Origin of the sequence: Nesterenkonia halobia (assembly GCF_039536005.1) — a bacterium.
Classification (GTDB): Bacteria; Actinomycetota; Actinomycetes; order Actinomycetales; family Micrococcaceae; genus Nesterenkonia; species Nesterenkonia halobia.
Map to the genome: position 1 here is coordinate 113,452 of NZ_BAAAYG010000002.1, position 340,499 is coordinate 453,950.

A 340,499-nucleotide genomic window follows, 5' to 3' on the forward strand; every position below is an offset into this window, starting at 1 on the left:
GCAGCGCGAGATCGACGAGGAACGGCGGCTGCTCTACGTGGGCATCACCCGTGCGCGGAAGTACCTGAGCCTCTCCTCGGCCCGGTCGCGGCACAGCGGCGGCCGCGGGCGGCGCAGCCCCTCGCGGTTCCTGCGCCCGCTGCGCCGCGAGCTCGGGCTGGAGGAGCCGACGCGGAAGATCGCGCCGTCGTCGGGACGGACGAATCCGAATTCGCGGGTGCGGAAGTCGACGGCGACCTGCTCGAGCTGCGGGGAAGTGCTGACCACAGGCACCGAGGTGAAACGACGGCGCTGTGCGGACTGCCCGGCCCGCTACGACGAGGAGCTCTTCGAACGGCTGCGCCAGTGGCGGGCCGAGCAGGCCCAGAGCCTCGAGGTGCCGGCCTTCGTGGTCTTCACCGACGCCACTCTGGAGGTCATCGCCGAGCGGCGCCCGACCACCCGCGCCGAGCTCCTCGAAGTCCCCGGAGTGGGGGAGCGGAAGCTGGAGAAGCACGGCGAGGCGCTGCGTGCGGTGCTCGAGGGCCGCGGCTGAGCTGGTCGCGCGGGCCGCTCAGCCCTGCGGGTTCCGCCAACCGTAGCTGACGCCCTCGAGGTAGGCGTCGGCGGCTACGGTGTGCGGATAGGCCGCCACCAGCCGCTGGAACTCCGCGCCGTGATCCGGTGCGATCAGGTGCGCCAGCTCGTGGACCAGCACCGAGTCCTGGACCCAGACCGGCATGCCGCTCAGCCGCGAGGACAGCCGGATGGTGCCCTCCAGCGCCGTCGTCGACCCCCAGAGCGTGTTCTGCCGGTCCGACCAGGTCACCGACCGGACCTCGGCGGGATCCAGCAGCCCGCCGAAGTACTCGGCGACGAGCTGGCGCGCCCGCCGCATCAACTCGTCCTCGGAGCGCTCGCCGCGGGCGGCGCGCCGCTCCAGCTTCTGGCGGAAGGCCCGGGCATGGCCGTCGACCTGCCGGCGGGTCAGCCGCATCGGCACCTGCAGTCGGAGCACGCCGTCGACCTGGTCGGCCGAGACGGTGCGGGTCCGCCGGGAGGAGCGCACCACGATCACCGGATGGCCGTCGACCTCGACCTGCTCGGTCTCGCGGCGAGTCTGCGCCGGCTTCCGCCCGGACCCGCTCCCGGAGCGCGGGCGCCCGCGGGAGGATGACGAGGAGGCCATCGACGCGGCGCTCAGGAGGTCGGAGAGCCGCCGGAGCCGCCCGGGCGGTCGAAGTCGTCGCCGGACTCGCCGGACTCGCCCGACCCGTCGGCGTCGCCGGCGTCCTCGTCCTCGGCGGAGGCGCCGGACTCGGACGGGCCGTCGTAGCCGCCGGCGAGCAGCTTCTCCAGCGCCTCGTCGAGCTCGGCCGACTCCGCCTGCCGCTCGGCGCGGCGACGGTGGAAGCCCTCGGGGTCGTCCAGGTCCTGCTCATCGGGCTGCACGTCCGGGTGCGACCAGACCTCGTCGCGGCCGGACAGGCCGTCGGCGGTGCGCAGGTGGGCCCACAGGGCGGCGGCGTCGCGCAGCCGGCGGGGGCGCAGCTCCAGGCCGACCAGCGAGGCGAAGGTCTCCTCGGCCGGTCCGCCGGCGGCCCGGCGGCGGTTCATCGTCTCGCGCAGCGCGCCGAGCGACTCGAGGTGCTCGGCGGCCTGGCTGACGACGTCGTCGACCCAGCCCTCGACCAGTGCCAGCGTGGTCTCGATGCGGCGCAGCGCGGCATCCTGCATCGGGGTGCGCTCGGAGGAGAACAGCCCTTCGCCCATGATCTGCTGCATCGCCTCGGGGTTGGTCGGATCCACCTGCGAGGCGGCCTCCTCGATCCGGCCCATGTCGATGCTGATGCCCGCGGCATACTGCGCGACGGCGTTGAACAGGTCCTGCTCCAGCCAGGGCGCGTGGGTGAACAGCCGCATCCGGGCGGCCTCGCGCAGCGCCAGGTAGAGCACGATCTCCTGGCGGTCGACCTGCAGGCCCTCTCCGAACTCGGCGATGTTCTTCGGCAGCAGCGCCAGCGTCCGGCCGGCCAGCGGCAGGCCGATGTCCGAGGCGGAGTGGACCTCCTTGGCGAGCTCGCCGACCGCCTGGCCGAGCTGCATGCCGAAGGCCATGCCGCCCATCTGCTCGAGCATGCCGGTGATCTGCTCGGAGCCGGCGCCGCCGAGCATGCCCTGCATCTCCGGCGGCAGCCCGGCGGTGAGGTCGCCCTGCTCGCCGAGCTGATCCTTCATCGTCTGCGACAGCGCGGAGGAGACCGACTCGGCCACCGGCTCGGTCAGCCGCTGCCAGGAGTCGAAGGTCTCCTCGATCCACTGCGCCCGCGACCAGGCCTTGCCGAGCTGGCCGGTGGAGGCGAAGGTCGTCGCCGCGTCGAGCCACATGTCGGCCAGCCGCAGCGCCTCGTCGATCTCCCGGGACTCGCTCGGGGAGACGCTGGGGTCGTCGCCGGAGGCGGCCTGGCGGGCGGCGTTCTTGGCCATCGACCAGTTCACCGGACCCTGCCGGTCCTCCTCGGAGGAGTTCTGCATGGCGCTGAACATCGCCTGCACCTGACCCATGATCTGCTGCATCATCTGCGGGTCCATGCCCGACATGCCCATCTGCGAGGGGTCGAAGCCCTGCGCGCCGGACTGGCCGGACTGCCCGGAGCCGGGCGTGCCGGTGAAGCCGATCGACGGGCCCTGCGACGAGTCGCCCGTCCCGCTCTGATTCCCGGAGGGGTCGGAGCCGAAGAGCTGCTTGAACAGCTCCTCCATGGGGTTCTGCGGGTCCTCGCCGTCGCCGTCGCGGCGCTCGGAGTTGTCGCCATTCATCGGGTGCTCCCTGACTCGTCGCTGACCATGGGTCTGTGGAGTCTCCAGGGTATCGAGCCGTCGAGCACGGTGTCCGCTCCACGGGCCCGAGTTCGCGCTCGGTGGACGGGAGGCGGCACGGCGCCCGCAGCCTGCCCGAGCCGGACGCCGCGGCATGGCCGACGGCGCGTTCGTCCCGTCATGGCCAGGATGAGACAATATCCTTCGATCACCATGACAGACCAGCATCAGTCGCCGCGTGCGGCGCAGCCTGCGCCGCCGGCCCAGGATCCCGGCCTCGCGCCGGCCTCCGCCGCGCCCGGGTCCGAGGCCTCCGAGGACCGCCCCGCCGACGGCGTCCCCGGCCCGCCGCGCCGTCGTCGCGTGCGCCGCGGCGTCCAGCTGGGCGCCGGCGCCTCGGCGCTGCTGCTGGGCGCGGCGTCGCTCTCGGTGCCCAGCGCCTTCCTCATCGAATCGCCGGGGCCGACCTTCAACACCATCGGCGAGACCGACGGCGACCCGATCATCACCGTCGACGGCGCCCAGACCTACGAGACCGACGGCAACCTGGATCTGACCACGGTCTACGTCAACGGCCAGCCCACCTCGACGGTCCGCGTGCCGGACATGATCCGCGGCTGGTTCGACCCGTCGGTCGACGTCGAGCCGCATGAGCTGGTCTACCCGTCGGGCACCTCCGCCGAGGAGGTCGAGCAGCAGAACGCGCAGGCGATGACCAGCTCCCAGGACCAGGCGGTGGCCGCCGCCCTGGACGAGCTCGGCATCGAGTACTCGCAGCGCCTGGAGGTCGTGGAGTTCACCGACGGCGCGGCCGAGTCCGGCGCCGACGACGTGCTGCAGATCGGCGATGAAGTCGTCGCGGCCGCCGGCGAGCCGGTGGCCGGCGTGCCGGGACTGCGCGATGCGGTCACCGACGCCGCAGGTCAGCCGGTAGGATTGGACGTGATCCGGGACGGCGAGCGGCAGGAGGTCGACGTCCCCACCTACGAAGAGTCGGACGGCCAGCACTACATGGGCGTTCTTCTGCAGGGGCGTTTCGATTTCCCGGTCGAGGTCGACATCCGGCTCGACGACGTCGGCGGGCCCAGTGCGGGGATGATGTTCTCGCTGGGCGTGATCGACACGCTCACCGACGGATCGATGACGGCGGGGGAGCACTGGGCCGGAACCGGCACAGTGGAAGCTGACGGCACGGTCGGCCCCATCGGGGGCATCGCGCAGAAGGTCCGCGGGGCCGCGGCCGAGGGCGCGGACCATTTCCTGGCCCCGGCCGGGAACTGCGCCGGGCTCGACGGACGAGTCCCCGCCGGCATCGACGTCTACAGCATCGAGGGCGTCGGCCAGGCACGGTCGATCGTCCAGGCGGTCGGCGACGGCGACGAAGCCGCGCTGGACGCCGCGGAGACCTGCGGATGAGCGGTCCGCCGGCCTCGAGCACCACGCAGCATCACTTGAAGCACTGAAGCACCGACGAGCACACCCACGACGCTGTGGGCCCCTCGGGGCCGCGGCAGAGGCGAGGAGAGGGTAGACGTGAGTTTCTCCCAGGGATTCGGTTCCGCGAACCCCTTCAGCGGCGGAGGCCTGTTCGGCTCCGGGAACGACGACGACAGCTCCGGAGGCTCCGGCGGCGGGCGAGGAGGCGACGGCGGCGGCTCGAACAGCGCGCGCAGCGGCTCGCGCCGGCCGTCGGCGCTGACCCTGACGATCATCATCATCGCCCTGCTCATCGGGGCGTTCATGATCTTCTCGGGGTTCTACGCCGAGATCCTCTGGTACAACCAGGTCGGATACTCCGACGTCTTCTGGACCGAGCGGCTGGCCCGGATCAGCGTCTTCGCCGCCGGATTCGTGGTGATGGGCGCCTTCGTCTGGCTGAGCCTCTTCCTCGCCTTCCGCCATCGCCCGCAGACCCTGGGCCGGCAGGTCAACGAGTCGGTGCAGCGCTATCAGCGCACGCTGGACTCGATGCGCCGGCTGTTCATGATCGGCCTGCCGGTGCTGATGGGCTTCTTCGCCGGCACGGCGGCGTCGGGCGCCTGGGACACGGTGCTGCTGTTCTTCAACCGTGAGCCCTTCGGCGACAGCGACCCCGAGTTCGGCCTCGACTACGCCTTCTACGTCTTCAACCTGCCGTTCATCGGCTTCCTGACCGGCTTCCTGGTCTCCGTGGTGCTGGTGGCCGGCATCGCCGGCATCATCTGCCACTACCTCTACGGCGGCATCCGGATCGAGCCCAACGGACGCTTCATCATCGAGAAGGCCGCCCGCTGGCACATCGCGGTCACCGCCGCGCTGTTCGTGCTGCTGCAGGGGGCGAACTGGTGGCTGGACCGCTACTCCACGCTGCAGTCGCAGGACGGCGACTGGGCCGGTGCGATGTACACCGACGTCCACGCCGTCATCCCCGCCCAGGCCATCCTCGCCGTCGCCGCCGTGCTGGTGGCCGCGATCTTCATCGTCACCGCGGTGACCGGCCGCTGGCGGTTCTCCATCATCGGCGTCGCGATGCTGCTGGTCACCGCGATCGTCGGCGGGGCGATCTACCCGTTCCTGGTGCAGGAGTACCAGGTGCAGCCGTCGGAGCGGACGCTGGAGGAGGAATACATCCAGCGCAACATCGACACCACCCGCTACGCCTACGGACTGCAGGACATCAGCCAGGACAGCTACGACGCCGACGTCACCGCCGAGGAGGGCGGGCTGAGCGAAGACTCGGCCAACACGCAGAACGTGCGTCTGCTGGACCCGAACCTGGTCAGCGCCTCCTTCGGGCAGCTGCAGCAGTTCCGCCAGTACTACCAGTTCCCGGACACGCTCAGCGTCGACCGCTACTCGGTCGACGGCCAGATGGAGGACACCGTCATCGCCGCGCGTGAGGTGAACGTCGCCGACGACGCCTCCTGGGTCAACGAGCACCTGATCTACACCCACGGCTACGGACTCGTCGCGGCCAACGCCTCCTCGGTGACCCCCGAGGGCCGGCCGGACTTCACGCTGCAGGGCATCCCGACCCGCGGCGAGCTGGCCTCGGACGAGGACTACGAGCCGCGCATCTACTTCGGGGAGAACGCTCCGGACTTCTCCATCGTCGGCGCTCCCGAGGGTGCGGACCCGATGGAGCTGGACCGTCCGGCGTCGGGCCAGAACGAGGAGGACGCGACCTACACCTTCGACGGCGACGGCGGCCCGTCGGTGGGCGGCCTGTTCAACCGGCTGGTCTATGCCATCCAGTTCCAGTCCCCGGAGATCCTGCTCTCCGGCGACATGAACTCCGAGTCGCAGATCCTCTACGATCGCGATCCCCGGCAGCGTGTGGAGAAGGTCGCGCCGTTCCTGACCGTCGACCAGAACGCCTACCCGGCGATCGTCGACGGCCGGGTGAAGTGGATCGTGGAGGGCTACACGACCTCCGACGACTTCCCCTACTCCGCGCAGCAGCAGCTCGAGTCGGCCACCACCGACTCGCTGACGCAGGGCCAGTCGGTGCTCTCCGGCCAGGTCAACTACATGCGCAACTCGGTGAAGGCCACCGTCGACGCCTACAACGGCTCGGTGGACCTCTACGCCTGGGACGAGGAGGACCCCATCCTCCAGGCCTGGCAGAAGGTCTTCCCGGACGCGCTGCAGTCCTATGAGGACATGAGTGCGGAGCTGATGGACCACGTCCGCTATCCGGACGACATGTTCCGTGTCCAGCGCGAGCTGCTGGGCCGGTACCACGTCACCGACGCCGGGGCGTTCTACGAGGACAACGACGCCTGGTCGGTGCCGGACGACCCGACGGAGGACGACGACTCGGTGAAGCAGCCGCCGTACTACATGACGCTGCGGATGCCGGGGCAGGACGAGCCGAAGTTCTCGCTGACCTCGACGTTCATCCCGCAGGTGACCGAGGGCGCCCAGCAGCGCAACGTGCTCTACGGCTACCTCTCGGCCACCGGCGACGCCGGCACCGGTGAGGACGGAGTGAAGAGCGAGGACTACGGACAGCTGCGGCTGCTGGAGCTGCCGCGCGACACCGCGGTCCCCGGACCGGGCCAGACGCAGGCGAACTTCGACTCCAACTCGGTCATCTCCCAGGAGCTGAACCTGCTGCGCCAGGGCGCCTCCGAGGTGATCAGCGGCAACATGATCACCCTGCCCGCCGGCGGCGGCATCCTCTACGTCCAGCCGGTCTACGTGCAGTCCACCGGCACCACCTCCTACCCGCTGCTGCGGAAGGTCGTGGTCTCCTACGGCGAGGAGGTCGGCTTCGCCGACAGCCTCGACGGCGCGCTGGACCAGATCTTCGGCGGCGACTCCGGCGCCGAGGTCGCCGACGGCGCCGGCGTGCAGGGCGAAGAGGTCGAGGAGGAGGCCGGCGTCGACGGCGAGGGCGAGGGCGACTCGTCCGACTCCGGAGACTCCGGCGAGACCTCGGGCTCCGAGGAGTCGCCGTCGCCGTCTCCGGACGACTCGACCCCCGCGCCGACCGGCCCGGCGGGCGAGCAGCTGCAGGACGCCCTGGATCGGGCGAACCAGGCCATGCAGGACTCCCAGCAGGCGCTGCAGGACAACGACTTCGCCGCCTACGGGGAGGCGCAGGACGAGCTGCAGCAGGCTGTCGAGGACGCCATGGCCGCCCAGGAGGAGATCGACGGCGGGTCCGGCGACTCGGGAGGCTCCGGTGACTCTGGAGGCTCCGAGGACTCCGGCGGCGAGTGATCTTCCGCCGCTGAGTACGGCCGGTCGACCGGCATGAGAAGGGCCCGGGAGCTGACTGCTCCCGGGCCCTTGCTCGTCCCATGGCCCGGAGCTGGGTCCCTCTGCCCGGGGCCGGGCCCGGGGGCCTCAGCCCGGTGTCCGGTCCCTCAGTCCCGTGCCGGGCCGCTCCGCACGTTGAGTGGTCGATTCTGACGGCTCCGGGGCGGCGACACGCCGTCGGAGGCCGCAGAGTGTCGTCAGAAGTGACCACTCAGCGCGGGGCAGGGCCGGGAGGCTCCGCTCAGAGCATGTTGCGGATGCTTCCCCAGACGGCCTCGGCGCCGGTGTGGCCGGAGATGAGCGTCAGGCCGACGGCGGCCAGCGCGGCCAGCACGGTCAGCGCGCCGAGGACTCGGACCGCGGGGGATCCGCGTCGCCGGCGGCCGGCGCGGCGCTGGACCAGGTGCCAGACGACGGCCAGCACCGCGAAGACTGCGCTGGCGATCAGCGTCGGGGTCCCCCAGGGCTCATGGTCGGCGGGCACGCCGACCGTCTCGGCCAGGGCGCGCCCGCTGCGCTCGGCGACCAGCGCGGAGATCGCGCCGACGACGGCGAGGACGGCGCCCACCGGCGCGCAGCTCCGACGCAGCGGCGGCACGAGCACGGCGAGGAGCACCAGCACGGCGGACAGCGGCACCAGGATGACCACGGCGTGGACGATCAGCGGGTGGAGGGGCAGATCCAGGATCATGGGGCTCTCCCTGCGGTGGTGGTCGGAGGGGACGTCGGCCGGGGACGTGCCGACCCTGCGGAGGGCCGTGCCCGGGCGTCTGCGGGTGCTCGCAGACTACCCGGCGGCGAGATGAGGTGTCAGGTGGACGGGGCCGATCTGACGTGGTGCGAAGGACGTCGTCGAGGCGTGCTGCAGATCACGCTCGGAATCGTTCATCTCGATTTTGCGCCGCGCTCATCCATGGGTAGAGTGGAGCATGTCGCCGCGGGGTGGAGCAGTTCGGTAGCTCGCCGGGCTCATAACCCGGAGGTCGCAAGTTCAAATCTTGCCCCCGCAACGAAGAAGGAGGCCCCCGGCCTGGGAGAGATCCCGGGCCGGGGGCCTTCTGCATGTCCGGGGGCGGGGCCAGCCCGCCGACCCGGCCCCAGCAGGTGCCGGGGCGTGGCAGTGCCCTCGCATAGACTCCGGGGACATTCGCACCGAGCAGGCTGGACGAGAACGCAGCCCAGGTTCTCGTCGTGTCCCGCGCCGGCGCCATGAATCCGAGAAGCCATCAGATGAGGGGACCACTATGTCGATCATCCGGCCGCAGCCTGTCCAGGAGGCGCCTGTGCTGTCCTGGCTGCGCGACCATCCGCAGAACCTCGCCGAGGCCCACCGGCAGGCGTCCCAGGGCGCGCAGGGTCCCGTCCAGCGTCTCGCCGCACTGGTCCAGGAGTCCGGCAACCCCGACGACGCCGACGCCGTGCTGATCGTTGTCGACGGCCGGCCCGTGGGCTGCATCGACCGTGAACTGGCCACGACGTGCGCCCCGGCGCTGCGGTCGCTGCGGGCGCAGGGGGTCGACGTCGAAGTTCCCGTGATGCTCCACGGTCCCGGTCAGGCCAGCGTCGGGATCCCGCACCCCGCCTCGCTCGCCGCTCCTCAGCAGGCTCCCTCGGCATCGGTCGCTGGCGCCCCGGCCCCGGTCAACCAGGGCGGGGTCACCGTGGTGAACACCGTGTCCGGCCCGGCGGTCGCCGGCTACGCACCCGGGCCGCCCAAGAGCTTCGCCGCGGCCGTCCTGCTGTCGCTCTTCCTGGGGACCCTCGGCGTGGATCGCTTCTACCTCGGCCATGTGGGACTGGGCGTGGCGAAGCTGCTGCTGAGCTGGATGACGTTCGGCATCTGGCAGCTGATCGACCTCATCGTCATCATCTGCAAGGGCACGCCGGCGCTGCGGGCGATCCGCTGGGAGTAGCGGACCACGAGGTCCGCCGCGGGACGGCTGCCGGCGCCGGAGCTCAGTACGTGCTGTGCGAACTGCGCGAGAGGTTGAATCCCTCGCCGGTGATCTTGTTCCAGCAGGAGAGCTTCGACCGCATCGACTGGCAGGCGAAGTACTCGTTCGCCGTCGTCTGCCCGTAGGCGAGGATCTCCCGGTCGGCCTCCTCCACGGGATCCTCGCAGTCGGGCGCGGCCGTGGTGCGCAGCGTGCTCTGGTAGGTGATCGGGTTCGCCTCGTCGCAGCCCTCCGGCGCGGAGAAGTCGCGCTCGACGATGCTGCAGTGCAGCCGATCGCCCATCTCGCAGCGGACGTTGCCGCTGGGCATCCTGAACGAGGTCAGCTCCGTCGCACCGTCGGCGGGGGCGCCGATCTCGATCCACCCGGTGCCCATGTCCTCGGCCGCTGCGGCGATCCCCGCGGAGGACTGGCCGGTCAGCTGCTGATGCACCTGGGCGCTCTGCAGCGCGCCGCATTCAGCCTGCAGGTCCTCCACGGTGCGCTGCACCAGCTCATCGTCCTCCGTGCTCCAGGAGTCCTCGTCGGCGGCGCGCTCGGCGTAGGCGGTGAACACGTCGACGTCGTCGGTGACGTCCTCGCAGGAGGAGGTCTGCGGCAGCTCGGACACCGCGCTGCGCAGCTCGTCGAGCGTCGGGCCGGTGGGCGAGGGGCTCGGCTCCGGCGAGGTCTCCGACGGCGAGGAGCTCGTCTCGCTCGCGGCGTCCCCGCCCGGCTCGGCCTGCGGGTCGCCGCGGTCGTCGAGCAGCATGATCACCAGCGCGGCGATCGCCACGACGGCGATGATCGGCAGGACGACGGCGAGCAGCACCAGTCCGGCTCGTGAGCGACGACGGCGGGCGCGCTCCTGCAGCGCCGCCGCGCTGATGCCGGTGCCGGCTCCGGCGGTGAGCGTCGAGGCCGGCAGCGCCGGAGCAGGTTCCTCGGCTCCGTCCCCGCCGCCGTCGGCTTCCGGCCCCGGAGATGCCGCGCCCGCGGCCGCTCCGGCCACCCCGGCTGTTCCGGTCGCTCCGGCCGTCTCAGCCGGTTCGGTCGCTCCGGCCGTCTCAGCCGGTTCGGTCGGCTCGGGCGGCGTGGACGGCTCGTCCGTCGCCTGAGTCGGAGCCGATGCCTCGGCAGGGCCCGTCGCCGCCGCGGTGTGCGCCGCCGTCGCCGCTCCGGCCGCCTCCGGCGCGCTGTCGCCGGCGTCGCTGCTCTCAGCGCTCCCCGCGCCCGCGTGCTCGTCGGGGTGCTCATCGGGGTGCTCGTCGTCCCCGGGCTCAGCGCCCGCGTGCTCGTCCGCGTGCTCGTCCGCGTGCTCGCCGTCGGCCTCGGCGTCCCCATGCTCGGCGTCCCCATGCTCGGCGCCCCCGTGCTCGCCGCCCTCGTGCTCGGCGCCCTCCGCGGGCGCGGCCTCGGGGTTGAAACGACGCATCAGCGCCGCGGTGATCGCGGGGTCGTCGAGATCGGCCAGCGCTTCCAGCAGCTCGGGATACGTCGCGGGATTCGCCGCCACGGCGGGGCGCAGCTCAGGGTACTCCTCTGCGATCCAGTGCAGAGTGCCCCACTCGGACTCCGGGTCGGAGGCCAGGCGGCGGACATCGTCGTAGCTGAAGGTCATGGTTCCTCGGAGCCGGGAGGCAGTCGGGGCTCGGGTCGTCGTGGGAGAGCTTACAGCGCCGAACGGCGGCGCGGCACTCCGACCCCGGCCGACGCGCGGGAGGCCGGCGGAACCCGCCCGCGGGACGCCTCGGGTCGGCCCGAGGCGTCCCGCGGCGGATTCAGGCTCCGGCGAGCTGCACGAACAGCGCGTGCAGGCGGTGGTCCTCGGTCAGCTCCGGGTGGAAGCTGGAGGCCATCATCCGCCCCTGGCGCACCGCCACCGGTCGCTCGGCCGCGGAGGCGAGCACCTCGACCTCGGCGCCGGTCGACTCGACGACCGGCGCGCGGATGAACACCGCCGGCAGCGGAGAGTCCAGTCCGACGACGTCGAGGTCGGCGGTGAACGAGTCCAGCTGGCTGCCGTAGCCGTTGCGCCGGGCGACGATGTCCAGGCCGCCGATCCGCTCGAAGCCCTCCAGCGCCGCGGCGTCGGAGACGTCGTCGGCCATCAGGATCATCCCCGCGCAGGTGCCGAAGAGCGCCATGCCGTCGTCGTGGGCGGCGCGGATCTGCGGCAGCAGCCCCGCCGGGGCGGCCAGCCGGGCCATCGTGGTCGACTCCCCGCCGGGGACGACCAGTCCGTCCAGGCCGGCCAGCTCGGCGGGGCGCCGCACGGTGCTCACCTCGGCGCCGACGGCCTGCAGAGCACGGACATGCTCGGCGATGGCCCCCTGCAGCGCCAGGACGCCGATCCGCGGGCTCACCAGCCGCGCTCGGCCAGCCGGTGCGGCTCCGGCAGGTCGGCGACGTTCAGCCCGACCATCGCCTCGCCGAGGCCGCGGGAGACCTCCGTGACCACCGACGGGTCGTCGTAGTGGGTGGTGGCCTGCACGATGGCCTTCGCCCGGCCCGCCGGGTCGCCGGACTTGAAGATGCCCGAGCCGACGAAGACGCCGTCGGCGCCCATCTGCATCATCATCGCCGCGTCGGCGGGCGTGGCCACGCCGCCGGCGACGAAGGTCACCACCGGCAGGCGGCCGTCGGCGGCGACCTGCTTGACCAGGGCGTGGGGAGCCTGCAGCTCCTTGGCCGCGACGTAGAGCTCGTCCTCGGCCATCGAGGTCAGCCGCGCGATCTCGGCGTTGATCGTGCGCAGGTGCTTGACCGCCTCGGAGACGTCGCCGGTGCCGGCCTCGCCCTTCGAACGGATCATCGAGGCGCCCTCGGTGATCCGGCGCAGCGCCTCGCCGAGGTTGCTGGCGCCGCAGACGAAGGGCACCGAGAACTTCGACTTGTCGACGTGGTTGACGTAGTCGGCGGGGGAGAGGACCTCGGACTCGTCGATGTAGTCGACCTTGAGGTGCTCCAGCACCTGGGCCTCGACGAAGTGGCCGATGCGCGCCTTCGCCATCACCGGGATGGAGACGGTGTCGATGATGCCCTGGATCAGGTCCGGATCCGACATCCGTGCCAGTCCTCCGGTGGCGCGGATGTCGGCGGGGACGCGCTCCAGGGCCATGACGGCGACGGCGCCGGCCTCCTCGGCGATCTTCGCCTGATCGGGGGTCACCACGTCCATGATGACGCCGCCCTTGAGCATGTGGGCCAGGCCGGTGTTGACCGTCGTCGCGCCCTGTCCGGGCGACTGGGTGTTCTCAGGGGTCACTGATGGGCTCCTCGATGATGGATGCGGATCACGGATGCGCAGGCATCCATTGAAGCAGAGATCCGCGCGGTTTCGGCGGGATGGGGCCGCAGAACGTCATCCGCCGTCGGGCCGGGAGCGGGGCACGCTCGGGGCACGCTCGGGCAACGCCCGTCGCCCGGCGAGGGTGCGCCGGGTCGAGGGGCGACGGCGGCAGTCGACGCGGCGTCAGCGCCGCTGCTCGGCCTCCAGGGCCGCCAGATCGTCGGCGAGGTCGAGGTCTCCGGAGGTGGTGTCGGCGGCGTCGTCCTGACCGGTGCCCAGCGACTTGGTGTCGCCGCCGCCCTTCAGCGACGCGAGCCGGGCGTCGACCTCCGCCTGCTCGCCGAGGTCCTCGAGGTCCTCGAACTGCGCGTCCAGGCTGGAGGCGGCCAGCTCGGACTGTCCGCGGACCTTGGCCTCCTCCCGGCGGATCTTGTCCTCGAAGCGGCCCACCTCGGAGGTCGAGTCCATGATGTCGATCGACTTCACGGCGTCGTGGACCTGGGACTGCGCCTCGGCGGCGCGGGACCGGGCGACGAGCTCGTCGCGCTTGGAGACCAGCTGCTGGCGCTTGGTCTTCATCTGCTCCAGGCCGTTCTTGAGCTTCTCGACGATCTCCCGCTGCGACTGGATGGTCGGCTCGGCGGTCTTGGCCGAGTTCTCCGCGTCCATCTGCCGCTGGATGGCGACCTTGGCGAGGTTGTCGAACTTCGCGGCGTCCTCGGTGTCGCCCTCCGTGCGGAGGTCGTCGGCCTTGCGCGAGGCGGCGAGCGCCTTCTGGCCCCAGGAGCGCGCGGTCTCCAGGTCCTCCTTGTGGTCGTCCTCCATCATCCGCAGATTGCCGATGGTCTGGGAGATGGCCTCCTCGGCCTCGGCGATGTTGTTGGTGAAGTCCCGGACCATCTGGTCCAGCATCTTCTCGGGGTCTTCGGCGTTGTCGAGCATCGAGTTGATGTTCGCGCGGACGAGCTGGGACATCCGGCCGAAGATGGACTGCTTGGACACGATGATCACCTTTCATGGAGGGGGCGGGACCAGTCTAGTGAGTCCGTGGCCCGCGGCACAGGGGTGTGGACGGGCGGACGGCGGGCGGGACGGGTGCAGGACGGGCAGGGACGTGGCCAGGCCGGGGCCCGGACGGCGTCGGGGTCAGAATCGGCGTCGCCGGCGGCCATGACCGGGAGAGCCGAGGACGCCGCCGAAGCCGCCCGGGGCTCCGTAGTCGCGTCCGCCGCCCATGCCGCCGCCCATGCCGCCGCCCATCCCCATGCCGCCGAAGCCGCCGCCGCCGGTGAGGTTGCCCTCGGCACGCTCCCGTTCGGCGATCTGCGCGGCCTGCACGGCGAGCTGCTTGGCCTGGGTCGCCGACTGCAGGGCCTTGGCCGGCTCGGTGTTCTCCTGCGCCTGAGCCTCGGCGAGGCACCGTTCGGCCTCGGCCATGCGCGTGCGCGCGGTGCTGCCGACCTGTCGGCGGCGCGAGCGCAGGAAGTCCACCGAGGACTGGACCTGGTTGCGGGCGGAGAGCAGCTCGGTCTGCAGCGAGGCGCGCGCCCGGCGGTCCTGCGCCTGACGGTCGCGGACCTCCTCGAGCGGGGCGTCGAGCTCGCGGTGGGCCGTCTCGAGCTGGTCGCGCAGCTCCAGCGGGTCGATCGGGGCCTCGCCGTCGAGCGCGGCGCGCACGCGGCGCACGGCCTGCTCGGTCGCGGCGATCGGACCGGCCAGCTCCGGGGCCTGCCCGGCGTCGAGGATCGCTCGTGCCTGGGCGACGTCCTGCTCGGCGTCGGCGACTTCGCCGTCCAGCCCGCGCCGCGCCTCGGCGAGCCGTCCCGAGGTCGTCTCCATCGAGTCCAGCAGGTCCGCGGCGTCCGAGGCCTCCTCCTCGCCCTCGTGCAGGGCCACCACGGCGTCGGACGCCCGCGAGGCCTCCACCGCTTCGCGGGCGCGCGCCAGCGCCGCCTCGGCCTCGTCGAGCTCCTCTCCGGTGCGTCGCAGATTCGCCACGTACTGCGGGAAGGCCGACGGGTCGTAGTTCTCCCGCAGCTCGGCCAGCTGCTCCTCGGCCGCGGCCCGACGGTCCCGCAGCCGCCCCAGCTGGTCGGCCAGCTGGTCGGCGGCCGGGCCCGGGTCGCGCTCCAGGCTGCGCAGGTCCTCGAATTCGCGGCGATGCTGCTCGAGGGTCTCGTCGATGCGCCGGCAGTTCTCCACGATCTCCTTCAGCGGGCCGCGCAGGGCCGCCTCCCGCGCCTGGTCGAGATCCTCCTGGGAGGGGTCCAGATCGCGCTCGGCATGGTCGGCCTGCTGCTGCAGGCGGAAGGACTCGGTGAGCAGCCGCCGGGCCTCGTCGATGTCCTCGCGGAAGACGGCCACCTGCTCGTCGCCGTAGGAGGCCTGGGCGAAGAGCACCTCCTGCTCCGAGGAGCGGACCGCCTCGTCCGCGCCGACCAGCAGCGACCCGGCCCGGCGGCGCAGCGCATCCAGGTCTTCGGCGTCGAGCGGATCAGTCTGCTGCTGCTCGACCTCGCCGCCGTTCCGCGACCGGTTCGCCGCGGCGATGCGGCGCGACTGCGCCCCGCCGCGCGTCAGGTAGAGGGCGCCGACGCCGATGAGCGCCAGCACTGCGGCGCCGATGATCAGCGGACCGACGATCACGGCACCGACGGGCGGCATCAGGGACATCGCGGCGGCTGGAACCATGTGGTCAGTCTATGGTCCGCCCCCGAGACCGTCCACGGAGATCAGCGCCTGGGCAGGATGCCCGCCGAGACGGGCGGACGGGCCGGCGGCGGGGGCGCTCGCCGGACTGCTGACCGGTCGGCTGGACGGGGGCCTCGCCGAGGTGTTCGCAGGGGGTGAACGCTCGTCGGGGAATCGTTCAGCACATATTCAGCGGGTTATCGTCGTCATCACAGGGTGCCGACGCACAATGCTGGAGGTGCACCCGGGCAGGGCCGTCCGTCGCGACGACCCCGCCCGCTCCGCGGAGGAGGTGCACCGCCCCTCGAGCAGGGTCGTGGCCGATGCGCCCACGACCGCACCAGACTGAAGGCAGGTACACCATGACGTCCGGTCCGTACGATCCGCATTCCGACGACGACCGCACCGGCCCGTCCGGGGCGCAGGGCGAGCAGTCGCCGCAGCCCCGCGAGGAGACGGACGGCCCGGAGCAGGCGCCGTCGACGCCGTCGTCGGGGCCCTCCGGCGACGCTCCCGGCGCCGGGCATGGAGCACCGGATGCAGCTCAGCACGGCGCCCAGTACGGCGCCCAGTACGGCGCCCAGTACGGCGCCCAGCGTGGGGCCGAGTACGGCGCCCAGCACGGGGCCGGGTACGGCGCTGAGCACGGAGCTCAGCACGGCTCTCCCTACGACGCTCCGTACGACGCTCCGTACGACTCTCCGTACGGCTCCTCGTACGGTTCCCCCTACGACTCCTCGTACGGGTCTGCCTACGGCTCCGACCATGGGGGCTCGTCCCCGGACCCGCACGGCTACGGGCAGCGGCCGACGGAGCCGGCGTTCGCCGCTCCGCAGGCCGCCGGCCCGCCGTCGGGCGGTCATGACGACCGCGGGTCCCGCCGTCCGGCGACGGTCGGGCTCGGCGCGCTGGCCGCCGGCGTCGTGGTGGCCAGCCTGCTCGGCGGCGGCGTCGGCGCCGGCACCGTCGCCCTGCTCAGCGATCAGCCCACAGTGCAGACCAGCGGCAGCACCGGAGAGGGCGTGACGATCAACGACCCGGAGAGCGCCACCGCAGTCACCGCCGCGGCGGCGAAGGCCTCGCCGTCGGTGACCACGCTGCAGGTCAGCGCCGGCGGGCAGGGCGGCTCCGGCTCGGGGATCATCCTCGACGACGAAGGCCACATCCTGACCAACACGCACGTGGTCACCCTCGGCGGCGCCGCCTCGGACCCGCAGATCAGCGTGCGGCTGAACGACGGCAGCACCCGCTCGGCGCAGGTCGTCGGCACCGATCCGGCCTCGGACCTGGCCGTCATCAAGGTCGACGACCCCTCGGGGCTGCAGCCCGCCGAGCTGGGCTCCTCGGGCGATCTGAACGTCGGCGACCAGTCGGTGGCCATCGGCGCCCCGCTGGGCCTCTCCGGCACGGTCACCGACGGCATCATCTCGGCCAAGGAGCGGACGATCTCAGTGGCCTCCTCGGCGACCCCGGAGGAGTCGGAGTCTGATGCGCCCCAGCAGCAGGAGCAGGAGCAGCAGGAGGGCGAGGGCTTCGAGTTCTACTTCCCGGACATGGAGGATCGGTCGGCCCAGAGCCAGATCCACCTGAACGTGCTGCAGACCGACGCCGCCATCAACCACGGCAACTCCGGCGGCGCGCTGGTCGACGGCGAGGGCCGGATCATCGGCGTCAACGTCGCCATCGCCTCCGGCGGCGGGGGGAGCACCACCGGCCAGAGCTCCGGCAACATCGGCGTCGGCTTCGCCATCCCGATCGACTACGCCCAGCGCGTGGCCGAGGAGCTCATCGCCGACGGCGAGGTCTCCCACGGGCTGCTCGGCGTGACGGTCGGCCCCTCGCAGGACCAGACCCAGCAGCAGGCCGCGACCGCCGGCGCCACAGTCCAGGAGGTCGCCTCCGAATCGCCGGCCGCGGAGGCCGAGCTGCAGTCCGGCGACGTGATCACCGGCGTCGACGACCGCTCCATCCAGGACAGCACCGACCTGACCGCCACCATCCGGGAGTACCCCGCCGACAGCGACGTGACCATCACCTACCGGCGCGGCGGCGAGGAGCAGCAGGCCGACGTGACCCTGGGAGCGATGTGATCGCCGCATGACGCCGCTGTCCCGCTCCGCCGCCCCCGCCCCGTCGGCCGATGAGCTGGTCGACCCCGACCAGCTCGTCGAGCGTCTCGGCATCTCCCGCGTGCTGGCCGTGGGCGCCCACCCCGACGACGTCGACTTCGGCGCCGCCGCGACCGTCGCCGCCCTGGCCGAGCGCGGCGTCGAGGTCACCCTGTGCCTGCTCACCGCCGGCGACGCCGGCGGCTTCGAGGGCGGGCACGACCCCTCGGAGATGGCCCGGCGCCGGGAGGCCGAGCAGCGCGAGGCCGCCGAGGTGCTGGGGATCTCCGACGTCGTGCTGCTGGACGAGCGCGACGGCTGGGTCGAACCCACGGCCGACCTGGTGGAGAAGCTGGTGCGCGTGATGCGGCAGGTGCGCCCGGACGTGGTCATCTCTCCGCATCCGGAGCGGGCCTGGGACCGGCTGCAGAAGTCGCATCCGGACCACCTGGCCTGCGGCGAGGCGGTGGTCCGCGCCAGCTACCCGGCGGTGGAGAACCCCTTCGCCTTCCCGCATCTGCGCGAGGACGAGGGACTGGAGGCCTTCCGGATCGCCCATCTGCTGCTGATGGCCGCTCCGCAGGAGCGCATCGATGCGCGGGTGGAGGTCACCGCGCAGCTGCCGACGAAGCTCGCCGCGCTGCGCAAGCACTTCAGCCAGCACCCCGACCCGGGGCAGATGGAGGAGCGGGTGGCCGACCAGATGCGCGCCGCCCATCCGGCGGGGCCCTCCGGCGCGCTCGCCGAGGGCTTCCACCACGTGGTGATCAACGGCCCGGACACCTTCGCCGGGTTCTGAGTTCGTCGAGTTCTGAGTTCGCCGGATGCTGAGCTCGCCGGCTCTCGAGCCGCCGTCCGGCCGGCGGGCGCGTCGTGCCCGCCGGATCACTCCTCGCCGGATCACTCCCCGTCGGCGGAGTCGCCCGGCGAGTCGTCGCCGGAGCTGTCCTCGCCGGGCGACTGAGCCGTGTCCGGTCCGCCGTAGCTCGGCCCCGAGGCCCCGTCCTGCAGCGGGATCTCGACGACGACGTCGCCGGCCGGACGCTCGCGGCCGGTGACCTCCTCCGCCGTGACCACCAGGGAACGGTGCTCGGCGAGGTCGCTGATCTCGATGATCTCCTCGTCGAGCTCCTCGGCGGTGTAGCTGCCCAGCGAGGACGGCTGCCCCTGGGCGTCGGCGGGCATCAGCCACACCATGTAGGCCGCGCCGTCGGGCGTGCCGACCTCGGAGAAGTCCGCGTAGCCGAGGTCCTCGGACTCGGCCAGCACCGCCGTCGCGGTCCCGCCCTGCGCCAGCTCCAGGTCCTCGAGCCGCTCGGCGTCGGGGGCCTCGTCGGCGATCTGCCGGACGTCTCCGCCGGCGACGACGCGCCAGATGAGCACGCCGGCGACGATCACGACCAGCGCGAGGGCGGCGAGGACCATCCACCGCTTCATCAGCGGCTCGCGGCGACCCTCCTCCTCGGTCCCCTCGGAGAACTCCTCGACCATGCCCATGCCGACCTCCTGATCGCCCAGGTCCAGCAGCACCTCCTCGATGAGGTGCGACGGCGGACGCACCGGGTGGACGGTGAAGACCTCCGCCAGCGAGCGGCGGGCGGCGAGCACGCGCGTGTCCCATTCCTGGGCGACGTCGGACGCGGCGGTCAGCGCCGACTCGTCGAGCAGGGCGCGCTGGCGCTCGTCGATGGCGTCCAGCGCGTAGACCTCGGCGAGCTCGACCAGCAGGCCCTTCTCGAGATCGGCGGAGATCTCCCGGGTGAAGTTCCGGTTGATCCCGGAGGACCGGAGCACGTCCCGACGGGTCACCGCCGCCCGCAGGACCGGGTCGACCTGCTCCTCGCGGGCGGTGCGCCGGCTGTGCACCCGGGTCATGCCGTCGCGCAGCCGCGACTTCACCGCCGGGACCGCCGCGCCGACGGCCTCGGCGATCTCCAGATGCGTGGCCCCGACCAGGTAGCTCAGCGCGATGGCCTGGATCTGTGAGTCGGAGAGCGCCGAGAGGTCGTCGACGACCTCCTCGGGCAGGCCGCTGATGCCGCCCTCCTCGGCGACGACCTGCAGCCGGATCGGCGTCGCCTGCCCCTCGCGGAACCGCTCGACCATGATGCGGTGCGCCAGCGGCACCAGCCACTCCAGCACCTGCTCGTACTCGTCGGGCCGGTAGCTGGCCTCGGCGTCGGCGTGCTCGTCGGTCAGCGACTGCGAGGCCGCCGTCTGCAGCCGCAGGTCGCGGGCGCGTTCGCCGGCCTGGTCCCAGAGGTGGCGGTAGACCGCCACCGTCGCGGTGTCCGCGCCGTCGGAGTCCTCGTGCATCAGCATCGCCAGTCCGTGCACGACGTCGGCGGTGGCGTCGTAGAAGGCCGCGAAGGAGGCCTGGTCGCCGGCCGCGGTGGCGCCGAGCATGTCGGCCAGCGACGGCTCCCCGTCGGTCGCGGACTCCGCCGCCGGGGAGCCGGGGGAGCTCGCGGGGTCGTGGACCGAGCGGTCGTCGGCGTCGTCCCGGCCGCGGTCGTCAGGACGTGAGGAAGGGGTCTCCATGATTCGCGAGTCTAGCGACCCGCGCCGGCGCCTGCGGGGACCGACGCGGACCGCGGCGGACCTCAGGAGGCGCCGTCGAAGCCCTGCTGCCGCCAGGCCTCGTAGACGGCGACGGAGACCGAGTTCGCCAGGTTCAGCGAGCGGCGGGAGGGCAGCATCGGGATGCGCACCAGGTCGGTGACGCGGGGATCGGCTTTGACCTCGTCGTCCAGTCCCGTGGACTCGCGGCCGAAGAGCAGCACGTCGCCGTCGCGGTAGTCGATCGCGGTGTGACTCGTGGAGCCCTCTCCGGTGAAGGCGAAGAGCCGCTCGGGGCGCAGCCGCTGCAGGGCGGTCTCCAGGTCCGGGTGCACGGTCAGCACCGCCAGATCGTGGTAGTCGAGCCCGGCGCGCTTGAGCTTGGCATCGGCGAAGTCGAAGCCCAGCGGCTCGGCCAGATGCAGCTCGGCGCCGGTGACCGCCGCCAGGCGGATCATGTTGCCGGTGTTGCCGGGGATCTCGGGCTGGTCGACCAGCACCCGCAGGCGGGGGCGGCCCATCGGGGAGTCGGCGGAGGCGGCGACGACGGAGGCGGCGTCAGGGGCATCGGAGGTCTCAGGCACGCCCACGATCCTAGCGACTCGGAGCGGGCGGACGCGCCTCAGCCGGTCACCGGCGACGCCAGCTGGCCGCGCAGCACGGACAGCAGAGCACGGTCGACGACGTTCGCCCGGGAGGAGATCGCCAGCTGGCCGGTGATCGCCCGCACCGCCCGGCCGGCGGCCAGCGGGGCGCGACCGCCGGGCCGCAGGGTCTCCACGACCGGGGAGAGCAGTCCGCCGTCGGGCGAGTGCAGGATCACCTGGTGGCCGACGGTCAGCTCCGCACGCCGACCATGCTCGTCGGCGAGTCGGCGGAAGAGCGTCTCCTGCAGCTGGGCGGCCTGGCCGGCGAGGTCCGGCAGCGTGATGGCCCGCCCGGCCGCGCGCAGCGTGGCCCCGTCCCAGGAGGCGACCGACGCCGGCACCTCCAGGGAGAAGACCACCACCATCGCGTCGCCGCAGACCAGCACGTGCTCGGCGCGCTCGCCCTGTTTCGGCGGCCGGGCGCGGCCTCTGCGGTCCGGCCGGGGCGGCAGCAGATGGACGTCGTTGAACAGCCGCGCCGCCGGCAGCTCGGCCAGCACCTGGCGTTCCAGCAGCTCGACGGTGCGGCGACGACGGCGCAGCGCCCGGCCGCCGCCGAAGAGCCCGCGGGAGGCGAACTCGCCGTGGACCTTCTGGCTGGTCAGCGGCAGCGAGAGCGGCTGCGGAGAGGACAGCTCCGGCTCGTAGACCACCGCCCGGTGCGCCGCGCCCGAGGGGGCCGTCCGCTCGGCTCCGCGGGCGGCGCCGGCGGCCGTCGGCGCCGTCCAGGACGGGGTCTCGTCGGCCGGTTCGGCGCCGCCGGCCCGGCCGCGGCGCCGGTCATAGTCCGCCCGGGCCTCGGCCGTGCCGAGGATCTCCCAGGCGTGCTGGACGCGCTGGAACTGCTCGTCGGTGCCGCCGCGGTCCGGATGGGCCTCCCGGGCGCGCCGCCGGTAGGCGGTGCGGATGGCCGCGGGGTCGGCGTCGGGCGCGACGCCGAGCACCGCGTAGAGGTCGGAATCGGGGGAGGGGGAGCTCATCTCCCGTTCACGATAGCGTCTCCGCCCGTAGAATCGGTGGCACGATGACGACGACCTCCCGGTACTTCGACCATGCCGCGACCACGCCGATGAAGCCGGCGGCGCTGGAGGCGCTCACCGCGGCGCTGACCGAGGCGGCGCCGCGGCTGGCCAACCCCTCCTCGCTGCACGGCTCGGGGCGTCGCGCCCGGCTGGCGGTGGACTCCGCCCGGGCGCGGCTGGCCGCCGCACTGGGCGCCGACGCCTCCGAGGTCATCCTCACCTCAGGAGGGACGGAGGCCGACAACCTGGCGCTGAAGGGGCTGTACTGGCATCGCCGGGACCAGGACCCCCGGCGGAGGCGCATCCTGCTCACCGGCATCGAGCACCATGCCGTGCTGGACACCGCCGAGTGGCTGGAGGCCCATGAGGGCGCCCAGCTGGTGTTCGCCCCCGTCGACGCCGCGGGGATCGTCGACGTCGGGGCCTTCGCCGCGCAGCTGGCCGAGGCGCCGGAGTCGATCGCGCTGGCCACGCTGATGTGGGCGAACAACGAGATCGGCGCGATCCAGCCGGTGGCCGAGATCGCCGCGCGCTGCGCCGAGCACGGCGTGCCGCTGCACACCGACGCCGTCCAGGCCTTCGGCTCCGAGCCCGTCGGCGCCGCGCCGGTGGACTTCGCCGCCAGCGGGGCGGCGACGCTGGCGGTCAGCGCGCACAAGATCGGCGGGCCGGTCGGCGTCGGCGCGCTGCTGGTCCGCCGCGACGTCGCGCTGACCCCGGTGCTGCACGGCGGCGGACAGGAGCGCGACATCCGCTCCGGGACCCTCGACGTCGCCGGACTGAGCGCCTTCGCCGCCGTCGCCGAGGAGACGGTGGGCACCCGTGCGGAGGAGACCCGACGGGTCGCCGGGCTGCGCGACCGGCTGCTGGAGGCCGTCGAGGGCCTCGACGGAGTGCAGCTGCGCGGGCCGGACCCGCGATCCCGCCCGGAGCGGCGGCTGGCGAACAACCTGCACCTCACCGTCGACGGCGCCGAAGGGGACTCGCTGCTGTTCATGCTGGACATGGCCGGCTTCGACACCGCCACCGGCTCGGCCTGCACCGCGGGAGTGCCGCGCCCCTCGCACGTGCTGCTGGCGATGGGGCTGGGCGAGGACGTCGCCCGCGGCGCCCAGCGCTTCACCCTGGGGCACACCACCACGGAGGACGACGTCGAGGCGCTGATCGCCGCGCTGCCGGAGATCGTCTCCCGCGCCCGGGCGGCGGGGATGGCCGGCGACCGGCGCTGAGCGGGGCCGGCGGGCGCCCCTGCCCGCCTCCGCCAGCCCCGCCAGGCGTCACGCCCTCGACCTGTTGTCACGTCCGGACAGGGGCGTGACAACTCGGTCAGGACGTGACACCTGGGTCAGGGCCCCGGGCCGAGCCGCGCAGCTCCGAGCGGAGCGGGTCAGCACGGGCCACCACGGGCCAGTGTGGGGAAGTGCGGGTCAGAGCGGGTCGAGCCGCGCCTTCAGCAGGCAGAACTCGTTGCCCTCCGGGTCGGACAGCACATGCCACGGCTCGGCTCCGGTCTGGCCGACGTCGGCCCGCCGCGCGCCGAGGGCCAGCAGGCGGTCGAGCTCGGCGTCATAGTCCCGATCGGTGGCGTTGACGTCGATATGCAGCCGCGGCTTGCCCGGCTGCGGAGCGGCGTGGCGACTGAGGATGATCGTCGGCTGCGGCCCGCCGAAACCGTCCCGCGGGCCGATCTCCAGGCTGCCGTCCCCCTCGTCACCTAGCACGACGAAGTCCAGCGCCTCGCACCAGAACTCCGCGAGCCGCGCAGGGTCGGCGCATTCGAGCACGAGTTCGCTGATCCGGCATGCCATGGTCCATCACCTGCTCACGGAGTCGGGGTCCGGGCACGCCGCGGCGCATCCGGAGGCGAAGTCGTCATCTCGACGCTACTCGGAGCCCCGTCCGGTGCCAAGACGACGCGTCCGCGCCCCAGCTGCGGGGTCAGCGGCCGGGGCGATCCAGCATGTCGCGGGTGATCTCCGCATGCCCCAGGTGCTGGCAGATCTCCTCGAAGACATGCAGCAGCACCCCGCGGCAGCTGCCCGTCCAGAGGTGCTCCCGGCCGGCGGGCACCGCCGCCGGCGCGGCGTCCGGATCCGTGGAGGCGACGTCGTCGCGGAAGTCCGCGCGGGTGCGTGAGGCGAGGGCCAGAGCCTCGGCCGCCGGCATCCGCGCGGTGAACTCGGCGTCCCGATCGCGGGGGACGGGGAGGCCGCGGTTCACTGAGCACGACCAGCGGCGCATCATGCCGCAGGTGTGCACCAGCAGCTGGATCGGGGAGTTCATCGCCTCCGGCCGGCCGGCGGCGGGTACGGCGTTCGCCGTCGCGTCGTCGCAGGAGGCGACCAGCGCGACCAGCTCGTCGAACTTCTCCAGGATGACGGAGACCAGCACATCGTCGTCGGGCGTGCCTCCACCAGTCGTCACCATGCCGCCGCCGTCAGCGTCCCATCCGGTCGGTCAGCGCCTCGGCGGCGTCGCGGGTGCGGGTCGCCGCGCGCAGCGCCTCGACCTCGCCGGCCTCGGCCAGCCGGTGGTGGTGGGCGGCGTCGAAGGGGGCGAGCAGCATCGCCGCCAGCGACGACGGCGCCATGCCCAGCCGGCGCCACGGCTCGGCGAGCCGGTCGGCCAGGGTGCTGACCTCCGGCGCCGCCGCCGGAGCCGCGCCGTCGACGCCGACGATCTCGCCGGGATGCAGCAGTCCGGCGAGGAACTCCACCCCCTGCTCGGCCAGCGTCGCCGTGCGCTCCCAGTCGCCGGTGTCCAGCCGGGTCACCGGCAGGCCGAAGCCGTCGACGCGCTCCTCGCCGCGGGTCGGATGATCCTCGAGATGCTCGGCGGCGACCGGGGCGCCGAGATCCAGCAGCACGCGGTCGGCGCCGGCGGCGCGCACTGCGGCGGCGACCTCGCCGATCATCCGGCGGGTCTCGTCGCGCGGCAGCGAGCGGATCGTGCGATACCCGCTGACAGTGGGCACGGCGCCGGCACGGACCCGGGAGTGGTCCGGCTCGTCGAGCACCACGGTCAGCGAGGAGGGCTGACAGGCGCGCCGCACGTGGGCCAGATGCTCGCCGAGGCCGGCGGCCAGCGAGGCGGCGACGTCGCGGCGGGCGCCGTGATCGACCAGCACTTTCTCTCCGGAGGGCACGGCCAGCTGGGCGGCCAGGCTGACCGGCCCCAGCAGATGCAGCACCAGGCCGGGTGCGCCGTCGGCGTGCGCGCCGGATTCGGCGGCGGCACCGCGCACATCGGCGACGGCGTCGACGTCGGCGCTCAGCTGCCGCTCGGCCCGCTGCCGGTCGGCGCCGGGGCGCTGGGTGAGCCGCCAGCCGTAGGAGGTCAGCTCGGCGGGCAGCTCGCTGAGCAGCGCCGTCGCCCGGCCCAGCTGCGTGCCGTGATGGCCGCGGCTGGACAGCGCCGGCACCGAGGGCAGATGCGGGGCGGCCAGCTCGGTCTCCAGGCGCTCGGCGACCTCGGGCATGGCGAGTCCGGGCATGGTCGCCGGCGCGGACGCGGTCACCCGCGTCGCGGGGGAGGGGCGCGGGCTCATCGGGCGTCGTCGGCGGCCGGCTCGGCGGAGGAGGCCGAGAGCGCCTGGTGGTGGCGGATGACCTCGTCGATGATGAAGTTCAGGAACTTCTCGGCGAAGTCCGGATCCAGCTGCGCGTCCTCGGCCAGGCGCTTCAGCCGCTCGATCTGCCGGCGCTCGCGGGCCGGGTCCGCCGGCGGCAGGTCATGGGTCGCCTTGAGCACGCCGACCCGCTGGGTGGCCTTGAACCGCTCGGCGAGCAGATACACCAGGGTGGCGTCGATGTTGTCGATGCTGGCGCGCATGGCCACCAGCTCGTCGAGGACCTCGGGGTCGACGCGACCGGCGACGTCGCCGCCGCGCGCATCCGGCGTATCAGGCGTGGAGCTCATGGCCCCAGCCTAATCGGCGCCGACCGGTTCGTAATGCCGCGACCGGGCGGTGTCGATGGTCGACTGCCCCAGCACGCGCGTGTCCTGGTACATGACCGCCGTCTGTCCCGGCGCGACGCCCGTCAGCGGCTCGACGAGCTCGACGACCAGCCGCGGCGCGCCGTCCTCGGTCTCCGGCTCCTCGGCCTCCACGCGGGCGCGGGCCGGGACGGGGTCGGCGTGGGCGCGGATCTGCAGGTCGACGTCGAACCAGGCGCCCGCGACCGCCTCGGCCACCGGCTCGCCGGCCCAGGAGAGCCGGATGCCGGTGAGCCGGTCGATCTCCAGCATCTCCTTCGGCCCGGCGACGACGGTGTTCTCCTTCGGCCGGACCTCGAGGACATAGCGCGGCTTGCCGTCCGGGGCGGGACGGCCGAGCTGCAGGCCGCGGCGCTGGCCGACGGTGTAGGCCTGCGAGCCGCCGTGCTCGCCGATCGTCTCGCCCTCGGGATCGACGATGGGCCCGTCGTGCAGGTCGATCTGCTCGGCGAGCCAGCCGCGGGTGTCGCCGTCGGGGATGAAGCAGATGTCGTGGGAGTCGGGCTTCTTCGCCACCGTGAGTCCGCGCTCGGCGGCCTCGGCGCGGACCAGCTCCTTCGACGGCGTCTCGCCCAGCGGGAACCAGCAGTGGCGCAGCTGCTCGTGGGTGAGCACGCCGAGCACATAGGACTGGTCCTTCGTCCAGGTCGCCGCGCGGTGCAGCTGCCGGTCGCCGTGCTCGTCGGTGAGCACCGTGGCGTAGTGGCCGGTGGCGACGGCGTCGAAGCCCAGCGCGATGGCCTTGTCCAGCAGCGCTTCGAACTTGATCTTCTCATTGCACCGCATGCATGGGTTCGGCGTGCGCCCGGCGGCGTACTCGGCGATGAAGTCGTCGACGACGTCGGCCTTGAACCGCTCGGAGAAGTCCCAGACGTAGAAGGGGATTCCCAGCGTCTCGCAGGCCCGCCAGGCGTCGGAGGAGTCCTCGATGGTGCAGCAGCCGCGCGAGCCGGTGCGCAGTGTGCCGGGCATGCGGCTCAGCGCCAGATGCACCCCGACCACCTCGTGGCCGGCGTCGACGGCGCGGGCGGCGGCGACGGCGGAGTCGACGCCTCCGGACATGGCAGCGAGAATCTTCACCCTTCAACGCTACGCGGGCGGCACCGCGGGCGGCAAAGTCCCGTCGCCGGGGTGGGAGCCGGACGACGTCGCGTCTCCGACCGGCCCCGGGAGATCCGGCTCGGCGTCGACGTCAGAGCCGCCCGGCGGCCTTCAGCCGGATGTAGGCGTCGGCCAGCTGCGGCGGCAGCTCGTGCGGGGAGGCGTCGACGACTTCGGCTCCGAGCGCGCCCAGCTGGCTGATCAGCGCCTCCCGCTCGATCATCGCCCGTTCGGCGGCCGCGGCGCGGTAGACCTCGCCGAGGTCGTCGCGGGCCAGCGAGCGGCGGTCCAGCTCCGGGTCCCGGACGGCGGCGACGAGCACCAGGTGCTTCTGCGTCAGCTGGGGCAGGACCGGCAGCAGGCCCTCCTCCAGCGAGGCCGAGTCCAGCGAGGTCAGCACCACCACCAGCGAGCGCTGCGAGGTCAGCTTCTGCACGTGGGCCGGCAGCTGGGAGAAGTCGGCCTCCACCAGCTGCGGCTCGAGCTCGGCCATGGCGTGGACGAGCTGGTGGAGGAAGTCGCCGGAGGCCGCCGAGCGCGCCCGGGCGGAGACCTCGCGGTCGAAGCCCAGGAAGTCGACCCGGTCCCCGGCGCCGGCGGCCAGCACGCCGAGCAGCAGCGAGGCCTCCATGCCGGTGTCCAGCACCGGCTCGTCCACGACCTGGCCCGCCCTGTCGCCGGACCCGTCGCCGTCGCGCCGGCTCGGGTCCCCGACGTCGCGGATCCCCACCCGCGCCGCCGAGGTGCGCGAGGTGTCCAGACAGAGCACCACCCGCCGGTCGCGCTCGGGCCGCCAGGTGCGGACCACCAGCTGCTGGCCGGCCGCACCCTGCCGCCGGGCGGTGGCGCGCCAGTCGATCGAGCGCACGTCGTCGCCGCGGACATACTCGCGCAGCGAGTCGAACTCGGTGCCCGCCCCGCGCAGCTGCACGGCGGTCTGGCCGTCCAGCTCGCGCAGCCGCTGCATCTTCGACGGCAGGTGCCGGCGCGAGCCGAAGGCCGGCAGCACGCGCAGCTCGTGCGGGACGCGGTGGGTGACCTGCCGGCCGGCCAGTCCCAGCGGACCCAGCGAACGGATCGTCGCCGAAGGGCTGATCAGCCGGCCGCGGCGCGTCGGGCGCAGCGCCGTGGCCACGCGGCGGCGCTCGCCGGGCGACAGCGCGATCCGGTGCTCGGGAGCCTCGGCGCCGGCGCTGGGCTGCCACCCGTCGCGCAGCCGGCCGCGCAGCCTGCGGCGACCCTGGTGATGCACCACTGTCGTCGCCGTCGTCGTCCGTCCCAGCCGGACCGCCTCGGCCGCGATCCGCTCGACGCGGACCCGCCGCGGCGAGCCGGCCAGCAGCAGGTCCACGACGACGAGCACCACCAGCAGCACCAGGCAGACCCCGATCGTCGCGGACACCGGCACGGCCACCACGACGATGCTCAGCGCCAGGGCGAGGCCCAGCAGGCGGCGGGTGAGCACCATCAGCGCGGCACCGCGACAGTGGCCAGGATGCCCTGCAGCACGTCGTCGGCGCTGACCCCGTCCATCGAGGCCTCCGGACGCAGCGAGACGCGGTGGCGCAGGCAGGGCAGGGCCAGCGCCTTGACGTCGTCGGGGGTGACGAAGTCCCGGCCGGAGAGCCAGGCCCAGGCCTTGGAGGCGTTGAGCAGGGCGGTCGCACCGCGCGGCGAGACGCCGAGCTGGAAGCTGGGCGCCTGGCGGGTGGCCCGGGCGATGTCGACGATGTAGGCGACCACCTCCGGCGCGATGGAGACCCGCCAGACCGCCCGGCGGGCGGCGAGGACGTCGTCGGCGCCGGCGAGGGGCCGCACTCCGGCGTCGGCGAGGTCGGAGGGGTTGAATCCGGCGGCGTGGCGTCGGACGACCTCGATCTCCTCGCCGCGCTGGGGGAGATCCAGCGTGACCTTCAGCAGGAAGCGGTCGAGCTGGGCCTCCGGCAGCGGATAGGTGCCCTCGTACTCCACGGGGTTCTGCGTGGCGGCGACCAGGAAGGGATCCGGCAGGCCGCGGCCCAGCCCGTCGACCGAGACCTGGCGCTCCTCCATGGCCTCGAGCAGCGAGGCCTGGGTCTTCGGCGGAGTGCGGTTGATCTCGTCGGCGAGCAGCAGATTGGTGAAGATCGGCCCCTCGCGGAAGCTGAAGTCGCCGGTGGTCGAGTCGTAGACCAGCGAGCCGGTGACGTCGCCGGGCATCAGGTCCGGGGTGAACTGCACCCGGGCGGTGTCCAGCGAGAGCGACGCCGAGAGCGAGCGCACCAGCAGCGTCTTGGCCACGCCGGGCACGCCCTCGAGGAGCACATGGCCGCGCACCAGCAGGCCGATGAGCACGGCGGTGACCGCCCCGTCCTGGCCGACGACGGCCTTGGCGACCTCCTGGCGGACCCGGTGGAAGCGGTCGCGCAGCACGTCGTCGCCGGGCTCGGCGCCGGCTGCGGCGCCGGATCCGGCGTCCGACTCGGCCGGGGCGGAGGCGGCGGGCGCCGGGTCGCTCAGCTGCTGGGGGAAGGGGGTCTGGTCGTCAGTCACGGGAGAGTCCATCGCTTCCGTCGCGTCGATCGGCAGGGTCGGCAGGGTCGGCAGGGTCGGCAGATTCGGCAGGGTCGGTGGGGTCGGCGGAGTCCGGTCGGCGGGGCCCCAGGCCGCTGCGGATGCGCACCTCGTCCTCCAGGACGGCGAGCTCCTGGGCGAAGCGCAGCAGGTCGGAGCTGGAGGTCACGGCGGCGGCGTCCAGCATGCGGGCGACGGCGCGGGGCTCCCGGCCGGTGGTGGTCGCCGTCGCGTGCACGACGGCGGCCTCCTCGGCGGCCGGGCCGAGGCGCAGGAGCCGGGCGAGCCGCAGCATGTGCGCCGAGCGCAGCGTGCGCGCGGCGGCGTCGACGGCGTCGGCCTGCTGGTAGAGGCGGGCCCGGCCCTCGGCGGTCTCCGCGGCCGGGACCTGCACCGGCAGCGGTTCGGAGACGATCGGACCGCGGCGCCGTCCGGCCACGAGGATCAGCAGTCCGGCGACGATCACCAGCCACCAGCTCAGCGTGGTCACCCAGTCCGGCAGGTGGTCCCAGGCGGAGCCGGGGGCGGCGTCGGAGACGTCGGCGGCGGTGCTGCGGTACCAGATCAGCTCCTCGTCCCGGCCGAAGAGCCAGAGGCCCAGCGCCGCGTGGCCCTCGTCGGTGATGGTGCTGTTGGTGAAGGCGTCGGGGGACCCGAAGACCACCCCGTCGTCGGTGAGCACCATCGTCGCCGCCGGTGCCGTCTCCGGCGTCTCCGGGGCCGTCTCGTCCGCGGAGGAGGCCGCGGCGGCGTCCTCCCCGGTCTCGGCCGGTCCGCCGTCGTCGCCCGGTGCGGGCCGGGCGAAGCAGGAGGGCAGGTCGGTGCGATAGAGGTCGCCGGAGGCGGCGATGCTGCCGGCGCTGCGCGCGGCGGGCGAGGGGCATGCGGGACCGGCGGGCAGCACCGGCGGCTGCGCGCCGAGGCCGGCGCCCGGCCCGCGGACCAGGTCGTCGCCGTCGAGCTGCGCGGAGCCGACGGCGTCGAGCGTCTCGCCGGAGGGGGAGAGGAAGACGGTCTCGCCCTGCCAGTCGGTCTCCTCGGCGAGTGTGCCGTCGACGAGCTCGGAGCGGATGCGGCGGTCCATCGGCCAGTCGGCCTCGAATCCGACCAGCGTGGCCTCGGGATGCTCGGAGAGGCTGCTCCGCAGCTGCTCGGCGCCGCTGACCTCGTGGATGGTGACGCCCTGATCCTCCAGGACCTCGGCGACGGCCCGGTAGCCGTCCTGCTCCGTGCTGCCCAGGCTGTACGGGGCGACGTCGGGGGTGGTCAGCAGCTGCTGGGCGAGGGCGAGCGTCGTGCCGAGCACGACCAGCAGCACCCAGAACTGCCAGCGGCGCCAGGTGCTGCGCAGGGCGGCGCGACCGCTCTCGACGGTGGCGCCGGAGCGGTCGGCGCTCGCGGCCGGCGCGGCGGATCCGGCGGTCTGGGCGGACTGGGCGGTCTGGGCAGTCTGGGCGGAGGCGGCGGTCTCGTCGGTCATCGCGGCGCCACCACCTGTGCCGCCGGTGACGACTCGGCGCCGTCGTCGGGTCGGCTGGTCTGCAGCGCGGCGTCGAGGGCGGCCAGCTCCTCGCAGTCCTGGGCGGAGAGCGGGCGCCCGCCGTAGCGCGAGAGGTTGAACAGATCGGCGGCGACGCGCAGCCGGCCGCGCTGGGCGGCGAAGACCGTCCCCAGCCCGACGGCGGCCTCGGTGGCGGTGCGCCCGGCGCCGGCGGGCATCAGATCACGTTCCTCGGCGGCGCGGACGATCGCTCGGAAGCGGTCGCGGAAGGCCGCGTCCGGCTCGCCGGCGGCCAGCCGGCGGGCGGACCGGTCGCGCAGCTCGTCGGCGGTGATCCCGTGCTCCTCCTCCAGGACCCGGTCCTCGACGGAGGCATGCTGCAGCCGGGGACGGACCAGCAGCACGACCAGCACCACGACGACGGCGAGCAGCACCAGCAGCAGCACCGGGCCGTAGGGGATGTCCACGCCGGTGAGGGTGACCAGGCGGTCGTCCAGCCAGGCCAGCACATCGCCGATCAGCCGGCGGATCGGGCCGGCGTCGGCGGTGTCGTAGCGACTGTCGCGGAGCTCCTCCTCGAGCAGCTCGCGGGCGCCGTCGCGGGCCGGCCGCAGCGGCGGCGAGTCCGCGGCCGCGGCCGGCGTCGCGTCTCCGCCGACGGACCCGTCGACGGAGACGGCCGGCGGCGCGGGGACGGATGCGGCCCAGGGCGCGGCCCACGGAGGAAGCGCGGTCATCAGCACCAGCGTCCTACTGCGGCCTCGCCGGGCCGCCGTCGGCCGGGTCGTCGGGGTGACCGTACGGACCGGGCTGACCGTACGGACCGGGCTGACCGTATGGACCGGGCTGGCCCGGCTGTCCATACGGACCGGGCTGTCCATACGGACCGGGCTGTCCGTACGGGCCGGGCTGGCCCGGCTGTCCGTATGGACCCGGCTGGCCGGGCTGGTCGTATGGGCCGGGCTGGCCGTACGGGCCGGGCAGCTGCGTCGGCGGGGCGGCCTCCCGGGGCCGGCCCAGATGCTCCACGGAACCGGGCACGGTGACGCCGTCGTCGTGAGCGCCTTCGGCGGCGGCCATCAGCGCGACGTCGAGCCCCTCCCGGCGATGGCGGGCGTCGAGGTACATGACCGCCACGACGGCGCCGACCAGGGCGACCACCAGCGAGCTGGCCATCGTGGCGATCAGCGTGCTGACCGCCTGGAGGATCGTCGCCCCCATCCCCGGCTCGGTCACGCCGCCGGGGGAGACCGAGCTGCCGGTGCCGGCGGCGCCGATCAGTCCGGCGACGATCCCCAGGATGGTGCTGGCGACGAAGGCGATGAGCAGCACCAGCGCCAGCGTGCCGATGGTGGCCCACCGTCGGCCGGTGCCGAGCGCCCAGGAGCGGCCGAGGGACTCCATCGGGCCACGACGCTCGACGAGCACGGCCATCGGCGCGTACATCAGCCCGGCGGTCATCCAGAGGCCCAGCAGCAGGAAGCCCGGCAGGGCGAGCAGCAGGCCGATGCCGAAGGTCATGACGGTGACCAGCACGGCCACCGTGCCCGCGACGAGGGTCACCAGCACGCCGATCACGGCGAGCAGCAGCACAGTGCCGATCAGCGCCCCGATCCGGTCGCGGCACAGCGTCAGCATCTGGAGGAACTCGGTGCGCCAGCCCCAGGCGGCGCGCATCGTGGGCAGCACGATCAGCGCGAAGCCCACGGTCAGCAGCAGGTTCTGCAGGATGGTGATCCCCACAGTCGCCGTGTAGTACGGCACCGACTCCGCCAGGGCGGAGAACACCTGGTCGTCCGACCAGGTGGACATCATCATCTGGTTCTCGAGAGTCGCCAGCGGCGCGGGGAAGAGCACCTGGGCGAGCATCAGCAGCAGGAAGGTGATCAGGCCGGCCAGCAGGGGCAGCCCCAGCACCGCCTTCGGCGCATGGCGCAGCATCGCGGTCCCTCCGCCGAGGACCTCGCCGAGACTCATCCGGCGCAGCGGGAAGACGGCGCCGGGGCAGGCCGGCTCGCCCGGGGCGGAGCCCGGTCCGGCGTGGGGGCCCTGCGGGCCCCAGGACGAAGGGGGCTGGGTCACGTCATCCTCCTGAGCGGACTCCGGCGCCGTGGGTCGCACAGCGTCCAGGTCATCCGTATCTTCCATGTCATCCGTGTCCTCGGCCCCGTCAGAGTCCTCTGCGGCGGGTCCCGGAGCGACGTCGGCCGAGGCGGGCGGAGCCGGTCGCGCGGCGGCGCGGCGTCGCCGTCGTCCCGGGCCTGCGGCCGTCTCCGTCCCGCTCCTCACTCTATAGCCCGCCGGGTGCAGTTCGCAGGCGACGCGTCAGGGTTGTGGAGGAATCGACTCCACACACGCCCCCGTCGCCGGTTCCGCGGGGGCGCGGAGTCCGCGCCGGAGTCGCCGATGACGCGGGGTCGTCATATATCCTGACCGCACACGTCAGCTGAGCCAGGGGACTGAGGAACAGGAGTGCGGATGAAAGCCAGGATTCTGGTCGTCGACGATGACGAGGCGCTCGCCGAGATGATCGGCATCGTGCTGCGCAACGACGGCTTCGAACCCACCTTCTGCGTCACCGGGGACGAGGCCCTCGAGGCCTTCCGGACGACCAGGCCCGACCTCGTCCTGCTGGACCTGATGCTGCCGGGCAAGGACGGCATCGAGGTCTGCCGGGAGATGCGCGAGGAGGCCGACACTCCCATCGTCATGCTCACCGCGAAGTCCGACACCGCCGACGTCGTCCGCGGTCTGGAGGCCGGCGCCGACGACTACGTGCCCAAGCCGTTCAAGCCCGCCGAGCTCGTCGCCCGGGTGCGGGCCCGGCTGCGGCCGACCGAGCATGTCGAGCGCCACGGCGACGAGCCGCTGACCATCGGCGACCTGAGCATCGACGTCGCCGGCCACGAGGTCCGGCGCGGCAGCACCAGCATCTCGCTGACTCCGCTGGAGTTCGACCTGCTGACGGCGCTGGCGCGCAAGCCCTGGCAGGTGTGGAACCGCGAGATGCTGCTCGAGGAGGTCTGGGGCTATCAGCACCAGGCCGACACGCGGCTGGTCAACGTCCACGTCCAGCGGCTGCGCTCGAAGATCGAGAAGGATCCGGAGAATCCCGAGATCGTCCAGACCGTGCGCGGAGTGGGCTACAAGGCCGGAGGGCAGGGATAGGCCATCGCTGAGGAGGAGTCCAGGGCCTCCGCCTCCCGCGCCGTCGCGATCACCACGGGCTCCATCCCGGTGGTCCCGCCGGCCGAGGCGGAGGAGTCCGCCCGCGCGCCGGAGGGGACCGAGGACGAGCCCCGCCCCGGCGCCGGGAGGCGCCTGTGGCGCACCGTGGCGCGGCTGCCGCGGCTGTGGGGGCGCTCGCTGCTGTTCCGCGCCGTCGCGTTCACCGGCGTGCTCACCCTGGTCAGCACGCTGCTGGTCGCGGCCTTCCTGACCCAGCAGGTGACCACCGGACTCTTCCAGGAGCGCTTCGACCAGGTCGAGCGGCAGGCGGTGGGCGGCCTGGAGCAGGGCCAGCAGCTGTTTGGCGAGCTGTCCGCCTCCAACCCCACCGAGGCCGAGCGCAGCGTCGACGAGACCATCGGGGTGCTGGGCGACGAGGGGTCCGAGCTGCGCCGCGGGATCCTGCTGGAGCCGCTGAACCCCGAGCAGCGATCCTGGGTGCAGGCGACGGCGACCGACGACGCCATCAGCGACGTCGTCTCCGACGAGCTGGCCGCCGCACTGGCCGACGGCGACTCGCAGTACTGGCAGTCGGTGTCCATCCGCGACGACGGCGAGGAGGTGCCCGGCGTCGTCTTCGGGACCCGGGTCAACCTGCCGCCCGGCGAGGCCTGGGGGCTGTACTTCGTCTACGACTTCTCCACGGTGCAGGAGACGCTGGCCTTCTTCCTGCGGATCCTGCTGCTGGCCGGCCTGAGCGTCCTGGTGCTCAACATGGCCATCGTCGCCTGGGTGACGCGTTCGGTGGTCAAACCGATCTCGCACGCCGCCGAGGTCTCCGAGCGGATCGCCGCCGGCCAGCTCGACCAGCGCCTGGCGGTGCGCGGAGAGGACGAGATCGCCCGGCTGGGCATCTCCTTCAACCGGATGGCCTCCAATCTGCAGGAGCAGATCACCCGCCTGGCGAACCTGTCGAAGATGCAGCAGCGCTTCGTCTCCGACGTCTCCCACGAGCTCCGCACCCCGTTGACGACTGTGCGGATGGCCTCGGAGGTGCTGCACCAGTCCAAGGACGACTTCGACATCGTCAATCAGCGCTCCGCCGAGCTGCTCCACCCCCAGGTCGAGCGCTTCGAGGCGCTGCTGGGCGATCTGCTGGAGATGTCGCGCTTCGACGCCGGCGCCGCGGAGCTGGCGCTGACCGACGTCGACCTGCGCAGTCTGGCCGGCGAGGTGCTGACCTCGGCGCTGCCGCTGGCCGACCAGCAGGACGTGCAGCTGTCGATCGTCGTCCAGGGCGAGGACTTCGTCGCCCGGGTGGACCCGCGGCGCATCGATCGGATCCTGCGCAACCTGGTCAACAACGCCGTCGAGCATTCCGAGGGACGTCCGGTGGACGTGGTCATCGCCTCCTCGCCGACGGCGGTGGGTCTGGCGGTCCGCGACCACGGCATCGGGATGAGCCCCTCGGAGGTCGGCCACGTCTTCGACCGCTTCTGGCGCGCCGACCCGGCGCGGGCCCGCACGACCGGCGGATCCGGGCTGGGGCTGTCCATCGCCACGGAGGACACCCGGCTGCACCAGGGCGCGCTGGACGCCTGGGGGCAGAAGGGGCAGGGCGCCTGCTTCCGCCTGGTGCTGCCGCGGCGCCAGGACGTGCCCTACCGCGCCTCGCCGCTGGCGCTGCCGCCGGTCTACCGCGCCTCGGACCGCCGATCGGTCAGCGGGTCGGTGATCGGCGGGCCCTCCGCCGGGGCGGCGGCGTACGATCGGCTGACCGAGCAGTCGCTGGGCGAGCAGTCGTCGCATGTCGAAGCCGGCGGCGCGGATGACACGACGGCCGTCGCCGCGGACCATGGGGAGGGCGACGAGCGCGCGGAGCGCGACCGCCGGCGCGCGCCGACGACGACCCGCAGGACCCGACGGCCGAGGAGGCGGAGGCATGAACGAGCGACGCCGTGTCCGTGCGACCACGCTGCTGGCCGTCGTCCTCGCGGCGGCGATGCTGCTCGTCTCCGCCTGCGCGCCGATGATCCCGACCAGCGGGCCGGTGGGCACCTCGCAGCCGGAGTCGGAGGACGACACCCAGTACCTCAGCCAGCCCGCCTCCCCGCAGCCCGGCGCCTCGCCGGAGGACATCATCCGTGACTTCATCAAGGCCGGCGTCGGCGCCGAGGACGACTTCGCCGTCGCCCGCGAGTTCCTCACCGACGAGGCCTCGCAGCAGTGGCGCCCCACCGAGCGCACGCTGGTCTACACCTCGGATCCGGCGATCTTCTCCGAGGGGGACGACACCTACTCGGTGCAGGTCGGCGTGGACTCCTCCGTGGACTCGAACGGCATCATGACTCCGCGGACCTCCTCTCCGGACTCGGTGGAGTTCACCCTGACCCGCGAGGGCGGCGGGGACGGAGAGGACGGCTCGGACGGAGAGGACGGCGAGGAGGGCGAATGGCGGATCGCCGAGGCGCCGCAGGGGATCATGCTCAGCAGCACGGCGTTCTCGCAGACGTTCCGCGCCCACACGCTCTACTTCTATGACCGGCAGCACGACTACGCCGTGCCCGATCGCCGATGGTTCATGGAGCGCGGCCGCGACGTCGCGGCCGAGACGATGCGCGCGCTGCTCGAGGGGCCCGCCCCCTATCTGCAGTCCGCCGTGGATTCGGCCTTCCCGGACGGCGCGGTGATGACCAGCGGGCCCGTCGAGGGCGAGGACGGCGCGACCACGATCGAGCTGGACTCCGAGCGCATCGCCGGCACCACCGCCGAGGAGCGGAGCCTGATGCGTCACCAGGCCAGGCTGTCGCTCGAAGGGCTGCCGGAGGTCGGCGACGTCGACCTTCGCGCCGGAGAGTGGACCTTCGACGGCTCGAGCAGCCTCGAGGCGCTCGGCATCACCCACCGTCCGGAGGTCCAGTCGCTGCAGGTCGGCGTGCATGACGGGCGACTGAAGCTGCTGGAGGGGCTGCAGACGCTGTCGATCGCCGGGCTGCCGGACATCTCCGATCTGGAGCCGCAGGCTCCGGCGATGCCCGAGGCCGCCGACGACGTCTACGCCTTCCTCGACGGAGACCGCGAGACGCTCTATCACGTGCGCCCGGACCGGTCCGCCGTCTCGGTGGCCGAGGGGGAGTCGCTCACCCGGCCCTCGATGGACAACGACGGCTGGACCTGGACGGTCAGCAACTCCGACTCCGGCGCCACGATCCATGCGGTGCCCTATGACGAGTCGCTGGAGGCTTCGCCGGTGAAGGTCAGCGCCGACTGGCTCGACGGCCGGGAGATCACCTCGCTGCGCATCGCCCAGGACGGGGCCCGCGCGGCGATGGTCGTCGACGACGGCGGCGAGCGGACGCTCTACGTCGCCGGCGTCGTCCGCGACTCCGAGGGGATCCCGCGAGGGGTGGCCACTCCGATGGCGCTGCCGACCACCGTCGACGTCGAGCAGGTGCGCTGGGACGCCAACGATGCCCTGGTGGTCTGGGAGCCCGGCGGCGTCGAGGATGAGGCGGTGCAGATCCAGCGGGTCACGCTGGACATGACCACCGAGGACGTGGGCGACGTCCTGCTGGCGGTGCGCAACGTCTCCACCGGCGAGGGCCCCGATCTGGAGCTGATGGCCGAGGCGGCGGAATCCTCCGTGGTGACCCTGCCGGGAGACGCCTGGAATCTGGACAATCAGGACGTCGCCCTGCACGACTACGCCTACGCGGGCTGAGCGCGCCGACTGAGCGCGCCGCCGGCGGCGACACGCCGGGCTCTCCACAGCGGCCGCGTCCGGGCTGGCCTCCGGTTCCGCCGCGGGGCAGGCTGGCCGTCATGGTGCCCCGTCCGTCCGAGCCTCAGGACGCCGGGCGCGGTCCGCGCGAGGGGCCGCGCCCGGCCGTGCTGCTCGACCGGCTCTGGTTCTCCCGCCCCGGCCACGGACTGCGGCGCGCCGTCGACGACGCCGCGGGTCTGCTGGTGCCGGTGTGGTGCCTGGGGTGCGGAGCCGAGGGGCGGCAGCTGTGCCCGCCGTGCGCCGAGGACCTCCGCGGCGCGCTGCGCCGGCCGCGCCCCGCCGAGCGTCAGGCCATGGCTCTGCCGATCGTCCACCGTCACGACCCGGCGGGAGGCACGCATTCCGAGGTGCTGCCGGTCACCGCCGCCGGGCGCTACGACGGCGTCGTCGCCCGCGCCGTGCTGGGCTTCAAGGATCACGAGCACATCGGTCTCGCCCGCGTGCTGGCCCCGGCGCTGGCCCGCGCCGTCGAGGCGGCGCTGGCCCGTGCCGACGCGGCCGAACGGGGTCCTGCCGAGGCGGCTGAGCGCGGCCCTGTCAGCGTGGGCGCGGACGGGGCCCGGCCGCCGGAGCGGTCGGTGAGGCCGGTGCGGCCGGTGAGGCCGGTGACGCCGCCGCCGTCGGCGACCTCGCGGCTGCGTCGCAGCGTCGACCCCGTCGAGCATCTGCTCGCCCATGCCGGGGTGCCGGCCGCCCGCGGTCTGCTGCGCCGTCGCGCGGCTCTCGCCGGCCTGCTGCCCGGGGGATCGCAGAAGGCGCGCGGCGCGCGCGAGCGCCGCCGGCGGCTGGCCGGCAGCCTGCGGGTCGCCCGGCACGGGGCCGAGGCGCTCGCCGGGCAGGAGGTGCTGCTGGTCGACGATGTGCTGACCACCGGGGCGACGCTGGCCGAGATGCATCGGGCGCTCGACGCCGCCGGAGCGCGGGTGCTGGGGGCGGCGGTGCTCGCGGCCGCGCCGCGGCCGGTCGCGCCGTCGGCGACGCGGTTCTGAGCCCGCCGCCCCGGATTCCGCCGGCCCGGCGGCGGCTGAGCAGGTCGGGGGAGATTCGGGCGGAGCGACGCGGATATTCGTCGCGCGGATCGGGTGACGTGCGCGACGAATCGTCCTAGTGTGGAGTATGGGAATCTTCACGATGGGTCCCATCGCAGCGGCGACGGGACGAGTGGCCCGATCGACCGTTGTGCTGTCATCGGACACGAGGAGGTCACCATGACCCTGCAGGTCAGCTACATCGGACGCAACATCCAGATCCCCGACGCCTTCAAGGAGCACGTCGAGGACAAAGTCGGCAAGATCGACCAGCTCGCCGACAAGGGCCACGAACTCGAGACCAAGGTCGTCGCGGAGAACTCCCATCGGCGCAGCGAGACGACGATGACTGTGGAGCTCACCGTGTTCGGCCGCGGCAAGGTGGTGCGCTCCGAGGCACAGGCCGGCGACAAGTTCGCCGCCTTCGAGATCGCGTTCAACAAGCTGACTGAGCGGCTGCGCCGGCAGCGCGACAAGAAGAAGTCGCGGGCCCACGCGCCGCGGCACAACGGCGCTCCGGACGTCGCCACCGCGATGGCCGGGCTGGAGCCGGTGTCGACTGACCGTCCGCTGTACGAGCAGGTGCTCGAGGCCGAGCAGGCCGACGACGCCCCGCCCGCCGAGGAGGACTGGGACGCCCCGATCAAGATCCGCCGGAAGGTGTTCCCCGCCGAGCGGATGAGCGTCGACGCCGCCGTCGACGCCATGGAGCTGGTCGGTCATGACTTCTACCTCTACGTCGACGCCGAGACGGGACAGCCCTCGGCGGTCTATCGCCGGCGCGGCTGGACCTACGGCGTCATCTCGCTGGACAGCGAGCATGGGGTCGAGGCGCAGGTGACGGAGGAGCGCTCCTACCGTCCGGAGAACGGCGCGACCCACGCCGCGGTCGGTGCCGCCTGACCTGACGACGGACGCCGGAGAAGCGGCCCGCCGGGGCCCGGATCGTCGCGGTCCGGGCCCCGGCGGCCGTCCGGGGACTGATCCCGGCGACCCGTCGGATCCGAGGTGTCAGCCGGGGTCGTCGTGGGCCGGGATCCCGGCGGTGCGCCGGGGCGAGGCCCCCGGCTGACGTCGAGACGGGACTCGGGGAACCTTTAGGCACAGTTGAGACGGACGGCGTAGACTGACCGAGGCTCCCGCGTGGCCCTCAGCACACGGCACTCGTGCGCGACCGCGTCCGGACCGGGCGCCGAGGGCGACGTCGACGGTGCGCCGGCCGGTGCCGGCGGCGTCGACGTCGGGGCCGTGCCCCAGTACGAACCTGATGGAGAACCGGCTGTGCCTACTCTGCTCGAACGAATCCTCAAGACCGGGGACAAGAAGATCCTCAAGACGCTGCGGTCGCAGACCGACGCCGTCAACCTTCTCGAGGACGAGTTCAAGGAGCTGTCCGACGCCGAGCTGCGTGCCGAGACCGAGCGCTTCAAGGAGCGGCATCGCGACGGCGAATCGCTGGACTCCCTGCTGCCCGAGGCCTTCGCGACGGTCCGCGAGGCCGCCGACCGCACGCTGGGCCAGCGGCACTTCGACGTCCAGGTCATGGGCGGGGCCGCGCTGCACCACGGCAACATCGCCGAGATGGGCACCGGCGAGGGCAAGACGCTGGTCGCCACGCTGCCGTCGTACCTGAACGCGCTCACCGGCAAGGGCGTGCACATCATCACCGTCAACGACTACCTGGCCAAGTACCAGTCGGAGCTGATGGGGCGTGTGCACCGCTTCCTGGGGCTGAACGTCGGCACCATCACCAACGACATGCAGCCGGCCCAGCGGCGCGAGGCCTACGCCGCCGACATCACCTACGGGACGAACAACGAGTTCGGCTTCGACTTCCTGCGCGACAACATGGCCCAGTCGCTGGACGACCTGGTCCAGCGCGAGCATCATTTCGCCATCATCGACGAGATCGACTCCATCCTCATCGACGAGGCGCGCACCCCGCTGATCATCTCCGGCGCGGCCACCGGCGGCATCTCCCGCTGGTACTCCGACTTCGCGACGCTGGTGACGAAGCTGGAGAAGGACACCGACTACGAGGTCGACGAGAAGAAGCGCACCGTCGGCGTGCTCGAGTCCGGGATCGACAAGGTCGAGGACTACCTGGGCATCGAGAACCTCTACGAGTCGCGCAACACGACCCTGATCCAGTACCTGAACAACGCCATCCGGGCCAAGGAGCTCTACAAGCGGGACACCGACTACGTCGTCGTCCGCGGCGAGGTCCACATCGTCGACGAGCACACCGGGCGCATGCTCAAGGGCCGCCGCTACAACGAGGGTCTGCACCAGGCCATCGAGGCCAAGGAGAGCGTGCAGATCAAGCCCGAGAACCAGACGCGGGCGACGGTCACGTTGCAGAACTACTTCCGCAGCTACGAGAAGCTCTCCGGCATGACCGGCACCGCCGAGACCGAGGCCGCCGAGTTCATGTCCACCTATCAGCTCGGCGTGGTCCCGATCCCGCCGAACAAGCCGCGCCAGCGGGAGGACCACAATGACCTCGTCTACAAGAACGAGGTCGTGAAGTTCGACGCCGTGCTCGAGGACCTCGTCGAGCGGAACAAGAAGGGCCAGCCGGTCCTCGTCGGCACCGAGTCGGTGGAGAAGTCCGAGTACCTGTCGAAGCTGCTGGCGAAGGCCGGCATCCGCCACGAGGTCCTCAACGCGAAGAACCACGAGCGCGAGGCCGCGATCGTCGCGCAGGCCGGCCGCCGCGGAGCGGTCACCGTCGCGACCAACATGGCCGGCCGCGGCACCGACATCATGCTCGGCGGCAACGCCGAGTTCAAGGCCGTCCATGAGATGGAGAAGCTGGGCCTGGACCCGGTGGAGAACTCCGAGGAGTACGAGGCGAAGTGGCGCGAGGTCTTCGATCAGGCCAAGGAGGAGGCCGAGGCCGAGGGCGACGAGGTCCGCGAGCGCGGCGGCCTCTACGTGCTGGGCACTGAGCGTCACCAGTCGCGCCGCATCGACAACCAGCTGCGCGGCCGCTCCGGACGACAGGGCGACCCCGGCGAGTCCCGCTTCTACATCTCGCTGACCGACGATCTGATGCGTCTGTTCAACCAGGCCGCCGCCCAGCGGATCATGAACTCCAAGGCCATGGACGATCAGATCCCGGTCGAGCACAAGTTCGTCTCCAGCGCCATCGCCAACGCCCAGCAGCAGCGCGAGGGTCAGAACACCGAGATGCGCAAGAACGTGCTGAAGTACGACGACGTGCTCAACCGTCAGCGCCAGGCGATCTACTCCGACCGCCGACGGATCCTCGAGGGCGACGACGTCCATGAGAAGGTCCAGCACTTCATCGAGGACGCCGTCGGACTCATGATCGACGAGCACACCACCGCGAGCTCCTCCGAGGACTGGGATCTGGAGGCCCTCTGGGAGGAGCTCTCCGGGCTCTACCCGATCGCGCTGACGATCGAGGACGTCGTCGAGGAGGCCGGCGGCGTCGACCAGCTGACGGTGAAGATGCTCAAGCGCGAGATCATCTCCGATGCGAAGGTCGCCTACGAGAACAAGGAGAACGAGCTCGGCGAGGACGCCATCCGCCAGCTCGAGCGTCGCGTGCTGCTCTCCGTCATCGACGAGAAGTGGCAGGAGCACCTCTACGAGATGGACTACCTGAAGTCTGGGATCGGCCTGCGGTCGATGGCTCAGCGCGACCCGCTGGTCGAGTATCAGCGGGAGGGCTACCAGCTCTTCCAGACGATGGCCGACACGATCCGCGAGGACTCGGTGCGCTACCTCTTCAACGCCGAGGTGCGCACGGCCTCGCCGCAGGTGCAGGCGGCTGCGCGGTCCGGCAGGACGGAGAACGCGGCCGACTCCGCCGACCAGCAGGTCTCCGTGCCCGGCATGGAGGATGCGCAGAGCGGCGAGGACGACGCCGAGCTGGAGTACACCGCGCCCAGCGAGACCGGCGACTCGACCACGGAGACCCGCCCGACCCGCTGAGCGAACCGGGACGCCGCCCCGGGCGCCGTCCTGACGCACCGAGGAGACCCGCGATGTCCCGAACCCCGGCCCGTCCCGACCCGCTCGACGTCGCACCGGTCATCCCGGTGGTCGAGATCCGCGAGCGGGCGCATGCCGTGCCCCTGGCGCGCGCCCTCGCCTCCGGCGGCGTGCCCATCGTGGAGATCACGCTGCGCACTCCGGACGCCCTGGAGGCCGTCGCCGCCGTGGCCGAGGAGGTGCCCGAGATCCTCGTCGGCGCCGGCACGGTGACCGCCCCCGATCAGGTCCGTCGAGCCTGCGACGCCGGAGCGCAGTTCCTGGTCTCGCCGGGCACGACGCCGGCGCTGCTGGCCGCGATGGTCGACTCCGGGCTGCCCGTCCTGCCGGGGACCGCGAGCGTCTCGGAGGTGCTGACCGTGCTCGAGGCCGGCGTGACGTCGGTGAAGTTCTTCCCGGCGGAGGCCGCGGGCGGGGCGGAGCATCTGCGCGCGCTCGCCGGGCCGGTGCCGGAGGCGCGATTCTGCCCGACCGGAGGCATCACCGCGGCCTCCGCGCCGCAGTACCTGGCGCTGCCGAACGTCGCCTGCGTCGGCGGCACCTGGCTGACGCCGCGGCAGGTGGTCGAGGCCGAGGACTGGGACCGCATCGAGTCGCTGGCCCGCGAGGCGGCCGCGCTGGCTCCGCCGCAGGACGGCTGACCCCCGGCAGGGTCCAGATCCGGCGCGGGGCGTTCAGCCCATCTCGAGGGCGACGACGCGCCAGCGCCCGCGGTGGGCCTCCATGCGCATCGCACAGGCGCGAGTGCGGGCGTCCTCGGTGAAGATCACCGAGGCCTCCCAGATCCCGCCTTCGACATGGTCGGCGCGGACCTGCCGGATCTCCAGCGGACGCGGGGTCGGAGCCGGCGCCTGCTCGTCCGGACCGTCGGTGCGGCGCCGGGCCATCAGCTCGGCCCGCTCGCAGACCTTCTGGTAGACGCAGGCCTCCAGCCAGTGCTGCATCTGCTTCACCGGCCGGGCGCCGCTCAGCGACTCCATCGTCGCCTGGCAGACGATGCGCGAGATCGCCACGATCTGCCGCCGTTCCTCACGCAGCCCGGCCAGCTGGGTCGGACGGCGCCGGTCCCCGTCGGTCTCCGCCGTCGCGGCGAGCTCCGCCGATCCCTCCAGCTGACGCAGCAGCGTCGGCGTGGTCGTGCCGCGCCGGGCGGCCAGCGGGTCGACCGGGGCCGGCCCGGGACGCTCGGCGGCGGGCTCGCCGGCGAGGTGGGCATCGTGCCGGATCAGCGGGTCGCCGTGGGGCGTCCGCACGTGGCGCCGCATGCGGCGACGTCCCGGCTCGTCGGCTCCGCTCCGGTTCTCGAGGGCGGTCGCAGTCATCGGCTCGTCCTTTCGCTCGGCCGTCGCGGGCTCTCCGTCGGCGGCGATCGATCGTGCTCAGTCGGTTCTCGGTCGGTGCGCAGTCGGTGTCGGTCGTGGGGCGCGGTCGGCGCCCCGGTGCTCAGCCGCGGGAACGCTCGTCGGGCAGCTCGAGCACCATGCCGGGCCGCAGCTCGGAGGGATCGTCGCCGATCGTCGCTCGATTGGCGGCGTACCAGCGCGGCCATTCGGCCGCGATCTGTGCGTCGGCGGCTTCCTGGCCCAGATGCTCGGCGGCGATACTCCAGAGCGTGTCGCCGGACTGGACGACCACGTGGTCGGCCTCGTCGGCGGCAGAGCGGGTCTGGCCGCCGGTGAGCCGGTCCCCGGGCTCGGGGGAGGTCGTCCGCTGGGGCCCCGCGGGCCGCGACGTCGTCGACCCGTCGGACCCGTCGGACTCCTCGGATCCCTCGGAGGAGCTGTCGGAGGAGCTGTCCGGGGAGTCCTCCGACGGGGCCTCGGAATCGGCGCTCGACGCGTCGCCGGCCCCGTCGCCGGCGTCCTCGTCGTCGGCGGCCGGCGCCGGAGCGAACAGCGGGTCCGGGAACTGGTCCCCACGGTCGGCCACCAGGTCGGAGTCCGCGCCCGCCGTCGAACCGGCCTCGGCATCCTCGGCGTCCTCGTCGTCCTGGTCGTCCTGCTCGTCCTGGGCGGCGGCGGTGGGCGTCGGCACCGTCGTCTGCGACGCCACGGAGCTCGAGACTCCGGCGGCGGTGCCCATGACAGCCATCTGGGCGCCCAGGGCGATCACCAGCGCGCGCCGCATGAAGCCGGGGGAGAGGAGCTCCAGCAGCGCGGTGCCGCGCCGGACGCCGATGCGTCGGCTCAGCTGCAGCAGGGCGGTGGCGACCACCGAGAGCGCGGCGAGCAGGCTCAGCAGCACGCCGAATGCGACGCACAGCAGGCCGATGAGCTCCTCGACGGCCTGCAGGTCTCCGACGGCCAGGGCCTGCCGCTGCTCCTCGAGAGTCGCACCCCAGACCTGCAGCGTGGACGCCTCCGGCCGCAGCAGGCGGGCCGCGGAGGTCTCGGCCCCGGACATCAGCACAGCGCCGAGCACCAGCAGCAGCGGACCGCTGACGACGACCAGCAGCGTCAGGACCACGTCGGCGGCGGAAGCCCGCGAGGGGGCGGGGCGGCCGGCGACCGGCGACGGGGCCGGTGCATGGATCGCGGACATCGGCGAGCTCCTTCTCCTCATCGGACGGCGCCGGTGCGTTCTTCGGCGAGCGGCCGTCGTGAGAGAGACTGTACACCGATCATGCGGTTTGATGCGATTTGGTCGAGATGAGACTGGATGCGGCGATCTGGGTGTCTCTTGATCTCCGTTCTCAGTCGAGAGGTGTCGTCCCTGGTCAGCGTCGTCGGACGGAGGGAGGAGAGTGCGCGGCTCGGCGGGGAGCGGATCGCGGGGCGGATGCGTCATGATGTCCACTGCACGCGATCATGCGTGCCGCGCCGCGTCCGGCCGGACGGCGGGCGAGCACCGTCGAGCGCGTCGCCCGGGCCGGGGCGAGGCGGGAGGGGAGGCCGAGAAGATGCGTTGGGATGCGCTGTTCGCCGATCTGGAGGCTCAGTGGGAGGCCGGTGCCGCCGAGGAGCGTGATCGGGAGATCGCCGAGGCGGTGCGCGCCGAGCGCGCGACGGTGCCCTTCGCCGACCGGCTGCGTGCTCAGCGGGGCGCGCGGGTGAGCATGATCGTCGCCGGGGCCGGCTCGATGGTCGTGGACGTGGACACCGTCGGCGAGGACTGGCTGGCCGGCGCGGAGGGGCACGTCGGCGTGCTGGTGCCGCTGGAGGCGGTGCTCGCCGTCGACGGTCTGCCGCGGCGGGCGCAGGAGGAGACCTCGCCGACGCGACGGCGGCTGCGCATGACCAGCGCGCTGCGGGCGCTGGGGCGGGATCGTGCCGTGGTCTCGCTGCTCTCGGCGCAGGCCGACGTGCTGGCCACCGGACTGCTGGCCGCCGTCGGGCGTGATCACGTCGACGTGGCGCGCACGCGTCCGGGCGAGACGCCGCGGGCGCGTGAGGGCCACGGGCTGCGCACTGTGCCGCTGTCGGCGATCACGCTGGTCCGCAGCGAGGACGGCCCGGTGATGTGAGCCGGGAGGCGGGCCGGCGCCTCAGGCGGTGGATTCGTGGCGGCGCTGCTCGCGCGCCTCGCGCTGCAGGGCGTACTGGTGCTCGATGTACTCGTCGAGCTTGGCCTCCTCCACGCGCCACTGGCCGCGGCCCCCGACCTGGATGCCCTCGAGCTCCCCGCTGCGCACCAGGCTCCGGGTCTGATCCATCGAGATGTTGAGCACCTCGGCCACATCAGGAAGGGTCAGGAAGCGGCGCATCGGATACCTCCGTCAGGTCGCCGCCGATCGGCGGGGATCGGCGCATTTCATGGGTTTCGCGGTCGGACGATGCGGATCGTTCCGCGTTCGTCCGTTGTGATCGATTGTGGCACAACGGCCGGGACGACGGGATGTTTCATCCACAAGCTCGGCGCCGACCTGGGTTTTCCACAGCCGGAGCTCGACGATGGGTCAGCCCCGCCTCCAGTCGTCTACCCTGTCCGGGTGCACAGACGGGACGGGCAGTCCCGGCCCGGAGAGCGACGCGAGGAAACGCATGACGTCTGAGATGAAGGGGACGGCCGAGTCGGCCGCGGACCGGCTGAAGCGCCCCAGCTGGAAGGACCCGCGCCTGCTCGTGGGGATCGTGATCGTGCTGGCCTCGGTGGCCGGCGTGGTCGCGCTGGTCTCGGCCCAGGACCGCACGACGCCCGTCTACGCGGCCGCGCACACGCTGAGCGTGGGCGAGTCGGTGGACGAGGAGGACCTGCGCGTGGTCAACGTGCAGATCGACGAGGTCCGCGACGACTACCTGCTCGCCGACGAGGAGCTGCCCGCCGAGCAGCAGTTCGTCTCCGTCGTCGAGGAGGGTGAGCTGGTCCCGCGGCGGTCGGTCGACGACGCCGACCCGCAGGGGCGGCAGGCCCTGACGCTGATGGTGGAGCACCCGCTGGCCCAGGCGGTGGAGACCGGCCGGCAGGTCGACGTCTGGGCGGCCACGCCCGGGCGGATGGCCGGCGACGAGGCCACCGTCGAACAGCTGACCGCCGGCGCCGAGGTCTCCGAGATCTCCGAGTCCAGCTCCACCTTCGGCGCGCAGTCGGCGCTGGAGGTCGAAGTCCTGGTGGATCCGGAGCAGGTGCCCGCGATCCTCGCCGCCGGCAGCTCCCAGGCCGTCGTCTCGGTGCTCCCGGCGGGCTCTCCGGAGCCCGAGGCCGAGGCGATGGTCGAGGGCGGCTCCGAGGGCGATTCCGAGGAGAGCTCCGGCGGCTCCGGCGAGTCCGGCGGCGGCTCCGGCGGGGAGGGATCCGAGTGAGACGCTGCTCGGTCGTCACCACCGGACATCTCCACCGGGACCACATCGCCGCGATCGAGGGACTCCACAGTGATGTCACCGTCGACCGCCGCTGCTCCGACCTGGTCGAGCTGATCGCCGCCGCCCGAGCCGGGCGCGCCGACGCGGCGCTGATCGTCGGCGGCACCGAGGAACTGACGGGCAGCCGTCTGGCCGAGCTGCGCGAGGACGACGTCGTCGTGGTGGCGATCTCCGATCTCGCCGACGAGCGCCGGCGGCTGGCGGCGCTGGGCATCGCGGCCCTGCCCGACGACGTCGGCGTCCATCTGCTGGCCCCGGCGCTCCGCGGCGAGGAGATCGAGCCGCCGGAGGAGCTCGACGCCGAGCTCGAGGCGCTGGTCGCCGCCGAAGGTCCGCCGGATCCGGAGGGCGACGCCCTCGAGGCGGGGGTCGGCGATTCCTCCTCCGGTGCTGGGCGCAAGGACGGCAACGACGGCACCGATGGCCCGGATGGCCCGGATGGCACGGACGGCACGGACGCCCGCGAGCCGGGGGCCTCCACCGCGGAGCGTCCGGAGGATCCGGCCGCCGACGCCGCCGGGAGCGACGCCGACGGGGCCGGCGACCGCGGCGAGGCGGAGGACGTCGACGACGCGGCGTCCGCCGGAGCGCACGGTCCGCGACTCGCGGCGAGCGGCGAGGCTCCCGCCGACGGCGACATCGGTGCGGACGGTGCGGAGAGGGCGGCGACCGCGGAGACTGCGGACCGCGCGGCGGCGGACTCCGAGGATCCCGCATCCGAGCAGTCCGACTCCCCGGTGCAGGGCATCACAGTGGTCTGGGGCGCGCCGGGAAGTCCGGGGCGGACGACCACCGCGGTGAACATGGCCGCCGAGCTCGCCGGCACCGGGCGCAGCGTGCTGCTGATCGACGCGGACACGGTGGCCGCCTCGGCGGCGGTGCAGCTCGGCCTCATCGAGGAGTCGGCGGGGCTCGCCCAGGCCTGCCGCCAGGCCGATCTCGGACGGCTGGACGCCTCCCGGCTGCGGCGGATCGTCACGCTGGTCGACGTCGCCGGCTGGCGGCTGCACCTGCTGACCGGTCTGCCGCGCGCCGATCGCTGGCGCGAGCTGCGCGAGCGCGGCCTGCGCCAGGTGCTGCAGATGGCGCGGGACGAATACGACCATGTCGTCGTCGACGTCTCCGCCTCCATCGAACAGGACGAGGACCTCACCTATGACACCTTCGCCCCGCAGCGGCATGCCGCGGCGGTGGCGGCGCTGGAGGAGGCCGACAGCGTGCTGGCCGTCGGCGCCGCCGACCCCGTCAGCTTCCCGCGGCTGGTCAAGGCCCTGGAGGAGCGGCGGCTGCTGGTGCCGGAGACGCCGGAGCCGCAGGTGGTGATCAACCAGCTGCGCGCGCAGGCGGTCGGGCGGTCGCCCGCGGAGCAGGTCGCCGAAGCCTGGGCCCACTGGGGCGCGGCGGCGACGATCGTCCGGCATCTGCCGTGGGATCGCGAGGCCTGCGACGTCGCGCTGCTGCGCGGGCAGGTCCTGGCGGAGGCGGCCCCGGGATCGGAGCTGCGTCGCGGCATCGCCGCGCTGGCCGGTGTGGAGCTGGCCGAACGGCGGCGCGGGCTCTTCGGCCGGCGCCGGGGCGGAGAGCGGCGCTCCCGTCGCCGCGCGGACCGTCGCGGCCGCGGCGGCCGAGGTGGGACGGAGGCCCCGGAGGCCGAGGCGGCCGTCTCCGCCGATGCGGCGACCCGGAGTGCGGAGGCCGATGACGGCGTCGCCGGCGGCGACGGCACCACGTCCTCGGGGTCGACTGAGCAGGAGAGCACGCCGGCGCGTGCCGACGCGGGCACGGATGCGGGCACGGACACGGACGCCGACACGGGGGCCGGCGCCGAGTCGCGGTGACGCACCGGCTCACGCGGCGGACGCGATAGGGTGAGGTTCGGAACCTGGACGACGTGGTCCGGCTCCGCACTGCTGAGCCGCGGCACATCCGAGTGAGCGAGGGGCACATGGCCGAGACAGTTCTCTGGACGCGCGACGACTCTGAGGTGGAGACGCTGCGGGGCGCATACTTCGCGCACGTCGCCTCCGACGATCTGCGGACGGTCAGCCGGGCCGACCAGCGGGCCCGCGTCGAGGAGCATCTCCAGCTGGCGGGGCGGCGCACCGACGCCGCTCCCGAGGCCGCAGTCGTCGTCGGCGAGCGGCGCAGCATCGCCATGGTCGTCACCGACGACATGCCCCACCTGGTCGACTCGGTCACCGCCGAGGTCTCCCGACACGGGCTGGCGATGTCCCTGGTCGTGCACCCGATCGTGCTGACCACCCGGGAGACGACGAGCGGCGAGCTGCTCGCCGTCCGCGAGGTACCCACCGCCCAGCCCGGGATGTCCTCCGGCGACACGCAGACGCTGCCCGACCTCGCCGCGCTCGTCGACGACGAGTCCCGGCGCACCGCCGTGGAGTCCTGGATCGCCGTCGACATCGATCATCCGATCGACGAGGAGCAGGCCGGCGAGCTCACCGAGGGGCTTCGGCGGGTGATCGGCGACGTCGCCGCCAGCCACCGCGATCAGGACCGGATGGGCGGGCGGGCCCGCGGAGCGGCGGGACTGCTGCGCGAGAACGACAGCATCGAGGAGGCCGCCGAATCGGCGGACCTGCTCGACTGGATGGCCGACGGCAACTTCCTCTTCCTCGGCTACTGCGAGTACGTGCTGGACCGCGACTCCGCCGACGGCGCCCAGCTCGTCCCGCAGCCCGACAGCGCGCTGGGGATCCTCGCCGAGCGCCACGGGCTGGAGGCGCTGCACCGGGAGCCGGCACGCGAGCGGAGCCCCGAGGCCTCCGCCGAGGGGTCTGCCGAGGAGTCGGCGCGGGAGCGGGCGCTGGTGATCACCAAGGCCAACACCCGCTCCAGCGTCCGGCGTCGGACCTACATGGACTACGTCGCGGTGAAGACCTTCGGCTCCGACGGCTCCGTCGCCGGCGAGCGGCGCTTCGTCGGACTGTTCAGCCAGAGCGCCTACACCCAGTCCATCGTGAACATCCCGCTGCTGCGCTCGCGGGCCGACCAGCTGCTGCGCCGCTCGGGCTTCAGCCCCGACTCGCACTCCGGCGCCGACCTGCTGCAGATCCTGGAGGTCTACCCGCGCAACGAGCTGCTCCAGATGGACATCACGGAGGTCGAGGACACCGCCTGGCAGATCCTGCAGCTGCAGGAGCGGCGGCGGATCAAGCTGTTCCTCCGCAAGGACCTCCACGGGCGGTTCATGACCGCGCTGCTCTACATGCCCCGCGACCGGTTCAACACGGCAGTGCGGCGGCGCGTGCAGGACGAGCTGATGCGGCACGTCGACGCAGAGTCGATCGACTTCAACGTCCGGCTGACCGAGTCGGTGCTCGCGCGGCTGTTCTTCCGCATGCGGCTGTCCGACGACGCCGCGGAGATGGCGCTGAGCATCGAGGAGCTCCAGGCCAAGCTCGCCCGGACCATCCGCTCCTGGGGCGAGGGCATCGCGCAGGAGGCGGCGGCGAGCCGCCCCGAAGGAGAGGCCGAGCGCATCGCCGGGCGCTGGGGCGAGGCCTTCCCCGACGACTACCGCGTGGTCTACGAGGTGCCCGAGGCTCTGGCCGACATTGCCGAGCTCGAGCAGCTCGAGGCGCATCCGGAGGCCGGCCCGCGGATGCAGTTCTACGCCCCGGGCGGCGAGGACCCCGCCGACATGCGCCTGAAGCTCTACCTGACCGAGCCGAAGACGCTGACCGAGACGCTGCCGGTGCTCGACGATTTCGGGCTGTCCATCCTCGATGAGCGCTCCTACACGCTGACCTGCGGCGACGGATCGATCTTCCACCTCTACGATCTGGGGATCGGATACCCGGAGGGGATCGAGGCCGGCTCGGTGGACATCGGTCAGCTGGAGGAGGCCTACTCGCAGGTGCTGCTCGGCACCGCCGAGTCCGACGTCTTCTCCCGACTGGTGCTGCGCCTGGGCCTCGACATCCGCACCGTCATCGTGCTGCGGGCCTACGCGAAGTACATGCGCCAGCTCGGCAGCTCGCACTCCTACGACTTCCTCGCCGAGACGCTGCGGCAGAATCCGGAGGTCGCCCTCGCCCTGGTGCGGCACTTCGAGGCCCGCTTCGACCCGGCGGTCGGGACCGGAGGCGAGGACGGCGGCGCGGAGGACCGCGAGCAGCTCATGGACCGCCGTCGTCAGGAGGTCCTGGACGCCCTCGAGCAGGTCCGCACCCTCGATGCCGACCGGGTGCTGAGCGCCTTCCTGAACCTCATCGACGCCACGGAGCGGACCAACGTCCACCAGGGTCATGTCCGGGTGGCGCTGAAGATCGCCCCGGACCGCGTCGACTCGGCGCCCGAGCCGCGGCCGGCGCACGAGGTCTTCGTCTACGCCCCCGACGTCGAGGGCGTGCATCTGCGCTTCGCCAAGGTCGCCCGCGGCGGGCTGCGCTGGTCGGACCGGCAGGAGGACTTCCGCACCGAGGTCCTGGGGCTGGTCAAGGCCCAGATGGTCAAGAACGCGGTCATCGTGCCCTCCGGGGCCAAGGGCGGCTTCTATCCCAAGCAGCTGCCCGACCAGTCCGTCGGCCGGGCCGAGTGGATGGAGGCCGGCAAGGCGGCCTACCGGACCTTCATCCGCGGACTGCTCGACGTCACCGACAACCAGGTCGAGCGCGACGGCGTCATGGAGATCGTCCCGCCGCGCGCCGTCGTCCGCCACGACGGCGACGACCCGTACCTGGTCGTGGCCGCCGACAAGGGCACGGCGACCTTCTCCGACACCGCCAACGCGATCTCCCAGGAGTACGGCCACTGGCTCGGCGACGCCTTCGCCTCCGGCGGCTCGGTCGGCTATGACCACAAGGAGATGGGCATCACCGCCCGCGGCGCCTGGGAGTCGGTGAAGGCGCACTTCTCCGAGATGGGTCACGATACCCAGTCCGAGGACTTCACCGTCGTCGGCATCGGGGACATGGCCGGCGACGTCTTCGGCAACGGGATGCTGCTCTCCGAGCACATCCGCCTGGTCGCCGCCTTCAACCACCTGCACATCTTCATCGACCCGAACCCCGACGCCGCGGCGAGCTTCGCCGAGCGGAGCCGCCTGTTCGCCGAGCGGCCGTCCGGCTGGGACGCCTATGACGAGGGCCTGATCTCGGCCGGCGGCGGCGTCTTCTCCCGCACGGCGAAGACCATCCCGATCAGCGAGCCGATGCGGCGGCGCTTCGACCTGCCCGCCGACGTCGAGCAGATGACCCCGCCGGAGCTGATCGGCGCGCTGCTGAAGGCCCCGGTCGACCTGCTCTACAACGGCGGCATCGGCACCTATGTGAAGGCGGCCGAGGAGAGCCACGACGACGTCGGCGACCGCGCGAACAACGCGGTGCGCGTCGACGGCCGCGAGCTGCGCGCGCGGGTCGTCGGCGAGGGCGGCAATCTGGGCCTGACCCAGGCCGGCCGCATCGAGGCCGCCCAGCAGGGCGTGCGGCTGAACACCGACGCGATCGACAACTCCGCCGGCGTCGACTGCTCCGACCACGAGGTCAACATCAAGATCCTGGTCGACCAGCTGGTCGCTTCCGGCCACCTCGACGCCGACGAGCGGCCCGAGCTGCTCCACAGCATGACCGAGGAGGTCGCCGAGCTGGTGCTGGAGACCAACCGGGACCAGAACGTGGTGCTGCTGACCGACCGGCACCGGCTGGGGGACTGGTCGCCGAGCTTCCACCGGCTGATGGGCTGGCTCGAGGAGACCGTCGGGCTCGACCGCGAGCTCGAGGGGCTGCCCACCGACGAGCAGCTCGCCGCCCGGCGCGACGCCGAGGAGCCGCTGACCTCCCCGGAGCTCGCCGTGCTGGTGGCCTGGTCGAAGATCCAGCTCAAGGGCGCCCTGGTGGAGTCCTCGCTGCCCGACGACGAGTGGTTCACCGCCACGCTGGAGGAGTACTTCCCGTCGGCGCTCACCGACCGCTTCGCCTCGCAGCTGCCGCGGCACCCGCTGCAGCGCGAGATCATCGCCAACGAAGTCGCCAACGACGTGGTCGACATGGGCGGGGCGACGTTCGTCTTCCGCGCGATGGAGGAGACGTTCGCGACCGAGGAGCAGGTCGTGCGGGCCTTCGTCGCCGTCCGCGAGCTGTTCCGGCTGGGGGAGTTCGACGCGGCGATGCGCGAGCTGCCGGTGAGCTTCCCGCGCGACGAGTGGGCCCACACGTACCTGGACATGCGCCGGCTGCTGGATCGGGCGGTGCGCTGGTTCGTCAACCATGCCGCCCGCGGCACCTCGGTCCAGGAGGACGTCGAGGCCTTCGCCGAGCACATCCGGCCGCTCTACGGCCGGCTGGAGGAGCACCTGCGCGAGGAGGATCGCCGGCGGGTGGCGGCCAAGCGCGAGGCCGCCCGCTCCGCCGGGATGCCCGAGCAGCTGGCCGACTGGGTCGGCGAGGTCTTCGAGAGCTTCTCGCTGCTGGACATCGCCGCGCTGGCCGCCGAGCTCGACGTCGACTCGGCCGACGTCGCCGACGTCTACTTCGCCGTCTACGCCGAGTTCGACATCGACGCGCTGCTGGTGCGCATCACCGACCAGCCGCGCCGGGACAAGTGGCAGGCGCTGGCCCGCGGCGCCCAGCGCGACGAGCTCTACCGCGCGGTGCGCGAGGTGACCGAGTCGGTGCTGACCACCACGGAGCCCGGCGACGCCGAGACGCGGCTGCTCAGCTGGCGCGAGGCGCATGAGGCGAAGATCAGCCGGGTGGAGAAGCTCGTCGACGAGGTCAATCAGGTCAGCCGCGACAACGTCGCCTCGCTGACGGTGCTGCTGCGTCACCTGCGCGGCATGATCGGGGCCTGATCCGTGGCCGTCTTCGACGACCCGTTGCGGGATCATCAGCACCTGGACGCCGCCGACGTCGACCATCTGCACCATCTGGTGGGCGACTGGCAGATGCTGGCCGACCTGGCGTTCTCGGATCTGGTCCTCTGGTTCCCTCCCACGGAGGAGGGCTTCGTCGACGAGGAGCAGCGCTCCTTCATCGCCCTGGCCCAGGCGCGGCCGTCGACCACCCAGACTGTGGTCCATCGCGACGTCGTCGGCGACCGGATCCGGGCGGACCTGAAGCCGATGGTCGCCCGCGCCTGGAAGCACCAGGTGGAGACCAACTCCTCCGACCAGGGGATGCCCGCGCCGGCACGGATGCGTGTGCAGGCGGTGCCGGTGCTGCGCGGCGGGCGCACCCTGGCGGTGGTCACGCTGCACTACTCGGTGGCCGCGCTGCGCACCCCCTCGCGGCTGGAGCTGACCTATCGGCGCTGCGCGGCGGACCTGCTGACGATGATCGTGCAGGGGCGCTGGCCGCAGGGCCCCTACGAGTTCAACAGCTTCGGCGGCGCGCCCCGAGTCGGTGACGGGCTGCTGCGCCTCGACGCCGAGGGACGGATCTCCTTCGCCAGCCCGAACGCGATCTCCGCGCTCTCCCGGCTCGGAGTCGCGGACTCGCTGGAGGGACGCTCGCTGGCCGGCATCGGCGCCGAGCTGCAGCGGGCCACCGGAGTGGCCGTCGACGAGACCCAGCCGATCCTGCTCACCGGGAAGAAGGCCAGCCGCACCGAGCTGGAGGCCCACGGCGCCGTGGTCACGGTGCGGTCGGTGCCCCTATACCGCGACGACGAGCGCTTCGGCGCCCTGGTGCTCTGCCGCGACGTCACCGAGCTGCGTCGCCGCGACCGGCAGCTGATGAGCAAGGACGCCACGATCAAGGAGATCCACCACCGGGTGAAGAACAATCTCCAGACGGTCTCGGCGCTGCTGCGCATGCAGTCCCGGCGGATGGACGGAGAGGAGGGCCGCGGGGGCCTGCAACGGGCGATGCGCCGGGTGGAGACCATCGCGATGGTCCACGACTCGCTGTCCAAGGGACTGGAGGAGAGCGTCGACGTCGACGAGCTGATGCGCCGCCAGCTGCATCTGGCCGCGGAGATGGCCCAGTCGGAGCGCTCGGTGGCCACGCGTCTGACGGGCAGCTTCGGGCAGCTGCCTCCGGACATGGTCACGCCGCTGGCGCTGGTGGTCACCGAAGTGGTGGCCAACGCCGTCGAGCACGGGCTGGGGGCGCTCGACGACGACGCACCGCTGACGGTGGAGCTGCGCGCCGCGCGCTACGCCGACGCCGCGGGGCGGCGCCGGCTGGATCTGGAGATCGTCGACGACGGCGTCGGCGTCCCGGATCAGGACTGGACGCCCGGTCTGGGGCTGCAGATCGTCGAGACCCTGGTCCGCGGCGAGCTCTCCGGCGGCATCGAGTGGACTCGCGGCGAGGGGCAGGACCCCCGGCCGGGCACGAAAGTGGTGCTCCACGCGCCGCTGGTCTCAGGCTGAGCGGCCCGTCGTCGCGGCATGAGCAGACCCCCGTCGCACGCGGCGACGGGGGTCTCTCGTCCGGTCCTCGCTGATCAGGAGGCGCTGATCAGGAGGCGCGGCGGGCGCGCGCGGCACGCCGCTTGAGGGCTCGGCGCTCATCTTCGCTCATGCCGCCCCAGACGCCGGCATCCTGGCCGGTCTCGAGGGCCCACTGCAGACAGGTGTCCAGCACCGGGCAGCGGCGGCAGACGCTCTTGGCCTCCTCGATCTGCAGGAGAGCCGGTCCGGTGTTGCCCACCGGGAAGAAGAGCTCGGGGTCCTTGTCCAGGCAGGCGGCTCGACTGCGCCAATCCATGCGAATCACTGCTCCTAGGCGCCCCACTCGGGGCGAGATCACTCGGGTATCGGGCTGCGGCGGGACCTCGACCCGAGACTGTGGAGTCGCCAGGGAGGCGGTGCCGCCGACCGGGGCGCAGAGAAGCTCGGATGCGGACGCGGGCACGACCGCAAAGGTGCAACGAGACGATGCGGGGCCTGCGCTCCCGGATCAGTACGTGTTCAAGGCTGACACGTTAACAAGGCGCAAACAAGATCTCCGATCCTGGAAATCAGCCCGGGGCCATGTGGAATTGCTCACAGCGCAGACGCGGTTTCATGCGGATCCGGGGCCTCGTGCGCCGCTCGCCGCCCGGCCGTCCATGCCGGGGATCGGCCGACGGCGGTCAGGCCTCGGCCGGACGGCGGGGAGCACTCGCTCCGTCGCGTGGTGCAATGGTCCCATGGCCTCAGAGGACTCCATCCAGCCCGACGTCCACGCCGCCGGCCGGCCCCGACCCTTCACCCGGGCGCGGGCGCGTCCGGTCACGGTGTGGCTGCTCTTCCTCATCCTCTTCGTCCAGGGTGTGGCCACGGCCTTCACCGCGCTGGGCTCGTTCTTCGGCTCCGAGAGCGCGGTGCTCGACGCGGTCGGCGCGGCGGTGATGCTGGTGGTCTACCTGCTCGCCGCCGTCGCGCTGGTGCTGCTGGGCTTCGGCCTCTTCCAGGGAGCGCCGGCGGCGCGCACGCCGGCGATGGTGATCGAGCTGCTGCTGGTGATCGTCGCGGTGAGCTACCTCGTCCAGGGCGTGCTCGTCGTCGGGCTGCTGCTGATGCTCCCGGCCGCCGCGGCGCTGGTGCTGGGCTACGTCGGACCCACCCAGGGCTGGCTGGAGGCCGGCCGGCGGTCCCATCGCGGATGAACGAATTCTCATGCGCTGACGGGCCGTTCGGCGCGCCGACGATGACAGACTGGTGGACATGGAACGTCCCCCTGCGCAGCCTGACGCCGCGACGCTGCGGCGCTTCCCGCGGCCGGCTGCCCGGGGCCTCAGCGTGCGCTCACGGATCCTGGTCGCCGTCGTCGGGCTGGCCGCGCTGGCGCTGCTGGCGGCTGGCGCCACCGCCTTCGTGATCCAGCAGGTCCAGGTCGAACAGCGCATGGACGCCGAGCTGCGGGCCGACGCCGAGCAGTTCCGGGTCCTCCACGACGTGGGGATCGACCCCACCACCGGCGAGGACTTCTCCTCGCCGACGGATCTGGTCCGCACCGCGCTGCAGCGCATCATGCCGACGCGGAACGAGGACGTCGTCGGGATGGTGGACGGCGAAGTCGCCTACACCTCCTCGGTGACGCGGATGACGATGGAGGACGACGATCAGCTGATCGAGGCGCTCGCTCCTTTGGCGACGGCGGAGCGTTCGAGCATGACGACGATCACCACCGACGTGACCACATATCGCGTCGCTGTCGTCCCTGTCCAGCCGGAGGGGCCCGAGGACGGGAGCGTGGCCGCGTTCGCGATGGCCTACGATGCCTCGGCGGAGAAGGACATCTTCGCCGAGGGCTTCATGATCTATGCGATCGTCGCCACCCTGTCTCTGGTGGTGGTGGCCGTCGTCGGCTCGGTCATCGCCGGCCGCCTGCTCCGCCCGGTCGGGGTGCTGGCGCATTCGGCCCGGCGGATCGGGCGCGAGGACCTCACCGAGCGGATCCCGGTGACCGGTCGCGACGATCTCGCCGAGATGACCCGCTCGGTCAACGAGATGCTCGATCGGCTCGAGACCTCGATGCGGGCCCAGGATCAGCTCGTCCAGGACGTCTCCCACGAGCTGCGCACGCCGTTGACCATCCTGCGCGGACATCTGGAGGTGCTCGACGTCGGCGACCCCGAGGACGTCATCGCCACGCGCCGGCTGACCCTCGACGAGATGCAGCGGATGAACCGCGTCATCGACGACATGACCACGCTGGCGCAGGCCGGTCAGCCGGGATTCGTACATCCGGCGCCCGTCGAGGTCGGCCGGCTGACCGACGAGGTGTACGACAAGGCCGTGGCCCTCGGCGAGCAGCGATGGGTCGTCGCCGCCCGGGCGGAGGGGGAAGCGATGCTGGACCGCGAGCGGATTACGCAGGCCTGGCTGCAGCTGGCGGCCAACGCCGCGAAGTTCTCCCCGCCCGGCGCCGAAGTGCGGATGGGCTCGGAGCTCGTCGGCTCGGAGCTGCGGCTGACTATGCGCGACCAGGGTTCCGGCATCGCCGAGGAGGACCAGGAGCGCATCTTCACGCGCTTCGGACGTACCGACGCGTCTAAGCCGGGGTCGGGCCTGGGCCTGCCCATCGTCCGCGAGATTGTCCGTGCCCACGGCGGCCGGGTCGAGGTCGACTCGGAGCTGGCCGTCGGCACGGTCTTCACCATCGTGGTGCCGACGGACGGGCCGGGCGAGGCGCCGGTCGTCGAGGACGAGCCGATTCTGGAGCCTGACGACACCAACCCCGATGCGCCCGACGCCGACGAGCGCACCGACAGCGAGAGAAGCGAGAGAGAGGCGGCTCGATGACCCGGATCCTGATCGTCGAGGACGAGGACATGATCGCGTCATTCGTGGAGAAGGGGCTGCGCGCGGCCGGCTACACGGTCGTGCGCGGCGCGACCGGGCGCGAGGGCTACGAGCTGGCGAAGAACAACGCGGTGGACCTGGCGGTGCTGGACCTGCGGCTGCCCGACGCCGACGGGCTGGACCTGCTCTCCCGGTTGCGCGGCGAGGGCTTCCGGGCTCCGGTGGTCATCCTGACCGCCCGGAACACCTCGGCCGACACGGTGGCAGGCCTGGAGTCGGGCGCCGACGACTACATGGCCAAGCCGTTCAGCATCGACGAGCTGCTGGCCCGGATCCGGCTGCGCCTGCGCGGGACCGCCGGCGAGGAGCCGGCCACGCTCGCCGCCGGGAACCTGACGCTGGACCTGCACGCCAGGCGCATCGCCGTCGGCGACGCCGAGCATGAGCTCTCCTCGCGGGAGTTCGCCCTGGCCGAGACCTTCCTGCGCCATCCCGGCCAGGTGCTCTCGCGCCAGCAGCTCCTCGAGCTCGTCTGGGGCTACACCTTCGACCCGGGGTCCAATCTGGTGGACGTCTACGTGCGCTACCTGCGCGCCAAGATCGGCGCACAGGCGATCAGCACCGTGCGCGGCGTGGGCTACCGGCTGGAGGTCTGAGGGGCGACGCGACCCGGGCCGCGCGGCGGTCCGGATCACTAGTCGTCATCGTCCGCGTCGTCATCATCGTCGTCGTCATCGTCGTCATCGTCGTCATCGTCGTCGTCCCAGTCGTCGTTCCAGTCCTCGTAGGTGGTCGCCGGCGCCGGGTTCACGGTGCTCGGGGTGCCGCCGGGGGCCCCGCCACCGGTGCCGCCACCGCCCGTGCCACCGTCGTCGGAGGACGGTGTGGCCGATCCGCTCGGCGTCGCCGACGGCGACGCCGTCTCCGAGGGGGACTCGGAGGGGGACTCGGAGGGGGAGCCGGCGGCGGACTCGGAGGGCGACGCCGACTCCGAAGGCGTCTCGCTCGGCGAGGACTCGGTGGTCACCTCCACGGCCGGGCCCAGGTCACGCTCGGGATCGTCCCCGGCGAGCGTGGCGAACGCCGCCGCACCGCCGAAGACGACGATGCTCAGCGCTCCGGCGATGGCCCAGGTGCTCTGTCGACCCATGGTTTCGGTCCCTCCTCTCCGTCGGCGACGGGTTGCTGCCCGTCCGCCTCGACGGCTCCGTGACGATGTGCGCTGTGTGGTCTCGTGATGACTGGTCTCGTGCTGACCGTTCCGTCTCCATCATGGTGCCGGACCATGAACTCCGGATGAGGAGGCGATGAGAACGCTCTCACCCAGCGCGGTCGGCCGCCGAGGGGGCGGGCGTCTCTCCGCCGAGGATCGCGGCGACTTCGGCGCGCAGCGCGGCGGCGACTGCGGTGTGCCGGGGACGCACTGCGTAGACGCAGCCCAGCCGGAGCAGCGCGGCCAGCTCGTAGGTCCGCAGCACCTCGGTCGGCACGTCGCGTCGTGCGGCGGCGTCGGTCACCGCCGCGGCGACGGCGCGGCTCTGTGCGGCGTCCCAGATCCCCTGGCGCCGACGCAGCGTCGCATGGGCGCGCAGGTTCCCCAGGTCCAGCGCCGGGTCGGCGCGGCAGGCGGTGTCGACGTCCAGCAGCCCGGGCGCGGAGGGGTCGCCGTCGTCGGCGGGAACCAGCAGCTGCTTATCGTGCAGGTCCCGGTGGGCCGGGACGAGCGGACGTCCCGGCAGTCGTCGCAGCCGCCGGGCCAGCTGCTCGGCGACTGTGCGCGTGCGCTCGACGTCGTCGATCCAGGCGGCGACGCGGTCGACCCAGCCGGCCAGCACCGCGCCCTCGGCGGCGGCGTCGTGGACCGGCGCTCCCGGATCGGCGGGGGCCGAGGAAGCCGTCACCCAGGCCGAGCAGACCGCCTCCCAGGCTCGCCGCCAGCGCTCCGGCGAGAACGGCGCCGGGTCGTGCAATCCGATGCCCGGCAGCGCGGCGAAGGTCACCGTCGACTCGTCGTGGTCCAGCACCGCAGGCGTGCGGAACGGTTCGTCGAAGGCGGCGGCCCGCTCGATCCCGTGGAGGACGTCCTCGGCGCGGCCCCGGCGGACGACTTTGACGAAGCGGTCCCCGAGGCGGACCACGGCCCGGCGCCCCGGGCGGTGGGAGACGACCTCGCCGACGTCGGCCAGCCGGGCCAGGGCGCCGAGCCTGGGGTCGCGACCGGCGGGCAGCAGCTCGGGGCCGTCGACGCGGAGGAAGCCGGCCCGCCGGGCGCCGCCGTCGTCGAGCTCGACGGCCAGCCGGGCGCGGTCGGGGTCGGGCCAGGCGCGCGTCACGACCAGGCGTCGGCCGTCGACGACGAGCGTGGCCGGCGGTAGGTCCGGACGCGGCTCCAGAGGCTCCCGGCGCGGGGGCTCTGCCTGCGTCGGGGTCTGCGTCGGGGCCTGCGTCGCGGTCTGTCGGGGGGCGTTCTCCGGCATCGGGGTCCTCTCCGGGGTCGGGTCGGTCGGCAGGGTCGCTGCGGCGTCCGGGTCGACGGGGCCGCGGCGTCTCATGCGCCTGCACCGTCGGTCGCGCCGTCCAGAGCGCGGCGGGCATGGTCCAGCGTCCGCCGCATCGCCTGCGGCCAGTCGTGCTCCCGGCGCCGGAACGGGTCCACGGCGGCCTCCAGGTGAGCATGGGCCTCCCAAGCGGCCAGCCGCGTCGGGTCGAGGGGCGCCTCGGCGGCATAGCCGTCGAGGAACGCTTCCTGCAGGCGGGGGAGCGCCAGGCGGTGGCAGGAGGCGAGCCAGGAGCCGACGTCGCGCATCGGATCCCCGGTTCCGCAGCGGTCCAGATCGATCAGCCGGATGTCCGGCGTCGAGGTCCCGGCGTCGTCGATCAGCACCTGGTCCGGGGAGAGGTCGCCGTGCAGCTGCGCCGTCTCGGCGGCGTCCGCACCGCCGTCGGGGAGCATCTGCGTCAGCCGCCGGGCGAGGTCCGTCGCCTCCGCGGCCAGCCAGGGGGCCGGCAGGGCGAGCGCTTCGGCGGCGGCTCCGGCGGCGGGGTCCAGGCGGCGCACCGTCGAGGCGCAGTCGGGCGACGGCCGGCGGAGGGTGCGTCGATGCAGCCGCCCGATCGCCTCCCCGGCGGAGGCGGCCGCCGCGACGAGCGCCTCTGCGGTGACCGTCGTCGACGGAGCCAGCAGGTCGCCCGCTCCCCAGAGCGGCGAGGCCACCGCAGTGCCGCGCCGTCCGACGACTTGGTGGTCGAGCACGGGGACGCCCACCGCCCGCCAGCGGACCGCGGCGGCGACCAGATGGTCCTGACGCTCGGCGGCGACGCGGACCACCATCGACTGTTCGGCGTCCAGGCCGACGACGCGGCGGCGCGGGTTGTAGCGGAGGATGTGCGCGGTCAGCCCGGGCATCCCGTCGCGCGCGACGCCGAGCTCCTTGGCGAGCTCCGGGTCGTTGATCAGGTCGCCGCTGAGCAGCCGGCTCCCGTGCAGCCCCCGGTGGGCGAAGCCGCCGCCGTGGCGGGCCGCGCGGCGGCGTGCGGCGGCGATCTTGTCGTCGTCGCCGGTCAGCAGCGCCCATCCGTGTCGTCCCCGGTCGTCGACGAGGCCGGCCGCCAGTGAGCTGCCTGGCTTCAGCCGCAGTCGACGGATCTCCACCGAGCGGCCCAACAGCTCCGAGAGCGTGCTCGCGTCCAGCAGCTCGGCGGCGCCGGGCAGCGCGGCGGCCTCGGCGAGGCGGGCGTCAGCCTCGGCGGGCGTGGGCACGGCGACGTCGACAGCGTGGTCTGCTGTGTGCGCGGCGGATTGCTCCGCGGCGAGCCGGCTCATCCGCGGGCTCCCGTCTCGGACCCGGCGACGGCGTCCGCGGCGTCCGCCGCCGACTCGGTCTGCGGGGCGGCCGGGGAGAACGCCGACTTCGTCGAGGCGACGGGCGGCGCCGTGGGCGCGGCGGACTCGGCGGCGTGCTGCTGGGAGACGGCCCAGCGGGTGAGCCGCGAGGTCGGGTCGGCCAGCAGGTCCTCGGGGGAACCGTCCTCCAGGATCCGGCCGCCCTCCAGCCAGACCACCCGATCGAGTCCGGCGATCATGCTCAGGTCGTGGGTGATCGCGATCGTGGTGCGCCCGGACGTCAGCTCCCGCAGCGAGGACTCGACGACTTCGCGGGAGGCGGGATCGAGGCCGGTGGTCGGCTCGTCGAGCAGCACGATCGGCGCCTCCCGGATCAGAGCCCGGGCCAGCGCGATCCGCTGGCGCTGCCCGCCGGAGAGCGTGTCGCCGCGGGCGCCCAGCTCGGTGTCGTAGCCGTCGGGCAGCCGGGTGATGAACTCGTGGGCGCCGGCCCGGTGCGCGGCGTCGACGATCTCCTCGTCGGCGGCGTCGCGGCGACCGTGTCGGATGTTCTCCCGCACGCTGCCGGTGAACAGCACCGACTCCTGCAGCAGCACCGCGATGTTCGAACGCAGGTCGGACCGCGTCACGTTGCGCGTGGAGATCCCGTCGATCATCACCGAGCCGGCGTCGGGGTCGGCCAGGCGCAGCAGGTAGCCCGCCAGCGTGGACTTGCCCGCGCCGGAGGGGCCGAGCAGCCCGACGCGCTGGCCGGCCGGGACCTGCAGGGAGAGGTCCTCGAAGAGCCGGGCGCCGCGGTGGTCGTCCGCGGTGATCCGCCAGAAGTTCACCTCGCCGGACGGCCGGCCCAGCGACAGCGGACGGCGCGGGTCGCGGATCTCGATCTCCTCGTCCATCAGGTCGGCGATGCGCTCGCCGGAGGCCGCGGCGCGGGCGATGCGGCCGGTGTACTTGGCCATGTCGCGCAGCGGCTTCATCGCGATCTTCAGGTACATCAGGAACAGCACCATGTCCCCGGGCGTCATCGTGCCCACCAGCACCTGCCAGCCGCCGACGCCGAGCACCACCGCGGTGGCCAGACCCACCAGCAGGTCGGTGGAGCGCTCCAGCCGTGCGGCCAGCCGCCGCGCGCGGATTCCGGCCTTCAGGGCCTTGGCGTTGCCGGCGGCGAAGCCCGAGGCCACGGCGTCCTCGAGGCCGTAGGACTGCACGACGCGGATGGCGCCGAGCGCCTCGGCGGCGTCGCCGACCAGGCGTCCCTCGCCCTTGCGGGTCGAGCGTGAGGCCGAGGAGATCTTCGGGCTGAGCAGTCGGCTGGCCAGCAGATAGCCGCCGCCGGTGGCGATCAGGATCACCGCCAGCAGCGGATTGAGCACGATGACCACGATGAACAGCGCCACCAGGGTCAGCAGGTTGCCGATCATCGGCAGCCCGGCGGTGACCGCGACTTCCTGGAGGCGGCCCATGTCCCCGACGAGCCGCTGCGAGGTGTCGCCGACCGAGGCGCGCGAGTGGTACCGCAGGGACAGTGCCTGGATGTGTTCGAACACGCGGGTGCGCAACCGGGTGGTGACCTTCACGCCGGTCTTGGCGAAGAGGATCGTGGAGGCGTAGTTGCACAGCGCCCGGCCGCCGACGATCAGTGCCAGGGCGCAGGACCAGAAGATGATCACGCCGACGACGCCGCCGTCGGAGCCCTGGGCGCCCTCCACCTCGGCGCCGAGCGCGCTGGAGACCGCGTCGACGGCGATCTTCACCGGCCACGGCTCGAGGATGCGGAAGGCGACGTCGCCCAGCAGGGCGAGCACGCCCAGCGAGGCGGCGAGCTTGTGCTCCTTCAGATGGGGCAGGATCAGGCCCAGCGTCCGGCGCAGGGCGCGGCGGTGCTGCTCGCGGCTGCGGCGGGAGTCGCTGCGGGAGCTCATCGGGCGGACACCTCCTTCTCTCGTCGAATCTCGCCGATGCCGACGGCGGAGAGCACGTCGTCGGCCCGGCGCAGCCAGCTGTGCTCGGCGACGACGGCGCGGCGGCCGACGGCGGCGAGCTCGCGCCGCAGTCCGGCGTCGGCGACGAGCCGGTCCAGGGCCGCGGCCAGCGCGTCGACGTCGCCGGCGGGCACCAGCAGTCCGCGGGGCTGCTCGCCGGCGGGGGCCAGCAGCCCGGGCAGCTCTCCGACGTCGGAGGCGACCACTGCGGTGCCGGCGGCCAGGTACTCGTAGACCTTCAGCGGGGAGAAATAGTGATCCTCCGGAGCGGCCGGCGCCGGGTAGGGGGCGACGGCGACGTCCAGCGCGCCGACGGCCTGCGGCATCCGCGCCGGGGCGACTGCGCCGATGAACTCCACCAGCTTGGCGATCCCCAGATCGGATGCGAGCTCGCCCAGCGCCTCGCGCCGGGGGCCGTCGCCGATGATCCGCAGCCGCGGCCGGCTCCGCTCCGCGGCGGCGGCCACCGCCTGCGTGCGGGCGAAGGCCTCGAGCAGCAGCTCGGTGCCGTGCCAGGCTTTCAGCGTGCCGACGAATCCGATCGCCGGCGCCCCGGGGTTCGCCGGGCGTCGCGCGGGACGGAAACGGTCGACGTCGACTCCGTTGGGGACGATGCGGATCGGGGCCGCGGCCGCCGCGTCGCTGCGGGCGTCGGCGCCTGCGACGTCGCGCATCTCGCCGACCCACCGGGCCACCGGCGCCGAGACGCAGGAGAGCAGGTCGGCCGTGGCCATCGTCTCGGCGGCCGCCCGCTCGGCGGTCTCGACGTCGTGCAGCCTCCGGTGGGTGCTCTGCTCGGCGAGCAGCGGGGCGTTGACCTCGACGATCAGCCGACTCTGCGGCGCGAGGCGGCGCGCGCGGGCGCCGGCGGTGGAGAACAGCGAGAAGCGCTCGTAGACCAGATCGGGGCCGTCCGAGCCAAGCGCGGCGGCCTGATCGGCCATCCGCTCCGCGGCGCCGACCACGGCCTGCTCGCGGGCGGCCGCGCCCTTGACGCCCTCGACCGGGACCACGACGGTCTCCAGGTCCTCCAGGTCGGCGGGGACGTCGGCCGAGGCGTCGTCGTCTTTGTCGTCGCCGAGCTTGGTGCAGTAGATCGTGACCTCGTGCCCGAGGGCGCGGAATGACCGGATCATCTCTTGGGCGTGGACGGCCGCGCCCTTGGTGCCGAAGATCCCGATGCCGGGGTCGGCCAGCAGGTAGGCGATCCTCATGCCGGCACCTCCGCTCCGCGCCGCGAGGTCTCGAGGAGCCCGCCCACGGCCGGGGAGGTCGCAGGCGACGCGGCGCTCGCCGCCCCCGACGCCTCCAGATCCGCGGCCGGGGCCTCGGCGAGGGTGCGCAGCCGCCGCGCCTGGCCTGCCGAGTCGAAGCGCTCCTCGACGAGCCGCCGGGCGGACTCGAGCAGCGTGCGGTGCTCGGCGGCCGGGTGCGCAGTCGCCGCCGCGATCGCCTCGACCAGGGCGTCGACGTCGCCGGTGGGCACCAGCCAGCCGGTCCGGCCGGGACGGACCACCTCGGAGACGGCGGCGACGTCGGCGGCCACGCAGCGGATGCCGCGGGCCATGGCCTCCAGCAGCACTGTGGGCAGCCCGTCGACGTTGCCGTCATGGCCGACGACGAAGGGTGCGACGAGGGCGTCGTGGTCCTCGAAGAGCATGCTGATCTCCTGCTGGATCCGCGGACCCAGCAGCCGGACGTGCTCGCTCAGCTCGGCCGCGGCGATCTGCGCGCGCAGGTCCTCGGCCAGCGGTCCGTCGCCGGCGATGTCGGCCTCGACGTCGAGGCCGCGGGCGCGCAGCCGGGCCACCGCCTCGATGAGCAGCCCGAATCCCTTCTTCTCCACGAGGCGTCCGACGCCGAGCAGCCGGACCGGCCGGCCGTCGGAGCTCCCGGCGTCCCCGCCCCGGTCGCGCTGCGGCGGCCGGAACGGGAAGCGCTCGAGCTCCAGCCCGTTGTGCACCAGGTGCAGCCGACGGGTCGCGGCGGGGAAGCGGCGTCGCAGATCGTCCAGGTTGTGCGCCGAGATGGTCACCGCGTGGTGGGCCTCGGCGAACTTGGTCTCCAGGGCTCGCTGGTCGACGTCGTCGTGGTGGATGTCCTTCGCGTGGGCGGTGAAGGAGTAGGGGATGCCAGAGATGCGGCTCGCCATCCGGGCGACTGTGGTCGAGACCGAGGCGAAGTGCGCGTGGAGGTGGTCGACGCCGTGGGCGCGGGCCGCGACGGCCAGATCGAGCGCCTGCTGGGCGTCGTCGTGGCCGTGGGCGAGCAGCTCGGACAGCTCGGCGGAGACGCCGGCGGCGATCGCCGGGTCCTCGGCCGCCGCGCCCAGGTGCTCCCACAGGCGTCCGGCCGACGTCGCCCGCGGCAGCTGGATCACCGGAGCCTCGACGCGGGCCAGCTCCGGGTGGAAGCGGGCGTCGGTGGACGGGCGCAGCGAGAAGATCACCACGCGCTCGCCGGCGGCCTCGCGGGCGAGGATCTCCGAGACGACGAAAGTCTCGGAGAAGCGCGGATACATCTTCACCACGTAGCCGACGGTCCGGGACCGCTCGGTCCGGGGCTCCTCGGCGACGGCCTCGGTCGGCAGGGTCTCGGGGGAGCGGGGAGTCTCAGCGGACATGGTGGAGGATCCTCTCGATGGTGGGGTGATCGTGCTCGGTCGTGTGCTCCGCCGCGTGGTCCGAGGAGCGCCCTGCGGCGCGGTCGACGCCGTGGCCGAGGCCTGTCGCGCTCGGGGCGCCCGGGTCGTGCGGGTCCGGGAAGGAGGAAGTCGGCGGCACCAGCCTCAGCTGGGCGGCGGCGATTTCGGGGAGCCGGGAGAGACCGTCGCGGTCGATGCGCTCGCGGGAGACGCGGCGGGAGACGGACCCGGCGAACCAGTCGCCGATCGCCTCGCCGTCGGCCTCGGCGGCGTCGAGCATCTCTGCCGCGCCGGCGGCGGCCAGCGATGCGGCGCGGCGGGGCTGCTCGGCGCGGCGCGCGCTGCGCGGGACGAACAGCGCCGGGGTGGTGGTGTCCAGGATCTCGGCGGCGGAGTTGTACCCGCACATCGAGACGACGGCCTTCGCCTCGCGGATCAGCTGCAGCATGTGCGCGCTGCGACGCTCGACGCGGATGCGGTCCGTCGGGCCTGGGATCTGCTGCCGGTTCGCCGCGGCGGCGCGGACCACGGCGTCGTGGTCCTGGTCGGGCATCTGGGGGCCGGTGATGATCACGTGCCGGTGGCCGGCCGGCACGTCGGCCGCGGCGGCGGCCGCGGCGAGGCGCCCGCCGTCGGAGCCGCCGCCGACGGTGGTCAGCACGTACGGGACGGGGGAGCCGACGATGACGTCGGCGGGATCGACGGCGCCGTCGACGGCGCCGACGGAGGAGCCGTCGGCGCGGACGGGGCCGGCGGACTGCTCGGCCGACCGCGACGGCACCGGCGCGGGGGCGTCGTCGGACGGACGGTCGCGGGAGAGGTACCCGGTGAACTCCGCACGGTCGGCAAGCGCCGGCGGGACCTCGCCGGCGGCGATCGGGTCGTGGACGCTCGGGTCGCCGTAGACCCAGACGGCGTCGTAGGAGTCGGCGACGGCCCCGGCGCCGACGGCGGCCCATTCGCGGGACGCCGCCTCAGGCGAGTCGAGGACTTCGCGCAGGCCGAGCACGCAGCGGGTTCCGCGCCGCCTGAGCTGGTCGAGGGCGGGGGTGAGCTCGCCGTCGATGCCGAAGGGGTGCCGGTCCACGATGAAGAGATCCGGCTCCAGCGACTCCACTGCGGCGGCGACGGCGCTGCGGCGCAGGCGGGAGAGCTGGGCGGAGCTCATCTCGAGGTGCCGGGCCGTGTAGCCCTCCGCCGCGGGGGAGAACCCGGGCAGCACCATCCAGTCCCAGCCCGGCGGCAGGGAATCGGCCGCGGCGCCCGGGTGCCCGGCGATGAGCAGCCCGCGGACGCGGTGTCCGGTGATCCTCGGCAGGCCGGCGGCCAGCGTATGGGCCACTGCTCGATTCCTGCGGGCATGCCCCAGGCCGACGGAGTCGTGGGAGTAGAGCGCAACGGTGATCGTCATGCATCCCACCGTCGTGCGCCGTCATGAAACGACGGTGAGGTGCGGATGAGAATCTGCGGGGCGGGTTCTCATCCGCGTCTCATGGACCTCTCATCCGAGAGATCCTCGGGGCGATCAGTTGACCGGGCCGGTCCACTTCTCGCCCGGGCCCTGGCCCGGGGCGTCGGCGACGGAGGACTCCTCGCGGAAGGCGAGCTGCAGCGACCGGAGCCCGTCGCGCAGGGGCATCGCGTGCTGCGAGCCGACCTCCGGGGCGGCGGCGGTGACCAGGCCGGCCAGCGCGGTGATCAGCTTGCGCGCCTCGTCCAGGTCCTTCATGGCCGCCGCCTCGTCGTCCTCGGCCAGGCCGGTCTTCACGGCCGCGGCGCTCATCAGGTGCACCGACACGGTGTTGATCAGCTCGACGGCCGGCACCTCGGAGATGTCGCGGGCCTGCTGGTCGACGGCCTGCTGCAGGCCGTCGGCGGAGGAGGCCTCGGGCGCCGTCTCGGCGGCCGACTCGACGGCCGCGTCGGGGGCGCCCTCCCGGTTGTTCTGCTCACTCTGCATGCTGGTAAGCTTGTCATAGTCTGGATGTGCGCGCGACCGCGGTCGCGGCACCCCATCGACACCACGGCCATCGCCTCACACAGGAGCTAGACAGATCAGCGAACCACGCATCAACGAACGGATCCGCGTCCCGGAAGTCCGCCTGGTAGGACCTCAGGGTGAGCAGGTGGGCATCGTCAGGATCGAGGATGCCCAGAGACTCGCCTCGGAGGCGGATCTGGACCTCGTCGAGGTGGCGCCTCGCTCCAAGCCCCCGGTCTGCAAGCTGATGGACTTCGGCAAGTGGAAGTACGAGGCCGCCGTCAAGGCGCGCGAGTCTCGGAAGAACCAGACGACCACGGTCCTCAAGGAGGTCCGTTTCCGGCTGAAGATCGACGAGCACGACTACGAGACCAAGGTCGGCAACGCGCGTCGCTTCCTCACCGCCGGCGACAAGGTCAAGGCGATCATCCAGTTCCGCGGACGCGAGCAGCAGCGCCCCGAGATGGGCGTGCGTCTGCTGCGGCGCTTCGCTTCGGACGTCGAGGACCTGGGCTCCGTCGAGTCGACGCCGCGCCAGGACGGCCGCCACATGGTCATGGTCGTCGGCCCGCTGAAGACCAAGGCCGAGAACAAGAAGCAGCAGGCGGCCGAGGCCTCCGACAAGGACGACGCGGAGAAGGGCAAGGGCGAGTCCCGCCGGACGCGCAAGAACAAGGAGCGCGTCTCCACGGAGCCGAAGGACGCCAAGCCGCTGTCCAACTCCATGGCCGACTACCTGCCGGACGAGCTGAAGGACCTCTGAGTTCGGCCCTCCGGGGCGGGCGCGGAGCATCGACGGGTCGGGATCCGGGGCACCCGGGTCCGGGCCCGTCCGCGTCCCGGGGAGGATATCGCGCCGATGATGGCGTAGAATGTCTCCTCGGGTTCTCGGCAGAGACCTGCGTCCTCGTGCGTCCGCCTCGGCGGGCGGGACGGGGTGCGAGCCTGCCGATCCTCTGACAAGGGGGCCGTGGGAACGCCGCAGGGTCGACGACGTCGGCCCGGCGATCCCGGGCGGCCCCACCTCTGTGCCGCCGCCGGGCATCGCCCGGCACAGGCGCAGCAGGTCCGGACGATGTAAGGAGAACGGCACTATGCCGAAGATGAAGACCCACAGCGGGGCCAAGAAGCGCTTCAAGCTCACCGGCTCCGGCAAGATCAAGCGCCAGCAGGCCAACCGTCGCCACTACCTGGAGCACAAGTCTTCGCGCCTGACGCGCCGCCTGGCCGGTGACCGGATCGTCACCAAGGCCGACGAGAAGCGCATCAAGCGCATGCTGGGCATCTGAGCGTCCGTTCCCCGGACGGCGGATCCCGCCGCGCCGGCGCCGTCGCTCTGCGGACTCGCCGCGGAGCCTGACGCCCGGCCGCATCCTGACAGCGAACGAAGACTGACAGCCCTCGCCGCACCGACGCGGTCGCGCGGCCCGGATCATCCGGGCCGGAGCCGGCGCCGGACGGGCGGGGGAGCACGGGGCTCGGCCCCGACGACTTCAAGGAGAATCACGTGGCACGTGTGAAGCGGGCGGTCCACGCCCAGAAGAAGCGCCGCAAGGTCCTCGACCGGGCCTCCGGCTACCGCGGTCAGCGGTCCCGTCTGTACCGCAAGGCGAACGAGCAGCTGCTGCACTCGTTCACCTACAACTACCAGCACCGCAAGAAGCGCAAGGGCGACTTCCGCCGTCTGTGGATCCAGCGCATCAACGCTGCCGCCCGTGCGCACGGCATGACGTACAACCGCTTCGTCCAGGGCCTGAAGGCCGCCGGCGTCGAGGTGGACCGTCGCATGCTCGCCGAGATGGCCGTCTCCGACGCCCAGTCCTTCGGCGCACTGGTGGAGACCGCGCGCCAGGCCCTGCCGCAGGACGTCAACGCGGCCCGCGCCTGAGTCGCCCGACTCTCGCAGCATCTGCGACCGGCTCCGCTCGACGCGGCCGGTCGGACCACGGCGCCCGTCCCCTGCTTCGGCAGGGGGCGGGCGCCGTCGTCGTGCGGGGCGCCCGCCCCGCCGCACCCCGCGCCAGTGAGGAAGAATGGACGCCATGACGGACACCGATGTGCTGACCAACCCCGGCGCCGACCGGGTGAAGAAGATCGCCGCGCTGGCCACCCGCGCCGGCCGACGGAAGCAGGGCCGCTTCCTGGCGGAGGGCCCGCAGCCGGTGCGCGAGGCGCTGGCGCTGTGGCTGCGGCGCTGGGAGGACGGCTCCGCCGTCGGCCCGCTGCCGCAGCTGGACGCGCTCTACTTCACCGCCGAGGCGCTCGAGGCCCACCCCGACGTCCAGGCGCTGCTCGACCGCGCCCGCGGACTGCTCTTCGACCCGCAGGACCCGGTGCCGCGCGCCTCGAAGTTCTTCCTGCGCGAGGCCACTGCGGAGGTCGTCGCGGCGATGGGCGACGCCGAGACCTCCCAGGGGCTGGTCGCCGTCGGGAGGATCCCGCGCGGCGAGGCCGATCTGTCCCCGCTGGAGTCTGCCCAGCTGGCCGCCGGCCTGCTCGGGCTGAAGGACCCGGGCAATGTCGGCACGATCATCCGCACCGCCGACGCCGCCGGAGCCGGCGCCGTCGTGCTCGCCCCCGGCACCACCGACCCCTGGGCGCCGAAGGTGGTCCGCGCCGCGGCCGGCTCGCACTTCCATCTGCCGCTGTTCGCCGGCGTCGACGCGGAGGAGCTCGTGACCTCGGTCCGCGCGCAGGGCACCCGGGTGCTCGCCGCCGACGGCGCCGGGGAGGTCGCCCTGACCGACGTCGAGCGTCCCGGCGAGCCGGCGCTGTGGCTCTTCGGCCATGAGGCCCACGGGCTCAGCGCGGAGCAGCAGGCGCTGGCCGACGCCCGGGTCTCCATCCCGCTCTACGGGCGGGCGGAGTCGCTGAACGTCGCCACCGCGGCCACGGTCTGCCTGTACTCCACGGCCATGGCCCAGCACGCCGGAGCGCCGCACGCCGGCGGGAGCAGCGGGGGAGCGGACCGGTGAGCCGCGAGGCCGAGAACACCGGCTTCGAGTGCGGCCGCTGTCGACGGCGCGTCTCCCGGCAGTCCGGCGGCAGCTATCGCAACCACTGTCCGCACTGCCTGTGGTCCCGCCACGTCGACGTCGCCCCCGGCGACCGCGCCGCCGACTGCGGAGCGGTGATGGAGCCGGTCGGCGTCGACCACTCGGGCAAGAAGGGCTTCGTGCTGATCCACCGCTGCACCGCCTGCGGCGCCGAGGACCGCAACCGGCTGGCCCCCGACGACGACATGGACGTGGTCATCGAGCTGCAGCGCCCGCGCTGAGACGGCGCACGCACCAGTGATGGCCCCACCTGCGCACGAGGTGGGGCCATCGCCCTGCTCATCTCACTGAGCCCAGTTGCCGTACCTCCCAGCTCAGCTCCTTGAGCCGTGTATGCAGTTGTCAGCTCCGGCCGCGCCGCATCCGCGGACGCCGGCGGAGGATGCCCGGTGAGGCAGGGTGGCGACGGTCTCGCCGTCGTCGATCAGCCGCAGTCGGTCGGCGCTCAGCGGCCGGCCGGGGTGAAGTCCGTGCTCGCGATGTGCTCCGGACGCGGCTTCGGCGCGGCGTAGGGCTCGCCGCAGGTGTTCTCCACCGAGTTGTAGACGATGAAGACGTTCGACCGCGGGTACGGGGTGACGTTGCCGTTCGAGGCGTGCATGCAGTTGCTGTCGAACATCACCGCGCCGCCGGCGGGGCCCTCGAGCACGTCGATGCCGAAGCGGTCGGCGAACTCGGTCAGCGTCTCCGGGTCGGGGACGCCGGCGCCCTGCATGACCAGCGACTGCTTGTGGTTGTCCTCGGGTGTCTTCTCCTGGGCACTGATGTAGTGCTTGTGCGAGCCCGGCATGATCATCAGCGGACCGTTGTAGGAGTAGTTGTCGGTCAGCGAGATGGAGATGGACACCGCCCGCGGCGCGGGCATGCCGTCCTCGGCGTGCCAGGTCTCGAAGTCCGAGTGCCAGGTGAAGTCCTTGCCCACGAACTCGGGCTTGTAGTTGATGCGGCTCTGGTGGATGTAGACGTCCGAGCCGAGGATCTGCCGCGCCCGGTCCACCACGCGCGGGTCGTTGGCGATCTTCGAGAAGATCTCGTTGCTGCGGTGGATGTCGAAGATGGAGCGGACCTCGTCGGACTTGGCCTCGACGACGGTGCGCCCGTCGGCCTTGACCTCGGGGTCCTCGGAGAGCCGCTTCAGCTCGGCGCGGAAGAGCTCCAGCTCCTCGCCGGTGATCAGCTCGTCGACGGTCAGATAGCCCTTCGTGTCGAAGCCGCGCAGCGTCTCGGCGTCCATCGGGCCCTGCTCGGCGGTGCCCTGCACCACCGGATCCCGGCGCTCGATGACGCGGGTGCGCTCGCCGTCGCGGGTTGGGTAGAGGTCCGTCACGTCCTGGACGGTCGTCGTCATGGGGTCGACCTCCTGTCTCGTCGCAGACGTTCCATTCGTGTCGAGTCGACGGCGGCCGGGTTCCCGCTGCGGGGTCGATTCGGTGGCCGCCGCCACTTCCGGACCGTACCCAGGAGCGTGCCGGACTGCAACTGCTGTCGTGCCGGAAGCTGAGCCGCTTCCACTCAGGATCAGGTAGGCTCTGAATATGGTTGCTCCGCGGAACTGTGCCATCACCGAGGCCCATATCGTCCCCGTCACCGCCGAGCCGTTCCGCGGCACTGTGGTGGTCACCGACGGACGGATCGCCGCGCTGGGCCCCGACGTCGAGGTCCCGGCCGGCCACGAGGTCGTCGACGCCGCCGGCGGCTGGGTGCTTCCCGGCCTGGTCGACGCGCATGTCCACCTCGGCGTCCACGAGGAGGGCGAGGGCTGGGCCGGCGACGACACCAACGAGACCACCGACCCGGTCACCGCCGCCGCCCGGGCGATCGACGCGGTCAACCCCGACGACGTCGGCTTCGACGACGCGCTGGCCGGCGGCGTCACCAGCGTCAACGTCAACCCCGGCTCGGCGAATCCGATCGGCGGGCTGAGCGTGGCGCTGAAGACCCACGGGCGCCTCGTCGACGAGATGGTGCTGCGCTCGCCGGCGGGGCTGAAGGCCGCGCTCGGCGAGAACCCCAAACGGGTCCACGGCGAGCAGAAGCGGACGCCGAACACCCGTCTCGGAGTCGCGCTGACCCAGCGGCAGGCCTTCTCCGCGGCCCGGGCCTGGATGGACAAGCCGGAGGCGGAGCGCGAGACCGACCTGGTCTCGGAGGCGCTGGCCCGGGTGCTGCGCGGCGAGATCCCGTGGCGGCAGCACTGCCACCGCGCCGACGACATCGCCACGGCGCTGCGCGTGGCCGACGAGTTCGGCCACCGGCTGGTGCTCGACCACGGCACTGAGGCGCATCTGATCGCCGACGTCGTCGCCGCCCGGGACGTGCCGGTGCTCTACGGGCCGATGATCGTCTCGCGCAGCAAGGTCGAGGTCCGCCGGCGCAGTCCGGCGGCGCCCGGCATCCTCGCCGCGGCCGGGGTGAAGGTCTCGCTGATCACCGACCACCCGGTGGTGCCGATCGACTTCCTCGTCCACCAGGCCGCGCTGGCGGTGCGCGAGGGGATGGAGCCCGCCGAGGCGCTGAAGGCGGTGACCATCCACCCCGCCGAGGTGCTCGGCGTCGCCGATCGGGTCGGGTCGCTGGAGGTCGGCAAGGACGCCGACGTCGTGCTCTGGTCCGGCGACCCGCTGGACACCCGCCATCGCGCGCTGCGCACCTGGATCGAGGGAGCCGAGGTCTACTCCTACGACGAGGACGCCCGGGAGGGGACGGTGGCCGCCCGCGGTTGAGCCCGCCGGGTCAGGGACGCGGCGGCGGCGTCGGGGCGCCGCGCGGCGGGGCGAGCTTGCGCGCCCGCGGGATCGTCGACGGCGTCGTCTGCTCGCTCTCTCCCTGCTCGCCGGTGCTCTGCTCCGCGTCCGCGCCGGCCGGGCGGGCCCGATGCGGCGAGGGATCCCAGCCGCGGTCGACCACGCGGCGCTGCATCAGGATCGCCGCGGCCAGGATGAGCAGCCCGATCAGGGCGATGACCACCAGCCCGGCGACGGTGCCCAGCTGGGCGCCGTAGCCGATGAGCAGGCCGAACCAGCCGAAGTCGGTGTCGCCGAAGGTGGTGTTCCGATCGCCCATGTCGCCGAGGACGCCGAGCAGCAGCGCCGGCAGGAAGGTGATCATCAGCCCGTTGACGAACCCGCCGGCGACGGCGCCGCGCCGCCCGCCGGTGGCGTTGCCGTAGACCCCGGCCGCACCGCCGGTGAAGAAGTGCGGCACCAGCCCGGGCAGGATCAGCGCCAGCCCGAGGACCGGGTTGAGCCACAGCGAGAGCGCGGCCAGGCCGAGCAGGCCGCCGACGAAGCTGGAGAGGAAGCCGACCAGCACGGCGTTCTGCGCGTACGGGAAGACGATCGGCGCGTCCAGCGCCGGGATCGCGCCGGGGACCAGCTTCGCGGCGATGCCCTGGAACGCCGGCACGATCTCGCCGAGGATGGTGCGCACCCCGAAGAGGATCACCGCCACCGCGATGCCGAACTGCAGTCCCTGGGTGACCGACTGCATCAGGAAGTTCCCCGGTCCGGAGGCCCCGCCGTCGAAGGCCGTGTAGGCGGCCTCGCCCTCGCGGATCAGCGAGATCAGCGCGACGACGACGTACATCAGCACCATCGACAGCGCGGTGGCGACCATCGAGTCGCGCAGGAAGCGCAGCGACTCCGGCAGCCGCAGCTCCTCGGTGGAGCGGCTGGAGCGGCCTCCGACGGCGCGGCCGACGGCGCCGGCGGCCACATAGCCGGCCGTGCCGAAGTGCCCGATGGCCACGCTGTCGTCGCCGGTGATGCGCCGGGTCCACGGATGCGCCAGCGCCGGCAGCGAGACCATCAGGATGCCCAGCAGGGCGCCGCCGAGGAGCACGGTCACCGTGCCGGAGAAGCCGGCCGTCGCCAGCACGATGGTCAGCAGCGTGGCCATGAAGAGGATGTGGTGGCCGGTGAGGAAGACATAGCGCAGCGGGGTGAAGCGTGCCAGCACCAGCGAGATCGCGAAGCCCAGGATCATCAGCCAGGCCACCTGCGCGCCGTGCTCCTGCTGGGCGATGCCGACGATCGCCTCGTTGGTGGGGATCACTCCCTGGGCTCCGGTGGCGCCGCGGATCATCGACCCCAGCGGATCCAGCGAGGCGGTGACCAGCGTGGCCCCGGCGCCGATGAGCAGGAAGCCCAGTGTGGCCTTCAGCCCGCCGCCGATCACCTGGCCGACGGATCGGCGCAGGGCGATGAGCCCGACGGCGGTGATCAGGCCGATGAGGAAGGCGGGGACGCTGAGGATCTCGTTGACGAGGAACTCGGCGAGGGCGACGAGCCAGTCCATGGTGTGCGACTCCTGGGGCGTGAGCTGGCGGGCGTGCGGGGTGCGGGGCGCGTCGGTCAGACGTCGTAGAGGTCGCGCAGCGCGGCGTCGAGCTCGGCGGTGCTGGTGAAGTTCTCCACCACGCGGACCGGCACGTCGACGGCGCCGAGCGTCTTGGCGATCTCTCCGGAGGTCAGGATGGCCGCCGCCTCGGAGGTGCGGCCGCGCGCAGAGATGGTGTCGGTCGCCTCGACGGTGACGAACGGGGCCCAGCGCCAGGTCTCGAGCACCTGCTCGAGCGTGTTCTTCAGGAACAGCGAGGTGCCCAGCCCGTTGCCGCAGACGGTCAGGATCAGGTGCTGATCAGTCGCCCGCGCGGCGGCGTCGGCGGCGTCGGATCCCTGAGCAGACTCCGCGGCGGGCTCCTCCGCGGCGGCCGGCTGCTCGGGCCGGCTCTCCGGCCGTTCGGCGGCGAGCAGCAGCTCGCGCAGCCGCTGCGGGGAGTCGGCGGCCTCCAGCTCCGCGCGCCGTCGCGGGTCGGCGAGCAGCCGGGCCAGCCGCGCCATCGCGCGGGTGTGGGCGACGTCGTCGTCGGCGGCCAGGCCGACCACCAGGCCGACCGGATCATGGCTGCTGTGGCCGAAGGGGACCGGCTCGGCCAGCCGCACCCAGGACAGCCCGGTGCGGGCCACGCCGGCGGTGGGGCGGGCGTGGGCCAGGGCGAAGCCCGGGGCGACCACGATATAGGGGCCGTGCTCCTCGACCAGCCGCCGCATCGCCGCGGTGTAGTCGTCGTCGGCGACGCCGGCGGCGACCAGCAGCCGGCCCGCCTCGTCGACGGCCTCGCGCCAGTCGGCGGCGGCGACGTCGAGTGCGATCGACTCCTCGGCCAGCAGGGCGGCCGGCGAGTCGGCCTGCTGGTCGGCGTGCTGGTCGGCGTGCTGGTCGTCGGGCGAATGTGAGGTGGGTGACGCCATGGAGGGAACGGTAGCACCGGCTGACAGGTCATCGGCACCGTGGTTCACTGGGTGACATGGAGATTCGGCACATCCGCGTGACCGGCACGGTCCAGGGGGTCTTCTACCGGGCCTCGGCCCAGTCGCGGGCGGTCCAGCTGGGACTGGCCGGCTGGGTCCGCAACGCCGCCGACGGCGCCGTCGAGCTCCTCGCCGCCGGCGAGCCGGAGGCGGTCGAGGAGTTCGTCGCCTGGTGCCGCCGCGGCCCCCAGCACGCGGTCGTCGACGAGCTCGCCGTCCGCCCGGCCACCGAGGAGGAGCGCTCCGCGCTGCCGGAGGCGGACTTCGAGATCCGGCGCTGAGCCGCCAGCCGGCGGGCCAGTTCGCCGCCGGCGGCCACGAGGGCGGCCAGCCCGAGGCCGCAGAGCACGCCGAGCCAGGGCGAGTCGGCGAAGACGATGCCGCCCAGCGAGCCGAGCGCGATCATGTACCCGGCCCACAACACGGCGCCGACTGCGGCGAAGACGTGGAAGCGGCCGCAGGGATAGCCCACCAGCCCGGTCGCCGTCGAGACGGCGGTGCGGCCGCCGGGGAGGAAGCGTCCCGCGAGGACGGCGACTCCGCCGCGGCGCCGCAGCAGATCCGCCGTCGCCGAGCGCACCTCCACGGCCCCGCTGCGGCCGGTCATCCGCCGGGCCAGCCGGCGCAGCGGACCGCCGTGGGAGGGGCCGCCGCGTCCCCAGCGGCGCAGCGCACGCCCCGCACAGTGCATCAGACTGTCGCCGAGGAAGGCGCCGAGCGCGGCGGCCAGGCCGAGCAGCAGCAGGTTCGGCGGCCCGGCGGCGCCGAAGGCCGCCGCGGAGATGAGCAGCGTCTCCGCCGGGACGAGCGGCGCGACGGCGTCGGCCATGACCCCGATCAGGATCAGCGGATGGAGCCAGAGCGAGGTGAGCAGCTCCTCGGCGAGGGTCAGGAATGCATCGATGGTTCGGCCCTCCAGAGGTCGGGCGGGCGGATGGACGAGACGGAGCAGGGACGGAGACGCTCGGCGTCGCGGCCCAGGCGGGGAAGGATCAGTCCGACGACGAGCAGCGTCAGCACGGCGACTGTGCCGAGCAGTGCGCCGTCTCCGACGAGGTCCCCTGGTGCGACGCCCGCGGCGTCGAGGGTGGAGGCGCCGAGGCGGCCTGCGGAGACCCAGACGGCGGCCCAGGCCAGCGACCCGACGGAGACGGCGAGGACGCACCGGCGGATCGGCAGGCCCGCCAGCCCGGCGGCCGCCGCCGTCGGAGTGCGCAGTCCGGGGAGGAAGCGGCCGCCGGCGAGGACCAGCATGGCGAGCGCCGGACGGTCCGCCTGGCGGGCGAGCAGGTGCCTCGCCCGGTCAGCGCGGGGGCGTCGTGCGTGCCGGGCGCCGTGGTCGTCGACCGGGCGGCGACGGGACAGCCGGTGGGCGAGGCCGATGGACAGCAGATCGCCGCCGGCCATCCCCGCCGCCGCGGCGACGACCCCGGCCTCCAGCGGGAGCTCGGGCCTGATGGCGAGCAGCCCTGCGGCCAGCGCGGTCGGCTCGGCCGGCCCGGCGGGCAGGCCGATCAGCGCGACGACGACCAGCAGCAGCGCGACCGGCGACTCCGCCGAGCCCGCCGTCGGCAGGGCGAGAGCGAGGTCAGCCGGCCAGGGCATGCGACTCGCTCCGAGGTGTCTGCGCCGTCCGGCGCGTCGACTCCGGCCGTGCTCGCACGGAGGCGTCCGTCGCGGCGATCGCCGCGCGATAGTGGTCGACCAGCCCGGCGACGACCGCCCGCCAGGAGGACGCGGCCACGCGGCGCCGGGCGGCCGCCCCGAGCCTCTCGCGCAGCCCGGCGTCGGCGACCAGCCGGCCCACGGCGGCATGCAGCTCCGCAGGGTGGTCCGGGGCGACGTGCAGCCCGTCGACCCCGTGGGAGATCCGGTCGAGCAGCCCGCCGGCGGCGACGCCGACGGTCGGCACGCCGGAGGCCGCGGCCTCCTGCACCGACTGGCAGAAGGTCTCCTCGGCGCCCGGATGGACGAAGACGTCCAGGGCGGCGACCAGGTCGGCCAGCTCGTCGCCGTCGCGCTGTCCGAGGAACTCCGCCTGCGGCAGCAGCTGCTCCAGTCGGCGGCGCATCGGCCCGTCGCCGACGAGGACCAGCCGCGTCCCCGGCCGCCGGTCCAGTCCGCGCAGCTGTTCCAGACCCTTCTCGCGGGCCAGCCGTCCGACATAGCCGACGACGACCTCGCCGTGCGGAGCCAGCCGGCGCCGGACCTCCTGCCGCCGACGGCGCGGGGTGAAGCGTTCGCCGTCGATCCCGCGCGGCCAGTGCCTCACCCGGGGGACGTCCAGGGCGGCCAGCTGCGCCACGCTGGCCGCCGACGGTGCCAGGGTGAGGTCGCAGAGCGCGTGGATCCGGCGCACGCGACGGGCGGCGACGGGGGAGAGGGCGGTCAGCCGATACCGGCGGGCGAAGCCCGGCAGATCGGTCTGGTAGACGCCCACTGTGGGCACGCCGAGGTCCGCCGCGGCCTCGACGGCGACGCCGCCCAGCGCGAAGGGAGAGGCCAGATGCACCACATCCGGGCGGACGGCGGCGATGAGCCGGCGCAGCCGTCGGCGGGTGGCGGCCCCGAGGCGAAAGTCGGCGTAGCCGGGCACCGCCAGTGATCGGACCCGATGGACCGGGGCCTCGGCGTATCGCGCCGGCCCGGTGGGCGCGACCACGGCGACCTGATGGCCGGCGGCGTGCAGCTGCTCGACGACGCGGCATACGGAGGCGGTGACGCCGTTGACCTGCGGAAGGAAGGACTCTGTCACCACCAGCACGCGCAGCGGTGCTGATTCGTCGTCGGGGAGCGGGATCGGCGTCGTGGTCATGGGAAGCTCCTCATCAGGGGTGCGTGTCATCTCGGGATCCACGCTATGGAACAGTCCTTGACCGCAGACACGGTGCTGACCACAGAGTCGACGGCGGCCGGCCGCAGACTCCGGTGCGGATAACCGGAAGCCAGGAGTGGGGCCCGCCGCATTGTGGGCCGGCGTCGCGGCTCTCTAGCATGAGGTCACTGTGACCACTGATGATGCCGATGACGCTGGCCGCGACCGTCCCGACCCCGCCGTCGCCGCCGCGGCGGGAGACTTCCGACGTGACCTGACGTCGGGGCGCGCCCGGCGCCTGGCGCGCCGATGGGTGCGGCAGAGCGTCGGCACGCTGCTCGGCCTGCTGACCGGACCTCTGCTGGCGCTCGGCTGGCTGCTGGGCCCGCGTCTCGGCCTGCGCCGCACGGCCCGCTGGGACTTCGCGCGGCTGCGACGGTTCCACCGGCTGGACTGCGAGCCGCCGGAGCTGCGCGGCCGACGGAGGCCCGCGGTGCTGCTGCTCGAGGCGCTGCTCGCGACCGCCGTCGGAGTCCTGATGTTCCAGCTGGTCGGACTCTGGCTGCTCTTCACCCTCGCCTCAGTGGTGCAGCTGCTGGTCGCCGGCCCGGGATCCTCGGTGACGGTCACGTTCGTGACGTCGTGGCAGCAGAGCACGCCGGCGCTGCTCTTCGCCGCCTTCTACGTGGTCTCCTCGGCGGTGGCGGTGTGCCTGGGCGCCGAGCTCGCCGGACGGGTCACCGCCGCGCTGCTCGGCCGTCGGCTGACGGTGCGCCGGCGGGACGGGGACGAGGACCGGATCGGGCAGCTGATCACCACGCGCCGGGGCGTCGTCGCCGCCGTCGACGAGGAGCGCCGGCGGATCGAGCGGGATCTCCACGACGGGGTCCAGCAGCGGGCGGTCTCGCTGTCGATGCTCGTCGCCCGCGCCGAGCGCAGCGCCGAGCCGGGGCGCTCGCGCGAGCTGCTCGGCGCGACGCTGGAGGAGTCGCAGGAGCTCATCGGCGAGATGCGTGAGGTGGCCTGGCGGGTCTACCCCGTCGAGCTCGACGAGCTGGGCCTGGACCAGGCCCTGGTGAGCCTCGCCCAGCGGAGTCCGCTGGACGTCCGCGTCGACGACCGGCTCACGACGCGCCCGTCGCGCCCGGTGGAGGTCGTCGTCTACTTCATCGTGCGCGAGGCGGTCACCAATGCGGTCAAGCATGCCGGAGCCTCCGGCGTCGACATCCTGCTCGAGCGGCGCGGGGACCGCGGGGAGGAGCGGGTGGTCGTCTCGATCGCCGACGACGGTCGCGGCGGCGCCGATCCGCAGGGTGCCGGACTGCGCGGCCTCGCCCGGCGGGTCGAGGCGCTGGACGGGGCCTTCCGGGTGGAGAGCCGGACGGACGGCTCGACGGAAGATCCCCGGGGCGGTGCGACCGCACGGCCGCCGGCGAGTACGGGGACCGGCACCCGGGTCACCGCCGAGCTGCCGGACGGCGGCGCGGGGGCCCCGCCGGGAGCAGGGGAGAGGAGGCAATCATGAGTCCGCTGTCCGTCGTCGTCGCCGACGACTCCGTCCTGATGCGTGAAGGCGTGCGTCGCCTGCTCGAGGACGAGGGCCACCTGGTCCTCGCCGCGGTCGGCGACGCCGACCAGCTGCGCGCGGCGGTGCGCGCCCATCGCCCGCAGCTGGCCGTCGTCGACGTCCGGATGCCGCCGAGCCACACCGACGAAGGGCTGCGGGCGGCGCTGGACCTCAAGGCCGAGCTGCCCGACACCGGCGTGCTGGTGCTCTCGCAGTACGTGGTCCGGGACTACGCCACCGAGCTGCTCAGCGCCCACACCGGCGGGATCGGCTATCTGCTGAAGGATCGGGTGACCGACATCGACGCCTTCCTGGAGGCGATCTCCCGGGTGGCCGCCGGCGGGGCGGCGATCGACCCGCACGTCGTCCAGCAGCTGCTGGTCGGGCCCCGCACCTCGGGCACGCTCGAGGGCCTGACCCCGCGCGAGCTCGAGGTGCTGGGGGAGATGGCCCAGGGGCAGTCGAACGTCACCATCGCCGAACGGCTGCACCTCTCGGTCAGCTCGGTGGAGAAGGCCGTCGGGTCGATCTTCGACAAGCTCGACCTCGCCCGCGGCGACGGCAGCAGCCGGCGCGTGCGGGCGGTGCTGCTCTACCTCGAGGGTCGCGGCGCGCCCTGACCGCCCCGCCCACCCCGGCGATGACTCGGCGGAAGGTGTGGGAATGGCGACGTATTCCCACACCTTCCGCCGAGTCATCCGCCGGGTGGGGCGTCCCGGGCAGAGTCACTCCGACGCCGGCGGGGTGAGCCCCAGCGTCGTCGGCAGCTCCGGCGCCTCGCCGCGGACGTGCTCGGCCAGGAACGCGATGACCACCTGATACCAGAGCTTCGCGTGGTGCGGGGTGAGCACCCAGTGGTTCTCCTGCGGGAAGTACAGGAACCGGTGGACGGTGTTCCCGTCGGCGTCGGCGGGCAGGCCCGACTGCTCCAGCAGCTCGTACCAGAGCCGCAGCCCCTCGCCGATCGGCACCCGGTAGTCCTTGTCCCCGTGGATGACCAGCATCGGCGTGCGGATCTCGGACACGAAGCGGTGCGGAGAGTGCTCGGCCTCCATGGTCGGATCGATCTGCCGGCGCCAGAACGGCGACATGTCGGTGGTCGGGCCGAACTGGTCCAGCGCCCACAGCGAGGCGTGGGTGACGATCGCGTCGAAGCGGTCGGTGTGGCCGGCGACCCAGTTGGCCATGTAGCCGCCGAAGGAGCCGCCCATCGCCGCGGTCCGGGTCGCGTCGACGTCGTCGCGGGTCTCGGCGGCGTCGGTGATGGCCAGCAGGTCGGTGTAGGGCTTCTCGCCCCAGGCGTTCCAGCCGCGCTGGATGAACTCCTGGCCGTAGCCGGTGGACAGTGCCGGATCCGGCAGCAGCACCGCGTAGCCCCGGGCGACCAGCAGCCACGGATTCCACCGCCAGGACCAGGCGTTCCAGGAGTTCAGCGGGCCGCCGTGGATCCAGAGCAGCAGCGGCGCCGGCGACGACGACGGCGCGTCCGGCGCGTCCGGCGCGCCCTCTCCCTCCGTCCCGGGCAGCGCCAGCCAGGCGCGCACGCGGGCGCCGTCCTCGGCGACGGTCTCGATCTCGGTCAGCCGGCCGGGCAGCTCGGGACGGCGCACCGGGTTCTCCAGCCGGGTGACCGTCCCGTCGGCCAGGTCCAGGCGGGCGATCTCGTTCGGGAAGGCGTAGCTGGCCCGCACGCCGTAGACGTGGGCGCCGTCGGGGGAGACGATCGCCTCCGACCAGGTGGCCTCGTCGTCGGTGAGCACCGTGACCGTCCCGTCGGCGACGTCGAGCCGGAACACCGGGCCGCGACCGTCGCGGTCGGCCAGGGCGATCACCGCCGAGCCGTCGGGCAGCCAGTCGGCCGGGGTGAACCACAGCTCGGCCTCGGCCGAGGACTCGTCGATCAGCGGCGTCAGCGCGCCGGTCTCGAGGTCCAGGATGTGCAGCATCGGCCGCAGCGCCCGCTCGGGCACCGGTCGGCGGGTCACGGTGACCACGGCGGTGCGTCCGTCCGGGCTGATCGGCCCGGGAGAGTACGTCGAGGCCGGGTCGTCGGCGAGCATCCGGCGCTCGCCGGCGGCGACGTCGACGACGGCCAGCCCGGTGCGCTGGTCGGCGGCCGGCTCGGGCAGGGTCACCGCGATCAGTGCGCGGGTGCCGTCCGGACTGAGGAACGCCTCGTCGCCGTAGTGCGTCCCGAGGTCGGCGGTCAGCGCGCGCAGCCGCCGCCGGGGCGGCTCGACTGTGGCCGGGACGGCGGCGTCGTCGGGGGCCTCCTCGCCGTCGACGGCGAAGAGGTGCGGCCGCGCCGGGCCCAGATCGTGGTCCCAGTGCCGCACGGGGTAGCCGGTGTGCAGGATCGCCTGGACCTCGCCCTCGGTGCGGGCGGTCTGCAGCGCGGCGTGCTGGTCCTCGTCGGCGGCGCCGGGCAGCAGCGGGGCGGCGGCGAGCACGACGTCGGCGTCGGCGGCGCAGAGCACCGAGCTCACCCCGCCGGGGCGCCGGGTGACCACCTCGGCCTCGCCGCCGTCGGCGGGCAGTCGCCAGAGCGCGGCGGTCTTCGCGTCCTCGGCGGAGCCGGACTCGTCGGGACGGGCGGAGGTGAACCAGAGGTCGCCGGCGGCGGAGAAGGTCGGTCCGGACTCGGCGGCCGAGCCGCGGGTGAGTCGGCGGGCCGTGTGCCCGCCGCGCGGATCGACCTCCCAGAGAGCGGTGGTGTAGCCGGTGCCCTGCGCGTCGAGCGTGGAGACCGTGGTGACCAGGCGCTCGCCGTCGGGGCTCATGGCCAGTCCGGCCAGCCGCGGGAAGGCGACGAAGTGGTCCAGATCGTGGAACTTGCGGGCGCCGGACGGGCTGGCCGCCGCAGGCGACGTCGATGTGGTGTCAGTCATAGTCCGGTTCTATCATCGCGGCGGGACGAACAGGTTGCATCGAGCAACTGATGGCGCGCCGTGTCGTCGTCGCGCGCCGTCCAGCGTCGCCGCCGGGGCGATACGCTGGCCGGATGAGCCAGCCGCACCGCACTCCCGACGGCCTCGACTCCGCCGGCACCGGCGTCGCCGTCGGCGAGGACGGGCTGGCCCGCACCCCCTGGGCACTGGGCAGCGCGATGTTGCGCGAGTACTACGACCACGAATGGGGGATGCCCGTCCGCGACGAGCGCGGGCTCTTCGAACGGCTGAGCCTGGAGGGTTTCCAGTCCGGGCTGTCCTGGGCGACGATCCTGGCCAAGCGGGAGAACTTCCGCCTCGCCTTCGCCGGCTTCGATCCGGACACGGTGGCGGCCTTCGACGAGGCCGACGTCGAGCGGCTGCTGGCCGACGCCGGCATCATCCGCCACCGCGGCAAGATCACCGCGACGATCGGCAACGCCCGGGCGACGGCGGCGCTGCGCGACCACGGCGGCCTCGCCGAGCTCATCTGGTCGCATCAGCCGGCGACGACGCCGCGACCGCGGGTGGTCGAGGAGATCCCCACGCGCTCGCCGGAGTCCGAGGCGCTGGCGAAGCGGCTGCGGGCGGCCGGGTTCCGCTTCGTCGGGCCGACGACGATGTTCGCGCTGATGGAGGCGGTCGGGATCGTCGACACCCACCTGATGGGCTCGCACCGCCGCGGCGCCTCCGGGGTCTGGCCGGGGTGAGCGCCGGGCCGGTCGGCTCAGTGGGCGTGGGCCTCGCCGGCGGCGACGTCGGCGGTCTCCAGCTGGAAGGTCGCGTGCTCCAGCGTCACGTCGAAATGCTCGGCGACGCAGGTGCGCAGGTCCTGCAGCACCTGCGGGGCGTGGCCGTCGTGGAAGCAGTCGTCGTCGAGGACCACGTGCCCGCTGATCACCGGCAGGCCGGTGGCCACTGTGGAGGCGTGCAGATCGTGGACCTCGCGGACGTGGGGCATCGCGAGCATATGCTCGCGGACCTCCTCCAGATCGATGCCGCGCGGGGCGAACTCCAGCAGGATGCGTCCGGTCTCGCGCAGCAGCAGCGCCGCGCGCGGGACGATCAGCGCGGCGATGGCCAGCGCGGCCACGGCGTCGGCCTGCTGCCAGCCGGTCAGCGCCATCACCGCCGCGGCGATGATGACCCCCAGCGAGCCGAGCGCATCGGCGGCGACCTCCAGGAAGGCCGCGCGCAGATTGAGGTTCTCCCGCCGTCCGGCGGCGAGCACGCCCAGCGAGACGGTGTTGCCGCCCAGCCCGACGACGCCGAAGATCAGCAGCTCCATCGGCGGCACATGCGGGGGAGCGGCGAGCCGGCCGACGCCGTCGACGGCGGCGTAGATGCCGATGCCCAGCAGCATCAGCGCCTGCACCGCCGCGGCGACGACCTCCAGCCGGCGGAAGCCCCAGGTGCGCGTCGACGTCGCCGCCGCGCCGACGAGCATCGCCGCGGCCAGCGCGACGACCAGCCCGACGGAGTCGGTCAGCGAGTGGACCGCGTCGGTGAGCAGCGCCAGCGAGCCGGTCAGCCAGGCGCCGACGAACTGGGCGGCGACGACGCCGAGCGTCACCAGCAGCACCAGCTGCAGGCGACGGCGGTGGGACCGGCCGCCGCCGGCGACGTCGTCGACGCCGCCGGCGTGGGAATGTCCTGCGCCCATCGGTGCACCTCCTCGGCCGGCCCGTCGTCCGCGCTGTCGTCCTCGTCGTCGCGCCGGGGCGCGGGCGAGAGGGAAGAAGATCATGCCTGCGTGATCATTTTACGGCCGGGAGGGTGCGCGAGCATAAGGTGCGACTGCTGTCCAGAAGCATTCTCAGCACCGGCGGGCCCGCTGCGCGGGCCGGGTCTCCTGTGCGGGACGCCGGCGGCTCAGGCCGGGTCGGCGGTGAACCAGCGGTTGGCCGAGGGCAGCCAGAGCAGGGCCACCATGGCGGCCATGAGGAGCAGGTCCCAGCGGAAGCCCATCTCCAGCACGCTGGGGTAGGCCCAGTCGCGCAGCACCGCCTCGAGTCCGGCGACCAGCACGGTGACGGTCAGCGCGGCGCGGACCCACTCGAGGCGCTCGGGCACTTTGAGCGCGAGCACGATCTGCAGCCCGGCCAGCACGATGTTGACTCCCAGGGCCAGCAGGCCCGCGAGGCCGGCCAGCACCCCGTCCAGCCGCATCAGCGACTGCAGCCCGGCGAGGTGGATCAGGAAGCTGGGCAGCAGGAACAGCGCCGTGATGCCCACGACGCCGAGCAGGCCGAAGCAGGCGATCCGCACCGTCAGCGGCAGTCGCCCCGCGTGCAGCAGCACGCTCGGGCCGATGGTCGGCACGACGTCGGAGACGCGGCGCGGCCAGCGCGACGGCAGCCGGTAGGCGGAGCCGGCGCCGGAGGTGTCCTGAGAGGTGTCCATGATGCTCCACATCATAGTCGCGCGACCGCGTCCTCGCGGGGATCCGCCGGGCGCGCCGCCTCCGTGGCCGGTGCGGCGAATTGCCGCGGCTGTGCGCGGATCGGTAGAGTCGTCGTCGGTGTGCCGGGAAGACTGGTCGGCGAATCTGAGCGCGTCCGCGGAGCCGTGATCCGCAGTCCCCGGAGCCCGGGAGGCCGCCCTGCGGCGCCCGCTCCGCGTTCCACCGCACCGACAGGAGGCACGATGCATCCGCCCGCCCGATCGACGTCCCGCCGCCAGGCCGGGCGCCGCGCCGCGCCCCTGACGCCGGAGGTCCCGGTGCTCGGGGTCCCGGTGGCCCGCGGCCTCCTCGAGCCCCGGCGGACGAGCGCCGCGACGCGGGCGGGGGCGATCCGATGACGCTGGTCCTGCTGCTGCTGATCGTGCTGGTGCTGGTGCCCGCCGCGGCCTCGATGCACCGGCTGCTGGGCCGGGACACCGGCTGGGCCGCCGCGGCCGTGCTGCTGGTGGTGGGGCTGCTCACGCTGCCCTGGCTGCAGTCGGTCCACCACGGCGGCGCCGTCGTCGAGACCATCCCCTGGATCCCGACGCTGAACGTCTCGCTGGCGCTGCGCCTCGACGGGCTCGGCCTGGTCTTCCTCTTCCTGGTGCTCTTCATCGGAGCCCTGGTGATGGCCTATTCGGCCCGCTACTTCTCGACGGCGGCGAAGACCGGCGACTACTACGTCTGGATGCTGCTGTTCGTCTTCTCGATGACCGGCATGGTCGTCGCCGACGACCTCATCGTGCTCTTCCTCTTCTGGGAGTTCACCACGCTGTGCTCCTTCTTCCTGATCAACCGGTCCGGGGAGAAGGCCCCCGGTCCGGCGCGGCGCTCGCTGCTGCTGACCATGGGCGGCGGGCTCGGCCTGCTGGCCGCGGCCCTGCTGATCATCACCCGCACCGGCACCACGCGGATCTCCGAGGCGCTGTCCTCCGAGGTGTGGAGCACCGACCCGGGCTTCACCGCCGTGATCGCGGTGCTCGTCGCCGCGGCGGCGCTGTCGAAGTCCGCGCAGTTCCCGTTCCACATCTGGCTGCCCGACGCGATGGTCGCCCCCGCGCCGGTCAGCGCCTACCTGCACGCCGCCGCCATGGTGAAGGCCGGCATCTACCTGATGCTGCGCTTCTCGCCGGCGCTGGCGGACTCGACGACCTGGCAGGTGCTGCTGATCAGCTCCGGGCTGATCACGGCGGTCATCGGCGCGCTCTTCGCCCTGCAGCGCCATGACATCAAGGAGATGATGGCCTTCTCCACGATCAGCCAGCTGGGCTTCCTCACCGCGGTGATCGGCGTGGGGACCGAGAAGGCGCTGGCCGCGGCGGTCGTGCACGTCATCGCCCACGCGCTGTTCAAGGCCTCGCTGTTCATGATGGTCGGCATCGTCGAGCACGAGTCCGGCAGTCGCGACATCCGCGTGCTGAACGGTCTGCACCGCACGATGCGGGTCTCGCTGGTGATCACCACGCTGTCCTCGCTGTCGATGGCCGGAGTGCCGCCGATGCTCGGCTTCGTCTCCAAGGAGGGGCTGCTCGGCGGCTTCCTCTCGGCCGAGTTCTCCTCGGTGATGACCTGGGGGATCACGCTGATCGCCGTCGTCGCGGCGATCGGCACCTTCGCCTACTGCGGCCGCATCGTGCTGGGCAGCTTCAGCTCCTTCACCGGGGCGGGCCCGCGCGACGAGGACCGCGAGCCGATGGCGCCCGAGGCTTCCCACGAGGCCACCTGGACGTTCTGGCTGCCGGCGATGCTGCCGGCCGCCGCCGGTCTGCTGCTGGGCTTCGTCCCCGGGATCTTCGACGGACTGGTCTCCGACGCCGCGACGGCGTCCTCCGGCGCCGAGCACCATGCGCATCTGGCGCTCTGGCACGGCTTCTCGGTCGAGCTGCTGCTCTCGGCGGCGGTCATCGGCGGCGGGCTGCTGATGGTCCTCGGCCGCGCCCGGGTCGACGCGGCGGTCCCGCGCCGGATCCTGCCGTTCACCGGTGTCGACGCCGTCGAGTCGCTGCGCCTGGCGCTGATCCGCGGCGGCCGTCGCATCGGCGACCTCACGCGCACCGATGTCCACGGCCTGCACCTGACGCTGCCGGGCATCCTGCTGCTCGGCGTGCTGATCGCCGGACTGGTCGCCTCGCCGACCGTCGGCTCGCTCACCGCGGGGAACACGCGGCCGGCCGACTGGATCCTGCTGACCCTGCTGGCGGCGTTCCTGCTCGGCACGGTGCTCTCGACCGACCGGGCCGGCGCCGTCGTGCTGGCCGGCGGCGCCGGCTTCGTCGTCGCCTCCTTCTACTTCATGCTCGGCGCGATCGACGTCGGCATCACCCAGCTGCTGGTGGAGATCCTCACCGTCGTGGTGCTGGTGCTGGTGCTGCGCAAGCTGCCGAAGCGCTTCCACCGGGTGCCGCGCTCGCGCACGGTCGTCTCGGCGGTCGTCGCGATCGGCTTCGGCGCCGCCGCCTTCCTGGCCACCTACGCGCTGACCGGCCGCCGCGGGCAGTCGGACATCGCGCAGTACTACCAGGAGAACACCTACGAGCAGACCGGCGCGGACAACATCGTCAACTCGATCCTCGTCGACTTCCGCGCGCTGGACACCTTCGGCGAGCTGACCGTGCTGGGCATCGCCGGCTTCGCGATCCTCGCGGTGCTGAACTCGACGTTCTCCACCTCGGACAACGAGCCGGAGACCTCCCGGGCCTGGGTGGGCACTCCGCTGGACGACGCCGTGGACAACACCACCTCCATGCGCACCCTCTTCAACTGGGTCGCGCCGCTGATCGTGCTCTTCTCGCTGATCCTGCTGGTGCGCGGCCACTATGAGCCCGGCGGCGGCTTCATCGCCGCGCTGGTCGCCGGCGGGTTCTTCGCCCTGCGCTACCTGGTCGCCCCGTCCGACTCCGCGGTGAAGCTGCGCTGGGACTACGCGCTGGTGATCGTCGGCGGCATCCTCGTCGGCGCGGGCACCGGCCTCGCCGGCCTGGTCGAGGGCTCCTTCCTGAAGCCGCTGACCACCGACATCCCGCTGCCCGGCGGCGGCTCTTACCACTTCACCACCGCGATCATCTTCGACGTCGGCATCTACCTGGCCGTCATCGGCGCGGTGCTGGTGGCCCTGGACCGCCTCGGCCAGGTCCAGCGCTACCCCGCGGAGCTGCTCCAGAAGTACCTGAGCACCCACCCGGAGGCCGCCGCCCGCCGGCGGAGCGGCACGCCGCTGGATCCCGGCGACGTCCCGCCGGAGGTCGCCGAGGAGTCGACACCGCTGCACACCACGTCGAGCGGCCGCAGCGACGGCCAGGAGGAGGCCCGATGAGCATCGCCCTGATGGTCGGCATCCTCACCGCCGCCTCCGTCTACCTGTTCATGCAGCGCGGCATGGTCCGCATCGTGCTGGGCTTCGTGCTGATCTCGCACGCGGCGAACCTGCTGCTCTTCTCCGCCGGCGACGTCGCCTTCCGCGGGGCGCCGTTCTCGCACGTCGACGATCCGGCCCAGCGGGCCGACCCGCTGCCGCAGGCCTTCGTGCTGACCGCCATCGTCATCGCCTTCGCGATCTCGATGTTCATGGTCACCCTGGCGATCACCACGACCACCGACGACGACACCGAGGCCGCGCCGACCGCCCCGGCGAAGCTCGCCGCCGCGGCGCATCTGAAGCGCACCGGCCACCACCCGACAGTCGCCACCGCCGCCGTCGGCCCCGGCGACGAGCCCGACGGCCCGCCCTCGGACGCCGAGCTGCTGGGCACCCAGGCCGGCACGGAGGAGGACGTCGACGCCGACGTGGCGACGACCGCCGAAGAGGGCCGCCGGCCCGAGGAGACTCCGCAGGAGGACGTCCAGGACGAGGACGTCCGCGCAGAGGACGCGGCGAAGGACGCGGACGGCACCTGGGCTGACCGGGGCCGCGCCGCCGACGAGGGGGAGGACCGATGAACGAGATGCTGTCCACCCTGCTGCCGGTGCTGGTCGTCGGCCCGCTGTTCCTCGGGGCGTTCTCCGCCGCGCTGCGCCGCAGCCAGAAGATCCGCCATGCGATCAGCCTGATCACGCTGCTGGCGATGCTCGCCGCCGCGATCCTGCTGGTGGTGACCACCGCCGACGGTACAGTGCTGGCCCACCAGGTCGGCCTCTGGGAGGCGGGGGTGGCGATCCCCCTCGTCGTCGACACGCTCTCGGCGCTGATGCTGGCCTTCGTCGCCGTGCTGGCGCTGGCCAGCGTGCTCTTCGCGATGGCCACCCATGAGGCCCGGGCGCGCTTCTACCATCCGTTCGTGCTGATCCTCATGGCCGGTGTGGCCGGTGCGGCGATGACCGGCGACATCTTCAACCTCTTCGTGTTCATCGAGGTCATGCTGCTGCCCTCCTACGGGCTGATGGCGATGATGGGTGCGAAGCTCGGCGCCGACAGCGCGCGGATCTTCGTCACGGTGAACCTGATGGCCTCCACGCTGCTGCTGGCGGGAGTCGGGCTGGTCTACGCCACTGCCGGCACGGTCAACCTGGCCGAGCTGCAGGGCGCGGCCGCCGAGGACCCGGCGATCGCGATCGCCGGGGCGGTGGTGCTCACCGCGATCTCCATCAAGGCCGCCGTCGTGCCGGTCCACGGCTGGCTGACGCGCACCTATTCGATGACCTCGCCGGCGGTGACCGCGCTGTTCTCCGGCATCCACACCAAGATCGCGGTCTACGCGATCTACCGGATCTACGCGATGCTCTTCGACGGCGACCAGCGCTTCCTCTGGGTCGGGCTGACGATCGCGGCGGTGACCATGGTCGTCGGCGCCCTGGGCGCAGTCGGGGAGAACTCGACGCGCTCGATCCTGGTCTTCCACATGATCAGCCACATCGGCTACATCATGATCGGCGTCGGGCTGTTCACCACGCTCGGACTGACCGCCGCGATCTTCTACCTGCTGCACGGCATGATCGTGAAGGCCTCGCTCTTCCTCTCCACCGGCGCGCTGGAGGAGACCTACGGCACGGCCCGGCTGGACCGGCTGGGCGGGATGCTCAAGCGTGAGCCGCTGGTGGCGGTGATCTTCATGGTCGCCGCGCTCTCGCTGGTGGGCATGCCGCCGTTCTCCGGCTTCGTCGCGAAGTTCTCCCTCATCGGGGCGACCTTCGAGGCCGAGCAGTGGATCATCGGCGGCGTCGCCGTGATCGTCAGCCTGATCTCCATGGTCGCGATGCTCAAGATCTGGACCTCGGTGTTCATGGGGCCGGAGCCCGAAGGACTGGAACGTCGGGCGCTGACCTACCAGCAGGCCATCCACGGCAAGCGGTACCTGCGGGTGGAGGCCCAGGCCGAGCAGCCCACGCTGCAGGTCGGGCCGCCGACGACCGGCACGGCGGCGGTGATCAGCGGCGAGCGGCATGCCCGCGTGACGCCGAAGCTCATCGTGCCGGCCGCGCTGCTCGCGGTGGTGACCCTCGGCCTCGGCCTCGGCGCCGAGGTGCTGATGCAGCTCGCCGAGCAGGCCGCGCAGGGCCTGATGGACCCCAGCGACTACGTGAAGGCGGTGATCGGCTGATGAACAGCTGGCTGACCTGGCCGGTGCGGATGATCGGCTTCCTGCTCTGGTACGCCAAGGAGTTCCTCCTGGCCAACCTGCAGGTCACCGCCGACATCCTGCGACCGAGCGCGCGCATGCGCACCGACCCCGCGATCGTCGCGGTGCCGGCGGCCTCGCGGACGGCGAGCGAGTACACGCTCATCTCCTCGCTGATCACGCTGACGCCGGGCACGCTGACGATCACCTACTCCCGCGACCACGCGGTGCTCTACGTCCACGGGATGTTCGCCGCCTCCCGGGACGGGCTGGCCGAGGAGATCCAGGAGATGGAGGACCGGCTGCTGCGGGCGATGCGCCGCGAGCCCGGCGACCTCTCCCGCCCGCTGGCCCGACCGACGGTGCGTCCGGCCGAGGACGCGGCGGCCGGGGTCGGCGACGGGGCCGACGACCGGGCCGACGACCGGGCCGACGTGCGGGCCGGCGGCGCGTCCGCGGGGACCGCCGAGTCCGAGAGCACGGAGAACGACGCCGGACGTCCGGCAGGAGGTGACGCATGATCGCCGAGCACCTGCTGGAGGTCGCGCTGGTGATCCTGGCGCTGAGCATGCTGCTGGCCGCCGTCCGCGGCTTCCGCGGCCCGCGCACGGCCGACCGCGCCGTCGCCGCTGATCTCATCTTCTTCGCGATCATCGGCTTCATCACGCTGATCTCGCTGCATCAACAGATCGAGGCGCTCTTCGACATCATCCTCATCGCGACGCTGCTGGGCTTCATGTCGGCGATCTCGATGGCTCGCCTGGGATCGGGAGGACGACGCTGATGCTGGACCTGACCAACCCCGCCCACATCGTCGGCGCGGTGCTGATCTTCCTCGGCCTCGCCGTGCTGCTGATCTCCGCCATCGGGCTCTATCGCCTGCCGGACCTGTACCTGCGCGCCTCGGCGGTGGGCACCTCGGCCGGCCTGGGCGTCGCGCTGATCGTGATCGGCGCCCTGCTGATCGACTTCAGCGGGCCGAATCTGGTCAAGGCGATCATCGCGGTGCTCGCCCAGCTGCTGACCTCGGCGGTCGGCTCGATGGCGATCGCCCGCTCCGGGTATCTGCACGATTCGCCGCCGGCGGCGATCACCAGCCCGGACGAGCTGCGCGAGACCCGCCGCGACGACGTCGAGGTCTGATCCCGGCGCCGGTCGCCCGCCGATGTGACCTGCGGCGCGCGGATCGTCGCTGATCACCGGCGGTGCTGGGCTACTCTGGGCGCATGAGCGCAGAGGAGACCCAGGATCGCCGCCCCGGAGCCGACGACGCCCGCGACTCGCGTGATGCCGCACTCGCCGAGGAGGCCGCCGCCGACGGCGCGTGGTCGACGTCGGCGGAATCCGCCGAACCGGCGGCCGGCGGGCTCGCCGCGCATCGGGCGAGCCGGCGCGAGGCGACCGGCCCCGACGTCCTCGGCGAGAGCCTCGTCTCCGCCGACGCCGACCGTCCCGGGACCGTCGCCGCAGCGGCCGACCAGCCGGATCGGCTGAAGACCCGTCAGCGCGAGGAGCACGCCGCCTCCGGGCGCGACGCGGCCAAGCCGCGCACCCCGTTCAGCCTGCGGCCGGCGACCTGGTGGTACTCCTTCCGCCGGGCTGTCGCCGAGTTCGGCCGCGACCAGTGTCCGGACTCGGCGGCGGCGCTGACCTACTACGCGGTGCTCTCGGTCTTCCCCGCGCTCATCGCGTTCGTCTCGCTGCTCTCCGTGGTCGGTGAAGCACGACGCACCCAGGAGTTCCTGCTCAACACGCTGGACGAGCTGCTGGAGTCCGACGTCCGCGACATGAGCGTGGTGCAGACGATCCTGCAGGTGCTCACCGAGGCGCCCGGCGCCGGCATCGGGCTGGCCGTCGGCATCCTCACCGCGCTGTGGACGGCGTCGAACTACGTCAACGCCTTCTCCCGGGCGATGAACCGCATCTTCGAAGTGCCGGAGGGTCGCTCGCCGCTCGTGCTGCGCCCGGTGCTCTACGGCGTCACCGCCGCACTGATCGTGCTGGTGGCCCTCTCGGCGATGATGCTGGTGGTCTCCGGTCCGCTGGTCACCGCGCTCGGCGAGGCGGCCGGACTCAGCCAGACGGCCGAGCAGGTCTGGAACTATGCGCGGTACCCCGCGCTGCTGGTGATCGCCGCGGCCTGCATCGCCCTGCTCTACTACACCACGCCGAACATCCGGCAGCCCGGGGTCCTGTGGATCACCGGGGGAGCGCTGCTGGCCATCGGCGTGCTGATCCTCGCGACGATCGGCGTCGCCGTCTACATCAGCGGCTTCGGCAACTACCAGGCGACCTACGGCGCCCTGGCCGGTGTGATCATCTTCCTGCTCTGGATCTTCATCGCCAACGCCGTGCTGCTCTTCGGCGCCGAAGTCGATGCGGAGCTGGAACGGGGTCGCCAGCTGCAGGCCGGCATCGAGGCCGAGCGGACCATCATGCTGCCGCTGCGCGCCACGGCCGCCGCGGACAAGGCGGCGATGAAGTACGAGAAGCTCGTCGCCCAGGGGCAGGCGCTGCGGCTGACCGCGGGGCGTACGGCGAAGCCCGACGACGTCTGGCGCGAGTGATCCGTCGGCCGAGCACCTCCTCGCCGCGGTGGAACGTGTGGCTTGCGACACGGAGTGTCGCCGAGATCTGAAACACTCGTGCAACGAATCGTTGCTAGACTCTCCATCATCCGGTGACGTGGGCAACACTCCCGGGCGACTGCGAGCGTCGCTCACGTCATCCCCGTCATGGGCCCTTCTGCGAGGGCGCTGACCACGAGGATCCCGGGGCGTCGCCGGAGTGGCGCCGTCCCGCGCACCCCTGATGAGGAGACGACCGACAATGCGACACAAAGCGACCATGCGCCGCGCGGCCGTGGCCACCACAGCCGCCGCCGCGCTGACGCTGACCGCCTGCGGAGGCGGCGACGGCGGCGGCGGCGAGGCCTCCGCCGACGGCGGCACGGTGAGCATCTACAACTGCGAACCGCAGAATCTGATGCCCGGCAACTCCACCGAGGTCTGCGGCTCGAAGGTGCTCGAGCAGCTCTACACCGGTCTGACCGGGGTGGACTTCGAGACCTACGAGGCCGTCCCCGGCGTGGCCGAGGAGTGGGAGACCGAGGACAACGAGACCTGGACCTTCCATCTGGGCGAGGACTGGACCTTCCACAACGGCGACGAGATCACCGCTCAGACCTTCGTCGACACCTTCAACTGGACCGTCGACCCGGAGAACGCCCAGCAGAATGCCAGCTTCTACGACAAGATCGCCGGCTACCAGGCCCTCGTCGACGGCGAGGCCGAGGAGCTCGAGGGCGTGCGCGCCGTCGACGACTACACCCTGGAGATCGAGCTGACCGAGCCCTTCTCCCCGCTGCCGCTGATGCTCTCCTACACCGGCTTCTACCCGCTGCCGCAGGAGGCGTTCGAGGACCCGGACTCCTACGAGCAGGCGCCGGTCGGCAACGGCCAGTACCAGATGGACGGGGAGTGGGTGCACGACCAACACATCAATCTCACCCGCTATGAGGACTATGCCGGCGAGGAGGCCGGCAAGCCGGCGAACATCGAGTGGCGGATCTACGCCGACGCCGAGGCGGCCTACCTGGATGCACAGTCCGGCGAGCTGGACGTCATGGACGAGGTCACCCCGAATCACTGGGGTCAGCTGGAGGCCGACTTCGGCGACAACCAGCAGTCCTTCGAGACCTCCTCCTTCGAGTACCTCGGCTTCCCGCTGTACCAGGAGGAGTACCAGGACGTCGACGTGCGGCGGGCGCTGTCCATGGCGATCGACCGCGAGGAGATCATCGAGCAGATCTTCGACGGACAGAACGTCCCGGCCTCCGGCGTGATCCCGCCGATGATGCCCGAGTACCGGGACGACGCCTGCGACACCTGCAGCTTCGAGCCGGACCGGGCGGCCGAGCTCTACGAGGAGGCCGGCGGCCCCTCCGAGCTGACGCTGTACTTCAACTCCGGCGCCGGCCATGAGGCCTGGACCGAGGCGGTGGCCAACCAGTGGCAGGAGAACCTCGGGGTCGAGTCCGTCGAATTCGAGTCCATGGAGTTCGCTCAGTACCTGGACCTGCACGACAGTGACGAGATCACCGGCCCGTTCCGCCTGGGCTGGGTGCTGAGCTACCCCGCGACGCAGTACGCGATGGAGCCCATCTACACCACCGACCAGTCGTCGAACTACACCGGATTCTCCAACGAGGAGTTCGACCGGCTGATCGACGAGGGGAACTCCGCGACCGACCAGGACGCCGCGTCCACCGCGTATCAGGAGGCCGAGGACATCCTCATGGAGGAGATGCCGCTCATCCCGCTGTGGTTCAAGTCCTACCCGGTGGTCACCAGCGAGCGGGTCGACGACTCCTCGGTGGTCATGGACTACCGGACGTTCGTCCGCGTGGAGGACCTCGAAGTCACCGAGTGACCCTCCGTCCCTCCGTCAGGGCGCGGTCCGCGGCGCTCTTCCCGGCCTGAGTGCCGGGAGCGCGGGCCGCGCCCTGCGGCGTGCGGATCACCCGCCGCCCCTCGATCCCGTTCCTCGCCGACGGTTCCTCCCGTCGGCGGTCGCACTCCAAGGACACCTATGACCCGTTACATCATTCGGCGTCTGCTCCAGTTCATCCCCGTGGTGCTCGTCTCCACGCTGATCGTCTATGCGCTGAATTTCCTCATGCCGGGCGATCCGATCCGCGCCCTCGCCGGCGAACGGCCGATGAGCGAGGCCGCCATCGCGACGATGCGCGAGCAGTACAACCTCAACGACCCCTTCCTGGTCCAGTACGGCAAATACATCTGGGGCATCATCACCGCCGGCGACTTCGGCAGCACCTTCTCCGGCCGGCCGCTCTCCGACATCATCGCCCAGCGGCTTCCCACCACGCTGATGCTCGCGGCGGTGACCTTCGCCATCCAGGCGGTCATCGGCATCATCGCCGGCATCCTGGCCGGGCTCTACAAGGACCGCTTCATCGACCGCCTGGTGCAGGTCACCACAGTGGTCATGGTGGCGCTGCCGACGCTGGTCATCGGCTTCCTGCTGCAGCTGATCTTCGGACTGAACCTCGACTGGTTCCCGATCGCCGGCACACGAGACGGCCTGGTCAGCTACATCCTGCCCGGGATCGCCCTCGCCGCGGTGTCCACCGGCATGGCCGCCCGCATGGTGCGCGGCGAGCTCGTCGACGCGCTGCAGTCGGACTATGTGCGCACCGCCACCGCCAAAGGGCTCTCCCGGCAGCGCGTGGTGCTGAGACACGGGCTGCGCAACTCGCTGATCCCGGTGGTGACCTTCCTCGGTGCGGATCTGGCGACGCTGCTCGGCGGCACCATGGTCATCGAGACGGTGTTCAACATCCCCGGCCTCGGCGCGATGATCGTCGACTCCATCAAGGGACAGGAAGGCACCGTCGTCGTCGGCATCGTGACGCTGTTCCTGCTGTTCTTCGTGACGGTCAACCTGATCGTCGACCTGCTGTACGCCCTGCTCGACCCGAGGATCCGCTATGAGTGAGAAGACCGAACTCGACGACGCCGCGGCCCGCTCCGGAGCCACCGCCGCGGACCCGACGGCGCGGACCGCCTCGGCCCCGCCCACGGCGCGGGAGTCCACTGCGGCGGCCACTCCGGACGCTCCCGACGCCGCCGGGGGACCGGACAAGGAGGCCGAGGCCAGCCTCTGGGCCGATGCCTGGCGCTCGCTGCGACGGAATCCCTGGTTCCTCGTCTCCGGCGCGCTGCTGGTGGTTATCGTCGCCATGGCGATCGTGCCCCAGGTCTTCACCTCGGTGGACCCCGGTTCCTGCGACCTGTCGAAGAGCCGACAGGCGCCGTCGGCCCAGCATTGGTTCGGCACCGACATCCAGGGATGCGACTACTACACCCGCGTCATCCACGGAGCGCGGAACTCGATGATCGTCGGCGTCGTGGTCTCGATCGGCGTCTTCGCCGTCGCCGTCGTCGTCGGCCTGCTGGCCGGGTACTTCGGCGGGTGGATCGACGGGCTGCTCTCGCGGATCACCGACATGATCTTCGCCATCCCGTACATGCTCGGCGCTCTGGTCTTCCTGAACATCATCGACACCCGCGGACCGATCCAGGTGGCCCTGGTGCTGATGCTCTTCACCTGGCCGACGTCGGCCCGTCTGATGCGCGGCTCGGTGATGTCCGTGGTCAACTCCGAGTACGTGATGGCCGCCAAGGCGCTGGGCGCCGGACACCTGACGATCATGCGCCGGCACATCCTGCCGAACTCGCTGGGCCCGCTGATCGGCTACTCGACGGTGTTCATCGGCATCATCATCGGCGCCGAGGCCACGCTGACGTTCCTCGGCGTCGGCCTGCAGCTGCCGGCGATCTCCTGGGGTCTGCAGCTCACGGATGCGCAGAGCTACGTGACCTCCTCGCCGCATCTGCTGCTCTTCCCGGTGATCTTCGTCGGCGTGACGGTCTTCGCGTTCATGACCCTCGGTGACGCCGTCCGCGACGCCCTCGACCCGAAGTCGAAGCGTTGAGGGGAGCATCGATGGACGCCGTACAGCCCACATCCCAGAAGTCCCCTGCGAAGGACGAGACGATGACCAGCTCCTCCACCGCCGAGCCGCTGCTCGAGGTGCGCGATCTCCAGGTGGAGTTCCGCACCAAGGCCGGCACTGCCCAGGCCGTCAACGGCCTGAACGTCACGCTGCACGCCGGCGAGACGCTCGCCATCCTCGGCGAGTCCGGCTCCGGCAAATCGGTGACCGCCCAGGCGATCATGGGCATCCTGGACATGCCGCCCGGGCACATCGCCGGCGGCGAGATCCGCTACCGCGGCGAGGACCTGCTGCAGATGCCCGCCGAGCGGCGTCGCAGGCTGCGCGGGATGAGCATCTCGATGATCTTCCAGGACGCGCTGTCCTCGCTGAACCCGGTGCTGCCGGTCGGCTGGCAGATCGGCGAGATGTTCCGCGTCCATCGCGGGATGAAGCGTCGCGAGGCGCGGCAGAAGGCCGTGGAGATGATGGAGCGGGTCGGCATCCCGGCGGCGGAGAAGCGCGCCGGGGATTTCCCGCACCAGTTCTCCGGCGGCATGCGCCAGCGCATCATGATCGCGATGGCGATCGCCCTGGACCCCGATGTGCTCATCGCCGACGAGCCGACCACGGCACTGGACGTCACCGTCCAGGCCCAGGTGATGCGGCTGCTGAAACAGCTGCAGGAGGAGTTCAACATGGGACTCATCCTCATCACCCATGATCTGGGCGTGGTGGCCGACGTCGCCGACAAGATCGCGGTGATGTACGCCGGTCGGGTCATGGAGGCCTCCGACGTGTACTCGATCTACAGCAGCGCCGCGCATCCCTACACGCGCGGGCTGCTCGCCTCGATCCCGCGGGTCGACGGCGCCGACGAGCGTCTCGAGGCCATCCCAGGGCTGCCTCCGGCGCTGACCGACATGCCGCCGGGCTGCCCGTTCAGTCCGCGCTGCGCCTTCGCCACCGACCGGTGTCGCACCGAGCGGCCCGAGCTCCGCGAGATCGCCGAAGGGCACACCGCCGCGTGCCACTACGCGGAGGACTTCATCACCGCCGAGGAGGACCAGCATGAGCCTGCCTGAGACGACGTCCGCGGCCGCGGGCCGCGGAGAGGATCCGTTCGCCGACGCTGAGGTCGTCCTCGACGTGCAGAACCTGGTCAAGCACTTCCCGCTGACCCAGGGCATCGTCTTCCAGCGCAAGGTCGGGGCGGTGCAGGCCGTCGACGACGTCAGCTTCCAGCTGCGCCGGGGCGAGACGCTGGGCATCGTCGGCGAGTCCGGCTGCGGCAAGTCCACGCTGGCCAAGCTGCTGATGCGGCTGGAGGAGCCCGACGCCGGCGGGGTGTCCTTCCGCGGCGAGGACTTCCTGGCCGCGAAGGGCGAGCACCTGCGTCGGCTGCGGCGGAAGATCCAGATCATCTTCCAGGACCCGTACACCTCGCTGAATCCGCGGATGTCGGTCGGCGACATCATCGCCGAGCCGTTCTCCCTCCACCCGGAGGAGAAGCCGGCCCAGGGCGTGCGGAATCGGGTGAAGGAGCTGCTGGCCCTGGTCGGGCTGAATCCCGACCACATCAACCGCTACCCGCATCAGTTCTCCGGCGGACAGCGGCAGCGCATCGGCATCGCCCGCGGGCTGGCGCTGAACCCGGACGTCATCATCTGCGACGAGCCGGTCTCGGCGCTGGACGTCTCCGTGCAGGCTCAGGTGATGAACCTGCTCGACGACCTGCAGCAGCAGCTGGGGCTGTCCTACATCTTCATCGCCCACGACCTCTCCGTGGTGCGGCACATCGCCGACCGGGTCGGGGTGATGTACCTGGGGCGGATCGCGGAGCTGGGCACTGAGGAGGAGATCTACCGCGAGCCGTCGCATCCCTACACTCAGGCGCTGCTCTCGGCGGTGCCGGTGCCGGATCCGACGCTGCGCGGCCAGCAGGAGCAGATCGTGCTGGCCGGCGATCCGCCGAATCCGGCGGACCCGCCGTCGGGATGCCGCTTCCGCACGCGCTGCTGGAAGGCCACCGAGATCTGCATGACCCAGGAGCCGCAGCTGGTCTCCCGGCCCGGCGTCTCGCAGCTGTCGGCCTGTCACCATGCCGAACCCGACTGGGAGGTCGGGGGAGCGCCGGACGACGCGCGGTCGAACGGCGGATCGGCGTAACATCCTGTCATGAAAGACGACGCCGAGAGGGTCCCGGAGGTGACTCCGGGGCCCTCTCGGCGTATCACGGGCGTTTCGTCGCGCGGAGCAGTAGGTCGTGACGCTGATCACGGACTGTACATCGGCCGGGCGCAGGCTGGGTGGTTCGATCGGCGTGATGACGGGGAACTCTGAAAGGGATCTTGCAGAACGCGCGGCGACGGCGCTGCTGCCAGCAGGTTTCGTTGCTCGGTGTGACCTGGGTCATTGCGATCTTCGGGGTGCTGTCGGGCGGAGTGACTGGTCAGTAACGATCGGATCACGGGGTGCCGCGGCATCTTGGCGTCGCGCGGGGCGGCCGTATTCTGGTGGTTGTCCAGCCGTGGTGTTAGGTGCATCACGTCATGCAGAGCATGCGCGACGTTCCTGATCCTGCGGTCAGCAGAGGCAGTGAGGAGACCTCCATGAACAGTGCTCGGATTCCGGCGACCGTCGAAGGCATCGCGGGGCGGGCACGGCGCTGACGCCGTGATCCAGCCACGCAGCCACAGCACGACCGAGCCGAAAGACCTGGACTCCGTTGATCCGTTACCTGACACGACGCATCCTGACATGGGTCGGGATGATCTTCGTGGCGACCAACGCCACGTACTTCCTGGCCTGGGCGTATCTCGACCCGCACAGCAATTTCATGGGACATCGACCTCCGTTGACGTCGGGTGAGATCGACAACATCCTGGAGCCGCGCAATCTCGCGAGTTCTGTCCCGCTCCTCGAGCGGTGGTGGACCTGGCTCACGGACATCCTCGTGCACTGGGACTGGGGACTCAGTCCGGCCGGAGGGTCCGTCAACGAGGAGATCGCCTACCGCATCTGGGTCAGCGCCATGCTTGTCCTGGGAGCGACCGTCTTCCAGGTGCTCATCGGCGTCGCCCTGGGCGTGTTCACCGCCTCCCGCCAGTACTCGCTCCTGGACCGGCTGGGCATCGGCTCCTCGACGGTGACGATGAACATCCCGCTGCCGGTCATCGCCCTGGCTCTCGTGCTGGGCGCCATCGCGCTGAACGATGTGGTCGGCGGACATGTGCTCTACGTGACCGGCTCCGAATCACTGGGCGTCGAGGGCTTCTTCCCTGTTCTGATCGACCGGCTCCAGCATGTGCTGCTCCCGACGATCGCGATCATCTTCATCGGTTACTCGGGATACCACCTGCTTCAGCGGACGCTGCTGCTGGACAACATCAAGGCCGACTATGTGCGCACTGCCAGGGCCAAAGGGCTGACGAAGCAGCAGGCGATCCGTCGGCACGCGCTGCGGACTTCGCTGATCCCGGTCACCACCCAGGTCGCATTCCAGATCCCGGCGATCTTCACCGGAGCGGTGCTGACGGAGCAGATCTTCGCTTGGAACGGGATGGGGGAGTACTTCATCACCACTCTGGGCGACAACGACATCCACGGCGTCGTCGCCGTCGCCGCCTTCGCGGCGCTGATGACGGCGATCGGGGCCTTGATCGCTGATGTGGCCGTGGTCGCACTCGACCCGCGAGTGAGAGTGAGCTGAGATGAGCAACGTGACGACCGTCCAGGTGAGCGACCGGGTCGCCGGCGATGGGACGCGGCCACGACGGGCGCGCCGGCCGATGAGCAAGACCAAACTGTATGCACGACGGTTCATGCGGAACAAGTCGGCTGTCGCCGGTCTGACGGTGTTCGGACTCATCGTGGCCTTCGCGCTGATCGGACCGTTCTTCCAGAAGTACGACCACATCGAACTGGACTTTCTGGCGCTGAGCGAGGGCCCCAGCTCCGACCACTGGTTCGGCACGAACTCGGGCGGCAACGACCTGTTCGCCCAGGTGGTCTTCGGTCTGCAGCGGTCGTTGATGATCGCGTTGGCCGTCTCGACCGGAGCGACGGTGCTGGCAGCTCTCGTCGGGGCCTCGGCAGCCTACTTCGGCGGCAATGTGGAGAAGGTGCTCGTCGGGTTCATCCACTTCCTCATGGCCACGCCGACGTTCCTCATCGTGGCGATGATGTCCGAGGACTCCGGCGGCGATTGGCGGGTCATCTCGCTGGTGCTGATCTTCATGACCTGGTTCTTCCTGGCGCGTACCATCTGGACGCTGTCACTGTCGCTCCGCGAGCGCGAGTTCATCACAGCGTCGCGCTACATGGGCGTGCCGGGAGGGCTGATCGTGCTGCGTCACATGGTGCCGAACATCGCCTCGCTGTTGATCGTCAACTGGACGCTCGGGGTCATCCAGGCCGTCCAGATGGAGACCGCCCTGTCCTTCCTCGGCTTCGGCGTCAAGCTCCCGGACGTGTCGCTGGGCTCGCTGATCCGCGTCGGGGCCGACACGATCACCAGTTCTCCGTGGCTGTTCTATTTCCCCGCAGCCGTCCTCACACTCTTGACGGTGTCCTTGGCGCTCATCTCCGACGGGCTCCGTGACGCCTTCGACCCGACGTCCGGCGCAGGAGGCCGTGCATGACTTCCTCTCTCCTCTCAGTCCAGGACCTGACGGTGAGCTTCCCGTCCGAGGCCGGGCGCGTCGATGCCGTGCGCGGCATCTCCTTCGAGCTGAAGCCGGGCCAGACCCTCGGGATCGTCGGCGAGTCGGGCTCTGGAAAGTCCGTCACCTCGATGGCTGTCATGGGCCTGCTGGACGACAACGCGACCGTCGGCGGATCCATCACCTTCGATGGTCAGGAGCTCGTCGGGAGATCGGACAAGGAGCTCTCGCAGCTGCGCGGATCCGGGATCTCGATGATCTTCCAGGATCCGCTGACCGCACTCACGCCGGTCTACACCGTCGGCGACCAGATCATCGAGGCCCTGAAGAGTCATCAGAAGATCTCCACGCAGGCCGCCTGGGACCGTGCCGTCGAGCTGCTGCAGCTCGTGGGCATCCCGAATGCGACCGCGAGGCTGAAGTCGTTCCCGCACGAGTTCTCCGGAGGTATGCGACAGCGCGTGGTGATCGCCATCGCGATGGCCAACGACCCGCAGGTCATCATCGCCGATGAGCCGACCACCGCCCTCGACGTGACCATCCAGGCACAGATACTGGACCTGCTGAAGACCGCTCAGCGGGAGACCGGTGCGGCGGTCATCATGATCACCCACGACCTCGGCGTCGTGGCCGACGTCGCTGATGACGTGATGGTCATGTACGCCGGCCGGGCGATCGAGAAGGCCCCGGCCGATGTGCTCTTCGGAGATCCGCGCATGCCCTATACCCTCGGGCTGCTCGGTGCCGTGCCGCGGGTGGACAAGCAGGAGAAGCAGCCGCTGGTGCCGGTGACAGGCAATCCGCCGATGCTCATCGACCTTCCTGACGCCTGTCCTTTCGCGGACCGGTGCCCCATCGTCCAGGAGGCCTGCCGGCAGGGCGAGCCGGTGCTGACCGACGTCGAAGGTCGGCCCGGCCATCAGGCCGCCTGTCGCCGCGCTGAGGAGATCGCGGCCGGAGCGGTCGACGGCGCCCCCGTCTTCCCGGTGCCTGAAGCCGTCGAAGGGCAGCTCGAGAGCGTCCCCCGCGACCGGCGACAGGTGACGCTCGATGTCGAGAACCTGGCGAAGACGTTCCCGCTGATGAAGGGCTCGCTGCTGAAACGCAAGGTCGGCGAGGTGAAAGCGGTCAAAGGGCTGACCTTCGACATCCGCGAGGGCGAGACGCTGGCGATCGTCGGAGAGTCCGGATGTGGGAAATCGACCACGTTGCTGCAGATCATGGATATGGTCACGCTCGACCACGGCCGGATGGAGATCGCTGGGACGAATGTCGCGACGGTGACGAACCGGCGTCAAGAGCGCGAGCTGCGGCGGGACATCCAGATCGTCTTCCAGGACCCGATGGGGTCCCTGGACCCGCGCATGACCGTCTACGAACTCATCTCCGAGCCACTGCGCAGCTTCGGTGTGAAGGGCCAGGAGGCGGCGGAGCGAGTCGAGGAGCTCATGGAGCTGGTCGGGCTCGACCCGGCGCACAGCGATCGATTCCCGACCGCCTTCTCCGGCGGTCAGCGCCAGCGCATCGCCATCGCCCGCGCACTGTCCACCGAGCCGAAGGTGCTGGTGCTCGATGAGCCGGTCTCGGCGCTGGACGTGTCGATCCAGGCGGACGTGATCAACCTGCTGCAGGAGCTGCAGGCCAGGCTGGGGCTGTCTTACCTCTTCGTCGCCCATGACCTCTCCGTGGTCCGGCACCTCGCGCACCGCGTGGCAGTCATGTACCTGGGGAGCTTCGTCGAGGAGGGCGACGTCGACCCCGTCTTCGATGATCCCCAGCACCCCTACACGCGGGCGCTGCTCTCTGCGGTGCCCGTGCCCGACCCCGCTGTCGAGAGGGCCCGCGAACGCGTGGTGCTCGCCGGCGATCTGCCGAGTCCCACGGAGGACATCTCGGGTTGCGCCTTCGCGAGTCGTTGTCCGCTGTATCAGACGCTCAACGCTGCGGATCAGGTGCGATGCACGAGCGAAGTCCCGCGTCTGACGGGAGAGACAGGTATGCACACGAATGCCTGCCACTACCGGTGACGCGTCTACGAAGATCACTCATCCCCATGCCGACAGGCACGAAAGGAGAAACACCATGATGAGGAAGACGAAAGGCACGATCGCCATCACCGGCGTCCTCGCGCTGACTCTGGCTGGCTGCGGCGGAGGCGACGGCGGCTCCGACTCCGATGGCGGCACCTCGGGCAGTTCAGAGGTCGAGCAGGCGGACTACAACCCGCAGCCGCGCGAGAATCTCCAGCAGGGAGGTTCTGCGACCTTCCCGATCAGCGAGATCCCAGAGCAGATGAACCCGAACCACGCTCAGGGGTCCGCCAACACGTCCCGGATCTGGACTTGGTACAACCCGCAGATGGTCCTGATGTCGCCGGAGGGAGAGGCGAAGCCGAACCCTGCTTATCTCGAGGACATCACCACAGAGGTCGTGGACGGGAAGACTGTGGTCACCTATACGATCAACCCGGACGCTCAGTGGAATGACGGCACGCCGATGACTTGGGTCTCGTATGAGAATGCCTGGAAGGCACAGAGCGGGGAGAACGAGGAGTATCAGCCCAGCTCGACCGACGGCTACAGCAAGATCGAATCCGTCGAACAGGGCGAGGACGAGCGTCAGGCCGTGGTGACGTTCGAGACCGAGTATCCCTGGACCGAGGGACTCTTCTGGAATCTCATGCATCCGGAGATCGACACGCCGGAAAAGTTCAACAACGCCTATATCGAGGAGCCGAACCCCGAGTATGGGGCCGGGCCGTACAAAGTCGACTCATTCGACGCGAACGGCGGCACGCTGACCTTCGTGCCGAACGACGGCTGGTGGGGCGATGCACCGATGCTGGATCAGGTCGTCTTCCGCCAGCTCGAGCCGACTGCGTCGATCAACGCCTTCAAGTCCGGGGAAGTCGACATGACGGGTACAGGGACCAAGGATCGGCTGGCCCAGGTCGAGGACATGGAGGGCGTGACCACCTACCGCTCCGTGGCTCCGCAGAACAACCTGTTCACCATCAACGCGACGCGCGACAAGTTCTCAGACTTGGAGGTCCGCAAGGCGATGATGATGGGCATCGATCGTGAGCAGCTGAAGCAGGTTGCCTTCGACGGGCTCGACTACGAGGAGGAACCGGCCGGTTCCTTCAACCTCTACACCTTCCAGGAGGGGTACGTGAACGCCTTCGAGGATGCCGGACTGGAACACAACCCAGAGGAAGCCAACTCATTGCTTGAAGAGGCTGGCTGGACCGAGGGCGAGGACGGCATCCGTTCCAAGGACGGCACGCGTCTGACGGCCACGCTGCCACTCTTCGGCGATGACCCCGTCGCCAAGACTCGGGCGCGCGCCATGCAGCAGCAGATGAAGGAGATCGGCGTCGAGGTGGAGATCGACCCGCGTGCCGCCGCCGACTTCTCCGAGGATTACACAGGCCAGAACTGGGACATCTTCACACTGCGATTCACCAGCTCCGATCCCTACGGCGTGGCCTACATGTGCCAGGTGTACTGCACGGGCTCCGGCCTGAACCTCTCCGGCACCGGCTCGGAGGAGCTGGACGAGCAGATCGAGGAGGTCCAGACACTGCCGACGGCGGAGGAACAGATCTCCGAAGGCATGGATCTGGAATCCGAGGTGGTGGAGAAGACCTGGGGCATCATGCCGCTGTACAACGGCCCGTCCATCATGACGGCGAAGGATGGACTGGCAAATCTGACGCCTGAGCCCTATACCGGTCTCGACCTCTTCGGCGTCACGCCGGTCGAGGACGTCGGATGGGAGAAGGACAGCGCCGGTGCCTCGGAGACCGGCTCTGAGGAGAGCTGACCAGACCGGAGCGGCCTGACTCGGTCTGAACTGAGGCAGCGCGACGGCGACGCGCGGCGGGAGGATCTCGATCCTCCCGCCGCTTCGCTGTGCCGCGGCACCAGTTCCGGCCGCGCGTCCTCACGCCCCGTCGCCGTGCCGGCCCTCGGCCTCGGCGCCGGCGTCGTGCAGCGCCTCGATCACCCGGCGCACGGCGAGGCGTTCGGCCCGGTCGGGGCGCATGATCGCGCTGATGTGCCGCCGGGCGTCGACGTCGGCCAGCGGTCGCAGCGTCGTCGTCGCAGTCATCGGCGAGGTGAATCGGGGCAGCAGCGCCAGTCCCGAGCCGTCGGCGACCAGCGCCTCCATCAGGCGGTTGTCCCGCAGCCGCTGCAGGATCTGCAGTTCGGCACCTGCGGCGCGGGCGATCTCCTGCAGGACGGTGTCGAAGGGGTAGTCGCGCGGCACCCCGTACCAGGGATATGCCGCGGCCTGCGCGGCGGTGACCGTCTCGGCGGCGGCCAGCGGATGATCGGCGGCGACGGCGACGTCGATCGGTTCGCGCGCCAGCGGCACCACGGTCAGCCCCTCGGTGCCCGCCGGGCGCGGGCCGCTGAGGCTGTGGGCGACGACGACGTCGTGGTCGAGGGTCAGCTCGGCGAACTGGGCCTCGGCGATGTCGGCGTCGTGGCAGACCACCTCGATGCCCTCGGCGTGCGCGGCGCGCAGCGTCCGGGGCAGCAGCACTGCCGCCGCGCTGGGCAGCATCGCCAGTCCCACCGTCCCGGTCGGATGCGCGCGGAAGGCATCCCAGCGCGCCTGGGCGGCGGCGATCGCCGTGCCGACCTCCGCGCCCGCCTCGGCCAGCACCCGGCCGGCGTCAGTCAGTCGGAGTCCGCGACCCTGGTGCTCGACCAGCGCCATCCCGGCCTGCCGCTGGGCGGCCTTGAGCTGCTGGGAGACCGCCGAGACGGTGCGATGCGTGGCCTCGGCGACGGCGGTGATGCTGCCGCGGTCGGCCAGCTCGCGGAGCAGGTCCAGATGGCGCACGTCCATGAAGTCAGGCTACAGCGATGATGCAGGAGAATTCGATAGTGCTTCATCGCCCGGGGTGAGCAGACTGGAGTCATGCCGCTCCGCCACCGCCTCCTCGCTCTGCTGGTCGCCGTCCTCTGGGGCCTGAACTTCCTGGCCATCGACGCCTCGCTGGGTCATTTCCCGCCGTTCTTCCTCGTCGCGCTGCGCTTCACCCTGCTGGCGATCCCGACGCTGCTGCTCGTCCCGCGCCCGGACGTGCCCTGGCGCTGGCTCATCGGCTACGGACTCGGCTTCGGCACCTTCCAGTTCCTCTTCCTCTACGCCGGCATGGCCGCCGGGCTGCCGGCCGGCATCGCCTCGCTGGTGCTGCAGGCCTCGGCCCCGGCGACGCTGGTCCTCGGGGCGGTGCTGCTGCGCGAGCGCGTCCGCGGGGTGCAGATCGCCGGCATCGTCGTCGCCGTCGTCGGGCTGATCGTCGTCGGGATCCAGCGCGCCGAGCTCAGCGGGGCGCTGCCCTTCCTGCTCGTCGTCGCCGGTGCGCTGAGCTGGTCGGTGGGCAACCTCTGCAACCGGAAGGCGGCCGCCGCGGAACCGATGCGTTTCGCGATGTGGATGTCGATCGTGCCGCCGCTGCCGATGCTGCTGCTCTCGCTGGTCGTCGAAGGACCGGAGACGATCCTCGACTCGCTGGCCGCGGCGGCGACGCCCGAGGCCGTTCCGGCGCTGCTCGGGCTGCTCTACACCGTGGTGCTGGGCACAGTCGTCGCCTCCGGGATCTGGAACAGGCTGATGGCCCGACACCCGGCCGGAGTGGTCTCGCCGTTCTCGATGCTGGTCCCGGTCGTCGGGATGAGTGCGGCCTGGATCGTGCTGGGGGAGCGGGTCACCGCGCCGGAGCTGCTGGGCGGGGCGCTGGTGGTCGGCGGCGTGCTGCTGGGCAGCCGCCGGAGTCTGCCGATGCCGGGCCGACGGCGGCCGGCCGGCGCGCATCCGACCGCCGTGAGTCCGGCCGATGCGGCGACGACGGGAGGCGCGGTCAGTCCGCAGACGGTGCCTGGCCCCACGGCAGCAGCCGGGTCGACGGAGCCGGATCGTCCCGCAGCCGCCCGTAGGTGACGACGTCGACGCGCTCGCCGTCGACCAGGAACTTGCCGCGCTCCAGCCCTTCCCGGACGAATCCGGCCGCGCGGGCGACGATGCCGGAGATCGGGTTGTCCGCCCGATGGCCCAGCTCCAGCCGCTCCAGGCCGGTCACCGGCCGGTCACCGTCGAGCGCCGGCGTCGTCGTCGGCGGGAGCGCCTCGTCGACGGGAGCCGAGAGCGCGTGGTGCGCCGTCGTCGCCGCGGCGGCGGAGGCCAGCCCGCGGCCGCGGTGCTCCGGGCGGACCCAGTAGAACAGCCAGCCGCGCCGGTCCTCGGCGGTGATGCGCAGTCCGACGACGCCGACTGCGACGCCGTCGACGTCGATCGCCGCGGCATGCCGGCCGCGGGAGGCGTCGGTCACGTGCAGCACGTACGCCCGCGCGGACTCGAGGCCGTCGACGTCGCCCTGCCGGGCCATCTGCGGATCGGCGGCGAAGGCCTGCCGGACCGCTTCGGCGTCGGGGAGGCGCAGCGGCCGCAGACCGGCTCCGTCGAACGGGTCGGGCGTCCTGGGGCGGGACATGGGGCCGGAGGTGGGAGCCGCGGGCATGGGGCCACTGTATCCGGCGGGGCGCCGGGCCCTCCGACGCTGGGCCTACTGATGCCGGTCCTTCCGACGCCGGGGCCCGGTCGACGTCCCGCTGCTGACCGACGAGACCGTCGTCGACGCGTTCACCACCGGTCCGCCCGGGCCGAGACCTCGTGCACCGCTCCGCCTCGTCGAGTTCTCCGGACCTCCTCCAACTGGACGGGGCCTATGAAACAGGACGGGGCGGATCGGCGACCCCGCCCAGTTCGACGGGGAGAACTGGTCGATCGGGCGGACAGCGCTCCGCCCTGGCCCCGAGACCTCGTGCACCGCTCCGCCTCGTCGAGTTTTCCGGACCTCCTCCAACTGGACGGGGCCGATGAAAATGGACGGGGTGGATCGGCGACCCCGCCCAGTTGGACGGGGAGAACTGGGCGGCCGGGCTGACGGAGCACGACCCCGCCCAGTTGGACGGGGAGAACTGGGCGATCGGGCGGACAGCGCTCCGCCCCGCCCAACTGGACGGGGAGAACTGGCCCGCCGGCCGGCGCCCCGAACACCCGCCCGCAGCCTCTGCACGCCGCCCGGTACGGCGCTGGCCCGGCGGACCAGTAGACTGGGACATGCTGATGCCCGCACCGCTGCGGGGCGACGTCGTCGTCCCGGTCCGTCGTGCTGGCCGAACACCCCTTTCTGGAAGGTACGCACTCCACCATGACCATCACCGCCGCCCGCGCCCACCTCGGCTCTGACGAGCGCCGGGATCTGCGCAACGTCGCGATCGTCGCCCACGTCGACCACGGCAAGACCACCCTCGTCGACGCCATGCTGTCCCAGACGAAGGCGGTCGGAGGCCACGGCGACGTCGAGGACCGCGTCATGGACTCCGGCGAGCTGGAGAAGGAGCGCGGCATCACGATTCTGGCCAAGAACACCACCGTGTTCTACTCCGGGCCGCATGCCCAGGAGGACGCCGGGGTCGACAAGGTCACCATCAACGTCATCGACACCCCCGGCCACGCCGACTTCGGCGGCGAGGTCGAGCGCGGCCTGTCCATGGTCGACGGCGTGGTCCTCCTCGTCGACGCCTCGGAGGGCCCGCTGCCGCAGACCCGCTTCGTGCTGCGCAAGGCGCTCGCCGCCCAGCTGCCGGTGCTGCTGGTGGTGAACAAGACCGACCGGCCCGACGCGCGCATCTCCGGCGTCGTCTCCGACTCGCAGGACCTGCTGCTGGGCCTGGCCTCGGACATCGCCGAGGAGGACTCGAGCATCGACCTGGACACGGTGCTGGACGTGCCGGTCGTCTACGCCTCCGGCAAGGCCGGCCGCGCCTCGCTCGAGCAGCCCGAGGACGGCGGCCTGCCGCAGAACGAGGACCTCGAGCCGCTGTTCTCGGCGATCCTGCGCCACGTCCCGGCCCCGCGCTACGACGCCGAGCAGATCCTGCAGGCCCACGTCACCAACCTCGACGCCTCGCCCTTCCTGGGGCGGCTGGCGCTGCTGCGCGTCTTCAACGGCACGCTGCGCAAGAACCAGCTGGTCTCCTGGGTCCGCAAGGACGGCTCCCACAAGACCGTCAAGATCACCGAGCTGCTCATCACCGAGGGGCTCGAGCGCGTCCCCGCCGAGGAGGCCGGACCGGGCGACATCGTCGCCGTCGCCGGCATCCCGGACATCATGATCGGCGAGACGCTCACCGACCCGGAGAACCCGCAGGCGCTGCCGGACATCGTCGTCGACGACCCGGCGATCTCGATGACCGTCGGCATCAACACCTCGCCGATGGCCGGCCGCGTCAAGGGCGCGAAGGTCACCGCCCGGCAGGTCAAGGACCGCCTGGAGAAGGAGCTCATCGGCAACGTCTCGCTGAAGGTCCTGGACACCGACCGTCCCGACACCTGGGAGGTCCAGGGACGCGGCGAGCTCGCGCTGGCGGTGCTCATCGAGCAGATGCGCCGCGAGGGCTTCGAGCTGACCATCGGCAAGCCCAAGGTCCTCACCCGGGAGATCGACGGGGTGATGCAGGAGCCGATGGAGCACATGATCATCGACGCCCCCGAGGAGTACATGGGTGCGATCACCCAGCTGCTGGCCGGGCGCAAGGGCATCATGGAGACGATGAGCAACACCGGCACCGGCTGGATCCGCATGGAGTTCCGCGTGCCCGCCCGCGGCCTGATCGCCTTCCGCACCAAGTTCCTCACCGAGACCCGCGGCGCGGGCATCGCCTCCTCCTACGCCGACGGCTTCGAGCCGTGGAAGGGCGACATCGAGTACCGCATCTCCGGCTCGCTGGTGTCCGACCGCGCCGGCACGGCCACTCCGTTCGCGATGATCAACATCCAGGAGCGCGGCACCTTCTTCATCGACCCGACGGACGAGGTCTACGAGGGCATGGTCGTCGGCGAGAACTCGCGCAACGAGGACATGGAGATCAACGTCACCAAGGAGAAGAAGCTCACCAACATGCGCTCCGCGGGCTCGGACAGCTTCGAGGGGCTGACTCCGCCGGCGAAGCTCACGCTGGAGGAGTCGCTGGAGTTCGCCAACGAGGACGAGTGCGTGGAGGTCACTCCCGAGGCGGTGCGCATCCGCAAGGTGGTGCTGGACTCCTCCGAGCGCAGCAAGCAGTCCCGGAAGAAGAAGAGCGCGTCCCAGTGACGACGACGGCGCGTCCGCGCCGCGGCTTCCGCCCGGTGCTGATGGGTCTGGCCGTCGGCATCGGCGCGGTGCTCGGCGTGCTGGGCACTGCCCTGCACGCCGGGATCTGGGTCGTCGGCGAGACGCAGGGCGGCCTGGTGATCCCCTGGGGCGCGGCCCTGGCCCTGCTGATCTGCCTGCTGGCCCAGCTGTGGATCGGCCTGCGGGCGGACTCCGTCGTGGAGTCGACGACGATGGGGGCGGTGACCTTCTCGCTGGTCACAGTCACCATGGTCTGGCCCGGGGCCGATCAGCTGGCCGTGCCCTACAGCGCCGAGGCGATGGAGGCCCTGCCGGGCCCGACGATCGCCTCGCTGGTCTGGTGGTTCGGCTCGGCGGGGATCACCTTCGTCAGCATGCTGGCGGTGCGCTGGCTGATCGCCCGCGAGCCGCTGCCCGCCGAGGGGCCGGAGACCGGCTCCGATGCCGGCTCCGACGCCCGCGCCGGCGTCGGCGCCGGGTCCGGCGAGTCTGTGACGCGACCATGACCCCCGGTCAGGACATCGGGGCCGGTGCTCGGTAGACTGGGGGCACCGGCCGTCCGAGGACGTCGCCCCCGTCGCGCTCGACGCCGGGCCGGTCGGAGAGCACCCCGAGAAGCACAGCTGGTCGCCTCGCCCACGACCGGCCGATCCCGTGTCGCCGTCGGCGGCTGAGGAGAGACAGAGGAGTCCATGACTTACATCATCGCCCTTCCCTGTGTGGACCTGAAGGACAAGGCCTGCATCGAGGAATGCCCGGTGGACTGCATCTATGAGGGCGAGCGCTCGCTCTACATCCATCCCGACGAGTGCGTCGACTGCGGCGCCTGCGAGCCGGTGTGCCCGGTGGAGGCCATCTACTACGAGGACGACGTCCCGGACGAGTGGCAGGAGTACTACCGCGCCAACGTCGAGTTCTTCGACGACGTCGGCTCGCCGGGCGGCGCCGCGAAGGTCGGGATGATCGAGAAGGACCACGAGGTCATCACCGCGCTGCCGCCGCAGGAACACTGAGGACGGCCGGCGCGCGCATGCTGACCCTCCCCGAATACCCGTGGGACGCCATGGTCCCGTATCGCGAGCGGGCCCGACGGCATCCCGACGGCGTCGTGGACCTGTCCATCGGCACGCCGGTGGACCCCACGCCGCCGGTGGTCCGCGAGGCGCTGGCGGCCGCCGCCGACGCTCCCGGCTATCCGACCACGCACGGCCGCCGCGAGCTCCGCGAGGCGGTCGCCGGCTGGTTCGCCCGACGGCGCGGCGTCGCCGACCTCGACCCGGAGGCGGTGATGCCGACGATCGGCTCCAAGGAGCTGGTCGCCTGGCTGCCGACGCTGCTGGGCCTCGGCGCCGGCGACGTCGTGCTGCGTCCGCAGGTGGCGTATCCGACCTATGACATCGGCGCGCAGATCGCCGGGGCCGAGGCGGTCGCCGCCGAGGATCCGACGACGCTGGACGAGGAGACGCTGGCCCGGGTGAAGCTGATCTGGGTCAACTCGCCGTCGAACCCCACCGGGGAGGTGAAGACCGCCGAGCAGCTGCGCGCGATCGTCGAGCTGGCCCGGCGCCTCGGCGCCGTCGTCGCCTCCGACGAGTGCTACGCGGAGCTGCCCTGGACCGTCGACGAGGTCCCCTCGATCCTGGACCCGCGGGTCTGCGGGGGAGACCGTCGCGGACTGCTGGCGGTCTACTCGGCGTCGAAGCAGTCGAACCTCGCCGGCTACCGGGCGGCGTTCGTCGCCGGCTGCGGGGAGCTGATCGCCGGACTGATCAACACCCGCAAGCATGCCGGGATGATCATGCCGGCCCCGGTGCAGGAAGCGCTGCGCGTCGCGCTGACCGACGACGACCACGTCGCCGCCCAGCGGGAGATCTATCGTCGACGTCGGGAGAAGCTGCTCGGTGCGGTGGAGTCGCGGGGGCTGCAGGTGACCGGCTCGCAGGCCGGGCTCTACCTGTGGTGCGCCGACGGCTCCTCGGACACCTGGGAGATCGTCTCCTCGCTGGCCGACGAGGGGATCGTCGTCGGCCCCGGAGTCTTCTACGGCGATCACGGAGCCGGGCACGTCCGGGTGGCGCTCACCGCCGCCGACGAGCGCGTCGACGCCGCCGTCGACCGCTTGGGCTGACCGGCCCGCGGCAGCCCCGCGGGGTGGGCGTGCGGCGCCTCGATCCCCGCTGTGCCGGGCCGGACCAGAGCGTCCGGTGCGGCAGACCATCACCGACCATCGATGCTGTGCACGAACTGGCCCACGAGGTGACGACCAGGTAGGTTAGCTGTGTCGCCAGATGAGTGTGCCCGACAAGGAGACCGCATGACAGAGCAGTCACCAGCTCGTCTGATCCACGACGATCAGAACCTCGAGCTTCCGGTGAAGGCCGCCGTGGAGGGGAACGACGGCTACGAGATCGCCCCGCTGCGCGGCACGACCGGCAACGTCACCTATGACCCCGGTTTCATGAACACCGCGAACACCACCTCCGCGATCACCTATATCGACGGGGACGCGGGGATCCTGCGGTACCGCGGCTATCCGATCGAGCAGCTGGCCGAGCACTCGAACTTCCTCGAGGTCTCCTACCTGCTCATCCACGGCGAGCTCCCCACCGCCGACCAGCTGAGCGCCTTCGACAACGTCACCCGTCGGCACACGCTGCTGCACGAGGAGCTGAAGGACTTCTTCGGCGGCTTCCCGCGGGACGCCCACCCGATGCCGGTGCTCTCCTCCGCGGTCTCGGCGCTGTCGACCTATTACCCGGACTCGCTCGACCCCTACGACGCCGAGCACGTCGAGCGCTCGACCTACCGGCTGCTGGCGAAGGTCCCGACCATCGCCTCCTACGCCTACAAGAAGTCCATCGGCCAGCCGATGCTCTACCCGGACAACAACCTCACGCTGGTGGAGAACTTCCTCCGCGGCTGCTTCGGCGTGCCGGCCGAGCCCTACGAGCTGGACCCGGACCTGGTGAAGGCCCTGGACACGCTGCTGATCCTGCACGCCGACCACGAGCAGAACTGCTCGACGTCGACGGTGCGGCTGGTCGGCTCGGCCCAGGCGAACATGTTCGCCTCCATCTCCGCCGGCGTCAACGCGCTCTACGGTCCCGCGCACGGCGGCGCCAACGAGGCGGTGCTGAAGATGCTGCGGCAGATCCAGGGCGGAGACATCACCCCGGAGACCTTCATGGAGAAGGTCAAGAACAAGGAGGACGGCGTCCGCCTGATGGGCTTCGGCCACCGGGTCTACAAGAACTACGACCCGCGCGCCCGCGTGGTGAAGGGCATCGCCGACGACGTGCTGGCCAAGCTCGGCGGCGACGACGAGCTCTTCGAGATCGCCCAGCGGCTGGAGCAGAAGGCGCTGGAGGACGACTACTTCATCGAGCGGAAGCTCTACCCGAACGTGGACTTCTACACCGGGCTGATCTACAAGGCCATGGGCTTCCCGGAGAAGATGTTCACCGTGCTCTTCGCCCTGGGCCGGCTGCCCGGCTGGATCGCCCAGTGGCGGGAGATGATCCAGGACCCGTCGACGAAGATCGGGCGTCCGCGCCAGATCTACACCGGCGCGACCGAGCGGCACTACCCGGGGGTCTGAGGGCCGCTGAGCTCGATCCCCGCGACGCCCCTGTCGGATCCGTCCGGCAGGGGCGTCGTCGTGCCGGCCGGAGGCACGGCGGCGAGCAGCGGGGGAGAGCCGGGGACCAGCGGGGCCGGTGGGCTCAGTCCGGCGGAGCGAACCCGATCCGCACTGTGCGCGGCGCGGCGTCCCCGTCGGCGTCGTCCTCGGTGTCCTGCCCGGTGTCCTGTTCGGCGTCGTCGCCGGAGGCGTCGTCCTCGAGACGCTCCCACCGGCCGGTCTCGCGCCGCCACTCGTAGTCGGCGGCCTGCACCGACCACACGCCGTGGACGTCGGCGGTGGCCACCGCCCACTGGCCGACGAGCCAGGCGGGGTCGATCGCCGGCCGCTCCTCGGCCGCGGGGATCTCCACGACCAGCCGCGTCGCGCCGTCGGCGCCCTCCGCATGGCGGATGACCTGCTCCTCCGAGTCGTCACGGTCGTCGCCGCGCGGGAGGTCGAGGACGCTGCCGAGCACTGCGGACATCTGCGCGTCCATGCCCTCCGGATCGGCGGCCGGGACGTCCTGCTGGCTGAACTCGCAGGTGACGCCCAGCGGCTGGCGGCCGGCCAGCGGCGGAGCGAAGGCGCGGGCGGGATCGACCTGCTCGTCGTAGACGCTGGGGTCCAGCGGGCGGTCCAGGACTCCGGCGGCCTCCTGGACGTCCAGCTGCGGCGTCCAGGAGCGCTTCTCGCGATCACGGGCCTCGACGAGGGAGTCGTAGAACCCGGACACCGGGGCGAGGACCTGCACCTCCTGCTCCCGATCGGTCCAGTCCGGGCCCTCGTCGCGGAAGAGGGCCCGCGCCGGACGGTCCTCGCCGCCCGGCGAGACGCGCAGCTCGGACTCCTTCAGCGAGATCGCCAGCGCGTCGACGGCGGCCTGGACGGGCAGGCCGCGGTCGGCGGACATCGCCGCGATGAGTGCGGCGTGCGCCGACTGCTCGGGGTCCAGATGGTGCTCCTGGTCGCCGAGCGGCACAGTGCAGCCGGGGTCGAGCAGGTACTCCTGCTCGTCGATGTAGTGCCAGGCGCCGTATCCGGTGCCGCCGACGAGCACGACCATCACCGCCAGCACCGCGATGGTCCGCCGGCGGCGTCGCCGGCGGACCATGTCGCGGGTGGCGACGATGGGACGCGAGGAGCGGCTCATGCGGCGGCGGCCCGGCTCAGTTCTTGTGCAGCGCGGTGTTGAGCTCGACCTTCTCGCCCATGCGCGGCACCGCCTGCACCTGACCGGTCGTGGAGTCCCGGCGGAAGAGCAGGTTGGAGACGCCGGAGAGCGCGGAGGCCTTGACCGTCTCGCGCACCGTACGGTCGTCGGCGAGGACGGCGACCTTGGTGCCGGCGGTGATGTACAGCCCCGCCTCGACGACCGAGTCGTCGCCGATGGAGATCCCCACGCCGGCGTTGGCGCCGAGCAGCACCCGCTCGCCGAGGGTGATCTTCTCCTTGCCGCCGCCGGAGAGGGTGCCCATGATCGAGGCGCCGCCGCCGACGTCGGTGCCGTCGCCGACGACGACCCCGGCCGAGATCCGGCCCTCGACCATCGAGGTGCCCAGCGTGCCGGCGTTGAAGTTCACGAAGCCCTCGTGCATCACGGTGGTGCCCTCGGCGAGGTGGGCGCCGAGCCGCACCCGGTCGGCGTCGCCGATGCGCACGCCCGTCGGGGTGACGTAGTCGACCAGCCGGGGGAACTTGTCGATGCTGTGGACGGTGACGTGCCCGCGGCGACGCAGCTTCAGCCGCGTGGTCTCGAAGCCCTCGACCGCGCAGGGGCCGAAGTTCGTCCAGACCACGTTGGTCAGGTGGGCGAAGATGCCCTCCAGGTTGATGGTGCGCGGCTGCACCAGCCGGTGGGAGAGCAGGTGCAGGCGCAGCCAGACGTCGGAGGTCGAGCCCGCCTCGGCGCCGAGGTCGGCCTCGACCGAGACGACCTGGGTGGACACCCCGCGGTCGGGGTCCTCGGACTCGGCCTCGCGCAGCGAGGCGAGCAGCTCGGCGTCGTCGTTCTCGACCAGCGGCGCCAGCACCGGGGCCGGGAACCAGGTGTCGAGCACGGTGCCGTCGGCGGTGACGGTGGCCAGGCCGTGGCCGGAGGCGAGGCGGGCGGAGGCGTCTGCGGAGGTGTCCAGCGAAGTCATGGTCACCATCCTACGGATTAGAGTGGGCGCATGTCCGAGCGCCATGACTCCAGTCCGTCCGTGTCCGCAGAATCCCCCGGAACCGCCGATGCCGCCGCTGTCGCGGATCGCGGAATCGCGTCCGGCGGCTCGCCGACGGTGCTCGACCCGGAGGCCGCCGACGTCGTCGAGCTCACCGAGCGGATCATCGCCTGCGCCTCGGTCTCCGGCGAGGAGGCCGCGCTGGCCGACGCCGTCGAGGCCGCGCTGGCCGGCCTGGAGGTGCTCGACCTCCATCGCGACGGCGACACGCTCATCGCCCGCACCGACACCGGCGCGGCCGAGCGCGTGGTGCTGGCCGGGCATCTGGACACCGTCCCGCTGCCGAGCGGCGCCGGCTCCCGCGGCACGGTGCCGCCGCAGTGGGAGGGCGAGACGCTCTACGGCCGCGGCGCCGTCGACATGAAGGGCGGGGTCGCGGTGCAGCTGAAGCTCGCCGCCGAGATCGCCGCGCAGGTGCGCGGACTGGCCGCGGGAGCCTCGCTGGACCGGGAGGTGACCTGGGTCTTCTACGACCATGAGGAGGTCGCCTCGCACCTGTCCGGGCTGGGACGGGTGATGCGTCGGGTCCCGGAGCTGCTCACCGGCGACTTCGCCGTGCTGCTGGAGCCGACCGACGGCGTCGTCGAGGGCGGCTGCAACGGCACCTGCCGGATCCGGGCGACGATCCGCGGCACCGCCGCCCATTCGGGCCGCTCCTGGATGGGGCGCAACGCCATCCATCGCGCCGCCGGGGTGCTGGCCGCGCTGGAGGCGTACCAGTCGCGCACTGTCGAGGTCGACGGGCTGGCCTATCGCGAGGGGATGAACGCCGTGGACATCGCCGGCGGGGTCGCCGGCAACGTGATCCCCGACGTCTGCACCCTCGAGATCAACCATCGCTTCGCGCCGGACACCACGGAGGAGCAGGCGCATGAGCGGATCCGCGCGCTGCTGCGCGACGCCGGGGTGGACGACGAGCAGACCGAGGTCACCGACACCTCGGCGGCCGCCCGCCCCGGGCTGGACCACCCGGTCGCCCGCGCGTTCGTCGAGGCCGTCGGCGGCGAGCCGAAGCCGAAGTACGGCTGGACCGACGTCGCGCGCTTCTCCGCGCTGGGGGTGCCGGCGGTGAACTTCGGCCCCGGCGACCCGCTGCTGTGCCACACCGACGACGAGCACGTCTCGGCGACGGCGCTGCGCGCCTGCCACGCGGCGCTGAGCCGCTGGCTGGGCTGATCCGGCCGGCCGGGATATCCTCCTGGTGTGAGACGGATTACGGTTCGGTCACCAGGTCATCGCCGCTCTTCTGCCGACGAGCCTGCGGCCCTAGTCTGGCCGGACCGGACCGGCGGCGACCCCGCCGCGATCCGTGACGACGCGTCACATCGCACCATCAGGAGGAGACCATGAGGATCCGAAGCACTGCGGCCGCGGCGACGGCGACGGCGGCCATGCTGGCCCTGTCGGCCTGCGGCGGCGACGACGGCGACTCCGGAGGCGACGGCGGCTCCGGCGACGGCGACTACGTCACCGATCTGACCTTCGGCACCGGCGGCACGTCGGGCACCTACTATCCGCTCGGCGGCGAGCTGACCGACATCTTCTCGTCGAGCATCGACGACATCTCGGTCAACTACGTCGAGTCGGGCGCCTCCGCCGAGAACCTGGGACAGATCTTCCAGGAGGAGTGGCAGCTGGGCATGACCCAGAACGACACGGCCAACCTGGCCGTCAACGGCGAGCTCGAGGGGCTGGAGGGCGAGCAGATCGACAACGTCGGCTGGATCGCCAATCTGTACCCGGAGGCCGCGCACCTCATCGTCCGCGAGGATGCGGGCATCGAGTCGGTCGAGGACCTCGAGGGCGCCACCGTCGCCGTCGGCGACGCCGGCTCGGGCACCCGCGCCATCTCGGATGCGATCCTCTCGGCCTACGGGCTGGAGGAGGGTGACTACACCCCCGAGGTCACCGACTTCGGCACCTCCACCGAGATGCTCGCCGACGGGCAGATCGACGCGACGATCTTCGTCGTCGGCACGCCGGTGGCCGGGCTGACCCAGCTGGCCGCCTCCACCGACGTCGAGCTGCTGCCGGTCGAGGACGAGCAGGCGGAGACCATCTCGGAGAACTCCGGCGCGGAGGCCTACGACATCAGCGCCGACTCCTACGACTTCCTCGACGAGGACGTCCAGACCGTCTCGGTCTTCGCCTCGCTGGTGGCCTCGACCTCGCAGGTCAGCGAGGACGTCGCCTATGAGATGACCCAGGCGATCTTCGAGAACTCCGATGACATCACCCTCGAGGTCGGCGACTCGATCAACCAGGACGAGGCCCTGGTCGGCGTCGGCGACGTGCCGCTGCATCCGGGCGCCGAGCGGTACTACGACGAGCAGGGCGTCGAGCTGCCGTGAGCGACGTCCCCTCCGCCGACCGGCCCTCGGCTGCTCCGCAGTCGGGGGCCGGCCCTCGGGACGAGGCCGCCGCCGTCCTCCGCGAGAAGGACACCTCCAGCCGCTACCGCACCGACATCGGCTGGTGGGGCTGGATCGTGGGGGCGATCTCGGTCGTCTTCACGCTGTACCACCTCTACGCGGCGCTGGAGCGGCCGTTCAACAACTGGATGCACGGCTCGCTGCACCTGGCCGGGGCGACCTCGCTGATCTTCCTGCTGTATCCGGCCTCGCGCCGGCTGCTGCGCGCCTCCGGTCCGGTGCCGGGGTGGCGCCGCGCGCTGACCGGCGCCGGCGGCTCGGTGCCGGTCTACGACGCGGTGCTCGCCGCGGCGGGGCTGTTCTGCAACATCTACATCTTCGTCGAGTACACCCGGCTGACCGGCAATTCGGTGCAGGTGCTGGGCTACAGCGACACTGATCACCTCGTCGCGATCCTCGGGATCGTGCTGGTGCTGGAGGCGACCCGCCGCTGTGTGGGCGTGCCGATCGTGATCATCGCGCTGCTGGCGATGACCTACGCGCTCTTCGGCGACCGCAGTCCGCTGTTCTCGCACTCCGGGATGTCGCTGGAGGGCTTCGCCGCCGACACCTTCCTCTCCATCGGCTCGGGCATCTTCGGCACGCCGCTGCAGGTCTCGTCGAACTTCATCTTCCTCTTCCTGTTCTTCGCCGTGGTGCTGCTGCGCACCAACATCGGCCAGTTCTTCAACGACCTGGCCTTCCGCGCGGCCGGCAAGTACACCGGCGGACCCGCCAAGGCCGCCATCGGCGCCTCGGGCCTGCAGGGCATGGTCTCGGGATCCTCGGTGGCCAACACTGTGGCATCGGGTTCGTTCACCATCCCGATCATGAAGAAGGCCGGATTCAAGCCGCACGTCGCCGCCGCCACCGAGGCCACCGCCTCGACCGGCGGGCAGCTGATGCCGCCGATCATGGGCGCGGCGGCGTTCATCATGGCGCAGAATGTGCCGGACCTGGAGTACAACGAACTGATCGTCATCGCCGTCATCCCGGCGCTGCTGTACTTCCTCGGGGCCTTCCTCTCCATCCACTTCGAGGCCAAGCGTCACCGCATCAAGGGCCTGCCGGTCGACGAGCTGCCCAGCTGGCGCTCGCTGCTGGTGCGCGTGGACCTGCTGCTGCCGCTGGTGGTGATCATCTCCACGCTGCTCTCCGGGCTGTCGCCGATGCGCGCGGCGCTGCTGGGCATCGGCACCGCCTTCCTGCTGAGCTTCCTGCGGACCTCGACCCGGCTGGGCCTGCGCGGGCTGGTCGAGCTGCTCTCCGCCGGCGCGCGCACTGCGCTGCCGGTCATCGCCGCCTGCGCGACCGCCGGCATCGTCGCCGGCACGGTGACCTCCACCGGACTGGGCGGACAGCTGGGCGGCGGGCTGGTCGACCTCGCCGGGGGCAGCTTCCTGCTGGTGCTGGTGATGGTGATGATCGCCTGCATCGTGCTCGGCATGGGGCTGCCGACGACGGCGAACTACGTGGTCACCGCGACGGTCGCCGCGCCGATCCTGTACAACAACTTCGACGTGCCGCTGATCGCCGCGCACCTGTTCGTCTTCTTCTTCGGCATCCTCGCCGACATCACCCCGCCGGTCTGCCTGGCCGCCTACGCCGGCGCGGGCATCGCGCATGCGAACCCGATGGCCGCCGGCGTCTCGGCGCTGCGCATCGCAGTGGCCGGATTCCTCATCCCGTACGTGTTCATCCTCCAGCCGGCGCTGCTGCTGCAGGGCTCCTGGCAGGAGCTGCTCATCGCGCTGGCGACGGTGATCGTCGGGATGGTCGGCATCGCCTCCGGGCTCGCCGGGCATCTGGCGGTGCGGGCCAGCTGGCTGGAGCGCGTGCTGCTCGTCGCCGGCGGCCTGGCGCTGATCTCCCCGCAGCTGGGCGTCTCACTGGGCGGTCTGGCGGCGATGGGGCTGGGCCTGCTGCTGCAGCTCGGCCGGCGTCGGCGCGGCGGGGGAGACGCCGACGCCGGGGCCTCGTCCGGAGAGGCCGGGGCGGCCGCGGTCGCGCGCACCGAGCCCGACGCCGCATCCTCACCGGGCTGAGGCGGGCCCGGCGCGCCGGCGCTAGGCTGGGGCCATGACACAGAACAGCGCTGACGAGCACAGCACCGCGTCCGGCACCGCCTCCGGGACCGAGGCCGGCACCCGTCCGATCGCCCTGGTCACCGGCGCGACGCGGGGGATCGGCCGCGCCGTCGCCGAGGACCTGTCCCGCACCCACCGGGTGCTGGTCGGCGGCACCTCCGCCGAGCGGGTCCAGGAGGTCGTCGACTCCCTGGGCGACGCCGCCGGCTTCGTGGCCGATCTCTCCGACGTCGACCAGCTCGACGCCGCCGTCCAGGCGCTGGGCCTGGAGAAGCTGGACCTGCTGGTCCACTCCGCGGGTCTGGCCTGGGGCGGGGAGGTCGGCTCCACTCCGGCCGAGGACTGGCGGCGGCTGTTCGAGGTCAACGTCTTCGCCGTCGCCGAGCTGACCCGGCGGCTGCTGCCGGCCCTGCGCCAGGCTCGGGGACAGGTCGTCGCGATCAACTCCGGGGCCGGACACCGGTCGTCGGCGGGCAACGGTCCGTACGCCGGCAGCAAGTTCGCCCTGCGTGCGCTCACCGACGCGCTGCGGGCCGAGGAGCGCGGCGTCGTGCGCGTGACCTCGATCCACCCGGGCCGGGTGGACACCGACATGCAGCGTGACCTGCAGTCCCAGCTGGGCAATCCGCGCTACGACGGCAGCGTCTACATCGCCCCGGAGTCCGTGGCCGAGACTGTGCGGCTCGCCGTGGACACGCCGGCGGCGTCGATGGTGGAGGAGCTGTCGATCCGGCCGGTCCAGTCCTGAGGTCGTCCGCCCTCGAGGCGGGACCCGACCGGGCCGGCCCCTGACTCGGCACCGGGCCGACATGCGACAGGGCCCCGTTCCGATCGGAACGGGGCCCTGCGAGAAGCTCCCCCAGCTGGATTCGAACCAGCAACCCCTCGATTAACAGTCGAGTGCTCTGCCGTTGAGCTATGGAGGATTGCGACTGAAAAAGTGTAGCAGGATCGCGACAGCGAGGCGAAACCGACCCGGAGGCTGCGACGGACATCACACGCCCGGGGTGTTCCGAGCCTCGGGAAGGGGCGCTCGGCGGGACGATGAACGGGCGCCGAGGCGAAGGGCGTGGCAGACCTGCCGCGGAGCAGTACCATGGAGCGCGTGCTGACCCCCGATGAGGACACCCAGACCGCTCCCGCGGCCGGCGACGCCGCGCCGATCCGTGTGAGCGCCGTGGTCATCCGCAACTCCGACGGCGAGGTGCTGACGGTGCGCAAGGCCGGCACCGACCGCTTCATGCTGCCCGGCGGCAAGCCCGAGCCGGGGGAGACGCCGGTGCAGACCGCCGCCCGCGAATGCTGCGAGGAGCTCGACGTCCAGCTGTGGCAGGAGGACCTGCGGCGGCTGGGCACCTTCCGCGCCCCGGCGGCGAACGAGCCCGATCGCGACGTCGAGGGCGTGGTCTTCGTCCACGACGCCGTGCCCGCCGGCGCCGACCACACGCCCTCGGCCGAGATCGAGGAGTTGCGCTGGGTCGACATGACCGCTGAGGAGCCGTCGACGGACCTGGCCCCGCTGCTCCGCGATCAGATCGCCCCGGCGCTGCAGGCCGAGGCCGCCGTCGCCTGACGACGGCTCGCCCGCCCCGCCGACCGTTCGGAGGAAGTGTCCATGCCGCGTCTCACCGTGTTCACCGGATCCAGCACCGGCCATGATCCGGTCCATCGGCGCGCCGCCGATCAGCTGGGCGCCGCGCTGGCCCGGCGCGGCGTCGCGCTCGTCTACGGCGGCGGGCATGTGGGTCTGATGGGCGTGCTCGCAGACGCCGTGCTCCGCGCCGGGGGAGTCGTGCACGGCGTGATGCCCCAGCACCTGGTCGACCGCGAGGATGCGCATCCGCGGCTGACCACGCTGGAGGTCGTCGAGGACATGCACGCTCGCAAGCGCCGCATGGCCGAGCTCGGCGACGGCTTCCTCGCGCTGCCCGGCGGCGTCGGCACGCTGGAGGAGCTCGTCGAGATCTGGACCTGGCAGCACCTCGGGCTGCATGCCAAGCCGGTGGGTCTGCTCGACGTCGCCGGGTTCTGGCGGCCGCTGCTGGCGCTGGCCGACCATATGGTCGAGGCCGGCTTCCTCACCCGCGATCGCCGCGAGGGCCTCTGGACCGGCGAGGACGTCGAGCCGCTGCTGGACCTGCTGGAGGAAGCCGACCGCGGCTGACGACCGGCGTCGCCGGCGTCGTGCGGCTCGATCCGGGGTCGTCGCGCCCGCCCTACTGCTATCCTCTCCACGACCCCGGTGGTCGCCCGGAGCACCTGGAATCTGCCGATCAGGAGTGAGCATGCCCGCTGCAGACACGACCCCGGCCGACGTCGCCCGGCTCATCATCAGCTGCCCCGACCAGCCGGGGATCGTCGCCGCCGTCTCGGAGGTCATCACCGATCTGGGCGGCAACATCACCACGCTGGACCAGTACAGCACCGGCGTCGCCGGCGGACGCTTCTTCCAGCGCACCGTCTTCCACCTGCCGGGGCTGGCCGCCGAGCGCCCGCGCGTCGAGGAGGCGATCCGCACCCGGCTGGCCGACCGCTTCGACATGGAGTGGAGCCTGACCGACGCCGCGACCTCCAAGCGGGTGGCGATCTTCGCCTCGAAGACCGACCACTGCCTGCTGGACCTGCTCTGGCGGCACCGCCGCGGCGAGATCCCGATGGACATCGCCATGGTGATCTCCAACCACCCGGACCTCGCCGACGACGTGCGGCCCTTCGGCATCCCGTACTTCCACGTGCCGGTGGAGAAGGGGGACAAGGCCGCCGCCGAGGCGAAGCACCTGGAGCTGCTGCAGGGCAACGTCGACGTCATCGTGCTGGCCCGCTACATGCAGATCATCTCCGAGACCTTCCTCGAGCAGGTCGGCGCTCCGGTGATCAACATCCACCACAGCTTCCTGCCGGCCTTCATCGGCGCCGGGCCGTACCAGAAGGCGCGGGACCGCGGCGTGAAGCTGATCGGGGCCACGGCGCACTATGTGACCAAGGACCTCGACGAGGGGCCGATCATCGAGCAGGACGTCATCCGCGTCTCGCACGAGGACGACGTCGCCCAGCTCACCCGCTACGGCGCCGACGTCGAGCGGGCGGTGCTCTCCCGCGCGGTGCAGTGGCACTGCGAGGACCGGGTCATCCGCAACGGACAGACCACGATCGTCTTCTGACTCCTGGCCCAGGGCGGGGCGTCGGTCGGGGCATTACGTCATAGAAGAGTTATGCAATTCGCCTGACGAAGGTGAGGCGATCCTCTTCTGTAGACTGCAGGCGCCGTCTTCCCGGAAGGAACCGCCGATGTCGTCCACCTCCCCGTCCTCCACACCCGCCGCCTCCTCTGCGGCGCCCGCTGCGCGGAAGCCGCGAGTGCAGCACCTGATGCGGGTCGAATCGGTCCGCCGGCTGAGCCCGCATCTGCTGCGCGTCACGCTCGGCGGCGACGGCTTCTCCGGCATCGAGTTCAAGGAGGCGACGGACCAGTACATCAAGCTGCTCTTCGCCGACCCGGCCCTGGGGCTGGAGCGCCCCTATGACATGGAGGCGCTGCGCGAGCGGCTGCCGATGGAGCAGATGCCGGTCACCCGGACCTACACCATCCGAGAGATCGACCGCGCCGCCGGCACTCTGGCGCTCGACATGGTCACCCACGGCGACGAGGGGCTGGCCGGGCCCTGGGCCGAGCAGGCCCGCCCGGGAGACCTGATCAGCTTCTTCGGCCCCGGCGGAGGCTACGCTCCGCGGCAGGAGGCGGACTGGCATCTGCTGGCCGGCGACGAGTCGGCGCTGCCGGCCATCGCGACGGCGCTGGAGGCGATGGACCCCGAGGCCCGCGGGGTCGCGGTCGTGGAGGTCCCCGCCGCCGCCGACGAGGTCCCGCTCGCCGCGCCGGAGGGCGTGGAGGTGCGCTGGCTGCACCGCGGGGCGGCGTTCACCCCGGAGACCACGCGGCTGACCGAGCACGTCGAACAGCTCGAGATCCCCGACGGCGACGTCCAGGTCTTCGTCCACGGCGAGCGCGAGGAGATGAAGCGGCTGCGTCGGCGTCTGGTCGAGGAATGCGGTCTGCCGCGGAAGGGGATGTCGCTCTCGGCCTACTGGGCCCACGGCCGCGTCGAGGACCAGTTCCAGGCGGAGAAGCGTCAGCCGATCGGGGCGATCGACCCGGACTGAACGCCCGGTCCGCTCAGCTGGCGTGCCCCAGGTCGGCGTGCTCAGCCGGAGACGGCGTCCATGCCGCCGGTGATCATCGAGATCACCAGGGCGCCGACGGCGATCAGAATGGTCAGCGCCGCGCAGGGGCCCGTCCAGCGCGCGCGACCGGCGAGGGCGAGCCCGCGGCGGTCGCGCAGCGTGCTCGTCAGCAGCAGGATCATATCCATGATGATCCAGATCTCTGTGAACGCCAGGGCGACGTTGCCGAAGGTGGTCGCACCGCCGAGGAAGAGTCCGATGCCCGCGGCGGTGAGCAGGATCTTCAGCACGCCCACCGCCGGACGGCCGAGATAGAACCAGAGGCCGCCCACCGGGCCCAGCACGAGTCCGAGGAGCCAGGCGGTCGGCAGTCGCTTCTCCGAGACCGGCCGGTCGGCATGGACGCGCCGGTCCTCCTCGGTCCAGGTGTTGGCGTAGAGCTCGTCGAAGTCCCAGTCGTCGGCCATGGATCCATCTTAGAGGGGAGAGGCGGGGACGCTCTCCGCCGGTCACGTGCTGGGCGTCAGCCGCCGAGCCGGGGTGATGGTAGTTTTGATCCGGGAGTCTGCCCGTCAGGCTCGCAGGTCCGACCACACTTTCCAGGACGGAGGAGCTGCCTTGTCACAGCACGGCGCAGGGCACACGCGCACCGCCCCTCGGCCGACGCTTCTCGACCTCATCAAGGTCGTGCTGCGTCTGGGGCCGAAGCAGATCAACGACGAGATCCAGCTGGCCATCGGCCAGCTGAAGACCAAGGGCGTCACCGCCGGAATCGCCGTCGGGCTGATGGTCGCCGGGCTGGTCTTCGTGACCTTCCTGGTCGTGGCCCTGATCGTCGCCGCCGTCGGCGCCTTCGCCCTGATCTTCGACGTCTGGGCCGCCGCGCTGATCGTGGCCGGCATCTTCCTGCTGATCGCGCTGCTCTTCGCGCTCGTCGGCTATCTGCGGCTGAAGAAGGCGCTGCCGCTGCTGCCCGAGGACGCCATCCGCGGGATGCGCCTGGACCTGGGCGTGGCGCGCGAGGGCAGCGAGTTCGATCCGAAGACGCTCGACCGCGAGGACGCCGAGCGTCGCCGCCGCAAGGAGCAGGCCAAGAAGGAGGCCGCCGAGCGGAAGAAGCGCGAGGCCGAGCAGACCGGCGAGGGTGCCCCGCAGAAGCCGCCGTATCGCGAGCTGCTGCGCCGGACGTCGCTGCGCCGCGACCACCTCGGCTCGCTGCAGGACCAGGTCCGGGCACGCCTGGACAAGGAGTCGCTCAAGGCCGAGCTGCGCGGCGCCGCCGGTTCGGCTCGTCGTCGGTCCTCCGGCGGTGACGGCTCCGGCGGCGGCACCGACTCGCCGGGCTCCGCCGAGTCCGGAGAGCGCGGCGGCGCGGCCGACTACGTGCAGGCCCGCTGGAAGCCGCTGGCGGTGCTGGGCGCCTCGACGGCCGCCGGGGCGGTCTTCCTGCGCGAGCTGACCAAGAAGTAGATCGCCGTGCGGCACTCGGCGCGCCGCGATCTCCGCCGGCGAGCCGGAGCCTCGTCGGCCCGACCGACGAGGAGACCGTGCGACTGATCGGCGCCGGAACCCGGGAGGGTTTCGACTATACCGTGCGCAGGACGTTCTGGACGGTGCCGAACGTCGTCACCGTCCTGCGCCTGACGCTCGTGCCGGCCTTCATCCACCTGATCCTGGCCGAGGAGCTGGTCGCCGCCGTCGTGGTGCTGGTCGTCCTCGGCGGCACCGATTGGGTCGACGGCTGGATCGCCCGGCGCTTCGACCAGCACTCCACCGTCGGCCGCTGGCTGGACCCGCTGGCCGATCGGCTCTCCGTGGCGATCGTGGCGGCGACCCTGGTCGCCGTCGGCATCGCCCCGCTGTGGTTCGTGCTCAGCATCCTCGTCCCCGATGCGATGCTGGCGATCAACGCGGCGGTGCTCTTCGCCGGCTCCCCGGAGCTGGCGGTCACCGTACTGGGCAAGGTGCGGACTGCGGCGCTGATGCTCGGCGCTCCGCTGGTGCTGCTGGCCCGCGCCGAGGTGCTGCCCGGCGCGGGGTGGACGCCGATCGCGGAGAGCGTGCTGGCCGCGGGGTGTCTGATGCACATCCTGGCCGCAGTCGACTATCTTCGACGTGCGCACCGTCAGGCGAGGCGGCTGCGCGCACAGGGGATCGACCCCCGGGACCGCTCCCGGTGGGTCGCGGGGGAGCAGACATGACCACCCCGCGGCATGCCCGCCCGCCGTCGCCCGCCGTCCGTCGCCCAGGAGGACAGGACCCGCTGATGCTCAGCACCGAGCCGAGCTCCGAGACCCCCGCCGACCACTCTGCGGCCGACGATGCCGCCGCGCGTCCGCTGCGCATCCTCATCGCCGCCGACACCTACCCGCCCGACGTCAACGGTGCGGCGGTGTTCTGCCAGCGGCTGGCCCGGCACATGGCCGCCGCCGGCCATGAGGTCCACGTCGCGGCCGCCCGCAACACCGCCGGGCCGGGCGTCGTGGAGGAGACTCCGGAGGCGACCGTCCACCGGTTCCGCTCGCACAAGGCTCCGACCCACGAGTACTACCGGCTGTGCCTGCCCTGGCAGGTGGAGCCGGCCATGGACCGGCTCCTCGCCGAGATCCGGCCCGACGTGGTGCATGTGCAGTGCCACTACATGATCGGCAAGGCCGCCGTCGAGGCGGCCGAGCGGCGGCGGATCCGCACCATCGCCACCAACCATTTCATGCCGGAGAACCTGGATCCGTTCCTGCCGTTCCCGGGCTGGTTCCGGCGGATCGTCGCGGAGAACTCCTGGCGGGACATGTCGCGGCTGATGGGCAAGGCCGCAGTGGTGACCACGCCGACGCCGCTGGCTGCCGAGACCATGAAGCGCCGGGCCGGGTTCCAGCGGGTGCTTCCGCTGTCCAACGGGATCGACGTCGACCACTACAGCCTGCGCGAGGGCGAGATGGTCGAGCCGCATCCGCGGCCGACGGTGCTTTTCGTCGGCCGGCTGGCGGTGGAGAAGCACGTCGACGTGCTGATCGATGCCGTCGCGCAGACTGACCCGGCGCTGGACATCGGTCTGGAGATCGTCGGCGACGGCGAGCAGCGCGACCGCCTGGCCGGGCAGATCGAGCACCTGGGCCTCGGCGACCGGGTGCACCTGCGCGGCCATGTCGACGACGACGAGCTGCGGCGCGCCTATATCCGGGCCGACGCGTTCTGCCAGCCGGGCACCGCCGAGCTGCAGTCGCTGGTCTCGCTGGAGGCGATGTCGGCGGCCCGGCCGGTGATCCTCGCCGATGCGCTCGCGCTGCCGCATCTGATCGAAGAGGGCCGCAACGGCCACCTGTTCACCCCGGGAGACGTCGCCGACCTGACAGCCAAGCTCGAGGACCTCTTCCGCCGCAGCCCCGAGGAGCGGGCGGAGATGGGGCGGCACAGCCGCACCATGGCCCAGCGACACTCCCAGGCGAAGACTATGGCGGCCTTCGAGCAGCTCTACCGCGGCGCAGACTGGGCCGAGCCCAACCGCCTCGGCAGCTGAGGCGCCGTCGCCGGCTCCGGGCGCCCGGGCATCGGCGATAGGATGGTCCTCGGCCGTCCTGCCTGTGCGTCCCCGGCGCACGATGCGGCCGCGGGGCGTTAGCTCAGCAGGTCAGAGCAGAGGACTCATAATCCTTTGGTCGCGGGTTCAAGTCCCGCACGCCCCACCATTGAACGTCCTGGTCAGAGCGCTAAGAACGGCAGTTGATCACGAGCAGGGCCGAAGCCCAGTACGCAGTCAGTACGCAGCAGAATCGATCGCGCCGCCGAGGCCGGTCAGATCGTCCTCATACAGCCACGCATAGGCGTCCAGTGTCTCCCTCGCCGACTCATGGCCGAGAGCGCGCTGCAGCGCCTTGATGTTCGCGCCGGCCTGGACCGCAATCGAAGCGTAGGTTCCGCGCAGGTCGTGGACGCGCATCGAGTCGTCCAGATTCGCCCGACGCAGGGCCGGCCGGAACGTCCGGTTCAGCCAGTTCCCCGACCGGAGGAGACCGCCGCCGGCATCGGCACCCATCGCGTCGCGTGAGACTTCGGAGTGCTCTCGTGCAGCGTCCCGCCGATGTCGATGTATGTCCGCCGGACAGTGATCCTCAGCCGCTCGAAGTCCAGGGCACCGACCTGCAGCGCCGTCGCTTCACCCCATCGCAGCCCCGTCGTCGCCATGGTCAGCAGCAGGGCACGATCCACAGCAGTCGGCATCGCGTCGGCGGCCCTGTGCAGCTCTGCGATGCTCAGCCGCGTGTGCTCACGCCTGCCGCCTGCTCGAGGGAGCTTGATCGTCGCGGCAGGATTCACCGCGAGGAGGCGGTCCTCTACGGCCTGCTGGAGTGTCTTGCAGAGGATGAGGCCCGCGTGACGGGCGCGGGCGCCGGCGCGGTCGTGCTGTGGTGAGTATAGGTGGCTTCGACCTCGGCCGGGGTGCGGTAGCCGAGGGCTTCATGGAGCCGCTTCGTGTTCCACCAGGCCACCCAGTCCAAGGCCGCGATCTCGACCGCGGTCACCGAGGGCCAGTTGCGCTGACGGTGGATGAGCTCGGCCTTGTAGAGACCGTTGACCGTCTCGGCCAGAGCATTGACGCTCCTATAGCTGTTCCCGACGGTGCCGACGGATGCTGCGGACTCCGGCGGTGATCAGCGCGTCGGAGTAGGCCAGCGAAACGCATTTGACTGCCGCGGTCGCTGTGATGGACCAGCCCGCTGTTCGACGCGTCAGCCCGGGTGCTCAGCAGAGCGTGCTCGAGTGCCTGCATCGGCAGCGCCTCGGTGTGAAGGCTGGCAGCGACGGCCCAGCCGACGATTCGCCGGGTGCAGACGTCGGTGATGAACGCGGTGCAGCAGAACCCGGGCGGGATGCGAACGTAGGTGGGGCACCTCCCGCTTGCGGGGGAATGTCCGCGACCCATAGCTGGTTCGGACACCGCGCGGTGAAGTCCCGTTCGACGAGGTCAGCACGATCATCAGGCGCTGACCCAGGGGTTGTCGTGAGCGCCTTGCGGCCACGACGAATCCCCCCTCCAGGCCAGCTGCCTTCATCAGTCGAGCGGTCTGGTCCCGGCCGATGTGCCAGCCTGATTGGCGCATCGCCTGGTGCATCTTGCGATACCCATAGACGCCGTAGTTGTCGGCATGGATCTTCCGGATCTCGCTGATCAGCAACTTGTCGCGGACCTTCCTGGCAGAAGTCGGGCGCAGTGTCGCCGCCCGGTAGCCGCGGGAGGAGAGGAGCCCACAGTCTGTCGCGCCGAGCACGCGGCAGATGGCCTCGACCCCGAAGTGATCACGATGTGCGTCGATGAAGGCGATCATTTCGTCGTGGGGCGGTCGAGCTCCGCTTACGGATTAACTCGAGGCGGCCTTCAGAATCTCGTTGGTCCGGCGGGACTCGGCGAGTTCCCGTCGTAGCCGGCGGTTCTCCTGCTCGAGCGGCTCCTGGGCGGGAGGCATCCTCGGGCGGTGCCATAGCGGTTGCACCAGATCCGCAGAGTCTCGGTGCCGACACTGAGCTGGGGAGCGACAGCGCGGATCGACTCTGACCGAGGACCGCCTACGAGGGCTTGCCGGTCATAGACCATGCGGACTGCTCGGTCACGCACCTCTGGACTGAACTTCTTGGGCATACTCCGATTCTCCTTCGTGAGACTCGGAACGAAACCCAGGGCGCTTCAGTGTCTGAGTGGGTTGGTGGTCGTGCTCGGTTGGTGGCTCTGCATCCGGATGATGGGGATGTGCCACCGGTGAGGTTGGTGGCCGGTCGGGATGGGAAGCAGTACCGATTCCCGGGTACATGATCGTCAGGAGATTCACGGTGCTGTGTGAGGCGGCGTCGAGGGTGCGTGTGTAGCGTCGGAGACGCCTCATCTGGTGCGGTGAGGTTCCTCATTATGGTGCGAGTGATCGGCCCCCGGGCTGACCGGCTTCCTCAGTCCCCTTGGATGCCGGTTGGTCCGGGGGCTTCTCTATGCCGCGAGGTCGTCGTGGTGTCACAGCTCCCAGCGGACCTCATGCACACCGCCGCTATACACGAGCGTGCCGGACAGGCCCTCCGGGAAGTCGAGCATCACCAGGCCACTCGTGTTCGTGCCCGGCTGGGCAGCCTGGAGAGCGCCGACATCGTCGGCGCAGGCCCACGCCTCGTAGCTGTGAAGCTCGTCCCGGAGCATGGTGTCCTTCTCATCGACGACGTAGAAGTCGGACTCCGTCACGCTGAACTCTTCGCCGGCTTCCTCGTCGGCGTTGATGGTGATGTCCAGCGCGACGAACTCGCCATTCTGCGTCGTGTAGTCCCACTCGGCGCACTCGGCGTCAGTAAAGCCGCGCTCCACCCCGTTGAGAGTCAGCGTCCCCATGTAGTCACCCTCGTTCGTGAACGGCCCCTGGTCGACATCCACCGCCTCGCCGAACTCTGCATCCACGTCCTCCTCGGTCCGACCTGTGAATTCGCGGTCACCAGTGATCGGGTCTTCGGCGGCCGCCTCCTGGGCGCGGAGCTCCTGGACGGCCCAGAGGCCTTCCAGCTCCTCCGGCAGGTCGTCGGGCACCACGCCGTCTTCCTCTAGGCCACTGACGTCCGGGTAGCGCGTCTCCAGTTCGTCGTAGACTTCTTGCATCTTCGCCTCGGCGTCGACCTCGTCCTCCGAGTCGACGGGCGAGGTCATCCACTTCTCGGCGGCTTCGTTCTCACGCTTGATCAGCTCTTCGACCGACTCGTCACTGAGGCCGCTCTCCTCTATCTCTTTAGCCTCGACGGCCTCCGCGTCCTGCTCGGCTTCCTCCGGTGCGGCATCTGTGCTGCTACACCCTGCTAGTGCCAGCAGCGCCACCATTCCGGCGCTGGCTAGAGTTCCCTTGCCCATGATCCGCCCCCTCCGATGCGATTGTGTTCGAAGCATAGGCCAGGGCTATGACATGAACGTGAGGGGTCGCGGCCGCGCACACAAGTAACCCCCACTCCCCGCATGGTTGGGACCACGGGATGTGGGGGTTACTCGCCGGCGAGACGACGAGCAGCATCTGGAGCGGGCCGCGTGGACCTTGTCGATGAGGCCGGACAAGATCTCGGTGCGCATCGTCCACCTTATGCGCATGCCCGAGAAGCTGTAGGATCCGAGCGTGAACGAGCCCCACTACGTGACCATCGGGTACCACGAGACGTATCGCTCCCTCGACAAGAGAGACGATCCAGAGAAGAAAATTAAGAGCGCTTCTGGTCCGATCAATCGGCCTCCAAAAATGGGGTACACGTTGATTGGTGTTTTCGATATCGACGGTCAGCCTCAACCCAAGCCTTATGGCAGCATCCCCCTCAGGGCAGAACAAGTGAAGAGGGCTCCTCGGTGGATTGACCCTGCGCGAGACAGTGCCTGACTCAGGACGCAGTCAGTACGCAGCAATTTGACCTCAAGTACTCTCGAACCTATCGACGTCAACCCATTAAACCGTCCTGACCTGGACGTTCGAGGTTGGCACCTCGTCAGACGTACCTCCGAATCGGACTCATAATCCTTTGGTCGCGGGTTAAAGTCCCGCACGCCCCACCGTCTTCAGCCGCGTCGCGGGCTCGCCGTCAGCGGGCGTCGTCCGCCGGCTCCCGCACCAGCAAATCGACATGGTCGATCTGCAGCCGCAGATCGCCGGCGCGGATCTGCGCCAGACGATCCTCGCCCCAGCGGCGTGCCCGCTCGGGGCCTCCTGCAGTCTCGTCCGCCGCGCCGGCGGATTCCCCGGCCAGCTGTTCGGCGGCGGCCCGCGCGCGGTCGGGGACGAGCTGCTGCAGCAGCGCGGCATCGGCTCCGCCGGCGGCGTCGAGGACCCAGGGGGTCTGAAGGCGATCGACGTGGAGCCCCCGGGAGTCTGCGGTCTGCTCCAGCATCGCCGGCGCCTGCGGTCCGCAGCGTCCGCCCCGGCGCTGGTGTCGGTCGAAGGCTCCGGAGACCAGATGATCGTCGGGATGCCGCGGATCGGCGGACATCCCTCCGGTGACCGTCAGCGCGAGCAGCATCGGTGTCCGGTGCCGTGCGGCCGCAGCGATCAGGCTGTCGATCTGCTCGGCGGTGAGCAGATCCAGCAGCGCCGAGGCGATGACCAGCGTCGGGGTCTGCGCGGTCGCGAGGATCGCGTCGAGCCCGGCGACGTCGTCGCAGCGGGTGCTGATCGGGCCTCTCGCGCTCCGGGTCCGCAGCCGGCGCGCCGTGGCGGCGAGCAGCTCCGGGTCGTGGTCCAGCAGCACCCACTCCTCGTCGCCGGCCAGCTGATCCTGCAGCCAGCGTCCACCGGATCCGGTGCCGCAGCCGACGTCGACGATGCGGCCGGGAGGCCGAGCGGACAGCAGGTCGGCGACGGGGCCGCGCGTGGACTCGCGGGCCGCGGCGTCGGCCGCCTCGCGCAGCGTCAGCCAGTCGGCGCTGATGCGCTCGGCCGGCGAGCCGGCATCGGACCCGGCATCGGGACTGGTGCCGGGACCGGCGTCGGGACCCGTCACGGGCCCGGGCTGCGAGCCGGTCATCGGTCCACGCTCCGGATCAGGGTCTGCCAGGCTGCTGCGGTCCGTGTCCATGGCGGAAGCCTATCCGCTCGTGTCCGGGCGGTCTCGGCCCACCGGCGGCGCAGCGTCGGACCGTCGAGCCAGGCGCGCAGCTGCGCGGTCCACGCCTCAGGGCTGCCGGGATCGCAGGCGGCTCCGGCCTCGCCCAGCGCCTCCTCCGCGCCGGTCCCGGCGGAGACGATGCCGGGGACGCCGTGGACGCACGCTTCTGTGACCACCATCCCGAAGGTTTCGGCCCAGGAGGGGAGCAGCACCAGGTCCGCGTGCTCCCAGAACCCGGGCATCGCCTCCGGAGTCAGCGCCCCGCGGTGGTCGACGCGACCGGGCAGGCGTCGACGCAGCTCCGACAGCACGGAGGCACCCTCCGGAGTCTCGGCTCCCGGCCCGGCGAGCTGGAGGGTCCACCCGCGGTCGAGCAGGGGTTCGAGGGCATCGCCGAGGAGACGATGGTTCTTCCGCGGAGTGAAGGACGCGGCCATCGCCAATCGCGGCGGCCGGAGCGCGGGGGCGGCGCCGGCATCGGCAGCGGCATCGGCACCGATACCGGCACCGGCCTCGAAACCGACCTCCCGGCAGGACCCCCGCCCCGAGCCGGGATCCGACGCCGGCCGCGTCACGCCGGGGGAGATGACCTCGACGTCGCGGCGTCCGTGCCGCCGTCGGATCTCCTCGGCGGCCCACCGGCTCGTCGCCACCACGCGCCGGGCCTGCCGCACCGCCCGCCCCTCGGCGGCGTTCAGCCGGTCGGAGTCCGGGCCGGCGTCGACGGCCAGCGGCAGGTGCACCAGCAGGACGTCGGCGACCGGACGGGCGCCGTCGTCGGCCCGGTCGTCGGCCTGGCCCACAGCACTGTCGGAGGAGAACAGCTCGGGCATCCCGCCGCCGACGAGCCCGTCGACGACCACCGGATGAGACCCGAGTCGGTCTCGGACCGCGGACAGCTGGGCGTGCACCGCATGCCGTGCGGTTTCGTCGGGGCGCGGCCAGGCGGCGGAGACGTCGACGCGATGGACCTCGAGGCCGTGATCCGCCAGGGCGGCGATCACGCGGTCGTTGTACACTGTGCCGCCGCTGGGGGCCGACAGTCGCGGCTCCACCCAGATCACCGTGCCGGAGGAGGGCCGAGCCGGGGCCTCGTGCCGGTCGGAGTCGACAACCGCCGGCGACGAGCGCGGAGCGTTCACAGCTCGACCCGGACGGCGGCACGGGCCTGCGGATTCTCCTCGGCGGCGACCTCGAGGACGTGCAGCCCGTGGTCGCTCGGCAGCGCCTCGGCCAGCTGGTCGGCGATATGGGCGATGATCCGTTCGGTCGTGCTGGCCGTGCCGACGAAGGCCGGGTGCTCGTCGAGGTTGCGGTGCCGCAGCGGATCCAGCACCGCGGAGAGCAGCTCCGAGGCGGCTCCGATGTCCATGACCACGCCGTGGGGATCGAGCTGGAGGCGTTCGAAGGTCGCCCGGACATGCAGCGTGGCGCCGTGCAGCCGCTGTGCGGGGCCGAAGAACGGGTCGTCGAGACTGTGCGCGATCATGATGTGATCGTCGACGGTCAGGCGGTGGTGGGCGATGCGTCGCGGCATCCGGATCTCCTTCGGGTCGAACGGGGCGGGGTCATCCGGCGGCCGGGGTCATGGCGCATGATCGGACGCCGTCAGCTCGTGTGGTCGATGACAGGACAGAGCGTCGAGCACCACTCGGGGGAGCCGGTGCTCAGCGCGTCCATCACGGTCGGCAGCTCGTCCAGCGGCGACCGGCCGGTCAGCAGCGCGTCGAAGCGGGCGTCGAGCATCCCCAGCGCGAGGCCCAGCCGCTGCCGCCGGCTGCGTCGCTCCCGGCGCGGCGCCGCGACCTCGCCGACCTGCGAGGCGACGAGTCGCAGACGACGGGCGTGGAAGTCTTCCCCCAGCGGAACCCGCGGGGCAGTGCGGCCGAACCACGACTGCTCCACGACGACGGCGTCGTCGCCGGCCAGCCGCAGCGCCGCGGCGAGTCCGTCCTCCGTCGCCGAGGCATGGAAGACCACGTCGACGTCGCCGGCGGCCTCCTCCGGAGTCGTCGCCTCCAGACCGAGCCGGCGCGCCAGGTCCCGGCGGTCCTCGTCGACGTCGAGCACCTGCAGCCGCTCGGGACCCAGCGAGGAGGCCAGCAGCGCGGTGGTGAGGCCGACCAGGCCGGCGCCGACTACGCAGAGGCGGTCGCCGAGCGTCGCCGGCGCCTCCCAGATCGCGTTGAGGGCGGGCTCGGCGATGCCGGCCAGCAGCGCCCGGTCGGCGGGGCAGCCCTCCGGAAGCGGGTGACAGTCGCCGGCGGGCACCACCAGATGGTCGCGGTGTCCGCCGAGACAGAAGACCGTCCGTCCGATCAGCTGCTCGCCCTCGCGGTCGGCCGCCGCGCGGACCACGCCGACGGCCAGATAGCCGTGGCTGACCGGATGGGGCAGATCGCCGAGCTGCAGCGGCGCACGCATGCGAGGGGCCACCGACTCGGGCACCTCGCCGCGATGCACCAGCGTCTCGGTGCCGCGGGAGATCCCGCTGAGGAGCGTCTCGACGAGCACGTCGCCGGGACCCGGCTCGGGGACCGGTGCGCGACGGATCTCGCCGCGTCCCGGGGCGACGGTCCAGTACTGGCGGCTGAGCGGGGTGCAGCTGCCGGGCATGTCGGAGGACGTGTCGGGGGCCGCCTCGGAGGTGGGCCCGGAGGCGGGCTGGGAGGTCGCCGGACGACCGGAGCGGAGCGTGCCGAGGTCCATGGCCGTATCCTGCCATGTCCTCCCCGTCGGGAGGGGCTGTGACCGGCGGCGAGCGGGCAATAGGATCGCCGACATGGAGCCGACAGTCGGGAGAGCACGCGGACTCGCGCCGGTGCTGGTGGCCGCTGCGGTGCTCCTCGGCGGACTGACGCTGCTGGGCGATCCGCTGGCGGCGGTCTTCGACCGCGGGACGGCCGCCTCGCGAGGGGCCTCCGGGGGCGAGGACGACGGCTTCCCGGGGACGGCGGTGCTCGGCGGCCTGCTCGTCTTCGGACTGTGCCAGCGGCACGCGCTCCTCGGCGCTGATCCCTTCCGCGCGGCCGATGCGGTGACGCTGCTGCGCACGACGCTGCTGGGACTGTTCGTCGCGGTGCTGATCCGTCTGCTCCTCGCCGAGGCGACGTCGTCCGAGCCCCTGATGCTCGCCTGGCCGGCGGTGGCCCTCGCCGCCGCGATCCTGCTGCTGGACGGGGGCGACGGCGCCGTGGCCAGAGCCTGCGGCGGCGGTACCACGGCCGGACGTCGCTATGACGATGTCGCCGACGCGGTGGTGCTGTTCGTGCTCGCCGCGGCGGCGGGCGGGCTGCTGGTGTGGTGGGCGGTGCTGGCCGGGGCGGTCAAGCCGCTGTTCGTGCTCGGCGGGCGCCTTCGTCCTCGGTGGCGCGGCCCGCTGCGTCCCAGCGGCCGGCGGCGCGTGCTGGGCACGGCGCCGGGGGCGCTGCTGCTGACGGCGGTCGCGCCTCTGCCGTGGGAGCAGTGGATGGGCCGGCTCTGCGGGGCCGAGGCCGCTCTGCCGATGGACCCGGCGGTCGGGCGCCTGGTCGCCGCAGGGCTGGCGGTGCTGCTCGTCGCGGTCTCCTTCGGCCGGGACATCGCCGATCTGGAGCGCAGGGCCGTGGGCCCGGGAAGTGGATGACCACCGCGCGGTCCACGCGACGGTCCCCGCGGCGGTGCCCGCAGTTGGCACAATGGCGGTGTGCTGCGACTCTTCTTCGACGCCCGCTACACCCGGCCCCGGGTCCACGACGGGATCTCCCGCTTCTCGGCCAGCCTCATCGAGGCCGTCGCCGAGCATGCCGAGGTCACGCTGCTCATCAGCGACGAGGAGCAGCTGAACCTGCTGCCCGAGGGACTGCCCCGGCTGCGGATCACCTCGCCGACCTCGCCCCGCGAGCCCTGGGTGGCCCGGCAGATCAATCCCCACCGGCCCGACGTCGTCTTCTCGCCGATGCAGACGATGGGCGGATTCGGGCGCAGCTACCCGCTGATCCTCACGCTGCACGACCTCATCTACTACGAGCACCGGACTCCGCCGCGGGATCTGCCGGGGCCCGTGCGGCTGGGCTGGCGGCTCTACCACCTCAGCTATCTCCCGCAGCGATTCGTGCTGAACCGGGCCGACGCCGTCGCCACCGTCTCGGAGACCACGCGCGGACTGATGCACGACCATCGGCTCACGCGCCGGCCGATCGAGCTGATCCCGAATGCCCCGCAGCCGGTGGCCGAACCTCGCGATCCCGAGCAGGCTCCGAGTCGCGACCTGGTCTACATGGGGTCCTTCATGGCCTACAAGAACGTCGAGACGCTGGTGCGTGCCCTCGAGGAGCTGCCCGACCACCGGCTGCACCTGTGCAGTCCGATCGCCGCGTCCCGCCGCGAGGAGCTCGCCGCCCTGGCGGTCCGCCCCGAGCAGCTGGTCTTCCATGACGGCATCGACGAGGCCGACTACCGGGAGCTGCTGCGCACCGCCGAGGCCCTGGTCACCCTCTCCCGGGCCGAGGGGTACGGGCTGCCGGTGGTCGAGGCGATGGCCCACGGCACCCCGACGATCGTCTCGGACCTGCCGATCTTCGCCGAGATCGCCGGCGAGGCCGTCGCCTCCCGCGGCGCCCAGATCGTCGACCCCGATCGGCCCGAGCAGCTGGCCGCGGCCGTCCGCACGCTGGAGGACCGCCGGGTCTTCGCCGAAGCCTCCCGGGCCGCTCGTCGGCGCAGCGCCGACTTCAGCTGGGAGGACTCCGCCCGCCGACTGGTCGAACTGGGGGAGCGGCTGGCCGCTGACCGCAGCTGAGGGCTCGTCCTCGACGGGCAGCAGCACGGAGGGCTCCAGCCGCCCGAGCATCAGCAGCGGGTTCAGGTACTCGCCGCGCTCGCGGACTCCCCAGTGCAGACAGTCGTCGTCGCACTCCGCGACGGAGGCGACGTGGCCGCCCTCGGCGAGCCGGCCGACCTCGTCTCCGGCCGCGACGACGTCGCCGACCTCCACTGATCCGGAGACCGGTTCGAGGGAGCTTGCCCGGCCGTCGCCGTGGTCGATCGAGATCACCGGGCGATCGACCACAGTCCCGACGAAGCGCACCGTCCCGGCGGCGGGAGCCACCACGCGCGGGGCCTCGAGGCGCAGATCGACGCCGCGATGTCCGGCGTCCCACGGACGCGGCGGGGCGGCGAAGCCGGCGACCACCTCCGGGGCGGACCCGGTGGGCGAGACCCAGTCCGTCTGCGGCGACGAGCGGCTCGCCGGGGCGTCGTCGGCGGTCACGGCCGGGGCCGCGAGACCCGGCGCCAGCAGGACGAGCGCCGCCAGGACGACGGCGAACACCGCCGTCGGCGGTCGTCGTGCCGGATCGGCGTGCGGCGTCGCAGGCTCGACGCCGCCGTCGGAGGGGTGAAGTCGCGGGACCAGGTGCATGACCGCCATCGTGGTCCACCTGCGGGTTCTCGGCTCGGCGGGCCTCTGCGACTGTGCAGAGCACGGCGTGTCGTCGGCCGGAGGGGTCCGGCTGTGCAGGAACGGGCCGGCGGTCGGCACCAGAAGGATGCGGGAGCTGCATGCGGCGGACCCCGAGGGTGAACGGCAGGCCAGGGTGGCGCGACGGCGGGTCTCGCCGATCGGCCCCGTGGAGTTTCGCGGGCCTCCTCCAACTGGACGGGGGATGGAGAACACGACGAGGCGGATCGGTGGCCCCGTCCAGCTGGACGGGGACGAGCGGACACCCGCCCGCGAGCCAGCAGGCGACGGGCGGGCCCCGTCCAGCTGGACGGGGACGAGCGAGCCCGCATGACGCGAGGCGGGCGGCGCCGGCCCCTCCGGAGTGCCTCGCACCACAGGGTCCGAGCCGACGATCTGTAGTACACTAATCGCCAGCAGCTGCCGCAGGCTGTCCTCACCCCTGCCTTTCTCCGATCGGCCGGACCGTGTCCGGCGCACCGGGGCCGGGTCGGGGTGCGGATCACGTCGACGGCGCTGACTTCGCGCAGAGGCTGCCTGCTCCGCAGGGCCTCCCCGTCGGTCCGCTCGCCGCAGCGGTCGGGGAGGATGATCCGCTCCCTCCTCTGCCAGGGCCCCGGGCGAACCGGGGAGGCAACGATCAACCGAGAAGCTCAGCCGGTGCTGCACGTGAGGACGTGTTCGAAGCCCGGCATCGAAAGGACATCCCATGCCCGTCGTCACCATGCGCCAGCTGCTCGACAGCGGCGTCCACTTCGGCCACCAGACCCGCCGCTGGAACCCGAAGATGAAGCGCCACATCTTCACCGAGCGCAACGGCATCTACATCATCGACCTGCAGCAGTCGCTGTCCTACATCGACCGCGCCTACGACTTCGTCAAGCAGACGGTCGCCCACGGCGGCTCGATCCTGTTCGTCGGCACCAAGAAGCAGGCCCAGGAGGCCATCGCCGAGCAGGCCACGCGCGTCGGCCAGCCCTACGTGAACCACCGCTGGCTGGGCGGCATGCTCACCAACTTCGCCACGGTCTCCAAGCGCGTCCAGCGCATGAAGGAGCTCGAGGAGATCGACTTCGACGACGTCGCCGGCTCCGGCCGCACGAAGAAGGAGCTGCTGCTGCTGTCCCGCGAGCTGGACAAGCTGCAGTCCAACCTGGGCGGCATCCGGAACCTGACCAAGACGCCGTCGGCCATCTGGGTCGTCGACACCAAGAAGGAGCACCTGGCGGTCGACGAGGCCAAGAAGCTGGGCATCCCGGTGGTCGCGATCCTGGACACCAACTGCGACCCGGACGAGGTCGACTACCCGGTTCCGGGCAACGACGACGCCATCCGCTCCGTGGACCTGCTGACCCGCGTCATCGCCGACGCCGCGGCCGAGGGCGTCATCGCCCGCGAGGACAAGCGCGGCGGCGGCTCCGGCCAGGCCGCCGAGCCGATGGCCGAGTGGGAGCGCGAGCTGCTCGAGCAGCACGCCGCCGAGCAGGCCGGCCAGGCCGAGTCCGCCGGTGAGCAGACCTCCGCCGAGAACTCCGAGACTGCCGAGCAGTCGGAGACCGCCGAGAAGTCCGAGTAAGGCTCGACGCGAGCGCGACCGCCGAGCGCGACGCCCGTCGCGTCAGATCCTCACGCCCGTCCCCGAAGGCGCCACGCCTCCGGGGACGGGCGTGAGGACTGCGGAGCACGCACACCATCACAGATCATCCCCTACGAACCCCATCGGAGGACGGGACATGGCGAACTACACCGCTGCTGACATCAAGGCCCTGCGCGAGCGCACGGGCGCCGGCATGATGGACGTCAAGAAGGCTCTGGACGAGGCCGACGGCGACTTCGAGAAGGCCATCGAGGCCATCCGCGTCAAGGGCCTCAAGGGCGCCGCGAAGCGCGAGAGCCGCTCGGCCGCCGAGGGCCTGGTCGTGGCCAAGGTCGTCGACGGCACCAAGGGCTTCCTGGTCGAGGTCAACGCCGAGACCGACTTCGTCGCGAAGTCCGACAAGTTCGTCGGCCTCGCCGAGCAGGTCCTGGAGACCGCGGTGGCCCACGACGTCGACACCCTCGAGCAGCTGCTGGAGGCCGACGTCGACGGCAAGAAGCTCTCCGACCACGTCACCGAGGAGGGCGCGACCCTGGGTGAGAAGGTCCTGGTCAGCCGGTTCGCCAAGGTCGAGGGCGCCGCCGTCGACGCCTACCTGCACAAGACCGCCAAGGACCTGCCGGCCCAGGTCGGCGTGCTCATCGCCGTCGACGCCGGCTCCGAGGACGCCAAGACGGCCGCGCACGACGTCGCCGTGCATGCCGCCGCGATGGCGCCGAACCACCTCACCCGGGACGAGGTCCCGGAGGAGACTGTGGCCAACGAGCGCCGCATCGCCGAGGAGACCGCCCGCGCGGAGGACAAGCCGGAGCAGGCGATCCCGAAGATCATCGAGGGCCGGGTGAACGCGTTCTTCAAGGACAACGTCCTGCTGGACCAGCCCTTCGCCAAGGACCCGAAGCAGACCGTCGCCCAGGTCCTGGAGGCGGCCGGCACCTCGGCGCAGGCCATGGCCCGCTTCCGCGTCGGCTCCTGAACGACGCCGCGACGTCGGAGCACCGTCCCGCTCGGGGCGGTGCTCCTCGTCGGACCGGGCCGTGATGCCTACACTGAGGCAGAACGCTCGATCCACGACGACAGGGGGTGGCCACTCGACTGCAGTGGTCACCCTCTTCTCATGCCCGCCTCCGATGTCCGGACCGCTCCGCGCGCCGACGCCGAAAGGACCCCGCCGCCGATGACCGACCAGGCCGCAGCCTCAGCCGCTCAGACCGCCGTCACCCACCACGAGCCCCGGCAGCCGGGCTCCTCGCGCCGCCGCGTGCTCCTGAAGCTCTCCGGGGAGGTCTTCGGCGGCGGCAACGTCGGCGTGGACCCGGCCACCGTCCGCGGCATCGCCGAGCAGATCGCCGCCGTCGGCGAGGAGGTCGAGGTCTGCGTCGTCGTCGGCGGCGGCAACTTCTTCCGCGGTGCGGAGCTGTCCCGGGCCGGCATGGACCGGGCGCGCGCCGACTACATGGGCATGCTGGGCACAGTGATGAACTGCCTGGCGCTGCAGGACTTCCTGGAGCAGGCCGGACGGGCCACCCGCGTGCAGACCGCGATCACCATGGGCCAGGTCGCCGAGTCCTACATCCCGCTGCGGGCGATCCGGCACATGGAGAAGGGACGCGTCGTGGTCTTCGGCGCCGGAGCCGGCATGCCCTACTTCTCCACCGACACCGTCTGCGCCCAGCGCGCGCTGGAGGTCGACGCCGACATGATCCTGATGGGCAAGTCCGGCGTCGACGGCGTCTACACCTCGGACCCGAAGACCGACCCGGAGGCCGAGAAGCTCGAGCATCTGACCTACTCGCAGGCGCTGCGGCAGAACATCCGGGTGATGGACCAGACTGCGATGACCATGTGCAACGACAACGACCTGTCGATGCGCGTCTTCGGCATGGAGGGCGACGGCGACGTCACCCGGGCGCTGCTGGGCGAGGAGCTCGGCACGCTGGTGACGCCGTGAGGTGACGGTTCCACCTGACCCGGCCCACGTGACCCGGCCCGCGTGACACGGCCCGCGTGACATGGCCCGACGAGCGCTCCCGCGCCGCCCGGCGATGCGCCTGATCAGCGGACCGGCACGTAGACTGGTGCCTGCAGTACCGACTCGAGGAGCTCAAGGAGAGCGACGTGATTGACGAGACCCTGACCGAGGCCGAAGCGAGCATGGACAGCGCCGTCGAGGCGACCAGCGAGGACTTCGCCACGGTGCGCACCGGGCGCGCCAACCCCTCCCTGTACTCCAAGGTGCTGGTCGACTACTACGGCTCGCCGACGCCGCTGCAGCAGCTGGCCTCCTTCAGCACGCCGGACGCCCGGACCATCCTGATCACCCCGTACGACGCCTCGGCGATGCGCGAGATCGAGAAGGCCCTGTCGGACTCCGAGGTGGGCGCCAACCCCTCCAACGACGGCAAGCAGATCCGCATCGTGATGCCGGAGATGACCGAGGAGCGGCGCAAGGAGTACGCCAAGCTGGTCAAGTCCAAGGGCGAGGACCACAAGGTTTCGGTGCGCAACGCTCGCCGCAAGGCCAAGGACGCCATCGCCAAGGCCGTGAAGAACGGCGACATCGGCGAGGACGAGGGCGAGCGCGGACACAGTGACCTCGAGACCCTCACCAAGACCCACACCGAGCGCATCGACGAGATGACGCGCCGCAAGGAAGCCGAGCTGCTCGAGGTCTGATCGATGATCGGTCAGAAGCGCCCGAGACCCGCCGAGAGCGCCGAGGCGGCCGCGCCGCGCACGCGCACTCCGCGGGCGGGGCGCGACCTCCCCGCGGCGATCCTCACCGGCGCGGCTCTGCTCATCCCCGCGGTGCTGGGGATCGTGTTCATGCCGCTGCTGCTGATCCTGCTGGCGGTGGTGCTGCTGGCGATGGGCGCCTGGGAGGTCGCCGTCGCCCTGGAGACCCAGGGCCTGCGGCTGCCCAAGATCCCGCTGTTCCTCGGCGCGCTGACCATGCCGCTGGCCGCCTTCTTCGGCGGCGTCGAGGCGCTGACTCTGGCGCTGATGGTCACCTGCGCGGCGATCGCGGTGATCGCGGCGATCTACCGGATCCACGACGCCGGACGCTCGATCATGGCCTCGATGTTCGTCGCCTGCTGGGTGCCGTTCCTCATCTCCTTCGCCGTGCTGCTCATCGATCAGCCGATGGGCCAGTGGCGGCTGGCCGTGGTGGTGCTCCTCGTCGTCGCCAACGACACCTTCGGCTATCTGGTGGGCGTGCTCTTCGGCAAGCACCCGATGGCCCCGACGATCAGCCCGAAGAAGTCCTGGGAGGGCTTCGCCGGCTCGATGCTCGGCTCCGTCGCAGTGGGCGTGCTCGCCTCGGTGCTGATCTTCGACGAGCCGCCGCACATCGGCGCGGTGCTGGCCGCGGCCGTCGTCGTCGTCTCCACCGCCGGGGACTTCTCCGAGTCGATGGTCAAGCGTGAGCTGGGGCTGAAGGACATGTCCCATGTGCTTCCCGGCCACGGCGGAGTGATGGATCGGCTCGACTCGCTGGTCTTCGCGATGCCCACCGCATTCTTCGTCATCGTGGCGCTGTCTCCGCAATCGACCGGCATTCCATTAGGCTGAGTCCCATGGCGCAGCATCAGACCGCACTGTTCACCGTCCTGGACGAGACCGAGCAGGGATATGACCGCGACGAGGTCGACGCGTTCATGGACCAGGCCCGCGGGGCCTATGAATCGGGCACCGGCATGCCGCTGGCCGAGTTCCGCGAGGCGAGCTTCATGCTCGGCGCCGGCGGCTACGACCCGGAGGAGGTCGACGGCGCGCTGGACCGGCTCGAGGACGCCTTCGCCGTGGCCGAGCGCGACCGCTACATCGCCCAGCACGGCGAGGACGCCTGGTACGAGCTGCTCGCGGAGCGGGCCGCTCCGCTGCGCGGCCGCATCGAACGGACCGACGGCGCGCGCTTCCGCGGGCCGGCGCATTCGGCCGCGCTGGGCTACCGCCGCGACGAGGTCGACCGGCTCTGCCGCGAGCTCGGTCGCTATCTGGACGGCGAGAACCCGATGAGCGTCGAGGACATCCGCACGGTCTCCTTCAGCGGCGCCCACGGCTCCAGCGGCTACGACGAGGCGCAGGTGGACGCGTTCCTCGACCGCATGACCGAGATCATGGCCTCCGTCGGCTGACAGAGGGCTGACAGAGGGCTGACAGCGGGCCGACACAGCGGGCGACGTCGGCGCGAGCCTCCCCGCAGCCGGCGTGCGCGGTCACCCCTCCATGACGGGACGGACCTCGGTGGAGCCGTAGTGCAGATGCGGCATCCGCTCGGCCACGGCATGGGCGGCGGCCTCGTCCTCCGCCGCGACGGCGTGGACGGCGAAGATGATGCTCCGGTCCTCGGCCGTCTCCGCATCGGCGGCGTCGGCATCGTGCTCGGACATCGCCCCGAGATGCACAGTCGACTCGTCCAGCGCCCAGCCCGCGACCAGCGTGCCCTCGGCGCGCAGCTCGGCGTCGAGGTCCTGCCAGGCACGCATCTCCTCGCGCTGCTCGTCGCCGTCCTCGGCAGGACCGGTGCCCGGCACGAAGCGATGGATCAGCAGGTGGGTGGGACGAGTCATGGGAACCTCCTGGTCGGGCATGGGATGCGGCCGCCGGATCCGGCACCATGGCCGGACCGCCGCCGCGGCCTCTACCATCAGAGCACGGGCGCCCCGCCGCCGTCAGCATCCGACGCCGCGCACCGCGCCGACCGATCGACCCGGTCGAGCGCCCCGGTGATCGTCGGCGCAGGAGGTCTCCGCGGCCCGGGCGCCGGGGACAGAGCGCAGAACTGCGGGGAGAACCACATGAGCTCGCCGAGCAGCCGGCAGGGCAGTCAGCAGGGCAGCCAGCGTCACCTGATCCACATCGAGGCGCCGCGCGAGCAGGTCTGGGCGGCGCTGACCGACCCGGACCTGACCGAGCGGATCGGCTGCGGCGGACGCGTCGAAGTGGTCCTCGAGCCGGGCGGGCCCTACTGGGCGCACACCACCGATGCGATGAAGCGGAGGGGCCTGGGCGACGTGGCCGTCACCGGCTCCGTGGTCGCCGTCGATCCGCCGCGGCTGCTCACCCTGGACTGGCGAGCGACCTGGCACGACGAGCCGGCCTCCCGGGTGACCTGGCAGATCGACGAGGGCCCCGCCGGGATCTCGCGGGTGACGCTGACCCACGAGCTGCCGGAGTCTCCGCTGACGGCGGTCGACGTCGCCGGCACCGGCGAGGGCGAGGCCGGGGGAGGCGGCTGGCCGTGGGAGCTCTCCAGCCTGAAGACGCTGCTGGAGACCGGCCGGCCGATGGCCGGCGCCGGGGCTCAGTCGGACTGATCCTCGCCGGGGTAGCGCAGCCCGATCTGCTCGCGGACGGTGTCGAGCAGCTCCATGATCGCCACCGTCTCGTCCAGGCCGAGCGCGGAGCCCTCGCAGGTGCCGTCGGCGACGGCGGCCTCGGCGGCGAAGGCCTGGTGCTGCATGCCGCGTCCCTCGCCGCGCACGGTGAAGCGCTCGTGCACGGCGCCGTCGGCGCCGGTGTGCGTGAAGGAGGTGTCGGCGAACCAGACGCCGTCGACGTCGATGCGCCCCTCGGTGCCCAGGATGTGGGCGGTGTTCTGCCCCGCCGCGCGGGAGGAGGACAGCGACGTCGACAGCGTTCCGCCGCGGTGACGCATCACTGTGGCGACCTCGGTGTCGGCTCCGGTGGCGCCGAATCGGGCCTGGGCGCTCACCTGCTCGACGGGGCCGAGGATGTCCGCGGCGAAGGAGAGCGGGTAGATCCCCAGGTCCAGCAGCGCCCCGCCGCCGAGGGGCAGGGCATTGATCCGGTGCTCGGGGTCGGTGGGCAGCGACTGGGCGTGGTCGGCGGAGAGCGTGCGGACCTCGCCGAGGCCGCCGGAGGCGACGATCTCGCGGATCCTGACCATATGCGGCAGGTACCGGGTCCACATCGCCTCCATGGCCAGCAGGCCGCGGGAGCGGGCCAGTTCGCGCAGACCGGCCGCCTCGCCGGCGTTCAGCGTGAAGGGCTTCTCCACCAGCACGTGGGTGTCCTGCTCGAGCATCATCGTCGCGTGCGCTGCGTGGAAGGGATGCGGAGTGGCGACGTAGACGATGTCGACGTCCTCGTCGGCGGCCAGCTGCTCGGAGGAGCCGTGGGCGCGGGGGACGCCGGAACCAGCGCCGGAACCTGTGCCGGAACCCGCGGCGAGCTCCGCGGCGAAGGCCTCGGCCGACTCCGTCGAGCGCGAGCCCACGGCGACGATCTCCCGACCGGCCCGCTGCAGGTCCGCGGCGAAGGCATGGGCGATGTGTCCGGTCCCGAGGATTCCCCAGCGCAGTGCAGTCATAGGTCCTGAACCTACCAGCACAGTGCTCGCCCGAGTGATCGGCATCACCGGCGAGAGGCTCCGGCGGGGACCGGCGGACGCCTCAGTCGAGCTGCAGGAGGATCTCCTCGACGACTTCGGCGCGGACGTTGGAGAAGCTCGACTCGCGCCCGATCTCGCGGAAGCCCAGCGCCTGCAGGATGGACAGCGTGCCGCCGTTGTCCACGACGACGCGGGCGGACACCGGACGCTCGGGGAAGTCCTCCAGGAAGCGGGTCACCGCCGAGCGGGTCAGCCCGCGGCCCCAGAAGCGCTTGTCCGTCCAGAACATGATCTCGCGCGAGTCCTCGTCCTCGAAGGCGGCGATCGACCCGACGGGCTCGCCGTCGAAGTCGATGGTCCGCACGATGGTGTCGTCCGAGGAGAGCAGCTCGTGCCAGTGGTGGTCGAAGATCGAGCGGTCCGACGGGTTCGTCGAGGCGAAGCCGGCCATGTGGGCGGCGTCGGCGTCCTGCTGGAACTCGAAGAAGCGATCCAGGTCGCTGGACTGGACTTCCCGCAGCGTGATCATCGCGATGAGGCTCCTCGTGGTCGGACACGGCATGGGCTGGGAGGACCGGCCGGGGCGCCGGCGGTGCAACGGTCAGGGCCGCACACGTCATCGGGCGCGGCGACGGCAGGGGACGTCCCCTGCGTGTCCTGCCAGCGTACCGGTCGTGCCGCCGATCGCGCGCACCGATTCCGACATGGGATTCCGCGCCCGCCGCCGGCCGGGGCGATAATGGCCCCATGCAGTCCTCCCGGAATCCCGACGCCGACCCGTCGCCAGCCGCCGCAGGTCCCGACGCCGCAGGTCCCGACGCCGCCGCGGCCGCCGTGGCCGATGCGGCCGATCCCGCAGCCGTCGAGCACCTCGCCGCGCGCCTGCCCAGCACGGCGGAGACCGGAGTGCGCCGGCTGGCGCTGCTGGGCTCCACCGGCTCGATCGGCACCCAGGCGCTGCAGGTCGTCGCCGCCAACCCCGGACGCTTCGAGGTGCTCGCGCTGGCCGCCGGCCGCGCCACCGAGCAGCTCGCCGCCCAGGTCGCGGCCACGGGGGCGACGGTGGTCGGCATCGCCGTCGACGGCGGCACCGCCGAGAACCCGCAGAACCCGCCGCTGGTCGAGGCGCTGGCCGACGCCGGCGTCGGCCACGAGATCCAGATCCACACCGGCGAGGACGCCGCGGAGGCCTGCGCGGGCGTCGGCGCCGACGTCGTGCTCAACGGCATGACCGGCTCGGTCGGGCTGCGTCCGACGTTGGCGGCCCTGGACTCCGGGGCCACGCTCGCGCTGGCGAACAAGGAGTCGCTGGTCGTCGGCGGGGCGCTGGTCGCCGCCGCCGTGCAGCGGCCCGGGCAGGTCGTGCCGGTCGACTCCGAGCACTCGGCGCTGGCCCAGGCGCTGAGCTCCGGCCGGCATGAGCGCGGGCTCTGCGCGGCGACGCATATGCCGCACCAGCCCGGTGCGAGCGAGGTGCACCGGCTGATCATCACCGCCTCCGGCGGACCGTTCCGCGGCTGGGACGCCGCCCGGCTGGCCGAGGTCACCCCGCGGCAGGCGCTGCGGCACCCGAACTTCTCCATGGGTCGGATGGTGACCACCAACTCGGCGACGATGGTCAACAAGGCCCTGGAGGTCGTCGAGGCGCATCTGCTCTTCGACGTCCCGCTGGAGGACATCGTCCCGGTGGTCCACCCGCAGCAGATCATCCACTCGCTGGTGGAGTTCCGCGACGGCTCCACGCTGGCCCAGGCCGGACCGCCGCGGATGCTGGTGCCCATCGCCCTCGGACTGTCCTGGCCGCACCGGCTGGCCGCCGTCGACGAGCCGGTGGACTGGACGCGTCCGATGAGCTGGGACTTCGAGCCGCTCGACGACGCCGCCTTCCCCGCGGTGCGGCTGGCCAAGCAGGCCGCGGCGGCCTCGCCGACGCATATGGCCGTCTACAACGCGGCCAACGAGCAGGCCGTCGAGGCCTTCCACGCCGGACGGCTGAGCTTCCCGGGCATCCTGGCCACCGTCCAGGAGGTGCTCGCCGCCCATGACGGCGGCACGGCGCCGACGCCGAGCCTCGAGGACGTGCTCGGCGCCGAGCAGCAGGCCCGAGCGCTGGCCGAGGAGCACATCGCCGCCGCACGCCGGACAGTGGGAGGCTGACCCCATGGACATCCTGCTGATGACCGCCGGAGTGCTGATCGTCGCGCTGGGCATCGCGCTGTCCATCGCCCTGCACGAGATCGGCCATCTGCTGCCGGCCAAGCTGTTCAACGTCCGCGTCACCCAGTACATGGTCGGCTTCGGCCCCACGCTCTTCTCGCGGCGCCGCGGCGAGACCGAGTACGGGATCAAGGCGATCCCGCTGGGCGGCTATGTGGCGATGATCGGCATGTACCCGCCGCCGGAGCCGCACCGGGCCGACGGCGCGGAGGACGGCTCGGAGGCCGACGCCGACGTCGACGACCCGCCGCCGTCGGACGTGCCCGCCGAGTGGGCCGCCGAGTACGCCCAGGCCCCCGGCGCGCCGGGGCAGGCAGGAGAGTCCACCGGCGACGCCGCCGGAGCCGCCGACGCCGAGGAAGGACGTCCCGGCGGCACGCGCACTGTCGCCTCGCAGTCCACCGGACTGTTCCAGCAGCTCTCCGCCGACGCCCGGCAGACTGCCGCCGAGGAGCTGCGCGAAGGCGACGAGGACCGGATGTTCCACCGGCTGGCCGTCTGGAAGCGGATCATCATCATGCTCGGCGGCCCGGCGATGAACCTGGTCATCGCGCTGGCGCTCACCGCCGGCACGATCTCGCTGCACGGCACCGCCGAGCCGACCACCCAGCTGCGCACCGTCTACGAATGCGTGGCCACCGAGGACGCCGTCGCCGGCGGACAGCAGAGCTGCGGCGCCGACGACCCCGCCGGTCCCGCCTACGCGGCCGGGCTGCGCCCCGGCGACGAGATCGTCTCCTTCGCCGGCGCGGACGTCGACGGCTGGGACGAGCTCACCGGGCTCATCCGGCAGGCGGCGGGGGAGACCAGCTCCATCGGGTACCAGCGCGACGGCGAGCAGCACACCGCGCAGATCACGCCGATCCGCGCCGAACGGCCGGTCACCGGGGCGCTGGGCCGGGCCGAGCGCGACGGCGCCGGCGAGATCGTCACCGAGGAGGTCGGCTTCATCGGCGTCGGCGCCGACCAGGCGATGGTCCGGCAGCCGCCCTGGGAGGCCGGCCCGCAGGTCTACCACCAGTCCACAGCGGTCTTCGGGGTGGTCGCCGAGCTGCCGATGCGGCTCTACGACGTCGCGCTGGCGACCTTCACCGAGGCCGAGCGCGACCCCGACGGGCCGATGAGCGTCGTCGGCGTCGGGCGCATCGCCGGCGAGCTCTCGGTCCAGGACCAGATCCCGGTGGAGTCGCGGCTGGCCACGCTGGTCTCGCTGGTGGCCGGGGTCAACGTCGCACTGATGGTCTTCAACCTGCTGCCGCTGCTGCCGCTCGACGGCGGACACGTCGCCGGCGCGCTCTACGAGGCGCTGCGCCGTCGGCTGGCGAAGCTGCGCGGCAGGCCCGACCCCGGACCCTTCGACCTGTCGAAGATGCTGCCGCTGACCTACGTGGTCGCCGCGCTGCTGCTGGGCATGGGGGTGCTGCTGATCTTCGCCGACATCGTCGAGCCGATCCGGCTCTTCAGCGACACCGACCCCTGATCCACCCCTGCCCCTGAGCGGGCCGCCGCGAGGTCCGCCTGAGTCCTCCTCAGGGCACCTCAGTCCGCCGCCGGCGCGGGGGAGGCGGCGGCCGCGGCGGCCAGCGCGTCGACGCCGGCGGGGGAGAGGGCGTGGTGCAGCGCCAGGATGCTGGCCCCGCGCGTGCCGGCGCCGTGGTGTTCGACGGCCTGGCGGATGTCGAGCTGCTGGGTCGCCAGCGGCATCGCCCGCTGGAAGACCACTTCGCGCACTCCGGCCAGCAGATGCTCGCCGGCGGCGGCCATGCGTCCGCCGACGGCGATGACCTCGGGGTTGAGGAAGCTGATCGAGGCGGCCAGCACCTCTCCCAGGTCCCGGCCGGCCTGCCGGACCGCGCCCATGGCCTCGAGGTCTCCGGCGTCGACGAGCCGGACGACGTCGCCGCCGGTGGAGATCTCGGGGTGGCCGGCTTCGCGCAGGATCGCCGCGATCCGTGAGCCGGAGGCGACCGCCTCCAGGCAGCCTTCGTTGCCGCAGCGGCAGAAGATGCCGTCGCCCGAGCTGACCCGGACATGGCCGATGTCGCCGGCGATGCCCTGGGCTCCGCGCTGCAGCCGTCCGCCGGAGATGATGCCGGCGCCGATGCCGGTGGCGACTTTGACGAAGAGGAAGTGCTCGGCGCTGCGGCTGAGCTGGCTGTGCTCGCCGAGCGCCATGATGTTGACGTCGTTGTCCACCAGCACCAGCGCGCTCAGGTGCTGGCGGAACCAGCCCGGCACGTCGAAGCCGTCCCAGCCGGGCATGATCGGCGGGCGGCTGGGCCGGCCGGTGCCGAAGTGCACCGGCCCGGGCAGGCCGATGCCCACCGCCATGATCGCCCGGCGCTCGCGGCCGATGCGGGTCAGCAGCTCGTCGGCGCGCTCCAGCACTCGTCCCAGCAGCTGCTCGGGCCCGGCGGCGATGTCCACCGGCTCCTCGGCGGCGGCGAGCTGCCGGTTGAGCAGATCGCAGACTGCCAGGCGCAGATGGGAGGCGCCGAGGTCCACGGCCAGCACGAGCCGGGCCTCCGGGAGGAGGGCGACCCGGCGGGGCGGTCGCCCGCCGGTGGAGGCGCCGTCGGTGGCCGAGCCGACCAGGCCCAGCTCGGTGAGCGCGGCCAGCCGATCATTGATCGTCGAGCGGGCCATGCCGGTCCGGTCGGCGAGCTCGGTGCGCGTCTTGGGCGTGCCGTCGCGCAGCAGCTGGAACACGCCGCTGGGGCCGCTCGGGCCGCCGGCGCCCAGGGGATTCGGGAGCAGGTGGTCAGTCTCCATGATCATCCAGTGAATCACACTTCTCGCACCGATCGTCCAGGTACCGGCGATTTGTTCCGAAGTTCTGTTGACCCGCGCCAGAAGTGCGCATAGTGTGACGAGGGCAAGCCGGCCGTGATGCCGATCACACGATGCCGATCACATGATGCGGAGAGCTCGACGACGGATCCGCCGAGCCCCGCCCGCGATGCGAAGGAGCGACAGCCTCGCCATGAAGACCCCCTCCATCCAGCTGTACACCGTGCGCGAGGCCCTCGACGCCGACCCGGCCGGCACGCTCGAGCGCCTGGCGACGATCGGCTTCACCCAGGTCGAGCCCTTCGGCCTGGACGCCCGCGCCGCCGTGCTGGTCGAGCCGCTGCGCCGTCTCGGACTGACTGCGCCGACGGCGCACGTGACGCTCGTCGACGGCGACCCCCGGGCGGCCTTCGACGCCGCCGAGAGCCTCGGCGTCTCGACGGTCATCGACCCGATGATCGACCCGCGGCGCTGGACCACCCGCGAGGACGTCGAGGGGGTGGCCGCGGAGCTGCGCGGGCTCGCCGCTCAGGCCGCCGACCGCGGCCTGCGGGTCGGATATCACAACCACGCCTTCGAGCTGGAGAACCGCATCGACGGCGTCCCGGCGCTGGAGGTCCTCGCCGCCGCCGTCGGCGAGGCGGTCGACCTGGAGGTCGACACCTACTGGGCCGAAGTCGGCGGGGTCTCCGCCGTGGAGCTGCTGTCACGGCTGGGCGAGCAGGTGGTGGCCCTGCACGTGAAGGACGGCCCGCGCACCCGCGAGAACACCGACCAGGTCGCCGTCGGCTCCGGAGACCTGCCCGTCGCCGAGATCCTCGCCGCCGCGCCGCAGGCGCTGCCCGTCGTCGAGCTGGACGACCACGCCGGCGAGATCTTCGCCGCCGTCGCGTCCAGCCGCCGCTTCCTCGCCGGCCTCGCCTGACTCGGACGCCGACCTCGCCCGCCGCCCAGCATCGCGCTCATCTTCGCGCTCACCGCCCGACCACCGCTTCGAAGGAGCACCCCCGCGTGAACACCAGCACCAGCCCGCAGGCCGCCGCCCGCCCCGCCGCCGGATCCGCCGGATCGGGCCCCGTCGGGGTCGGCATCGTCGGCGCCGGCACGATCTCCGAGCAGTACCTGGGCAATCTCACCCGGTTCCCGGACCTCGACGTGCGCTTCATCGCCGACATCGATGCCTCCCGGGCCGCCGAGCGCGCCGCCGACTGGGGTGTGCCGGCCTCGGGCAGCTTCGAGGAGCTGCTCGCCGACGACGCGATCGAGATCGTGGTCAACCTGACCATCCCCGCCGTCCACGTCGAGGTCGCGAAGCAGGCGATCGCCGCCGGCAAGCATGTCTGGGGCGAGAAGCCCTACGCGCTGGACCGCGAGTCCGGCCGCGAGCTCAAGCAGGCCGCCGAGGCGGCCGGCGTCCGCGTCGCCGTCGCGCCGGACACCTTCCTCGGCGCCGGGCTGCAGACCGCCCTGCGGCAGATCCGCGAGGGCGCGGTGGGCACGCCGCTGACCGGTCTGGCGCTCTTCCAGGTGCCGGGTCCGGAGTCCTGGCACCCCAGCCCGGAGTTCCTCTTCGCCCGCGGCGGCGGACCGCTGTTCGACGTCGGGCCCTATTACCTGACCACGCTGGTGCAGGTCTTCGGCCCGGTGCGCCGGGTGGCGGCGACGTCGTCGACGGCGCGGGACAGCCGGGTGATCGGCAGCGGGCCGAAGGCCGGCACCGAGTTCCCCGTCGAGGTGCCCACGCATCACAGCGCGCTGATCGAGTTCGAGTCCGGCTCCAGCGCGCAGGCGGTCTTCAGCTTCGACTCGAAGCTGCCGCGCGCCGGCTTCGTCGAGATCGCCGGTACTGAGGGCACGGCGGTCTTCCCCGACCCCAACGAGTTCGGCGGCGAGACCACGCTGCACACCGGCGACGGCGAGTTGCGGACCGTCGAGCCGACGGGCACCTTCACCACCCGCGGCACCGGCGCGGCCGATCTGGCGCGCTGCCTGCGCTCAGGCCAGACAGAGCGGGTCCCCGGGGAGCTGGCCTTCCACACCCTGGACATCATGGTCGCCATCACCGAGGCCGCCGAGTCGGGGCAGTTCGTCGAGGTGACCTCCACTGTGGAGCCCTCCGCGCTGCTGCCCGACGGCTGGGACCCCACCGAGCGCACGCTCTGATCCGTCGGCACGCACCTGTGAACCGCACATCACCGCACCACCACACGAGAGAAGGACACCGATCACCATGGCCACCATCCGCCGCACCGCATCCGTGCTGTCCGTCGCCGCGCTGAGCACCGCCGCCCTGGCGGGCTGCGGCTCCGGAGAGGCCGAAGAGGTCGACACCGGCGACATCTCCGGCACCATCACCTACTGGGCCTCCAACCAGGGCGCCTCGATCACCGAGGACGAGGAGGTCCTGACCGAGACCATCGACCGCTTCACCGAGGAGACCGGCGTCGACGTCGAGCTGGAGGTCATCCCCTGGAGCGACCTGCAGAACCGCATCCTCACGGCGGTCTCCTCGGGCAACGGACCAGATGTGCTCAACATCGGCAACACCTGGGCCACCTCGATGCAGGCCACCGGGGCCTTCATGCCCTGGGAGGGCGACGCGCTGGAGACCATCGGCGGGGCGGACCGCTTCATCGAGTCCAGCTGGGCCACCGGCGGCGCCGAGGGCGAGACCCCGACCTCGGTCCCGCTCTACGCGCTGAGCTACTCGATGTACTACAACACCGAGATCTTCTCCGAGGCCGGCATCGAGGAGCCGCCGGAGACCTGGGACGAGTTCGTCGAGGTCGCCCAGGAGCTCACCCAGGACACCGACGGCGACGGGTCGATCGACCAGCACGGCTTCACGATGGCCGGCTCCTCCTACACCAACAACGCCCATCAGGCCTTCATCCGCGGCCTGCAGCACGGCGACACGCTCTACACCGAGGACGGAGAGCCGCAGTTCGCCGCCGACGGCATCGTCGCCGGCGTCAAGGAGTGGGTGGACCTGATGGCCGAGGACGAGGTCGTCGCCCCCGGCGACGCCGAGCTGACCAACGGCAGCGAGTCGGTCCAGCAGGTCGCCTCCGGCGATGCGGCCATGGTCTTCGACCAGGCGCCGGGCAACGTCTTCAACAACCGTGACTTCGAGAACTACGAGGCCGCCCCGATCCCGATGCTCGACGCCGACGCCGAGGGCATCGAGGCCACCCAGTCCCACGTCGCCGGCATCAACATCAGCGTCTTCGAGAACTCGGACAACAAGGACGCCGCCGTCGCCTTCGTCGACCACATGACCAGCAACGAGGAGCAGTCCTACCTCAACCAGGAGTTCACCGCCCTGCCGGTGGTGAACGAGGTCTATGACGAGGAGGAGGCCTTCCAGACCGAGGAGATCCAGCTGAAGCAGGACATCCTGGAGAACCACGCCCGGCCGATGCCGCTGCAGACCTCCGAGGCGCAGATGGAGACGACCGTCGGCACCGCGATCCGGGACCTGCTGGCCGACGCCGCGCAGGGCACCGAGATCAGCGAGGACGACGTCCGCTCCGCGCTCGAGGATGCGCAGACCCAGATGGACTGACCCGGGTCCCCGCCCCGGTACCCACCCCGTTCTGATCCCCGTCCGCGACGTCGGAGGCGGCGTGACGCCTCCGAGGTCCCGCGCCGCACGGCGGCTCGGCGGATGCCGAGCCGCCGTGCGGCGCGGGACGACTGGAAGGAAGAGACCTCATGGCTGCACCACAGGGCGTGCGTGCTCCGCGCGAGGAGCGCAGGCGACGCCGCCGCGAGAAGAAGACCCAGGCCGCCGTCGCCAATCAGGTGGTCCAGACCGCCGGCGGCGGCTGGCGCACCCGGATCTTCCCCTATGCGCTGATCGCGCCGGCCAGCGTGATGGAGCTGCTGATCCACATCATCCCGATGATCCTGGGCGTGTGCATCGCCTTCCTCGGGCTGACGCAGCTGACCATCGGCAACTGGACCGAGGCGCCGTTCGTCGGCATGGAGAACTTCATCGAGGGGCTCGACCCCGCTGGCGCGATCGGCGGCCAGTTCTACGCGGCACTGCTGCGCACCGTCGCCTACACGCTGATCAGTCTCGCGCTGGCCTGGGCGCTGGGCATGTTCGGCGCAGTGCTGCTGACCTCCAAGGTCCGCGGCCGGGGCTTCCTGCGGACGCTGTTCCTCACCCCGTACGCGCTGCCGCAGTACGTCGGCGCGATCGCCTGGGCGTTCATGTTCAACCAGTCCGACGGCGCGGTGAACCGCTTCCTCGTCGACGACCTGGGCATCCTCGACGATCGCCCCTTCTGGCTGCTCGGCGACAACGCCTTCTGGGTGCTGGTCATCGTCACCGTCTGGCAGTTCTGGCCCTTCGCCTTCCTGATGCTGCTGGCGGCGCTGCAGAACATCCCCACCGACGTCTACGAGGCCGCGGCGATGGACGGCGCCAGCACGTGGAAGCAGTTCACCACCATCACCCTGCCGATGATCCGCCAGGCCAATCTGGTCATGCTGCTGATCCTGGGGCTGTGGATCTTCAACCAGTTCAACATCCCCTACGTGCTGTTCGGCTCCGGATCCCCGGAGGAGGCCATGCTGGTCTCGCCGCTGATCTACGAGCAGTCGTTCAACTACTGGAACTTCGGCCTCGGCGGCGCGATGAGCACCCTGCTGCTGGTGCTGCTGCTGGTCGTCTCGGCCGTCTACATCCGACTCGTCATGCCGAAGGGGAAGCAGCTCAATGATTGAGACCCGTGGATTCAAGATCCTGCGCGCCTTCGGGCTGGTGTTCCTCAGCGCCGTCGTCGTCGTGCCGCTGTTCGTCGTCGTCATCACCAGCCTGAAGCCGCTGGAGGACGTCCAGGGCATCTTCACCTGGATTCCCTCGGAGATCACCCTCCAGCCGTATCTGGACATCTGGAAGACCGTGCCGCTGGCCGACTACTTCCTCAACAGCCTGATCGTGGTCTGCATCGCCACGGCGTTCTCCGTGGTCATCGCCGTCCTGGCGGCCTACGCGCTCTCGCGGTTCCCGTTCAAGGGGGCCCGGACGTTCAGCCTGATGGTGCTGTCGACCCAGATGTTCCCCGGGATCCTGTTCCTGCTGCCGCTGTTCCTGATCTTCACCCAGCTGCAGCGCACTGTCGGGGTCCAGCTCAACGGCTCCCACCTCGGACTGATCATCACCTACATGACCTTCTCGCTGCCCTTCGCCATCTGGATGCTCGCCGGCTTCTTCGCCTCCATCCCGAAGGACCTGGAGGAGGCCGCGCTGATCGACGGCACCACCCGGATGGGGGCGCTGTGGCGGGTCGTGCTCCCGGTGGCCCGCCCGGGCATCGTCGCCGTCTCGGTCTACTGCTTCATCACCGCCTGGGGCGAGGTGCTCTTCGCCTCGGTGATGACCAATGCCGACACCCGCACGCTGGCCGTGGGACTGCGGGCCTACGCCTCGCAGACGGACGTGTTCTGGAACCAGCTGATGGCCGCCTCGGTGGTGGTCTCGCTGCCGGTGCTGATCGGCTTCATGATCGTCCAGCGGCACCTGGTCACCGGGCTCTCCACCGGAGCCGTCAAGTGACCCGCCCCGACTCCGACGGCGTCCCGGTCCGCGGGCCGGGGCGCCGTCCGCGCAGATCAGACGCGCAGAGAAGAGAGGTACTCGAAATGCAGAAGCTGACAGTCGGCATCGTCGGCGGCGGGTTCATGGGCCGCGTGCACAGCCATGCCGCCCGAGCGGCCGGAGCCGAGGTGGTCGGGGTGACCTCCTCGAGCCCCGAGCGCTCGGCCGCGGCCGCCGGACAGCTGGGCACCGCCGCCGTCGACGACGTCGCCGAGCTGGTCGAGCAGGTCGACGTCGTCCACGTCTGCTCGCCCAACGCCTCCCACGCCGGACATGTGCGCACCGCGCTGGAGGCCGGCCGCCACGTGGTCTGCGAGAAGCCGCTGGCCCTCGACGCCGCCGAGGCCGAGGACCTGGCCGCGCGGGCCGCCGACGCCGGCGTCGTCGCCGCCGTGCCCTTCATCTACCGCTTCCACCCCATGGCCCGGCAGGCCGCGGCCCATGTGGCAGCCGGGGAGCTGGGGCGGCTGCTCACCGTCCGCGGCTCCTATCTGCAGGACTGGATGCTCGACCCCGAGGCCGGCAACTGGCGGGTGGATCCGCAGGCCGCGGGGCGCTCGCGGGCCTTCGGCGACGTCGGCTCGCATCTGGCCGATCTGCTGGAGTTCCTCTCCGGCGACCGGATCGTCCGGCTGGCCGCGGCGACGACGATCGCCCACCCGCGGCGCGGGGGCGTCGAGGTCACCACCGAGGACGCCGCGGCGCTGACGGTGCAGCTGCGCTCCGGGGCAGTGGGCTCGCTGATGGTCTCGCAGGTCGACGCCGGCCGGAAGAACGCGCTGACCCTGGAGCTGGCCGGCACCGAGACCAGCGTGGTCTTCGACCAGGAGCATCCCGACGAGCTGTGGATCGGCGGGGTCGAGGCCTCGCGCACTGTGACGCGCGACGCCGCGGCGCTGGCCGCCGACGCCGCTCGGCTGAATCTGGTCCCCGCCGGGCATCCGATGGGCTACCTCGACGCCTTCACCGCCTTCGCCCGGGACGTCTACGCGGCAGTCGACGGCGAGACCCCGCACGGGCTGCCGAGCTTCGCCGACGGCGCGCGGGCCAACGCGGTCATCGACGCAGTGGTCTCCTCGGCCGAGCACGGCGGCTGGGTGGACCTGGACTGAGCGGGCCGGCGCCCGCAGGATCGACGACGGGGCTGACGTCAGCACCGACGTCAGCACCGACGTCAGCACCGACGACAGGAGAGGAACGCACGACGATGAGCCATACGCAGCAGGCCTCGCACCCGGTGACGCTGTTCACCGGCCAGTGGGCGGACATGGAGTTCGAGGAGCTGGCCCGCCGGGCGGCGGACTGGGGCTACGACGGACTGGAGATCGCCGCCTCGGGCGATCACCTGGATCTCAAGCGCGCCGACGAGGACGACGACTACGTCCAGTCCCGTCTGGACATCCTCGCCGAGCACGGGCTGAAGGTCTGGGCGATCTCCCACCATCTGGGCGGCCAGGCGGTCTGCGACGACCCGATCGACTTCCGGCACCAGGCCATCCTGCGCGACTACGTCTGGGGCGACGGCGACCCGGAGGGAGTCCGCACCCGGGCGGCGGAGGACATGAAGCGCTCGGCGCGCGTGGCGCGCAAGCTCGGCGCCGACGTCGTCGTCGGCTTCACCGGTTCGCAGATCTGGAAGTACGTGGCGATGTTCCCGCCGGTCCCGGCCGACGTCGTCGACGCCGGCTACCAGGACTTCGCCGACCGCTGGAACCCGATCATGGACGAGTTCGACGCCCAGGGGGTGAAGTTCGCCCTCGAAGTCCACCCCTCGGAGATCGCCTACGACCACTGGACGACGGTGCGCGCCCTGGAGGCGATCGGCCATCGCGAGGCCTTCGGGCTGAACTGGGACCCCTCGCACATGCTCTGGCAGGGCATCGACACCGTGGGATTCATCACCGACTTCGCCGACCGGATCTACCACGTCGACTGCAAGGACACCCGGCTGCGCCCGGCCACCGGTCGGGCGGGGCTGCTCGGCTCGCATCTGCCCTGGGGCGACCCGCGGCGGCGCTGGGACTTCGTCTCCACCGGCCACGGCGACGTGCCCTGGGAGGACGCCTTCCGCGCGCTGAACCACATCGGCTACGACGGGCCGATCTCCATCGAGTGGGAGGACGCCGGCATGGACCGGCTGCACGGCGCCGCCGAGGCGATCGGGCGGATCCGCGAGCTGCTCTGGAAGCAGCCCGAGGCCTCCTTCGACGCCGCCTTCTCCCAGCAGTAGGGGAGCCGGCGCCTGCGCCCGGCGGCACCGGGGACGGGGGCAGAATGGGCCGGACTCGGCGGGGCGGCGTACCATGGGGACAGCCGGGTCCATCCCCGACCAGAGACAGAAGTCCACATCCCAGGAGTGTCTGTGACCGCCATCAACCTCGGCATGCCGGCGTCCCCGCCGCCGGTGCTCGCACCGCGCCGGACGACGCGCAACTTCCAGGTCGGCGACGTCGGCGTCGGCAGCGACCACCCGATCTCGGTGCAGTCGATGACGACCACCAAGACGCATGACATCAACGCCACGCTGCAGCAGATCGCCGAGCTCACCGCCTCCGGCTGCGACATCGTCCGGGTGGCCTGCCCGACCGACAAGGACGCCGAGGCGCTGCCGATCATCGCGCAGAAGTCGCAGATCCCGGTGATCGCCGACATCCACTTCCAGCCGAAGTACGTCTTCGCCGCGATCGAGGCCGGCTGCGGCGCCGTGCGCGTGAACCCGGGCAACATCATCAAGTTCGACGACAAGGTCGGCGAGATCGCCCAGGCCGCGAAGGACGCCGGCGTCTCGCTGCGCATCGGCGTCAACGCCGGCTCGCTGGACAAGCGGCTGATGGACAAGCACGGCAAGGCCACTCCGGAGGCGCTGGTCGAGTCCGCCGTGCGGGAGGCCGCGCTCTTCGAGGAGCACGACTTCCACGACTTCAAGATCTCGGTGAAGCACCACGACCCGGTGGTCATGGTCCAGGCCTACGAGCAGCTCGCCGAGCGCGGCGACTGGCCGCTCCACCTGGGCGTGACCGAGGCCGGTCCGGGCTTCCAGGGCACGATCAAGTCGTCCACGGCCTTCGGCTCGCTGCTCTCGAAGGGCATCGGCGACACCATCCGCGTCTCGCTCTCGGCCCCGCCGGCCGAGGAGGTCAAGGTCGGGGCGCAGATCCTGGAGTCGCTGAACCTGCGGCCGCGGAAGCTGGAGATCGTCTCCTGCCCGTCCTGCGGACGTGCGCAGGTCGACGTCTACAAGCTGGCCGACGAGGTCACCGCCGGCCTGGAGGGCATGGAGGTCCCGCTGCGCGTGGCCGTGATGGGCTGCGTGGTCAATGGTCCGGGCGAGGCGCGCGACGCCGACCTGGGCGTGGCCTCGGGCAACGGCAAGGGCCAGATCTTCGTCAAGGGCGAGGTCGTCCGGTCCGTGCCCGAGGACCAGATCGTGGAGACGCTGATCGATGAGGCGAACCGCCTCGCGGAGGAGATGGATCTCGACGCCGATGGAGATGCTCCGGCAGCGGGTGCCCCTGTGGTCTCCGTCAGCTGACACGCTCGCCGCGCGGATCCGCGCCGCCGCCGACGGGGCGGTGCGGATCCTCGACGAGGACGACGCCCCGACTCTGCGGCGCCTGCTGGACGCAGAGCCGATCTCCTCTGCCTCAGTGGTCACCACGCTCGAGGCCCGGGGAGGGGCCGGCCCCGCGGACGGCCGTGGCGGACCGCTCTTCCTGGGCATCGACGCCGAGACCCGCGGCGGCGCGGCCGGCGAGCTGGCCGCCGCCTGCTGGGTGGGCTCGAACATCAACCCCGTCGGCGCCGACGAGCATGCCGCCGAGCGCTTCGGCCTGGCCATCGGGGCGATGCGCCGGCGCGTCTCGTCCATCTACGGTCCGTCCGCGGCGGTGCTGGAGCTCTTCGACGCCGCCGGCTGGCGCAGTCCGCGCGACATCCGCGGGGTGCAGCCGCTGATGGCCACGGACCGGCCCCCCGACGTCGCCCCGCTGCCAGGGGTGCGCCCGGCGCTGCCGGAGGAGTTCGACGTCGTCGAGCCGGCCTGCGCGGCGATGTTCACCGAAGAGCTGGGCTTCTCGCCCTATCGGCACGGCGCCGCCGGCTACCAGGAGCGGATCCGTCGACTGATCGCCGACGGGCACGCGATGGTGCTGCTCGACCCGGTCACCGGCGAGGTGGTCTTCAAGGCCGAGTTCGGCGCGGTCACCGATCACGTGGTCCAGGTCCAGGGGGTCTGGGTGCGTCCCGCCGACCGCGGCCGCGGGCTGTCCGTGCCCGGGATGGCCGCCGTCGTCGAGCAGGGGCTGCAGCTGGCCCCGACTGTCAGCCTGTATGTGAACAGCTACAACGCCGCGGCGCTGCGCACGTATCGGAAGGTGGGCTTCGAGCAGGTCGGCACCTTCTCCACGATCCTGTTCTGAATCCGCCGCGGCCCACGCCGGCCCGGGGGAGAGCCTGCGCCGGCGGCCGTCGGGGATATGCTGGCGAACATGCCGCCTCGCAGTCCCCGCGCCACGATGAAGGACGTCGCCGCGCTGGCCCGCGTCTCGCCGAAGACGGTGTCCAACGTGGTCACCGGTTCGGCCCAGGTCAGCGAGCCCACGCGCCAGCGCGTGGAGGATGCGATGCGGCAGCTGGACTTCGTCCCGAATCTCAGCGCCCGCACGCTGCGCAACGGGCGCACCGGCATCATCGGCGTGGCGCTGCCGGATCTGGCCACCGCGTTCTCGGCGACGCTGGCCCACGAAGTGGTCGACGTGGCCCATCTGCGTGGACTGGCGGTTCAGATCGAAGAGACCGCGGCCGAGCCCGAGAGGGAGTATGAGCTCGTCTCGAGAGCTCGTACTCACCTGATCGACGGTCTCATCCTCAATCCCGTGCGTCTCGAAGATTCCGTGATCGAGCAGGTCGACCACTTGCCGCCGGTGGTGCTCATCGGCGAGGTGGAGCAGCATCTCACCGATCGGGTCTTCGTCGAATCTCGCACCGCCGCTCGTGAGATCACCACCCATGTCATCGAGCGCGGGGCGCGCCGCGTCGCCGCGCTCGGCGGCGCCGTGCACGGACTCGGCGGAAAGGCCACCTCGGGACTGCGGCTCCAAGGATATCTCGAGGCGCTCCATGCGGCCGGACTCGATCCCGATCCACAGCTCCAGGTCCAGCTGCCGGAATGGACCATCGCCGGGGCGGCGGCCGGAATGGAGGAGCTGCTGGATCGGAGGGTCCACTTTGACGCGGTCGTCGCCTTCACCGACACCATCGCCTTCGGCGCCCTCCACGTGCTGCGACGGTCTGGAGTGCGTGTTCCGGAGGATGTGCTCCTCACCGGCTTCGACGACGTCGAGCATGCCGCCTTCACCAATCCGCCGCTGACCACCATCGCGTTCGACCATCGGGATTATGCGGTCGCCGCGCTGGATCTGCTGGCGGCGCGACTCGACGATCGCCGGCGGGAGACGACGGCGCAGACGGTCGACCACTGTCTGATCGTTCGGGAGAGCACCGGACATCCTGGCGCGGTGCCGCGCGGCCACCGACCGGACTGAACTCCATCGCACCCCGCGGCGGTGGGAACCCTGCTTGAAAAAGTCGACCTATGTGTCTTGCCTCACCATTTACAACGATGTAAGGTCGCTGTCAGCCACATCACATCACGATGAAGTGGAGGACGGCAGTTCCATGATCACCAGACGACAGCTGCTCGGCGGCGTGGGTGCCCTCGCGGGCGCCGGGGCGCTCGCCGGCTGCGCACCCACCGGTACGCCGCCGGGAAGAGACACCCTGCAGTTCTGGCATCTCCTCAGCGGAGGCGACGGCGTCACCATGCAGGCGCTGCTGGACCGCATCAACGACTCCCAGGACGACTATTTCGTCCGACCGACCGTCTTGGAATGGGGCACTCCGTACTACACCAAACTGGCCATGGCCGGCTCGGGCGGTCGTGCACCCGAGGCTGCGATCATGCATTCCTCGCGTGTTCCGGGCTACGTCCCCGGCGGGCTGCTCGATCCCTGGGACATCGATCGGCTCGCCGAGCTCGGAGTCGGCCAGGACACGTTCACCGGTCCGATGTGGGACAACAGCGTCGTCGGTGATCAGCTTTACAGCGTCCCGCTGGATGCCCACCCGTTCATGTTGTTCTCCAATCGGGAAGTTCTCCGGAAGGCGGGAGTTCTCGAGGGAGGGGGGTTTCCGGAGGTCGGCACACCGGGCGAGTTCGTCGAGGTCCTGCGTGAAGTCACGGCGGCTGCTCCTCAGCACGGGCTCTCCTACGGATTCATCGGCGACGGCGCCCAGATGTGGCGTCTCTTCTATACGCTCTACTCTCAGCACGGGGCGGAGATGTCCTTCCCCCAGGGTGGTTCGGCGAAGATCGACGACGAGGCCGCGGTCGAATCGCTGCGGCTGATGAGTGAGCTCGTCGACGGTGAGATCGCGAGCTCGCAGGGCACCATCGACGCCGGAATCGCGGAATTCTCCGCGGGGAACAGCGGTCTGCTGTTCAGCGGCGTCTGGGAGCTTCCTCCGATGCAGGACGCCGGAATCGACGTGAACATCCAGATGATCCCGCCGGTATTCGGCCGGCACGCCGTCTATGCGGACTCACATGCCTTCGTGCTGCCGCATCAGCAGGATCCCGACCCGCAGAAGCGCGAGGACACCTACGCCTTCGTCGCCGAACTGCTGAAGAACTCCTTCGACTGGGCCGGAGCCGGGCATATCCCGGCGTACGTGCCCATCACGGAGGATCCGGAATACGACGACCTGCAGCCGCAGGCGAACTACGCGGACGCGGCCGACCACATCGTCTACGACCCCAAAGCCTGGTTCACCGGCTCGGGGGCGAACTTCCAGGCCGACTTCGGGCAGGTCGTCCAGGACGCTATTCGCAGCGGAGAAGGATTCCAAGAGGCAGTGGACGGCCTGCGCTCGATGGTCGACGAGATCCTCGCCGAGCCGAACCCCGTCGACCCTGAAGGGACGTGGAACGCATGAGCATGGCTCCGCAGACTGCCCAGCCGCCGGTGCCGGCGGCCCGCGTCGGGACGACCGAGCCGGCCGCCCCGATCACCGCCGAGGCCGAGGCCAGCGCCCGGCGGGCACGCCGGAAGAATCGACTGGTCGCGCTGGCCTTCCTGGCGCCGTTCCTGGTCGCCTTCCTGCTTTTCGTAGTGTGGCCGATGATCCACGGCTTCTATCTGAGCTTCACCAACCAGTCGCTCACCGGAGCGGGAGGGAGCTTCATCGGTGGGGACAACTACGCCGAGGCCTTCTCCGACCCGAAGATGTGGGGCTCGATCCGCAACACGGTGTGGTTCACCCTCATCTCCACTGTCCCGTTGGTGATCATCGCGATGGCCATGGCGCTGCTGGTGAACACCGGGCTGCCGGGCCAGTGGCTCTGGCGGCTGTCCTTCTTCATGCCGTTCCTGCTGGCTTCCACGGTCATCTCACAGATCTGGAGCTGGTTGCTCGACCCGGAGATCGGCCTGGCCAACGAGGTGCTGACGACGTTGGGCTTCGAGCCGATCGCCTGGCTGCAGACACCGCATCTGGATCTGATCTCCATCACAGTAGCGACGGTCTGGTGGACGGTGGGCTTCAACTTCCTGCTCTACCTGGCCGCGCTGCAGAACATCCCGGAGGTCCAGTACGAGGCCGCGGCCGTCGACGGCGCCAGCCGTTGGCGGCAGATCTGGTCGATCACCATCCCGCAGCTGATGCCGGTGACCGGTGTGGTCTTCGTCCTGCAGATCCTGGCCTCGCTGAAGCTCTTCGATCAGGCGTACCAGATGCTCGGGGGAGTCTCCTCGGACACTTCGCGGCCGATCGTGCAGTACATCTTCGAGGCCGGCTTCGTCGGCTATGAGTTCGGCTACGCCGCAGCGATCTCCTACGTGTTCTTCGCGCTGATCCTCGTCGTCGGCATCGTTCAGATCACCATCAGCAACCGCCGGAAGGGGCAGCGATGAGCACCGCAGCATCCGTCGCCGACGTCACCGACATCAGGCGTCAGGCCAAGCCTGGGGAGCGGCGCTTCGGTCCGGCCCGGCTCGCCGCCTTCGCAGTCCTGCTCCTGATGGCTCTGACCTGGCTGTTCCCATTCTTCTGGGCCATGGTCACTTCGTTCAAGACCGAGCCGGACGCTGCATCAGGGCGCCTCTCGCTGATCGGCGAGAACGGACTGACCACCCAGGCCTACGAGAAGGTCCTGAGCGAGGGCAACATCTATATCTGGGCGTGGAACAGCCTCTGGACCTCGCTGGTGATCACCGTGATCACTGTGGCGATCTCCGCACTGGCCGCCTATGCCTTCTCCCGGCTGCACTTCCGCGGGCGGACCACGCTGTTCTTCGCGGTGATCGCCTCGATCATCGTGCCGCCGCAGGTGCTGATCATCCCGCTGTACTACGAGATGCTCGCCTTCAACCTGGTGGACACCCCGTGGGGCTTGATCCTGCCGCAGATCGTCATGGCCCCGATCGTGCTGATCCTGAAGAAGTTCTTCGACGCGGTCCCGATCGAGCTGGAGGACGCCGCCCGCGTCGACGGCGCCGGCCGGCTGAGGGTCTTCCTCTCCGTGGTGCTGCCGCTGTCCCGGCCGATCCTCGGCGCAGTGTCGATCTTCGTGTTCATCCAGGCGTGGAACAACTTCCTGTGGCCGTTCATCGTGCTCAACGACACGATGCTGATGACCCTGCCGGTGGGTCTGCAGACGGTGATGAGCGCCTACGGCGTCGAGTACGCCCAGGTGATGGCCCAGGCGGTGCTCGCCGCGCTGCCGCTGATCCTGGTGTTCCTCTTCTTCCAGCGCCAGATCGTGCAGGGCGTGGCCACCACCGGCTTCGGCGGCCAGTGAGCCGACGTCGGTCCGTCGCCGGGGAGGCCCCGGCGGCGGACCGCCCCGGGCCGTCCGGTCCCGGCAGCACCGGACACTCTTTCGAATTCATCATGTGAGGACAGGAGACTCATGACCACTGCTCATCTGACCGTCGACCGCGCGTTCACCGTCGCGGAGGTCCCCCATCGGCTCTTCGGCTCGTTCGTCGAGCACATGGGGCGCTGCGTCTACACCGGCATCCACGAGCCGGGCCACCCGCAGGCCGACTCCCGCGGATTCCGCCAGGACGTGATGCAGCTGGTCCGCGAGCTGGGTCCGACGGTGGTCCGCTACCCGGGCGGCAACTTCGTCTCCGGCTACCGCTGGGAGGACGGCGTCGGGCCCGTGGAGGACCGCCCGGTGCGCATCGACGGCGCCTGGCACACCGTGGAGACCAACGCCTTCGGCCTCCACGAGTTCGTCGACTGGGCCCGCGAGGCCGACGTCGAGATCATGGAGGCGATCAACCTCGGCACCCGCGGCGTCGAGGAGGCCCGGGCCCTGGTGGAGTACGCCAACCATCCGCACGGGACCTACTGGTCGGATCTGCGCCGCAAGAACGGCGCGGCCACCGGCACCACCCAGGATCCCTTCGACATCAAGCTGTGGTGCCTGGGCAACGAGCTCGACGGCCCCTGGCAGATCGGCCACAAGACCGCCGACGAGTACGGTCGGCTGGCCCAGGAGTCGGCCAAGGCCATGAAGCTGGTCGACCCGGACATCGAGCTGGTCGCCGTCGGCTCCTCCAACCGGCGGATGCCGACCTTCGGCAGTTGGGAGCACACGGTGCTGTCGCACACCTATGAGGAGGTCGACTACATCTCCATGCACGCCTACTACCAGGAGCACGACGGCGACGCCGCGTCCTTCCTGGCCGAGGCTGTGGACATGGACGCCTTCATCGACGGCGTGGTCTCCACGATCGACGCCGTCAAGGCCGCCGGCAAGCACTCCAAGCAGGTCGACATCTCCTTCGACGAGTGGAACGTCTGGTACCAGTCCGGTCTGGACACCGAGGACCAGCCCCATCAGGTGGCCAAGGGGTGGCAGAAGCACCCGCGGCTGATCGAGGACGCCTACAACGTCACCGACGCCGTCGTCGTCGGCACGCTGCTGCACTCGCTGCTGCGCCACGGCGACCGGGTGAAGATCGCCAACCAGGCCCAGCTGGTCAACGTCATCGCCCCGATCCGCTCGGAGGAGGACGGTCCGGCCTGGCGCCAGTCGATCTTCTGGCCCTTCGCCCGCATCGCGGCCAAGGCCCGCGGGCAGATCATGCGGCTGGCCGTGGACTCGGAGCAGGTCCCGACGCAGAAGTTCGGCGACGTCGACGCCGTCGACGCGACGGTGACCTGGGACGAGGCCGCCGGCAAGCTGGTGCTCTTCGTGGCCAACCGCGGCCTCGAGGAGGCCGCCGACGTCGACCTGAACCTCAACGGGCTGCAGGCCACGGCGATCAGCAGCGCCGAGGTGCTGGCAGTCCCGGAGCGCGGCGACCGGCTGACGGCCAACCTGGTCGACAGTCAGGACGCCGTCGGGCTGAAGCCGCTGACCGACGTCGGACTGCAGGACGGGCGGCTGCACATGACGCTGCCGGCGATGTCCTGGGGCGTGGTGGAGCTCGACGTGGCCGCAGCCTGAGCCGCGCAACGCGAGTCCGGCCGGGGCGGGCCGCAGGGGAGCTGATGCTGACCTGCGGCCCGCCCGCGCGTCTGCAGGGCCGCGGGGGAGGCGGGCGCGCATACTGAACAGTGCTCGTTCGGGCGTCGACGTCGGCGGCCGGCTCTGTGCCGGGTTGCCGTCATCCGGCGTCGACGGGCTCTCATCGAACCCCAGCGTCCCGGGAGGCAGTGATCATGGCCCGTGCTGATCGTGGTCCTCGCGGCCGGCGACGGCCCGTGCGCGGCGTGCTCGCCCTGGCCGCCGCGGCGAGCCTGGCCCTGGCCGGCTGCGGCCAGGATCCCGCCGCCGTCGAGCAGGACTCGGGCGACGAGGAGGTGCCGGATCCCGGAGGTCCGGAGCAGCTCACCGCCCCCGACCCCTCCGGCGAGCAGCGATCCCATCAGGCGATGCGCGAGGCGCTGCGTGCGGTCTACGGGTCGGCGACGCTGACCGACACGGACGATGTGCTGCCCGGCGCCCGCGACCTGGAGACCGAGCTGCAGCGTCTGGCGGTGGACCCGCAGGAGTGCAAGCAGCATGTGATCACCTCCGCGATGCCCGTCCCCGCCGACGCGCTGATCGCCGCGGCGCAGGTCTCGGCGGGGGAGTCGGGGTCGGACGGGAGCGACTCCGGCGGCTCTGGCGGCTCCGGGGACTCCGACGGCTCCGACGGATCCGACGGCTCGGGTCGGTCAGGGGGCTCGTCCGGGTCGTCGTCCGGACCGCTGACCGCCGGCCGCGAGGCGACGGTGATGTCCTTCCTCGACGTCGAGGCCGCCGCGGCGCGGATCGACGGTGAGCAGGAGGGCGTGGAGAACTGCCCGGACTACACCACCAGCCGCGGCTCCGACTCTGACTCCGACTCCGACGACGAGGGCGACGATGAGGGCGACGATGAGGGCGACGACGTCAGCACCGAGACGACGGTGGAGGAGGAGTCGGTGCGCACTGCTGCGGAGCAGGGCTTCGCCGTGATCCGCGAGGTCTCCGGCGGCGGCTCGACGAGCCGCTCGGTCAACGTGCTGCTGCGCGAGGGTGCCCAGCTGGTCACCGTCTCCGCCTCCGCCGACGGTGAGCTCAGCTCCGACAGCACGGAGAAGGCTGTCGAGACGGTGCAGGAGGAGGCCGCCCGCGTGCTGGGCGAGGTCGCCGGCGAGGACCTGAGCCTGGAGGAGGAGTCCGACGACGACTCGGGCGACGACTCGGGCGACGACTCGGGCGGCGGCTCCGATGGCTCCGACAGCGACGGCGACGACGGCTCGGGCGACCAGGGCTGAGCGGGCGCCGGGGGACGTCGTCGGACCGTGGCCGCCGTCGCCCTTTAGTAGACTTCACCGAGCATCCGTCCCCGCGCCCGGAATCGAGTAGAACGTGCCTCTGAGACTCTCCTCCCTCTTCCTCCGCACTCTGCGTGACAATCCCGCCGACGCCGAGGTCGCCAGCCACCAGCTGATGGTGCGCGCCGGCTGCATCCGCCGGGCGGCGCCGGGGATCTACTCCTGGCTGCCGCTGGGCATGAAGCTGCTGCGGAACCTGGAGGAGATCGTGCGCGAGGAGATGGAGCACATCGGCTCGCAGGAGGTGCACTTCCCCGCGCTGCTGCCGAAGGAGCCCTATGAGGCCACCGGTCGCTGGGCGGACTACGGCGACAACATGTTCCGGCTGCAGGATCGCAAGGATGCCGACTATCTGCTGGCGCCCACCCACGAGGAGGTCTTCACCCTGGCGGTGAAGGATCTGTACACCTCGTACAAGGACCTGCCGCTGTCGATCTACCAGATCCAGACCAAGTACCGCGACGAGGCGCGTCCGCGGGCCGGACTGCTGCGCGGCCGCGAGTTCATCATGAAGGACTCCTACTCCTTCGCCCTGGAGCAGCAGGACCAGGACGCCGCCTACGCGGCGCACCGCGCGGCGTACCTGCGGATCTTCGACCGCCTGGGTCTGGAGGTCGTGCCCGTCGACGCCGTCTCCGGGGCCATGGGCGGCTCGGCCAGCGAGGAGTTCCTCTTCCCCTGCGCCATCGGCGAGGACACCTTCGTCGAGTCCGACGGCGGCTACCGCGCCAACGTCGAGGCGGTCACCACGGTGGCGCCGGAGCCGGTGGACGCCTCCGGGCTGCCGCCCGCCGAGGTCCACCACACCCCGGGCACCGACACCATCGAGACGCTGGTCGCCGCCGCGCAGGCCGACCACCCGCGCCCGGACCGCGCCTGGACCGCGGCGGACACGCTGAAGAACGTGGTCATCGGCGTCGACATGCCCGACGGCACCCGGAAGGTCGCGGTCATCGGCCTGCCCGGCGACCGGGCGGCGGATCTGAAGCGCATCGAGGCCGCCGTCGGCGAGCACCTGGGTGCGGCCGGCGAGGTCGCCGTCGAGGCCGGCACCGAGGCCGACCTGCGGGCGAACCCGGGGCTGGTCCGCGGCTACATCGGGCCGGGGCTGAGCCGCGAGGAGCCGGTGCTCGGCGTCGAGGGCTCCTCCGGCGTCCCCTACCTGGTCGACCCGCGCGTGGTCGAGGGCACCAGCTGGATCACTGGCGCCAACGCGGCCGACCAGCACGTCTTCGGCCTGGTCGCCGGCCGGGACTTCGGCTGGGACGGCGTCATCGAGGCCGCCGAGGTCCGGGAGGGCGACGAGGCCCCCGACGGCTCCGGCCCGCTGCGCACCCGTCGCGGCATCGAGCTGGGCCACATCTTCCACCTGGGCACCGGCTACGCCGAGGCGCTGGGCCTGAAGGTCCTCGACGTCAACGGCAAGCTGGCCACGGTGACGATGGGCTCCTACGGCTTCGGCGTCACCCGCGTGCTGGCCGCCCTCGCCGAGGCCAACCACGACGAGAAGGGGCTGATCTGGCCGGGCTCGATCGCGCCGGCCGACGTGCACGTGGTCGCCACGGGCAAGGACCAGGCCATCCATGACGCCGCCGAGCAGCTGGTCGCCGATCTGGAGGTCTCCGGAGTCTCCACGCTCTTCGACGACCGGCCGAAGGTCTCGCCGGGGGTGAAGTTCTCCGACGCCGAGCTGCTGGGCATGCCCACCATCGTGGTGGTCGGCCGCGGTCTGGCCGAGGGGAACGTGGAGCTGAAGGATCGCCGCAGCGGCGAGTCCGAGCAGGTGCGGCTCGACGGCGCGGTCTCGGTGATCGCCGAGCGCGCCGCCGCGCTGCGCTGAGCCGCGGCACGACGCCGTGGAGCTGATCGCCGATCTGCTGAGCGCGTCCTTCGACGGCGTCTCCTGGGTGACGCTGGTGCTGCTGGTCCTGGTGGGCTTCAGCGCCGGCTGGGTCGACGCCGTCGTCGGCGGCGGAGGACTGCTGCAGCTGCCGGTGCTGCTGACCGTGCCGGGCATCAGCCCGGTGCAGGCGCTGGCGACGAACAAGCTGGGCTCGATCTTCGGCACCACCACCTCGGCGCTGACCTATATCCGCCGGGTGCGTCCGAGTCTGCGCACCGCCGCGCCGACGGCGCTGGCCGCCCTGGCGGCGAGCTACCTGGGCGCGAAGGTCGCCGCCTGGCTGCCCGAGGAGGTCATCACCCCGGTCATCATCGCCGCGCTGCTGGGCGTGGGGATCTTCACCGCGGCCAAGCCGCACGTGGGGAAGCTGGAGCGGCTGCGCCACGTCGGGCTGGGCCATCTGGCCCGGGCCGTCGGCGTCGGGGCCGTGGTGGGCTTCTACGACGGCGTGCTGGGGCCGGGCACCGGGACGTTCCTGATCATCGGGCTGGTCATGGTGCTGGGATTCAACTTCCTCAACGCCTCGGCGCACGCGAAGATCGTCAACGTCGCGACGAACGTCGGCGCGCTGCTCTCCTTCGGCCCGGCCGGGCATGTGCTGGTCGGGCTCGGGCTGCTGCTGGGCGCGGCGAATCTGCTCGGCGGCTACACCGGCGCCCGGATGGCCATCGCCAAGGGGTCGCAGTTCGTCCGCGTCATCTTCCTGATCGTGGTCTTCGTCCTGGTCGCCAAGCTCGGCTGGGATCTGCTGACCGAGTGGTTCTGAGGCGGCGTCTCCGCCCGGACGCTGGGTCAGCGGCGCGGCGCCCCGGCCTGGTGCAAGATGCTCCGGAGGGCTCGCGGCTCCCGCAGCTCCGCCCATCCCCAGCGGGCGACGCCGTGCCCCAGGGCGCGGAGCCCGTCCTCCCGGCGCTTCTCCGCGATCACGGCGTCGGCGGGGTCGAGGCCGGTGAGGTCCTGGGCGCGGGAGTACTTCACCTCGCCGTCGAACTCGCCGACGAGGCCGGTCTCGGGCCAGTAGAAGTCGACCCGCGCCAGCCGCCCGTCCGGAAGCCTGAACTCGATCTGCAGCTCGGGCGGGGCGAAGCCGAGCTCGGCGATCAGCACACGGGAGACCGACTCGCCGACCGACTCGGCGCGCGGATCGGCGAAGGCGCGCAGCTGCTGCCAGCGGCGAGCCCGTCGGCGGGGGAGGAGCTCGACGTCGGGGGCGAGCGTCTCGTCGAGGCGGGGCGGCAGGTGCGGAGCCAGGCGCTCGGATCCCAGCGCGTCGAGCACGCCGACGGCTGAGCCGGTGCCGAGCCGGGGAACGGTGTCCAGCAGCACCTGCGGCAGCGACTCGAGCTGCACGGGGATCGACGGCGGGCGCCAGAGGTCGCCGTCGGGTATCCGTGACGACACGGGGACGCCGGTGGTCTCGCCGGTGCGCCGCATCCACTCCGGGGCGAGGGAGCGCTGCAGCGCGAACCCCTGCAGCGCATTCCGCCCCCTGGTGTGCGGCCGGGCGCCGTCGTCCGGGACGTCCAGCATCCGACGGATCGTCGCGGGACCGGCGGCTCCGGTCAGCGTGCCGGGCGGGCGTCGGCCGGATTCCTGAGGACGGGCGGTGCGCCGATGGACGGCGTCGGGGGTCCGCGGCAGCGGCAGGCCGTGGAGCAGCAGGGCCGTCTCTCGGCAGAACACTGCCGCGGGATGGTGCAGCGCGGTCGCCGCCGTCGCGACCAGGTGGCGATCCCACGGCGGGAGGGTCAGCCAGGCCTCCGCGTCGAAGTAGACGCCGCGGCGGATCCGGAGCAGCTCGCCCCGGGCCACGGCGGCGCTGAGCTCGACGGACTCGTGCGAGCCGTCCGGTCGAGACTGAGCACGGACAGGGCGGGCGTCGACGGTGCGGCGCCGCGTCGAGTCGCTGGTCGATGAGGTCATGGCTCGACTGTGCCGCACCCGGCGTCGTCGTCGCCTGCCGCATCGGGGTTCTGTGGAGAAGCCCCGTCGACTCCTGCACAGGGTGCCGCCACGGGCCGGCGGCCCGGTCCCGAGGGCTCCTCCCGCGCCGTCCGGCCCTGCCCGCGATGGCGCCGTCCGGCCCCGTTCGGTCCCGTCTCGTCCGCTGCCCGGCTCCGGGTCGCCCGCGATGGTGCCGTCTCTCCCCGTCGAATTCGGCGGACCTCCTCCAACTGGACGAGGATTCGGAAACAAGACGGGGCCGGCCGGCGACCCCGTCCAACTGGACGGGGACAGCTGGTCCGCTGGGGCAGGGGAGGGAAGCCCCGCCCCACTGGACGGGGAGAACTGGTCCGCTGGGGCCGGGAGAACGACCTCGTCCAACTGGACGGGGAGTTATGGGCGGAGGCGTCCGACGTCGTCGTGTCCGGGTCCCGCTCGCGGTGGCGCCGTCTCTCCCCATCGAGTTCGGCGAACCTCCTCCAACTGGACGAGGATTCAGAAACACGACGGGGCCGGCCGGCGACCCCGTCCAACTGGACGGGGACAGTTGGTCCGCTGGGGCAGGGGAGGGAAGCCCCGCCCAACTGGACGGGGACAATCGGTCCGCTGCGGCGGAGGGGAGTGACCCTGCCCAGCTGGACGGGGGTGATCGGTCAGGCGCCCGTCGACGGCGCATACCCGACGGCGGCGCGTCCCGGTCGACGGCCCGACGCCGACGGCGGCGTTTCCCCGACCGTGCCCCGACGACGGCCCGCCACACCCCCGCCGCACCCCACCACCACCGACCGTGACCAGCGCGACGGAGCCGGGACTCGCCTGGGTGCACCCTGCCGTGCCTACAATCGGGGGCGGACCGATGTCCGTGCCGGCCGTCCTGGTCGGCCGGCCCGCCGACCGAGGAGTGCACCCATGGCCGTCCCGCCCCGCGCCCGCGCCGACGAGCAGGCCCGCGACCCGCGGGCCGCCGAGCTGGCCCCGCGCCTGGAGCCCACGATCACCGCCCACGGGCTGGTCCTCGAGGAGGTCGAGCTCACCGCCTCCGGTCCGACGACGATCCTGCGGGTCACCGTCGACTACGCCGAGGGGACCGAGACGGTCGACCTGGACACCGTCGCCGGACTGTCCGAGGCGCTCTCGGCGGTGCTGGACTCCGAGGGCCTGATGGCCGAGGTGGAGAACTACGAGCTCGAGGTCACCACTCCGGGCGTCACGCGCCCGCTGGCCGAGCCGCGGCACTACCGGCGCAACATCGGTCGGCTCCTGGAGATCTCGCGCACCGGCGAGGCCGACATCGTCGCCCGCCTGGAGGACGTCACCGAGGACGGCATCCGCGTCGCCGAGCAGAAGCCGGCGCCGAAGAAGGGGATGCCGGTGAAGTACCTCGACCCGGTGGAGATCGCCTTCGAGACGATCACCCGGGCCCGCGTGCAGGTAGAGTTCTCCCAGACGTAGATGCGTCCCGCCGGGGACGAGGCAGCGGTCGACGACGCCGTCGGCCGCTTCGTCGTCCCTTCCGGCGGTCGCCGCGCCGGCACGAACACCAGCGACCCGCACGACACCACCCACCGCACGACGGACACGACGCCGACCGCTCCGCCGCATCGCCGGCGCACGCGGCCGACAGCGCGGGAACGACCCGCACTGAGCACTTGAGGACACGATCCGGGCGAAGAACCGGGGCATGAGGACACTGGAGGCACAAGTGGATATCGATATGAGCGCCCTGCGCATGCTCGTCAAAGAGCGTGACATCCCCCTGGAGAGGCTGATCCCCGCCATCGAGCAGGCTCTCGTGCTCGCCTACCACAAGTCTCCCGGGGCGCTGAAGCACGCCCGCGCCGAGATCGACCAGTCGACCGGGCACGTCGCCATCTGGGCGAAGGAGTTCGGCGAGGACGGCGCGGTGCTCGGCGAGTTCGACGACACTCCGAAGGACTTCGGCCGCATCGCGGCCTCCACGGCGCGGCAGGTCATCATGCAGCGCCTGCGCGACGCCGAGGACGACCAGGTGCTCGGCGAGTTCAAGGGGCGCCAGGGCGAGCTCATCTCCGGGCTGGTCCAGCAGGGGCGCAACCCGAACATGGTCCAGGTGGACCTGGGCACCGTCGAGGCGGTGCTCCCGCCGCAGGAGCAGGTCCCCGGCGAGGACTACTCGCACGGCTCGCGGCTGCGCGCCTACGTCGTCGACGTCCACCGCGGCATGAAGGGCCCCTCGATCACCCTCTCGCGCTCCCACCCGGGACTGGTGGAGAAGCTCTTCGAGCACGAGGTCCCGGAGATCGCCGACGGCACGGTGCGGATCACCTCCATCGCCCGCGAGGCCGGCCACCGCACCAAGATCGCGGTGCGCACCGACGAGCCGGGCATCAACGCCAAGGGCGCCTGCATCGGCGCGATGGGCTCGCGCGTGCGGGCGGTGATGACCGAGCTCAACGACGAGAAGATCGACATCATCGACCACCACGACGACGCGGCCGAGTTCATCGGCAACTCGCTGTCGCCGTCGAAGGTCACCTCGGTGACGATCCTCGACGAGAACGCCCGCTCGGCCCGCGTGGTCGTGCCCGACGATCAGCTCTCGCTGGCGATCGGCAAGGAGGGGCAGAACGCCCGGCTGGCGGCGAAGCTCACCGGCTGGCGCATCGACATCATCTCCGAGGCGGGCACCACCCCGGACGAGGTCATCGGCGTCTGAGCACGCCGCCTCCGCCCGGCGACGAGGCGCGCCCGAGCGATTCTGTCCTGACCACCACGAGGGGGTAGACTGTCATGGTCCCTGTCCGCACATGCGTCGGCTGCCGACGGCGGGTGGATCAGGGAGATGTCGTGAGACTGGTGCTCGCCCCCGAGCAGGTCCGGACCGACGACGGCGAGGCCGTCGCCGGCGGGCCGACCGCCCCGGAGGTGGTCGTCGACGCCGCACGCCGGCTCCCCGGCCGCGGCGCGTGGCTGCACCCGGAGCGCGGATGCTTCGAGACGGCGATGCGACGGAAGGCTTTCCATCGGGCCTTCCGCCGGCCGGTCAGCGTCGCAGGGCTGGACCTCGAGACGATCGAGGCCGCCGCGCGAGGAACGATGTCCCTGCACACACCGGATGAAAGCGGGTTCAGAGAGATGGATACCCGATGAGCACCGACGGATGAGTACCCAGTGATGACCCACCTGAGTAACTCCGTCACGCACCGCAGAACGTTCGACGGCTCGGTGTGATGATCCGCTGACATCAGCCCCGCTGATCTCAGCGGGGCATCGCGCGGGCCAGACAAGGAGAAATGTGGCCAAGGCCCGCGTACACGAGCTCGCCAAGGAGCTCGGCATCACGTCCAAAGATGCTCTTGCCAAACTGCAGGAGATGGGCGAATTCGTGAAGTCCCCGTCGTCGACGGTGGAGCCCCCGGTGGCGAAGAAGCTTCGCTCCGCGTTCCCGGACGCCCAGAAGAAGCAGGAGTCGGCCTCCTCCGGCTCCGCGAAGAAGAAGACCTCGTCCGACTCGTCGTCCGCCGCGGCGCAGACCGAGGCGGCCGAGACGACCGCGTCGGCCTCCGGCTCCTCCGCCGGCGCGCAGCAGGACTCCGCCGCGTCGACGTCGTCGGCGCCGAAGCCCGGCCCCAAGCCGGCGCCGAAGCCCGCCCCGAAGCCGGGCGCGCAGAAGCAGGAGAAGGCTGCGGAGAAGGCTGCCGAGCAGCCTGCCGCGAAGTCCTCCGAGAAGCCTGCCCCGGCGGCCTCCGAGGAGTCGGCCTCCACGACCGAGGAGAAGCCGGACTCCGGCTCCTCGGCCCCGAAGCCCGGCGGCAAGCCGGCGCCGAAGCCGGGGAGCAAGCCGGCTCCCAAGCCCGGCGCCCCGCGTCCGGGCAACAACCCGTACTCCTCCCCGCAGGGCATGGACCAGTCCGACCGTCCGGCTCCGCGTCCGGGCGGATCCGCCGGTCCGCGCCCGCCGAAGCCGGGCCCGCGGCCGGGGAACAACCCGTTCTCCTCGCCGCAGGGCATGCGCGGTGAGCGCTCCGGCGGTCAGCGGTCCGGCGGCGGCGGTCGCGGAGGCGGCCGCGGCGGTCAGGGCGGCCAGGGCGGCGGCAAGCCGGGGCCCAAGCCCGGAGCCGGCGCCGGTGCTGGTGCTGGTGCCGGTGCCGCGGCGAACCCCGCCCAGGGCGGCGGCGCGCGTCCGAAGCCGTCGATGATGCCCGGCCAGTCCCCGGCGCCCAACGGTCCCGGCGGCGGCGGTGGCCCGGCTCGACCGGGCGGCGGTCCGCCGCGCGGTCGCGGCGGCCGCGGTCGCGGCGGCACGGCCGGCGCCTTCGGCCGCGGCGGTCCGTCGCGCTCGAAGAACCGCAAGTCGAAGCGCGCGAAGCGTCAGGAGATGGAGCAGCGCCGCACCCGCGAGATCGGCGGCGTGCGCGTCCCCAAGGGCGACGGCACCACCGTGCTGCGGCTGCGCCGCGGCTCCTCGCTGGCCGACTTCGCCGAGAAGATCAACGCCGAGCCGGCCGCGCTGGTCACAGTGCTGATGAAGCTCGGCGAGATGGCCACGGCCAACCAGTCCCTGGACGAGGAGACCTTCAAGCTGCTCGGCGAGGAGCTGGGCTACGTGGTCGAGATCGTCTCTCCGGAGGACGAGGACCGTGAGCTGCTCGAGTCCTTCGACATCAACCTCTCGGCCGAGGCCGAGGAGGAGGGCGACGAGGACCTCGAGGCCCGCCCGGCGGTCGTGACCGTCATGGGCCACGTCGACCACGGCAAGACGCGTCTGTTGGACGCGGTGCGCCACGCCAACGTCACCGAGGGCGAGGCCGGCGGCATCACCCAGCACATCGGCGCCTACCAGGTGCAGATCGAGCACGAGGGCGAGCAGCGCGGCCTGACCTTCATCGACACCCCGGGCCACGAGGCGTTCACCGCCATGCGTGCCCGCGGTGCGAAGGTCACCGACATCGCCGTGCTGGTCGTCGCCGCCGACGACGGCGTCATGCCGCAGACGGTCGAGGCGATCAACCACGCCAAGGCCGCCGGAGTGCCGATCGTCGTCGCGGTCAACAAGATGGACAAGGAAGGCGCGTCGCCGGAGAAGGTCCGCGGCCAGCTCACCGAGTACGACATCGTGCCGGAGGCCTACGGCGGCGACACCATGTTCGTCGACATCTCCGCGATCCAGCGGCTGAACATCGACGAGCTGCTCGAGGCCGTGCTGCTCACCGCCGACGCCTCGCTGGAGCTGACCGCCAACCCGGACCACGAGGCCCGCGGCGTGGCGATCGAGGCCAACCTGGACAAGGGCCGCGGCCCGGTCGCCACGGTGCTGGTGCAGACCGGCACGCTGCGCATCGGCGACACCATCGTCGCCGGCAACGCCCATGGCCGCGTGCGAGCGATGTTCGACGAGAACGGCAAGGAGGTCACCGAGGCCGAGCCTTCGCGTCCGGTGCAGGTGCTGGGTCTCTCCGCGGTCCCGCGGGCCGGCGACAGCTTCCTGGTCACCCAGGAGGACCGCACCGCCCGGCAGATCGCCGAGAAGCGCGAGGCGGTCGAGCGCAACGCGATGCTGGCCAAGCGTCGCAAGCGCGTCAGCCTGGAGAACTTCGACCAGGTCGTCGCCGAGGGCAAGATCGACACGCTGAACCTGATCCTCAAGGGCGACGTCTCCGGTGCGGTCGAGGCGCTGGAGGATGCGCTGCTGAAGATCGACGTCGGCGAGGACGTGCAGCTGCGGGTGATCCACCGCGGCGTCGGCGCCATCACGCAGAACGACGTGAACCTGGCGACGGTCGACGACGCGGTCATCATCGGCTTCAACGTCCGGCCGGCCGAGCGGGTCAACGACCTCGCCGAGCGCGAGGGCGTGGACATGCGCTTCTACTCGGTCATCTACGCGGCGATCGACGACATCGAGAACGCGATGAAGGGCATGCTCAAGCCGGAGTACGAGGAGGTCGAGCTCGGCTCGGCGGAGGTCCGCGAGGTCTTCCGCTCCTCGAAGTTCGGCAACATCGCCGGCTCCATCGTGCGCTCGGGCGTCATCCGCCGCAACGCCAAGGCCCGCCTGGTCCGGGACGGCGCCGTGGTGTCCGACAACCTGGCCATCGAGTCGCTCAAGCGGTACAAGGACGACGCCACCGAGGTCCGTCAGGACTTCGAGTGCGGCATCGGCCTCGGATCGTTCAACGACATCCAGGAGGGCGACCGCATCGAGACCTGGGAGATGCGCGAGATTCCGCGCGTCTGAGGTCTCGGCGCCCGACGACAGCCACCGGGGACCGCATCGCAGGTGCGGTCCCCGGTGCTGTCCCCAGACACGACTGCCGCCCGCCGCCGGACCTCCGGCGCTAGGCTGGCGGCAGCGACGACTTTCCCAAGGAGGCCATCATGGCTGATCCAGCCCGCGCGGCGCGGCTCGCCCAGCGCATCAAGGTGATCGTGGCCGAGGCGCTGCGTCGCCGCGTCAAGGACGAGCGCGCCGAGCTGATCACCGTCACCGATGCCCGCGTGACCAACGATCTGCAGCACGCCACCGTCTACTACACCGTCATGGGCAGCGAGGAGGAGCGCGCCGTCGCCGAGGAGGTGCTCGACGCCCACCGCGGCGCCCTGCGCCACGAGGTCGGCCGGCAGCTGACCATCCGGCTGACCCCGACGCTGGAGTTCGTCGCCGACGAGATCCCGGAGAACGCCGCGCACCTGGAGGACCTGCTCCGTCAGGCGCGGGAGCAGGACGCCGAGGTCGCCGCGCTGCGCGAGCAGGCGGCGCCGGCCGGCGAGGACGACCCGTACCGTTCGCACGGCGAGCCGGGCGCGAGCGGCGAGGCGTCCGCGGACGAGACCGGGGACGAGACCGATTCCGAGCGGTCCTGAGGGCCCCGGGCAGCTATGGGCAAGAAGCAGCGTGAAGAAGAGATCGCCGTCGGCTCCGGCGTGGTGCTGGTGGACAAGCCGGCCGGCTGGACCAGCCACGACGTCGTCGGCCGGATCCGGAAGCTGGCCGGCACCCGCAAAGTCGGCCATGCCGGAACCCTCGATCCGATGGCCACGGGCGTCCTGGTGGTCGGGATCAATCGCGCGACCCGGCTGCTGACCCACATCGTCGGGGTGTCGAAGACCTACACCGCGACCATCCGGCTGGGTCTGTCGACCACGACCGACGACGCCGACGGCGAGCTGGTCGAGACCCGCTTCGCCAATGCGGTGACCTCCGAGCGCCTGCAGGAGGAGGTCGCCGCGCTGACCGGTGCGATCGACCAGGTGCCGGCGACCGTCTCGGCGATCAAGGTCGACGGCCGCCGGGCCTACGACCGGGCCCGCTCCGGTGAGGACGTCGCCCTTCAGGCCCGGCCGGTGACCGTCCACCGCTTCGAGGTCGGCGAGATCCGCCGGATCGACGGCGGCAAGGTGGTCGACGTCGACGTCGAGGTGGAGGTCTCCTCGGGCACCTACGTCCGCGCCCTGGCCCGTGATCTGGGCGAGGCGCTGGACGTCGGCGGGCATCTGACCGCGCTGCGCCGCACGGCCGTGGGCCCGTACCGGATCGAGAACGCGCTGACCCTGGAGCAGCTCGCCGAGGACTTCGGCTATGTCGGGCTGACCGAGGCCGCCGCCGGGATCTTCCGCGGCCGCGATCTCACCGAGGAGGAGGCGCGGAACCTCGGCCACGGCCGGCGGATCACCGCCTCCGGCACCGGTGCCGACGCCGCGCGCGACGGCGGCGAGCAGCCGCTGACGGCGGCCTTCGCCCCCGACGGCGAGCTGGTCGCCCTGCTGCGCGACGTGCCGGCCAGCACCGGGGCCTCGGCCTCGGCCGACGCCGCCGCGGCCGCCGCGGGCGAGCAGGTGGACTTCCAGGCCAAGCCCGAGCTGGTCTTCGCTCCGCAGGGAGGCGGCTCGTGACGGTCATGATGATCGTCGGCACTGTGGTCTGCGCGGCCTCATTGCTGATCTGCTGGGCGATGACTCCGGTGCGGGATCACCCGGCCGACTCGTCCATCGTCTCGATCGCCGCCGTCGAGCTGTTCCTGGTGGCCTACGGGCTCTACGCCGGCGTCCGCCAGCTCGGCTTCGACGCGCCGATCCTCGGCGAGGTCTGGGAGTTCTGGGGCTATCTGGCCACGGCGCTGCTGCTGCCGATCGGGGTGTTCATCTGGGCGATGGTGGATCGCACCCGATGGTCCAATCTGGTGATGAGCAGCGTCGGGCTCGTCGTCTTCGTCATGGTCTATCGCATGGAGGAGATCTGGTGGGGGAGCGCCCTGTGAGCACCGAGAACAGCGCGAAGAACAGTCCGGAGCACGCCGGCGCCGCCGCCCCCGCCGTCCCGCGCAACCGCGGGGTGGGGATGCTGATCATCACCGCCTACGGGATCTTCGCCGTCTCCTCGACCGCGAGGGCGCTGTACCAGCTGATCGGCCACGGCGAGGACGCCCCGGTCGCCTATGCGCTCAGCGGCCTGGCCGCGGCGGTCTACATCCTCGCCACGCTGGCGCTGGCGCGGACGTCGGCGGCGGCCTGGCGGACCGCGCTGGCGGCGGTGCTGGTGGAGCTGGTCGGCGTCGTCGGCGTCGGCCTCTGGACGGTGCTCGAGCCGCAGCTCTTCGCCGATGCCACCGTCTGGTCGCACTTCGGGCAGGGCTACGGATACGTGCCGCTGGTGCTTCCGCTGATCGGCCTGGCCTGGCTGCTGCGCCATCGGCCCGGCGCGCGCCGGGCGGCGGCCGCCCGCGACGCGGAATCGTCCGAGATTCGGGAATGAGCGCGGCGCCGACCGTGCTCCATAATGGAGGATGGTCACCGCGCACCACCGCGAGATCCCCCACCCGAGGAGCGACGTGCACTACTGGAACGGCCTGGACGAGGTCCCGCAGGAGCTGGGACCCACGGCGCTGACGATCGGCAACTTCGACGGGGTCCACCGGGGACATCAGGAGGTGCTGCGCCAGCTGGTCGCGGCCGCCGTCGGGTATGAGGCCTCCGCGGTGGCGATCTCCTTCGATCCGCATCCGCTGCAGGTCCACCGGCCGCAGAGCTGCCCGGTGCTGCTCACCGGGGTGGAGGAGAAGATCAATCGGCTGGCGACCACGGGCATCGACGCGCTGCTGATGCTGAACTACGACGAGCACCTCGCCTCCCGCACGGCGGAGGAGTTCGTCGCCGAGTATCTGGTCGAGGCGCTGCACGCCAGGGTGGTGGTGGTCGGCCACGACGTGCGCTTCGGCTCCGGCAACTCCGGATCCTTCGAGACCATGGTCGAGCTGGGGGAGAAGCACGGCTTCACCGTGCTGGGCGTCGAGGACTTCGGCCAGGACCGGCGCTGCTCGTCCACCTGGGTTCGCGAGGCGCTGGCCGCCGGCGACGTCGCCGATGCGCGCGAGGTGCTGGGCCGTCCGCATGCCGTGCTCGGCGCGGTCGTCCACGGCGAGGCCCGCGGCCGCGAGCTGGGCTTCCCGACGGCGAACCTCAGCTCCACCAGCGAGGGCATGATCCCGGCCGACGGCGTCTACGCCGGCTGGCTGACCGACGAGCGCGGCCGCCGCTGGCCGGCGGCGATCTCCGTGGGCTCGAATCCGACCTTCGACGGCTACCAGCGGGTGGTCGAGTCGCATGTGATCGATCGGCCGGACGAGCGGATCGAGGACTTCGACCTCTACGGCCAGCACGTGCGCGTGGAGTTCCTGCAGCGGCTGCGCGGCATGGTCAACTTCGACGGCATCCCGCTGCTGATCCGTCAGATGGAGGAGGACGTCATCCGCGCCCGGCAGGTGCTGCTCGGCGACGACCCGCAGGAGCACGACACGCCGGTGATCCCGGCGGTGGAGTCCTGAGCGGGCCCGGCAGGCCGCGGGCGCGGCCGGGGCAGGCGGCGGTGATCACCGACGACGCGCGCCGTCGCCGCCTGGCCGAGGCCTTCGCCGCGGACGCCGACGTCGCCCAGGCCGCCGAGTACGACGCGATGCGGCCGGGCTACCCGGCCGAGGCCGTCGAGCGGATCCTGGCCCCGGGGCCTGACAGCTCCGTCGGACGGATCGTCGAGCTGGGCGCGGGCACCGGGATCCTGACCCGAGCGCTGCTCGCCGGCGGGGCCGACGTCGTCGCCGTCGAGCCGAGCCCCAGCATGGCGGAGGTGCTGCGCGCCACGGGCGCGCCCTCCGGTGTCGGCAGCGGGACTTTGGAGGTCGTCGAGGCCCGCGCCGAGGAGACCGGGCTGAGCACCGGCGGCGCCGACGTCGTCGTCGCGGCCCAGGCCTGGCACTGGTTCGACCCGCAGGCCGCGGCCGCGGAGATCGCCCGGCTGCTGGCCTCCGGCGGCACGGCGGCGGTGGTGTCGAGCCATCTGGACGTCTCGCAGCCCTGGGTGCACCGGCTGGCGAGGATCATGCGCGCCGGCGATGTGCACCGGCCCGGCTGGACCCCGCCGCTGGACCCGGGCGCCTTCGAGCCGGTGAGCACCGAGCACACCGGCTGGACCCGATCGATCACCCCCGACGGCATCCGCCGGCTGGCGACCACGCTGAGCTCCTGGCTCTCCGCCGACGAGGCCGACCGCGCGTGGCGCCGGGGGAACCTGGACTGGTACCTCGACGAGCACCTGGGCCTGGCCGCCGACGAGGAGGTCGAGCTGCCGTACCTGACGGTGCTGCACACGGCGCGACGGCGGTGAGGGGCGAGGCCCCGCGGCCTGGGATGTGGCCGGACGGTCACAGGCTGGTAAGATGAGTCGGTCGTCGTCGGCGTGCTGACGTCGCGACGACCGCCACGCTGCAGTCCGCGGTGGCTGGCACCGGCGAGTTCGGCTCGCCGGAGTTGTTCGCGGCACATGATCGAAGGAGCATACCCATGGCCACCATGGCACTGGATCCCGCTGTCAAGCAGGAGATCATCACTCAGTACGCCACCCACGAGGGCGACACCGGTTCCCCCGAGGTGCAGTGCGCGGTGCTGTCGCGCCGCATCTCGGACCTGACCGAGCACCTCAAGGTGCACAAGCAGGACCACCACACCCGGCGCGGCCTGATGATCCTGGTGGGTCGTCGCCGTCGTCTGCTGAAGTACCTCCAGCGCAAGGACATCGCGCGCTACCGTTCGCTCATCGAGCGGCTCGGCATCCGCGGTCTGCGCAACTGAGCGACGGCGTCGTCATGACGCCCGCGGCCGTGGCATGCTGTGCCATCGCCGCATGAAATTCCATAGGTGACAGGCGACTCCCGGACCCGGTCGACGAGACCATGGGAGTCGCCTGTCTCATGTGGGAGACTGGTTCCGGCGCCGACGCCGGCCGACGAGAGACGAGCCGCGTGCTCCGGTCCTCGGTAGTGGCCTCCGGGAGCTGACGCCGCCCCCTCGACGATTCCGGCGACGCTGGAGACGTCAGGGCTGGGCGCGTCGTGCCCGTGGGCTTCGATCGAAGACCGTCATGCGGTCCCCGCGCTCTCCTCTCGTCCGGCAGGTGCGCCTGCTATGCACACGACAGAGAGGAGACATCTGCGATGCAGAGTCCCGAGGTTCACTACGCCGAGGCCGTGATCGACAACGGTCGCTTCGGCACCCGCACCATCGAGTTCGAGACCGGACGGCTGGCCAAGCAGGCCGCCGGCTCGGCACTGATCACCCTCGACGAGGAGACCAGCATCCTCTCGGCCACCACGGTCGGGAAGTCTCCGCGCGAGGGCTTCGACTTCTTCCCGCTGACGGTGGACGTCGAGGAGCGCATGTACGCCGCCGGGCGGATCCCCGGCTCGTTCTTCCGGCGTGAGGGCCGGCCGACCCAGGACGCGATCCTGGCCTGCCGCCTGATCGACCGCCCGCTGCGCCCGGCGTTCACCAAGGGCATCCGCAACGAGGTCCAGGTGGTCGAGACGGTGCTCTCGATCAACCCGGACGACATGTACGACGTCGTCGCCATCAACGGCGCCTCGCTGTCCACCCAGCTCTCCGGCCTGCCGTTCTCCGGCCCGATCGGCGGTGTGCGCATGGCGCTCATCGACGACGGCCAGGGCGCGCAGTGGGTGGCTTTCCCGAAGCATTCGGAGCTGGAGAACGCGGTCTTCGACATGGTCGTGGCCGGCCGTCGCTCCGGCGACGACATCGCGGTGATGATGGTCGAGGCCGAGGCCACCGACGAGTCCTGGAAGCTGGTCAAGGAGCAGGGCAAGACCGCTCCGACCGAGGAGATCGTCGCCGAGGGCCTGGAGGCGGCCAAGCCGTTCATCCGCTCCCTCTGCGACGCCCAGGCCGACCTGGTCGAGCGCGCCGGCAAGGAGCCGGTGGAGGTCCCGATCTTCACCGACTACCAGGACGACGTCCACGAGGCCGTGAAGGCCGCCGCCGAGGAGCGCCTGACGTCGATCTACCAGATCGCCGACAAGCAGGAGCGCGACACCGCCGACGCCGCGCTGAAGGCCGAGCTGCTCGAGCAGCTCGCCGGCGAGGGCCAGCAGTTCGAGGGCCGCGACTCCGAGATCGGCAAGGCTCTGGGCGCGGTGACCAAGCAGGTCATCCGCCAGCGCATCCTGCGCGACCAGGTCCGCATCGACGGCCGCGGTCTGGCCGACATCCGTCAGCTGACCGCCGAGGTCGAGGTGCTGCCGCGGGTGCACGGTTCGGCCATCTTCGAGCGCGGCGAGACCCAGATCATGGGCGTCACCACGCTGAACATGCTGAAGATGGAGCAGACCATCGACAGCCTGTCGCCGGAGACGACCAAGCGGTACATGCACAACTACAACTTCCCGCCGTACTCGACCGGCGAGACCGGTCGCGTGGGCTCGCCGAAGCGCCGCGAGATCGGCCACGGCGCGCTGGCCGAGCGGGCCATCGTGCCGGTGCTGCCCAACCGCGAGGAGTTCCCCTACGCGATCCGCCAGGTCTCCGAGGCGCTGGGCTCCAACGGCTCGACGTCGATGGGCTCGGTCTGCGCGTCGACGCTGTCGCTGCTCAACGCCGGCGTGCCGCTGAAGGCCCCGGTGGCCGGCATCGCCATGGGCCTGGTCTCCGACCAGGTCGAGGGCGAGACCCGCTACGCGGCGCTGACCGACATCCTCGGCGCCGAGGACGCCTTCGGCGACATGGACTTCAAGGTCGCCGGAACCAGCGAGTTCGTCACCGCCATCCAGCTGGACACCAAGCTGGACGGCATCCCGGCGAAGGTGCTCGGTGCCGCGCTGACCCAGGCTCGTGAGGCTCGCCTGCACATTCTGGGCGTCATCAACGCCGCGATCGAGGGCCCGGACGAGATGAGCCAGCACGCTCCGCGGATCGTCTCGGTCAACGTCCCGGTGGACAAGATCGGCGAGGTCATCGGCCCGAAGGGCAAGATGATCAACCAGATCCAGGAGGACACCGGCGCCGACATCTCGGTCGAGGACGACGGCACCGTGCTGATCGGCGCGACCAGCGGCGAGGCCGCCGATGCCGCCCGCAGCGCGATCAACGCGATCGCCAACCCGCAGGTCCCCGAGGTGGGCGAGCGGTACCTGGGCACCGTGGTCAAGCTGACCACCTTCGGCGCGTTCATCTCGCTGACCCCGGGCAAGGACGGCCTGCTGCACATCTCCGAGCTGCGCAAGCTCAACGACGGCAAGCGCGTCGACGACGTCGAGGACGTCGTGGGCGTGGGCCAGAAGGTCCAGGTCGAGATCACCAAGATCGACGACCGCGGCAAGCTCTCGCTGGCCCCGGTGGTCGACGAGGACGACGCCGGCGAGGAGTCGCAGTCGGTCAACCAGGTGGTCACCGAGGACGCGTGATCAGCTGCTGATCATCGGCTGACTCCCGGCGCCGGGCTCCGGCGTCGCGAGTGAGCTGACAGAAGGGCCGGCTTCCGTTCCCAGTGGGGAACGGGCGCCGGCCCTTTCTCGTGTCTGGGGTCAGTACGCCGCGGTCCCCGTCGCGCCCCGTCGCGCCCCGCCGCGATCCCTCGCCAGGTCCACCGCCGCGCCCCGTCGCGCCCCGCCGCGATCCCTCGCCAGGTCCACCGCCGCGCCCGCCGTCGGACCGGAGTATCACGTCCCTATCGGCACGTCCCGCCCGACCGAGCCGCGGGGCAGCGGGTGTCACGCCCTCATCCTGGTGCCGACACGCGCCGAACCGGCACCTCGTCGGGTGTCACGTCCTCGTCCTGATGTCACGTCCGGATAAGCACGTGACATCAGGACGAGGACGTGACACCTAGCCGGCGCGGGGGACACCGACGCTCTCCAGCCGGGCGGCCAGCAGCCGAGGATCCCACGCCTCGGGCCAGCCCCATCGGGCAAAGGCCCACCCATCGCGGCGCAGCGCGTCCTCGCGCTGCTTCTCGTCATAGACCTGCTGCGCCGGTGTGGCATCGCCCCGCATCCCGGCGTCGAGGTACTTGATGCGGCCGTCGAACTCGCAGATCACCCCGGCCTCCTCCCAGCAGAAGTCCACGCGGAACGTTCCGATGTCGGTGCGGATGACGCGCTGCAGCGTGGGGACCTGGAAACCCAGGGCATGGATCTGGGCCCGCGAGATCGACTCGCCCACCGATTCCGAGGCCGGATCGGCGAAGTCCCACGCCCGCTGCCAGGCACGACGACGGCGAGCCGTCGCCAGGTGCCCCAGCCACGCCTCGACGTCGAGGTCACCGCGTCGCATCGCCGCGTCGAGCACGGCCACGCCGGAGGGGAAGTCCAGCCGACCGACCGTGTCCACGAGCGACAGGCCCAACGGCTCGACGAGATAGCTCGCCGGCCCCGTCACAGACCTCAGCGTGTCGCCGGGCAGCACCACCGACGGCTGGTGATGCTCCCCGCCGGCGACGAGCCGCCGCAGCGAGGCGCGGTCGAGGCCGGCCGGCCGCGCGGCCTCCAGCTGGTGCGTCGGCGTCGGGCGGAGCAGGTGTCGCAGGTCGAGGGATCCGCCTGAGGGCATGGCGTCCGCGGCGAGGCGGCGCTGGGCAGTCGGCCCCTCCGTCATCGAGGGCGCCGGTCGCCTCCCGGCAGAGCCGCGGCCGCCGATACGGACGTGGACCCGGTCGGGAGTGGTCGGCAGCGGCAGACCGTGCAGGAGCAGGGCGCTCTGTCGGCAGAACAGGGGAGCGGGCGTCCGCATGGCGACGGCGGCGACGACGTATTCGAAGCGGGTCCAGGGTTCGGCGTCGAGCCAGTCCCAGGTCCGCATGTAGACGCCCCGACGCAGGCGGAGCACATCGCCGGCGTGCAGGGCGCGGACCAGGCGATCGCTGGAGGGCGCGCCGTCGCCGTCGGCGGTGGAGCGGATCAGCGGAACGGGAGGGGAGTGCGTCTCGGCCATAGCGCCGAGCCTGAGCGATGTGCCGCCCGGTCGCCACGGGGATCGCGCGTCCTGTGGACAGCACGGCGTGTCGTCGACTCGGGCCTTCCACACTCGCCCGGCCCCGGGGCCCGTGCTGCCCCATTGTCACGTCCTCGCCCTGGTGTCACGCGCATATAGGCACGTGACACCAGGGCGAGGACGTGACAACCCGAGGTGCGGGAGCGGGCGGAGGGCAGCGGGCCGGCCGATAGAACGGGGCGCAACGTCCGGTCGTCGTCCTCCGGATCAGGAGAGCGAGAGGAAGAGCTTCTCCAGCTCCTCGACCGTCAGCCCGTCCTCGGCCTCCTTCGCTCCCTCGGGGTCGGTCACGCAGTACTGCATCGCCGAGGAGACCACGCTGAATCCGGCGCGATCCAGCGCCGTCGACACCGCGGCCAGCTGGGTGACCACATTCCGACAGCTGTCACCGTCCTCCACGGCGTTGATCACCGAGTCGAGCTGCCCTCGAGCCCGCTTGAGGCGGTTCACGATCTTGCGCTGGACTTCCGGGTCTGCTTCCCTCATCGTCGTCTCCTCGTTCTGATCCTGTGTTGCTCCATGATCCCAGTGCCACGCCGGCGACGGAGACCAGGAATCCGGCGCCCAGGCCCCAGAGGCCCGGCAGCTCGACGGCCAGCACCACCAGGCTCATCGCGAGCACCAGCACGCCGAAGGAGCGTGTGAGCGCCGATGCCGGCACGCGCCGGGCGATGCTGGAGCCGATCAGCGACCCGGTCACCATCGCCGCGGTCACCAGCAGCGTCGTCGGCCAGTCGATCGACACGGTGGTGAGGTAACCCGTCATTCCGGTCAGTGACTTCATCGCGATGACCAGCAGCGAGGTGCTCACCGCGATCGGCATTGACAATCCTCCGAGCATGACCAGCGCCGGCACGATCAGGAACCCGCCGCCGGCGCCCACCATTCCCGTCAGCAGTCCGACGCCGAGGCCCTGGCCGAGGACGGCGACGGCCCCGGGCGTCGGTCGGGTGCGCTGGGTGGAGCGTCGGCGCAGCATGGCCAGTCCCGCGGCGGCCATCAGCACCGCGAAGAGCACCATGAGCAAGGTGTCCGGCAGGCGGGCGCCCAGCGCTCCGCCGCCGAAGGCGCCGGCCATGGTCGCGGCCCCGAACAGCGCGCCCGTACGCCAGGCCACGGTGCCGCGCCGCGACGGCGCCGCGAGACTGAGCGCCGCGGTCACGCCGACGATCACCGTGGACGCGGCCATCGCCTCCTTGGTCGGCATTCCGGCGACATAGGTCAGCAACGGCACCGCCAGGATGGTCCCGCCGCCGCCGAGCAGCCCCAGCAGGACTCCGACGACGGCGGCGAGGGCCAGCACCAGCGGCGGCAGGCTCACCGCTCGGTCCCGTCGCGCCGGGCCGTCGTCGGCATGGCGGCGAAGACGTCATCGATGCTCGGGGCGGGGACATCCCGGTTCCACGGCATCTTGTCCAGTGCCTTGGCCATGGCGCAGGAATCCGACAGTGCCGAGTACGTCAGCCCCGCCCCCACTGCTCCGGCCAGATAGCCGATGGCCGGGGAGACGAGCTTCCCGCCGAGGAAGCCGGTCAGCACCAGCGATCCGGCGGCCATCCGGACCTGTCGGTCCATCGCCCATCGGTCGCCGGCGCGGCGGGTCAGCCGGTCGTGCTGCTGGCCCATCGCGGAGACGCCGCCGTCGAGCACGGTCGCCTCACGCCCGACGGCGGCCAGCTCCTGCGCGGCCTGCCCGGCCCGTCGGCCGGTCTGGCAGAGCAGCACGACGTCGTCGCTCCGGTCGGCGAGGTGCGCGGCGAGCTGCTCACGGTGCTGCTGGAGCATGTCCAGCGGCACGTTGATCGATCCCGCCACATGCAGCGTGGTGTGCTCGGCCGGGGTGCGGACGTCGAGCATCAGCGGGGCGCGGTCGGCGTCGATCGCGGCGGCCAGCTGATCGGGAGACATGGTCGTGGTGGTCTCAGTCATGAGAATCCTTCGTCGTCGATGATGGGTGCTGGATTCTGGTTCGATCAGGCTCCGGAGTTCTTCCACTCCGACCAGCCGGCATAGCTGCCGACGAGCTCGCGCACGTCATGGCCCTGGCTGCGCAGAGCGCTCGCGGCGACGGAGTTGCGCCGTCCGGACTGGCAGTAGGTGACGATCGGGCCCTCCGCCGGCAGCTCATCCTGGTGCCAGAGGACCTTGCCTCCGCTGAGCTGGTGGGACCCGGGGATGTGGCCGGCAGCGTGCTCGTTGGCGGTGCGCACGTCCAGCAGCATCGCCGGCTCGACGTCCTGCAGCTCGGCCGGCGAGATCTGCGGCGGCCGCACCTGCTGCAGCCCCTCGCGACTGGTGACATAACCGGCCACCTGGTCGATGCCCACACGCATCAGGTGGGCACGCTGGGTCTCGGCGTCGTCGGCGTCCTGGGCCAGCAGAATCAGCGGCCGCTGATTGCGTTCCGGGTCATAGGCCCAAGCCCCGAAGCTCGCAGTCTTGCCGTCTCCTGGAATATTCAGCGAGCCCACGACGGTGCCTTCGGCGACACGGGCGTGATGCCGGCTGTCGACGAAGAGCGCCCGGTCCTCCTCCAGGGCGCTGTCCACCGTGGCGGCGTCGAGTTCCGGCAGAGGCTCCTGCGTGCCGAGGACCTCGGGGCCGCGCGTGTTCTGCCGTTTCATGCGGCTGAAGTAGGAGTGGGCGTCCGGCTGGCCGGAGAGCAGCTCGTCGATGAAGCTCTGCTCGTCGCCATTCGCCACGTGGGGCGCCCACCACGCGTGGTGGCGCTCGTAGCCGACCGTGGTCGCCGGCAGCGCGCCCAGCGACTTGCCGCAGGCGCTGCCGGCGCCGTGCCCCGGGAAGACCAGCACGTGGTCGGGCAGGGCGAGAAACTCGCGCTTGAGGCTCTCGTAGAGCTGGCGCGCCGACTCGAAGCGAGTGTCCTCGCCGCCGGCGGCCTCGTCGAGCAGGTCCGGGCGGCCGGTGTCTCCGGCGAAGACGAAGTCCCCGGAGATCACGTATCCCGGCTCATCGGCGGCGGCGCCGTCGGTGACCAGGAAGACCAGGTGCTCAGGCGTGTGACCCGGCGTGTGGCGGGCCTCTATGCGCACGTTGCCGAGGGAGATGACGTCTCCGTGGTGCAGCCGCTCGGCATCGAACCCGTACTGCCAGTCCTCGCCGCCCTCGGCCGAGACGTAGGCCGTCGCGTCCGCGGCCGCGGCGAGTTCGCGAGTGCCGGAGAGATAGTCGGCGTGGATGTGGGTCTCGGCGACGTGCGAGATCCGCATCCCGTGACGCGCGGCGAGATCGAAGTACTCGCCGACGTCGCGGCGCGGGTCGATGATGATCGCCTCCCCGGTCGCCTGGCAGCCGATGACGTAGCTGGCCTGAGCCAGATCCTCGTCGTAGATCCGTTCCAGAAGCATCGTGAGCTCCTTCCCTTCATCGTCTTGAGTACCCCAGGGGGTATATGTTCAATCCTCACATATACCCCCGGGGGTATCAAGGGGGTAGGGGTGGGTGGCGGGATGGATCGCTCGGTCGTGTCTCACGTCCTCGTCGTGGTGTCACGTCCCTATCCGGGCGTGACGCCACGACGAGGACGTGACATTCTGAGGGATCGGCCGGCGTCGGGTCGGCGCCTCACGGCGCGATGCCGCGCGGCTGATGCTCCCACGGCGCCCGCGCGTCGCGCAGCGTGCCGGCCCCGGTGCGCACCGCGTGCAGCGCCAGCACCGCTGAGACTGCGCTGGGATTGTGGATCTCGCCGCGCAGCACCGCCGCGACGGCTTCGGCCAGCGGCACCCAGGTCGGCACGATCCCCGCCTCCTCGTCCTCACGGGTGTGAAGGTCCGCGTCCGGTACCGAGGAGATCCCCTCGGCCAGGTAGATCCGGATGCCCTCGTTCGACGCGCCCGGGGTGGTGAAGTAGTCGACCAGCGTGTGCCAGGTCGTCGCCTGCAGGTCCGCCTCCTCGGCCAGCTCGCGCTGGGCGCACTCGAGCATCGGCTCGCCGTCGACGTCGAGCAGGCCCGCCGGGATCTCCCAGAGCTGCATGCGCACCGGGTGGCGGTACTGGCCGATCAGCAGCACCCGGTCCTGCTCATCCACCGGCAGCACGGCGACGGCGCCGGGGTGGGCGAGGTAGGCGCGGGTGAGCTGCTGGTCGTCGTCGAAGGTGAAGGTCTCCTCGACCAGATCGAAGATCGGTGCGGCGCGCAGCGTCTCGCGCGCGGTCACCGGCACCTCGACGGGGGAGTCGGCCGGGGCGGGGGAATGATCCTGGGGAGTGGTCATGCCTCACTGTAGGCAGGTCGAGGCCGCCGGGCGGAAGTGTCCCAGGGACGCAGGGCCATGTCGCCGACGACGCCGATGCCTAGGACCAGCACCAGCGCGGCCACGGAGACCAGACCGTCGGTCTGGGCGCGGGCGAGGTCGCGGGAGTCTTCGGCCAGCCCGGTGGCCTGGGTGATCTGCAGCTCCAGCAGGTCGGCGGTGTGCCAGCCGTTGGCCACGGCCTGCTGCGGGGCGCCGGAGGTGTTCTCCTCATTGAGATCGTGGCGGCTCTGTGCGGCCTCCACCAGCGTGTCCCAGCTGAGAGCGTCGTTCCCGGTATCGTCCAGCGGCGCCGCGCTGAAGAAGACGACGGCGAGCACCACGGCGACAGTGGCCAGCCAGACGGTGCGGACCAGCCGCACCAGCGGCACCGTCCGGGAAGGATGCTCAGCGGCGGAACTCGTCGACGCCGTCGGCTGTCCCGACGGCTCGGGCCCGGGAGACGGCCCCGGGTGCTGAGCGTCGGACGTGTCCTCGGGATTCTGCGGTGATGCCGTCATGGTTGCTCCTCACAGTGCGAATGATGTGCCCCGCACCGTACGGCCGGCCGCTGACACATCGGCTGCCCGGCACCGTGGACCAGCTGCGTCGGAATCCGTGTCAGTGCCCCTCCGTAGCGTGATGCGGACCGCTCGAGGACAGAGCTCGGGCGGTCGGCAGGTTCGTCGCCACCCATCGCCGCGACGAGGGGGCCTGCCGTCATTCGCACCGATGTGAGGAGACCTCATGACTCAGTACCCGGGCGCCGTGCCCACGGCGCCGCGCAAGTCCTTCATCGCCACCTGGCTGCTGTCCTGGCTGCTGGGATTCCTCGGCGTCGACCGGTTCTACCTGGGCAAGGTCGGCACCGGCCTGCTGAAGCTGATCACGTTCGGCGGCGTCGGCATCTGGTACCTGATCGACCTGATCATGGTGCTCGCCGGTGCGACCCGCGACAAGCAGGGCCAGCCGCTGGAGGGCAGCCGCCCCGCGCGCATCGTCGCCTGGGCGGTGACCGGCTTCGTCGTGTTGGCCGGCGGCATCAGCGGGGCGACGGCCGGCGGCTCGGGCGACGCCGAGGAGGCCCTGGCCGAGAGCGACCAGTCCAGCACCGAGGAGAGCTCCGACGAGTCCGCCTCCTCCGACGAGGCATCCGACGAGGCCTCCGAGGAGCCTGCTGAGGAGAGCAGCGAGGAGACCGCCGAAGAAGTCGCCGAAGAGGAGAGCTCCGACGACGGCGCCGCGGCCTGGATCACCGAGGAGTACGGCGAGTTCGACGCCGTCCAGGAGTCGGGCTCCGGTGACAGCGTGATCTCGCTGCCCGAGGGCGCGACCGGCGGCATCGTCGCTGCCGAGCACAGCGGCTCGGGCAACTTCTCGATCGCCGTGCTGGACGAGTCCAACCAGTCCACCGGTGAGCTGCTGGTCAACACCATCGGCTCCTACTCCGGCGACTCGGCCTGGGGCATCTCCGCGATGTCCGAGGGCACCTCGCTGGAGATCTCCGCCGACGGCGACTGGAGCCTGCAGCTGCAGCCGTTCACCGCGGCCGAGGCGATGCCGGAGTCCGGCTCCGGCAACGGCGTCTACCGCTACGACGGCGACGCCGGCACGCTGCAGGCCACCCACGACGGGTCGGGCAACTTCTCCGTCTCCGAGGACACCGGCAGCGCGTTCGAGCTGGGCCTGCTGATCAATGAGATCGGCACCTACGACGGCTCCGTCGCACTGCAGGAGGGGCCGTCGCTGATCACGGTCTCCGCCGACGGGAACTGGACGCTGAGCGTGGAGTGATCTTGCGCTGACGGTTCCGCCATAGCAGGCGTCAGCACAGGAATCGGCCCGCCGGCATCCCAGGATCTTCTGGGATGCCGGCGGGCCGATGTGTGTCAGAGCGGATCAGTCTGGCATGAGGTTCGAATCCCCAGATCTCACTGGCTCGCGTGGCCCGGCGCCTGGCCGGACCGGCCCGGGGCCTCGCCCGAGTGCCCGGGTGCCTCACCGGAGCGTCCGGGAGCGTCTCCCGAGCGACCCGGCGCCTCGCCGGAGCGGCCCGGGGACTCCGGCTTCCCGGAGTCCCCGGAGCCGTCCGAGTCATCCGGCCCGTCCGAGTCGTCCTCCTCCGGGCACAGGAAGGTGCCGGTGCGCAGCGAGTGGTCGTCGGTGTTGCTGTCGTCGGCGTAGAAGGTCGGAACCATCCCGTCAGTGCACTGGCCGGCGTCGGCGATCGCGAAGCCTTCGTTGGCCAGGTTCTCCATGCCGGCCGGGCGCCGGTAGGTGGCCTGTTCGGCGAAGGTCCCGGAGTCGTCGACGGCGAAGGTGGTCATCCGCCCGTCGCAGGCGTCGTCGCAGACCACCCAGAGCTGGTCGCGCGCGGCGTCGAACTGCACCTCGGCGACCATGTCCAACGAGGTCTCGATGGTCGCGACCCGCTCGGCCGAGCCGTCCTCGCCCAGCACGTAGGCATAGACCGCGGCGGTGCCCTCCACGCCGACGAGGAACAGCCCGTCGCCGTGGGCGGGGTAGGCCGCCGGATCGTAGGTGGCACCGGTGCTCTGGTCGACGAAGCCGGCCTCGGTCAGCCACTCGTCGGGAACCCAGGTCACGCCCTCCAGGCCCTGGTTCGCGCCCAGGCCCTCGAAGTCCTCGGCGAGGTTCCACTCGTCGGTGGCGGTCAGCGTCTCGCCGTCGTCGTCGCCGAGCTCGTAGCGCAGCACTGAGGGGCGACTGACGGTGCCGGCGTCGTTGTCGCGCTCGCTGGCCGCGTAGATCGCGCCGTCGCCGTCCATGGTCACGCCTTCGGCGTCGACCGTGCCCTCGTGGTCGGGGTAGCCCAGCGTGCGGCCGGCGGCCCAGCCTTCGACCGGTCGCCAGGCCCCGTCCTCGTCCTCGGTCAGCTGGAAGAGCGTGCCGGCGTCGTTCTCCACCGCCCACAGCGTGCCGGAGGAGCCGGCCTCGCCGGCCTGGTGGAACAGGCCGCTGAGGTCCTCGTCGACGAGCTCGGAGTCATCGGCGACGGCGACGTCGGCGCCGCCCGGCCAGTCCTGCACCGGGGCGATGCCGGCGCAGGAGTTGATCGCTCCGGCGGTGGCTTTGAGCGTCTGCTCGAAGGGACCGTCGCCGTCGGGGCAGCGGCCCGAGCTGGTCTCGGCGACGGCGGAGCCGGCTGCGGACCAGTCCGCGGCGTCCAGCACCGTCGACCCGTCCTGGCGCAGCTCGACCGCCTCGGCGGAGGCGAGCTCCAGGTCCTCGACGGCCGTGCGCTCGCCGGCGGCCAGCGTGCCGGAGAGATCCTGGGAGTCGGCCGTCTCGTTGGCCGCGGCGCTGATCAGCTGTGTGCCGTCGAGGTCAGCCTCCCAGCTGCCGATGTTGAGGATCTCCACGAAGCTCTCCTCGCCGGCGGAGACCTCATTGATGGTCAGCGGCAGGCTGCAGTCGTTGGACTCGCCCTTGGTGGAGGCGGTGGTCTGGCGGAGCTCGCCCGTGCCGTCGGGGCAGCGGGCGTAGGTGACCTCGGCGTGCTCCTGCCAGCTGGTCGAGGCCAGCAGCGTGGAGCCGTCCGCGGCGAAGAGCCGGGCGGCGTCGGGGTCGCCGAGGCCGAAGTCGAAGCCGGCCTCGCCGTCCAGCGGCTGGTCGATGACGAAGAACCCGCCCGGCTCGACCACCGAACCCTCGGGCAGCACGTAGTCGTGGTCGTCATCGTCGTCGCGGAAGTGGAATCCGGACAGGTCGATCGGCTCCTCGCCGGTGTTGTACAGCTCGGCCCAGTCGGTGGTGTCGCCGTTGGACTCGATCTCGTTGAACACCAGCGACGACGCCGCGTCAGCGGGCTGCGTCGGCTCGGCATCGGTCTGGGCGGAGGCGGCGGCCACGCTGGTGCCGGTCATGACGACGGCGGCGAGTACGGCCGCGGTGCTGCGCAGGGGATGTCCCACGGGGCTCCTCACAGTCTCGGGTCAGGGTGCGGTGACCGCCTGGGGAGCACGGCACGACGACGCGCGGCCCGGGCAGGCGGATGATCCTGGCGGAGACTAGGGGAGCGGGGCGACGGGGAGGTGACCGGGAGATGAAGGGGAGAGCACCAGAGTCTCGCAGCCGTATTCGTTAGGCTCGGGAATCGAATCACTCACTCATCGCGGCAGGCAGGGGACGCCACAGTGTCGAAGTACTCCGTCCGGCAGGACCAGGTTCAGACGTTGCTCTCATGGGTCAAGAGCGGCCAGATCGCCATCCCGGAGATGCAGCGTCCGTTCGTCTGGAACTCGCAGAAGGTCCGCGATCTTCTGGATTCGCTCTACAACGGCTATCCGGTGGGATACCTCATCACCTGGCAGAGTCAGGATGTCGGGCTGAAGGACGGCACGACGTCCGGCTTCCGTCAGATCCTGATCGACGGTCAGCAACGCATCACCGCGATGACCGCCGCCCTGGTCGGTGAGGAAGTCGTCGACAAGGACTACTCGAAGAAGCGGATCAAGATCGCGTTCAATCCGCAGACCGAGGAATTCGCGACGCTGACCCCAGTCCTGCGACGCGACCCGGCCTGGCTCTCGGACGTCTCAGAGTTCATGAATGCCGGATCGACGTACAAGGCGATCAAGGCCTACATGGATCAGAACGCCGACGCCGACACCGACGGTGTGGAGGAGGCCTTCGAGCGTCTCGCCGGCATCCAGCAGGCCCAGGTCGGCATCATCACGCTGGCCGCTGAGTTGGACATCAACACCGTCACCGAGATCTTCATCCGGATCAATTCCAAGGGTGTGCCGCTCTCCAGCGCGGACTTCGCGATGAGCAAGATCGCCAGCCACGGAGAGTACGGGTCGAACCTGCGCAAGCTGATCGACTACTTCTGCCACCTGGTGCGCCACCCGCAGGTCTATGACGACATCGTTGCCCATGATCGTCGCTTCGTCGACGCGGGGCTCATGAACAAGATCGCTTGGGTTAAGAACGACGCTCCGGACCTCTACACCGTCGACTACACCGACATCATCCGCGTCGCCGGTCTGCGCGGCTTCGGGCGAGGAAAGATCGCTCCGCTGGTGAGTCTGCTCTCCGGCCGAGACTTCGAGACGCGGAGCTTCAGCGAAGATCTGGCCGTCCAGTCGTTCGAAGACCTCGAGAAGGCGCTCGGAGAGATCGTCAATGAGTACAACTTCCGGCAGTTCATCATGACGATCAAATCTGCCGGCTTCACGCGCGAGAAGCTCATCGGGTCCAATAACGCGTTGAACTTCGCCTATGCGCTGTTTCTCCGGCTGCGGGCGGAGAGGCAGCTCTCCGACGGGCGGATCAAGAGTGTGGTGCGGCGTTGGTTCGTCATGTCCATGCTGACCAGCCGTCACTCAGGGTCATTCGAGAGCCAGTTCGAGCAGGACATTCGCCGGATCGATGAGCTCGGTGCCGAGGAATACCTGGCTGAGGTCGAACGCGGACAGCTCACCGACGGTTTCTGGGAGGTCGAGCTGCCGTCGCGCATGGCCACGCCCAGCTCGCGCAGCCCTTATCTCGCGGTCTTCCTGGCCGCGCAGATCCATCGCAACGCCAAGGGCTTCCTCTCCAAGCACATCACCGTCGGGCAGATGATGGACGACGGCGGCGACATCCACCACCTGGTTCCCAAGAACTACTTGGTCACCACCGGGGTGCGCGATCAGTCGCGGTACAACCAGATCGCGAACTACGCGCTGACGGAGACTCCTGTGAACATCGGGATCAAGGACGCGGCTCCGGCGGAGTACCTGGCCCGCGTGGATGAGCAGATCGCCAGCGGCCAGCCGGTCCTCGGAGAGATCTCCAGCACCGACGAACTGGAGGCGTCCTTCGCCGAGAACGCCGTCCCGCAATCACTGCGCACGACGACGGCGGAGACCTACACGGAGTTCCTCCAAGAGCGTCGGGCCTTGATGGCCGAGTTCATTGGCAAATATTACCAAAGTCTCTGACACATTCTGCTGTAGGCGTGATCCGTGTCACCGGAATGGTCTAGACTGGCCCTCGACAAACAGTAGGACTGTTTGCAAGCACCGGAAAGTAGAGGGCCGTCTTTGGCGAGGTTCGATCCCAAGCCTCGCCGGGTGGCATGGTTGATTCGAGGGCCAGTACGCTCTTCGCCAGATCGGCGGGCAACCACAGACGTCAAAGCAAACTAAATCTGTCGTGCTTCATGGTTGAATTGATGTACTATATTATAGAATTTTCTGAGCTCTAAAGGGGTGGCTTGAGGTGTATTGGGGAGTTCGAAATTTTAAAGCTATCGATTCTGCAGAGATCAATGTAGGACCGGGGAAGATTTCCGTACTAACCGGCGTAAACAGTAGCGGAAAATCGTCAATCAACCAATCCTTGCTGCTGTTGGCGCAGAGTCTACACAGTTCGGGGTCGACAGTTCTTAACGGACCGCTCGTCCGGCTAGGTGATGCCGATGATCTCGCCAGAGCTTCAGCCCCCGAGGGGGTTCCGACGTTCGCATTGGACATTTCGGTCGGCGGAGATGATAAAGAGTCTTCACAGAGCGCGACTGCAGTGTATAATCTAGTCGCTTCACGGGACTCCAAAACGCTGGTCCCTGGAGATCTGTCGATCCGATATGACGACTCTAGCGACACTATTGAGAGTCAGCTTCGACTGTCCCATACTAACGCCCGGCGTGAGGACGTTGAACGGGCGGCTGAATTGTCCGAGAATTCGGAAGCCAATGTGCTCCATGTCAAATCCCTCCTTGGAACCCAGAAAAGGCCACTTAGAACGTATGTTGTTACCGAGGGCGTTCGACCCATTGCAGTATTTCAATCTAAGCCTAAAGGTGACGTAAAAAAATCATATAAAAACCTCATGAAGAGTGTCTTAAAATCACTCGGCCGGAGAAGGAATACTCGTCTACCAGTTGGTGAAGGGCGCTTGAACATTCAGGCCGCCCTGCGAGAGTTCGGTCGTCTTCTCGGCGTCTTGGACAAAGCCCCCGCCACTGAAACTGCTATTGCCTTGAAGCCGGCACTGGGGCGAATCCATGTGAACATATTCCGGTTCTTTCAGATTTGGGAGGATCTCCCGGAGGATGACCGGAACGAACTAATTGAGTTCGCTGCAGAGGAGCGAAGCAAGGATCCCAACATTTTTGTTCCGGTCACTCCTCGGCGAAGCGGAGGTGATGGCCTGCTCGAGAGCGACCTGACAGACCGCATCGCGGAGTCTTACGAGTCTCTGCGCGGCCTTCATGAGGGGTTGACGAAGCTTGCGGGGCGGGTCCAGTACCTGGGACCTCTCCGGGACGAGCCCCGAGTTGTCTGGAACCTTTGGAATCAGGTGGCCCCGGGGCTCCCCGTAGGGACTAGGGGTGAATATAGCGCTGCGGTGCTCTCTCAGGCGCGTGGGAAGCAAGTGGAGTACATCGGCACCGACCAAGAACAGCGAGAGAGTCCTCTAATCGAAGCTGTCAATGATTGGGCCAAGTATATCCAGATCGGAAGCAATTTTGACGCCCAGTCTCACGGAAAGCTTGGAGTTGGTCTAAAGCTTGAGATATCTGGGGGAGTGCGTGACCTGACATCAGTAGGGGTGGGAGTCAGCCAAGCTCTTCCGTTGCTTGTAGGGCTATTGGCAGCTCCGCGTGGATGCATTTTCATCATTGAGCAACCTGAGTTGCATCTTCACCCAGACGTTCAAGCTCGCCTGGCCGACTTTGTTATCAGTGCCAGGCCCGACATCTGCGCCATTGTAGAGACTCACAGTGAGGCGTTCGTTACGAGGCTTCGTCGCCGCGTAGCGGAAGGGAGTGTGGCACCTAACAAGATTGACATTCTCTTCGTGGAGCCAGGGCCTGATGGCTCACAATCCCGAAAGCTTGAGGTTTCTCGGTACGGAGACCTGAGTGATTGGCCTGAAGGGTTTATATCGTCGTCCAAGGAAGATGCAATAGCCATTATGAGAGCCAACGTTGAGAAAGTTGGAAGTAATGGGTGATATAGAACAGCCTGAAATGTTGATGGATCCTGAATTCGTGGTCCCTAACTCAGAAATGTTTGAATCCCAAAAGTTCTGGCTTAGACTTGCCGAGGCGTCACAAGATTATGCATCCAGGATTGGCATTTCAACATATTCATATCTTGAGCAATTGATGGCTGGTCCAGTCCCATCGGTTATACCTGATGGCGATTTCTGGAGCATCGTGGGCTCGCTGGCTGTGCGACCGGCCACCAAGTGTGACCGTGCGGTTGAGCCCTGCCGAGAGTTGCTTCAAACTGAGTATTTGCCTCATTGGGGGGACGCTGGCAATGCTTCTCGCTTGCTGCATGACCTGTCTCGCCTGAAAGCGGGGCCTCGCGTTGCGCTACGTACTGTCCCGGAATGTTGGAATCCATCCGACCATGAATGTGACGCGTGTCGTGATTTAGATATTTGGAAAATCTCCACCCGTGTGGGTACGTCTGAAGATAAGGACAGTGTCGCTGCGCTTCGACGAGAAGCGTACTTGGAGCGGGCGCCTCATAGTTTCTCCGGCCTGGAAGAGGATTCATCATATCTTTTCCCAAGGTTGGAGTTCTCTGACGAGGCTTGGACAAATGTCGATTCGCTCGTGGGCGATCCACGGGATAACCTGAAGAATCTCGTTAAGCATCTTGGCATTCTGAATGACTCCGCGCCAGAAATTTGGCGGAGTGTCACGGGGGCTCATGAAAGGAAGGCTTATCTTGGGGCTCATGGTGTTGAAGCATCGCCCGAGAGTCCGAAGGTAAGGGCAAATTCAAGGTCTATGAGGCAAAGAAAATTCCGGTTCGGTGAGGATGAGGTCGTGTGTGAGTGGCATACTAAGCTGCGCCCCAATGCCAATCGTATCTATTTTCTTGTAGATGGTGATCGCGTAAAAATTGGGAAGATTATTATTCATCTGTGAGGTAGTAGACTCCTTTGGCGCTAGAATCTTGTCTGGCCGTATCGGCCAGGAGTGTTAACTCGATTCCTGCAGTTCCTCGTACAAGCCGATCCCCAGCAACATCTGGACCAGGTCAGCCGGCTTCATGTTCCTCGCCTCCTTGAGGACCTCCTGGTTCCCATGTTCATGGGCCCACAGCGCGTCTTCGACCGCGGCGCGAAGTGTGGGGGAGCGTACGAAGTCGGTTCTGGGGTTGTTCCTGGCCTGCCCGCGGAGCTCCTCGCTCTTGGAGATCTCGTGCTTCAGCGAGTTCGCCAGTTCGACCTTGTACCGGTCGTCGACTTCCAAGTCCCCGAAGTAGCGGTTGACCAGTTCGACGACGGCTTCCCAATCGTCACGCTTGGGGTCGGTGCTGCGCGAGATGCCGGCCTCGGTCAGGCCGCGCAGGCCCTCGGCTTCTCCCTGTTCCAGCCGCAGGTCCTCCTCGCGGAGCTTCTCCAGTTTGTAGTGGGTCATGACGATGTCATCCACATCCACGTAGTCCGGCTGTGTGTCGTCGCGGGAGAAGTTCGACAGCTTGCGAGCCAGCATCTCGGCGTACGCGGAGAGCTTCTCGTAGTGCTCGTCGCCGAAGTCCAGGATCTGGCTGAGGAACGCGTAGACCTTTGTGTACTGGCCCAGCGTGTTGCGGAACTCCTGCAGTTCGTCCAGTCGTTCCGAATCCTCGCTGACGACCGCGTCACGCCACTGATAGCTGAACCGGTCGACGGCCGGATCCAGGGCTGAGGAGAGGGCCCCGTGGGCGTGCTTGGGGTCGAGGGAGCGGCGCCAGACCGACCAGAAGTGATCGACCTCCGACCGGGTGAAGATCTGTTCGTGCTCGAGCTTCTGCTTCAGATCCGCCACCAGGTCCGGGTCAGACTCGGTGACCACGTGGGCGTCCTCGTAGTACTCCTGGAAGGCGGCCTGGATCTGCTCCGGGTCGTTGACGAAGTCGAGGACGTAGGTGTTGTCCTTGCCCTTGGCCTGTCGGTTCAACCGGGACAGAGTCTGCACTGCCGAGATGCCGGAGAGTTTCTTGTCGACGTACATCCCCACCAGGAGCGGCTCGTCGAATCCAGTCTGATACTTGTTGGCGACGATCAGCACATGCTGGTCGGGCTGGCGGAAGACCACGGCGAGATCCCGGCCCCGCAGGTCCGAGTTCTCAGAGGTCTCCGTGACAGTCGGGTGCTCCACCCCCTCGACCTCGGGGACGTCCGGATCGTCGACCTCACCGGAGAAGGCCACCAGCGCCTTGAGATCCAGGTCTTGGTCGGCCACAGCTTGCTGGAATGCCCGGTGGTAGGCGACAGCGGCCTTCCGGGAGGCGGTGACTACCATGGCCTTGGCCCGGCCGCCGAGCTCGGGGCGAACAGTGCGCTCGAAATGTCGGATGATCTCGTGGACTTTGGATCTGACGTTGGTCGGGTGCAGCTCGACCTGCCCGATCACCGCCCGGGCTGCCCGGCGAACATCGATCTCCTCACCCTCGTCCTCACCCTGGCGCGCGATGCGGGCGGCGACGTCGTAGGAGGTGTAGTTCTTCAGCACATCGAGGATGAATCCCTCTTCGATGGCCTGCTTCATCGAATACAGATCGAAGGGCTGCAACGTGCCTTGTTCGTCGCGGCGGCCGAAGAGCTCCATCGTCTTGGACTTCGGTGTGGCGGTGAATGCGAAGAAGCTGATCCGCTGGTCCTTGTCGGTCCGAGCCGCCATCAGGTTCAGCGCATCCTGATCATCGTCGACGTCCGCCCCGTCCTGCTGCGCTTGGCGCTCCTCGTTGCGGTAGAGCAGCTCCTTCAGCGCATCAGAGGCAGCACCGGTCTGGGACGAGTGGGCTTCATCGGCGACGACGGCGAACCTCCGGCCGGCAAGTGCCCCGCCTTCCTCGCGCATCTTCGCCAATGCATAGGGGAAGGTCTGCAGGGTCAGCCCGATGATGGGCACTTCGCCGGCCAGCGCTTCGAGGAACTGAGAGGTCTTGGATCCCTCGGAGCCGCTGGTGATCGGCTGGAACTTGCCGGTGACGTGGGTCAGCTGCTCGACGGCGTCCTGGAGCTGCCGGTCCAGGACCTGCCGGTCAGAGATCACGATGACCGCGTCGAAGACCTTCTCCCCGTCTGCGCGCTGCAGATCGGCCAGCCGGTGCGCGGTCCAGGCGATGGAATCAGTCTTGCCCGAGCCGGCCGAATGCTGGATCAGATACTTGTGGCCTGGACCCTCGTCTCGGGCCGCCTGGGTGAGTCGTGTGACGGCCCGCCACTGGTGGTACCGGGGGAAGCGCAGCTGCCGCTTCTCGTGGATCTCCCCGGTGACTGGATCGGTGCGGGTCTCGTGATTGACGTAGATGAACTTCGCGATGATGGCCAGCCACGCGTCGCGGTCCAGCACTTCTTCCCACAGGTAGGACGTGCGGTGCTTGCCCTCGATCGGCGGGTTGCCAGACCCGCGGTTGTAGCCGATATTGAAGGGTAGGAAGACTGTGTCGTCCCCGGCGAGGGCGGTAGTCATCGCCACGTTCTCCTCGGTGACGGCGAAGTGGACCAGCGCCCCCCGGAAGGGAGTCAGCAACGGCTCGCCCTTGGGCCGGCGGTCTTGGCGGTACTGCTTCTTCGCCTCCTCCAGCGGCTGGGTGAAGGAACTCTTCGTCTCGATCGTCGCCACCGGGATCCCATTGAGGAACAGCACCAGATCGATACGGTCCTGCTTCTTCGACGAGTACCGCACCTCCCGGACCACACGGAGACGGTTCTGCCCGTACCGGCGAGAGGCGTCCGGGTTGAGGTCGGTGGAGATCGGAGCCTGCATGAGGCTGAAGCGCCGAGCCCCAGGGACGTCGACGCCGCCACGGAGAGTCTTCAGCGTGCCGCCGCCCTGGTCTTCACTGAGCGCGAGCATCTTCGCGACGCGGTCCAGGATGCGCCGCTGGCCACGCTCACGAGCCGCCGGGTCGCCCTCGGGAGGGATGATGCGTGCGTAGTTGTCCGGGTCGGTGTCCTCGAGCCAGCCCAGCAGGTCCTCGGGCCACAGCGCACGCTCGACGTCATAGCCCTCGGAGCCTGGGGAGTGGAGCCAGCCGTGCTGGGCAAGAGACTCGGTGATCTCTCGCTGAAAGCTGTCCTCGTGGTGGATCTGGCTCATGACAGCTGCTGCACCTCATCCTCGAGCTGTTCAGCGACCGGCCGATGCTTTTGCCCGACGTCGACCTGGCCGGTGACTACAGCGGAGATCAGCGCGGACCGCCGCTCACGAGCGAAATCGATAGCCCGCTCAGCTAGTGCAGACATCTCTCTTACGTCACTGAGCGATCGTTCGAGCTCGTTAACGATCTGGTCTTGGGTGCCCCGTGGTGGCAAGGGTACGCGCAGAGAACGAATCAGCTCTTGATTGATGTTCGGTTGGCCACCGCCCACTGCCCGACTCAATAGGTGAGGACGTGCAGCGGAGAGCACGTAGAACATGTACTTGAAGTCTCCATACTCATAGCCGCTCATGGCGCACACAGCTTGATTTACGGCCGCCGGAGTTTCCAGCCAGCCGAGTCTTCCAACAGTTGCTCCATACATTGCAATGAGCAACGTTTGCCGGGGGAATACTTCAAGTGCCGAATATCGCCGCAGGGCTGTGGGACTGATCCGTCGATGGGTATGTGTGATGTGAGTTTCCCTAAGCTCCCCAGTCACGACCCACGGGATATCGCCGTCGAATGCTTCCTCATCGTCGGCTTGTGGGGTCGTGCCGCTTCCGATGTGTCTAAACACCCAGCTCAGACGTGGAGTCTGCCACCCCTGAGGTAGAGGGCCAGTCCACTCTGTGCATTCGCCGAACAATTCCCCCGAGCGACCAAGGCGTCCCGTCACGCCTGCGTGGATGCGTGCTGCGTTCTCCTCGTTCAATCTGTTGCGCAGTTCTTGGAGGTCCGTAATGAAGGCGTCGATCTCGGCAGTCTCGTGGTCGAGGTAATCCAGGACGCTTCGTCGTTGACTTTCGGGAGGGACTGGCACACGGATCGCAGCAGCTTGGGCCGAGGATAGGTGTTTTACGGTCGTTGAATATGTCAGATCGTTGACTATGGACAGAGGGACGGGGAGGTAATAAGCGAGCCACGCAGTAGCGTCGCGTGAACCATGGAGGGCGAGTACGCGCTGGTTGAGGAGTCCCTCCTCCTCATGGGTCCATCTGCCGACATTGAAATCTCCATCCATTCCAATGAGGACATCGCCGAACCTGACACGATGGGCCGTAAGCGATGGTCCATCATACCTAGTCTCGATACTTCCTCCGAGGACATCTCGGATTCGAATTAGCGGGGTGCCTGAACTTCCGAAATATCGAGAGTCATAGGGCATGCCACTGATTAGACTAGCCAGGTCTCCGACTCGACCGGACCGCCATCCTGTGGGAAGTGAATGTGATGCGGAGATTCCTCTGGCGGCTTCGAACCAATTCCACGTCATGACTTCACCTGCTCCAAGCGGGAGCGGATGTGACCGAGGACTTCATCGAGGTCGCGGTCGATCTCTTCAAGGGGGCGCGGCGGCACGTACTCGTAGAAGTGTCGGGTGAACGGGATTTCGGTGCCGACCTTCGTCTTCGAGTCGTCGACCCAAGCGTCTGGGACGAAGGGCTTGACCTCCCGCTCCAGATACTCCTGGATGTCCTCACCCCACGGCACGTGTTCCGTATCGCGCAATGACCCGTTCGGCTCAGGGTCGCCATTGCGCTTGGTGACAAGTTCGCCTTCGTCATCATGGTCGCTCAGCTTTGCCAACAGCGTCTTCAGCTCTGCCGGCTTGAGCGTCAGGCCTGCTTCGTCGCAGCGCTGTTTCAGGTCCTTGCGGAACTGCTCGCGGTTTGTGGAAACGTGCCCATTCCACCCGGCCGAGGCCTCTTCGAGGGCGCGTGTCAGCGCCTCCTGGGCCTCCTCGCTGAGCTTAGCGAACATCTTCGATGCCTTGACCCGCTCGACACGGTCGGCCGAGTAGGCGTAGTTCAGCCGCAGCGGCCGTTCGACGGTGATCGTGCGGTAGAAAAAGTCCTCATTCCGGAAGATCTTGGAGTGCTTCGACTCTTCGAATGCCTCATACAGCTCCGCGATCCGGGCGATGTCTCCGGCGCCGAGCATCTTGCGCTTCGAGCCGACGGACTTGCGCATCTTGGTGAACATCTCTGTGGCGTCGATCAGCTGCACCTTGCCACGCCGGGCCTGCGGCTTCTCCTTGTTGAGCAGCCAGACGTAGGTCGAGATGCCGGTGTTGTAGAACATGTCCGTCGGCAATCCCACGATGGCCTCGAGGTAATCGTTCTCCAACACCCACTGACGGATGTTCGACTCCCCAGATCCGGCGCCGCCGGTGAACAGCGGGGAGCCGTTGAGCACGATCGCGCCACGTCCTCCGACGTTCTGTGTCTCGCCGCCGGGCTCGCGCAGCTTTGAGATCAGATGCATCAGGAACAACAACGAGCCGTCCGAGACGCGCGGGAGGCCTGGGCCGAAGCGGCCCGAGTAGCCCTGGACCTCGTGCTCGGTCTGGACCCGGGCCTTGTACTGCTTCCAGTCGACGCCGAACGGCGGGTTCGAGAGTCCGTAGTGGAAGGTGCGTCCTCGGAAGGCCGGATCAGTCAGGGTGTTGCCCAGGACGATGTTGTCGATGTCCTGGCCCTTGACCACCATGTCGGCTTTGCAGATGGCGTAGGAGGCGGGGTTGATCTCCTGGCCGAGCAGGTTCACCGACGCCTGGGGATTGATCCTGCGGATTTTGTCGTCGGCGACCGAGAGCATCCCGCCGGTTCCCGCCGTGGGGTCGTAGACCTCTCGGACGACTCCGGGGGTGTGGAGGTTCTCCTCGTCGTTCAGCAGCAGGGTGACCATGAGCTCGATGACTTCCCGCGGGGTGAAGTGCTCACCGGCGGTCTCGTTGGAGGCCTCGGCGAACCTACGGATGAGTTCTTCGAAGATGTGGCCCATCTGCTCATTGCTGACCCGGTCCGGGTGCAGGTCGGCCTGGGCGAAGTGCTGCAGCACCTGCAGCAGCAGATCGTGGCGGGCCAGATCGATGATGGTGTCTTCGAACTTGTACTGCTCGAAGATGTCGCGGACGTTCTCCGAGAACCCGTTGATGTAGCCGCGCAGGTTCTCCTCGATGTTGTCCGAGTCGCCGCGCAGGGTCCTCAGCGAGTGCCGGGAGCGGTTGAAGAACGTGTAGTGGTGTCCGGCTCGGTGGCGGAGCATGCCCAGGGGAGGCTCGGCGTCCTCGTCATACCCTTCGACGGCCTGGAGAACGGTGTCCTTCGTCGGAGCCAGCACGGCATCGAGGCGAGCGAGCACCGTGAAGGGGAGGATGATGTCCCCGTACTGGTGCTGCTTATAGGCGCCGCGGAGGATGTCCGCGGCCGACCAGATGAACTGGGCGTGGTTGAGCGACAAGTTGCATCCTCCCGAGGGTGCCGATCAGTGTCTGCGTGAGGTGTGGGCACTGCCGATCAGCCTAATTCATAGGTGGGACGTGGGGCCGAGCGGGGTCGGGGCCAGGCAGTGGGCTGCGGAGTTTCCAGGTTCGTAGCCGAGGGGACAGAATGCGGCCCGCTCTCTGGGGTCCGCTGACTGGTGCAGAGTGGGACCGAACACCCCTCCCAGGCCCAGTGTCGGCGGATCGAGGAAGTCATCACCGCTGACGTGCGCCGTGAGGAGATCTTCATCGCTTTCTCCCGCACCCCAGAGCTGAAATCGGTGTATCAGTCTCAGGGTTCATGCGCCGGCCGAGGGGTCGCGGTCAAGGTGTTCGAGACTTTCCAGTCCTATCCGGTGCCCGAGTTCGCGAAGCTGAGACGCCCCCTGCACCGGTGATGGAGCGAAATCTGAGTTCCCTCCATCACCGGCCGGGTCAACAACGCGGGTGGGTCTCACTGCCGAAGAGTCCACTCACCGCATCCGTTCGTCTCGAACGCCACATCAGTCTCGGCGATCGTCACCAGAGCCTGCCCCTCGGAGACGTTGTTGTTCGTGATGATGTCGTCGAAGTCTCCGCCCGTGCCGGAGAGCCGCGCCCAGTAGCAGTTGATGCCGGTGACCTTCGTGCTGTACGTGCCGGCCTCGATGTCCTCGCCGACGATGTACACGCCTGTCCCCGGAATCGTGTTCTCCTCGACCTCGGTCTCCTGCGTCGAGATCTCCTCCTCACGCGTGTCCAGGTCCTCCTCCCGGGTATCGAGGTCGGAGCTGCGGGAGTCGAGGTCGGAAGCACGAGTGTCGAGCTCCTCTTCGCGAGTGTCCAGCTCCGAGCCACGCTCGTCGGCAGCCTGCTGCTGCTCTTTGAGATCAGCAGGCGGGACCTCGACCTCTTCAGTCTCGGTTTCAGTGATCGTCTCGGTCTCGGTGACGACTTCAGGTTCGGGATCCGCGGACGCCGCGCCGCCCAGCGTGGTGCCCACGATGAAGGCCACGACCACGCCGACGACCCACGGCCACCGGCGGCGCTTCTTCGGCTCCGGCGCCGCGCCGGGCGGCGGACCCATCGGCGGCTGCGGCGGGATGGGCGGCGGCGGTCCCATCGGGGCGGGAGGGCCGGGAGGCCCGGGAGGCGGTCCGGCGGGTCCGCCCGGCGCAGGAGGCGGAGGCATCTGCGCGGGCGGGCCGGGCGGCTGTCCAGGGGCTGGCGGTCCGTCGACCGGTGGAGGCCCGGAAGGCTGCCCAGGTCCCGCGCCGTCGTCAGGCGGGGGCGGCTGCGGCGGGATCGGGCGGGTCGGCTCGTCGTCGTGGGACATCTGAAGCTCCTCATCCAGGTGCGCGTGGTGATCTGCGGCGACTCATCGGCTCCCTCGACCGGCGGGTGCGAAGCGCCGGTCGGTGGCCCATGAGTCGTGTACGTCACACTACGGGCGGGCTCTGACATCGATGCCTGCAGCATCGCCCTGCGCATGCAGTCAGTGCTCCGGCGTGTGTCGGGGGCGCCGCACACCCGTCACGGGTTCGCCTTGACGCGGCACTCATGGACGGTCTAGCGTGATGTGAATCACGATGGAAAGCGCATTCTGAACGGTGTGGAGTGACGCACTGATGACGAGGAGAGGCGAGGCATGACGACAGAGGCTCCTGAACGACGAGGGGCGCGCACTGAGTCGCCTGCCAAGTTCCGGGGAAATCCCTGGTCAGGGCGGATGTCAGCGGTCGCATACCCGGCTGCATTCATGCTGTTGGTCGTGCTGCTCTGGTGGGGTGCCACCTCCACGGGGATGGCGCCTCCGTACATCCTTCCGTCCCCCGGGGACACATGGGCAGCGCTATCCGAGAATGGTGCGTACCTGGCCCTCCATACGTGGGTGACGACGATCGAGACCATCGTCGGCTTCCTCATCGCCGCCGTCGTGGGCGTCGGCATGGCGGTGATCATGGTCTACTCGCGGACGCTCGAGCGGACGTTCTATCCGATCATTCTCTTCGCTCAGGTCATCCCCAAGATCGCCATCGCCCCGCTCTTCATCGTCTGGCTGGGTTTCGGGCCCGAGCCGAAGGTCCTCGTCGCCGTGCTGATGGCGTTCTTCCCGATCGTCATCGCCGGCATCAGCGGGCTCCGGTCGGTTGATCCGGAGGCTCTCGAGCTCGCCTCCATCATGGGCGGCTCGCGGTGGAAGACCTTCATCAAGATCCGCTTCCCCGCTGCGCTGCCGGAGCTGCTCTCCGGGCTGAAGGTCGCCGCGACGTTGGCGGTGACCGGCGCCGTCGTCGGTGAGTTCGTCGGCGCCAACGAAGGCCTCGGCTATGTGATCCTCCAGGCCAACGGCAATCTCGACACGGCGATGCTCTTCGCCGCGCTGATCATCATGTCCGCCCTTGGTGTGCTGCTGTTCCTCATCCTCGAGGTCATCGAACGGATCTCCATCCCGTGGCACGCCTCCCACCGCAACAAGGACGCCTGAGCAGAGACGCTCCGCGACGTTCCGCCGGTCATCGCCGGCGAACCATCAGAAAGGGATCTCCATGACCCGCATGACCCACGAGAACTCGATGACGAAACAGTCGCGCTTCTGGTCGCTGACGGCGATGCTGGGTGCAGGAGCGCTGGCCCTGACCGCCTGCGGCGGCGACGGCGAATCTGACGCAAGTTCCGGCGGCGATGGTGACCTGGACGAGGTCAGCCTCATGCTGAACTGGTACCCCTATGGTGAGCACGCACCGTACTACTACGGCGTCGACGAGGGCATCTTCGAGGACCACGGGATCGACCTCGAGATCCAGGCAGGCCAGGGGTCGACTCGGACGGTGCAGGCCATCGGCACCGGAGAGGCCGACTTCGGGTGGGCCGATACGGCCCCGCTCATGTCCAACATCGACCAGGGCGTCTCCGTGAAGAGCGTCGGAGTGTTCCTCCAGACGACGCCGTCGGCCGTCCAGTTCTTCTCTGACTCGGGCATCGAGGAGCCTGCCGATCTGGAGGGCAAGACCATCGCCGTCTCGGCGGGTGACGCGCCGACGTCGACCTTCCCGCAGTACCTGGAGGAAGCCGGTGTCGATGCCGACGCGGTGAACCAGCAGAACCTGGATCCGGCCGGCAAAGTCTCTGCGGTGATCTCCGGTCAGGTCGATGGACTCATCGGTTTCGCTCACGATCAGGGGCCGCAGATCGAGGACGAGAGCGGCGACGACGTCTCGTACCTCCGTTACAGCGACGTCGGGCTGAACTTCTACTCGAACGGTCTGCTGGCCAGCCAGAGCACCATCGACGACGACTCCGACCTCGTCGAGCGCATGGTCGCCGCGACGTCCGAGGCATTCGACGCCGCCGTCGAGGACCCGGAGGCGGCCGCCGGCGCGATGGAGGGCGAGGACCCGCAGTTGCCCGCCCAGAGCGTGGTGGTCGAGCAGTGGAAGCAGACCAGCGAGATCCTGACGACGGAGAACTCCGAGGGCGAGGCCCCGGGGTGGAATGCCGCGGAGGATTGGGAGAACACCATCTCGGTGATGGCCGAGGCTGAGCTGATCGACGAAGAGAAGCCGGTCGAGACCTACTACGACGACTCCTTCGCTCCGGAGGGAGAGTGATGACTGTGGCGACGCCGAGCCCATCGACCGCCGTCGAGACGGACACCCTGGTCAACGTCGACGACATCACGATCCAGTTCGACACCAAGAAGAGCTCCGTCGTCGCGCTGCGGGGCGTCTCGCTGCAGATCCAACGTGGCGAGTTCATCGCCATCGTCGGGCCCTCCGGGTGCGGCAAGTCCACGCTGCTGCGGGCCATCTCCGGCATCACCCCCACGACGGAGGGCAGCGTCTCGCTGCGTGGCGACCAGGTGGTGGGACCTCGACAGGACGTCGGATTCGTCTTCCAACGACCGGCACTGATGCCGTGGCGCGACGTGCGTCGCAACATCCTGCTGCAGGCAGAGATGCGGGGCATGGACCGGGCAGAAGCGCGTGAACGCTGCGAAGACCTGATCCAGTTCACCGGACTCACCGGATTCGAGAAGTCGCTGCCGCACCAGCTCTCCGGCGGCATGCAGCAGCGGGCGGCGCTGTGCCGTTCTCTGCTTCATCAGCCGGATGTGTTGCTCATGGACGAGCCCTTCGGCGCCCTCGACGCGCTGACCCGCGAGAAAATGAACGTGGAGATGCAGCGGATGTGGCGTGAGCGGGACATGACCTCGGCGCTCGTCACGCATTCGGTGGCCGAGGCGGTCTACCTGGCGACCCGTGTGGTCGTGATGGGGGCCCGTCCCGGGCACGTCGTCGAGGAGTTCACCGTGAACCTGCCTCGCGAGCGCGACTATGAGGAGACGATGGAGGACCCGGAATTCCATCGCGTCGCCGGGCGGGTGCGCGAGCTGCTCGGGAGCGCGTCCTCGCACGAGTGACATCAGAGTGCCCGGCGTGGTCGGGCGGCTCATCGCGACGTGCCGGTGGTCGGCCGATGTCGTGTGGTGCCGGCTCCGACCCGAACCCTGGCCGCTCGGTGCTCGCGAGCATTAGCGTGGCGGCAGGCCGTGTTGAGCGGATCGGCTGGTGCCGACCAGTTGCATCATCGGGAGAGCGGAGACCATCATGCAGATCGCCGTCGCCGGAGCCACCGGCACCGCCGGAGCGTCCACCGTCGCGCTGGCGCGGGAGCGCGGCCACCACGTCGTCGAGATCTCCCGCTCCGCCGGCGTCGACCTGCTCACCGGGGAAGGACTGACCGCGGCGCTGGCCGGCGTCGACGTCGTCATCGACGCCTCCAACCTGAGTCTGCAGGATACCGAGGAGGACCTCGTCGAGGCCTACGCGCAGGCGACGACGCGACTGATCGCCGCCTGCCGCAGCGCCGGCGTCGAGCATCTGGTCTACCTGTCGATCAGCACCATCCACGACCCGGCCTTCGACGAGTTCCCCTACTACCTGGCCAAGCGCGCCCAGGAGCAGGTCATCCATGACAGCGGCTTCCCGGCGACGATCATCGCCACCACCCAGTGGCACGAGTTCGCCGTGGATCCCGCCGCGGTGACGATCGGCGACTATGAGGTCACCGTCCAGGACTGGCTGATCCAGCCGGTCGCCGTCGCCGCCGTCGCCGAGGTCCTGCACGACGCCGCGCATTCGCGGCTGCCGCGCCGCTCGCTGGCTGGACCGGAGACACTCCGGCTGCCCGAACTCACCGAGCGTTACCTCGCTGCCCGCGGCGACGAGCGGCCGGTGCGCACTGTCGAGGCGGTGATGCCTGCGCTGGCCGAGGGAGCGCTGCTCGCGCCCGAAGGTGCCGAGCTCATCGGCCCGTCGGTGAAGGAATGGCTGGCCGGCCAGGCGCAGTGAGCGCACCGGCCCGCTGTAGCCTCACCGTTCGAGCAGCTCCTCCGTCTCGGTGCCGGGCACGGCCACGGAGACCTGGGTGCCCCAGGGGTCGCGGGTGACCACGCGGCGGCCGTCGTCGTCGAAGTCCAGCCCGGCCGCGCGGTAGCGGGCGACCAGCGCATCCAGGTCCTCGCGCTGCGGCACGGTGATGGCCAGATCGCCCAGCCCCAGCCGTGAGGCGCGCGGGCCGGCGCCGCGGCTGTTCCAGGTGTTCATCGCCACGTGGTGGTGATACCCGCCGGCGGAGGCGAAGAGCACGCCGGGCATGTCCGCGGTCGGGTCGAAGCCCACGGCGCGGACGTAGAAGTCCTGCGCCTGGGCGACGTCGCCGACCTGCAGGTGGACGTGTCCGACCACCCCGGCTCGCTCGGCCCCGGCGTCGAGGACGCCCTGATCCAGGTGCTCGCGCAGGTACTGCTGCGGGTCCAGCGGCAGCGAATCCATGGTGACCCGTCCGTCGTGGACCTCCCACATCGACCGCGGGCGGTCTCGGTAGATCTCGATCCCGTTGCCCTCCGGATCGGTGAAGTAGAAGGCCTCGCTGACCAGGTGATCGGCCGAGCCGACGAACCGCGAGAGCGGGTGCTGCGCGGCCCGGTAGAGGGTCGCGGCCAGGCTGGCCTCATCCTCGACGAGGAAGGCGGTGTGGAACAGACCGGCCGCGCGCGGATCCACTGCGTCCATGCCCGGCGCATGGACCAGCCGGACCATCGGAGTGGTGCCGCGGCCCAGCACCCGGTGGACCTCGCGGCCGCGGGTGCGTTCCTGCAGCGGCACCATCGCCAGGGCGGTGGCGTAGTACTCGGACATGACTTCCAGGTCACCGACGTGCAGGGTGACCGCGTCCATCGCCGTCGCCGGGTTGATGACGCGCTCGGCGTCGGGGCGGTCGAAGGCGGGGGAGGTGTGTGACATGGCGGGCCTCGCTGGGGTCGGGCGGGGAAGTTCCCGCCGAATGGTTGTTGCAACAACCATCAACGCGGGTGGTGCCTCGAATGTTCCCGGCCTCACGCGACTAGGTTGCCAGGCTGACTAGTCAGCCGTACGATCTAGTCATGACCTCGACGCCTCACGAGCCGGAGGAACGGCCCGCCGAATGGCCGTCGGAGTGGCCTTCCGAGTGGCTCCGCGCCGTCCTCGAGCTCTGCGTGCTGCGCATCCTCGCCGACGGCCCGACCTACGGCTACGAGATCGCCGCGCGCCTGGCCGACGAGGGACTGGGCACGGTCAAAGGCGGCACGCTCTACCCGCTGCTGACGCGCTTCGAGCAGTCCAGCCGGGTCGACGTCGACTGGCGCCCCGGCGACGGCGGCCCGGGGCGGAAGTACTACCTGCTCACCGACGCCGGCCGCGCCGACCTCGCCGCACGCCGCGCCGCCTGGCACCAGTTCGTCGCCACCACTGCTGACATCCTCGCCCCGCAGGAGGAGACGCCATGACCCGTTCCCGCTCCGCCGACGCACGTTCTCTGGAACAGACGCTGGCCCCGCACGTCGACCGCCGATGGGCCGGCGACTTCATCGTCGAGCTGCGGCTGCGCGGCGTCGCCGGCCCCGACATCGGCGCCGCGCTCGCCGAAGTCGACTCCCACTGCGCCGAGAGCGGCGAACCGGCGGGCGAGGCCTTCGGGGGGTGCGGGGGAGTACGCCCGCAGCCTGGGCCTGCCGGAGACCGACCAGCAGGCGACGACGGCCGTGCTGCGCCGTACCCTGCCGACCCTGGTGCAGCTGGTCGGGATGGTCACCGTCATCACCGCTGCCCCGGCGATCGCCGCAGGGGAGGCGATGAGCGTCAGCGCCGGCGCACTGGTCAGCGCTCTGGTGCTGGTGGCGGTGATCCTCGCGCTCGGACTCTGGCCGGAGAAGACGTTCGGCGCCCTGGCGGGCCCGCGGTGGAAGGCCGCCGTCATCGCCCCACTGTCCCTGGCGCTGATCGTCGCGCCGACGATCCTGCTGCGTCAGGAGCTGCTCGCCGCCCCGGCCGGACCGAGCCTGGCCGCCGGCGCCGTCGTGCTGCTCGCCGGGGTGTTCTGGGACCTGGTCCTGGTCCGCCGCGAGGCCCGCGACCTGGATCAGGACATGCTGCTGACTCCGTGGGACGGTGCCGCGGAGCGCGATCGCCGACGGCGCGGCGTCGCCTGGGCCGAGCGGATCCGGCTGCTGATGATCCCGACGGTCACAGCAGTCATGGCCGCAGTGTTCCTGCTGCTCGGCTGACGGCAGTCGGCCGCCGAGCCGCAGCGGTCACCGGTATTCGGGGTTCACATGCTCGGCCCCGGTGCCGGCGTCCCAGGCACGGCGATCGTTGCCGGAGGAGGGGATCCCGCCGGCGGTGCGGAGCATCGCCGCCAGATGCATCAGGTTGTAGGTCATGAACGTGGTGTTCCGATTGGTGAAGTCGTTCTCCGGGCCGCCGGAGCCCGGGTCCAGGTAGGACGGGCCGGGGCCGGCCTCGCCGACCCAGCCGGCGTCGGCCTGCGGCGGAATGGTGCAGCCGAGGTGCTGCAGGCTGTAGAGCACGTTCATCGCGCAGTGCTTGATCCCATCCTCGTTGCCGGTGAACAGCGCCCCGCCGACCCGGCCGTAGTAGGACGACTGGCCGGCGTCGTTGAGGTCGCCGGAGTTCGAGTAGAGCCGCTCGATGACCCGCCGCATCACCGAGCTGTTGTCGCCCAGCCAGATCGGGCCGGCCAGCACCAGGATGTCGGAGGCCATGACCGTCCGGTGCAGCTGCGGCCACTCGTCGCTCTCCCAGCCGTGCTGGGTCATATCCGGCTGCACGCCGGGGGCGATGTCATGGTCCACCGGGCGGATGATCTCCACACTCACCCCGTGGTGGCGCATCAGCTCGGCACTGGCCTCCACCAGAGCCCCGGTATGGCTGACCTCCGGGGACGGCTTGAGCGTGCAGTTGAAGAAGGTCGCGCGCAGATGGCTGAAATCCGGGGCGGTCGCCGCGGCGGAGTGCCGACCGGCGGTCTGCGTGTCGTGATCAGTCGATGTCATGGGGCACCTCGCTGTCCGATTGCCGATGATCGATGGGGGGGAGGGCGGCGCCTCACCGGGCAGGCGTCACCGCCGCTCGGGGCGGCCGCCGTCGCCGAGATCCGGGTCGGGCAGCACCTCGCCCGGATCATGCAGCTGGACACGGACACCGTCGAGCCGCAGCCGCCGCAGCCCCTCCAGCGTCATCCGGCGGCCGACGTCGCTGACAGTGTGCACCCGCGAGACGTCCAGCAGCACGGTGTCCCGGCGCAGGGTGGCCATCAGATCCAGCAGCTGGGCGGCGGCGGTGAACTCCACAGTCCCGCGCAGCACCAGCGTGGCGGCGGTGCCGTCGTCGTCCAGCTCCACCCGGTCCGGCAGGCCGCGGTCCGCGGCGAACAGGTGCATCCCCATGTCCGCGGAGAGCCGCTCGAAGGCCATGCGCCCGCGGACGCTGTTCCCGCGAGCGTCCAGACGCGGGGAGAAGGCGCTGATGCCGGCCCGGTCGGGCAGCACGCCGACCATCCCGCCGGCGACCCCGCTCTTGGCAGGGATGCCCACCCGGGTGAGCCAGTCGCCGGCCGCGTCGTACATGCCGGCGGCGGCCATCACGGCCATGACCTGCCGGGCCACCTCCGGCGGCATCAGCTGCTCGCCGGTGCGCGGCTGGACTCCGCCCGCGGCCAGCGTCGCTGCCATCATCGACAGGTCCTCCACCGTCACGAGCAGCGCACACTGGCGGACATAGCCCTCCACGAGCTCATGGGCCGGATCGTCGACGATGCCGTAGGTGCGGAGCATATGGGCGATGGCCAGGTTGCGGTCTGCCGTCTCCAGCTCCGAGGCGGCGACGCGTTCGTCGACCGCCAGCTCCCGTCCGGCCAGCCGCGAGCACAGCGAACGGATCCGCTCGACGCGGTCGGCCGCCGTCGTCGTCGGGCCGACCAGCAGCGCATGGGCGGTGATCGCCCCGGCGTTGATCATCGGGTTCTTGGGCCGATGCGTCTCGCCCTCCAGGGAGAGCTCGTCGAACGCCTCGCCGGAGGGTTCGACGCCGACGACCTCCAGCACCCCGTCCAGGCCGCGGTCCATGATGGCCGCCGCGTAGGCGAACGGCTTGGAGATGGACTGGATGGTGAAGGCGACCTCCGCGTCGCCGGCGGAATAGGTGCTGCCGTCGGCGGAGGTGATCGCCAGGGCGCTGCGGTCGGGGTCGGCCGAGGCCAGCTCCGGGATGTAGTCGGCCGTCGCGCCGTCGTCGACGTCGCGCAGCTCGGCGAGGACTTCCTCGAGGTAGTCGGGGATCGGGGTCTTCATGCCGCCGGGCGTCCTTTCAGAGTCGGGCCCGGGGCCTGGAGCAGGCCCCGGGCGACTCGATATCCCGAGTGCGTGCGGGTCAGGTCAGCGCAGCGCCTCCAGATGCGCCGGGCGCACCGCGTCCACGGCGTCGTCGACCTCGTGATGGGACTCGAGCCACTTCTTCACGTACGGGCAGACCGGCACGATCCGCCATCCCTCGACGGCGCTGGTCTCCAGCGCGGAGCGGGTCAGCGTGCTGGCCAGCCCGAGACCGCCGAAGGCGTCGAAGATCTCGGTGTGGTGGAAGATCCGCTGGCCGTCGTCGGGCAGGTCCTTGTACAGCGAGAAGCCGGCGAGCTCCTCGCCGACGTGCACCTCGAAGCGGGACTCCTCGCCGTTGCGGCGGACGGTCTCCTGGTGATCGGAGGTGCCGGGGGAGCCGGAAGCGGCGGTGGTGTGGTCGTCGGACATGGGTGTTCCTCCTGAGGGTCGGGCTGGCGGCGTCGGCGGGGCCGGCGGCTCAGCCGCGGCCGTCGACGCCCTCGGCGTCGTCCAGCCGCTGTTTGCGGGGGAAGTACCACTGCATCACGCCCCGCAGGTTGTCGGCGTCGGGCCGAGCCCAGTTGCGCATCAGCTCGCCGCCGAAGGAGATCGTGGTCACCGGGCTGGCGCCGGCGGCGATCATCCGGTCGAAGGCGCGGTCGTGCGCGACGGGGCTGATGCCGCCGACGGCGTCGGCGACCGGGTAGACCTCGTAGCCGGCGGCGAGCATGTCCAGCGTCGGGAACGTCAGGCAGACCTCGGTCCAGAGCCCGGCGATGACGACCTTCGTCCGGCCGGTGGCCTCGACGGCGGCGCGGAACTCGGCGTCCTCCCAGGCGTTGACCCCGGTCCGGTCGATCTCGCCGACGCCGGGCAGCTCGTCGCGGATGGCCTGCGCGGTTCCGGAGTTCACGCCCATGTCGACGCCGACGGTGGAGAGCACCACCGGGATGTCATAGGCATGGGCGATCTTGGCCAGACCGATGACGTTGAGATCGATGCGCTCCCGCGAGGCCGAGGTCACCGTGCTGTACTGCTCCGGCTGGTAATCGATCAGCGCGAGCACACAGTTCCCCGGGGAGAGCAGGTGATCCTGCTGCGGGTCCCGGGCCGGCTCCTGCTGCGTCTTGGGGTGCTGAGACATGATCGTCATCCTCCCGGAATCGTGGCCGAGCTCACAGGGCTCCGCTTCCTGAGGCAGAGTAGCACCGGCGCCCCGGGCCTGTCCGGACGCGATCCGGTGCGACGACGACCTCCCGACTGTCGTTCTGCGCCGGCGTTCAGCCGAACGTCCTATCCTCCCGACGCGTCAGGCAGATCACCCCCACAGCAGGCGAGGAGGACAGCCATGCTCGACACTGACCGGACGGACCAGACACGCACCCCCGTGCCGGAGGAGACGCCCGACGGCGACGACGGCGCGGCCCTCGCCGCGGCACCTGCCGCGGCACCTGAGCCGATGCCCGGGGCCCGCCGGACCGTCGCCGTCGTCGTGGTGGAAGTGCTCGGGGCGCTGGCACTGGCCTGGAGCACCGCCGCGCTGCTCTCCGACCACGGCGCGCGCATCACCCTCGGCGGAGCCATCACCGCAGCGCTGCTCGCCGCCGCCGGGGCCGTCGTCGTCGGGCTCGGCCCGCGGATCCTGCGCGGGCTGGCCGAGCGACCCGCCCCGCTGATCGTCGCGATCCTGCTGGCCGGCGCGGTCATCGCGCTGCCGGTGCTCGTGCTGCCGCAGGTGCTGGCCACACTGGCGCCCGGCGCGCCGATGCTGGTCTCGATCCTGGTGGTGCTCGCCGCCTGGGGCGTCGGCTATGCCGTGCTGACCACCGGTGCGGCCGATCCGCTGCTCGACGACCACGCGCTGCGGGAACGCCGACGTGCGCTGCGCCGGCGGACGCTGGCGATCGCGGTGGTGCCGATGCTGATCATCCTCGCCGGCGGCGCCTGGTGGGTGCAGAACTGGCTCGCCGAGCAGAACCCCTTCGGCGGCTGAGGCCCGGCGGCCCGGTGACGACACTTCCCGACGACGCTTCCCGACGGCGCCTCAGGCGCCCGGCACCATCGCCACCAGCGCCTCGACGCAGTCGTCCACGCGCCACTCCGGATGCGTGGTGTGCCGATCGATGGCCAGCGTCACCGCCGCTGAGAGCAGCCCGGTGGCGGTGATCTCCAGCCGCGTCCGGCTCGCCGGCGCGCGCCCGGCGCCAGCGGCGACGGCGGCGTCGAGCGCGGCCAGCTGGTCGGCCAGCAGCGCGACGATCGACTCCTTCTCCGCCCGCAGCTGCTGAGCCTCGTCGTCCCGCCGGCGGGCCAGCGCGAAGGCGACCAGTCCGGTGAAGGAGGGGTGGGCGTCGAGGAACTCCACCGCCGCCCGCAGCCGGGCGGCGAAGCCGGCGCGCTCGCCGTCGTCGGTGTCGGGGTCGACGTCGTCGCGCTCGCCGCGGGGCTCGGCGCGCTCGGCGGCGGCATCCATCATCACGCGCAGCTCCTCGCCGCCGTGGACGAGCATCTCGCGCACCAGCCGGTCCTTGGAGCCGAACTGGTAGTAGACCGATCCCTTGGCCACTCCGGCGATCGCGGCGAGCTCGTCGACCGTGTGCTCGTGGACGCTGCGATGATCGTCCAGGGTCATCATCGCCTCCAGGATCCGCACCCGGGCGGGGCGCTTCGGGCCCGGTGCGGCGTCGGCGTCGTCGGTCATGCTGCTCCTTCTGGTGCGGGTTCTGCTGCTGCGGGCGCTGCTGGTTCCGGCGCTCCTGCTGGTGCCAGCACGGCGGGTGCTGGACTCCATCCTCCCGCGCTCCGGGGCCTCATGCCGCCTCGGCGAAGGGCGGCTGCAGCCGCTTCAGCGACCACGTCTTCTTCCGCCGCACCGCGACGGTCATGATGGTCAGCCCCACGGCGGCGGTGAGCACCAGCGCCGCCGCGGCCGTCGTCGCCGAGGACAGCTGTCCGCCGTAGATGGCGTGGCGCAGCCCGTCGACCACATAGCTCATCGGCAGCCACTGATGCAGCGCGGACAGCCCGTCCGGCAGCGTCTCGGCCGGATAGGTCCCGCCCGAGGCGACCAGCTGCAGCACCAGCAGCACGATCATCAGCATCTTGCCCGGATTGCCCAGCAGCGTGACCACCCCCTGGATCAGCGCGGTGAACGCCAGCGAGGTCGCGGTCAGCAGGCCGAAGGACATCCACGGATGCGCCGGCTCCAGCCCGAGCCCGAAGACCACTGCGGAGTAGACCAGCCCGGCCTGGGCCAGCGAGAGCAGCAGGAACGGCAGCCAGGAGCCGATCACGATCGCCGCCGACGGCGCGTTGGAGGCCAGCGCCCGCGGCGAGACCGGCCGCAGCACCTGGATCATCACCAGCGCGCCGATCCACAGCGACAGCCCGAGGAAGTAGGGCGCCATGCCGGCCCCATAGCTGCCGGCCTCGGTCTGGGCGGTCTCGGCGATGCGCAGCGGATCGCCCATCACTGTGGAGAGCTCGTCGCGCTCCTCTTCGTCAGGATCGGGCACATCCTCCGCGCCGGAGGAGAGCCCGTCGGTGAGCTCGCCGGCGCCGTCGACCAGCTGCGTGGAGCCGTCCTGGGCGCCGGACAGCCCGTCGCGCAGCGAGACCGCACCCTCGGAGAGGTCGGTGGCGCCGGTGTCGAGCTGGGCGGCGCCGGTGATGAGCTCGTCGACGCCGGCGTCGACGGCGGTCGCGCCCTCGGAGAGGTCGCTCGCCCCGGCGGAGAGATCGTCGGCGCCGGAGGACAAGGTGTCCGCGCCGTCCTTCGCCGACTGGGCGCCGGCGGTGAGATCCGGCAGCTGCGTCGCCAGCGAGCCGGCGCCGTCGGCCAGCTCCGAGCTGCCCGACTCCAGCTCGGCCGCGCCGTCGGCGACGTCGCGGGAGCCGGCGGCCAGCTGGTCGATCTGCTCCTGCGCCTCGGTCAGCTCAGTGCGGGTCTGCTCGGCTCGGTCCAGCAGCTGCGAGTCCGCGGCGGTGGAGGCCAGCGCCTCACGGGCGGAGGCGACGTCGTTCTCGGCGATCACCCCGGCCTCGACCAGCTGGCCGACGGTCTCGTCCACCCGGCCCTCGGCGTCGGACTCGAACTGCTGGATCACCTCGGAGGCCTCGTGCGAGGCGGCCGAGAGCTGCTCGTTGCCGTCGGCGACCTGCTCGGCGCCCTCGGTCAGCGAGTCCAGTCCGGTGTGCAGCTCCTCGGCGCCGGCGGAGAGCTCGCCGGCGCCGGACTCGGCGGCCGCGGCGCCGTCGACGAGGCCGCCCAGCCCGGAGGAGAGGTCGCTCGCCCCGGTGGAGAGGTCGTCGGCTCCGGAGGAGAGCGTCGAGGCGCCGTCGTCGAGCTGGCCGGTGCCCTCCTGGAGATCGCCCAGCCCGGCGGAGAGATCGTCGACGCCGTCGTCCAGATCCGCCGCGCCGCCGGCGAGGTCGGAGGCGCCGGAATGCAGGGTGACCAGGCCGTCGTCCAGGTCGGAGGCGCCGTCGGTGAGGTCGGACGCGCCGTCGGCGGCCTGCAGCATCTGCTGATGGATCCGCCCGAAGCCGGTCAGCAGCTGGTCGGCGGACTCCTCACCGACCTGCGCGGCCACTGAGGCGTGGACCTCGGAGGCCAGCGAGTCGACGATGCTGGACAGCAGGTAGTTGTTGGCGTCGTTGGTGACCACCTGCAGCTGGGCCTGCTCGGCGGACTCGAAGTCGCCGGGGGAGGCCAGCGCCGCGGAGAAGTCCTGCGGGATCACCAGGGCGAACTGCTGGTCCCCGGAGGCGACGTTCTCCTCGGCCTGCTCGACCGAGTCGATGTCGACCCAGTGGAAGGAGGCGTCGTCGGCGAGCTCCTCGGCGACATCGTCGCCGATGGACTGCGACTCGCCGTCGAAGTCCGCGCCGTCGTCGAGGTTCACCAGCGCGGCGTCGACGTCTTCCAGGTTCCCGGTGGGATCCCAGTTCGCGTAGAGGTAGATGCCGCCGTAGATCACCGGAACCACCGCCAGGGCGAGGACGGTGAGGATCGGCAGCACGCTGTCGGTCAGTCGCGACAGCTCGGAGCGGATCAGGCGCAGGAAGGTCATCGGTCCTCCGCGGGGGAGTCGTGGGTGGTGTCGTCGGTGGTGCTGCCGGGGTCGCTGTCCGGGGTGGGGGCGTTCTCCGGGGCGGGCGCGTCGGCGTCGTCGGCGTCGTCGGCGTCGGCGTCGTCGGGGTCCTCGGGGTCCTGGGGGCACTCGACCGGCGGTTCTCCGGCGGAGACGACGCGGTGGTCCGTGCCGGCCGGGGCGCGATCGACGACGGCGATCAGGCTGGTGGCCGACTCTTCGTCGACCAGGGCGGCGAGGGTGTCCTCGAGCGTCTCGCCGGTGAGGTCATGACGATCGGGGGAGTCGAGCACCGCGAGACGGACCTGGGGATCGGCGAAGGCCAGCAGCGTGAGCAGCTCGATCCGCTCGGGGGCCGGCAGCGCATCGACGTGGTCGCCGGCGACCCCGCTCCAGTCGTGGGCCTGCATCCAGGCTCGCGGTGAGGACGGGATCCTGTCGCGACGGTGCGGCAGCCGTGCCCGCAGCGGGCGCAGGCCGAGCGACTCGGCCACGACGCGGCGGACGCTCATGAAGTGTTCCGGGGAGGTGATCCCCTCGGCGTCGACGACGGCGGCGGCGCGACGGCGAGCCCGCAGGCCGGGCTCGTCGTCGAGGAGCAGCTCGCCGTCCTCGGGCGCCATGCGGCCGGAGAGGATCAGTGAGGCGGCGGTGCGGCCCGCGGGGGTGGGGATCTCGAGGAAGACCAGCTCCCCGGCGGCGATCCGGAAGCTGGTGGGCGGCACGATGAGGGCGTGCCGGTCATGGAAGCTCATCGAGCGCACATCGAGCATATGTCGATCGTACTGAACTGACTGGTCAGTCTAAAAGTTTCGTGAGCGACGGAACATCGGGGTGGTGGGGTGGGTCCACGAGGCGGTGGGGCCGGTGGTCCGTGCGGGCGCCGCTTGTCCCCGTCCAGTTGGGCGGGGAGCTCGCCGGCGTCGACGATCTCGAGGGCTGCGCCGGTTCGTCCCCGTCCAGTTGGGCGGGGCCGCCGTCTCGCCTCGTCCAGTTCTCAATTCCCGGCCCAACTGGACGGGGAGTTCTGAACACGACGGGGCGGAGCGGATCGTCTCCGCGTGTGAGGGGTCTCCACAGCCTGATCAGGTCGAGTTGCGGCCCGTCGTGTGGTCCTTAGACTGGCGGGCTGGGTGTCCACGGTGCTGCCAGTGGCCCCTGACAGTGCCGGAACAACCGGGAGCCTTATGACGCCTGTGTCTGCCGAGACCGACCTGACCGCCGACGACGACGCCGGCCGCCGCGGTGCGCGCCGCCTGCCTCTGCTGGGGGCGATTCTTGCCGGCGTGCTGCTGCTCAGCGCCTGCGGCGGGTCTCCTGAGGAGGAAGGTCAGGCCGGTTCCGAGGAGCCCAGCGCAAGCGCCTCGGCGGGCGAAAGCGCCGACGGTGGTTCTGGTGAGGATAGCCCGTCGGGCGAAGGGCCGGAGGGGTCCCCCAGCGATCCAACCAGCGACAGCGCCGGCGAGGGCGGCACTGGCGGCGACGGCTCGAGCGAGCCGGTCCCGGCGTCGTCGGACGGACCCGCCCAGAACTGGCCCGAGCCGGAGGCTCCCGAGGAGATCACTGAGAAGAGTGAAGAGGGAGCCGAGGCGGCGCTGGAGTACTGGTGGGAACTGTATGCCTACGCACGGAACACCGGCGACACGTCGTCACTGGTCAAGATGTCGATGTCGACATGCGATTACTGCAAGGCGCGAGTCGAGCACACCATAGGCGTCTATGACCAAGGCGGTTGGTGGCATCAGGATGAGTACGAGATCAAGGACATGGCTCTCGTCGAGCAGGATGATGGTTCGTACAAGGGCTACTTCATCTTGGGCGGCGGGACGTTCATCAGCTACTCGGAAGACTCTCCCACGCAGGCCGAAGACGATTCCAGTGTCCAAAGATGGGGTGCGAAGTTCGCGTATGCAGATGGCAGGTGGGTCGCAGAGGATCTGAGCCACCTCTGTACAGAGGGTGAGGACGAAGGGTGCGATCTCTCCTGATCCGGCTAGCTCCTGGATTTCTCGGAACCTCCCTGGCGATTCTTCTATGCTTCGTGGCACCTATCGCCTTGCAGGGGGTGTTGGCCTCTGACGCCGCAGACAAATGCGAGTACAAGCAGACCGCCGGCAAGGACGACTCTGCTGGCTCCCTCACCGGGGGTGCGCAAGAGTGTGAAGCACCGGCGACCGACGGTTTCGTGGATTCGGACGAGAAGGAATCGGAAGGTGGGAGCGGCTCCGATAATCAGGGCCGTGGACAGCCCGAGGGGACCGGTGACGTTCCCGGAGCTGCTAATCAGCCAGGTGCCGGCGGTGCAGAGGACGAGGGGGATTCGGGCGAGGAAGTCACCTATGAGAAAAGCAATACGTGTTTGGCAGGTGCGGTCCCCGACTCCGCGTGTATCGACTTGAATGGCGGGCCGGGGTGCACAGCGCCGAACGAGCCGCTGGATGTCCCGAGGCGTATCTGCGAGACGGGCCCCGAGCCGGAACCTGAGCAAGACGAACAGTCAGCTGATCCTGAGCCTGTCACTGTTGCTCGGGAGGAGTTCGTGGAGATGTCCCTCGAGCCTGCATCTGTGCAGTTCGAGCCTGATCTGCTGGGCTTCGGCTATAAGGGGCGACACACGAACATCTACGCGGACGTGGGCACCCAGACGACCTCTGGTGAGGTCCTCGACGCCACCATGGAGCTGCGTGCCATTCCTGTCGCCTACCACTGGGACTATGGCGATGGGACTTCACGGACTACCTACGAACCCGGGGAGCCGTTGCCGGACTACGACGGCACGGGCGAAGAGATCAACACGATGGACTTCAAGACCCCGACCTCCCACGTCTACGAGGAGACCGGGATCTTCGAGGTCACGGTGACCACGGAGTTCGTCGGGCAGTTCCGCTACGACGGCGGCGACTGGGACGGCATCCCCGGCACGATCAGCGTCACGTCCTCACCCGGCGAGGCCGACATCTGGACCCAGAACTCCCGCTGGGTCTCCGGCGCCTGCGAGTCGCGGGACCAGTGGGGCTGCAACGGACCGGTGCAGTTCGATCCGTCCACCGACCGTCCGCCGAAGATCTATCAGGATCAGTATGACGAGAACGGCAACTGGATCGGCCCGGTGAACTGACGCTCCGGTGGGATCCCCGAGCAGCACATCACCCACCCCGCGTGGCAGACCTCTCCCTCCCCGGTGAGGCACTTCATGGCCAACTCGCCGGCCCCGGCATAGACTCGCCAGCAGGCGACCGTCGCGTCGCATCAGGGGCGCGGCGGCCGGGAGTCTTTCCAGAACAGGAGATGTCATGCCCACAGTCGCGCGGAACATCGTCGACACCCTGCACGCCTCCGGAGTCCAGCGGGTCTACGGGATCCCCGGCGACTCGCTCAACGGCTTCACCGATGCGCTGCGCGTCGCCGGCACCCTCGACTGGGTCCAGACCCGCCACGAGGAGGCCGCCGCCTTCGCCGCCAGCGCGGAGGCGCAGACCACCGGCGAACTCGCCGTCTGCGCGGGCAGCTGCGGGCCGGGCAACCTGCATCTGATCAACGGCCTCTACGACGCCCAGCGCTCGCGGACCCCGGTGCTGGCCATCGCCGCCCACATCCCCAGCGAGGAGATCGGCTCCGGTTACTTCCAGGAGACCCACCCGCAGGAGGTCTTTCGCGAGTGCAGCGTCTACGTCGAGCAAGTCTCCACCGCCGAGCAGATGCCGCGGCTGCTGCGCGTGGCCATGCGCGAAGCCATCCAGAAGCGCGGGGTGGCCGTGCTGGTCATCCCCGGCGACGTCGCACTGCAGGAGATCGAGGCAGAACCGGAGGCCATCCGGCCGGCACTCTCCACCACGGTCCCCGCCGAGACCGAGCTGGAATCCGCCGCCGAGATCCTCAACGAGCGCAGCAAGGTCACCATCCTCGCCGGGGCCGGCGCGGCCGACGCCCACGACCAGCTGCTGGCCGCCGCCGAGCGGCTGCAGGCGCCGATCGTCCACGCCATGCGCGGCAAGGAACACATCGAGTACGACAACCCCTACGACGTCGGCATGACCGGCCTGCTGGGCTTCTCCTCCGGCTATCACGCCATGGACGATGCCGAGACGCTGCTGGTGCTCGGCTCGGATCTGCCGTACCAGCAGTTCTACCCGGACGCGAAGGTCGTCCAGGTCGACATCCGCGGCGAGCAGATTGGCCGCCGCACTCCGGTCGACGTCGGCCTGGTCGGGGGAGTGGCCGAGACCCTCGACGCGCTGCTGCCGCGGCTGAGCGAGCACCGCAGCTCCAAGCACCTGGACGCGATGACCAAGCACTACCGTCGCGCCCGCAAGGACCTGGACTCGCTGGCCAGCCCGTCGAAGCGCACCATCCACCCGCAGTACCTCGCCCGGCTGATCGACGAACAGGCCGACGACGACGCCGTCTTCCTGCCCGACGTCGGCTCGCCGGTGGTCTGGGCCTCGCGCTACCTGACCATGAACGGCCGCCGTCGGCTCATCGGCTCCTTCGCCCACGGCTCGATGGCCAACGCGGTCTCGCAGTCGATCGGCGTGCAGTCGGTGGACACGAACCGCCAGGTCATCGCCATGGCCGGCGACGGCGGTCTGGCGATGCTCATGGGCGAGCTGATGAGCCTGACCCAGCACCGACTGCCGGTGAAGACCGTGGTGTTCAACAACTCCTCGCTGAACTTCGTCGAGGTGGAGATGAAGGCCGCCGGCTTCGTCAACTACGGCACCGAGCTCGCGAACCCGAACTTCGCCGACGTCGCCGAGGCCACCGGCATCCGCGGCATCCGGGTGGAGAGCTCGGCGGAGCTGCCGGGTGCGGTCGAGGAGTTCCTCGCCCATGACGGCCCGGCCCTGCTGGACGTGGTCACTGAGCGGCAGGAGCTGTCCATGCCGCCGACGATCACCGCCGAGCAGGCCAAGGGCTTCACGCTCTACGCCATCCGCACGGTGATGTCCGGCCGCGGCGACGAGCTGATCGACCTGGCCCGGAACAACGCCCGGCAGCTGTTCTGAGGCCCTGATCCGCGGGCCGGGCGGTAGGGGTCGGGCGACAGGGGGTCAGGCGGGGCGGGTCACCCGGCGCTCGCGACGGCTCGCCCTCCACGCCATGCCTGTGGCCAGCGCCGCCAACACCACGAGACCCGCCCACCGCAGAAGGTCCGGATGCCAGATGGTGCCATGCGTGATCACCTCATCGATGAGCGGAACCGTAGCCACCAGGGCGATGCCGGCCATCCACCACGCGCGGTGCCGCGGACGGACCCCGGCCTGCGGACCGTGCCGCCGGGCGTAGGTCTGCGGGGATCCGAACTCCTCGACCAGCGATGAGCCGACGTCCTCGGCATGGGCTCGAGCTTCGGCGAGCACCCGGCGGACGCGTCGATCGGAGATGTCTCCGCGCAGCCGCAGGGCCGCGGCGGCCTCGTCGAGCCACTGGTGATCGTCGAGCGGGGCGGCCTGAGCGGCGGATCCCGGAGACGACGTCGCCGGCGGCGTCGCGCGTCGACGTCCCCAGGCCGCCCGGTCCGGCACGTGGTCGAAGCCCCAGGCGAGGAGTCCGGCGAGTCCGGCGATCGGCAGGTGCCACCAGACGCTGAGCGAGCGCGTCGCCTGATCTGCGAGCGTGACCAGGTCCCAGCCTGCCGCGGTGCTGAGCGCACCCAGCGCGACGACGGTGACGCCGACGGCGACGAGGAAGGACCGGCGTCGCAGCACGGCGGCGAAGACTGCTTGGAGCAGCGTGATGGCCAACGCGAGGCCCAGCGGCGCCGCCAGCGGAAGCATCGAGATTGCCTCGGCCCCGTCGAGCAGACCCACGACGAGGAAGATCATAGAGAAGGCCGCAGTGCCGACCAGCGTGATCACCGCCGCCTCCCGGAGGCTGCGCGGCCGGGCGATCTCAGGAGTCACTTCGCCCTGCTCGCGCAGTCGCGGCAGCTGCTCCTCCGCCCAGTGCTGGGCCGGGCCGTAGAGCTCCTCGATGGGCTCATCGGAGGCGCGGAGCGTGTCGAGCAGCTGCTCCAGCCGGGCGACGACGGCCGGTTCGGCGACGTCGTCGAGGATCAGCGCCGTCGCGGCCGCCTGCGCCCACTTCTCATCCCGGGCCCGTCCGCGTGCGGCGCGGAAGTGCCGGTGGAGATCCTCGAGCCGGCGCGGCGTGGTGCGTGCAGTCTGCGTCATCGGGGCGTCGGGCTCCTCGGCTCGTCGGAATCGGTCGGGTCATGCGCATCGGGCGCGGTCGGCGGCTGCTCGCCGAGCGCGTCGACGAGGGCGCGCCAACGGTCTCGATCCTCCTGCAGGCGTCGACGTCCCGCTCCGGTGAGCTGGTACACGCGTCGGCGCGGTCCGCCGGACCCTTCGGCCCAGGATGCGGCGAGGAGCCCGTCGTCCTCCAGGTCGCCGAGCAGCGGATACAGTGAGCCGCCGCGCGGGCGCCCGAAGCCGCGGCGCTCGAGGGCGACGGCGATCCCGTAGCCGTGCTGCGGCGCCTCCTGGAGCGCGGCCAGCACGGCCGTCGACAGTGCGGCACGGACCCAGGGTGCCGGCCAGTCGGGAGTCGGATCCTCGGTCATGCTTCTATGTACGCATCGTATTCAGTGAGGTGTCAAGGGAGCCGTGGTCATGAGGCGCTCGCGGCTCGACACGATCCTCCGGCCGTGACAGCTCGGTCCTGGAGGCGGCGGGAGATAGGCTCTGCGGCGAGAGTGCTCGAGACTTGTCTCCGACCCCTGAGGATCCCCATGGCACCCGCCGCCCGCACGACCACCGCCGCCGTCGAACGTGCGGTACTGGCCCGGGTGCTGGAGGAGGCCGGCCCTGAGGCACCGACGCTCTGCGCCGGCTGGGACGCTCAGGACCTCGCCGCGCATCTGGTCATGCGTGATGGCCACCTGGACCTGCTGGCTCGCCGCCGCATCCCGACGCCCGGCGCACACTTCCGCGGCGAGCCGCCGGCCGAGGGCGTGCTGGACTTCGGCGACCTGCTCGAGCGCTTCGCCGCCGGGGCGCCGCGCTGGTCGCCGGCGAGGATCGGTCCCGTCGACGAGGCGATGAACACGCTGGAGTTCTTCGTCCATGCCGAGGACGTGCTCCGCGCCGGGGCCGAGGCGCCCTCGCCCCGGCGCGATCTCGATCCGGCGGTGGAGGCCCGACTCTGGTCATTCGCGGCGAAGACGCTGTTCCTGGTCGCCGCGCGCTCGCAGCATCTACGGGTGGCCTGGGTCAGCCCCGGCTTCGGCGCAGTGACCCACGGCCGACGGCGCGATCCGCTGCAGATCGTCGAGGGCGCGCCCGGCGAGTTGGTGCTCCGGGCCTTCGGCCGCGGACAGGTCGCCGACGTGACCGTGCGCGAGGTGTGACGGCCGCGTCGGGCACGGCTCCCGTCGTGCAGTCGTCCCGTCGTCCCCGATCAGCCTCGCAGTCCCAGCGCGAAGGGCAGCACCGACTCCGCCCCGGCGCGACGCAGCTCGCGGGCGGCGAGGGTCAGCGTCCAGCGCGAGACGATCTCGTCGTCGACCAGCAGCACCGAGTGGCCGGGGAGCCTCTCGGCCAGGTGGACGGGCACGGCGAAGCTGCCCAGCAGTCCGGAGACGCGGAAGGCGCTGTTGGACTCCGGCGCCGACGTCGGCCCGGAGCCGACCAGCTCCAGCGCGCCGGCATAGGGCAGCCGCCCGATCTCGGCCAGGCCCGAGGCCAGCGACTCCACCAGCTGCGGCCTGCTGCGCGAGGGCACGGCGACGACGGCCTCCGGACGCTTCGGCCAGTCCCAGTCGGCGAGCACGCGCACCGCCGCCTGGACGAGCTCGCGGCTGATCGGACCGTCCTCGCCGGAGAGCGCCTGACGCACGGCAGTTCCCCAGCCCAGGTCGCTGAGCCGGGCGAGCACCCGACCGTCCTCGGCCGTCTGGTCAGTGCTCAGCTTGCCCTTCAGGTCCACGCCCAGGGCATCGAGTCCGGTGGGCCACTGCTTGCGGGCCGGGACCTCCACGCCGACGGCGTCCAGGCTGGCCTTCGCCTGGCCGACCGAGCCCTGGTCCACGCTCGTCGGGTACCAGGGTCCTGCGCAGGCGTCGCAGCGGCCGCAGGGCTCGGCGTCGACGTCGTCCAGCGCCTTCGCCAGAGCCATCATCCGGCAGGAGTCCTGACGACCCGGCCCGACGGGCAGGGCCTCATAGTCGAGCATGGCCTGCTGCTCGGCCCGCCGCAGCGCCAGGATGCGGTCATACCTCTCAGCGTCGTAGGTCCATCCCCGACCCGTGGACAGCCACCCGCCTCGCACCCGGGCGGCCGCGCCGTCGACCTCGAGGACCTTCAGCAGCAGCTCCAGTGGCGAGCGGCGGATCTCCACCATCGCCTCGAGCCGCGCCACAGACATCGTCTCCTCAGTGGACAGGGCGGACAGCACGGCATCGGCCCGGTCCTGCGTCGGCATCGAGGCCTGGGCGAAGTGCTCCCAGATCCGCACGTCCTCCGCACCGGGGAGCAGCAGCACGTCGGCAGTGTCCACCGCACGCCCGGCACGACCGATCTGCTGGTAGTAGGAGACCGGCGACGACGGCGCCCCCAGGTGGATGACGAAGCCCAGGTCCGGCTTGTCGAAGCCCATGCCCAGCGCCGAGGTCGCGATCAGCGCCGTGACCTCGTTGTCCTTGAGCTTGCGCTCCAGCTCGGCGCGCTCGTCGGCGTCGGTGCGGCCGGTGTAGGCCAGCACCTGGTGGCCCTGCTCGCGCAGATGGGCGGCGACGTCCTCGGCCTGCGAGACGGTCAGGGTATAGACGATCCCGCTGCCGGTCATCGCGCCGAGATGCTGGGACAGCCAGGCGATGCGGGCGGCGGCGTCGGGCAGCGTCAGCACGCCCAGCCGCAGCGAGGCGCGGCTGAGCTGCCCGCGCAGGATCATCACCTCGGCCTCGCCGGAAGCGCCGCCCGGCCCGCCGACGCCGTCGCCGCCCGATCCGCCGACGCCCGAGGAACCGCCCGAGGAGCCGCCCGGGGCCAGCTGCGCGGCGACGTCCTCGACCACCCGGCCGTTCGCCGTCGCCGTGGTGGCCAGCACCGGCACCTCGTCGGGCAGCGCGTGCACGATCTCGCCGATCCGCCGGTAGTCGGGCCGGAAGTCATGGCCCCAGTCGGAGATGCAGTGCGCCTCGTCGACCACCAGCATCCCCAGCCGGGAGAGCAGCCCGGGCAGCACCTCGTCGCGGAACCGGGGATTGGCCAGCCGCTCCGGCGAGATCAGCAGCACGTCCAGCTCGTCGGCGTCCAGCTCAGCCAGCACCTCGTCCCAGGCGTGGGCATTGGCCGAGTTCACCGCCCGCGCGCGGACTCCGGCGCGCTCGGCGGCGGCGATCTGGTCGCGCATCAGCGCGATCAGCGGCGAGACGATCAGGCTGACCCCGCGCCCGCGGGCGCGCAGCAGGTGGGCGGCGAGGAAGTAGACCGCCGACTTGCCCCAGCCGGTCCGCTGGACGACCAGCACTCGACGGCGCTGCTCGACGAGCGCGGAGATCGCCTCCAGCTGTCCGTCGCGGAAGGTCGTCACCCCGCCGGTCAGCGCGGCGAGCCGCTCCTGCGCCTCGGCGCGGAAGCTCGCGGAGACGGCAGGGGCGGGGGAGTTCGTGCCGGCGGCGCCGGAGGTCTCGGCAGAGGTCATCCCGGACACTCTGCCACAGCTGGCGACCGCTCGGCCCCGCCCTCTGGCCGCACACGGCGCCGGACCCTACTGTGGACGCCACACCCGCGCATCGACCCGGCGCCCGCGAAGGAGACCCCATGCCCGTCGTCGAGATCACCAGCCGCCTGCCGTTCCGGTGCGAGGACGTCGCCGCCTGGCTCGCCCGACCGGGGACGACCACCCGCCTGATGCCGCCGTTCGCCGGCGCCGTGCTGCAGGAGCCGGAGGGTGCCGACGGCGACGCCGGCGAGGGGGCCGAGCTGGTCCTCGCCCTCGACGTCCCCGGACTGCTCGGCACCTCGGCGACGGCGGCGGCCGGACTGCTGCGCCTGGCCACGGGCGCCGCTCCGCCCACGCGCACGTCGTGGCGGCTGCGGCGGCACCGGGGATCCGACGGCGGATTCGTCGACGTCATGGACGAAGGGCCGATGCGCTCCTGGCGTCGGGACGTGCGGATCGGCGACGACGGCGCCGGCACCCGGATCGAGGAGACGATCGCCTACCAGCTGCCGGCCGCCGAACGGATTCCGCGCGCCCTCCGGGTCCGGCTGCACCGGATCATCGAGGGCGAGCTGCGCCGGCAGGCCGCCTTCCGCGACCATCAGGCCGCCGCGGATCTGGCCTTCCACGCCCAGCACAGCCGTCTGCCCGCTCAGCAGGACGCCGATCCGGGGTCCGACCGCCCGGCGGGTCCGCGCGTCGTCGCCGTCTCCGGAGCCTCCGGGATGATCGGTACCCAGGTCTGCGCGCTGCTCTCCGGCGCCGGCCTCGAGGTCCGGCGGCTGGTCCGGCGGTCGAGCCCCGACGGCCGCGACGACGAGATCCCCTGGGACCCGACGGCCGACGAGCTGGCCGCCGAGGCCTTCGACGACGTCGACGCGGTGGTCCACCTGGCCGGCCACCCGCTGGCCGGTCGCTTCACCGCCGAGCACAAGCGCCGGATCGAGCAGTCCCGCGTCGAGGGCACGCGACTGGTCGCGCGGCGGATCGCCGAGGCCGAGCAGCGCGCCCCGCGCCCGGACGGGCCGCGGGCGCTGATCAGCGGCTCGGCCATCGGCTGGTACGGCGCGACCGCCGCCGACCGGCCGCATGAGCACGACCTGCTCACCGAGGACCTGCCGGCCGGCGCCGACTTCCTCGCCGGCGTCTGCCGCCGGTGGGAGCAGGAGGCCGAGCAGGCCGCCGCGGCCGGCGTCCGCGTGGCCACAGTCCGCACCGGGATCGTGCAGTCGCCGACCGGGGGAGCGCTGGCCCAGCTGCTGCCGCTGGTGGCCGCCGGCGTCGGCGGTCGGCTCGGCGACCAGCAGGTGCAGAGCTGGATCAGCCTCGACGACGTCGCCGCGCTGATCGTGCACCTGGTGCTCACCCCGCAGGCCGCCGGCCCGGTCAACGCCGTCGCCCCCGCACCGGTCACGGCCCGGCGCTACGCGCGCATCCTCGCCGACGTGCTGCACCGCCCGGCCGCCGTGCCGGTGCCGTCCTTCGGGCCGCGGCTGCTGCTCGGCTCCGAGGGCGCGCGGGAGATGGCGCTGGCCGACCAGCGCGTCAGCGCCGCACGCGCCGAGGAGCTCGGCCACGCCTTCCGCCACCGGGCCCTGGACGAGGCGCTGCATCACGTGCTCGGCCGGCGGACGGCGTGAACCGCCCGTCCCGCCGGTCTTCCCCCGACGCGAGATCCTCGACATCATGGATCCATGAGCCACCCGACCCACGCCCCCGCCGCCGCCCGCCGCCTGCAGGAGATGCACCATCGTGATCGTCCCATCGTGCTGCCCACCGTCTGGGACGCCTGGTCGGCCCGGACCGTGGCCTCCGCCGGCTTCGAGGCGCTGACCGTCGGCAGCCACCCCGTGGCCGACTCCCGCGGCAGCGCCGACGGGGAGACGATGACGCTCGACGAGGCGCTCGACGGCGTCGCCCGCGTGGTCGGCGCCGTCGACGTGCCGGTCTCGGCGGATCTCGAGGCCGGCTACGGCACCTCGCCCGAGGAGCTCGTCGACCGGCTCCTGGAGACCGGCGCCGTCGGGCTGAACCTCGAGGACACCGTGCCGGCGCGCGGAGCGATGCGCAGCCCGGAGGAGCATGCCGACTACATCCGGCGGATGCGCGTCCGCGCCGACGCGGCCGGCGTGCCGCTGGTGATCAACGCCCGGACCGACGCCTTCAAGCACGCCGGATCCCTGCAGGACCCGACCGCCGAGGCGCTGCACCGGCTGCGGCTGATGGAGGAGGCCGGCGCCGACTGTCTCTACCCGGTGGCGGTGCCGAGCACTGCGGTGCTCGAGCAGCTGCTCGCCGCCGTCTCCACGCCGCTGAACGTCACCGCCCATCCTGAGCGCGGGGCCGTGCCGGACCAGCTGGATCTGGACCGGCTGGCCGCCCTCGGCGTCCGACGGGTCAGCTTCGGTCCGTTGCTGCAGCAGGCGGCGGGCGAGCACATCGCCCAGCTGCTCGACGGTTGGCGCTGAGCAGGACGCCGGCCGCCGCGGCGCGATCGGCGGGGCGCAGTGCGGGCGGCGCGCGTCGCGTGCGGAGGCGATAGGCTGGCGGGCCGAGGCCCGCGTGGCCCGTCCCCGCCCGCGACCCAGGAGTGCCGCCAGCTATGCGCGTGACCATCGACCCCCGGACCCAGGGCGTGCTGAACGCCGACGAGGGCACCACAGTGCGCCGCAGCGTGCTGCCCTCCGGCGTGCGCGTCATCACCGAGTCCATGCCCGCCCAGCGCTCGGTGACCCTCGGCTTCTGGATCGCCGTCGGCTCCCGCGACGAGGCCGCCCACCAGCACGGCTCCACCCACTTCCTCGAGCACCTGCTGTTCAAGGGCACCGCGAAGCGCTCGCCGTTGGACATCGCCGCGGCCTTCGACGCCGTCGGCGGCGAGTCCAACGCGCTGACCGGCAAGGAGCACACCTGCTACTACGCCCGCGTGCTGGACAGCGACCTGCCCATGGCCGTCGACGTGCTCACCGACATGGTCACCTCCGCGACGCTGGACCCCGAGGAGATGGAGACCGAGCGCGGAGTCATCCTCGAGGAGCTGGCCATGGCCGAGGACGATCCGATGGACGTCGCCCTCGAACGCTTCCATGAGCAGGTCATGGACGACCACCCGCTCGGCCGGCCCATCGGCGGCACCGCCGACGACATCCGGGCGGCGAGCCGCGACGACGTCGCCGACCACTTCCGCCGCTGGTACCGACCGGAGGAGCTGGTCATCACCGCCGCCGGCGGCCTGGACCACGACGAGCTCTGCCGGCTGATCTCCGCGGCGCTGGCCGAGTCCTCCTGGGACGTGACCTCCCGCCGCGACCCGGCGTCGCTGCGCGTCGGCGGCCACGAGCAGATCCCGGTACGCACCGGCGTCGAGCAGCACCGCAAGTCCGTGGAGCAGACGCAGGTCATCCTCGGCGGCCGCGGGATGTCGGCCGCCGACGAGGACCGCTTCGCGCTGTCGGTGATGCATGCCGCCCTCGGCGGCGGGATGTCCTCGCGGCTGTTCCAGGAGATCCGCGAGCGGCGCGGGCTGGCCTACTCCACCTACTCCTTCTCCGCGGCCTACACCGACGCCGGCGCCTACGGCCTCTACGCCGGCTGCCTGCCGGACAAGGTCGACACCGTCGTCGAGGTGATGAGTGCCGAGCTGGAGCGCATCGCCTCCGAGCCGCTCGACGCCGAGGAGCTCGACCGCGCCAAGGGCCAGCTGCGCGGGGCGACAGTGCTGGGGATGGAGGAGACCTCCTCGCGGATGTCCCGGCTGGGTCGCGCGGAGCTCGTCCGCGGCGAGTTCGTCGACATCTCCGACACGCTCGCCGAGATCGAGGCCGTCACCGCCGCCGACGTCGCCCGTGTGGCCCGTCGGCTCGCCGACTCGCCGCGGGCGACGACCGTCGTCGGACCGTGAGAGAGGCCACGGCCGTCGGCGGCGTCGCCGGCCGGTGTGGCAGGCTGAGGTGGGCGCGGCGACTGGACGATGGGTCGTCGCGACCCCAGGATGGAGAGAGCCCCGGCGGAGTCTGCTCCGCCGCGGCTGAGCAGACCAGGAGGACACGATGAGACCGGAACGACCGAACGGCGACGTCGCCCGGCGGAGTCGGCCCCAGCGTCGGCACCGGCTCGGGGCCCTGACTGTGGCGCTGCTGACCGCCGCGACGCTCGGAGCGGGATGCACCTACCCGCCCGAGGACGCCGATCCCACCGGCTCGGCCTCCGGATCGCCCGAGGCGACCGCCGACGCTTCGCCCGATGATTCGGCCGAGGGCTCGACCAGCGCCTCGGCCGACGTGGCGGACGACGTCGATCAGTCCTCCGGCGCCCCCGACGCTCCGGTCTCCGACGGCGCCACCGCTCAGCCGGTCCTCCCCTCGGAGATGCCGCAGGACCCCTGGGAGCGCACCCACATCGTCGAGCCCAGCGCCGGGATGAACGCCGAGCGGCTGATCGGCTGGCAGGACTATCGCGCCGTCACTGCGGGGGGAGAGCGTCCCCGGCAGGCTACGGAGCTGGAGTTCCTGCTGGTCAGCGGCAATGAGAACTGCTTCGGCGTCCGGGCCGAAGTGGAGGAGGACGCTCAGACAGTCCGCGTGGCCACGATCCGCGGCGTCCTGCAGGACACGCTGGAGGCCTGCACGGCCGAAGGCCGGATGGTCTCGCTCGTGGTCGAGCTGGAGCAGCCGCTCGGCGACCGCGAGGTCGTGCCGATGGAGGAGGAGAACGTCGGCCTCGCCGACTGAGCCGCCGAGGCCCAGGAACAGGCGAAGTCAGCACGGACCGCTCGGACCTCCCGGGCCGCCGCAGGCGGGGCGCGCCCGCTCAGCCGCCGGCGAAGGGTGGCAGCACGTCCACCGTCTCGCCGCCGCGCAGCACGGCGGCCGGCGTCGTCGCCGACGCCTCGGCGCGGGTCCGGACGCCGTCGACCAGGAACGAGCACCGCGGCAGGACCGTCTCCAGCGACGGTGCGTCCAGCGACGGTGCGTCCAGCGACGGTGCGTCCGACGACGGCGCCTCTGACGCCGGTGCCGCGGCGCGGGCGGCCAGCAGCCGCGGCAGCTCCTCGCGCAGCGTCGGCAGGCTCATCTCGTCCTCCAGCGGCAGGCGCAGCGACTCGGCGCCGGCCGCCTCGGCCGCGGCGGCGAAGAACCGCAGCGTGATCTCAGTGCTCATCGGAGCCGTCCTCCTGTCGTCGCAGCCGTGGTCCGGGCGGCCTCAGCCGCCGATGGCCGACATCGACCGGCCGGGTCGGTGGAAGCTGTCGAGCTCGAAGCCCGGCCGGTCGGTGCCGTGGGCGGCCGGCTTGGCCCACATCGCCTCCGCCCAGCGCTGGGCGACGGCGTCGTCGTCGGCCTCCGGATCGCGGAGCAGATCGACCAGATCCACCTCTTCGGCGGAGAACAGGCAGCTCATCACCCGCCCTTCGGCCGTGATCCGCGTGCGCCGGCAGTCGGCGCAGAACGGCTCGGTGACCGAGGCGATGACCCCGACCCGGCCGCGGAGGTTCCCCTCGGCGTCGAGGACGTCGAAGCGTTCGGCCGGGGCGCCGTCGCGGTCCTCGTCGGAGGCCCGGAGGGTGACGTGCTCGGAGAGCAGCTCGCGGGTCTCGGCGGCGGAGACGGTGCCGTCGCGCCGCCAGTTCTGGTCGCCGTCCAGCGGCATCTGCTCGATGAAGCGCAGCTCGAAGCCCTGCCGCAAGGCCCAGTCGAGCAGCTGCGGAGCCTCCTGATCGTTGATCCCGCGCATCAGCACCGCGTTGATCTTCAGCGGCGTCAGCCCGGCCTCCGCGGCGGCGGAGACGCCGGCGAGCACCTTGTCCAGCGAGTCCCGGCGGGTCAGCTGCGCGAAGGTCTCGTGATGCAGCGAGTCCAGCGAGACGTTGATCCGATCCAGACCGGCCTCGGCCAGCGCGGCGGCCTTCTTCTCCAGACCGATCGCGTTGGTGGTCATCGAGATCGGCAGCTGCGGGTGGTCGGCGCGGATGCCGGCGATGATGTCGACCAGGTCGACCCGCACCAGCGGCTCGCCGCCGGTCAGCCGCAGCTCGCGGATGCCCAGGGTCTCCACTCCGATGCGCACCAGCCGGCGGATCTCCTCGACGCCGAGCAGCTGCTCCTTCTTCAACCACGGCAGCCCTTCGGCGGGCATGCAGTAGGTGCAGCGCAGATTGCACTTGTCGATCAGCGAGATGCGCAGATCGGTCGCCTGGCGACCGAAGGTGTCCATCAGTCCGGCCGAGGCGTCAGGTCGGGAGAGGCTCGGCATGCCCAGCGACACCGGGGCCGAGCCTCCGCGCGGCGCCGAGGTGCTCGGCGCGGGGTCGGCTTCCTGCATGTCTCCAGGCTAGTCGTCCTGAGCGTAGTCAGCATCACACGGACGGCCGGTCTCGGCCTGCGGACATCTCCCGCGGCCGTCGAGGCCCCACGGCCCCACGGGCCCTCCATGGCTGCGCCGTCTCGGACGCATCGAGGGCTCGGCATGCGACCGCGATCCCGCCGTCAGTAGACTGGCGGGCATGACCCAGACCACCGGCCGACGCTCCGTCGAGGAGCATCATGCCCTCATCGGCGAGGCCCTGCAGGCGGCGACGGCGACGCGGGCGGTGGAGTGCGTCGCCGTCGGCGAGGCCGAGGCGGTCGGCCGGGTGGTCGCCGCCGAGGTCACGGCCCCGGGGCCGCTGCCCCGCCACGACGACTCCCAGATGGACGGCTATGCCGTGCGCGCCGCAGATGTGGCCGCCGCCCGGGCCGAGGACGACGGCGACGACCTCGTCCGGCTGCCCTGCGACGGCGTGGTCCCGGCCGGCTCTTCCCCGGCGCCGCTGCCGCCGGGCACCTGCCGGGCGATCATGACCGGAGCCGTCGTCCCCGACGGCGCCGACCTCGTCCTGCCGGTGGAGAAGACCGTGGCCGGAGCCTTCGTCGGCGCCGCACAGCTGCACGCCGCCGTGGGGCAGGACGTCGTCTTCATCGGACTGACGCCTCAGGACGTCGCCGTCGGCCGTTTCATCCGGCGGGCCGGCGACGATGTCGCCGCCGGAGAGACGGTGCTGAGCGTCGGGCAGGTGCTCACCCCGGCGCGGCTGGGACTGGCCGCCGCCTGCGGCGCGCCGCAGGTGCAGGTCTTCGCCCGGCTGCGCGCGCTGGTGCTCACCGCCGGCGACGAGTTGCGCGCCCCCGGCGAGGAGCTCGCCCCCGGACAGATCCACGACGCCAACGCCCCGCTGACCGCGGCCTGGCTGCGCGAGGCCGGCTGCGCGGTGACCATCGCGGCGGCCTCGACCGACGACGCCGCGCGCTTCGCCGCGGCCCTGGATGCGCAGCTGGCCGCGACGTCCCCGCAGCTGGTGGTCACCTCCGGCGGGATCAGCGCCGGCGCCTTCGAAGTCGTCCGCGAGGTGCTCTCCGGTCGCGGCGTGCGCTTCGGCCCGGTGGCCCAGCAGCCCGGCGGCCCGCAGGGCGTGGGCGTGCTCCCCGGCGGGCCCGGCCGATCGGACGTCGCCGTCGTCTGCCTGCCGGGCAACCCGGTGAGCACCGCGGTGAGCCTGGAGACCCTCCTCCGCGAGCCGCTGGCCGCCGTCGACCCGGCCTGCCCGGCCCCGCGCCGGATCCGCGCCCGGCTGCGTCAGAGATGCAGCTCGCCGTCGGGACTGCGTCAGCACCGTCGCGTGCGCCTGGCCGCGGCACCGGACGAGACCGGCGTCGTCGACGTCGAGCTGGTCGGCGGGCCGGGGTCGCATCTGCTCGGGCATCTGGCCCGCGCCGAGGCGCTGCTGCAGCTGACCGAGGACGACGTCGACGTCCCCGCCGGCGCCGTCCGCGAGGCGCTGCTGCTGCCCGGGACCGCCGCCCCTGATCCCCCTGCTGGAAGGACCGCCCCGCGATGACCACGCCGAATCACGACCCGGAGTCCGAAGCCGGCGCCGCGCCGGCCCCCTCCGGCGACGCCGGGCTGACCCATGTCCGCGCCGACGGCAGTGCGCACATGGTCGACGTCTCGCAGAAAGATGTCACCTCCCGGCTCGCCGAGGCCGAGGCGGTTCTGCGCACCACCGCCGAGGTCACCGCGATGCTGACCGACGACGCGCTGCCCAAGGGCGACGCGTTGGCCACCGCGCGGATCGCCGGGATCATGGGCGCCAAGCGCACCTCCGAGCTCGTCCCGCTGTGCCACCCGCTGGACATCAGCTCGGTGACCGTCGACCTCGCCGTCGACGATCCGCAGCCCGGTGCGGTGCGGCTGACCGCCCGGGTGAAGACGACCTCGCGCACCGGCGTGGAGATGGAGGCGCTCACGGCGGTCTCCGTGGCCGCGCTGACCCTCTACGACATGATCAAGGGCGTCGACCGGACCGCCGAGATCACCGACCAGCGGGTCGTTCACAAGAGCGGCGGCCGGAGCGGAGAATGGAGCAGACATGCCTGAGACCCATGACCCTGCCGATCACGGCGCCGACCATCACGCCGACCACCACGCTCACGACCACAGCTCCCACCCCTGGCGCGACCGGGTGATCGCTCCGGTGATCGTCTCCACGCGCGCGGCCCACGGCCAGCGCGCCGACCAGTCCGCGCCGGTGATCGCCGAGGCGGCCGAACGCATCGGCTTCGCCTGCCGCCCGCCGGTGATCATCCCCGACGGCGAGGGCGTGCTGGCCGCGCTCTCCGAGCTGGTCGTCCAGATCTCGCCGCATGTCATCATCACCTCAGGCGGCACGGGCATGACGCCCGACGACCTCACTCCGGAGTACACCCTGCCGCTGCTGGACAAGGAGATCCCCGGCGTCATGGAGGCGCTGCGCGCCCACGGGCGTCAGCGCAGCCCGCTGGCGGTGCTCTCCCGCGGGGTGGCCGGCGTCGCCGAGGGCGGCACGGTGATCATCAACCTGCCCGGCTCGCCGAAGGCGGTGAGCGAGGGCATGGAGGTCCTGGAGGAGATCCTGCCGCACCTCTGCGACCAGGTCGCCGATCTGCGGCCCAGCCACGAGTGGGGGAGCATCGACGATGCCTGAGCCGACGGTCGAGCATGCGCACCGAGGTGACGACGCCGTCGAGCCCGCCCCGCTGACCCGCGACGGCCGCCCGCGGGGCGCCGCGGACGCTCCGGCGGCCGAGCGGGTGGTCCGGGCCCGGCTCTCCGCCGAGCCGCTGGACCCGGCCGCCGCCCACGACGAGGTCTGGGCCACCACTGCCGGCGCCGTCGTCGACTTCGCCGGCATCGTCCGCGACCACGACGGCGGCACGGCGGTCGACCGGCTCAGCTACACCGCCCACCCCGCCGCCGAGCGCATGCTGGCCGAGACCGCCCGTGCGGTGGCCGCGGAGCATCCCGGCGTGCGGCTGTGGGCCGCCCACCGCACCGGGCCGCTGGTCATCGGTGACCACGCGCTGGTCGCCGCCGCCGCGGCGGCCCACCGGCAGGAGGCCTTCGCCGCCTGCGCCGAGCTCGTCGAACGCATCAAGGCCGAGGTGCCGATCTGGAAGGAGCAGTTCTTCGCCGACGGCACCCGCGAATGGGTCGGCGTCGGCTGAGCCGCCGGCGTCGTCCGGCACCTGTGGACCCTGAGGAGAGGAGCATCCGCTGAGCACTGTGTACACCCATGCCGCGGCGCCCACCACGCGGCCGACGCTCACCGGCGACGTCGGCATGACCGCCTCCACCCACTGGCTGGCCACCGGCGCGGCCCAGTCGGTGCTCGAGCGCGGCGGCAACGCCTTCGACGCCGCCGTCGCCGGCGCCTTCGTGCTGCACGTGGCCGAGCCGCATCTCAACGGACCCGGCGGGGACATGACCGGCATCTTCGTCACTGCTGAGGCTCCCGGCGCCCCGCAGGTGCTCATGGGTCAGGGCGCGGCCCCGCAGGCCGCTTCCGTGGAGTCGTATCGACAGCTGGGACTGGTCCGCGTGCCCGGCGCCGGCGGGCTGGCCGCCGCGGTGCCCGCCGCCGTCGACGCCTGGCTGCTGCTCCTCGCCGAGCACGGCACCTGGCCGCTGACCGACGTGCTGGAGCCGGCGATCCACCACGCCGAGTCCGGGGCTCCGGTGCTGCCGGCGATCGCGCGGACCATCGACGGCGTCTCCGAGCTGTTCGCCGAGCACTGGCCGAGCTCGGCCGCGCAGTGGATGCCCGACGGTCAGGTCCCCGAGGTGGGATCGCTGATGACCAACCCGGAGTATGCCGCGGTGCTGCGCTCGCTGATCGCCGCCGGCGAGGGGGCGGCGAGCCGGGAAGAGGCCGTCGAGGCCGCCCGCGGCGAGTGGCGCACCGGAGGCGTCGCGCGCCTGGCCTCGGAGTTCCTGGCCGAGCCGCATCGGCATTCCGACGGGCGCGACCATGCCGGGGTGATCACGGTCGAGGACTTCGCCGCCTCGTCGGCGAGCGTCGAGGAGCCGCTGACCATCACCTTCCGTGGTCACGCGATCGCCAAGATCGGCCCCTGGGGTCAGGGGCCGGTGCTGCTGCAGGCCCTGAAGATCCTGGAGGGCTTCGACGACGCCGAGCTCGACCCCGGCACCGAGCGCGGCGCGCACCTGATCCTGGAGGCGCTGAAGCTGGCGATGGCCGATCGGGACGCCTACTACGGCGATCTGGAGCCCGAGGAGGCCGCCCGACGCATGGAGGTGCTGCTCTCCGAGGAGTATGCGGCCGCCCGGCGGGAGCAGATCGCCGAGACCGCCTCGCACGCCTTCCGCCCCGGCGTCGTCGACGGTCTCGAGCCGGCGACTCCGCCGCTGGACGAGCCCGGATCCGCCGGCGACGAGGCCGCGGGGACCGGCGAGCCGACGGTGCGCCGTGACGGCGAGAGCCGCGGGGACACTTGTCACCTCGACGTCGTCGACCGCTGGGGCAACATGATCTCGGCGACGCCGTCGGGCGGCTGGCTGCAGTCCTCGCCGACGATCCCGGGGCTGGGCTTCTGCCTGGGCACCCGGCTGCAGATGACCTGGTTGGACGAGGCCTCGCCGTCGGCGCTGCGCCCAGGTCGCCGGCCACGGACGACGCTGACGCCGACGCTGGTGCTGCGCGACGGGCACCCGGTCATGGCGCTGGGCACCCCCGGCGGCGACCAGCAGGAGCAGTGGCAGCTGCCGATGCTGCTGCGCGTGCTGATCGGCGGCCACACCCCGCAGCAGGCCATCGACGCGCCGACGCTGCACACCACCTCGATGCCCGGCTCGTTCCACCCGCGCACCTGGGAGCCCGGCGGCGCAGTGGTCGAGGACCGGCTCGGCGAGGAGGTCATCGCCTCGCTGACCGCCCGCGGGCACCGGATCACCCGCGCCGGCGACTGGGCGCTGGGCCGGCTGTCCTGCGTGACGCGGGACCCGGCGACCGGACGGCTCGGCGCGGCGGCGAATCCGCGCGGCACGCAGGGGTATGCCGCCGGACGGTGAGATGGGCGGCCGGAGGGGCGGCTCCCCGCGGTCTCCGGCCTGGACGTGCTCAGCCGCGGCGTGCCGCGCGGCGCTCGGCGCTGTGCATCTTGATCGCCCGGTGCATGGTCTTCCGCGCCCGGCTGCGGTCGGAGGCGACGTCGTAGCCGATGGACAGCCGGAACCAGCTGCGCCAGTCGTCGGGGTTCTCCTCGGCCTCGGAGGCCAGCCGGGCGAACTGCGCATCGGCCTGCTCGCGGTCGGGCCGCCCCCCGGGGGAGCGGTCGACGGTGTCCTCGGGCAGTCCGCCCTCGGCGTCGAGCTCGCGGCCCAGCTGCTCCGAGCGGTACCCGAACCACAGCTCACGGGCCAGCACCCAGGCGCCGACGGCGACCAGCAGCAGCGTGCCGACGCCGATCAGCCGGGCGACGAGGTCGTCGACGGTGAGGAAGCGGACCCCGCTGACGGCCGCGCCGGAGAGGAAGATCAGCAGCAGCGCGATGACGGCGCCGGCGAAGAGCTTGCCGCGCACCGGCTCAGAGCCCCAGGTCCAGGTAGCCGTCCAGCCCGTGGGTCAGGCCCGGCCGCGAGGCGGCGGTGCGCAGACCCAGCAGCACGCCGGGCATGAAGGAGGCGCGGTCGAAGGAGTCGTGGCGGATGGTCAGCTGCTCGCCGGGCGAGCCCAGCAGCACCTCCTGGTGGGCGACGAGCCCGCGCAGCCGGACCGCGTGGACGTGGATGTCCTCGACCACTGCGCCGCGGGCGCCGTCGGGGTCCTTCTGGGTGGCGTCGGGGCTGGGGGCGACGCCGGCGTCGCGCCGGGCGCGGCCCATCAGCTGGGCGGTGCGCGCGGCGGTTCCGGAGGGGGCGTCGACCTTGTTCGGGTGGTGCAGCTCGACGACTTCGGCGGACTCGAAGTACTGGGCGGCTTTGGCGGCGAAGGCGGTGGCCAGCACCGAGCCGAGGGCGAAGTTCGGGGCGATGAGCACCCCGACGTCGGGGTGCTCGGACAGCAGGTCCTGCAGACGGCTCAGCTTCTCGTCGTCCCAGCCGGTGGCGCCGACGACGGCGTGGATCCCGTGCTCGACGGCGAAGCGGACGTTGTCCTCGGTGGCGTCGGGGACGCTGAGGTCGACGATGTGGGTCGCGCCGGCCTCGACGATGGTCTCCCGCGCATCGCCGCGGCCGAGCTCGGCCACCAGCTGCATGTCTTCGGCGTCGGTCACGGCCTGCACGGCCTCGGCTCCCATGCGCCCGCGGGCGCCCAGCACGGCCACTCGAATCTCGGCATCACTCATGGACCCAGAGTATCGGTCTCGGCGCCGGACGCGGTGCCTGTGGAGAACGCCTGCAGAGTCCGTGCGGATCTGCGTAGGCTCCTGGCAGGAGATGCGGCGAGCGACGGCCGAGGAGGGCGGCGACCATGCACCAGACGACGTCCGGCGAGCTGTTCACGGTGGTGGACCTGGATGACCGCGACAGCGTCGAGCCATCGGCGACGACGCTGAAGACGGCGACCGCCGACGTCGAGCGGACAGTGGGGGAGGCGGTCAGCACCTGGGGCGGCCTGGAGAGCTCGTACCGGGCGCCGGAGACCGGTGAGCTGCTGACTGCGCTGGAACCGGCCGCCGAGCAGGCGGGCGAGCTGGCCCGAGCCGGGGACGAGGCGGAATCCGCCGTCCGGGTCTATGCCGCCGAGCTGCGCGACCTGGACACGCGGCGGCGCGCACTGCTGGCCGACATCGAGGACTTCCGGAGGACGGGTGCCGACGCCGCAGTCGTGGGCGACGGAGAGGCCCACGACCTGCGCGTCACTGAGCTGCAGCAGCGGTGCCGGGAGCTGGCGGAGGAGAAGGACGCCGCGCAGAACCGATGCGCCGCGGCGCTGGGGGCGATCACGACCTCGGTCTCGACGGCTCGGGGGAGTCGGCACCAGGTGCCGCAGGCTGCCGAGGCCGACGATATCGCGACGTCGGGGTCGGCTCGGCAGGACCGGGTGGGGAACGTCGGACAGACAGCGGCGACGGCAGGGAGTGTCTTCGGCGCATCGGCGGCCGATGCGGTGTCGTTCGGCCTGCAGAAGGGCGTCTCCGCAGTCGGGACGACGGCTGATGCCGTCGCGAAGAGCACCTCGACCATGCATCCGCGGCAGGCGTGGGCTCCCGCGAAGCTGCGTGACATGGCGGCGACGGGGGAACGGAGCCGTCGGGCCGTGGCGGCGGTGACCGGGTGGGACGCCTCCTCGGTGACCGCTCCTGATCGGCGTCTGGCCGCTGATGATGCTCGAAACCCGTTCCGAAAGCCTCATGGGGTCAAGGACGCGGCCTCGGCTCTGCGGGGGCGGTTCTTCGCGTCCCTGTCGGAGCAGAACCGTGTGGCGAAGCCGGGCATGTCCGGTCGGTTCGACGTTGCGAGCAAGATGGCGAAGGGGGCCGCCGGTGCCGGCGGTGTGCTGACCTTAGCCACTGGGACTGTGGGACAGTGGAATGAAGATTCCGCGGCGCATCCGGAGATGGAGTGGGAAGAGCAGAGTGCGCGGGCGGGGACTGTGGGGTTCTCCGCGATGGCCGGTGGTTGGGCCGGAGCGAAGGCCGGCGCCGCCGCAGGCGCGGCCATCGGGTCGTTCTTCCCCGGGCCTGGGACTGCGATCGGGGCCGTCGCCGGCAGCGTCATCGGAGGTATCGCGGGGAGCGCCGTCGGCAAGGAATTGGGCGAGGGAGTCAAAGACTTCACCGGAGACGCCGCCGATGCCGTCTCTGATGGAGCGGAGAAGGCCTGGGACAGCGTCACGTCGCTGTTCTGATAGTCACAGGAGCCCCGGGGAAGATGAACGAGTTGATGCAGGAGAAGGTGTGCTGGAGATAATCCTCAAGCTGATCTGCATGATCGTGTTCTTCCCACTGTCCGTGTGGTTCGTGATCTATCCACGGATCATCGACGATGCACGGTGGTACGGGACGTTCAGCGAGTACTTGTACTTGTACTGCTTCCCTGCGTTCTTCTTCTTCGCCGGCGTCTCCTGCGGCATCACCTCGTTCGAAGCGATGGGAATGCCCTGGCCGGACTGGCTGGCGTATGGAACGGCGGTGCCGGCCACGCTGCTGCTGTTCATCGGATGCATCGCTACATTGGGAGTTCCGATGCCGCCGTTCTTGACGCCGAAGTGGGTGCGGGAGCGGCGCAAGGAGGACCGCGAGTACAAGCGGCAGGTGAAGGCGGAGCGGAAAGCAGAGCGGCGTCGTCGGCGGGCGGCGAAGCACGCCGGTCGGCAAGCTGAGTCCGTCGAGAGCCGGTGACGCGAAGCCTCACGGCTCGAGTTGGGGAGCACATCGGGTACAGGGTGCCCGCCAACGTGCGCTCCGTCCAGGTTTCATCGAGCTCGTTAGGCGAGACTGCCGGGGATGAATGAGGACCCGCAGATGGTCTCCGTGCTCGGAGACTCGCACTCCACACTGTTCTTCCCGACCCATTTCTACGCGGGACGACTGGGTTATCGTGACTCGTTGCCGGTGCGGGTGACGGGACGTTCGATTCGCGCCGCGTCGCTGGCTGGATTCCGCCCCGGGAGCTCGAAGCTGAACGTCAAGGAAGAGATCTCCGCGGCGCTGGCTGAAGCGCAGAAGTTGGTTCTGGCCTTCGGACAGGTCGACCTGGAGCTCGGCTACTACTACCGCCTCGCAATCAAGCAGGAGGAGATCGAGCCGACGCGCTATGTCGAGTGGCTCCTCGCGATCTACCGAGATTTCCTGAACGGTCTAGAACTTGCGCCGTGCGACGTGGCGTTGAAAGGCGTGAACCTCACTGCCCTGTCGCCTCGCGGCTTCGCGATCCGGTATGTGTCGCGGATCGTGACCGAAGGTAAGGATATGACGTGGAAGGAAGCCGTCCCTGTGGTCCGGCCGCATGTGCTGTCTGAGGACGAGCAGAACGCGATGCACCTGGCGTTCAACGCAGGGCTCGCGCAGCTGGCTGGCGAGCTCGGCCTGCGGTACTTCGACCTCAACGAGGAACTTGCGGCGTCGCCCCATCCTGTGCTCGCTGCCGAACCGATCAAGCTGGCTGACCAGTTCAAGACGGGGGCTTTCGACCATCACGTGGCTGACACCGTGGTCGCGCGCCGGGTTCACTACGAAGGGCTGCTCAAGGCTTTCGACCTGCTTTGAACGAGCTCACGATTCAGAGACGACGGTCGACCGATCACTTCACCGGACCCAGCCAGTGGCCATTCTCGTCGTACTGATCCTGGTAGATCTTCGGCGGGCGGTCTGTGGCCGGGTCGAACTCGATGGGGCCGTTGCAGCCCCACAGCTCGGCCGACTCGCAGGCTCCCGAGACCCATCGGCTGTTCTGCGTCCAGATGTCGGCTTCGCCGGGGGAGGACTCCACCGAGACCGTGCCGGGGATGTCCCGCCACTCCCCGTCGCCGACGCGGAACTCTCCGGTGTAGACCGTCTCGACGGTCACCGGGTAGATCCCGGTCTCCTCGTAGACGTGCGACGTCACCGTCTCGAAGTCTGTCTTGACGATCTCCTGACCGGTTCCGTCGTAGTCGGGGAGGGACTCGCCAGGTTCGTAGGTCGTACGAGTGGCCCCATCGCCGTAGTCCCAGTGGAACTCCTGCGGCGTGGCGCGCAGCTCGACAGGCTCGCCGAGCAGCTCTTGAGTCACCGTCTGGGTCTCGACGTCAGCGTAGATGTTCGTGTGCCGGCCCTTGTAGCCGAAGCCGAGAAGGTCGGGCTCGAACTTCACTACGGCGGGCTTAAGAGTCAGGTCGGTGAAGGCAGTATGCGCTGCCGCCGGAATCGTCTCTTGACCTTGACCCAGGAGATCTTCGATTTCCTGTTCGACCTCATCATTGCTGACGCACCTGGCCCTGCTGACTCCGTTCCCGACCTCGTAAGAGAGGACCGTCATGTCAGGGCCGCAACTCGTTCGGAGAATGCTGGAGCAACCTGGCTCATCGCCTGGTTCATACGGTGAAGACTGACAGAGATTCTCAGGGACCTCATCGCGCTCTTCGTCTGCGACTGACGTGGGGTCGCCGATGTAGACCTTGAGGGGATCAGTTTCTCGGCCGCTCGTCCCCTGACTGTCATCAGCCGAGTCGCTCTGTCCCGAGCCTCCTCCACCCGAGGTATCGGGATCATCATTCCCGTCGTCAGAGTATTTGTCTCGGAGGCGTTCTGGAATCTCGCCATTTACAATGAAGTCTCGGTCCGACGCACCGCCGGAGTATTCGGGCACTGCTGGTCGGCCCGACGGGCTGGATTGAGCAGTGACGAGCGAAGCAGAGTTCTGTGAGGGTGTTGAGAGGAAGGCGGGCGGGGCGCTTGCAACGGCGGTCGTTCCGGCCGACCCGACAAGCGAGAGCGAGGCGAACAGAGCCCAAGCTCGACCAGCAAGTGCCACCTCAGTCCACATAGGCCTCGCCCTCGGATCCTGATCCCTCGACTGAAGTCGCGGACTCGACCTTCCAACGACCACCCTGATGAGACAGCTCGAGCGTCCACATCACGTCGTGGATCGCGGGCTGCGAACCGGCCTTTTCTCCATTGGGTCGATACATCGCGTTAGGGGACTGATGCATCGCCATGTGCGCCGTGGCCTCGGTTTCCGAGGTCAGATCAACGGATAGATCGGACACTTCGTCCGGTTCGTTGTCGTACCAAGCGCCCGAAGCGTAGACGTCGCCGAAGTACGACACGTCGTTCGTGCAAAAGTTGCAACTTTCACGGAAGATGGCCTCAAACGGTTCCGGTTCCCCGGTGCTGGCCAAATACCAGTCTGCTTCCCAAAAGTACTCAACGGCGGCTTCGACGCCGTCCTCGGTTTTCTCCGCGGCAACCTCGGGAAGGTCCGGCTTCGGCACGTTCTGTGCGGGTTCGTCTGCGGACGCTGGGACGTACTCGTCGTCGGAGTCGCTACCTTCGGAGCCCTCCGTGTTGTCAGGGCTGCTTTCGGTGTCATCCGCGGACGGAGGCTCCTCGCTCGGGGCTGTCGACTCCTCGGTTGGTGCGGCTTCGGTCGCGCCGGTGCCGCCGTCGTCGATCGGTTCCTCCGCATCTCCGGAGCAGGAGGCCAGCACGAGGGTCGCGGCGAGGGTGAGACCGGCCAGCGGCAGCACCCGGGAGCGACTGGTCCTGCTCGTCGCAGACGCGGCAGGGGCGGCGGGCGTGGGGTGGTCGGTGAGCACAGTGGGTCCATCCGGTCGGCGGCTGATCGTCGTCGCCGACGGGCACGGCTGTGCAGATCGTCGGCCTGGATCAGCAGTGTAGATGGCGTGGATCACGCTGCAACCTGCCATCACTGGAGCTGTGGAAACGGCTGGTCAGCGCGGAGCAATGGTGTGTCACACCGATCGGCCTCGTGGTGTTTCGCGGGCCTCATCCAACTGGACGGGGAATCGGAAACAAGACGGGGCCGGCTGGCGACCCCGTCCAACTGGACGGGGACGGGAGGGCGGCGCCGGCGATACCGCCGGCGTCTGGGAGGACCCTGCCCAACTGGACGGGGAGGATCGGGCGCCCGTCGACGAATCAGCCGGAGCCGGGGATGCCCCGCCCAACTGGACGGGGAACTCCGGAAGAGGGGGAAGAGAGGGGTACTAGCCCCGGGGGAGCCCGATTCACTGGCCCGAGAGCATCCTCACCCGCGACCCAGGACGCCCCGCGAACCTCACTCGCGCTCGACGGGGCGCTTCCCGGCCGCCGCGACGCCGGCCGCCCGGATCGCCGCCTCGAGCGGCCCCCGTCGGTTCAGCAGCTCCTTCACCAGCCCGGCCGCCAGGACCGCGACCACCAGCCAGAGATACATCGCCTCCGGCGAGGCTCCGCTCACCAGCCCGTCATCCGCGCGCCAGTCCTGGAGCACCACCAGATGCCCGACGTACAGCGTCAGCGGCATCGCCCCGGCCCCGATCAGCGGGGCCAGCGGCCACCGCAGTGCCGGGGCGGCCAGCAGGCACAGCCCCAGGACCAGCAGCGCGCAGCCGATGGTGTGCAGCAGATCGATGGTCGACCCCGAATGCGGGGTCGGCAGCAGGAACCAGCGCGGGTCCTCGATGATCGGCAGCAGCGTGCCGGTCAGCAGCTCGGCCCTCGCGGCCTCGGGCCCGGACGGGCCGGCGACGTCGGCGGCGATCGAGGACGTCGCCACCGTCAGCCGACCGATCAGGTAGGTCACCGCCGCCAGGATCGCTCCGGCGCCGGCCAGCGCGGCGGCCACCGTCCGCCGGGAGAGGTCGAGTCGGGCGATCGCCATGCCGGTGAAGAAGTAGGCCGGCCAGATCAGCAGCGGGTAGTAGCCGGTCACCGCCAGATCCATCGCCAGCAGCTCCGGCTGCGCGAGGTCCGCCAGGCCGGGGGAGTGCCACAGCCGCCAGGACGTCGCGAAGTCGGCCAGCTCGCCGGAGAGACCCAGGTACACCGCGCGATAGATCACCGGGCCGAGCGCCACCCAGCCGATCGCGATCGCGCCCAGCGCCTTCGCCCCCATCCGCACGAACGGCAGTGCCAGCAGGAACAGCACACCGTAGTGCACCAGGATCACGGCCACGCCGGCGTCCAGGGACCCGCAGGCCAGACCGATGAGCAGGATCAGCCCGGCGCGCACCGCCACGATCGATCGCACCCAGCTCGCGCCCGCCGTCGTCGGCCGCTTCGGCCCGCCGGCGAGCAGCACGAGTCCGACGCCGGCCAGCAGCGCGAAGAGCGCCGAGGGCCGTCCGGTGAACAGCCAACCGGCCCAGGTGGGGGTCTGTCCGGCGGGATCCACCGTGTCGATGATGTGCACGGACATCATGCCCACCAGGGCCAGGCCGCGGGCGGCGTCGACGCCGCGCAGCCGGGGCCGTCCCGAGCCGCTCGGTCTCCTGCGCCCGGATCCGCGACGCGAGGCGGATGCGGCGGTGCTCTCGGGGTCCATGGGCGGTAGGCTACTGCCCATGGCGAGCGACACCGAGCTGACACATGAGTTCGACCTGCACCTCACCGAGGGCGAGGTCCAGCACCCCGACCAGACCGACCCGCATTTCGGGCATCTGATCACGGCGATGGTCACCCCGTTCACCGAGGATGACCGGGTCGACTACGAGGCCTTCGAGGCGCTCGCCGAGAAGCTGGTCGACGAGGGCAACGATGCGCTGGTCGTATCCGGCACCACCGGCGAGACCTCCACGCTGGAGGACCACGAGAAGGAGGGGCTGGTCCGCGCGGCCAAGTCCGCCGTCGGCGACCGCGCCAAAATCATCGCCGGCACCTCGACCAACCACACCTCCCACGATCTGGAGATGGCCCGCCGCGCCGAGCGCGCCGGCGCCGACGGCCAGCTGGTGGTCACCCCGTACTACAACAAGCCCAGCCAGGACGGCGTGCTGGCCCACTACACCGCCGTCGCCGACGCGGTCGACCTGCCGCTGATGATCTACGACATCCCGGGACGCACGGGCATCCCGATCGCCACCGACACGCTGCTCCAGCTGGCCGAGCATCCGAAGATCATGGCGCTGAAGGATGCCAAGAACGACATCACCGCCACCACCGAGGTGCTGACGAAGACCGAGCTGGAGGTCTACTCCGGCGACGACCAGAACGTGCTGGCCTGGATGGCCATGGGCGCGGCCGGCGTCGTCTCGGTGACCTCCCACGTCGCGGCGCCGCACTTCCGCCGGATGATCGACGCGGTGCTGGACTACGACCTCAAGGAGGCCCGCATCGTCCACGGCGAGCTCGGCCCGGTGATCCGCGCGCTGATGACCCGCGTGCAGGGGGCGGTCTCCTCGAAGCTGGTCCTGGACTGGCTGAGCTTCCCCATCCGCACCGATGTGCGGCTGCCGCTGGTGCAGGCCAACGCCGCCGAGCAGGAGCTCATCCTCGCCGACCTCCGCGAGGCCGGCTGGGACCTCTGAGCGCGCGCGGCGGCGAGGCCGGCGACGACGTCGCCCGCCCGCCCCGCACCGCCCCGATCGTCTAGGTGATCGCCCGACGCACCGAGTACGGTTGGCACAAGCACGTTCCGCATCGCATGACACCCCCACACAGGAGGACTATCCCTTGGCTGCACAGCGCCTGATGACCCCGCCGAAGCTGAAGAACGGCACGATGCGCATCGTGGCGCTCGGCGGTCTGGGAGAGGTCGGGCGCAACATGGCGGTGTTCGAGCTCGACGGCAAGATCCTCATCGTCGACTGCGGCGTGCTCTTCCCGGAGGAGGAGCAGCCCGGCGTCGACCTGATCCTCCCGGACTTCAGCTACATCGAGGACCGGCTCGACGACGTCGTCGGCCTGGTGCTCACCCACGGCCACGAGGACCACATCGGCGCGGTGCCGTACCTGCTGCGCCGCCAGCCCGACATCCCGCTGATCGGCTCGACGCTGACGCTGGCGCTGGTCGAGGCCAAGCTCGCCGAGCACAAGATCAAGCCCTACACCCTGGCGGTCAAGGAGGGCGACATCGAGGAGCTCGCGCCCTTCGAGTGCGAGTTCGTCGCGGTCAACCACTCCATCCCGGACGCGCTGGCGGTGCACATCCGCACCGAGGCCGGCAGCGTGCTGCACACCGGCGACTTCAAGATGGACCAGCTGCCGCTCGACGGCCGGATCACGGACCTGCGCCACTTCGCCAAGCTCGGCGAGGAGGGCGTGGACCTGTTCATGACCGACTCCACCAACGCCGACGTGCCCGGCTTCACCACGCCGGAGAAGGAGATCGGCCCGACGATCGACCAGTACTTCGCGAACTCCACGCGACGGATCATCGTGGCCTCCTTCTCCTCGCACATCCACCGCGTCCAGCAGGTGCTCGACGCCGCCGAGAAGCACGGCCGCCGGGTCGCGTTCGTGGGCCGGTCGATGGTGCGCAACATGTCCATCGCGGCGAAGCTGGGCTACCTGAGCGTGCCGGAGGGCATCCTGGTCGACATCAAGAAGGTCGACGACCACCCCGACAACGAAGTGGTGCTGATGTCCACCGGCTCGCAGGGCGAGCCGATGGCCGCGCTGTCCCGGATGGCCAACGGCGACCACCAGATCCAGGTCGGCGACGGCGACACCGTCATCCTCGCCTCCTCGATGATCCCCGGCAACGAGAACGCCGTCTTCCGGGTCATCAACGGTCTGCTGAAGCTCGGCGCCGACGTCGTGCACAAGGGCACCGCCAAGGTCCACGTCTCCGGCCACGCCTCCGCCGGCGAGCTGCTGTACTGCTACAACATCATCAAGCCGAACAACGTGATGCCGGTCCACGGCGAGACCCGGCACCTGATCGCCAACGGCAAGCTGGCCGAGGAGACCGGCGTCGACCCGGAGCGCGTGCTGCTCTGCGAGGACGGCTCCGTGGTCGACCTGCGCGACGGCGTCGCCCGGGTGACCGGCCAGATCGAGTGCGGCTACGTCTACGTCGACGGCTCCTCGGTCGGCGAGATCTCCGAGACGGACCTGAAGAACCGCCGCGTGCTCGGCGAGGAGGGCTTCATCTCGGTCGTCACGGTGGTCAACCGCCAGACCGGCCAGATCGTCTCCGGGCCGGACATCCACGCCCGCGGCGTGGCCGAGGAGGACCAGGTCTTCAAGGACATCAAGCCGAAGATCTCCAAGGCCCTCACCGAGGCCATCCAGGACACCCAGGAGCACACCACCCACCAGCTGCAGCAGATCGTGCGGCGGACCATCGGCTCCTGGGTCAGCCGCAAGCTGCGCCGCAAGCCGATGATCGTGCCGGTGGTCGTCGAGACCTGATCCGCAGGTCGGCGCCTCGCCGGTCGGGCGCCGCAGGCCCCCGACCGGCGCCGGCCCGCGAGCCCGCGACGTCGGCTGTCCGGAACCCGTCGATTCGCCCCGATGGTGTGGCCCTGCGCGCGTTCTTCCGCGTGTGGAGGTAGGTTGGCTGGTATGGCGACACGTACTTCCCCCGCGCGCGCCGCCAGCACCTCGGGAAAGAAGAAATCCACCAAGGGTGCGGGAAGCCGCGCGACGTCGACGAAGAAGAACACCACGGCCCAGCAGGAGCCGCCGCGCGGCAACCTGCTGGCCGCGGCGCTGCGCGGGCTCTGGATGGCCTTCGCGACGCCGACGGCCTCGGCGATCCGAGGCCTGGGGCGCCAGGTGCGCATCGAGCCCGAGGACCGGCGCGACGGCGCGGCCCTGGTGTTCCTTCTCATGGCCGCGGTCACCGCCGTCGTCGAATGGTGGGGAGCCCGCGAACTGGACCACTGGTCGGTGGAGATCGTCCATCGCGGTGTGGCCGGCACCTTCGGCTGGTCCGCCGCCGTGCTGCCGGTCATCCTGTTCATCACCGCCGTGCGCTACATCCGCCACCCGCAGGATCATGAGGACAACGGCCGCGTCGCCATCGGCCTGTGCCTGATCCTGTGCTCGACCGCCGGACTGGCGCATATGGGCCACGGCATGCCGCCGCTGAACGCCGCCTTCTCCGACATGCTCGCCTCCGGCGGCATCGTCGGCTACCTGGTCACCGTCCCGCTGGCCAGCCTGATCACCGTCTACCCCGTCTGGGCGGGGCTCGGCGCAGTGCTGCTGGCCGGACTGCTGGTGCTCACCGACACCCCGGTGCGCCGGATCCCGGAGCGGGCCTCGGTGGCCAAGGACTACGTGGTCGGCGAACGCCGCGAGCCGCGCGCCCCGCGCGAGCCTGCGCGCTCCGCGGACGCCGCGGCCCGGCCGGCGCGCAGCCGCCGGGCGTCCCGCGCCGCCCAGCCCGCCGAGGAGCCGCGCGACGACGTCTTCGACGAGGGCGAGCCCGCGCCGAAGAAGGCCGGCTTCCTCGCCAAGATCCTCCGGGGACGCGACGCCGGCCCGGAGCCCGAGGAGGAGTCCGCGGCCGGAGCCGCCCCCGAGGCCGCGTCCGGGACCACGTCCGCCGCGGCGTCCGAGGCCGAAGCCTCCCGGGCGGCCGCCGGCGCCTTCGACGCCTCCGCCGTGGAGAGCGACGCCGAACAGGACACCGAGCCGGCCGTGCCTCCGGGCGTCAAGCGTCCCACCGCTCAGGAGCTGGCCATCCAGCGCGCCCGCGAGAAGGCCCAGTCCTCAGCGTCGTCGGCCGCCAGCGCCGACGAGGCCGCACCAGCCGCGGCCGGGCAGGCGGCGGCCGGTGCGACCACTGCTCCGACTGCGGCGGTGGGCGGCGCCGCGCCGTCGTCGGCCCCCGCGCGGACGCCCGCGCCGGCCGCCGCCGAGGCTCCGTCCCCGGCAGCCGACATGCCGGTGCGCTCCGAGCAGCTCGAACTGGCCGGCGACGTCACCTACACGCTGCCGGACCAGTCGCTGCTGCCCTCCGGCCCGCCGGCGAAGGAGCACACGGAGGCCAACGACGAAGTCGTCGACGCGCTGAACCGCACCTTCGAGCAGTTCAAGGTCGACGCCCAGGTCACCGGCTTCTCCCGCGGTCCGACGGTCACCCGCTACGAGGTCGAGCTGACCCCCGGCACCAAGGTGGAGAAGGTCACCGGCCTGGACAAGAACATCTCGCTGGCCGTCGCCTCCAACGAGGTCCGCATCCTCAGCCCGATCCCGGGCAAGTCGGCCATCGGCATCGAGATCCCGAACAAGGACAAGGAAGTCGTCGCCCTCGGCGACGTGATGCGGTCCAACGCCGCGCGCAAGACCGAGCACTCGATGGTCATGGGCGTCGGCAAGGACGTCGAGGGCGGCTACGTGGTCGCCAACCTCGCGAAGATGCCGCACCTGCTGGTCGCCGGCGCGACCGGAGCCGGCAAGTCCGCCTTCGTGAACTCGATGATCACCTCGATCCTGATGCGCGCCACCCCCGACGAGGTGCGCATGGTCATGGTCGACCCCAAGCGGGTGGAGCTGACCGCCTACGAGGGCGTGCCGCATCTGGTCACCCCGATCATCACCGACCCGAAGAAGGCCGCCGAGGCGCTGCAGTGGGTCGTGAAGGAGATGGACAACCGCTACGACGATCTGGCGCACTTCGGCTACAAGCACATCGACGACTTCAACAAGGCCGTCCGCAACGGCAAGATCACCCTGCCGCCGGACTCGAAGCGCGAGCTGCGGCCGTATCCGTACCTGCTGGTGATCGTCGACGAGCTGGCCGACCTGATGATGGTCGCCCCGCGCGACGTCGAGGACTCGATCGTGCGGATCACCCAGCTGGCCCGTGCCGCCGGCATCCACCTGGTGCTGGCCACCCAGCGGCCCTCGGTCAACGTCGTCACCGGTCTGATCAAGGCCAACGTGCCCTCGCGGATGGCCTTCTCGACCTCCTCGGTCACCGACTCGCGCGTGGTGCTGGACTCGGCCGGCGCGGAGAAGCTGCTCGGGCAGGGCGATGCGCTCTTCCTGCCGATGGGCAACGCCAAGCCGATGCGTGTCCAGGGCGCCTGGGTCAGCGAGACCGAGATCCACTCGGTCGTCGAGCATGTGAAGTCCCAGCTCTCGGCGCAGTACCGCGAGGACGTCGTCCCGGAGAAGCCGCAGAAGCAGATCGACGAGGACATCGGCGACGATCTGGACCTGCTGCTGCAGGCCACTGAGCTCGTGGTCACCACCCAGTTCGGCTCCACCTCGATGCTGCAGCGCAAGCTGCGGGTCGGATTCGCCAAGGCCGGCCGGCTGATGGACCTGATGGAGTCCCGCGGGGTGGTCGCCGCCTCCGAGGGGTCGAAGGCCCGCGACGTGCTGGTCAGCCCCGAGGAGCTGCCCGGGGTGCTGGCCACCATCCGCGGCGAGGAGCCGCCGGCGGCCGCGCCCTCGGAGGATGCCCCGGAGGCGTACGAGCAGGAGGTGGTCGAAGTGAGCGAGCAGGGACCCGGAGGATCCGAAGGATCTTCCGGCCAGCCCGCCCGGCAGTCGTCTCAGCCGCAGCCGCCGCAGGAGTCGTCGGCGCAGCCGGCCGCCGGGACGCCGCCGCAGGGCGGGTCGACCGTCTCCGGGATGTCCAGCGCCGACCTGATCGCCCGGGACCTGGCCGAGCGGACTGCGGCGCTGCCGGAGGCCACCGAGTATCATGACGGGCACGACACGGACGCCGGGGAGGACGCCTGGCAGCTGACCGGGCGCTGATCCGGCCCCGTCGTCGAGACCCCTCCCGCCGCCGATGACAAGGAACCCCCGCCCGTGAGCCGTCACGCCTCCGAGCCCGACGACGTCGGCCCCGCCGAGTCCGCCGAGCCGCCGCTGCTGAACATCGCCAATGTGCTCACGATGCTGCGCATCGTGCTGGTGCCGGTGTTCGTCTGGTTCCTGCTGCTCGACGCCGACGGGCTCGTGGCGGAGAACGGCGGCTGGCGCTGGGCGGCGGCCGGGCTCTTCGCCGCGGCGATGATCACCGACAAGATCGACGGCGACCTCGCCCGGTCGCGCGGGCTGGTGTCGAACTTCGGCAAGATCGCCGATCCCATCGCCGACAAGGCGCTCATCGGCGCCGGGCTCATCATGCTCTCGCTGCTCGGCGAGCTGCCCTGGTGGGTGACGGTGCTCATCCTGGTGCGCGAGCTGGGCATCACCGTGCTGCGCATGGTCGTCATCCGCTACGGCGTCATGCCCGCCTCGCGCGGCGGCAAGCTGAAGACGGTGCTGCAGACTGCGGGCCTGCAGCTGATGCTGCTGCCGCTGGTGGTCATCGCCTCCTGGCTCGGCGACGTCGCCTTCTGGATCATGATGGTCGCGCTGGTGGTCACCGTGGTCACCGGCCTGGACTACGTCGTCTCGGCGATCCGCATGCGCCGCGACGCCCGCGCAGCATGAGCTCCGACCGCCTCCCCGCCGACGTCCACCCGGATGAGGAGGTCTCGGCCGCGCACGTGATCGCCCGTCTCGACAGTCTCGGGCTGACCGTCGCCGCCGGCGAGTCGCTGACCGCCGGGGCCGTGGCCGCGCGGCTGGCCGATCCTCCCGGCGCCTCGGCGGTGCTGCGCGGGGGAGTGGTCGCCTACTGCAATCCGGTGAAACGTGATCTGCTCGACGTCGACGCCGTGCTGCTCGAGGAGCGCGGCGCAGTGGATCCCGACGTCGCCGCGGCCATGGCGCTGGGGGCGGCCCGGCGCACCGGCGCGGTGCTGGGGGTGGCGACCACCGGCGTCGCCGGTCCCGAGCCCCATCAGGGTCAGCCGGTGGGCACGGCCTACATCGGACTGGCCTGGCACGATGCCTCGGTGCCCCCCTGGGGCGATCCGCCGCCGGGCGCCTGGAGGCCGGCGGCGACCGGCCGCGCGGGCGACGGCGACGCGGAGACCCCGCGACCGGGAGGCGAGCCGGCGGGCTGGTCGTCGGGCGCGGTGCTGCGTCGACTCGACGGCGACCGCGACGGCATCCGTGCAGCGACTGTGGAGGAGGCGCTCAGACTTCTGATGCATCGTGTGGGACGCAGGCCCTCGATCATGCGACGATGAACGGGGAGCCCGAGGGCGCGGCGGGGAATGAAAACCCCGCGCATTCGGTTGACCCGGATGACACAGGTCAGGACCGACAGGTTCTACCACGAAGGAGAGGGTCCATGGTGCGACAGCCAGTCACCGTCAACGGCGTCACCCGGTGGAGGGACGCGGAGCCCGACGGCGTCGCCGTCGCCGAGACCGGCGAGGCGAAGGCCGTCGTGATGCGTCAGGAGATCGGAGACGTGCTGCGCAGCATCCGTCAGGCCGAAGGCCGCACGCTGCGCGACGTCTCCCACGGCGCGCGCGTCTCGCTGGGGTATCTGTCCGAGGTCGAGCGCGGCCAGAAGGAGGCCTCCTCCGAGCTGCTCGCCTCGATCTGCGACGCCCTGGACGTGCCGCTGTCGGCCATGCTGGGCCAGGTCGCCGAGCGGGTGGCCGTGGCCGAGGGACTGCGCGTCCCGGACACGGTGCCCACCGAGTTCCAGCGGGAGTTCGCCCCCGGCGTCGTCCCCGACGGCGTCCCGGACGACCTCGCCCGCGAGGAGTTCGCCCGCAGCTGCGGCTGACCCTCCGCCGGCGGGATCACCCGCCGGCTCCGCCGATCGTCCCGCGGCGTCGTCGTCGCGGGCCCGCAGGCCGCCTCCTGTCAGCAGGCGGCCTGCGGCGCGTCCGGGGGCGTCGCCGACGCGAGGCCGACATGCCCGACGACGCGGGCGTCCTGACGGACGAGCCGCAGGTCAGCGGGCTGCTCCTGATGTCGGGGCGTCCGTCGGCCGGCTGTGCGCATAGGATGGGACCATGGAGAACGCCGACCGAGCAGCCCTCGTCCACGACCTGGAGCGCGAGTTCAACCGCCTGTTCGTCCGCCGGCGGTTCAACGCGCTGCAGATGACGCGGAGGATCGATCCGGAGATCGAGCCGGCCTCCTACTCGGTGCTGGCGACTCTGCAGCAGCAGGGGCCGGTGCGGATGACCGCGATCGCCCGCCACCTGGGCATCGGCAAGCCCACCCTCTCCCGGCAGCTGGCCACGCTGACCGCCCGCGGCTGGGTGCTGAAGACCACCGACCCCGAGGACGGCCGGGCGCAGTCGCTGAGTCTCTCCGACGAGGGGCGGGCGCGCCTGGAGGCCGCGCAGGACGAGCGCGTCGAGCGCTATATGGCGATGCTCGAACCCTGGTCCGAAGAGGAGATCTCCACGTTGTCCGACCTGCTGGCCAAGCTCAACCGCACCTACGCCGAGTCCGCCGACGAGAACCCCGGCCCGCAGGACGCGGCGGGGCAGTCCGCGGCCGACCGGACCTCCGCCTGAGGCCGCCGTGCGACTGAGCAGATTCTGGGCCCTGATGGAGGACGAGTTCGGAGCGACCTATGCGCACGTGCTCTCCGACACGCTCGTGCTGTCGGCGTATCAGCTGACCGTCGACCAGGCGCTGGCCGCCGGCGTCGGCCCCCGCGAGGTGTGGGACGCCGTCTGCGATCAGCAGGACGTGCCCGCCGCGCGCCGGCTGGGGCGCGACACTCCGGCCGCGCGGTGAGCCCGCCGCAGCCCGCGCCATGACCTGAGTCCGACACCCGGCCGTCCGGAACACGCCGGCCGGGTGTCGAAGATATGTTCGAGACGATCGGGTAGAGTCCTGCACAGCAGGCACGACAGCTCCGGCGACACGCCGCTTCCTCCACAGGGCGAGGGGTGCGGCCTGCTGCGTGTCGGGGGTCGTGCGTAGTCTCGATCCTGCACGCACCACCGGCGCTCCCGGCACAGGAGGGCGCCGCACATCCGCACGACGTCACAGAGGTGAATCATGGCAGTCAGCGAAGACCGGCAGAAGGCGCTCGACGCCGCGCTGGCCCAGATCGACAAGCAGTTCGGCAAGGGCTCGGTGATGCGCCTCGGCGACGAGACCCGCGCGCCGATGGAGACGATCTCGACCTCGTCCATCGCCATGGACGCCGCGCTGGGCATCGGCGGCTTCCCGCGCGGCCGCGTCGTCGAGATCTACGGCCCGGAGTCCTCCGGCAAGACGACAGTGGCCCTGCACGCCGTGGCCAATGCCCAGAAGGACGGCGGCATCGCCGCGTTCATCGACGCCGAGCACGCGCTGGACCCTGTCTACGCGGAGAAGCTCGGCGTGGACACCGATTCGCTGCTGGTCTCCCAGCCCGACACCGGTGAGCAGGCCCTGGAGATCATGGACATGCTGCTCTCCTCCGGCTCGCTGGACGTCGTCGTCGTCGACTCGGTGGCCGCGCTGGTGCCGCGGGCCGAGATCGAGGGCGAGATGGGCGACAGCCACGTCGGACTGCAGGCCCGGCTGATGTCCCAGGCGCTGCGCAAGATCGCCGGCCGGCTGTCGCAGTCGAAGACCACCGCGATCTTCATCAACCAGCTGCGCGAGAAGGTCGGAGTCTTCTTCGGCTCCCCGGAGACCACCTCCGGCGGCAAGGCGCTGAAGTTCTATGCCTCGGTGCGCGTCGACGTCCGGCGCATCGAGACCCTCAAGGACGGCACCAACGCCGTCGGCAACCGCACCCGCGCGAAGATCGTGAAGAACAAGGTGGCCCCGCCCTTCAAGCAGGCCGAGTTTGACATCGTCTACGGCGAGGGCATCTCCCGCGAGGGCGATCTCATCGACACCGGTGTGGAGCACGGTCTGGTGAAGAAGTCCGGCGCCTGGTACACCTACGACGGCGATCAGCTCGGCCAGGGCAAGGAGAAGTCCCGCCAGTTCCTGAAGGACAACCCGGACCTCGCCGACGAGATCGAGCGTCGCATCAAGGAGAAGCTGGGCATCCTCGCCCCCGAGGGCGGCGACCAGGACGGCACCGACGGCCCGTCGCTGCACGCGGTCGACGGTCCCGCCTGAGCCGAGACGGGAGCTGACGCATGACGGCAGATGCTGAGCAGCCCGCCGGACAGGAAGCGACGCTCGCCCAGCTGCGGGAGGCGATGACGCGCATCGAGTCCGGCGAGGCCGGCCCCAGCTCGCTCTGGGATCCGGAGCCCTCGTCGTCCGCCGCGCCCGCGCCGGCCGCGCCCGAGCAGACCGCGGCGGCGTCGGCGAGCGAGCCGGCCGAAGCGCCGGCGGGCGAGCCCGCGGAGGCGCCGGCGGAGGACTCGGATCCGGCGCCGGCGAGCTCCGGAGCCGAGGACGACTCGCCCTACGCCCGGGCGCGCGCCGTGGTGCTGCGGAAGCTGACCGGTTCGGCGAAGAGCCGGCATCAGCTCGCCGAGGCGCTGCGCGAGAAGGAGACCGAGGAGCCGGTCATCGAGCAGGTCCTGAACCGGCTCACCGAGGTCGGACTGATCGACGACGCGGCGTTCGCCCGGACCTGGGTGCGCACCCGGCACGAGCTCAAGGGGCTGGGCCGGGCGGCGCTGCGCCACGAGCTGCGCGACCGCGGGGTGGACGAGGCCCACATCGTCGAGGCGCTGGAACAGATCGAACCCGAGGACGAGGATGCCGCGGCCCGCGAGATGGTCGAGAAGAAGCTGCGCGGCGTGGTCGTGCCCGCCGGCTCCGGCGCCGACGAGCGGCGCGAACGGGAGAAGCACACGCGCCGACTGGTGGCGATGCTCGGACGTCGCGGCCATGCGCCGTCGACGGCCTTCCGGATCGTCCAGGAGGTGCTCGACGAGCACAGCGCGTAGAATCGAACGGCACCTGCACGCACCAGTCCGATCTGCGAGCATCCCATGACTGAGACGACCATGGACCGCCCCGTCACGACCGACGTCGTCGACCCGTCCGCGGCACCGTCCGGGACCGCGGCAGGGTCCGGGAGCGGCCGCACCTACGACGTGCGCACCTTCGGCTGCCAGATGAACGTCCACGACTCCGAGCGGATCTCGGGTCTGCTCGAGGACGCCGGCTACGTGCCCGCCGGGGAGGAGGAGACCGCCGACCTGGTGGTCTTCAACACCTGCGCGGTGCGCGAGAACGCCGACAACAAGCTCTACGGCCACCTCGGCCAGCTGCGTGCGAGCAAGCGTGAGCACGAGGGCATGCAGATCGCCGTGGGCGGCTGCCTGGCGCAGAAGGACCAGAGCAGGGTGCAGGAGAAGGCCCCCTGGGTCGACGTCGTCTTCGGCACGCACAACATCGGATCGCTGCCCGCCCTGCTCGAGCGCTCCCGGCACAACCAGGAGGCCGAGCTCGAGATCCTGGAGTCGCTGGAGACCTTCCCGTCGACGCTGCCGACCAAGCGCGACGAGGTCCACTCCGGCTGGGTGTCGATCTCCGTGGGCTGCAACAACACCTGCACCTTCTGCATCGTCCCCTCGCTGCGCGGCAAGGAGCGCGACCGTCGCCCCGGCGACATCCTCGCCGAGGTCCAGGCGCTGGTCGACGACGGCGCCGTCGAGGTGACCCTGCTGGGGCAGAACGTCAACACCTACGGCGTGGAGTTCGGCGACCGCGGCGCCTTCGCCAAGCTGCTGCGCGCCTGCGGAGAGATCGAGGGCCTGGAGCGGGTGCGCTTCACCAGCCCGCATCCGGCCTCCTTCACCGACGACGTCATCGACGCGATGGCCGAGACCCCCAATGTCATGCCGCAGCTGCACATGCCGCTGCAGTCCGGCTCGGACGCGGTGCTGAAGGCCATGCGCCGGTCCTACCGGTCGACGAAGTTCCTGCGGATCCTGGAGAAGGTCCGCGACCGCATGCCGCATGCGGCGGTGACCACCGACATCATCGTCGGCTTCCCCGGAGAGACCGAGGAGGACTTCGAGGACACGCTGCGCGTGGTCGAGGCCTCGCGATTCTCCTCGGCCTTCACCTTCCAGTACTCGCCGCGGCCGGGCACCCCGGCCGCCGAGATGGAGGACCAGGTCCCCAAGGACGTCGTCCAGCGGCGCTTCGACCGGCTCATCGCGCTGCAGAACCGCATCACCGCCGAGGAGAACGCCGCTCAGGTCGGCACTGTCCAGGAGCTGCTGGTCACTGCGCACAGCGGCACCAAGGGGGCGGAGACCGGGCGGCTGACCGGACGCGCGCCCGACCACCGGCTGGTGCACTTCTCCGTGCCGGACGGCGCGGCGGAACCCCGGCCGGGCGACTTCGTCACAGTGCCGATCACCGACGCCGGCTCGCATCACCTGCTCTCCGATCCGACCGCGGAGCATTACACCCTGCGCGAGTCGCGGGCCGGCGACGCCTGGGACCGCGCGCAGGCCGACTCCTGCGGCGTGGGCACCACCCAGGTCGCCGGAACCCAGCCGGGCCAGGTCTCGCTGGGCATGCCGACGATGCGCATGGACGGCTGAGCCTGTGGCAGCTTCCGACCCTGCCGCGGACGGATCGGAGGCGACGGCTGCGCCGGGTCGGCCGGGGCCGGTCGGCCCCCTGCCGCTGATCGTCGTCGTCGGCCCCACCGCCTCCGGGAAGTCGCAGCTGGGCATCGACCTCGCGCGACGGCTCGACGGCGAAGTGATCAACGCCGACTCGATGCAGCTCTACCGGGGCATGGACGTCGGCACGGCGAAGGTCACCGCGGCCGAGGCCGCCGGGGTGCCGCACCACCTGCTCGACGTCCTCGACGTCGGCCAGGAGGCCTCAGTCGCCGACTATCAGCGGCAGGCCCGGGACGTCGTCGCCGCGATCCGCGCCCGCGGCCGCACCCCGATCATGGTCGGCGGCTCCGGGCTCTACGTGCGGGCGGCGATCGACGTCATCGAGTTCCCGCCCACCGACCCGCAGCGCCGCGCGGAGCTGACCCAGCGGCTCGAGGACGAGGGCCCTGAGGCCCTGCGCGCCGAGCTGCGCGCCCACGACCCGGAGTCCGCCGCGGCGATCAGCGACGATCGGCGGCTGGTCCGCGCGTTGGAGGTCGTCAGCCTCACCGGTCGTCCCTTCAGCTCCTACATGCCGCGGCGAATCCACGAACCGACGGTCGAGCCGGTGGTCCAGCTGGGACTCTCCGTGCCGCGGGAGACTCTCCACGCGCGCATCGCCGCCCGCGTGGAGGAGATGGCCTCGCAGGGGCTGCTCGCCGAGGTCGAGCAGCTGGTCGACGCCGGCCTGCGCACCGGGCGGACGGCGTCGAAGGCCATCGGCTATCAGCAGTTCCTCGACGTCCTCGACGGCGGCCGCAGCCTGGCCCGGGCGATCGAGGACACCACAGTGGCCACCCGACGGTTCGCCCGCCGCCAGGAGACCTGGTTCCGCGCCGATCCGCGCGTCCACTGGCTCGAGGCCCCGGCGCCGGACCTCGCCGACCGCGCGCTCGACGTGCTGGCGGCGGCGCTGGAAGACCCCGGCCTCCGCCGACGTTGACCCTGACGACGACCCGCCCCGCCTCCGGACCGGAGACCCGCCGACGCAGAAAGAGCACCCAGTGGCCACACATCACCTCGCCGCCCTCGACACGTTGGGCGGCCTGCCCTTCACCAAGGCTCACGCCACGGGCAACGATTTCGTGCTGCTCGCCGACCCCGAAGGGGAGCTGACCATCGACGCCGACCAGGCCGCGGCCGTCTGCGACCGTCATCTGGGCATCGGCGCCGACGGGCTGATCCGTGCGGTGCCGGCGGAGAAGGACGACGACGGCCGGGCGCTGCTCGCCGAGCATGCCGAGGAGCTGCCGGGCCGGGCGCCGGATCAGGCGTCGGAGCAGGAGTCGGAGCAGACGGTCTGGTTCATGGACTATCGCAACGGCGACGGCTCGCTGGCCGAGATGTGCGGCAACGGAGTGCGCGCCTTCGTCCATTTCCTGAGCGATCAGCAGCTGATCTCCCTCGAGGAGGGCCAGGAGCTGACGATCCTCACCCGCGGCGGGGCGAAGACCGTCCGCCGGGTGCCGGAGGGCTACGCAGTCGGGATGGGGGTCTGGTCCTTCATCGACCCCGAGCTGGCGCAGACCAGCGCCTCGGACTCGCTGGTCGTCGCCGACGGGCTGACCGACCCGCGGCCGGCGCTGAGCATCTCGATGGGCAACCCGCACACCGTGGTGGCGCTCTCCGAGGAACGGGCGCTGGACGCCCTCGGCCTGGCCACTGCGCCGACGGTCGATCCGCAGCCGCCGCACGGCACCAACGTGGAGTTCGTCGTCCCCGGCGAGCCGCTGGTCTCCGCAGGCGAGGGACGGGTGCGCATGCGCGTGCACGAGCGCGGCGTCGGCGAGACGATGTCCTGCGGCACCGGCGCCTGCGCGGCCGCGGCGGCGGTGCGGGTCTGGGCCGCCGGCGACGGCGTGGCCAGCTGGGTCGTGGCCGTCCCCGGCGGCGAGGTCCGCGTGCGGTTCCTCGCCCGAGAGGACGGGGCCGAGGACGTCGAGCTCTCCGGCCCGGCCGAGCTGGTCTTCACCGGCACGCTCGGCTGAGCCGGACCGAGCGGCCGGCACCACCCGGCGGAGAGACCCGCGGCGTCAGTCGCGCCGGGCGCGCAGCAGGCGGAAGCCCTTCTGCGTCTCCGGGCGGTCCACGGAGAAGCCGGGGTCGTGCTCGGCGAGCATCGGCCCCAGCCACTTCTGCAACGAATCGGCCCCGAGGTTCTTCTGCACCACCAGCCAGGCCTCGCCGCCGGAGGCCAGCCGGGGCAGCCAGCCGCGCAGCAGCGTGTGCAGCTGCGGCTTGCCGATCCGGATCGGCGGATTGGACCAGATCGCGGAGAACTCCAACGGCGCCGGGACCTCCTCGGGCGCGGCGACGACCACGTTGTCCAGTCCCAGCGCCTCGGCGTTCTCCCGGCAGAGGGTGCGCGAGCGTTCGTTGACGTCGACGGCCCAGACGCGGGCCTCGGGCGCCTGCAGCGCCATCGTCAGCGCGATCGGCCCCCAGCCGCAGCCGACGTCGAGCAGCTCGCCGGTCGGCGTCGGGCGGGGGACGTGGCGCAGCAGCACGCCAGTGCCCTTGTCGATCCCGTCGGGGGAGAAGATGCCGCCGGCGGTGGTCGCCGTGACGGCACGACCGTCCAGCTCGACCTCGACGGTGCGGCGTCGGATCGGGCCGTCCGGAGCGGAGGAGAAGTAGTGCTGGGCGTCCACACCGCCATGCTATCCCGGCGGCGTCGAGCCGCGCCGCGTCCCGCGCGGGAGCGGGGGTCGCCCGGGACGCCGTCGGGCTCTATACTGGAGGGCATGTGGATCATGCACACCTGAGCTCCCGCCCCTGAGCACCGAGGGCGCCCTGCGGCCCGCCGGCCTCCGTGCCGGTGCGCGCCGACGCGCCCCGGCGGTCGAGCCCCAGACCATCACCCGATTCATGATCCGCATCCGCCCGCCATCCGGCAAGGGCGATCGCCCCGGCACCGATTCCACCCGTCGCACGGCTCTGCCGACGACGCGCGAGCACTGCACGGGGCATTCCTGCACAGGCCTCGTCGGAAGTAGTGCCGCCGGGTGCCGCCGCCGTAGGATGGAGACACACCGTCCGCAGGGCGGGCCGGATGCGCGATCCGGCACCACGAGGCCGAGTCCGCGCCGCGAGGAGGCGCCGACAGGCCTCCAGAGGAGAGTATGACCGAAGAGCACATCAGCCACACCGACCCCCGGGACGCCCGGCGGAGTCCGCGCCAGGACGCCGGCCGCACCGATGACGTCGACGCGACCATCGAGCGCATCCTGGCCGCCGACGACGCCGCCCCGCAGTCCTCCCGATTCGTCGCCGACCCGGAGTTCCGCCTCGACGGGGCGGATCGCTCCGAGGACGTCGCGCCCGCCGAGGAGGCCGACGAGACGCGCCGCGGCGGCATCCTCGACGGCACCGCCCGCGAGCTGGCCGACGAGACGCGGCACACCGCCGCCGACGGTGCGCAGCACGAGGTGATGGAACGGCGCTCGCTGCGCCGCGTCGAAGGACTCTCCACCGAGCTCGAGGACGTCACCGAGGTCGAGAACCGGCAGCTGCGCCTGGAGCGCGTGGTCCTCGCCGGACTCTGGACCGACGGGCCGGTCGCCGAGGCCGAGCACGCGCTGCGCGAGCTCTCGGCGCTGGCCGAGACGGCCGGCTCCACCGTCCTCGACGGCTTCGTCCAGCGCCGCACGCATCCGGATCCGGGCACGTTCTTCGGCGCGGGCAAGGCCGAGGAGATCCGTGCGGCCGTCGCCGAGCTCGGCGCCGACACCGTGATCGTCGATTCCGAGCTGGCACCCTCGCAGCGCCGCGGCCTGGAGGACATCGTCAAGGTCAAGGTCATCGACCGGACCGGCCTGATCCTCGACATCTTCGCCCAGCACGCCAAATCCCGCGAGGGCAAGGCGCAGGTCGAGCTCGCCCAGCTGGAGTACCTGCTGCCGCGCCTGCGCGGCTGGGGCGAGTCGCTCTCCCGGCAGGCCGGCGGCCAGGTCGGCGGCGGAGGCGGCATGGGTTCCCGCGGGCCCGGCGAGACCAAGATCGAGCTGGACCGACGGCGCATCCACGCGCGGATGGCCCGGCTGCGTCGGCAGATCGCCGGCATGAAGCCCGCCCGCGAGGCCAAGCGCGCGAACCGGCGGCGGAACAGCGTGCCCTCGGTGGCCATCGCCGGCTACACCAACGCCGGCAAGTCCTCGCTGCTGAACCAGCTCACCGACGCCGGGGTGATGGTGGAGAACGCGCTCTTCGCCACGCTGGATCCCACTGTGCGCAAGGCGCAGACGCCCGACGGCATCGCCTACACGCTCTCCGACACCGTCGGCTTCGTGCGTCAGCTGCCCACCCAGCTGGTCGAAGCCTTCCGCTCGACGCTGGAGGAGGTCGCCGACTCGGACCTGATCCTGCACGTGGTCGACGCCTCCCACCCGGAGCCGGAGGGCCAGATCCGCGCGGTCCGCGAGGTGCTCGCCGACGTCGACGCCCAGCAGGTCCCGGAGCTGGTGGTGCTGAACAAGGCCGACGTCGCCGACTGGGCCGTGGTCGAGCGCATCCGCCGCCGCGAGCCGAACACTGTGCTGGTCTCGGCGCACAGCGGCATGGGGCTCGACGAGCTGCGCGAGCGGGTCAGCGACTCGATCCCGCGGCCGCAGACTCCGATGGAGCTGCTGGTGCCCTATGTCGACGGCGACGTCGTCTCCCGGCTGCACGGCGGCGACACCGAGATCCACACCATCGACTACCGCGCCGAGGGGACCCGGCTGAGCGTGAAGGTCCGTCCCGAGCTCGTCGCGGACCTGGAGCAGTACCGCGTCGACGCCGGCTCCGAGCATGCGGCGGGCGCCGCGTGAGTTCGCAGTCGACAGGACACCTGGCCTCCACGCGGCTGCTGGACTCGGCGGTCGATGCCATGGGCGGCGTGCACCGCGAGGGGCAGGTCAGCATGACGGAGAATGTCGCCATGGCCCTGCGGAAGAAGCGGCATCTTCTGGTCCAGGCCGGCACCGGCACCGGCAAGTCGCTGGCCTATCTGGTGCCGGCGGTGGTGCAGGCGACCGAGACCGACCGGCCGGTGCTGATCTCGACGGCCACGCTGGCGCTGCAGGCTCAGATCATGGGCCGCGACCTGCCCCGGCTGCTCGACAGCGTCGGCGACGAGCTCGACCGCGACGTCGACATCGCCCTGGTCAAGGGCCGGGCGAATTATCTGTGCAAGCACAAGCTCGACGGCGGCTTCCCCGACGACGGCGACGAGACGGCGCTCTTCAGCTTCGGCGACGAGCCCTCCGGCGGCGCGGCGACGATGGAGCCGACGTCGGCGCTGGGCCGCGAGGTCATGCGGCTGCGCGAGTGGGCCGAGGAGACCGAGACCGGCGATCGCGACGATCTCGCCGAGGGCGTCTCCGACCGCGCCTGGCGGCAGGTCTCGGTCAACGCGGTGGACTGCATCGGCCCGCGCAGCTGTCCGATGGCCGCCGAGTGCTTCTCCGAGCTGGCCCGCGAGCGGGCGGAGGAGGCCGACATCGTGGTGACCAACCACGCGATGCTGGCCATCGACGCCTTCGAAGGGCTGCAGGTGCTGCCCGAGCATGACGCGGTGATCGTCGACGAGGCCCATGAGCTGGCCGACCGGGTCACCTCGGCGGTGACCGCCCAGCTCTCGGCGCAGATGATCCAGACCGCGGCGACGACGATGCGTCGACACACCGCCCTGTCGATGGACGATCTGCAGGCCGGATCGGTCGCCGTCGACGCGGCCTTCCACCAGCGGGAGTCGGGGCTGCTCGCCCGGGGTCTCGACGCCCAGCAGACCCAGGCGCTGGAGCTGGTGCGCAACGCCGCGCGGACCGCGCTGTCGGACTCCAAGCCCTCCGCCGACGCCGAGGCCGACACCGGCCGCACCACCGCCCGCTCCCGCGTGCAGGCGGTCCAGGAGGCGGCCGAGCGGATGCTGCAGTCGCCCGAGACGCCCGACGTGGTGTGGCTGACCCGGCCGGGGAGCTTCACTCCGGGCATCGGCTATCAGGAGGCGGACCTCTCCGAGCCGCCGACGCTGCATGTGGCCCCGACGTCGGTCGCCGCGCGGATGCGCGAGGGCCTCTTCGGCGACCGCACGGCGGTGCTGACCTCGGCGACGCTGACCGTCGGCGGCAGCTTCGACCCGGTGGCCGGCGATCTGGGCCTCGGCGGCGAGGACTCGCCGGTCTGGGACGCCGTCGACGTCGGCAGTCCCTTCGACTACCCGACGCAGGGGATGCTGTACGTCGCCGAGCACCTGCCGGCGCCGTCGATGCGGACCGCCGAGCGCCAGCGCGACGAGCTCGCCGGCCTCATCGAGGCCTCCGGCGGGGCGACGCTGGCGCTGTTCTCCTCGCGCCGGGCGGCCGAGGAGGCCGCCGAGGACCTGCGCGAGCGGCTCGACGTGCCGATCCTCTGCCAGGGGGAGGCCACGATGTCGGCGCTGGTGCGTCAGTTCGCCGAGGATGAGGAGACCTGCCTCTTCGGGACGATGAGCCTGTGGCAGGGTGTCGACGTGCCCGGCCGCGCCTGTCGGCTGGTGGCCATCGATCGCATCCCGTTCCCGCGCCCGGACGATCCGCTGATGAGCGCCCGCACCCAGGAGGTCGCCCGCAGCGGCGGCAACGGCTTCATGCGGGTGGCCGCCACGCATGCGGCCACCCGGCTGGCGCAGGGAGCCGGTCGGCTGATCCGCAGCGCCGAGGATCGCGGCGTGCTGGCGATCCTCGACTCCCGGCTGGCCACCGCCCGCTACGGCGGGTTCCTGACCAAGTCCATGCCGGACTTCTGGCCCACCACCGACGGCGCCGTCGTCCGCGGCGCGCTGAGTCGTCTCGCGCAGGCCGCCGAGCGCCGGGACGGCCCTGCCGAGGAGACCGCCGAGACGGCGGAGGTCCCGGCGGGCTGAGACGCCGACGGGCTCCGCTCTGCGCCGCCGGCGTTCGGAACGGAGCCCGTCGTCGAGGGCAACGACCGGACGGTCAGAGGCTGCGCAGCACGGTCACGACCTTGCCCATGATGGTCGCCGCGTCGCCGAGGATGGGCTCATAGGCCCGGTTCTGCGGCAGCAGCCACTGGTGGCCGTCGCGCCGGCGCAGCGTCTTGACCGTGGCCTCGTCGTCCAGCAGGGCCGCGACGATGTCGCCGTTCTCGGCCTCGGACTGGTTCCGCACGACGACCCAGTCGTCCTCGAAGATGCCGGCCTCGATCATCGAATCGCCGCGGACCTGGAGCATGAACAGCTCGCCCTCGCCGGTCAGCTGACGGGGCAGCGGCATGACGTCCTCGACGTGCTGCTCGGCGAGGATCGGCCCGCCGGCGGCGATGTGGCCGACCACCGGGATGTCGGCGGTGCGTCCGTCGGCGTCGGCCCGGTAGGCGTCGAGCTCGACCACCGAGGAGTCCGGGACGCCTCCCGCGGGGGAGACGGGCCGCGCCTCGGCCGCGGCGTCGTCGGAGGCGTCGGCGGTCTCGGCGGAGACCGGCGTGCTCAGCAGCTCGCCGTCGGAGTTCCGCAGCACCTCCATGGCCCGGGGACGTCCGGGGACGCGCGAGAGGTAGCCCATCTGCTGCAGGCGGGCCAGCTGATGGGTGACCGAGGAGAGCGAGGCCAGCCCGCAGGCGTCGCCGATCTCACGCATCGACGGCGGGTAGCCGCGGTCGGCGAGCGAGCCCTGGATGATGTCGACGATGCTGCGCTGCCGCTCGGTCAGCCGCGGCGCGGTCTCCTCCTGGGGTCGCTGCGGGGCGACGTGGTCTTCCGGCATCTCTCCGCCTCTCCGGGGCTGGCCCGTCCTGCTCTCGTGCACTGAGGGTGTCGTGATCCGCCCGGCGTCGTGTCAGAGGTCGCTGGTGGACTCTGCGTCGTCGGACGATCGAACACGGCGTCCGAAGATCACTTCGAATATGGCCTCACACTACGGGATGGCCAGGGGTATCACCAGGATTTTCGAACGCATGTCTGGCCGGGCGTCGAATATGTGTGCTAGAACTAGAACACAGCTTCGAAGACCGGCCGGGCTTGCGCCCGTCGGACACGACGCAGAGGGGAGCACGACTATGGATCACGCGCACACCGTGCTGCGGACGGCCATATCCGCGACCGCACCGGTCGGCGCCGGGGCGACGGCCGCGAGGACCGGTCGCCTGCGGCTGACCCGCCGGGGCCGCCTGCTGCTGATCGGCCTGCCCGTGCTGACCGCCGCGGCCGCGCTGATGCTCGGCGCGGCGCTGATGGCGGGTGGGCTGGTCAACCAGGCCCAGGCGTCGACGGAGGCCCCCGTCGGGGTGGAGGCGCGCGAAGTGGTCGTCGCCCCGGGCGAGACGCTCTGGGACATCGCCTCGGAGATCGACTCCACCGAGGACACCGACGTGCTGATCCTGCGCATCGCCGAGCTCAATGACCTGGACGGCTCCACGCTGCAGCCCGGTCAGCGTCTCGACGTCCCCGTCGGCGGCTGACCCGTGCGGGCCGCGGAATGACCTCCGGCGTCTCGAACGCGCGCCGGCCGGACCTCGCTGAGTAGGATGGTGCGGTGACTTCCGAGGAGACCGCCGCACGAGCACGACGCCTGGACGAGCTGCCCCTGCGCGAGGAGCTGCGCGGACAGCATCCCTACGGTGCGCCGCAGCTGCAGGTGCCGGCCATGCTCAACGTCAACGAGACGACCTACGACATGCCCGCCGACGTGGTCGAGGCCATGACCGCAGCCGTGCGTGCCGCGGCCCTCGGGCTGAACCGCTACCCGGATCGCGAGTTCACCGCGCTCCGGGGCAAGCTCGCCGCCTTCCTGGACCACGGACTGACCGCCGAGCACATCTGGGCGGCCAACGGGTCCAACGAGGTCATGCAGCACATCCTGCAGGCCTTCGCCGGCCCCGGACGCTCGGTGATGGCGTTCCCGCCCACCTACTCGATGTACCCGCTCTACGCCCGCGGCACCAACAGCGAATACCTCGCCGGCACGCGCGACGCGGACTACCGCCAGACGCCCGAGGGCGTCGCCGCGCAGATCCGTGAGCACCGGCCCCACGTGGTGATCCTCTGCTCGCCGAACAACCCCACCGGCACCGCCCTGGGGCTCGACGTGGTCGAGGCCGCCCACGAGGCCGCGCTGGAGTCCGACACCATGGTCGTCGTCGACGAGGCCTACGGCGAGTTCCGCCAGGACGGGACCCCCTCGGCCCTCGAGCTGCTGCCGGGGCGGCCGCGGCTGATCGTCTCGCGGACGATGAGCAAGGCCTTCGCCCTCGCCGGGGGACGGCTGGGCTACCTCGCCGCCGCGCCGGAGGTCACCGACGCGATGCGGCTGGTGCGTCTGCCCTACCACCTCTCGGCGGTGACCCAGGCCGTCGCCGAGGCGGCCCTGGACCACAGCGCGGCACTGACGGCCAACGTCGAGCGGATCAAGGTCCAGCGCGACCGCATCGTCGCCGAGCTGACCCGCCTGGGTCTGCGACCGGCCCCGTCGGACGCGAACTTCGTGTTCTTCGGCGGCCTGGTCGACGAGCAGGCCGCCTGGCAGCACCTGCTCGACGACGGGGTGCTCGTCCGCGACGTCGGGATCCCCGGGCATCTGCGGGTGACCGCCGGCACCGAGGAGGAGACCACCGCCTTCCTCGAGTCGCTGGCCCGACATCTCGGCCGCGCCTGAGGGCTCGCCGCCCGCGGGCGCCCGCGGCTCCGGAGCGTAGACTCTGAGACGACGGGCCGACGCCGCAGTCCGACCACATCGCCAGCCTGACGAGCAGGAGCCATGGGAGCAGAACTCATCACCGGCCGCAGCGCCCGGATGGAGCGCGTGACCAGCGAGTCCAGCGTGACGGTCCGCCTGGACCTCGACGGGACCGGAGCATCGTCGATCAGCACCTCGGTGCCGTTCTTCGACCACATGCTCACCGCCCTGTCGAAGCATGCGCTGATCGACCTCGAGGTCGAGGCCACCGGGGACACGCACATCGACGTCCACCACACTGTCGAGGACACCGCCATCGTCCTCGGCGAGGTGCTGCGCACCGCGCTGGGGGACAAGGCCGGCATCCGCCGCTTCGGCGAGGCCGCGGTGCCGTTGGACGAAGCGCTCGCCCACGCCGTCGTCGACGTCTCCGGGCGTCCCTATCTGGTCCACGGCGGCGAGCCGGAGGGACAGCAGTACCACCTGATCGGCGGACACTTCACCGGTTCGATGACCCGCCACGTCTTCGAGGCGATCACCCTGCACGCCGGGATCTGCCTGCACATGCGGGTGCTCGCGGGACGGGACCCGCACCACATCGTCGAGGCGCAGTTCAAGGCTTTCGCCCGGGCGCTGCGCGCCGCCGTCGAGGACGACCCGCGGGTCTCCGGCGTCCCGTCGACGAAGGGTGCGCTCTGATGGCCGGCCGCGACGTCGTCGTGCTGGACTACGGCTCCGGCAACGTGCACTCCGCGGTGCGCGCCCTCGAGCGCGCCGGCGCCTCGGTGGAGCTGACCCGGAACACCGAGCGGGTGCTGGAGGCCGACGGACTGGTCGTCCCCGGCGTCGGGGCCTTCTCCGCGGTGATGGACGCGCTGACCGCGATCGACGCGCCCCGCTGGATCGGTCGGCGCATCGCCGGGTCCCGGCCGGTGCTGGGCATCTGCGTCGGCCACCAGATCCTCTTCGAGCGCGGCGTCGAGCACGGCCTCGCCGCCGAGGGCATGGGGGAGTGGCCCGGCGAGGTCACCGCCCTGCCCGAGGACGCGGTGGTCCCGCACATGGGGTGGAACACGGTCACGCCGCCGGCCGGCACGCGGCTCTTCGCCGGGATCGAGGACGAGCGTTTCTACTTCGTCCACTCCTACGCGGTGCAGTCCTGGGACTTCGACCAGCAGATCGCGGCGATGGCCCCGCCGCAGGTCACCTGGTCCCACCACGGCGCCGACTTCATCGCCGCAGTCGAGAACGGGCCGCTGGCCGCCACCCAGTTCCATCCCGAGAAGTCCGGCGACGCCGGCATGCAGCTGCTGCAGAACTGGCTCGGCACCCTCTGAGCCCGTCGAGCGGCGCGGCGCCGGCGCCGCGCCGACGCCCTCGACAGCCTGTCCCGAAGACGACCGACGAAGAGAGCACGAACCATGACTCAGACCCCCGCGAGCCCCGCTGTGCCGCCGCTCGAGCTGCTGCCGGCCGTCGACGTCGCCGACGGCCAGGCGGTGCGCCTGGTGCAGGGCGAGGCCGGCTCCGAGACCGGCTACGGAGACCCGCTGGAGGCCGCACTGTCCTGGCAGCAGCAGGGTGCGGAATGGATCCACCTGGTGGACCTCGACGCCGCCTTCGGCCGCGGCCACAATCGCGACGTGCTCGCCCGCGTGGTCGCCGAGCTCGACATCCGCATCGAGCTCTCCGGCGGCATCCGCGACGACGAATCGCTGGACCGTGCCCTGGAGTTCGGCGCCGAGCGGGTGAATCTGGGCACCGCCGCGCTGGAGGATCCGGAGTGGACCGCCCGGGCCATCGAGCGCCACGGCGACGCGATCGCCGTCGGGCTGGACGTCCGCGGCGAGACGCTGGCCGCCCGCGGCTGGACGCGCGAGGCCGGCAACCTCTGGGAGGTCCTCGACCGCCTCGAGGAGGCCGGCTGCCCGCGCTACGTGGTCACCGACGTGACCAAGGACGGCACGCTGCGCGGCCCGAACACCGAGCTGCTCGCCGAGGTCTGCCGGCGGACGCAGAAGCCCGTGGTCGCCTCCGGGGGCATCTCCTCGCTGGAGGACGTCTCCGCCCTGGCGGCGATGGTCTCCACCGGCGTCGAGGGCGCCATCATGGGCAAGGCGCTCTACGCCGGGCGCTTCGCCTTCTCCGAGGCGCTGGCCGCGGCCTCCGCCTCGGCATGAGCTCCGCCGCCGAGCAGCCCTCCGGGCCGGCGAGCTCGCCGCCGTCGGGATCCCGCGAGCTGCCCGCCCACATCGCGCAGCTGCTGCGCCGCGACGGCCGGGATGCCGACGGCCGCGCCGTCGATTCGGCCGGAGTGTCCTGGCAGGGGCGCGACCTCTCCGGCGAGGGCAACCCGCTGCACACCTTCGACGGCGACGACGGGCTGGCCGAGCCGGCCGTGGCCGCGGCCCGCGATCGGCTGGTCGCCGGGGAGATCGACGAGGCGACGTTCGTCGCCGCGCTGCGCGGAGCCCGGCTCTTCGTGCCGGTGCTGGCGACCGCCTCCGTCCTGGAGGAGCCGGCGCCGGCCGGCGGGCCGGCCGGCGACAAGGAGGCCGAGATCTCGCTGGTCAGCCTCACCGCCGCCGACGGTCGCGGCGCGCTGCCGGCCTTCACCTCGGTGGAGGCGCTCACCGCCTGGCACCCGGAGGCCCGGCCCGTCGCGGCCGAGGCCGAACGCGTGATGCTCGCCGCGCTGAGCGAGGACGACGAGCTGGTCGTGCTCGACCCGCAGGCGGAGCTGACCTTCGTGCTGCGGCGCCCGGCGGTCACCGCCCTGGCCCAGGGACGGGACTGGACCCCGTCCTACCGGGATCCCGAGCTCGCCGCCGCCCTGGCGGAGGTGGTCGAGCAGTGCCCCGGGGTCGGCCGGCTGGTGGTGCGGCCCGGCGGCGGCGTCGGCACGCGGACCGCCTCGGGCGCCGCCGTCGCAGGCGGCGGATCCGGCCCGGAGCTGGCGATCGTCGTGGAGCTCGAGTCCGGCCTGGACGCGGTGGACGCACGTCTGGCGCTGGCCAGCGTGCAGACCAGCCTCGCGGAGCTGGAGCCGCTGCGCCTCCGGGCGGACTCGGTGGAGGTCCTGCGAGCCGGCTGACTGCAGGAGCGTCGGCGCCCGCCCCGGGCCCGGGGAGCGCCGAGCCGGCTCAGTCGCCGTCGGCGGCCCGGGTCTGGATCTTCCAGCACAGCCGCTGCAGCTCGAGGGCCTCCTCCTCGTCGAGGGCGCCGTGGAAGAGCTGGCGGATGTGGCCGCCGTGGACCTGCGAGGCTTCGCGGAAGACCCGGCGTCCCTCCTGGGTGAGGCTGGCGGTCATCCCGCGACGATCGGCCGGGTCGGGGGTGCGGTCGATGAGACCGCGGCGTTGCAGGGCCTTGGCCTGGTACGACAGGCGGGAGGGGGAGAAGACCATCCGTTCGGCCAGGTCGCCCATGCGCAGGCTGTGGTCCTCGGACTCGGCCAGGAGCAGCAGCACGTTGTAGTCGGTCAGGCGCAGCCCGGTGGAGGCGTGCAGCCGCTTCTCCATGCGGTCGTTGACGATCGCGGAGGTCTCCAGGAACGTCCGCCAGGCGCGAGCCTTGGGGGAGCGGCCGGTCAGATCACGGGCGCCGCGCTCCGGGTCGCCGAGGCGTCGTCCGTCGGCGTGCCCGTCCTGCTCCTCGCGCGGCTCGTCGTCGGTGGCCACCGGCCCCTCCTCGACTGGTCGTCCAGCTGATGGTCAGGTGGACAGTCTACAGGCAGCCCTCTCGGCAGGTGTCAGCTCTGCTCATGTCCCGAGACCTGGGGCCGAGTCGCGTCAGGAATCGTCCTCGGAGGCGTCGGTGGGGCTCTCCGTCGCCGTCTCCCGGGCCTCCTGGCCCTCCGGGACCACGGCGCCGTTGCTCGCGTCGACGACGACGCGGTTGTCCGAGGTGGCGCCTTCGAGCGTGACGACCCACACCACCAGGTCGCCCTTGCGATCCTGCAGCTCGGCGGAGAGCAGCACGCCCGGCGACTCGGTCAGGGCGATGTCCATCGCGCGCAGCATCGGGACCTCGGCGGCCTCGGCGAGCTGCTGCAGCTGGTCCTCGGCCTGGCCCTGGTCCTCCGCCTCGACCCGCTCCGACCCGTCGTGGACCGTGGTCACGTGCTGCAGCGTGCCGTCGCCGGCGAGCAGATCGACGCTCATGCCGGTCGCTCCCTCCACGGACTTGCTGAACGCCACCGGCTCCGCCTCGCCGTCGCCGATCGCAGTGCTCACCGCGCTCAGCGCCACGTCCTGTCCGGCGTCGACGTCGGCCGTCGAGGTCGGGTTCTCGGCCGAGGGTTCGTTCGACGGCGGGAGCGACCCGCTGGCCTCGGCGCTCTCGGCGCCTCCCTGCGGCCCGTCGGGGATGCCGCAGCCGGAGAGCAGAGCGGCCGACATCATCACGGCGACGACGGTGGCGGAGCTGCTGGTCGAAGTCATGGCCCCAGTCTGCCCGGGGAGACTGGACACCTGCTGGACGGGCTCTCCATGGGGCGGGGGTGTGTCGCGCCCTGGGCGGCGCGGCATGGCGCAGGCCGCAGATGTCAGAGATGACATTCGGCTACGGGCGTGTGAGGAGCAGTTTTCCACAGGTGCCCGAGATCGTCTGGCACCGGCGGTCGCCGATGGCTAGGGTGGGGCCCTGCGAGCAGACATGACGCCTCTGCCCGGAGGGGAGCTGTGTCGTGCGACGGTCCGTGGGCGGCCGTCGTCGACGGCCCGCGTCCCGGGCAGCAGGACGGATCCGGTCGTCGACCGGATGCAGGACGAGCATACCGAGGGCATCGGAAGAAACGGAAGGCCAGAGTGGACGCGCTGGGCATCGTCGAGGACGAGGTCAGGGACCAGGTTCGCCGTCGCGGACTGGACCCGGCCGTCGACCACTTCGACCTGAAGGAACTGGTGGAGGCCGCGGTCGCCGAGTACGACCGGCGGTCCATGGTGAGCGCGCTGCCGCTGATCGGAGAGGTCGACCGTGCCGTCAAGCGGATCATGGACTCCGTGGCCGGCTTCGGCGAGCTGCAGCCGCTGTTCGACGACGACGACGTCGAGGAGATCTGGATCAACGGGCCGCACGAAGTCTTCGTCGCCCGCAACGGCCGGTCCGAGCTGACCTCGATCACGCTGAGCGAGGCGCGCGTGCGCGACCTGGTCGAGCGGATGCTGAAGACCACCGGGCGCCGGCTGGACCTCTCGTCGCCGTTCGTCGACGCCACGCTGCCCGACGGCTCTCGACTGCACGTGGCGATCCCGGACATCACCCGACGCCACTGGGCGGTCAACATCCGCAAGTTCGTCTCCCGGGCGAAGACCCTCGACGACCTCGTCCGGTCGGGCTCGCTGAGCCCGCAGGCGGCCGAGTACCTGGCGACCTGCATCGGATCGGGGATGAACGTGCTGGTCTCCGGCGCGACTCAGGCCGGCAAGACCACGATGCTCAACTGCCTGGGCTCGGCGATCGGCCCGCGCGAACGGGTCATCACCGTCGAGGAGATCTTCGAGCTGCAGCTGCCGCTGCGCGACGTGGTCGGCATGCAGTGCCGCCAGCCCAACCTGGAGAACGAGGGCGAGATCCCGCTGCGGCGCCTGGTGAAGGAGTCGCTGCGGATGCGTCCGGAGCGGCTGATCGTCGGCGAGGTCCGCGAGGCCGAGAGCCTGGACATGCTCATCGCGCTCAATGCCGGCCTGCCGGGCATGGCCACCGTCCACGCCAACTCCGCCCAGGACGCGCTGACCAAGATCTGCACTCTGCCGCTGCTGGCCGGGGAGAACATCAGTCGGCAATTCATCGTCCCGACGGTGGCCTCCTGCGTCGATCTGGTCGTCCACTGCACCCGCGAGGAGGACGGCAGCCGCCACGTGCAGGAGATCATGAGCATCGGCGGCCGCGTCGAGGGCGAGACCATCGAGACCTCGACGGTCTTCAGCCACCAGGACGGCGAGCTGCGCCCGACCTCTTCGGCGGTCTTCGACCATCCCAAGCTCACCTCCGAGGCGCGGGCGCGCCTGCAGCGACTGGGAGCAGAGCGATGAGCCTGCTCCTCGGACTCGCCCTCGGCGCGGGGCTGCTGCTCATCTGGTGGTCCTGCTGGCCGCGGCGGCGCCCGGAGACGACGGGCCGACGTCGGCGTCTCGGCCGTCTCGAGCAGCTGCTGGCCGAGGCCGGCCACCAGCGGGTGGGCGTCTCCGGAGCAGTGACCGCCATGGTCAGCTGCGCGGTGATCGCCTTCCTCGTCGTGCTGGTCATCACCCGGGCCGTGCCGGTGGCTCTGTGCTTCGCGCTCTTCGCCGCCGCCGTGCCGATCGTGGTGCTGCGCTGGCAGGCGCGCAAGCGCCAGGCGGTGCTGCGCGAGATCTGGCCCGACGCCGTCGACCACCTGCGCTCGGCGGTGCGGGCGGGGATGTCCCTGCCGGAGGCGCTCATCCAGCTGAGCACCTCGGGGCCGGTGCCGCTGCGCGAGCCGTTCGTCGAGTTCGCCCGCGACTATCGCTCCGGGCAGAACCTGGGCACCGCCCTGACCGGGCTGAAGGATCGGCTGGCCGATCCGGTCGGCGACCGCATCGTCATCGCGCTGACCATCACCCGTGAGGTGGGCGGATCCGACCTCGGACGCCTGCTGAGCACCCTCGGCGAGTTCCTCCGCGAGGATGCGCGCACCCGCAGCGAGCTCGAGGCGCGGCAGTCGTGGACGGTCAACGCCGCCAAGCTCGCCGTCGCCGCTCCGTGGATCGTGGTGCTGCTGCTCTCCACCCAGGCCGAGGCCGCCGACGCGTATCGCGGTCTGGAGGGCATGGCGGTGCTGACCGGCGGTCTGGTGGTCTCGGTGATCTGCTACCAGCTGATGCTGCGCATCGGTGCGCTGCCGAAGGAAGGGAGGGTGCTGCTGTGAGTCCCGTGACCGCCTGGGCCGTGGTCGCCGGCGCCGGCCTCGGGCTGGGCCTGCTGATCGTGCTGCTCCGGATGCCGGCGACGAACCAGCCGCGCTTCGCCGACCGGGTGGCGCCCTATCTGCGCTCCACCGGCGCCGACACCCAGCTCTTCGCCCGGCATGGTGCACCGGTGGTGCCCTTCGGCGCGGCCGGCCGGCTCTTCGCCCCGCTGCTGCACGCGCTGGTCGGTCGGCTGGATCGGTTCAGCATGGACACCGATCAGCTGCGCCGCCGCCTGGACCAGGCCGATTCCTCGGTCACGCCGGCGGAGTACCGCCTGCAGCAGGTCGCCATGGCCACCGCCGGCGCCCTCCTCGGCGCCACGGTGAACCTGCTGGCCTTCGTCTCCGGCACGTTCAACGCCTTCCTGGCGGTGCTCAGCGTGCTGGTCCTGGGCGTGCTGGGATTCGCCCTGCGTGACAACATGCTCTCCGGGCAGATCAAGCGGCGGCGCTCGCGGATGCTCACCGAGTTCCCGACTGTCGCGGAGATGATGGCGCTGGCCGTCAGCGCCGGCGAGTCGGCGCCGGGGGCCTTCGAGCGGATCTCCCGGGTGACCCGCGGCGAGCTGCATGTCGAGCTCACCAAGGTGCTGCACGACGTGCAGTCCGGGCTCGGCTTCTCGCAGGCGCTGAAGGCCATGGCGACCCGGGTGGAGTCGGCCCCGATCTCGCGCTTCCTGGAGGGCGTGATCGTCGCGATGGAGCGCGGCACGCCGTTGGCCGACGTGATGCATGCCCAGGCCCAGGACGTCCGGGACCTGTCCAAGCGCGAGCTGATGGAGACCGCCGGGAAGAAGGAGATCTCCATGATGGTGCCGCTGGTCTTCGGCGTGCTGCCGCTGACGGTGGTCTTCGCCGTCTATCCGGGCTTCGAGCTGCTGTCCCTGGCGGTGTAGCGCCGGCTCGGCTCGATGCCGGCGGCGCGGAGTCGCCGTCGGCGACCGACGAACAACTGAATATCGACCACGACAGGCTCCTGCGGGAGCGCACCACGACGCCGAGTGGAGCTCGGCACGAATCGAGGATCCGTCCGGGGCGCACGACGCCCGGGGCGGGCCGGGGAAGGACCACTGATGACGAACGATCTGCGCGAGGCCGTGCGCCACGACGATCTCACACCCGCGCCGGAGGAGAGCCTGCCGGCGACGCTGCACTCCGAGGAGCGCGGCGACGTGCCCGGCTGGGTGATGATCACCCTGATGTCGGCAGTGCTGGTGGCCGGGCTCCTGGCCATCGCCCAGCCCGCTCTGGAGGGGCTCTTCTCCGACGCGATGGACCAGGTCAGGCGATAGTGCGTCCGGCGGCCCGAGCGTCGCGGCGCCGCCGACCGGCGGATCCGCAGGCCGCCCGCGGGTCGGGCGCGTCGTCGGTCCGCGAGGAGCGCGGTGCGGCCACCGCCGAGTTCACCATGGTCGCGGCCCTGCTGGCGCTGCTCTTCGTGCTCACGCTGCAGCTGGCCGTCGTGGTGCATGTGCGCAACACGCTGATCGACGCGGCCTCCACCGGCGCGCGCTTCGGCGCGCTGGACGATCGGTCGGCCGCGGACGGCGTCGCCCGGACCGAGGAGCTGATCTCCGGGGCGATCGGCGTCGACCATGCCGAGCATGTCGGACATCGGTGGCGCTCGGTCGACGCCGGCCGCGAGCTGACGATCGTCGTCGAGGCGGACGTCCCGCTGTTCGGCCTGGGCCCGGGCCTCGGCCACCTGGAGGTGAGCGGCAGTGCCGTGGAGTTCGAGTGAGGACGGATCCGGCCGCCCCGGCCGCCCCGGCCGATCCGGAGGTATGAGCCGGGCGACTGCGCCGCGTCGGGGGAGGTGTCTGCGGAGACGTCTGGCCGCGCGACTGGGCGGGGTCCACGACGAATCCGGCTCCTCGATCATCGAGTTCCTCATGCTCGCGGTGCTGCTGATGATCCCGACCGTGTACTTCCTCATCGGAGTCTCGACGGTCCAGGCGGCCACCTATGCCGGCGTCGGAGCGGCGGATCAGGCGGCGAAGATCTACGCCTCCGGCGGCGAGATCTCCGCGGGGGAGCGCGCGCACCGCGCCGAGCTCGCCGCCCGGTCGGTGCTGCAGGACTATGGGATCGAGGCGTCGCGGGCCTCGGTGTCGCGCAGCTGCCCGACCGGCGGCTGCGACGCCGCCGGCGACGTCGTCGCCTATGACGTGGAGATCCGGGTGCCCGTGCCCCTGGTCTCCGGCATCGGTGGCTGGGAGTCGACGCTGGCCTCGGTGTCGAGCACCTCGGCCCAGGTGCAGGAGGGATGAGCATGACGTCTCAGATGTCGCGGAGTCCGGGCCGCTGTCGGACCGTCGCGCGGCTGCACCGTGAGGAGTCGGGGCAGATGTCGGTGCTGGTGCTGGGCATGCTGGTCATCCTGCTGCTGATGGTCAGCGTCGTCGTCGGCGCCACCACAGTGCACCTGGAGTCGCGGCGTCTGCTGAGCGCCGCCGACGGCGCGGCCTCGGCGGCCTCCAACGGCGCCGAGATGGCGGGTCGGCAGAGCATGAGCGCCGCGGAGGTCGGCGCCCGGGCGCGCGAGTATCTGGAGACCTCGGGAGCCTATGGGCGCTTCGACGGCCTGCAGGTCCGGCGGGTCTGGACCAGCGACGGTGGCGCCTCGGCGCATGTGGAGCTGAGCAGCGCCGCCGAGATGCCGCTGGTCAGCACGGTCGTGCCCGACGCCGTCACCGTCACCGTGGACTCCCACTCGCGTGTGACGACTGAGCGGTGAGCCGGTGCGGCGGGCCCCGCAGGGCTCCGGCGCCGGCGTCCCTCCCGGCCCGCGGAGGCCCTCCGGCGGTCCATCGATGGGCCAACTCTGCTCCGGACCCGGTAGTGTAGGAGAGCTATGGCAGAGACTGATTTCCCCACTGAGCTTCAGCAGCTGCGCGGCACGCTGCGCCGCATCACGGACGTGACCGACGTCGACCGGCTGCGCGCCGACATCGCCGAGCTCTCCGAGCAGGCGGCGGCCCCGGACCTCTGGAACGACCAGGAGCACGCGCAGAAGGTCACCTCCCAGCTCAGCCACAAGCAGGCCGAGCTGAACCGGCTGACGAAGCTGGAGTCGCGCATCGACGACGTCGAGACGATGGTGGAGATGGGCCGGGAGGAGGGCGACGACGCGACCCTCCAGGAAGCCCGTGACGAGATCAGCGCGATCTTCAAGGACCTCGAGTCCCTGGAGATCGTCACCCTGCTCTCCGGCGAATACGACGAGCGCGACGCGGTGGTCACCATCCGCGCCGGCGCCGGCGGCATCGACGCCGCCGACTTCGCCGAGATGCTGCTGCGGATGTACACCCGCTGGGCCGAGGGCAGGAACTGGGACGTGAAGATCCTGGACACCTCCTACGCGGAGGAAGCCGGTCTGAAGTCGGCCACCTTCGAGGTCAAGGCGCCCTACGCCTTCGGCACGATGTCGGTCGAGGCCGGCACGCACCGGCTGGTGCGGATCAGCCCCTTCGACAACCAGGGGCGCCGGCAGACCTCCTTCGCCGCCGTCGAGGTCATCCCGCTCATCGAGGGGACCGACCACGTCGAGATCGACGAGAACGACCTGAAGATCGACGTCTACCGGTCCTCGGGCCCGGGCGGGCAGTCGGTGAACACCACCGACTCGGCCGTGCGCATCACCCACGTGCCCACCGGCACAGTGGTCGCGATGCAGAACGAGAAGTCGCAGATCCAGAACCGCGCGGCGGCGATGCGCGTGCTGCAGTCCCGGCTGCTGCTGCTCAAGCAGCAGGAGGAGGCCGCCGAGAAGAAGGAGCTGGCCGGCGACATCAAGGCCTCCTGGGGCGACCAGATCCGCTCCTACGTGCTGCATCCGTACCAGATGGTCAAGGACCTGCGGACCGGCCACGAAGTCGGCAACACCAGCGCGATCTTCGACGGCGAGCTCGACGGCTTCATCGACGCCGGCATCCGCTGGCGGGTCCAGGGCGAGGCCGCCGAGAAGAACTGATCCGAGCCGACGCCCGGCGCGCCGGGCCGGCTCGGCCGCGGCACGCCGCGGCGGGATTAGAGTTTCAGCGTGCCGGTCTGTCGTCCCCGACCCGTGTCCCGCAGGGCCGGCCGACTGCGGGGCAACTGGTGAGAGATGATCCGCTTCGAACACGTCACCCGGCGCTATGAGCCCGCCGGGCGCCCGGCGCTGGACGACGTCTCCGTGGAGGTCCTGCGCGGGGAGTTCGTCTTCCTGATCGGCGCCTCCGGCTCGGGCAAGTCCACGCTGCTGCGCATGATCGTGCGCGAAGGGCTGCCCCAGCAGGGCAAGATCACCGTCGCCGGCCAGAACCTCGGGCTGATGCTCGAGCACCGCGTGCCCGCCTACCGGCGCAGCGTCGGCATGGTCTTCCAGGACTTCCGGCTGCTGCCGGACAAGACCGTCTACGACAACGTGGCCTTCGCGATGCGGGTCACCGGAGCGTCCCGCGCCCGGATCCGCCAGCGGGTGCCGGAGGTGCTGGAGAAGGTCGGCCTGTCCGATCTGTCCCGCCGACTGCCCCATGAGATCTCCGGCGGCGAGCAGCAGCGCGCCGCGATCGCCCGAGCGATGGTCAACGAGCCGGCCGTGCTGCTGGCCGACGAGCCGACCGGCAATCTCGACCCGCACGCCTCCGACGAGGTCGTGCGCGTGCTGCGCCGGATCCACACGGGCGGCACCACTGTCATCATGGCCACCCACGACCGCGCGATCGTCGACCGCGCCGGACGGCGTGTGGTCCAGCTCCACGACGGGCGGCTCATCCGCGACGACCAGCGCGGCACCTATGATCCGCGTCCCGGCACCGAGGCCTGGCAGCTGCTGCGCGACGTCGAGACCACCGGCACGCTGCGCCCCATCGACCCGCGGGCCACCGCGCCGGAGCCGTCCGCCGCCGCGGAGACGGACTCCGCAGACGCTGTCGGCGGCGCGGCGACGGGTTCGGCACCCGCCGCGCCCCCTGCGCCGCCGGCCGCGCTGGCCCGGCCGGGCGGCAAGCCGGTGGACGCGCCGCTGCGCCCGCAGTCGCCCCCGACGACGACCGCGGCAGCCGCGGAGAAGCCCGCCGACGCGGTGGACGTCAGCTGGCCGGCGCATCTGCGCGCCCCCGCCGCGGCCGAGGACGTGCCCGAGCCCGCCGGCGACTTCACCGGTTCCGAGCTGCCCGACCTGGACCGTGACGGCTTCGTCGAGCTCGACTCCGGGGCGCCTGCCGCGTCCGAGTCCGTTGCAGGAGAGCCCGCCGCAGGAGAGTCCGCCGCCGACGCGCCGCCTGCGGAGGCCGCACCGCAGCCGTTCCTCGGCCGGTCGACGCGGGATCTGCCGCCCGAGCCGACGTCGGTGCCCAAGCTCAGCGACGTCGGCTGGCTGGCCGCCTCCGGGCCGCCGCTCCCGTTCCGCTCGACCGCGACGGCCGACTCCGCCTCGTCGGCGGCCTCGCCACACCGGGCGGGGGATGACCATGCCGAGCCCGCCGAGCCTGCTGAGCCCGCTGACGATGCTGAGGACGGTGCTCCGGAGGCTCTCTCGGAGGAGCGTGAGCACGACATCATCGAGGATGCCGTCGCCGAGCATTCGCCGCAGTCGGCCGGGCCCGAGGGAGAGGCGGCGCGGCCGCAGACGTCCTGGCTGCCGCATGCCGACGGGCAGCCGATCGCGCGGCCGGGGGTGCCGCATACGACGTCGGCCCCGTCTCCGACGGAGCCCGACGTCGAGGATCGTCGGCTGGCCGCGCAGAGCACCGAGGACGAGCCGCCGGTGGTCGACCCGGCCGAGGACCCGCACCAGGGTCTGGGGCCGGAGCACCGGCCCTGGTCGACGGACTCGACCGACTCACAGGAGTCCGCGGAGCCGACGACTGCGACGGGAGCCGGCGCCGTGCCGAGCGGCCCGACTGCCGCGGAGGACGAGCACGACATCATCGAAGATGCCGTCGCCGAGCATTCGTCGCAGTCGGCCGGGCCCGAGGGGGAGGCGGCGCGGCCGCAGACGTCCTGGCTGCCGCATGCCGACGGGCAGTCGATCGCGCGGCCGGGGGTGCCGCATACGGCGTCGGCTCCGTCTCCGACGGAGCCCGACGTCGAGGACCGTCGGCTGGCCGCGCAGAGCACCGAGGACGAGCCGCCGGTGGTCGACCCGGCCGAGGATCCGTCCCCGGGACGAGGGCCCGCGCGGGAGCCCCGGCTGCAGGCCCGCCGGCGGGCCGCCCGCCCGATGACCGATCGCGAGGGGTCCGCCGAGGCCCTGGAGCCGACATCGTCCTCCGCGCAGGCCACTGACGAGGACGCCCGCCGCACCACCGATCAGCCGGGCGGCCTCCGCTCGATCTGGCGCCGTCTGAGGAGGAAATGATGCACCGACTGATGCACATGCTCGGCGAGACGCTCGCCTCGCTGCGGCGCAACGTCGCCATGGTCGCGTCGGTCGTGCTGGTCACGTTCATCTCGCTGACCTTCGTCGGCTCGGCGGCGCTGATGCAGACCCAGGTCGACCGGATGACCGACGAGTTCCACGACCGTCTGGAGGTCTCGGTCTTCCTCTGCACCGAGAACTCGCCGGAGTCCTCCTGTCCGACCGGCGCGGTCAGCGACGACCAGCGGGCCGCGCTGGAGCAGTCGCTCGAGGAGGGCGCGGCCAGCCAGTACGTCGACAGCTACCGGCACGAGACCCAGGAGCAGGCGCTGGAGAACTTCCAGTCCTCCCAGGACGCCGCGGCGCCCGCGCTCGAGGCCGGCGACATGCCCGAGTCCCTCCGCGTGCTGCTGGTGGATCCCGAGGAGTACGACGTGGTCACCGAGCTCTTCGCCGGCGCCCCCGGCGTGGAGACGGTCGCCGACCAGCAGGAGGTCATGGACCAGGTCTTCGCCATCCTCGACGGGATGACGCTGGTGGCCCTGGCCGTCGCGGCGGTGATGATCGTCTGCGCAGTGCTGCTGGTCTCGACGACCATCCGGCTCTCAGCCTTCAGCCGGCGGCGGGAGACCGGGATCATGCGTCTGGTCGGCGCCTCGAAGGCGATGATCCGCACCCCCTTCGTCCTGGAGGGCGTGGCGGCCGCCCTCCTCGGCTCCCTGCTGGCCTGCGCGGCGACCTGGGTGGTCGCCGAGCACCTGATGGGGGAGTGGCTCGACCAGCAGATCCCGGCCATCCAGTTCATCGACGGCTCCGCTGCCTGGATCGTCATGCCGGTGCTGCTGCTGATCGGCGTGCTGCTGGCGGTGCTCTCCTCCTGGGTGACGGTCCGGCGGCACCTGACGGTCTGAGCCGGATGCGGCCGCCGGCGGGGCGCCCGGAATATTGCCGGGACGCGCGCCGTTGGCATACACTGGAGTACCTGCCCGATGGGGAACCTGAGGGCGGGGAACGGTTCTTGACAACCGCATACGGGGACGATCGGTTTCGACGATCTGAGTTGAGCATGGGGAAGCGGGCCGAGGATGTAGAGTGCCCTCGTAAAAACCCCTCTGCAACCCAATAAGTGCCGATTCTAAGCGCACTGACTTCGCCCTCGCTGCCTGATAGCAGCGACGCGAGTCTGTCAGCCTGAGTTCGCTGTCGACTCAGAGCCTGGCATCAGCTAGATAGCCACTGGACGCCGTCCTCGTCGTGGGGACGTCGCTCGACATTCACACGACTGGGCCCGGGCCATCCACTCGTCTGCATGATGGATGGGGCCGAGCAACACCCGATGCGCAGACTGCGCCCGGAGAAGTCCATGCGAATCCAGATCGGACGCGGGTTCGATTCCCGCCGTCTCCACCGCTGACGACGCCCCGTCCGGACCACTGGTCCGGGCGGGGCGTCGTCGTGTCCGCAGCACGCACGGCGCCGCGCCGACCACGGCGTCACTCCTGGTCGGCGGACTCGGAGGGCGTCGTGCCGCCCAGGACCTCGCCGTCGTCGTCCAGCGCCTCGACGCGCAGCGACTCGGCGTCGTCGGCGCCGTCCGGGACCGGGATCGTGGTCTCGAAGCCGTCGCGAGCGACGGTCGCGGCCTCGTCCCCGCCGGCGGTCAGCCGCCACTCGGCGACCTCGGTCGCCCCGTTCCACGAGACATGGACGGCGGACTCGCCGCCCTCCTCGGTCAGCATGGCGTCCGGGTCGGTCGTCGGCCGGCCCTGCCACTCGAGCGCGTAGGCCCGGTAGCTGCCTCCGCCGCCGTCGTAGTCGCCGTCGAGGCATTCGTCCCCGTGGCAGACGTCGTAGATCAGCTCGCCGTCGGCGGTGTACTCCGAATAGTACGGGCGGGACCCCCAGCCGATGAGCATGCCGCCGTCGTCCAGCTGCTGGGCGTTCGCCATGGCGCTGGAGACCCGCTCCTCGGGAGGCCGGTACTCGGCGGCGACCTCGGCGGTCATCGTCTCCTCGTCCAGCGCCAGCCGCAGCCCGCGCGAGGACTCGTCGTCGTCTCCGCCGTGGGCGTGGTTGTCGAAGAGCGTCAGCGTGCCGTCCGGAGCACGGTGGGCGTCGTGCTGCCAGGAGAAGACCGCGTCCTCGTCCAGGCTGAAGTCGCTGGACGAACCGCCCAGCGTCCAGTCCACCGCGCCGGTGCTGCGGTCCAGCCGGTAGACCGCATGGGTGTGGCGGGCCGAGACCAGCAGCGAGCCGTCGTCGTCGACGGTGATCGAATTGATGTGGAAGTAGTCGAAGGGCTCCTCCGCGGAGCCGAGCACGGCGGGATCCTCGTCATCCTCGTCATCCTCGTCATCCTCGGCGACCTCCTCGCGCTCGGCGGCGTAGTCGACCATCGTCTCCGTCATCGGCACATGGTCCAGCGCGCTCCACTCGAAGACGACGTCGCCGGTGGCGATGTCGACCTCCTGGATCACCGCATCCTCGACGTGCCCGTCGGCGGGCCCGCCCACCTCGGTGAGGTCGGCCTCGGTCGGCACGTAGGCGGCCAGCAGCATCGTGCCGTCCTCGGTGATGGTCGTCTCGTGCAGGTCGGCCTCGTCGGGCCCCAGCGACCCGCCGGTGGTGACCCGGGCGATCTGCTCATAGGAGCCGTCCAGCACCGTGACCTCGCCATGGCCGTGGCCGCCCTCGCTGGGACCTTCGTAGACGGTGAGCACGTCCCGGCCGTCGTACTTCTGCACGCGCAGGTCGAAGGGGTCGTCGTCCGGGTCCTCGTCGGAGGCCGGGCGCATCCACACCAGCTCTCCGGCGGCGTCGAGGATGAGCGAGCCGTCCTGCGGCGTCGGCGTGCCGTAGTTGGGGCTGAGGAAGATGTACTCGTCCGCGGCGTCCCGCCGGGCGGACCAGGCCGGTCCCTCGGTGATCTCCACGGCAGGCGGCTTCAGATCCGGGCGGGAGAGGAACTTCTGGTGGGGGATGGGGCGGGACTCGTCCCCGTCGTCACCTCCGCAGCCGGCCAGCGCCAGCATCGCGATCGCCGTCGTCGCCGCCGCGGCCGATCGCCGCAGCCGGCGCTGCCCTCGGTGCACGCGCCCCATGCCACATCCTCCCGGAGTCGTCCGGGCCTGATCCTAGCCGCCGGCGGCCGGGGCCACCAGAGGCGGACGGCTCAGTCGATGCCGAGGTTGCGGTAGCGCATCGCCCGCTGGGCGTCGCGCTCGTCCTGCTTGCGGCGCAGCGTCTCGCGCTTGTCGAACTCGCGCTTGCCGCGCGCGATGCCGATCTCGACCTTGGCCCGGCCGTCGGAGAAGTAGAGCTGCAGCGGCACGATCGTCATCCCGGAGGACTCGATCTGCCGGGAGATCTTGGCCAGCTCCTTGTGGTGCAGCAGCAGCTTCCGCTTCCGCCGGGCGCTGTGATTGGTCCAGGTGCCGTTGAGGTACTCCGGGATGTGGATCTGCTCGAGCCAGAGCTCGCCGGACTTAGAGAAGGCGGCGAAGCCGTCGGTCAGCGAGGCCTGCCCCTCGCGCAGCGACTTCACCTCGGTGCCGGCGAGCACCAGGCCGGCCTCGTACCGGTCCTCGATGTGGTAATCGTGCCGGGCGCGACGATTGGTGGCCACGACATGATTGTTCGGGTCCTTCGCGGCCTTGTTGCGGGCCTTCTGCTTGGCCTTCGTCGCCATGTGCCACCTCCTCCGGGCTGCGTGCCGCCCGCCGCGGATCGGGCGGCGGGGATCCGGGCCCGGGGCGACGGCGCGTCGTCGGGCCGACTGCCCATGATACACCCGCGGCGGCCGCGCACGCCCGCCTCCGGCTCAGCCCAGCAGCAGTCGGGCCGCCGCGATACCGGCGGCCGCGCCGGCGCCTCCGCAGAGCACATGCACCGCCCAGAGTCCGGCGGCGGCCAGCCGTCGGCCGGCGACCCAACGTTCGGCCGCCCGCAGCGAGACGGTCGCGAAGGTGCTCAGCGCGCCGAGCAGCCCGGTGGTCAGCGCGACCAGCAGCGGCGCCGTCGTCGTCCCGGGCTCGGCCGCGGCCGGCTCGACGGTGATCCAGCCGTAGATCAGCCCCAGGGCCAGGCAGCCGGCGGTGTTCGCCAGCAGGATCCCGCACGGCAGCAGACGGTCCAGCAGCAGTCGCAGCACCGCCCCGGCCGCGCCGCCCAGGCCGACGCCGAGGACCACGGCGATCGTCATCTCCGCGGTCATCGGGCGGCTCCTGTGCGCCGGGCCCCGGGCTGCGGCGGGCCCACGGCCCCGAAGATCGCCCGGCCGACGGTGATGCCGGCGGCCGCGGCGGCGGTGCAGCCGAGGATGCTGATGAGCAGATAGGCGATCAGCTCCGGCGCGGCGGGATTGACGAGGGTCTGGGCGGCGAGCTCGTCGAACATCGCCCCCGGCACCGCCGGCATCACTGCGACGATGACCAGCGAGAAGGTGGTGTAGGAGCCCAGCAGCCCGGTGCCCAGCGTCGGGACGACCCAGCGCGGCAGCCGGTGCACTGAGGCCACTCCGGTCAGCAGGCCGAGCAGCCCGGAGCCGGAGAGGTTCACCGCCAGCGTCGTCCAGGGGAACTTCATGCTCTGCTCGGGGAGCAGCTCGCCCACAGTCAGCCGGGCCAGCGCGCCGACGGCGCCGGCGAGGGCGACCAGCGGCACGATCAGGCGCAGCGGGGGCGCGGCGGGGGCGGAGGTCTCAGCGTCGGGCACCGTCCCAGACTAGTACGACTCGGCCGCCGGCCCGGCGACGGGCACGCTCAGCGATCGACCAGCGAGACGCGCATGGCGTGGGCCAGCTCATGGGCCAGCCGGATGCCCTCGCCCGCCGGGGCGCGGGCGACGACGACGTCGCCGCCCTCCGTCGCGGCCGCGGTGCGCACGGTGATCCGCGCGCCGATGTCGACCTGCTCCTCGGCGAGGGTGCGCAGCGCGTCGGGCACGGCGTCGTCGACCTGCTCCAGGCGCACCGCCGCCGACTCGGGCACCCGGCAGAGCCGCTCGGTCTCCGGGTGCTCCATGCTCAGGTCCCGGCGGGGGATGGGGTCGCCGTGCGGATCGACGACGGGCCGCTCGAGCCGCTCGTCGAGCCGGTCGATGAACGTCTCCGAGACCGCGTGCTCGAGGCGCTCGGCCTCGTCGTGGACCTCGCCCCAGTCGTAGCCGAGCTCGCGGACCAGCCAGGTCTCGATCAGCCGGTGGCGCCGGACCATGGCCAGCGCCAGCCGGCGGCCCTGCTCGGTGAGCCGCAGCGGCGCGTAGGGATGGTGGTCGACCAGTCCCAGCTCGGCCATCTTGCGCACCATCAGCGTCACCGAGGGGTTCGAGACCCCCAGCGTGCGGGCCAGCGCCGAGGCGGTGACCACCGGATCGTCCTCCCACTCGGTGAGGCCGTAGATGGTCTTGGTGTAGTCCTCCACCGAGGTCGTGGCGGTGTCGGTGCGGGTCGAGCGCCCCTGGGCGGAGGTGCGCGGGCTCATGGGATCCTTCCGCGAGAGGGGCCCGCCGGCGGGCCCGACGGGCATCGTGGCTGTGCTGGCGGCGGCACCCGCCGGCGCGGCGACGGGCCGCGACGGGGAGCGCCGGCGTCGTGCGCCCAGTCTATCCGTCCAACCGTCCCGGGCGCCGATGCCGGCGGATCCTCTCCCCGTCGGCTCAGGCCGCGGCGGCGGTCCGTCGGGCGCGCGCCGCCCGGGCGATGAGTCCCTTGTGCGGGGCCAGCACATAGGCCAGGCCGAAGAGCGTCGACTGCATCAGGACGATGGTCCCGCCGGTCGACAGGTCCAGCCAGTAGCTCAGGTAGACGCCGCTGACCGCGGCGAACACCGCGCCGCCGGAGGAGACCATCAGCATCCGTCCGAACGTCCGGCAGGTCAGCATCCCGGTGGCCCCGGGGATGACCAGCATCGCCACCACCAGGATGATGCCCAGCGTCTGCAGCGCGGTCACCGTGGTCAGCGCCAGCAGCACCAGCAGCAGCGCCGAGAGGGCGGCCGTGGAGAGTCCGACGGTGTGGGCGTAGGTGCGGTCGAAGGCCAGCAGGGTCAGGTCCCGCCGGGCCAGCAGCAGCACTGCCGCAGTCGCCAGCCCCAGCGCGAGCACCTGCCACAGGTCGGTCCGCGAGGTGCCCAGCACGTTGCCGAAGAGGATGTGCTGCAGATGCGTCTGGCTCGGCACCCGCGAGATCAGCACCAGGCCCAGGGCGAAGAGCGTGGTGAACACCACGCCGATGGAGGTGTCGCGCTTGATCACCGGGGTGCTGCTGATCCCGCCGATGAGCAGCACGGCGATCAGGCCGAAGACGAAGGCGCCGGCGGCCATCGGCACTCCCAGCAGCTGGGCCAGCACGATGCCCGGCAGGATGGAGTGGGCCACCGCCTCGCCCATCAGCGACCAGCCCATCAGCACCAGCCAGCACGAGAGCAGCCCGCAGACTCCGGCGGCGACGACGGCCACAGCCAGCGCGTTCTGCATGAAGGCGAACTGCAGCGGCGCGGCCAGGATCTCGACGATCAGCTCCATGGGGCCTCCTGTCGTCCGGCGCCGTCCTCGGTGCTGTCGGCGGCGCCGCCGTCGTCGGCCAGCACCGTGCCGAAGGCGCCGGCGAGGGTGGACTCGGTCAGCACCGCCGACGGCGGACCGGCGGCGAGCACACGGCGGTGCAGCAGCACCACCTCGTCGGCGAGGTCGGCCAGCGAGTCCAGATGGTGGGTGGAGACCAGCACTGTGGTCCCGGCGTCACGCAGGGCATGCAGTGTGGCGGTGATCAGCTCCTCGGAGCCGCGGTCGACGCCGGCGAAGGGCTCGTCGAGGAGCATCAGCGGGGCCTGCTGGGTCAGCGAGCGGGCCAGGAACGCCCGGCGCCGCTGGCCGCCGGAGAGCTCGCCGACGGTGCGCCGGCGCAGCTCGGCCAGCCCGACCTGCTCCAGCGCCTCGGCGACGGCGGCACGGTCGGCGCGCCGCGGTCGACGGGTCGGACCCTGGTGCGGGATGCGGCCCATCATGACCATCTGCGCCACCGTCAGCGGGAAGGTGTGGTCGATCGTGTCGTGCTGCGGGACATAGCTGACCACATTGCGGCGCCGCGCCTGCTGGGGCGGCTTCCCGTACAGCCGGATGGTGCCGGCCAGCGGGGCGCGGAGCCCGAGCAGCGCGGAGAACAGCGTGGACTTGCCGGAGCCGTTGGCGCCGACCAGCGCGGTGATCGTGCCGGCGGTCAGCCGCAGATCCACGCCCTGCAGGGCCAGCACGCCGGGATAGCCGGCGCTGAGCCCGGACACCTCGACTGCGGCGGCGGGAGCCTGGGTCATCGGTCCTCCTCGTCCTCGGCGCCGGCCTCGGCCCCGGAGATGATCAGATCCAGATCGTGGCGGAGCAGCTCCAGATAGCTGGGCACCGGCCCGTCGGAGGCGGAGAGCGAGTCGACGTGCAGCGGCTCGCCGAGCCGCGCCCCGGAGGCCTCGGCCACCTGGCGCTGGGCGTCGTCGTTGACAGTGGTCTCGCAGAAGATCGTCGGCACGTCGTGGCTGCGCACGTGCTCGATCTGCGCCTCGACCTGCTGCGGGGTGCCCTCGGTGTCGGCGTTGATCGGCCAGAGGTAGTGCTCCTCGAGGCCGAGGTCCTCGGCCAGATAGCTGAACGCCCCCTCGCAGGTGACCACCTGGGCCGGAGAACCGGTGGACTCCTCGACGGCGGCGAGCCGGGTGCGGGCGTCCTCGGCGATCTCCGTCAGGCGCTCGCGGTAGGAGTCGGCGTGCTCGGCGAAGACGTCGGCGTCGGCGGGGGAGAGCTCGGCCAGGGCCCGTTCGACGGCGTCGACGTACTGCCGGCCGCGCTCCGGGGAGAGCCAGGCGTGCGGGTTGGTCGGCAGGTCCTCGCCGGCGGCCGGATGGCCGGAGAGCCGGGTCACCGGCAGCGGGTCGACGTCGGCGGTCGCGGTCGTCGACGGCGCCTCGGCGTGGTCGATGAACTGGTCGAACCAGGCCTCCAGCCCCATCCCGTTGGTGATCACCAGATCCGCCTCGGTCGCGGCGCGGATGTCGCCGGGGGTGGGGTCATACTCATGGATCTCCGCGCCGACGGGCGTGATGGAGCGGACCTGGACGCGGTCGCCGCCGATCTGCGAGACGATGTCGGCGAGCACGGTGAAGGTGGTCAGCACCACCGGACGGTCGTCGTCGGGATCGCCGGAGTCGCCGAGGCCGTCGGCGCCGGCGGGCCCGCAGCCGCTCAGCAGCAGGCAGACGCCGAGCAGCGCCGCGACGACGGAGCGCCGCCGGGACGGGCGGGACGTCCGGCGGGAGGGGAGGGAGAGCGCCATGCCGTCCAGTATGGTTTAGGCATGCTTAAAACAGCAAGGGGCGCGTCGTGCCACGAGGGAGACGAAGGCGTCGTCCAGTCAGCGGCCGGCGCCGCAGGACGGGGTCAGGAAGGGCTGAGGCCGGTTCGCCCGGCCTCGTGCTGCGCCGCCTCCTGCGGCGTGGGGGCGCCCTGCGGCGCGTCCTCCGCTGCGGCCGACGGCGCGGCCGCGGAGGGGTTCGCCCACGGCGTGGGGTCGTCCGGGGCCAGGGCGGCCAGGGCCGCCTGGTGCAGCAGGCCGTTGGTGGCCAGCGCGTTGCCGCCGGAGCAGCCGGGCTCCTCGTCGAGCGAGGTGAACTGGCCGCCGGCCTCGGTGACGATCGGCACCAGCGCGGCCATGTCGTGCAGCTCCAGCTCCGGCTCGGCGGCGAGGTCGACGGCGCCCTCGGCGAGCAGGCAGTAGGACCAGAAATCGCCGAAGGCCCGCGTCCGCCAGACCGTCTCGGTGAGCTCCAGGAAGTTCTGGCTGCGGCCCGCCGCGCGCCAGCCGGTCAACGAGGAATAGGAGAAGGAGGCGTCGGAGAGCGCCGAGACCTTCGAAACCTCCAGCGGGCGCGCCGAGGCCAGCGACTTGCCGGTGTAGGCGCCGCCGTCGCGGGCGGCCCACCAGCGGCGGCCCAGCGCCGGGGCGCTGACCACGCCCATCACCGGCTCGCCATGGTCGACCAGCGCGATGAGCGTGGCCCAGACCGGCACGCCGCGGACGAAGTTCTTCGTCCCGTCGATCGGATCGATCACCCAGCGACGCGGGCCCGACCCCGAGGAGCCGAACTCCTCGCCGTGGACGGCGTCCCGCCCGCGGGCCCGGCTCAGCTGGCCGCGGATGAGTTCCTCGGCCAGCCGGTCAGCCTCGGTGACCGGGGTGAGGTCCGGCTTGGTCTCCACGTCGAAGTCCATCGCGGAGAAGCGGGCCATCGTCTGCGCGTCCACCGAGTCGGCGATCATGTGGGCGAGGCGCAGGTCCTCGGTGTACGGGCTGGTCTGGTGGCGGTTCATGGGGACGATCCTAGTCTCTTCTCGTCCTGTTCCTCCGCAGATCCGGCGAGCGAGGAGAGCAGTCCGCGCAGCGAGGCCAGGCGTGCCGGACCGTGATCTCCGGCGCGTCCGGCCGCGACCCAGGCGTCCAGCGCGCAGCCGCCCTGCGGAGACTCATGGGCGCATCCGGGCTCGCAGTCGGCGGACCCCTCCACGAGGTCCTCGAAGGCGGCCAGCACGCCGTCGGGATCGACGTGGGCCAGGCCGAAGGAGCGCACCCCCGGCGTGTCGATGATCCAGGAGACGCCGGCGGCGGAGCCGGCCTCGTCCGCGCCCGCCGAGGAGGAGACCTCGCCGGCGGTCCGCAGCCGCAGCGCCACCGCCGAGGAGGAGGTGTGCCGCCCGCGGCCGGTGACGTCGTTGACCCCGCCGGTCGCCCGCTCGGCGCCGGTGAGCGCATTGACCATCGTCGACTTGCCCACGCCGGAGTGGCCGATCATCGCGGTGACATGGCCGTCCAGCAGGGTGTGCAGCCGGGCGACCGCCTGCTCGTCGAGCGCGTCGGCATCGGCGTCGGCGTCCTCTCCGGCGTCATCACCGGCGCCGGCGTCGGACTCCGCGTCCCGGCGGCGGGAGACCACCGTCGTCAGGCTCAGCTCCGCGTAGTGCGCGAGCAGCCCCGCCGGATCGGCGGGGTCCGCGGCCAGATCCGCCTTGGTGATCAGCAGGATCGGCTCGATGCCGGCCTCGAAGGCCGCCACCAGGGCACGGTCGATGAAACCGGTCCGCGGGGCGGGGTCGGCGGCGGCGACGACGATCAGCAGCTGGTCGGCGTTGGCGACGACGACGCGCTCGGCGTCGTCGGTGTCGTCGGCGCTGCGGCGCAGCAGCGTCGCCCGCTCCTCGATGCGCACCAGCCGGGCCAGCGTGCCCTCGCCGCCCGAGGTGTCGCCGACCAGCGCGACGACGTCGCCGGGGACGATGGGGGAGCGGCGCAGCGCCTTGGCGCGCACGGCGGTGACCAGGCGCTCGCCGTCGTCGGCGCGGTGCATATGCACCCGGTAGCGGCCGCGGTCGACGGTGATGACCCGGCCCAGCTCGGCGTCGGGATGGTCCGGGCTCTCCTTCGTCCGCGGGCGGGAGCCGCGCTTATTGGGCCGGACCTTGACATCCGATTCGTCGAAGTCGGACCAGCGGCGGCTCATCGTCCTCCGCCCTCGACCGGTGCTCCCGGTGCGCCCGGTGCGTCCGGCTCGCCGGTTCCGCCGGGCTCGACGAGGGCGCGCCACAGCTGCGGGAAGGTCGGCATCGTCTTGGCCGTGCAGCCGATGTCCTCGACCTCCACGCCGTCGAGCCGCAGCCCCAGCACCGCGGCGAAGGTCGCCATCCGATGGTCGGCGTAGCTGCGCACCAGGTCGCCGCGGACCGCCGGAGTGCGGATGCTGAAGCCGTCGTCGTGCTCGTCGACGGCGGCGCCGAGGCGGCGCAGCTCCGCGGCCAGCGCCGCGATCCGGTCCGTCTCGTGGCCGCGCAGGTGTCCCACGGCGGTGAAGGTGGTCGCGCAGTCCGCGAGGGCGGCCAGCGCGGCGACGGTCGGGGTGAGCTCGGCGGTGCCGTCGACGAGGCCGGGGGAGGTCACCTGCGGCGCGCCGGAGCCGTCGCGGCCGCCGCGCACGGTCAGCGTCTGCGTGGCCGCGGAATCCTGCCCCGTCGGCTCGTCGACGAGCTCGACGGCGGCGCCGAACTGCGGCAGCAGCTCGGTCCAGCGGCGGCCGATCTGGGTGGACTCCCGCGGCCAGCCGCGCATGGTGACCTCGCCGCCGGTGGCCGCCGCGGCGACCAGGAACGGGCCGGCGTTGGAGAGGTCCGGCTCCACGCGCACGGTGAAGGCCGGGATCGACGCCGGCGCCACGCGCCACACCGCCGGTTCCGAGTCGTCGACCTCCACGCCGGCGGCGCGCAGCACCGCCACCGTCATCGCCACGTGCTCGGAGGAGGGCACCGTCGAGCCGGTGTGGCGCAGCGTGAGCCCCTCGCGCATGCGCGGGGCGGCGAGCAGCAGTCCGGAGACGAACTGCGAGGAGGCGGAGGCGTCGACGGCGACCTCGCCGCCGGCCAGTCCGCGGCGGGAGCGCAGCGTGAACGGCAGCGTCTCCGGCCGCCGCACCCCGGCATCGGCGGATGCGCCGGCGGTGACCTCGGCGCCGAGCGCGGCGAGCCCCTCGAGGACCGCACCCATCGGGCGGACCCGGGCCTCCGGGTCGCCGTCGAAGCGCGCGGTGCGGCCGGTCAGCGCGGCGACTGCCGGCAGGAAGCGCATCACCGTGCCGGCCAGGCCGCAGTCGACCTCGACCGGCGGGGCGCCGTCGTCGCCGTCGGCATCCAGCGTCAGCGGCGTGATGCGCACCGCCGGCTCGCCGGTCGAGGGATGCTCGGCGAGATGCTCGACGCCGGCGCCGAGCGCGGACAGCGCCTGCAGCATCAGCGAGCTGTCACGGGACTCCAGGGGGTTGACGACCACCGACGGGCCGTCGGCCAGGGCGGCCAGCAGCAGATGCCGGTTGGTCAGCGACTTCGAGGCGGGCACGCGGATCTCTCCACGCACCGGCGCCCCCGCCCGCGGCGCAGGCCACGGCTCCGGGGGCACCGGGTGAGCAGGCGTCGTGCGGGGCGCGGAGCTCAGGAGGCCGCCTCCGTCTTCTTCTTGGCCTCCTCGGCGACGGCGGCCACGGCCTGCCGCGCCTCGCGCTCGGCGTTCTTCAGTCCCTTGGAGGCGGCCTTCTGGTACGCCTTCAGCGTCTTCACCGCCTCGCCTCCGGTCTGCTCGGCGATCTTGTGGGTCTTGTCGCTGAACGGCGACCCCTTCGCGGTCTTCGCCAGGTGCTCGGCCCGCCAGGACAGCGAGGGGCGCCCGTCGAGGTCCACCACGGCCAGCCCGAGGCCTCCGAGGATGCCCAGGTTCTTCAGCAGCCCGGTGCGCACGGCGGCGCCGTCGGCGGACTCGGCCCGGGCGGTGCGGAACTCCACGTAGGTGTCGAGCTTGTGCACGCCGACCAGCGTCAGCGCCGCCAGCCGGGGGAACTTCCCGATCGCCAGCGCGGCGCCGGCGACGACCTGGACTCCGCCGAGGACCTGCGTGGTGCGCTGCGGGTGCCCGGTGACCGGTTCAGCCTGCGGCACCAGCGACCCGACCTCCTCCAGCGTGGGCTCGAGCGCCTCGGCGGCCTCCGGAGTGTTCCGGAGACGGTCGACGCCGTGGACGATGAAGCCGGCGCCGAGCATCGGCCGGGCGAGTGTGCGGATCAGAGACATGGAATCCTCCTGTGGCGGTACCGCCGCCGGCGGCCTCGGCCGGCGGGGACTCGGGGGTCGAGTCGGGACGTGCGCGCCGAGGCGACGAGGCCCGGGCACTCTCCACACGCCAATCTACCCAATCAGCGCGGGACTCGGAATCATGTCCGCGTGCTCACAGCTGGCCGCGGCGCGGAATGCCGCGGCCCCGCCGGTCGTTGAGCCGTGCATGAGCACAAGTACGCTGGAGCGACCACAGACCGCGAGTCCTCTCGCCGAGGCCCCGGGGGCCGCGCCCGCGCGGCCGGCTGGGGGCGCGGGCGCGGCGGTGCGCGTACACTCGGAGGCGATGGATGACCACGAGGAGAACGCCGACGTGTCCGAGGAGACCGAGGCCCAGCGCCGCCGGCGCTTCGAGGCCGAGGCGATGCAGTATGTCGACCAGCTGTATTCGGCGGCGATGCGGATGACGCGCAATCCCCAGGATGCCGAGGACCTGGTCCAGGAGGCCTACACGAAGGCCTACTCGGCCTTCCACCAGTACAAGCCCGGCACCAATCTCAAGGCCTGGCTGTACCGGATCCTGACCAACACCTACATCAACATCTACCGCAAGAAGCAGCGCCAGCCGCAGCAGGCCAACACCGAGACGGTGGAGGACTGGCAGATGGCCCAGGCCGCCGAGCACACCTCCTCCGGGCTGCGCTCGGCCGAGGCCGAGGCTCTGGACCACCTGCCGGACTCGGACGTCAAGGACGCCCTGCAGCAGATCCCGGAGGAGTTCCGCCTGGCGGTGTACTTCTCCGACGTCGAGGGCTTCGCGTACAAGGAGATCGCCGAGATCATGAACATCCCGATCGGCACGGTGATGTCCCGTCTGCACCGCGGCCGGAAGCTGCTGCGCGGTCTGCTGACCGACTATGCCCGCGAACGCGGCTTCAAGAACAAGAAGCTGGAGGCCCGCTGATGAGCGACGAGACCACCGACGAGACGTGTCGCGAGGGCGACTGCCGCGAGACCGACGAGCGCATGGAGCGCATCTACGAGTACCTCGACGGCCAGCTGAGCCGGCAGGACCTCGAGGACGTGCGCACCCATCTGCACGACTGCCCGGACTGTGCGACCGAGTACGACCTCGAGTGCATCATCCGCAGCGTGGTGCGCCGCTCCTGCACCGAGCGGGCCCCCGACACGTTGAAGGTCACCATCATGGAGCGCATCAGCCAGCTCCGCGGCGAGGCCGGCCACGACGTCGTCGGACGCGAATCGGCCTGAGCGCCTGACCACCGGGCCCGGCCCGGACGCATCGAACCCCCTGCAGACCACGGTCTGCAGGGGGTTCGACGTCGTCAGGTGCGCTCTCGCGCCTCCGGCCGATCAGGGCCGGGGCCGGGACCCTCGGGTCGCGGCCCCTCCGAGGCGCCCGCCGATCCCGTCGGGATCAGCTGTTCGGGCGCTTGCCGTGGTTGGCCTTGTTCTTCCGGCGCGCGCTGCGCTTGCGTCCACGCTTGCTCATAGGGCGAACTCCTCTCGTCGACTGGAGTCCATCCTACTACGCCCCGCCGCGGCGCGGGCGACGGCGCTCGCCGCCGATCAGCGCCGCCGAGATGGCCGCCAGCCAGAGATCCTTGGCCAGCATGGTGCCCTCCTGGCTCGGACGGACGCCGTCCTTGCGCGTCATCGCGTCGTTGCGGAAGTACATGCTCAGCATCCCCGCGGTGAACCCTCCCAGGGCGACGCCGGCGACCCGGTCGTTGACGAACGGCGTCAGCAGAGCGGCGCCGACGCCGATCTCGCCGACGGCCAGCGCCCGACCGAACGTCTCGGGGGAGAGCTTCGAGACGGCGGGCACGCCGGTGGCGGCCATGCTCTGCAGCCCCGCCGCCGAGTCGGCGTCGAGGGAGAGCTTGCCGATGCCGGAGTCCAGGAGGAAGGCGCCGGGCACGGCGCGCAGGGCGACCGAGGAGAAGGACATGGAGAGGCTCCGTTCTGTGGTTGGGGCGGCCGCGGCACGGCCGGACGGTCCGGGGGAGAGAACTCCCGCGGATGCGGCGCCATTCCCGGCGCCCGATCCGGCCCGGCCGACCCGGCCAGCCCGGCACCGTCCGGCCCGGCCGGCGCCGGAGGCGCCTCAGGTCGTCGGCTCGGCGAGCCCCAGCCACGGGTACCAGCCGCGGTGCAGCACCAGCCAGGCGATGAGGCCGTAGCCGGCCTGGCCGGGCTGGCCGTCGTTGGCGGCCAGGTCTCCGCGCCACTGCTCGTGCTGCAGCAGCGGGGTGAAGGTGTCCACGTAGACGTGTCGACGTCGTGAGGCGACGTCCTCATAGGCGGCGTTGAGCTCGGCGATGCGCTGATTGCGCTCGGAGTCCAGCGTCGGGACGGGACCGACCACCAGGCAGCGGATGCCCTCCTGCGAGGCGCGGTCCAGGATGTTGGCGAGGTTCAGCCGGCCCCGGGCCGACGAGGTCTCGCTGTCCAGGTCGAGGTCGTTGAGCGCGATGACGAGGTGGTTCTCCGTCCCGGCCTCGAAGCGGCGGAGGGCCTCCTCCCGCCAGCGCTGCGAGAGCGCCTCGGTGCCCTCGCCCGGCATCGCCAGCACGTAGTGCTCGAGACGCACCGACTCGGTCGGGGTCTTGGCGAGCACACGGCCCAGCCAGCCCAGCGCCCGGGGGTCGCCGACCCCGGTCAGCAGCTCGTTGCCGACTGCGACGATTCTGATGCTGCGTTCCACAGTGTCCTTTCCCAGTCCCTGATTCCGGTCCTGCATGGAGGCCGCGTCGTCGAGGGCGCCCCTTCCTGAGGGGCGCCCTCGACGACGCGGAGATCCCTGAACTCCGACCGTACTCGCCGTGCCGGCGGTGCGCCCGATGGACGCTCCGAGGGGCCGACGATCTCTCCGGATCGGCGGCCCCTCGGAGCGGCGACGGCGGACCGGCTCAGAGGTCCAGGTGCGGGAACGCCTCGCCGAGCAGAGTCTCCAGCTCCTGGGCGTGGCGCCGCGCCTGGCCCACCGACGTCGCCGCCGAGTCGGACCGCGAGATCGACCGCATCTCATGCGTCAGCTGCGGGAGCAGGTTGAGGGCGAGGAAGGGCCACGGGCCCTGGTTCGCCGGCTCGTCCTGGGCGTAGACGACGTCGGTCGCGTGCGGGTAGCGGTCCAGCTCGGCCTGCAGCTGCTCCACCGGCATCGGGTAGAGCTGCTCCAGCCGCACGATCGCGGTGCGCTCGTCCTGGTGCTTCTGGCGCGTGGCGTCCAGGTCGTAGTACAGCCGCCCGGAGGTCACCAGCACCCGCTCGACCTTCTGCGGGTCGACCTCGGCGTCGCCGATGACCTCGTCGAAGGTGCCGGTGGTGAAGTCCTCCACCGCATTCGCCGCGGCCTTCAGCCGGAGCAGCTGCTTCGGCGAGAAGACGATCAGCGGGCGCCGCGGCCGGGCGACGGCCTGGCGGCGCAGCAGGTGGAAGTAGTTCGCCCCGGTCGAGGGCATGACCACCGTCATGTTGTCCTGGGCGCAGAGTTGCAGGAAGCGCTCCGGACGTCCGGAGGAGTGGTCCGGGCCCTGACCCTCGTAGCCGTGCGGCAGCAGCATCACCACCGAGGACCGCTGGCCCCACTTCTGCTCGGCCGAGGAGATGAACTCGTCGATCACCGTCTGCGCGCCGTTGACGAAGTCGCCGAACTGCGCCTCCCAGAGCACCAGGGCCTCGGGGTTCTCCACCGAGTAGCCGTACTCGAAGCCGACCACGCCGTACTCCGACAGCGCCGAGTCGTAGATGAAGAACCGCGCCTGGTCCTCGGTGAGGTTCTTCAGCGGGTACCACTCGTCGCCGTTGTGCCGATCGTGGAAGACCGAGTGCCGCTGCACGAAGGTGCCGCGCCGCGAGTCCTGGCCGGAGAGCCGGACCTCGGTGCCCTCCATGAGCAGCGAGCCGAAGGCCGCGATCTCGGCGAAGCCCCAGTCGATGCCGCCCTCGCGGGACATCTTGGCCCGCTTCTCGAGCAGCGACTTCAGCTTCGGATGCGGGGTGAAGTCCGAGGGGATGTTGGTGTGGACCTCTCCGATGTGGGCCAGCGTCTCCTCGGAGACGGCCGTGTCGGTCGGAGCCCGCTCGGGAGTGGCCTCCTCGTCGGCCGAGGAGGTCGGGGCCAGCTCGTCGCCTCCGCCGGAGTCGACGGTGGAGATCGGCTGGGTCTTCGCGGCGTGGGTCTCGGTGAAGACGCGCTCCAGCCGCTGGCGGAAGTCCTGCAGCGCCTGGTCGGCCTCCTCCTGGGTGATGTCGCCGCGTCCGACCAGCGCCTCGGTGTAGAGCCGGCGGGTCGAGCGCTTGGCCTCGATGAGGTTGTACATCTTCGGCTGGGTCATCGACGGGTCGTCGCCCTCGTTGTGGCCGCGCCGGCGGTAGCAGATCAGGTCGATGACCACGTCCTTGTTGAACCGCTGGCGGTACTGGAAGGCCAGCTGCGCCACGCGGGCGACGGACTCGGGGTCGTCGCCGTTGACGTGGAAGATCGGAGCCTGGATCGCCTTGGCCATGTCGGTGCAGTAGGTCATCGACCGGCCCGCCTGCGGGGCGGTGGTGAAGCCGACCTGGTTGTTGACCACCACGTGCACGGTCCCGCCGGTGCGGTATCCGCGCAGCTGGGAGAGGTTCATGGTCTCGGCCACCACGCCCTGGCCGGAGAAGGCGGCGTCGCCGTGGACCAGCAGCGGCAGCACGGAGAACGAGTTGAGGTTGTCCGAGCCCTTGTCCAGGCGGTCCTGGATCGCGCGCGTGACGCCTTCCAGCACGGGGTTGACCGCCTCCAGATGGGAGGGGTTCGCCGCGAGGTAGACCCTGGTGGAGTTGCCCTGATCGGAGGTGAAGGACCCGCGGGTGCCCAGGTGGTACTTCACGTCGCCCGAGCCGATGCCGGAGTCGCGGCCCTCGAACTCCTGGAAGATCTGCGCGTAGGTCTTGCCGGCGATGTTGGCGAGCACGTTGAGCCGCCCGCGGTGGGCCATGCCGATGGTGACCTCGTCGAGGCCCTCGTCGGCCGCGCCGGAGAGGATGACGTCGAGCAGCGGGATGAGCGACTCGCCGCCCTCCAGCGAGAAGCGCTTCTGACCGACGAACTTGGTCTGCAGGAAGGTCTCGAAGGCCTCGGCCGAGTTCAGCCGGCCCAGGATCCGGAACTGCTCGTCCCGCGAGGGCTTCTCATACGGGTGCTCGATCTCATCCTGGAACCACTGCCGCTCCTCCGGCGACTGGATGTGCATGTACTCCACACCGGTGTTGCGGCAGTAGGTGTCGCGCAGCACGCCCAGGATGTTGCGCAGCGGGAGCATGGACTTGCCGCCGAAGCCGCCGGTGGGCCAGTCGCGGTCGAGGTCCCAGAGCGTCAGCCCGTGGGTCTCGATCTCCAGGTCCGGATGGTCGCGCATCCGGTACTCCAGCGGGTCCACCGAGGCCATCAGATGCCCGCGCACGCGGTAGGCGTGGATGAGCTGCTGGATGCGGGCGACCTTGTTGACCTGGTCCTCGGGGTTGACCTGGATGTCGGCCGACCAGCGCACCGGCTGGTAGGGGATCCGCAGGGCCTCGAAGATCTCGTCGTAGAAGCCGTCCTCGCCCAGCAGCAGCTGGTGCATGGTCTTGAGGAACTCGCCCGAGGTCGCGCCCTGGATGACGCGGTGGTCGTAGGTCGAGGTCAGCGTGATGACCTTCGAGACGGCCAGCTTGTTCAGCGTCTTCTCCGAGGCGCCCTGGAACTCGGCCGGGTACTCCAGCGCGCCCACGCCGACGATCGTGGCCTGCCCCTTGGACAGCCGCGGCACCGAGTGGACGGTGCCGATGCCTCCCGGGTTGGTCAGCGAGACGGTGGTGCCGGAGTAGTCGTCCGGGGTGAGCTTGTTGTCCCGGGCGCGCTTGACGACGTCGTCGTAGGCCGCCCAGAACTGGGTGAAGCCCATCTCCTCGGAGGCCTTGACGTTCGGCACCACCAGCGCCCGGGTGCCGTCGGGGCGCGGCATGTCGATGGCCAGGCCGAAGTTGACGTGGGCCGGCTGCACGGCGGCGGGCTTGTCGTCCTTGACGTCGTAGGTGACGTTCATCGCCGGGTGCGCGCGCAGCGCCTTGAGCATCGCATAACCGATGATGTGGGTGAACGACACCTTGCCGCCGCGAGTGCGCTTGAGGTGGTTGTTGATCACCACGCGGTTGTCGATCAGCAGCTTCGCCGGCACGGCGCGGACGGTGGTCGCCGTGGGCACCGAGAGCGAGGCGTCCATGTTGGCCGCGATCGCCTTCGACATGCCCTTCAGGACGGTGACCTCGTCCTCCTTCTCCTCCGTGGCCGTCGATTCGCCCGCCGAGGGCTCGGAGGGGATGGGACGGGTGTCGGAGTCCGGGGCCTTCCGGGTCGTCGGCGTCTTCGGCGCGGCGGGGGCGGAGGCGGAGGTGGCGGAGGTCGAGGGGCCCTTCTCGCCGCGCGGCTTCTGGGCGTGGTCCGGCTCGGCCGGCTTCGCCGTCGACGGGGTGCTCCGCGGCGGGGTCGCCGTGCCGGAGCCGTCGCGCGAGGACTTCTCGGCGGGGGCCTCCGCGTCGGGAATGTCCGAGGCGGGCGCCGGTGCGGCGCCGTCGGCGGCGGAGGCCGAGCCGGCGGGCGAGGGGCTCGCCGATCCGCGGGCGCCGTCATCGGCGGCGCCGCGGGCCGAGGAGCCGGCGGCGGAGGAGGCGGAGGCCGGAGGGGGCGTCGTCGAGGTCGTCGACGACGTCGACGCCGACGGGGCCGCCGCGCCGTCGTCGGCGCTCTCCGACTCCATCCGGCGGAAGATGTCAGCCCACTTCCGGTCCACTGAGCCGGGGTCCGCCCTGTACTTGTCGTATATGTCGGCGACCAGCCATTCGTTTCCGGGGAATTCCTCCGCGAGACGGCTGGACGTTAGCTCTGGCACTGTGGATACGCCTCTTCCATATGTGTGTCGGTCGGTTCTGGAGCACCACGACCGTCCAGCTGCAGGAGCCGACGCTCGGCCGCGGTGCGACAGTCCTGCCCACAGGGGAGATCCGACGACGGCTTCATCGCCGTCTCGGGGACATGCGCCCGGCGGGCCGGCGACGCTGTCGGTCACCTGCCGACCAGCATAGTGATTCGACCTGCCGCATCGCCACTGGGCGCGGTATCGTGTCCCAGGCCGTGCGACCCGCTCACGGGCAGGTCCCCGCGGCACGGGCACGACATATGAAGGGGCGGACGACCCGCGCATGAAGTTCCTCAACGAGCCGACCACCGATCTCACCTACGCCGACGTCTTCCTGGTGCCCTCGCGGTCCGAGGCGATGTCGCGCACCGAGGTCGACATCTCCGCCGACGACGGCACCGGCTCCACCATCCCGCTGGTCTCGGCGAACATGACGGCGGTGACCGGCCGGCGGATGGTCGAGACCATGGCGCGCCGCGGCGGGCTGGGCGTGCTGCCCCAGGACGTCCCGCTGGAGGTCATCCGTCAGGTGGCCCAGTGGGTCAAGTCCTGTCACCCGGTGCTGGAGACGCCGCTGAAGGTCTCGCCGCAGGACACGGTGCTCGACGTGCTGCATCTGCTCGACAAGCGCAGCCACGACGCCGTCTGCGTCGTCGACGAGGACATGCGCCCGGCCGGGATCGTCCACGCCGAGGACGGCGTCGGCCGGGACCGCTTCTCCTCGGTGGGCTCGGTGATGCGCATGCCGCAGGTCCGCTTCACCACCGCCGAGCTGGGTCTGGAGGCCGACGACGACGGCGCCGCGCTCGCCGAGGGGCTGCGCCAGGCCTTCCTCGCCATGGACGCCGCCGCGGTGGAGTACGCGCCGGTGACCACGTCCGAGGGCGTGCTCGCCGGCGTGCTCACCCCGCGCGGTGCGCTGCGCTCGACGCTGTTCACCCCGCACGTCGACGCCTCGGGTCGTCTGGCGCTGGCCGCGGCGGTGGGCATCAACGGCGACGTCGCCGCCAAGGCCGAGGCGCTGCTCGACGCCGAGGTCGACGTGCTCGTCGTGGACACCGCCCACGGTCATCAGCGGCGCATGCTCGACGCGCTGGCCGCGGTCCGCGAGGTCGTCGACGTCCGCGGGGCGGCGGTGCCGGTGGTCGCCGGCAACGTGGTCACCGCCGACGGCGTGCGCGACCTGATCTCCGCCGGGGCCGACATCGTCAAGGTCGGCGTCGGCCCCGGGGCGATGTGCACCACGCGGATGATGACCGCCGTGGGCCGTCCGCAGTTCTCCGCCGTGCTCGACTGCGCGGCCGCCGCCCGCGAGCTGGGCGGCCGCATCTGGGCCGACGGCGGCGTGCGCCATCCGCGCGACATCGCCCTCGCGCTGGCCGCCGGCGCCTCCCAGGTGATGGTCGGCTCCTGGTTCGCCGGCACCTACGAGTCGCCGGGCGATCTGGTCGCCGAGGCCGACGGCCGGCGGTACAAGGAGAGCTACGGGATGGCCTCCTCGCGGGCGGTGCAGAATCGCACCGCCGGGGAGGACGCCTTCTCCCGGGCGCGGAAGGGGCTCTTCGAGGAGGGCATCTCGACGTCGAAGATGTACCTGGATCCGGAGCAGCCCGGCGTGGAGGATCTGCTCGACTCGATCACCTCCGGCGTGCGCTCCTCGATGACCTACGCCGGGGCGGGCGATCTGGCCGCCTTCCGCGAGCGGGCCGTGGCCGGGGTGCAGTCCGCCGCCGGCTACGAGGAGGGCAAGCCGGTCCCGACCACCTGGTGAGCCGCGAACCGGCGCCGTGCCGGCGTCATGCCGGCGGCGTGCCGGGTGGTGGCGGTCACCCGCGGGCATCGCTACACTGGGTCTTCTCATGGAGTATCGACAACCGGGTCCCGTCCCTCGACGCTCGACCCCGCACCACCCTGTCCTGCCCCACGACCGCCCGCGTCTGAGCCGGCCGCCGCACGGCGGCCCGCCCGCCGCGGGCGGAGCCGCGCCGCGGCGGGGACGTCCCGGCGGAGCGCGGAGGTGCACCGCCTGACGTGGAATGGATCCTTCTGGGCCTCGGCCTGCTGCTGATCCTCGGCACGGCGTTCTTCGTCGCCGTCGAGTTCTCGCTGGTCGCCCTCGACCAGCCCACCGTCCAACGCGCCGTCGACCGCGGCGACCCCGGGGCCCGGGCGCTGCTGTCCTGCCTGCGCTCGCTGTCGACCCAGCTGTCCACCTGCCAGCTGGGCATCACCGTCACCACGCTGCTCACCGGCTACGTCGTCGAGCCGGCGCTGGGGGCGCTGCTGGACTCGCCGCTGACCGCCCTCGGGGTGCCCGACGCCGCCGCCGGACCGGTCTCGCTGATCATGGCGATGCTGCTGGCCACGCTGGTCTCCATGCTGCTCGGCGAGCTGGTGCCGAAGAATCTGGCCATCGCCGAGGCCGAGCGGCTGGGCCGCGCGCTGGCGCGCCCGCAGCTGATGGTCACCGCCGTCGCCAAGCCGCTGGTGCTGCTGCTCAACGGCTTCTCCAACCTGGTGCTCCACCGCTTCGGCCTGGAGGTCAAGGAGGAGCTCTCCGGGGCGCGCACTCCGGAGGAGCTCTCCTCGATGGTCCGTCGCTCGGCGAAGCTCGGCACGATGGACGCCGACACCGCCACTGTGCTGGACCGCACGCTGCGCTTCGCCGAGCAGACCGCCGCCGACGCGATGACCCCGCGTCCGCGGATGGCCGCCGTCGAGGCCGAGGCCCCGCTGACCGAGCTGATCGGCCTGGCCCGGCGGACCGGCTACTCGCGGTTCCCGGTGCTCGGCGAGTCCGTCGACGAGGTCCGCGGCGTCACCCATGTGAAGAAGGCCGTGGCGGTCCCGCGCGACAAGCGCGAGGGCCTGGTCGCGGCCACGGTGATGTCCGAGGTGACCCGCGTGCCCGAGACGCTCTCGCTGGACGCGCTGCTGCCGGTGCTGCGTGAGGCCTCGCTGCAGATGGCGGTGGTCGTCGACGAGTACGGCGGCACCGCCGGGGTGGTCACGCTGGAGGACCTGATCGAGGAGATCGTCGGCGAGGTCGCCGACGAGCACGACCGGATCGCGCCGGGCGTGCTGCAGTCGGCCGGCGGCGACTGGTTCTTCCCCGGCCTGCTGCGCCCCGACGAGATCAACGCCCAGATCGTCGGGCTCACCGTGCCCGACGACGCCGCCTACGAGACCGTCGCCGGATTCGTCGTCGATGCGCTGGGACGGCTCGCCGCAGTCGGCGACGAGGTTCCGGTCTCCGGCGGCACGCTGCGCGTGGTCGTCGTCGACGGCCGCCGCATCGACCGGGTGCGCTTCATCCCCGACGCCGAGGCGCGCCGGGCCGCGCTCGTCGCCCAGGCCGAGCGCGGCGAGCGCGGCGCGCCGGTCGCGGCCGGGGCGGCGCCCGCCGTCGAGAGCGCCGTCGAGAGCGCCGGGAGATCCGCGCGAGCCGAGAGAGGGGGACGCTGATGGGCGGCGACCTGATGGGCGCGGTGTGGCTGATCGTGCTGCTGGCCGGCAACGCCTTCTTCGTCGGCGGCGAGTTCGCCGTGATGTCGGCGCGGCGCAGCCAGATCGAGCCGAAGGCCGAGGCGGGATCCCGCCGGGCGAAGACCGCGCTGCACGCCATGGAGCACGTCTCGCAGATGCTGGCGGTCGCCCAGCTGGGCATCACCGTCTGTTCGCTGCTGATCCTGCTGATGTCCGAGCCGGCGATCCATCATCTGCTCACCGAGCCGCTGGTCGACCTGGGGCTGCCGGCCTCGGTCGCCGGCACGGCGGCCTTCGTCGTCGCGCTGGTGCTGGTGACCTTCCTGCACGTGACCTTCGGCGAGATGGTGCCAAAGAACTTCGCCGTCTCGGTGGCCGACCGGGCGGTGCTGCTGCTGGCGCCGCCGATGGTCCTGCTGTCCCGGATCCTGCACCCGGTGATCCTGCTGCTCAACGCCGCCGCGAACCTGGTGCTCCGAGCCGTCGGCGTCACCCCGCGCGACGAGGTCGTCTCGACCTTCACCCTCGAGGACATGCAGTCGATCGTCGCCGAGTCCACCCGCGACGGCACCGTGCACGACGAGGCCGGGGTGATCGCCGGGGCGCTGTCCTTCAGCGAGGTCACCGCCTCCGACGTCATGGTTCCGCTCTCCGAGGTGGTCACCGTCCCGGCCGACGTCTCGCCGAAGAAGGTCGAGCGTGCCGTCGGCCGCACCGGATTCTCCCGCTTCGTGGTGGCCGACGGCGACGACGCCTTCATCGGCTACGTCCATCTCAAGGACGTGATGAGCCTGCCGGCGAGCCGGTATCGCGAGTCGATCCCGGTGACCGCGATCCGCTCGCTGGGCAACATGACCGGCGGCGACCAGGTCGAGGACTGCCTGGCGCAGATGCAGCGCACCGGCTCGCACCTGGCCCGCGTGATCGATGAGGACGGCGAGACCCGCGGGATCCTCTTCCTGGAGGACGTGCTCGAGGTGCTCGTCGGCGAGATCCACGACGCGACCCAGTCCCGTGACTCGCGGCGCCGGCACCGGGTGGAGGAGGAGCCGGCAGAGGAGGAGCCGCTCGAGGAGGAGCGCGAGGTCGAGCTCGCCGGGCGCGCCGGACCGGCGGTGCGGACTGCGCCGGCGGAGCGTCGGCGGGACGCCGACTCCAGGCCGGAGGAGTTGAGATTTGTTCGCAATAGGGGGCCCGGCGTACGCTGATCTCTGCAGTCGGCGGCCCGCGCCTCCGACCCGGGCTCGGCATGAGCCGCGCGGTCGGCGGGCCGTCGCCTCCCTCTCGTCCTGAAAGGCTCCGCCATGTCCGGCCCTGTGATCTCCCGTCCTGTCGCGTCGACCCCGCCGGCGCGCCGTCGCCCGATCCGTCCGGCGGCCGGCGCCGCGGCGCTGGCCCTGCTCCTCGCCGGATGCGGCGGAGCCCAGGGGGCGGACGAGGACGAGCGGATGCTGGTGCTGACCTCCACCGACGTCTACGCCTCGCTGGCCGAGCACGTCGTCGACGGCGCGGCCGACGTCGAGGCCGTGGTCGACGAGCCGGCGCTGGATCCGCATTCCTACGAGGCGACGCCCCAGGACCGGCTGAGCGTCGAGGAGGCGGACGTGCTGATCGCGAACGGCGGCGGCTACGACCCCTTCCTGACCCAGCTGGCCACGGCGGCGGAGAAGGAGGACGCCGTCGTGCAGGTGATCGACGGCCCCAACGAGCATGCGCATGACGACTCCGGCGGATCAGACGACTCCGGCGACTCCGACGGCGAGGACGCGCACGCCGGCCACGAGCATGGAGCCGCCGCCGAGGCGCTCGCCGCCAACGAGCACGTCTGGTACGACCTGCCGATGATGAGCGACTTCGTGGAGGACCTCGCCGAGGAGCTCGGCGAGCGGTCGCCGGAGCACGCCGAGGAGTTCACGCAGAACGCCGAGGAGCTCGCCGCGGAGATCGACGCGCTCGACGAGGAGGCCCGCGCCGTCAACGCCGACGGTCTGCAGACTCTGGCCACTGAACCGGTCTCGGCGCACCTGCTGGTCCGGATGGGATACGAGGACGTCACCGACCCCGACTTCCTCGGCGCCGTGGAGCACGGCGAGGACGTCTCTCCCCGGCTGCAGCAGCGGGCGCTGGACGCCGCGTCCGGCGGCGAGATCGACCTGCTCGCCTACAACTCGCAGACCGAGACGCACCAGTCCGAGCGCATCCGCACCGCCGCCGAGGAGGCGGAGGTGCCGGTGATGGACTTCCGCGAGACGCTGCCCGACGACACCGACGACTACCTCGTCTGGATGCGCGACACCGTCTCCTCGGTCCGGCAGATCGCGGAGGACGACGATGCGTGAGGGGCCGGTCCTCGCCCTGCACGACGCCGCCGTCGGCTTCGACGGCCGGACGCTGTGGCGGCAGCTGGATCTGCAGCTCGCCCCGGGGGAGTTCCTGGCCGTGCTGGGCCCCAACGGCGCCGGCAAGTCCACGCTGCTGAAAGTGCTGCTGGGGCTGCAGAAGCTCACCGCCGGCACCGCCGAGATCGCCGGACGGCCGGCGCGCCGCGGCAGCAGCGCCGTGGGCTACATCCCGCAGCAGCACACGATGCCGACCGAGACTCCGCTGCGCGGGCGCGACCTGGTCGCCCTGGGGCTCGACGGGCACCGCTTCGGCCTGCGCCTCCGCGGCCGGTCCGAGCGTCGCGAGGTCGACCGGCTCCTCGAGGAGGTCGGCGCGACCGAGTACGCCGACATGCCCGTCGGACTGCTCTCCGGCGGCGAGCAGCAACGGCTGCGCGCCGCCCAGGCGCTCGCGGGCGACCCGGCGGTGCTGCTCTGCGACGAACCGCTGCACTCGCTGGACCTGCACCACCAGCAGGCCATCACCGACCTGATCCAGCGCCAGGCGGCCGAACGCGGCGCCGCCGTCGTCTTCGTGACCCATGAGATCAACCCGGTGATCGACCATGTCGACCGGGTGCTGTACTTCGCCCGCGGTCAGCACCGCATCGGGGCCACGCGCGAGGTGATGCGCACCTCCGTGCTCAGCGAGCTCTACGACGCGCCCGTCGACGTGCTCGAGCACCGCGGTCGGCTGGTGGTCATGGGTCAGCATCTGGAGGGGCACCACTGCACCCCGGAGGACGAGCGGACCGCGGCGCCGGAGCACGACTCGGCGGAGTCGAGTCACGACGGACGGATCGGAGCGCACTGACCATGGACCAGTTCCTCTCCTCCTTCACCGTCGAGGACTATTGGCGCCTCTTCGACCTGGTGCGCAATTCGGTGATCACCGCCGGCGTGCTGGGGCTGATGGGCGGCCTCGTCGGAGTGTTCATCATGCTGCGTCGCACCGCGCTGGTCGTCCACGGGATCGCCGAGGTCTCCTTCGCCGGAGCGGCCCTGGCGCTGCTGCTGGGCCTCGACGTCGTCGCCGGATCGGCCGTCGGCGCCGTGGTCCTGGCGCTGCTCATCGGCGGGCTGAGCCTGAAGGACAAGGACACCTCCGGCGTGGCCGGCGTGCTGATGCCCTTCGGGCTCGGCCTCGGCATCCTCTTCCTCTCGCTCTACGACGGGAGGTCGTCGAATAAATTCGGCCTGCTGACCGGCCAGATCGTCGGCGTCGACGACGTGCAGACGCAGACGCTGGTCACCGGGGCGGTGCTGATCATGGCCGTGCTGGTCCTCGTCTGGCGTCCGATGCTCTTCGCCTCGGTCGATCCGCAGCTCGCCCGCGCCCGCGGCGTGCCGGTCAACGCGCTCTCGCTGCTGTTCATGGGGCTGCTCGGCGGCGCGGTGGCGATGTCGGTGCAGGTCGTCGGCGCGCTGCTGGTGCTCTCGCTGCTGGTGGTGCCGGCGGCGGCGGCGCTGAAGGTCACCGCGCGGCCGGTGCTGGCGGTGGGGCTGTCGATGCTCTTCGGTCTGATCTCCGCCGTCGGCGGCATCATGCTCGCGCTCACCGGCGAAGTGCCGATCAGCCCCTACATCACCACGATCGCCTTCATGATCTACCTGGTCTGCCTGGCGGCGGGCCGCGGCCGTGGCCGGCGCCGACGTCGGCAGGCCGCGCAGATGCTCGACGGCGACCGCATGAGCGGCTCCGGCGCTGCGGGCGCTCCGCCGGCCGCGGCCTCGTCCCGCGGCTGAGGCGTCGCCGGGGGCAGCTGGGAGCTGAACCCGGAATCGGCTCCGGGCAGAGGCGGCGTGGTCAGCCGGCGTCGGGCTCGTCGTCGCGGGCGGCCGCGCAGCCGGCGCAGAGCCCGAAGATCTCCAAGGTGTGGTGGACGTCGGTGAATCGGTGCTCGGCGGCCAGCCGGCCGGTCCAGGCTTCGATGTCCGGGGCCTCGAACTCCACAGTCAGTCCGCATCGGCGGCACACCAGATGATGGTGGTGCTCCTCGCGCGCGCACAGCCGGTAGACGGCCTCGGCGTCGTCGGGGCGGACGACGTCGAGCAGCCCGTCCTCCTGGTGGGACTGCAGCACGCGGTAGACCGTGGCCAGCGAGACCGTCTCGCCGCGCTCCTGCAGGATCCGGTGGAGCTCCTGGGCGCTGACGAAGTCGTCGAGCGCGTTCAGCGCCGCCCAGACGGCGCGCTTCTGGCGCGTCGAGCGGCCGCGGACCGGCGGGGCCGAGGAATCGGTGGTCACGGGCGGGGTCATCCTCCCAGGAGTCTCGATCACCGGGGGCCGAGCGCACCGCGCGCACGCCCCGGATCGGGCTCGTCCAGGATATCAGCGTGGTCTCCGGCGTCGTCGGGGAGCGGCGCCGCCCGTGACGGTGTCGTCGAGGACGGGGCATGTATCGTTAAAGGGCAGGGGCTGCCGCCCTGTGACCCGCCGGAGGAGACGAGGAGAACCATGTCCAGCACCCTGAGCGCCGTCGTCGACCTGGACGTCGAGGGCCCGACCATCAGCCGTCACCTCTACGGCCATTTCGCCGAGCATCTGGGCCGGTGCATCTACGACGGGTTCTGGGTCGGCGAGGACTCGCCGATCGAGAACGTCGAGGGCATCCGCGACGACATCGTCGAGGCCCTGCGCGGCCTGGACATCCCCAACCTGCGCTGGCCGGGCGGCTGCTTCGCCGACGAGTACCACTGGGCCGACGGCGTCGGTCCGCGCGAGCAGCGTCCGCGGATGGTCAACACGCACTGGGGCGACGTCGAGGAGAACAACCACTTCGGCACCCACGAGTTCATGCGGCTCTGCGAGCTGCTCGGCGCCGAGCCCTACATCTCGGCCAACGTCGGCTCCGGCACGGTCCGCGAGACCAGCGACTGGGTGGAGTACCTGACCCGCGAGGGCGATTCGCCGATGGCCCGGCTGCGCCGGCAGAACGGCCGCGAGGAGCCCTGGCAGGTGGCCTTCTTCGGCATCGGCAACGAGCCCTGGGGCTGCGGCGGGAATCTCACCGCCGCGCAGTACGGGGCGACGGCGCGGCAGCACGCCACCTACGCCCGCGACCACGGGGGCAATCGGCTGCACCGCATCGCCGCCGGCGCCAACGAGGACGACTACGCCTGGACCGAGCAGCTGATGCGTGAGGTCACCTCGGGGCTGCAGGACGAGGAACCCTCGGACATCTACCAGGCGATCTCCTTCCACTACTACACCCGCTCGGGGCCGTGGATGGACAAGGGCAGCGCCACCGACTTCACCGTCGACGAGTACTGGACCACGATGCGCGCCGCGCAGCGCGTCGAGCGGATCATCGCCGGGCACAAGGCGGTCATGGACGCCTACGACCCGGGGCAGAAGCTGGGGCTGGCGCTCGACGAGTGGGGGAGCTGGTGGAACGTCGAACCGGGGACGAACCCGGGCTTCCTGTTCCAGCAGAACACGATGCGCGACGCGCTGGTCGCCGCAGTGCACTTCGAGGCCTTCCACACCCATGCCGACCGGCTGCGCCTGGCGACGATCGCCCAGACGGTCAACGTGCTGCAGGCGATGGTGCTGACCGACGAGCATCGGATGATCCTCACGCCGACGTACCACGTCTTCGCGATGAGCACCGGCCACCACGACGGCGTCCACCGGACGGTCCACCCGCTGAGCGAGGAGCCGGTGCGCGCCGTCGACGGCGAGACCGTCCGGACGCTGCCGGTCTCGGTCTCCACGCGCGAGGGGCGGATCACCGTCACCGCGGCGAATCTGGATCCCGACCAGGCGGCGACGGCGCGCCTGCGGCTGCGCGGCGGAGAGCTCGGCGGGGGAGTGCGCTCGGCGCGGCTGCTCACCGCCGAGCCGGCCGCGCACAACACCGCGGAGGCGCCGGCGGAGGTCGCGCCGCGGGACTTCGACGGTGCGCGGCTGGACGGCGAGGAGATGACGCTCGAGCTGCCGGCCTCGTCCTTCGTCGCCGTGGAGCTCTGAGTCGCGCCGCGGGCGAGTGCGGATTCGTGTGAAGCCGTGCGGAGCTGTTGACCTGTGACTCACATCACTCGTACTGTTGCGTTAAATCACCGGCGGGACACGCCGGAGCATCTGCGAGGGAGGATGAGGGACGATGAGCAACGACACCACGCGGACCACGCCCCGCACCCGCCGCGCGGCGGCGCTGAGCGTCGCCGCCGCGGCGGCGCTGCTGGCGGTCACCGCCTGCTCGGGCGGCTCGGACGCCGCGGAGGACGGCGACGTCACGCTGCGCTTCACCTGGTGGGGCGCCGAGCATCGCAACGCGGTCACCGAGGAGGTCATCGCCCGCTACGAGGAGCAGAACCCCGGGGTGACCATCGATGCGGAGAACTCGCCCTGGGAGGGCTACTGGGACCGGCTGGCGACGCAGTCGGCCGGCGACGACGCCCCTGACGTCATCCAGATGGACGCCAGCTATCTCAGCGAGTACTCCGAGCGCGGCGCGCTGCTGGACATGGACCAGGTCGACGTCTCCAGCTTCGACGACAACGCGGTGCAGAACGGCACCACCGACGACGGGCTGGTCGGGGTGACCACCGGCATCAACACGATGACGGTGCTGGCCAACCCGGAGCTCTTCGAGCAGGCGGGCATGGAGATGCCCGACGACGAGTCCTGGACCTGGGACGACTATCTGGAGCTGACCTCCGAGCTGCGCGAGGAGCTGCCCGAGGAGGTCTACGGCGACGGCAGCGTGCCGCAGACCGCCGATCTGCAGATCTGGCTGCGCCAGCAGGGCAAGCACCTCGCCGACGGCGACGGCGAGCTCGGCCACAGCGTGGCCGATCTCGAGGAGTACTTCGAGTACCAGCAGGACCTGCTCGAGGCCGACTCCTACCCGTCGGCGACGGTGATGCAGGAGGTCTCCGGCATGGCGCCGGGCGAGTCGCCCTTCGAGACCGGCGACCAGGCGGTCGGCCGCTGGTGGTCGAACCAGGTCCCGGCGCTCTCGGAGCAGGCCGCCGTGGACTTCGAGCCGCTGCGCTACCCGTCGCAGAGCGGCAGCTCCGAGGACAACGGCCTCTGGTTCAAGTCCACGATGATGTACTCGGTCAGCGCGGGCACCGAGCACCCCGAAGAGGCCCAGGAGTTCGTCGACTTCCTGGTGAACGACGAGGAGGCCGCCGAGATCATCGGCATGGACCGCGGTCTGCCGGCCAGCGAGGGAGCCCGCGAGGTGGTGCTGGACCAGATCGACGGCCAGGAACAGGTGGTCGCCGACTTCATCGACGAGGTCTCCGACGAGATCGGCGAGGCCGAACCCGTCCCGCCGGTGGGCTTCAGCCAGCTGCAGGACATCGCCTACCGCTACTGCAACGAGGTCTTCTTCGGGCGTCTGACCCCGGCCGAGGCCGCCGAGCAGATGCACGCCGAGATGCAGGAGGCGCTCGAGCAGGGCTGAACCCCCGCCTCCGCGCATCGCGGAGACGGAAGCCCTGGACAGCCGCCGCGCCGTCGGCCCCGTCCGCGGGTCGGCGGCGCAGTGCGCGCCGCGGATGCGGGCGCGGCGGGTCGACGTTGCTAGCATGCCGCAGAGGACGGGTGCCCCGGCGGGGCCGGCGACGACGACCAGGAGGTGCGGCTCATGGGGGCGGTGACGATGAGCGACGTCGCCCGGGCGGCCGGCGTCTCGCCGATGACGGTCTCCAACGTGGTCAACGGCCGGGCCGGCGTCAGCGACGCTGTCCGACGCCGCGTCATGGAGACCATCGAGGAGACCGGCTACCGGATCAACGTCGCCGCCCGGAACCTGCGGGCCGGCCGCAGCGGCGTGATCGGACTGGCCGTCCCGGAGCTGGACAACCCCTACTTCGGCGAGCTGGCCCGGCGGATCGTCGCCGTCGCCGGCGAGCACGACCTGCGCGTCGCCGTCGAGGAGACCGGCGCGGCCCCCGAGGGGGAGCGCGGGGCCATCCGCAGCTCGAAGCGGCTCGACTACGACGGGCTCATCCTGAGCACCGTCGGGCTGGACATGGCCGAGCTGACCACGCTGCCGCAGCTGCCGCTGATGCTGCTGGGGGAGCGGGAGAACCGCTCGGCGGTGGGCCACATCGCGCTGCCCAACGCCGACGGCGCCCAGGCGGCCGCCGCCCACCTGATCGACCGCGGGGCGCGGCGGCTGGCCTTCGTCGGCGGCCCGGACGATCGCGAGCCGACCATCCGCAGCATGCGCTGGGACGGCGTGCAGGCGGCGGTGCGTGCGGCGGGGATCGGCGAGGAGGACCTCCGGCTGGTCGACTGCGAGATGCTCACCATGGACGCCGGCCGCGCCGTGGGCCGTCGGCTGGGCGAGCAGCGCGTCGCAGGCGGCCCCGACGGCGTCGACGGGATCTTCGCGCTGACCGACACGCTGGCGGTGGGACTGATCCGCGGCCTGGTCGACGCCGGGCTGCGCGTGCCCGAGGACGTGCTGGTGGCCGGCTTCGACGGCATCGGCGTCGGCGCGCATCTGACGCCGTCGCTGACCACTGTGGAGCCCGACCACGACTGGACGGCGCGTCGGGCGGTGGAGCGGCTGCTGGAGCGCATCGCGATGAGCGGTCCGCCCGGCGAGGACGAGATCGCGCCCTTCCGCCTGGTGGTGCGCGAGTCCACCGGCGGCTGAGCCGCGTCGCCGGCCGCCGCGGAGGAGTCCGCCGCAGGTACGATCGGGGCCGGGGCACCGGCCGCTCCGCGGCGGTGCCGACCCGGCACCGGACCCGCACCGCACGACGACAGGAGCACCTCTCATGAGCACCGTCTTCACCAAGATCATCCAGGGCGAGCTGCCCGGCCGCTTCGTCTGGCAGGACGAGACCTGCGTGGGCTTCCTGAGCATCAACCCGCTGGCCCACGGGCACACGCTGGTGGTGCCCCGCCGCGAGGTCGACCGGTGGACCGACGCCGACGGCGAGCTGGTCGCCCATCTGACGCGCGTCGCCCACCGGATCGGGCAGGCCCAGGTCCAGGCCTTCGACTCCGCCCGGGCCGGTCTGGCGGTCGCCGGCTACGAGATCGATCATCTCCACGTGCACGTGTGGCCGTCGAACTCGATGGACGACTTCGACTTCTCCAATGCGATGACCGCCCCGGATCCGGAGATGATGGACGAGGCGGCCGCGACGCTGCGCGCCGCGCTGCGGGTGCTCGGCGAGACCGACCGCGTGCCGGACGCGTCCTGATGGTCCTGCCGCCGGGAGGCGGGGCGCGAGCACCGTCGATGGTCGACGTGGCCGAGCAGGCGCGCGTCTCCCATCAGACCGTCTCCCGGGTGCTCAACACCCCCGACGCCGTGCGGCCCGCGACCCGCGAGAAGGTCGAGCGGGCCATGCGCGAGCTCGGATACCGGCGCAACGCCACCGCGCGGGCGCTGAAGACGCGACGGACCGGACTGATCGGGGTGATCACCCCGGGGCATTCGGCCTTCGGCCCCAACCGGATGACGCTGGCGGTCGAGGAGGCCGCCCGCGAGCACGGCTTCGCCACCGCGCTGAGCGTCGTGCGCGACTCGCGGCCCGAGACGGTCGAGTCCTCCCTGGAGTTCTTCCTCGACCACGGCGTCGACGGGATCGTGGTGCTCGCCCCGATCATCGCCGTGGCCGAGGCGGCGCGGCAGATCGCCGAGACCCGCTCAGTGGTGCTCGTCGCCTCCGGGGCCGAGCCCACCGCCTCGCTGGACGTGGTCGGCATCGACCAGGTCCGCGGCGCCCGCGAGGCGGTGCGCCATCTGCTCGACGCCGGTCGGCGGCGGATCGCCCATGCGGCCGGTCCGGGGGAGTGGTACGACGCCCGCGGGCGTGTGCAGGGCTGGCGTCAGACGCTCTCCGCCGCCGGCGTCGCGGAGGGACCGCTGCTGCACTGCGCCGGGTGGACCGCCGACGACGGCTACGCCGCCGGGGCGGAGCTGGCGCCCCAGGTCGCCTCCGGCGCCGTGGACGCGGTCTTCGCGGCCAACGACTACATCGCCCTGGGCATGATGCATGCCTTCGCCGATCACGGGCTGGGCGTCCCCGAGGACGTCGCCATGGTCGGCTTCGACGACGTCGACGGCGCCGCCCATCTCAGCCCGCCGCTGACCACCGTCCGCCAGCCCTTCGAGGCCGTCGGCCGGGCGGCGATCGCCGAGCTCTTCGGCGCCGGCGGCGGGGAGCACACCATGCTAATCGCTCCGACGCTCATCCGTCGCGCCACCGCCTGAGGCGGACCCGCGGGCCGCCTGGGCGATGTCATCCGGAGAGCGCGTTCCGTGGGCGAGGTCACGGTTCGTCGTATGCTGTCGCAGGTGACTCGACGGGGCCGCGGGGTCGCCGTCGCCGACAGCGAGGAGCGTGACGTGGCAGACCATGTGGCAGACGAGAGGGCAGCTCAGCGAGCAGGCCGCACCGCCGAGCAGCCGGCGGGCGAGACCAACTGGGCGGGAAACCTGATCTACCGGGCGCGCGCGGTGCGCCGTCCGGAGTCGCTGGACGCGCTGCGCGAGGAGCTCGGCCGCCCCGGTCCGAAGCGGATGATCGGATCCCGGCACTGCTTCAACGACATCGCCGACACCACCGGCACGCTCATCTCCCTGGAGCGCATGCCCCGGCTCCTGGAGATCGGCGAGGACATGGTGCGCGTCGGCGGCGGAATGCGCTACGGCGACGTCGCCGAGCAGCTGCACGCCCGGGGCCGGGCGCTGTCGAATCTGGCCTCGCTGCCGCACATCTCGGTCGCCGGCGCAGTGGCCACCGGCACCCACGGCTCCGGCGACGCGGTCGGCGGCCTGGCCGCCGCAGTGCGCGCCGTCGAGATCCTCACTCCGGCCGGCGAGCTGCGGCGGTTCGAGCGCGGCGAGCGGGCCTTCGACGGCGCGGTGGTCAGCCTCGGCGCGCTCGGCGCGGTCGTCGCCGTCGAGCTGGACACCGAGCCGGCCTACGAGGTGGCCCAGACCGTCTACGAGCAGCCGCGCTGGGAGGCGGTGCTCGCCGATCTCGACGCGGCGACGTCGCTGGGCTACAGCGTGAGCATCTTCTCCAGCTGGCGCGACGTCGAGGTGGCCGACCAGATGTGGGTCAAGGCGAAGGTCGAGCCCGGCGCGGCCACGGCGACGGCCGCCGATCCCGCCGTCCTCGAGGCGCTGGGCGTGCGGCCGGCCGACGGTCGGCGGCACCCGGTCCCCGGCGGCGACGTCGAGGCCACCAGCCTGCAGGGCGGCGAGCCCGGTCCCTGGCACGAACGGCTGCCGCACTTCCGGATGAACTTCACCCCGTCGGCCGGCGCCGAGCTGCAGAGCGAGTACCTGGTTCCGCGCCGCGACGCGGTCGAGGCGATCCGCGCGCTGCAGCGGCTGGCGGATCGGATCGCGCCGGTGCTGATGATCGGCGAAGTGCGCACGATGACCGGCGACGACCACTGGCTCAGCCCCGCCCACGGCGGCGACACCGTCGGGCTGCACTTCACCTGGCATCCCGATCAGCCCGCCGTCGAGGAGGTGCTGGCCGAGCTCGAGCGCGAGCTGCCGGCCTCGGCGCGCCCGCACTGGGGCAAGCTCTTCGTCATGGACCCCGATCGGATCCGCGGGCTCTACCCGCGCTGGGACGACTTCGTCGCGCTGCGCGAGGAGTGCGACCCGCACGGGGCCCTGCGCAACGACTACACCGAGCGCCTGGGACTCTGAGACCTTCAGGCGCCGCGCGAGGCGCCTCCGCAGGCATCGAACGGGGGATCCACGACGGCTGACGCGCCGATCCGGCGACTCAGCGGCAGCGGATCCCCCGTTCGCCGCGCGCATCCGTTGCCCCGACACTCCGGCGGGCGAGGCGGGCTCCGCGCTCGCCATGACGCAGGACACAGGGGTGTGTGGCGCCGGACACGACGAGATGTTAACGTTAACACTCGGATGTGCTCTGGAACACGCGAAGGAGTCCTGCAGAGATGACCACCCCTGACCCCGTCGTGATCGGCATCGACTTCGGCACCCTGTCCGGACGTGCGCTCGTGGTGCGCGTCAGCGACGGCGCCGAGCTCGGCGGCGCCGTCCACGACTATCCGCACGCCGTCATGGACGACGCGCTCACCGCCCACCGCGGGGAGCCGCTGCCTCCCGAGTGGGCGCTGCAGGTCCCGGCGGACTACGTCGAGGTGCTCAAGACCGCGGTGCCGGCCGCCGTCGAGGCCGCCGGCGTGAGCCCGGAGCAGGTCGTGGGCATCGGCACCGACTTCACCGCCTGCACGATGGTGCCGACCACCGCCGACGGCACGCCGCTGAACGAGCTGGAGGAGTACGGCGACCGGCCGCACGCCTACACCAAGCTCTGGAAGCACCACGCCGCCCAGGGCCAGGCCGACCGGATCAACGAGCTGGCCCACTCCCGCGGCGAGGACTGGATCGGCCGCTACGGCGGGTTCATCTCCTCGGAGTGGGAGTTCGCCAAGGGACTGCAGATCCTGGAGGAGGACCCCGAGCTCTACGCGGCGATCGACCACTGGGTCGAGGCCGCCGACTGGATCGTCTGGCAGCTGACCGGCCAGTACGTGCGCAACGCCTGCACCGCCGGCTACAAGGGCATCTACCAGGACGGCTCCTACCCGTCGCAGGACTTCCTCGCCGCGCTGAACCCGGAGTTCGTCGACTTCGTCGCCGAGAAGCTCGACCACCGGATCGGCGAGCTCGGCGCGAACGCCGGCGGCCTCTCCGAGGAGGCGGCCGGCTGGACCGGGCTGCGTCCGGGCATCGCCGTCGCCGTCGGCAACGTCGACGCCCATGTCACCGCTCCGGCCGCCGACGCCGTCGACTCCGGTCAGATGGTCGCGATCATGGGCACCTCGACCTGCCATGTGATGAACGGCGACCGGCTCGCCGAGGTGCCCGGGATGTGCGGCGTCGTCGACGGCGGGATCCTCGCCGGGGCCTGGGGCTACGAGGCCGGCCAGTCCGGCGTCGGCGACATCTTCGGCTGGTACGTCGACAACCAGGTGCCGGCCTCCTATGCGGAGGAGGCCGCCTCCCGAGGGATCGGGCTGCACGAGCTGCTCACCGAGAAGGCCGCCGCCCAGCCGGTCGGCGCCCACGGTCTGGTCGCGCTGGACTGGCACTCCGGCAACCGCTCGGTGCTGGTCGACCACGAGCTCTCCGGGCTGATCGTCGGCCTGACGCTCACCACCCGCCCCGAGGAGGTCTACCGCGCGCTGCTGGAGGCCACCGCCTACGGCACCCGGACCATCATCGAGGCCTTCGGCGACTCCGGAGTGCCGGTCACCGAGCTCGTCGTCGCCGGCGGCCTGCTGAAGAACCGCTTCCTCATGCAGCTCTACTCGGACATCACCCGACTGCCGATCTCGACGATCGTCTCCGAGCAGGGCCCGGCGCTGGGCTCGGCCATCCACGCCGCCGTCGCCGCCGGACACTACGACGACGTCCGCGCCGCCGGGGCGGAGATGGGCGGACGCGTCGAGCGGGCCTACACCCCGGACTCGGCCGCCGCCGACGCCTACGACGAGCTCTTCGCCGAGTACGCCCGCCTGCACGACCACTTCGGCCGCGGCGGCGACGACATGATGCGCCGGCTGAAGGCGATCCGCCGCCGCGCCCACGCCGAGCAGCTCGCCGAGCAGCCGGCGGAGCAGCCGACCGAGACCGCCGCCGCGGAAGGAGCCCGCGCATGATCCGCCTGTCCGCCCTGCCCGAGCCGGTCCGCGAGGCGGTCGCCGCCGCGCGCGAGCGCGTCGCCGCGCTGCATGCCGAGCTGCCCCGCAACGAGCTGGTCGTCTGGACCGCCGGCAACGTCTCCGAACGGGTGCCGGCCGTCGAGGCCGCGCGGCTCGGCGCCGACGAGGAGCAGCCCGCGCTCTTCGTCATCAAGCCCTCCGGGGTCTCCTACGACGAGCTCACCGCCGAGTCCATGGTCGTCTGCACACTGGACGGCGAGAAGATCGACGACGGCACGCCGGAGACGCTCACGCCGTCCTCGGACACCGCCGCCCATGCCTACGTCTACCGGCACATGGACGAGGTCGGGGGAGTGGTCCACACCCACTCGACCTACGCCACCGCCTGGGCCGCCCGCAGCGAGCCGATCCCGTGCGTGCTGACGATGATGGCCGACGAGTTCGGCGGCGACGTCCCGGTGGGCCCCTTCGCGCTCATCGGCGACGACTCCATCGGCCGCGGCATCGTCGAGACGCTGCGCACCTCGCGCTCGCCGGCGGTGCTGATGGCCCAGCACGGTCCCTTCACCGTCGGGGCCGGCGCGAAGCAGGCCGTCAAGGCCGCGGTGATGTGCGAGGAGGTCGCCCGCACGGTGCACGTCGCCCGCCAGCTGGGCGAGCCGCCGCGCATCGACCAGGGGCAGATCGACTCCCTCTTCGACCGCTACCAGAACGTCTACGGCCAGAAAGGCGCATGATGACCACCACGCTGAGCAACCCCTACGCCGGCCGGAAGGTCTGGTTCCTGACCGGCTCGCAGGGCCTCTACGGCGAGGACACCCTGCAGCAGGTCGCCGACCAGTCCCGGCACGTCGCCGAGACGCTCGACGCCGCCGAGGCGATCCCGGCGACCATCGAGCACCGCGAGGTGCTCACCGACCGCGAAGCCATCCACGCCGAGGTGCTGGCGGCGAACGCCGACCCGGACTGCCTGGGCGTGATCGTCTGGATGCACACCTTCTCGCCGGCGCGGATGTGGATCCGCGGGCTCGAGGCGCTGACCAAGCCGCTGCTGCACTTCCACACGCAGGCGAACCGCGAGCTGCCCTGGGCCGAGATCGACATGGACTTCATGAATCTCAACCAGGCCGCCCACGGCGATCGCGAGTTCGCCTATATGGCCGCTCGCACGTCGACGCCGCGCAAGACGGTGGTCGGCCACGCCACCGACGAGCGGGTCCGGGCCAAAGTCGGCACCTGGGTGCGCGCGGCGGCCGGCTGGGACACGCTGCAGCATCTGAAGCTCTGCCGCTTCGGCGACACCATGCGCAACGTCGCCGTCACCGAGGGCGACAAGACCGAGGCCGAGATCGCCCTGGGCACCGCGGTCAACGCCTGGGCGGTCAACGACCTCGTCGAGCGGGTCGAGGCCGTGCCGCAGGCCGAGGTGGATCGCCTGCTGGCCGAGTACGAGGAGCTCTACGACGTCGCCGAGGAGCTGCGCGACGGCGGCTCGCGGCGCGAGTCGCTGGAGTACGCCGCCCGGCAGGAGGCCGGCATGCGCTCCTTCCTCGTCGAGGGCGGCTTCGAGGCCTTCACCACGAACTTCGAGGACCTCGGCGGGCTGCGCCAGCTGCCCGGGCTGGCCGTGCAGCGGCTGATGGCCGAGGGCTACGGCTTCGGCGCCGAGGGCGACTGGAAGACGGCCCTGCTGGTCCGCGCGGCGAAGGTCATGGGCCACGGCCTGGACGGCGGGGCCTCGCTGATGGAGGACTACACCTACGAGATGACCCCGGGGAAGGAGAAGATCCTCGGGGCGCACATGCTCGAGATCTGCCCGTCGCTGACCACCGCGCGGCCCCGGCTGGAGATCCACCCGCTGGGCATCGGCGACCGCGAGGACCCGGTGCGCCTGGTCTTCGACACCGATCCGGGCGAGGCGGTCGTGGTGGCGATGACCGACCTGCGCGAGCGCTTCCGGCTGACCGCCAACGCCGTCGACGTCGTCGGCCCCGACCAGGAGCTGCCGAACCTGCCGGTGGCCCGCGCGGTCTGGGAGCCGCGGCCGGACTTCGCCACCTCGGCGGAGTGCTGGCTGACCGCCGGCGCGGCGCACCACACGGTGATGTCCACCGCCGTCGGCGTGGAGGCCTTCGCCGACCTCGCCGAGATCGCCGGAGTGGAGCTGGCGGTCATCGACGAGTCCACCAGCACGTGCGGCTTCGCCCAGGAGCTGCGCCTCAACGCCGCCTATCACCGACTCGCCCAGGGGTTGTGACCTGGATTACGGCGACCCGTGAGACTATGTGTCACGGCACCGGCCGGGGCGCGAGCCTCGACCCCCGATCCCCGGCGGCCGCCGCGCCGGCTCCTCTCCGCACCACCGTCGACGCACGGGAGGGGAGCGGCGCGGCCGCCGGGTCGCCGCCGCATCGGCGGCGTATTCGCACTGTCCGTCCGGAGCGCCGGACGGAGACGTCAAGGAGGACATGATGAGGATCAGGAATCTCACCGCACTGGGCGCCTCGGCGGCGCTCGTCTTCTCCGTCGCCGGCTGCGCCGGCGGCGGTGCCGGCAGCGGCGACGGCGGCGGGGGCGACGAGGCTCCCGAGGACATGAGCGTCGGCGTGGCCATGCCCACCCAGACCTACGAGCGCTGGCTCAAGGACGGCGGCAACATCGAGTCCGGCCTGGAGGACCTCGGCTACGGCGTCGAGCTGCAGTACGCCGACGACGACATCCCCACCCAGTCCCAGCAGATCGACCAGATGATCACCCAGGGCGTGGACGCGCTGATCGTCGGCGCCATCGACGGCAGTGCGCTCTCCGCCCAGCTGGACGCCGCCGAGTCCGCCGACATCCCGGTGATCTCCTACGACCGGCTGCTGACCGACAACGAGAACGTCGACTTCTACGTCACCTTCGACAACTACCAGGTCGGGGTGAACCAGGCCAACGCCCTGCTCTACGGCCTGGGCATCCTGGACCAGGACTTCGAGCCGGCCGAGGACGCCCCGGAGGGGCCGCTGAACGTCGAGCTCTTCGCCGGCTCGCTGGACGACAGCAACTCCCACCACTTCTGGGACGGCGCCGTCGACACCCTGCAGCCCTACATCGACGACGGCACGCTGCAGGTCCCCTCGGGGCAGACCGACATCGAGCAGGCCGCCACCCAGCGGTGGGAGCAGGAGACCGCGCAGAAGCGCATGGAGAACCTGCTGACCACCCACTACAACTCCGGCGAGGAGCTCGACGGCGTGCTCGCGCCGGCCGACCCGCTGTCCCGCGGCATCATCACCGCGCTGCGCAGCGACGGACAGGGCGAGACCATCGAGGACGGGCTGCCGATCGTCACCGGCCAGGACGCCGAGATCGCCTCGGTGAAGCTGATCGCCGACGGCGTGCAGCACTCGACGATCTTCAAGGACACCCGCGACCTCGCCGACCAGGCGGTCGAGGCGGCCGACACCTACCTGCAGGGCGGCGAGCCGGAGCCGAACGACACCGAGACCTACGACAACGGGGCCAAGGTCGTGCCCTCCTACCTGCTCGAGGTCCAGATGGTGCTGGAGGACAACTACGAGGAGATCCTCGTCGACTCCGGCTACTACACCGAGGAGCAGGTCGAGTCCGGCCAGATGTGATCGCGGCGCGATCCCACGCCGTCCCGGACCCGCGGCGCCGACACCACGGCGCGGGACCGGGGCGGCGGGCCGCCCGGCGCCGCGATCCGCGGCGTGCGGTCCGGCCCGACGTCAGCCCCGACGTCACCCCTCGACGCTCACCCTCGACACCCACCCCTCCCCGACGACGGCCCCGCGGCGACATCCGGCGGGCCGTCGAGGCCTGGCCTGAGGAGGCCCCATGACCACAGCAGAGGACCACATCCTGCGGATGCGGTCGATCACCAAGACCTTCCCCGGAGTGAAGGCCCTCTCCGATGTGACCCTGCAGGTGCGCCGCGGCGAGATCCACGGCATCTGCGGGGAGAACGGAGCGGGCAAGTCCACGCTGATGAAGGTGCTCTCCGGGGTGTACCCGGACTCCAGCTTCGAGGGCGACATCGCCTTCGACGGCGAGCAGGTGCACTTCAACTCCATCAGCGACTCCGAGGATCGCGGCATCGTCATCATCCACCAGGAGCTGGCGCTGGTGCCGCATCTGTCCATCGCCGAGAACATCTTCCTCGGCAACGAGCAGGGAGCCGCCGGCTTCGTCGACTGGCACCGGACCAACGCCGCGGCCGCCGAGCTGCTGGCCGAGGTCGGTCTGGACGAGAACCCGGTCACCCCGGTCGGCCGGCTCGGCGTCGGCAAGCAGCAGCTCGTCGAGATCGCCAAGGCGCTGTCGAAGAACGTGAAGCTGCTCATCCTCGACGAGCCGACCGCGGCGCTGAACGACGACGACTCCGCGCATCTGCTCGGCCTCATCCGGAACCTGCGCGAGACCGGCGTGACCTGCATCATCATCTCGCACAAGCTCGGCGAGATCGCCTCGATCTCCGACGCGGTCACCGTGATCCGCGACGGCACGACGATCGAGACGATGCGCACCGAGGAGGAGCCCGACCAGCAGACGCTGACCGCCCGGATCATCCGCGGGATGGTCGGCCGCGAGATGGGCAGCATGTACCCGGACCGCGACGTCGAGATCGGCGAGGAGGTCTTCCGGCTGATCGACTGGCGCGTCGGCCACCCCGAGCAGCGCGACCGCACCGTCGTCGACGGCGCCTCGCTGCACGTCCGCGCCGGGGAGGTCGTCGGCATCGCCGGGCTGATGGGCGCCGGCCGCACCGAGCTGGCGATGAGCGTCTTCGGCCGCTCCTACGGTCGTTACATCTCCGGCACGGTGGAGATGCACGGGAAGCCGGTGACCATCCGCGGGGTCTCCGACGCCATCGACCACGGCATCGCCTACGTCAGCGAGGACCGCAAGACGTTCGGGCTCAATCTGATCGACGACATCCGGCGCAACATCAGCGCCGCGTCGCTGACGAAGCTGGCCACCGGCGGCTGGGTGAACGCCAACGAGGAGATCGCCGTCGCCCAGGAGTACCGGGACTCGCTGAACATCAAGGCGCCCTCGGTGCTCTCCACCGTCGGACAGCTCTCCGGCGGCAACCAGCAGAAGGTCGTGCTGAGCAAGTGGCTCTACACCGAGCCCGAGCTGCTCATCCTCGACGAGCCCACCCGCGGCGTCGACGTCGGCGCCAAGCAGGAGATCTACACCATCATCAACCGCCTGGCGGCCGACGGGAAGGCGATCCTGGTGATCTCTTCCGAGCTGCCCGAGGTGCTGGGCGTCTGCGACCGCGTCTACGCCCTCTCGTCCGGACGCATCACCGGCGAGACGGCCGCGGCCGACGCCACCCAGGAGGGACTGATGGAACTGATGACCAAGGAGACAGACTGATGGCCGGCACCTCGAACCTCCTCGAGCTGCTCACGCGCAACCTGCGCCAGAGCGGCATCTACATCGCCTTCGTGTTCATCGTGCTGCTGTTCACAGCACTGACCGGAGGCACGCTGCTCAGCCCGGGCAACCTGACGAACCTGGTGCTGCAGTACTCCTACATCCTGATCCTGGCGATCGGGATGGTGATGATCATCGTCGCCGGGCACATCGACCTCTCCGTGGGCTCGGTGGTCGCGCTGACCGGCGCGGTCGCGGCGGTGGTCACGATCAGCCACGGCCTGCCCTGGTGGCTCGGCGTCGTCGCGGCGCTGGCCACCGGCGCGCTGGTCGGCGTCTGGCAGGGCTTCTGGGTCGCCGTCGTCGGCATCCCGGCGTTCATCGTCTCGCTGGCGGGCATGCTGATCTTCCGCGGCCTGACCTACCTGACGCTGGACAACGTCTCGCTCTCGCCGTTCCCGAGCGAGTACCGGTTCATCGCCGGCGGCTTCTTCAACGGCCTGCTCGGCGGTCCCGGCTACGACGTCTTCACCCTGGTGCTCGCCGCCGCGGCCGCGCTGGCCTTCGCCTATAAGGAGTGGCGCGCGCGCAGCCGCAAGATCCAGTACCGCCAGCCGGTGGAGGCGCTCTGGCTCTTCGTGCTGAAGGTCCTCGCCGTCGCGGCCGTGCTGCTGGCCTTCGCCTGGCAGCTGGCCAACAGCCGGGGCATGCCCTTCGTGCTGATCCTGCTGGCCGCGCTGGTGCTGATCTACGCCTTCGTCACCCAGCAGACGGTCTTCGGCCGGCACATCTACGCGATGGGCGGCAACCTGCAGGCCGCGAAGCTCTCCGGCGTGAAGACCAAGCGGGTGAACTTCCTGCTCTTCGTCAACATGGGCGTGCTGGCCGCCGTCGCCGGCATCGTCTACTCGGCCCGTTCGAACGGCGCCCAGCCCGGCGCCGGCGAGATGTTCGAGCTCGACGCCATCGCCGCGGCCTTCATCGGCGGCGCGGCCGTCACCGGCGGCGTCGGCCGGGTGCAGGGAGCCATCGTCGGCGGCCTGATCATGGCGGTGATGTCCAACGGCATGCAGATCATGGGCATCGACCAGTCCACGCAGAACGTCGTCCGCGGCGTGGTGCTGGTGCTCGCCGTCGCCTTCGACGTCTGGAACAAGAAGCGGGCCGCCGTGACGAGCTGACCCGTCCCGCGCCCCCGACGACGGCGGCCCCGGTCGTCCCCGGCTCTCCGGGGAGGGCCGGGGCCGCCGTCGTGCGGCGGGGAGGGGTCAGCGGGAGGCCTGCTTCAGCGCCCGGCGGATCCGCTTGGCCGAGACCGGCTGGGCGGTGCCCAGCTGCTGGGCGAAGAGGTTCACCCGGAACTCCTCGAGCATCCAGCTGACCGCGCGCAGCGACTGCGGCACCGGCCGCTGCGCCGGCACGGCCTCCACGGCGGCGTCGTACTCGTCCTCCAGCTGCTGGACCATGGCCCGGTCGGTGGCGTCCTTGGACAGCGACTGGCCGGCCTCCAGCCGGTCGAGCCGCATCAGCATCGCCCGCAGGTAGCGGGGCAGATGCCGCACCTGGGCCGCCCCGGCGGAGGAGACGAAGCCGGCCGGGACCAGCTGCTCCAGCTGGGCCTGCATGTCGCTGACCGCCTCGCGCAGCGCCGGCGAGCTCGCCGCCTGCAGCCGCGAGTCCACCTCGGCGCGCAGCGAGAGCACCTGGGCGACGACGTCGGTCAGCCCCAGGACCTGCTCGATGAGCTCGGCGCGGGCGTACCGGGAGACCTGCTCGAACTCCGCGGCGGTGAAGGGCGGCTCCTCGCCGAGCAGATGATCCAGGGCGGCGGTGGTGCAGTCGACCACCAGCGAATCCACCGTCCCGTGCGGGGCCTGCCCGAAGGCCAGCCGCTCGCGGGTGCTCAGGTGCTCGACCACGTAGCGCTGCGGCGAGGGCAGCACCTCGCGCAGCAGGGCGACGACGCCGCGTCGATGGATGCGCGTCTGGTCCTCCGCGGAATCCTGCACGCTGCAGAACACGCCGCCCCGGTCCTCGGGCTCGGGCTGCAGGGCGGGGTATCCGGTGACCTCGTGGCCGGAGACCACAGTGCTGATCCGCCGCGGCAGATCGCCGAAGGTCCAGGCGGTCTGCTCGCGCTGCGTCGGCACAGCCGCGCCGGAGCTCGCGCCGGCCCCCGCCGCCGCGCCGGAGGCGGGCTGCTGCGCGGCGTGCTGCGCCCCGGCCCGGCCGTGCTGGTCCGTCGGCTGCGACCGGCCCGCCCCTCCGGGGTCGGGAGCGGCGTCGCCGTCGGCCCCGCCGGATCCGGCCAGCGATCGGGTGATCGCCGCGCGGGTCTGTTCGGCGAAGCCCAGCTGCAGCTCCTCGAGATCCTGCGAGGAGTCCAGCACCCGGCCCTTGTCGCTGACCACCGCCACTGTGAGGCGCAGATGCTCGGGCAGCGCGTCCAGGTCGAAGACCGAGGAATCCACCGGGATGCCGCGCAGGTCCTGCAGCACGGCCGCCAGCGCCTCGGGCAGCGGCTCGGCGCCGACGGCGTGCTCGGCCTCCAGCCGCTCGCGGGCGGTCGCGGCGACGTCCGGGGCGGGCACGAAGTTCTTCCGGACCTGCTTGGGCATCGACCGGATCAGCTGGGTGATCAGCTCGGTGCGCAGCCCGGGGATGAGCCAGTCCAGCGCCTCGCGGCGCAGCTGGTTGAGGAAGACCACCGGCACGCGCACCGTCACGCCGTCGGCGGTGCCCGTCCGCGTCCCGTCGGAGGAGGAGCTGGAGGAGCTCGAGCCCGTCGGGTCGAACTCGTACTGCAGCTCGAGCCGCAGCCCGTCGACGTCGAGCGTCTCCGGGAAGGCCTCGACGTCGAGGTCCTCGGCGGACTCGGCGAGCAGCTGCTCCTCGGCGAGGTCGAGCAGCTCCGGGGTCTCGTGGCGCTGCTTCTTCCACCAGGCGTCGAAGTGCCGCTGCGAGACGACATGCTCGGGGACCCGGGCGTCGAAGAAGGCGGCGAGCTCCTCGTCGGAGGCGAGCAGGTCCTTCCGCCGGGTGCGGTTCTGCAGCTCCTCGATCTCCTCGACGCGACGCCGGTTGCGCGCGTCGAAGTGGTGCCGGGTGCGCCAGTCGCCCTCGACGAGCGCGCGCTGGATGAACACCCGACGGCTGAGCTCGGGGTCGACCCGTCCGTAGAGCACGGTGCGGTCGGCGACCACCGGCACGCCGAAGAGGGTCTTCCGCTGGGCGGCGACGACGGCGCCCTTCGCCGCCGACCAGTGCGGCTCGCCGTAGGTGGTCTTGATCAGCTGCTCGCCGGCCTCCTCCACCCAGGAGGGGTCGATGCGGGCGACCATCCGCGCCCACAGCCGCGAGGTCTCCACCAGCTCGGCGGCCATCACCAGGTCGTGGCCCTTCTTGAACAGCGCCGAGCCCGGGAAGATCGCGAACCGGGTGCCGCGGGCGCCCTGATAGTCCCGCATGCGCGGGTCGCGCAGGCCGATCTGGCTGAGCAGCCCGACCAGCAGCGCGCGGTGCACCGGCTCGTGGCGGGCCACCGGGTCCACCGTCAGCTCGCGGGCGCGGGGCAGCGCCGCAGCGGCGCCGTCCTGCCGCCCGCCGCGGGGCTTCCGTCCGCCGCCCCGGCCGCCGCCCCGGCCGTTGCGCCGGCCGCCGCCCCGGCCGCCGCCCCGGCCGTTGCGCCGGCCGCCGGAGCCGCCGGAGCCGCCGGAGCCGCCGTCGTCGGCGGTCAGCTCGGCGCGCCGGGCGATGTCGAGCAGCTGGCCGACCAGGTCCTGCCATTCGCGGACGCGCAGATAGTTCAGATGCTCGCGGCGGCACATCTTCCGGAACTGGTTGCCGGAGAGCTCGTGCTGCTGCTCGACCAGGTGGCGCCAGAGGTTCAGCAGCGCGGAGAAGTCGGAGTCGTCGTCGGCGAAGCGGGCGTGCATCGCATCGGCCTGCTGCCGCTGCTCGAAGGGCCGCTCGCGCGGATCCTGCACCGACAGGGCGGCGACCAGCACGGTGACCTCGGCGAGGCAGTCGCGTCGGGCGGCCTCGACCATCATCCGGCCCAGCCGCGGATCCACCGGCAGGTCGGCCAGCGTGCGGCCGATGCGGGTGATCGTGCCCTTCTTCGGCCCACCCTTCGAGGCGCCCTTCGGCCCGCCCTTCGACGCACCGCCGCCGGCGTGCAGCGCGCCCAGCTCGGTGAGCAGCCGCACCGCGTCGGTGACGGCCTTCGAGTCCGGCGGCTGGACGAAGGGGAAGTCGAGCAGCTCGTCGGGGGTCTCGGTGATCCCCATCGAGGACATCTGCAGCAGCACGCTGGCCAGCGAGGTGCGCAGGATCTCCGGATCGGTGAACTCCGGACGGGACTCGAAGTCGGCCTGCGAGTACAGCCGGATCGCGACGCCGTCGCTGGTGCGCCCGCAGCGGCCGGCCCGCTGGTTCGCCGAGGCCTGCGAGATCGGCTCGATCGGCAGCCGCTGGACCTTGGTCCGCGTGGAGTAGCGCGAGATGCGGGCGGTGCCGGTGTCGATGACGTATTTGATCCCGGGCACCGTCAGCGAGGTCTCGGCGACGTTGGTCGCCAGCACGATGCGCCGGCGCCCGCCGGGGGAGAAGACCCGCTTCTGCTCGGCCATCGACAGCCGGCCGAAGAGCGGCAGGATCTCCGAGCCGGCCAGCCGTCGGTCGGCGGCGACGACGTCGGCCAGCGCGTCGGCGGCGTCGCGGATCTCGCGCTCGCCGGGGAAGAAGATGAGCATGTCGCCGTCGGGCTCGGCGGCCAGCTCGCGCACCGCGTCGCCGACGGCCTCCATCAGATCGCGCTCGCGGCCGGAGTCGGCATGGTCGTCGGCGGCGTCCTCGCCCTCGCCGCCGGCGGTCCCGGCCGCGTCCTCGGCCGGGTCGTCCTCGTCGGGCCGCAGCGGCCGGTACCGGACCTCCACCGGGTAGGTGCGGCCGGAGACCTCGACGATCGGCACCGTCGGCTCCTCGGGGTCCTCGCTGAAGTGCGCGGCGAAGCGCTCCGGGTCGATCGTCGCCGAGGTGACCACGACCTTCAGATCCGGCCGGCGGGGGAGGATCGACTTCAGATAGCCGAGGATCACGTCGATGGTCAGGCTGCGCTCGTGCGCCTCGTCGATGATGATCGCCGAGTACTTGCGCAGCATCGGGTCCCGCTGGATCTCGGCGAGCAGGATGCCGTCGGTCATCAGCTTCACCGCGGTGTCGGAGGAGACCTCGGAGGTGAAGCGCACCTGGTAGCCGACGTCGCGGCCCAGCGGCGTGCCGATCTCCTCGGCGAGGCGCTCGGCGACAGTGCGCGCGGCCAGGCGTCGCGGCTGGGTGTGGCCGACGATCCCCTCGCCGTGGGAGCCCAGCTCCAGCAGCATCTTCGGCAGCTGGGTGGTCTTGCCCGAGCCGGTCTCGCCGGCGACGACGACCACCTGGTGGGAGCGCAGGGCCTCCAGGATGGTCTCGCGCTCACCGGTGACCGGCAGGATCTCGGGGTAGTTCAGCGTCTCGGCGGTGAACTGGTGCACGGCGGCGGCGGAGTCAGTCATGGCGTCGTCCAGCATATCGGCCGCCGCGCCGCCCCGCCGCGGGCGGCCTCGGGACGTGGAAGAATGGAGCGATCCCGAGACCGCCGGACGGAAGGACCCCGGACCCATGCCTCGCCCCGTCGTCCCCTGCGCCCGCGAGACCTCCGGTCCGGACGGGCGCGGCCGGCGTCGTCCCGCGGCCGTCGCCGGCGGCGCCGTCGTCGCCTCCGCCGCGCTGCTGCTCAGCGCCTGCGGCGGCTCCGGATCGGGCGCCGAGGACGCCTACTCGATCGGCATCGCCCAGCCGGTGTCCCATCCCTCGCTGGACGCCATCCGGGAGGGCTTCACCGAGGCTTTCGCCGCGGCCGGCGTGGAGGCGGAGTTCGAGGAGCAGAACGCCCAGGGCGACGCGGCCACGGAGTCGGCGATCGCCGGACAGCTGGCCGACGGCGACCACGATCTCCTCGCCCCGATCGCGACGTCGCAGTCCCAGCAGGTGGCCACCGCCACCGCCGGCACTGATCTGCCGGTGGTGTTCATGGCCGTCACCGACCCCGAGGACGCCGGGCTCGTCGACTCGTGGGAGGAGCCCGGGGCGAACCTGACCGGCACCTCCGACCTCAACCCCGTCGCGAAGCAGCTGGAGCTGCTCACCGAGGCCGATGCCGGCATCGACACCGTCGGGGTGCTCTACGCCTCCGGCGAGACCAACTCCGAGGTCCAGGTCGAGCTCGCCGAGGAGGCCGCCGAGGAGCTCGGGCTGACGCTGCAGACCTCCACGGTGAGCGCCTCCTCCGAAGTGCAGCAGGGCGTGGAGGCGCTCGCCGACGTCGACGCGATCTGGCTGCCGACCGACAACGTGGTCGTCTCGGCGCTGGAGTCGGTGATCCAGTTCAGCGAGCAGCAGGACATCCCGCTCCTCGCCTCCGACGCCGAATCCGTCGCACGCGGAGCGGCGGGCGCGTGGGCGGTCGACTACCATGCCATCGGCGTGCAGTCCGGCGAGATGGCCCTGCGCATCCTCGAGGACGGCGCGGACCCGGCGAGCATGCCGGTGGAGACCCAGGAGGAGATGCAGCTGACCCTCAACCCCGGCGCCGCCGAGCGGATGGGGCTCGACCTGCCGCAGGAGCTGCTCGACTCGGCCGACGCCGTCGTCGACGGGTCCGGGTCCTCCGCCGAGCCGTCCGCCGACGCGTCCTGACCACCCGCTGACCCCGACGGAGCCGCCGCACGATGATCACTGCACTCGAGATCGGGCTGATCTACGCGATCATGGCCCTGGGCGTCTATCTGACGTTCCGCATCCTGAACTTCCCCGACCTGACCGTCGACGGCTCCTTCACCACCGGCGCGGCGACGGCGGCGACGCTGATCACCGCCGGCGTCGACCCGTTCCTCGCCACTGTCGCGGCCTTCGTCGCCGGCACGTTGGCCGGGCTGGTGACCGGCCTGCTGCACACCAAGGGCGGGATCAACGGGCTGCTGGCCGGGATCCTGACGATGATCGGTCTCTACTCGATCAATCTGCGCATCATGGGGTCGGCGAACGTCGCGCTGCTCGGCGAGGACACCGCGATCAGCGCGCTGCGCGAGCTGGCCGGCCGGGGGTGGGCCTCGGTGCTGGTGCTGCTAGCGCTCGCCGTCGTCTTCAAGCTCGTGCTGGACTGGTATCTGCACACCGACAACGGCCTGGCCCTGCAGGCCACCGGCGACAACGAGCAGATGATCCGCTCCTACGCGGTCTCCACCGACCGGATGAAGATCCTGGGACTGATGCTCTCCAACGGACTCGTCGCCCTCTG

The 340,499-nt window shown here is 71.4% G+C and carries 295 protein-coding genes, 3 tRNA genes, 1 other RNA gene, 4 pseudogenes and 1 other annotated feature (1 of these 304 running past the window's edge); of the genes and pseudogenes, 190 read left to right on the forward strand and 113 right to left on the reverse strand.

What is annotated here, in order from left to right; translation table 11 throughout:
• Nucleotides 1-535 carry the 3' end of an ATP-dependent DNA helicase UvrD2 gene (locus tag ABD652_RS01285; protein WP_153143426.1) on the forward strand. 1,646 nt of this gene lie to the left of the window's left edge, so 535 of the gene's 2,181 nt are visible here — the last part of the coding sequence; its start codon lies off the left edge, out of view; its stop codon occupies nt 533-535.
• A gap of 18 nt (nt 536-553) precedes the next feature.
• Here ABD652_RS01285 and ABD652_RS01290 read toward each other — a convergent pair whose 3' ends face one another.
• Entirely contained in the window at nt 554-1,168 is a 615-nt protein-coding gene (locus ABD652_RS01290) for a M48 metallopeptidase family protein (RefSeq protein WP_344717391.1), read from the reverse strand.
• Between the two features lie 11 nt (nt 1,169-1,179).
• A complete protein-coding gene (locus ABD652_RS01295) occupies nt 1,180-2,799 on the reverse strand; it encodes a zinc-dependent metalloprotease (protein WP_344717392.1) in 1,620 nt (539 codons plus the stop codon).
• Nucleotides 2,800-3,012: 213 nt separating this feature from the next.
• Here ABD652_RS01295 and ABD652_RS01300 point away from each other — a divergent pair, with 213 nt between their 5' ends.
• Together ABD652_RS01300 and ABD652_RS01305 are read left to right on the forward strand one after the other, a co-directional pair.
• Nucleotides 3,013-4,215 (forward strand): YlbL family protein, encoded by a 1,203-nt coding sequence (locus ABD652_RS01300; RefSeq protein WP_344717394.1) that lies wholly within the window; start codon nt 3,013-3,015, stop codon nt 4,213-4,215.
• Nucleotides 4,216-4,332: 117 nt separating this feature from the next.
• Entirely contained in the window at nt 4,333-7,506 is a 3,174-nt protein-coding gene (locus ABD652_RS01305) for a UPF0182 family membrane protein (protein WP_344717396.1), read from the forward strand.
• Between the two features lie 280 nt (nt 7,507-7,786).
• Here the strand turns inward: ABD652_RS01305 and ABD652_RS01310 are convergent, their stop codons facing one another.
• The gene (locus ABD652_RS01310; RefSeq protein ID WP_344717397.1) at nt 7,787-8,236 is read right to left on the reverse strand and encodes a DUF2231 domain-containing protein; all 450 of its coding nucleotides are present in this window, start codon (nt 8,234-8,236) and stop codon (nt 7,787-7,789) included.
• A 245-nt stretch (nt 8,237-8,481) separates the two neighbouring features.
• Here ABD652_RS01310 and ABD652_RS01315 point away from each other — a divergent pair.
• Nucleotides 8,482-8,555: transfer RNA gene (locus tag ABD652_RS01315), tRNA-Met, on the forward strand.
• A gap of 234 nt (nt 8,556-8,789) precedes the next feature.
• The gene (locus ABD652_RS01320) at nt 8,790-9,458 is read left to right on the forward strand and encodes a TM2 domain-containing protein (RefSeq protein ID WP_344717398.1); all 669 of its coding nucleotides are present in this window, start codon (nt 8,790-8,792) and stop codon (nt 9,456-9,458) included.
• Between the two features lie 43 nt (nt 9,459-9,501).
• Here the strand turns inward: ABD652_RS01320 and ABD652_RS01325 are convergent, their stop codons facing one another.
• From ABD652_RS01325 to ABD652_RS01345, 5 genes are all read right to left on the reverse strand, one after another.
• Nucleotides 9,502-11,100 carry a variant leucine-rich repeat-containing protein gene (locus tag ABD652_RS01325; protein ID WP_344717399.1) on the reverse strand — a complete coding sequence of 533 codons (1,599 nt, stop codon included), beginning with the start codon at nt 11,098-11,100 and terminating at the stop codon, nt 9,502-9,504.
• Between the two features lie 160 nt (nt 11,101-11,260).
• On the reverse strand, nt 11,261-11,845 hold the full coding sequence (pdxT, locus tag ABD652_RS01330) for a pyridoxal 5'-phosphate synthase glutaminase subunit PdxT (protein ID WP_344717401.1): 585 nt from the start codon (nt 11,843-11,845) through the stop codon (nt 11,261-11,263).
• Nucleotides 11,842-12,747, reverse strand: coding sequence for a pyridoxal 5'-phosphate synthase lyase subunit PdxS (gene pdxS / locus ABD652_RS01335; RefSeq protein ID WP_153143436.1), 906 nt, complete (start codon nt 12,745-12,747; stop codon nt 11,842-11,844). The genes pdxT and pdxS overlap by 4 nt, the downstream gene beginning before the upstream one ends.
• Before the next feature lie 207 nt (nt 12,748-12,954).
• On the reverse strand, nt 12,955-13,773 hold the full coding sequence (locus ABD652_RS01340; protein WP_344717402.1) for a PspA/IM30 family protein: 819 nt from the start codon (nt 13,771-13,773) through the stop codon (nt 12,955-12,957).
• Nucleotides 13,774-13,917: 144 nt separating this feature from the next.
• Entirely contained in the window at nt 13,918-15,462 is a 1,545-nt protein-coding gene (locus ABD652_RS01345) for a hypothetical protein (protein WP_344717403.1), read from the reverse strand.
• 362 nt (nt 15,463-15,824) lie between these two features.
• Between ABD652_RS01345 and ABD652_RS01350 the strand changes: the two genes are divergently transcribed.
• The gene (locus ABD652_RS01350) at nt 15,825-17,552 is read left to right on the forward strand and encodes a trypsin-like peptidase domain-containing protein (protein WP_344717404.1); all 1,728 of its coding nucleotides are present in this window, start codon (nt 15,825-15,827) and stop codon (nt 17,550-17,552) included.
• Between the two features lie 7 nt (nt 17,553-17,559).
• A complete protein-coding gene (locus tag ABD652_RS01355; RefSeq protein ID WP_344717405.1) occupies nt 17,560-18,369 on the forward strand; it encodes a PIG-L deacetylase family protein in 810 nt (269 codons plus the stop codon).
• 101 nt (nt 18,370-18,470) lie between these two features.
• Here ABD652_RS01355 and ABD652_RS01360 read toward each other — a convergent pair whose 3' ends face one another.
• The 3 genes from ABD652_RS01360 to ABD652_RS01370 form a co-directional block, all read right to left on the reverse strand.
• A complete protein-coding gene (locus ABD652_RS01360) occupies nt 18,471-20,111 on the reverse strand; it encodes an anti-sigma factor domain-containing protein (protein ID WP_344717406.1) in 1,641 nt (546 codons plus the stop codon).
• 62 nt (nt 20,112-20,173) lie between these two features.
• Nucleotides 20,174-20,650, reverse strand: a complete 477-nt coding sequence (locus ABD652_RS01365) for a tRNA (cytidine(34)-2'-O)-methyltransferase (RefSeq protein WP_344717927.1) — start codon at nt 20,648-20,650, stop codon at nt 20,174-20,176.
• Nucleotides 20,651-20,751: 101 nt separating this feature from the next.
• Nucleotides 20,752-21,756 (reverse strand): J domain-containing protein, encoded by a 1,005-nt coding sequence (locus ABD652_RS01370; protein WP_344717407.1) that lies wholly within the window; start codon nt 21,754-21,756, stop codon nt 20,752-20,754.
• Nucleotides 21,757-21,800: 44 nt separating this feature from the next.
• On the opposite strand from ABD652_RS01370, the gene ABD652_RS01375 reads away from it, so the two are divergent.
• Nucleotides 21,801-23,027, forward strand: a complete 1,227-nt coding sequence (locus ABD652_RS01375) for a cysteine desulfurase family protein (protein WP_344717408.1) — start codon at nt 21,801-21,803, stop codon at nt 23,025-23,027.
• Between the two features lie 198 nt (nt 23,028-23,225).
• On the opposite strand, the gene ABD652_RS01380 is transcribed toward ABD652_RS01375, so the two are convergent.
• From ABD652_RS01380 to ABD652_RS01425, 10 genes are all read right to left on the reverse strand, one after another.
• Entirely contained in the window at nt 23,226-23,606 is a 381-nt protein-coding gene (locus ABD652_RS01380; RefSeq protein ID WP_344717409.1) for a VOC family protein, read from the reverse strand.
• A 130-nt stretch (nt 23,607-23,736) separates the two neighbouring features.
• Nucleotides 23,737-24,225, reverse strand: coding sequence for a mycothiol transferase (locus ABD652_RS01385; protein WP_344717410.1), 489 nt, complete (start codon nt 24,223-24,225; stop codon nt 23,737-23,739).
• 10 nt (nt 24,226-24,235) lie between these two features.
• Entirely contained in the window at nt 24,236-25,345 is a 1,110-nt protein-coding gene (locus ABD652_RS01390) for a uroporphyrinogen decarboxylase/cobalamine-independent methonine synthase family protein (RefSeq protein WP_344717411.1), read from the reverse strand.
• The gene (locus ABD652_RS01395) at nt 25,342-25,716 is read right to left on the reverse strand and encodes a chorismate mutase (RefSeq protein ID WP_344717412.1); all 375 of its coding nucleotides are present in this window, start codon (nt 25,714-25,716) and stop codon (nt 25,342-25,344) included. Before ABD652_RS01395 ends, ABD652_RS01390 begins: the two co-directional genes overlap by 4 nt.
• Before the next feature lie 9 nt (nt 25,717-25,725).
• On the reverse strand, nt 25,726-26,874 hold the full coding sequence (gene mnmA / locus ABD652_RS01400; protein WP_344717413.1) for a tRNA 2-thiouridine(34) synthase MnmA: 1,149 nt from the start codon (nt 26,872-26,874) through the stop codon (nt 25,726-25,728).
• Nucleotides 26,875-26,986: 112 nt separating this feature from the next.
• Entirely contained in the window at nt 26,987-28,363 is a 1,377-nt protein-coding gene (locus ABD652_RS01405) for a DUF58 domain-containing protein (protein ID WP_344717415.1), read from the reverse strand.
• Nucleotides 28,363-29,439, reverse strand: a complete 1,077-nt coding sequence (locus tag ABD652_RS01410) for an AAA family ATPase (protein ID WP_344717416.1) — start codon at nt 29,437-29,439, stop codon at nt 28,363-28,365. Before ABD652_RS01410 ends, ABD652_RS01405 begins: the two co-directional genes overlap by 1 nt.
• A complete protein-coding gene (locus tag ABD652_RS01415; protein WP_344717417.1) occupies nt 29,420-30,928 on the reverse strand; it encodes a DUF4350 domain-containing protein in 1,509 nt (502 codons plus the stop codon). Before ABD652_RS01415 ends, ABD652_RS01410 begins: the two co-directional genes overlap by 20 nt.
• Nucleotides 30,925-31,686 (reverse strand): DUF4129 domain-containing protein, encoded by a 762-nt coding sequence (locus tag ABD652_RS01420; RefSeq protein ID WP_344717418.1) that lies wholly within the window; start codon nt 31,684-31,686, stop codon nt 30,925-30,927. The genes ABD652_RS01415 and ABD652_RS01420 overlap by 4 nt, the downstream gene beginning before the upstream one ends.
• A 13-nt stretch (nt 31,687-31,699) precedes the next feature.
• Nucleotides 31,700-33,031 carry a DUF7847 domain-containing protein gene (locus ABD652_RS01425; protein ID WP_344717419.1) on the reverse strand — a complete coding sequence of 444 codons (1,332 nt, stop codon included), beginning with the start codon at nt 33,029-33,031 and terminating at the stop codon, nt 31,700-31,702.
• A 396-nt stretch (nt 33,032-33,427) separates the two neighbouring features.
• Between ABD652_RS01425 and mtrA the strand changes: the two genes are divergently transcribed.
• The 7 genes from mtrA to eda all read left to right on the forward strand — a co-directional run bounded on the left by mtrA (nt 33,428) and on the right by eda (nt 43,593).
• Nucleotides 33,428-34,117: an MtrAB system response regulator MtrA gene (gene mtrA, locus ABD652_RS01430; protein ID WP_010525243.1), complete on the forward strand. Its 690-nt coding sequence runs from the start codon at nt 33,428-33,430 to the stop codon at nt 34,115-34,117.
• Nucleotides 34,118-34,186: 69 nt separating this feature from the next.
• Nucleotides 34,187-36,265, forward strand: a complete 2,079-nt coding sequence (gene mtrB / locus ABD652_RS01435; RefSeq protein WP_344717420.1) for an MtrAB system histidine kinase MtrB — start codon at nt 34,187-34,189, stop codon at nt 36,263-36,265.
• Nucleotides 36,147-37,838, forward strand: coding sequence for an LpqB family beta-propeller domain-containing protein (locus ABD652_RS13990; protein ID WP_486348160.1), 1,692 nt, complete (start codon nt 36,147-36,149; stop codon nt 37,836-37,838). Before mtrB ends, ABD652_RS13990 begins: the two co-directional genes overlap by 119 nt.
• A gap of 101 nt (nt 37,839-37,939) precedes the next feature.
• A complete protein-coding gene (locus ABD652_RS01445; RefSeq protein ID WP_344717421.1) occupies nt 37,940-38,890 on the forward strand; it encodes a ComF family protein in 951 nt (316 codons plus the stop codon).
• A 219-nt stretch (nt 38,891-39,109) separates the two neighbouring features.
• Nucleotides 39,110-39,832 (forward strand): ribosome hibernation-promoting factor, HPF/YfiA family, encoded by a 723-nt coding sequence (hpf, locus tag ABD652_RS01450; protein ID WP_344717422.1) that lies wholly within the window; start codon nt 39,110-39,112, stop codon nt 39,830-39,832.
• 378 nt (nt 39,833-40,210) lie between these two features.
• Nucleotides 40,211-42,892, forward strand: a complete 2,682-nt coding sequence (gene secA, locus ABD652_RS01455; RefSeq protein ID WP_425574527.1) for a preprotein translocase subunit SecA — start codon at nt 40,211-40,213, stop codon at nt 42,890-42,892.
• Between the two features lie 53 nt (nt 42,893-42,945).
• The gene (eda, locus tag ABD652_RS01460; RefSeq protein ID WP_344717423.1) at nt 42,946-43,593 is read left to right on the forward strand and encodes a bifunctional 4-hydroxy-2-oxoglutarate aldolase/2-dehydro-3-deoxy-phosphogluconate aldolase; all 648 of its coding nucleotides are present in this window, start codon (nt 42,946-42,948) and stop codon (nt 43,591-43,593) included.
• A 33-nt stretch (nt 43,594-43,626) separates the two neighbouring features.
• Here the strand turns inward: eda and ABD652_RS01465 are convergent, their stop codons facing one another.
• Both ABD652_RS01465 and ABD652_RS01470 read right to left on the reverse strand, forming a co-directional pair.
• Entirely contained in the window at nt 43,627-44,274 is a 648-nt protein-coding gene (locus ABD652_RS01465; protein ID WP_344717425.1) for an Rv3235 family protein, read from the reverse strand.
• Nucleotides 44,275-44,395: 121 nt separating this feature from the next.
• Nucleotides 44,396-45,493 (reverse strand): LysM peptidoglycan-binding domain-containing protein, encoded by a 1,098-nt coding sequence (locus ABD652_RS01470; protein WP_344717427.1) that lies wholly within the window; start codon nt 45,491-45,493, stop codon nt 44,396-44,398.
• A 358-nt stretch (nt 45,494-45,851) separates the two neighbouring features.
• Between ABD652_RS01470 and ABD652_RS01475 the strand changes: the two genes are divergently transcribed.
• Entirely contained in the window at nt 45,852-46,415 is a 564-nt protein-coding gene (locus ABD652_RS01475) for a hypothetical protein (RefSeq protein WP_153143458.1), read from the forward strand.
• A 21-nt stretch (nt 46,416-46,436) separates the two neighbouring features.
• Here ABD652_RS01475 and ABD652_RS01480 read toward each other — a convergent pair whose 3' ends face one another.
• On the reverse strand, nt 46,437-46,655 hold the full coding sequence (locus ABD652_RS01480; protein ID WP_153143459.1) for a helix-turn-helix domain-containing protein: 219 nt from the start codon (nt 46,653-46,655) through the stop codon (nt 46,437-46,439).
• Between the two features lie 277 nt (nt 46,656-46,932).
• Between ABD652_RS01480 and ABD652_RS01485 the strand changes: the two genes are divergently transcribed.
• The 4 genes from ABD652_RS01485 (at nt 46,933) to ABD652_RS01500 (ending at nt 56,086) form a co-directional block, all read left to right on the forward strand.
• Nucleotides 46,933-47,691 (forward strand): hypothetical protein, encoded by a 759-nt coding sequence (locus ABD652_RS01485; RefSeq protein ID WP_344717430.1) that lies wholly within the window; start codon nt 46,933-46,935, stop codon nt 47,689-47,691.
• A complete protein-coding gene (locus tag ABD652_RS01490) occupies nt 47,688-49,589 on the forward strand; it encodes a CpaE/TadZ family protein (RefSeq protein WP_344717432.1) in 1,902 nt (633 codons plus the stop codon). Before ABD652_RS01485 ends, ABD652_RS01490 begins: the two co-directional genes overlap by 4 nt.
• 107 nt (nt 49,590-49,696) lie before the next feature.
• Nucleotides 49,697-54,562 carry an NAD-glutamate dehydrogenase gene (locus ABD652_RS01495; RefSeq protein WP_344717434.1) on the forward strand — a complete coding sequence of 1,622 codons (4,866 nt, stop codon included), beginning with the start codon at nt 49,697-49,699 and terminating at the stop codon, nt 54,560-54,562.
• A 3-nt stretch (nt 54,563-54,565) separates the two neighbouring features.
• Nucleotides 54,566-56,086, forward strand: a complete 1,521-nt coding sequence (locus ABD652_RS01500; protein WP_344717436.1) for a sensor histidine kinase — start codon at nt 54,566-54,568, stop codon at nt 56,084-56,086.
• A gap of 88 nt (nt 56,087-56,174) precedes the next feature.
• On the opposite strand, the gene ABD652_RS01505 is transcribed toward ABD652_RS01500, so the two are convergent.
• Nucleotides 56,175-56,423: a WhiB family transcriptional regulator gene (locus tag ABD652_RS01505; RefSeq protein WP_010524898.1), complete on the reverse strand. Its 249-nt coding sequence runs from the start codon at nt 56,421-56,423 to the stop codon at nt 56,175-56,177.
• Between the two features lie 424 nt (nt 56,424-56,847).
• On the opposite strand from ABD652_RS01505, the gene ABD652_RS01510 reads away from it, so the two are divergent.
• The 3 genes from ABD652_RS01510 to ABD652_RS01520 are packed head-to-tail and all read left to right on the forward strand — an operon-like array spanning nt 56,848 to nt 59,601.
• Nucleotides 56,848-57,306, forward strand: a complete 459-nt coding sequence (locus tag ABD652_RS01510; RefSeq protein ID WP_344717440.1) for a hypothetical protein — start codon at nt 56,848-56,850, stop codon at nt 57,304-57,306.
• Nucleotides 57,307-57,364: 58 nt separating this feature from the next.
• Nucleotides 57,365-58,945, forward strand: a complete 1,581-nt coding sequence (locus ABD652_RS01515; RefSeq protein WP_344717442.1) for a sensor histidine kinase — start codon at nt 57,365-57,367, stop codon at nt 58,943-58,945.
• Nucleotides 58,942-59,601: a response regulator transcription factor gene (locus ABD652_RS01520; RefSeq protein WP_344717444.1), complete on the forward strand. Its 660-nt coding sequence runs from the start codon at nt 58,942-58,944 to the stop codon at nt 59,599-59,601. The genes ABD652_RS01515 and ABD652_RS01520 overlap by 4 nt, the downstream gene beginning before the upstream one ends.
• A 38-nt stretch (nt 59,602-59,639) precedes the next feature.
• Here the strand turns inward: ABD652_RS01520 and ABD652_RS01525 are convergent, their stop codons facing one another.
• From ABD652_RS01525 to ABD652_RS01560, 8 genes are all read right to left on the reverse strand, one after another.
• Nucleotides 59,640-60,095 carry a hypothetical protein gene (locus tag ABD652_RS01525; protein ID WP_344717446.1) on the reverse strand — a complete coding sequence of 152 codons (456 nt, stop codon included), beginning with the start codon at nt 60,093-60,095 and terminating at the stop codon, nt 59,640-59,642.
• A gap of 169 nt (nt 60,096-60,264) precedes the next feature.
• Nucleotides 60,265-61,422 carry a phosphotransferase family protein gene (locus ABD652_RS01530; protein ID WP_344717447.1) on the reverse strand — a complete coding sequence of 386 codons (1,158 nt, stop codon included), beginning with the start codon at nt 61,420-61,422 and terminating at the stop codon, nt 60,265-60,267.
• A gap of 71 nt (nt 61,423-61,493) precedes the next feature.
• A complete protein-coding gene (locus ABD652_RS01535; RefSeq protein WP_344717449.1) occupies nt 61,494-62,768 on the reverse strand; it encodes a phosphotransferase in 1,275 nt (424 codons plus the stop codon).
• Nucleotides 62,765-64,714, reverse strand: a complete 1,950-nt coding sequence (locus tag ABD652_RS01540; protein WP_344717451.1) for an ABC transporter ATP-binding protein — start codon at nt 64,712-64,714, stop codon at nt 62,765-62,767. The genes ABD652_RS01535 and ABD652_RS01540 overlap by 4 nt, the downstream gene beginning before the upstream one ends.
• On the reverse strand, nt 64,711-65,988 hold the full coding sequence (locus ABD652_RS01545) for a glycosyltransferase family 4 protein (protein WP_344717453.1): 1,278 nt from the start codon (nt 65,986-65,988) through the stop codon (nt 64,711-64,713). Before ABD652_RS01545 ends, ABD652_RS01540 begins: the two co-directional genes overlap by 4 nt.
• Nucleotides 65,985-67,397, reverse strand: a complete 1,413-nt coding sequence (locus ABD652_RS01550) for a glycosyltransferase (protein ID WP_344717455.1) — start codon at nt 67,395-67,397, stop codon at nt 65,985-65,987. The genes ABD652_RS01545 and ABD652_RS01550 overlap by 4 nt, the downstream gene beginning before the upstream one ends.
• Nucleotides 67,387-68,829 carry a glycosyltransferase family protein gene (locus tag ABD652_RS01555; RefSeq protein ID WP_344717457.1) on the reverse strand — a complete coding sequence of 481 codons (1,443 nt, stop codon included), beginning with the start codon at nt 68,827-68,829 and terminating at the stop codon, nt 67,387-67,389. The genes ABD652_RS01550 and ABD652_RS01555 overlap by 11 nt, the downstream gene beginning before the upstream one ends.
• 114 nt (nt 68,830-68,943) lie before the next feature.
• Nucleotides 68,944-69,378, reverse strand: a complete 435-nt coding sequence (locus ABD652_RS01560) for a DUF1844 domain-containing protein (protein ID WP_344717459.1) — start codon at nt 69,376-69,378, stop codon at nt 68,944-68,946.
• A 142-nt stretch (nt 69,379-69,520) separates the two neighbouring features.
• Between ABD652_RS01560 and infC the strand changes: the two genes are divergently transcribed.
• The 5 genes from infC (at nt 69,521) to ABD652_RS01585 (ending at nt 72,676) form a co-directional block, all read left to right on the forward strand.
• Nucleotides 69,521-70,162, forward strand: a complete 642-nt coding sequence (infC, locus tag ABD652_RS01565) for a translation initiation factor IF-3 (protein ID WP_425574534.1) — start codon at nt 69,521-69,523, stop codon at nt 70,160-70,162.
• A 331-nt stretch (nt 70,163-70,493) separates the two neighbouring features.
• The gene (gene rpmI, locus ABD652_RS01570) at nt 70,494-70,688 is read left to right on the forward strand and encodes a 50S ribosomal protein L35 (protein ID WP_070159257.1); all 195 of its coding nucleotides are present in this window, start codon (nt 70,494-70,496) and stop codon (nt 70,686-70,688) included.
• Between the two features lie 218 nt (nt 70,689-70,906).
• The gene (rplT, locus tag ABD652_RS01575; RefSeq protein ID WP_344717460.1) at nt 70,907-71,287 is read left to right on the forward strand and encodes a 50S ribosomal protein L20; all 381 of its coding nucleotides are present in this window, start codon (nt 70,907-70,909) and stop codon (nt 71,285-71,287) included.
• A gap of 154 nt (nt 71,288-71,441) precedes the next feature.
• A complete protein-coding gene (locus tag ABD652_RS01580) occupies nt 71,442-72,374 on the forward strand; it encodes a TrmH family RNA methyltransferase (protein WP_344717462.1) in 933 nt (310 codons plus the stop codon).
• Complete coding sequence (locus tag ABD652_RS01585; RefSeq protein WP_344717464.1) at nt 72,371-72,676, forward strand: RNHCP domain-containing protein; 306 nt, start codon at nt 72,371-72,373, stop codon at nt 72,674-72,676. Before ABD652_RS01580 ends, ABD652_RS01585 begins: the two co-directional genes overlap by 4 nt.
• Nucleotides 72,677-72,900: 224 nt before the next feature.
• Here the strand turns inward: ABD652_RS01585 and thpD are convergent, their stop codons facing one another.
• On the reverse strand, nt 72,901-73,803 hold the full coding sequence (gene thpD / locus ABD652_RS01590; RefSeq protein WP_344717466.1) for an ectoine hydroxylase: 903 nt from the start codon (nt 73,801-73,803) through the stop codon (nt 72,901-72,903).
• A gap of 187 nt (nt 73,804-73,990) precedes the next feature.
• On the opposite strand from thpD, the gene ABD652_RS01595 reads away from it, so the two are divergent.
• The gene (locus tag ABD652_RS01595; RefSeq protein WP_344717468.1) at nt 73,991-75,178 is read left to right on the forward strand and encodes an amidohydrolase; all 1,188 of its coding nucleotides are present in this window, start codon (nt 73,991-73,993) and stop codon (nt 75,176-75,178) included.
• 10 nt (nt 75,179-75,188) lie between these two features.
• Here ABD652_RS01595 and ulaA read toward each other — a convergent pair whose 3' ends face one another.
• Entirely contained in the window at nt 75,189-76,751 is a 1,563-nt protein-coding gene (ulaA, locus tag ABD652_RS01600) for a PTS ascorbate transporter subunit IIC (protein ID WP_344717470.1), read from the reverse strand.
• 56 nt (nt 76,752-76,807) lie between these two features.
• Nucleotides 76,808-77,707: a PTS sugar transporter subunit IIAB gene (locus tag ABD652_RS01605; RefSeq protein ID WP_344717472.1), complete on the reverse strand. Its 900-nt coding sequence runs from the start codon at nt 77,705-77,707 to the stop codon at nt 76,808-76,810.
• 56 nt (nt 77,708-77,763) lie between these two features.
• Here ABD652_RS01605 and ABD652_RS01610 point away from each other — a divergent pair, with 56 nt between their 5' ends.
• Nucleotides 77,764-78,048, forward strand: a complete 285-nt coding sequence (locus tag ABD652_RS01610; protein WP_344717474.1) for an acylphosphatase — start codon at nt 77,764-77,766, stop codon at nt 78,046-78,048.
• A gap of 119 nt (nt 78,049-78,167) precedes the next feature.
• Here the strand turns inward: ABD652_RS01610 and ABD652_RS01615 are convergent.
• The 3 genes and pseudogenes from ABD652_RS01615 to ABD652_RS01625 all read right to left on the reverse strand — a co-directional run.
• Nucleotides 78,168-78,596: pseudogene (locus tag ABD652_RS01615) on the reverse strand (DedA family protein); the annotation flags it as partial.
• Between the two features lie 59 nt (nt 78,597-78,655).
• Nucleotides 78,656-79,372, reverse strand: coding sequence for a VTT domain-containing protein (locus ABD652_RS01620; protein WP_344717476.1), 717 nt, complete (start codon nt 79,370-79,372; stop codon nt 78,656-78,658).
• Complete coding sequence (locus ABD652_RS01625) at nt 79,356-80,582, reverse strand: glycosyltransferase family 4 protein (RefSeq protein ID WP_344717478.1); 1,227 nt, start codon at nt 80,580-80,582, stop codon at nt 79,356-79,358. The genes ABD652_RS01620 and ABD652_RS01625 overlap by 17 nt, the downstream gene beginning before the upstream one ends.
• A 190-nt stretch (nt 80,583-80,772) precedes the next feature.
• Between ABD652_RS01625 and ABD652_RS01630 the strand changes: the two genes are divergently transcribed.
• On the forward strand, nt 80,773-82,107 hold the full coding sequence (locus ABD652_RS01630) for a sensor histidine kinase (RefSeq protein WP_344717480.1): 1,335 nt from the start codon (nt 80,773-80,775) through the stop codon (nt 82,105-82,107).
• The gene (locus ABD652_RS01635; protein WP_425574528.1) at nt 82,104-82,769 is read left to right on the forward strand and encodes a response regulator transcription factor; all 666 of its coding nucleotides are present in this window, start codon (nt 82,104-82,106) and stop codon (nt 82,767-82,769) included. The genes ABD652_RS01630 and ABD652_RS01635 overlap by 4 nt, the downstream gene beginning before the upstream one ends.
• A gap of 105 nt (nt 82,770-82,874) precedes the next feature.
• Here ABD652_RS01635 and ABD652_RS01640 read toward each other — a convergent pair whose 3' ends face one another.
• Complete coding sequence (locus tag ABD652_RS01640) at nt 82,875-85,037, reverse strand: S9 family peptidase (RefSeq protein WP_344717483.1); 2,163 nt, start codon at nt 85,035-85,037, stop codon at nt 82,875-82,877.
• Nucleotides 85,038-85,150: 113 nt separating this feature from the next.
• Here ABD652_RS01640 and ABD652_RS01645 point away from each other — a divergent pair, with 113 nt between their 5' ends.
• On the forward strand, nt 85,151-85,786 hold the full coding sequence (locus ABD652_RS01645; RefSeq protein ID WP_344717485.1) for a DNA-3-methyladenine glycosylase I: 636 nt from the start codon (nt 85,151-85,153) through the stop codon (nt 85,784-85,786).
• Between the two features lie 17 nt (nt 85,787-85,803).
• On the opposite strand, the gene ABD652_RS01650 is transcribed toward ABD652_RS01645, so the two are convergent.
• The gene (locus tag ABD652_RS01650; protein WP_344717487.1) at nt 85,804-86,739 is read right to left on the reverse strand and encodes a cation diffusion facilitator family transporter; all 936 of its coding nucleotides are present in this window, start codon (nt 86,737-86,739) and stop codon (nt 85,804-85,806) included.
• Between the two features lie 209 nt (nt 86,740-86,948).
• Entirely contained in the window at nt 86,949-87,479 is a 531-nt protein-coding gene (locus tag ABD652_RS01655) for a hypothetical protein (protein WP_344717489.1), read from the reverse strand.
• Between the two features lie 395 nt (nt 87,480-87,874).
• On the opposite strand from ABD652_RS01655, the gene ABD652_RS01660 reads away from it, so the two are divergent.
• The 16 genes from ABD652_RS01660 to ABD652_RS01735 all read left to right on the forward strand — a co-directional run bounded on the left by ABD652_RS01660 (nt 87,875) and on the right by ABD652_RS01735 (nt 108,080).
• Nucleotides 87,875-90,835 (forward strand): DUF4040 family protein, encoded by a 2,961-nt coding sequence (locus ABD652_RS01660; RefSeq protein ID WP_344717491.1) that lies wholly within the window; start codon nt 87,875-87,877, stop codon nt 90,833-90,835.
• On the forward strand, nt 90,832-91,458 hold the full coding sequence (locus ABD652_RS01665) for a sodium:proton antiporter (protein WP_344717493.1): 627 nt from the start codon (nt 90,832-90,834) through the stop codon (nt 91,456-91,458). Before ABD652_RS01660 ends, ABD652_RS01665 begins: the two co-directional genes overlap by 4 nt.
• On the forward strand, nt 91,455-93,056 hold the full coding sequence (locus ABD652_RS01670) for a monovalent cation/H+ antiporter subunit D family protein (RefSeq protein ID WP_344717495.1): 1,602 nt from the start codon (nt 91,455-91,457) through the stop codon (nt 93,054-93,056). Before ABD652_RS01665 ends, ABD652_RS01670 begins: the two co-directional genes overlap by 4 nt.
• Nucleotides 93,056-93,595, forward strand: coding sequence for a Na+/H+ antiporter subunit E (locus ABD652_RS01675; protein WP_344717497.1), 540 nt, complete (start codon nt 93,056-93,058; stop codon nt 93,593-93,595). Before ABD652_RS01670 ends, ABD652_RS01675 begins: the two co-directional genes overlap by 1 nt.
• On the forward strand, nt 93,592-93,858 hold the full coding sequence (locus tag ABD652_RS01680) for an MrpF/PhaF family protein (protein ID WP_153143490.1): 267 nt from the start codon (nt 93,592-93,594) through the stop codon (nt 93,856-93,858). The genes ABD652_RS01675 and ABD652_RS01680 overlap by 4 nt, the downstream gene beginning before the upstream one ends.
• Nucleotides 93,858-94,217: a monovalent cation/H(+) antiporter subunit G gene (mnhG, locus tag ABD652_RS01685; RefSeq protein ID WP_344717500.1), complete on the forward strand. Its 360-nt coding sequence runs from the start codon at nt 93,858-93,860 to the stop codon at nt 94,215-94,217. The genes ABD652_RS01680 and mnhG overlap by 1 nt, the downstream gene beginning before the upstream one ends.
• An 83-nt stretch (nt 94,218-94,300) precedes the next feature.
• Nucleotides 94,301-95,641, forward strand: coding sequence for a YihY/virulence factor BrkB family protein (locus ABD652_RS01690; RefSeq protein ID WP_344717503.1), 1,341 nt, complete (start codon nt 94,301-94,303; stop codon nt 95,639-95,641).
• Between the two features lie 262 nt (nt 95,642-95,903).
• A complete protein-coding gene (locus ABD652_RS01695; RefSeq protein ID WP_344717505.1) occupies nt 95,904-97,505 on the forward strand; it encodes a peptide ABC transporter substrate-binding protein in 1,602 nt (533 codons plus the stop codon).
• Nucleotides 97,506-97,664: 159 nt separating this feature from the next.
• Nucleotides 97,665-98,591, forward strand: a complete 927-nt coding sequence (locus ABD652_RS01700; protein ID WP_344717507.1) for an ABC transporter permease — start codon at nt 97,665-97,667, stop codon at nt 98,589-98,591.
• Nucleotides 98,584-99,591: an ABC transporter permease gene (locus ABD652_RS01705; RefSeq protein WP_344717509.1), complete on the forward strand. Its 1,008-nt coding sequence runs from the start codon at nt 98,584-98,586 to the stop codon at nt 99,589-99,591. Before ABD652_RS01700 ends, ABD652_RS01705 begins: the two co-directional genes overlap by 8 nt.
• 62 nt (nt 99,592-99,653) lie before the next feature.
• Nucleotides 99,654-100,676, forward strand: coding sequence for an ABC transporter ATP-binding protein (locus tag ABD652_RS01710; protein ID WP_344717511.1), 1,023 nt, complete (start codon nt 99,654-99,656; stop codon nt 100,674-100,676).
• Entirely contained in the window at nt 100,663-101,760 is a 1,098-nt protein-coding gene (locus ABD652_RS01715; RefSeq protein WP_344717513.1) for an ABC transporter ATP-binding protein, read from the forward strand. The genes ABD652_RS01710 and ABD652_RS01715 overlap by 14 nt, the downstream gene beginning before the upstream one ends.
• Before the next feature lie 601 nt (nt 101,761-102,361).
• Nucleotides 102,362-103,303, forward strand: a complete 942-nt coding sequence (locus ABD652_RS01720; protein WP_344717516.1) for an ABC transporter permease — start codon at nt 102,362-102,364, stop codon at nt 103,301-103,303.
• A 79-nt stretch (nt 103,304-103,382) separates the two neighbouring features.
• Complete coding sequence (locus ABD652_RS01725; RefSeq protein WP_344717518.1) at nt 103,383-104,234, forward strand: ABC transporter permease; 852 nt, start codon at nt 103,383-103,385, stop codon at nt 104,232-104,234.
• Nucleotides 104,231-106,282: an ABC transporter ATP-binding protein gene (locus ABD652_RS01730; protein WP_344717520.1), complete on the forward strand. Its 2,052-nt coding sequence runs from the start codon at nt 104,231-104,233 to the stop codon at nt 106,280-106,282. Before ABD652_RS01725 ends, ABD652_RS01730 begins: the two co-directional genes overlap by 4 nt.
• Complete coding sequence (locus ABD652_RS01735) at nt 106,263-108,080, forward strand: ABC transporter family substrate-binding protein (RefSeq protein ID WP_344717522.1); 1,818 nt, start codon at nt 106,263-106,265, stop codon at nt 108,078-108,080. The genes ABD652_RS01730 and ABD652_RS01735 overlap by 20 nt, the downstream gene beginning before the upstream one ends.
• Before the next feature lie 120 nt (nt 108,081-108,200).
• Here the strand turns inward: ABD652_RS01735 and ABD652_RS01740 are convergent, their stop codons facing one another.
• Entirely contained in the window at nt 108,201-109,115 is a 915-nt protein-coding gene (locus ABD652_RS01740) for a LysR family transcriptional regulator (protein ID WP_344717524.1), read from the reverse strand.
• 72 nt (nt 109,116-109,187) lie between these two features.
• Here ABD652_RS01740 and ABD652_RS01745 point away from each other — a divergent pair, with 72 nt between their 5' ends.
• Nucleotides 109,188-110,213, forward strand: a complete 1,026-nt coding sequence (locus ABD652_RS01745) for an EamA family transporter (protein WP_344717526.1) — start codon at nt 109,188-109,190, stop codon at nt 110,211-110,213.
• On the opposite strand, the gene ABD652_RS01750 is transcribed toward ABD652_RS01745, so the two are convergent.
• A complete protein-coding gene (locus ABD652_RS01750) occupies nt 110,134-110,790 on the reverse strand; it encodes a GNAT family N-acetyltransferase (RefSeq protein ID WP_344717528.1) in 657 nt (218 codons plus the stop codon). The genes ABD652_RS01745 and ABD652_RS01750 overlap by 80 nt on opposite strands.
• Nucleotides 110,791-111,483: 693 nt before the next feature.
• Between ABD652_RS01750 and typA the strand changes: the two genes are divergently transcribed.
• From typA to ABD652_RS01775, 5 genes are all read left to right on the forward strand, one after another.
• The gene (gene typA / locus ABD652_RS01755; RefSeq protein WP_344717530.1) at nt 111,484-113,430 is read left to right on the forward strand and encodes a translational GTPase TypA; all 1,947 of its coding nucleotides are present in this window, start codon (nt 111,484-111,486) and stop codon (nt 113,428-113,430) included.
• Nucleotides 113,427-113,957 (forward strand): hypothetical protein, encoded by a 531-nt coding sequence (locus ABD652_RS01760; RefSeq protein WP_344717532.1) that lies wholly within the window; start codon nt 113,427-113,429, stop codon nt 113,955-113,957. The genes typA and ABD652_RS01760 overlap by 4 nt, the downstream gene beginning before the upstream one ends.
• Nucleotides 113,958-114,143: 186 nt before the next feature.
• Nucleotides 114,144-114,464, forward strand: coding sequence for a ferredoxin (gene fdxA / locus ABD652_RS01765; protein ID WP_010523683.1), 321 nt, complete (start codon nt 114,144-114,146; stop codon nt 114,462-114,464).
• A gap of 17 nt (nt 114,465-114,481) precedes the next feature.
• The gene (gene dapC, locus ABD652_RS01770; RefSeq protein WP_344717538.1) at nt 114,482-115,579 is read left to right on the forward strand and encodes a succinyldiaminopimelate transaminase; all 1,098 of its coding nucleotides are present in this window, start codon (nt 114,482-114,484) and stop codon (nt 115,577-115,579) included.
• 186 nt (nt 115,580-115,765) lie between these two features.
• Complete coding sequence (locus ABD652_RS01775; protein ID WP_344717540.1) at nt 115,766-117,049, forward strand: citrate synthase; 1,284 nt, start codon at nt 115,766-115,768, stop codon at nt 117,047-117,049.
• Nucleotides 117,050-117,173: 124 nt separating this feature from the next.
• Here ABD652_RS01775 and ABD652_RS01780 read toward each other — a convergent pair whose 3' ends face one another.
• Together ABD652_RS01780 and dapD are read right to left on the reverse strand one after the other, a co-directional pair.
• Entirely contained in the window at nt 117,174-118,223 is a 1,050-nt protein-coding gene (locus ABD652_RS01780; protein WP_344717542.1) for a hypothetical protein, read from the reverse strand.
• Nucleotides 118,224-118,239: 16 nt separating this feature from the next.
• Entirely contained in the window at nt 118,240-119,214 is a 975-nt protein-coding gene (dapD, locus tag ABD652_RS01785; protein ID WP_344717543.1) for a 2,3,4,5-tetrahydropyridine-2,6-dicarboxylate N-succinyltransferase, read from the reverse strand.
• A 30-nt stretch (nt 119,215-119,244) separates the two neighbouring features.
• Here dapD and dapE point away from each other — a divergent pair, with 30 nt between their 5' ends.
• The 4 genes from dapE to ABD652_RS01805 all read left to right on the forward strand — a co-directional run bounded on the left by dapE (nt 119,245) and on the right by ABD652_RS01805 (nt 124,541).
• On the forward strand, nt 119,245-120,471 hold the full coding sequence (dapE, locus tag ABD652_RS01790) for a succinyl-diaminopimelate desuccinylase (protein WP_344717545.1): 1,227 nt from the start codon (nt 119,245-119,247) through the stop codon (nt 120,469-120,471).
• 170 nt (nt 120,472-120,641) lie between these two features.
• Nucleotides 120,642-121,646, forward strand: coding sequence for a TAXI family TRAP transporter solute-binding subunit (locus ABD652_RS01795; RefSeq protein WP_344717547.1), 1,005 nt, complete (start codon nt 120,642-120,644; stop codon nt 121,644-121,646).
• Complete coding sequence (locus ABD652_RS01800; RefSeq protein WP_344717549.1) at nt 121,643-123,751, forward strand: TRAP transporter permease; 2,109 nt, start codon at nt 121,643-121,645, stop codon at nt 123,749-123,751. Before ABD652_RS01795 ends, ABD652_RS01800 begins: the two co-directional genes overlap by 4 nt.
• Before the next feature lie 34 nt (nt 123,752-123,785).
• The gene (locus ABD652_RS01805) at nt 123,786-124,541 is read left to right on the forward strand and encodes an SDR family oxidoreductase (protein ID WP_344717551.1); all 756 of its coding nucleotides are present in this window, start codon (nt 123,786-123,788) and stop codon (nt 124,539-124,541) included.
• Between the two features lie 106 nt (nt 124,542-124,647).
• Here ABD652_RS01805 and ABD652_RS01810 read toward each other — a convergent pair.
• A tRNA-Asn gene (locus ABD652_RS01810) sits at nt 124,648-124,719 on the reverse strand.
• A gap of 170 nt (nt 124,720-124,889) precedes the next feature.
• On the opposite strand from ABD652_RS01810, the gene ABD652_RS01815 reads away from it, so the two are divergent.
• The 4 genes from ABD652_RS01815 (at nt 124,890) to ABD652_RS01830 (ending at nt 127,954) form a co-directional block, all read left to right on the forward strand.
• Entirely contained in the window at nt 124,890-125,366 is a 477-nt protein-coding gene (locus ABD652_RS01815; protein WP_344717552.1) for an NUDIX hydrolase, read from the forward strand.
• A gap of 42 nt (nt 125,367-125,408) precedes the next feature.
• Nucleotides 125,409-125,957, forward strand: a complete 549-nt coding sequence (locus ABD652_RS01820; protein WP_344717554.1) for an LOG family protein — start codon at nt 125,409-125,411, stop codon at nt 125,955-125,957.
• 121 nt (nt 125,958-126,078) lie between these two features.
• A complete protein-coding gene (purU, locus tag ABD652_RS01825; RefSeq protein WP_344717556.1) occupies nt 126,079-126,954 on the forward strand; it encodes a formyltetrahydrofolate deformylase in 876 nt (291 codons plus the stop codon).
• 127 nt (nt 126,955-127,081) lie between these two features.
• Nucleotides 127,082-127,954, forward strand: a complete 873-nt coding sequence (locus tag ABD652_RS01830) for a siderophore-interacting protein (RefSeq protein WP_344717558.1) — start codon at nt 127,082-127,084, stop codon at nt 127,952-127,954.
• Between the two features lie 41 nt (nt 127,955-127,995).
• Here the strand turns inward: ABD652_RS01830 and ABD652_RS01835 are convergent, their stop codons facing one another.
• Entirely contained in the window at nt 127,996-128,442 is a 447-nt protein-coding gene (locus ABD652_RS01835) for a TM2 domain-containing protein (protein WP_344717560.1), read from the reverse strand.
• A gap of 151 nt (nt 128,443-128,593) precedes the next feature.
• On the opposite strand from ABD652_RS01835, the gene ABD652_RS01840 reads away from it, so the two are divergent.
• From ABD652_RS01840 to ABD652_RS01855, 4 genes are all read left to right on the forward strand, one after another.
• Complete coding sequence (locus ABD652_RS01840) at nt 128,594-129,445, forward strand: phage holin family protein (protein WP_344717562.1); 852 nt, start codon at nt 128,594-128,596, stop codon at nt 129,443-129,445.
• A gap of 77 nt (nt 129,446-129,522) precedes the next feature.
• Complete coding sequence (locus tag ABD652_RS01845) at nt 129,523-130,176, forward strand: CDP-alcohol phosphatidyltransferase family protein (RefSeq protein ID WP_344717564.1); 654 nt, start codon at nt 129,523-129,525, stop codon at nt 130,174-130,176.
• A 65-nt stretch (nt 130,177-130,241) separates the two neighbouring features.
• Entirely contained in the window at nt 130,242-131,492 is a 1,251-nt protein-coding gene (locus ABD652_RS01850; RefSeq protein ID WP_344717935.1) for a glycosyltransferase, read from the forward strand.
• Between the two features lie 92 nt (nt 131,493-131,584).
• Nucleotides 131,585-131,661, forward strand: a tRNA-Ile gene (locus tag ABD652_RS01855).
• A 68-nt stretch (nt 131,662-131,729) separates the two neighbouring features.
• Here ABD652_RS01855 and ABD652_RS01860 read toward each other — a convergent pair.
• Nucleotides 131,730-132,008 (reverse strand): tyrosine-type recombinase/integrase, encoded by a 279-nt coding sequence (locus ABD652_RS01860; protein WP_344717566.1) that lies wholly within the window; start codon nt 132,006-132,008, stop codon nt 131,730-131,732.
• 29 nt (nt 132,009-132,037) lie between these two features.
• On the opposite strand from ABD652_RS01860, the gene ABD652_RS01865 reads away from it, so the two are divergent.
• Nucleotides 132,038-132,385, forward strand: a complete 348-nt coding sequence (locus tag ABD652_RS01865) for a hypothetical protein (protein ID WP_344717956.1) — start codon at nt 132,038-132,040, stop codon at nt 132,383-132,385.
• On the opposite strand, the pseudogene ABD652_RS01870 reads toward ABD652_RS01865, so the two are convergent.
• Both ABD652_RS01870 and ABD652_RS01875 read right to left on the reverse strand, forming a co-directional pair.
• A pseudogene (locus ABD652_RS01870) lies at nt 132,307-133,610 on the reverse strand (IS3 family transposase). The gene ABD652_RS01865 and the pseudogene ABD652_RS01870 sit on opposite strands and share 79 nt — an antisense overlap.
• Nucleotides 133,214-133,338 (reverse strand) — a sequence feature (AL1L pseudoknot). (Overlaps the previous pseudogene by 125 nt.)
• Nucleotides 133,611-133,973: 363 nt before the next feature.
• Nucleotides 133,974-134,846: a hypothetical protein gene (locus tag ABD652_RS01875; protein ID WP_344717568.1), complete on the reverse strand. Its 873-nt coding sequence runs from the start codon at nt 134,844-134,846 to the stop codon at nt 133,974-133,976.
• A gap of 256 nt (nt 134,847-135,102) precedes the next feature.
• On the opposite strand from ABD652_RS01875, the gene ABD652_RS01880 reads away from it, so the two are divergent.
• On the forward strand, nt 135,103-135,357 hold the full coding sequence (locus ABD652_RS01880; RefSeq protein WP_344717570.1) for a hypothetical protein: 255 nt from the start codon (nt 135,103-135,105) through the stop codon (nt 135,355-135,357).
• A 199-nt stretch (nt 135,358-135,556) separates the two neighbouring features.
• Here the strand turns inward: ABD652_RS01880 and ABD652_RS01885 are convergent, their stop codons facing one another.
• From ABD652_RS01885 to ABD652_RS01900, 4 genes are all read right to left on the reverse strand, one after another.
• Complete coding sequence (locus ABD652_RS01885; protein WP_344717572.1) at nt 135,557-136,495, reverse strand: class I SAM-dependent methyltransferase; 939 nt, start codon at nt 136,493-136,495, stop codon at nt 135,557-135,559.
• Entirely contained in the window at nt 136,492-137,631 is a 1,140-nt protein-coding gene (locus ABD652_RS01890) for a glycosyltransferase family 4 protein (protein ID WP_344717574.1), read from the reverse strand. The genes ABD652_RS01885 and ABD652_RS01890 overlap by 4 nt, the downstream gene beginning before the upstream one ends.
• Nucleotides 137,632-137,714: 83 nt before the next feature.
• Nucleotides 137,715-138,113, reverse strand: a complete 399-nt coding sequence (locus ABD652_RS01895) for a 6-pyruvoyl trahydropterin synthase family protein (RefSeq protein ID WP_344717576.1) — start codon at nt 138,111-138,113, stop codon at nt 137,715-137,717.
• A 71-nt stretch (nt 138,114-138,184) separates the two neighbouring features.
• Nucleotides 138,185-139,285, reverse strand: coding sequence for a zinc-dependent alcohol dehydrogenase (locus tag ABD652_RS01900; protein WP_344717578.1), 1,101 nt, complete (start codon nt 139,283-139,285; stop codon nt 138,185-138,187).
• 73 nt (nt 139,286-139,358) lie between these two features.
• Here ABD652_RS01900 and ABD652_RS01905 point away from each other — a divergent pair, with 73 nt between their 5' ends.
• Both ABD652_RS01905 and ABD652_RS01910 read left to right on the forward strand, forming a co-directional pair.
• Nucleotides 139,359-140,201, forward strand: a complete 843-nt coding sequence (locus ABD652_RS01905; RefSeq protein ID WP_344717580.1) for a CDP-alcohol phosphatidyltransferase family protein — start codon at nt 139,359-139,361, stop codon at nt 140,199-140,201.
• 63 nt (nt 140,202-140,264) lie between these two features.
• Nucleotides 140,265-141,356, forward strand: coding sequence for a glycosyltransferase family 4 protein (locus ABD652_RS01910; protein WP_344717937.1), 1,092 nt, complete (start codon nt 140,265-140,267; stop codon nt 141,354-141,356).
• Nucleotides 141,357-141,473: 117 nt separating this feature from the next.
• Here the strand turns inward: ABD652_RS01910 and ABD652_RS01915 are convergent.
• Nucleotides 141,474-142,838, reverse strand: a pseudogene (locus ABD652_RS01915) (M23 family metallopeptidase); the annotation flags it as partial.
• On the opposite strand from ABD652_RS01915, the gene rpsB reads away from it, so the two are divergent.
• The 6 genes from rpsB (at nt 142,726) to ABD652_RS01945 (ending at nt 147,752) form a co-directional block, all read left to right on the forward strand.
• Complete coding sequence (gene rpsB, locus ABD652_RS01920) at nt 142,726-143,592, forward strand: 30S ribosomal protein S2 (RefSeq protein ID WP_153143548.1); 867 nt, start codon at nt 142,726-142,728, stop codon at nt 143,590-143,592. The pseudogene ABD652_RS01915 and the gene rpsB sit on opposite strands and share 113 nt — an antisense overlap.
• A gap of 157 nt (nt 143,593-143,749) precedes the next feature.
• On the forward strand, nt 143,750-144,589 hold the full coding sequence (tsf, locus tag ABD652_RS01925; RefSeq protein WP_344717584.1) for a translation elongation factor Ts: 840 nt from the start codon (nt 143,750-143,752) through the stop codon (nt 144,587-144,589).
• A gap of 201 nt (nt 144,590-144,790) precedes the next feature.
• Nucleotides 144,791-145,564: a UMP kinase gene (gene pyrH / locus ABD652_RS01930; RefSeq protein WP_344717586.1), complete on the forward strand. Its 774-nt coding sequence runs from the start codon at nt 144,791-144,793 to the stop codon at nt 145,562-145,564.
• Nucleotides 145,565-145,731: 167 nt separating this feature from the next.
• Nucleotides 145,732-146,289 carry a ribosome recycling factor gene (gene frr / locus ABD652_RS01935; RefSeq protein WP_344717588.1) on the forward strand — a complete coding sequence of 186 codons (558 nt, stop codon included), beginning with the start codon at nt 145,732-145,734 and terminating at the stop codon, nt 146,287-146,289.
• A 3-nt stretch (nt 146,290-146,292) separates the two neighbouring features.
• Nucleotides 146,293-147,186: a phosphatidate cytidylyltransferase gene (locus ABD652_RS01940; RefSeq protein ID WP_344717590.1), complete on the forward strand. Its 894-nt coding sequence runs from the start codon at nt 146,293-146,295 to the stop codon at nt 147,184-147,186.
• Between the two features lie 5 nt (nt 147,187-147,191).
• Nucleotides 147,192-147,752, forward strand: a complete 561-nt coding sequence (locus tag ABD652_RS01945) for a DivIVA domain-containing protein (protein WP_344717592.1) — start codon at nt 147,192-147,194, stop codon at nt 147,750-147,752.
• 81 nt (nt 147,753-147,833) lie between these two features.
• Here the strand turns inward: ABD652_RS01945 and ABD652_RS01950 are convergent, their stop codons facing one another.
• Nucleotides 147,834-148,187 carry a YciI family protein gene (locus ABD652_RS01950; protein WP_344717594.1) on the reverse strand — a complete coding sequence of 118 codons (354 nt, stop codon included), beginning with the start codon at nt 148,185-148,187 and terminating at the stop codon, nt 147,834-147,836.
• Between the two features lie 228 nt (nt 148,188-148,415).
• On the opposite strand from ABD652_RS01950, the gene ABD652_RS01955 reads away from it, so the two are divergent.
• Nucleotides 148,416-148,934: an SRPBCC domain-containing protein gene (locus ABD652_RS01955; RefSeq protein ID WP_344717596.1), complete on the forward strand. Its 519-nt coding sequence runs from the start codon at nt 148,416-148,418 to the stop codon at nt 148,932-148,934.
• Here the strand turns inward: ABD652_RS01955 and ABD652_RS01960 are convergent.
• Both ABD652_RS01960 and ABD652_RS01965 read right to left on the reverse strand, forming a co-directional pair.
• A complete protein-coding gene (locus tag ABD652_RS01960) occupies nt 148,922-149,950 on the reverse strand; it encodes a Gfo/Idh/MocA family protein (protein WP_344717598.1) in 1,029 nt (342 codons plus the stop codon). The two genes, ABD652_RS01955 and ABD652_RS01960, sit on opposite strands and share 13 nt — an antisense overlap.
• An 82-nt stretch (nt 149,951-150,032) precedes the next feature.
• Nucleotides 150,033-150,500: a GNAT family N-acetyltransferase gene (locus ABD652_RS01965; protein WP_344717600.1), complete on the reverse strand. Its 468-nt coding sequence runs from the start codon at nt 150,498-150,500 to the stop codon at nt 150,033-150,035.
• 218 nt (nt 150,501-150,718) lie between these two features.
• Between ABD652_RS01965 and dxr the strand changes: the two genes are divergently transcribed.
• The gene (gene dxr, locus ABD652_RS01970) at nt 150,719-152,128 is read left to right on the forward strand and encodes a 1-deoxy-D-xylulose-5-phosphate reductoisomerase (RefSeq protein ID WP_344717602.1); all 1,410 of its coding nucleotides are present in this window, start codon (nt 150,719-150,721) and stop codon (nt 152,126-152,128) included.
• A gap of 4 nt (nt 152,129-152,132) precedes the next feature.
• Nucleotides 152,133-153,668 (forward strand): M50 family metallopeptidase, encoded by a 1,536-nt coding sequence (locus tag ABD652_RS01975; RefSeq protein ID WP_344717604.1) that lies wholly within the window; start codon nt 152,133-152,135, stop codon nt 153,666-153,668.
• A 59-nt stretch (nt 153,669-153,727) separates the two neighbouring features.
• Here ABD652_RS01975 and ABD652_RS01980 read toward each other — a convergent pair whose 3' ends face one another.
• Nucleotides 153,728-154,966, reverse strand: a complete 1,239-nt coding sequence (locus ABD652_RS01980; RefSeq protein ID WP_344717606.1) for an ROK family transcriptional regulator — start codon at nt 154,964-154,966, stop codon at nt 153,728-153,730.
• A 205-nt stretch (nt 154,967-155,171) separates the two neighbouring features.
• On the opposite strand from ABD652_RS01980, the gene ABD652_RS01985 reads away from it, so the two are divergent.
• From ABD652_RS01985 to ABD652_RS02065, 17 genes are all read left to right on the forward strand, one after another.
• A complete protein-coding gene (locus ABD652_RS01985) occupies nt 155,172-155,903 on the forward strand; it encodes a sugar phosphate isomerase/epimerase family protein (protein ID WP_344717609.1) in 732 nt (243 codons plus the stop codon).
• Between the two features lie 86 nt (nt 155,904-155,989).
• Nucleotides 155,990-157,141 carry a Gfo/Idh/MocA family protein gene (locus ABD652_RS01990; protein ID WP_344717611.1) on the forward strand — a complete coding sequence of 384 codons (1,152 nt, stop codon included), beginning with the start codon at nt 155,990-155,992 and terminating at the stop codon, nt 157,139-157,141.
• Nucleotides 157,142-157,208: 67 nt separating this feature from the next.
• On the forward strand, nt 157,209-158,543 hold the full coding sequence (locus tag ABD652_RS01995; protein WP_344717613.1) for an ABC transporter substrate-binding protein: 1,335 nt from the start codon (nt 157,209-157,211) through the stop codon (nt 158,541-158,543).
• A gap of 149 nt (nt 158,544-158,692) precedes the next feature.
• A complete protein-coding gene (locus ABD652_RS02000) occupies nt 158,693-159,712 on the forward strand; it encodes a carbohydrate ABC transporter permease (protein WP_344717615.1) in 1,020 nt (339 codons plus the stop codon).
• Nucleotides 159,705-160,544 (forward strand): carbohydrate ABC transporter permease, encoded by an 840-nt coding sequence (locus ABD652_RS02005; RefSeq protein WP_344717617.1) that lies wholly within the window; start codon nt 159,705-159,707, stop codon nt 160,542-160,544. Before ABD652_RS02000 ends, ABD652_RS02005 begins: the two co-directional genes overlap by 8 nt.
• Nucleotides 160,545-160,630: 86 nt before the next feature.
• Nucleotides 160,631-161,698: a Gfo/Idh/MocA family protein gene (locus tag ABD652_RS02010; RefSeq protein ID WP_344717619.1), complete on the forward strand. Its 1,068-nt coding sequence runs from the start codon at nt 160,631-160,633 to the stop codon at nt 161,696-161,698.
• Between the two features lie 95 nt (nt 161,699-161,793).
• Entirely contained in the window at nt 161,794-162,816 is a 1,023-nt protein-coding gene (locus ABD652_RS02015; protein WP_344717621.1) for a sugar phosphate isomerase/epimerase family protein, read from the forward strand.
• A gap of 153 nt (nt 162,817-162,969) precedes the next feature.
• Complete coding sequence (gene ispG / locus ABD652_RS02020; RefSeq protein ID WP_344717939.1) at nt 162,970-164,118, forward strand: flavodoxin-dependent (E)-4-hydroxy-3-methylbut-2-enyl-diphosphate synthase; 1,149 nt, start codon at nt 162,970-162,972, stop codon at nt 164,116-164,118.
• On the forward strand, nt 164,072-165,004 hold the full coding sequence (locus tag ABD652_RS02025) for a GNAT family N-acetyltransferase (protein WP_344717623.1): 933 nt from the start codon (nt 164,072-164,074) through the stop codon (nt 165,002-165,004). Before ispG ends, ABD652_RS02025 begins: the two co-directional genes overlap by 47 nt.
• A 69-nt stretch (nt 165,005-165,073) precedes the next feature.
• The gene (locus ABD652_RS02030) at nt 165,074-166,129 is read left to right on the forward strand and encodes a LacI family DNA-binding transcriptional regulator (protein WP_344717625.1); all 1,056 of its coding nucleotides are present in this window, start codon (nt 165,074-165,076) and stop codon (nt 166,127-166,129) included.
• 34 nt (nt 166,130-166,163) lie between these two features.
• Nucleotides 166,164-167,579 carry an extracellular solute-binding protein gene (locus tag ABD652_RS02035; RefSeq protein ID WP_344717627.1) on the forward strand — a complete coding sequence of 472 codons (1,416 nt, stop codon included), beginning with the start codon at nt 166,164-166,166 and terminating at the stop codon, nt 167,577-167,579.
• Complete coding sequence (locus ABD652_RS02040) at nt 167,576-168,556, forward strand: carbohydrate ABC transporter permease (RefSeq protein WP_425574529.1); 981 nt, start codon at nt 167,576-167,578, stop codon at nt 168,554-168,556. Before ABD652_RS02035 ends, ABD652_RS02040 begins: the two co-directional genes overlap by 4 nt.
• A complete protein-coding gene (locus tag ABD652_RS02045) occupies nt 168,553-169,443 on the forward strand; it encodes a carbohydrate ABC transporter permease (RefSeq protein ID WP_344717631.1) in 891 nt (296 codons plus the stop codon). The genes ABD652_RS02040 and ABD652_RS02045 overlap by 4 nt, the downstream gene beginning before the upstream one ends.
• Before the next feature lie 111 nt (nt 169,444-169,554).
• Nucleotides 169,555-171,105 carry an arabinosylfuranosidase ArfA gene (arfA, locus tag ABD652_RS02050; protein WP_344717633.1) on the forward strand — a complete coding sequence of 517 codons (1,551 nt, stop codon included), beginning with the start codon at nt 169,555-169,557 and terminating at the stop codon, nt 171,103-171,105.
• A gap of 215 nt (nt 171,106-171,320) precedes the next feature.
• The gene (locus ABD652_RS02055) at nt 171,321-172,403 is read left to right on the forward strand and encodes a hypothetical protein (RefSeq protein WP_344717635.1); all 1,083 of its coding nucleotides are present in this window, start codon (nt 171,321-171,323) and stop codon (nt 172,401-172,403) included.
• A 94-nt stretch (nt 172,404-172,497) separates the two neighbouring features.
• Nucleotides 172,498-174,303, forward strand: a complete 1,806-nt coding sequence (locus tag ABD652_RS02060) for a proline--tRNA ligase (protein WP_344717637.1) — start codon at nt 172,498-172,500, stop codon at nt 174,301-174,303.
• A 16-nt stretch (nt 174,304-174,319) separates the two neighbouring features.
• Nucleotides 174,320-175,132, forward strand: a complete 813-nt coding sequence (locus tag ABD652_RS02065) for a TSUP family transporter (protein WP_344717639.1) — start codon at nt 174,320-174,322, stop codon at nt 175,130-175,132.
• A 26-nt stretch (nt 175,133-175,158) separates the two neighbouring features.
• Here ABD652_RS02065 and ABD652_RS02070 read toward each other — a convergent pair whose 3' ends face one another.
• Nucleotides 175,159-176,289 (reverse strand): hypothetical protein, encoded by a 1,131-nt coding sequence (locus tag ABD652_RS02070; protein ID WP_344717642.1) that lies wholly within the window; start codon nt 176,287-176,289, stop codon nt 175,159-175,161.
• A 930-nt stretch (nt 176,290-177,219) separates the two neighbouring features.
• Between ABD652_RS02070 and ABD652_RS02075 the strand changes: the two genes are divergently transcribed.
• The 12 genes from ABD652_RS02075 to ABD652_RS02130 all read left to right on the forward strand — a co-directional run bounded on the left by ABD652_RS02075 (nt 177,220) and on the right by ABD652_RS02130 (nt 190,031).
• Nucleotides 177,220-177,762: a ribosome maturation factor RimP gene (locus tag ABD652_RS02075; protein ID WP_344717644.1), complete on the forward strand. Its 543-nt coding sequence runs from the start codon at nt 177,220-177,222 to the stop codon at nt 177,760-177,762.
• Nucleotides 177,763-178,012: 250 nt separating this feature from the next.
• Nucleotides 178,013-179,005: a transcription termination factor NusA gene (gene nusA, locus ABD652_RS02080; protein WP_153143575.1), complete on the forward strand. Its 993-nt coding sequence runs from the start codon at nt 178,013-178,015 to the stop codon at nt 179,003-179,005.
• Nucleotides 179,006-179,079: 74 nt separating this feature from the next.
• Nucleotides 179,080-179,439, forward strand: coding sequence for a YlxR family protein (locus ABD652_RS02085; protein WP_344717647.1), 360 nt, complete (start codon nt 179,080-179,082; stop codon nt 179,437-179,439).
• A 145-nt stretch (nt 179,440-179,584) separates the two neighbouring features.
• Nucleotides 179,585-182,527, forward strand: a complete 2,943-nt coding sequence (infB, locus tag ABD652_RS02090; RefSeq protein WP_344717649.1) for a translation initiation factor IF-2 — start codon at nt 179,585-179,587, stop codon at nt 182,525-182,527.
• Nucleotides 182,528-182,667: 140 nt separating this feature from the next.
• Complete coding sequence (gene rbfA, locus ABD652_RS02095; protein WP_344717651.1) at nt 182,668-183,153, forward strand: 30S ribosome-binding factor RbfA; 486 nt, start codon at nt 182,668-182,670, stop codon at nt 183,151-183,153.
• Nucleotides 183,154-183,168: 15 nt separating this feature from the next.
• Nucleotides 183,169-184,182, forward strand: coding sequence for a tRNA pseudouridine(55) synthase TruB (gene truB / locus ABD652_RS02100; protein WP_344717653.1), 1,014 nt, complete (start codon nt 183,169-183,171; stop codon nt 184,180-184,182).
• 5 nt (nt 184,183-184,187) lie between these two features.
• Nucleotides 184,188-184,547 carry a hypothetical protein gene (locus ABD652_RS02105; protein WP_344717941.1) on the forward strand — a complete coding sequence of 120 codons (360 nt, stop codon included), beginning with the start codon at nt 184,188-184,190 and terminating at the stop codon, nt 184,545-184,547.
• The gene (locus ABD652_RS02110) at nt 184,544-185,041 is read left to right on the forward strand and encodes a hypothetical protein (protein WP_344717655.1); all 498 of its coding nucleotides are present in this window, start codon (nt 184,544-184,546) and stop codon (nt 185,039-185,041) included. Before ABD652_RS02105 ends, ABD652_RS02110 begins: the two co-directional genes overlap by 4 nt.
• A gap of 31 nt (nt 185,042-185,072) precedes the next feature.
• Nucleotides 185,073-186,110: a bifunctional riboflavin kinase/FAD synthetase gene (locus ABD652_RS02115; protein ID WP_344717657.1), complete on the forward strand. Its 1,038-nt coding sequence runs from the start codon at nt 185,073-185,075 to the stop codon at nt 186,108-186,110.
• Between the two features lie 41 nt (nt 186,111-186,151).
• A complete protein-coding gene (locus ABD652_RS02120) occupies nt 186,152-186,946 on the forward strand; it encodes a class I SAM-dependent methyltransferase (RefSeq protein ID WP_344717659.1) in 795 nt (264 codons plus the stop codon).
• Nucleotides 186,947-187,131: 185 nt separating this feature from the next.
• Entirely contained in the window at nt 187,132-187,410 is a 279-nt protein-coding gene (gene rpsO / locus ABD652_RS02125) for a 30S ribosomal protein S15 (RefSeq protein ID WP_010524035.1), read from the forward strand.
• A 362-nt stretch (nt 187,411-187,772) separates the two neighbouring features.
• Nucleotides 187,773-190,031, forward strand: a complete 2,259-nt coding sequence (locus tag ABD652_RS02130) for a polyribonucleotide nucleotidyltransferase (protein ID WP_344717661.1) — start codon at nt 187,773-187,775, stop codon at nt 190,029-190,031.
• A 421-nt stretch (nt 190,032-190,452) separates the two neighbouring features.
• On the opposite strand, the gene ABD652_RS02135 is transcribed toward ABD652_RS02130, so the two are convergent.
• The 7 genes from ABD652_RS02135 to ABD652_RS02165 all read right to left on the reverse strand — a co-directional run bounded on the left by ABD652_RS02135 (nt 190,453) and on the right by ABD652_RS02165 (nt 196,394).
• Nucleotides 190,453-191,556 carry a hypothetical protein gene (locus ABD652_RS02135; protein ID WP_344717663.1) on the reverse strand — a complete coding sequence of 368 codons (1,104 nt, stop codon included), beginning with the start codon at nt 191,554-191,556 and terminating at the stop codon, nt 190,453-190,455.
• 267 nt (nt 191,557-191,823) lie between these two features.
• Entirely contained in the window at nt 191,824-192,102 is a 279-nt protein-coding gene (locus tag ABD652_RS02140; protein WP_029513956.1) for a metal-sensitive transcriptional regulator, read from the reverse strand.
• A complete protein-coding gene (locus ABD652_RS02145; RefSeq protein WP_344717668.1) occupies nt 192,002-192,937 on the reverse strand; it encodes a sulfite exporter TauE/SafE family protein in 936 nt (311 codons plus the stop codon). Before ABD652_RS02145 ends, ABD652_RS02140 begins: the two co-directional genes overlap by 101 nt.
• Nucleotides 192,934-193,545, reverse strand: coding sequence for a rhodanese-like domain-containing protein (locus ABD652_RS02150; RefSeq protein ID WP_344717670.1), 612 nt, complete (start codon nt 193,543-193,545; stop codon nt 192,934-192,936). The genes ABD652_RS02145 and ABD652_RS02150 overlap by 4 nt, the downstream gene beginning before the upstream one ends.
• A gap of 44 nt (nt 193,546-193,589) precedes the next feature.
• Complete coding sequence (locus ABD652_RS02155; protein ID WP_344717672.1) at nt 193,590-194,984, reverse strand: MBL fold metallo-hydrolase; 1,395 nt, start codon at nt 194,982-194,984, stop codon at nt 193,590-193,592.
• 217 nt (nt 194,985-195,201) lie between these two features.
• Nucleotides 195,202-195,855, reverse strand: coding sequence for an NUDIX domain-containing protein (locus ABD652_RS02160; protein ID WP_344717674.1), 654 nt, complete (start codon nt 195,853-195,855; stop codon nt 195,202-195,204).
• Entirely contained in the window at nt 195,852-196,394 is a 543-nt protein-coding gene (locus ABD652_RS02165) for a hypothetical protein (RefSeq protein ID WP_344717676.1), read from the reverse strand. The genes ABD652_RS02160 and ABD652_RS02165 overlap by 4 nt, the downstream gene beginning before the upstream one ends.
• A 226-nt stretch (nt 196,395-196,620) precedes the next feature.
• On the opposite strand from ABD652_RS02165, the gene ABD652_RS02170 reads away from it, so the two are divergent.
• A complete protein-coding gene (locus ABD652_RS02170; RefSeq protein WP_344717678.1) occupies nt 196,621-197,667 on the forward strand; it encodes a TM2 domain-containing protein in 1,047 nt (348 codons plus the stop codon).
• Between the two features lie 137 nt (nt 197,668-197,804).
• Here ABD652_RS02170 and ABD652_RS02175 read toward each other — a convergent pair whose 3' ends face one another.
• On the reverse strand, nt 197,805-199,808 hold the full coding sequence (locus tag ABD652_RS02175; protein ID WP_344717680.1) for a lamin tail domain-containing protein: 2,004 nt from the start codon (nt 199,806-199,808) through the stop codon (nt 197,805-197,807).
• Nucleotides 199,809-200,030: 222 nt separating this feature from the next.
• Between ABD652_RS02175 and ABD652_RS02180 the strand changes: the two genes are divergently transcribed.
• The 3 genes from ABD652_RS02180 to ABD652_RS02190 all read left to right on the forward strand — a co-directional run bounded on the left by ABD652_RS02180 (nt 200,031) and on the right by ABD652_RS02190 (nt 204,769).
• Nucleotides 200,031-201,821, forward strand: coding sequence for a GmrSD restriction endonuclease domain-containing protein (locus ABD652_RS02180; RefSeq protein WP_344717682.1), 1,791 nt, complete (start codon nt 200,031-200,033; stop codon nt 201,819-201,821).
• Nucleotides 201,822-202,776: 955 nt separating this feature from the next.
• Entirely contained in the window at nt 202,777-203,838 is a 1,062-nt protein-coding gene (locus tag ABD652_RS02185) for an AAA family ATPase (RefSeq protein WP_344717684.1), read from the forward strand.
• Nucleotides 203,831-204,769, forward strand: coding sequence for a hypothetical protein (locus ABD652_RS02190; protein ID WP_344717686.1), 939 nt, complete (start codon nt 203,831-203,833; stop codon nt 204,767-204,769). Before ABD652_RS02185 ends, ABD652_RS02190 begins: the two co-directional genes overlap by 8 nt.
• Before the next feature lie 54 nt (nt 204,770-204,823).
• On the opposite strand, the gene ABD652_RS02195 is transcribed toward ABD652_RS02190, so the two are convergent.
• From ABD652_RS02195 to ABD652_RS02210, 4 genes are all read right to left on the reverse strand, one after another.
• Nucleotides 204,824-207,934 (reverse strand): type I restriction endonuclease subunit R, encoded by a 3,111-nt coding sequence (locus ABD652_RS02195; RefSeq protein ID WP_344717688.1) that lies wholly within the window; start codon nt 207,932-207,934, stop codon nt 204,824-204,826.
• Nucleotides 207,931-209,142: a restriction endonuclease subunit S gene (locus ABD652_RS02200; protein ID WP_344717690.1), complete on the reverse strand. Its 1,212-nt coding sequence runs from the start codon at nt 209,140-209,142 to the stop codon at nt 207,931-207,933. The genes ABD652_RS02195 and ABD652_RS02200 overlap by 4 nt, the downstream gene beginning before the upstream one ends.
• A 104-nt stretch (nt 209,143-209,246) precedes the next feature.
• On the reverse strand, nt 209,247-211,220 hold the full coding sequence (locus ABD652_RS02205) for a type I restriction-modification system subunit M (protein WP_344717692.1): 1,974 nt from the start codon (nt 211,218-211,220) through the stop codon (nt 209,247-209,249).
• Nucleotides 211,221-211,696: 476 nt separating this feature from the next.
• Nucleotides 211,697-212,308: an Rv1352/Rv1906c domain-containing protein gene (locus tag ABD652_RS02210; protein ID WP_344717694.1), complete on the reverse strand. Its 612-nt coding sequence runs from the start codon at nt 212,306-212,308 to the stop codon at nt 211,697-211,699.
• A gap of 804 nt (nt 212,309-213,112) precedes the next feature.
• On the opposite strand from ABD652_RS02210, the gene ABD652_RS02215 reads away from it, so the two are divergent.
• From ABD652_RS02215 to ABD652_RS02230, 4 genes are all read left to right on the forward strand, one after another.
• Entirely contained in the window at nt 213,113-213,709 is a 597-nt protein-coding gene (locus tag ABD652_RS02215) for an ABC transporter permease (RefSeq protein WP_344717696.1), read from the forward strand.
• A gap of 61 nt (nt 213,710-213,770) precedes the next feature.
• On the forward strand, nt 213,771-214,832 hold the full coding sequence (locus ABD652_RS02220) for an ABC transporter substrate-binding protein (protein ID WP_344717698.1): 1,062 nt from the start codon (nt 213,771-213,773) through the stop codon (nt 214,830-214,832).
• Entirely contained in the window at nt 214,832-215,644 is an 813-nt protein-coding gene (locus ABD652_RS02225; RefSeq protein WP_344717700.1) for an ABC transporter ATP-binding protein, read from the forward strand. The genes ABD652_RS02220 and ABD652_RS02225 overlap by 1 nt, the downstream gene beginning before the upstream one ends.
• 187 nt (nt 215,645-215,831) lie before the next feature.
• Nucleotides 215,832-216,575, forward strand: coding sequence for an SDR family oxidoreductase (locus ABD652_RS02230; protein ID WP_344717702.1), 744 nt, complete (start codon nt 215,832-215,834; stop codon nt 216,573-216,575).
• 21 nt (nt 216,576-216,596) lie between these two features.
• On the opposite strand, the gene ABD652_RS02235 is transcribed toward ABD652_RS02230, so the two are convergent.
• Entirely contained in the window at nt 216,597-217,529 is a 933-nt protein-coding gene (locus ABD652_RS02235; protein WP_344717704.1) for a VOC family protein, read from the reverse strand.
• Nucleotides 217,530-217,669: 140 nt separating this feature from the next.
• Between ABD652_RS02235 and ABD652_RS02240 the strand changes: the two genes are divergently transcribed.
• The gene (locus tag ABD652_RS02240; RefSeq protein WP_344717706.1) at nt 217,670-218,053 is read left to right on the forward strand and encodes a PadR family transcriptional regulator; all 384 of its coding nucleotides are present in this window, start codon (nt 217,670-217,672) and stop codon (nt 218,051-218,053) included.
• A 255-nt stretch (nt 218,054-218,308) separates the two neighbouring features.
• Nucleotides 218,309-218,830: a hypothetical protein gene (locus tag ABD652_RS02245; RefSeq protein ID WP_344717708.1), complete on the forward strand. Its 522-nt coding sequence runs from the start codon at nt 218,309-218,311 to the stop codon at nt 218,828-218,830.
• Between the two features lie 27 nt (nt 218,831-218,857).
• On the opposite strand, the gene ABD652_RS02250 is transcribed toward ABD652_RS02245, so the two are convergent.
• The 4 genes from ABD652_RS02250 to ABD652_RS02265 all read right to left on the reverse strand — a co-directional run bounded on the left by ABD652_RS02250 (nt 218,858) and on the right by ABD652_RS02265 (nt 222,083).
• Nucleotides 218,858-219,619 (reverse strand): flavodoxin family protein, encoded by a 762-nt coding sequence (locus tag ABD652_RS02250; protein ID WP_344717710.1) that lies wholly within the window; start codon nt 219,617-219,619, stop codon nt 218,858-218,860.
• Nucleotides 219,620-219,685: 66 nt separating this feature from the next.
• Complete coding sequence (locus ABD652_RS02255) at nt 219,686-220,915, reverse strand: glutaminase (protein WP_344717712.1); 1,230 nt, start codon at nt 220,913-220,915, stop codon at nt 219,686-219,688.
• A gap of 84 nt (nt 220,916-220,999) precedes the next feature.
• Nucleotides 221,000-221,368 (reverse strand): GNAT family N-acetyltransferase, encoded by a 369-nt coding sequence (locus ABD652_RS02260; protein ID WP_344717714.1) that lies wholly within the window; start codon nt 221,366-221,368, stop codon nt 221,000-221,002.
• A 49-nt stretch (nt 221,369-221,417) separates the two neighbouring features.
• Complete coding sequence (locus tag ABD652_RS02265; RefSeq protein WP_344717716.1) at nt 221,418-222,083, reverse strand: hydrolase; 666 nt, start codon at nt 222,081-222,083, stop codon at nt 221,418-221,420.
• Nucleotides 222,084-222,287: 204 nt separating this feature from the next.
• Here ABD652_RS02265 and ABD652_RS02270 point away from each other — a divergent pair, with 204 nt between their 5' ends.
• Nucleotides 222,288-222,932, forward strand: a complete 645-nt coding sequence (locus tag ABD652_RS02270; protein ID WP_344717718.1) for a hypothetical protein — start codon at nt 222,288-222,290, stop codon at nt 222,930-222,932.
• 51 nt (nt 222,933-222,983) lie between these two features.
• Here the strand turns inward: ABD652_RS02270 and ABD652_RS02275 are convergent, their stop codons facing one another.
• The 3 genes from ABD652_RS02275 to ABD652_RS02285 all read right to left on the reverse strand — a co-directional run bounded on the left by ABD652_RS02275 (nt 222,984) and on the right by ABD652_RS02285 (nt 226,805).
• Entirely contained in the window at nt 222,984-223,640 is a 657-nt protein-coding gene (locus ABD652_RS02275) for a TetR/AcrR family transcriptional regulator (protein ID WP_344717720.1), read from the reverse strand.
• Between the two features lie 109 nt (nt 223,641-223,749).
• Entirely contained in the window at nt 223,750-226,011 is a 2,262-nt protein-coding gene (locus ABD652_RS02280; protein WP_344717723.1) for a YhgE/Pip family protein, read from the reverse strand.
• On the reverse strand, nt 226,008-226,805 hold the full coding sequence (locus tag ABD652_RS02285) for a heme ABC exporter ATP-binding protein CcmA (RefSeq protein WP_344717724.1): 798 nt from the start codon (nt 226,803-226,805) through the stop codon (nt 226,008-226,010). Before ABD652_RS02285 ends, ABD652_RS02280 begins: the two co-directional genes overlap by 4 nt.
• Before the next feature lie 414 nt (nt 226,806-227,219).
• Between ABD652_RS02285 and ABD652_RS02290 the strand changes: the two genes are divergently transcribed.
• The 3 genes from ABD652_RS02290 to poxB all read left to right on the forward strand — a co-directional run bounded on the left by ABD652_RS02290 (nt 227,220) and on the right by poxB (nt 231,038).
• Nucleotides 227,220-228,020, forward strand: coding sequence for a DUF6318 family protein (locus ABD652_RS02290; RefSeq protein ID WP_344717945.1), 801 nt, complete (start codon nt 227,220-227,222; stop codon nt 228,018-228,020).
• Between the two features lie 53 nt (nt 228,021-228,073).
• Nucleotides 228,074-229,150: a PKD domain-containing protein gene (locus ABD652_RS02295; RefSeq protein WP_344717726.1), complete on the forward strand. Its 1,077-nt coding sequence runs from the start codon at nt 228,074-228,076 to the stop codon at nt 229,148-229,150.
• Nucleotides 229,151-229,325: 175 nt separating this feature from the next.
• A complete protein-coding gene (poxB, locus tag ABD652_RS02300; RefSeq protein WP_344717728.1) occupies nt 229,326-231,038 on the forward strand; it encodes a ubiquinone-dependent pyruvate dehydrogenase in 1,713 nt (570 codons plus the stop codon).
• A gap of 45 nt (nt 231,039-231,083) precedes the next feature.
• Here the strand turns inward: poxB and ABD652_RS02305 are convergent, their stop codons facing one another.
• Both ABD652_RS02305 and ABD652_RS02310 read right to left on the reverse strand, forming a co-directional pair.
• Nucleotides 231,084-232,205 carry a hypothetical protein gene (locus tag ABD652_RS02305; protein WP_344717730.1) on the reverse strand — a complete coding sequence of 374 codons (1,122 nt, stop codon included), beginning with the start codon at nt 232,203-232,205 and terminating at the stop codon, nt 231,084-231,086.
• Nucleotides 232,202-232,597, reverse strand: coding sequence for a PadR family transcriptional regulator (locus ABD652_RS02310; RefSeq protein WP_344717732.1), 396 nt, complete (start codon nt 232,595-232,597; stop codon nt 232,202-232,204). The genes ABD652_RS02305 and ABD652_RS02310 overlap by 4 nt, the downstream gene beginning before the upstream one ends.
• A 168-nt stretch (nt 232,598-232,765) precedes the next feature.
• Here ABD652_RS02310 and ABD652_RS02315 point away from each other — a divergent pair, with 168 nt between their 5' ends.
• A complete protein-coding gene (locus ABD652_RS02315; protein WP_344717734.1) occupies nt 232,766-233,383 on the forward strand; it encodes a TIGR03085 family metal-binding protein in 618 nt (205 codons plus the stop codon).
• Nucleotides 233,384-233,433: 50 nt separating this feature from the next.
• Here the strand turns inward: ABD652_RS02315 and ABD652_RS02320 are convergent, their stop codons facing one another.
• Nucleotides 233,434-235,677 carry a RecQ family ATP-dependent DNA helicase gene (locus ABD652_RS02320; protein ID WP_344717736.1) on the reverse strand — a complete coding sequence of 748 codons (2,244 nt, stop codon included), beginning with the start codon at nt 235,675-235,677 and terminating at the stop codon, nt 233,434-233,436.
• Nucleotides 235,678-235,796: 119 nt separating this feature from the next.
• On the opposite strand from ABD652_RS02320, the gene ABD652_RS02325 reads away from it, so the two are divergent.
• The 4 genes from ABD652_RS02325 (at nt 235,797) to ABD652_RS02340 (ending at nt 240,428) form a co-directional block, all read left to right on the forward strand.
• Nucleotides 235,797-237,338 (forward strand): TIGR01777 family oxidoreductase, encoded by a 1,542-nt coding sequence (locus ABD652_RS02325; RefSeq protein ID WP_344717738.1) that lies wholly within the window; start codon nt 235,797-235,799, stop codon nt 237,336-237,338.
• Nucleotides 237,339-237,392: 54 nt separating this feature from the next.
• Complete coding sequence (locus ABD652_RS02330) at nt 237,393-238,166, forward strand: isocitrate lyase/PEP mutase family protein (protein ID WP_344717740.1); 774 nt, start codon at nt 237,393-237,395, stop codon at nt 238,164-238,166.
• Nucleotides 238,167-238,300: 134 nt separating this feature from the next.
• A complete protein-coding gene (locus tag ABD652_RS02335) occupies nt 238,301-239,599 on the forward strand; it encodes a M16 family metallopeptidase (RefSeq protein ID WP_344717742.1) in 1,299 nt (432 codons plus the stop codon).
• Nucleotides 239,600-239,747: 148 nt separating this feature from the next.
• Entirely contained in the window at nt 239,748-240,428 is a 681-nt protein-coding gene (locus ABD652_RS02340; protein WP_344717744.1) for a hypothetical protein, read from the forward strand.
• Nucleotides 240,429-240,507: 79 nt separating this feature from the next.
• On the opposite strand, the gene ABD652_RS02345 is transcribed toward ABD652_RS02340, so the two are convergent.
• Both ABD652_RS02345 and moaA read right to left on the reverse strand, forming a co-directional pair.
• Nucleotides 240,508-240,858 carry a ubiquitin family protein gene (locus ABD652_RS02345; protein ID WP_344717746.1) on the reverse strand — a complete coding sequence of 117 codons (351 nt, stop codon included), beginning with the start codon at nt 240,856-240,858 and terminating at the stop codon, nt 240,508-240,510.
• A 42-nt stretch (nt 240,859-240,900) separates the two neighbouring features.
• Nucleotides 240,901-242,019, reverse strand: coding sequence for a GTP 3',8-cyclase MoaA (moaA, locus tag ABD652_RS02350; RefSeq protein WP_425574530.1), 1,119 nt, complete (start codon nt 242,017-242,019; stop codon nt 240,901-240,903).
• A 181-nt stretch (nt 242,020-242,200) separates the two neighbouring features.
• Between moaA and ABD652_RS02355 the strand changes: the two genes are divergently transcribed.
• The 5 genes from ABD652_RS02355 to ABD652_RS02375 all read left to right on the forward strand — a co-directional run bounded on the left by ABD652_RS02355 (nt 242,201) and on the right by ABD652_RS02375 (nt 247,080).
• On the forward strand, nt 242,201-243,571 hold the full coding sequence (locus ABD652_RS02355; RefSeq protein ID WP_344717748.1) for a molybdopterin molybdotransferase MoeA: 1,371 nt from the start codon (nt 242,201-242,203) through the stop codon (nt 243,569-243,571).
• Nucleotides 243,568-244,110 carry a cyclic pyranopterin monophosphate synthase MoaC gene (gene moaC, locus ABD652_RS02360; RefSeq protein ID WP_344717751.1) on the forward strand — a complete coding sequence of 181 codons (543 nt, stop codon included), beginning with the start codon at nt 243,568-243,570 and terminating at the stop codon, nt 244,108-244,110. Before ABD652_RS02355 ends, moaC begins: the two co-directional genes overlap by 4 nt.
• Nucleotides 244,103-244,696 (forward strand): MogA/MoaB family molybdenum cofactor biosynthesis protein, encoded by a 594-nt coding sequence (locus ABD652_RS02365; protein WP_344717753.1) that lies wholly within the window; start codon nt 244,103-244,105, stop codon nt 244,694-244,696. The genes moaC and ABD652_RS02365 overlap by 8 nt, the downstream gene beginning before the upstream one ends.
• A complete protein-coding gene (locus ABD652_RS02370; RefSeq protein WP_344717755.1) occupies nt 244,689-245,216 on the forward strand; it encodes a molybdenum cofactor biosynthesis protein MoaE in 528 nt (175 codons plus the stop codon). Before ABD652_RS02365 ends, ABD652_RS02370 begins: the two co-directional genes overlap by 8 nt.
• A gap of 115 nt (nt 245,217-245,331) precedes the next feature.
• Nucleotides 245,332-247,080 (forward strand): gamma-glutamyltransferase family protein, encoded by a 1,749-nt coding sequence (locus ABD652_RS02375; protein ID WP_344717949.1) that lies wholly within the window; start codon nt 245,332-245,334, stop codon nt 247,078-247,080.
• Between the two features lie 49 nt (nt 247,081-247,129).
• On the opposite strand, the gene ABD652_RS02380 is transcribed toward ABD652_RS02375, so the two are convergent.
• Together ABD652_RS02380 and dapB are read right to left on the reverse strand one after the other, a co-directional pair.
• Complete coding sequence (locus ABD652_RS02380) at nt 247,130-247,591, reverse strand: hypothetical protein (protein WP_344717757.1); 462 nt, start codon at nt 247,589-247,591, stop codon at nt 247,130-247,132.
• 4 nt (nt 247,592-247,595) lie between these two features.
• Nucleotides 247,596-248,357 (reverse strand): 4-hydroxy-tetrahydrodipicolinate reductase, encoded by a 762-nt coding sequence (dapB, locus tag ABD652_RS02385; protein ID WP_344717759.1) that lies wholly within the window; start codon nt 248,355-248,357, stop codon nt 247,596-247,598.
• A 125-nt stretch (nt 248,358-248,482) separates the two neighbouring features.
• Between dapB and ABD652_RS02390 the strand changes: the two genes are divergently transcribed.
• The 3 genes from ABD652_RS02390 to ABD652_RS02400 all read left to right on the forward strand — a co-directional run bounded on the left by ABD652_RS02390 (nt 248,483) and on the right by ABD652_RS02400 (nt 251,222).
• Nucleotides 248,483-249,862: a hypothetical protein gene (locus ABD652_RS02390; protein ID WP_344717761.1), complete on the forward strand. Its 1,380-nt coding sequence runs from the start codon at nt 248,483-248,485 to the stop codon at nt 249,860-249,862.
• A gap of 49 nt (nt 249,863-249,911) precedes the next feature.
• Nucleotides 249,912-250,355, forward strand: a complete 444-nt coding sequence (locus tag ABD652_RS02395; protein ID WP_344717763.1) for a hypothetical protein — start codon at nt 249,912-249,914, stop codon at nt 250,353-250,355.
• A 105-nt stretch (nt 250,356-250,460) separates the two neighbouring features.
• Nucleotides 250,461-251,222, forward strand: coding sequence for a hypothetical protein (locus ABD652_RS02400; protein ID WP_344717765.1), 762 nt, complete (start codon nt 250,461-250,463; stop codon nt 251,220-251,222).
• A gap of 34 nt (nt 251,223-251,256) precedes the next feature.
• Here ABD652_RS02400 and ABD652_RS02405 read toward each other — a convergent pair whose 3' ends face one another.
• The 3 genes from ABD652_RS02405 to ABD652_RS02415 all read right to left on the reverse strand — a co-directional run bounded on the left by ABD652_RS02405 (nt 251,257) and on the right by ABD652_RS02415 (nt 254,982).
• Nucleotides 251,257-251,808, reverse strand: a complete 552-nt coding sequence (locus ABD652_RS02405) for a hypothetical protein (RefSeq protein WP_344717767.1) — start codon at nt 251,806-251,808, stop codon at nt 251,257-251,259.
• Between the two features lie 661 nt (nt 251,809-252,469).
• The gene (locus ABD652_RS02410) at nt 252,470-253,252 is read right to left on the reverse strand and encodes a DUF6318 family protein (RefSeq protein ID WP_344717769.1); all 783 of its coding nucleotides are present in this window, start codon (nt 253,250-253,252) and stop codon (nt 252,470-252,472) included.
• 482 nt (nt 253,253-253,734) lie between these two features.
• Nucleotides 253,735-254,982 carry a heparan-alpha-glucosaminide N-acetyltransferase domain-containing protein gene (locus ABD652_RS02415; RefSeq protein ID WP_344717772.1) on the reverse strand — a complete coding sequence of 416 codons (1,248 nt, stop codon included), beginning with the start codon at nt 254,980-254,982 and terminating at the stop codon, nt 253,735-253,737.
• 127 nt (nt 254,983-255,109) lie between these two features.
• Between ABD652_RS02415 and dapA the strand changes: the two genes are divergently transcribed.
• The 13 genes from dapA (at nt 255,110) to dapF (ending at nt 269,733) form a co-directional block, all read left to right on the forward strand.
• Nucleotides 255,110-255,964, forward strand: a complete 855-nt coding sequence (dapA, locus tag ABD652_RS02420; RefSeq protein ID WP_425574535.1) for a 4-hydroxy-tetrahydrodipicolinate synthase — start codon at nt 255,110-255,112, stop codon at nt 255,962-255,964.
• 163 nt (nt 255,965-256,127) lie between these two features.
• On the forward strand, nt 256,128-257,792 hold the full coding sequence (locus tag ABD652_RS02425) for a ribonuclease J (protein WP_344717951.1): 1,665 nt from the start codon (nt 256,128-256,130) through the stop codon (nt 257,790-257,792).
• Between the two features lie 153 nt (nt 257,793-257,945).
• On the forward strand, nt 257,946-261,101 hold the full coding sequence (locus tag ABD652_RS02430) for an FtsK/SpoIIIE family DNA translocase (protein ID WP_344717777.1): 3,156 nt from the start codon (nt 257,946-257,948) through the stop codon (nt 261,099-261,101).
• Nucleotides 261,102-261,155: 54 nt separating this feature from the next.
• Nucleotides 261,156-261,785, forward strand: a complete 630-nt coding sequence (gene pgsA / locus ABD652_RS02435; RefSeq protein ID WP_344717778.1) for a CDP-diacylglycerol--glycerol-3-phosphate 3-phosphatidyltransferase — start codon at nt 261,156-261,158, stop codon at nt 261,783-261,785.
• The gene (locus tag ABD652_RS02440) at nt 261,782-262,429 is read left to right on the forward strand and encodes a CinA family protein (RefSeq protein WP_344717780.1); all 648 of its coding nucleotides are present in this window, start codon (nt 261,782-261,784) and stop codon (nt 262,427-262,429) included. Before pgsA ends, ABD652_RS02440 begins: the two co-directional genes overlap by 4 nt.
• A 104-nt stretch (nt 262,430-262,533) precedes the next feature.
• Nucleotides 262,534-262,980 (forward strand): helix-turn-helix domain-containing protein, encoded by a 447-nt coding sequence (locus ABD652_RS02445; RefSeq protein WP_153143647.1) that lies wholly within the window; start codon nt 262,534-262,536, stop codon nt 262,978-262,980.
• A 232-nt stretch (nt 262,981-263,212) separates the two neighbouring features.
• Nucleotides 263,213-263,725, forward strand: coding sequence for a MarR family winged helix-turn-helix transcriptional regulator (locus ABD652_RS02450; protein WP_344717785.1), 513 nt, complete (start codon nt 263,213-263,215; stop codon nt 263,723-263,725).
• Between the two features lie 7 nt (nt 263,726-263,732).
• A complete protein-coding gene (locus ABD652_RS02455; RefSeq protein WP_344717787.1) occupies nt 263,733-263,951 on the forward strand; it encodes a DUF3046 domain-containing protein in 219 nt (72 codons plus the stop codon).
• A 267-nt stretch (nt 263,952-264,218) separates the two neighbouring features.
• Nucleotides 264,219-265,280 carry a recombinase RecA gene (recA, locus tag ABD652_RS02460; RefSeq protein ID WP_153143650.1) on the forward strand — a complete coding sequence of 354 codons (1,062 nt, stop codon included), beginning with the start codon at nt 264,219-264,221 and terminating at the stop codon, nt 265,278-265,280.
• Nucleotides 265,281-265,300: 20 nt separating this feature from the next.
• On the forward strand, nt 265,301-266,065 hold the full coding sequence (locus tag ABD652_RS02465) for a regulatory protein RecX (RefSeq protein ID WP_344717796.1): 765 nt from the start codon (nt 265,301-265,303) through the stop codon (nt 266,063-266,065).
• A 45-nt stretch (nt 266,066-266,110) separates the two neighbouring features.
• Entirely contained in the window at nt 266,111-267,679 is a 1,569-nt protein-coding gene (miaB, locus tag ABD652_RS02470; protein WP_344717798.1) for a tRNA (N6-isopentenyl adenosine(37)-C2)-methylthiotransferase MiaB, read from the forward strand.
• Nucleotides 267,680-267,683: 4 nt separating this feature from the next.
• Nucleotides 267,684-268,688: a tRNA (adenosine(37)-N6)-dimethylallyltransferase MiaA gene (gene miaA, locus ABD652_RS02475; RefSeq protein WP_344717800.1), complete on the forward strand. Its 1,005-nt coding sequence runs from the start codon at nt 267,684-267,686 to the stop codon at nt 268,686-268,688.
• A gap of 61 nt (nt 268,689-268,749) precedes the next feature.
• Complete coding sequence (gene dapF / locus ABD652_RS02480; RefSeq protein ID WP_344717802.1) at nt 268,750-269,733, forward strand: diaminopimelate epimerase; 984 nt, start codon at nt 268,750-268,752, stop codon at nt 269,731-269,733.
• A gap of 45 nt (nt 269,734-269,778) precedes the next feature.
• On the opposite strand, the gene ABD652_RS02485 is transcribed toward dapF, so the two are convergent.
• Nucleotides 269,779-270,396: a class I SAM-dependent methyltransferase gene (locus ABD652_RS02485; RefSeq protein ID WP_344717804.1), complete on the reverse strand. Its 618-nt coding sequence runs from the start codon at nt 270,394-270,396 to the stop codon at nt 269,779-269,781.
• Between the two features lie 471 nt (nt 270,397-270,867).
• Between ABD652_RS02485 and hflX the strand changes: the two genes are divergently transcribed.
• Both hflX and ABD652_RS02495 read left to right on the forward strand, forming a co-directional pair.
• Nucleotides 270,868-272,553 (forward strand): GTPase HflX, encoded by a 1,686-nt coding sequence (hflX, locus tag ABD652_RS02490; RefSeq protein WP_344717806.1) that lies wholly within the window; start codon nt 270,868-270,870, stop codon nt 272,551-272,553.
• Entirely contained in the window at nt 272,550-274,628 is a 2,079-nt protein-coding gene (locus tag ABD652_RS02495) for an ATP-dependent DNA helicase (RefSeq protein WP_344717808.1), read from the forward strand. Before hflX ends, ABD652_RS02495 begins: the two co-directional genes overlap by 4 nt.
• Before the next feature lie 73 nt (nt 274,629-274,701).
• Here ABD652_RS02495 and lexA read toward each other — a convergent pair whose 3' ends face one another.
• Entirely contained in the window at nt 274,702-275,487 is a 786-nt protein-coding gene (gene lexA / locus ABD652_RS02500; RefSeq protein ID WP_344717810.1) for a transcriptional repressor LexA, read from the reverse strand.
• Nucleotides 275,488-275,779: 292 nt separating this feature from the next.
• On the opposite strand from lexA, the gene ABD652_RS02505 reads away from it, so the two are divergent.
• The 6 genes from ABD652_RS02505 (at nt 275,780) to ABD652_RS02530 (ending at nt 280,489) form a co-directional block, all read left to right on the forward strand.
• Entirely contained in the window at nt 275,780-276,181 is a 402-nt protein-coding gene (locus ABD652_RS02505; RefSeq protein WP_344717812.1) for a LysM peptidoglycan-binding domain-containing protein, read from the forward strand.
• A 74-nt stretch (nt 276,182-276,255) separates the two neighbouring features.
• Nucleotides 276,256-277,374: a histidinol-phosphate transaminase gene (locus tag ABD652_RS02510; protein ID WP_344717814.1), complete on the forward strand. Its 1,119-nt coding sequence runs from the start codon at nt 276,256-276,258 to the stop codon at nt 277,372-277,374.
• A gap of 102 nt (nt 277,375-277,476) precedes the next feature.
• On the forward strand, nt 277,477-278,094 hold the full coding sequence (gene hisB / locus ABD652_RS02515) for an imidazoleglycerol-phosphate dehydratase HisB (RefSeq protein WP_344717816.1): 618 nt from the start codon (nt 277,477-277,479) through the stop codon (nt 278,092-278,094).
• Complete coding sequence (gene hisH / locus ABD652_RS02520; RefSeq protein WP_344717818.1) at nt 278,094-278,732, forward strand: imidazole glycerol phosphate synthase subunit HisH; 639 nt, start codon at nt 278,094-278,096, stop codon at nt 278,730-278,732. Before hisB ends, hisH begins: the two co-directional genes overlap by 1 nt.
• A gap of 84 nt (nt 278,733-278,816) precedes the next feature.
• Nucleotides 278,817-279,575, forward strand: a complete 759-nt coding sequence (gene priA / locus ABD652_RS02525) for a bifunctional 1-(5-phosphoribosyl)-5-((5-phosphoribosylamino)methylideneamino)imidazole-4-carboxamide isomerase/phosphoribosylanthranilate isomerase PriA (RefSeq protein WP_344717820.1) — start codon at nt 278,817-278,819, stop codon at nt 279,573-279,575.
• On the forward strand, nt 279,572-280,489 hold the full coding sequence (locus tag ABD652_RS02530) for an SseB family protein (RefSeq protein WP_344717823.1): 918 nt from the start codon (nt 279,572-279,574) through the stop codon (nt 280,487-280,489). Before priA ends, ABD652_RS02530 begins: the two co-directional genes overlap by 4 nt.
• A 49-nt stretch (nt 280,490-280,538) precedes the next feature.
• Here the strand turns inward: ABD652_RS02530 and ABD652_RS02535 are convergent, their stop codons facing one another.
• Together ABD652_RS02535 and ABD652_RS02540 are read right to left on the reverse strand one after the other, a co-directional pair.
• Nucleotides 280,539-281,075 (reverse strand): MarR family winged helix-turn-helix transcriptional regulator, encoded by a 537-nt coding sequence (locus tag ABD652_RS02535; protein ID WP_344717825.1) that lies wholly within the window; start codon nt 281,073-281,075, stop codon nt 280,539-280,541.
• A 111-nt stretch (nt 281,076-281,186) separates the two neighbouring features.
• Nucleotides 281,187-281,837, reverse strand: coding sequence for a PepSY domain-containing protein (locus tag ABD652_RS02540; protein WP_344717827.1), 651 nt, complete (start codon nt 281,835-281,837; stop codon nt 281,187-281,189).
• 366 nt (nt 281,838-282,203) lie between these two features.
• Here ABD652_RS02540 and ABD652_RS02545 point away from each other — a divergent pair, with 366 nt between their 5' ends.
• The 11 genes from ABD652_RS02545 to ssrA all read left to right on the forward strand — a co-directional run bounded on the left by ABD652_RS02545 (nt 282,204) and on the right by ssrA (nt 292,085).
• Nucleotides 282,204-283,430 carry a TadA family conjugal transfer-associated ATPase gene (locus tag ABD652_RS02545; protein ID WP_344717830.1) on the forward strand — a complete coding sequence of 409 codons (1,227 nt, stop codon included), beginning with the start codon at nt 282,204-282,206 and terminating at the stop codon, nt 283,428-283,430.
• Nucleotides 283,427-284,287: a type II secretion system F family protein gene (locus ABD652_RS02550; protein ID WP_344717832.1), complete on the forward strand. Its 861-nt coding sequence runs from the start codon at nt 283,427-283,429 to the stop codon at nt 284,285-284,287. Before ABD652_RS02545 ends, ABD652_RS02550 begins: the two co-directional genes overlap by 4 nt.
• Complete coding sequence (locus tag ABD652_RS02555; RefSeq protein WP_344717834.1) at nt 284,284-285,225, forward strand: type II secretion system F family protein; 942 nt, start codon at nt 284,284-284,286, stop codon at nt 285,223-285,225. The genes ABD652_RS02550 and ABD652_RS02555 overlap by 4 nt, the downstream gene beginning before the upstream one ends.
• Before the next feature lie 177 nt (nt 285,226-285,402).
• The gene (locus tag ABD652_RS02560) at nt 285,403-285,621 is read left to right on the forward strand and encodes a hypothetical protein (RefSeq protein WP_344717836.1); all 219 of its coding nucleotides are present in this window, start codon (nt 285,403-285,405) and stop codon (nt 285,619-285,621) included.
• The gene (locus tag ABD652_RS02565) at nt 285,621-286,070 is read left to right on the forward strand and encodes a TadE/TadG family type IV pilus assembly protein (protein ID WP_344717838.1); all 450 of its coding nucleotides are present in this window, start codon (nt 285,621-285,623) and stop codon (nt 286,068-286,070) included. Before ABD652_RS02560 ends, ABD652_RS02565 begins: the two co-directional genes overlap by 1 nt.
• A gap of 43 nt (nt 286,071-286,113) precedes the next feature.
• Complete coding sequence (locus tag ABD652_RS02570) at nt 286,114-286,599, forward strand: hypothetical protein (RefSeq protein ID WP_344717840.1); 486 nt, start codon at nt 286,114-286,116, stop codon at nt 286,597-286,599.
• A 2-nt stretch (nt 286,600-286,601) separates the two neighbouring features.
• On the forward strand, nt 286,602-287,066 hold the full coding sequence (locus tag ABD652_RS02575; protein ID WP_344717841.1) for a pilus assembly protein TadG-related protein: 465 nt from the start codon (nt 286,602-286,604) through the stop codon (nt 287,064-287,066).
• 117 nt (nt 287,067-287,183) lie between these two features.
• A complete protein-coding gene (gene prfB / locus ABD652_RS02580; protein WP_344717843.1) occupies nt 287,184-288,302 on the forward strand; it encodes a peptide chain release factor 2 in 1,119 nt (372 codons plus the stop codon).
• 135 nt (nt 288,303-288,437) lie between these two features.
• Nucleotides 288,438-290,675, forward strand: coding sequence for a cell division ATP-binding protein FtsE (gene ftsE / locus ABD652_RS02585; RefSeq protein ID WP_344717845.1), 2,238 nt, complete (start codon nt 288,438-288,440; stop codon nt 290,673-290,675).
• On the forward strand, nt 290,672-291,586 hold the full coding sequence (ftsX, locus tag ABD652_RS02590) for a permease-like cell division protein FtsX (protein ID WP_344717847.1): 915 nt from the start codon (nt 290,672-290,674) through the stop codon (nt 291,584-291,586). The genes ftsE and ftsX overlap by 4 nt, the downstream gene beginning before the upstream one ends.
• Nucleotides 291,587-291,708: 122 nt before the next feature.
• Nucleotides 291,709-292,085, forward strand: a transfer-messenger RNA (tmRNA) gene (gene ssrA, locus ABD652_RS02595).
• A gap of 83 nt (nt 292,086-292,168) precedes the next feature.
• On the opposite strand, the gene ABD652_RS02600 is transcribed toward ssrA, so the two are convergent.
• From ABD652_RS02600 to ABD652_RS02655, 12 genes are all read right to left on the reverse strand, one after another.
• A complete protein-coding gene (locus ABD652_RS02600) occupies nt 292,169-293,776 on the reverse strand; it encodes an arylsulfotransferase family protein (RefSeq protein WP_344717849.1) in 1,608 nt (535 codons plus the stop codon).
• Nucleotides 293,777-293,847: 71 nt separating this feature from the next.
• On the reverse strand, nt 293,848-294,363 hold the full coding sequence (smpB, locus tag ABD652_RS02605; RefSeq protein WP_344717851.1) for an SsrA-binding protein SmpB: 516 nt from the start codon (nt 294,361-294,363) through the stop codon (nt 293,848-293,850).
• 132 nt (nt 294,364-294,495) lie between these two features.
• Nucleotides 294,496-294,888 (reverse strand): CrcB family protein, encoded by a 393-nt coding sequence (locus tag ABD652_RS02610; protein WP_344717853.1) that lies wholly within the window; start codon nt 294,886-294,888, stop codon nt 294,496-294,498.
• Nucleotides 294,885-295,388 (reverse strand): fluoride efflux transporter FluC, encoded by a 504-nt coding sequence (locus tag ABD652_RS02615; protein WP_153144445.1) that lies wholly within the window; start codon nt 295,386-295,388, stop codon nt 294,885-294,887. The genes ABD652_RS02610 and ABD652_RS02615 overlap by 4 nt, the downstream gene beginning before the upstream one ends.
• 47 nt (nt 295,389-295,435) lie before the next feature.
• Nucleotides 295,436-296,155 (reverse strand): metal-dependent transcriptional regulator, encoded by a 720-nt coding sequence (locus ABD652_RS02620; protein WP_344717857.1) that lies wholly within the window; start codon nt 296,153-296,155, stop codon nt 295,436-295,438.
• Nucleotides 296,156-296,330: 175 nt separating this feature from the next.
• Nucleotides 296,331-297,197, reverse strand: a complete 867-nt coding sequence (locus ABD652_RS02625) for a metal ABC transporter permease (RefSeq protein ID WP_153144446.1) — start codon at nt 297,195-297,197, stop codon at nt 296,331-296,333.
• Nucleotides 297,188-297,985, reverse strand: coding sequence for a metal ABC transporter ATP-binding protein (locus ABD652_RS02630; RefSeq protein ID WP_344717860.1), 798 nt, complete (start codon nt 297,983-297,985; stop codon nt 297,188-297,190). Before ABD652_RS02630 ends, ABD652_RS02625 begins: the two co-directional genes overlap by 10 nt.
• Nucleotides 297,982-298,995 (reverse strand): metal ABC transporter solute-binding protein, Zn/Mn family, encoded by a 1,014-nt coding sequence (locus ABD652_RS02635; RefSeq protein ID WP_344717862.1) that lies wholly within the window; start codon nt 298,993-298,995, stop codon nt 297,982-297,984. Before ABD652_RS02635 ends, ABD652_RS02630 begins: the two co-directional genes overlap by 4 nt.
• Before the next feature lie 104 nt (nt 298,996-299,099).
• Nucleotides 299,100-300,029, reverse strand: a complete 930-nt coding sequence (gene hisN, locus ABD652_RS02640; RefSeq protein ID WP_344717864.1) for a histidinol-phosphatase — start codon at nt 300,027-300,029, stop codon at nt 299,100-299,102.
• On the reverse strand, nt 300,026-301,213 hold the full coding sequence (gene rsgA, locus ABD652_RS02645; RefSeq protein ID WP_344717866.1) for a ribosome small subunit-dependent GTPase A: 1,188 nt from the start codon (nt 301,211-301,213) through the stop codon (nt 300,026-300,028). The genes hisN and rsgA overlap by 4 nt, the downstream gene beginning before the upstream one ends.
• Nucleotides 301,210-302,655: a 3-phosphoshikimate 1-carboxyvinyltransferase gene (gene aroA / locus ABD652_RS02650; protein ID WP_344717868.1), complete on the reverse strand. Its 1,446-nt coding sequence runs from the start codon at nt 302,653-302,655 to the stop codon at nt 301,210-301,212. The genes rsgA and aroA overlap by 4 nt, the downstream gene beginning before the upstream one ends.
• A gap of 32 nt (nt 302,656-302,687) precedes the next feature.
• Nucleotides 302,688-303,320 (reverse strand): DoxX family protein, encoded by a 633-nt coding sequence (locus ABD652_RS02655; protein ID WP_344717870.1) that lies wholly within the window; start codon nt 303,318-303,320, stop codon nt 302,688-302,690.
• 328 nt (nt 303,321-303,648) lie between these two features.
• Here ABD652_RS02655 and ABD652_RS02660 point away from each other — a divergent pair, with 328 nt between their 5' ends.
• Nucleotides 303,649-304,266, forward strand: a complete 618-nt coding sequence (locus ABD652_RS02660) for a sigma-70 family RNA polymerase sigma factor (RefSeq protein WP_153144453.1) — start codon at nt 303,649-303,651, stop codon at nt 304,264-304,266.
• Complete coding sequence (gene rsrA, locus ABD652_RS02665) at nt 304,266-304,574, forward strand: mycothiol system anti-sigma-R factor (protein WP_153144454.1); 309 nt, start codon at nt 304,266-304,268, stop codon at nt 304,572-304,574. The genes ABD652_RS02660 and rsrA overlap by 1 nt, the downstream gene beginning before the upstream one ends.
• A 166-nt stretch (nt 304,575-304,740) precedes the next feature.
• Here the strand turns inward: rsrA and ABD652_RS13945 are convergent, their stop codons facing one another.
• The 4 genes from ABD652_RS13945 to ABD652_RS02680 all read right to left on the reverse strand — a co-directional run bounded on the left by ABD652_RS13945 (nt 304,741) and on the right by ABD652_RS02680 (nt 310,234).
• Nucleotides 304,741-304,815 (reverse strand): 50S ribosomal protein bL37, encoded by a 75-nt coding sequence (locus ABD652_RS13945; protein WP_425486775.1) that lies wholly within the window; start codon nt 304,813-304,815, stop codon nt 304,741-304,743.
• Nucleotides 304,816-304,851: 36 nt separating this feature from the next.
• Nucleotides 304,852-305,274, reverse strand: coding sequence for a hypothetical protein (locus ABD652_RS02670; protein ID WP_344717874.1), 423 nt, complete (start codon nt 305,272-305,274; stop codon nt 304,852-304,854).
• A 156-nt stretch (nt 305,275-305,430) separates the two neighbouring features.
• A complete protein-coding gene (locus tag ABD652_RS02675) occupies nt 305,431-306,066 on the reverse strand; it encodes a GDSL-type esterase/lipase family protein (RefSeq protein ID WP_344717876.1) in 636 nt (211 codons plus the stop codon).
• A 169-nt stretch (nt 306,067-306,235) separates the two neighbouring features.
• Complete coding sequence (locus ABD652_RS02680) at nt 306,236-310,234, reverse strand: multifunctional oxoglutarate decarboxylase/oxoglutarate dehydrogenase thiamine pyrophosphate-binding subunit/dihydrolipoyllysine-residue succinyltransferase subunit (protein ID WP_425574531.1); 3,999 nt, start codon at nt 310,232-310,234, stop codon at nt 306,236-306,238.
• Nucleotides 310,235-310,544: 310 nt separating this feature from the next.
• On the opposite strand from ABD652_RS02680, the gene guaB1 reads away from it, so the two are divergent.
• From guaB1 to ABD652_RS02710, 6 genes and pseudogenes are all read left to right on the forward strand, one after another.
• Complete coding sequence (gene guaB1 / locus ABD652_RS02685; RefSeq protein WP_344717880.1) at nt 310,545-312,032, forward strand: GMP reductase; 1,488 nt, start codon at nt 310,545-310,547, stop codon at nt 312,030-312,032.
• A gap of 260 nt (nt 312,033-312,292) precedes the next feature.
• Nucleotides 312,293-313,726, forward strand: coding sequence for a hemolysin family protein (locus ABD652_RS02690; protein ID WP_344717882.1), 1,434 nt, complete (start codon nt 312,293-312,295; stop codon nt 313,724-313,726).
• Nucleotides 313,726-314,955 carry a hemolysin family protein gene (locus tag ABD652_RS02695; protein WP_344717884.1) on the forward strand — a complete coding sequence of 410 codons (1,230 nt, stop codon included), beginning with the start codon at nt 313,726-313,728 and terminating at the stop codon, nt 314,953-314,955. The genes ABD652_RS02690 and ABD652_RS02695 overlap by 1 nt, the downstream gene beginning before the upstream one ends.
• Nucleotides 314,956-315,051: 96 nt before the next feature.
• Nucleotides 315,052-316,086: a metal ABC transporter solute-binding protein, Zn/Mn family gene (locus ABD652_RS02700; protein WP_344717886.1), complete on the forward strand. Its 1,035-nt coding sequence runs from the start codon at nt 315,052-315,054 to the stop codon at nt 316,084-316,086.
• A gap of 70 nt (nt 316,087-316,156) precedes the next feature.
• Nucleotides 316,157-316,942, forward strand: a pseudogene (locus ABD652_RS02705) (metal ABC transporter ATP-binding protein); the annotation flags it as partial.
• 2 nt (nt 316,943-316,944) lie between these two features.
• On the forward strand, nt 316,945-317,874 hold the full coding sequence (locus ABD652_RS02710) for a metal ABC transporter permease (RefSeq protein ID WP_344717890.1): 930 nt from the start codon (nt 316,945-316,947) through the stop codon (nt 317,872-317,874).
• A 61-nt stretch (nt 317,875-317,935) separates the two neighbouring features.
• Here ABD652_RS02710 and ABD652_RS02715 read toward each other — a convergent pair whose 3' ends face one another.
• Nucleotides 317,936-318,376, reverse strand: a complete 441-nt coding sequence (locus ABD652_RS02715) for a Fur family transcriptional regulator (RefSeq protein ID WP_344717892.1) — start codon at nt 318,374-318,376, stop codon at nt 317,936-317,938.
• Between the two features lie 210 nt (nt 318,377-318,586).
• On the opposite strand from ABD652_RS02715, the gene ABD652_RS02720 reads away from it, so the two are divergent.
• The 12 genes from ABD652_RS02720 to mmsB all read left to right on the forward strand — a co-directional run bounded on the left by ABD652_RS02720 (nt 318,587) and on the right by mmsB (nt 334,341).
• Nucleotides 318,587-320,101 carry an alpha-N-arabinofuranosidase gene (locus ABD652_RS02720; protein WP_344717894.1) on the forward strand — a complete coding sequence of 505 codons (1,515 nt, stop codon included), beginning with the start codon at nt 318,587-318,589 and terminating at the stop codon, nt 320,099-320,101.
• Nucleotides 320,102-320,234: 133 nt separating this feature from the next.
• Nucleotides 320,235-321,545 carry an ABC transporter substrate-binding protein gene (locus ABD652_RS02725; protein ID WP_344717897.1) on the forward strand — a complete coding sequence of 437 codons (1,311 nt, stop codon included), beginning with the start codon at nt 320,235-320,237 and terminating at the stop codon, nt 321,543-321,545.
• A gap of 183 nt (nt 321,546-321,728) precedes the next feature.
• Nucleotides 321,729-322,748: a LacI family DNA-binding transcriptional regulator gene (locus ABD652_RS02730; protein ID WP_344717900.1), complete on the forward strand. Its 1,020-nt coding sequence runs from the start codon at nt 321,729-321,731 to the stop codon at nt 322,746-322,748.
• 124 nt (nt 322,749-322,872) lie between these two features.
• Nucleotides 322,873-323,304, forward strand: a complete 432-nt coding sequence (locus tag ABD652_RS02735) for an HIT family protein (RefSeq protein WP_344717902.1) — start codon at nt 322,873-322,875, stop codon at nt 323,302-323,304.
• Nucleotides 323,304-324,320, forward strand: a complete 1,017-nt coding sequence (locus tag ABD652_RS02740) for a LacI family DNA-binding transcriptional regulator (RefSeq protein WP_344717904.1) — start codon at nt 323,304-323,306, stop codon at nt 324,318-324,320. Before ABD652_RS02735 ends, ABD652_RS02740 begins: the two co-directional genes overlap by 1 nt.
• Before the next feature lie 135 nt (nt 324,321-324,455).
• Nucleotides 324,456-325,778: a D-arabinono-1,4-lactone oxidase gene (locus ABD652_RS02745; RefSeq protein ID WP_344717906.1), complete on the forward strand. Its 1,323-nt coding sequence runs from the start codon at nt 324,456-324,458 to the stop codon at nt 325,776-325,778.
• A 257-nt stretch (nt 325,779-326,035) separates the two neighbouring features.
• Nucleotides 326,036-327,766: a ribulokinase gene (araB, locus tag ABD652_RS02750; RefSeq protein WP_344717908.1), complete on the forward strand. Its 1,731-nt coding sequence runs from the start codon at nt 326,036-326,038 to the stop codon at nt 327,764-327,766.
• Nucleotides 327,763-328,506: an L-ribulose-5-phosphate 4-epimerase gene (locus ABD652_RS02755; protein WP_344717910.1), complete on the forward strand. Its 744-nt coding sequence runs from the start codon at nt 327,763-327,765 to the stop codon at nt 328,504-328,506. Before araB ends, ABD652_RS02755 begins: the two co-directional genes overlap by 4 nt.
• Nucleotides 328,506-330,026, forward strand: coding sequence for an L-arabinose isomerase (gene araA / locus ABD652_RS02760; protein WP_344717954.1), 1,521 nt, complete (start codon nt 328,506-328,508; stop codon nt 330,024-330,026). Before ABD652_RS02755 ends, araA begins: the two co-directional genes overlap by 1 nt.
• 214 nt (nt 330,027-330,240) lie before the next feature.
• Entirely contained in the window at nt 330,241-331,392 is a 1,152-nt protein-coding gene (gene chvE / locus ABD652_RS02765) for a multiple monosaccharide ABC transporter substrate-binding protein (protein WP_344717912.1), read from the forward strand.
• Between the two features lie 220 nt (nt 331,393-331,612).
• A complete protein-coding gene (mmsA, locus tag ABD652_RS02770; protein WP_344717914.1) occupies nt 331,613-333,160 on the forward strand; it encodes a multiple monosaccharide ABC transporter ATP-binding protein in 1,548 nt (515 codons plus the stop codon).
• The gene (gene mmsB, locus ABD652_RS02775; protein ID WP_344717916.1) at nt 333,160-334,341 is read left to right on the forward strand and encodes a multiple monosaccharide ABC transporter permease; all 1,182 of its coding nucleotides are present in this window, start codon (nt 333,160-333,162) and stop codon (nt 334,339-334,341) included. Before mmsA ends, mmsB begins: the two co-directional genes overlap by 1 nt.
• 87 nt (nt 334,342-334,428) lie before the next feature.
• Here mmsB and hrpA read toward each other — a convergent pair whose 3' ends face one another.
• Complete coding sequence (gene hrpA, locus ABD652_RS02780; RefSeq protein WP_344717919.1) at nt 334,429-338,715, reverse strand: ATP-dependent RNA helicase HrpA; 4,287 nt, start codon at nt 338,713-338,715, stop codon at nt 334,429-334,431.
• 106 nt (nt 338,716-338,821) lie between these two features.
• Between hrpA and ABD652_RS02785 the strand changes: the two genes are divergently transcribed.
• On the forward strand, nt 338,822-339,898 hold the full coding sequence (locus ABD652_RS02785) for an ABC transporter substrate-binding protein (RefSeq protein WP_344717921.1): 1,077 nt from the start codon (nt 338,822-338,824) through the stop codon (nt 339,896-339,898).
• Nucleotides 339,899-339,930: 32 nt separating this feature from the next.
• A partial coding sequence (locus ABD652_RS02790; protein ID WP_425574532.1) for an ABC transporter permease occupies nt 339,931-340,499 on the forward strand: 569 nt, incomplete at its 3' end.

Bases quoted from the DNA above. Each gene is read 5' to 3' on its own strand.
- ABD652_RS01710 (WP_344717511.1), top strand. From the start codon at position 99,654: ATGACCAGCTCCTCCACCGCCGAGCCGCTGCTCGAGGTGCGCGATCTC.
- ABD652_RS01975 (WP_344717604.1), top strand. From the start codon at position 152,133: ATGGACATCCTGCTGATGACCGCCGGAGTGCTGATCGTCGCGCTGGGC.
- ABD652_RS02305 (WP_344717730.1), bottom strand. From the start codon at position 232,205: ATGACGCAGACTGCACGCACCACGCCGCGCCGGCTCGAGGATCTCCAC.
- priA (WP_344717820.1), top strand. From the start codon at position 278,817: ATGACTCAGACCCCCGCGAGCCCCGCTGTGCCGCCGCTCGAGCTGCTG.
- mmsA (WP_344717914.1), top strand. From the start codon at position 331,613: ATGACCACAGCAGAGGACCACATCCTGCGGATGCGGTCGATCACCAAG.
- ABD652_RS01535 (WP_344717449.1), bottom strand. From the start codon at position 62,768: ATGAGCCGGCTCGCCGCGGAGCAATCCGCCGCGCACACAGCAGACCAC.
- ABD652_RS01750 (WP_344717528.1), bottom strand. From the start codon at position 110,790: ATGCCCGCGGCTCCCACCTCCGGCCCCATGTCCCGCCCCAGGACGCCC.
- ABD652_RS01965 (WP_344717600.1), bottom strand. From the start codon at position 150,500: ATGATCACGCTGCGGGAAGTCCAGTCCAGCGACCTGGATCGCTTCTTC.
- araB (WP_344717908.1), top strand. From the start codon at position 326,036: ATGACCACCCCTGACCCCGTCGTGATCGGCATCGACTTCGGCACCCTG.
- ABD652_RS01715 (WP_344717513.1), top strand. From the start codon at position 100,663: ATGAGCCTGCCTGAGACGACGTCCGCGGCCGCGGGCCGCGGAGAGGAT.
- mmsB (WP_344717916.1), top strand. From the start codon at position 333,160: ATGGCCGGCACCTCGAACCTCCTCGAGCTGCTCACGCGCAACCTGCGC.
- ABD652_RS01545 (WP_344717453.1), bottom strand. From the start codon at position 65,988: ATGAGGATCGCCTACCTGCTGGCCGACCCCGGCATCGGGATCTTCGGC.
- ABD652_RS02150 (WP_344717670.1), bottom strand. From the start codon at position 193,545: ATGACTGAGACCACCACGACCATGTCTCCCGATCAGCTGGCCGCCGCG.
- ABD652_RS02155 (WP_344717672.1), bottom strand. From the start codon at position 194,984: ATGCTTCTGGAACGGATCTACGACGAGGATCTGGCTCAGGCCAGCTAC.
- ABD652_RS02070 (WP_344717642.1), bottom strand. From the start codon at position 176,289: ATGACCTCATCGACCAGCGACTCGACGCGGCGCCGCACCGTCGACGCC.
- ABD652_RS02735 (WP_344717902.1), top strand. From the start codon at position 322,873: ATGAGCACCGTCTTCACCAAGATCATCCAGGGCGAGCTGCCCGGCCGC.
- ABD652_RS02315 (WP_344717734.1), top strand. From the start codon at position 232,766: ATGGCACCCGCCGCCCGCACGACCACCGCCGCCGTCGAACGTGCGGTA.
- ABD652_RS02310 (WP_344717732.1), bottom strand. From the start codon at position 232,597: ATGACCGAGGATCCGACTCCCGACTGGCCGGCACCCTGGGTCCGTGCC.
- eda (WP_344717423.1), top strand. From the start codon at position 42,946: ATGTCCCGAACCCCGGCCCGTCCCGACCCGCTCGACGTCGCACCGGTC.
- ABD652_RS02655 (WP_344717870.1), bottom strand. From the start codon at position 303,320: ATGTCTCTGATCCGCACACTCGCCCGGCCGATGCTCGGCGCCGGCTTC.
- ABD652_RS02220 (WP_344717698.1), top strand. From the start codon at position 213,771: ATGACCCGCATGACCCACGAGAACTCGATGACGAAACAGTCGCGCTTC.
- ABD652_RS02430 (WP_344717777.1), top strand. From the start codon at position 257,946: ATGGCGACACGTACTTCCCCCGCGCGCGCCGCCAGCACCTCGGGAAAG.
- ABD652_RS01375 (WP_344717408.1), top strand. From the start codon at position 21,801: ATGACGACGACCTCCCGGTACTTCGACCATGCCGCGACCACGCCGATG.
- ABD652_RS01485 (WP_344717430.1), top strand. From the start codon at position 46,933: ATGACGTCTGAGATGAAGGGGACGGCCGAGTCGGCCGCGGACCGGCTG.
- thpD (WP_344717466.1), bottom strand. From the start codon at position 73,803: ATGACGACGACCGTCCAGGACGTGACGGACCTCTACCCAACCCGCGAC.
- ABD652_RS02660 (WP_153144453.1), top strand. From the start codon at position 303,649: ATGGATGACCACGAGGAGAACGCCGACGTGTCCGAGGAGACCGAGGCC.
- ABD652_RS02275 (WP_344717720.1), bottom strand. From the start codon at position 223,640: ATGACCGACGACGCCGACGCCGCACCGGGCCCGAAGCGCCCCGCCCGG.
- araA (WP_344717954.1), top strand. From the start codon at position 328,506: ATGACCACCACGCTGAGCAACCCCTACGCCGGCCGGAAGGTCTGGTTC.
- ABD652_RS02540 (WP_344717827.1), bottom strand. From the start codon at position 281,837: ATGACTTCGACCAGCAGCTCCGCCACCGTCGTCGCCGTGATGATGTCG.
- ABD652_RS01645 (WP_344717485.1), top strand. From the start codon at position 85,151: ATGAGCCAGCCGCACCGCACTCCCGACGGCCTCGACTCCGCCGGCACC.
- ABD652_RS01725 (WP_344717518.1), top strand. From the start codon at position 103,383: ATGAGCAAGACCAAACTGTATGCACGACGGTTCATGCGGAACAAGTCG.
- ABD652_RS01580 (WP_344717462.1), top strand. From the start codon at position 71,442: ATGACGGACACCGATGTGCTGACCAACCCCGGCGCCGACCGGGTGAAG.
- ABD652_RS01495 (WP_344717434.1), top strand. From the start codon at position 49,697: ATGGCCGAGACAGTTCTCTGGACGCGCGACGACTCTGAGGTGGAGACG.
- ABD652_RS02550 (WP_344717832.1), top strand. From the start codon at position 283,427: ATGAGCCTGCTCCTCGGACTCGCCCTCGGCGCGGGGCTGCTGCTCATC.
- ABD652_RS02530 (WP_344717823.1), top strand. From the start codon at position 279,572: ATGAGCTCCGCCGCCGAGCAGCCCTCCGGGCCGGCGAGCTCGCCGCCG.
- ABD652_RS02000 (WP_344717615.1), top strand. From the start codon at position 158,693: ATGGCTGCACCACAGGGCGTGCGTGCTCCGCGCGAGGAGCGCAGGCGA.
- ABD652_RS02425 (WP_344717951.1), top strand. From the start codon at position 256,128: ATGACCCCGCCGAAGCTGAAGAACGGCACGATGCGCATCGTGGCGCTC.
- ABD652_RS02740 (WP_344717904.1), top strand. From the start codon at position 323,304: ATGGTCCTGCCGCCGGGAGGCGGGGCGCGAGCACCGTCGATGGTCGAC.
- ABD652_RS02400 (WP_344717765.1), top strand. From the start codon at position 250,461: ATGAATGAGGACCCGCAGATGGTCTCCGTGCTCGGAGACTCGCACTCC.
- ABD652_RS01395 (WP_344717412.1), bottom strand. From the start codon at position 25,716: ATGAGCTCCACGCCTGATACGCCGGATGCGCGCGGCGGCGACGTCGCC.
- ispG (WP_344717939.1), top strand. From the start codon at position 162,970: ATGCCGGCGTCCCCGCCGCCGGTGCTCGCACCGCGCCGGACGACGCGC.
- dapA (WP_425574535.1), top strand. From the start codon at position 255,110: ATGGTCACCCCGTTCACCGAGGATGACCGGGTCGACTACGAGGCCTTC.
- ABD652_RS01505 (WP_010524898.1), bottom strand. From the start codon at position 56,423: ATGGATTGGCGCAGTCGAGCCGCCTGCCTGGACAAGGACCCCGAGCTC.
- ABD652_RS01355 (WP_344717405.1), top strand. From the start codon at position 17,560: ATGACGCCGCTGTCCCGCTCCGCCGCCCCCGCCCCGTCGGCCGATGAG.
- ABD652_RS02630 (WP_344717860.1), bottom strand. From the start codon at position 297,985: ATGACCCAGGCTCCCGCCGCCGCAGTCGAGGTGTCCGGGCTCAGCGCC.
- dapD (WP_344717543.1), bottom strand. From the start codon at position 119,214: ATGACTTCGCTGGACACCTCCGCAGACGCCTCCGCCCGCCTCGCCTCC.
- ABD652_RS02415 (WP_344717772.1), bottom strand. From the start codon at position 254,982: ATGGACCCCGAGAGCACCGCCGCATCCGCCTCGCGTCGCGGATCCGGG.
- moaC (WP_344717751.1), top strand. From the start codon at position 243,568: ATGACCACGCCGAATCACGACCCGGAGTCCGAAGCCGGCGCCGCGCCG.
- ABD652_RS01745 (WP_344717526.1), top strand. From the start codon at position 109,188: ATGCCGCTCCGCCACCGCCTCCTCGCTCTGCTGGTCGCCGTCCTCTGG.
- ABD652_RS01445 (WP_344717421.1), top strand. From the start codon at position 37,940: ATGGTGCCCCGTCCGTCCGAGCCTCAGGACGCCGGGCGCGGTCCGCGC.
- ftsX (WP_344717847.1), top strand. From the start codon at position 290,672: ATGATGCACCGACTGATGCACATGCTCGGCGAGACGCTCGCCTCGCTG.
- ABD652_RS01740 (WP_344717524.1), bottom strand. From the start codon at position 109,115: ATGGACGTGCGCCATCTGGACCTGCTCCGCGAGCTGGCCGACCGCGGC.
- ABD652_RS02170 (WP_344717678.1), top strand. From the start codon at position 196,621: ATGACTCAGTACCCGGGCGCCGTGCCCACGGCGCCGCGCAAGTCCTTC.
- ABD652_RS02335 (WP_344717742.1), top strand. From the start codon at position 238,301: ATGCGCGTGACCATCGACCCCCGGACCCAGGGCGTGCTGAACGCCGAC.
- ABD652_RS01650 (WP_344717487.1), bottom strand. From the start codon at position 86,739: ATGGGCGCAGGACATTCCCACGCCGGCGGCGTCGACGACGTCGCCGGC.
- ulaA (WP_344717470.1), bottom strand. From the start codon at position 76,751: ATGGACTGGCTCGTCGCCCTCGCCGAGTTCCTCGTCAACGAGATCCTC.
- lexA (WP_344717810.1), bottom strand. From the start codon at position 275,487: ATGCCGGAAGACCACGTCGCCCCGCAGCGACCCCAGGAGGAGACCGCG.
- ABD652_RS02160 (WP_344717674.1), bottom strand. From the start codon at position 195,855: ATGACCACTCCCCAGGATCATTCCCCCGCCCCGGCCGACTCCCCCGTC.
- ABD652_RS02755 (WP_344717910.1), top strand. From the start codon at position 327,763: ATGATCCGCCTGTCCGCCCTGCCCGAGCCGGTCCGCGAGGCGGTCGCC.
- ABD652_RS01635 (WP_425574528.1), top strand. From the start codon at position 82,104: ATGAGTCCGCTGTCCGTCGTCGTCGCCGACGACTCCGTCCTGATGCGT.
- ABD652_RS02450 (WP_344717785.1), top strand. From the start codon at position 263,213: ATGGAGAACGCCGACCGAGCAGCCCTCGTCCACGACCTGGAGCGCGAG.
- ABD652_RS02290 (WP_344717945.1), top strand. From the start codon at position 227,220: ATGACGCCTGTGTCTGCCGAGACCGACCTGACCGCCGACGACGACGCC.
- ABD652_RS01940 (WP_344717590.1), top strand. From the start codon at position 146,293: ATGATCGGTCAGAAGCGCCCGAGACCCGCCGAGAGCGCCGAGGCGGCC.
- ABD652_RS01480 (WP_153143459.1), bottom strand. From the start codon at position 46,655: ATGCGCCGCTTCCTGACCCTTCCTGATGTGGCCGAGGTGCTCAACATC.
- ABD652_RS01805 (WP_344717551.1), top strand. From the start codon at position 123,786: ATGACACAGAACAGCGCTGACGAGCACAGCACCGCGTCCGGCACCGCC.
- ABD652_RS01360 (WP_344717406.1), bottom strand. From the start codon at position 20,111: ATGGAGACCCCTTCCTCACGTCCTGACGACCGCGGCCGGGACGACGCC.
- ABD652_RS01655 (WP_344717489.1), bottom strand. From the start codon at position 87,479: ATGGACACCTCTCAGGACACCTCCGGCGCCGGCTCCGCCTACCGGCTG.
- purU (WP_344717556.1), top strand. From the start codon at position 126,079: ATGCCCGCTGCAGACACGACCCCGGCCGACGTCGCCCGGCTCATCATC.
- ABD652_RS01850 (WP_344717935.1), top strand. From the start codon at position 130,242: ATGCTCAGCACCGAGCCGAGCTCCGAGACCCCCGCCGACCACTCTGCG.
- ABD652_RS01410 (WP_344717416.1), bottom strand. From the start codon at position 29,439: ATGGACTCTCCCGTGACTGACGACCAGACCCCCTTCCCCCAGCAGCTG.
- ABD652_RS02720 (WP_344717894.1), top strand. From the start codon at position 318,587: ATGTCCAGCACCCTGAGCGCCGTCGTCGACCTGGACGTCGAGGGCCCG.
- ABD652_RS01980 (WP_344717606.1), bottom strand. From the start codon at position 154,966: ATGATCATGGAGACTGACCACCTGCTCCCGAATCCCCTGGGCGCCGGC.
- rpsB (WP_153143548.1), top strand. From the start codon at position 142,726: ATGCCCGTCGTCACCATGCGCCAGCTGCTCGACAGCGGCGTCCACTTC.
- ABD652_RS02785 (WP_344717921.1), top strand. From the start codon at position 338,822: ATGCCTCGCCCCGTCGTCCCCTGCGCCCGCGAGACCTCCGGTCCGGAC.
- ABD652_RS01695 (WP_344717505.1), top strand. From the start codon at position 95,904: ATGCGACACAAAGCGACCATGCGCCGCGCGGCCGTGGCCACCACAGCC.
- ABD652_RS02370 (WP_344717755.1), top strand. From the start codon at position 244,689: ATGCCTGAGCCGACGGTCGAGCATGCGCACCGAGGTGACGACGCCGTC.
- ABD652_RS02165 (WP_344717676.1), bottom strand. From the start codon at position 196,394: ATGACGGCATCACCGCAGAATCCCGAGGACACGTCCGACGCTCAGCAC.
- ABD652_RS02560 (WP_344717836.1), top strand. From the start codon at position 285,403: ATGACGAACGATCTGCGCGAGGCCGTGCGCCACGACGATCTCACACCC.
- ABD652_RS02620 (WP_344717857.1), bottom strand. From the start codon at position 296,155: ATGAGCCCGCGCACCTCCGCCCAGGGGCGCTCGACCCGCACCGACACC.
- ABD652_RS02330 (WP_344717740.1), top strand. From the start codon at position 237,393: ATGAGCCACCCGACCCACGCCCCCGCCGCCGCCCGCCGCCTGCAGGAG.
- ABD652_RS01625 (WP_344717478.1), bottom strand. From the start codon at position 80,582: ATGACCACGACGCCGATCCCGCTCCCCGACGACGAATCAGCACCGCTG.
- ABD652_RS01300 (WP_344717394.1), top strand. From the start codon at position 3,013: ATGACAGACCAGCATCAGTCGCCGCGTGCGGCGCAGCCTGCGCCGCCG.
- ABD652_RS02105 (WP_344717941.1), top strand. From the start codon at position 184,188: ATGATGATCGTCGGCACTGTGGTCTGCGCGGCCTCATTGCTGATCTGC.
- ABD652_RS01605 (WP_344717472.1), bottom strand. From the start codon at position 77,707: ATGGCGTCACCCACCTCACATTCGCCCGACGACCAGCACGCCGACCAG.
- ABD652_RS01660 (WP_344717491.1), top strand. From the start codon at position 87,875: ATGACGCTGGTCCTGCTGCTGCTGATCGTGCTGGTGCTGGTGCCCGCC.
- ABD652_RS02255 (WP_344717712.1), bottom strand. From the start codon at position 220,915: ATGAAGACCCCGATCCCCGACTACCTCGAGGAAGTCCTCGCCGAGCTG.
- moaA (WP_425574530.1), bottom strand. From the start codon at position 242,019: ATGCAGGAAGCCGACCCCGCGCCGAGCACCTCGGCGCCGCGCGGAGGC.
- ABD652_RS01415 (WP_344717417.1), bottom strand. From the start codon at position 30,928: ATGACCGACGAGACCGCCGCCTCCGCCCAGACTGCCCAGACCGCCCAG.
- dxr (WP_344717602.1), top strand. From the start codon at position 150,719: ATGCAGTCCTCCCGGAATCCCGACGCCGACCCGTCGCCAGCCGCCGCA.
- ABD652_RS01550 (WP_344717455.1), bottom strand. From the start codon at position 67,397: ATGTCCGCTGAGACTCCCCGCTCCCCCGAGACCCTGCCGACCGAGGCC.
- ABD652_RS02265 (WP_344717716.1), bottom strand. From the start codon at position 222,083: ATGTCTCAGCACCCCAAGACGCAGCAGGAGCCGGCCCGGGACCCGCAG.
- ABD652_RS01465 (WP_344717425.1), bottom strand. From the start codon at position 44,274: ATGACTGCGACCGCCCTCGAGAACCGGAGCGGAGCCGACGAGCCGGGA.
- ABD652_RS02730 (WP_344717900.1), top strand. From the start codon at position 321,729: ATGGGGGCGGTGACGATGAGCGACGTCGCCCGGGCGGCCGGCGTCTCG.
- ABD652_RS02130 (WP_344717661.1), top strand. From the start codon at position 187,773: ATGCAGAGTCCCGAGGTTCACTACGCCGAGGCCGTGATCGACAACGGT.
- ABD652_RS02635 (WP_344717862.1), bottom strand. From the start codon at position 298,995: ATGGCGCTCTCCCTCCCCTCCCGCCGGACGTCCCGCCCGTCCCGGCGG.
- ABD652_RS02625 (WP_153144446.1), bottom strand. From the start codon at position 297,197: ATGGAGCTGATCGTCGAGATCCTGGCCGCGCCGCTGCAGTTCGCCTTC.
- ABD652_RS02365 (WP_344717753.1), top strand. From the start codon at position 244,103: ATGCCTGAGACCCATGACCCTGCCGATCACGGCGCCGACCATCACGCC.
- hisN (WP_344717864.1), bottom strand. From the start codon at position 300,029: ATGAACCGCCACCAGACCAGCCCGTACACCGAGGACCTGCGCCTCGCC.
- guaB1 (WP_344717880.1), top strand. From the start codon at position 310,545: ATGAAGTTCCTCAACGAGCCGACCACCGATCTCACCTACGCCGACGTC.
- ABD652_RS02345 (WP_344717746.1), bottom strand. From the start codon at position 240,858: ATGAGCACTGAGATCACGCTGCGGTTCTTCGCCGCCGCGGCCGAGGCG.
- ABD652_RS02670 (WP_344717874.1), bottom strand. From the start codon at position 305,274: ATGTCCTTCTCCTCGGTCGCCCTGCGCGCCGTGCCCGGCGCCTTCCTC.
- ABD652_RS02195 (WP_344717688.1), bottom strand. From the start codon at position 207,934: ATGAGCCAGATCCACCACGAGGACAGCTTTCAGCGAGAGATCACCGAG.
- ABD652_RS01955 (WP_344717596.1), top strand. From the start codon at position 148,416: ATGAGCTCGCCGAGCAGCCGGCAGGGCAGTCAGCAGGGCAGCCAGCGT.
- ABD652_RS01595 (WP_344717468.1), top strand. From the start codon at position 73,991: ATGGTTGCTCCGCGGAACTGTGCCATCACCGAGGCCCATATCGTCCCC.
- miaB (WP_344717798.1), top strand. From the start codon at position 266,111: ATGACTGAGACGACCATGGACCGCCCCGTCACGACCGACGTCGTCGAC.
- ABD652_RS02440 (WP_344717780.1), top strand. From the start codon at position 261,782: ATGAGCTCCGACCGCCTCCCCGCCGACGTCCACCCGGATGAGGAGGTC.
- ABD652_RS02045 (WP_344717631.1), top strand. From the start codon at position 168,553: ATGAGCACCGCAGCATCCGTCGCCGACGTCACCGACATCAGGCGTCAG.
- ABD652_RS02135 (WP_344717663.1), bottom strand. From the start codon at position 191,556: ATGGCCGAGACGCACTCCCCTCCCGTTCCGCTGATCCGCTCCACCGCC.
- ABD652_RS01310 (WP_344717397.1), bottom strand. From the start codon at position 8,236: ATGATCCTGGATCTGCCCCTCCACCCGCTGATCGTCCACGCCGTGGTC.
- rbfA (WP_344717651.1), top strand. From the start codon at position 182,668: ATGGCTGATCCAGCCCGCGCGGCGCGGCTCGCCCAGCGCATCAAGGTG.
- ABD652_RS02575 (WP_344717841.1), top strand. From the start codon at position 286,602: ATGACGTCTCAGATGTCGCGGAGTCCGGGCCGCTGTCGGACCGTCGCG.
- ABD652_RS02250 (WP_344717710.1), bottom strand. From the start codon at position 219,619: ATGACATCGACTGATCACGACACGCAGACCGCCGGTCGGCACTCCGCC.
- ABD652_RS01470 (WP_344717427.1), bottom strand. From the start codon at position 45,493: ATGTCCGCGATCCATGCACCGGCCCCGTCGCCGGTCGCCGGCCGCCCC.
- ABD652_RS01950 (WP_344717594.1), bottom strand. From the start codon at position 148,187: ATGACTCGTCCCACCCACCTGCTGATCCATCGCTTCGTGCCGGGCACC.
- ABD652_RS01730 (WP_344717520.1), top strand. From the start codon at position 104,231: ATGACTTCCTCTCTCCTCTCAGTCCAGGACCTGACGGTGAGCTTCCCG.
- dapB (WP_344717759.1), bottom strand. From the start codon at position 248,357: ATGAGTGATGCCGAGATTCGAGTGGCCGTGCTGGGCGCCCGCGGGCGC.
- ABD652_RS01820 (WP_344717554.1), top strand. From the start codon at position 125,409: ATGCCGCGTCTCACCGTGTTCACCGGATCCAGCACCGGCCATGATCCG.
- ABD652_RS01775 (WP_344717540.1), top strand. From the start codon at position 115,766: ATGACAGAGCAGTCACCAGCTCGTCTGATCCACGACGATCAGAACCTC.
- ABD652_RS02610 (WP_344717853.1), bottom strand. From the start codon at position 294,888: ATGACCGCGGAGATGACGATCGCCGTGGTCCTCGGCGTCGGCCTGGGC.
- ABD652_RS01525 (WP_344717446.1), bottom strand. From the start codon at position 60,095: ATGGGTCGACAGAGCACCTGGGCCATCGCCGGAGCGCTGAGCATCGTC.
- hflX (WP_344717806.1), top strand. From the start codon at position 270,868: ATGACCGAAGAGCACATCAGCCACACCGACCCCCGGGACGCCCGGCGG.
- rsrA (WP_153144454.1), top strand. From the start codon at position 304,266: ATGAGCGACGAGACCACCGACGAGACGTGTCGCGAGGGCGACTGCCGC.
- ABD652_RS01540 (WP_344717451.1), bottom strand. From the start codon at position 64,714: ATGAGCTCCCGCAGCGACTCCCGCCGCAGCCGCGAGCAGCACCGCCGC.
- ABD652_RS02260 (WP_344717714.1), bottom strand. From the start codon at position 221,368: ATGTCCGACGACCACACCACCGCCGCTTCCGGCTCCCCCGGCACCTCC.
- ABD652_RS01325 (WP_344717399.1), bottom strand. From the start codon at position 11,100: ATGACCTTCAGCTACGACGATGTCCGCCGCCTGGCCTCCGACCCGGAG.
- hisB (WP_344717816.1), top strand. From the start codon at position 277,477: ATGGGAGCAGAACTCATCACCGGCCGCAGCGCCCGGATGGAGCGCGTG.
- ABD652_RS01735 (WP_344717522.1), top strand. From the start codon at position 106,263: ATGCCTGCCACTACCGGTGACGCGTCTACGAAGATCACTCATCCCCAT.
- ftsE (WP_344717845.1), top strand. From the start codon at position 288,438: ATGATCCGCTTCGAACACGTCACCCGGCGCTATGAGCCCGCCGGGCGC.
- mnhG (WP_344717500.1), top strand. From the start codon at position 93,858: ATGCTGGACCTGACCAACCCCGCCCACATCGTCGGCGCGGTGCTGATC.
- ABD652_RS01665 (WP_344717493.1), top strand. From the start codon at position 90,832: ATGAGCATCGCCCTGATGGTCGGCATCCTCACCGCCGCCTCCGTCTAC.
- ABD652_RS02200 (WP_344717690.1), bottom strand. From the start codon at position 209,142: ATGCCCTATGACTCTCGATATTTCGGAAGTTCAGGCACCCCGCTAATT.
- ABD652_RS02055 (WP_344717635.1), top strand. From the start codon at position 171,321: ATGGCCCGTGCTGATCGTGGTCCTCGCGGCCGGCGACGGCCCGTGCGC.
- ABD652_RS02270 (WP_344717718.1), top strand. From the start codon at position 222,288: ATGCTCGACACTGACCGGACGGACCAGACACGCACCCCCGTGCCGGAG.
- ABD652_RS02600 (WP_344717849.1), bottom strand. From the start codon at position 293,776: ATGGGGCGCGTGCACCGAGGGCAGCGCCGGCTGCGGCGATCGGCCGCG.
- ABD652_RS02570 (WP_344717840.1), top strand. From the start codon at position 286,114: ATGAGCCGGGCGACTGCGCCGCGTCGGGGGAGGTGTCTGCGGAGACGT.
- ABD652_RS01610 (WP_344717474.1), top strand. From the start codon at position 77,764: ATGGAGATTCGGCACATCCGCGTGACCGGCACGGTCCAGGGGGTCTTC.
- ABD652_RS13990 (WP_486348160.1), top strand. From the start codon at position 36,147: ATGATCCCGACCAGCGGGCCGGTGGGCACCTCGCAGCCGGAGTCGGAG.
- ABD652_RS01905 (WP_344717580.1), top strand. From the start codon at position 139,359: ATGGAGCCGACAGTCGGGAGAGCACGCGGACTCGCGCCGGTGCTGGTG.
- hisH (WP_344717818.1), top strand. From the start codon at position 278,094: ATGGCCGGCCGCGACGTCGTCGTGCTGGACTACGGCTCCGGCAACGTG.
- ABD652_RS01945 (WP_344717592.1), top strand. From the start codon at position 147,192: ATGGCGCAGCATCAGACCGCACTGTTCACCGTCCTGGACGAGACCGAG.
- ABD652_RS01405 (WP_344717415.1), bottom strand. From the start codon at position 28,363: ATGGTGCTCACCCGCCGCCTGCTGGGCCTCGCCCTGGCGCTGAGCATC.
- ABD652_RS01560 (WP_344717459.1), bottom strand. From the start codon at position 69,378: ATGCAGAGTGAGCAGAACAACCGGGAGGGCGCCCCCGACGCGGCCGTC.
- ABD652_RS01830 (WP_344717558.1), top strand. From the start codon at position 127,082: ATGTCGTCCACCTCCCCGTCCTCCACACCCGCCGCCTCCTCTGCGGCG.
- rsgA (WP_344717866.1), bottom strand. From the start codon at position 301,213: ATGAGCCGCCGCTGGTCCGACTTCGACGAATCGGATGTCAAGGTCCGG.
- ABD652_RS02675 (WP_344717876.1), bottom strand. From the start codon at position 306,066: ATGCAGGACCGGAATCAGGGACTGGGAAAGGACACTGTGGAACGCAGC.
- ABD652_RS02240 (WP_344717706.1), top strand. From the start codon at position 217,670: ATGACCTCGACGCCTCACGAGCCGGAGGAACGGCCCGCCGAATGGCCG.
- dapC (WP_344717538.1), top strand. From the start codon at position 114,482: ATGCTGACCCTCCCCGAATACCCGTGGGACGCCATGGTCCCGTATCGC.
- ABD652_RS02140 (WP_029513956.1), bottom strand. From the start codon at position 192,102: ATGAGGGAAGCAGACCCGGAAGTCCAGCGCAAGATCGTGAACCGCCTC.
- ABD652_RS02235 (WP_344717704.1), bottom strand. From the start codon at position 217,529: ATGTCACACACCTCCCCCGCCTTCGACCGCCCCGACGCCGAGCGCGTC.
- ABD652_RS01345 (WP_344717403.1), bottom strand. From the start codon at position 15,462: ATGGTTCCAGCCGCCGCGATGTCCCTGATGCCGCCCGTCGGTGCCGTG.
- ABD652_RS02010 (WP_344717619.1), top strand. From the start codon at position 160,631: ATGCAGAAGCTGACAGTCGGCATCGTCGGCGGCGGGTTCATGGGCCGC.
- ABD652_RS01795 (WP_344717547.1), top strand. From the start codon at position 120,642: ATGAGGATCCGAAGCACTGCGGCCGCGGCGACGGCGACGGCGGCCATG.
- fdxA (WP_010523683.1), top strand. From the start codon at position 114,144: ATGACTTACATCATCGCCCTTCCCTGTGTGGACCTGAAGGACAAGGCC.
- ABD652_RS01420 (WP_344717418.1), bottom strand. From the start codon at position 31,686: ATGACCGCGCTTCCTCCGTGGGCCGCGCCCTGGGCCGCATCCGTCCCC.
- rpsO (WP_010524035.1), top strand. From the start codon at position 187,132: ATGGCACTGGATCCCGCTGTCAAGCAGGAGATCATCACTCAGTACGCC.
- ABD652_RS01985 (WP_344717609.1), top strand. From the start codon at position 155,172: ATGAAGACCCCCTCCATCCAGCTGTACACCGTGCGCGAGGCCCTCGAC.
- poxB (WP_344717728.1), top strand. From the start codon at position 229,326: ATGCCCACAGTCGCGCGGAACATCGTCGACACCCTGCACGCCTCCGGA.
- ABD652_RS01530 (WP_344717447.1), bottom strand. From the start codon at position 61,422: ATGCCGGAGAACGCCCCCCGACAGACCGCGACGCAGGCCCCGACGCAG.
- ABD652_RS02375 (WP_344717949.1), top strand. From the start codon at position 245,332: ATGACCGCCTCCACCCACTGGCTGGCCACCGGCGCGGCCCAGTCGGTG.
- pyrH (WP_344717586.1), top strand. From the start codon at position 144,791: ATGACCGACCAGGCCGCAGCCTCAGCCGCTCAGACCGCCGTCACCCAC.
- recA (WP_153143650.1), top strand. From the start codon at position 264,219: ATGGCAGTCAGCGAAGACCGGCAGAAGGCGCTCGACGCCGCGCTGGCC.
- tsf (WP_344717584.1), top strand. From the start codon at position 143,750: ATGGCGAACTACACCGCTGCTGACATCAAGGCCCTGCGCGAGCGCACG.
- ABD652_RS02390 (WP_344717761.1), top strand. From the start codon at position 248,483: ATGCACCAGACGACGTCCGGCGAGCTGTTCACGGTGGTGGACCTGGAT.
- chvE (WP_344717912.1), top strand. From the start codon at position 330,241: ATGAGGATCAGGAATCTCACCGCACTGGGCGCCTCGGCGGCGCTCGTC.
- ABD652_RS02225 (WP_344717700.1), top strand. From the start codon at position 214,832: ATGACTGTGGCGACGCCGAGCCCATCGACCGCCGTCGAGACGGACACC.
- ABD652_RS01720 (WP_344717516.1), top strand. From the start codon at position 102,362: ATGATCTTCGTGGCGACCAACGCCACGTACTTCCTGGCCTGGGCGTAT.
- ABD652_RS01555 (WP_344717457.1), bottom strand. From the start codon at position 68,829: ATGACGATCACCGTTGCGCTCTACTCCCACGACTCCGTCGGCCTGGGG.
- ABD652_RS01780 (WP_344717542.1), bottom strand. From the start codon at position 118,223: ATGAGCCGCTCCTCGCGTCCCATCGTCGCCACCCGCGACATGGTCCGC.
- ABD652_RS01620 (WP_344717476.1), bottom strand. From the start codon at position 79,372: ATGCCCTGGCCGGCTGACCTCGCTCTCGCCCTGCCGACGGCGGGCTCG.
- ABD652_RS02005 (WP_344717617.1), top strand. From the start codon at position 159,705: ATGATTGAGACCCGTGGATTCAAGATCCTGCGCGCCTTCGGGCTGGTG.
- ABD652_RS01675 (WP_344717497.1), top strand. From the start codon at position 93,056: ATGAACAGCTGGCTGACCTGGCCGGTGCGGATGATCGGCTTCCTGCTC.
- ABD652_RS01835 (WP_344717560.1), bottom strand. From the start codon at position 128,442: ATGGCCGACGACTGGGACTTCGACGAGCTCTACGCCAACACCTGGACC.
- ABD652_RS02030 (WP_344717625.1), top strand. From the start codon at position 165,074: ATGCCGCCTCGCAGTCCCCGCGCCACGATGAAGGACGTCGCCGCGCTG.
- ABD652_RS02710 (WP_344717890.1), top strand. From the start codon at position 316,945: ATGGACCAGTTCCTCTCCTCCTTCACCGTCGAGGACTATTGGCGCCTC.
- ABD652_RS01380 (WP_344717409.1), bottom strand. From the start codon at position 23,606: ATGGCATGCCGGATCAGCGAACTCGTGCTCGAATGCGCCGACCCTGCG.
- ABD652_RS02285 (WP_344717724.1), bottom strand. From the start codon at position 226,805: ATGCTCGATGTGCGCTCGATGAGCTTCCATGACCGGCACGCCCTCATC.
- dapE (WP_344717545.1), top strand. From the start codon at position 119,245: ATGTCCGAGCGCCATGACTCCAGTCCGTCCGTGTCCGCAGAATCCCCC.
- ABD652_RS01960 (WP_344717598.1), bottom strand. From the start codon at position 149,950: ATGACTGCACTGCGCTGGGGAATCCTCGGGACCGGACACATCGCCCAT.
- ABD652_RS02445 (WP_153143647.1), top strand. From the start codon at position 262,534: ATGGTGCGACAGCCAGTCACCGTCAACGGCGTCACCCGGTGGAGGGAC.
- ABD652_RS01860 (WP_344717566.1), bottom strand. From the start codon at position 132,008: ATGGGTGCCGATGCCGGCGGCGGTCTCCTCCGGTCGGGGAACTGGCTG.
- ABD652_RS01640 (WP_344717483.1), bottom strand. From the start codon at position 85,037: ATGACTGACACCACATCGACGTCGCCTGCGGCGGCCAGCCCGTCCGGC.
- ABD652_RS01895 (WP_344717576.1), bottom strand. From the start codon at position 138,113: ATGCCGCGACGCATCGCCCACCACCGCCTGACCGTCGACGATCACATC.
- ABD652_RS01815 (WP_344717552.1), top strand. From the start codon at position 124,890: ATGGAGCGCGTGCTGACCCCCGATGAGGACACCCAGACCGCTCCCGCG.
- ABD652_RS01390 (WP_344717411.1), bottom strand. From the start codon at position 25,345: ATGAGCCCGCGCCCCTCCCCCGCGACGCGGGTGACCGCGTCCGCGCCG.
- ABD652_RS01885 (WP_344717572.1), bottom strand. From the start codon at position 136,495: ATGACCGGCTCGCAGCCCGGGCCCGTGACGGGTCCCGACGCCGGTCCC.
- ABD652_RS01875 (WP_344717568.1), bottom strand. From the start codon at position 134,846: ATGGGCAAGGGAACTCTAGCCAGCGCCGGAATGGTGGCGCTGCTGGCA.
- ABD652_RS02725 (WP_344717897.1), top strand. From the start codon at position 320,235: ATGAGCAACGACACCACGCGGACCACGCCCCGCACCCGCCGCGCGGCG.
- ABD652_RS01515 (WP_344717442.1), top strand. From the start codon at position 57,365: ATGGAACGTCCCCCTGCGCAGCCTGACGCCGCGACGCTGCGGCGCTTC.
- ABD652_RS01900 (WP_344717578.1), bottom strand. From the start codon at position 139,285: ATGGACCTCGGCACGCTCCGCTCCGGTCGTCCGGCGACCTCCCAGCCC.
- ABD652_RS01320 (WP_344717398.1), top strand. From the start codon at position 8,790: ATGTCGATCATCCGGCCGCAGCCTGTCCAGGAGGCGCCTGTGCTGTCC.
- typA (WP_344717530.1), top strand. From the start codon at position 111,484: ATGACCATCACCGCCGCCCGCGCCCACCTCGGCTCTGACGAGCGCCGG.
- ABD652_RS01670 (WP_344717495.1), top strand. From the start codon at position 91,455: ATGAACGAGATGCTGTCCACCCTGCTGCCGGTGCTGGTCGTCGGCCCG.
- ABD652_RS01700 (WP_344717507.1), top strand. From the start codon at position 97,665: ATGACCCGTTACATCATTCGGCGTCTGCTCCAGTTCATCCCCGTGGTG.
- hrpA (WP_344717919.1), bottom strand. From the start codon at position 338,715: ATGACTGACTCCGCCGCCGCCGTGCACCAGTTCACCGCCGAGACGCTG.
- truB (WP_344717653.1), top strand. From the start codon at position 183,169: ATGGGCAAGAAGCAGCGTGAAGAAGAGATCGCCGTCGGCTCCGGCGTG.
- hpf (WP_344717422.1), top strand. From the start codon at position 39,110: ATGACCCTGCAGGTCAGCTACATCGGACGCAACATCCAGATCCCCGAC.
- ABD652_RS01295 (WP_344717392.1), bottom strand. From the start codon at position 2,799: ATGAATGGCGACAACTCCGAGCGCCGCGACGGCGACGGCGAGGACCCG.
- ABD652_RS01475 (WP_153143458.1), top strand. From the start codon at position 45,852: ATGCGTTGGGATGCGCTGTTCGCCGATCTGGAGGCTCAGTGGGAGGCC.
- ABD652_RS01350 (WP_344717404.1), top strand. From the start codon at position 15,825: ATGACGTCCGGTCCGTACGATCCGCATTCCGACGACGACCGCACCGGC.
- ABD652_RS02465 (WP_344717796.1), top strand. From the start codon at position 265,301: ATGACGGCAGATGCTGAGCAGCCCGCCGGACAGGAAGCGACGCTCGCC.
- ABD652_RS02025 (WP_344717623.1), top strand. From the start codon at position 164,072: ATGGAGATGCTCCGGCAGCGGGTGCCCCTGTGGTCTCCGTCAGCTGAC.
- ABD652_RS02280 (WP_344717723.1), bottom strand. From the start codon at position 226,011: ATGACCTTCCTGCGCCTGATCCGCTCCGAGCTGTCGCGACTGACCGAC.
- ABD652_RS02115 (WP_344717657.1), top strand. From the start codon at position 185,073: ATGGTCACCGCGCACCACCGCGAGATCCCCCACCCGAGGAGCGACGTG.
- ABD652_RS02355 (WP_344717748.1), top strand. From the start codon at position 242,201: ATGACCCAGACCACCGGCCGACGCTCCGTCGAGGAGCATCATGCCCTC.
- ABD652_RS02015 (WP_344717621.1), top strand. From the start codon at position 161,794: ATGAGCCATACGCAGCAGGCCTCGCACCCGGTGACGCTGTTCACCGGC.
- arfA (WP_344717633.1), top strand. From the start codon at position 169,555: ATGACCACTGCTCATCTGACCGTCGACCGCGCGTTCACCGTCGCGGAG.
- ABD652_RS01520 (WP_344717444.1), top strand. From the start codon at position 58,942: ATGACCCGGATCCTGATCGTCGAGGACGAGGACATGATCGCGTCATTC.
- smpB (WP_344717851.1), bottom strand. From the start codon at position 294,363: ATGGCGACGAAGGCCAAGCAGAAGGCCCGCAACAAGGCCGCGAAGGAC.
- ABD652_RS01705 (WP_344717509.1), top strand. From the start codon at position 98,584: ATGAGTGAGAAGACCGAACTCGACGACGCCGCGGCCCGCTCCGGAGCC.
- ABD652_RS02210 (WP_344717694.1), bottom strand. From the start codon at position 212,308: ATGGGTCCGCCGCCCGGCGCGGCGCCGGAGCCGAAGAAGCGCCGCCGG.
- ABD652_RS01680 (WP_153143490.1), top strand. From the start codon at position 93,592: ATGATCGCCGAGCACCTGCTGGAGGTCGCGCTGGTGATCCTGGCGCTG.
- ABD652_RS01365 (WP_344717927.1), bottom strand. From the start codon at position 20,650: ATGGGCCGCCCCCGCCTGCGGGTGCTGGTCGACCAGCCCGAGATCCCC.
- ABD652_RS01385 (WP_344717410.1), bottom strand. From the start codon at position 24,225: ATGGTGACGACTGGTGGAGGCACGCCCGACGACGATGTGCTGGTCTCC.
- ABD652_RS02320 (WP_344717736.1), bottom strand. From the start codon at position 235,677: ATGACCTCTGCCGAGACCTCCGGCGCCGCCGGCACGAACTCCCCCGCC.
- prfB (WP_344717843.1), top strand. From the start codon at position 287,184: ATGGCAGAGACTGATTTCCCCACTGAGCTTCAGCAGCTGCGCGGCACG.
- ABD652_RS01290 (WP_344717391.1), bottom strand. From the start codon at position 1,168: ATGGCCTCCTCGTCATCCTCCCGCGGGCGCCCGCGCTCCGGGAGCGGG.
- ABD652_RS02040 (WP_425574529.1), top strand. From the start codon at position 167,576: ATGAGCATGGCTCCGCAGACTGCCCAGCCGCCGGTGCCGGCGGCCCGC.
- rpmI (WP_070159257.1), top strand. From the start codon at position 70,494: ATGCCGAAGATGAAGACCCACAGCGGGGCCAAGAAGCGCTTCAAGCTC.
- ABD652_RS02190 (WP_344717686.1), top strand. From the start codon at position 203,831: ATGGGTGATATAGAACAGCCTGAAATGTTGATGGATCCTGAATTCGTG.
- ABD652_RS01510 (WP_344717440.1), top strand. From the start codon at position 56,848: ATGGCCTCAGAGGACTCCATCCAGCCCGACGTCCACGCCGCCGGCCGG.
- ABD652_RS02695 (WP_344717884.1), top strand. From the start codon at position 313,726: ATGGGCGGCGACCTGATGGGCGCGGTGTGGCTGATCGTGCTGCTGGCC.
- mtrA (WP_010525243.1), top strand. From the start codon at position 33,428: ATGAAAGCCAGGATTCTGGTCGTCGACGATGACGAGGCGCTCGCCGAG.
- ABD652_RS02075 (WP_344717644.1), top strand. From the start codon at position 177,220: ATGGCCGTCCCGCCCCGCGCCCGCGCCGACGAGCAGGCCCGCGACCCG.
- ABD652_RS02230 (WP_344717702.1), top strand. From the start codon at position 215,832: ATGCAGATCGCCGTCGCCGGAGCCACCGGCACCGCCGGAGCGTCCACC.
- ABD652_RS02085 (WP_344717647.1), top strand. From the start codon at position 179,080: ATGGTCCCTGTCCGCACATGCGTCGGCTGCCGACGGCGGGTGGATCAG.
- ABD652_RS02340 (WP_344717744.1), top strand. From the start codon at position 239,748: ATGAGACCGGAACGACCGAACGGCGACGTCGCCCGGCGGAGTCGGCCC.
- ABD652_RS01370 (WP_344717407.1), bottom strand. From the start codon at position 21,756: ATGAGCTCCCCCTCCCCCGATTCCGACCTCTACGCGGTGCTCGGCGTC.
- ABD652_RS02700 (WP_344717886.1), top strand. From the start codon at position 315,052: ATGTCCGGCCCTGTGATCTCCCGTCCTGTCGCGTCGACCCCGCCGGCG.
- ABD652_RS02325 (WP_344717738.1), top strand. From the start codon at position 235,797: ATGCCCGTCGTCGAGATCACCAGCCGCCTGCCGTTCCGGTGCGAGGAC.
- ABD652_RS02505 (WP_344717812.1), top strand. From the start codon at position 275,780: ATGGATCACGCGCACACCGTGCTGCGGACGGCCATATCCGCGACCGCA.
- ABD652_RS01995 (WP_344717613.1), top strand. From the start codon at position 157,209: ATGGCCACCATCCGCCGCACCGCATCCGTGCTGTCCGTCGCCGCGCTG.
- ABD652_RS01690 (WP_344717503.1), top strand. From the start codon at position 94,301: ATGAGCGCAGAGGAGACCCAGGATCGCCGCCCCGGAGCCGACGACGCC.